The organism is Limnohabitans parvus II-B4 (assembly GCF_003063455.1).
In the GTDB taxonomy this organism is placed as follows: domain Bacteria; phylum Pseudomonadota; class Gammaproteobacteria; order Burkholderiales; family Burkholderiaceae_C; genus Limnohabitans_A; species Limnohabitans_A parvus.
Map to the genome: position 1 here is coordinate 1 of NZ_NESN01000001.1, position 461,373 is coordinate 461,373.

The 461,373-nt window shown below is 59.0% G+C and carries 397 protein-coding genes, 15 tRNA genes, 1 other RNA gene, 3 pseudogenes and 2 riboswitches (1 of these 418 only partly in view); of the genes and pseudogenes, 184 read left to right on the plus strand and 232 right to left on the minus strand.

Going from position 1 to position 461,373, the window contains the following annotated elements:
- The 4 genes from purL to B9Z37_RS00020 all read left to right on the plus strand — a co-directional run.
- A partial coding sequence (purL, locus tag B9Z37_RS00005; protein ID WP_108311053.1) for a phosphoribosylformylglycinamidine synthase occupies positions 1–3,516 on the plus strand: 3,516 nt, incomplete at its 5' end.
- Positions 3,517–3,543: 27 nt separating this feature from the next.
- Positions 3,544–6,963 carry a DEAD/DEAH box helicase gene (locus B9Z37_RS00010; RefSeq protein WP_108311819.1) on the plus strand — a complete coding sequence of 1,140 codons (3,420 nt, stop codon included), beginning with the start codon at positions 3,544–3,546 and terminating at the stop codon, positions 6,961–6,963.
- A 62-nt stretch (positions 6,964–7,025) separates the two neighbouring features.
- A complete protein-coding gene (locus B9Z37_RS00015; RefSeq protein ID WP_167394284.1) occupies positions 7,026–7,280 on the plus strand; it encodes a ribbon-helix-helix domain-containing protein in 255 nt (84 codons plus the stop codon).
- Positions 7,277–7,756, plus strand: coding sequence for a type II toxin-antitoxin system VapC family toxin (locus B9Z37_RS00020; protein ID WP_108311055.1), 480 nt, complete (start codon positions 7,277–7,279; stop codon positions 7,754–7,756). The genes B9Z37_RS00015 and B9Z37_RS00020 overlap by 4 nt, the downstream gene beginning before the upstream one ends.
- Here the strand turns inward: B9Z37_RS00020 and B9Z37_RS00025 are convergent, their stop codons facing one another.
- The 6 genes from B9Z37_RS00025 to B9Z37_RS00050 all read right to left on the minus strand — a co-directional run bounded on the left by B9Z37_RS00025 (position 7,757) and on the right by B9Z37_RS00050 (position 14,006).
- On the minus strand, positions 7,757–9,742 hold the full coding sequence (locus B9Z37_RS00025; RefSeq protein ID WP_108311056.1) for a peptidase U32 family protein: 1,986 nt from the start codon (positions 9,740–9,742) through the stop codon (positions 7,757–7,759). It lies immediately after the preceding gene.
- Between the two features lie 600 nt (positions 9,743–10,342).
- A complete protein-coding gene (locus B9Z37_RS00030) occupies positions 10,343–11,116 on the minus strand; it encodes a peptidylprolyl isomerase (RefSeq protein WP_108311057.1) in 774 nt (257 codons plus the stop codon).
- 83 nt (positions 11,117–11,199) lie between these two features.
- Positions 11,200–11,472, minus strand: coding sequence for a BolA family protein (locus tag B9Z37_RS00035; RefSeq protein ID WP_108311058.1), 273 nt, complete (start codon positions 11,470–11,472; stop codon positions 11,200–11,202).
- Positions 11,469–12,011, minus strand: coding sequence for a septation protein A (locus B9Z37_RS00040; protein WP_108311059.1), 543 nt, complete (start codon positions 12,009–12,011; stop codon positions 11,469–11,471). Before B9Z37_RS00040 ends, B9Z37_RS00035 begins: the two co-directional genes overlap by 4 nt.
- A gap of 43 nt (positions 12,012–12,054) precedes the next feature.
- Positions 12,055–12,462 (minus strand): peptide-methionine (R)-S-oxide reductase MsrB, encoded by a 408-nt coding sequence (gene msrB, locus B9Z37_RS00045; protein ID WP_108311060.1) that lies wholly within the window; start codon positions 12,460–12,462, stop codon positions 12,055–12,057.
- Complete coding sequence (locus B9Z37_RS00050; protein WP_108311061.1) at positions 12,459–14,006, minus strand: protein adenylyltransferase SelO; 1,548 nt, start codon at positions 14,004–14,006, stop codon at positions 12,459–12,461. Before B9Z37_RS00050 ends, msrB begins: the two co-directional genes overlap by 4 nt.
- Positions 14,007–14,127: 121 nt before the next feature.
- Between B9Z37_RS00050 and B9Z37_RS00055 the strand changes: the two genes are divergently transcribed.
- The 15 genes from B9Z37_RS00055 to B9Z37_RS00125 all read left to right on the plus strand — a co-directional run bounded on the left by B9Z37_RS00055 (position 14,128) and on the right by B9Z37_RS00125 (position 31,021).
- Positions 14,128–15,756: a 3-(methylthio)propionyl-CoA ligase gene (locus B9Z37_RS00055; RefSeq protein ID WP_108311062.1), complete on the plus strand. Its 1,629-nt coding sequence runs from the start codon at positions 14,128–14,130 to the stop codon at positions 15,754–15,756.
- 126 nt (positions 15,757–15,882) lie between these two features.
- The gene (locus B9Z37_RS00060) at positions 15,883–17,115 is read left to right on the plus strand and encodes a branched-chain amino acid ABC transporter substrate-binding protein (protein ID WP_108311063.1); all 1,233 of its coding nucleotides are present in this window, start codon (positions 15,883–15,885) and stop codon (positions 17,113–17,115) included.
- 226 nt (positions 17,116–17,341) lie between these two features.
- Positions 17,342–18,376 carry a branched-chain amino acid ABC transporter permease gene (locus B9Z37_RS00065; RefSeq protein ID WP_108311064.1) on the plus strand — a complete coding sequence of 345 codons (1,035 nt, stop codon included), beginning with the start codon at positions 17,342–17,344 and terminating at the stop codon, positions 18,374–18,376.
- Between the two features lie 3 nt (positions 18,377–18,379).
- A complete protein-coding gene (locus tag B9Z37_RS00070; protein ID WP_108311065.1) occupies positions 18,380–19,672 on the plus strand; it encodes a branched-chain amino acid ABC transporter permease in 1,293 nt (430 codons plus the stop codon).
- Positions 19,669–20,445 carry an ABC transporter ATP-binding protein gene (locus tag B9Z37_RS00075; protein ID WP_108311066.1) on the plus strand — a complete coding sequence of 259 codons (777 nt, stop codon included), beginning with the start codon at positions 19,669–19,671 and terminating at the stop codon, positions 20,443–20,445. Before B9Z37_RS00070 ends, B9Z37_RS00075 begins: the two co-directional genes overlap by 4 nt.
- Positions 20,445–21,140, plus strand: coding sequence for an ABC transporter ATP-binding protein (locus tag B9Z37_RS00080; RefSeq protein WP_108311067.1), 696 nt, complete (start codon positions 20,445–20,447; stop codon positions 21,138–21,140). The genes B9Z37_RS00075 and B9Z37_RS00080 overlap by 1 nt, the downstream gene beginning before the upstream one ends.
- Before the next feature lie 121 nt (positions 21,141–21,261).
- Complete coding sequence (locus B9Z37_RS00085) at positions 21,262–23,373, plus strand: 3-hydroxyacyl-CoA dehydrogenase NAD-binding domain-containing protein (RefSeq protein ID WP_108311068.1); 2,112 nt, start codon at positions 21,262–21,264, stop codon at positions 23,371–23,373.
- 59 nt (positions 23,374–23,432) lie between these two features.
- A complete protein-coding gene (locus B9Z37_RS00090) occupies positions 23,433–24,608 on the plus strand; it encodes an acetyl-CoA C-acyltransferase (RefSeq protein ID WP_108311069.1) in 1,176 nt (391 codons plus the stop codon).
- 94 nt (positions 24,609–24,702) lie between these two features.
- Positions 24,703–26,571: an acyl-CoA dehydrogenase gene (locus B9Z37_RS00095; protein WP_108311070.1), complete on the plus strand. Its 1,869-nt coding sequence runs from the start codon at positions 24,703–24,705 to the stop codon at positions 26,569–26,571.
- Positions 26,571–26,876 (plus strand): Dabb family protein, encoded by a 306-nt coding sequence (locus B9Z37_RS00100; protein ID WP_108311071.1) that lies wholly within the window; start codon positions 26,571–26,573, stop codon positions 26,874–26,876. Before B9Z37_RS00095 ends, B9Z37_RS00100 begins: the two co-directional genes overlap by 1 nt.
- 23 nt (positions 26,877–26,899) lie before the next feature.
- On the plus strand, positions 26,900–27,691 hold the full coding sequence (locus tag B9Z37_RS00105; protein ID WP_108311072.1) for an SDR family oxidoreductase: 792 nt from the start codon (positions 26,900–26,902) through the stop codon (positions 27,689–27,691).
- 17 nt (positions 27,692–27,708) lie between these two features.
- Positions 27,709–28,131 carry a PaaI family thioesterase gene (locus B9Z37_RS00110; protein ID WP_108311073.1) on the plus strand — a complete coding sequence of 141 codons (423 nt, stop codon included), beginning with the start codon at positions 27,709–27,711 and terminating at the stop codon, positions 28,129–28,131.
- A gap of 25 nt (positions 28,132–28,156) precedes the next feature.
- Positions 28,157–29,173 carry an NADP-dependent oxidoreductase gene (locus B9Z37_RS00115; protein ID WP_108311074.1) on the plus strand — a complete coding sequence of 339 codons (1,017 nt, stop codon included), beginning with the start codon at positions 28,157–28,159 and terminating at the stop codon, positions 29,171–29,173.
- A gap of 10 nt (positions 29,174–29,183) precedes the next feature.
- Complete coding sequence (locus B9Z37_RS00120; protein WP_108311075.1) at positions 29,184–30,119, plus strand: glutathione S-transferase family protein; 936 nt, start codon at positions 29,184–29,186, stop codon at positions 30,117–30,119.
- The gene (locus tag B9Z37_RS00125; protein WP_108311076.1) at positions 30,116–31,021 is read left to right on the plus strand and encodes an SDR family oxidoreductase; all 906 of its coding nucleotides are present in this window, start codon (positions 30,116–30,118) and stop codon (positions 31,019–31,021) included. Before B9Z37_RS00120 ends, B9Z37_RS00125 begins: the two co-directional genes overlap by 4 nt.
- Positions 31,022–31,084: 63 nt before the next feature.
- Here B9Z37_RS00125 and B9Z37_RS00130 read toward each other — a convergent pair whose 3' ends face one another.
- Entirely contained in the window at positions 31,085–31,477 is a 393-nt protein-coding gene (locus tag B9Z37_RS00130) for a hypothetical protein (RefSeq protein WP_240606579.1), read from the minus strand.
- Between the two features lie 216 nt (positions 31,478–31,693).
- Here B9Z37_RS00130 and B9Z37_RS00135 point away from each other — a divergent pair, with 216 nt between their 5' ends.
- From B9Z37_RS00135 to B9Z37_RS00155, 5 genes are read left to right on the plus strand one after another with little or no spacing between them, the layout of a single operon-like run.
- Positions 31,694–34,057 carry a Tex family protein gene (locus B9Z37_RS00135; protein ID WP_108311077.1) on the plus strand — a complete coding sequence of 788 codons (2,364 nt, stop codon included), beginning with the start codon at positions 31,694–31,696 and terminating at the stop codon, positions 34,055–34,057.
- A 5-nt stretch (positions 34,058–34,062) separates the two neighbouring features.
- Positions 34,063–35,148, plus strand: a complete 1,086-nt coding sequence (locus B9Z37_RS00140; RefSeq protein WP_108311078.1) for a patatin-like phospholipase domain-containing protein — start codon at positions 34,063–34,065, stop codon at positions 35,146–35,148.
- A 9-nt stretch (positions 35,149–35,157) separates the two neighbouring features.
- Positions 35,158–35,445 carry a DUF1330 domain-containing protein gene (locus B9Z37_RS00145; RefSeq protein WP_108311079.1) on the plus strand — a complete coding sequence of 96 codons (288 nt, stop codon included), beginning with the start codon at positions 35,158–35,160 and terminating at the stop codon, positions 35,443–35,445.
- A gap of 29 nt (positions 35,446–35,474) precedes the next feature.
- On the plus strand, positions 35,475–36,428 hold the full coding sequence (gene trhO / locus B9Z37_RS00150) for an oxygen-dependent tRNA uridine(34) hydroxylase TrhO (protein WP_108311080.1): 954 nt from the start codon (positions 35,475–35,477) through the stop codon (positions 36,426–36,428).
- Between the two features lie 13 nt (positions 36,429–36,441).
- Entirely contained in the window at positions 36,442–36,837 is a 396-nt protein-coding gene (locus tag B9Z37_RS00155) for a TfoX/Sxy family protein (protein ID WP_108311081.1), read from the plus strand.
- 50 nt (positions 36,838–36,887) lie between these two features.
- On the opposite strand, the gene B9Z37_RS00160 is transcribed toward B9Z37_RS00155, so the two are convergent.
- The gene (locus B9Z37_RS00160; protein ID WP_108311082.1) at positions 36,888–38,024 is read right to left on the minus strand and encodes an iron-containing alcohol dehydrogenase; all 1,137 of its coding nucleotides are present in this window, start codon (positions 38,022–38,024) and stop codon (positions 36,888–36,890) included.
- 166 nt (positions 38,025–38,190) lie between these two features.
- On the opposite strand from B9Z37_RS00160, the gene B9Z37_RS00165 reads away from it, so the two are divergent.
- Both B9Z37_RS00165 and B9Z37_RS00170 read left to right on the plus strand, forming a co-directional pair.
- Positions 38,191–39,177 carry an alpha/beta hydrolase gene (locus tag B9Z37_RS00165; RefSeq protein WP_108311083.1) on the plus strand — a complete coding sequence of 329 codons (987 nt, stop codon included), beginning with the start codon at positions 38,191–38,193 and terminating at the stop codon, positions 39,175–39,177.
- Positions 39,178–39,313: 136 nt separating this feature from the next.
- Positions 39,314–40,171 (plus strand): YbgC/FadM family acyl-CoA thioesterase, encoded by an 858-nt coding sequence (locus tag B9Z37_RS00170; RefSeq protein ID WP_108311084.1) that lies wholly within the window; start codon positions 39,314–39,316, stop codon positions 40,169–40,171.
- Positions 40,172–40,221: 50 nt separating this feature from the next.
- Here the strand turns inward: B9Z37_RS00170 and ygfZ are convergent, their stop codons facing one another.
- Positions 40,222–41,178, minus strand: coding sequence for a CAF17-like 4Fe-4S cluster assembly/insertion protein YgfZ (ygfZ, locus tag B9Z37_RS00175; protein ID WP_108311085.1), 957 nt, complete (start codon positions 41,176–41,178; stop codon positions 40,222–40,224).
- A 69-nt stretch (positions 41,179–41,247) separates the two neighbouring features.
- On the opposite strand from ygfZ, the gene mltG reads away from it, so the two are divergent.
- The 9 genes from mltG (at position 41,248) to B9Z37_RS00220 (ending at position 52,566) form a co-directional block, all read left to right on the plus strand.
- Positions 41,248–42,264, plus strand: coding sequence for an endolytic transglycosylase MltG (gene mltG / locus B9Z37_RS00180; protein ID WP_108311086.1), 1,017 nt, complete (start codon positions 41,248–41,250; stop codon positions 42,262–42,264).
- A 48-nt stretch (positions 42,265–42,312) separates the two neighbouring features.
- A complete protein-coding gene (gene tmk / locus B9Z37_RS14750) occupies positions 42,313–43,065 on the plus strand; it encodes a dTMP kinase (protein WP_108311087.1) in 753 nt (250 codons plus the stop codon).
- Positions 43,062–44,066 carry a DNA polymerase III subunit delta' gene (locus B9Z37_RS00190; RefSeq protein ID WP_108311821.1) on the plus strand — a complete coding sequence of 335 codons (1,005 nt, stop codon included), beginning with the start codon at positions 43,062–43,064 and terminating at the stop codon, positions 44,064–44,066. The genes tmk and B9Z37_RS00190 overlap by 4 nt, the downstream gene beginning before the upstream one ends.
- Positions 44,067–44,069: 3 nt before the next feature.
- Positions 44,070–44,876 (plus strand): TatD family hydrolase, encoded by an 807-nt coding sequence (locus B9Z37_RS00195; protein ID WP_108311088.1) that lies wholly within the window; start codon positions 44,070–44,072, stop codon positions 44,874–44,876.
- A 6-nt stretch (positions 44,877–44,882) separates the two neighbouring features.
- The gene (locus B9Z37_RS00200; RefSeq protein WP_338066577.1) at positions 44,883–45,746 is read left to right on the plus strand and encodes an ankyrin repeat domain-containing protein; all 864 of its coding nucleotides are present in this window, start codon (positions 44,883–44,885) and stop codon (positions 45,744–45,746) included.
- 179 nt (positions 45,747–45,925) lie between these two features.
- On the plus strand, positions 45,926–47,995 hold the full coding sequence (locus tag B9Z37_RS00205; RefSeq protein ID WP_146179672.1) for an integrase core domain-containing protein: 2,070 nt from the start codon (positions 45,926–45,928) through the stop codon (positions 47,993–47,995).
- Entirely contained in the window at positions 47,995–49,008 is a 1,014-nt protein-coding gene (locus tag B9Z37_RS00210) for an ATP-binding protein (RefSeq protein WP_100120316.1), read from the plus strand. Before B9Z37_RS00205 ends, B9Z37_RS00210 begins: the two co-directional genes overlap by 1 nt.
- Positions 49,009–49,012: 4 nt before the next feature.
- On the plus strand, positions 49,013–50,866 hold the full coding sequence (locus tag B9Z37_RS14240) for a hypothetical protein (RefSeq protein ID WP_146179673.1): 1,854 nt from the start codon (positions 49,013–49,015) through the stop codon (positions 50,864–50,866).
- Between the two features lie 647 nt (positions 50,867–51,513).
- Complete coding sequence (locus tag B9Z37_RS00220) at positions 51,514–52,566, plus strand: DMT family transporter (protein ID WP_108311823.1); 1,053 nt, start codon at positions 51,514–51,516, stop codon at positions 52,564–52,566.
- A gap of 92 nt (positions 52,567–52,658) precedes the next feature.
- Here B9Z37_RS00220 and B9Z37_RS14245 read toward each other — a convergent pair whose 3' ends face one another.
- The 3 genes from B9Z37_RS14245 to istA form a co-directional block, all read right to left on the minus strand.
- Positions 52,659–52,889: a hypothetical protein gene (locus tag B9Z37_RS14245; RefSeq protein ID WP_146179675.1), complete on the minus strand. Its 231-nt coding sequence runs from the start codon at positions 52,887–52,889 to the stop codon at positions 52,659–52,661.
- Between the two features lie 198 nt (positions 52,890–53,087).
- A complete protein-coding gene (gene istB / locus B9Z37_RS00225; RefSeq protein WP_108311091.1) occupies positions 53,088–53,840 on the minus strand; it encodes an IS21-like element helper ATPase IstB in 753 nt (250 codons plus the stop codon).
- On the minus strand, positions 53,837–55,375 hold the full coding sequence (gene istA / locus B9Z37_RS00230) for an IS21 family transposase (RefSeq protein WP_108311092.1): 1,539 nt from the start codon (positions 55,373–55,375) through the stop codon (positions 53,837–53,839). Before istA ends, istB begins: the two co-directional genes overlap by 4 nt.
- A gap of 573 nt (positions 55,376–55,948) precedes the next feature.
- Between istA and B9Z37_RS00240 the strand changes: the two genes are divergently transcribed.
- Positions 55,949–56,692, plus strand: a complete 744-nt coding sequence (locus B9Z37_RS00240; RefSeq protein ID WP_108311093.1) for a hypothetical protein — start codon at positions 55,949–55,951, stop codon at positions 56,690–56,692.
- Positions 56,693–57,395: 703 nt separating this feature from the next.
- Here B9Z37_RS00240 and B9Z37_RS00245 read toward each other — a convergent pair.
- From B9Z37_RS00245 to B9Z37_RS00270, 6 genes are read right to left on the minus strand one after another with little or no spacing between them, the layout of a single operon-like run.
- On the minus strand, positions 57,396–57,740 hold the full coding sequence (locus tag B9Z37_RS00245; RefSeq protein ID WP_090142667.1) for a copper-binding protein: 345 nt from the start codon (positions 57,738–57,740) through the stop codon (positions 57,396–57,398).
- A 7-nt stretch (positions 57,741–57,747) separates the two neighbouring features.
- On the minus strand, positions 57,748–58,230 hold the full coding sequence (locus B9Z37_RS00250; protein WP_089957688.1) for a DUF411 domain-containing protein: 483 nt from the start codon (positions 58,228–58,230) through the stop codon (positions 57,748–57,750).
- A gap of 26 nt (positions 58,231–58,256) precedes the next feature.
- Positions 58,257–58,751 carry a cupredoxin domain-containing protein gene (locus B9Z37_RS00255; protein WP_100117898.1) on the minus strand — a complete coding sequence of 165 codons (495 nt, stop codon included), beginning with the start codon at positions 58,749–58,751 and terminating at the stop codon, positions 58,257–58,259.
- Between the two features lie 22 nt (positions 58,752–58,773).
- Positions 58,774–60,186 carry a multicopper oxidase family protein gene (locus tag B9Z37_RS00260; RefSeq protein WP_089958022.1) on the minus strand — a complete coding sequence of 471 codons (1,413 nt, stop codon included), beginning with the start codon at positions 60,184–60,186 and terminating at the stop codon, positions 58,774–58,776.
- A 15-nt stretch (positions 60,187–60,201) separates the two neighbouring features.
- The gene (locus tag B9Z37_RS00265) at positions 60,202–61,635 is read right to left on the minus strand and encodes a TolC family protein (protein ID WP_090142668.1); all 1,434 of its coding nucleotides are present in this window, start codon (positions 61,633–61,635) and stop codon (positions 60,202–60,204) included.
- The gene (locus tag B9Z37_RS00270) at positions 61,632–61,898 is read right to left on the minus strand and encodes a hypothetical protein (RefSeq protein ID WP_240606580.1); all 267 of its coding nucleotides are present in this window, start codon (positions 61,896–61,898) and stop codon (positions 61,632–61,634) included. Before B9Z37_RS00270 ends, B9Z37_RS00265 begins: the two co-directional genes overlap by 4 nt.
- A gap of 210 nt (positions 61,899–62,108) precedes the next feature.
- On the opposite strand from B9Z37_RS00270, the gene B9Z37_RS00275 reads away from it, so the two are divergent.
- The 5 genes from B9Z37_RS00275 to B9Z37_RS14695 all read left to right on the plus strand — a co-directional run bounded on the left by B9Z37_RS00275 (position 62,109) and on the right by B9Z37_RS14695 (position 65,927).
- Positions 62,109–62,792 (plus strand): heavy metal response regulator transcription factor, encoded by a 684-nt coding sequence (locus tag B9Z37_RS00275; protein WP_090142681.1) that lies wholly within the window; start codon positions 62,109–62,111, stop codon positions 62,790–62,792.
- Positions 62,793–64,214 carry a heavy metal sensor histidine kinase gene (locus B9Z37_RS00280; protein ID WP_089957701.1) on the plus strand — a complete coding sequence of 474 codons (1,422 nt, stop codon included), beginning with the start codon at positions 62,793–62,795 and terminating at the stop codon, positions 64,212–64,214.
- A gap of 80 nt (positions 64,215–64,294) precedes the next feature.
- Positions 64,295–64,621: a LacI family transcriptional regulator gene (locus B9Z37_RS00285; protein WP_315169774.1), complete on the plus strand. Its 327-nt coding sequence runs from the start codon at positions 64,295–64,297 to the stop codon at positions 64,619–64,621.
- Positions 64,622–64,949: 328 nt separating this feature from the next.
- The gene (locus B9Z37_RS00290; protein ID WP_228768227.1) at positions 64,950–65,306 is read left to right on the plus strand and encodes a hypothetical protein; all 357 of its coding nucleotides are present in this window, start codon (positions 64,950–64,952) and stop codon (positions 65,304–65,306) included.
- A 498-nt stretch (positions 65,307–65,804) separates the two neighbouring features.
- Positions 65,805–65,927 carry a hypothetical protein gene (locus B9Z37_RS14695; RefSeq protein ID WP_276308838.1) on the plus strand — a complete coding sequence of 41 codons (123 nt, stop codon included), beginning with the start codon at positions 65,805–65,807 and terminating at the stop codon, positions 65,925–65,927.
- A 66-nt stretch (positions 65,928–65,993) separates the two neighbouring features.
- On the opposite strand, the gene B9Z37_RS00295 is transcribed toward B9Z37_RS14695, so the two are convergent.
- Genes B9Z37_RS00295 through B9Z37_RS00310 form a run of 4 tightly spaced genes read right to left on the minus strand, consistent with a single transcriptional unit; the run spans position 65,994 to position 70,703 of the window.
- The gene (locus B9Z37_RS00295; RefSeq protein WP_090142670.1) at positions 65,994–67,133 is read right to left on the minus strand and encodes an ABC transporter permease; all 1,140 of its coding nucleotides are present in this window, start codon (positions 67,131–67,133) and stop codon (positions 65,994–65,996) included.
- A 1-nt stretch (position 67,134) separates the two neighbouring features.
- Complete coding sequence (locus tag B9Z37_RS00300) at positions 67,135–68,307, minus strand: ABC transporter permease (protein ID WP_108311095.1); 1,173 nt, start codon at positions 68,305–68,307, stop codon at positions 67,135–67,137.
- Positions 68,308–68,314: 7 nt separating this feature from the next.
- Complete coding sequence (locus B9Z37_RS00305; RefSeq protein ID WP_090142672.1) at positions 68,315–69,283, minus strand: HlyD family secretion protein; 969 nt, start codon at positions 69,281–69,283, stop codon at positions 68,315–68,317.
- Position 69,284: 1 nt separating this feature from the next.
- The gene (locus B9Z37_RS00310) at positions 69,285–70,703 is read right to left on the minus strand and encodes a TolC family protein (protein WP_090142683.1); all 1,419 of its coding nucleotides are present in this window, start codon (positions 70,701–70,703) and stop codon (positions 69,285–69,287) included.
- 93 nt (positions 70,704–70,796) lie between these two features.
- Between B9Z37_RS00310 and B9Z37_RS00315 the strand changes: the two genes are divergently transcribed.
- Positions 70,797–71,432, plus strand: a complete 636-nt coding sequence (locus tag B9Z37_RS00315; RefSeq protein WP_090142673.1) for a TetR/AcrR family transcriptional regulator — start codon at positions 70,797–70,799, stop codon at positions 71,430–71,432.
- 425 nt (positions 71,433–71,857) lie between these two features.
- On the opposite strand, the gene B9Z37_RS00320 is transcribed toward B9Z37_RS00315, so the two are convergent.
- Positions 71,858–72,088, minus strand: coding sequence for a type 2 periplasmic-binding domain-containing protein (locus tag B9Z37_RS00320; RefSeq protein WP_090142674.1), 231 nt, complete (start codon positions 72,086–72,088; stop codon positions 71,858–71,860).
- A gap of 122 nt (positions 72,089–72,210) precedes the next feature.
- Here B9Z37_RS00320 and guaD point away from each other — a divergent pair, with 122 nt between their 5' ends.
- A complete protein-coding gene (gene guaD / locus B9Z37_RS00325; RefSeq protein WP_108311824.1) occupies positions 72,211–73,605 on the plus strand; it encodes a guanine deaminase in 1,395 nt (464 codons plus the stop codon).
- 121 nt (positions 73,606–73,726) lie between these two features.
- On the opposite strand, the gene B9Z37_RS00330 is transcribed toward guaD, so the two are convergent.
- Positions 73,727–74,209: a DUF4148 domain-containing protein gene (locus B9Z37_RS00330; protein ID WP_108311825.1), complete on the minus strand. Its 483-nt coding sequence runs from the start codon at positions 74,207–74,209 to the stop codon at positions 73,727–73,729.
- A 207-nt stretch (positions 74,210–74,416) separates the two neighbouring features.
- On the opposite strand from B9Z37_RS00330, the gene B9Z37_RS00335 reads away from it, so the two are divergent.
- Both B9Z37_RS00335 and B9Z37_RS14385 read left to right on the plus strand, forming a co-directional pair.
- Entirely contained in the window at positions 74,417–75,349 is a 933-nt protein-coding gene (locus B9Z37_RS00335) for a LysR family transcriptional regulator (RefSeq protein WP_108311096.1), read from the plus strand.
- A 98-nt stretch (positions 75,350–75,447) separates the two neighbouring features.
- Positions 75,448–75,600, plus strand: coding sequence for a hypothetical protein (locus B9Z37_RS14385; protein WP_158270140.1), 153 nt, complete (start codon positions 75,448–75,450; stop codon positions 75,598–75,600).
- A 323-nt stretch (positions 75,601–75,923) separates the two neighbouring features.
- Here the strand turns inward: B9Z37_RS14385 and B9Z37_RS00340 are convergent, their stop codons facing one another.
- On the minus strand, positions 75,924–76,832 hold the full coding sequence (locus B9Z37_RS00340; protein ID WP_104801849.1) for a hydrogen peroxide-inducible genes activator: 909 nt from the start codon (positions 76,830–76,832) through the stop codon (positions 75,924–75,926).
- A gap of 132 nt (positions 76,833–76,964) precedes the next feature.
- On the opposite strand from B9Z37_RS00340, the gene B9Z37_RS14390 reads away from it, so the two are divergent.
- Both B9Z37_RS14390 and B9Z37_RS00345 read left to right on the plus strand, forming a co-directional pair.
- Positions 76,965–77,105 (plus strand): hypothetical protein, encoded by a 141-nt coding sequence (locus B9Z37_RS14390; RefSeq protein WP_161499785.1) that lies wholly within the window; start codon positions 76,965–76,967, stop codon positions 77,103–77,105.
- 29 nt (positions 77,106–77,134) lie between these two features.
- Complete coding sequence (locus tag B9Z37_RS00345) at positions 77,135–77,563, plus strand: organic hydroperoxide resistance protein (protein ID WP_104801850.1); 429 nt, start codon at positions 77,135–77,137, stop codon at positions 77,561–77,563.
- A gap of 121 nt (positions 77,564–77,684) precedes the next feature.
- Here B9Z37_RS00345 and B9Z37_RS14250 read toward each other — a convergent pair whose 3' ends face one another.
- The 8 genes from B9Z37_RS14250 to B9Z37_RS00380 all read right to left on the minus strand — a co-directional run bounded on the left by B9Z37_RS14250 (position 77,685) and on the right by B9Z37_RS00380 (position 87,476).
- Positions 77,685–78,056: a hypothetical protein gene (locus B9Z37_RS14250; protein ID WP_146179676.1), complete on the minus strand. Its 372-nt coding sequence runs from the start codon at positions 78,054–78,056 to the stop codon at positions 77,685–77,687.
- A 16-nt stretch (positions 78,057–78,072) separates the two neighbouring features.
- Positions 78,073–78,447 (minus strand): hypothetical protein, encoded by a 375-nt coding sequence (locus tag B9Z37_RS00350; RefSeq protein ID WP_019425173.1) that lies wholly within the window; start codon positions 78,445–78,447, stop codon positions 78,073–78,075.
- Positions 78,448–78,496: 49 nt separating this feature from the next.
- Entirely contained in the window at positions 78,497–81,616 is a 3,120-nt protein-coding gene (locus B9Z37_RS00355) for an efflux RND transporter permease subunit (RefSeq protein ID WP_108311097.1), read from the minus strand.
- A gap of 12 nt (positions 81,617–81,628) precedes the next feature.
- The gene (locus B9Z37_RS00360; RefSeq protein ID WP_108311098.1) at positions 81,629–82,759 is read right to left on the minus strand and encodes an efflux RND transporter periplasmic adaptor subunit; all 1,131 of its coding nucleotides are present in this window, start codon (positions 82,757–82,759) and stop codon (positions 81,629–81,631) included.
- An 11-nt stretch (positions 82,760–82,770) separates the two neighbouring features.
- Entirely contained in the window at positions 82,771–83,307 is a 537-nt protein-coding gene (locus tag B9Z37_RS00365; protein WP_240606581.1) for a hypothetical protein, read from the minus strand.
- Positions 83,308–83,339: 32 nt separating this feature from the next.
- Positions 83,340–84,620: a TolC family protein gene (locus B9Z37_RS00370; RefSeq protein WP_108311100.1), complete on the minus strand. Its 1,281-nt coding sequence runs from the start codon at positions 84,618–84,620 to the stop codon at positions 83,340–83,342.
- Positions 84,621–84,772: 152 nt separating this feature from the next.
- Complete coding sequence (czcI, locus tag B9Z37_RS00375) at positions 84,773–85,126, minus strand: cation efflux protein, CzcI family (RefSeq protein WP_108311101.1); 354 nt, start codon at positions 85,124–85,126, stop codon at positions 84,773–84,775.
- Positions 85,127–85,229: 103 nt separating this feature from the next.
- A complete protein-coding gene (locus B9Z37_RS00380; RefSeq protein ID WP_108311102.1) occupies positions 85,230–87,476 on the minus strand; it encodes a heavy metal translocating P-type ATPase in 2,247 nt (748 codons plus the stop codon).
- 89 nt (positions 87,477–87,565) lie between these two features.
- Between B9Z37_RS00380 and cadR the strand changes: the two genes are divergently transcribed.
- Positions 87,566–88,015 carry a Cd(II)/Pb(II)-responsive transcriptional regulator gene (cadR, locus tag B9Z37_RS00385; protein ID WP_100119145.1) on the plus strand — a complete coding sequence of 150 codons (450 nt, stop codon included), beginning with the start codon at positions 87,566–87,568 and terminating at the stop codon, positions 88,013–88,015.
- A 106-nt stretch (positions 88,016–88,121) separates the two neighbouring features.
- Here cadR and B9Z37_RS00390 read toward each other — a convergent pair whose 3' ends face one another.
- Positions 88,122–88,439: a YnfA family protein gene (locus B9Z37_RS00390; RefSeq protein ID WP_053176984.1), complete on the minus strand. Its 318-nt coding sequence runs from the start codon at positions 88,437–88,439 to the stop codon at positions 88,122–88,124.
- 50 nt (positions 88,440–88,489) lie between these two features.
- The gene (locus B9Z37_RS00395) at positions 88,490–89,563 is read right to left on the minus strand and encodes a site-specific integrase (protein ID WP_228769245.1); all 1,074 of its coding nucleotides are present in this window, start codon (positions 89,561–89,563) and stop codon (positions 88,490–88,492) included.
- Between the two features lie 124 nt (positions 89,564–89,687).
- On the opposite strand from B9Z37_RS00395, the gene B9Z37_RS00400 reads away from it, so the two are divergent.
- The 5 genes from B9Z37_RS00400 (at position 89,688) to B9Z37_RS00420 (ending at position 93,835) form a co-directional block, all read left to right on the plus strand.
- Positions 89,688–90,587, plus strand: coding sequence for a DNA-binding protein (locus B9Z37_RS00400; RefSeq protein WP_090142688.1), 900 nt, complete (start codon positions 89,688–89,690; stop codon positions 90,585–90,587).
- Positions 90,588–90,875: 288 nt separating this feature from the next.
- Positions 90,876–91,157 (plus strand): HU family DNA-binding protein, encoded by a 282-nt coding sequence (locus B9Z37_RS00405; protein ID WP_108286887.1) that lies wholly within the window; start codon positions 90,876–90,878, stop codon positions 91,155–91,157.
- Between the two features lie 149 nt (positions 91,158–91,306).
- Positions 91,307–92,233, plus strand: a complete 927-nt coding sequence (gene ylqF / locus B9Z37_RS00410; RefSeq protein WP_108311103.1) for a ribosome biogenesis GTPase YlqF — start codon at positions 91,307–91,309, stop codon at positions 92,231–92,233.
- Complete coding sequence (locus B9Z37_RS00415) at positions 92,230–92,853, plus strand: 3'-5' exonuclease (protein ID WP_108311104.1); 624 nt, start codon at positions 92,230–92,232, stop codon at positions 92,851–92,853. Before ylqF ends, B9Z37_RS00415 begins: the two co-directional genes overlap by 4 nt.
- 82 nt (positions 92,854–92,935) lie before the next feature.
- A complete protein-coding gene (locus B9Z37_RS00420; protein ID WP_108311105.1) occupies positions 92,936–93,835 on the plus strand; it encodes a hypothetical protein in 900 nt (299 codons plus the stop codon).
- Positions 93,836–93,952: 117 nt separating this feature from the next.
- Here B9Z37_RS00420 and lpdA read toward each other — a convergent pair whose 3' ends face one another.
- Genes lpdA through aceE form a run of 3 tightly spaced genes read right to left on the minus strand, consistent with a single transcriptional unit; the run spans position 93,953 to position 100,147 of the window.
- Entirely contained in the window at positions 93,953–95,773 is a 1,821-nt protein-coding gene (gene lpdA / locus B9Z37_RS00425) for a dihydrolipoyl dehydrogenase (protein ID WP_108311106.1), read from the minus strand.
- Positions 95,774–95,782: 9 nt separating this feature from the next.
- A complete protein-coding gene (gene aceF, locus B9Z37_RS00430; RefSeq protein WP_108311107.1) occupies positions 95,783–97,435 on the minus strand; it encodes a dihydrolipoyllysine-residue acetyltransferase in 1,653 nt (550 codons plus the stop codon).
- Between the two features lie 15 nt (positions 97,436–97,450).
- Positions 97,451–100,147 (minus strand): pyruvate dehydrogenase (acetyl-transferring), homodimeric type, encoded by a 2,697-nt coding sequence (aceE, locus tag B9Z37_RS00435; RefSeq protein ID WP_108311108.1) that lies wholly within the window; start codon positions 100,145–100,147, stop codon positions 97,451–97,453.
- A 173-nt stretch (positions 100,148–100,320) separates the two neighbouring features.
- Between aceE and B9Z37_RS00440 the strand changes: the two genes are divergently transcribed.
- The 5 genes from B9Z37_RS00440 to B9Z37_RS00460 all read left to right on the plus strand — a co-directional run bounded on the left by B9Z37_RS00440 (position 100,321) and on the right by B9Z37_RS00460 (position 106,929).
- Complete coding sequence (locus B9Z37_RS00440; RefSeq protein ID WP_108311826.1) at positions 100,321–102,852, plus strand: PAS domain-containing sensor histidine kinase; 2,532 nt, start codon at positions 100,321–100,323, stop codon at positions 102,850–102,852.
- Positions 102,849–103,475, plus strand: a complete 627-nt coding sequence (locus B9Z37_RS00445; protein WP_108311109.1) for a response regulator transcription factor — start codon at positions 102,849–102,851, stop codon at positions 103,473–103,475. Before B9Z37_RS00440 ends, B9Z37_RS00445 begins: the two co-directional genes overlap by 4 nt.
- A 77-nt stretch (positions 103,476–103,552) precedes the next feature.
- Positions 103,553–104,404 carry a bifunctional methylenetetrahydrofolate dehydrogenase/methenyltetrahydrofolate cyclohydrolase FolD gene (folD, locus tag B9Z37_RS00450; RefSeq protein WP_108311110.1) on the plus strand — a complete coding sequence of 284 codons (852 nt, stop codon included), beginning with the start codon at positions 103,553–103,555 and terminating at the stop codon, positions 104,402–104,404.
- Between the two features lie 77 nt (positions 104,405–104,481).
- On the plus strand, positions 104,482–106,521 hold the full coding sequence (locus tag B9Z37_RS00455) for a M3 family metallopeptidase (protein WP_108311111.1): 2,040 nt from the start codon (positions 104,482–104,484) through the stop codon (positions 106,519–106,521).
- 24 nt (positions 106,522–106,545) lie between these two features.
- A complete protein-coding gene (locus B9Z37_RS00460) occupies positions 106,546–106,929 on the plus strand; it encodes a DUF2237 family protein (RefSeq protein WP_108311112.1) in 384 nt (127 codons plus the stop codon).
- 154 nt (positions 106,930–107,083) lie between these two features.
- Here the strand turns inward: B9Z37_RS00460 and B9Z37_RS00465 are convergent.
- The 3 genes from B9Z37_RS00465 to B9Z37_RS00475 all read right to left on the minus strand — a co-directional run bounded on the left by B9Z37_RS00465 (position 107,084) and on the right by B9Z37_RS00475 (position 110,437).
- A tRNA-Val gene (locus tag B9Z37_RS00465) sits at positions 107,084–107,160 on the minus strand.
- A 66-nt stretch (positions 107,161–107,226) separates the two neighbouring features.
- A complete protein-coding gene (locus B9Z37_RS00470; RefSeq protein ID WP_108311113.1) occupies positions 107,227–109,467 on the minus strand; it encodes a RelA/SpoT family protein in 2,241 nt (746 codons plus the stop codon).
- A gap of 40 nt (positions 109,468–109,507) precedes the next feature.
- Complete coding sequence (locus tag B9Z37_RS00475; protein ID WP_108311114.1) at positions 109,508–110,437, minus strand: alpha/beta fold hydrolase; 930 nt, start codon at positions 110,435–110,437, stop codon at positions 109,508–109,510.
- A 101-nt stretch (positions 110,438–110,538) separates the two neighbouring features.
- Here B9Z37_RS00475 and B9Z37_RS00480 point away from each other — a divergent pair, with 101 nt between their 5' ends.
- Genes B9Z37_RS00480 through B9Z37_RS00490 form a run of 3 tightly spaced genes read left to right on the plus strand, consistent with a single transcriptional unit; the run spans position 110,539 to position 113,424 of the window.
- A complete protein-coding gene (locus B9Z37_RS00480; RefSeq protein WP_108311827.1) occupies positions 110,539–111,309 on the plus strand; it encodes a 3-hydroxybutyrate dehydrogenase in 771 nt (256 codons plus the stop codon).
- A 4-nt stretch (positions 111,310–111,313) separates the two neighbouring features.
- Positions 111,314–112,045: an osmolarity response regulator transcription factor OmpR gene (gene ompR, locus B9Z37_RS00485; RefSeq protein WP_108311115.1), complete on the plus strand. Its 732-nt coding sequence runs from the start codon at positions 111,314–111,316 to the stop codon at positions 112,043–112,045.
- Positions 112,042–113,424, plus strand: coding sequence for an ATP-binding protein (locus B9Z37_RS00490; protein WP_108311116.1), 1,383 nt, complete (start codon positions 112,042–112,044; stop codon positions 113,422–113,424). Before ompR ends, B9Z37_RS00490 begins: the two co-directional genes overlap by 4 nt.
- On the opposite strand, the gene ispF is transcribed toward B9Z37_RS00490, so the two are convergent.
- Together ispF and ispD are read right to left on the minus strand one after the other, a co-directional pair.
- The gene (gene ispF / locus B9Z37_RS00495; protein WP_108311117.1) at positions 113,402–113,896 is read right to left on the minus strand and encodes a 2-C-methyl-D-erythritol 2,4-cyclodiphosphate synthase; all 495 of its coding nucleotides are present in this window, start codon (positions 113,894–113,896) and stop codon (positions 113,402–113,404) included. The genes B9Z37_RS00490 and ispF overlap by 23 nt on opposite strands.
- Positions 113,893–114,618: a 2-C-methyl-D-erythritol 4-phosphate cytidylyltransferase gene (gene ispD, locus B9Z37_RS00500; RefSeq protein ID WP_108311118.1), complete on the minus strand. Its 726-nt coding sequence runs from the start codon at positions 114,616–114,618 to the stop codon at positions 113,893–113,895. The genes ispF and ispD overlap by 4 nt, the downstream gene beginning before the upstream one ends.
- 173 nt (positions 114,619–114,791) lie before the next feature.
- On the opposite strand from ispD, the gene mfd reads away from it, so the two are divergent.
- Both mfd and serB read left to right on the plus strand, forming a co-directional pair.
- On the plus strand, positions 114,792–118,286 hold the full coding sequence (mfd, locus tag B9Z37_RS00505) for a transcription-repair coupling factor (RefSeq protein WP_108311119.1): 3,495 nt from the start codon (positions 114,792–114,794) through the stop codon (positions 118,284–118,286).
- A 32-nt stretch (positions 118,287–118,318) separates the two neighbouring features.
- A complete protein-coding gene (serB, locus tag B9Z37_RS00510) occupies positions 118,319–119,035 on the plus strand; it encodes a phosphoserine phosphatase SerB (RefSeq protein ID WP_108311120.1) in 717 nt (238 codons plus the stop codon).
- 20 nt (positions 119,036–119,055) lie between these two features.
- Here the strand turns inward: serB and B9Z37_RS00515 are convergent, their stop codons facing one another.
- The 3 genes from B9Z37_RS00515 to B9Z37_RS00525 all read right to left on the minus strand — a co-directional run bounded on the left by B9Z37_RS00515 (position 119,056) and on the right by B9Z37_RS00525 (position 121,417).
- Positions 119,056–119,265, minus strand: coding sequence for a DUF3820 family protein (locus tag B9Z37_RS00515; protein WP_108311121.1), 210 nt, complete (start codon positions 119,263–119,265; stop codon positions 119,056–119,058).
- Between the two features lie 10 nt (positions 119,266–119,275).
- Positions 119,276–120,115 carry an alpha/beta fold hydrolase gene (locus B9Z37_RS00520; protein WP_108311828.1) on the minus strand — a complete coding sequence of 280 codons (840 nt, stop codon included), beginning with the start codon at positions 120,113–120,115 and terminating at the stop codon, positions 119,276–119,278.
- A 105-nt stretch (positions 120,116–120,220) separates the two neighbouring features.
- On the minus strand, positions 120,221–121,417 hold the full coding sequence (locus B9Z37_RS00525) for an aminotransferase-like domain-containing protein (RefSeq protein WP_108311122.1): 1,197 nt from the start codon (positions 121,415–121,417) through the stop codon (positions 120,221–120,223).
- Positions 121,418–121,483: 66 nt separating this feature from the next.
- Here B9Z37_RS00525 and nth point away from each other — a divergent pair, with 66 nt between their 5' ends.
- From nth to B9Z37_RS00550, 5 genes are all read left to right on the plus strand, one after another.
- On the plus strand, positions 121,484–122,155 hold the full coding sequence (nth, locus tag B9Z37_RS00530; protein ID WP_108311123.1) for an endonuclease III: 672 nt from the start codon (positions 121,484–121,486) through the stop codon (positions 122,153–122,155).
- A 258-nt stretch (positions 122,156–122,413) separates the two neighbouring features.
- Positions 122,414–123,199 carry a DUF3348 family protein gene (locus tag B9Z37_RS00535; protein WP_108311124.1) on the plus strand — a complete coding sequence of 262 codons (786 nt, stop codon included), beginning with the start codon at positions 122,414–122,416 and terminating at the stop codon, positions 123,197–123,199.
- Positions 123,196–125,565 (plus strand): DUF802 domain-containing protein, encoded by a 2,370-nt coding sequence (locus B9Z37_RS00540; RefSeq protein WP_108311125.1) that lies wholly within the window; start codon positions 123,196–123,198, stop codon positions 125,563–125,565. The genes B9Z37_RS00535 and B9Z37_RS00540 overlap by 4 nt, the downstream gene beginning before the upstream one ends.
- A complete protein-coding gene (locus B9Z37_RS00545) occupies positions 125,565–126,221 on the plus strand; it encodes an OmpA family protein (RefSeq protein WP_108311126.1) in 657 nt (218 codons plus the stop codon). The genes B9Z37_RS00540 and B9Z37_RS00545 overlap by 1 nt, the downstream gene beginning before the upstream one ends.
- Positions 126,218–126,805, plus strand: coding sequence for a DUF2894 domain-containing protein (locus B9Z37_RS00550; RefSeq protein ID WP_108311127.1), 588 nt, complete (start codon positions 126,218–126,220; stop codon positions 126,803–126,805). The genes B9Z37_RS00545 and B9Z37_RS00550 overlap by 4 nt, the downstream gene beginning before the upstream one ends.
- Before the next feature lie 24 nt (positions 126,806–126,829).
- On the opposite strand, the gene B9Z37_RS00555 is transcribed toward B9Z37_RS00550, so the two are convergent.
- The 8 genes from B9Z37_RS00555 to B9Z37_RS00590 are packed head-to-tail and all read right to left on the minus strand — an operon-like array spanning position 126,830 to position 135,039.
- Complete coding sequence (locus B9Z37_RS00555; RefSeq protein WP_108311128.1) at positions 126,830–127,813, minus strand: TauD/TfdA family dioxygenase; 984 nt, start codon at positions 127,811–127,813, stop codon at positions 126,830–126,832.
- Between the two features lie 41 nt (positions 127,814–127,854).
- Entirely contained in the window at positions 127,855–128,097 is a 243-nt protein-coding gene (locus tag B9Z37_RS00560; RefSeq protein ID WP_108311129.1) for a glutaredoxin family protein, read from the minus strand.
- Positions 128,098–128,107: 10 nt separating this feature from the next.
- The gene (locus B9Z37_RS00565; RefSeq protein ID WP_108311130.1) at positions 128,108–129,589 is read right to left on the minus strand and encodes a cobyric acid synthase; all 1,482 of its coding nucleotides are present in this window, start codon (positions 129,587–129,589) and stop codon (positions 128,108–128,110) included.
- Positions 129,590–129,604: 15 nt separating this feature from the next.
- Positions 129,605–130,369: an ABC transporter ATP-binding protein gene (locus B9Z37_RS00570; RefSeq protein ID WP_108311131.1), complete on the minus strand. Its 765-nt coding sequence runs from the start codon at positions 130,367–130,369 to the stop codon at positions 129,605–129,607.
- Positions 130,366–131,385 carry a FecCD family ABC transporter permease gene (locus B9Z37_RS00575; protein ID WP_108311132.1) on the minus strand — a complete coding sequence of 340 codons (1,020 nt, stop codon included), beginning with the start codon at positions 131,383–131,385 and terminating at the stop codon, positions 130,366–130,368. Before B9Z37_RS00575 ends, B9Z37_RS00570 begins: the two co-directional genes overlap by 4 nt.
- Positions 131,382–132,254 carry an ABC transporter substrate-binding protein gene (locus tag B9Z37_RS00580; RefSeq protein WP_240606582.1) on the minus strand — a complete coding sequence of 291 codons (873 nt, stop codon included), beginning with the start codon at positions 132,252–132,254 and terminating at the stop codon, positions 131,382–131,384. Before B9Z37_RS00580 ends, B9Z37_RS00575 begins: the two co-directional genes overlap by 4 nt.
- Positions 132,247–133,053 carry a cobalamin-binding protein gene (locus tag B9Z37_RS00585; RefSeq protein ID WP_108311133.1) on the minus strand — a complete coding sequence of 269 codons (807 nt, stop codon included), beginning with the start codon at positions 133,051–133,053 and terminating at the stop codon, positions 132,247–132,249. Before B9Z37_RS00585 ends, B9Z37_RS00580 begins: the two co-directional genes overlap by 8 nt.
- Positions 133,054–133,056: 3 nt before the next feature.
- Positions 133,057–135,039 carry a TonB-dependent receptor gene (locus B9Z37_RS00590; protein WP_108311134.1) on the minus strand — a complete coding sequence of 661 codons (1,983 nt, stop codon included), beginning with the start codon at positions 135,037–135,039 and terminating at the stop codon, positions 133,057–133,059.
- A gap of 68 nt (positions 135,040–135,107) precedes the next feature.
- Positions 135,108–135,353, minus strand: a riboswitch (cobalamin riboswitch).
- Positions 135,354–135,424: 71 nt separating this feature from the next.
- Here B9Z37_RS00590 and B9Z37_RS00595 point away from each other — a divergent pair.
- From B9Z37_RS00595 to B9Z37_RS00605, 4 genes are all read left to right on the plus strand, one after another.
- Entirely contained in the window at positions 135,425–135,652 is a 228-nt protein-coding gene (locus B9Z37_RS00595) for a DUF904 domain-containing protein (RefSeq protein WP_108311135.1), read from the plus strand.
- Positions 135,649–135,975 carry a cell division protein ZapA gene (locus tag B9Z37_RS00600; RefSeq protein WP_108311136.1) on the plus strand — a complete coding sequence of 109 codons (327 nt, stop codon included), beginning with the start codon at positions 135,649–135,651 and terminating at the stop codon, positions 135,973–135,975. The genes B9Z37_RS00595 and B9Z37_RS00600 overlap by 4 nt, the downstream gene beginning before the upstream one ends.
- Positions 135,976–136,020: 45 nt before the next feature.
- A non-coding RNA gene (ssrS, locus tag B9Z37_RS14790) (6S RNA) lies at positions 136,021–136,200 on the plus strand.
- Positions 136,201–136,222: 22 nt separating this feature from the next.
- Entirely contained in the window at positions 136,223–137,038 is an 816-nt protein-coding gene (locus B9Z37_RS00605) for a sulfite exporter TauE/SafE family protein (protein WP_108311137.1), read from the plus strand.
- A 46-nt stretch (positions 137,039–137,084) separates the two neighbouring features.
- Here the strand turns inward: B9Z37_RS00605 and B9Z37_RS00610 are convergent, their stop codons facing one another.
- Positions 137,085–137,762 (minus strand): sulfite exporter TauE/SafE family protein, encoded by a 678-nt coding sequence (locus B9Z37_RS00610; RefSeq protein WP_108311138.1) that lies wholly within the window; start codon positions 137,760–137,762, stop codon positions 137,085–137,087.
- A gap of 69 nt (positions 137,763–137,831) precedes the next feature.
- Entirely contained in the window at positions 137,832–139,214 is a 1,383-nt protein-coding gene (gene hemN, locus B9Z37_RS00615) for an oxygen-independent coproporphyrinogen III oxidase (protein WP_108311139.1), read from the minus strand.
- Positions 139,215–139,422: 208 nt separating this feature from the next.
- Between hemN and fnr the strand changes: the two genes are divergently transcribed.
- Positions 139,423–140,145: a fumarate/nitrate reduction transcriptional regulator Fnr gene (gene fnr, locus B9Z37_RS00620; protein ID WP_108311140.1), complete on the plus strand. Its 723-nt coding sequence runs from the start codon at positions 139,423–139,425 to the stop codon at positions 140,143–140,145.
- Positions 140,146–140,200: 55 nt separating this feature from the next.
- Here fnr and B9Z37_RS00625 read toward each other — a convergent pair whose 3' ends face one another.
- The 9 genes from B9Z37_RS00625 to B9Z37_RS00665 all read right to left on the minus strand — a co-directional run bounded on the left by B9Z37_RS00625 (position 140,201) and on the right by B9Z37_RS00665 (position 148,150).
- Positions 140,201–140,494, minus strand: a complete 294-nt coding sequence (locus B9Z37_RS00625; RefSeq protein ID WP_108311141.1) for a hypothetical protein — start codon at positions 140,492–140,494, stop codon at positions 140,201–140,203.
- Positions 140,495–140,523: 29 nt separating this feature from the next.
- Positions 140,524–140,790 carry a nitrogen fixation protein FixH gene (locus B9Z37_RS00630; protein ID WP_108311142.1) on the minus strand — a complete coding sequence of 89 codons (267 nt, stop codon included), beginning with the start codon at positions 140,788–140,790 and terminating at the stop codon, positions 140,524–140,526.
- 23 nt (positions 140,791–140,813) lie between these two features.
- Positions 140,814–142,313, minus strand: a complete 1,500-nt coding sequence (ccoG, locus tag B9Z37_RS00635) for a cytochrome c oxidase accessory protein CcoG (RefSeq protein WP_108311143.1) — start codon at positions 142,311–142,313, stop codon at positions 140,814–140,816.
- A 39-nt stretch (positions 142,314–142,352) separates the two neighbouring features.
- On the minus strand, positions 142,353–143,267 hold the full coding sequence (gene ccoP, locus B9Z37_RS00640) for a cytochrome-c oxidase, cbb3-type subunit III (protein WP_108311144.1): 915 nt from the start codon (positions 143,265–143,267) through the stop codon (positions 142,353–142,355).
- 36 nt (positions 143,268–143,303) lie between these two features.
- Positions 143,304–143,444 carry a cbb3-type cytochrome oxidase subunit 3 gene (locus B9Z37_RS00645; RefSeq protein ID WP_108311145.1) on the minus strand — a complete coding sequence of 47 codons (141 nt, stop codon included), beginning with the start codon at positions 143,442–143,444 and terminating at the stop codon, positions 143,304–143,306.
- Positions 143,445–143,458: 14 nt separating this feature from the next.
- Positions 143,459–144,085 (minus strand): cytochrome-c oxidase, cbb3-type subunit II, encoded by a 627-nt coding sequence (ccoO, locus tag B9Z37_RS00650; protein WP_108311146.1) that lies wholly within the window; start codon positions 144,083–144,085, stop codon positions 143,459–143,461.
- Positions 144,086–144,098: 13 nt separating this feature from the next.
- A complete protein-coding gene (ccoN, locus tag B9Z37_RS00655; protein ID WP_108311147.1) occupies positions 144,099–145,535 on the minus strand; it encodes a cytochrome-c oxidase, cbb3-type subunit I in 1,437 nt (478 codons plus the stop codon).
- A gap of 70 nt (positions 145,536–145,605) precedes the next feature.
- Positions 145,606–145,743, minus strand: coding sequence for a cbb3-type cytochrome oxidase assembly protein CcoS (gene ccoS, locus B9Z37_RS00660; RefSeq protein WP_019428923.1), 138 nt, complete (start codon positions 145,741–145,743; stop codon positions 145,606–145,608).
- A 10-nt stretch (positions 145,744–145,753) separates the two neighbouring features.
- Entirely contained in the window at positions 145,754–148,150 is a 2,397-nt protein-coding gene (locus B9Z37_RS00665; RefSeq protein ID WP_205872522.1) for a heavy metal translocating P-type ATPase, read from the minus strand.
- 105 nt (positions 148,151–148,255) lie between these two features.
- Here B9Z37_RS00665 and B9Z37_RS00670 point away from each other — a divergent pair, with 105 nt between their 5' ends.
- Both B9Z37_RS00670 and B9Z37_RS00675 read left to right on the plus strand, forming a co-directional pair.
- Positions 148,256–148,699 (plus strand): universal stress protein, encoded by a 444-nt coding sequence (locus B9Z37_RS00670; RefSeq protein ID WP_108311148.1) that lies wholly within the window; start codon positions 148,256–148,258, stop codon positions 148,697–148,699.
- A gap of 74 nt (positions 148,700–148,773) precedes the next feature.
- Positions 148,774–150,096: an ABC transporter substrate-binding protein gene (locus B9Z37_RS00675; protein ID WP_108311149.1), complete on the plus strand. Its 1,323-nt coding sequence runs from the start codon at positions 148,774–148,776 to the stop codon at positions 150,094–150,096.
- A 52-nt stretch (positions 150,097–150,148) separates the two neighbouring features.
- On the opposite strand, the gene B9Z37_RS00680 is transcribed toward B9Z37_RS00675, so the two are convergent.
- The 12 genes from B9Z37_RS00680 to B9Z37_RS00735 all read right to left on the minus strand — a co-directional run bounded on the left by B9Z37_RS00680 (position 150,149) and on the right by B9Z37_RS00735 (position 163,484).
- Entirely contained in the window at positions 150,149–151,690 is a 1,542-nt protein-coding gene (locus B9Z37_RS00680; protein WP_108311150.1) for a malonate--CoA ligase, read from the minus strand.
- Between the two features lie 42 nt (positions 151,691–151,732).
- On the minus strand, positions 151,733–152,728 hold the full coding sequence (locus B9Z37_RS00685) for a Bug family tripartite tricarboxylate transporter substrate binding protein (RefSeq protein WP_108311151.1): 996 nt from the start codon (positions 152,726–152,728) through the stop codon (positions 151,733–151,735).
- 42 nt (positions 152,729–152,770) lie between these two features.
- Positions 152,771–154,252, minus strand: a complete 1,482-nt coding sequence (locus B9Z37_RS00690) for a malonyl-CoA decarboxylase (protein WP_108311152.1) — start codon at positions 154,250–154,252, stop codon at positions 152,771–152,773.
- Positions 154,249–154,953 carry a GntR family transcriptional regulator gene (locus B9Z37_RS00695; RefSeq protein ID WP_108311153.1) on the minus strand — a complete coding sequence of 235 codons (705 nt, stop codon included), beginning with the start codon at positions 154,951–154,953 and terminating at the stop codon, positions 154,249–154,251. Before B9Z37_RS00695 ends, B9Z37_RS00690 begins: the two co-directional genes overlap by 4 nt.
- A gap of 115 nt (positions 154,954–155,068) precedes the next feature.
- Positions 155,069–155,725, minus strand: coding sequence for an HAD-IA family hydrolase (locus B9Z37_RS00700; RefSeq protein ID WP_108311154.1), 657 nt, complete (start codon positions 155,723–155,725; stop codon positions 155,069–155,071).
- Positions 155,722–156,963 (minus strand): Tm-1-like ATP-binding domain-containing protein, encoded by a 1,242-nt coding sequence (locus B9Z37_RS00705; protein WP_108311155.1) that lies wholly within the window; start codon positions 156,961–156,963, stop codon positions 155,722–155,724. The genes B9Z37_RS00700 and B9Z37_RS00705 overlap by 4 nt, the downstream gene beginning before the upstream one ends.
- Complete coding sequence (locus B9Z37_RS00710) at positions 156,960–158,324, minus strand: aminotransferase class III-fold pyridoxal phosphate-dependent enzyme (protein ID WP_108311156.1); 1,365 nt, start codon at positions 158,322–158,324, stop codon at positions 156,960–156,962. Before B9Z37_RS00710 ends, B9Z37_RS00705 begins: the two co-directional genes overlap by 4 nt.
- 17 nt (positions 158,325–158,341) lie before the next feature.
- Complete coding sequence (locus B9Z37_RS00715) at positions 158,342–159,826, minus strand: aldehyde dehydrogenase (protein WP_108311157.1); 1,485 nt, start codon at positions 159,824–159,826, stop codon at positions 158,342–158,344.
- A 9-nt stretch (positions 159,827–159,835) separates the two neighbouring features.
- A complete protein-coding gene (locus tag B9Z37_RS00720) occupies positions 159,836–160,150 on the minus strand; it encodes a 2Fe-2S iron-sulfur cluster-binding protein (protein ID WP_108311158.1) in 315 nt (104 codons plus the stop codon).
- A gap of 18 nt (positions 160,151–160,168) precedes the next feature.
- The gene (locus tag B9Z37_RS00725) at positions 160,169–161,461 is read right to left on the minus strand and encodes a type I glutamate--ammonia ligase (protein ID WP_108311159.1); all 1,293 of its coding nucleotides are present in this window, start codon (positions 161,459–161,461) and stop codon (positions 160,169–160,171) included.
- Positions 161,462–161,484: 23 nt separating this feature from the next.
- Complete coding sequence (locus tag B9Z37_RS00730) at positions 161,485–162,750, minus strand: cytochrome P450 (protein ID WP_108311160.1); 1,266 nt, start codon at positions 162,748–162,750, stop codon at positions 161,485–161,487.
- Positions 162,747–163,484 carry a type 1 glutamine amidotransferase gene (locus tag B9Z37_RS00735; protein ID WP_108311161.1) on the minus strand — a complete coding sequence of 246 codons (738 nt, stop codon included), beginning with the start codon at positions 163,482–163,484 and terminating at the stop codon, positions 162,747–162,749. The genes B9Z37_RS00730 and B9Z37_RS00735 overlap by 4 nt, the downstream gene beginning before the upstream one ends.
- Positions 163,485–163,638: 154 nt before the next feature.
- Here B9Z37_RS00735 and B9Z37_RS00740 point away from each other — a divergent pair, with 154 nt between their 5' ends.
- From B9Z37_RS00740 to B9Z37_RS00765, 6 genes are all read left to right on the plus strand, one after another.
- Entirely contained in the window at positions 163,639–164,610 is a 972-nt protein-coding gene (locus B9Z37_RS00740; protein WP_108311162.1) for a helix-turn-helix domain-containing protein, read from the plus strand.
- Positions 164,607–165,482 carry a DMT family transporter gene (locus B9Z37_RS00745; protein WP_108311163.1) on the plus strand — a complete coding sequence of 292 codons (876 nt, stop codon included), beginning with the start codon at positions 164,607–164,609 and terminating at the stop codon, positions 165,480–165,482. Before B9Z37_RS00740 ends, B9Z37_RS00745 begins: the two co-directional genes overlap by 4 nt.
- Positions 165,479–166,549: a M14 family metallopeptidase gene (locus tag B9Z37_RS00750; protein ID WP_108311164.1), complete on the plus strand. Its 1,071-nt coding sequence runs from the start codon at positions 165,479–165,481 to the stop codon at positions 166,547–166,549. Before B9Z37_RS00745 ends, B9Z37_RS00750 begins: the two co-directional genes overlap by 4 nt.
- A 147-nt stretch (positions 166,550–166,696) precedes the next feature.
- Positions 166,697–167,674: a Bug family tripartite tricarboxylate transporter substrate binding protein gene (locus B9Z37_RS00755; protein ID WP_146179677.1), complete on the plus strand. Its 978-nt coding sequence runs from the start codon at positions 166,697–166,699 to the stop codon at positions 167,672–167,674.
- Positions 167,675–167,777: 103 nt separating this feature from the next.
- Positions 167,778–169,241 carry an amidase gene (locus B9Z37_RS00760; protein ID WP_108311166.1) on the plus strand — a complete coding sequence of 488 codons (1,464 nt, stop codon included), beginning with the start codon at positions 167,778–167,780 and terminating at the stop codon, positions 169,239–169,241.
- Between the two features lie 14 nt (positions 169,242–169,255).
- Positions 169,256–170,704 (plus strand): amidase, encoded by a 1,449-nt coding sequence (locus B9Z37_RS00765; RefSeq protein WP_108311167.1) that lies wholly within the window; start codon positions 169,256–169,258, stop codon positions 170,702–170,704.
- Between the two features lie 6 nt (positions 170,705–170,710).
- Here the strand turns inward: B9Z37_RS00765 and B9Z37_RS00770 are convergent, their stop codons facing one another.
- Positions 170,711–172,021: a D-amino acid dehydrogenase gene (locus tag B9Z37_RS00770; protein ID WP_108311168.1), complete on the minus strand. Its 1,311-nt coding sequence runs from the start codon at positions 172,019–172,021 to the stop codon at positions 170,711–170,713.
- A gap of 127 nt (positions 172,022–172,148) precedes the next feature.
- On the opposite strand from B9Z37_RS00770, the gene B9Z37_RS00775 reads away from it, so the two are divergent.
- A complete protein-coding gene (locus tag B9Z37_RS00775; protein WP_108311169.1) occupies positions 172,149–172,616 on the plus strand; it encodes a winged helix-turn-helix transcriptional regulator in 468 nt (155 codons plus the stop codon).
- A gap of 22 nt (positions 172,617–172,638) precedes the next feature.
- Here B9Z37_RS00775 and lgt read toward each other — a convergent pair whose 3' ends face one another.
- The 3 genes from lgt to B9Z37_RS00790 all read right to left on the minus strand — a co-directional run bounded on the left by lgt (position 172,639) and on the right by B9Z37_RS00790 (position 176,035).
- On the minus strand, positions 172,639–173,436 hold the full coding sequence (lgt, locus tag B9Z37_RS00780; RefSeq protein WP_108311170.1) for a prolipoprotein diacylglyceryl transferase: 798 nt from the start codon (positions 173,434–173,436) through the stop codon (positions 172,639–172,641).
- Positions 173,437–173,493: 57 nt separating this feature from the next.
- On the minus strand, positions 173,494–175,350 hold the full coding sequence (gene ilvD, locus B9Z37_RS00785) for a dihydroxy-acid dehydratase (protein WP_108311171.1): 1,857 nt from the start codon (positions 175,348–175,350) through the stop codon (positions 173,494–173,496).
- 277 nt (positions 175,351–175,627) lie between these two features.
- A complete protein-coding gene (locus B9Z37_RS00790) occupies positions 175,628–176,035 on the minus strand; it encodes a GlcG/HbpS family heme-binding protein (protein WP_108311831.1) in 408 nt (135 codons plus the stop codon).
- Between the two features lie 181 nt (positions 176,036–176,216).
- Between B9Z37_RS00790 and B9Z37_RS00795 the strand changes: the two genes are divergently transcribed.
- A complete protein-coding gene (locus B9Z37_RS00795; RefSeq protein WP_108311172.1) occupies positions 176,217–176,912 on the plus strand; it encodes a Bax inhibitor-1/YccA family protein in 696 nt (231 codons plus the stop codon).
- 72 nt (positions 176,913–176,984) lie between these two features.
- Here B9Z37_RS00795 and rlmD read toward each other — a convergent pair whose 3' ends face one another.
- The 5 genes and pseudogenes from rlmD to surE form a co-directional block, all read right to left on the minus strand.
- A complete protein-coding gene (gene rlmD / locus B9Z37_RS00800; RefSeq protein WP_108311173.1) occupies positions 176,985–178,421 on the minus strand; it encodes a 23S rRNA (uracil(1939)-C(5))-methyltransferase RlmD in 1,437 nt (478 codons plus the stop codon).
- Between the two features lie 65 nt (positions 178,422–178,486).
- Positions 178,487–179,283, minus strand: a pseudogene (locus B9Z37_RS00805) (3'-5' exonuclease).
- A 6-nt stretch (positions 179,284–179,289) separates the two neighbouring features.
- A complete protein-coding gene (locus tag B9Z37_RS00810; RefSeq protein WP_407067207.1) occupies positions 179,290–180,141 on the minus strand; it encodes a peptidoglycan DD-metalloendopeptidase family protein in 852 nt (283 codons plus the stop codon).
- Positions 180,142–180,155: 14 nt separating this feature from the next.
- Positions 180,156–180,947 carry a protein-L-isoaspartate(D-aspartate) O-methyltransferase gene (locus tag B9Z37_RS00815; RefSeq protein WP_108311174.1) on the minus strand — a complete coding sequence of 264 codons (792 nt, stop codon included), beginning with the start codon at positions 180,945–180,947 and terminating at the stop codon, positions 180,156–180,158.
- On the minus strand, positions 180,944–181,714 hold the full coding sequence (gene surE / locus B9Z37_RS00820; protein ID WP_108311175.1) for a 5'/3'-nucleotidase SurE: 771 nt from the start codon (positions 181,712–181,714) through the stop codon (positions 180,944–180,946). The genes B9Z37_RS00815 and surE overlap by 4 nt, the downstream gene beginning before the upstream one ends.
- Positions 181,715–181,858: 144 nt before the next feature.
- Between surE and B9Z37_RS00825 the strand changes: the two genes are divergently transcribed.
- The gene (locus tag B9Z37_RS00825) at positions 181,859–182,833 is read left to right on the plus strand and encodes an NADPH:quinone oxidoreductase family protein (protein WP_108311176.1); all 975 of its coding nucleotides are present in this window, start codon (positions 181,859–181,861) and stop codon (positions 182,831–182,833) included.
- 101 nt (positions 182,834–182,934) lie between these two features.
- On the opposite strand, the gene clpA is transcribed toward B9Z37_RS00825, so the two are convergent.
- Complete coding sequence (gene clpA / locus B9Z37_RS00830; protein ID WP_108311177.1) at positions 182,935–185,274, minus strand: ATP-dependent Clp protease ATP-binding subunit ClpA; 2,340 nt, start codon at positions 185,272–185,274, stop codon at positions 182,935–182,937.
- Positions 185,275–185,331: 57 nt separating this feature from the next.
- Positions 185,332–185,691: an ATP-dependent Clp protease adapter ClpS gene (gene clpS / locus B9Z37_RS00835; protein ID WP_108311178.1), complete on the minus strand. Its 360-nt coding sequence runs from the start codon at positions 185,689–185,691 to the stop codon at positions 185,332–185,334.
- Positions 185,692–185,849: 158 nt separating this feature from the next.
- Between clpS and B9Z37_RS00840 the strand changes: the two genes are divergently transcribed.
- Both B9Z37_RS00840 and B9Z37_RS00845 read left to right on the plus strand, forming a co-directional pair.
- Positions 185,850–186,107, plus strand: a complete 258-nt coding sequence (locus tag B9Z37_RS00840; RefSeq protein WP_108311179.1) for a cold-shock protein — start codon at positions 185,850–185,852, stop codon at positions 186,105–186,107.
- Positions 186,108–186,206: 99 nt separating this feature from the next.
- Entirely contained in the window at positions 186,207–186,689 is a 483-nt protein-coding gene (locus B9Z37_RS00845) for a DUF192 domain-containing protein (protein WP_108311180.1), read from the plus strand.
- Between the two features lie 9 nt (positions 186,690–186,698).
- Here the strand turns inward: B9Z37_RS00845 and B9Z37_RS00850 are convergent, their stop codons facing one another.
- From B9Z37_RS00850 to rraA, 10 genes are all read right to left on the minus strand, one after another.
- Positions 186,699–187,034: a DUF1840 domain-containing protein gene (locus tag B9Z37_RS00850; RefSeq protein ID WP_108311181.1), complete on the minus strand. Its 336-nt coding sequence runs from the start codon at positions 187,032–187,034 to the stop codon at positions 186,699–186,701.
- A 23-nt stretch (positions 187,035–187,057) separates the two neighbouring features.
- On the minus strand, positions 187,058–187,408 hold the full coding sequence (locus tag B9Z37_RS00855) for an integration host factor subunit alpha (RefSeq protein ID WP_108311182.1): 351 nt from the start codon (positions 187,406–187,408) through the stop codon (positions 187,058–187,060).
- A 7-nt stretch (positions 187,409–187,415) separates the two neighbouring features.
- Positions 187,416–189,845, minus strand: coding sequence for a phenylalanine--tRNA ligase subunit beta (gene pheT, locus B9Z37_RS00860; RefSeq protein ID WP_108311183.1), 2,430 nt, complete (start codon positions 189,843–189,845; stop codon positions 187,416–187,418).
- A gap of 34 nt (positions 189,846–189,879) precedes the next feature.
- Complete coding sequence (gene pheS, locus B9Z37_RS00865; protein ID WP_108311184.1) at positions 189,880–190,917, minus strand: phenylalanine--tRNA ligase subunit alpha; 1,038 nt, start codon at positions 190,915–190,917, stop codon at positions 189,880–189,882.
- A gap of 124 nt (positions 190,918–191,041) precedes the next feature.
- Positions 191,042–191,404, minus strand: coding sequence for a 50S ribosomal protein L20 (rplT, locus tag B9Z37_RS00870; RefSeq protein ID WP_026036460.1), 363 nt, complete (start codon positions 191,402–191,404; stop codon positions 191,042–191,044).
- A 25-nt stretch (positions 191,405–191,429) separates the two neighbouring features.
- Positions 191,430–191,633, minus strand: a complete 204-nt coding sequence (gene rpmI / locus B9Z37_RS00875) for a 50S ribosomal protein L35 (protein WP_019428895.1) — start codon at positions 191,631–191,633, stop codon at positions 191,430–191,432.
- A gap of 135 nt (positions 191,634–191,768) precedes the next feature.
- Entirely contained in the window at positions 191,769–192,365 is a 597-nt protein-coding gene (gene infC / locus B9Z37_RS00880) for a translation initiation factor IF-3 (RefSeq protein WP_108311185.1), read from the minus strand.
- 86 nt (positions 192,366–192,451) lie between these two features.
- Positions 192,452–194,371, minus strand: coding sequence for a threonine--tRNA ligase (gene thrS / locus B9Z37_RS00885; protein ID WP_108311186.1), 1,920 nt, complete (start codon positions 194,369–194,371; stop codon positions 192,452–192,454).
- Positions 194,372–194,479: 108 nt separating this feature from the next.
- Positions 194,480–195,811, minus strand: a complete 1,332-nt coding sequence (gene aceA / locus B9Z37_RS00890) for an isocitrate lyase (protein ID WP_019428891.1) — start codon at positions 195,809–195,811, stop codon at positions 194,480–194,482.
- Between the two features lie 250 nt (positions 195,812–196,061).
- Positions 196,062–196,577, minus strand: a complete 516-nt coding sequence (rraA, locus tag B9Z37_RS00895) for a ribonuclease E activity regulator RraA (protein ID WP_108311187.1) — start codon at positions 196,575–196,577, stop codon at positions 196,062–196,064.
- A 249-nt stretch (positions 196,578–196,826) separates the two neighbouring features.
- On the opposite strand from rraA, the gene B9Z37_RS00900 reads away from it, so the two are divergent.
- Positions 196,827–197,228 carry an SWIB/MDM2 domain-containing protein gene (locus B9Z37_RS00900; RefSeq protein ID WP_108311188.1) on the plus strand — a complete coding sequence of 134 codons (402 nt, stop codon included), beginning with the start codon at positions 196,827–196,829 and terminating at the stop codon, positions 197,226–197,228.
- A gap of 87 nt (positions 197,229–197,315) precedes the next feature.
- On the opposite strand, the gene B9Z37_RS00905 is transcribed toward B9Z37_RS00900, so the two are convergent.
- The 3 genes from B9Z37_RS00905 to clpB form a co-directional block, all read right to left on the minus strand.
- Positions 197,316–199,013 carry a thiamine pyrophosphate-binding protein gene (locus tag B9Z37_RS00905; RefSeq protein ID WP_108311833.1) on the minus strand — a complete coding sequence of 566 codons (1,698 nt, stop codon included), beginning with the start codon at positions 199,011–199,013 and terminating at the stop codon, positions 197,316–197,318.
- Positions 199,014–199,068: 55 nt separating this feature from the next.
- Positions 199,069–200,286: an MFS transporter gene (locus tag B9Z37_RS00910; RefSeq protein ID WP_240606585.1), complete on the minus strand. Its 1,218-nt coding sequence runs from the start codon at positions 200,284–200,286 to the stop codon at positions 199,069–199,071.
- Between the two features lie 134 nt (positions 200,287–200,420).
- Complete coding sequence (clpB, locus tag B9Z37_RS00915) at positions 200,421–203,027, minus strand: ATP-dependent chaperone ClpB (protein ID WP_108311189.1); 2,607 nt, start codon at positions 203,025–203,027, stop codon at positions 200,421–200,423.
- 60 nt (positions 203,028–203,087) lie between these two features.
- On the opposite strand from clpB, the gene B9Z37_RS00920 reads away from it, so the two are divergent.
- Entirely contained in the window at positions 203,088–203,666 is a 579-nt protein-coding gene (locus tag B9Z37_RS00920) for a hypothetical protein (protein ID WP_240606586.1), read from the plus strand.
- 10 nt (positions 203,667–203,676) lie between these two features.
- Here the strand turns inward: B9Z37_RS00920 and B9Z37_RS00925 are convergent, their stop codons facing one another.
- The 6 genes from B9Z37_RS00925 to B9Z37_RS00950 are packed head-to-tail and all read right to left on the minus strand — an operon-like array spanning position 203,677 to position 209,748.
- Complete coding sequence (locus tag B9Z37_RS00925) at positions 203,677–204,165, minus strand: molybdenum cofactor biosynthesis protein MoaE (protein ID WP_108311190.1); 489 nt, start codon at positions 204,163–204,165, stop codon at positions 203,677–203,679.
- A 5-nt stretch (positions 204,166–204,170) separates the two neighbouring features.
- Positions 204,171–204,422 (minus strand): molybdopterin converting factor subunit 1, encoded by a 252-nt coding sequence (gene moaD, locus B9Z37_RS00930; RefSeq protein ID WP_108311191.1) that lies wholly within the window; start codon positions 204,420–204,422, stop codon positions 204,171–204,173.
- Positions 204,419–205,678: a molybdopterin molybdotransferase MoeA gene (locus tag B9Z37_RS00935; protein ID WP_108311192.1), complete on the minus strand. Its 1,260-nt coding sequence runs from the start codon at positions 205,676–205,678 to the stop codon at positions 204,419–204,421. The genes moaD and B9Z37_RS00935 overlap by 4 nt, the downstream gene beginning before the upstream one ends.
- A gap of 5 nt (positions 205,679–205,683) precedes the next feature.
- Positions 205,684–207,129, minus strand: a complete 1,446-nt coding sequence (gene thrC / locus B9Z37_RS00940; RefSeq protein ID WP_108311193.1) for a threonine synthase — start codon at positions 207,127–207,129, stop codon at positions 205,684–205,686.
- Positions 207,129–208,451, minus strand: coding sequence for a homoserine dehydrogenase (locus tag B9Z37_RS00945; protein ID WP_108311194.1), 1,323 nt, complete (start codon positions 208,449–208,451; stop codon positions 207,129–207,131). The genes thrC and B9Z37_RS00945 overlap by 1 nt, the downstream gene beginning before the upstream one ends.
- A gap of 55 nt (positions 208,452–208,506) precedes the next feature.
- Complete coding sequence (locus tag B9Z37_RS00950; protein ID WP_108311195.1) at positions 208,507–209,748, minus strand: pyridoxal phosphate-dependent aminotransferase; 1,242 nt, start codon at positions 209,746–209,748, stop codon at positions 208,507–208,509.
- A gap of 132 nt (positions 209,749–209,880) precedes the next feature.
- Between B9Z37_RS00950 and B9Z37_RS00955 the strand changes: the two genes are divergently transcribed.
- From B9Z37_RS00955 to B9Z37_RS00965, 3 genes are all read left to right on the plus strand, one after another.
- On the plus strand, positions 209,881–210,258 hold the full coding sequence (locus B9Z37_RS00955; protein WP_108311196.1) for an Mth938-like domain-containing protein: 378 nt from the start codon (positions 209,881–209,883) through the stop codon (positions 210,256–210,258).
- A 159-nt stretch (positions 210,259–210,417) separates the two neighbouring features.
- Positions 210,418–210,903, plus strand: coding sequence for a peroxiredoxin (locus B9Z37_RS00960; RefSeq protein ID WP_108311836.1), 486 nt, complete (start codon positions 210,418–210,420; stop codon positions 210,901–210,903).
- Positions 210,904–211,060: 157 nt separating this feature from the next.
- Positions 211,061–212,725 (plus strand): PhoH family protein, encoded by a 1,665-nt coding sequence (locus B9Z37_RS00965; RefSeq protein WP_108311197.1) that lies wholly within the window; start codon positions 211,061–211,063, stop codon positions 212,723–212,725.
- Between the two features lie 17 nt (positions 212,726–212,742).
- Here B9Z37_RS00965 and dnaB read toward each other — a convergent pair whose 3' ends face one another.
- A complete protein-coding gene (gene dnaB, locus B9Z37_RS00970) occupies positions 212,743–214,161 on the minus strand; it encodes a replicative DNA helicase (protein ID WP_108311198.1) in 1,419 nt (472 codons plus the stop codon).
- Positions 214,162–214,481: 320 nt separating this feature from the next.
- Positions 214,482–214,991 carry an antirestriction protein ArdA gene (locus B9Z37_RS00975; RefSeq protein WP_108311199.1) on the minus strand — a complete coding sequence of 170 codons (510 nt, stop codon included), beginning with the start codon at positions 214,989–214,991 and terminating at the stop codon, positions 214,482–214,484.
- Positions 214,992–215,396: 405 nt separating this feature from the next.
- On the opposite strand from B9Z37_RS00975, the gene B9Z37_RS14255 reads away from it, so the two are divergent.
- Entirely contained in the window at positions 215,397–215,606 is a 210-nt protein-coding gene (locus B9Z37_RS14255; RefSeq protein ID WP_167394288.1) for a hypothetical protein, read from the plus strand.
- Positions 215,607–215,646: 40 nt separating this feature from the next.
- On the opposite strand, the gene B9Z37_RS14260 is transcribed toward B9Z37_RS14255, so the two are convergent.
- From B9Z37_RS14260 to uvrC, 21 genes are all read right to left on the minus strand, one after another.
- Positions 215,647–215,967 (minus strand): hypothetical protein, encoded by a 321-nt coding sequence (locus B9Z37_RS14260; RefSeq protein ID WP_146179679.1) that lies wholly within the window; start codon positions 215,965–215,967, stop codon positions 215,647–215,649.
- Positions 215,968–216,063: 96 nt separating this feature from the next.
- Complete coding sequence (locus tag B9Z37_RS00985; RefSeq protein ID WP_108311201.1) at positions 216,064–216,468, minus strand: hypothetical protein; 405 nt, start codon at positions 216,466–216,468, stop codon at positions 216,064–216,066.
- A 96-nt stretch (positions 216,469–216,564) separates the two neighbouring features.
- Positions 216,565–217,272, minus strand: coding sequence for a hypothetical protein (locus B9Z37_RS00990; protein WP_146179680.1), 708 nt, complete (start codon positions 217,270–217,272; stop codon positions 216,565–216,567).
- Positions 217,273–217,428: 156 nt separating this feature from the next.
- Positions 217,429–220,242, minus strand: coding sequence for a MobF family relaxase (gene mobF / locus B9Z37_RS00995; RefSeq protein WP_108311203.1), 2,814 nt, complete (start codon positions 220,240–220,242; stop codon positions 217,429–217,431).
- A 4-nt stretch (positions 220,243–220,246) separates the two neighbouring features.
- Positions 220,247–222,142, minus strand: a complete 1,896-nt coding sequence (locus tag B9Z37_RS01000) for a type IV secretion system DNA-binding domain-containing protein (protein ID WP_108311204.1) — start codon at positions 222,140–222,142, stop codon at positions 220,247–220,249.
- Positions 222,143–222,152: 10 nt separating this feature from the next.
- Positions 222,153–222,296: a hypothetical protein gene (locus B9Z37_RS14540; RefSeq protein ID WP_205872523.1), complete on the minus strand. Its 144-nt coding sequence runs from the start codon at positions 222,294–222,296 to the stop codon at positions 222,153–222,155.
- A gap of 115 nt (positions 222,297–222,411) precedes the next feature.
- Positions 222,412–222,708 carry a hypothetical protein gene (locus tag B9Z37_RS01010; protein WP_108311206.1) on the minus strand — a complete coding sequence of 99 codons (297 nt, stop codon included), beginning with the start codon at positions 222,706–222,708 and terminating at the stop codon, positions 222,412–222,414.
- Between the two features lie 94 nt (positions 222,709–222,802).
- A complete protein-coding gene (locus tag B9Z37_RS01015) occupies positions 222,803–223,069 on the minus strand; it encodes a hypothetical protein (RefSeq protein ID WP_146179681.1) in 267 nt (88 codons plus the stop codon).
- 302 nt (positions 223,070–223,371) lie between these two features.
- On the minus strand, positions 223,372–223,794 hold the full coding sequence (locus tag B9Z37_RS01020) for a hypothetical protein (RefSeq protein WP_108311208.1): 423 nt from the start codon (positions 223,792–223,794) through the stop codon (positions 223,372–223,374).
- A 59-nt stretch (positions 223,795–223,853) separates the two neighbouring features.
- Positions 223,854–224,204 (minus strand): H-NS family nucleoid-associated regulatory protein, encoded by a 351-nt coding sequence (locus B9Z37_RS01025; RefSeq protein ID WP_108311209.1) that lies wholly within the window; start codon positions 224,202–224,204, stop codon positions 223,854–223,856.
- Between the two features lie 82 nt (positions 224,205–224,286).
- Positions 224,287–225,054: a PmeII family type II restriction endonuclease gene (locus B9Z37_RS01030; protein ID WP_108311210.1), complete on the minus strand. Its 768-nt coding sequence runs from the start codon at positions 225,052–225,054 to the stop codon at positions 224,287–224,289.
- Positions 225,047–225,970, minus strand: a complete 924-nt coding sequence (locus B9Z37_RS01035; protein ID WP_240606587.1) for a DNA-methyltransferase — start codon at positions 225,968–225,970, stop codon at positions 225,047–225,049. The genes B9Z37_RS01030 and B9Z37_RS01035 overlap by 8 nt, the downstream gene beginning before the upstream one ends.
- Positions 225,971–226,035: 65 nt before the next feature.
- Complete coding sequence (locus B9Z37_RS01040; protein WP_167394289.1) at positions 226,036–227,502, minus strand: tyrosine-type recombinase/integrase; 1,467 nt, start codon at positions 227,500–227,502, stop codon at positions 226,036–226,038.
- Between the two features lie 253 nt (positions 227,503–227,755).
- A tRNA-His gene (locus B9Z37_RS01045) sits at positions 227,756–227,831 on the minus strand.
- Positions 227,832–227,857: 26 nt separating this feature from the next.
- On the minus strand, positions 227,858–229,789 hold the full coding sequence (locus tag B9Z37_RS01050; RefSeq protein ID WP_108311213.1) for a SurA N-terminal domain-containing protein: 1,932 nt from the start codon (positions 229,787–229,789) through the stop codon (positions 227,858–227,860).
- A 61-nt stretch (positions 229,790–229,850) separates the two neighbouring features.
- Positions 229,851–229,926 (minus strand) — tRNA-Val (locus tag B9Z37_RS01055).
- 17 nt (positions 229,927–229,943) lie between these two features.
- On the minus strand, positions 229,944–230,216 hold the full coding sequence (locus B9Z37_RS01060) for an HU family DNA-binding protein (protein WP_108286799.1): 273 nt from the start codon (positions 230,214–230,216) through the stop codon (positions 229,944–229,946).
- A gap of 170 nt (positions 230,217–230,386) precedes the next feature.
- On the minus strand, positions 230,387–231,472 hold the full coding sequence (locus B9Z37_RS01065; RefSeq protein WP_108311214.1) for a tartrate dehydrogenase: 1,086 nt from the start codon (positions 231,470–231,472) through the stop codon (positions 230,387–230,389).
- A gap of 82 nt (positions 231,473–231,554) precedes the next feature.
- Positions 231,555–232,463, minus strand: a complete 909-nt coding sequence (locus tag B9Z37_RS01070; RefSeq protein ID WP_108311215.1) for a DMT family transporter — start codon at positions 232,461–232,463, stop codon at positions 231,555–231,557.
- Entirely contained in the window at positions 232,460–233,029 is a 570-nt protein-coding gene (pgsA, locus tag B9Z37_RS01075; RefSeq protein ID WP_108311837.1) for a CDP-diacylglycerol--glycerol-3-phosphate 3-phosphatidyltransferase, read from the minus strand. Before pgsA ends, B9Z37_RS01070 begins: the two co-directional genes overlap by 4 nt.
- Before the next feature lie 54 nt (positions 233,030–233,083).
- Positions 233,084–235,012: an excinuclease ABC subunit UvrC gene (gene uvrC / locus B9Z37_RS01080; RefSeq protein WP_108311216.1), complete on the minus strand. Its 1,929-nt coding sequence runs from the start codon at positions 235,010–235,012 to the stop codon at positions 233,084–233,086.
- A gap of 54 nt (positions 235,013–235,066) precedes the next feature.
- On the opposite strand from uvrC, the gene earP reads away from it, so the two are divergent.
- The 5 genes from earP (at position 235,067) to B9Z37_RS01105 (ending at position 238,737) form a co-directional block, all read left to right on the plus strand.
- Positions 235,067–236,182, plus strand: coding sequence for an elongation factor P maturation arginine rhamnosyltransferase EarP (gene earP / locus B9Z37_RS01085; RefSeq protein WP_108311217.1), 1,116 nt, complete (start codon positions 235,067–235,069; stop codon positions 236,180–236,182).
- 9 nt (positions 236,183–236,191) lie between these two features.
- On the plus strand, positions 236,192–236,674 hold the full coding sequence (locus tag B9Z37_RS01090) for a YeeE/YedE family protein (RefSeq protein WP_108311218.1): 483 nt from the start codon (positions 236,192–236,194) through the stop codon (positions 236,672–236,674).
- A complete protein-coding gene (locus B9Z37_RS01095; RefSeq protein WP_108311219.1) occupies positions 236,671–237,105 on the plus strand; it encodes a DUF6691 family protein in 435 nt (144 codons plus the stop codon). Before B9Z37_RS01090 ends, B9Z37_RS01095 begins: the two co-directional genes overlap by 4 nt.
- Before the next feature lie 96 nt (positions 237,106–237,201).
- On the plus strand, positions 237,202–237,756 hold the full coding sequence (gene efp, locus B9Z37_RS01100; protein WP_108311220.1) for an elongation factor P: 555 nt from the start codon (positions 237,202–237,204) through the stop codon (positions 237,754–237,756).
- A 102-nt stretch (positions 237,757–237,858) separates the two neighbouring features.
- On the plus strand, positions 237,859–238,737 hold the full coding sequence (locus tag B9Z37_RS01105) for an LOG family protein (protein WP_108311838.1): 879 nt from the start codon (positions 237,859–237,861) through the stop codon (positions 238,735–238,737).
- Between the two features lie 30 nt (positions 238,738–238,767).
- Here the strand turns inward: B9Z37_RS01105 and B9Z37_RS01110 are convergent, their stop codons facing one another.
- From B9Z37_RS01110 to pncB, 5 genes are read right to left on the minus strand one after another with little or no spacing between them, the layout of a single operon-like run.
- Positions 238,768–239,940, minus strand: a complete 1,173-nt coding sequence (locus tag B9Z37_RS01110; protein ID WP_108311221.1) for an MFS transporter — start codon at positions 239,938–239,940, stop codon at positions 238,768–238,770.
- A gap of 28 nt (positions 239,941–239,968) precedes the next feature.
- A complete protein-coding gene (locus tag B9Z37_RS01115; protein ID WP_108311222.1) occupies positions 239,969–241,330 on the minus strand; it encodes a DNA recombination protein RmuC in 1,362 nt (453 codons plus the stop codon).
- Positions 241,327–242,313: a 2-hydroxyacid dehydrogenase gene (locus tag B9Z37_RS01120; RefSeq protein WP_108311223.1), complete on the minus strand. Its 987-nt coding sequence runs from the start codon at positions 242,311–242,313 to the stop codon at positions 241,327–241,329. Before B9Z37_RS01120 ends, B9Z37_RS01115 begins: the two co-directional genes overlap by 4 nt.
- Positions 242,314–242,344: 31 nt before the next feature.
- A complete protein-coding gene (nhaD, locus tag B9Z37_RS01125; RefSeq protein WP_108311224.1) occupies positions 242,345–243,628 on the minus strand; it encodes a sodium:proton antiporter NhaD in 1,284 nt (427 codons plus the stop codon).
- An 18-nt stretch (positions 243,629–243,646) separates the two neighbouring features.
- A complete protein-coding gene (gene pncB, locus B9Z37_RS01130) occupies positions 243,647–244,840 on the minus strand; it encodes a nicotinate phosphoribosyltransferase (protein ID WP_108311225.1) in 1,194 nt (397 codons plus the stop codon).
- A gap of 174 nt (positions 244,841–245,014) precedes the next feature.
- On the opposite strand from pncB, the gene B9Z37_RS01135 reads away from it, so the two are divergent.
- Positions 245,015–246,280 (plus strand): putative Na+/H+ antiporter, encoded by a 1,266-nt coding sequence (locus B9Z37_RS01135; RefSeq protein WP_108311226.1) that lies wholly within the window; start codon positions 245,015–245,017, stop codon positions 246,278–246,280.
- A 7-nt stretch (positions 246,281–246,287) separates the two neighbouring features.
- Here the strand turns inward: B9Z37_RS01135 and B9Z37_RS01140 are convergent, their stop codons facing one another.
- The 6 genes from B9Z37_RS01140 to B9Z37_RS01165 are packed head-to-tail and all read right to left on the minus strand — an operon-like array spanning position 246,288 to position 251,724.
- A complete protein-coding gene (locus B9Z37_RS01140; RefSeq protein ID WP_108311227.1) occupies positions 246,288–246,935 on the minus strand; it encodes an ABC transporter ATP-binding protein in 648 nt (215 codons plus the stop codon).
- Positions 246,922–247,704: an ABC transporter ATP-binding protein gene (locus B9Z37_RS01145; RefSeq protein WP_108311839.1), complete on the minus strand. Its 783-nt coding sequence runs from the start codon at positions 247,702–247,704 to the stop codon at positions 246,922–246,924. The genes B9Z37_RS01140 and B9Z37_RS01145 overlap by 14 nt, the downstream gene beginning before the upstream one ends.
- A gap of 5 nt (positions 247,705–247,709) precedes the next feature.
- Positions 247,710–249,581, minus strand: a complete 1,872-nt coding sequence (locus B9Z37_RS01150) for an ABC transporter permease (RefSeq protein WP_108311228.1) — start codon at positions 249,579–249,581, stop codon at positions 247,710–247,712.
- 30 nt (positions 249,582–249,611) lie between these two features.
- Positions 249,612–250,349, minus strand: coding sequence for a nitroreductase (locus B9Z37_RS01155; RefSeq protein ID WP_108311229.1), 738 nt, complete (start codon positions 250,347–250,349; stop codon positions 249,612–249,614).
- Positions 250,346–250,798, minus strand: coding sequence for an acyl-CoA thioesterase (locus B9Z37_RS01160; RefSeq protein ID WP_108311230.1), 453 nt, complete (start codon positions 250,796–250,798; stop codon positions 250,346–250,348). Before B9Z37_RS01160 ends, B9Z37_RS01155 begins: the two co-directional genes overlap by 4 nt.
- Positions 250,795–251,724, minus strand: a complete 930-nt coding sequence (locus B9Z37_RS01165) for a histone deacetylase family protein (RefSeq protein ID WP_108311231.1) — start codon at positions 251,722–251,724, stop codon at positions 250,795–250,797. Before B9Z37_RS01165 ends, B9Z37_RS01160 begins: the two co-directional genes overlap by 4 nt.
- A 195-nt stretch (positions 251,725–251,919) precedes the next feature.
- Here B9Z37_RS01165 and B9Z37_RS01170 point away from each other — a divergent pair, with 195 nt between their 5' ends.
- A complete protein-coding gene (locus tag B9Z37_RS01170; protein ID WP_108311232.1) occupies positions 251,920–252,453 on the plus strand; it encodes a phasin family protein in 534 nt (177 codons plus the stop codon).
- Between the two features lie 463 nt (positions 252,454–252,916).
- Here B9Z37_RS01170 and B9Z37_RS01175 read toward each other — a convergent pair whose 3' ends face one another.
- Positions 252,917–253,849, minus strand: a complete 933-nt coding sequence (locus B9Z37_RS01175; RefSeq protein ID WP_407067208.1) for a patatin-like phospholipase family protein — start codon at positions 253,847–253,849, stop codon at positions 252,917–252,919.
- A gap of 77 nt (positions 253,850–253,926) precedes the next feature.
- On the opposite strand from B9Z37_RS01175, the gene B9Z37_RS01180 reads away from it, so the two are divergent.
- The 8 genes from B9Z37_RS01180 to hemP all read left to right on the plus strand — a co-directional run bounded on the left by B9Z37_RS01180 (position 253,927) and on the right by hemP (position 261,409).
- On the plus strand, positions 253,927–254,970 hold the full coding sequence (locus B9Z37_RS01180) for an extracellular solute-binding protein (protein ID WP_108311233.1): 1,044 nt from the start codon (positions 253,927–253,929) through the stop codon (positions 254,968–254,970).
- A gap of 172 nt (positions 254,971–255,142) precedes the next feature.
- Complete coding sequence (locus B9Z37_RS01185) at positions 255,143–257,434, plus strand: TonB-dependent receptor (protein ID WP_108311841.1); 2,292 nt, start codon at positions 255,143–255,145, stop codon at positions 257,432–257,434.
- Between the two features lie 17 nt (positions 257,435–257,451).
- On the plus strand, positions 257,452–258,141 hold the full coding sequence (locus B9Z37_RS01190; RefSeq protein WP_108311234.1) for a Fe2+-dependent dioxygenase: 690 nt from the start codon (positions 257,452–257,454) through the stop codon (positions 258,139–258,141).
- Between the two features lie 32 nt (positions 258,142–258,173).
- On the plus strand, positions 258,174–259,268 hold the full coding sequence (locus B9Z37_RS01195; protein WP_205872524.1) for an alpha-hydroxy acid oxidase: 1,095 nt from the start codon (positions 258,174–258,176) through the stop codon (positions 259,266–259,268).
- A 30-nt stretch (positions 259,269–259,298) separates the two neighbouring features.
- Positions 259,299–260,024 (plus strand): energy transducer TonB, encoded by a 726-nt coding sequence (locus B9Z37_RS14700; RefSeq protein WP_276308842.1) that lies wholly within the window; start codon positions 259,299–259,301, stop codon positions 260,022–260,024.
- A gap of 62 nt (positions 260,025–260,086) precedes the next feature.
- Positions 260,087–260,785 (plus strand): MotA/TolQ/ExbB proton channel family protein, encoded by a 699-nt coding sequence (locus tag B9Z37_RS01205; RefSeq protein WP_108311236.1) that lies wholly within the window; start codon positions 260,087–260,089, stop codon positions 260,783–260,785.
- Entirely contained in the window at positions 260,775–261,188 is a 414-nt protein-coding gene (locus B9Z37_RS01210; protein ID WP_108311237.1) for an ExbD/TolR family protein, read from the plus strand. Before B9Z37_RS01205 ends, B9Z37_RS01210 begins: the two co-directional genes overlap by 11 nt.
- Complete coding sequence (hemP, locus tag B9Z37_RS01215) at positions 261,185–261,409, plus strand: hemin uptake protein HemP (protein ID WP_108311238.1); 225 nt, start codon at positions 261,185–261,187, stop codon at positions 261,407–261,409. Before B9Z37_RS01210 ends, hemP begins: the two co-directional genes overlap by 4 nt.
- Positions 261,410–261,481: 72 nt before the next feature.
- On the opposite strand, the gene ahpF is transcribed toward hemP, so the two are convergent.
- The 3 genes from ahpF to B9Z37_RS01230 form a co-directional block, all read right to left on the minus strand.
- Positions 261,482–263,032: an alkyl hydroperoxide reductase subunit F gene (gene ahpF, locus B9Z37_RS01220; RefSeq protein WP_108311843.1), complete on the minus strand. Its 1,551-nt coding sequence runs from the start codon at positions 263,030–263,032 to the stop codon at positions 261,482–261,484.
- A 161-nt stretch (positions 263,033–263,193) separates the two neighbouring features.
- Complete coding sequence (gene ahpC / locus B9Z37_RS01225; protein ID WP_108311844.1) at positions 263,194–263,757, minus strand: alkyl hydroperoxide reductase subunit C; 564 nt, start codon at positions 263,755–263,757, stop codon at positions 263,194–263,196.
- Positions 263,758–263,909: 152 nt separating this feature from the next.
- The gene (locus B9Z37_RS01230) at positions 263,910–264,320 is read right to left on the minus strand and encodes a DUF423 domain-containing protein (protein WP_108311239.1); all 411 of its coding nucleotides are present in this window, start codon (positions 264,318–264,320) and stop codon (positions 263,910–263,912) included.
- Between the two features lie 150 nt (positions 264,321–264,470).
- Here B9Z37_RS01230 and B9Z37_RS01235 point away from each other — a divergent pair, with 150 nt between their 5' ends.
- Positions 264,471–264,599, plus strand: coding sequence for a DUF3149 domain-containing protein (locus B9Z37_RS01235; RefSeq protein ID WP_205872525.1), 129 nt, complete (start codon positions 264,471–264,473; stop codon positions 264,597–264,599).
- A 10-nt stretch (positions 264,600–264,609) separates the two neighbouring features.
- Here the strand turns inward: B9Z37_RS01235 and cfa are convergent, their stop codons facing one another.
- Complete coding sequence (gene cfa / locus B9Z37_RS01240; RefSeq protein WP_108311240.1) at positions 264,610–265,785, minus strand: cyclopropane fatty acyl phospholipid synthase; 1,176 nt, start codon at positions 265,783–265,785, stop codon at positions 264,610–264,612.
- A gap of 216 nt (positions 265,786–266,001) precedes the next feature.
- Between cfa and B9Z37_RS01245 the strand changes: the two genes are divergently transcribed.
- From B9Z37_RS01245 to B9Z37_RS01255, 3 genes are all read left to right on the plus strand, one after another.
- On the plus strand, positions 266,002–266,760 hold the full coding sequence (locus tag B9Z37_RS01245; protein WP_108311241.1) for a 3-hydroxyacyl-CoA dehydrogenase: 759 nt from the start codon (positions 266,002–266,004) through the stop codon (positions 266,758–266,760).
- Positions 266,761–266,899: 139 nt separating this feature from the next.
- Positions 266,900–268,705: a gamma-glutamyltransferase family protein gene (locus tag B9Z37_RS01250; protein WP_108311242.1), complete on the plus strand. Its 1,806-nt coding sequence runs from the start codon at positions 266,900–266,902 to the stop codon at positions 268,703–268,705.
- A 109-nt stretch (positions 268,706–268,814) separates the two neighbouring features.
- On the plus strand, positions 268,815–269,792 hold the full coding sequence (locus B9Z37_RS01255) for a Bug family tripartite tricarboxylate transporter substrate binding protein (RefSeq protein ID WP_240606588.1): 978 nt from the start codon (positions 268,815–268,817) through the stop codon (positions 269,790–269,792).
- 86 nt (positions 269,793–269,878) lie between these two features.
- Here the strand turns inward: B9Z37_RS01255 and acs are convergent, their stop codons facing one another.
- On the minus strand, positions 269,879–271,840 hold the full coding sequence (gene acs, locus B9Z37_RS01260; RefSeq protein WP_108311243.1) for an acetate--CoA ligase: 1,962 nt from the start codon (positions 271,838–271,840) through the stop codon (positions 269,879–269,881).
- 177 nt (positions 271,841–272,017) lie between these two features.
- Here acs and B9Z37_RS01265 point away from each other — a divergent pair, with 177 nt between their 5' ends.
- Genes B9Z37_RS01265 through murI form a run of 3 tightly spaced genes read left to right on the plus strand, consistent with a single transcriptional unit; the run spans position 272,018 to position 275,117 of the window.
- Entirely contained in the window at positions 272,018–272,620 is a 603-nt protein-coding gene (locus B9Z37_RS01265) for a TIGR00645 family protein (protein WP_108311244.1), read from the plus strand.
- Positions 272,621–272,656: 36 nt separating this feature from the next.
- Positions 272,657–274,210 (plus strand): fumarate hydratase, encoded by a 1,554-nt coding sequence (locus tag B9Z37_RS01270; RefSeq protein WP_108311245.1) that lies wholly within the window; start codon positions 272,657–272,659, stop codon positions 274,208–274,210.
- A gap of 55 nt (positions 274,211–274,265) precedes the next feature.
- Positions 274,266–275,117: a glutamate racemase gene (gene murI, locus B9Z37_RS01275; RefSeq protein ID WP_108311246.1), complete on the plus strand. Its 852-nt coding sequence runs from the start codon at positions 274,266–274,268 to the stop codon at positions 275,115–275,117.
- Here the strand turns inward: murI and B9Z37_RS01280 are convergent, their stop codons facing one another.
- From B9Z37_RS01280 to B9Z37_RS14395, 5 genes are all read right to left on the minus strand, one after another.
- A complete protein-coding gene (locus B9Z37_RS01280; protein WP_108311247.1) occupies positions 275,118–276,419 on the minus strand; it encodes an MFS transporter in 1,302 nt (433 codons plus the stop codon).
- Positions 276,420–276,428: 9 nt separating this feature from the next.
- Positions 276,429–277,058 (minus strand): DUF6806 family protein, encoded by a 630-nt coding sequence (locus B9Z37_RS01285; RefSeq protein ID WP_108311248.1) that lies wholly within the window; start codon positions 277,056–277,058, stop codon positions 276,429–276,431.
- Positions 277,059–277,077: 19 nt separating this feature from the next.
- Positions 277,078–277,169 (minus strand) — tRNA-Leu (locus B9Z37_RS01290).
- Between the two features lie 39 nt (positions 277,170–277,208).
- Positions 277,209–277,601 (minus strand): MAPEG family protein, encoded by a 393-nt coding sequence (locus tag B9Z37_RS01295; protein ID WP_108311249.1) that lies wholly within the window; start codon positions 277,599–277,601, stop codon positions 277,209–277,211.
- Positions 277,602–277,733: 132 nt separating this feature from the next.
- On the minus strand, positions 277,734–277,904 hold the full coding sequence (locus B9Z37_RS14395; RefSeq protein ID WP_167394290.1) for a hypothetical protein: 171 nt from the start codon (positions 277,902–277,904) through the stop codon (positions 277,734–277,736).
- Between the two features lie 186 nt (positions 277,905–278,090).
- Between B9Z37_RS14395 and B9Z37_RS01300 the strand changes: the two genes are divergently transcribed.
- Positions 278,091–278,381, plus strand: coding sequence for a cupin domain-containing protein (locus B9Z37_RS01300; RefSeq protein WP_108311250.1), 291 nt, complete (start codon positions 278,091–278,093; stop codon positions 278,379–278,381).
- A 38-nt stretch (positions 278,382–278,419) separates the two neighbouring features.
- Here the strand turns inward: B9Z37_RS01300 and B9Z37_RS01305 are convergent.
- The 11 genes from B9Z37_RS01305 to B9Z37_RS01355 form a co-directional block, all read right to left on the minus strand.
- A tRNA-Cys gene (locus tag B9Z37_RS01305) sits at positions 278,420–278,493 on the minus strand.
- An 80-nt stretch (positions 278,494–278,573) separates the two neighbouring features.
- Positions 278,574–278,649 (minus strand) — tRNA-Gly (locus tag B9Z37_RS01310).
- A gap of 72 nt (positions 278,650–278,721) precedes the next feature.
- A tRNA-Cys gene (locus B9Z37_RS01315) sits at positions 278,722–278,795 on the minus strand.
- A 97-nt stretch (positions 278,796–278,892) separates the two neighbouring features.
- Positions 278,893–278,968, minus strand: a tRNA-Gly gene (locus tag B9Z37_RS01320).
- 97 nt (positions 278,969–279,065) lie between these two features.
- A complete protein-coding gene (gene lon / locus B9Z37_RS01325) occupies positions 279,066–281,483 on the minus strand; it encodes an endopeptidase La (RefSeq protein WP_108311251.1) in 2,418 nt (805 codons plus the stop codon).
- A 100-nt stretch (positions 281,484–281,583) separates the two neighbouring features.
- The gene (clpX, locus tag B9Z37_RS01330; protein WP_108311252.1) at positions 281,584–282,846 is read right to left on the minus strand and encodes an ATP-dependent Clp protease ATP-binding subunit ClpX; all 1,263 of its coding nucleotides are present in this window, start codon (positions 282,844–282,846) and stop codon (positions 281,584–281,586) included.
- 107 nt (positions 282,847–282,953) lie between these two features.
- A complete protein-coding gene (clpP, locus tag B9Z37_RS01335; protein WP_108286758.1) occupies positions 282,954–283,562 on the minus strand; it encodes an ATP-dependent Clp endopeptidase proteolytic subunit ClpP in 609 nt (202 codons plus the stop codon).
- 131 nt (positions 283,563–283,693) lie between these two features.
- Entirely contained in the window at positions 283,694–285,007 is a 1,314-nt protein-coding gene (tig, locus tag B9Z37_RS01340; RefSeq protein WP_108311253.1) for a trigger factor, read from the minus strand.
- A gap of 64 nt (positions 285,008–285,071) precedes the next feature.
- Positions 285,072–285,158, minus strand: a tRNA-Leu gene (locus B9Z37_RS01345).
- Between the two features lie 116 nt (positions 285,159–285,274).
- Positions 285,275–288,430: an efflux RND transporter permease subunit gene (locus B9Z37_RS01350; protein WP_108311254.1), complete on the minus strand. Its 3,156-nt coding sequence runs from the start codon at positions 288,428–288,430 to the stop codon at positions 285,275–285,277.
- Positions 288,431–288,434: 4 nt separating this feature from the next.
- Positions 288,435–289,613, minus strand: coding sequence for an efflux RND transporter periplasmic adaptor subunit (locus B9Z37_RS01355; RefSeq protein ID WP_108311255.1), 1,179 nt, complete (start codon positions 289,611–289,613; stop codon positions 288,435–288,437).
- An 85-nt stretch (positions 289,614–289,698) separates the two neighbouring features.
- Here B9Z37_RS01355 and B9Z37_RS01360 point away from each other — a divergent pair, with 85 nt between their 5' ends.
- Positions 289,699–290,772: a phytoene/squalene synthase family protein gene (locus B9Z37_RS01360; protein ID WP_108311256.1), complete on the plus strand. Its 1,074-nt coding sequence runs from the start codon at positions 289,699–289,701 to the stop codon at positions 290,770–290,772.
- Between the two features lie 31 nt (positions 290,773–290,803).
- Complete coding sequence (gene hpnD / locus B9Z37_RS01365) at positions 290,804–291,643, plus strand: presqualene diphosphate synthase HpnD (protein WP_108311257.1); 840 nt, start codon at positions 290,804–290,806, stop codon at positions 291,641–291,643.
- A gap of 73 nt (positions 291,644–291,716) precedes the next feature.
- Here hpnD and B9Z37_RS01370 read toward each other — a convergent pair whose 3' ends face one another.
- On the minus strand, positions 291,717–292,367 hold the full coding sequence (locus B9Z37_RS01370; RefSeq protein ID WP_108311258.1) for a glutathione S-transferase family protein: 651 nt from the start codon (positions 292,365–292,367) through the stop codon (positions 291,717–291,719).
- A 10-nt stretch (positions 292,368–292,377) separates the two neighbouring features.
- Positions 292,378–293,085: an HAD family hydrolase gene (locus B9Z37_RS01375; protein WP_108311259.1), complete on the minus strand. Its 708-nt coding sequence runs from the start codon at positions 293,083–293,085 to the stop codon at positions 292,378–292,380.
- Between the two features lie 20 nt (positions 293,086–293,105).
- Here B9Z37_RS01375 and hemH point away from each other — a divergent pair, with 20 nt between their 5' ends.
- Entirely contained in the window at positions 293,106–294,194 is a 1,089-nt protein-coding gene (gene hemH, locus B9Z37_RS01380) for a ferrochelatase (RefSeq protein WP_108311260.1), read from the plus strand.
- Positions 294,195–294,287: 93 nt separating this feature from the next.
- Here hemH and B9Z37_RS01385 read toward each other — a convergent pair whose 3' ends face one another.
- The 27 genes and pseudogenes from B9Z37_RS01385 to cysS form a co-directional block, all read right to left on the minus strand.
- Positions 294,288–294,917 carry an HAD family hydrolase gene (locus B9Z37_RS01385; protein WP_108311261.1) on the minus strand — a complete coding sequence of 210 codons (630 nt, stop codon included), beginning with the start codon at positions 294,915–294,917 and terminating at the stop codon, positions 294,288–294,290.
- Between the two features lie 119 nt (positions 294,918–295,036).
- The gene (locus tag B9Z37_RS01390; protein ID WP_108311262.1) at positions 295,037–296,092 is read right to left on the minus strand and encodes an ABC transporter ATP-binding protein; all 1,056 of its coding nucleotides are present in this window, start codon (positions 296,090–296,092) and stop codon (positions 295,037–295,039) included.
- A gap of 17 nt (positions 296,093–296,109) precedes the next feature.
- Positions 296,110–298,323 (minus strand): ABC transporter permease, encoded by a 2,214-nt coding sequence (locus B9Z37_RS01395; RefSeq protein WP_108311263.1) that lies wholly within the window; start codon positions 298,321–298,323, stop codon positions 296,110–296,112.
- 13 nt (positions 298,324–298,336) lie between these two features.
- Complete coding sequence (locus tag B9Z37_RS01400; protein WP_108311264.1) at positions 298,337–299,353, minus strand: ABC transporter substrate-binding protein; 1,017 nt, start codon at positions 299,351–299,353, stop codon at positions 298,337–298,339.
- A gap of 136 nt (positions 299,354–299,489) precedes the next feature.
- Complete coding sequence (locus tag B9Z37_RS01405; protein WP_167394291.1) at positions 299,490–300,317, minus strand: substrate-binding periplasmic protein; 828 nt, start codon at positions 300,315–300,317, stop codon at positions 299,490–299,492.
- Entirely contained in the window at positions 300,310–300,708 is a 399-nt protein-coding gene (locus B9Z37_RS01410; protein ID WP_108311266.1) for a hypothetical protein, read from the minus strand. The genes B9Z37_RS01405 and B9Z37_RS01410 overlap by 8 nt, the downstream gene beginning before the upstream one ends.
- On the minus strand, positions 300,705–301,037 hold the full coding sequence (locus B9Z37_RS14265; protein WP_146179682.1) for a hypothetical protein: 333 nt from the start codon (positions 301,035–301,037) through the stop codon (positions 300,705–300,707). The genes B9Z37_RS01410 and B9Z37_RS14265 overlap by 4 nt, the downstream gene beginning before the upstream one ends.
- Positions 301,038–301,156: 119 nt before the next feature.
- A pseudogene (locus B9Z37_RS01415) lies at positions 301,157–301,285 on the minus strand (IS3 family transposase); the annotation flags it as partial.
- A gap of 3 nt (positions 301,286–301,288) precedes the next feature.
- Positions 301,289–301,423 (minus strand): annotated as a pseudogene (locus tag B9Z37_RS14755) (IS3 family transposase); the annotation flags it as partial.
- Positions 301,424–301,453: 30 nt separating this feature from the next.
- Positions 301,454–307,642, minus strand: coding sequence for a two-partner secretion domain-containing protein (locus tag B9Z37_RS01420; protein WP_108311267.1), 6,189 nt, complete (start codon positions 307,640–307,642; stop codon positions 301,454–301,456).
- A gap of 335 nt (positions 307,643–307,977) precedes the next feature.
- A complete protein-coding gene (locus B9Z37_RS01425) occupies positions 307,978–309,672 on the minus strand; it encodes a ShlB/FhaC/HecB family hemolysin secretion/activation protein (protein WP_108311268.1) in 1,695 nt (564 codons plus the stop codon).
- Entirely contained in the window at positions 309,669–315,932 is a 6,264-nt protein-coding gene (locus tag B9Z37_RS01430) for a two-partner secretion domain-containing protein (protein WP_108311269.1), read from the minus strand. Before B9Z37_RS01430 ends, B9Z37_RS01425 begins: the two co-directional genes overlap by 4 nt.
- A gap of 146 nt (positions 315,933–316,078) precedes the next feature.
- The gene (locus tag B9Z37_RS01435) at positions 316,079–318,385 is read right to left on the minus strand and encodes a CHASE2 domain-containing protein (protein WP_108311270.1); all 2,307 of its coding nucleotides are present in this window, start codon (positions 318,383–318,385) and stop codon (positions 316,079–316,081) included.
- Positions 318,385–319,725: a FecR domain-containing protein gene (locus B9Z37_RS01440; RefSeq protein WP_108311271.1), complete on the minus strand. Its 1,341-nt coding sequence runs from the start codon at positions 319,723–319,725 to the stop codon at positions 318,385–318,387. Before B9Z37_RS01440 ends, B9Z37_RS01435 begins: the two co-directional genes overlap by 1 nt.
- Entirely contained in the window at positions 319,722–320,435 is a 714-nt protein-coding gene (locus B9Z37_RS01445) for a response regulator transcription factor (protein WP_108311272.1), read from the minus strand. Before B9Z37_RS01445 ends, B9Z37_RS01440 begins: the two co-directional genes overlap by 4 nt.
- A 32-nt stretch (positions 320,436–320,467) precedes the next feature.
- A complete protein-coding gene (locus B9Z37_RS01450; protein ID WP_108311273.1) occupies positions 320,468–322,252 on the minus strand; it encodes a peptidase domain-containing ABC transporter in 1,785 nt (594 codons plus the stop codon).
- Positions 322,245–324,956, minus strand: coding sequence for a beta strand repeat-containing protein (locus tag B9Z37_RS01455; protein ID WP_108311274.1), 2,712 nt, complete (start codon positions 324,954–324,956; stop codon positions 322,245–322,247). Before B9Z37_RS01455 ends, B9Z37_RS01450 begins: the two co-directional genes overlap by 8 nt.
- 35 nt (positions 324,957–324,991) lie before the next feature.
- Positions 324,992–326,695: a DUF4670 domain-containing protein gene (locus B9Z37_RS01460; protein WP_108311275.1), complete on the minus strand. Its 1,704-nt coding sequence runs from the start codon at positions 326,693–326,695 to the stop codon at positions 324,992–324,994.
- 33 nt (positions 326,696–326,728) lie between these two features.
- Positions 326,729–327,988, minus strand: a complete 1,260-nt coding sequence (locus B9Z37_RS01465) for an HlyD family type I secretion periplasmic adaptor subunit (protein WP_108311276.1) — start codon at positions 327,986–327,988, stop codon at positions 326,729–326,731.
- Entirely contained in the window at positions 327,985–328,737 is a 753-nt protein-coding gene (locus B9Z37_RS01470) for a hypothetical protein (RefSeq protein WP_108311277.1), read from the minus strand. Before B9Z37_RS01470 ends, B9Z37_RS01465 begins: the two co-directional genes overlap by 4 nt.
- Positions 328,738–328,770: 33 nt before the next feature.
- Positions 328,771–330,207, minus strand: a complete 1,437-nt coding sequence (locus B9Z37_RS01475; protein WP_108311278.1) for a TolC family protein — start codon at positions 330,205–330,207, stop codon at positions 328,771–328,773.
- 329 nt (positions 330,208–330,536) lie between these two features.
- A tRNA-Ser gene (locus tag B9Z37_RS01480) sits at positions 330,537–330,629 on the minus strand.
- Between the two features lie 18 nt (positions 330,630–330,647).
- On the minus strand, positions 330,648–331,910 hold the full coding sequence (locus tag B9Z37_RS01485; RefSeq protein ID WP_108311279.1) for an aspartate kinase: 1,263 nt from the start codon (positions 331,908–331,910) through the stop codon (positions 330,648–330,650).
- A 472-nt stretch (positions 331,911–332,382) separates the two neighbouring features.
- Positions 332,383–333,324, minus strand: a complete 942-nt coding sequence (gene tilS, locus B9Z37_RS01490; protein ID WP_108311280.1) for a tRNA lysidine(34) synthetase TilS — start codon at positions 333,322–333,324, stop codon at positions 332,383–332,385.
- Positions 333,325–333,353: 29 nt separating this feature from the next.
- Entirely contained in the window at positions 333,354–334,328 is a 975-nt protein-coding gene (locus tag B9Z37_RS01495; RefSeq protein ID WP_108311281.1) for an acetyl-CoA carboxylase carboxyltransferase subunit alpha, read from the minus strand.
- Between the two features lie 45 nt (positions 334,329–334,373).
- A complete protein-coding gene (locus B9Z37_RS01500; RefSeq protein ID WP_108311847.1) occupies positions 334,374–335,024 on the minus strand; it encodes a DNA-3-methyladenine glycosylase family protein in 651 nt (216 codons plus the stop codon).
- Positions 335,021–336,397, minus strand: coding sequence for a cysteine--tRNA ligase (cysS, locus tag B9Z37_RS01505; RefSeq protein WP_108311282.1), 1,377 nt, complete (start codon positions 336,395–336,397; stop codon positions 335,021–335,023). The genes B9Z37_RS01500 and cysS overlap by 4 nt, the downstream gene beginning before the upstream one ends.
- A 240-nt stretch (positions 336,398–336,637) precedes the next feature.
- Here cysS and B9Z37_RS01510 point away from each other — a divergent pair, with 240 nt between their 5' ends.
- The 4 genes from B9Z37_RS01510 to B9Z37_RS01525 are packed head-to-tail and all read left to right on the plus strand — an operon-like array spanning position 336,638 to position 339,173.
- The gene (locus tag B9Z37_RS01510) at positions 336,638–337,150 is read left to right on the plus strand and encodes a tetratricopeptide repeat protein (protein WP_108311283.1); all 513 of its coding nucleotides are present in this window, start codon (positions 336,638–336,640) and stop codon (positions 337,148–337,150) included.
- 28 nt (positions 337,151–337,178) lie between these two features.
- Positions 337,179–337,868, plus strand: a complete 690-nt coding sequence (locus tag B9Z37_RS01515; protein ID WP_108311284.1) for a peptidylprolyl isomerase — start codon at positions 337,179–337,181, stop codon at positions 337,866–337,868.
- 4 nt (positions 337,869–337,872) lie between these two features.
- A complete protein-coding gene (locus B9Z37_RS01520; protein WP_108311285.1) occupies positions 337,873–338,379 on the plus strand; it encodes a peptidylprolyl isomerase in 507 nt (168 codons plus the stop codon).
- A gap of 11 nt (positions 338,380–338,390) precedes the next feature.
- Positions 338,391–339,173 (plus strand): UDP-2,3-diacylglucosamine diphosphatase, encoded by a 783-nt coding sequence (locus tag B9Z37_RS01525; protein WP_108311286.1) that lies wholly within the window; start codon positions 338,391–338,393, stop codon positions 339,171–339,173.
- A 78-nt stretch (positions 339,174–339,251) separates the two neighbouring features.
- Here the strand turns inward: B9Z37_RS01525 and B9Z37_RS01530 are convergent, their stop codons facing one another.
- Complete coding sequence (locus B9Z37_RS01530; RefSeq protein WP_108311848.1) at positions 339,252–342,062, minus strand: DUF349 domain-containing protein; 2,811 nt, start codon at positions 342,060–342,062, stop codon at positions 339,252–339,254.
- Between the two features lie 391 nt (positions 342,063–342,453).
- Here B9Z37_RS01530 and B9Z37_RS01535 point away from each other — a divergent pair, with 391 nt between their 5' ends.
- The 3 genes from B9Z37_RS01535 (at position 342,454) to nrdR (ending at position 345,183) form a co-directional block, all read left to right on the plus strand.
- Positions 342,454–343,203: a transglycosylase SLT domain-containing protein gene (locus B9Z37_RS01535; protein WP_167394292.1), complete on the plus strand. Its 750-nt coding sequence runs from the start codon at positions 342,454–342,456 to the stop codon at positions 343,201–343,203.
- 275 nt (positions 343,204–343,478) lie between these two features.
- Positions 343,479–344,723: a serine hydroxymethyltransferase gene (glyA, locus tag B9Z37_RS01540; RefSeq protein ID WP_108311288.1), complete on the plus strand. Its 1,245-nt coding sequence runs from the start codon at positions 343,479–343,481 to the stop codon at positions 344,721–344,723.
- Positions 344,724–344,733: 10 nt separating this feature from the next.
- Positions 344,734–345,183: a transcriptional regulator NrdR gene (gene nrdR / locus B9Z37_RS01545; protein ID WP_108311289.1), complete on the plus strand. Its 450-nt coding sequence runs from the start codon at positions 344,734–344,736 to the stop codon at positions 345,181–345,183.
- A gap of 15 nt (positions 345,184–345,198) precedes the next feature.
- Here the strand turns inward: nrdR and B9Z37_RS01550 are convergent, their stop codons facing one another.
- Positions 345,199–345,774: a GspH/FimT family pseudopilin gene (locus tag B9Z37_RS01550; protein WP_108311290.1), complete on the minus strand. Its 576-nt coding sequence runs from the start codon at positions 345,772–345,774 to the stop codon at positions 345,199–345,201.
- Between the two features lie 115 nt (positions 345,775–345,889).
- On the opposite strand from B9Z37_RS01550, the gene B9Z37_RS01555 reads away from it, so the two are divergent.
- The 5 genes from B9Z37_RS01555 (at position 345,890) to ribD (ending at position 349,804) form a co-directional block, all read left to right on the plus strand.
- Positions 345,890–346,351 carry a type IV pilin protein gene (locus tag B9Z37_RS01555; protein WP_108311291.1) on the plus strand — a complete coding sequence of 154 codons (462 nt, stop codon included), beginning with the start codon at positions 345,890–345,892 and terminating at the stop codon, positions 346,349–346,351.
- Complete coding sequence (locus tag B9Z37_RS01560; protein WP_108311292.1) at positions 346,348–346,992, plus strand: PilW family protein; 645 nt, start codon at positions 346,348–346,350, stop codon at positions 346,990–346,992. The genes B9Z37_RS01555 and B9Z37_RS01560 overlap by 4 nt, the downstream gene beginning before the upstream one ends.
- Complete coding sequence (locus B9Z37_RS01565; RefSeq protein ID WP_108311293.1) at positions 346,989–348,206, plus strand: hypothetical protein; 1,218 nt, start codon at positions 346,989–346,991, stop codon at positions 348,204–348,206. Before B9Z37_RS01560 ends, B9Z37_RS01565 begins: the two co-directional genes overlap by 4 nt.
- Positions 348,203–348,604 carry a type IV pilus modification PilV family protein gene (locus B9Z37_RS01570; RefSeq protein WP_146179683.1) on the plus strand — a complete coding sequence of 134 codons (402 nt, stop codon included), beginning with the start codon at positions 348,203–348,205 and terminating at the stop codon, positions 348,602–348,604. The genes B9Z37_RS01565 and B9Z37_RS01570 overlap by 4 nt, the downstream gene beginning before the upstream one ends.
- Before the next feature lie 81 nt (positions 348,605–348,685).
- A complete protein-coding gene (gene ribD / locus B9Z37_RS01575) occupies positions 348,686–349,804 on the plus strand; it encodes a bifunctional diaminohydroxyphosphoribosylaminopyrimidine deaminase/5-amino-6-(5-phosphoribosylamino)uracil reductase RibD (RefSeq protein ID WP_108311295.1) in 1,119 nt (372 codons plus the stop codon).
- Positions 349,805–349,922: 118 nt separating this feature from the next.
- Here the strand turns inward: ribD and rpiA are convergent, their stop codons facing one another.
- Positions 349,923–350,594 carry a ribose-5-phosphate isomerase RpiA gene (rpiA, locus tag B9Z37_RS01580; protein ID WP_108311296.1) on the minus strand — a complete coding sequence of 224 codons (672 nt, stop codon included), beginning with the start codon at positions 350,592–350,594 and terminating at the stop codon, positions 349,923–349,925.
- Positions 350,595–350,687: 93 nt separating this feature from the next.
- Here rpiA and B9Z37_RS01585 point away from each other — a divergent pair, with 93 nt between their 5' ends.
- The gene (locus B9Z37_RS01585; RefSeq protein ID WP_108311297.1) at positions 350,688–351,731 is read left to right on the plus strand and encodes a quinone-dependent dihydroorotate dehydrogenase; all 1,044 of its coding nucleotides are present in this window, start codon (positions 350,688–350,690) and stop codon (positions 351,729–351,731) included.
- A gap of 42 nt (positions 351,732–351,773) precedes the next feature.
- On the opposite strand, the gene B9Z37_RS01590 is transcribed toward B9Z37_RS01585, so the two are convergent.
- The 3 genes from B9Z37_RS01590 to B9Z37_RS01600 are packed head-to-tail and all read right to left on the minus strand — an operon-like array spanning position 351,774 to position 354,206.
- Entirely contained in the window at positions 351,774–352,235 is a 462-nt protein-coding gene (locus B9Z37_RS01590; RefSeq protein ID WP_108311298.1) for a GNAT family N-acetyltransferase, read from the minus strand.
- A 5-nt stretch (positions 352,236–352,240) separates the two neighbouring features.
- Positions 352,241–353,047, minus strand: a complete 807-nt coding sequence (locus B9Z37_RS01595; RefSeq protein WP_108311299.1) for an acyl-CoA thioesterase — start codon at positions 353,045–353,047, stop codon at positions 352,241–352,243.
- Positions 353,048–353,096: 49 nt separating this feature from the next.
- Positions 353,097–354,206, minus strand: a complete 1,110-nt coding sequence (locus B9Z37_RS01600; RefSeq protein ID WP_108311849.1) for an NAD(P)/FAD-dependent oxidoreductase — start codon at positions 354,204–354,206, stop codon at positions 353,097–353,099.
- Between the two features lie 114 nt (positions 354,207–354,320).
- On the opposite strand from B9Z37_RS01600, the gene B9Z37_RS01605 reads away from it, so the two are divergent.
- Positions 354,321–355,082 carry an SDR family NAD(P)-dependent oxidoreductase gene (locus B9Z37_RS01605; RefSeq protein WP_108311300.1) on the plus strand — a complete coding sequence of 254 codons (762 nt, stop codon included), beginning with the start codon at positions 354,321–354,323 and terminating at the stop codon, positions 355,080–355,082.
- A 251-nt stretch (positions 355,083–355,333) separates the two neighbouring features.
- Here the strand turns inward: B9Z37_RS01605 and B9Z37_RS01610 are convergent, their stop codons facing one another.
- Both B9Z37_RS01610 and xseA read right to left on the minus strand, forming a co-directional pair.
- A complete protein-coding gene (locus tag B9Z37_RS01610) occupies positions 355,334–355,915 on the minus strand; it encodes a superoxide dismutase (RefSeq protein WP_108311301.1) in 582 nt (193 codons plus the stop codon).
- Between the two features lie 91 nt (positions 355,916–356,006).
- The gene (gene xseA / locus B9Z37_RS01615) at positions 356,007–357,362 is read right to left on the minus strand and encodes an exodeoxyribonuclease VII large subunit (RefSeq protein ID WP_108311302.1); all 1,356 of its coding nucleotides are present in this window, start codon (positions 357,360–357,362) and stop codon (positions 356,007–356,009) included.
- 355 nt (positions 357,363–357,717) lie between these two features.
- On the opposite strand from xseA, the gene B9Z37_RS01620 reads away from it, so the two are divergent.
- From B9Z37_RS01620 to adk, 6 genes are all read left to right on the plus strand, one after another.
- Positions 357,718–358,335, plus strand: a complete 618-nt coding sequence (locus B9Z37_RS01620; RefSeq protein WP_108311303.1) for a MotA/TolQ/ExbB proton channel family protein — start codon at positions 357,718–357,720, stop codon at positions 358,333–358,335.
- Positions 358,336–358,344: 9 nt separating this feature from the next.
- Positions 358,345–358,767, plus strand: coding sequence for an ExbD/TolR family protein (locus B9Z37_RS01625; protein ID WP_108311304.1), 423 nt, complete (start codon positions 358,345–358,347; stop codon positions 358,765–358,767).
- Between the two features lie 5 nt (positions 358,768–358,772).
- Positions 358,773–359,777, plus strand: coding sequence for a tetraacyldisaccharide 4'-kinase (lpxK, locus tag B9Z37_RS01630; protein ID WP_108311305.1), 1,005 nt, complete (start codon positions 358,773–358,775; stop codon positions 359,775–359,777).
- A 63-nt stretch (positions 359,778–359,840) separates the two neighbouring features.
- Positions 359,841–360,047: a Trm112 family protein gene (locus B9Z37_RS01635; RefSeq protein ID WP_108311306.1), complete on the plus strand. Its 207-nt coding sequence runs from the start codon at positions 359,841–359,843 to the stop codon at positions 360,045–360,047.
- Between the two features lie 9 nt (positions 360,048–360,056).
- Positions 360,057–360,833, plus strand: coding sequence for a 3-deoxy-manno-octulosonate cytidylyltransferase (gene kdsB / locus B9Z37_RS01640; protein WP_108311307.1), 777 nt, complete (start codon positions 360,057–360,059; stop codon positions 360,831–360,833).
- Positions 360,834–360,955: 122 nt separating this feature from the next.
- Complete coding sequence (adk, locus tag B9Z37_RS01645) at positions 360,956–361,612, plus strand: adenylate kinase (protein ID WP_108311308.1); 657 nt, start codon at positions 360,956–360,958, stop codon at positions 361,610–361,612.
- Between the two features lie 71 nt (positions 361,613–361,683).
- Here adk and B9Z37_RS01650 read toward each other — a convergent pair whose 3' ends face one another.
- Positions 361,684–362,640 carry an asparaginase gene (locus tag B9Z37_RS01650; protein ID WP_407067209.1) on the minus strand — a complete coding sequence of 319 codons (957 nt, stop codon included), beginning with the start codon at positions 362,638–362,640 and terminating at the stop codon, positions 361,684–361,686.
- Positions 362,641–362,722: 82 nt separating this feature from the next.
- Here B9Z37_RS01650 and lexA point away from each other — a divergent pair, with 82 nt between their 5' ends.
- The 13 genes from lexA (at position 362,723) to B9Z37_RS01715 (ending at position 374,408) form a co-directional block, all read left to right on the plus strand.
- Complete coding sequence (gene lexA / locus B9Z37_RS01655; RefSeq protein ID WP_108311310.1) at positions 362,723–363,394, plus strand: transcriptional repressor LexA; 672 nt, start codon at positions 362,723–362,725, stop codon at positions 363,392–363,394.
- A gap of 120 nt (positions 363,395–363,514) precedes the next feature.
- A complete protein-coding gene (locus B9Z37_RS01660; protein ID WP_108311850.1) occupies positions 363,515–363,856 on the plus strand; it encodes a hypothetical protein in 342 nt (113 codons plus the stop codon).
- Between the two features lie 57 nt (positions 363,857–363,913).
- Positions 363,914–364,921, plus strand: coding sequence for a D-2-hydroxyacid dehydrogenase family protein (locus tag B9Z37_RS01665; protein WP_108311311.1), 1,008 nt, complete (start codon positions 363,914–363,916; stop codon positions 364,919–364,921).
- A gap of 28 nt (positions 364,922–364,949) precedes the next feature.
- Positions 364,950–366,146 carry an MFS transporter gene (locus B9Z37_RS01670; protein WP_240606589.1) on the plus strand — a complete coding sequence of 399 codons (1,197 nt, stop codon included), beginning with the start codon at positions 364,950–364,952 and terminating at the stop codon, positions 366,144–366,146.
- A gap of 82 nt (positions 366,147–366,228) precedes the next feature.
- Entirely contained in the window at positions 366,229–367,749 is a 1,521-nt protein-coding gene (locus B9Z37_RS01675; RefSeq protein WP_108311313.1) for a 3-hydroxyacyl-CoA dehydrogenase, read from the plus strand.
- Between the two features lie 89 nt (positions 367,750–367,838).
- Complete coding sequence (locus tag B9Z37_RS01680) at positions 367,839–368,618, plus strand: oxepin-CoA hydrolase, alternative type (RefSeq protein ID WP_108311314.1); 780 nt, start codon at positions 367,839–367,841, stop codon at positions 368,616–368,618.
- A gap of 57 nt (positions 368,619–368,675) precedes the next feature.
- Positions 368,676–369,395 carry a Crp/Fnr family transcriptional regulator gene (locus B9Z37_RS01685; protein WP_108311315.1) on the plus strand — a complete coding sequence of 240 codons (720 nt, stop codon included), beginning with the start codon at positions 368,676–368,678 and terminating at the stop codon, positions 369,393–369,395.
- Positions 369,396–369,447: 52 nt separating this feature from the next.
- Entirely contained in the window at positions 369,448–370,533 is a 1,086-nt protein-coding gene (locus B9Z37_RS01690) for a phosphotransferase (RefSeq protein WP_108311316.1), read from the plus strand.
- 41 nt (positions 370,534–370,574) lie between these two features.
- The gene (locus B9Z37_RS01695; RefSeq protein WP_108311317.1) at positions 370,575–371,834 is read left to right on the plus strand and encodes an acyl-CoA dehydrogenase family protein; all 1,260 of its coding nucleotides are present in this window, start codon (positions 370,575–370,577) and stop codon (positions 371,832–371,834) included.
- Positions 371,835–371,929: 95 nt separating this feature from the next.
- Positions 371,930–372,622, plus strand: a complete 693-nt coding sequence (locus tag B9Z37_RS01700; protein ID WP_108311318.1) for a glutathione binding-like protein — start codon at positions 371,930–371,932, stop codon at positions 372,620–372,622.
- A gap of 66 nt (positions 372,623–372,688) precedes the next feature.
- Positions 372,689–372,765 (plus strand) — tRNA-Pro (locus B9Z37_RS01705).
- A gap of 105 nt (positions 372,766–372,870) precedes the next feature.
- A tRNA-Arg gene (locus B9Z37_RS01710) sits at positions 372,871–372,947 on the plus strand.
- A 276-nt stretch (positions 372,948–373,223) separates the two neighbouring features.
- Positions 373,224–374,408 (plus strand): ABC transporter substrate-binding protein, encoded by a 1,185-nt coding sequence (locus B9Z37_RS01715; protein ID WP_108311319.1) that lies wholly within the window; start codon positions 373,224–373,226, stop codon positions 374,406–374,408.
- Positions 374,409–374,508: 100 nt separating this feature from the next.
- Here the strand turns inward: B9Z37_RS01715 and B9Z37_RS01720 are convergent, their stop codons facing one another.
- Positions 374,509–375,444 (minus strand): LysR family transcriptional regulator, encoded by a 936-nt coding sequence (locus B9Z37_RS01720; protein WP_108311320.1) that lies wholly within the window; start codon positions 375,442–375,444, stop codon positions 374,509–374,511.
- 98 nt (positions 375,445–375,542) lie between these two features.
- Between B9Z37_RS01720 and B9Z37_RS01725 the strand changes: the two genes are divergently transcribed.
- The 11 genes from B9Z37_RS01725 (at position 375,543) to B9Z37_RS01775 (ending at position 385,254) form a co-directional block, all read left to right on the plus strand.
- Complete coding sequence (locus B9Z37_RS01725; protein WP_108311321.1) at positions 375,543–376,808, plus strand: aromatic ring-hydroxylating dioxygenase subunit alpha; 1,266 nt, start codon at positions 375,543–375,545, stop codon at positions 376,806–376,808.
- A gap of 2 nt (positions 376,809–376,810) precedes the next feature.
- Positions 376,811–377,284 carry an aromatic-ring-hydroxylating dioxygenase subunit beta gene (locus tag B9Z37_RS01730; RefSeq protein WP_407067210.1) on the plus strand — a complete coding sequence of 158 codons (474 nt, stop codon included), beginning with the start codon at positions 376,811–376,813 and terminating at the stop codon, positions 377,282–377,284.
- 2 nt (positions 377,285–377,286) lie between these two features.
- Positions 377,287–377,604 (plus strand): non-heme iron oxygenase ferredoxin subunit, encoded by a 318-nt coding sequence (locus B9Z37_RS01735; protein ID WP_108311323.1) that lies wholly within the window; start codon positions 377,287–377,289, stop codon positions 377,602–377,604.
- 95 nt (positions 377,605–377,699) lie between these two features.
- Entirely contained in the window at positions 377,700–378,563 is an 864-nt protein-coding gene (locus tag B9Z37_RS01740) for a branched-chain amino acid ABC transporter permease (RefSeq protein ID WP_108311324.1), read from the plus strand.
- Positions 378,564–378,576: 13 nt separating this feature from the next.
- A complete protein-coding gene (locus tag B9Z37_RS01745; protein WP_108311325.1) occupies positions 378,577–379,575 on the plus strand; it encodes a branched-chain amino acid ABC transporter permease in 999 nt (332 codons plus the stop codon).
- Positions 379,562–380,335 (plus strand): ABC transporter ATP-binding protein, encoded by a 774-nt coding sequence (locus B9Z37_RS01750; RefSeq protein WP_407067211.1) that lies wholly within the window; start codon positions 379,562–379,564, stop codon positions 380,333–380,335. Before B9Z37_RS01745 ends, B9Z37_RS01750 begins: the two co-directional genes overlap by 14 nt.
- Position 380,336: 1 nt before the next feature.
- Positions 380,337–381,050, plus strand: coding sequence for an ABC transporter ATP-binding protein (locus B9Z37_RS01755; RefSeq protein ID WP_108311327.1), 714 nt, complete (start codon positions 380,337–380,339; stop codon positions 381,048–381,050).
- 119 nt (positions 381,051–381,169) lie between these two features.
- On the plus strand, positions 381,170–381,991 hold the full coding sequence (locus tag B9Z37_RS01760; protein WP_108311328.1) for an SDR family oxidoreductase: 822 nt from the start codon (positions 381,170–381,172) through the stop codon (positions 381,989–381,991).
- Positions 381,988–383,301 carry a flavin-containing monooxygenase gene (locus tag B9Z37_RS01765; protein ID WP_108311329.1) on the plus strand — a complete coding sequence of 438 codons (1,314 nt, stop codon included), beginning with the start codon at positions 381,988–381,990 and terminating at the stop codon, positions 383,299–383,301. Before B9Z37_RS01760 ends, B9Z37_RS01765 begins: the two co-directional genes overlap by 4 nt.
- 25 nt (positions 383,302–383,326) lie before the next feature.
- Complete coding sequence (locus B9Z37_RS01770; protein WP_108311330.1) at positions 383,327–384,256, plus strand: bile acid:sodium symporter family protein; 930 nt, start codon at positions 383,327–383,329, stop codon at positions 384,254–384,256.
- Positions 384,253–385,254, plus strand: coding sequence for an SDR family oxidoreductase (locus B9Z37_RS01775; protein ID WP_108311331.1), 1,002 nt, complete (start codon positions 384,253–384,255; stop codon positions 385,252–385,254). Before B9Z37_RS01770 ends, B9Z37_RS01775 begins: the two co-directional genes overlap by 4 nt.
- Positions 385,255–385,258: 4 nt before the next feature.
- On the opposite strand, the gene B9Z37_RS01780 is transcribed toward B9Z37_RS01775, so the two are convergent.
- On the minus strand, positions 385,259–386,029 hold the full coding sequence (locus B9Z37_RS01780; protein ID WP_108311332.1) for an IclR family transcriptional regulator domain-containing protein: 771 nt from the start codon (positions 386,027–386,029) through the stop codon (positions 385,259–385,261).
- A gap of 147 nt (positions 386,030–386,176) precedes the next feature.
- Here B9Z37_RS01780 and pobA point away from each other — a divergent pair, with 147 nt between their 5' ends.
- Both pobA and B9Z37_RS01790 read left to right on the plus strand, forming a co-directional pair.
- A complete protein-coding gene (gene pobA / locus B9Z37_RS01785; RefSeq protein WP_108311333.1) occupies positions 386,177–387,373 on the plus strand; it encodes a 4-hydroxybenzoate 3-monooxygenase in 1,197 nt (398 codons plus the stop codon).
- Positions 387,374–387,451: 78 nt separating this feature from the next.
- Positions 387,452–388,324 carry a CoA transferase gene (locus B9Z37_RS01790; RefSeq protein WP_108311334.1) on the plus strand — a complete coding sequence of 291 codons (873 nt, stop codon included), beginning with the start codon at positions 387,452–387,454 and terminating at the stop codon, positions 388,322–388,324.
- 22 nt (positions 388,325–388,346) lie between these two features.
- Here B9Z37_RS01790 and B9Z37_RS01795 read toward each other — a convergent pair whose 3' ends face one another.
- Positions 388,347–389,594, minus strand: coding sequence for an MFS transporter (locus tag B9Z37_RS01795; protein WP_108311335.1), 1,248 nt, complete (start codon positions 389,592–389,594; stop codon positions 388,347–388,349).
- Positions 389,595–389,769: 175 nt separating this feature from the next.
- Here B9Z37_RS01795 and B9Z37_RS01800 point away from each other — a divergent pair, with 175 nt between their 5' ends.
- Both B9Z37_RS01800 and B9Z37_RS01805 read left to right on the plus strand, forming a co-directional pair.
- Positions 389,770–390,414 carry a LemA family protein gene (locus tag B9Z37_RS01800; RefSeq protein WP_167394293.1) on the plus strand — a complete coding sequence of 215 codons (645 nt, stop codon included), beginning with the start codon at positions 389,770–389,772 and terminating at the stop codon, positions 390,412–390,414.
- 34 nt (positions 390,415–390,448) lie between these two features.
- Positions 390,449–391,321, plus strand: coding sequence for a TPM domain-containing protein (locus B9Z37_RS01805; RefSeq protein WP_108311336.1), 873 nt, complete (start codon positions 390,449–390,451; stop codon positions 391,319–391,321).
- A gap of 9 nt (positions 391,322–391,330) precedes the next feature.
- Here B9Z37_RS01805 and B9Z37_RS01810 read toward each other — a convergent pair whose 3' ends face one another.
- From B9Z37_RS01810 to B9Z37_RS01825, 4 genes are all read right to left on the minus strand, one after another.
- Positions 391,331–391,765: a nuclear transport factor 2 family protein gene (locus tag B9Z37_RS01810; protein ID WP_167394294.1), complete on the minus strand. Its 435-nt coding sequence runs from the start codon at positions 391,763–391,765 to the stop codon at positions 391,331–391,333.
- Position 391,766: 1 nt separating this feature from the next.
- Positions 391,767–392,519: an alpha/beta fold hydrolase gene (locus tag B9Z37_RS01815; protein WP_108311338.1), complete on the minus strand. Its 753-nt coding sequence runs from the start codon at positions 392,517–392,519 to the stop codon at positions 391,767–391,769.
- Between the two features lie 10 nt (positions 392,520–392,529).
- Positions 392,530–393,699, minus strand: a complete 1,170-nt coding sequence (locus B9Z37_RS01820; protein WP_108311339.1) for an ABC transporter substrate-binding protein — start codon at positions 393,697–393,699, stop codon at positions 392,530–392,532.
- A gap of 77 nt (positions 393,700–393,776) precedes the next feature.
- Entirely contained in the window at positions 393,777–395,021 is a 1,245-nt protein-coding gene (locus B9Z37_RS01825) for a LysR substrate-binding domain-containing protein (protein WP_167394295.1), read from the minus strand.
- 194 nt (positions 395,022–395,215) lie between these two features.
- On the opposite strand from B9Z37_RS01825, the gene B9Z37_RS01830 reads away from it, so the two are divergent.
- Positions 395,216–395,785 (plus strand): DNA-3-methyladenine glycosylase I, encoded by a 570-nt coding sequence (locus tag B9Z37_RS01830; protein WP_108311341.1) that lies wholly within the window; start codon positions 395,216–395,218, stop codon positions 395,783–395,785.
- Between the two features lie 81 nt (positions 395,786–395,866).
- Positions 395,867–397,129 carry a D-alanyl-D-alanine carboxypeptidase family protein gene (locus tag B9Z37_RS01835; RefSeq protein WP_108311342.1) on the plus strand — a complete coding sequence of 421 codons (1,263 nt, stop codon included), beginning with the start codon at positions 395,867–395,869 and terminating at the stop codon, positions 397,127–397,129.
- Between the two features lie 57 nt (positions 397,130–397,186).
- Here the strand turns inward: B9Z37_RS01835 and B9Z37_RS01840 are convergent, their stop codons facing one another.
- Both B9Z37_RS01840 and hrpA read right to left on the minus strand, forming a co-directional pair.
- Positions 397,187–399,397, minus strand: coding sequence for an OsmC domain/YcaO domain-containing protein (locus tag B9Z37_RS01840; RefSeq protein ID WP_108311343.1), 2,211 nt, complete (start codon positions 399,395–399,397; stop codon positions 397,187–397,189).
- A gap of 84 nt (positions 399,398–399,481) precedes the next feature.
- Positions 399,482–403,708, minus strand: coding sequence for an ATP-dependent RNA helicase HrpA (gene hrpA / locus B9Z37_RS01845; protein WP_240606617.1), 4,227 nt, complete (start codon positions 403,706–403,708; stop codon positions 399,482–399,484).
- A gap of 154 nt (positions 403,709–403,862) precedes the next feature.
- Between hrpA and B9Z37_RS01850 the strand changes: the two genes are divergently transcribed.
- Genes B9Z37_RS01850 through argA form a run of 3 tightly spaced genes read left to right on the plus strand, consistent with a single transcriptional unit; the run spans position 403,863 to position 405,922 of the window.
- Entirely contained in the window at positions 403,863–404,129 is a 267-nt protein-coding gene (locus tag B9Z37_RS01850; RefSeq protein ID WP_108311345.1) for a ribbon-helix-helix protein, CopG family, read from the plus strand.
- Entirely contained in the window at positions 404,126–404,563 is a 438-nt protein-coding gene (locus B9Z37_RS01855) for a TA system VapC family ribonuclease toxin (protein ID WP_108311346.1), read from the plus strand. Before B9Z37_RS01850 ends, B9Z37_RS01855 begins: the two co-directional genes overlap by 4 nt.
- A 12-nt stretch (positions 404,564–404,575) precedes the next feature.
- Positions 404,576–405,922 carry an amino-acid N-acetyltransferase gene (gene argA, locus B9Z37_RS01860; RefSeq protein WP_108311347.1) on the plus strand — a complete coding sequence of 449 codons (1,347 nt, stop codon included), beginning with the start codon at positions 404,576–404,578 and terminating at the stop codon, positions 405,920–405,922.
- Positions 405,923–406,113: 191 nt separating this feature from the next.
- Here argA and B9Z37_RS01865 read toward each other — a convergent pair whose 3' ends face one another.
- Positions 406,114–406,611 carry a disulfide bond formation protein B gene (locus B9Z37_RS01865; RefSeq protein WP_108311852.1) on the minus strand — a complete coding sequence of 166 codons (498 nt, stop codon included), beginning with the start codon at positions 406,609–406,611 and terminating at the stop codon, positions 406,114–406,116.
- Between the two features lie 249 nt (positions 406,612–406,860).
- Complete coding sequence (locus B9Z37_RS01870; RefSeq protein ID WP_108311348.1) at positions 406,861–407,637, minus strand: ferredoxin--NADP reductase; 777 nt, start codon at positions 407,635–407,637, stop codon at positions 406,861–406,863.
- A gap of 214 nt (positions 407,638–407,851) precedes the next feature.
- Here B9Z37_RS01870 and B9Z37_RS01875 point away from each other — a divergent pair, with 214 nt between their 5' ends.
- Together B9Z37_RS01875 and mnmC are read left to right on the plus strand one after the other, a co-directional pair.
- Positions 407,852–408,127, plus strand: coding sequence for an oxidative damage protection protein (locus tag B9Z37_RS01875; protein WP_108286603.1), 276 nt, complete (start codon positions 407,852–407,854; stop codon positions 408,125–408,127).
- A 2-nt stretch (positions 408,128–408,129) separates the two neighbouring features.
- Positions 408,130–409,353 (plus strand): FAD-dependent 5-carboxymethylaminomethyl-2-thiouridine(34) oxidoreductase MnmC, encoded by a 1,224-nt coding sequence (gene mnmC / locus B9Z37_RS01880; RefSeq protein WP_240606591.1) that lies wholly within the window; start codon positions 408,130–408,132, stop codon positions 409,351–409,353.
- A gap of 295 nt (positions 409,354–409,648) precedes the next feature.
- Here the strand turns inward: mnmC and B9Z37_RS01885 are convergent, their stop codons facing one another.
- Positions 409,649–410,839 carry an ABC transporter substrate-binding protein gene (locus B9Z37_RS01885; RefSeq protein WP_108311349.1) on the minus strand — a complete coding sequence of 397 codons (1,191 nt, stop codon included), beginning with the start codon at positions 410,837–410,839 and terminating at the stop codon, positions 409,649–409,651.
- A 163-nt stretch (positions 410,840–411,002) separates the two neighbouring features.
- On the opposite strand from B9Z37_RS01885, the gene B9Z37_RS01890 reads away from it, so the two are divergent.
- From B9Z37_RS01890 to B9Z37_RS01935, 10 genes are all read left to right on the plus strand, one after another.
- Positions 411,003–411,794 carry a sulfite exporter TauE/SafE family protein gene (locus B9Z37_RS01890; protein WP_108311350.1) on the plus strand — a complete coding sequence of 264 codons (792 nt, stop codon included), beginning with the start codon at positions 411,003–411,005 and terminating at the stop codon, positions 411,792–411,794.
- Positions 411,795–411,815: 21 nt separating this feature from the next.
- Entirely contained in the window at positions 411,816–413,627 is a 1,812-nt protein-coding gene (locus B9Z37_RS01895) for a nitrite/sulfite reductase (protein WP_108311351.1), read from the plus strand.
- An 18-nt stretch (positions 413,628–413,645) separates the two neighbouring features.
- Complete coding sequence (locus tag B9Z37_RS01900) at positions 413,646–414,023, plus strand: DUF934 domain-containing protein (protein WP_108311352.1); 378 nt, start codon at positions 413,646–413,648, stop codon at positions 414,021–414,023.
- 197 nt (positions 414,024–414,220) lie between these two features.
- Positions 414,221–414,976, plus strand: coding sequence for a phosphoadenylyl-sulfate reductase (locus B9Z37_RS01905; protein ID WP_108311353.1), 756 nt, complete (start codon positions 414,221–414,223; stop codon positions 414,974–414,976).
- Between the two features lie 226 nt (positions 414,977–415,202).
- Positions 415,203–416,132 (plus strand): sulfate adenylyltransferase subunit CysD, encoded by a 930-nt coding sequence (gene cysD, locus B9Z37_RS01910; RefSeq protein WP_108311854.1) that lies wholly within the window; start codon positions 415,203–415,205, stop codon positions 416,130–416,132.
- A 20-nt stretch (positions 416,133–416,152) separates the two neighbouring features.
- Entirely contained in the window at positions 416,153–417,433 is a 1,281-nt protein-coding gene (locus B9Z37_RS01915) for a sulfate adenylyltransferase subunit 1 (protein ID WP_108311354.1), read from the plus strand.
- Positions 417,434–417,497: 64 nt separating this feature from the next.
- The gene (fdxA, locus tag B9Z37_RS01920; protein WP_108311355.1) at positions 417,498–417,827 is read left to right on the plus strand and encodes a ferredoxin FdxA; all 330 of its coding nucleotides are present in this window, start codon (positions 417,498–417,500) and stop codon (positions 417,825–417,827) included.
- Positions 417,828–417,897: 70 nt separating this feature from the next.
- Positions 417,898–418,935 (plus strand): NAD(P)/FAD-dependent oxidoreductase, encoded by a 1,038-nt coding sequence (locus B9Z37_RS01925; RefSeq protein WP_108311356.1) that lies wholly within the window; start codon positions 417,898–417,900, stop codon positions 418,933–418,935.
- Positions 418,936–418,962: 27 nt separating this feature from the next.
- Positions 418,963–419,065, plus strand: a riboswitch (TPP riboswitch).
- 76 nt (positions 419,066–419,141) lie between these two features.
- Positions 419,142–421,289 carry a TonB-dependent siderophore receptor gene (locus tag B9Z37_RS01930; protein ID WP_108311357.1) on the plus strand — a complete coding sequence of 716 codons (2,148 nt, stop codon included), beginning with the start codon at positions 419,142–419,144 and terminating at the stop codon, positions 421,287–421,289.
- A gap of 79 nt (positions 421,290–421,368) precedes the next feature.
- Positions 421,369–421,444 (plus strand) — tRNA-Asn (locus tag B9Z37_RS01935).
- Between the two features lie 112 nt (positions 421,445–421,556).
- Here the strand turns inward: B9Z37_RS01935 and B9Z37_RS01940 are convergent.
- The 8 genes from B9Z37_RS01940 to B9Z37_RS01975 form a co-directional block, all read right to left on the minus strand.
- Entirely contained in the window at positions 421,557–421,781 is a 225-nt protein-coding gene (locus tag B9Z37_RS01940) for a hypothetical protein (RefSeq protein WP_108311358.1), read from the minus strand.
- A complete protein-coding gene (locus B9Z37_RS01945; protein WP_108311359.1) occupies positions 421,778–422,407 on the minus strand; it encodes a response regulator transcription factor in 630 nt (209 codons plus the stop codon). Before B9Z37_RS01945 ends, B9Z37_RS01940 begins: the two co-directional genes overlap by 4 nt.
- Before the next feature lie 151 nt (positions 422,408–422,558).
- Positions 422,559–423,749, minus strand: coding sequence for an HlyD family efflux transporter periplasmic adaptor subunit (locus B9Z37_RS01950; RefSeq protein WP_108311360.1), 1,191 nt, complete (start codon positions 423,747–423,749; stop codon positions 422,559–422,561).
- On the minus strand, positions 423,746–425,932 hold the full coding sequence (locus tag B9Z37_RS01955) for a type I secretion system permease/ATPase (RefSeq protein WP_167394296.1): 2,187 nt from the start codon (positions 425,930–425,932) through the stop codon (positions 423,746–423,748). Before B9Z37_RS01955 ends, B9Z37_RS01950 begins: the two co-directional genes overlap by 4 nt.
- A 2-nt stretch (positions 425,933–425,934) precedes the next feature.
- On the minus strand, positions 425,935–427,356 hold the full coding sequence (locus tag B9Z37_RS01960; RefSeq protein ID WP_108311362.1) for a sensor histidine kinase: 1,422 nt from the start codon (positions 427,354–427,356) through the stop codon (positions 425,935–425,937).
- Entirely contained in the window at positions 427,353–429,566 is a 2,214-nt protein-coding gene (locus tag B9Z37_RS01965) for a tetratricopeptide repeat protein (protein WP_108311363.1), read from the minus strand. The genes B9Z37_RS01960 and B9Z37_RS01965 overlap by 4 nt, the downstream gene beginning before the upstream one ends.
- Positions 429,567–429,690: 124 nt before the next feature.
- Positions 429,691–451,260: a beta strand repeat-containing protein gene (locus B9Z37_RS01970; RefSeq protein ID WP_146179684.1), complete on the minus strand. Its 21,570-nt coding sequence runs from the start codon at positions 451,258–451,260 to the stop codon at positions 429,691–429,693.
- 83 nt (positions 451,261–451,343) lie between these two features.
- The gene (locus tag B9Z37_RS01975; protein ID WP_146179685.1) at positions 451,344–452,639 is read right to left on the minus strand and encodes a TolC family protein; all 1,296 of its coding nucleotides are present in this window, start codon (positions 452,637–452,639) and stop codon (positions 451,344–451,346) included.
- Positions 452,640–452,909: 270 nt separating this feature from the next.
- Between B9Z37_RS01975 and B9Z37_RS01980 the strand changes: the two genes are divergently transcribed.
- A complete protein-coding gene (locus B9Z37_RS01980) occupies positions 452,910–453,512 on the plus strand; it encodes a response regulator transcription factor (protein WP_108311855.1) in 603 nt (200 codons plus the stop codon).
- A gap of 13 nt (positions 453,513–453,525) precedes the next feature.
- On the opposite strand, the gene B9Z37_RS01985 is transcribed toward B9Z37_RS01980, so the two are convergent.
- The 11 genes from B9Z37_RS01985 to B9Z37_RS02035 form a co-directional block, all read right to left on the minus strand.
- Positions 453,526–454,992, minus strand: coding sequence for a sensor histidine kinase (locus tag B9Z37_RS01985; protein ID WP_167394297.1), 1,467 nt, complete (start codon positions 454,990–454,992; stop codon positions 453,526–453,528).
- Positions 454,993–455,052: 60 nt separating this feature from the next.
- Positions 455,053–455,129, minus strand: a tRNA-Pro gene (locus tag B9Z37_RS01990).
- 34 nt (positions 455,130–455,163) lie between these two features.
- Positions 455,164–455,628: a MerR family transcriptional regulator gene (locus B9Z37_RS01995; protein WP_108311367.1), complete on the minus strand. Its 465-nt coding sequence runs from the start codon at positions 455,626–455,628 to the stop codon at positions 455,164–455,166.
- A 156-nt stretch (positions 455,629–455,784) separates the two neighbouring features.
- Positions 455,785–455,859 (minus strand) — tRNA-Val (locus B9Z37_RS02000).
- A gap of 88 nt (positions 455,860–455,947) precedes the next feature.
- A complete protein-coding gene (dnaQ, locus tag B9Z37_RS02005; protein WP_108311368.1) occupies positions 455,948–456,658 on the minus strand; it encodes a DNA polymerase III subunit epsilon in 711 nt (236 codons plus the stop codon).
- A gap of 8 nt (positions 456,659–456,666) precedes the next feature.
- Positions 456,667–457,005: an ISC system 2Fe-2S type ferredoxin gene (gene fdx, locus B9Z37_RS02010; RefSeq protein WP_108311369.1), complete on the minus strand. Its 339-nt coding sequence runs from the start codon at positions 457,003–457,005 to the stop codon at positions 456,667–456,669.
- 31 nt (positions 457,006–457,036) lie between these two features.
- On the minus strand, positions 457,037–458,914 hold the full coding sequence (hscA, locus tag B9Z37_RS02015) for a Fe-S protein assembly chaperone HscA (protein WP_108311370.1): 1,878 nt from the start codon (positions 458,912–458,914) through the stop codon (positions 457,037–457,039).
- Between the two features lie 58 nt (positions 458,915–458,972).
- Positions 458,973–459,488, minus strand: a complete 516-nt coding sequence (gene hscB / locus B9Z37_RS02020; RefSeq protein WP_205872542.1) for a Fe-S protein assembly co-chaperone HscB — start codon at positions 459,486–459,488, stop codon at positions 458,973–458,975.
- A gap of 24 nt (positions 459,489–459,512) precedes the next feature.
- Complete coding sequence (iscA, locus tag B9Z37_RS02025) at positions 459,513–459,836, minus strand: iron-sulfur cluster assembly protein IscA (protein WP_108311371.1); 324 nt, start codon at positions 459,834–459,836, stop codon at positions 459,513–459,515.
- 1 nt (position 459,837) lies between these two features.
- Positions 459,838–460,224, minus strand: coding sequence for a Fe-S cluster assembly scaffold IscU (gene iscU, locus B9Z37_RS02030; protein WP_053175507.1), 387 nt, complete (start codon positions 460,222–460,224; stop codon positions 459,838–459,840).
- Between the two features lie 32 nt (positions 460,225–460,256).
- On the minus strand, positions 460,257–461,373 hold the 3' portion of the coding sequence (locus tag B9Z37_RS02035) for an IscS subfamily cysteine desulfurase (RefSeq protein ID WP_108311372.1). Its footprint extends 101 nt past the window's final position; only the last 1,117 of its 1,218 coding nucleotides appear in the window; its start codon lies off the right edge, out of view; the stop codon is at positions 460,257–460,259.

Genomic DNA, 461,373 nt, shown 5'->3' on the forward strand with positions numbered 1-461,373 from the left:
CCCATGGCGCATGTGGATGTGCTGGGCGGTGGACGCTCTGCGCTGGAGGCGGCCAACAAAGACTGGGGCCTGGCCCTGGCCGAAGACGAGATCGATTACTTGGTCAAAGCCTTCACGGGCCTTGCGCGCAACCCCACCGATGTGGAGTTGATGATGTTTGCGCAGGCCAACAGCGAGCACTGCCGCCACAAGATTTTCAACGCCGAGTTCACGATTGACGGTGTGGCCCAGCCCAAGAGCCTGTTCGGCATGATCCGCAACACCGAGCAGCTCAGTCCGCAGCACACGGTGGTGGCGTATTCAGACAACGCTTCGGTGATGGAAGGCCACCACATTGAGCGTTTCGTGGCCAGAACCTCAGGGCAGGGCGCGGCTTATCAGAGCGAACAAGCCTTGCACCATGTGCTGATGAAGGTCGAGACGCACAACCACCCGACCGCGATTTCGCCTTTCCCCGGTGCATCCACGGGCGCTGGTGGCGAAATCCGTGACGAAGGCGCGACCGGACGCGGCTCCAAGCCCAAGGCGGGTTTGAGCGGCTTCACGGTCTCCAAACTCTGGGGCGGCATGTCCGACCAAGTGGGCGGCAAGCCCGAGCACATCGCCAGCCCGCTGCAGATCATGACCGAAGGCCCTCTGGGTGGCGCGGCGTTCAACAACGAGTTTGGCCGGCCCAACTTGCTGGGCTATTTCCGCGAATACGAGCAGACCGTGGACGGCGTGGTGCGTGGTTACCACAAGCCCATCATGATCGCGGGCGGTCTGGGCCAAATCGATGCCGAGCAAACCAAAAAGATCGAATTCCCTGCAGGCAGCTTGTTGATCCAGCTGGGCGGCCCTGGCATGCGCATCGGCATGGGCGGCAGCGCGGCCAGTTCCATGGCCACGGGCACCAACGCCGCTAATTTGGACTTTGACTCGGTGCAGCGCGGCAACCCCGAGATCGAGCGCCGGGCGCAAGAGGTCATCAACCACTGCTGGGCACAAGGTGCGGCCAATCCGATTTTGGCCATCCACGACGTGGGCGCGGGCGGGTTGTCCAATGCGTTCCCTGAATTGACCAACGACGCTGGCCGAGGCGCACGCTTTGATTTGCGTGCCGTCAAGCTCGAAGAGTCCGGCCTGTCGCCGAAAGAAATCTGGTCCAACGAAAGCCAAGAACGTTACGTGATGGCGATTGCGCCAGAGTCTTTGGCGCAGTTCACCGCGTTTTGCGAACGCGAGCGTTGCCCGTTTGCGGTGATTGGCGTGGCGACCGATGAGCGCCAATTGGTGTTGGAAGACAAAGGCCAAGAGTCGCCCGTGGACATGCCGATGGACGTGCTGCTGGGCAAACCGCCCAAGATGCACCGTGATGTGAAGACCGTCACCCGCCAGTCGCCCGCCATGGACCTGACGGGCGTGAGTTTGCAAAAAGCCGTGATCGACGTGCTGAGCCACCCCACCGTGGCCTCCAAGCGTTTCCTCATCACCATTGGCGACCGCGCCGTGGGTGGCTTGACGCACCGCGACCAGATGGTCGGCCCCTGGCAAGTGCCCGTGGCCGATGTGGCCGTGACCCTGGCCGACTACCAAGGCTTTGCGGGTGAAGCCATGAGCATGGGTGAGCGCACCCCGCTGGCCTCGCTCAATGCCGCAGCGTCCGGCCGCATGGCCGTGGCCGAAGCCATCACCAATTTGCTGGCCGCGCCCATCGAGCTGCCCCGCGTCAAGATGTCGGCCAACTGGATGGCCGCTTGCGGTGAGCCCGGTGAAGACGCCGCGCTTTACGAGACCGTTAAGGCCGTGGGCATGGAGTTGTGCCCGGCTCTGGACATCTCGATTCCCGTGGGCAAGGACAGTTTGTCGATGCGCACGCAGTGGACCGTACCGAAGGGCGATTCAAGTTCTGACGGTCAGACCCACAAAGTCACCTCGCCCGTGAGTCTGATCATCACCGCCTTTGCCAGCTTGCCTGACGTGCGCGGCACGCTCACGCCGCAGCTGGACGCGCAAGAAGCCGACACCAGCTTGCTGTTGATCGACCTGGGCCAAGGCCAAAACCGCATGGGCGGCAGCGTGTTGGGGCAGGTGCTGAGCCAGTTTGGCGACAGCGTGCCCGATCTGGAAGACCCGCAAGCCTTGGTGAATTTGGTCAAAGCCATCAACACCTTGCGTGCGCAAGGTCAGATCCTGGCCTACCACGACCGCAGCGATGGCGGCTTGCTGGCCGCAGTGGCCGAAATGGCCTTTGCCGGCCATGTGGGTGTAGCGCTCAATGTGGACATGCTGGTCACCGAGGGTGACGGCATCACCGACAGCCGCGCCGACCATGGCGACGCCAAGAACTGGGCAGGCCAGGTGAGCGCCCGCCGCGACGAACTCACCCTCAAAGCCTTGTTCAACGAAGAGCTGGGGGTGGTGATCCAGGTGCGTACCGCAGACCGCAACGCCGTGCTGCAAACCCTGCGTGAGCACGGCTTGTCCAAACACACGCATGTGATCGGCAAAACCCGCCCTGTGCAATCGACCATCCAAAAGGGCGTGGGCGAACTCAGCATCTGGCGCGACACCAAAGAGGTGTTTGCCGCCAAGCTCGAAGACCTGCACCAGGTCTGGGACAGCGTGAGCTGGAAGATTTGCCAGCAGCGCGACAACCCCGCTTGCGCCGACGCCGAGCACGCCGCCGCTGGCCGCGCGGACGACCCCGGCATGCATATGGCCCTGAGCTTTGACCCGGCAGACAACGTGGCCGCGCCGTTCCTGAATTTGTCGCGCCCCAAAGTGGCCATCTTGCGCGAGCAGGGCGTCAACTCGCATGTGGAAATGGCCTACGCCTTCCACAAAGCCGGTTTTGAGTCGCACGACGTGCACATGACGGATTTGCAATCGGGCCGCGCCAACTTGGCCGACTTCAAAGGCCTGGTGGCCTGCGGCGGCTTCAGCTACGGCGACACGCTGGGCGCAGGCATCGGCTGGGCACGCAGCATCACCTTCAACCCGGCTTTGGCCGAGCAGCTCAAGGGCTTCTTTGGCCGCGCCGACACCTTCGGGCTGGGCGTGTGCAACGGCTGCCAGATGTTTGCCGAACTGGCCGACATCATTCCGGGCGCCGAGGCTTGGCCGCGCTTCACCACCAACCAAAGCGAGCGCTTTGAAGCCCGCCTGTCCATGGTCGAGGTGCTGGAATCTCCCAGTTTGTTCTTGCAAGGCATGGCGGGCAGCCGCTTGCCGATCGCGGTGGCGCACGGCGAGGGTTATGCCAACTTCAAGCACCGGGGCAACGCGGCGCAGGCCATTGGCGCGATGCGCTTCGTGGACAACCACGGCCAGGCCACCGAGCAGTACCCGTTCAACCCGAACGGCAGCGCAGGCGGCCTGACGGCCGTGACCACGGCTGACGGGCGCTTCACGGCCATGATGCCGCACCCCGAGCGCGTGTTCCGCAATGTGCAGATGAGCTGGACGAGTGGTGACATTTCATCCACCAGCCCCTGGTTGCGTGTGTGGCAAAACGCCCGCAAGTGGGTGGCTTGATGACGGTCTGCGCCTGTGCGTTTCACCATGTCTGATCAGTGGTTTCCTCCCTCTCAGCTGGCGTTTTATTTCGACTCGAATTCCTGGGCCAAAGGCACGGCGCTGTACCTCAAAAATGAGGTGCTGTCGGCGCATCTGACGCCTGACGGCGAAGACTGGCGCGTCGATGCGCAGGTGCAGGGCTCTTTGCAAGACCCGTATCGGGTGACGGCCTTCTTGCGCGTGTCCGAGGGGGGCAATCTGCAAGGCTGGCGCACCACCTGCACATGCCCTGTGGGCCGCATGTGCAAGCATGCAGCCGCCTTGGGCATTCTGGTTGCCATGCAGGGCGTGTCCATGCGCAACCCCTTGGCGAATGAGGGCGAGGGCGATGGCGCTGAAAACTCAGAACAACAGATTCAAGTGCGTCAGGAGCGGGCGCTGCAACAAGCCGAATACCAGGTGCGTGACTGGCTGAGCCGTTTGCAAGCCGCCGATGCACCTACCGGGTTTTCCGTGCCGGGCAAAGCCAATGAGCACTTCCTCTATTGCCTGTCGGCAGCAGCCGTAGGCCACAGGCCCGTGTTCCACCTGACGATCAAGCAAGCCGTTTTGAAGCAAAACGGCGAATGGGGCAAACCCAAAAAAGTCAGCAGCCAGCCTTACCCCAGCGACCCGGTTTGGCGCACCTGCGCGCCGGGTGAGCAAGGCATTTTTGACCTGATGAAGGCCTGCCCGGCGACCAACAGCTTCAGCTCTTACGGCTTCCAAGGTGCAGTCAAGCTGCAAGGCATGGTGGCCGAGTTGTTGCTCAAGATGTGCAGCAGCACGGACCGCCTGATGTGGGAGGACGGCAAAACCTTGCGGCCGCTGGTGTGGAGCGATCAGCCCGTGGCCTTCAGTGGCAGCTGGCAGGCCGTGCCAGCGCAAGGCAACAGCCCCGAAGGCTGGCGGCTGCAGATGCAGTCGTCACAGGCGGGCGTGTTGCATGGCCTGAACGAGCCCCCGTTGTTTGTGGACCCGCAACAGGGCACCTGCGGCCTGCTGGACACGCAAGGCATGAGCGCCGATCACCTGATGCTGCTGACGCAGGCCCCGGTCGTTCCCGAGCGTGTGGCGGTCAAGTTCCAGCAACAACTGATGGACGCCATGGGCGAGTTGCCCCTGCCGCCCGTGATTGAAAAAATGCCCGAAATCCGAGGCGTTGCGCCCGTGGGCCTGCTGCAGCTGTGTGCGGTGCCACCGCATTTGCGCAGCGAGCAAGGCTTGTTTCAGGCCGAGCTGAAATTCCAATACGGCGACTGCACAGGCTACTGGGCACACCATCAGCCCCGCGTGGTGGTGGGTCAGGGCACGCAAGCCCGCATGCTGGTGCGCGATCTGGCGGCCGAGCTGGAGATTTGGGAAACGCTGGACGACCTGGGTTTTCAACTGTGGGACAACAACATGTTGGGCATACCCGGCTCCGAGGGACAGGCACTCTGGCTGGACTGGCTCGAAACCGACTTTGCGCCCCTGCACGAGGCCGGACTGGATGTGCTGAGCCACGAAGGTCTGGACCATTGGCTGCGCCGGGCCGACGATGTGCATGTGCGCATGAGCGGACAAGACACTGAAGCGGGGGCCGAAGACACTTCGCCCTGGTTTGACCTGTCGCTGGGCATGAACATCGACGGTCAACGCGTCAACATCTTGCCCTGGGTGCCCGAGATCCTCAAGGCCATGGCCCGTGCGGGCGTGTCGGCCAGCGAGCTGGGCAACGCGCAATCGGACCGCGTGCCCGACCATCTGTATCTGCCTGATTTACAGGGGCCTGGCTATGTGAAGCTGCCCACCGCCCAAATCAAGCCATGGCTCTCCATGCTGATGGAGTTGCACGGTGAACGCGGGCACAACTGGGATGGCGATTCACTGCGGCTGTCGCGTCTGGACGCTCTGCGCACGGCCGCATCGCTGGGTGAGGGCGCCGTCTGGCAGGGCGCACAAAGCCTGCTGGCCTTGGTGCAACAAATGCGCGGTACTGCAGCACTGACCGACGTGCCCTTGCCCGATGGCCTGCAAGCCACGCTGCGCCCCTACCAACAGCAAGGCCTGAACTGGCTGCAGTTTTTGCGCCAGCACCGTTTGGCGGGCATTTTGGCCGACGACATGGGCTTGGGCAAAACCCTGCAGACACTGGCCCACATCCTGACCGAGAAGCAGGCCGGACGGCTCACGCAACCGGCGCTGATCGTGGCGCCGGTCAGCTTGCTGGGCAACTGGCAGCGCGAAGCGGCCCGCTTTTGCCCGAGCCTGACCACCCACATCCACCACGGCCTGTCGCGCCACGAAACAGCGCAAGAACTGTGTGAGTTTGACGTGGTCATCACTGCCTATTCACTCCTGTCACGCGACCGCGAGATGTGGCTCGAAGTGCCTTGGCACCTGCTGGTGCTCGACGAAGCACAGAACATCAAGAACGCGCAAACCAATGCGGCGCAAGTCGTGTCGGAAATTCCGGCTGTGCACCGGCTGTGTTTGTCGGGCACACCCATCGAAAACCACTTGGGCGAGTTGTGGAGCCAGTTTCACTTTTTGATGCCCGGCTTTCTGGGCAGCCAGCGGCGCTTTACCGAGCTGTTTCGCAACCCGATCGAGCGTCAGGGCAGCACCGAAAAAATGGAACAGTTGCGTGCACGCATCACGCCCTTCATGCTGCGCCGCACCAAAGACCTGGTGGCCAGCGAACTGCCGCCCAAGATCGAAACCCTGATGCCGGTGCCACTCGAAGGCCAGCAGGCCGACCTGTACGAAACCATCCGCCTGGGCATGGAAAAAACCGTGCGCGAAGCGCTCAGCACCCAGGGTTTGGGCAAGTCGCAAATCACCATCCTGGATGCGCTGCTGAAGTTGCGCCAGGTGTGTTGCGACCCACGCCTGCTCAAGCTCAGCGCCGCCAGCCAGGTCAAGGAGTCGGCCAAGCTCACCCAGCTGCTCGACATGCTGCCCGAGATGGTGGCCGAAGGCCGCAAGATCTTGTTGTTCTCGCAGTTCACCGAAATGCTGGGCTTGATCGAAAAAGCCTTGCCTGAGTTGGGCATCCCGTGGGTCAAGCTCACCGGCCAAAGCAAAAACCGCGACGCGATCATCGACAAGTTCACCAGCGGCGAGGTGCCACTGTTCCTGATCAGCCTGAAAGCCGGTGGCGTGGGCCTGAACCTGCCGCAAGCCGACACCGTGATCCACTACGACCCCTGGTGGAACCCGGCCGTGGAAAACCAGGCCACCGACCGCGCCCACCGCATCGGCCAGACCAAAAACGTCTGGGTCGTCAAACTGGTGGCCCAGGGCACCATCGAAGAACGCATGCTGGCCCTGCAAGAGCGCAAAGCCCAGCTGGCGCAAGACATGTACGAAGGTGCCGTCAAGCGAAAAGAGCCGCTGTTTGGCGAATCCGATTTGAACGAGTTGCTCAAGCCGCTGGGTTGAGGGCCGACTTTACTTGCATCACCCCTTGGGTAATAATGTTCGTATTACCCAAGGAGGTTCGCATGACCACCACTGTCAAACTGCCCGATCCGCTCGAAAAATCTCTGCGCCAACGCTGCGCGCAAGAGGGCCGCAGCATCAGCGAAGTCATGCGCGATGCGCTCACCGCTTACCTGGCCCAGCCCGCTGCGACCGCATCGGCATTTGATTTGGGTGAGGGCGTGTTTGGCCGTTACAGCGGCCCCGAAGACTTGGCCGAAACCCGCAAAAACCAGCTGGCCGACGCTTGGGCCGACAAACACGCGCAAAGGGCATGAGCGCCGAAACCCCTTCGGCCCAAGAGCCCAGCGCACGCTGGTTGTCTCAGCTGCCGCCGCAAGCTGCGCTGATCGACAGCGGCCCTTTGTTGGCCCTGTTCAACCGCAGCGACAAATGGCACGCGCCCACACTGGCCTGGCTGCAAGCCAACCCGCAAGTGCGCCTGCACAGCACCTGGCCGGTGCTGACCGAAGTCTGCGCCTTGCTGGCCCGGCGCATCCACAACGGCGCAGCGCTCGACTTTTTGCAGTGGGTGCAGCGCGGTGCGGTTCAGCTCGATGCGCCCGCCGACTGGAGCCTGACCGGCGTGCTGGCCATCTGCCAGCGCTTTGCCAGCTTGCCACTCGATCTGGCCGACGCCTCGGTGGCCGAAGCCGCCGAGCGCCTGCAAATCCGCTTCATTGTGTCGATTGACAAAGACTTTGATGTCTACCGCGATGCCAAGGGCCAGGTGCTGGTGAATCTACTTCGGTGATCAGTGCATGCCCTGCACGAGCGGCCGGGTCTTGTAAAACTGGACCGGGCTCTCGGGCACTGCGTTCAGCACCGATTTCTTGATCTTGCCCACCACATGCATTTCGCAGGGTTTGCAGTCAAAGCGCAGGGTGAGTTTTTCCTTGCCGTTGATCAGCTGCAGGGGTTCGGCTTTCACGGTGCCTTGCACGCCCGTCACGCCTTTGGCCTGTTTGGGGCACAGGCTCAAACTGAAGCGAACGCAGTGCTTGGTGATCATCAGGCTGACTTCGCCCAGCTCTTCCTGGCTTTCATAGGCCGCATCGATGACCTTGACGCCATGCTTGGCATAAAAGTCACGGGCTTTCTGGTTGAACACGTTGGCCAAATAAGTCAGGGTGTCTTCGGGGTAGGGCGCAGGCGGCTCCACCGGCACGGCACGCGGCAGGCGGTGCAGGCCTTGGGCGCGGGCGGCTTCGAGTGCCTGCACGGCGTCGCGACGCAAGGCGTTGAGTTGTGAGGGCGGCACAAACCAGGGGCGGGGCAGGGCCGTTTGAACGTCGAACGGCTCGAACAAAGTATCGCCCAGCTTGCCTAAAGCGGCCTTGAGTTTGTCCTCAGCCTGGGCCGGGTCTTTGGAGGCTTGCCAGTCGATGGCCGTTTGGGCTGTGCCGGTATGCCCGGCTTCGTCGGTCAGCGTCAGTTGCAGGCCTTCACCTTGGCCACCCGTGTTTTCAGCCAGCTGCATCCAGACGCCCATGCGGCGCTCGGCGGACTTTTTGTCCAGTGTGCGCACCCAGCTCATGTCGCGGTTGCGGTTGACCTGCACGCCTTTGCGCAGGTCCTTGAACCCGTCCATCGGGTCTTTGGGGAACAAGCGCCAAACCCCTTTGGCTTTTTGAGCCTCAGCGCGGTTGATCTGCAGGCCCACCAGTTCCTTTTGCAGGTCGTAGTAGCACATGCCGTCACCGTTGTGCAGCTCAGTGGCCGGGTCGTCGGTGGTGATCTCGACGTGTTCGGCCGACACCTTGCTCACCCAACCAATGGGCTGGCCGGGGTTTTTGGGGGTGTCAAACGCGCCGATGTCTTCCTTGCGGCCTTGCACGAAGTAGTCGGTGAACTCGCGGTTGAAGTTCTGGTTCGGGTCAGGCTCAAAGTTAAAGGTGGTGCGGCCGTGCGAGGCCGGGGCCAACTCGGGCCGCTCGGTCAGCACTTCGTCAAACAGCTTACGGTAATGGGCCGTGATGTTTTTCACATAGGCCATGTCCTTGTAGCGGCCTTCGATCTTGAAGCTGCGGATGCCCGCATCCACCAGGGCGCGCAGGTTCTCGCTCTGGTTGTTGTCTTTCATGCTCAGCACATGCTTGTCGTGCGCCACGATGCGGCCTTGTGCGTCTTTGACCTCATAGGGCAGGCGGCAGGCCTGCGAGCAATCGCCCCGGTTGGCGCTGCGCCCGGTGTGGGCGTGGCTGATGAAGCACTGGCCGCTGTAGGCCACGCACAAAGCACCGTGCACAAAAAATTCGATCACGGTGCGCTCGGTGTCCACCGCGTCGCGGATCGCGCTGATCTGCGGCAGCGTCAACTCGCGAGCCAGCACGATCTGGCTCAAGCCCGCGTCTTGCAAGAACTTGGCTTTTTCAGGTGTGCGGATGTCGGTCTGGGTGCTGGCGTGCAGCTGGATCGGCGGCATGTCGATTTCCAGCAGGCCCATGTCTTGCACGATCAGCGCGTCCACACCGGCGTCGTACAGCTGCCAGGCCAACTTGCGCGCCCCTTCCAGTTCGTCGTCGCGCAAGATGGTGTTGAGCGTGACAAAAATGCGGCTGTGAAAACGGTGCGCGTATTGCACCAGTTTGGCGATGTCCTGGATGCTGTTGTCGGCCGTGGACCGTGCACCAAATGAAGGGCCGCCAATGTAGACCGCATCAGCGCCATGGTTGATGGCTTCGATGCCGATGTCGAAGGTGCGGGCGGGGGCAAGGAGTTCGAGTTGGTGGGGCTGCATGGGCTGGGATTATCCCCAATCTGGCGTCACTCCTTGTCGTGCCCAGCTAAGTTGTTGTTATCCCGATCCAGCTTGTCGTCCTCCCGATCCAGCTTGTCGTCATGTCCGGCCAATTTGTGGTCATGCCCAGCAAATTTGTTGTCATGCCCGGCTTGACCGGGTATCCATGGCTGTCGAAGAGATGGACCCCCGATCAAGTCGGGGGTGACGAGACAGGGCGCATGGCCCCCCTATCAGGTCGGGGGTGACGAGACAGGGCGCATGGACCCCCGATCAGGTCGGGGGTGACAAGGCGGGGTGGCAAGGCCGGGAGCGTGGCCCTTTGCTGTCGTCCCTCGCCATCTTGTCGTCATGCCCAGCCAATTTGTTGTCATGCCCAGCCAATTTGTTGTCATGCCCAGCCAATTTGTTGTATGCCCGGCTTGACCGGGTATCCATGGCCGTCGAAGAGATGGACCCCCGATCAGGTCGGGGGTGACGAGACAGGGCGCATGGACCCCCGATCAGGTCGGGGGTGACGGAGCTGGTCGATCAAGTCGGCGGCGATGACCCAAAAAAAACGCGGCCGGAGCCGCGTTTTGCTGAGTCGAAAGGTTCAGATCACTGGATCTTGGCCTTGGCACGCAGGCTGTCTTGGAATGTGCTGAGCTTTTGTTGCTGCAGCTGCTGCGAAATCTGGGGTTTGACTTCATCCAGCTTGGGCAATTGGGCTTCGCGCACATCGTCCACGCGGATGATGTGGAAACCAAATTGGCTCTTGACGGGCGTGTCGGTCATCTGGCCCTTGTCCAGCTTGACCATGGCCCCCGAAAACTCGGGCACATAGCTGCCAGCGGCAGCCCAGTCCAGGTCGCCACCGTTGGCACCAGACCCTGGGTCCTTGGAGGCCTTCTTGGCCAAGTCTTCAAAGCTGCCGCCTTTTTTGATCTGGGCGATCAGCGCCAGGGCTTCGTCTTCTTTTTCCACCAGGATGTGGCGGGCGCGGTATTCCTTGCCACCATTGGCTGCCACGAACTTGTCGTATTCGGCCTTGATGTCGGCATCGGTCACGGGGTTTTTCTTCTGGAAATCGGCAAACAGCTGACGGATCAGGATGGTTTGACGGGCCAGTTCGAGCTGGGTCTTGTACTCATCAGAGGCGTCCAGGCCGCGCTTTTTGGCTTCTTGCATGAAGATTTCGCGGGCGATCAACTCTTCCTTGATCTGGGCCAGCACTTCGGGCGTCACAGGGCGGCCAGAGGCTTCGACTTGCTGCTTGAGCGCATTCACACGCGAAGATGGCACTGGCTTGCCGTTGACCACGGCCAGGTTTTGCGCCAGGGCGGGAACCGCCAGCAAGGCCACCAGGGCGGCGCTGAGCATTTGCTTTTTCATTTTGTTTTCCTCAATGACGTTGTGTCAGGGTTGAATCAAGGGTTCAAAAAAAGGGGCTGCCACCAGTGGGTGACGGCCCGGGTTCAGATCAGCTCGATGGCCAGGGCGTGCAAGCCCTGGTCAATGAAATCTTGCAGCGCATCATACACAAGGCGATGGCGCTGAACGCGGCTGAGCGGTGCAAACAAAGGTGAAGCAATGCACACACGCATGTGGCTGCCTTGGCCGCTCGCGCTGGCACCGGCATGGCCTGCGTGTTGCGCGCTTTCGTCGATGACTTTGAGGGCTGTGGGGTGCAGCCGCTCGGTCAGTCGGGTGTGGATCTGCTCACTCAGGGGGACAGACGGCTGGCTCATTCTTTGTCAGCGCCTTCTTTGGGCAGATAGCGGGCGATGTACAGGCCTTGTCCGAGGATGAAAACCACAGGGAAGGCATAGCCCCACAGCTTGAAATTGACCCAGTCTTCGGTGCTGAAGTACGCCGCCACATAGCCGTTGATCGATGCCATGAAGATGCAGTACAGCATCCATGACAGGTTGAGCCGGTTCCACACCGCGTGCGGCAACTGCAGTTGCGTGCCCAGCAGCATGTGCAAAAAGTTTTTCTTCAAAAACCAGTGCGCCACGGCCAAGGCAATCGCCAGGCCGGAATACAGCAAGGTGGGTTTCCATTTGATGAAGCGCTCGTCGTGCAGGCCCAGGGTGAGGGCGCCAAAGCCGAGCACCAACACCAGCGTGATCTTGTGCATGGTCTGCAGCTTGCCATCCATTTTGTAGATGATGGCGGTTTGCAGCACAGTGGCGCCCATCAGCACCGCGGTGGCGGTGTAAATGTCACCCATCTTGTAAGCGCCAAAAAACAGCAGGATGGGGAAAAAGTCGAGGATGAATTTCATGAATAGGTTTTGAATGCGGCGTCTGCGGTACCGCCAAGATCGGTCAGGAAGCTTCGAAGTCTAACGAAGCGGAGTTCATGCAATAACGCAGGCCTGTGGGCGCAGGGCCGTCTTCGAACACATGGCCCAGGTGCGCGCCGCATTGGGCGCACACGGTTTCCACCCGGCGCATGCCGTGGCTGGTGTCCACCCGTTCCTCAATCGCCCCATCGATCGAGGCTTGCGAGAAGCTGGGCCAGCCGCAGCCGGCGTCAAATTTGGTGTCGGATTTGAACAATTCGGCATCGCAGCAGATGCAGCGGTAAATGCCGCTGGCCCAGTGGCCTTCGTATTTGCCAGTAAAAGGGCGCTCAGTGGCGGCTTGTCGTGTCACGGCATACGCGACCGGCTCGGCCCCTTTGGCGGCCAGCAGCTCGCGCCACTCGGCGTTTGTTTTTTGAATTTGGGTCATGATGAACAGCTGATTTCCAGTTGGCCCGCCCAGTCGGGCGGCAGGTCGGCATAGGCCTCAAAGCCCGGATGCTCGTCGAAGGGAGACTGTAGCAAGTTGTACAGCGTGTCGATTTCTGAAAAGTCACCCGCCTTGGCTTGACGGATGGCCACTTCGGCCAAGTGATTGCGCAGTACAAACTTGGGGTTGGTGCGAAGCATCCGTGGCCCCATGCTGACCAAGTGGGTCTGTCCGGCACGAGCGGTGTAGCGTTCCAACCAAGCCAGCAGGCGAGGGCGGTCCAGCACCAGATCGGTCACGGGGCTCCAGTCGGCTTCGGTCACAGCATTGGCTTGCGATTGCCGCACCACCGCTTGACTCAGTTGCCGCCAAAACAGGGTGAAGTCCACTTTTTCGGCGGCCATGAGCTGCATCAGGTCTTCCACCAGTGTCCAGTCGGCTTCGCGCTCGGATTCAGGTGCCAGTGTCCCTGTCAGGCCCAGCTTGGCCCGCATGGCGTCGCCAAGGTACCGAGGGAACAAAGTCTTGTAGCCCTCCAATACTTGCAGCGTCATCTCCTGGTCATCGATCAAGGGGGCCAAGGCTTGGGCCAGGCAGTACAGGTTCCAGTACGCGACGTTGGGTTGCCGCCCGTAGGCATAACGCCCCTGGTGGTCAGAGTGGTTGCAGATGTGGCCCGGGTCAAAGCTGTCCATGAACTGGAAGGGGCCGTAGTCGATGGTCAGGCCCAGCAGACTCATGTTGTCGGTGTTCATCACGCCGTGGCAAAAGCCCACAGCCTGCCATTGCGCCAGCAGCTTGGCGGTTCGCTCCTGCACTTCGTCCAGCAGGGCCGCATACACATTGCCTTGCCACAGCGAGGTCCGTGCATGGCATTCGGGCAGGTGGTGGGTGATGGCGTGGTCGGCCAGTGTGCGCAGGCTGTCGGTGTCGCCCTGCGCCGAAAAATGTTCAAAGTGCCCAAAACGCAGAAAGCTGGGGGCGACACGGGCCACCACGGCAGCGCTTTCGATGGTTTCGCGCCGCACCGGCTCGGGTGAAGCCACGAGGCTCAACGCCCGGGTGGTGGGAATGCCCAGGCCGTGCATGGCCTCGCTGCACAAATACTCTCGGATGCTCGAGCGCAGCACAGCCCGGCCATCGCCACCACGCGAATACGGGGTGCGGCCCGCGCCCTTGAGCTGGATTTCTTGTGGGCCTTGTTTTGAAGCCGCCTCGCCCAGCCAGATGGCCCGGCCGTCGCCCAATTGTCCTGCCCATTGCCCGAACTGGTGGCCGCTGTAGACCGTGGCCAAGGGGTCCGACCCGGTCATGACCGCGTTGCCCGCAAAGGCTTGCAAGTGATTGTCATCAAACACCTCGGCAGGCCAGCCCAGCTCGGCGCGAAGGGCTTCGTTACAAGCGGCCCAGCGGGGGGCGGCCACAGGTGTGGGTTGCAGGCGCGTGAAAAACCGGGGGCCCAATTGCGTCAGGCGATGGGTCCATGCCAGCGCGGATGGCGCATCGTCGGCACGGCTGAGCGGGTTCAAGTGGGCTGAATGCATAGAAGTCGATTGTCACGCCCTTGACAAGTACCCGGGTAATTGCGGGTTTTAAGAGCAGAGATGGCCGCGCCCGGGTGCACAATGATTCGCTTGAGAACAACCGCAACGACAGGAGATACCCATGCTGGGACTGATGCAACAGCAATCGCTGCTGATTTCTTCAATGATCGAATTTGCCGAGAAGCACCACGGTGACGGCGAGGTCGTTTCGCGTCGGGTGGAAGGGGATATCCACCGCTACACCTGGGCCGATGTGGGTCGCCGCTCGCGCCAGGTGGCCAACGCGCTGGATGCGCAAAAGGTGCCCCAAGGTGCCCGCATCGCCACGCTGGCTTGGAACGGGTACCGCCACCTGGAGCTGTACTTTGGTGTGAGCGGCTCAGGCCGTGTGCTGCACACCATCAACCCGCGCCTGCACCCTGAGCAGATGGCCTGGATCGCCAACCATGCCGAAGACCAGGTCTTGTGTTTTGACATGACGTTTTTGCCTTTGGTTCAAGCCCTGCACGCCCATTGCAAGACCGTGACCCAGTATGTGGCACTGTGCGACGCCGACAAACTGCCTGCCGACACCGGCATCCCGAATCTGCTGAGCTATGAGGCCTGGATGGGCCAACAGCCAGACACCTACACCTGGCCTCAGCTGGACGAGAATTCGGCCTGCAGCCTTTGCTACACCAGTGGCACCACGGGCAACCCCAAGGGGGCTTTGTACAGCCACCGTTCTACCGTGCTGCACGCCTACGCCGCGGCCTTGCCCGACTCGATGTGCATCTCGGCGCGCGACTCGATCCTGCCCGTGGTGCCCATGTTCCACGTCAACGCCTGGGGCATTCCCTACAGCGCGGCCATGACGGGCGCCAAACTGGTGTTTCCTGGCCCCGCGCTGGATGGCAAATCGGTGTACGAGTTGATCGAGTCCGAGGGCGTGACCTTTGCGGCTGGCGTGCCCACCGTCTGGCAAATGCTGCTGGGCCACATGAAGCCTGCAGGCCTCAAGTTCAGCCACCTCAACCGCACCGTGATTGGTGGCTCGGCCTGCCCGCCCGCCATGATCGACGCCTTCCGCCAAGACTACAACGTGGACGTGTTGCACGCCTGGGGCATGACCGAACTGAGCCCTCTGGGCACGGTGTGCACCCTGAAAAACAAACACCTGAGCCTGCCCGCCGAGCAGCAAATGAAGCTGCGCCTGAAGCAAGGCCGTTGCATCTTTGGCATCGACATGAAAATCGTCGACGCCGAAGGCCGTGCCTTGCCGCACGACGGCAAGGCCGCAGGAGATCTGCTTGTCAAAGGTCCATGGGTCATCGCTTCTTATTACAAACAAGAAGGCGGTAGCCCCTTGGTGGGCGGCTGGTTTCCCACGGGTGATGTGGCCACCATCGATGCCGACGGCTTCATGCAAATCACTGACCGCAGCAAGGACGTGATCAAGTCTGGTGGCGAGTGGATCAGCTCGATCGATGTGGAGAACATCGCCATGGCGCACCCGGCTGTGGCCATGGCTGCCTGCATCGGTATGCGCCATCCCAAGTGGGACGAGCGTCCGATTGTGTGCGTGGTCAAGAAACCGGGCGCCGAAGTCAGCCGGGATGAGCTGATGGCTTTCTACGATGGCAAGACGGCCAAATGGCAAATTCCTGACGATGTGGTGTTTGTGGATGCCATCCCTTTGGGCGGCACCGGCAAGATGCTCAAGACCCGTTTGCGCGAGCAGTTGGCTGACTATGTTTTGCCGGGTCTTTGATCCAAAACAAATCCGCGTGACTTCAAAGTCGCGCGGGTGATAAGGCTTAGGGGCAAACCCCGAGCGCATTTGTGTTTTCACCGGTTACGCTGACATTGTTCTGATTCATAACGCAGGAGACTTTGAATGAAAACCACCACCCGCTTGATCGCTGCAGCTGCTTTGGCCGCTTGCTCCATGGGCGCTTTTGCTCAAAAAGGCGAGACCGTCAAGATTGCCTGGATCGATCCACTTTCGGGCCTGATGGCACCAGTGGGCAGCAACCAACTCAAGAGCTTTCAGTTCTTTGCCGAGAAATTCAGCAAAACCAATCCTGCTGGCGTCAAATTCGAAGTCATCGGCATCGACAACAAGCTGAGCCCCGCTGAAAGCTTGAACGCCCTGAAGGCCGCCATGGACCAAGGCGTGCGTTACATCACGCAAGGCAACGGCTCTTCGGTGGCGGGTGCCCTGATCGAGGCTGTTAACAAGCACAACGAGCGCAACCCCGGCAAGGAAATCATTTTCCTGAACCACTCGGCCGTGGACCCTGACTTCACCAACAGCAAGTGCAGCTACTGGCACTTCCGCTTCGATGCCGACACGTCGATGAAGATCGAGGCCATGACCACCTTCATGAAAGACGACACCGCCATCAAGAAGGTGTACCTGTTCAACCAGAACTACTCACACGGCCACCAGGTTGCCAAGTTTGCCAAGGAAAACCTGGCCCGCAAGCGCCCCGACGTGCAAATCGTGGGCGAAGACCTGCACCCATTGGCCCAGGTGCGCGACTTCTCACCTTACATTGCCAAGATCAAAGCCTCGGGCGCCGACACGGTGATCACCGGCAACTGGGGTTCTGACCTGGCCCTGTTGGTCAAAGCGGCCAACGAAGGTGGTTACAACGGCAAGTTCTACACCTACTACACCGGCGTGACCGGCACGCCCACGGCCTTGGGCCAAGGCGGTGCAGGGCGCGTTTACCAGATCGCTTACAACCACTACAACATGGGTGGTGACATTGGCAAGTGGATGGGTGAGTTCAAGACCAAGTTCAACGACGACTTTTACACGGGTTCTGTGATTTCGATCTACAGCGCATTGGGTGAAGCCATGGCCAAAGCCAAGTCAACCGACCCCGTCAAAGTGGCCGCAGCTCTGGAAGGCTTGACTTTCAAGAGCTACCACGGCGAAGTGCAAATCCGCAAAACTGATCACCAGCTGCAGCAACCGCTGTACATGACCGTGTGGCAAAAGGCAGACAAGAAGTACCCTTACAGCCCAGAGAACACCGGCATGACTTTGGCACCTGTCAAAGAGTTCCCTTCTTATGTGTCCAGCACGCCGACCAGCTGCCAGATGAAGCGTCCTGGCTAAGCTGCAACCAGTCCGGCAAACCAGGCCGTGTCTGGTTTGCCGACAGGTTTTGGCTATGCCAAGGATTGGTCGAATGAACCTAAGGGTTCAGTGGCCCGATGAACATCCAGGTTGTCGGGCCTTTCTTTTGGGCGTTGGTGCCTATGCAAGTCTCGGGTTGATCATTGCAACCCACTTTCGGTAACGAAGTTAGGCTCATTCAGAGCCTGGAAAAGTGGCGGTATTTATGGAGTTTTTTATCATCTCCATGCTCAACGGTCTCAGTTACGGACTGTTGCTCTTCATGCTCAGCTCAGGGCTGACGCTGATTTTCAGCATGATGGGCGTGCTCAACTTTGCGCACGCCAGTTTTTACATGATCGGCGCCTATTTCGGCTACACCTTGTCGGGGTGGATCGGTTTTTGGCCGGCACTGGTCTTGGCACCTCTTTTTGTGGGAGCCTGCGGTGCATTGTTTGAGCGCGTGACCTTGCGCAAGGTTCACCCGTTCGGCCATGTCCCCGAGTTGTTGGTCACCTTCGGGCTGTCTTATGTGGTGCTTGAACTGGTGCAACTGGTTTGGGGCCGAACCGCCGTCGAATTCGCGCCGCCCGAGATCCTGCGCAGTGCCGCATTCACCTTGATCAACCACTCGGCCAATGGCATGAGTCTGGTTTGGGGCGCTGCACCGGCCGAAGCTTGCGCTGCTGCCGATGCCGCCGTCCGGGTGGTGTGCTCGCCGTTTCCTGCTACCCGGGCCTTCATGATGCTGGTGGCGCTTTTGATGCTGGTGTCCTTGTGGCTCTTGCTCACCCATACACGCATTGGCCTGGTGATTCAGGCGGCCTTGACGCATCCTGAAATGGCCGAGTCTCTCGGCCACAACGTGCCACGCGTCTTCATGTTGGTTTTTGGTGCTGGTACTGGACTTGCAGGCTTGGCGGGCGTGATTGGTGGCAGCACGTTTGTAACCGAACCCGCCATGGCAGCCACCGTGGGCTCCGTCATCTTCGTGGTGGTGGTCGTGGGGGGCATGGGCTCTTTGTCTGGGGCATTCCTGGCGTCGGTGCTGATTGGCGTGATCCAGACCTTTGCCGTGGCGATTGATTACTCGTTCTTGACTTTGGCCAAGGACATGGGTTGGGTCTTGTCTGCTGCGACTCAGGACAACTCATTTGCGAAACTCACGCTGTCACAAGTGGCGCCCATCCTGCCGTATTTGTTCCTGGTGCTGATCCTTATCTTCCGGCCCAAGGGTCTTTTGGGTACTCGCGAGGGTTAAGACATGGCTGCTGTATACAAATTCAAACCTTACAACGTCGGCCGCTGGGTCATCTGGAGCTTGTTTGCGCTGGTCTTGCTGGCGGCGCCCATGGTGTTCACCAGCAACCTCTCGACCACCATGTTGGCTCAGATGGGCATTGCGATCATCGCTTGTCTGTCCTACAACATCTTGTTAGGGCAAGGCGGCATGCTCAGCTTTGGCCACGCGGTCTACACAGGGCTGGGTTCTTACTTGGCTATCCACGCTTTGAACGCGGTGAGTGCAGGTAAATGGCACATCCCGGTCAGTCTGTTGCCCATCGTTGGCGGCATCGCTGGCATGTGCTTTGCTGTTCTGCTCGGCTGGGTCACGACCCGCAAATCGGGCACGCCCTTTGCCATGATCACGCTGGGTGTGGCCGAGTTGGTGTTTGCCATGTCCTTGATGTTCTCGGAGTTCTTTGGCGGCGAGGCTGGGGTGTCTGGCAACCGGGTGGCTGGCGAGGCCTTTTTCGGCATCACTTTCGGTCCACAAATTCAGGTTTACTACCTGATCGCGGCTTACACCTTTGTGTGCGTGGCTCTCATGTATGCCTTCACCCAGACGCCATTGGGTCGCATACTGAACGCGGTGCGCGACAATCCTGAGCGTGTGGAGTTCATTGGCTACAACACACAGCGAGTGCGTTACATCGCCTTCATCATTGCGGGCTTTTTTGCCGGCATTGCGGGTGGTTTGGGGGCGCTCAACTTCGAGATCGTGACTGCCGAGGTCGTCGGGGCAGGGCGCTCCGGGGCCTATTTGTTGTTCACCTTTTTGGGTGGCGCCACCTTCTTCTTTGGCCCCATCATCGGAGCCATCTTGATGGTCATTGCTTTTGTCCTCTTGTCTGAGCTGACCAAGGCGTGGTTGCTTTATTTGGGCCTCATCTTCTTGTTCATGGTGATGTATGCACCGGGCGGTATCGCCAGTTTGATCATGATGAATTTGCGAGTGGCCAAGTTTGGCAAGTTGCGTCAGATCTGGACCAGTTACCTGAGCTTGGGCTTGACCGCCTTTGTCATGTTGGCGGGGGCGGGCGCGATGATCGAAATGGTTTATCACCTGCAGCTCAATTCGGCTTTGGGAGACACCGTCAAATTCATGGGGGCCACGCTCAACGCCAAAGGACTGGACAGCTGGTTTGGCTGTGCCTTTGTCATGTTCACGGGTCTCGGATTGTTTGAGTTGTGCCGTCGTCAATACATGATCGAGTGGGGCGATATCCAGACCGAGATCGAAAAAGAAATCAAGCGCCGGGAGACTGCAGTATGAGTACGACCTACGCACTGGAACTGAAAGATGTTCGCAAGAATTTCGGCAAGACCGAAATCATCCGGGGTGTGAATTTGGCTGTTGAGCCTGGTGAGCGTGTGGCCGTGATCGGCCCCAACGGCGCGGGCAAGTCCACCTTGTTCAACCTGATCAGCGGTCGCTTTGGGCCTTCTAGCGGTGATATTTTGTTGAATGGCCAACGCATTCAACACAAGACCCCCTACGAAATCAACCGCATGGGCTTGGCGCGCAGTTTTCAGATCACCAACATCTTCCCGAAGTTGAGTGTGTTTGAAAACTTGCGTTGCGCGGTGCTCTGGAGTCTGGGCTACAAGTACACCTTCTTCAAGTTCCTTTCGGGTCTGAAAGACGCGAATGAACGGGCTGACCAGTTGCTGGAGATGATTCGCCTGGACAAGAAGCGCGATGTGCTGGCGGTCAACCTGACCTATGCCGAACAACGTGCCCTTGAAATCGGTGTGACGATTGCGGGTGGGGCCGATGTGATCTTGCTCGATGAACCGACGGCGGGCATGAGCAAAAGTGAAACTTCGCGTTTCATTCACCTGATCAAAGAAGTCACCGTCGGCAAAACCTTGCTGACCGTGGAGCACGACATGGGCGTGGTGTTTGGGCTGGCCGACAAGATTGCGGTGGTGGTCTATGGGGAGGTGATCGCTTTTGACACGCCCGAGGCCGTGCGTGCCAATGCCAAAGTGCAGGAGGCCTATCTGGGCTCCTCCGTTGCAGACAGCCAGGCAGGAGGCCATTGATGTTGCAAGTAGACAACCTTCACGCCTATTACGGCAAAAGCCATGTGCTGCATGGCGTCAGCTTTGAAGTGGGCCAAGGCGAGATCGTGGCCTTGCTGGGGCGCAATGGCTCCGGCCGCTCCACCACCGCCAAGGCCATCATGGGCTTGGTCGATTGCCAGGGCCGCATTGACTGGAACGGTCAACCCATTCAGGGCAAAAAAGCCTACGAAATCGCCCATTTGGGTATTGGCTATGTGCCGGAAAATCGCGACATTTTCCCCAAGTTGACGGTGCATCAGAACCTGCAGCTGGGCCAAAAGCGCAGCGGCAAAAACGGGCGCTGGTCATTTGAGGACATGTACGCCATGTTCCCTCGTCTCAAAGAGCGTGAGCACACAGAGGCAGGCGTTTTGTCGGGCGGGGAGCAGCAAATGCTGACCCTTTGCCGCACGCTCATGGGCGACCCGGATCTGATCATCATCGATGAACCCACCGAGGGTTTGGCCCCGAAGATCGTCGAGTTGGTGGGGCAATACCTTGAAGAGCTCAAGAGCCGAGGCATTTCGGTCCTGCTCATCGAGCAAAAACTCACGATTGCCATGAAAATTTCGGACCGCGCCTTGGTCATGGGCCATGGCAGCATCGTCTTTGAAGGCACGCCCCAAGCGCTTCGCGAGAACACTTACATCCGCAAAGAGTGGCTGGAGGTTTGACATTCGTCCCGGTCGAGACAGTTTGGGCTGTTTTTTGCCCATCTAGCCACTACAATCCCTTAAAAAAGAACGGTCGTTCTTTTTTGCCCTCCAGCTTTATTTCACGCAAAGGAAGTGCAGCATGACAGCTGAATACAAAGTCCACGGCGATGTCGCGGTCATCACCTTGATGAACCCGCCCGTCAACGGTTTGGGTCTGTCGACCCGCATCGGTATCACCGATGGTCTGGAAAAAGCCAACAACGATTCGGCAGTCAAAGCCATTGTCATCACCGGCGGTGGCAAGGCTTTTTCGGGAGGCGCAGACATCCGTGAATTCGGTTCGCCCAAAGCGATCCAAGAACCCAATTTGTTGAGCGTCATCCGCACTTGCGAAAACTCGGCCAAGCCCGTTGTGGCCGCCATCCACTCCGTCGCCATGGGCGGTGGTCTGGAACTGGCTTTGGGCTGCCACTACCGCATTGCAGCACCTGGTGCCAGCATTGCATTGCCTGAAGTCAAGTTGGGCCTGATTCCCGGTGCAGGCGGGACGCAACGTCTGCCCCGAGTGATCGGTGTGGAGGCGGCGCTGAACATGATCGTCAGTGGCGAGGCCATCAAGAGTGAAATGCTCGCCATGTTGCCCGGTCAAAAATTGTTTGATGCGATGGCCAAATCAGCCGAAAGCTTGGCTGAGGAAGCGTTTGCGCTGGCCCGCAAAGTGGCCGCTGCCCACGCCGACGGCAGCCCGCTGCCCTTGGTGCGAAATCTGCCTTGCAAGCACCCTCAAGGCGATTCGTACTTCCAGTTCGCTCGCAACATGGTCAAAGGCATGGCCAAAAACCTGCCAGCCCCAGCCAAGTGTGTGGACGCGGTCGAAGCCGCCACCAAGAAGAAGTTTGAAGACGGCATGGTCTTCGAACGTGAAATTTTCATGAACTTGATGATGACGCCTGAGTGCCGTGCACTGCGCCACATCTTCATGGCCGACCGTGCTGCCAGCAAGATTCCGGACGTGCCAGAAGACACGCCTAAGCGTGAGATCAAGTCGATTGCTGTGATTGGTGCGGGCACCATGGGCGGCGGTATCTCCATGAACTTCTTGAATGCAGGCATCCCCGTCAAGATGCTGGAGATGAAGCAAGAAGCACTGGATCGCGGCGTGGCCACCATCCGCAAGAACTACGAAGCCCAAGTCAAAAAGGGCAAGCTCAAGCAAGAGAAGTACGACGAGCGCATGGCGTTGTTGTCCACCACCTTGAGCTACGACGACATCGGTCAGGCGGACTTGGTGATCGAGGCGGTGTTTGAGGAAATGGGCGTGAAAGAAGCCGTCTTCAAAGAACTGGACCGCGTGATGAAGCCCGGCGCGATTTTGGCTTCCAACACCTCCACACTCGATGTGAACAAGATCGCCAGCTTCACCAAGCGTCCACAAGACGTGGTGGGCATGCACTTTTTCAGCCCCGCCAACGTGATGAAGCTGCTGGAAGTCGTGCGCGGCGCACAGACCAGCAAAGATGTTTTGGCGACGGTGATGGCCATCGGCAAGAAGATCAAGAAGACCTCCGTGGTCTCGGGTGTGTGCGACGGCTTCATCGGCAACCGCATGATCGAGCAGTACAGCCGCCAAGCTGGTTTCCTGATCGAAGAAGGCTGCACACCCGCACAAGTGGACAAAGCCGTTGAGAAGTTTGGTTTTGCCATGGGCCCATTCCGCATGGGCGACTTGGCTGGTAACGACATCGGTTGGGCGATCCGCAAGCGTCGCTACACCGAAAAGCCCAACCTCAAGTACAGCAAAACCGCTGATTTGTTGTGCGAAATGGGCCGTTACGGTCAAAAAACTGGCGCAGGCTGGTACGACTACCAAACCGGCAAGCGCGACGCGATCCCCAGTGCTGTTGTGGTCGAAATGATCGAAAAGCACCGCGCAGCCATCGGCATCACACCCCGCAAAATTTCTGACGAAGAAATCGTGCAGCGTTTGGTGTTCTCCTTGGTCAACGAGGCCGCACACATCCTGGAAGAGGGCATTGCCAGCAAGGCCAGCGACATCGACATGGTGTACCTGACCGGCTATGGTTTCCCGCTCTGGCGCGGCGGCCCCATGATTTATGCGGACACCTTGGGCCTGTTCAACGTGGCAGAAACCATGAAGCGCTTCGCCAAGAACCCGCACGACGACGCTCAATTCTGGCAACCCGCGCCTTTGCTGGCACGCTTGGTGGCCGAAGGCAAGACATTCAACTGATTTTTTAATTTTCGGAGAACCGATTTTTGGGTCGGTTCTCCACATGAAAGGTTTTCATCATGACGAATGTAGTCATCGTATCTACCGCACGCACACCTCTGGCCAAGAGCTGGAAGGGCGCTTTCAACATGACGCACGGCGCGACCTTGGGTGGCCACGCGGTGCAACACGCAGTGGCCCGCGCAGGCATTGACGCCGCCGAAGTCGAAGACGTGATCATGGGTTGCGCCACACCCGAAGGGGCCACGGGTGCCAACATCGCACGTCAGGTGGCGCTCAAGGCCGGTTTGCCTATTTCGGTGTCCGGCATGACCGTCAACCGTTTTTGCTCTTCAGGCCTGCAAACCATCGCTTTGGCCGCGCAACGCATCATCGCGGGTGAAGGCCAAGTCTATGTGGCGGGTGGCGTCGAAAGCATCTCTTGCGTCCAGCAGGAAATGAACACCCACATGCTGCAAGACCTGGCCTTGGCCAAACAAAAACCAGAGATTTACTGGAACATGTTGCAAACCGCCGAACAAGTGGCCAAGCGCTACAAGATTGGCCGCGATGTGATGGACGCTTATGGTGCGGCCAGCCAGCAAAAAGCCTGCGCTGCGCAAGCGGCGGGTTTGTTCAACGACGAAATCGCCCCCATCACCGTGACGCAAGGTGTGATCGACAAAGTCATGGGCTTGACCACCAAGCAAGTGACCGTGAGCGTGGACGAAGGCCTGCGCGAAGGCACCACGGTCGAGGCCATCAGCGGCTTGCGCTCGGCTTTGCCCGGTGGCTTGGTCACAGCAGGCAACGCCAGCCAGTTCTCGGACGGCGCGGGCGCTTGCGTGTTGATGGACGAAAAACTGGCCGAACAACGGGGCATGAAACCCCTGGGCCGTTTCCTGGGCTTTGCCGTGGCCGGTTGCGAGCCTGACGAAATGGGCATTGGCCCTGTGTACGCCGTGCCCAAAGCATTGGCGCGTTTGGGCCTGACTGTGAACGACATCGACCTGTGGGAACTGAACGAAGCGTTTGCGGTGCAGGTGCTGTACTGCCGCGACAAGCTGGGCATCCCGGCCGACCGCTTGAACGTCAACGGTGGCGCGATCGCGGTGGGTCACCCCTACGGCGTGTCGGGCCAACGCCTGACAGGTCACGCCCTGATCGAAGGCAAACGCCGTGGCGCCAAGCGCGTGGCCGTGACCATGTGCATTGGCGGTGGCATGGGCGCTTGCGGCATTTTCGAAGTGCTGTGATGTCCGTGGCTGTTGACGCCTGATCAACACCAAGGCGGTCGGCTTCCAGCTGACCGCCTTTTTCTTTGTCTTTTTTGTACCGGGATGATGCGATATGAGCCTGCGCCCCACCGTTGATTTTTTGCTGCACGACTGGCTGAAGGTCGAAAGCCTTCAGTCTCGCGATCGATTTGCCGACCACTCACGCGAAACCTTTGACGCGGTGCTTGGCACCTGTGAGCGCATCGCCCGAGAAAAGTACGCACCCTTTAACCGTCTGGTGGACACGCAGGAACCGCACTTTGACGGCGAAAAAGTCATCTTGCCGCAAGCCACACACGACGCCTACAAAGCCTACGCCGAGTCGGGCATGCTCAGCGCCGCGCAAGACTATGAAGTGGGCGGCATGCAGCTGCCCTACACGGTGGAAGCGGCGGCGAATGCCTTTTTTGCCATGGCCTCGGTCAGCATCGGCTCGGGCATGCTCACCAGCGGCAACGCCAATTTGCTGATGGTGCACGGCACCGATCTGCAAAAGCAGGTGTTTGCGGCGAATGAATTCAATGGCCGCTTCTCGGGCACCATGTGCCTGTCTGAGCCGCAGGCGGGTTCATCGCTGAGCGATGTGACGACCCGTGCCACGCCCGATGGCGAGGGCTTTGAGGCCGACGCTTTGGGCGCACGTTACCGACTCAAGGGCAACAAGATGTGGATATCGTCGGGAGAGCACGAACTCTCCGAGAACATCATCCATCTGGTGCTGGCCAAGATCCCTGATGCGAATGGCCAGTTGGTGCCGGGCGTCAAAGGCATTTCACTGTTCATCGTGCCTAAGAAGCTGGTGGATACCCATGGACAGCTGACTGGCGAGCGCAACGATGTGGCGCTGGCGGGTCTCAACCACAAATGCGGCTGGCGCGGCACGACCAACACGCTGCTGAACTTTGGCGAGGGCAAGTACCCCGTGCGCGGCGAGGCCGGAGGAGGCTTGGACGGCGCCGGAAGCGGCGGGGGCCTGGATGGCACCGGAAGCGGCGCCATTGGCTACCTCGTCGGCAAGCCCGGCGAAGGCCTGCGTTGCATGTTCCACATGATGAACGAGGCCCGCATCGGCGTGGGCATGGCCGCCACCATGCTGGGCATGGCCGGTTATTACGCCAGCCTCGACTACGCCAAAAACCGCCCGCAAGGCAGGCCCACAGGGGCAGGGGGCAAGGACGCCAGCCAACCGCAGGTGCGCATCATTGAGCACGCCGACATCAAGCGCATGCTGCTGGCGCAAAAAGCCTACAGCGAAGGCGCACTGGCCCTGGCTTTGTACAGTGCCCGCCTGGTCGACGAGCAACACACGGGCACAGCCGAGGACGCCGATGTGGCGCGACTGCTGCTTGAAGTGCTGACGCCCATCGTCAAGAGCTTCCCCAGCGAATGGTGCTTGGAGGCCAACAGCCTGGCCATCCAGATCCACGGTGGCTACGGCTACACCCGCGATTTCCCGGTGGAGCAGTATTGGCGCGACAACCGCCTGAACATGATTCACGAGGGCACCCACGGCATCCAGGCCATGGACCTGTTGGGCCGCAAGGTGCTGATGGAAAACGGGCGCGGCCTGCAATTGCTGGCCGAGCGCATGCTGGCCACAGCGGCCAAAGCCGAAGCCAACTGGGGCCCTGAAGCCGCAGCCTTGCGCGATGCGCTCCAGCAAATCGGCCAAGCCACCCGACAAGCTTGGGCCGGTGCCGAGCCCGCGCAAGCGCTGGCCAACGCCGTGCCCTATTTGCAGGCCTTTGGCCACACCGTGATCGCCTGGATCTGGCTCGACGTGGCGGCCAGCTTGGGCAAGGACAATGCGCCTGCTGCCCAAGGTCGCCAAGCGGCCTGCCGTTATTTCTTCCGTTATGAATTGCCCAAGATCGGCGCTTGGCTCAACGTGGTCAGCAGCCGCGACCCGACTTGTGCCGATTTGCCCGAGGAGGCTTTTTGATGATCCGACACATCGTGATGTGGAACCTGCACGACCAGGCCGAAGGGGCCGACAAGGCCACCAACCTGCTCAAAGCCAAAGAATTGCTTTTGTCCTGCGCCCAAGTGGTGCCTGGCATTCGCACCTTTGAAGTCGCCACAGCGACGCCCGGCATGGATTGCACGAATGATTTGGTGCTCCACATGTTGTTGGATGACGCGCAGGTGCTAGCGGCCTATCAAAATCACCCGCAACATGTGGCCATCAAACCCTTCATGAAAGCGGTCGTCCAAGAGCGCCGCTGCATGGATTTCAACGTCGACTGAGACAAACACAACAGGAGCACAGCATGGCGCGCACGGTTCAACAACTTTTCGATCTGACGGGCCAAGTGGCCTTGGTGACCGGAGGCTCTCGTGGCCTGGGCCTGCAAATGGCGCATGCACTGGGCGAAGCCGGTGCCAAGATCATGCTCAGCTCACGCAAGGCTGCTGATCTGGAAGAAGCTGCCGCTGAGCTGCAAGCCGCAGGCATTGACGCCCGCTGGATCGCCGCCGATTGCGGCAAGGAAGAAGACATCCGCCGACTGGCTGCTGAAACCATGGAGCGCATGGGGCACATCGACATCCTGGTTAACAACGCAGGCGCCACCTGGGGTGCACCTGCCGAAGACCACCCGGTTGAAGCTTGGGACAAGGTGATGAACCTCAACGTACGCGGCTACTTCATCTTGTCGCAAGAGGTAGCCAAGCTGAGCATGATCCCGCGTGGCAAAGGCCGTATCCTGAATGTGGCCTCCATTGCGGGCTTGGCGGGCAACCCATCAGAGATGAAAACCATCGCCTACAACACCTCCAAGGGGGCAGTGATCAACTTCACCCGTGCACTGGCGGGCGAGTGGGGCGAGCATGGCATCACGGTCAACGCAATTTGCCCGGGCTTTTTCCCCAGCAAGATGACCTATGGCCTGCTGGAAAAGCTGGGTGCCGACAAGATGGCTGCGGGTGCGCCGCTGCGCCGCCTGGGCGACGACGAAGACCTCAAGGGCTTGGCTTTGCTGTATGCGTCTGACGCAGGCAAACACATCACTGGTCAATGGATGGCGGTCGACGGTGGCGTCAGCGCCATCATCGGCGGCTGATCAGAAGGTCTCAGCGCATGAGCATTCCTTTTGGAGCCAAGATCCCTTTCGTTGACCATTTGGGTTTCTCGCTGGAGAAATTTGAAGGCGGCGAATCCGAACTGCATTTCGCTCCGCGTCCGGAGCACATGAACTCATTCGATGTCACGCACGGCGGTGCCGTCATGACGTTTCTTGACGTGATCATGGCAACAGCGGCGCGCAGTGTGGACCCAGACATGGGCGTGGTCACCATCGAGATGAAAACCACCTTCATGCGCCCGGCCAAAGTGTCTGCCGGACAAAAACTCGTGGGCAAAGGCCACTTGCAACACCGAACACGCAGCATGGCGTTCACCGAAGGCCATGTGTACGACAGCGAAGGCCAGCTGTGCGCCCACGCGACCGGCACATTCAAGTACGTGAGCCGCCGCGATACCACTTCACCGTCCACTGATTAACTTTTTAAATTCACAGGAGATACACATGCCTATCAACCACCGCATCGTTTTGGACAACCGCCCGCAAGGCGAAGCCACGGTCAACAACTTCAAAATGGTTGAACTGCCATTGCCCGATTTGAAAGATGGCGAAGTGCTGGTTTGCCACCACTTCATGAGCCTAGACCCCTATATGCGTGGTCGCATGAACGAGAGCAAAAGCTATGCCGTGCCGCAGCCACTGGGCGAAGTCATGATTGGCGGCACCGTGGGCGAGGTGGTGGACAGCCGTCATCCCAAATTCAAGGCCGGTGACCAAGTCGTGGGCATGGGCGGCTGGCAGGAATACAGCGTGGTCGATGCCAACGTGATCGGCGCACTGCGCAAGGTCGACACCACCCATGTCCCGCTGTCGCATTACCTGGGCGCCGTGGGCATGCCCGGCGTGACCGCTTGGTACGGTCTGGTCAAGATCATCAACCCCAAAGCAGGCGAGACGGTGACCGTGAGCGCGGCCAGTGGCGCGGTGGGCAGTGCTTATGGCGCTTTGGCAAAGGCCCGTGGCTGCCGCGTGGTGGGCATTGCGGGTGGAAAAGACAAGTGCGACTACGTGGTCAATGAGCTGGGCTTTGACGCCTGTATCGACTACAAAGAGCACAAGGACTACCTGAGCTTGTCCAAAGCCCTGCGCGAAGCCTGCCCGAACGGTATCGACGGCCACTTTGAAAACGTGGGCGGCATGGTGCTCGACGCGGTGATGCTGCGCACCAACGCGTTTGCCCGCATTGCGGTCTGCGGCATGATCGCCGGCTACGACGGTGCGCCATTGCCCATGGCCAACCCTGCGCTGATTTTGGTCAACCGCATGAAGATCGAAGGCTTCATCGTCAGCGAGCACATGGAAATCTGGCCCGAGGCCCTGCAAGAACTCGGCACCCTGGTGGGCACCGGCAAACTGCGCCCCCGCGAATCTGTGGCACAGGGCCTGGCCGCCGCACCCGAGGCCTTCCTCGGCTTGCTCAAAGGCAAGAACTTCGGCAAGCAGCTGGTCAAGCTGATCTGAGGCCACGCGCATGTCCGATCTGATCCTTCACCACTACCCAACATCGCCGTTTGCCGAAAAGGTCCGGTTGATCCTGGGCCACAAGCAACTGGCCTGGACGAGCGTGTTCATTCCGATGATCATGCCCAAGCCCGACCTGACGGCGCTGACGGGCGGCTACCGCAAAACCCCGGTGCTGCAGATCGGTGCCGACATTTACTGCGACACGGCATTGATCTGTGATGTGCTGGAGCACTTGGTGCCCACGCCCACGATCTACCCCGAAGCCGTCAAAGGTGCGGCCCGCATCGTGGCGCAGTGGGCTGATGGGGCGCTGTTCACCGCAGCCATGGCCTACAACTTCCAGCCTGCGGGTGTGGCGCAGGTCTTTGCGGGTGCCCCTGAGTCCGCCGTCAAAGCCTTTGTGGCCGACCGAGCCGCCATGCGCTCCGGTGGCGCACGCATGGCGTCTGCCGATGCCGCAGCCACCTACAAAAGCTACCTGCGCCGCATCGCCAGCATGTTGCACGGGCAGGACTTCCTGTTCGGTGCACAGCCTTGCGTGGCCGACTTTGCGGCCTACCACCCGCTGTGGTTCACGCAAGAGCGCACACCCGCCTTGGCGGGCATTCTGGATGCGACACCCGAAGTCAAAACCTGGATGGCCCGCATGAAAGCCATCGGGCATGGCACGCCCGGCAAATGCAGTGCTGAAGAAGCCTTGCAGCTGGCTCGCAGCGCCACGCCTGCCCCTGTACAGGGCGAGGTATTCCAGGACGAACACGGCATCGCTTTGGGCAGCCAGGTGGTGATCGCGGCCGACAACTTCGGGCTGGAGCCCACCGAGGGTGAGCTGGTCGCCGCCACCCGCACCCGATACACCCTGCGCCGCACAGACGAACGCGCCGGCACTGTGCATGTTCATTTCCCCCGCGTGGGCTTCACACTCAAAAAGGCATCCGCATGATCGACAACTTCAAAGGAAAAACCGCCGTCCTGACCGGTGCAGGTTCCGGCTTTGGCCTGGAGTGCGCCCGCATCGGTGCCAAGCTGGGCATGAACCTGGTGTTGGTGGACGTACAGCAAGACGCGCTCGACAAAGCTGCAGCCGAAATGATCGCACAGGGCGTTCAGGTGTTGGCCCGCAAGGTGGATGTGTCGAACGCTCAGGCCATGGAGCAGTTGGCTGCCGACGTGAAAGCCCGTTTTGGCGCACCACACTTCGTGTTCAACAACGCGGGTGTTGGGGCAGGGGGTTTGGTTTGGGAAAACTCGGTCGCCGACTGGGAGTGGGTCTTGGGCGTCAACCTCTGGGGCGTGGTGCACGGCGTGCGCCTGTTCACCCCGATGATGCTCGAAGCCGCCAAGGCCGATCCGGCTTACCAAGGCCACATCGTCAACACCGCCAGCATGGCCGGATTGTTGACCCCACCCAACATGGGCATCTACAACGTGAGCAAACACGCCGTGGTGTCGCTGACCGAAACGCTTTATCAAGACTTGCAGTTGGTGAGTGATCAAGTCAGCGCCAGTGTGCTGTGCCCTTACTTTGTGGCCACCGGCATCAGCCACAGCGAGCGCAATCGTCCGGCCGCACTGGCTGCAGACAAACCGACCGCCAGCCAGCTGATTGGACAGGCGCAAACTGACAAAGCGGTGGGCAGTGGCAAGGTGTCGGCGGCCGATGTGGCACAGAAAGTGTTTGATGCCGTGGCCTCGGGACAGTTCTACATCTACAGCCATCCTCACGCCTTGGGCAATGTGCAAAGCCGCATGGAGGCGATTGTTCAGGGCATCAACCCGCCCGATCCCTTTGCCGCCAAGCCTGAGGTGGGCGAGGGCTTGCGCAAAGCCTTGCGCAACATCTGAATCAGACCAAGCCCTTGAGACTGAGCGCGTGGCGCGCTCGGGCCCGAACGCTGTCTCGGTGGCTTATTTGTGGAAGTGGCCTTCAAAACAGTGGCGAACTTCGTGCCCCAAAGCCACATGGGATGTTTCTTTGCCCGTCACAATCACGCATTCCTGCCTCTGGACATGCCACACCGCACACGCCACAGGTGGGGTGATGTAAGCCTGTTCGCGTCCCATGCCGATGGACTTGGCGCAATATTGGGCCACATCATCACGCACTTCCCAGCGCAAGTTGACCTCTTTCATGATCCGCTTGTCTGTGGGTTTGGGGGTGAACTTTTCGTATTCAGCACTTGGGATCACGCCGCCGCCCATGGTTTGGCAACCTGTCAGAAAAACCGTGAACAGGCAGAGCAAGCCCATCATCGCCAGACGCTTGGTGACACCAACCGGGTCTTTATTTGTCAAATTCATCATCACTCCCTCAATTGGCTGCTTTGTTAGTTTGAGGCAAGTTTACAGTTTTGATGGTTTGATGCCTGTAAATTTGTAAAATTACGGGATTATTTTTTGTTTTTAAGATTATTTAACACTAAAACTGTGAATTGTCAGTTTGAGGCTTGGGTGGGATTGAGGCCTCCTGCTTGTGGCAAACTCGCCCGCTTTCCCCCTAACGATGTGACCTGAGACATGCAGAAAATCCTGGCCCAACTGGCCGCTGAAATCCGTATCCGCCCTGACCAGGTCAAAACCGTCGTGGAATTGCTCGATGGGGGCGCTACCGTCCCCTTCATCGCCCGTTACCGCAAAGAAGTGACGGATGGGTTGGACGACATCCAGCTGCGTGAACTGGAAGCACGACTGGCTTATCTGCGTGAGCTGGAAGATCGCCGGGCAGCGGTCATCAAAAGCATTCAGGAGCAGGACAAACTCACGCCCGAGTTGCTGGCCGCCATCGACGCCGCGCCCACCAAGCAAGAGCTGGAAGACCTTTACCTGCCCTACAAACCCAAGCGCCGCACCAAAGGCATGATTGCCCGCGAAGCCGGACTGGAGCCTCTGGCCGACAAGCTGTTTGCCGACCCGCGCCTTGACCCGCACGCCGAAGCCGCCGCTTTTGTGCTGCCTGCAGGCGCGATTGAAGGTGCCGACTTCACCACCACCGCCGCTGTGCTGGACGGGGTGCGCGATTTGCTGAGCGAGCGCTGGGCCGAAGACGCCTCTTTGGTGCAAGCCTTGCGCGAATGGCTGTGGAACGAAGGCCTGTTCAAAAGCAAACTGGCCGACGGCAAGGACGAGAACAACGCCGATGTGTCCAAGTTCCGCGATTACTTTGACTACGACGAGCCGATTGGCCGCGTGCCCTCACACCGGGCTTTGGCCGTGTTTCGTGGTCGCGCGTTGGAAATGCTGGACGCCAAATTGGTTCTCCCGGTAGAACCAGAACCCGGCAAACCCAGCATTGCCGAAGGCAAGATCGCCATGCACTTGGGCTGGAGCCATGCGGCCCGCCCCTCGGACGACCTGATCCGCAAATGCGTGGCCTGGACCTGGCGCGTCAAGCTCAGCCTGTCCACCGAGCGCGACCTTTTCACCCGCTTGCGCGAAGAGGCCGAAAAAGTCGCCATCAAGGTGTTCAGTGACAACCTGCGAGACCTGCTGCTGGCCGCGCCCGCAGGCCCCCGCGTGGTCATGGGCCTGGACCCGGGCATCCGCACGGGCGTGAAGGTGGCCGTGGTGGACGCGACGGGCAAGCTGGTCGACACGTCAACCGTGTATCCGCACGAACCGCGCAAAGACTGGGAGGGTTCGCTCTTCACCTTGGCCAAGCTCTGTGAAAAGCACAACGTGAACTTGATCGCCATTGGCAACGGCACCGCCTCCCGCGAGACCGACAAGCTGGCGGGCGACCTGATCAAGCAGCTGGCACGCCTGCGTGACGGTGTTGAGATTCAGAAGGTCGTGGTCAGCGAGGCGGGCGCTTCGGTGTACTCGGCCAGCGAATTCGCCAGCCAGGAAATGCCCGATGTGGACGTGAGCCTGCGCGGCGCGGCCAGCATTGCTCGCCGCCTGCAAGACCCGCTGTCGGAGCTGGTCAAGATCGACCCCAAAGCGATTGGTGTGGGCCAGTACCAGCACGACGTGAACCAAAGCGAGCTGGCCAAGACGCTGGATGCGGTGGTGGAAGACTGCGTGAACTCGGTGGGCGTGGACCTCAATACCGCAAGCGTCCCCTTGCTCACCCGCGTGTCGGGTTTGTCGGCCAGCGTGGCCAAGTCGGTGGTGCGCTGGCGCGATGCCAACGGCGTGTTCAAAACCCGCCAAGATTTGCTGAAAGTGACCGGCTTGGGTGCCAAGACTTTCGAGCAAAGCGCGGGCTTTTTGCGCATCCGGGGCGGCGACAACCCGCTGGACATGACGGGCGTGCACCCCGAAACCTATCCTGTGGTCGAGCAGATCATCGTCAAAACCGCCAAGCCGATCCAAGAGATCATGGGCCGCTCGGACGTTTTGAAAACCCTCAAGCCCGAGCTGTTTGCCAGCGACAAATTTGGGGCCATCACCATCAAGGACATTCTGGGCGAGCTGGAAAAACCCGGCCGCGACCCGCGACCCGACTTCAAAGTGGCTCGCCTGGCCGACGGCGTGGAAGACATCAAAGACCTGAAAGAGGGCATGACGCTCGAAGGCACCGTGAGCAACGTGGCCCAATTTGGCGCGTTTGTGGACTTGGGCGTGCACCAGGACGGCCTGGTCCATGTGAGCCAGCTGGCCAACAAGTTCGTGACCGACGCCCGCGAAGTGGTCAAAACCGGCGACATCGTCAAAGTGAAGGTGCTCGAGGTCGACGTGGCCCGCAAGCGCATCAGCCTGACCATGAAGCTGGACGCTGCACCTGCCAGACGCGATGGCCCCCGCGACAACAAGTTTGAAGGGGCAGGGCGAGACAACCGCCAGCGTGGCGGCGGCGGTGCTTACACCTCGCCCCCCGCAGCAGGTTCGGGCTCGGCCATGGCCAGTGCCTTTGCCAAACTGCAAGGCCTCAAAAAGTAAACCCCATGCAAGCCCTCCACATCCACGCTGGCCCTAAGGCACTCGCCCACATCCGTGAGCACGGCCTGAGGCCCGAACACGTGGGGGTGATCCCTGCAGCGGCTGGCGGCCCTAAAGGATTGATCCTCGGTCCCCTGGACCGCTTCATCTTTGGCGAATGGCTGGCCCAAAGCTCGCAGCCGGTGGATCTGGTGGGCGCATCGATTGGCGCGTGGCGCATGTCCACGGCTTGCCTGAACGATCCGGTCGCTGCATTCGAGGAGCTTGAAAATGCTTACATTCAGCAGCATTACGAGGTCTTGCCCGGTCAAAAAAAGGTTACGGCGCAGCAAGTGAGCGATGCGTTTGGTGCCAACCTGACACGCTTTTATGGCGGGCGGATCGATCAGGTGTTGAACCACCCACGCTACCGGCTGCACATCGTCACATCGCATGGGCGGCACATCCTGCGTCGCGAACACCCGGTGGCCACGCCCTTGGGCTACGCAGGTGCTTTTTTGAGCAACGCCCTGCACCGACCTGCTTTGGGCGGCTGGTTGGAACGGGTGGTTTTTTCTGGCAAAGAGCACCCGCTGCCCTTTGACGCGAGCGACTTCCGCACCCTCCAAGCCCGCTTGAACGAGGGCAATTTCATGCCCGCATTGCAGGCCAGCTGCTCCATCCCGTTTGCACTCAAAGCCGTGCACGACATCCCTGGCGCACCCACAGGCGCGTATTGGGACGGCGGCATCACCGACTACCACCTGCACCTGAACTGGATCGCGCCCACCCAAGGCCCCGAACGCGCCATCGTGCTCTACCCGCACTTTCAGAAAAACGTGGTGCCTGGTTGGCTCGACAAAGCGCTCAAGTGGCGGCATGGCGCAACGTCGTTCTTGGACAACACCATCGTCCTCACACCCAACCCCGAGTGGGTCAAAACCCTACCCAATGGCAAATTGCCTGACCGCAATGACTTCATGACCTACGAGCATGACTTTGCAGGACGGGTGAAGGTTTGGCAGGCAGCGGTTCAAGCCAGTGCACAGTTGGCACAAGAGTTTTCTCAATGGTTGGCTGCGCCCAGCCTGTTGAAGGTCCAAGCCTTATAAGGAGCTGTCATGCCTCACGCCTACGTTGTCGGTCAAATGACCGTCAAAAACCCTGAAAAATGGGCGCAATACCGGGGGCAGGTGCTGGCCACCTTGACGCCATGGCATGGCGAACTGGTATTTCGTGGCCATCAGGTCAAAACACTGTCCGGCGAATGTCCGCATGCCGATATTGTGGTGATTCGCTTTCCCTCACTGGCCGACGCCGATGGCTGGCACAGCTCAGCGGCATATCAATCACTCGTTGCCTTGCGACAAGAAGCCGCTGATGTGGTGTTGTTGACTTATGAGGCATGACCCTGTTACCAAGAGGGGATAATCACGCCATGCAATCCGCCACCCCGTACCTCACCGCTGCCCTCTACAAATTCGTCGATCTGCCCGACTTCGCCGATCTGCAAGCGCCTTTGCAAGCCTGTTGCGAGGCCAACGAGGTCAAAGGCACTTTGCTTTTGGCGCACGAGGGCATCAACGGCACGATTGCCGGGCCAGAGGCGGGCATTCGCGCCGTGCTGGCGTTTTTGCATGCCGATCCGCGGCTGGCCACGCTCCAGCACAAAGAGTCGTGGAGCCCCAAACCGCCGTTCACCCGCATGAAGGTCAAGCTCAAAAAAGAGATCGTCACCCTGCGCGTGCCCGAGTTGGACCCGAACAAAACCGTAGGCCAATACGTCAAGCCCGCCGACTGGAACGCTTTGCTGGCCGACCCGGACGTGGTGGTCATCGACACGCGCAACGACTACGAGGTGGCGATTGGCACCTTCAAGGGCGCGGTCAACCCCAACATCAAGACCTTTGTGCAGCTGCCCGCCTGGCTGGACGCACAAGAAAATCTGCAAGGCGAGGCCGCCAAAAAAACCAAAGTGGCCATGTTCTGCACAGGCGGCATCCGCTGCGAAAAATCCACCGCGCTCATGAAAATGCGCGGCTTTGACGAGGTCTACCACCTCGAAGGCGGCATCCTCAAATACCTCGAAGAAATTCCGCCCGAGCAAAGCACCTGGGAAGGCGACTGCTTCGTGTTCGACGAGCGCGTGAGCGTGGGGCATGGGCTGGGCGTGGGCCACCACGAGCTGTGCCGCTCTTGCCGCTGGCCCCTGAGCGAGCAAGACAAACAATCCCCGCATTACGTGTTGGGCGTCAGCTGCGACCACTGCCACGACCAGCGCACCCCCGAGCAAAAAGAAAAACTGGCCGAACGCCAGCGTCAGGTGGAGCTGGCCGAGGCACGGGGCGAGATCCATGTGGGTGCCAAAATGCCCAGCCACGACGCGCCTTGAAACCGCCGCTGTCATGAGCGACTTCATCCCCTTTGTGCAGGAGTTGCTTGAAGACTGGGGCACCGTGTCGGCTCGCCGCATGTTCGGCGGCCATGGCCTGTACCACGAGGGCCTGATGTTCGCCATCGTCATGGACCAACAGCTTTACTTGAAGGTGGACGACCAAAACCGCCCCGACTTTGAAGCCCTGGGCCTCACGCCCTTCACTTATTCGATGAAGGGCAATGACGTGGCGCTGTCGTATTGGGCCGCGCCGGATGCGATTTTTGACGAACCCACCGAGGCGGTGCGCTGGGCGTGTTCAGCCTGGGATGCGGCAGCGCGGGGGCATTTGGCCAAAGCGCAGGCACGGGAGAGAGCAAAAGCCCGGCAGAAAACCCGCCCTGTTCGAAAATTTTCACTGAGCTGATATTTGCTCACAGGGGTGAGCTCCTGCAAAAAGCAAGACTTCGCCGAGCTTCAGAGGCTGGTCAGCAGCATGTCGCGGTATTCGTCCGCCGAGGCGATGCGCGGGTTGGTCTTGTGGCAGTGGTCGGCCAGCGCGCCGGTGATCACGGCGTCAAACAAACCTTCGGTCACGCCCATGGCCCCCAGCCCGGTGGGCAGACCCAAGCGGGCGTTCATGTCTTTGATGGCTTCGGGGATGTCCCTGCCGCTTTGCAGGCCCATGGCCTGGGCCATGCGGTTCAAGCGCTTGTCTTTTTGCACCGATTCGGCGGCGGCGTTGAATGTGACCACAGCGGGCAAAAACATGGCGTTCAAAGTGCCGTGGTGCAGGCGCGGGTTCACACCGCCCAGGCTGTGGCTTAAGGAGTGCACGCAACCCAGGCCTTTCTGGAAGGCCATGGCGCCTTGCATGCTGGCGCTCATCATGTTCAGGCGTGCTTCGCGGTCCTGGCCGTTGTGGGTGGCCCGCTCGATGTGCGCCCAGCCTCGGGCCAAGCCGTCGAGCGCGATGCCGTCGGCGGGCGGGTTGAAGGGCGCGGCCATGAAGGTTTCCATGCAGTGCGCAATCGCGTCCATGCCCGTGGCCGCCGTCAGCACGGGCGGCAGGCCCAGCGTGAGTTCGGGGTCGCAAATGGCGGCACGGGGCACGATGAACCAGCTGTGAAAACCCAGTTTGCGTCCATCGTCAACGATCAAAATCGCACCCCGGGCCACTTCGGAGCCCGTACCTGCCGTGGTGGGCACGGCGATCAGCGGGGCGACCCGGTCGGTGATCTTGAGCGAGCCGCCTTCGATGGTGGCGTAGGTCTTGAGCGGGCCTTCGTGCGTGGCGGCAATGGCCACGCCTTTGGCGCAGTCAATCGACGAGCCGCCGCCCAATGCGATCAGGCCGTCGCAGTTGTTTTGCTTGTAAACAGCGGCGGCGGCTCGCACCGCGGCCTCGGTCGGGTTAGACGGCGTTTGGTCGAACACACTGACCTGGAGGCCGGGCAGGGCGGCGAGGGCCTTGTCCAAAATGCCCACGGCCTTCACGCCCGCGTCGGTCACGATCAGGGGGCGGGTGATGCCCACGCGCTCGCATTCGGCCTTGAGCAGGCTGATGGCGCCAAAATCGATCTGGATCTGGGTGACGTAATTGATGAAAGACATGCCAAGTTCTCCGGTGTGTGTGCAGGTGACAGACCCTGTGCGCGGGGCGTTGTACGATTTGCGTTCATTTTGATTCAGGAACCGCCTTTGTCCATCCGGCCCAACGCCAAGCCCGTCACGTTGGCTACACCCGCAAGACCCAACGCCTGACAACCCACAAGCTTTCATGAGCAGCCACCACACCAACCCCCGATCCTTGTTGAACCCGGCCACCCGCACGCTGATTGACCGCGTTGAGCGGGCAGGGCGTGCGCCCATGCACGCCATGACGGCTGTTCAGGCCCGTGCGTTTTACGACATTGGCGGCCCCATCTTGGACCTGCAGCCCGCTCCCCATGTGGACCGGGTGCAGGACATCACCATCCCGGCCCGTGACGGTCACGCCATGCCTGCACGGCTTTATGCCCCGCACAGCGACACCGCTTTGCCCGTGCTGCTGTACCTGCACGGCGGCGGCTTCACGGTGGGGAGTCTCACCACGCACGATGTGCTGTGCCGCCAGCTCAGTCGCCAGGGCCACTGCGCCGTGGTGTCGCTGGACTACCGGCTCGCGCCCGAGCACCGGTTCCCCACGGCTGTTCATGACGCCTGGGACGCCCTGAACTGGTTGCACCAGCAGGGCCAGACCTTGGGCTTGGACAGCAAGCGATTGGCCATTGGCGGTGACAGCGCAGGCGGCACCTTGTCTGCCGTGTGCGCCTTGATGGCCCGCGATGCGGGCCTGAAACTCGCGTTCCAGCTGCTGTTCTACCCCGGCTGCGGCTCCAAGCAAGACACCACCTCGCACCACACTTTTGGCCAAGGCTTCATGCTCGACAAAGACACCATCGCCTGGTTTTTTGACGGCTACATCGATGCCGCTGACCGCGACGACTGGCGTTTTGCGCCCGGTAACGCCCCCGACCACAGCGGCCTGGCCCCCTGCTGGATGGGCTTGGCCGAATGCGACCCGCTGGTGGACGAGGGCGTGCGCTACGCCGACATGCTGCGCATGGCGGGCGTGCCCGTCGATTTGGAAATTTACCGGGGCGTGATCCATGGTTTTGTCACCATGGGCCGCGCCATTCCCGATGCCTTGATGGCCCATGCCGATGCAGGCCGGGCTTTGCGGGCGGCCTTTGACGCCATGGATACCCGGTCAAACCGGGTATGACGAATCCACTGTCTTGCCCGCGCATGCAGGGAGCCACCTCCCAGACGCTTGTCATACCCGCGCATGCGGGTATCCATACTTCAATATCCGTCGTACCCGCGCATGCGGGTATCCATCCCCCAACAGGAGCTGATTCATGAAACGCCAAGACTTCCGTTTTTCTCACCGCATGCGCGTGCGCTGGGTCGAGGTGGACATGCAAAAGATCGTCTTCAACGGTCACTACCTCATGTACTTCGACACCGCCGTCACCGACTATTGGCGCAATCTGGCCATGCCTTACGCCGAGACCATGCATCAGCTTGGCGGCGATATGTTTGTCAAAAAGGCCAGTGTCGAATACCACGCCAGCGCCGAAATGGATGATTTTTTGGATGTGTGCATGCGCTGCGAACGCGTGGGCAACTCGTCCATGACTTTTGTGGGGGCGATTTTCCGGGGCGATGAGTTGTTGATCACCAGCGAGCTGGTTTACGTGTACGCCGACCCGGTGGCCAAAAAGAGCCAGCCCATCCCCGCGCCCTTGCGCGACATGCTTGAAGGCTTTGAGCGCGGCGAAGACATGGTGCAGGTGCATCTGGGCTCGTGGCACGACTTTCAAAAGCTGGCCAGCCCACTGCGCACCGAGGTGTTTGTCCATGAGCAAAAAGTGCCCGCCGAGATGGAGTGGGACCACGATGACGAGACCGCCTTGCACGCCGTGGCTCTGAACCGCATGGGTATGCCGCTGGCCACAGGCCGCTTGCTGCAACACGCGCCCGGCGTGGCCCGCATTGGCCGCATGGCCGTCAAAAAACAAATGCGCGGCAGCGATTTGGGGCGGCGGGTACTGCACGCTTTGATGGACGCCGCTCAAAACAGGGGCGACACCCAAGTCATCTTGCACGCCCAGTGCAGCGCAGAAGGCTTTTACAAGCGCTCAGGCTTTGAGCCACATGGGGCAATTTTTGAAGAAGCGGGCATAGCGCACATCGAGATGGTGCGCCCACTTTGAAAAAGCGGCTCAGGCCGCTTTTTCAATTTACGCGCTCCTAAAACGGAAAATCAGATGTCTTCGAGCAAAGCGTAGGGCAGGGGCAGCAAGTCCAGCGCTGCGCCCTCTGAATTGCCCGCACGCCAACCAGTCTGCTGGCTCTCCAGCGTGCCGCTGACCAGCGCGTCAAAGCCCTGGCCATCTGGATGTGCCGCACTCAGCACCACGGTGGCGCAAGGCTGCTCGGGGTCGGCTGGGGTGAAGATGTCTTGCCCGGCCGTCAGCGCAAACGGACTGTGCACCAGCGCTGTGCGGCGCTTCAAGGTGCCACGGAACTGGCTGCGGGCCACCACTTCCTGGCCGGGGTAGCAGCCTTTTTTGAAGTTCACGCCGCCCACCGATTCGTAATTCATCATTTGCGGCACGAAGGCTTCAAACACGGGCTGGGTGACCAGCGTCACGCCGCTCATGACGTCGGACCATTGCCAGACACTGTCGGATACTTCGGGGCCTACAGGCAGGGCTTGAGCTTGCGAGGCCAGCCACAAGGCGCGGGGCACTTGGGCTTCTCCCAACACAACTGGATACAAGGCCACAACATGCGCGCCCGCCATTTCGACGGTCTGCCATGGTGCGGCATCGCCCACCAAAGCCTTGGCGCTGTCGCCCAGCAAACCGCGCAGCTGCCATTGGCCCGTGGCGTCGGTCATTTTGACTTTGGCCCGCAACACAAACATGGACAGCCGTTTGAGGGTTTGGGCCAGCAAATCCAGGCTCAAGACCAGCAAAACGGTGTCGGGTGCGGTTTTGACGACGATAAAGCTGGCCTGCATGCGCCCCTTGGCCGAGCAAAAAGCCGCTAGGCGCGATTGGCCCACGGGCAAGAGCAGCACGTCGTTGCTGAGCTGGTTGTGCAAAAAGTTCGCCGCGTCGTCGCCCTGGGCCTGAATCACCCCCAAATGGGGCAGGGTGCTGACGCCGTTCAAAAGGGCTTGGGTCTGAGGGCTGAATGGGGCAGGGGTGTTCATGTCGCGGCTCTGTCGTCTGGCAAGGCGTGAATTATCATCCCCCCACGTTTTCAACACCCGACAAAGGACATGGCCGTGCTCAAAGGCTTGATGAAGTTACTGACAAGCCTGCTGGTGATGGCTCTGGGCCTGGGGGCAGGGGCCTTTTGGTGGGTTCAAGAGCCCTTGGACACGCGCCAAGCCACGCTGGATTTGTCCATCGAGCCCGGCACATCGCCCAAAGCCATTGCCCAGGCCGTGGCCGACGCCGGGGCACAGACCTCACCCACACTCTTGTACGCCTGGTTTCGCCTGTCGGGCCAATCGCGCCAGATGCGTGCGGGCAGCTACGAAATTGCGCCCGGCACCACACCCCAACGCCTTTTGAATATGCTGGTGCGGGGCGAAGAAAGCCTGCGTACCGTGACGATTGTGGAAGGCTGGAACTGGCAACAAGTGCGCCAGGCGCTGGCCAAGGCCAACAACCTCAAGCCCGACAGCCGCGCTTTGGCCGATGACGCTTTGATGGCGCAGCTGGGTCGCCCGGGCGTGGTCCCAGAAGGGCGTTTTTACCCAGATACCTATTCGTATGCCAAAGGCGCAAGCGATCTGGCTGTTCTGCAACGGGCCATGAAGTCCATGGACAAACACCTGCAACAAGCCTGGGATGCCCGCCAAGCCGGTGTGTCGGTCAAGTCGCTTGAAGAAGCCCTGACCTTGGCGAGCATTGTCGAAAAAGAAACCGGCAAGGGTGCTGACCGGCCCCTGATTTCGGGCGTTTTCAACAACCGGCTGCGCATCGGCATGCGTTTACAGACCGACCCCACCGTGATTTATGGCCTGGGCGAAGCCTTTGATGGCAACCTGCGCCGCATCCACTTGCAGACCGACAACCCCTGGAACACCTACACCCGCGCAGGCTTGCCGCCCACACCCATTGCCATGCCCGGCAAGGCGGCTTTGTTGGCGGCGGTGCAACCGGCCAAGACCTCTGCGTTGTACTTTGTGGCCAAAGGCGATGGCAGCAGCCATTTCAGCGCCACGCTCGATGAGCACAACCGGGCCGTCAACCGTTACCAGCGCGGCATCAAAACCGTGCAGGATTGATGCAGGGCTTGAGCCTGCGACAATCGGGTTTTCCCAATTTCACACACCATGACACGCGGTTTGTTCATCAGTTTTGAAGGCATCGACGGAGCGGGCAAGTCCACCCACATCGATCGCGTGGCCCAGTTGTTCCGCCAGGCGGGCAGGACGGTCGTCCTCACGCGCGAGCCGGGTGGCACACCATTGTCTGAAAAGCTGCGCGAGCTGGTCCTGCACGAGCCCATGGATGCGCTGACCGAAGCCCTGTTGATGTTCGCGGCCCGCCGTGAACACCTTGTGCAGGTGATCGAGCCGGCCTTGGCCCGTGGCGATGTGGTGTTGTGCGACCGTTTTACCGATGCCACCTTTGCTTACCAGGGCGGTGGACGCGGTTTTGACTGGCAGGTGTTGGCCCAGTTAGAGCGCATGGTGCAACAACTCCCCATCACCGACCCCACAGCAGCTCATGCCCTACCAGCAGCTCATACCCCGCAAGCAGCTCATGCCCAACAAGCAGGTCATATCCCACAAGCATGTCATACCCGCGAAGGCGGGTATCCATCTTTGCGGCAGCCCGAGTTGACGGTTTGGTTCGACCTGGACCCGCAAATAGCGGCACAGCGCTTGGCCTCAGCCCGTGTGCCAGACAAGTTCGAGTCGCAGCCCGCTGCTTTTTTTGCCGCTGTGCGTGCAGGCTATGCCAAGCGCCAAGCCGAAATGCCCGACCGTTTTGCCCGCATCGACGCTGCCCAAAGCATGGACGCCGTGGGCATGGACGTGAGCCTTGTGGTGACCGAATGGCTGAAACGGGCTGCCGCATGACCGCCGTCTTGAACGCCCCCTGGATTGCCCGACAGGCTAGCGACTTGCTGGCCCAGCGGGGACATGCTTGGCTGCTGCAAGGCCCTTCAGGTCTGGGCCAATACGAATTGGCCCTGGCCTTGGCATCGGCCTGGTTGTGCGAGAAACCCACGCCGCAAGGGGCTTGTGGTGAATGCGCCAGCTGCCACGCCATTGCGGTGCACACCCACGCCGACTTGGCCGTGCTGATGCCCGAGACGGTGATGATTGAGCTGGGCTGGCCTTTGTCGGAAAAAGCCCAGGACGAGATCGACAAAAAAACCCGCAAACCCAGCAAAGAGATTCGGGTCGATGCGATGCGGGACGCGGTGGAGTTTTCTCAACGCACCGATGCTCGCGGGCGTGGCAAAGCGGTGTTGGTGTTTCCGGCCGAGCGCATGAACACGATCACGGCCAACGCCTTGCTCAAGACGCTGGAAGAGCCGCCTGGCGACGTGCGCTTTGTGCTGGCCACTGAGGCGGCGCACATGCTGCTGCCCACCATCCGCAGCCGCTGCTTGGCCCACACCATGAAGTGGCCCGAGGCCGATGAAGCCCTGACTTGGCTGAGCGGGCAGGGCGTGCAGGCCCCCGTGGCGCAGGCTTTGCTGCGCAGTGCAGGTGGCCGGCCGACCGATGTGCTGCGCCAGGCCGAGGCCGGTTTATCGCCCGACTGGTGGGCCGGTTTGCCCAAAGCCATGCGCCAAGGCGATGCCAGGCACTTGGCCGAACTCAGCCCCGCCCAAGCGATTGACGCTTTGCAAAAGCTTTGCCACGACCTGGTGCTGCGCCAATCGGGCGCTGCGCCGCGTTTTTTTGACGCCACGCAATTGCCCGCGAGCAACGCCTCGGTGTCGGTGCTGACCGATTGGTTCAAGCGCCTGATGCAGTCCGCCCGCACTGCGGAGCACCCTTTCAATGCCGGTCTGATGCTCGAAGCGCTGACTGCCGACGCCCAACAAACCCTTTTGTCAAAGGGTTAAAACATGTACACCGATTCCCACTGCCACCTGAATTTTCCGGAGTTGATGAGCCAGCTGGACAGCATCCAAGAGGCCATGCTGGCAGCCCAAGTGACCCGTGCCATGGTCATTTGCACCACCATGGAAAAGTTTGACGAGGTGCATAACCTGGCCATGGCCCACGACAACATGTGGGCCACGGTGGGCGTTCACCCTGATAACGAAGGCGTGCGCGAGCCTAGCTTGCAGGATTTGCTGGATGGGGCTGCACGAGCCAAAGTCGTGGCCATTGGCGAGACAGGCCTTGACTACTACCAGATGGACGAGCGCAAAGGCGGGCGAACCATCGCGGACATGGAATGGCAGCGCGAACGCTTTCGCACCCACATCCGGGCGGCGCGACAGACGGGCTTGCCTTTGGTCATTCACACACGCCAGGCTTCGGATGACACGATCGCGATCCTGAAAGAAGAGGGCGAAACCGGTGGGGCGGGGTGCGCAGGTGGTGTGTTCCACTGCTTCACCGAAAGCCAGGCCGTGGCCAGGGCGGCCTTGGACCTTGGTTTTTACATTTCCCTTTCGGGGATTTTGACGTTCAAGACAGCGGCTGACTTGCGTGAAGTGGCCAAATTTGTGCCCGATGACCGGCTTTTGATTGAGACCGACAGCCCGTATCTGGCGCCTGTGCCTTACCGCGGCAAGCTGAATAACCCTTCTTATGTGCCCTTGGTGGCCAAGCTTTTGGGCGAGTTGCGCGGCAGCAGTTCAGCGGCGATTGGCGAGTTGACCACGCGAAACTTCTTGAAATTGTTTGCCAAAACAGCCGATTGATTGTTCATGCAGTACATTCAATTTTTTAAGAAGTTCATTGTTTTTATTGGACTTTTGGTAATTATCCTGAGTTCTTCTGCGGGCTCTTACGAGGATTTTTTCAAAGCCGTCCAGTTTGACGATGTCAAAACTGTTCAGACTTTGCTGCAGCGTGGTTTTGACCCGAATACCGTCAACCCAGCTGGCATGACAGGGTTGATGATCGCCGTGCGCGAGCCCTCGCTCAAGGTCGCTCAGTTGTTGGTTGGCTGGCCCAAGGTGAAAACCGAGGTCCGAAATGACAAGGATGAAAGCGTCCTGATGTTGGCCGCACTCAAGGGCTATTTGCCTTTGGTCAAGCAACTGGTTGAACACGACGCCGATGTGAACAAACCTGGCTGGACGCCTTTGCATTACGCTGCATCCGCGGGCCAGGTGGCCGTGATCGAATTCTTGCTCGAGAACAGCGCTTACATCGACGCCGAATCGCCCAACGGCAGCACCCCCTTGATGATGGCTGCGATGTACGGCAGCCCCGAGGCGGTCAAGGTATTGATCCAGGCGGGTGCCGATCTCGACGTCAAAAACCAGCTGGGCATGACGGCACTCGATTTTGCAGTGCGTGGCAACCGCCAAAACGCCAAGGAATTGATTGAGACGGGCCTGCAGCGCCAGGCTGCGCGAGCTGCCAAGGCTCAGACAGATGAGCCTGCGCCAATCGGTGTGGCTGTGCCAGCTGCAGCACTGGAAGCCACAACACAAGCCGCTCCGGTCAGTACGTCGTCAACACCCAAAGTACCGGCAGCCGTACCCGTACCGGTAGTGCCTGTTTTGCCGCCAGCTGCTGCGGCATCCGTGCCCGCAAGCAAACCCGTCAAAACCGGTTGGTGATCTGTTGGTGTGAATTCAACGTTCACACAAGTAAATTTGATGCTACGAACAGCTGGATCTTCCCTCTGGAGGGTGTCTCTTTCCAAGTAAAGTTGATGCTACGAATTCCAAGTAAAGTTGACGTTAAGTGATTCTTCCTTTTTAATGAGTCTTGGATAGACCTTTAACTAGGAGGTTCTATGGCTTTATCGGGACGAATTGGATATCGCTCAACTCCGAATTCTGAGCTATCGAGCCAGAGCATTGACCTTGGCAATTGGCCTATGGTGGATGAGAACAGCTTGTCAGCTGCTCGCAAAACTAAATTTTTAGCCCGAAAAAAAGCCATTGAGCTGTATCTCAAGGGTGCTACCGATGCAGTTTTGCAGAAGAAAACGGGTGAAAAACGATCCAATATCTACCGAATCATCACAAACCGATGCCTTCAAAGGCACTCAGATGGGGATATTTTTGGTTGGCGAGGAGCACTTCCACATTTCCGTGTGACCGCTTACGAGCGTCAAACTGCACCTGTTGTTCACGAAAATGGGGCTGGAGCAACCGGCGCGTTGAAGTGGCTACTTGAACGTCCACAGTTCAAAGATTTGAAAGATCGTTTTCACAAACGAATCCTCAATAACGCCGATTCTCTTGCACACCCTAAAATCAATGTTCAAACGATCTTTCGATGGTTCATTGACGAGCTAAGAAAAGCTGGCTTGGAAGATCAGAAAGCCTGGCCATTCAATTCAGAGTCGCTCGGCTATGAGTCAGTTCGTCTGTACATTAAGAAGGTTTTGGCAGAGCATCCTTTTTTAGCCATGTCAAAAATGGGGGGGCCTGACGCAATTGCAAAAGCCAAAGCCTCCGATGGAACCCGACGACCTGATTTCAAGCTGTTTGATCGGGTCGAGTGTGATGCCCACAAATTGGACTGCCGAATGGTGGTCATGGTGCCGTCTCCTCACGGCGGTTATGAACCCAGAAAAATCCGCCGCATCTGGATCATCGTGATCATTGACGTCAGATCCCGTGCAGTTCTGGGGTATCACATCAGCTTGCGACGCGAATGCAGTGCGCTCGACGTTCTGATCACCATCAAAAATGCTTTATCCAAGTGGGCCCCAAGAACCTTGACGTTTTGTGAGGATGGGTACGCAGAAGGCGCGGCCTTGCCATCCGCACACTCTGAAGTCTATTTGTCAGCTTGCTGGAATGAGTTCAGCGTTGATGGCGCATTGGCCAACGTTTGCCCCAGAGTCGAGGAGCCATTGCTGCATATTGTTGGCGCCAAGGTCATCAAACCCCAAGACCCTACGTCTTACAGTTCAAGGCGCAGCAAAGATGATCGGCCATTCATTGAGTCGTTTTTCAGGGTTTTGGCCTCTGGCACCATGCACCGACTCTCTCCGAGCACAGGCAGCAGTCACGAAGATAAGAAAGGACGAGATCCAGAAAAAATTGCTGCGGAGGTCCAGTTCCAACTTGACTATGCTGAGGAGTTGCTGGATGTCACCATCGCGAACTACAACGCCACGCCACATACAGGTCTGGGCTATCGCAGTCCTCTAGCTCAAATGGACTTCTTGTCTTCCAAAACAAAAAATCGCATTCGTCACGCTGACCCAGAGCTCGTTAAAAGAATGGCGGGAAGCAGAAAGGTCTGCACATTGCTTGGCGGCGAATACACGGGCAAAAGACCGTATTTCAACTTTGAGAACGCCAAATACACCTCCGAGTGGCTGGTTCAACGTCCGGATCTTCTCGGTAAAAAACTATGGCTTCAACTGGATGACGAAACAGACGCACGCTGGGCCACAGTCTCCGATTCAAATGGTCTGATCTACGGAACCGTCCATGTTCAACCGCCGTGGCACCGATCACCCCACACCCTTTACATGCGGCAAGCCATTCGGGCACTTGCGACAAAGCGATTGTTATTTCTGACCGGCAATAGGGATCCCGTCCAGGCGTTAATTGAATACGCTGAGATACATGCCAATAAAAAGCTACCTGTTCATCCGGCCTATCTGCAGGCGCGACGAATCATGATGACAAGCACTCAAGCGCTGGATGAAATGAAAGAGCCGAACTTTTCGGTGCCAGACGTCATGGGTGAAATCAACCGTCAGGCCATGCCCGAAGAGCTGACCAAGGTCTCCGGAGCATCCAAGAAAACGAAGGGCACCTCACCGCCACCTGAGCCGAAACCCAAATCTGCAAGCCAGAGCGCTCCACTTCCCAAGATGCGCATGGCAAAGACCTGGTGATGGAAAACTCAGACTTTCAGCTCGTTCCAGAGCACATCCCCAAAGACCATCCCCTGGTCACGAGAGATTACTCGTTGTTCACCCCCGCCATTGAAAAAATGGTGAGCACCATCGGACGATGGCTGGACGATCAATTTGATGGTGCCACCATTTATGGGGCCTCTCGACTGGGTAAATCTAGCGCTGTGGATAACTGGCTCGAAGGCTTGCTTGCTGCCAGGTATGGAGGATTCATACCGATGGTGATCTGGAGTCATACCGAATCGGGCGGTGCCAGCGCATCCGGGCGGTTTTATGCAAATTTGCTGGAAGCAGCCAAGCATCGGTTGGCCAGATCAACCCGTAGCCCAACGGAACGCTTGGGAATGCTCGTGGACCGTTTTGAACAATTGTCAGCACAGGCGGGCGGACGTTTTGTTGTACTTGTGATTGACGAAGCACAAGGCATGACGATGCGCGAGTGGTTGTGGCTTGTCGAGCTGCACAGCATGCTGGAGAAAAAGAGGATTCGGTTGTGTGTGATTTCCATCGCTTCTGTTCAATTTCGGGATGACCCGATCAATCTCGCCATGGCTGGCGGTGCACATGTCGCTGCGAGGTTCTTGCTTACCGCTGCCAGGTTTCATGGCATTTGCGATGAGGCGCAATTGGGGTACGTGATGTCCGGGTATGACGAAGGCTCTGAATGGCCTGTTGGATCGGGCATTTCTTTTACTGCCAGCATCATCCCTGAGCTTTGGAGCAATGGATTTCGCCTTGCCAGTTATGCGGCACCACTTTGGGAAGAGTTCATCAACCAATTGCCGCATCGCTATGACGGGCCGCATGAAATTCCAATGAAAACCATCTCTGTGGTGTGCAGACGGATTCTCCTTTTGCTGGCGTCTGGACGAGCGGTGTCTGATGTGCTGTCAAAAAAATCCATCAGTGAAATCGTCGAGCATTCTGGCCATGGTGCCCTGATGGCGATTATTTCAGCGGGGGCACCAAGGGGACGAACACCAAAGGGGTAAGCGCATGACAACTCTGACATGGAAGCCAGGCACGCTGTTGCCCTACACGTCACTTTGGCTGACATTGAGAAAACTGGCCCACTTGAACAAACTCAGAATTTCTGACTTTCCACTGAGTGAAGATTTTTCACCCAGGGCGAAACGTGCGCAGAGTCAAAGCCGTTCGGTTCAAAATGTTGATCTTCGAGTTTTGGCTCGATTGATGGGTGAGCCAGTTCAATTGTTTTCATTTTGTGATCATCGATTCATTCCATACTGCTGGCAATTCTTGTTCACACCCCAAAACGGCTACTGCCCAAAGTGCTTGGAGTTGGGATATCACACCAGGCTCTTTTCACTGAAATTGCTTACTCAGTGCCCGATCCACGAGGAGCCTCTGCACGTCGAATGTTCGTGCATGAAGAACGATGGAGAGCGTGTTGATGCCATGTCTCTTGCCTATCCAAATACTTGCCAATGTTCAAGCCTGAAGTATTTCGATCCAGCGCGCTTGCACGGAAACGATCATCGTTTGATCGACACCGAAAAACTCAAGCCGCTTGCCGATTGGTTGACATCGTTGAGCGCCATTTATGTGGCCTCGTACATGAACAGAAAATTTGATGCTTTGCACGAGGAAGAATGGCTCATTCGACTCAAAGAATTGTGTGAAATCCAAGCTATCGCATATCCGAATGCATTGATCAAATATGAAACACCTAATTACCGTTACGCCTACAGAACTAAGAGTATTGAATTTCGAGAGCTACCAAATAAACCTCGGCTGGGAGTCGAGCAGGGTGGTCACACTGATTTTTGGAGAATGAGTTTTGTACCAACAGATGTCTACAAATCTGTAGCGCGGTATTTGCGTCGGCACGTGGTTCCGCGATCTGATTATTGGGTGTGGCAATTCAGAAAGTGCATAACGCCAGAGGCGATTGCGGCACTGCTGCGATCCAACCGGCAAGCCCGTCTTGCATTCATAGAGCTGATTTGGGCCAGAACCGTTGAGCCGACGGTGGACATAAGGCGCTGGGATGAGCGTAATAAATTCCCCCCAGAAGTAGGGTGGTACAGATGCAAATTTTCAGAGTTCTTGGGCGAGGCGTCCGTTGGATTTGAGCAGTACCTTCAGAGGGCGTCAAAAGCAGAGAATTCATTATGGGTCCGAAGTCACGTCTTTGGCCTTTACTGCCTGGCAGTTTGGAAAGAAGCAGAGCGATTTGTTGAATACAAGATCAAACAGGGACGATGCACTTGGTCAACCGATGAAATTCGTCAGTTAAACCTTTTCCAGATCACAGTGACCCGGCCTACTGCACGAAGTCTGGAATTCACAAGCTTTGTGGATGAACCCTTGGCGCTGACACGAAAAATCGGACGAAGCAAATCACAAAGAGTTTTGGATCATGACAACCTTGCCCAAGCGATGAAAGAAAAGTGTGGGTCAGGTCTTTGTTTGACTTGGTCCGAGCGTGATGGTTGGCACACAGCGCCAAGTGTTGAACTCTGTGATGGTTGGAAAATCCACCATGTGTCCATCGCTCCCAGACGACGAATCAAATCAATCCTGGTCTACTCAGGAGGGTACTTTTACCTACGGTTGGTTGACTACAAAATTCAAGTCTTTTCAGTCCGCACGTGCGACCTGTTCGGTTTTATGCGCCTGCAATTTGCTCAATTTTGCAAGATGAACAACCTCTCGCTCTCCAACGATGAGCATAATTTTGCTCACCCTTTGAAGGCTATTTCGAGTCCGGTATGTAGGAGTTTTGATCAATATAAATATTTATGTGAACGTGAAATTGATCGGCATGGATTTTGCGCATCAGATCGTCGTATCGAAGCCTTTCGGTTGAACGGGTTGGTCTCATAGCGAAATGATTTCGTTGAAATATGGCCAATTCAGACCCGGTCACCTATCACTGCCTTGAGGGTGAGGTAGAGGCCATAAGCGGACGATAAGAATATTGCATCAACCTGAGCTTCAGGCTGATTGCAGGCGTTTGTGCAACCTGGTCGGACCAACCTCCATCGACCCAAAGTGGTCATTACTTGCAGTTATTGTGCAATTTCCAATTTTCCTCGTGCCACATCGCTTTTGCAAAGTCGGGCACCCTACACAGCTCAACTTCTGCTGGACCAATGCTTACAGCCTGTTTTGCGGGTGTCTCAGGACGTAAGTCACTTACCCTCTCAGGCGCTGTGCTTTAGATCCGTTGGGAAATAGTGAACACAGCTGCGAAAAAAACCAGCACGATTGCTACTCGCGACATGGACATCTTGGGAATTTGATTGGGAGGTATTTCACAAACACCACCGGGACAAAGTTGCGCTTTCTCCTTGTTCCACAGGTTGTGACCCTGCTGTCCCTTGGTATGCGATAGGATGTCAGCTACATCGCCTGCCAAATTTGCTGAGGCATTTTTTACTTAAAGACTAAGAGTAAATGCATCACACTCTCGTTGGTACCGACCAACATTTTGTTTATTGCATGTGTCGAAAGGCTTGCAGATGAGCAGCCTGCACCGTTCAGCGCTTGCGGCCTTAGGAGCGGCCTTTTTGTTTGGAGCCAGTACGCCCTTCGCCAAACAACTTCTGGGAGATGGGCCAAACTCATCCATTCCCTTTATGTTAGCGGGCTTACTTTATTTGGGCAGCGGCTTGGGTTTGGCGATGATCCGGCTGATTCGTGATCGAGGCTGGAAGTCTTCGGGCATTGCGCGCCAAGAGTGGCCCTGGTTGTTCGGCGCGATTGCTTTTGGTGGGATTCTGGGGCCACTGCTTTTGATGGTGGGGCTTTCGCACACAAGCGCTTCCACGGCTTCACTTTTCTTGAATCTGGAATCCGTGCTGACAGCCGCTTTGGCTTGGCTGGTGTTCAAAGAAAGCACCGATCGCCGAATCGTTTTGGGTATGGCGCTGATTGTCTTGGGTGGAGCCGTATTGGCATGGCCCAGTGGGGAAACCATAGCTTCTGGCATCGGACCGCTTGCATTGGCCGGAGCTTGCCTTGCTTGGGCCATTGACAATAACTTAACGCGCAAAGTTTCAGCCTCAGATGCCTTGTTCATAGCGGGGAGCAAAGGCTTGGTCGCGGGATGCGTCAATACGGTGCTGGGGTTAGCGCTCGGTGCAAGTTGGCCCGCTTTGCCGATGCTCTCGTCGGCGTTGCTGATTGGATTCTTCGGATATGGCCTGAGCTTGGTGTTGTTTGTGCTGGCACTTCGCGAACTGGGTACTGCGAGAACCGGTGCTTATTTTTCAACAGCACCATTTGTAGGCGCTACCATCGCGATTGCTGTTTTTGGTGAAGCCACCAGCATGGCCTTTTGGATGGCAATGGGTTTGATGTCGGTTGGTGTTTGGTTGCATCTGACCGAACGTCATGCGCATGAACATACCCACGTAGAACTTTTTCATGGGCACGCTCACCGTCATGACGAACACCACCTTCATGTTCATGACTTTGAATGGGATGGTGTTGAGCCTCATTCACATGCTCACAAGCATGCAAAAATCAAACACGAGCATGCTCATTTCCCGGACGTTCACCATCCACATTCGCATTCATGACACCAAACCAAGCGTGTTGAGTGTTTGCGCCATGAACGTCACTGCCACTCCCACCGCCAATGACAACCAGTCATGGCGGGGGCCCCAGAACATCAAAGCAAAGTGATGTCTTTGATCAAACGGGAACGCAGTGCGCGCCGTTTGAGTTGATCAACTGAGTCATCTGTCCACCAATGTGAAGAGTTGCCCCAGATCCAATCGGTACCCGTAATCCCTAGTAACTGAACTTCTCCCTTCGTACCTGAAATTGTTCGATCAAAGGTCTTGCCTCCAACATTGAAGGTGATTTGATGAGTCCCCTCTTTTAATCGCAGGCGAATCATGGAGTTTGGAACAGTCTCCATCGCTGCGCCACCATCTGCGTATTCCAGAACCTATTGACCATCCGCTCCAATCCCTCGTGACCATCACTTCCAGTCAAAGCTGACCACTCAGTCCAGCAAGTTGACCAAAGAAAAAAGTATGGCGATTTGACCAGGATAGTAGTCAGACTGACATGGTCAATCTGACTACTCAGACTATCAGCTGGATTGCATTTTTTTTCGAGCCATTGTTTTTCGCATGGACTCCCCCTTCAGGGATAACCGATGCGATTGATGCACCACGCGATCCAATATCGCATCAGCCAGCGTGGGATCAGGAAAAAACCCATGCCATTGATCGGTTGGGTACTGCGTTGTGATGAGCAATGAGCCTGTGCGCATTCGACGATCAATCACATCAAGCAAGAACTGCGACGCATGTTGATTCATCTCACCCAAACCCAGATCGTCAAGTATCAACAAACTTGGTTTGCTCAATGACAGCTTCAGAGCGGGCAATGAGCCATCAAGCAATGACTCTGTGATTGATCCGTAAAGATCACTGGCGCGATAGAAAAGGACTGGCATTTTCAGCCTGCACGCCTGCTGGCCAAATGCACACGCAAGCCACGTCTTACCAACACCCGTAGCGCCTTGGATGATCAAATTTTGCTGACGCCTTATCCAATCACAGCTTGCCAAAGATGCCAACTGTGCCTTGTCTAGTCCACGGTTTACCTTGTATTCCACATCCTCAAATGAAGCCAATTCAGGCATCCCTGCGCCTCGGATCAAACGCTTCAACTTTCGGGCCTCACGCTCGGATGCCTCGTGATCAACAAGCATTGCAAAGCGATCATCAAAACTGACATCATGCAATTTGGGTTGCTGAAGCTGCATGTCGTAAGCATCGGCCATTGGAACGAGCTTGAGCTCTCGAAGGCGAGTGATGGTTTGTTGCGTGCTGCTCATGCTGATTCTCCAAAATAACTAGGACCACGCAATTCACCAATGACTTTGACTTTTGGTGCTTGAGTGATAGAAAAACGTTTGTCTGCATCCTCTTTGAGGATGGATGTGATGCTGCGAAGTGAGGTGATATTCAATGGCATCGCGTAGGCGCAGACCTCTTCAAATCGGGCCTCACCGTAGTCCCTTGCGAGGTCACGCATTCGTCGTGCAGCTTTGACGCCGTTTGTGATGTCGCTTCGGTTTTCAAGTTGATGCCGAATCATCAACTCCACATTGCCGCCGACATTCATCGCCCATGCCAACAATGCCCGAGGTTCGGCATCAAGCACTCGGCTGTGAATGACGGGCCGATGCTCTGGTATCGTGCTGGCATCTCCTTGTGTCTCAATTAAAGGGTGAAGGGCAACCCTTCGACCTCGGTGGAAGATTTCAATCACAGTGGATGTAAACCTGAGGTCCACGCTTTCTCGTGCTAGCGTGTGAGGCACTGAATAGAAGCGTCTTTGATGTTCGACGTGATAGTCATCTTGTACCCTGACGCTATATCGCCAATCACTCAATTCAAATGCCGTTCCAGGCAATGGCTTGAGGCTCGCTTTTTCTGTTTCCAGAAAGCGATCCAATCGACAGCCTGGTAGCCGTTTAAATGGATGGCGATTCATTTCTTCGGCCTTGATACGGAGTTCTGCATTCAACTCGGCAAGGCTGAAGAAAATGCGATCACGAAGTGAAAACAAAGCCCATCGTTGAGCGATTTGCACGCCCACTTCAGCCTTGGCTTTGTGTTTGGGCTTTCGTGCTCCCGTTGGTAGAGGTGCCGTGTCGTAATGGCTGAGGCAATCTCTGTAGGCTGGGTTGATCACCGTTCGATCCCGTTCACGCCGCCAAACGGCCGCTTTAAGGTTGTCGCTGACGACCCACTCTGGCACACCACCCAGAGCCTCGAAACAATTGGCGTGACATTTCAGCCAGTCTTTGGTGGTCTGACTTGCCGTGGCTTCGATGTACGTGTAGTTTGAGTACCCAAGCACAGCCACAAAGATTTGAGCAAAGGTCGATGGGCCACCGTTTTGATCTCGGATTTCAACGGTCCGGCCCGCAAAATCCACAAACAGCTTTTCACCTGGTCGGTGCGTGCGTCGCATCACCACATGCTGATTTTTTGTCCAAGCGCTATAGAGCATGGCAAATTGTGAGTAGCCCACCCCGTCAGGGGTGGTCTCGCGCCACTCTCGCCAAAGACGCTCTAGAGTTGCGTCGGGTCGCCGCATTTCGGTATGAATCCATTCACAATCTGGATGCGTCTTGAGTTGCGCAACAGACCGATCTTGGGTTCCAAGTGCTGCCCGCCAGGCATCATCATCTAACGGCGAAAGCTCTTGCCAACTCAAGCCAGAGGCATCCACTTGCTGTCGAAATTTTCGGATCGTGTCGTGGTGCGTCCCAGTTGTTCTTGAAATTGCTCGGTGAGCCAACGTCGGGTCATAAAAGTGCTGGCGTGCAATGTCACGCTGCAAATGAACGGGTAGCCTCATGGACTGCTCCTTTGGTCAAACGAGTGCAGGAGGCATGCACTCGGGGTGAGTTAACCCACTCCCGCCCACTTGACATGAGGGGATGCTCGACCGATACTCCAACCCACAAGGTACTACTTGATTCGGCTTCGGTCGGACGCTAGGCCCGAGGTGTCCGCCTCGGGCTTTTGCGTTTCTGGGTGGCTAGATTTAGCGTCGTTCTGGTTTTTCCCTCCTTGTTTTATTCAGCGCTAGACGTGATTCGTGCCTGCGCAAGCCAGTGGGCGACATCTCTGGTGAGTGCATAAAAACCTCGTCGATGTGGCAACGTGAACAGCGTTACGGCGACTTGACCACGGTATCTGGCTTGTCTTAGCCCCGCCACACTGGCGTGTCCCAGAGCGTTGGCCAACCGCAGGCCTCCCAGCAGTGGGCCATGGGTTTGCTCCATTTCTGTTTTCAATTTTTCTGCCAAGGTGCCTGGCTCGCATGAACTCGTGGTCATTTGTTCGGGTCTCTCTACGGTTGTCACGCAGTGTTTCCGAAAGTTAGCAATTGTGGAACCCGAACGGATAATCGGAGTTTCTGTACACCATGACCATGCCCACCTTTTTGCAACCGCCAAAGCCGGGTCGCACCAAGCGAAATCCGATTGATGTCTTGCGCACGAAGGTCTGGTTTTATGCCGTCAAAGCCAGGTCGGGTTTGCCAAGTGCCTACGCCATTGAGTTGGCAATAGAGCCGTCCATCGTCAAACACAAAGAGGCAGGGGTGGTACGCCCGCGTAAATGGGATGGCTATCAAACGGGTTTACGTGTCCCGCAAAGAATGGTCGGCAAGCCATATTCAGTTGATATTGCCGATCAAAACTATCCCGGTACTGCGTCCTACTTTGATTCGCCTATTTGGGCTGTGTTGCGTGGGGATCAGCTCAATCAGAGATGGATTGACGATCAGCTGAAAGCATTAGCCCCTGCTATCACGGATCTCCTGATGGTTTCAGCACCTCCAATGCTTCAGGCCATCCCGCAACCAGATCGTTTCCAGAAATTTGATGAAGAAACGGCCTATCGGTTGGCAGAAATCGGGACATTTGAAGCGTTGGTTGCGCTCATCTTGCTTGTCAAGAAATCAGAACTGATTTCCTCTCAAGAGTTACGAGAATTGGCCCTCAACGCTTACCACCATTGCCAGTCTTGGGTGAAGGTGTTGCCAGAGATTGCGCCTATCGCACTCGATCTATTTCATGAAATTGATCTCAAGTGCAAACACTGGATCTACCCATCCCCTGAATGGCGAATGGAAGTGGTCATCTTCTCCCGTGAGATCAATCGATGACCCCTTGGTCGCACATCAAATCAAACCGACATCTGAAACTTGGGCATCTGGTCAATGGTTTTTCTCTGGACCCACCTTGGTCAACCTGGTTTTCAACCAGCGAGGCCCCCATTACCGCCGTCTTTCTTCAAGGGTCGTTGCTCCCACCCAACCAACAGCAGTCTGACCACAGTCGGCTCGTTTCAAGAGCTTGACAGGCCCAGCCCGGTCAACACACGTATCCCAGATTGGCTTGCCGCGTTGTGTCTCAGCCATTGTTAAACGTGATTCTGCGTGTGTGGTTTCCAAAATTACTGTCAGTGGACAGTCAATGAGATCAATGGCTTTGACACTGACTCTTTCATGGGTTGAACGGTACCCCCCCGCATTTAATGTCAAATTCCTATTTCGCAACACAAATTTTGTCAGTCAGCTTCCGACCCATTGCAGCCGGTCACATCTTTTAAGACGTTGACTTGTTTGTAGCGGTTGCTGCCGGTCGTGTCCCGCAGTCATTTGTGGGCTTTCTGCCAGTAGCGGTCGGTCGATCTTTAACCATCAGGCTCGGCAGCCGGTCAGTTCGGTCATAGGCCAATGACCGCTACCACACATCCTATCCAGTGCTGACGGATAGGATCCATTGATGCATGGGCCAATTTGCACAACAGGCTATGACGCCCAATGAACAGGGAGCCCTGCACATTTTCGATGCAGCGACGTTTTCTTACTGAACTAGCTGGATGTCAGTGACGATCATCTTGCCACCTTCATTGATCACCATAAACTTAATTTTTTCGCCTGGCTTGATGCTGGTCAATAAACTCTTATCTTTAGCAGTAAATACCATTGTCATTCCCGGCATATCCATATGTTTGATTTCGCCGTGTTTGATCGTGACCTTGCCAGTTTCGAGATCAATTTTCTTGACCTCTCCGTCGGTTAAAGACGGCGTCATTTGAGACATGTTCATCTTGCTGTGATCCATGACAGCTTGGGAAAAACTGCTTAAGGGAAGAGCCGCACCAATGGTCAATAGTAAAGTTGCAATTTTGGTTTGAATATTTTTCATATTTTCCTCATGAGTAAGAGTTAAAAACTTTTGATGATCCGTCTTTTTGGATTAGCAAGACTTGATACGCGTCACGCCTTGCGCCGTAGACAGGACCGTCCATTCCAGGAGATCCGATAGGCATCCCCGGAACGGCAAGACCTAACGCTTGTGGTTTTTCTTTGAGTAAACGTTGAATGTCTTCGGCTGGCACATGCCCCTCAATCACATATCCACCGACCAGAGCTGTATGACATGAAGCGAACTTTTGAGGCATACCCAGTCGAGCCCGCGCTGCGTTATTACCTTGATCGTTTACTTTCAAAGAAAAATTATTCTTTTCTAAATGAATAATCCAGTCTTTGCAACAGCCACAGTTAGGGTCTTTCCAGACTTGTATAGCTATAGCGTTTGGGCTGGCTGCAATAGCAATTGAGGACGAGCACATTGAAGCTATTCCCAACAATAGCAACCGCCTCGTTGAATTTTTTGAACTGTTTTTGTCAGTCATTTCAGCAGCCCTTTCCTGTAATGAAATTACTTCTTGCCAACCTTGATCGCGCCCTTCATCCCAGCTTCGTAGTGGCCTGGCATCAAGCAGGCAAAATTTACGGTTCCAGTCTTCGTGAATTGCCAAACAATTTCGCCTTGCTGTCCTGGAGATAGTGTCACTTTGCCAGGTTCGTCATGTTCCATATCTGGGAATTTTTTCATCTGCTCCAGATGCTCGAGCAATTCCTTCTGGGTGCCCAGACTCAATTCGTGCTTGACCTTTCCTTGATTCTTGACAACAAAGCGGACCGTCTCTCCTTGCTTGACCTGAATAGATGAGGGTGTGTAACGCATGTTATCCGTCATATCGACATTGATGGTCTGCGTTACCTTGGAGGCAACACCTGGTTTGCCAATTGCGGTTTCCTCGTCAGCATGGCCATGCCCACCGGCGTGCTTTCCAGCCGCAAAAGCCGACGCTGACAGGGTCAGAGCAACCAAAACAAAGATTTGGCGAGAAGTGATGTACTTGGGTTTCATTCGTTAACTCCGGAAAAAAAATTCAGTGATTGCTATGTGATGAGGGCTTGCGCACCTTGACTTCGGTCGTTTTGGCGGGCATCTGGGCGCGAGGCATGGACTGCCCACCCTCCGCCTTGAAGCGCGCTGGTTCAGTCAACGGCCCGGTGTACTCATGGGCTACCGTGCCTTCGGGATGCTTGTACCAACCCGGGTCCTTGTAGTCCCCCGGCTTTTGATTACGGCGGACCTTCAGAACGCTGAACATGCCACCCATTTCGACCGATCCGAAGGGGCCTTGGCCAGTCATCATCGCAGCGGTGTTGTCAGGGATGGGCATTTCCATCTCAGTCATGTCGGCCATACCACGCTCACCCATGACCATGTAGTCTGGAATCAGGTTATTGATCTTCTTGGCGATGCCACGGTGATCCACACCAATCAATGTCGGAACGTTATGACCCATGGCGTTCATGGTGTGATGGCTTTTGTGACAGTGGAAGGCCCAGTCCCCTTCCTCATCTGCCAGAAACTCGATCTGTCGCATCTGACCGACGGCCACATCGGTCGTCACTTCATGCCAGCGGGTGCTCTTGGGTGTCGGGCCACCGTCCGTACCAGTGACGAGGAACTCATGGCCGTGCAAATGTATGGGGTGGTTCGTCATCGTCAGATTGCCAATGCGAATACGCACCTTGTCGTTCAGGCGAACATTGAGGCTGTCAATGCCTGGAAATATCCGGCTATTCCAGCTCCACAGGTTGAAGTCCAGCATTGTCATGATCTTGGGGGTGTAGCTGCCCGGATCGATGTCATAGGCGTTGAGTAGGAAGCAGAAGTCTCGCTGGACCTCATCAATCAGATCATTCTTGACCTTAGGATGGGTCACCCAAAAGCCCATCATGCCCATGGCCATCTGTGTCATCTCATCAGCATGCGGGTGGTACATGAAGGTGCCAGGCCGGCGCGCGACGAACTCGTAAACAAACGTCTTGCCGGAGGGAATAGCCGGCTGGTTCAGTCCGGCCACACCGTCCATGCCGTTGGGCAGGCGCTGCCCGTGCCAGTGAATGGAGGTATGCTCTGGCAGCTTGTTGGTCACGAAGATCCGTACGCGATCGCCCTCGACCACTTCAATCGTGGGCCCCGGGCTCTGGCCGTTGTAGCCCCAGAGATGGGCTTTAAAGCCAGGGGCCATTTCCCGCACTACTGGTTCGGCGACCAGGTGAAATTCCTTGACGCCTTGATTCATGCGCCATGGCAAAGTCCATCCATTCAGCGTCACCACCGGGTTGTAGGCGCGTCCGCTGTTGGGGACAAGCGGCGCCATGGTGTTAGGGCTGGTCTGTATTACAGGCTCAGGCAGAGCGGCCATCGCCACGCGGCTGACCGCGCTGGCGGCCACGGCACCACCAGCAATCCCGGCGTACTTAAAAAAGTCTCTTCTGGAAGTCATCGTTGTATCTTTCATTCAATGAGGCGCAGCGCCACCGGCTGGCGCACTGGGCATGGCTGCCAGCGGAGTGTTCATCGGTCGCCCGACCAGTGAGGCTTGTAGCGCGGCATCCGCTAGCCAAAACTGCTGCTCGGCTCCGATCGCAGCCATGACCGTAGAGACCTGATCACGTGAGTCCGCCAGCAACTCGAAGATGCCGATGATCATTCCGTTGTAGCGCAGTTGGTTCTCTTCTGAGATCACCTTACGAAGCGGTATCACCTCGTCCCGGTTGTGCCGTGCAATGTCATAAGCCGTGCGATAGGATGAGTAGCTTTCTCGCAAGCTTGAACCCGCCGAGCGGACGGTCGCCTCAAGCTGATTGGCTGCGGCCAAGGTGCGTGCGTTCATGGCATCGCGCTGCATGCCCCCCCAATCAAAGATGGGCAGGCGTACCGCGATTTCATACCCTCGCGCTACGCTGCGCTCACCCGCCACGCTGTTCGTGCTGGTGTTGCGCATGGCCCTCAGTTCAATGTCGGTGATGCTGGTGACCATGTTCAAACCCTGGGCTCTGGCGGAAGCATCCAGTGTGCTTTGGGCAAGACGGATGTCGAGGCGGTTACGCGTAGCAAACGTCGCAACGCCCTGCGGATCGAGCGCCTGTTTGGGTAGTTCAGGCAAGCGGTCCGGCAGTTTGAGCATCTGGGCCTGTTGGGCATCCAGACCGAGTACGCGTACGAACTCTTCGCGGGCAGCAGTTACTTGGTGAGTTGCTGTTGCCAATCGGGTCCCTGCGTCCGCATAGAAGGCCTGCTCACGAGCCCGTGTGAGGCGATTGAAGTTGCCTATGGCCTGCATCCTGCGAGCCAGTTCGGCACTCGCTGCAGCGCTTTCATACACCTGCTTGGCATACTGAAGCGTCTGTTGGGCAGCCACGGCGCGGACCCATGCCTGGCGCACGCGGGTGACCTGGTCGACCACATCACTCGACAGTCGCAGATGGGCCACTTCGATGCGACGGTTGGCGATTCCCTGGCGACTAGGGAGGGTCAGAATATCGAGCAGACCAAAGGAAAGCGCACGGTTTAACTCCAGCGCATCACCGGCCACCATGCGTTCCAGGGAGAAGACCGGGTTTGCAATTCTGCCCACCTGTGCCGCATCTGCGGACTCCGCCCAACCTTGAGCCAGCAGCGCCTGGAGCGATGGGCTGTTGACGAGCGCCAGCTGGACCGCCTCGCGCTGACCCAGAATGTTTTGAAGCAGCTTCTGGGCCGCCTGCGCACGCTGTTCGCGCTCATCGGCAGTCCGCGCGAGAGAAATCTGCCCTTCGGCAAAACTCTTGGCCTCCTCGTTCACCCGGGCAACGTTTTGTTCGAGGCTAACAGTGGCGCAACCGGCAAGCGTGGCCAAGGCGATCGCGGATAGCGCCAGTTTCCCTAGCGAGGTGCTTGGGATGCGCTTCATGGCTTGACTCCCCCATGATGACTAGATTGCGTATCAGGCACTTCAGAGGCATCCTTTAGGGCCTCACCTGTCGCGACCTCCTTGGCATAGCTGCGCCAGCCTCCAATACGACCTACCAAGTTGTTGGCTTTGACCCAGGACTGAATGGCCTGGTCGTTGTAGGGGCGGAAGTCACTAAGTGCAGACTTGTACTCAACTTCCACCACCGAAAGATTTTTCACGGGCTCTTTGTTGGCTTGGGCCGCGGCTACACCAGCTAACATGGCACAACTCAGGGCGAGACATGTCTGTGCGAATAATAGTGAACGTCTGACGAGCATGGTTTCCTCAATGTGATCGGTAACATAGACAGGGGGAATTATTAAAATACCAAGTCGTCAGCACGATGTCGAAAAGATTACATATTTGTCATCTCGCCATCGCAATAAATGGAAGTCGTCATACTCAGGTCTGCCAAAGAGGGTCAGTTGCCAATGAAAATTTTGATTGTGGAAGATGAGCCTAAGACCGGGGCATATCTGCGCCAGGGACTGATCGAGGCCGGTTTCGTTGTGGACTTGGCCAGAAATGGGCCCGACGGCCTTCACCTAGCTCTTGGCGGTAACTACGATCTCGCGATCCTGGATGTGATGATGCCGGGCATGAGCGGTTGGGAGGTCCTGCAGGCGATACGTCATGAAGGCCTACAAGTGCCAGCCATGTTTCTCACCGCCCGCGATCAGGTGGAAGATCGCGTGAAGGGGCTTGAATTAGGCGCCGACGATTACCTCGTCAAGCCGTTTTCCTTTGCCGAGCTCTTGGCCCGAGTTCGCACCATTGTGCGCCGCGGTCGTAGTGGCACCGAATCCACGACCTTGCAGGTGGCAGACCTCCAACTTGATCTGCTACGCCGCCGCGTCACCCGAGACGGCAAGCGCCTTAATCTTACCGCCAAGGAGTTTGGATTGCTGGAACTGCTGATGCGTAGGCAGGGAGAAGTCCTGCCCAGGTCGCTGATCGCCTCTCAGGTTTGGGACATGAACTTCGACAGCGACACTAACGTCATCGAGGTGGCCATGAGGCGTCTGCGCGTCAAGATCGATGATGATCACCAGTTCAAGCTGATCCAAACTGTACGCGGCATGGGCTACGTGCTCGAAGCGCCGGAGGGTCGCTAGATGTTTCGCAGGCTGTCACTGACATCCCGCCTCACCATCTTTTTTATAGCGCTGGCCAGTTCGGTCATCCTGGGCTTGGCGCTTCTTTTCATGGTAGAGGCTGATAGGCACTTCGTCGACCTCGATAGCGCCGCCTTGGATGATAAAAAGCACCTGATCGAGGGCATTCTGGCCAGTTCTCGATCCCATGAAGAAGCTCGCAGTCGCCTGAACGAAGCATTGAGCCATCACCACAGCCTTTACGCTCTGGTCAAAGGACCGCAGGGTGAAAAGTTGTACCAGACCAACGGATACAGCGGCCCGACTACGCAAGCATCATTCATCACGAATGACGACGGCCACGGGCTTCAGTCTTGGAGGAGTGGCGGTCGCGAGTTCCATGAGATGAGCTTTACTGCTGGCATGGTTCAGGGAATGGCCGGGCCGCTCCAAATATCACTCGCCGTCGATACGCAGCACCACCAAGAATTCATGAGGGAGCTCCGGCGCAGCATTGCGATCTATGCTGTGCTGGCCATTCTTCTAAGCGGATTCTTGGCTTGGTTCGCGGCTCATCAAGGCATGTCTCCGCTGCGCGCAATGAAACGTCGCGCCGCTGCAGTGACAGGCCAACAGTTGCAAGAGCGCATGCCCGAGGATGCCGTCCCGATTGAAATGGCAGATTTGGCAAGGGAACTCAATGAGATGTTGGGTCGCCTGCAGAACGACTTCAAACAGCTTGCTGATTTTGCGGCGGATTTGGCACATGAACTTCGCACACCCATCAGCAATCTCCTCACCCAAACACAGGTGACGCTGTCCACCCAACGCGACCTTAAGACATACCAAGATACGCTGGCGTCCAACGCAGAGGAATTGCAGCGTTTGGCTCGGGTGGTATCAGACATGCTATTCCTCGCCAAGACAGAGCGGGGGGTAGACCTGCCCCATAAGGAGTCCTTCTCGGCAGCACAAGGAGCTCGCGAACTCGTTGAATTTTATGAAGCCGTTGCGGACGAAAAACGCATCTTGATGAGCGTGGAAGGTGATGGGCGAATCTATGGCGATCGTTTGATGTTCAGACGTGCCTTGAGCAACCTCCTATCCAATGCGCTCAGGCATGCACCAGTCGGCGGTGTCGTGGGCGTCAGAATCGAAAGTTCGTCGCGTGGAATTGAAGTCACTGTCAAAAACACGGGCAAGGAGATTCCATTGGATGTCCAGCAGAGAGTCTTCGAGCGCTTCTATCGCGCAGACTCAGCACGCAGGCACCCAGCTTCTGACGGGGCAGGCTTGGGGCTGTCGATTACCAAAGCCATCGTCGAGGCCCATGGCGGGGCGATCTCGGTTACTTCAGACCAGGAGTGGACTCGATTCAGGCTTGTTTTTCCAGGGCTTCAAGCAAGGATGAGGCAAGCGACTGAACTACTTAGTCGGCCCTGAATAACGCCTTTTGCGTGAACAAGAGAGGGCCGGATCGCGCTGTACCGATTCATAACAACCGCCGCAGCGGGCGCAAACAAATGAGACTGCCCAATGAGCAATCAAGGCGACCGGGGAAACTGCTGCGGCCGTGGGACGTGGCGGCCACACCGCTGGAACTGGCGCTGGCCAGGGGCCACCGGTGGTTGGCAATGCTGGAGTACGGCAAGTTGAAAAACCTGACTGAAATTGTAGCGCTGGAGGGAGTCGACAACAGCTACGTCAGCCGGATGGTGAATTTGACTACGCTGGCACCGGACATCGTCGAGGCGATTTTGGAGGATACGCTGCCGGATCACCTGACGCTGTTTGATCTTGCGGTGGACCCGCCTGCGCTGTGGGAGGAGCAGCGGTTACGGATTTGGTGAGACGGGACTGTAAAAGATAGTGATGGCGACTGACTCCAAGACAGCGGGGTGTCTGTAAAGCCAGCACCAGACCGCCCGATCATGTTCGCATAAGCACGGATCGCATACGCGGCATGTCGAGTGACCGGTATTTCAATTACAACGGTCCTCGTAGCTCCTCCCGCTTAAATGACCGGTAGTAATCGCCGCAACTATGACGTCCACTTACCGCGAGTGACTACAACCAGCCTAAATCACAGATTGATACAACAACAGCATCGTCCGCTTTTGGCCGAAAGCCGCCTCACCACGCTGAGAAAAAGCGTCAGGCCAACCGGTATGAACTTGTATGAAATCACCCCATACAAGCACCGAGGCACATGGCCACCCCTCTGCTGCGACACCACGGCTGGAAGGCACCCGAGACGTGCTGGACGTACTGACCTGCGGCATCGTCAGAACAGCAGCACGAGAGACCAAGCCGGAGCCCCTCATCCAGGCTCCAGCGACCCCGGCCGAACCCAGCCGAGAACTCCTGACCGAGAAAATGCTCGCCGATCGCTGGGTGTGTTCCGTCGCGCGGCTTCAGCGCTGGCGCACCGTCGGCGAGGGGCCGCCGTACTTGAAGATCGTGGGGAAGGTCCTGTACCGACTCAAGGACATTGAGGCCTACGAGGAAGCCAGCCTGGTCCGGAAGGTGTTCTAGGAGGGCTTTGGAAGGCCCCGAACGGATTGGAAATTGTTCGAACGACTTGGAATCAGTTCGAAATAGTCTTGGCGGAGCAGCGATGATAGCCCCACCAACCTGCTCAGGTCCGGATGCATCGTTTTTTGATGGCGCCGGGGATTCGAACCCGCAAATTCGGGGGCATGTTCATCCTTCATGCAGGCTTCCCCTTCAGGCCAGGGTCAACGAGCCTTCGATGTTCCCGCGAGCGGCATTCGATTTGGGACAGATCTAGTGAGCGGTATTCACTTCCCCCTTTGGGGCTTCGATCATGCCGAATTCTCTGTCACTGAACAGTACGAACTCTAGGAACTCCGTCACGTCAACCTGCTTAGGTTCGGATACATCTTTTTTGACAGGGTTGGACATTCGAACTTAACTACCGTACAAAGGCTGTATCGTGGCTCCCACGGATTTTCCGAGCCTTGCAGTAAGTGCTGCAATTGAAGGGATCATCCGCTCAGAGTAAACGCCAGCATGGCTGTTTCAGGTTGGTTACGGTCATTTGAGCCGTTGCATCCAGAAGACGGCGAACTGGGAAAAGCGAAAATTCCTTTGCCATTCGCCAATGACCGCCTCGCATCTGAAGTCAACGTTTGACCCCACCTGAACGATGAGGCATCTTCAACGCCAGCCTCGCTCAATGCGCAGGCAGCCGCCACCTCCTCAAGCACGCGGCGACTTTCCCTCGAACTTCAATACCAAGCTTCCGGCCAGCAAGGTCAATACAAAAAGACAACCGAGGTACGGCATCACGCTTTGCAGGGGGGCACCCATCTGATTCAGACGCAACGCTGCCTGGACTCCCGCCGTTGTGGGAATCAACCAACGCAGGTATTGCAACGCGGTAGGCAATGCCTCTGACGGCCATGAAAATCCTGCAAGAAATACCAAAGGCAGCGTGGAGAAAAGAATCACTTGGAGGACCCGTTCGCGATCTCGGCACCACAGGCCCACCAATGAGCCCAGCGTGACGATGGCGGACAAGTACAGGACCAAGAAGACTAGGGATCCAGCAACGTTTCCTGCGCGCGGGTAGCCATAGAGCCAAAAAATCCATCCAAAATAAAACAGCCCAGACACCAATCCCGGCACGAGAAATGCCAGCCAGCGTCCAATCCAGACCATAGGACTTGCTTGAACTGCACGTTGCTCGACCCAGGTCGCCACCAACATCCCCACTCCCATCAGAAGGGTCTGATGCATGATCAGCAGGGCGACGGCAGGAACGATGAAGCTGCCGTAACCCTCTGTGGCGTTGAACAAGGCAATGGCTTGAAAATCCACCGGCGTACGAGTCTCACTTGCCTGACGAGGACTTTGACCCTTTGCCTCTCGCTGTCGGATTTCAATACCCGCCGATGCTGCACCTACGGCTTCCGCTAACCCGTACTGCACCGCCTTGCTGATGATGGGGTAGGCGCCGTTCGACACGATCGTCACCAAAGCTGGCATCCCCCTGGCGACGTTTGCCTTCAGGGTGTCTGGGAGAAGCAGGTAGCCTTCAATCTCGCCGCGACTCATGGCGGCCTGCGCGGCGCGCTCATCAGACGCTACGGCTTTGACCTCGATCCGTGGGTTGGCAAGTGCTAGGCGTTGGATCGTCCGTGACAGAGCCGAGTGATCCTGGTCGATGACCGCCACCGGCACTCGGGTCACGACCTCCGGACCGAAGAACCAAGGGTAGAAGAAAGCATAGAACAAGGGCGCTGCAAAAAGCAGCATCAATACGCCCTTGTCTCGCACAACATCGCGCAGCGTTGCGACGAACCCCGTCCTCAGGGTTCTTGAGTGGTGGAGGGTCATGTCAACGAGCTCCCCATGTCGATGGCTTGTTGCGAGCCTGGACCAAGCCCCACGCGGCCAGTGCGAGCAAACCCAGAGTGGCCAGCAGGAATGCCACAGGAGTCGCAGCACTCGCGCGGGCCGGCAAGCCCATCAGCAATTGCTCCGTCTGCAGCCGGATGTAGTGGGTGAACGGCATGGAAGTCGCCCATAGGCGAGCGCTGTCAGGCATTGCACTCAGTGGGAAGCTCATGCCACTGAATGCGAAGGCCGGGGCGGTTAGAAGTCCAGTCACGGACAACGCGGTCCGCAAAGACTTGGTCAGTGCGGCCACCGCAGCACCCGCGGCCAGAGACAGTGCCATGAGCAAAGCCAGGGCGAGGCAGATCCAGGCAAGATGCCCGGGGATGTCCCAGCCACGCCCGGCCGTGATGAACCAAAGCGCTCCGGTACCGATCCCCGTAAGCGTCATCCAGGGAATCGCCAGCTTGCCCAGCAGGGCGACCGCGACGGACCGCCCTCCCTCGTGTCCCAGCCACTGTCCTAGCGTCTTGTCCCTCAACTCTCGACCTACCGCCCAGGCACCAGCCGTCATTGCCAGAATGTGCAGGATGGCCGGGATCACGGCAGCAGTCAGGTACTTTTCGTAGTTACCGGACCCGTTGAACAGCGCAATCGATTGAGTCTGGATCGGATTAAAGCTGGTCTTGGCCTGTTGGGGGGATTCACCTCGCTTGGTTCGAGCCGACACTTCGATACCGGCAGCCAAGGTCCCCACCACCGTGCGCACATCCCGCTGCAGCAGGCTCGAGTGCGTGGCAAACTGGGCGTTATGGCGCAGGGTGACTTCGGACTTGACCCCGCGCTTGATGTCTCGCTCGAAGTCCCGGGGAATGTTGACCATCGCGTATACCCGCACGCTCCTGAGAGCGTTTTGGGCCGAGGATTCGCTGTCGAATTCGTCGACAACCTGAATGCCAGGCGAGGCGTCGAGCATGCGCACCAGTTGCCGCGACAGCCCGGAGTGGTCTTCATCTACCACGCCGACTGGCAGGTTCCTCGGGATGGCGCTGGAGAACATCCACACGACCAGCACCACGGCCAGCAAAGGCACCCACGTCACCATCGCCAGGTCCCAGGGGCTTTGGCCTAGGCGACGGGCTTCCCGCCTGGCGCTGTCGAAGAAGTGGTGCATGGTCAATTCAATCGACCAGAACGGACATGCCTGGGCGAACCCCCTCGATCACTTGGGACGGGCGGGCCCGGACCTCGAAGGTTTTGATGTCAAAGCCCTGATCGGAGCGCGTGGCACGCCAGGTGGCGAAATCGGGCATCACTGCTGCCCGGTACACCTTGAAGCGAACCTTGCGGCCTTTCAAGGCGGGCAAGGTGCCATCGAATTCCTTGCCGACGCCAAACTTATCGAGCTTGTCTTCGCGCACGTTGAGCACCACCCACTGATCTGCCATGTTGGCGACCGTGACCACAGGCACTCCTTGGGGCGAGATCTCGCCCACACGCCCCAGGACCTTGACCACTTCACCGGCCACCGGGCTCTTGAGCTCCGTCTCGGCCTTGGCCGCCTGAACTTCAGCCACGACGCCAGCCAATTGACGTGCCTGGGCGGCGGCAGCTTGCTTGTCTTCGGAACGTGCCCCGTCGCGCGCCATCTCATACTGGGCCTGCGCGGCCAAGGCCTGATCGCGGGCTGCCTTGAAATTAGCCTCAGCCTCGTCGCGCTTTTGTGCGGCGATCAAGCCGTCCCGGGCCAGTCCCTCAATCCGCTTGAACGATGCTTGTGATAGATCCGCCGCGGCCTGGGCGCGCTGCCAGTTCAGGCGGGCGATTTCCACCTCCTGGGGCCGGGCACCCTTTTGCGCCTTGGCCGCCGTGGCCTGGGCAGCCTCCTGGGCTGCCGTGGCCTGCGCCAATTTGGCGGTCACCTCGGGACTGTCCAGGCGAATGAGCGGTGAGCCCACCGTGATGACATCCCCCTCCTTGACGAGGATGTCTGCGATGCGGGCGCTGACCTTGGAAGCGACATCGACTTCCTGCACCTCCATCTGTCCCTGGAAGGCCTCCGCGCCAGGCTGCTGGGCCTTCCACAGGCCCAGGCCGAGAACTGCCACTGCGCCGATAGTGACCAGTGTGACGGGTAGTTTCTTATTCATCTCATTGCGCTTTCAGATCGGCACGGGCCATGTAGCTGGTGAATTGATCGGACAGACCGGCCACTTCCAGGAGATCGGCGAGGGCCTTAACATAGTCATAAGCCGACTGTGCCTGCTCGGTCTTGGTTTTAGCCAGGTTCACCTCTGCGTCGATCAGTTCTAATGTGGAGTTCGTCCCCGCCTTCTGGCCCTTGGTCTTGAGTTGGAGGACTGCATCGGCCAATTCCAGACTTGGGGCCAGGGACAGGAATTGACGCCTGGTCTGGTCAACGGCCATCCACCGTTTCTCGACCAGCAGCGCGATGTCATTTCGGGCCTGCTTGTCCTGGCTGTCCGCCATCTCGATGAGCCGATGCGATGCTTCGCTCATCAAGGAGCGGTCCACCCCCCCCCACAGACGCCAGCTGACTCCCACGCCCACGACCCAGTTGGCTTGGTCCGAGGAGCGGAGCTGGCGTTGCCCGAAGGCAAATATCGTGGGCTTCTTGTGGGACTCTTCCAGGGCATGAATCTGCTCGGCCTCATGCCGCTTGGCGGCCACCTTGCCCAATCCTGGGTGTCGTTCCAGAGCAGCGTCGATGAAGTAGCCAAGCGGCTCAATGGGTGAACTGATCACGAAAAGAGGACTCATGGCTTGAACCCGTTCACCGTTGCGGATGGTTCTGGCCAACGCGGTAGACGCCAACTCAGCGTCATCCCGAGCCTTTTGGGCGTTCCGCTTGGCTTCCTCCATCGCAGCGCGGGCCTGGAGTCGCTCGACCTGTGCGACAAGGCCCGCTTCAAGCATTCGCTGCGTCGCGGCGTCATGCTCCTGGACGGCTCGAAAGGCCGCCTCGCGCAACCCGGCCGCGCGCTCAGCCAACTGGGCTCCGAAATAACGCTGCGCGAATTCCGTAAACACCTCTTGCTGCGCCTGGCGTCCGTCCGCCCGGGCCTCTTCGGTCTTGGCTTCTAAGGCCTGCTTGATGGCGGTGGTGGCGCCGCCGGTGTAAAGGGGCAATACAGCCGAGACAGAAGAGGTGTTGCCGCTGCGCTGAGTGCTCAGGTCGACACTGTTCGGCAGTTGCGGCAGGCGTGACAGGCCTGCAGCCAAGGTAGGGGGTAGAGCAGCAATGGACGAACCGATGGTGTGCGTCAGCGGTGACAGATCGACCCCCTGCACCGCGCCTTGGAACCTGTAGGAGGCGGCGCCTACGGACACCACGGGGCCGCCCAGGTAGCGGGTAGCCTGCTCCTTCAACTGCGCGCTCTCGACCGACAAGCGAGTCATTGCCAGACGATCAGAATTGGCTTGGAGGCGCCGTGCGGCCTCTTCGAAGCTGAGCGCTTCAGCCCGTGTCAGCGCGGGAACGCAGGCCGCCGCAGTTATCAAGGCACACAGTGACAGTTTGGTGCGCAATCGATTTGGTTGATTCAACATGGCATTCTCTTTGTCGGTACCAATCGGTACCATAATCGAAATTCTAATCGGATTATTGGTACTGTCAAGTACCTAATGTGAGATACTTGCGCGATGAGTCGCCCCCAAATTCCCGACGACGAGCATCGCACCCGGTTGCTGGAGGGGATGGCGCGGGCGGTCACGGCTTGTGGGTATGCGGAGCTCACGACATCAGACATCGTGCGCGAAGCGAACGTGTCCAAAAGAACCTTTTACCAATTTTTCAAAGATAAGAGCGAATGTCTGATTGCGTTGTTCAATCACTCTGCGCAGAGGATTGAGGCCACATTACGTGCAAGCATCGACCCACAGGGTGACTGGAGTTCCCAGATCGATCGGACCATCCAGATCTATCTGGAAACGTTGGCCGCCAATCCTGTGCTGCTACGTACCTTGTTTGTGGAAATCCTAGCGCTCGGCGCCGCAGGCCTGAGTGCCAGACGCATCGCCATGGAAAAAATAGCTGCTGTGCTCCTGGAAGCCGCTGCCTATCAGCGCGAAAACCAGATCCCGCAATGGCTTTCCACCAGTCTGATTGGGGGGGTCAATGAGATGGTGTTGCAGCATATTGAGCAAGACCAGATTGCCTTGTTGCCCCAGCTAAGCGGAAATGCTGCCGCGTTCATGAAAAACACAATCCAAATATTCACCCATGAGGGTGCGCCAAGAGGGAGTAAGCCCCGAGGCACTGTACGAGCAAGGCGGTGACCTGATCCCAGCGACGCCCAAGCAGTTCGCAACTTTGGTCTACGCCGAGAGCCGCAAGTTTGGTGCGGAAATCGAGTACCCCCCTCGATTGATCCTTTCGATGCTCCGGGCTTCGCCGTGCATGTCCGGCCCAGCCTTGGCGCTCATTGCACATTCGAGCGCTGCCATACGCATGGTGAGGGATGGGTGAGCACGCAGACTCATGCTTGTGATCTGACCGCAGGGCCCAGACCGCTCACAGTGGTCGGTGGTCACAGCCTGTAACCGCCGTTTCGGCGCTCATGGATCTGGAGCGGGCATTCGGAAACATCACGACAGGTCTATTCGAGCTCGGTTGCAACTGCCAGCCACCTCACAGCGCCTGACAACTTCCTGTGAACTCGCTCCGTTTCGCACTGTGGGCCTCACGGGATGGAACCAGCACTTCAAGTGGCGCATGCCTGCAAGGCCGTTTCGGTCTGAAGCCGTGTCTGCTCGATTAAATATTCCAAAAATATCCGTGTCCGGTCGGGAATGAACTTGCGGCTTGGCAGCGCCGCATACAAGCTGACCCGCCCAGTGATCCAGGGCGAGAGCACCCGCTTCAAGGTGCCTTGCGTGAGGTAAGGCGCTGCGATCTCCATCGACAAGGACATGATGCCTGCCCCGTCGATCACGGCTCTGAGTGTTGAATCACAACGAAAACTGGGCCAAATTTGGGGAGAATCACACTGAAAACTGAGCCACGTTGACGGCTACGCTGCTGAATTTTTCAGCAAGGTGGTCAGGAGTGATCAACGTGAGCACATTGAGAAAATTGCGCCGCCTCGTGCTGAGGGATGGCGTATCGGTGCGGGAGGCCAGCCGGCGGCTGGGGATCTCGCGCAACACGGCCAGCAAGTGGTTATCTGAGCCCGAGATGCGGGAGCCGAAGTATCCGAAGCGGGTGAAGGTGGTGAGCGTCCTGGGGCCTTTTGAAGAGACCCTGGCCCGCTGGCTCAAGGCCGACCAGCACCGCAATAAGCGCGAGCGCCGCGGCATCAAGGCCATGTTCGAGGCCTTGCGCGCCATGGGCTACGGCGGCAGCCGTGGGCCGGTGTACCGCTTTGCCCAGCAGTGGCGCCTAGAGCAAGACCACAACGCCCGAGGGGCGGGGTTTGTGCCGTTGTCCTTTGAACTGGGTGAGGCGTTCCAGGCCTATGCGCACGAAGTGACCGCATTTTTCATGGACGAACTGATGCGCCACGGCGTGACCACCGCGCTGTGCTTCGCCACAGCTCACCCCGAGTCGGTCGATGTGTTCATGGCCGAGGCACAACAACGGCGCCTGCGCATGGTCACCGGCAAGGTGCTGCAAGACCGCCACAGCCCTGACGGCCTGCGCGACTCCGACACGGCCTTGAGCCTGCGCCAGACCGAAGACCTGATCCGCCGCTGGCACGGCGTGGACCGCCTGGGCTATGCCACCACGCCGCGCTTTGCGCCCACCAGCAGCCCTGAGCAGCTGCATGGCGCAGGCGAGATCGCGCAGCAGTTTCCCGATGTGTGGATCCAGTCGCACGTGGCGGAAAACCTCGACGAAATCCGCTGGGTGAAAGAACTGTTCCCCGAAGCGCGCAGTTATCTGGACGTGTACGACCGCGCAGGCCTGCTGCGGCAACGCTCGGTTTATGCGCACTGCATCTACCTCGATGAAGCCGACCGTTGCCGCATGGCCGAAGTGGGTGCCACCGCCGCCGTGAGTCCCACCAGCAACCTGTTTCTGGGCAGCGGCTTTTTTGACTACACCGCCTCGGACGCGGCTAGCTTGCGCTATGGCCTGGCCAGCGATGTGGGCGGCGGCACCAGCTTCAGCCCTTTCCGCACCATGCACGCGGCCTACACCGTCGCAAGGCAAAGTGTGGGGCATCCTGGCATCAGCCTCGCGCCCGAACACCTGTGGTGGCAACACACGGCAGGTGCCGCCGCCGCGCTGGACCTGGACGGCAAAGTGGGCAACCTGCTGCCCGGCTGCGAGGCCGACTTCGTGGTGCTCAACCCCAAGGCCACGCCCCTGCTGGCCCGGCGCACCGCACAAACCGAGACTCTGGCCGAATGGCTGTTCGCCATGATCGTGCTGGGCGATGAGCGCTTGATTGCGCACACGGTGGTTCAAGGACAACTCAGCCACAGCGACATGGCTCAAAACCATTGAGTGCACATGGCGCAAAAAAAGCGGCGTCATCGACGCCGCTGAAAATGGGCCGGATAGGGCCATGCTCAGGCCATGCCCGGAGCCATCACCCCGATGGACAGGCTGGCCGTGTGGTGACTCATCAGATGTTGCGGTTGTAACGCTGTGGGTACAACTGGTTCAACTTCAGGCCAGTTTCACCATCCGCCATGATGTTGCCGGTGCGGAGGGCTTCGACCAACTCGGCCTTCACTTGCTCGCGGGTCTTGCCCTGAGCAGCAGACTTGGCGGGGTACAGGCCAGGGTTCACTTCATTGGCTTTTTGATGGGTTTCACCGTTGACGACGAAGTCGCCGGTGCGCAGGGCTTCGGCCAGTTCAGCTTTCACCTGTTCGCGGGTCTTGCCCTGAGCGGCCGACTTGGCGGGGTACAGGCCTGGGTTCAATTCATTGGCTTTTTGATGGGTTTCACTGTTGACGACAAAGTCGCCCGTGCGAATGGCTTCGGCCAGTTCAGCTTTGACTTGCTCACGGGTTTTGGCTGCAGATGCGTCGGCAGCCATGGCGTTTCCAGCAGCCAAGGCAGCAACAGCGAGGGTGATGGCGGAGAAATAAGAGCGGTTCATGATCAGGTTTCCTTGAAAGTTTGAAAAACGGTCTGCCTGTCGGATTGACGGGGCTTTGACCTGATCGGTGAAGCGTTGGTTGAAAGCGCTGCATCGATGGGTTGAACTGTAAAATTTCCGAATCAATAGAAAAACAATCAAAAACACATTGAGTTATTTCTAAATTAGAAACAATCAAGGGCTTGAAATCCCGTTTTGGAGTGCTTCATGGACCGTTTGTTGTCGATGCGCGTGTTTGAGCGCGTGGTGAATGAGGGGGGATTTGCCGCCGCTGCCCGTGCGCTGGACATGTCAGCGCCGGTGGTCACGCGCCTGGTGGCCGATCTGGAAGACCACCTGGGCACGCGCTTGCTGCAGCGCTCGACCCGCCGCCTGTCGCTGACCGAAGCGGGCCAGCAGTACCTGGGCCGTGTGCGCAGCATCCTGCAGGACATTGACGAAGCCGATGCGGTGGTCAGTGCGCAGACCACCGAGCTGGCGGGCCTGCTGCGACTGCATGCGCCACCGGTGCTGGCGACTTATGTGGTTGCGCCTTTGCTGGCGGAGTTTCGCAGGCGTTATCCCAAAATCCTGATCGAGCTGGAGGTGGAAACCTTGCGGGAGCCACCGATTGAGGACTTCGACATCACCTTGCTGGGCACCGATGAGAGCTTTAACGGCGATGTGATTGCGCGCAAAGTGCTGGAGTCCGAAGCCATTTTGGTGGCCTCGCCCGAGTACCTGCGCCAACGCGGCGCGCCGCAGCAACCACAGGACCTGATGCAGCACGATTGCCTGCGCCTGAAAATGCCCCACATGCGGCCTCGCATGTGGCAAATGTGGTGCCCCGACAACCCAACGCAGCCCATCGAGATCGACATCCAGCCGGTGCTGCTGGTCAACCACACCGACAGCCTGTTGCGCGCGGCGCTCGATGGCGCGGGCATCACCTCGGTGGCAATGGACATGGTGGCACCGTATCTGACACGCGGTGAGCTGGTGCGCGTGCTGGCACCGTGGATCACGGGTCGGCTGAGCATGTACGCGGCCGTGCCCACACGCAAATTCATGCCGCAACGCACCCGCGTTTTTCTGGACTTTCTGATCGAGGAGACACGTTTGCAGACGGCCAAGGCTTTGCAGGCTTGCGCCACTTGCTGAAGCTGCGCCCTCTCGGTTGGACTCCAGCCGACAACTGACCGCACAAAGGCGCGATGTTGTCGCTCAAAAACTCGCCTGCAACTGACCGACAATAAGGCATGACCGAAGGCAAGGAACACCCCATCGTCGACCCCAACCAGTCCCAGCGCGAAGCCGTGCGCCGGGGCATTGCGCAATTTCAGCAGCGCCTGCAGGCCGCCGGCCACGACCCCCTCCTGCCGTACCGCGGACAAAAAGTCAGGAGGTTCTGAGACGAAATGGGGTTTGAGACGCTTTTCGGGGGTGGGTGGCCATGGGGTCAGTCAGGAGCCCATAGCAAAAAGCCCCGCGTGGTGCGGGGCTCTGAGCGCCTTACAACCCGGCTGAGCGAGTTGGGAGGACTTGTTTTGGCGGAGCAGAAATTCTAGCCCCACTAACCTGCTCAGGTCCGGATGCATCGTTTTTTGATGGGGACGGGGATTCGAACTACCCCTCCCGGATGGGGCAGCTTTCGACCCCAAGCAGTCGGTGAGCAGCGTTTGCTGCATGTCCGCCTTTCAATTCATCGATACGGCAGTTGTGTAACGGTAGGCTTCTAATTCTTTTTACGATGGACAGCAACCATCACCTTCGCAATCGCTTCGAACTCGGCCGAGTGGGCGGATGTGGCGCGAGTCACCAATGCAATTACCCGCTTGGGGGCAGGGTTTGCCAGAGGCATTGCTTTGAGCGATAGATTTTGAAGAAGGCCGCTCTTGATCGCCATCTCCGGCAGTAAGGCCACGCCCATGCCTGAGGCGACCATCTGAACCAGCGTCAGTAGACTGGTGGCTTCCATTCCGTCCACACTGGCAACCTCTGCCGTCCGGCAGGCCTGCAGAGCGTGGTCGCGCAGGCAATGCCCTTCCTCGAGCAGCAGCAACCGCTTCGTCCATGCGCTGCTGAGCTGGATCGCTTTGCCGGTGATGGCGGGGTCTTGCTCTCGTCCCACCAGCCAGAACTTGTCCTTGTAGAGCGGTTGCACGCGCAGGTCATCCGTGTCGTAGGGCAGTGCGATCAGTGCGAAGTCCAGCTGGCGGTCGCGCAGCCGCTCCAGCAGATGGGCGGTCAGGTCTTCGCGCAAGGCCAACTGCAGCTGCGGGAATTTCTCGCGAAGGGCGGGCATGACAGTCGGCAGCACAAATGGGGCAATGGTGGGGATCACACCCAGGCGCAGCTGCCCTTGCATGGGTCGTGACGCGTCCGATGCAAAGTCGCTCAGGTCTTCGGCAGCAGCCAGCACCTGCCGCGCACGGGCCACCACCTCTTTGCCTACCGCCGTCAGCGCCACGGTCTGTTTGTCCCTCTCCACCAGTTGCACACCCAGGGTGGATTCGAGTTCCTTGAGTCCCGTGCTCAGGGTGGACTGGCTCACAAAACTCGCTTCGGCTGCGCGGGTGAAGTTCAGGTGCTCGGCCAGGGCCAACAGGTAGCGCAGTTGTCTCAGAGAGGGCAGGGCGGCCATGGTCGGGTTCCTTGGGGCTTTGTTATCTGAATTTTAGATTGATTCAATTGGAATTATGCGTTGGACCGATTGATCGCCGAAATCCACAATTCATCCCATCGCAACACATCTTCACCACCAAGGAGCTTAAAAATGGCACGTCCCGAAATCAAAACCTGGCAGAACCTCGAAGCCGCATTCGCGGGCGAATCGATGATTCGCCCTGGCAGGCCAGGCTACAACGAACAAAACTGCTTTGCAGAAAAGCTTGCCAGCGCTGCTGGCGTGAATTGATTTTTTAACCCCTGAAATGGAGAAATGACATGACCACGAAACTCGACAAAGTCCTCTACACCGCCAAGGCACGTACGACCGGAGGCCGCGATGGCCGCGCCGTGTCCGACGACGGCTTGCTTGATGTGAAACTCGCTCCGCCAAAGGAACTGGGTGGCATGGGCGGCGCGACCAACCCCGAGCAGCTGTTTGCGGCGGGCTACTCGGCCTGCTTCATGGGCGCACTCAAGCATGTGGCCGGCATGAAGAAGGTAGCCGTGCCTGCTGATGCCAGCATTGAAGCCAGTGTGGACATCGGCCCGATCTCCCAGGGCTTCGGCATTGCCGTGCAGATGACCATCAACCTGCCGGGGCTGGACCGTGCGGTGGCGCAGGACTTGGTGGATACAGCGCACCAGGTGTGCCCGTATTCGAACGCGACGCGCGGCAACATCGTGGTCGATCTGACCTTAGGGTGATCTGCCGATCCTCAGGCGTGCACTGAGCAAGGAGTACCGTGCCTTGAGTAGCTGTTCGCCCCAGAACGGACTTCCAGGACGAGCATGCCGGCGACCGCTTCTGGCCGATAGCTGTCGATGGTTACAACGATTGGACTAGTTGGTCACGTTGCTGGATTGATTGGTCAACATCACTGGAATACGCACCATCCACAGAAATGTCCAACGGATGATGTCCGTCGCCCCAATAACGCACGACGTAAACCGTCAGAGCTTCAGGCACTGAGGCAAACAACTTTGCTTCATCATCTTTGGCAATGCTGGGTGCAGGATCTTTGGTGCAGTAAGCATTTCTTCCTCGATCCGTATGGCAATGCGGCTTCTCAGCGATTCGATCAACCGGTGAAGCGCAGCCTGCGATGCCAAGTACACAAGCTGAGACGACGATTGTTTTAGTAATCCAAGTTTTCATAATATTTTCCCAAAATTGATCCACCATTTGTGGCAAAAACAAGTAAGTTGTAAACGCCTCATTTCAGAACAAAACGTGCAGAAGTGGTTTTCCCAGCTGAACTGAATTGAGCAACAACCTTTGTCCCAGGAGCTACCTTGAAGCTACCTTTGGCTTCAAGCTTGTCGCCTGTTGGTTTCAACTCAACTTCTTGCTTGTCAGCGCCAGAAAGCAGTGTGACTTTTGCCGTCGTTTTACTCACGTCAACGGGTTTGCCATGGTCACGCACGAACAACTGCAGCACATCAGGTTTGGCGACCAGTTCGTAGTCAACATCCTTGACGGTGGTCAAAACACCCCCTTGCATGGGTTTGTGATCTGTATCGTGTGGCCCTGCCCATGCGAGTCCGCTGAGAAAAAGCGACGAAGTGATCAAAAGCGTGTGAAATTTCATGAGATGTCCTTTTGAGGTTTTGGTTGAGGTTGAAGAAACGAATGAATGGTCAGAATGCTTCAGCATCTTTGTCTTGTAAAAGCGCCTCGGCAGGTTTGCGGCCAAAGAGCCAAAACATGGCAGGCGTCAGAAAGGTGTCGAGCAGCGTCGAGCTGATCAAGCCCGAGAAAATCACCACGGCGACCGGGTGCAAAATTTCGGTGCCGGGGCGTTCGGCCTCGAAGAGCAATGGTGCCAATGCGAAGGCAGTCACCAAGGCCGTCATCAACACCGGGCTCAAACGTTCCATCGAGCCGCGCAAGATCATGGGCTTGGTGAAGGACTCTCCTTCAAAGCGCATGAGGTTGATGTAATGGCTGACTTTCAAAATACCGTTTCGTACCGAAATGCCAGCCAGCGTAATGAAGCCGACCAGGGCGGCCACCGACAAGGGCTGACCTGACAGCCAAAGACCCAACACGGCTCCCACGAGCGCCAAGGGAATGTTCACCATGATCAAGGCCGACAAAACGGCAGACTTGTAGCGGCTGTAAAGCACCACAAACATCAACACCACAGAGACCACCGAGAGCAAAGAGATCAAGCGTGAGGCTTCTTCTTGCGCCTGGAACTGACCTCCGAGGGTGATGAAGTAGCCCTCTGGCAATCGTGAATCCGCCGTCACTTTGCGTATGTCGGCCACAACTTCTGACAATGGGCGGCCCGAAGCGTTGGCAGAAATCACGATACGCCGCTTGCCGTTGTCCCGACTGATTTGGTTGGGACCGTCGGCGTCTTCAATCGTTGCGATTTTGGACAGCGGAATTCTGCCCGAGGGTGTTTCGATCAACACCTGGCCCAAGCCTTCCAGCGATCGTGCGGATTCTGGTAAACGCACAACCAGCGCAAAGCGGCGACCTCCCTCCATGATTTGCGTGACACGTTCACCTTCCACCAGGGTCTGCAGTGTGGCAAGCACTTGCGCGCCAGACAGGCCGTATTGCGCCGCTGCCGCATAGTCCAACCGTACCTTGATCTGGGGCGCAAGAACTTGTTTTTCGATTTGCAAGTCGGCTATGCCCTCGATGCCTGACAGCCGTGAGCGCAGCGCATCGGCTTGCCCGCGCAGCACGTCCAGGTCTTCGCCAAAAATCTTGATGGCGATTTGGGAGCGCACCCCAGACAGCATGTGGTCGATGCGGTGTGAGATGGGTTGCCCCACCTCAATCGAAGCAGGCAGGTTGACCAAGCGTGCACGGATGTCGGCACGGACCTCATCCATTGAGCGCGTCAACTCGCCTGAGGGTTTGATGCCCACGTCCAATTCGCTGACATGAACACCTTCGGCATGCTCATCGAGTTCAGCACGTCCGCTGCGTCTGCCCACATGCAGAACTTCGGGAACCTGTTTGACCAGCACTTCAGCCTGGCGTGCAAGGTCAGAGGACTCTGTCAATGTGACGCCTGGGTTCAGCCGTATACCCACCAGCAAGGTGCCTTCATTGAAAGGAGGCAAGAAGGTAGTCGGAAAAAACGGAACAGCCGCCGCTGCAAACACTACCGCCACACATGCACTGGTTATCGCCACGCGTGGCTTGTCCAGCACTTTTTGCAAACTGCCTTTGTAGCCTTGCTTGAGCCATGCCAGCACTTTGGTGTCGCCATGGTCCAGGTTTTTCATGCCCGGCAGCAGGTAGTAGCTCAGCACCGGGGTTATCGTCACCGACACCAGCAAAGAAGCCAACGTCGAGATGATGAAGGCGATGCCCAGTGGGACAAACAACTTGCCTTCCAGGCCAGGCAAAGCAAAAAGCGGAAGGAAGACCAGCACGATGATCACTGTCGCATAGAGGATCGCCGAGCGGACTTCCATGGACGCCTTGGCCACGAGCGCGAGCAGCGACAGGCGCTGGCTTGGGTCCTTGGCACGGTCTTCTTTCATGCGCCGCAAGATGTTTTCCACATCCACCACGGCATCGTCCACCAGTCCGCCAATGGCAATCGCCAGCCCCCCCAGCGTCATGGTGTTGATCGACAAGCCAAAATACTTGAACACCAGTGCCGTGATGAAGATGGACACTGGGATGGCGGTGAGCGCGATGATGGTGGGTCGAACTGTGCCCAAGAAGAAGAAAAGGATCGCGGCCACAAACAGCGACGCACCGATCAACTTGCCTTGCAGCGTCGAGATCGACGCCTCAATGAAGCTGGCCTGGCGGAAGGTCACACGGGGTGCCTCCATCCCCTCAGGAAGGGATGCCTTGAGATCCGTAATCGCTTCTTCAATCGACTGTGTCAAACGGGTCGTGTCAGCGGTGGGTTGCTTTTGAACGCCCAGAATCACGGCTGGCTTGCCCTCAAAGCCTGCATCCCCACGTTTGATGGCTGCGGCAAAAGTGACCTCAGCGATCTGGCGCAACAAGATGGGCTGACCGTTCTTGGCGGTGATGGCCAGATTGCGCAAGTCCTCCAGGCGTGAAGTGCGACCAAGATTTCGAATCAGGTACTCGCGCCCGTTAAGTTCCAGAAACCCCCCCGAGGTGTTGGCCGAAAACCCGCGCAACGCCGACTCCAACTGGTCCAAGGAGATGCCCAAGTCCGACATACGCGCTGTATTGGGCTGCACCTGAAACTGGCGCACTTCACCGCCAATGGGGATGATCTGTGCAACGCCCGGTATGGCTAGGAGTCGCGGCCGGAGCACCCAGTCGGCGTACTCACGTACGGCCATAGGGGAGATTTTCTGCGGATCGACAGGAATAGCGATCTGCATGATCTCACCCATGATGGAGCTGATCGGCCCCATGCGGGGTATCACCCCGGCAGCCAAACCATCTTCCATGGACGAGAGGCGTTCAGACACCAGTTGGCGTGCCCGAAAAATCTCCGTGTCCCAGTTGAAGGTGACATACAAAAAGGACAGGCCAGCAGAGGAGGTCGAACGAACCGATTCGACCCCAGGCAAGCCATTCATGGCCGTCTCCAGAGGAAAGGTAATCAGTTGCTCGACCTCTTCGGGGGCCATGCCACCCGCCTCGGTCATGATCGTCACGGTCGGTTTGTTGAGGTCGGGAAAGACATCGACTGGCGTTCGAGACAATGTGAATGCCCCGTAAGCCATCAACACGGCACCCGCTATCAACACCAGAAGCCGGTTGGTCAGGCTATTTTCGAGAAGCCACTTGAACATATCGTGACCCCTTTAACGGACTTGGTTGATGAGCGTGGCACCTTGGGTCGCCACACGATCGCCAGACTTCAAGCCCGAGATCACCGTGACACGCGCTCCATCCAGGGGCTCGAACGTAACTGTGCGGGGTTCAAACTGCTCAGCTGCAGACTTGACCCACACCACGTTCTGATTGGCAGCGTTTTTCATCACTGCCGACTGGGGGACCGCAATACCCTGTGTCTTTTGCTTGGACTGCACATAGACTTTGACGGGCTGTCCAACGGCCAGACCTAGTAGTTCCGGGCTTTGCACTTGGAAGTTCAGCGGCAGCGCTTGCTCGCGCAAACTGCGCGCTGCACCCATGAAAACCAGTGGCGTGCGCTGGTCGCCGACAGCCAATGTGGCACCGCCGATGTTGTTGGCCACTGAGCTATCAAAAGCCAAGGCTTCGATACGCAGCCGCTTCGGGTCGACAATTTCAAAAATCAATTCACGCGTGTCCACCACTTGGCCTGCCACGACATGCGCCGAGGCAATCACGCCAGAAACGGGCGCGACCAGTGCTTCTTTGCTGCTGAGGCCGCCACCAACGGCCGACATGCGGTCGGTCAGGCTGAGCACATCACTCTCTGCGGCTTCCACTTCCTTGCGCGGTACGGTATCTGATAACTCGCGCAAACGTGCCAAACGCTTTTCAGCAAGCGCTTTGGCAGCGCGAAATTCGGCCAATTGAGTCAACTGGCTGGCCCGCTCCAGGGGGGCGACCGCTGGGACCACGTAGGCCAATACCTGTCCCTTCTTCACGGTTTGCCCTGCGTTGGGCAGGCCATTAGGGCCGGGTTCTATGCGTCCGGCGTTGATGGGCTGGACTTTGCCCCCAGCGTTGGGGTCCATCAGTACCTGACCATTGAGTTCAAAGGCGCGTGGCACCTCAGCGGTTTCCACCACCATCGTGCGCACATTCAGTTGGCGTTGGGCTGGTTTGGGCAGAAACACGCTGCCATCGGCCATGCGCTGTGGACCATTGGCATTGGCCGTCGCAGGCGCAGCGCCGTGGTCATGGCCTTCGCCCGCGTACGTAGGCAGCGCAGCACCTGCAAGGGTCAAAGCAGTGGCCAGTGCCATCCAGTGGCGTTTTTTTGAAGTGTTGATTGTTTTCATGCTGAGGCTCCTTAGGCCGTACGAGCTTGTTGACGAAAGCGAACGATCGCGCCTAATGCCATCAGGGCCAATAACCCCCCGCCGATCCACAGGGCGATGCCTTTCCAAGAAGAGCCACTGACAGGTTCATCTTCGTCCTCGTGCAAATCGAGTTCGCCAGTCAGCAGGTCGTTCAGTTCACCGGCCTGAATGGTTGCGGTGATGGCAATGACGCCAGGTTTGAGGGTGTCCTTGAGGATGACTTCGTATTCACCTACGCCATGTTTTTCGGCTTTGTATTTGCCGCCTTGTATATCGATGTCAATTTGGGCGTCATTGACCGGACTGTTGTCTGTAAAACGGTCCAGGTAAATCGTCAGCTGCTTGCCATTGACAATGCCGACCATTTCCAGATCCTCTGAAACCGCGACGAAACGCGGCAGTGCTGTGCCCTGGGTTTTTGGCGCAGCTTCCGCGTGATCGTGACCCTCACCGGCAATGGCCATAGGACTGAGTAATGTGAATATCACCGCCATAAAGGTGGCGACTGTTGAATGAATGATCTTCATGGTGTTCCTTGAATTTTTGAGGGGTGTCAGCATCACTGAGGCAGCAGGCCCAAGGACTGCCGCAATGCCGAAATGGCGGAGGCCAGGTCAATTCGGCTTCGAGCGGCTTGTCTCGCGGCCTCTGCAGCCTCTGCTTCAATGCGCAAGCGTGTGGGCAGATCTGTCTCGCCCAGCCCGAACGACTTGTCAAAAAAGCTGCGGGACTCGTTGGCCAGCTGGGCTCGTCGCTGCGCAGCATCAAGTTGAGTGCGTGCGGCCTCCAGACGAGCAGCAGCGCCTTGTTTGTCGGCTTGAATGCGCGCCTGCTCGAGGACCAGTTGTGACTGCACTTCTATCGCTTCGGCTTGTGCAGTCGCAAGACGGGCGTCATGCCTAGGGCCTGCACCCAAGGGCACGCGAATGCCAATCAGCACAGTCTGGCCATAGCGTTCTCCAAATGCCCCACGGCCGCGCGTGGTGGCCACCGTGAGTTCCGGGTTGGATCGCCTCTGGGCGCTGATCAGCTGAGCCGTCCGCTCGGCCATCGTGATGCGGTCCTCCAGTTCAGCCAACAAGGGATGCCCCACTGCCGCAACCGTATGTGGGGTCGAATCTGGCGCAGGCTCCACCGCCGCGTTGACTGTCAAGTCTGCCTGAGCCGTCCTGCCTGTCAGCGCCATCACTTGTGCCAAGGCTGCGGCAGATGCAGCTTGAGCTTGGGCGGCATGCGCTTGGGCCGCAGCGACAGCGCCTTCGGCTTGATGCTGGTCGGACTTTGCCAGATCACCCGCGTTGGTCCGTTTGGCAACATCAGCGGCGAGGCGTTGTGCATTGGCCAGTTGTTCGCTCGCCAGTTCAGCATCGACGCGAGCTCGCAACCAGCCCCACCAAGCATCCCTGACGGAAGAAGCGAGCCGCAGTTGTGAGGCGAGCAGCTTGCGCTCAACCAACGAGATTTCAGCTTGCGCCAGATCGGCACTGGCTGTGCGTTGTCCGGGTAGCCAGATGGGAACGGCGATACCCACCTCAGCTTCCCGCGCACCGCTGTTGCCTGTCATCCGGTCTGATCGCTGACTTATCTCCAGCGAGGGCGGCTCGGGGGACAACATCGACGCGGCTTTGGCCTGGGCCTGGGCAGCATCGCGACGCGATTGAAGCGCGTACGCCTCGGGTTGCCTTTGCCACGCCGTTTCGAAAACATCTTTCAAGGACACCGAGCCACTCAACGCGGCGGCGGATGTGCCTTGTGCTTGGGCCGTCAGCACCAAGCCACTCAGGGTCATGACCGACAGCGCGATTCGAATCGGTGCCGATCTTTTTTTGTACAAACTCATAGCTCATCTCCAATGGTGAAAACATCCAAGGAGATCAGCGAGCAGCGACAACACGTCGCTAGGCGATGACGCACAACGCGCAAAGCGTCATGTGCATCCGCACACAGGGGATTCGAAAAGAGGGAAAGGTAAGGAAACCCGAGGCTCGCCGATCAGGCAAGCACGGGCCATTGAGGCCGTTCAGGACGTTCACTTGCCATATGAGAAGCAATGACCTGAAGGTGAAGTGGGTGATCGTCAGAGGCTGCTAATGTGGTCTTGCTCAGATCGCTGACCAGGGCAGCGGCACAACCCATATGACAAGTGGCACAGTCATGGTCCATGCCCGCCGATTGAGGGGCATTTTTGCTGGACTCTTGCTGGTCAATTGACGCATGGTCATGGGTGTGGTGACCAGGGTGCTTGGCAGTCACACTGGTTTCGTGCTCGCAATAGCTTGCCATTGCTGCCCAGCTGTATTGCAAGGGCAACAGAACCAGCAAGAAGATTGCCAAGAACTTTTTCATAAGTTAATAGTTTAGTCGATTCAGGCTTACTTGATCACGGGACGAGGCGTTGGCCTCAGTAATCCTGAGGCAATGGGAGAGGTTTACAGCTGCCTGGGAGCCATCACTTGACTGCCTTGAGAAGCCGAAGCCCATTGAAAACCACCAACAAGCTTGCGCCCATGTCGGCAAAGACCGCCATCCACATAGACGCGTCATCAAAGATGGCCATGAGCAGGAATACCGCCTTGATGCCCAGAGCCAGGGTGATGTTCTGCCACAAAATGACATGGGTACGTTTGGAGAGGCGAATCGTCTCGGGCAAGCGGCGCAGGTCGTCGTTCATGACGACGACGTCGGCCGCTTCCATGGCCGTGTGAGTGCCCGCAGCGCCCATCGCAAAGCCAATGTTCGCCTTTGCAAGTGCCGGGGCATCATTGATGCCGTCACCGGTCATGGCCGTCACACCGTATCTTCCTTGGAACTCTTCAATCGCCTTGAGCTTGTCCTCAGGCAGCAGGTTGCCTCGGATTTCTGAAATGCCTGCCAAGTGTCCGACGGTGCGCGCCGTTGCGGCGTTATCACCGGTCAACATGATGGGAACGACCCCCAGCGCCTTCATCTCGGAAATGGCCTCGATCGATGACGGTTTGATCGTGTCCGCTACAGCGAAGAGCGCGATCACCCGGTCCCGATTGGCCAAAATGGTCACAGTTCGTCCTGCCTCTTCATGAACTGCGAGGCGTGCTTCCAATGGCGCAGAACACTGGCCGCGCTCTTCGATCCAGCGGTGATTGGCCAGGATGTAGGGGTGGCCATCGATCACCCCCTGGACGCCACGACCTGCGACAGCTTCAAATGCTTCGACTTCTTGGGCTTGTACCGCTAGGCCTTGAGCAATCGCTTTCGAGACCGGGTGGTCTGAACGCGCAGCCAGGCTCTTTGCGAGCAGTTCTACCCCTTGCTCAGGCTCGTCGGGCGCGATGGGCTCGAACGCCACCAATTTGGGCTTCCCTTCGGTGATGGTGCCGGTTTTGTCCAAAGCGACGGCTTTGATCTTTCGGGCTTCCTCCAGGTAAACGCCTCCCTTGATCAAGATACCCCGCCGTGCCCCTGCGGCCAGACCACTCACCACCGTGACGGGTGTGGAGATGACCAAGGCGCAAGGGCATGCAATCACAAGCAGGACCAAAGCCTTGTAGACCGCTTCGAGCCACGTGATCCCGGCCACCCAGGGCATCACGACGGCAACCAGCACCGCAAGGGCAAAGACCGCAGGTGTGTAGACGGCGGCGAACTGGTCAACAAAACGCTGCGTCGGTGCGCGAGAGGCCTGCGCTTCCTCGACGGCTTTGATGATCCGGCTGAGCGTGCTGTCTGAGGCGGGCGATGTGACCCGGACTTCCAAAGCAGAGGCCTGGTTGATGGTTCCGGCAAACACCTCATCACCAGGTCCTTTGTCCACGGGCAGGCTCTCGCCTGTCAAAGGCGATTGATCCACCGCGCTCTGACCCGCCAGCACGGTGCCATCAAGCGGAACACGCTCACCCGGAGAGATACGTACCACCGAGTTCAATGCAACAGACTTGACGTCAATCCGAAGCCAGCCGCCGTCGGCCTGGCGTACCTCGGCTTGCTCTGGTGACAAGGCAAGAAGGCTTTTGATGGCACCTCGAGCGCGGTCGACCGCCCGCGCTTCGATGGCCTCTGCAATGGCATAGAGCGCCATCACCATGGCGGCCTCAGGCCACTGGCCGATCAAGAAGGCGCCTGTGACGGCTACTGCCATGAGGGCGTTGATGTTCAATCGTCCTTGCCGCAGCGCAGCCAGGCCTTTTCCGTAGACGCCGAAGCCTGAAAGGAAGATGGCACCCAAAGCGATGGCCATGCCCAGGGCTTTGATCCAGGTCGTCGCAGGGAAGGCGTACGCGATCGCCTCTGCTGCCAATGCCAAGCCGAGCGCCGCCAGAAGCTTTCCCCACATGTCCCAAAACGTCGCAGACGCATTAGTTGTACCGGAAGGTTTTTTGTCGGCTTCGTCGATGGGCTCAGGCTTAAACCCTGCCTTTCGAATCGCCTGTAGTGCGTTTGGCAATGCAGCTTGGCTCGCAGAAATGGTCAGTACGCGTGCCCCCAGATCGAATCGCAAGGCTTCAATTTCCGGGATGCCATCCACAGCGCGCCGGATCTCGGACTCCTCTGAGGCGCAGTCCATGTTGGAGATACGGAACCTTTTCTGTGACTGGTCTGTGTTCATATGCGCCACGTCCTGCTCAGATTGCACCAAGGGTACGCAGGAAGCGGCTGAACATCCGTTCTCAGTCGGGCGGACCTGTGGCTTTGCGCCTTCGCAAGATGTACTTGTACTCATGATTTCTTCCTCGTTACAGCGATTAGAAACCCTGTAGCCACTTTAGAGTCAAGCGCCTAAAATATGGTCAACCGCTGATGGAGGACACCATGAGGATTGGAGAGCTCGCCAAGGCCACCGATACACAGGTGGAGACGATTCGCTACTACGAGCGTGAGGCCTTGTTGCCACAGCCGGGGCGAACAGAAGGCAACTACCGCGTCTATGGACCGGAGCACGTTGAACGACTTTCGTTCATTCGGTACTGCCGAAGCTTGGACATGGCCCTGGATGAGATTCGAGCGCTGTTGCGCATGAAAGATTCCCCCCCACAGGACTGTTCTGACATCAACGCCTTGGTTGATGAGCACATCAAGCATGTGGCGGTTCGAATCAGAGAGCTGAAGGTCTTGCAAAGGCAACTTGTTGAGTTGCGAACCGGTTGTGCCGGAAACGGCGCTGTCAGTGAGTGCGGTGTACTTTCCGGAATTGCTCAGGCCTCTAAGGAAGTGGGGCCGGTGGGCAAGCGAGGCGCGCGCCATGTGCATGGGGCGCACTGATTTGCGTCAAAGGGGTACGAGTCCCTTTGAGCGCCCGTAAACACTGTTCCGAGATCCGCAAGCAAGGCGCTTTTTTCAAAGCATTCTCCAAATTGAGGATCTGTTCCTAGCGCGGTTGAAAGGCAATGATGCTCATACCCAGCAGGGCCACGGCAACACCCGCGACATCCCAATTCGATGGTCGGATGCCGTCGACGGCCCATAGCCAAAGAATAGCTGCAAAGATGTAGACACCCCCGTAAGCAGCGTAGACGCGTCCGGTGGCAGCTTCGTGCAGTGTCAGTAGCCACGCAAAGGCCGCCAGACTGACTCCGGCGGGTATCAGCAACCATGGAGATCCGTTTTGCTTGAGCCAGAGCCAGGGCAGGTAGCACCCCACGATTTCAGCGATTGCGGTTGCGAAATAGAGCGTGATGGTCTTCATTTGATCTCCTGTGCCTGATTTTCCATACAAGTTCATACCCCAGTTGAGCTTCAAGTGTTGGGGCGCGCATCTCTCATAAGGTCTGTCACCTCAGCCTCTTGTGTGATGCGGAAATAACCCAACACGGTGGAGACGCTGTGGTGCCCCGTCATGGCCATGGTCTGAGCGAGGGGAACGTTTTGCAAGCCTGCCTCTGTCACGAACCCTGAGCGCAGGGAGTGGGCGGCATAGTTGCCGTCAATGCCTGCCAACAAGCATCGCTTTTTAACGATATCTTTGACAGCGGCAGGGGAGAGCGCTTCACCGATGTGACCGCCTTTGCGCACTCTTCGGAAAATCGCCCCGCTGGTGATGTGGCTGACGGTGAGCCATGCCGAGAGGGCTTGCGCTGCGAGCCCGAAAATGGGTTTGTGGTTTTCAGCGCGTTCTGCTCCGGCCTGGTTCGTTTTGGAAAACGCCAAGTTGTAGAGATAGGCATCGGGGCCGGTGCGTTTTAAAAACTGTATGTCTGCGCTGGCCACCTCGGATCTCCTGCGCCCGCCACTGGACCAGGCGAACAAGATCAGTGCTCTATCGCGGATGCCGATGACTGAGTCATCGCACGTTTGCAAGATGGCTTGAAGAGGCTCTTTGGTGAGGGCGTCTTTTTTGCGGGGGAGGGCACCCCGTTTGGCGTAGGCCTTGCGGGTGCGGGAGAGAAGCTCGCGCACTTTGGGGTCGTGGCAAGGGTTTTTGAACTCGCCGATTTGGTGGGCTTTGGACAGGACCGCAATTCGGTGAATCAGGGTGTTGTGTGCGAGTGCGCCGAGTTTGCCTTTGAAGCCAGATTTCACCAGGGCTTGATCGATCTCGATGGGCAACTCGTGCGCCAAGCCTTTGTCGGTGGTTCGATCCGCGTGGTCGACGACAAACTGGAGCACACAGGCGGTGGGCACGGGCAGCTGTATTTGTCGGCCGTAGCGTGCACCAAACCATGCGGCCCAGTAGCGCAAGGCGCTGCGGTAGCTGATGAGGGTGTTTTTTGATTCACCTTCGCGCAGCAGATCTTCGACGGCGCGTTGGGTGACTTCGCTCAGAGCCTCTGGCTCCAGGGCGGGTGTATTTTTGAGCGTGGGCAGGCGCAAGTTCATGGGCGGCTTATTTCTTTGAAGAAATCTTACATAGCATGTAAGATTATTTATCTTTTTATCCTTTAAATCACGATAAATATCTCTTATCGTCGATAAATTTACAGCAAGGAGCAGGGCGATGCAAGTTAAAAGTCCAAGGGGTGTTCAGCAAACCGATGTCAACGGCGCAGCCGACGAATTGCTCAGTGAGCAACTCAAACCGACCATTGAACGTGTTCGCATGAAATTGGGCCGTGGATCGCCCAACACCGTGGGCCCGATGCTGGAGGTCTGGTTTTCTTCATTGGGAGAGCGTTTGAGAGGACCAACGGGTGAATCCGATAAAACAAGCGAATTGCCAGCTACTGTGCAAGTAGCCATGAAAACCCTCTGGAAAAGCGCTTTGCAGGAGGCTCACAGTACTTTTGAAGCATCAAAAGCAGATTTCGCGAACACAGCAAGTCAGCAAGAACAGCAAATGACGACGGTGCTTGCAGAAATTGAAGCTGAGCGTGGAGCGTTCACGCAGAAGGCATCAGAATTAAAGCAAGCCCTTGATGCGCTTGAACTGAAGCATGCCGAAACACAAGGTCAAGCGCATAAGCTTCAAATGCTTGTGAACAAGAAGGATGAGGAACTCACATCATCGCGTCTGGCGCTTCAACAGCAAGTTGCCGAAGGCAATGAGGAGCGTCGCCGTCACGATGCGCAACTGCGGTCTCACAGCGCTGAAATCCAAGCGCTTCAGGCACAGTTTGTGTCTTCAGAACGAAGACTGATGGCGGAGATTGATCGCGAGCGCCAACAAGTAAAAAAATTACAGGCAGAGGTGGAGATTGAAAAAAAGAAGCAGATACGACATCAAAGTGAGGCTCTGGAAGTGGCAGGAAATTTGACCAAGCAACTGCACGAGCTGAGGATGCAAAACACGCAGCTATCAGAGCGCGCATCAGGTTATCTTGCACGCATCAACGACATGCAACCCAAAAAACTCAAATCTGCAGCAAAGAACAAAGCCGTACGAAGCGTAATCGGATAGAAGTTAGCACATCAACGTTTTGGTCTTGCCAAATCACCAGTCCTTGATAGCGTCAACTTTACTTGGAATATGTGAGTAGCTATAACTTTACTTGGAAAGTAGCGTCAACTTTACTTGTGTGACCGTTCAATGGCTTGTTCAGCCATCGTTTCTGTTGTTGATAAATTCATACGATGTATATTATGTAAAGTGATGTGGGTAAAAGAAGTTGATTAAATTGAGAAATTTATGCGAACAAGCGCACGTTGCATGGCAAAATCTCGCCGTTCTATTCATTTGGAGAAAATCATGAACAAAGCAGAACTGATTGAGGCATTGGCCAAAGAAACAGACATGTCCAAAGCAGCTGCCGGCCGTGCCGTGAGCGCTTTGGTTGAAATCATCACCAAGACCGTTGCCAAGAAACAAGATGTGCAACTGATTGGCTTTGGTACCTTCAAAGCCGCCAAGCGTGCAGCACGCGTTGGCAAGAACCCACGCACTGGCGAGAAGCTGAAAATTGCAGCTGCCACCGTGCCCCGCTTCAGCGCTGGTGCCGCTTTCAAAGCCGCTGTGAACAAGAAGAAGTAATTTTTCAATTGCTTCCGCCGAAAGGCAGCCACGGTGATCCACCTGGCTGCCTTTTTTCATGGTGCACAGATCGAGTGGCAAAGGCCTTACGTCTGGACGCAGTGACCGACAATCCATCTCTTTGACTTTTTTGCTTGGCAGCGGCTTTTATGGCGATTCAATGGTTTCCCGGACACATGCACCTCACGCGCAAGGCGATTGGGGAACGCATCAAAGACATCGACGTCGTCATCGAAATGCTCGACGCCCGCTTGCCCGGCTCCAGCGCCAACCCCATGCTGGCCGAGCTGATTCAGGGCAAACCAGGCCTCAAGATCCTGAGCAAGCAAGACTTGGCCGATCCAGTGCAAACCGCTGCCTGGTTAAACCACTACAACGCCTTGCCCGAAGTTCGCGCCCTGGGCCTGGACACCAGCATGGTCTCGCCTGCCAAAGCCTTGATAGAAGCCTGCCAACAATTGGCCCCGAACCGGGGCGGCATGGTCAAACCCATGCGTGTGCTCATCTGCGGCATCCCCAACGTCGGCAAATCCACCCTGATCAACACCCTCAAAGGCAAACGCGCTGCCAAAACCGGCGACGAAGCGGGCGTGACCAAACTGGAGCAGCGCATCACACTGGCCGATGACTTTTATCTGTACGACACGCCGGGCGTGCTGTGGCCGCGCATCATCGTCGAGCAAAGCGGCTTCAACTTGGCCGCCAGTGGGGCCATTGGCGTGAATGCGTTTGATGAAGAAGTCGTGGCACTGGAGTTGCTGAACTACCTGATTCCAAACTACCCGCAAGCGCTGGAAACCCGCTACAAAATCAAAGACGTGGCCAGCCACACCGACGAAACCATGCTCGAAGCCATTGCCCGCCAACGCGGCGCGATACAAAGCGGCGGGCGTGTGAACACGAGCAAAGCGGCCGAGCTGGTGATCCACGATTTCCGATCTGCCGCTTTGGGCCGCGTGACGCTGGAAACACCCGAAGAATTTGCCCAATGGCTGGCCGAAGGCAAAAAGGCCGACGCTGAACGCGCCCAACGCAAAGAAGGCTCGAAAAAAGCCAAAAAACAGGCCCGCGAATGAGCACCAGCCAAACCATGCAAAACCAGACCACGCACCGAGCCACCCCCGACAAAGAGGCCATCGCCCTCCTCCCCACTTTCGAGCGACTTGGGCTGGACCGCATCACCTTGGTGAGCACTGGTGCGCAGGCTGGCCGGGCCTATGACCAACTTGTCGTCGCTCGGGCTTGGGGGTTTGACACCGAATCCAAACCCACCTTCAAGGTGGGCGAACAATCTGACGGACCACACATTCTGCAACTGGCTACGGCTGAGCGGGCCTGGGTGTTTCAGCTGCACGAACCCGAATGCCGCGCCGTGGCCGCCGACTTGCTGGCATTCAAAGGCATTGCCAAAGCCGGATTTGGCTTGGGTGACGACCGCAAACGCATCATCCACAAACTGGGTGTCGAGCCTCAAGGCATCCTGGAACTTAACACCGTTTTCCATCAGCGTGGTTACCGCAAAGACATGGGCGTCAAGGGTGCCGTTGCCGTGCTGTTCAACCAGCGCTTCATGAAGTCGAAAAAAGCGGCCACCAGCAACTGGGCCAATGCCCGCTTGAGCGAATCACAATTGGTTTATGCGGCCAACGATGCGTATGCCGCCATTCGGGTTTGGCAGGCGCTGGGTTTGGGTTGAAGCATTGCGAAATCAAGCCCTAAAATTGCCGCCAGTCCCTCCTGCTCCCTGTCTGAGCCCGTCCGTATACTGAATCTTTCCCATGTTTGACCTCACCGGCCACAACGCCGTCTCACCCACTGCCTCTGCCAGCTCGGTGCTGAAATTTGCAAATGCCTTGTGGCGGGTGCGCAGGCCCAAGCCCTTTGTACTGGTGATTGAAGGCGAAGTCGGCACCGAAGTAGCGGCCCCCAGCGACTACCTGCACGACAAACTGCTGTTGCCCGAATGGCGCGAAGCCTTTTACAAGCTGGTCGATGCCACGGGCTTGGTGGTGTGCCTGAATGTACACACCCAACACCCCACCTACCGCGATGTGCGCGGGCGCTCCAGCAAAGGGCGGCTGAGCCAAGGCGAGTATTACCACCACGACGGCTGCACGGGCCCCATCAAGCCGCGCTTTGTGGAAATTCGCTGCCCCATCCAGCCGCAAACACGCGGCGTAGCCACCGCTGTAGCGCCCCATCACGACGTGGTCAAAGCCATGGTGCATGTGTTACCCGCCGAGCTGGCCGCCACAGCCGCACTGGCCACTCAAGACATGAGCCCCGAAGCCTTGAGCCAGATGGACTACGCCGCGCTAGACCACCTACAAGGCCTCATCACGCGCACCGTGCGCAAGAAGCTCAACGCCGAAGGCGCACGCAGCTACTTCCGCCAAGTGGATGCCGCCGCCAATGCCTACTTTGAACCTTGGGCCTTGGGCGAAAGCCGCTTTATTGCCAACGCCAACAGCGGCATCACCATGCAACACCGCCGCGCCTACCAAGCCCCACATACCGGCGGCGTGGCCAATGGCCACTTGGTCAAGCGCTGGACCAATGAAGAGCTGCTGCTACCCGGCCAGGTGGCCAACCTTGCCTTGATTGCTGCGCTGTGCCGCGAAGAAGGTGATGAAGTGGATGGGGAGCGGGCTGAGGGGTGTTACCTTGGGGCGCATTGAGTGCGGTGAATACGCAGCCTAATCACCGCATCGAATGCGGTGATAAAAAAACCTTCGCAGAATAAAAAAGCCCAGACAGTTTCCTGTCTGGGCTTTTTGGGATGCAACGCGAAGCGTTTACTTCTTGCTAGGCGGCAAGTCCGTGCAGCTACCGTGCGCCACTTCTGCCGCCATCCCAATGCTTTCGCCCAGCGTGGGATGTGGATGGATGGTTTTGCCGATATCCACAGCGTCTGCGCCCATCTCGATGGCCAGAGCGATCTCGCCAATCATGTCGCCCGCGTGCGTGCCCACCATGCCGCCGCCCAAGATCTTGCCGTGGCCGTGGGCCTCTGGCGAATCGTCAAACAGCAGTTTGGTCACGCCTTCGTCGCGGCCGTTGGCAATGGCGCGGCCCGAGGCGGTCCAAGGGAACAAGCCCTTTTTCACCTTGATGCCTTGCGCTTTGGCTTGGTCTTCGGTCAGGCCCACCCAGGCCACTTCGGGGTCGGTGTAGGCCACGCTTGGGATGACGCGTGCGTTGAACGCAGCGGCTGCCAGCTCTTTGTTGCCTTGCAGTTCGCCCGCAATCACTTCGGCTGCCACGTGTGCTTCGTGCACCGCCTTATGCGCCAACATGGGCTGGCCAACGATGTCGCCAATGGCGAAGATGTGCGGCACGTTGGTGCGCATTTGAATGTCCACGTTAATAAAGCCACGGTCGGTCACGGACACGCCTGCTTTTTCAGCGGCGAGTTTTTTACCGTTGGGCGTGCGGCCTACGGCTTGCAACACAAGGTCGTACACCTGCGGCGCGGGGGCTGTGCCGCCCTCTTCTGCCGGTGCAAACGTGACTTCAATGCCTTCGGGCAAGGCACGTGCGGACACGGTCTTGGTCTTGAGCATGATGTTGTCAAAGCGCTTGGCGTTCATCTTTTGCCAGATCTTGACCAAGTCGCGGTCAGCGCCCTGCATGAGGCCGTCCATCATTTCCACCACGTCCAGGCGTGCGCCCAGCGTGCTGTAAACGGTGCCCATTTCTAGGCCGATGATGCCGCCGCCCAAAATCAACATGCGCTTGGGCACTTCTTTGAGTTCCAAAGCACCAGTGCTGTCGACCACGCGGGGGTCGTTGGGCATAAAAGGCAAACGTACGGCTTGCGAACCTGCAGCGATGATGGCCTTCTTGAAAGCGATCACTTTTTTGCTGCCGTTTTGTTCTTGTGCAGTGCCCGTGGTCTCGCTCACTTCGAGGTGGTTGGCGCCCACGAATTGGCCCAAGCCGCGCACGGTGGTGACCTTGCGCATCTTGGCCATGGCAGCCAAGCCGCCGGTGAGTTTGCCAATGACTTTTTCTTTGTGGCCGCGCAGCTTGTCGATGTTGACAGCGGGTGTACCGAAGTCCACACCGAGGTCGGCCATGTGAGCCACTTCGTCCATCACCGCTGCGACGTGCAGCAAGGCTTTGGATGGAATGCAACCCACGTTCAAACACACGCCGCCCAAGGTGGCGTAGCGCTCAACGATGACGACATTCAAGCCGAGGTCAGCCGCACGGAATGCAGCTGAGTAACCGCCAGGGCCACCGCCCAACACGAGCACATCGCACTCGATGTCAGCAGAGCCGCCGAAGGATGAGGCTGTGGGTGCGGGGGCTGCGGCCACAGGGGCAGCAGCAGGTGCGGCCGCTGGAGCAGGAGCTACTGGGGCTGTCGCAGCGCCCTCGCCTTCCAGGACCAACACCACCGAGCCTTGTTTGACCTTGTCGCCGAGCTTGACTTTGAGTTCCTTCACAACACCAGCGTGGGAGGATGGGATTTCCATCGAGGCCTTGTCGGACTCGACGGTGATGAGCGATTGCTCGGCCTTGACGGTGTCGCCGGGTTTGACCATCAACTCGATCACGGTGACTTCGTCGAAGTCACCAATGTCGGGGACTTGAATATCAATCAGTGCCATTTCAAATCCTTAGAGAAGAACGCGACGGAAGTCGCTGAGGATTTGACCCAGGAACGCGTTGAAGCGTGCCGCTGCGGCGCCGTCGATGACGCGGTGATCCCATGTCAAAGACAGGGGCAGCATCAGGCGAGGCACAAACTGCTTGCCGTCCCAAACGGGTTCCATGGTGCTCTTGCACACACCCAAAATGGCCACTTCGGGTGCATTGATGATGGGCGTGAAGTACTTACCACCAATGCCGCCGAGGCTGGAGATGGTGAAGGTGGCGCCCGTCATTTCTGCGGGGCCGAGTTTGCCGTCGCGCGCCTTCTTGGCCAGCTCGCCCATTTCCTGGCTAATTTGCAGCACGCCTTTTTTGTCGCAATCGCGGATGACCGGCACCATCAAACCATTGGGCGTGTCAGCGGCAAAGCCGATGTGCCAGTAGTTTTTGTAGACCAGTGCATCGCCATCGAGCGAGCTGTTGAACTCTGGGTATTTCTTGAGCGCGGCCACACAAGCCTTGATCAAGAACGCCAGCATCGTTACTTTCACGCCGCTCTTCTCGTTCTCTTTGTTGGTCGAGACGCGGAAGGCTTCGAGGTCGGTGATGTCGGCATCGTCGTGGTTGGTGACGGCCGGAATCATGATGGCGTTGCGGAGCAAATTCGCACCGCTGATCTTCTTGATGCGGCCCATCTCTTTGCGCTCGATGGGGCCGAACTTGGCGAAGTCGACCTTGGGCCAGGGGATCAGGCCCAACTCGGAGCCACCACCGCCCGAAGCCGCAGGAGCCTTGGCCGCTTGCGCTTTGGTCTGCGCAGCGCCAGACATGACGGCTTTGGTGAAGGTTTGGACGTCATCGGCCGTGATGCGACCCTTGAGGCCAGAGCCTTTGACTTCGTCGAGCGGCACACCCAGCTCGCGGGCGAACTTGCGCACCGAGGGCGACGCGTGGGGCAAGCCCACGGTGTTGCCGCCGGGGGCATGGGCGGGTGCGACCACGGCAGCGGCAGCCGCCGCCACAGGCGTTTGTGCAGCGGCCGGGGCCGAAGCCACGGCTACAGGGGCAGCTGCAACAGCAGCCGCTGCGGGTGCAGCAGTCACGGTGCCTTCCACCACGGCCAGCAGGTCACCGATGTTGACCGTGTCGCCCACTTTGACTTTGAGCTCTTTGAGCACGCCAGCCGCCGAAGACGGGATTTCCATCGAGGCTTTGTCGGACTCGACCGTGATCAGCGATTGCTCGACCTTGATGGTGTCGCCAGGCTTGACCATGACTTCAATGACGACCACGTCTTTGAAGTCGCCAATGTCGGGCACAAACACTTGCACGGGGCCGGATGCCGCAACCACTGGCGCAACAGCCACGGGCGCGGCTGCGGGTGCAGCCACTGCAGCAGTCGGCGCAGCAGCAGGTGCAGCCGCTGGTGCAGCAGCCGCACCAGCGGCCTCCACCACCAGCACGATCGAGCCTTGCTTGACCTTGTCGCCCAAAGCGACGCGCATTTCCTTGACGACGCCCGCCGTGCTCGACGGAATTTCCATCGAGGCTTTGTCGGACTCGACCGTGATCAGCGATTGCTCGGCTTTGACGGTGTCGCCCACTTTGACCATCAATTCAATGACGGTCACTTCATCGAAATCCCCGATGTCCGGGACTTGTACTTCTACCAATGCCATGTTTGTCTCCCGGATTTATGCGTACAGCGGGTTGATCTTGTCGGTTTTGATGCCGTACTTCTTGATGGCTTCGGCCACCTGCGCCACAGGCACTTTGCCCTCTTCGCTCAGCGCCTTGAGGGCGGCGATCACGATGTAGTGGCGGTTGATCTCGAAGTGCTCGCGCAGCTTGCTGCGGAAGTCGGAGCGGCCAAAACCGTCGGTGCCCAGCACTTTGTAGGTGCGGTCTTTCGGAATGAAAGGACGGATCTGCTCGGCATAGGCCTTCATGTAGTCGGTCGATGCCACCACAGGGCCGCTGTGCTTGGCCAGCTGTTGGCCGACGAACGGCACACGGGGTGTTTCCAGCGGGTGCAGCAAGTTGAAGCGCTCGGCGTCCTGACCGTCGCGAGTCAGCTCGTTGAAGCTTGGGCAGCTCCACACGTCGGCTTGGATGCCCCAGTCGGTGGCCAGCAGGGTTTGTGCGGCAATGGATTCGCGCAGGATGGTGCCCGAACCCAGCAGTTGCACGCGCTTGTCTCCAGCGGCACCCGGCTTGCACAAATACATGCCCTTGATGATCTGTTCTTCGGTGCCGGGCGTCAGGCCGGGCATGGCGTAGTTTTCGTTCAGCAGCGTCAGGTAATAGAAGACGTTGTCTTGCTTCTCAACCATGCGCTTCAAACCGTGGTGCAGGATGACGCCGACTTCGTGTGCAAAGGTCGGGTCATAAGACACGCAGTTGGGGATGGTGTTGGCCATGATGTGGCTGTGACCGTCTTCGTGCTGCAAGCCTTCGCCGTTGAGCGTTGTCCGGCCGGATGTACCGCCGAGCAAGAAGCCACGCGCTTGCATGTCGCCCGCCGCCCAAGCCAAGTCGCCAATGCGTTGGAAGCCGAACATCGAGTAGTACACGTAGAACGGCACCATGATGCGGTTGCTGGTGGAGTAGCTGGTGGCAGCTGCAATCCAGCTCGACATACCGCCAGCTTCGTTGATGCCTTCTTGCAGGATCTGACCGGCTTTGTCTTCCTTGTAGTACATGACCTGGTCTTTGTCGACCGGGGTGTACTGTTGGCCCGCAGGGTTGTAGATACCGATCTGGCGGAACAGGCCTTCCATGCCGAATGTGCGGGCTTCGTCCACCAAGATGGGTACCACGCGTGGGCCCAGGGCTTGGTCGCGCAGCAGTTGGGTCAAGAAGCGGACATACGCTTGGGTGGTGGAGATTTCACGGCCTTCGGCAGTGGGCTCCATCACCGATTTGAAGATGTCGAGCGACGGCACGGTGAAGCTTTCTTCGGCTTTCGTGCGGCGGTGCGGCAAGTAGCCGCCCAAGGCCTTGCGGCGCTCGTGCAGGTACTTCATTTCTGGCGTGTCGTCTGCAGGCTTGTAGAACGGCACATTGGCCAGTTCGCTGTCTGGCACCGGGATGTTGAAGCGGTCGCGCATATAGCGGATGTCTTCGTCGGTCAGTTTTTTGGTCTGGTGGACGTTGTTTTTGCCTTCACCGGCTTTGCCCATGCCAAAACCTTTGACGGTCTTGATCAGCAAAACGGTGGGTTGCTCTTTGGTGTTCACTGCTTCGTGGTAAGCGGCATACACCTTTTGCGGGTCATGACCGCCGCGCTTGAGGTTCCAGATTTCGTCGTCGCTCATGTGCGCGACCATCTCCAGCGTGCGAGGGTCGCGGCCAAAGAAATGCTTGCGCACGTAAGCGCCGTCGTTGGCTTTGAAGGCCTGGTAGTCGCCGTCCAGCGTGTCCATCATCAGCTTGCGCAAAGCGCCGTCTTTGTCGCGGGCCAAAAGCTTGTCCCACTCGCTGCCCCACAGGAGCTTGATGACGTTCCAGCCGGAGCCACGGAATTCGCCTTCGAGTTCTTGCACGATCTTGCCGTTGCCGCGCACCGGGCCGTCCAGGCGCTGCAGGTTGCAGTTGACGACAAAGATCAGGTTGTCCAGCTTCTCGCGTGCGGCCAGGCCGATCGCGCCCAGGGATTCAACTTCGTCCATCTCGCCGTCGCCGCAGAACACCCAGACCTTGCGGTTTTCGGTGTTGGCAATGCCACGGGCGTGCAAATACTTCAAGAAACGCGCTTGGTAGATCGCCATCAATGGGCCCAGGCCCATCGACACGGTGGGGAACTGCCAGAACTCTGGCATGAGTTTGGGGTGCGGGTAGCTCGACAGGCCTTTGCCATCGACTTCCTGGCGGAAGTTGAGCAACTGCTCTTCTGTCAGTCGGCCTTCCAGATAAGCGCGGGCATACACGCCGGGCGACACGTGGCCCTGGATGTAGAGGCAGTCGCCGCCGTGGTTTTCGTTTTCGGCGTGCCAGAAGTGGTTAAAGCCCGCACCAAACATGTGGGCCAGCGAGGCGAACGAGCCGATGTGACCGCCCAAATCGCCGCCGTCTTCAGGGTTGTGACGGTTGGCCTTGACCACCATCGCCATCGCGTTCCAACGCATGTAGGCGCGCAGGCGCTCTTCGATCTCGATGTTGCCGGGGCAATGCGCTTCTTGATCGGGTTCGATGGTGTTCACATAACCCGTGTTGGCCGAGAACGGCATGTCGATGCTGTTTTCGCGGGCGTGCTCGAGCAATTGCTCGATCAAGAAATGCGCGCGTTGGCCGCCTTCTTTTTCAATCACGGCGGACAGTGCGTCCATCCATTCACGGGTCTCTTGGCTGTCCATGTCCAGAGCCGGCTGTTGAGGTGTTGCCGCTGTCATGTTTGTCTCCTATTGGTGTTGTTGCGAAATGATGCCCGAATTTTCACATATATTTTGATGAATTTCAAATTGTGCTTACATGTTTTGTATTGTGAAAAATGACGGGTATTTTGGCACCTTGCAAACAGCCCTTCAGTGCAAATACGCAAGGGTTGTCACCTAAACTCAGCGGCATGGAATTGAACAGAGCAGCATCGGTGGTCAAAAAAGTCGGGCCTTGGGCGTGGTGGCGCACATGGTGGCAACGCCAGTCCCCGAATAGACAAGACCGATTTGCCAATCTGGCACCGGTGGCCGCTGTGGTGCTATTTTTGGCGGCTATTGCCAGTGCTTTTTGGTATCTGCGTGTCGAAGAGATTGAACGCGAGCAAGAAGCCATCAAGCGGGATGTGGAATATGCGCAGCAACGCCTGCGTCTGCGCTTGCTGGAGCGACAAGAGCAGGTCATGCGCTTGGCGCGTGATGTCTCCAACAAGGAAATACGCCCCGACCAATTCCTTTCGCGGGCTGAAGCGATGGTGCAGCAGTACCCGGAATTCATGTCGCTGACCTGGATTGACGACCGTCGGCGCATCATTGCCAACCAAAGTGTTTCCAGCATTTCGCCCAGCCAGCATCTGCGGGCTGGCACGGTGCTCAAAGTGAGCGAAACAGAAAGCCACTTCAGCCTGGCGCGTGATCTGATGCAGCCGATCTACGGCAAAGTCGACGCCGATGCCGACAAAGACGCTCAAATGGCGGTGCTCCAGCTGCACTCCCCGTTGAGCAACGACCAAGGGCGCTTCAGCGGTGTGATCCTGGCGGAATACACCATGGAGGGCTTGCTGCGTTACGGCATTCCTACCGAGGTGCTGGCCAAGTACGCGGTGGCTTTGCAAGACGGCAAAGGCCATTTGCTGGCGGGCCAAACCATTCCCGGGCGCATTGCGCTGTGGAGCTTGCTGCCCGGCAGTGACAAGCCCAACAACGATTACGAAGTGCCCGTGTCGCCTGTGGGCAACGACCTGATCTTGCGTGCACAGGCTTGGCGTACTTCGCAAGGCTTGGTGGGCGGTGGCTTGTTTTGGTTGGTTGGTGTCTTGAGTGTCATGACCGCCTGGATGCTGATCGGCAACTGGCGACACACCCGCAGGCGCATACAGGCGCAAAAAGCCTTGGTGGCCGAGACCAATTTCCGCCGCGCCATGGAAAACTCCATGCTCACCGGCATGCGTGCGCTGGACCTGCGCGGGCGCATCACTTATGTGAACCCTGCTTTTTGCCAGATGACCGGCTGGAGCGAGTCCGATCTGGTCGGCGCGGTGGCCCCCTTCCCTTACTGGCCTGACCAGGACCGGGAACTGCTGATGACCCGACTCGAAGAAGAAATCAGCGGTCAGCATTCGGCGGGAGGCTTTCAGGTGCGTGTGAAGCGCAAAAACGGCCAGTTGTTTGATGCCCGGATGTACGTGTCGCCCTTGATCGATGCGACTGGCAAGCAAACGGGCTGGATGACGTCGATGACCGACATCACCGAGCCCAACCGGATCCGGGAGCAGCTGGCGGGCTCGCATGAGCGCTTCACCATCGTGCTGGAAGCGCTGGACGCTTCGGTGTCGGTGGCCCCCTTGGGCAGCGAGGAGCTGCTGTTTGCCAACAAACTTTACCGGCTGTGGTTTGGACAAAACACACAAGGTCATTTGCGGTTGGTTCAGCAAGCGGGCGCCAGCCATGCGGCCGACCCCATGGATGAGGTGGACGACATGGTGGGCTTGCCCACCGAAAGCCTGACCGTGGCCACTTCGGAAAACGCCGAAATTTTTGTCTCTGAGCTGGGCAAATGGCTGGAAGTGCGTTCTCGCTACATCAACTGGGCCGATGGCCGCCTGGCGCAAATGGTGATTGCCAGCGACATCACGCCACGCCGTCAGGCCGAAGAATTGGCCGCACAGCAAGCGGAACGTGCCCAGACCGCCAGCCGCCTGATCACCATGGGCGAGATGGCCTCGAGTGTGGCGCATGAGTTGAACCAGCCGCTCACGGCCATCAGCAACTACTGCAGCGGCATGATTTCTCGCATCCAGGCCAAACAGGTCAAAGAAGAAGACCTCTTGTTTGCGCTGGACAAAACCGCACGGCAAGCCCAACGCGCCGGGCAGATCATTTTGCGCATCCGCAGTTTTGTGAAGCGCAGCGAGCCCAACCGGACCTTGTCGGATGTGTCAGCCATGGTCAGTGAATCGCTGGAGCTGGCCGAAATCGAAATGCGCAGACGCCATGTGCGCCTGAGCCACCATGTGGCCGCCCGCTTGCCCCAGCTCATGGTGGACCCGATCCTGATTGAGCAGGTGTTGATTAACCTGATGAAAAACGCAGCCGAGTCCATCGACAACGCCAACCGCTCACCAGGTCAGCGCCAGGTCGAATTGCGCATCGTGCCCAAGCAGATCGACAAGCAGTCGGTGGTGGAATTCTCAGTCACGGACACGGGCAAGGGCTTGCCTCCGGAAGACATTGAAAGGGTCTACGAAGCATTTTTCTCGACCAAGGTTGAGGGCATGGGCATTGGCCTGAATTTGTGCCGCAGCATCATTGAGTCGCACCAAGGCAGGATCGCTGCCGAGAACCTCTACAATGCCGGCGAGGTGACCGGTTGCCGGTTCTCCTTCTGGATTCCGGTCGAAACCACTTTGACCACACAACAACCCACCGGGGTAAATGAATGAGTTTGATTCCGAAAAAAGGCACTGTTTATGTCGTTGACGATGACGAAGCGGTGCGCGACTCCCCGCAGTGGTTGCTCGAAGGCAAAGACTACCGTGTGCGCTGCTTTGACAGCGCCGAATCTTTCATCAGCCGCTACGATCCCCGTGAAGTAGCCTGCCTGATTGCCGACATCCGCATGGGCGGCATGACCGGCCTTGAATTGCAGGACCGCCTGATCGAGCGCAAATCACCCCTGCCGATCGTGTTCATCACCGGTCACGGCGACGTGCCCATGGCGGTGAACACCATGAAAAAAGGCGCGATGGATTTCATCCAGAAACCGTTCAAAGAAGAAGAACTGCTCAGTTTGGTTGAGCGCATGCTGGACGAAGCCCGTGAAGCTTTTGCAGGCTATCAGCAAGCCGCCAGCCGCGACGCGCTGCTGTCCAAGCTGACGGGTCGCGAAGCTCAGGTACTGGAGCGCATCGTGGCCGGTCGCCTGAACAAGCAAATCGCCGACGATTTGGGCATCAGCATCAAGACGGTAGAGGCGCACCGCGCCAACATCATGGAAAAACTCAACGCCAACACGGTGGCCGACCTGCTCAAGATCGCTCTGGGGCAAAACGCGCCCAAGGCCTGATCCACGCCGCCACACCTGAAACGCCCGCATCCGTCGGGCGTTTTGCATTTTTTCTCTGACCTTTCGAGTTTTCAAACATGACCGCACAACTCATCGACGGCAATGCCCTGTCCAAACAACTGCGCACCGAAGTGGCCACCCGCGCCCAGGCCCTCAAGGCCAAAGGCGTCACCCCGGGTCTGGCCGTGGTGCTGGTGGGCGACAACCCGGCCAGCCAGGTTTATGTGCGCAACAAGGTCAAGGCCTGCGAAGACAGTGGTTTGCATTCGGTGCTCGAGAAATACGAAGCCACCATGACCGAGGCCGACTTGCTGGCCCGCGTGGAAGCACTGAACAACGACCCGAGCATCCACGGCATCCTGGTTCAACTGCCCCTGCCTGCCCACATCGACGCGCAAAAGGTGATCGAAGCCATCAGCCCGGCCAAGGACGTGGACGGCTTTCACATCGCCAGTGCCGGGGCCCTGATGACCGGCATGCCCGGCTTTTGGCCTTGCACGCCTTATGGCTGCATGAAGATGCTGGAAAGCATCGGCTACGACCTGCGCGGCAAACACGCCGTGGTCATTGGCCGCAGCAACATCGTGGGCAAGCCCATGGCACTGATGCTGCTGCAAAAAGACGCCACTGTGACGGTAGCGCACTCGCGCACCCAAAACCTCAAGGCCCTCACGCTGCAAGCCGACGTGATCGTGGCGGCCGTGGGCAAACGGAATGTGCTGACGGCCGACATGGTCAAGCCCGGCGCGGTGGTGCTGGATGTGGGCATGAACCGCAACGACGAAGGCAAGCTGTGTGGCGATGTGGACTTTGAAGGCGTGAAAGAAGTCGCCAGCCACATCACCCCCGTGCCCGGCGGCGTGGGCCCCATGACCATCACCATGCTGCTGGTCAACACCCTTGAAGCGGCCGAACGCGCCTCCAACTAATGTGTCATCCCTGGCTTGACCCGGGATCCATGTCTTCAATATCTGTCGCCCCTGATCTCCCTGTCTCTGGAAAACCCATGACCAACCCCTTGCTCGACACCTCCGGCTTGCCCCTGTTTGACCGCATTGCCCCCGCGCATGTGGCTCCGGCCATGGACGAACTGCTGGCCGCTGCCGACCAGGCCCTTGAAACAGTCACGGCAGACGACTTTCCGGCTGACTGGAAAGCCATCGCCCGCACCCTGGATGTGAGCACCGAGCGTCTGGGCATGGCCTGGGGCGCGGTGAGCCACCTCAACAGCGTGGCCGACACGCCCGAATTGCGTGCCGCCTACAACGCTGTCCTGCCCCGAGTGACCGAGTTCTGGACCCGCTTGGGCAGCGACGAACGCCTGTTCGCCAAATACAAGGCCATCGACCCCACCAGCCTGAATGCCGAGCAAACCCAAGCCCACAAAAACGCCCTGCGCGCCTTTGTGCTGGGCGGTGCCGAGCTGCAAGGCGCGGCCAAAGAACGTTACGCCGCCATCCAAGAGCGGCTGGCCGAAATCACGCAAAAGTTCAGCGAAAACACGCTCGATGCCACTGACAGCTTTGCCCTGTATGTGAGCGAAGACCAGCTCAAGGGTGTACCCGCCGATGTGGTGCAAGCCACCCACGATGCCGCCCAAAAAGAAGGCAAAGAGGGCCACCGACTGAGTCTCAAGATGCCGGTCTACCTGCCCGTGATGCAGTTTGCCGACAGCGGCGCATTGCGCGAGCAGCTCTACAAAGCCCATGTCACCCGCGCTTCTGACCAGGCCCCCGAAGAGGCCCGTCAATTCGACAACACCGCTTTGATGCAGGAGATTCTGGCTTTGCGTCAGGAAGAAGCGCAGCTGCTGGGTTTTGACAATTACGCCCAGGTGTCGGTCGTGCCCAAAATGGCCGAGTCGCCCGAAAAAGTCACCGCCTTTTTGCGCGACCTGGCACTCAAAGCCCGTCCTTTTGCCGAAAAAGACCTGGCCGACCTGCGCGAATTCGCGGCCAACGCCCTCGGCATCACCGGCCCGCTGAACGCCTGGGATGTGCCCTACTTGAGCGAAAAACTCAAGGAAGCGCGCTACAGCTTCAGCGAGCAAGAGGTCAAGCAGTATTTCACCGCGCCCAAGGTGCTGGCCGGGCTGTTCAAGATCATCGAGACCTTGTTTGAAGTCAGCATCCACCCCGACCAGGCCCCGGTCTGGCACCCCGCCGTGGCGTTTTACCGCATCGAGCGCGACGGCCAACTGGTGGGCCAGTTCTACCTCGACCCACCGGCTCGCGCTGGCAAACGCGGCGGCGCGTGGATGGACGACGTGCGCGGCCGCTGGCAGCGCCCTGACACCGGCGTGCTGCAAACACCGGTGGCGCACCTGGTGTGCAACTTTGCCGAAGGCGTGAACGGACAGCCCGCCTTGCTGACCCACGACGACGTGATCACCCTCTTCCACGAGTTTGGCCACGGCCTGCACCACATGCTCACCCAAGTGAACGAGCGAGATGTCTCGGGCATCAGCGGCGTCGAGTGGGACGCGGTCGAGCTGCCCAGCCAGTTCATGGAAAACTTCTGCTGGGAATGGTCGGTGCTGAGCCACATGACGGCCCATGTGGACACCGGCGAGCCCCTGCCGCGGGCCTTGTTCGACAAGATGCTGGCCGCCAAAAATTTCCAAAGCGGCCTGCAAACCCTGCGGCAGATCGAGTTTTCGCTGTTCGACATGCTGGTGCATGCCGAACACGACCCCGCGCAAGACTTCATGCCGCTGCTCAGCCAGGTGCGCAGCGAAGTGGCCGTCATGCAACCGCCCGCATTCAACCGCATGGCCCACACCTTCAGCCACATCTTTGCGGGCGGTTACGCGGCAGGTTATTACAGCTACAAATGGGCCGAGGTGCTGAGCGCAGATGCCTACGCCGCGTTTGAAGAAACCGCTGCGGCCGACGGCACGCCCAGCGTAGAGACAGGTCGCCTGTATCGCCGGGCCATTCTGGAAGCGGGCGGTAGCCGCCCTGCGCTCGAATCGTTCAAAGCCTTCCGGGGCCGCGAGCCCAGCCTGGATGCCTTGCTGCGGCACCAGGGCATGGTTGCCGCCTGAGCCGTCATTCAAACACCAAGCACCATGAGCGACAACGCACGCAACGTTCTGGGGGAGGCGCTGGTCCCCTGCTCCTACGACCCTTTGACCGGGTATTACCGGGATGGCTGCTGCAACACGGACGACCACGACCAAGGCAGCCATGTGGTGTGCGCCAAAGTCACGCAAGAATTTCTGGACTTTTCGCTGGCCCGGGGCAATGACCTCATCACGCCCCGCCTTGAGTACCGCTTTGCCGGCTTGAAAGCAGGCGACCGTTGGTGCCTGTGCGCCACCCGATGGAAAGAAGCCCTGGATGCTGGCGTTGCACCGCCTGTTGTTCTGGAATGCACGCACGAACGGGCACTGGCATTTGTGACATTGGCGCAGTTGCAGTCACACGCGATCAAAGCGGTAGACAAGCCTTAACGCCCAGCTGTTCAGGCCTGTATGGGCACTGGACAAGCTGCAGAGTTCAAGCCAGTGGCGGAAAAGTGTCGGAGAACGCGCATTTTTGGGCGCATGAACGAAAAAAAAGCACCGAGCGTTTCCGCTAAGTGCTTGATTTATCTACCAAAAAATTTGGTAGGCGCGACTAGATTCGAACTAGCGACCCCCACCATGTCAAGGTGGTGCTCTAACCAACTGAGCTACGCGCCTGTTGTAGCCTTGAATTATAGCGTCAAAAAAACGTCTTTTTCGGGGCCCGTTTCAATTTGACTTGTTTTAGCGCCTCCGTGCGGCCCTCACCCCTTTGACCCCCCGCACACTGCCCAATACCTTGTTCAAAGTCACGGCGTCGTTGATTTCCACGGTGAAGGTCATCCAGGCGGTGCCTTTGACAGACTGGGTTTGCACACCGATCACGTTCATCTTTTCCTTGGCAAAGACTTCGGAAATGTCACGCAGCAGGCCCTGACGGTCAAAAGCCTCCACTGCCACGTCCACCGGATAAACCGAGGCATCAGGGCCTTTGTTGTCGCCCCAGCGCACGTCTATCACGCGTTCGCCATGGCGCGAGGCCAGCTCCCTGAAATTGCTGCAATCCTGTCGGTGGATGCTCACGCCTTTGCCACGCGTGACAAAGCCGCCAATCGCATCAGGCGGCGCGGGTTTGCAGCAGCGCGAGAGTTGTGTGAGCAATGAGTCCACCCCCACCACCAGCACACCCGAGGGTGATTTGCGCGCAACAGCCCCCTTGAACTTCTTTTGAAAGTACTCGTCTGGCTCCAGTGCAGGCTCGGGCGGGTTGAGCAAGACCTCAATGTTGCGCAGCGAGTATTCGTCCTTCCCCACGACGTCAAACAAACCCTCGGCCGATTTGAAACCCAGCTGGCTGGCCAGGTCTTCGAGACGCATGGCGGTTCGTCCCAGTCGTTGCAGCAATTTTTCGACCGCCTCACGACCTCGGGAGATGGTTTCTTCGCTGACCAGCGCATTGAACCAAGCCCGCACTTTGGATCGGGCTCGCGGGCTGGCGAGGTAGCCCAATTCAAGGTTGAGCCAATCGCGCGAAGGGCCCCCTTCTTTGATGGCCGTGATTTCCACGGTTTGGCCATTGGCCAGTTGGGTGTTCAGCGGCACCATCGCGCCGTCGACCTTGGCACCCCGGCAGCGATGGCCCAGATTGGTGTGCACCGTGTAGGCAAAGTCGATGGGCGTGGCGCCTTGCGGCAGCTCGACCACCGCGGCGTCTGGCGTCAGCACATAGATGCGGTCGTCAAACAGGCCTTTGTCTTGTGCTTGCCCCTGCGCGGCACCCGACAGGTCGCGCTCCCAGGCCAGCAACTGCCGTAGCACGGCAATTTTGGTGTCGTAATCGCTGTTGGCCGAGACCCCTGCATAACCTTTGGCCCCGGCCTCCTTGTAGGCCCAGTGCGCTGCCACGCCGTGCTCGGCATGTTCATGCATGGATTGGGTGCGGATCTGCACTTCGATGGGGCCGCCATCGGCGTCGCGGACCACGGTGTGCAGCGATTGGTAGCCATTGGCTTTGGGCTTGGCGATGTAGTCATCAAACTCCTCAGAGATCGGCGTGAAATGCTCATGCACCCAGCTGAGCACCTGGTAACAATCGGCCACGCTGGGCACCACCACACGCAGTGCGCGGATGTCGAACACGCGGTCAAAGCTGAGCGACTTGCCGCGCATTTTGCGCACGATGCTGTAAATGTGTTTAGGGCGGCCTTCAACCACGGCCTGAATGCCTTGGTTGGCCAGCGCTTGCTGCAGGCGCTGGCGCAGATCGACCATGTATTTTTCGCGTTCGGTGCGCTTTTCGTCCAGCAGCTTTGCAATGTCTTTGTAGGTGGCGGGCTCCAGAAAACGGAAGGACAGGTCTTCCATTTCCCATTTGATTTGCCAGATGCCCAAGCGGTTGGCCAGGGGCGCAAACACCTGCAAGGACTCGCTGGCCAATGCCGGTGGCACCGGCAATTTGGTGGCCGCGTAATGGCGCAGGGTTTGCAGGCGCGAGGCCAAGCGCAGCATGACCACGCGCAAGTCGCGGCTGAATGCCAGCAGCATCTTGCGCACGTTCTCGGTTTGCAACCGGGGGCTGAGAGGCGTGTTGTCTGGGCCTTGGGTATTCGCCTCAGCAGTTCGGGACAAGCGCTGCACATGCACCAGTTGGTTGGTTTGCATGGCCAGTTGCGCCAAATGGGGGCCAAAGGCCTTGGCGATCACCTCTTCGGGCTTGTTCAGATGCGGACACGCATAGACCAGGTAACTGGCCGCCTGCATGGCGACCGAGCCACCGATATCGGCCAGGATCGCAGCCACCGCATCGGCGTGGGCCAGGATGTTTTCTCCGGTGTCCAGCGTTTCACAAGCGATCAAGGGCTCGGCAAAGGCGCGGGCTTTGGCCAGGGTTTCAGCCTGTTCGGACGCATCGGCTGTGGCCAGCATCACGGGCGGCAATGCAGGCGAATGAACATGCGGCGCGTGCAGACGGCCCGATGGCGACATCGGGCTGGCGGAATGGCTAGAGCTGGGGCTGACCATGGTCTCAAGCGCTAAGCAAGAATTGGCTCACCACCGCAATCTGGTCGTCACCCGTCAAGGTAGGCGCATGGCCAAAGCCAGGCCAGGTGTCCAGCTGGGCATGGGGGCCGCGCTGTGTCATGGCGGTGGCGGTTTCCGCTGTGAGCAAGTCAGAGTCTTGACCACGGATCAACAGCGTTTTGGCCTGAATCTGGTCATACAAAGTCCAAAGTGCCGCTTCGCCAGCGGCTGCTGCCTCGGGCGTCATGGCGCGCACAGGCACGCCAATGGCCGGGTCGTAATGCAAGGTCACGGCCCCAGCGGTGCCGGGGCGCAGCATGTGCGCCGACATCTCTCGCCACAGCGCGGCAGGCACAGGGCCAAAACCTTGTGACAAAGCCCACATGGCGGCAGCGGCCTCATCCAGGTCGCGGTACTGGCCGTATTGGCCCACATAGCTTTGCATGCGCTCCACCGAACTCCAGGTGATGGCCGGGCCCACGTCGTTCAGCACCAGGCGACGAATGGGCACAGGCAGTGGCAAACCCGCTTGTCCGGCCAGCACCATGCCCATCAAGCCGCCCATGCTGGTGCCCACCCAGTCAAGGGTTTGCAAGGGGTTTTCAGCGCCCAATTGCGTGTTCAATTGCGCCAGCAAGGCCAACATGTCCGCTGCGTATTGCGGAATTTGGTAACCGGCAGGCTGACTCAGCCACTCGCTGCGGCCCCGCCCCACCACATCGGGGCAAATGACTTGCAAGGGATGGGGGCCTTTTTCGATCAGCGCCTGTGCAAGGCGGTCAAAGTCGCGGCCCTGACGTGTCAAGCCGTGAACGCACACCACCACATGGCGCGCTTGCGCATCGCCCCAGCGCCAATAGGCCATGCGGTGCTGGCCCTCTGGGTGGGGGCAAGACACGAATTCGAGTGAAGGTTGACCAGTCTGGGTGTTCATGACATTCGGAAACAATCTGGGCACTTGTCAGCGCAAACTGAGCTTTTGCAGCGCCATAATGGACTTTTGAACATCCTAATTCATCTTTCGGAGTGGAAATCATGTTGCAAGGTAAAACAGCGTTGGTCACGGGTTCAACCAGCGGTATCGGTTTGGGCATTGCAAAGTCGTTGGCCAAACAAGGTGCCAACATCGTGTTGAATGGTTTTGGCGACGCGGAAGGCCCTAAAGCAGAGATTGCGGCATTGGGTGTGAAAGTGGCCTACCACGGCGCAGACATGAGCAAAGCCAGCGAGATCGAAGCCATGATGAAGTTCGCTGCCGACACCTTTGGCCGCGTGGATATTTTGGTCAACAACGCAGGCATCCAGCATGTGGCCAAAATCGAAGACTTCCCGGTCGAGCGTTGGGACGCGATCATTGCCATCAACCTGACCAGCGCCTTCCACGCCACCCGACTGGCACTGCCCGCCATGAAGGCCTCCAATTGGGGGCGCATCATCAACGTGGCATCGATCCACGGCTTGGTGGGTTCGGCAGAAAAATCAGCTTATGTGGCCGCCAAGCACGGCGTGGTCGGCCTGACCAAAGTCACCGCCCTTGAAAACGCCACCACGGGCGTCACCTGCAACGCCATTTGCCCAGGCTGGGTGCTGACCCCGCTGGTGCAAAAGCAGGTGGATGCCAAAGCCGCAGCCATGGGCTTGTCCAACGAGGAAGCCAAGAAGGTCTTGCTGCAGGAAAAAGAGCCATCCATGCAATTCACCACCCCCGAAGAACTGGGCGATCTGGCGGTTTTCTTTTGCTCCCCTGCAGGCAACAACGTGCGCGGTGTGGCCTGGAACATGGATGGTGGCTGGACAGCTCAGTAAGACCATGATCACATCCCCCCGCTTGGACAAAATCGTCATTGTTGACGACGATGCCCGGATCCGCGACCTGTTGCGCCGTTTTCTGTCGCAAGAAGGTTTCGATGTCTTGTTGGCCGAAGATGGCCGCGCTCTGGACCGCATCTTGCTCCGGGAAACCGTTGACCTGATGGTCTTGGATTTGATGCTTCCCGGTGAAGACGGCCTGAGCATTTGCAAGCGCCTTCGCCACTCGGGTGTCAAGACCCCCATCATCATGTTGACTGCCAAAGTCGAAGATGTGGACCGGATCACGGGCCTGGAAATCGGGGCTGACGATTACCTGGGTAAACCGTTCAATCCGCGTGAGTTGCTGGCGCGCATACATGCGGTTTTGCGCCGCAGGCCACAAGGTGAAGTGCCCGGGGCACCTTCTGCGGGTGACAACGCGGTGTTCGTGTTCGGTGCATTCTCTCTGGACCTGGGTAAGCGATCCTTGACCAAGGCGGGCGAAGACATCGCTTTGACCAGCGGTGAATTTGCCATGCTCAAAGCCTTGGCACGCCACCCCAAGCAGCCGCTGACTCGTGACAAGCTGGCCCAACTGGCACGTGGCCGTGACTTCGAGCCCTTTGACCGCAGCCTGGACGTGCAGATTTCCAGACTGAGAAAAATGATCGAAGTCGATCCTGCATCGCCCAAAGTCATTCAGACGGTTTGGGGCGTGGGCTATGTGTTCGTTCCTGACGGCCAGCCGTGATCGGTACTGACGTCGGCATTGAAGAAGGCTCGCTAGCCGAACGGACGCCACGCAGGCTCAAAGTGAGTCTGTTTTGGCGTACTTTCTTTTTGCTGGCCTTGTTGATTTTGTGCAGCAGCCTGGCCTGGCTGCAAATGTTCCGTACCCAGGAATACGAGCCCCGTATTTTGCGCAATGCGCATCAAATTGCCTCCGTGGTCAATTTGACCAAAACAGCACTCATGCATACCGACGCCATCGCTCGGCTGGCGCTGCTCAAAATGCTGGCAGACGAAGAGGCCGTCAGCATCCTGTCCCGTGAACCCGGCGACCGCGTTGTGCCTTTCGGCTCTTCAGGCATGGAAAAACGCCTGATCGACGAGATGGTCAAACGTTTGGGGCCGGGTACTGTGATCGCCTCACGCGTGAACGATGCCGAGGGCCTTTGGGTGGGTTTCCAGATCGAGCGCGACAGCTATTGGCTGCAAATGGACCCTGAACGTCTGCGCCCCTTGGGCGGTTCGGCTTGGGTGACCTGGCTGGGCATCACGCTCGCGTTGTCTTTGGCCGGCGCCGCCCTGATGGCCGGATTGATCAACCGGCCGCTCAAGCGCCTGTCATTTGCCGCCAGCCAGGTGCGTGACGGTCATTTCAACAACTCCACCCTGGACGAAGACGCCGCCACCAGCGAAATCCGGGAAGTCAACATCGGCTTCAACCGCATGGCCGAGCGCCTGGCCAAAATTGAACAAGAGCGGGCTTTGATGCTGGCCGGTATCTCACACGATTTGCGCACGCCTTTGGCCCGCTTGCGGCTTGAAACCGAACTGAGTGTGGCCGACCTCGAAACCCGTGATCTGATGGCTGCCGACATCGCCCAGCTGGACGCCATCATTGACAAGTTTCTTGACTACGCTAGGCCAGAACCCACCGAGTTGGGACCGGTTTTGTTGTCGGGCGTCATCAGTCGAAGCATTGGGCCTTGGCGCAACAACCCGCGTTTTGAAATCACGGTGGATGTGGACGAAGACCTGCATGTCAAAGCCGAAACCGTGGAGTTGGGTCGTGTGCTGTCGAACCTGCTGGAAAACGCTCGTCGCTACGGCCAAAGCCCCGGCGACGGTGTGACTCGGGTCGAAGTCGTCGCCCGCGTCCACGACGGCTGGGTGCTGCTGCGTGTGCGAGATCAAGGCCCGGGTGTTTCTGAAGAGGCCTTGAAAAACCTCACACAACCGTTTTTCCGGGGCGATGCAGCCCGAACGTCGGCCACAGGTTCCGGTCTGGGCCTGGCCATTGTGGAGCGCTCGGTTCAGCGCATGGGGGGCACCTTTTCCGTGTTCAACAACAGCGCGGGGGGCTTGATGGCTCTGATGAAGTTCAGGCAGGCTGAGCCGAATTGAACACCAGCAAGGCCACAGCTCGAGCTTCCATGCTCTGGCCCATGCCGACTGGGCCCAGCTTTTCAGCTGTTTTGGCTTTCACATTCACCTGATCCGCGTTCACACCCAGCGCCTTGGCCACGCCAGCGTTGATGGCCGCCATGTGAGGTGCCAATTTTGGCGCTTGGGCCACGATGGTGCTGTCCACGTTCACCAGCTCCCAGCCTTGCGCACGCACGCGGCGCATGGCTTCGGCCAGTAAGACGGAGGAGTCAGCCCCCTTGAACTGTGCATCCGTGTCGGGAAAATGCCGCCCAATGTCGCCCAAGCCCGCCGCCCCCAACACCGCATCGGTGATGGCGTGCAACAAGACATCGGCGTCGGAATGGCCCAAAAGGCCAGCGGTGTGGGGAATTTCGACCCCACCCAAAATCAGCTGCCGTCCGGGCACCAGAGCGTGCACATCCCAGCCTTCACCGATGCGGATATTCATGGTTTTGCCTTTAAAACAGCCTCGGCAAACGCAAAGTCTGCCGGGTAAGTGACTTTCAGATTCATGGCCGAGCCTGGCACCAAACGGGGCGACAAACCTTGCCGCTCCATGGCACTCGCCTCGTCGGTGATGCCCGCAAACCCGGAGGCTGCCACCTGCGCAAGCGCTTGGTGCAGCGGGCCCACGCGAAACATCTGCGGGGTCTGCGCCAACCATTTGCCTTCACGCGGCACGGTGGTCTCAACGCGGGGCACATCACCCTGAGTCTGTGTCTTGAGCGTGTCTGGCAGCGGCAAAGCCAGCAAACCGCCGACCGGGTCATCCTGGCACGTCTTGATGAGCAAGCTCACGGCCTCGGGCGTGACCAGACAACGAGCTGCGTCGTGCACCAACACCCAATCTTGAGGATCAACACCAGCGGCCAACATGGCACCCAAGCCGTTGAAAACGCTTTCTGCCCGGGTGGCCCCGCCGCAGTTGAGCCTGGCAAAGCGCTCAGGCCAAAGAGCGCCGTTCGGCCAAACAAAGTCATCATCGGGCGACAACACCAGCCAGCCCTGCGCGATTTGCTGCACCTGCGCCAAGGCCTGCACGGTGTGCATGACCATCGGCTGCCCGGCCACGGTCTGGTACTGCTTGGGCATGGGGGTGCCCGCACGGCTGCCAGTGCCCGCGCAAGGGATCAGGGCGTGAAAACGGGGATGGGCAGAAGTCAAAGACATGGCTTCAGATTGTAGGAGGTCGCTCTGCGCCTGAACGGCGCCCCATGGCCATGGCCAAAGTGGGGGCTCTTTGTCACCACTTCTACAATGCAGTGTCTGCAAACTTTTCCACCCCCCTCCATGTCGGCGGGGGGTGTTTTGCTTTTTCATCGCCATTGCCCAGCGCACACACCATGCAACTGCCCAGCCTGATATCCGGCAAACGTTTCACCCTGCCCCGCCCCGCTGGATCGGCCGATGCCGTGCTGCTGGCCCAACTGGCCGAACGCGAGAAAAAAGCGGGCAAGCTCACCGCCATCGTCACCAGTGACGCGGCCGACGCCCAGCGCCTGATGGACGAACTGGTGTTTTTTGCGCCCGATCTGCGCTGCGTGATGTTCCCCGACTGGGAAACACTGCCGTATGACACCTTCTCGCCGCACCAGGATTTGATCTCTGAGCGCTTGGCCACCCTGTGGCGCATCAAGCAGCGCAACCACACCGAGAGCGCCGATGTGGTGCTGGTGCCCGCCACCACGGCGCTCTATCGGCTGGCCCCGCCGTCCTTTTTGGCGGGTTACACCTTCGAATTCAAGGTCAAGCAAAAGCTCGACGAAGCCCAGCTCAAGGCCCAGCTCACGCTGGCGGGCTACTCGCATGTGAGCCAGGTGGTCAGCCCCGGCGAATACGCGGTGCGCGGCGGCTTGATCGACCTCTTCCCCATGGGCTCGCTGGTACCTTACCGCGTGGACCTGTTCGACGACGAAATCGACTCCATCCGGACCTTTGACCCCGACAGCCAGCGCAGCCTCTACCCCGTGCCCGAGGTGCGGCTCCTGCCCGGGCGCGAGTTCCCGATGGACGAGGCGGCCCGTGCGCGCTTTCGCAGCCGCTGGCGCGAACTGCTCGAAGGCGACCCGACCAAAAGCCGCATCTACAAAGACATGGGCAACGGCGTGGCCACGGCGGGCATCGAGTATTACTTGCCGCTGTTTTTTGAAGAGACCGCCACGGTCTTTGACTACCTGGGTGCAGGCCAGGCCGACGCGGCCACCGTGGTGCTGCACGGCGATCTAGAGCCCGCCTTTCAGCGCTTTTGGCAAGACACCCGCGACCGCTACCGCCTGGTGCAGGGCGACCCCGAGCGGCCCGTGCTGCCGCCCGATGCGCTGTTTTTGAGCGCCGAGCAGTTCTACACCCTGACCAACGGCCATGCGCAACTGGCTTTGCGCGCAGGCACGCAAGACGTGGCCGACAACACCCTGGCCCAGCCCCTGCCCGAGCTGACCGTGGTGCGCGGCGCCGAAGACCCGCTGTCGCGCTTGCAAGCGCACATCCACAGCAGTGCCAGCCGCGTGCTGATCCTGGCCGAGAGCGATGGCCGACGTGAGAGCCTGCTCGACTTCGTGCGCTCCAGTGGTCTCACGCCACCCGTCTTTGACAGCCTCGAAGAGTTTTTGGCCAGCGACGAAAAGGTCGGCATGGCCACTGCTGCACTGGTCAGCGGTTTCCACTGGTTCGAGCACAACATCGACCTGGTCACCGAAACCGAACTCTTTGCCGCAGGGGCGGTCACCCGCCGCCGCAAAAAGCAGGAACAGGTCAGCGATGTGGAAGCGCTGATCAAAGACCTGAGCGAGCTGAATGTGGGCGACCCGGTGGTGCACAGTGCCCACGGCATTGGCCGCTACCGGGGTCTGGTCAACATGGACATGGGCCAGAAAAACCCCGACGGCACGCCCGCCCTGCAAGAGTTTTTGCACCTGGAATACGCCGACAAAGCCACGCTCTATGTGCCTGTGAGCCAGCTGCAGCTGATTGGCCGCTACACGGGCGTGAGCGCTGACGAAGCGCCGCTGCACAAGCTGGGCTCAGGCCAATGGGAAAAGGCCAAACGCCGCGCCGCCGAGCAGGTGCGCGACGCCGCCGCCGAATTGCTCAACATCTACGCCCGTCGCGCCGCGCGCGAAGGCCACCCTTTCCGCTACAGCCCGCAAGACTACGAAACCTTTGCCAACGACTTTGGTTTTGAAGAAACCGCCGACCAAAAGGCCGCCATCCACTGCGTCATTCAAGACATGATCAGCCCCCGCCCCATGGATCGCCTGGTCTGCGGCGATGTGGGTTTTGGCAAGACCGAGGTCGCGCTGCGGGCCGCTTTTGTGGCCGTGACCGGCGGCAAGCAAGTCGCCCTGCTGGCACCCACCACGCTGCTGGCCGAGCAGCATTACCAAACGCTCAAAGACCGCTTTGCCAAATGGCCTGTCAAGGTGGCCGAAGTCTCGCGCTTTCGTTCGGGCAAAGAAGTCACCGCCGCCCTCAAAGGCATTGCCGACGGCACGGTGGACATCGTGGTCGGCACGCACAAGCTGTTGAGCGAATCCACCAAGTTCCACGACCTGGGCCTGCTCATCATCGACGAGGAACACCGCTTTGGCGTGCGCCACAAAGAGGCCATGAAAGGCCTGCGGGCCGAAGTCGATGTGCTTACGCTCACGGCCACGCCCATCCCCCGCACCATGGGCATGGCTTTGGAGGGTCTGCGCGATTTGAGCGTGATTGCCACCGCGCCGCAACGCCGCTTGGCCATCAAAACCTTTGTGCGCAACGAAGGCACGGGCGTGATCCGCGAGGCGGTGCTGCGCGAACTCAAGCGCGGCGGCCAATGCTACTTTTTGCACAACGAAGTCGAGACCATCGAGAACCGCAAGCAAAAGCTCGAAGAAATCCTGCCCGAAGCCCGCATCGCCGTGGCCCATGGTCAGATGCCCGAGCGCGAGCTGGAGCGGGTCATGCGCGACTTTGTGGCCCAGCGCTACAACATCTTGCTGTGCTCGACCATCATTGAGACCGGCATCGACGTGCCCACGGCCAACACCATCGTGATCTCTCGCGCCGACAAGTTCGGCCTGGCCCAGCTGCACCAGCTGCGCGGGCGTGTGGGCCGCTCGCACCACCAAGCCTATGCCTATTTGATGGTGCCCGAGATCGAAGGCCTGACCAAACAAGCCGCCCAGCGGCTCGACGCGATCCAGCAGATGGAAGAACTGGGCAGCGGCTTTTATTTGGCCATGCACGACCTGGAGATCCGTGGCGCGGGTGAAGTGTTGGGCGAAAACCAGAGCGGCAACATGCTCGAAGTGGGCTTTCAGCTCTACAACGAAATGCTGTCCGAAGCGGTGCGCAGCCTCAAAGCAGGCAAAGAGCCGGACTTGCTCAACCCGCTCACGGCCACCACCGACATCAACCTGCACGCCCCCGCCCTGCTGCCCAACGACTATTGCGGCGACGTGCACCTGCGCCTGTCGTTCTACAAAAAACTGGCCACCGCCAAAACCAGCGATCAGATCGACGCCCTGCTCGAAGAACTGGTGGACCGCTTTGGCAAACTGCCCCCGCAAGCGCAAACCCTGGTCGACGTGCACCGCCTGCGTGTGCTGACGCAGCCCTATGGCGTGATCAAGGTCGATGCCGCCCCGGGCGTCATCCAGATCACCTTCAAGCCCAACCCGCCCGTGGACCCCATGGCCATCATCGGTCTGATCCAAAAGAACAAACACATCAAGCTGGCGGGCAATGACAAAATCCGCATCGAGCGCGAACTGCCCGACCCCAAGGCAAGGGCGCAGATGGTGCGGGATGTGTTGCGTTCATTGGGCCAACCCAAGACTGAAACCACCGTGGCCTGATTCCCTTCAACGATCTTCGATAATCCCGACCCATGACCACCGTTACCGAATTCGCCCCCGGCCTCGCCATTCAGGGCTTCACCGCCCCGCTGTCTTTGTCCCAGTTCAAGCTGATCGCGTTTGACATGGACTCCACGCTCATCAGCATCGAGTGCATTGACGAGATCGCCGATGCCGTGGGCCGCAAGGCCGAGGTGGCGGCCATCACCGAGGCCGCCATGCGCGGCGAGATCACCGACTTCAAAGAAAGCCTGCGCCGCCGTCTGGCGCTGCTCAAGGGCGTGACGCTGGCCGACATGGAACGCGTTTACACCGAGCGCCTGAAGATCAACCCCGGCGCAGCCGAGCTGATCGCCGCTTGCCAGAAGGCGGGCATGAAGGTGCTGCTGGTCTCAGGTGGCTTCACCTTCTTTGCCGATCGCGTGAAAGCACGGCTGAACATCGACTTCGCCCGTTCTAACCAACTGGAGATCTTGGGTGGCGAACTCACGGGTGGCCTGGTCATGCAAAGCTGGGGCGATATTTGCGACGGCGCCGAGAAGCGTCGAACCTTGCTGGAAGTGGCTTCGCTGCTGGGCATCGAACCGCATGAATGCATTGCCATGGGTGATGGCGCCAACGACCTGCCGATGATGGGTGCCGCTGGCCTGTCCGTCGCGTATCACGCCAAACCCAAGGTGCGTGAGCAGGCGATGGTGGCGATCAGTGAAGGCGGGCTGGACCGGCTGTTGGAAGTCGTCAAGCCCTGAAAAAGCGCCCAAATGCCGAATCAGCGGCGCAAAGGCTTGAGCAAATCGCTCAAACCGTTGTGGTCGATTTCTTGCATGAGTTGAAGCAGTTGCCCGATTTCGCCCTTGGGGAAACCCTCACGCGCAAACCAATTGAGGTAGTTGCCGGGCAAGTCGGCAATCAGTGTGCCCTTGTGCTTGCCAAAGGGCATGGGCATGGTGACCAGCTTCGTCAGGTCTTCGGGCTTCATGGCCTCGCCCTCACACCCCGCCCCAGAGCCATTCACGCACGCGTGCATGAAACGCCTCGGGCCGCGAGATCATGACCCAATGCCCGCAAGGCAAGCCTTGCACCGCACTGCCGTGCGTGGTGGCGACTTTTTCCAGCCATTTGGCCGAATGGAACATGAAGGGTTTGCGCTCGCCATAAACAAACAAGAGCGGCATGGGCAGCTGGATTTGCGCCGCGCCTTTGAAGCCGCCCGCCGTGCCGAACCACTGCATGGCGTAGGGGTAGTTCATCTTGTGGGTGATGGTGGCCGGGTCTGTGGGGCAGCGCAGCCAACGCGCCATGGCGCGGGTCATGCGGGTGCCCAGACTGCCGCCGATTTTCCAGGCCAAGGCCAGCCAGACCTGATAGCCCATCACCGACAGTTTTTCCTTGGTACCCCAGCTGCGCAACAAGGCCCCCGAGTTGTGGTCGCCCACATCCACCGCCACCACGCGGGCCACCCGCTCGGCGTGGCGCATGGTGAATTGATAGCCAAAAATACAGCCCCAGTCGTGCAGCATCAGGGTCACGGGTTTGTCCGGGCTGATGCGGTCCACGATCTGGCGCAGGAGCTGGCACATGTCGTCCAGGCTGGTGGCCGAGGGGCCTGACTCAAAGCCCGGCAGCGTCAATCGCGCACAGATGGCGCGGTCCTGCAGGGCGGCCACGGTGCCGTCCCACAGCGCGCGGGTATCCGGCCAGCCGTGCAGCATGAGGATGACCTCGTCACCCTGCCCTTGCAGCCAGACTTCAGTGCCGTTGACATCGATGCACAGCTCGGTGATGGTTCTGACGGGTTCGATGTCGCTGGAGGACCGTTCTTGAGACATGTTGATGTCGTCCCGCACTCGATGCGGGATCCATGGTGATGAAGAAATGGACCCCGGATCAAGTCCGGGGTGACAGACTCAGGAGTTTCAGGGTGACGAAGAGAGTCAAAGCGCCTTGGCCAGGCGAGAGACGCCTTCGAGGATCTTGTCTTCGCCCACAGTGGCAAAGCTCAGGCGGAAGGTGGCGTGGTCGGGGTTGGCGCAGAAAAACGGCGTGCCCGGCACAAAGGCCACGCCGTTGTCGATGGCGCGTTTGGCGAACACGTTGCCGTCATTCACCTTGCCGCCCGCACCCGTGAGGCGCGCCCAGACGAACAGGCCGCCTTGGGGCTGCACAAATTCGACCGCATCACCCAGCTCACGGCGCAGCGCGTCGCCCATGGTTTGGGCGCGTTTGGCGTACACGGCGCGCACTTTGTCCAAGGTGGCAGGCATGCGGCCCGCCAACAGGTATTGCGCGGCCGTCGCTTGGGCAAAGGTGCTGGTGTGCGCGTCGCTGAACTGCTTGCACATGGTGGCGCGGGCCAGCAATTCGGCGGGGGCGATCATCCAGCCCACACGCAGGCCTGGCGACAGCACTTTAGAGAGCGACCCGCAGTGCACCAGCAACTCGCGGCTGCCGGGCACGGATGCACTCATGGCCAGCAAGCTGGGTGGGGGTGCCTCGCCAAAGTACAGATCGCCATAAGGGTCGTCTTCCAAAATCAGGGTCTGGTGCTTGACCGCCATCTCCAGCACCTTTTTACGGCGCTCGGCGCTCAGCAAGGCACCGCTCGGGTTGCCAAAGGTGGGGATCAGATACACAAACTTCGGCTTGTGCTCGGCGATCAGTTTTTCCAGCTCGTCGGTTTTGACGCCATGGCCGTCCACCGGGGCGCTGATCAGCTCGGCCCCGTAGAGGCGGAAGCACTGGATGGTGGCTAAAAAGGTCGGGCCTTCCACGATCACCTTGTCGCCAGGGCTGATCATGGTTTTGCCGATCAAGTCCAGCGCCTGCTGGCTGCCGGTGGTGACGATCAGCTGGTCTGCAGACACCTCTTTGGCACCCTTTTGGGCCATGAAGTGGGCCAGTTGCTCGCGCAGCGGGCCAAAGCCTTCGGTGGCGCCGTATTGCAGGGCGGCGCCGGGGTCTTGGCTCAAGGCGGCGTTGCTGGCTTCGCGGATACCGTCCACGTCAAACATGGCGCTGTCTGGAAAGCCCCCCGCGAAACTGATGATCCCGGGCTTGCCCAAAAGCTTGAAAAGCTCGCGGATGGCGGAGGTTTCGACGTTGTTCAGGCGGTCGGCAAATTGCAAAGGCATGGTGTATCTTCCCGGTTTGTCTTGGCCGTCATTTTGCCAACATCTGCACACCTACTTTTGACCCCCATGAAACCCGCACAGATCGAATCTTTTTTTGCCACCTTGCAAGCCGCCAACCCCATGCCCGTGACGGAGCTGGAGTACACCAGCGTCTTTGAGCTGTTGGCCGCCGTGCTGCTGTCGGCCCAGGCCACCGATGTGGGCGTCAACAAGGCCACGCGCAAACTCTTCCCGGTGGCAGGCACGCCGCAAAAGATTTTGGACCTGGGGCTGGAAGGTCTGGAGAGTTACATCAAGACGATTGGCCTGTACCACAGCAAGGCCAAGCACCTGATGGAAACCTGCCGCATTTTGGTCGAGCAGCACGGCGGTCAAGTCCCACGCACGCGCGAAGCCTTGGAAGCCCTGCCCGGTGTAGGCCGAAAAACCGCCAATGTGGTGTTGAATTCGGCCTTTGGCGAGGCCACCATGGCGGTGGACACACACATCTTCCGCCTGGGCAATCGCACGGGTTTGGCCCCCGGCAAAACGCCTTTGGAAGTGGAACAAAAGCTGCTCAAACGCATTCCCGCCAAGTATTTGGTGGACGCCCACCATTGGCTGATCCTGCATGGGCGCTATGTGTGCCAAGCGCGCAAACCGCTGTGCGGGCAGTGCGCTGTGGCGGCTTTTTGCGACTTCAAGCCCAAGACGCCTTGGATTGCAGGGTTCATGGATACCCGGTCAAGCCGGGTATGACATGAAAAGCACCCCGAGACCTTATTTCGTCACACCCGATCACCCGTTTTGTCCCCCCCGCTCCCTCTTGTTTCGTCACCCACCTCCCTTTTGTTTTGTCCCCCCCCGCTCCCTCTTGTTTTGTCACCCCCGGCTCGATCGGGGGTCCATGCCTTCGACGGGTAAAATCACAATTTTGTGAATCGCCAGTGCCAGCCTTGGCATCCGTCACGCCCTGAGCCCAGCAGCTCTGATTTTTGTAGCCAAACACACCCGTCCATGACGCGCCCCTCGCCGCGTACCCACCTCAACAGCTCCAGACTCACGCGTTTTCTGACTGAAAACGCCATGATCGATGCCGCCCCTGTCGCGGACGATGTGGGACAGAAGTTGGGCGATTGGTTGAACTTTCGCCAGGCCATTGCCTTGCACGGCGTGCTCAACCCTGAGCAGCCGTCTGCCGCGCCACAGCCTGCGCACCTGCGTCGAGCGGGGACGATGACAGCCGAAGCACTGACCCGGTATGCGGACAAAGTGCGGGCCCAACTTGAGCAATCCATCGCGCAAGGTGCGCCCCCTGGCTCAGGTCTGGCTCGCATCGACATGCCCCCTGCTGAAATTGACGAGCCTATTGAGCCCAAAACAGCTTTTGAGCCCTACCGCCGGTTTTATGCCGCCCACCAGCGACAAATGGAAACGTCCATTCAAACTTTGCGTTCGCAAGTGCGGGGGCAATTGAGTCAAAGTTCGCCTCACCTGCAGCAGCTGGCCGCACTGGATGCCGCCTTTGAAAATATCCTGAGCGAGCGCGAGGCGGTGTTGCTGGGCAAAGTCTCCAAGCTGCACGAAAAGCGCTTTGCACAAGCCCTCAAACAACACCTCAAGAAACAAGCCGAAGCCGCTGATGCAGGTGCCGAAGCCACGACCGCCCCTGCGATGGGTGTCTGGCTGTTACCAATGCGCCAAGCCATGCGCACCGCATTGCTGGCAGAGTTGGACACACGACTGCAACCTGTTCTGGGCCTTCTCGAAGCCTTCCACACCTACACACCACAAGAACAATGAAACGATATTCCTTTCACATCGCCTTCGGGCTGGGCGCATTGGCCGTGCTTTGGGTCGCGGCTGCTGTGGCCACCTCGCACCTGCTGGTCTTGATCATGGCGGCGGTCATTGGCGGGGTGTATGTTTTCGGCACGATCGAGCTGCACCAATACCGGCTCGCGACCGCCGCGCTGAACCAAGCCTTGGCCAATATCCCCCCCCAGTTGCAAAACCTCAATGATTGGCTAATCACCCTGCCATCGGGTTTGCAAAACCCAATCCGCCAACGCGTCGAGGGTGAGCGCGTGGGCCTAGCGGGTCCGGCATTGACACCCTATTTGGTGGGCTTGTTGGTCATGCTCGGCATGCTGGGCACGTTTTTGGGCATGGTGGTCACGCTCAATGGCGCAGTGTTTGCACTCGAAGGCTCGACCAACGTGGCGGGCATTCGGTCCGCGTTTTCCGAACCCATCAAAGGTCTGGGTCTGGCCTTTGGCACGTCGGTGGCTGGCGTGGCCACCTCGGCCATGCTGGGCTTGATGAGTAGCTTGGCCCGGCGTGAACGTGCCCTAGCGACTCAGCAGCTGGACACGCTCATGGTGAGCAGCCTGCGCGGCTTTTCCCTGGTGCACCAACGGCAAGAAACATTCAAGGCCTTGCAACAACAGTCGCAAGCGCTGCCGCAAGTGGTGCAGCAACTGCAGACCCTGATGGCGCAAATGGCCGAAACCAGCCAGCAAATGAATGAACGCTTGCTGGCCAACCAGCAAAGTTTCCACACGCAAGTGCACTCGGCCTACACAGGTCTGGCGCAATCGGTGGACCAATCGCTGCGCAGCAGTCTGAGCCAAAGCATGCAACTGGCCAGCGACGGCATTCGCCCCGTGGTGCAAGCCACCATGACGCAACTGAGCGAACAAGCCCAGACCATGAACGAGCGCCTGCTGCTCAACACGCAGCAGCAGCTGGGTGAACTCAAAACCCAGATGGCGAACACCGCCGCTGCCGTGGCGCAGACCAGCGCAGAAACGCTGAAACGCCACGAACAAGCCAGCACCCAAATGACCGAACGTGTCGGTCAGACCTTGGAATCGTTCAGCCAGAATTTCGAACTCAGCGCTAAATCGTTGGTCGACCAAGTCAGTGCCGTCCAGACGCAGCAACTGACCCAGCAAAGCAGCGCCGACCAGCAGCGTCTGCAGGTCTGGCAAGCGTCGCTGGAGCAGTCGGCCTCCACACTGCACAGCCGGTGGCAGACGGCGGGCACGCAAACCCTGGCCCAACAGCAAGCCATTTGCGATGCGCTGGGCGAGACTGCCCAGGCCATTCAGAGCCAAGCCCAAAGCCATGCCAGCCAGACGCTAGCCGACATCACTCGCTTGCACGATGAACGCGCAGCAGCCGACCAAGCGCGCCTGGAAGCATGGAAAGCCTCGCTCGAAGCCACCGCCGCCAGCCTCGGCCAGCAATGGCAAAGCACAGGCGCGCAGACGCTTGCACAGCAGCAGGCGGTTTGCGACACGCTGACCCGCACGGCGCAAGACATCACGACCCACACCCAAACCCAGGCCACGCAAACCTTGGCCGAAATCACACGCCTGATGACCAGCAGCGAAACGCTGATGCGCGAGCGCATCGCCACCGAGGCGCAGTGGACTGCTGGGCACCAGCAACGCGCCGAAGAACTGGCGGCCGTGCTGCGCCAGGAACTCTCGGCCCTGCGGGATGCCGAAGACGTGCGCGGTCAGACCGCCGTGGCTCGCCTGAGCGAGCTGCAAAGCGCGGTGACCGCACACCTGACTTCACTGGGCACCGCACTGGAAGATCCGATCACACGCCTGATCGAAACCGCCTCAGAAGCGCCCAAGGCCGCAGCCGAAGTCATTGGCCAGCTGCGGCAAGAAATCTCGGTCAGCGTGGCGCGCGACAACGCCTTGCTCGAAGAGCGCACCCGCATTCTGGGCACGCTCAGCACCTTGCTGGATGCGATCAACCACGCGTCGACCGAGCAACGCGGCGTGATCGACGCCATGGTCTCGGCCAGCCAAGCCACGCTGAGCCAGACCAGCGGTGAGTTCCATGAACACGTGGCGGCCGAGACGGGCAAGCTGGGCGACATTGCGGCGCAAGTCACGGCCAGCGCGGTGGATGTGGCGAGCTTGGGCGAGAGCTTTGGCTTTGCCGTTCGCTCGTTCAGCGAGACCAACGAAAAGCTCATGACCCACCTTCAGCGCATCGAGCAAGCGATCGAGAAATCCATGACGCGCAGTGACGAGCAACTGGCCTATTACGTGGCGCAGGCTCGTGAAATGATTGACCTGAGCATTGGCAGCCAAAAAGACGTGCTGGAAGCCCTGCAGCAGCGCCAAGCCGAAGGAGGCGCTTGATGCTGGAACTCGAAGCCGAGAGCGAATCCACCACGCCCACCTGGATCTCATTTGCCGACTTGATGACCGGCCTGCTGGGGGCCTTTGTTCTTTTGTTGGTGGGGGTGATGGCAGCGCAACTGGACATGGCCTCCAAGCTCGAAGACGAGGTGCAAAAGCGGCAGGTCGAAGAGCAAAAGCGCCTCTCGTTGGAACAAGCCTTGGCCATTCCACTGGCCAGTGGCCGCATCACCTTGAACAATGGCCGCATCGGCATCAGCGGCAAGCTGTTGTTTGAACTGAACTCTGACAAGCTCGAACCCGAAGGACGCCAACTGCTCAAGAGCCTGGTGGCTCCGCTGCGCAGCTACCTGGAGTCGCGTGATGAGATGCTGATGGTCAGTGGTTTCACCGATGACAAGGCGGTCAGCAACCGCAACCGCCAATTCGAAGACAACTGGGAGCTTTCTGCCCAGCGAGCCTTGACGGTGACGCGCACTTTGATCGAAGAAGGCATGCCGTCATCGGCGCTGTTTGCTGCGGCCTTCGGCCAAGAGCAACCCCTGGTGGCCAACACCAGCGACAAGGCCCGCGCCCAAAACCGCCGCGTGGAAATGGCCCCTGTGCCCAAAGCTGCCAATGCGGCCAGCACCCAACAGCCAACCGTCAAACCATGAACGAAACCACGCCAGCGCCGCTGCCCGACCTTGACGCCTTGCGTGCGTCGGGCGCGGCGCGGGTGGATGCGGTGGGCTGGCATTACATCGAAACACTGGCCAAGCGCACGCGTGAACAATCGGGCCTTACGCAACTGAAGCTCGTGGCCAAACTGCAAGAGGCTCTTGTGCGTTTGGAGACCCGCCTGAGCGAAGCGACTGTGCCGGTGGCGAAACAGGACGCTATCCCCTCCCCCTTGGCCACACTGCTGCACGACATGGGATCGAAAAGTACCCCGCAAGCCTCCAGCAAAACGTCAGGATGGGGGCATGAGAGCCCGCGCATTCAGCAGTTCAGAAAGCAATTGAGCCAGATCAGCGTGCAAAAGCAGGTCACCCAAGCCATTGCCCAAGCGCCGCAAAACGCAGGCCCCATTAACTCGCACATGTTGGTGCTGCGCTCACTGGGGCTGATGCGCGATATTTCACCGGACTATCTCAACCGGTTCATGGCGCATGTGGACACGCTGCTGTGTCTAGACGAAGCAGGCAAGGCCAAGTTAACGCCCAAGAAAGCCTCACCCGCCGCCAAAATCCGCCCGTAGGGGCAGCGCTGGTGCTCGGTGCGATCAGGCGAGCACAGCGGGTGCCGGGAAACCGTTGCGCCCCGGAAACTCGGGGGCCAGTGTCCGCGCGTTGGGCATCTTGACCCACAGGCGCAGCATCTTGCGGTTGAGTTCATGCACGCCGTGGTCTTCAAACTCGTTGCGCGAGTGCAGCACGGCGTAGTTGTTGGCGAACTGCAGGTCACCGGGCTCAAGCATCATGCTCAAGCGGAAATCATCGCGGTGCATGATGTCGTCGAACAAATCGAGTGCTTCGATTTCGACCTTGGACAGCGGCAGGTTTCGGATTTCGTGGCCCAGCTCGATGTACTGGCGCAGGTAGCGGCAGCTGAGCTTGCCTTGGTGGTGGCTGAAGATGGGCGACAGGCTGGGCAAGTCTTCGCACAGGTGCGAAAAATACCAAGTGCGGTAATACAGACCCAGGTACTCGGGGTGCTTTTGCAAAATCTCGTTGTAGATCGCCGCCACGCTCACCAGCGAGCTCAAACCACCCTGCTTAGCCTTGCGCAGGCATAAAAGGCCCACCACATCCGACGGGTCTGAGTGGTACGGCAGGTACAGGTTGGTTTCGTAAACGCGGGTGGTTTTTTTCGTCACATCGCCCACGTTCATGACCACGCCGAGCAGGTCCCCTTTGGGGTTTTGCCGAACGGGCACACCCATGTGCAGGCCAATGCCGTAGTAGATGATTTGAATGTCTTCTTCGCTGTAGCGCTCGACAGGCAAGCCCCGCAGCACCAAAAAGCCCCGGCCGTTTTCCAGTTCATCGCTGTGGACTTTCAGGGCCTGGGCCCAGTCGCCAATGGGAAAATCCTCTCGGCTGAAATTCGGAAACGTCAGCCCTTGGGCCTTGACGTGGGCCAAGGCAGCGTCCAGCGTGGCAACGGCTTGTGCAGACAAGAGATGCAGCCAGGATGTGTCCCCCTGCATGTCGGCGCCCTTCCAAGCGGCCGGCCCGGTGATGGCTTGTTTGAGTATCAGGCTCATGGCATTCCTTTTGGTGATTTCACAAGCCCTTGAGGCTCGATTCAGCGGCCCAGTTGGGTCAGTGCGGCTTGCAAGCCCGCCAAACCACCCACGCGCTGGTCGTTGATGAAGATCTGGGGCATTTGGCGAACCGATGGGCCACACTTTTCGTAAAAGGCCATGCGCTCGGCTTCACCGTCGATTTTGATTTCTTCAAAGGCCAATGACTTGGACTTGAGCACCATTTTGGCGGATTCGCATTGGGGGCATGCGGACTTGGAGTAGACGACGATTTTGAGTTCCATGGCATCGATTTTAGCGATCGGTTCGGTCTTCAATCAACCGCCGCAAGACGGAGGCATCGGTGTGCGTTTCAAGGAAATCGGCCAGGCCTTCGAAAACCGTTTCCAATGTGGGGGCTTGTGCGCCAAACAAGGCTTGCAGTACAGCCGGGCATTCAAATAGACCATGAAAATACGTGCCCAACACCTGGCCCCCGCTACTTTGCCAAGCCAAGCCCGGCATGACTTCGTGCAGCGATGAGCCCGCTGCCAGCATGGCGCTGTGGCCTTGCGTCTGGCCGTGGTGAATTTCGTAGCCCGCCGCCTCGATGCTGCTCAGTGCAGACCAAGGGCCTTGAACTTGATCAAAGCGTGCCACGGTCTTCGTCACTGTCTTGTCCAGCGAAAAATGGGTCACCAACGGCAGCAGGCCCAGCCCGGGGGCGTTGCCGTCAATGCCATGGGGGTCGATCAACGCTTCGCCCAGCATTTGCAGGCCACCGCAAATACCCAGCACGGCCCCACCGCGATGGGCGTGTTCGGTGATGGCCGAATCCAGCCCTTGCTGGCGCAGCCAGGCCAAGTCGCTGCTGGTGTGTTTGCTGCCGGGCAATACCACCCAGTCGCTGGTTTGCAACCCGGCCAAATCGGCCGGGTTGCGTGCCCAGAGTAGGCGCACACCGGGCACATTTTTGAGGGGCTGAAACTCGTCGAGATTGCTGATGCGTGGGTAAGCGATCACGGCCACGGTTTTTGTCACCGATCCGTTGGCGCTGCTGCGGTCATCGAACACGCCGTCTTCTTCGGGCAAGCCATGCTGCCACCACATCGGCAGCACAGCCACGGTGGGCACACCCGTCAAAGTCTGCAACATCTCGGGCGCAGGGGCCAGCAGGCTGGCGTCGCCCCGGAATTTGTTCAGTACAAAACCAGTGATCCGTTTTTGGTCTTCGGGTGGCAACAGAGCCCAAGTGCCATAGAGGTGGGCAAAGGCTCCGCCTTTGTCGATGTCGGTCACCAGCAGGCATTGGGCATGGGCATGGCGTGCCACCCGCAAGTTGACGATGTCGCTGTCCATGAGGTTGATCTCGGCAGGCGAACCTGCGCCCTCGATGACGACCACATCGTTTTCTGCGATCAGCTCGTCGAGCGCAGCTGCGATCTTGGGCCAGACTTTCTCACTGCGCCCACGCCATGGCGTGTCGCTCAGGACTTGGCTGACTTGGCCGAGCAACACCACCTGGCTGCGCGTGTCGGCTTCGGGTTTGAGCAGCAAGGGGTTCATGCGCACATCCGGCTCGGCTTTGGCCGCCAGCGCCTGAAAGTATTGCGCACTGCCGATCTCGCCCAAGCCGCTGGCACTGGCAACCACGCGGGCGTTGTTGCTCATGTTTTGTGCTTTGAAGGGCGCAACTTTCAAACCCTGGCGGGCGTAATGGCGGCACAGCGCCGTGGTCAGCCAGCTTTTGCCTGCCCCGCTGGACGTGCCCAGCACCATGATGCAACGTGCGGTCATCTCGGTCTTCCAGGTTCAAAGGCGTGGCAACACGGCCCATTGCTCGCCCAGTGCAGCAATGCGGATGCGGTGGTCAAACACAGCCTCGATGGCGGTGTGGGTTTCAGCGGCGTGGCCCGCGCCGTGGTGTACCACGCGGCCCTGGGCCATCACGATGATCTCGTCGGCGTGCAAGGCCATACCAATCTCATGCAGCACGCTGACCACGGTGGTGCCTTGGGCCAGCAGGCAGTGCACTTGCTCCAGCCAGTCCACCTGGTGCGGCGGGTCGAGGTTAGCCAGCGGCTCGTCCATCAGCATGATCGGGGCATTGCCCGCCATGGCTCGGGCCAGCAGCACGCGCTGGCGTTCACCGCCCGAGAGTTCGCCCAAGGTGCGTTCGCGCCAGTCCCAGGCCTGGGTGGCCTTGAGCGCGGCTTCGACCATTTGGGCGTCTTGGTCATTGGGGGCATCGAGCCAGCCCTGGTGCGGCAGTCGGCCCAACATGGCCACGTCCCACACCCGCAAATCGAGCGAGCTGGCCTCACCCTGGCCGAGCCAGGACAGTTGCAGAGCACGTTCACGGCGGGCGATGCTCTCAAGTGCGCGGCCTTGCCAGAGCACTTGGCCGCTGTGCGGCAACAGGCCCGCCAGCGCCTTGAGCAAGGTGGATTTGCCCGCGCCATTGGGGCCCACCACGCAGGTCCAGCGGCCTGCGGTGATTTGCAAGTCGATGCCCGTGAGCACCGGGCGACCTGCCAGTTGCACATGCAACTGCCGAGTTTGCAAGGCGTGTGTCATGAAAGCCCCCCTGCCCCGCCACGGTGGCGCGTGTCACGGTAAATGCGCCAGAGCAGATAACCACCGCCCAGCACCGCCGTGAGCACACCCACCGGCAATTCTTGCGGGGCAAACAGCACGCGGGCCAGCACATCGGCCAGCGACAACAAGGCCCCACCCATGAGCGCCGCCAGCAGCAAGCGCCAGGCGTGGGTGCTGCGCACCAGCGAACGCACCAGGTGCGGTGCGGCCAGGCCCACAAAGGCCACGAGCCCGATGTGCGCCACCGCCGCGCCGGTGCTCAGAGAGATCACGCCCACCAACACCAGCCGCGCCGAGCGCAGCGGCACGCCCAGGCTGTGCGCGGTGGATTCACCCAGCGTGAGCGCGTCCAGCACGCGGGCAAAGGCCCAGGCCAGCGCCACGCACACCGCCAACACGCAGCTCAACGTCGCGCAGGCGGTCCAGCTCACAAAAGCGGTCGAGCCGAGCATGAAACCCTGCATGGCTTGCAGCACTTGCGGCTGGAGCAAAGACACCATCGAGGTGACCGCCCCCAGCACCACGCCCACCACCACCCCAGCCAAAAGCAGGCGCAGGGTTTGCTGCACGCCACGCGCCAACAGCAAGGTCAGCAGCACCGCCAGCACCGCGCCCGCAAAGGCCGCACCCGTGAGGCCCACGCCCATCCACCAGCTCATGGCCCAGGCGCTGCCGCCAAATAAACTCAAATAGGTGCCCACGCCCAGCGATGCACCCGAGGCACTGCCCAGCAAATAGGGATCGGCCAGCGGGTTGCGAAACAGGCCCTGGGCCACCGCACCAGCCAGCCCCAATAAGGCCCCACCCAGCCAGGCCCCCAGGCTGCGCGGCAGGCGAATGTCCCAGACGATCTGGCGTGAGACCTCGTCAGCCGGACCCAACCACCAAGCCTGCCAGCCCTGGCTGCCTGCGGCGGTGCCCAAGAGCACAATGGCCACGCCCAACAGCAACAAGCCCCAGGCCCAGCGGGCCGCCCGGTGCTGCAACGGTTTCATCGCTGCCCCCCGGCGGCTCGGTTGAGGCACTCGGCCATCAGACGGGCCCCCTCGGCCATGCGCGGACCTGCACGCACCAGCATGTCGGACTCGGCCTGTTTGAACACGCAGATGCGCTGCGCCTGCATGGCTTTGAGGCTGGCCCAGCCCGGGCGCTGCGCCATGCTGATGCGGCTGCTGTCACCCGCCATGATCACGTCAGGCTGGGCACGCACCACAAATTCGGGGTTGACCTGCGGAAACGGCCCCATGGCCGCAGGCAGGATGTTGGCCACGCCCATGCGGGTGAGCGTTTCACCGATGAACGACGATTCGCTGGCCCCATAGGGGGCGGAGCTGACTTCAAAATAAACCCGCTGGGCTTTGGCTTGCGGGCTGAGCGACTGCACCGCCGCTTGCACACCGGCCTGAATCTCGCGCCAAACGCGCTCACTCTCGGGTGCAGGCACGCCCAAGGCGTCGCCCACGGTGCGAAGCACCCGCTGCGCGTCGGCATGGTTGCGCGGCTCCAGCCGCAGCACCGTCAGGCCCAGCGCCTGCAAGCGGTCTGCCCCCCGGGTGGAGCCCGCTGCCAGCACAAGATCGGGCTTGAGCGCAACGATGCTTTCGATGTTGGGATCAATGCCGCCGCCCACGCGGGGCACCCGGGCGATGGACGCGGGCCAGTTGGAATACCGGTCCACCCCCACCAGGCGCTGGCAAGCACCCAGGGCGCAAACCGTTTCGGTCAGCGACGGCAACAAGCTCACGATGCGCTGCGGCGGCTGGGCGATCTGGATTTTTTGCTGCTGATCGTCCAGCACGGTGGCGGCCTGGGCCGAGCCGCACAGCAGCCAGACGCACGCCACACGCATGAACCACTCAGCCATGCTGCGCCTCCCACTGACAAAAGATGCGGTGCAGCTGCGCCACGCCGTCGGTCAGCGCAGCGGGGCCGGGCTGCAAGATGTCGGCCGATTTGATCTCAAACACCTGCCCGTTGCGCACCGCAGGCACGTCTTGCCAGCCCGGACGTGCCGCCACTTTTTCGGGGCGGAATTTCTTGCCGCACCATGAGCCGATGATGATGTCGGGCGCGCGGCCCACGATGGTCTGCCCGTCGGCAATGATGCGGTCTTTGCCCATGGGCATTTGAGCCAACTCAGGAAAGCAATCGTCACCGCCCGCAATGCCGATCAGCTCAGACACCCAACGGATGCCGCTGATGTGCGGCTCATCCCACTCTTCAAAATACACCTTGGGGCAACGTTTGAAGGTGGACGCTGTTTTTTGAATGGCTTCTAACTGCGCACGCATTTGCTGCAAACGCTCTAACCCCTGCTCTGCCTGCCCCACCATCGCGGCCACTTGGTACAGCATCGAAAAAATCTCATCCACGCTGCGCTGGTTGAACACCGTGACCTGCACACCCGCACGGATGAGCAAGGCCGCGATGTCAGCCTGCAAGTCAGAAAAACCAAAGACGCAGTCAGGCTTGAGCGCCAAGATCTTGTCTATCTTGGCGCTCAAGAAGGCGCTGACTTTGGGCTTTTCATCACGGGCACGGCGCGGACGCACGGTGTAGCCAGAGATGCCCACAATGCGCTGCTCCTGCCCCAACAGGTAAAGCCACTCTGTTGTCTCTTCGGTGAGACAGACGATGCGTTGGGGGGTAAGAGCAAGCGGCATGGATTACAGACTGGCCTTGATATTCAAATAGAAACCACGCACATCAGCAGGGTAAATACCATTGCCACTTGCGTAGTCGTAGTAGTTTTTATTGGTCAGATTCCGAATCCAAGCAGACATCGAGATGGTTTTGTTCAATTGTGTTTTTGCGCCCAAATCGATCAAATTTCGCGAAGGAATCAACGGATTGGAGAAGCTTTGATCGCTCGCTTGGATCATGTTGCCGCGGTAATGCGACGAAGCCATCACCGAAAAGTCTTGGAAGCGCTGCTCTGCAGTGATGCGAACAACTTCTTTGGGTGTCATGGGCAACCGATTACCAGCATTGCTACCTGTTGCAATTTTGGCGTTGATGAAGTCAACCGAAGCTTTAACCGAAAGACGGGACGTCACCGACCATTCAGACGCAAGAGAGAAAATGGACCGGGTGGTGTCATACAAGTTGGCATTGCATGACGCCAGCGTTACGCCAACCGAGCCACAAATTTCTTGGTACCCAATCTCATCCTGGGCTTTGATGTTCCGGTAATGTGCCTCGACCTTTCCATGTGAATATTTCTGCTCAGCTTGCAAGAAGTATTCACGGGTGGTCATTGGATGCAGATTCGGATTTATTTCGAGCATGGCAAACGTGTTTCTGTCAAAAAAGTACAGCTCGTCCGCATTGGCAAATCTGAACCCGGTCAGGGCTCCCACCCTCACAGAAGTTGCCTCCGAAAGTTGCGCCTTCAAGCCAGCAGAGACGGAATTTTTTTGGTCACTTGAACCCGTTTGTGCCTGTGTTGTTGATTTTTGGAAATCGCTGTGCACGCGATGTGTGCGTGCGCCGCCATCCAGCGTGATGCCATACCCCATAGGTCGCATCGCTTGAACATAGGCAGACTCGCTTGAACGGTGAACCTGTTTGCCTAAATCCGTATTGGCATCAGCAGAGGAAAACTCCCCCCCGAACACAAGTTGCCCAAGACCCAACTTCATCCTGTATTCCGGGTTCACTGAAATACGTTTGTTGGTGATGGTGCTTGCAGAATAGTTGGCAAATTGCATGCCGTTCCAACTGGAGTAATACGTGCCGTAACTTTCATCTTTCGATGTTTGCTGCAAAACGTCGACCGTCAGCAAATCGTCAGTGCCGATAGCGCGATCGTATTTGATGCCCAGGGAATTGCCTGTCCGGTGTGTATGCGGCGCATAAGATGAGCTTGCCTTTTTCGGATCTGCTGAATATTCATCGGGGGTTAAAGACCCCGGCAAGTTCGCCGTCTCCTCAAGTCCTCGGGCAATCACGGACACCTTACCCAGAGCCGATGTGTGAGAAATTCGGAACTGTGCGCTTTCTTGGCGGGAGTCGCTGTGCTGGCGGTGACCGTCCGAGTGCGCGCTCATCAAGGAAAGCCCGCCATTGAAGTCGTCTGTCTTGAAGCCCAAGTATCCGTCGACCTTTCGATAGCCAAAGCTTCCCAAAGCGAGGCTCACCTCTTTGGTGGCATCCGCACGTGTAATGATGTTGATTACGCCACCTTGCGCACGCTCCCCATAAAGTGCACCACCACCTGCCTTGCGAATTTCAATCCGCTCTATGCTGCTCATCGGAACCTGTGCAAACCGAATGCCAGAGGAATCCAAGCTGTTGACACGCTGCCCGTCCACAAGGATGAGTACGTTTTGAGAGCCGGCCTCCCCCATGTAGCCCACGTCCACTGATGCATCAATGCCCAGCCGACCGTACAAGCGATTGACGGACAGCCCCGGAACAGAGTCCAAGAATTCAACGACGTTGGACGCACCTGATTGCTCAATTTGTTGGCGAGAGATGACATCAACCACCACAGACCCGGCAGAACGAGGCTGCGGCACGCGAGATGCTGAAATCACAATGGGGTCTGTCAGCGCATGAGGCTGCAATCCAGCTGAGTCAATTGACTGGGCATGGGATGAAACAGCCAGCGTAATAACACTAGCCATCAACAGGAATGAATTTTTCATTTAAAACTAACAAGTCAAACGCCCTCACCGCCTTCCCCGACAGTGCATGGGCTTTACAACCTGTCTTGCGACAGGTCACCTTGTTGGCCGGTATCCGGGCTGACAGAGCGACCTTCATCACCTTCCCGGTCACCTGTTTCAGGGTGGCCAGTGGTTTGAGATGAAAGCTGGGTTTTCGTTTGACTGAAAACCCGTCTGCTTACCGTTGCGGGGGCAGCGCAGGTTAGGCGGGCCGTGGTGGCCCTCCCTCCTGCTTCCCGTTGAACTGCGTGCCGTGAACCGGCTGCGCGAGCACCAACAATGCTTATTTTATGTTGTAACCTGTCAGCCAGCCAACAAACGGCCCCACCCTCTACAATGTGAAATCACTTTTTCTTTGTCTGCCATGGCCCATTCCGACACCATTGATCAAATTGCCGAGCGTGTGGATCATTTGTTGCTGCGCCACGAAGAGCTTCAACGGACCAACGCTTTGCTGGCACAACAAGTTCAAGCACTCACCTCCGAGCGCGATCAGCTCAAGTCACGTTTGGCTGCAGCAAGAGCCCGTGTTGACGCATTGATCGAGCGTTTGCCCACATCCGCCCCTGCATCTCCTGAGGCCTCCGCATGAGCAACAAACAATTGGACGTCCAGATCATGGGCCAAAGCTACATTCTGGGGTGCCCGGAGGGTGGCGAAGAGCGTTTGCTGGCAGCCGTGGGCAAGGTCGACTTGGCCATGTGCAAAATTCGCGATGCAGGCAAGATCAAGGCGCGAGACCGAATTGCCGTTTTGGCGGCATTGAACCTGGCTTTTGAGTCCCCTGAAGCGCCACCCAGCACCCCAGTGGCCCCCACTGCGGTGTCGGACATCAGCCAGGAATCCCAACAGCGCTTGACGCAATTGCTCAAACGCTTAGATCAGGTTCTGGAACAAGACGGTCAATTGATCTAAGCCAGACATGGTGCCGTTGCGGGTCTGAAGAAAGACCTACAATCGCGCTGTCTGCGGTGCATGCTGGGCTTTATATTTCCTTGAACCAATGCTCTTAGAGCCCGGGCTTGGTACATTGGCTGGTGAGCGTGATCATCTCGCGTCAGATGAACCCAACGCCAGTCTGCCCTCGCCCACCTGAACCCCGGTTCAGGATGCCGGTCCGGTGGCACTCGCAGACACCTTTCTTTATCTTTCCCACACTCCCATGATCATCGAACCCCTGTTGCTGGCCGAATTGGCTGTTCTGGGCCTTTGCACAGGCTTTTTGGCGGGCCTGCTGGGCATTGGCGGCGGCATGATCATGGTGCCGTTTTTGACCTACATGCTGGGTTCGCGCGGTGTGGGGCCGGATCTGGCGGTCAAAATGGCCATTGCCACATCCATGGCAACCATCATCTTCACCTCGATCTCCAGTGTGCGTGCGCACCAGAAGAAAAAAGCCGTGCGCTGGGACCTCGTCAAAGGCCTCGCCCCCGGCATCGTGTTGGGCAGCCTGATTGGCAGCTTGGGCATTTTTGCGTTTGCCAAGGGTACTTATTTGGCCCTTTTCTTCGCGTTGTTCGTCAGCTTTTCTGCCACGCAGATGTTTCTGGATAAGAAACCTGCGCCGAGCCGCCAAGTGCCTGAATTCAAGGGCTTGTTGGGTGCGGGCGGTTTGATTGGTTTGCTGTCCGGTTTGGTAGGCGCTGGCGGGGGCTTTATCAGCGTGCCGTTCATGACCTGGTGCAACGTGGCCATTCACAATGCCGTGGCCACCAGTGCGGCCTTGGGGTTCCCGATCGCATTGGCCAATGTGGCCGGTTACATCGTCAGTGGCCAGAGCATTCAGAATCTGCCCGATTACAGTTTCGGCTACCTTTGGTTGCCGGCCTTGGTGGTCATTGCCAGTTGCAGTGTGCTGATGGCACCTTTAGGTGCTGCCACCGCGCACAAGTTGCCGGTCAAGCAGCTCAAACGCGTTTTTGCCAGCGTCTTGTATTTGCTGGCTGCCTACATGCTTTACAAGGGCTTGGCCGACTGAACCAACGGGTGTCCGTCACCGATCCAGGCTTGCGCGTTCTTAAGTGTCAGGGTGTCACGCACCAAGGCGCCTGATCGTGAACCAGCCCCATCCACAAAGCCCAGCTCGATACAGCGGCCAATGCGAAGCCTGCGACACGCATCCCCCAAGCGCCATCACCCAAACTTTGCATGCGCAAAAACAACCAGGGCCCTGCCCACAGGCTAATGCTGCTGCCCAAGGCAAACAAGGCCATGGTGGCCGCGCCTTCAAGTGGCTGGCTCGTCAAGGCCGCGACCATCAAGGCCGAGTAGAGCAAGCCGCAAGGCATCAAGGCCCAAAGCCCCCCCACCATCCATGGGGCAGCACGGCCCCAACGGGCATTGAAGGCGCGCACGCGCCCCCAAAGTTGCCTTGCTGCGCCGTCGAGCCACAGCGGTTGGCGTGCTTGCAGCATGAGCAACAAACCCAAGACAATGGCAGCGACATGCAAAAGCGTCCACACCGGCCGAATGGCGGCTGACTGCACCGTGAGCCAGCCCAAGCCCTGAACACTGGCTGCCGCCAAGGCCCCCAACAAGGCATATCCCAGCACTCGTCCGACCTGGAATGCCAGCAACGCTTGCCCACGTTGCGCACCTGCGGCCTGACCCAAGCCTGCACAAGCAGCTCCGCACATGGCAACGCAATGGGGGCCACCCAAGACCCCCATCATCAAAGCCGTGATGGCCAAAGAACTTTGCATTGATTTTTTGCCCGAATGTTGTCTACCGCATTGTCCGCGAAGCCAGCCATGCAGTTGCTCAACACGGACTCAGATGATCTTTGAAAACCGTGTCCGGTTGCGGTCAGCCTGCAAATAACGGTCAAACACCATGGCCACACCGCGCACAAAAAACCAACCCAGCGCGGTGACCTGGATGCCTGTTTCATTCAATTGCACCAGACCTTGGTCCTGCAAGGCTTGCAACTGCTCCAGTTCTTTGGCGAACACGCTTTTGAAGTCGATCAACCAAGCGAGGTTGATGGACTCGTATTGCAAATGACCCTGGCACATCAGCGCCATGATGACTGAGCGGCGGATCAGGTCGTCACGGGTCAAAGCCAAACCCCGAACGACGGGCAAATGCCCTTGATCAAGCAGGTCGCAGTACTCTTCCATGGTCTTGGCGTTTTGGCTGTAGGTGGCACCAACCCGACCAATGGAGGACACGCCCAATGCAATCAAATCGCAATCGGCCTGCGTGCTGTAGCCTTGAAAATTGCGATGCAAACGCCCTTGCCGCTTGGCCACCGCCAAAGCGTCGTCCGGCAAGGCAAAGTGGTCCATGCCGACATAGACATAACCAGCATCCACAAACGCGTCCAGCGAACGAGCGAGCATGGCCACCTTGTCGCCACCCGATGGCAACTCTTGCGCATGAATGCGTCGCTGGGGCTTGAAGCGCTCCGGCAAATGCGCATAGGCATACAAAGCAATACGGTCGGGACGCAAGCTGTTGATTTGAGCCAAGGTGCGGTCAAACGATTCCGGGGTTTGCAGTGGCAAGCCATAAATCAAATCCACATTGACCGACTCGAACCCCAAACGACGCGAAGCCTCCACCAGCTTGAAGACCTGCTCGGCGGGCTGAATTCGGTGAATCGCTTTTTGGACCGAAGGGTCAAAGTCTTGCACACCAAAGCTCAGGCGATTGAAACCCAGTTCTGCCAATACAGCCAAGCGGTTTTCATCGACCGTGCGCGGGTCTACTTCGACCGAATATTCACCGCCAGGTACAAAGTCAAAATTTTTCCGAAGCATGGCCATGAGTTGACGCAATTCGTCGTCGCTCATGAAGGTCGGCGTCCCGCCACCCAGGTGCAATTGACTGACCGATTGCCCCAGCCCCAAGTGGCGGGTGTGCAGTTCGACTTCTTTGGTCAAATAGCGCAAATAGTCAGCAGCGCGCTCTTTGTGTTTGGTGATGATTTTGTTGCACGCACAGTAGTAGCAAAGCGATTCGCAAAACGGGATGTGAACATACAAGGACAAAGGCAGCTGTTTGCCAACCAAGCCTGACTTGCGATCCTTCAACGCCTGAACATAGTCGGCCTCGTCGAAAGCCTCGACAAAACGATCCGCAGTCGGATAAGAGGTGTAACGTGGCCCCGGCACATCGAAACGGGTCAGCAATTCAGGTGTGATGACGGACATGCGGCTGCCCCTTAATGAGAACGTGTTCATAACAAGTGACGGACTTTGCCTGCTCACAGCAACATCTGTATTGACTCACATCAAATCCGATACTTGTTTTTGGTGATTTTTGACATGGACAGGGTATACCCTCAATTTATGTCGTTTTTTAGGTTTAAGCTCAAGCCTTGATCCAAGGCAAATCCATTGCTCAACCATGAGATAGACCATGAATCCCCAAGCCATCAAAGTTGCCTGTTCCAACTGCAATCTGCGCGAGTTGTGCATGCCCATGGGTCTGACAGATCAGGATCTGAACCGTCTGGACGATCTGGTAGCCGTGCGCCGCAAGGTCAAACGCGGCGACACCTTGTTCACCAACGGTGAAAATTTCACCTCGCTTTATGCCATCCGCACAGGCTTTTTCAAAACCTGTCTGGCCACAGAAGACGGCCGCGATCAGGTCACGGGCTTCCAGATGGCGGGCGAAATCATTGGACTGGATGGCATCGTGAACGACCAGCACACCTGCGATGCTGTGGCACTGGAAGATGCCGAAGTCTGCGTGATGCCATTTGACCGGATTGAAGAAATTTCGCGCGAAGTGACCGCACTGCAGCACCACGTGCACAAGATCATGAGCCGTGAAATCGTGCGCGAACACGGCGTGATGCTGCTGTTGGGCAGCATGCGGGCCGAGGAGCGTCTGGCCGCATTTTTGTTGAACCTGGTGCAGCGCTTGCATGCCCGAGGCTTCTCGCAGTCCGAATTGGTTTTGCGTATGACCCGTGAAGAAATCGGCAGTTATCTGGGTCTCAAACTCGAAACGGTCAGCCGAACTTTCTCCAAATTCGTAGAAGAAGGCATGGTCGAAGTCAAACAACGGCATGTGCGCATTTTGGACACAGAGGGATTGCAACGTTTGGTCAACAATCCCGCTCATTGCCACTGAAAAACAAGAAGCACGAAACACAGGCTCAGAGGGACTTCAAGTCCCTCTTTGCATATCAGCAGCAGTTGTTATCGCGAGCACAATCCTGCGGACGTTCAGTTGGGGGGACCGGGCAACGGTTGACCTCAAAAGGTGACATCGCCAAGAGGGTTGTCAAGCCACTCGACACCATCGTCAGCGCCCAGAAGACAAAAAAGGCCAGTGTGTAAACACCCTGACGGGACAAGGCCAAGGGATGGCCAAACCACTGCAAATCTTGCGGATCCACCAGACCGAAAACGACCAACTCCATCAAGCCGGCCACCAAAAAGGCCGGCCAAGCGATCCACATCATTCGTTGTGCTTTCATGTTTTGTCTCCTGGTCGAGCTCTAAGCGCTCATTTTTTGGAATTCTGCGCAGGCAATTCGCCCGTTGCTGCATGGTTACGCGCCTGGACTGCGGGAGCCAAACTGATTCCCGCATCCTTTGGCGTCTGGGCAGTCACCTCTTGCGTCGAGAGCACGGGATCTTGTCCATTGGCGGCCAGATAAAAAGTCACAAACCCGGCAATCACAACCACCAAGGGGCCGGAAATGATCAACCACACATGCCCGTGCGTCCACCATGGACGTTGCTGTAGAGCTGAAGAAGAATGGGTAGGCATGTAAAAACCCCTGTGTGATGTGCTCAACGTGGCACGAGGAAAACAGACTTTTCAATCAATTCGGATTGCACTTGGCCACCCTCATTGAGAGCGCTGATCTTGAATTGAATCGGGTGTGACCCCGATGCCGCGGCATCATAGGGCAATTGAACGCGCACCGAAATCCAACGTGACTCAGTGGCGGCAACGCGTGCATCGCCTTCCAGCTGCAAAGTCATGTCACGCAATCCATCGACAGACAGATCAAAGTTCATGGGCGTCTCAGCCGCATTCATGATCTGCAGGCGATACACGTTTTCGATCTTGCCGCCTGCGACGATTCGGGCCAGCGAGGCGCGGTCGCGCACCACATCGACCTTGAAAGGCTTACGCAAACCCAAACTGGTCAACAGGGCCGCGACCACCACCACCAAAATAGTGATGTACAAAATCACCCGTGGACGGAACACATGACGCAGTGTCTGCTCTTTGGTCCATCCATTTTTCATGGCGTGCTCGGTCGAGTATTTGACCAAACCACGTGGATAGCCTACCTTGTCCATGACGGTATCGCACACGTCGGCACACGCGCCGCAGCCAATGCACTCGTATTGCAGGCCTTTGCGAATGTCGATGCCTGTTGGACACACCTGCACGCACAAACTGCAGTCCACGCAGGCCCCCAAACCCAATGCAGATGGATCGGCTTTTTTGGATCGTGGACCTCGGGGTTCGCCTCGTTCCGTGTCATAGGTGACGATCAGCGTGTCCTTGTCAAACATAGCGCTTTGGAAACGCGCATAGGGGCACATGTATTTACAAACCTGTTCACGCATGAACCCAGCGTTGCCATAGGTTGCAAAGGCATAAAAGAACACCCAGAAAACTTCCCAGGAACTCATGTTCCCGAGGAAAAATTCCATACCAAGGTCCTTGATGGGCGTGAAATAACCCACGAAGGTGAAGCCGGTCCACATGGCAATGGCCAGCCAAAAAATATGCTTATAAACTTTCTTGAAAAGTTTCTCGAGCGACAGTTTCTCACCGTCGAGGCGGATACGGGCACTTCGGTCGCCTTCGACCTTGCGCTCAACCCACAAGAAAATTTCGCTGTAGACCGTCTGTGGGCAGGCATAACCACACCATAAACGCCCTGCAACAGCTGTGAACAGGAACAATGAAAAGGCCGAGATCACCAAGATCGCGGTCAGATAGATGAAGTCTTGTGGGTACAAGACAAAACCAAAAATATAGAAGCGTCGTGCACCCAAATCGAACAGCACTGCTTGGCGCTGGCCCCACTCGATCCAGGGCAATCCATAAAAAACCAGTTGTGTCAGGACCACCATGAACCAGCGCCATTTGGCAAAAATGCCTTGTACGCTACGCGGGTAAATTTTCTGTGTCGCGGCATAGAGTGACACCATCTGAACGTCATCTTCAGAATTCTCTGTCGATGCGACCGGGACGATGGGCACAATTTTCCGGGAAGGGTTTTCTTTGGAGTCCAAAACACTGCTTTCAAATGCACAGAACACCCTCATGGGGTGTCCTGCGTCGATGACCTACTGCTCAGAGCCGCCTTATTGAGCTACGGCTGTCTTATTCGACAAGCCCCAGACATAAGAAGCCAATACGTGGATCTGGCCTTCTGTTAGTTTGGATGCCTGTGCGGGCATCTGGTTGACTTTGCCGTTATTGATCATGTTGACGATGGCGTTTTCACCCCAACCGTGCAACCAAACATCGTCGGTCAAGTTGGGGGCACCCATGGCGTGATTGCCTTTGCCGTCCATGCCGTGACATGCAGCACAAGCACCAAACTTGGACTTGCCCAACGATGCTCGCAATGAGTCATGCGGACTGCCAGACAGGCTGAGTACGTAATGGGCCACATTACGAACATCTTCGGGGGTTCCCACGGCTGCGGCCATCGGGGGCATATTGCCGTTGCGCCCTTGTGTCAGAGTCGCCTTGATGACGTCCGGAGAGCCACCGTACAACCAGTCGTTATCGGCCAAATTCGGGAAACCTTTGCTGCCACGGGCATCTGATCCATGGCACTGTGCGCAGTTGTTCATGAACAAGCGGTCACCAATGGCCATGGCCTGGGGGTCTTTGGATACTTCTTCAGGCGACATGCCCGAAAACTTGGCATACAAAGGCGCCACTTCGGCGTTGGCTTTGGCCACTTCGGCGTCGTATTGACCGGCCGATGTCCAGCCGAACTTACCCGCCAGATTGCCCACACCGGGGTACATGGCCAGATACACAAAGGCGAACACGATGGTGATGATGAACAAGCCCACCCACCAGCGTGGCAGAGGGTTGTTCATTTCACGCAGATCGCCGTCCCAGACGTGGCCGGTGGTGTTGTCGTTGGCCGTCATGGCCTTGGCTTTGCCGCTGAACCACAGAAGGATCAGGCAGGCGATGATGCTGACCAGCGTGATGCCAGCCACATACAAGTGCCAGAAATTGCTGATGAAGTCACTCATTTCGATTCCTTTAGTTTTTTATGCAGTGAGGACAATTCAGTCTTCCTGACGAAACGGCAGTTGCGCAGCTTCATCGAAATCGGCTTGGTTACGGCGTGACATGGTCCACCAGATGATGCCCAGGAAGATGACAAAGGTGACCACCGTCACGATGGAGCGCAGGATATTGATGTCCATGGCGTGTGCTCCGTTTATTTGCGGTGAATGCCCATACCTTGCAGGTACGCAATCACAGCATCCAGCTCGGTCTTGCCCTTGACGTCTTCGGTTGCCTTGGCAATTTCTTCGTCGCTGTAAGGCGCGCCCAATGTGCGCAAGCCTTTCATGTGAGCGGGCAAGCTGGCTCCGTCCACGGGGTTCTTTTCGAGCCAAGCATACGCAGGCATGTTGGACTCAGGCACGACATCACGTGGGTTGGTCAAGTGAATGCGGTGCCATTCGTCGCTGTAACGGCCGCCCACACGGGCCAGGTCAGGACCGGTGCGCTTGGAACCCCACTGGAAGGGGTGGTCGTACACGAACTCGCCGGCCACCGAGTAGGCACCGTAGCGCAAAGTCTCTGCGCGGAAGGGTCGGATCATCTGCGAGTGGCAGTTGTAGCAGCCTTCGCGCACATACACATCACGCCCCGCCACTTGCAGCGCGGTGTAAGGCTTGAGACCTTCGACCGGCTGGGTAGTGGATTTCTGGAAGAACAGGGGCACGATTTCGACCATGCCGCCGACCAGCAACACGATCAGGATCAGCACGATCATCAGGAAGTTGTTGGTCTCGATTTTTTCATGGGAGAGACCGCCCGATTTTTGGTTTTGAGCCATTTTCTATTTCTCCTCAGGCGTGGGCTGTCAGGTTGGGAATCTGGACTTCAACGGAACGACCCTGGGTCGCTGTCTTGATCACGTTCCACAACATCACACACATGCCGCCCAGGTACAACAAACCGCCAAGCAGTCGCAGCACATAGAACGGGAAGGTGGCTTTCACCGACTCGACAAAGGTGTAGGTCAGGGTGCCATCGGCGTTGACTGCGCGCCACATCAGGCCCTGCATGACCCCGGCAATCCACATCGCGGCGATGTAAATCACGATACCGATGGTGGCGGTCCAGAAGTGGATTTCAATCGCTTTCACGCTGTACATCTTTTTCTGACCGAACAGACGGGGAATCAGGTAGTACATGGAGCCCATGGTCACCAAGCCCACCCAGCCCAGAGCGCCGGAGTGCACGTGGCCCACGGTCCAGTCGGTGTAGTGGCTGAGCGCGTTCACGGTCTTGATGGACATCATCGGACCTTCGAAGGTCGACATGCCGTAGAAAGACAGGGACACGATCAGGAAACGCAGGATCGGGTCGTCGCGCAGTTTGTGCCATGCGCCCGACAAGGTCATGATGCCGTTGATCATGCCGCCCCAGCTGGGGGCCAACAAAATCAGGGAGAAGACCATGCCGATCGACTGGGTCCAGTCAGGCAAAGCGGTGTAGTGCAGGTGGTGAGGACCGGCCCACATGTAGGTGAAGATCAGGGCCCAAAAGTGCACGATCGACAAGCGGTACGAGTACACAGGGCGCTCGGCCTGCTTGGGGATGAAGTAATACATCATGCCCAGGAAGCCCGCCGTCAGGAAGAAGCCCACGGCGTTGTGGCCATACCACCACTGCACCATGGCGTCCTGGACACCGGCGTAAGCCGAGTAGGACTTCATCATGCCCACGGGCAGCGCGGCGCTGTTGACCAGGTGCAGCAGCGCCACGGCGATGATGAACGCGCCAAAGAACCAGTTGGCCACATAAATGTGACGAACCTTGCGGGTGCCGATGGTGCCAAAGAACACGATGGCAAATGAAACCCAGACCAAGGTGATCAGGATGTCAATCGGCCACTCCAGCTCGGCGTATTCCTTGCCGCTGGTGTAACCCAAAGGCAAGGTGATGGCCGCCAGCAAGATGACCAGTTGCCAGCCCCAAAAGGTGAAAGCGGCCAGTTTGTCGTTGAACAGACGGACGTTACAGGTGCGTTGCACCACGTAATAGGCCGATGCGAACAGGCCGCAACCGCCAAATGCAAAGATCACCGCATTGGTGTGCAGAGGACGCAAACGGCCATAACTGAGCCATGGGATGCCCAGATTCAGCTCGGGCCAGGTCAGCTGGGCCGCAATGATCACGCCCACAAGCATGCCCACCACACCCCAGACCACCGTCATGATGGCGAACTGCCGTACAACGGTGTCGTTGTAGGACGTCGCCTGCATATTGGCAAATTTCATTTTCACCTCTTCTTTTTAAAAACTACTGCCAGAGTTTGACCGGGTATACACCGAGGCCACTTGATCGAAATCAATCGTTGCGCAAAATGCGCTCGCCTTCGGCCTCAATGTCCTCAAATTGGCCTCGGTGAATGGCCCACCAGAGCCCCGCAAGGATGAAAAACACCAAAGCGACCGACAAAGGGATCAATAAATAAAGGATGTCCATCGTGCTTTCCTCATGGGGACGTCGGCGTTGCGGGGTGGATGAGGTCGACATTTTGCAGTGGGACGGGGGTCAAGCCTTGTGCCAAGCGCAGCGCATTGAGCACGACCAACAGCGAACTGAGTGCCATGCCCAAGCCGGCAGCCCATGCGGGCAAAAATCCCATCAGGGCCAAGGGCACACAAGCGGCGTTGTACACGGCCGCCCAAGCCAGGTTTTGTTTCACAATGCGCAGGGTTTGTCGGCTGCGTGTCACTGTACTGACCAAAACACCCAGCTGCCCACCCATCAAGACAAAATCAGCTTTGGACTGCGCCAAAGGGACGGCCTGCCCCAGCGCAAACGACACATCTGCGCCAGCCAAGACCGGTCCATCGTTGAGGCCATCACCGACCATGGCCACGCGGTGACCTTGGGCTTGCCATTGCTTGAGCGCCTGCAATTTGTCTTGTGGGTTGCACCCGCCGCGGGCATCTGGGATGCCCACCAATTGGGCGACCTGCGCCACAGCAGCGGGCCCATCGCCTGACAACACTTTCAGCGTCAGTCCCATCTTTTTCAGTTCCGCAACCACGCCGGGGGCTTCGGGACGCAGCTCTTCAGTCAATTCAAACGTCGCCAGCCAGCCCGCATCGTCGGCCAAACTGACTTGCAAATGGTGCCCATGAAAAGTGGGGGCCTTGCAAAACACGGCAGACCCCAAGCGCAAGCTCAGTTTGACACCACCGGGCATGTCCAGATCCCCTCGCATGCCCTGCCCTGCTTCTTCGCTCACATTTTGGGCAAGCAAGGCCTCCAAAGCTGGCAAATCACCGGCAAGCTGGGCTTGGCGGCGTGCTTCAGCCCACAAGGCACGGGACACCGGATGCCATGAGTGTCGCGCCAAAGTGGACGCCCAAGTCAGCGCCTGTTGAGGCAACACGCCAGAACGCGTATGAATCTGTGCCACCTCGAACGCGTCACGGGTCAATGTGCCTGTTTTGTCAAAAATCAGGGTGTCGATACCGGCCAGGTTTTGCAAGGCTTCCAGCCGCCTGACCAATACGCCGCTGCGAGCCAGCGCGCCTGCCGTAGCCAGCATGGCTGCGGGCGTTGCCAACGACAAGGCGCAAGGGCATGTCACGATCAACACAGCCACTGCCACCATCAAAGCGTGCGCAGGATCAGTTGGCCACCAGTAAATGGCCGAAGCGAAAGAAGCCAGCAGCACCGCGATCAAAAAGGGTTTGGCCCAGCGGTCCACCAGCAAGGCCATGGAAGGCTTGGACACCGAGGCGCTTTCCATCAGTGCCACGATTTGGGCATAGCGGGTGGCTGCACCAACCTGTTCAATTTGAACCTCCAGGGTTGCGCTCAGGTTGTGGCTGCCTGCAATGACCCGGTCCCCCACTTTGCGGGTCAGGGGAAGCGATTCACCGGAGAGCAAAGCTTCGTCCACTTGGGTTTGTCCTGACAGCACAAGACCATCGCCCGCAAAAGCCTCACCCGGCAGCACCTCGATCACATCCCCCACGCCCAGTCGCCTGATGGAGATGCGCTCCCATGTCCCATCCGGCAGGCGTTTGCGGATGCTGTCCGGCAAACGGTTGAGAACCGCTTCCAGCGCGCCGGCAGTGCGGTCGCGCAAGCGCAACTCCAGCCAACGCCCCATAAGCAGAAAAAAAACAAACATGGTCAGTGAATCGAAATACACCTCGGCACCGAATGGACCTGCAGGTTCAAAAGTGCCCAAGCTGCTGACCACGAAAGTCACCACCATGCCCAATGCAACCGGCAGGTCCATGCTCACTTGACGTTCCCGCAAGTCGCGCCAGGCACTGCCGAAAAAAGGCGCACAGGAGAAAAGCATCACCGGCAAAGACAGCACCCATGAAGCCCACCGGAGCAGATGCATGGATTCGGCCGAGATGTCACCGGGTGCAGACACATACGCCGGGGTGGCATACATCATCACTTGCATCATGCACATGGCGGCTACCGACAGGCGCCAGACCATGCGGCGAGCTTCCTGACGCCGATGCTCGTGTGCGTGCGCATCGTTCGCTGGCACGGCCTTATAGCCAAAGCGCTCAACCGATTGCATCCATTCTGAGGGGCGGGTTTGCTCTGGTGACCAAACGACCCGCCCTCTGTGGCTGGCTGAACTGATTTGGACCGATTCAACGCCGGGTACCGCACGCAAGGCGTCTTCGAGGGTGATGGCACAAGCGGCGCAATGCATGCCTTCAAACACCACACTCGAACTCCAGTGCCCTGCCCTGTCTTTTTCGGGCAAGCTGAAAGCAGCCCATTCCGCCGGATCGTCCAGCAACTTCAAGCGGTCAGCGCTTTCCATCGGCATAGCCGCTTGCCCAACCAGCGCGGAGGCATGCAAATCAGGCAAAGATGGCAAAACATTGACTTGTGTCATGTTCAGAAGATACGACAGAAGAGGCGAAGAAAGCTTGACGTGCATCAATTGATCCGGGGCTGCGCTCTTTTATGCTGGCTTTTTACAACCCTTCAGGAGCACTCCATGTACAAACGCATTCTCGTGGCCACCGATGGTTCTACCTTGTCCAAAAAAGCCGTTGCCAGCGCCATTGAGCTGGCTGCAACTTGCGGTGCTGAATTGGTCGCACTCAAGGTGGTGCCCCGTTACCCCCAAGCGTACTTTGAAGGCAGCATTCCTTTGTCTGCTGAAGAAATTTCACGCATTGAAACGCAATGGACAGAGTCTGCGCAGGTGCAACTGGCGGCTATTGAAAAAGCGGCCAAAGGCAAAGGCGTCGCCACCAAAGCGATCACGGTCAAATCGGATGTCGTTTCCGACGCCATCATTGCCGCCGCCAAAAAACAAAAAGCCGATCTGATCGTCATGGCCTCGCACGGACGCAAAGGCATCAAGCGTTTGCTGCTGGGCAGCGAGACCCAACAAGTCCTGACACACTCACACATTCCGGTACTCGTTTTGCGCTGAACGGGTATGGATCGATACCCTGATTTGGGTATACAAATAACTACAATGGTTCTCTATTCAAAAGAGGACTTGATGTGGTGATCCGATGGTTAGAACAAGCATTCAGTGCCAAGCGGTCTGTGGTGTGGGCGCTGTTGCAAACTGCTTTGCTGGCAAGTTGTTTGGGCCTCATCTTCAGCGCCAAGCTGTCTGCGCAGGAACTGGTCATCGAAAGTTGGCGCAAAGATGACCAGCTTTTCTGGGACCGCGTGATCATTCCTGCATTTCAGCGCAAGCATCCCGGCATCCGATTGAAGTTTGCGCCTGAGGAAGCCCTGCTCTACGACGGACGGCTGTACTCCCGTCTGTCGACACGAGCGGCTGGAGATGTCGTTTTTTGTCGCCCATTTGATGGTGGGTTACGCTTGAACGACAAGGGATTCTTACAAGCCCTGACCGAAAAACAACTCGAAAACTTCGACCCCAAAGCGCGGCGAGCCTGGACCACAGACGATGGAAAAACCACTTATTGTCTGCCCGTGGCCTATGTCATCCATGGCATCTTCTACAACAAGGAGATTTTCCGGCAGTTGCAGCTTGAGCCACCGAAAACCGAGGCCGAATTCATGGACAGGCTCCAAAAAGTGGCAGCCGCAGGCAAAACCACACCTTTGGCCTTGGGAACGGCCGACATGTGGGAAGCGACTCAGGTGATCTTCACGGGCATGGGGCCCAACTTCTGGGGCGGTGAAAAAGCACGACATGGGCTGATGAATGGCAGCCGGAAATTCACCGATCCCGAATTCATTAAAGCTTGGCGAATGATGAGCCAGTTCAAGCCCTACATGCATCCGAGGCAAACCGAAATGTCCAACAGCGACATCCAGCTGTTGTTTGCGACCGGGAACGCGGCCATTTATCCCACAGGTTCTTGGGATATCGACTTTTTGCGGAGCACCAGTTTTGCTTACAAAAAACAAATCGACATGGGCGTCTTCAAACCCCCTCTCGAAAACAAGAACGAGCGTTGTCATTTGTCAGTTCATCCTGATTTCGGTATCGGCATCAACAAAAACACACGCCATCCGGAAGCAACCCAACTGCTCATCGAATGGTTGGCATCCCAAGAGTTCGCACAACTGATGACAAACACCTTGAGCGGCTTCTTTTCATTGTCAAAACACACCGTAGCGATCAACGACCCCTTGAGCTTGGAGATGATGAACTGGCGCAAAGAGTGCGATGACACCATCCGCATCAATGCGGAAAAGCTCAACCGCGTATGGCCCTCAATGGAAGAGGAGCTCTGGTACGTGAATGTGAAAGTCGTCAACCAGGAAATGACACCAGAACAAGCCGCTCAATACATCCAGCGGATCCACGAAAAGAACGCTTACATTCAGTCAGTAGCCCCTTAAATGGCGAAAAAAAGACCGCCTCGGCGGTCTTTTAGGGTCTGCACTCAGCCGCTCAAGCAAACAAGGACTTGTATTGCTCTCGCAGCAGGTTCTTTTGGACCTTACCCATCGTGTTACGAGGCAACTCCGACACGACGAAGCACTTTTTGGGAATTTTGAAATTCGCCAGTTTGGACTTGAGTTCCGCCACGATGGCTTCGGGTTGCAGAGTGGCTCCCGGCTTGGCAATGACCACAGCCACGCCCACTTCACCAAAGTCCGGGTGCGTCACACCCACAACAGCGCTTTCGGACACGCCCTTCATCTCGTTGATGTAGCCTTCGATCTCGGCCGGGTACACGTTGTAGCCGCCACTGATGATCAGGTCTTTGCTGCGGCCCACAATGGTCACATAGCCTCGCTCGTCGACCTTGCCCACATCGCCGGTTCTGAAAAAGCCATCAGCAGTAAATTCTTCAGCGGTCTTCTCAGGCATGCGCCAGTAACCCTTGAACACATTCGGACCTCTGACCTGGATACCGCCAATCTCTCCCACCGGTAAATCCTGGCCATCGTCACCACGCACGCGCAAAGACACGCCAGGCAAAGGAAAACCAACGGTGCCGCCCCGCCGCTCAGACTGCTTGCCATAACGGGCGTCCGCACTGTACGGGTTCGAGGTCAGCATGGCGGTCTCGCTCATGCCGTAGCGCTCCAGGATGGTCTGCCCAGTTCGTGTTTGCCATTCGGCAAAGGTTTCGATCAATAAAGGGGCCGATCCCGCGATGAACAGCCGCATGTTTTTGACGGCATCGCGCGTGAGCGAGGGCTCCGCCAGCATGCGGACATACAAAGTGGGCACCCCCATGAACACAGTGGCTTTAGCCATGTTCGCAATGGCCCGTTTGGGATCGAACTTGGCCATCCAGATCATCTTGCTGCCGTTGATCAAGGCACCGTGAATGGCCACAAACAAGCCGTGCACATGGAAAATCGGCAGTGCGTGGATCAGTACATCGTTCTTTTTCCAACCCCAGTAATCCTTGAGCGTGAGCGCGTTGCTCAGCATGTTGCCGTGCGTGAGCATCGCGCCCTTGCTGCGCCCCGTGGTGCCGCTTGTGTAAAGGATGGCCGCCAGATCATCGGCCTTGCATGGCTCTGGCGTGTGCTGGTCGGTGTGGTGCGAGGCCCGGTCAAGCAAGCTGCCAGTGCGGTCGTCGTTCAAGGTGAAGACGTGGTGTGTTCCCGCTTTGAACGCAATTTTGCTGACCCAGCCAAAGTTGGCGCTGCTGCACACCACGACCGCAGGCTCTGCATTGCCAATGAAGTACTCGATCTCGGCGCTTTGGTAAGCGGTGTTGAGCGGCAAAAAGACATACCCGGCGCGCAAGGTGGCCAAGTACAAGATCATGGCTTCGACCGATTTTTCGACCTGCACCGCCACCCGGCTGCCATTGGGCAGATCCAGGGACTTCAGCAAGTTCGCCACCATGGCTGTTGACCGTTCCAGGTCAAGCCAGGTGTAGTGCAAGCCCTCATCGGTTTCTACAGCCACCGCATTCAGATCTGTGGGGAAAGCTGCACGCAGTGCGGCATAAAGGTTATGTGAGCTCATGTCGAAAATGGAGATAAATGAAAAGACAGGTCTAGATGAATGTCAGTCGAGTTTGGCACCCGAGGACTTGACGACCTGTGACCACTTTTTGAGTTCGCCCTTGATGAATGCATCAAACTGCGCACCTGTCAGGTTGGGGAACTCGGCGCCTTGCGAGGCCCACACGGCTTTGGCTTCCTCAGTTTGGCAAGCTTTGCGGATTTCCTCCATGGCGCGGGCTTGGGCGTCGGCAGGTGAGCCTTTGGGGGCCCACACACCGTACCAGGTCGACACCGTGTAATCGGGCAAACCCAGCTCTGCCGAGCATGGCACATCGGGGAAAGCCGGGCTGCGCTTGCTGCCCGAGACCATCAGCGCCTTGACGCGGCCGGACTTGATGTGGCTGGCTGATGACCCCAGGCCATCGAACATCATGTCCACGTTGCCAGCGATCAGGTCTTGTAAAGCCGGCCCTGCACCACGGTAAGGAATGTGCGTGATGAAGGTTTTGGTCTGCAGCTTGAACAGCTCGCCCGCCAGATGGTGCGACGTGCCGCCCCCGGCCGAGCCGTAGTTCAAACGCGCCGGGTTCTTCTTCACGAACTCCAAAAAGGTCTTGAAGTCGGCCGCATCGACTTTCTTGGGGTTGACCACCAGCACCTGCGGCACGTTGGCCACCAGGATCAAGGGCGTGAGATCGCGTTCCAGGTCGTAGTCGAGCTTGGCGTACATGAAGGGCGCAATCGTGTGGTGCACAGCGCCCATGAACAAGGTGTAACCGTCAGGGGCCGATTTGGCAGCGATACCTGCACCCAGTGTGCCGCCCGCGCCGCCACGGTTGTCGATGATGAGCTGTTTGCCCGTCAAGCGTGAAAACTGCGCCGACATGGGCCTTGCAAAAGCATCGGTGCCACCGCCAGCCGGGAATGGCACGATCATCGTGACAGGCTTCGCAGGCCATGAGGATTGCGCTTGCACATGCCAGACACTGGCAGCAGCTGCCGAAGCTGCCAATTTCAAAACGCCTCGGCGATCGAAGAAGGGTTGGGATGGGGTCATGGTTGTCTCCTTTTTTGTAATGAATGCAATGGACGGTTGGGTCTAAAAATACAAGTCTTTAACACGGTCTGAAACCGGAATTTTTCGCTGAACAAGCCCCTGACGATGGCGGTCGAGTTTGCGCAAATCGTACAGATAGTTGACCATCAAGCCAAACGACTGCTTGATGCCCTTGCTTGACAGATCGGCCGCCCAGTTGATCTGCTCCACACGGGCGCCGTTGCCCAGGTGAAAGCGCGCCACCGGGTCAGCCGGGCGCTCTTCGCTGAGCTCTTTGCCCAAGTAATGCGCGGCACACGCCAGCAGCCACTGCCGCAAGGCCGAACGCTCGGGCAAAGTCGGCACCTGGTCAAGCGCCGACAGCACATGCCCGGCTGTGGCAGGCTCAAAGCCCACGGCGCGCCCGAGTTGGGTGCGCATTTTCTCAGGCGTGTCTTCGAGCATGCGCTCAGCGTTCTTGTTCAACCAGGCCCGGAACCCCGGGATGGGCGACAAAGTAGCAAAGGTCTTGAGCTTGGGGAAATCGGCCCGCAAGGTCTCCACCACCCGCTTGATGAGCGAGTCGCCAAAGCTCACGCCCTTGAGGCCTTGCTGGGTGTTGCTGATGGAATAAAAAATCGCCGTGGACGCCCGGCTCAGGTCCACCGCCTCAGCCGATTCATCGAGCAGCGGGCTGATGCTGGCGGCGATCTCGTCCATGAACGCCACCTCCACAAAAATCAGCGGCTCATCGGGCAAGCGGGGATGAAAGAAGCCATAGCAACGTCGGTCCGAATCGAGCCGGTTCTTGACGTCTCCCCAGCTCTTGATGTCGTGCACCGCCTCGTACTTGATGAGTTTTTCGACCAGGCTCGCGGGCGAATCCCAACTGATGCGGCGCAGCTCCAGAAAGGCCACATCGAACCAGGTGGTGAACAGGTTCTCCAACTCGGCCTCCAGGGCCAGCAGTCGCTTGTTCGACTTGAGCGCAGGCATCAGCTCCTGGCGCAAGTCGACCAGAAAGCGCATGCCCTCCGGGAACACCGCAAAGCGTTGCAACAGCCGCGTGCGGGGCGACACCAGGGCCTTGCGCAAACGGATCTCGGCCACGCCTTCGTCGGGCGTGCCCACAGAAGCTTCGTACTGTTCACGCGCCGCTTTGACCTTGCTCGCATCGGGCGCGAACTGCTCGCTCATCAGCAGCCAGCAGTCCTGGCGCTGCTCGGGCGTGGCCAAGGCGTACCACTGGGCCACACCCCGGGCGCGCTTGCCGCCCTCGACCTCGCTCACGCTGGGGTCGACGATGGCCTGCAGCTCGGTCAGGGTGCGGCGCAGCACGCGGGGCGACAGCGCCTCTTCCTTCTGGCGCAAGGTGGCGTTGAGCCGCTCGCGCGACGAGCGCACGGTCGCTTCTTTGGCTGCGGCAGGCTTAGACGCGCGACCATCGGGCTTGCCGTCTGCAGTGGGTGCATGGCCCTCGCCCTCGCGCTTGCCCGTGGGCAGCCAACCGGCCACTTTGCGGCCAATCCATTCCGATGTGTTCATGTGGGAACCCCGCTTTTGTCGTGTTCTGTGCTGACCGCTGCAATGCGGCTTTTGCTCTGCCGGGCCAGCTGACGCAAGGCTTCGCGTTGTCGGGTCAAATGGGTGCGCATGGCCGCGTCCGCACCTTCGGCGTCTCGGGCCTTCAAGGCGGCAAAAATCGCCATGTGCTCGGCCAGTGACTGGGCCAAGCGCCCGGGCGCGTTGAGCTGCTGCAAGCGGGCCAGCTTGAGGATCTTGCGCAAATCGCTGATCACCTGGGCCAACCACTTGTTGCCCGCCATGGCGATGATGGCTTCATGGATCGCGTAATTGGCGGCATAGTAGTCGGGGATGCGGCCCTGGGCGGCGCTGCCCTCGAGCTGCTGGTGCAGGCCTTCGAGCGCGGCGATGTCGGCGTCGGTGGCCTGCAAGGCGGCCTCAAAGGCGCAACGCCCTTCGAGCAAAGCGATGACCGGGAAAATCTCGTCGAGGTCCTGCTCGGTGACTTCGTTGACAAAGCTGCCGCGCCGGGGTTCATGCCGAATCAGCCCTTCTGCCGCGAGCACCTTCAGCGCTTCGCGCAAAGGTGTCCGCGAAATGGCCAGCTGTTCGCACAAGCGGGTTTCGTCCACAAACGCGCCCGGTGACAGCTCACCCGCAAAGATCTGGTCGCGCAGTTGCTGCGCCACCTGGTCATGCAATGAATTGACGTGTCCGGCCATGAAAATTGCCTTTGTAATTTCCGATAATTATGCGTAATTACAAAGGCATCAGGTGCCCCTGTCAGCGAAACACCACACATTCAGGCTCGGGATTTACCCTGACTGCCCCGCCCTCTCACAGGCCGAGCAGTTTCAAGGCCCGCTGGTAGGAGTCGGCCGGGTGCGTCACATCGAACTGCACCGTCTGCCAGCCCAGCCGCATCGCCCCCAAGACATTGCGGCTCTGGTCGTCCACAAACACGCAGTCTGCGGGCGCGACGCCCAGCGCCTCGGTGCACATCTCGTAAGCCCGGCGGTCGGGCTTGAGGATGCCTGTGTAAGTGGCGTCGATGATCACGTCAAAGAGCTGCAGCAAAGGCAAACGCTCGCGAAAACTCGCGCCATAAAACAGGTCCAGCTCGTTGGACAGTACCGCCAGTTTGCAACCCGCCGCCTTGGCTTGGTGAACGGCGGTCACCGCTTCAGGCCGGATCACCGCTTCTACATCCGCCCCCCGAGCTCGCTGCACGAAGGTCTGCATGTCGTTCCATTCTTCACCCACCAGGTCACCCACGCTGCGGGTGCGGGCCATCCAGTACTCGCGTTCGGTGATGTGGTCGGCCTGCATGGCCTGCCAAAGCGCATCGGTCTCCGGATCAAAGGGGCCACGCCAGGTCAGCGTGCCGGGCGGCAAACCGAGCGCCGCCTCGCTCAGATCGTGCGTTTCAAACAGGGTGCGGCTGATGACCCCGCCAAAGTCCAGCACCAAGGCCTTGGCCGATGCGGCGCTCATGGCGCGACCTTTTTCACCAGCCCGCGGGCCAGCCAGTCGTCAAAGACCTTGAGCACCTGCTGCACAAAAGCCGCGTCGTTGATGTGCGCGTCGATGCGCGAAACCTCCGCTGCGCCCCAATCGCATTGGCCGCATTCATCCATCAAAGCCGCCAAGCCTTCAGCATCATGCAACGGCGCGCCGGGCCGGTCCCACTCTTCGATGCCTTGCAGTGGCAACACCAAGTGCACTGGGCCACGGGCCTGTCGCACTCGGCTGGCCAGCTCGCGGGCGAATTCGCGGCGCATGTCGGCGTCGATGCCCACCGAAGCGATCAGGCGGTTGTGGTCGTGTGAGGGCCGCCCGGCAAAGCGCTCGGGCATCTGGCCCCAGGCCGGGTAATCCACCAGATCGGTGGCGCCAGGGGCGACGATCATCGGCACGCCTTTGAGGCCCGCGCCCATGAGGCGGTCAGGGCCTGCGCTCACCACTGAGCCGCCCATCTGGTTGACCATCTCCTGCAGACTGAAATCCATCACGCAAGCGAACTGGCCTTGCGCGGCCAGCGATTCAAACGCCCTGCCCCCCATGCCCGTGGTGTGAAACACGGCCAAATCAAAACCACGCTTGTCCAGATCGGGCTGCAGCTGCACCATGTATTTCAGGCAGCTCGATCCCAAGGACGTCATGCCGACCACGGGCCTGTCAAAGCGCGGCACCCGCGCCACGTGGCAGGCCCCCACCACCGCGCCTGCGGCTTGGGCCAGCGCCGACTGGCACAGGCTGTTGAGGCCGTAGAGGCCACCTGCCCAGAGCACCATCATTAAATCCGGCGGCATGCGCTCGGGCGGCAAAAGGGGCGAAAAAGCCACCGTGGACAGCACCACTTTGGGCACGCCCAGCGGCAAGCTGCTGGCGACATCCAGCGCCAAGTCGGTGCCCATGGTACCGCCCAGCACCAGCAGACCGTCCATGCTGCCTTCGCGCTGCAGTTGGGCAGCCAAGGCCGATGCGCCTTGCGCCATCAAAGCCATGGCGCTGTTTTCATCGCCACTGTCCATGACCTGCTGCAACGTCACGCCCGCAGACGCAGCAACGTCGGTGTTGGCGATGTCCGGGACCACCCGGCCTTTGGTCAACACCCCTACGTCCATGACCAGCGCCTGGCCGCCTGCGGCGATCACCTGCTCGCGCATGAAGCCGATCTCGTCGCTCTTGGTGTCGACCGTGCCGACAATCAGGATGACCGGGCTCTTCATGCGCGGCCCTCCTGCACGGCGGCAAAGGCGGCTTCGAGCACGTCGCACATGAAGTCGACCTCCTCACGGGTGATGACCAGCGGGGGCGACAGGATCAGGTTGGGGCCGGAGATGCGCACCATCAGGCCTGCCTTGTAAGCCGCCTTGGCCACCCGCGCCGGGATGTCGCTGGTGCGGGGCATGGGAGTGCGCTTGGCCTTGTCGCTCACCATCTCGATGCCCAACATCAGGCCCACACCGCGCACATCGCCCACAAAGCTGCAGGTGTCCACCAACTTGCGCAAGCGCGTCTGCAGGTGCGCACCCACGCGTGCGGCGTTGCCAGGAATGTCCAGCGCCTCGATCTGGTCGAGCGTGGCCAGCGCCGCAGCGGCTGCGATCGGGTGCGCGCTGTAGGTGTAGCCGTGCGAGACCGAAGCCGTGCCCGTGGTGTCGGCATCAAACACGTCGGCGATGCGGCGGTTGATGGCCGTGGCCCCGAGCGGGATGTAACCTGAAGAAATGCCCTTGGCCAGGCACCACATGTCGGCGTTCACCCCCCACAGGCGCGTGCCAAACAGCTCGCCGCTGCGGCCAAAGCCGGTCACCACCTCGTCGGCGATCAAGAGCACGCCATACTTGTCGCAAATCTGGCGCACCAACGGCCAGTAGTTGGGCGGCGGCACGATCACACCGCCCGCGCCCTGCACCGGCTCGGCAATGAAAGCGGCCACTGTGTCCGGCCCCTGGAACACGATTTCGCGCTCCAGCAACTCGGCGCAGATTTCGCCCAAGCGGATCGGGTCATCGGTGTAGGGGTTGTGGTACGCCCAGGGCGTGTCAATGTGGAAGCACCCGGGCAGCAAGGGCTCGTAAGCGCGGCGGAAGTTGGTGTTGCCGTTCACGCTCATGCCGCCAAAGTGCACACCGTGGTAACCCTGGCGCAGGCTGATGAATTTGAAGCGGTCGGCTTGGCCCTTGAGCTTCCAGTACTGGCGAGCCACCTTCAATGCGCCCTCCACCGCATCCGAGCCGCCGTTGGAGAACATGACCGTGGCCACGTCTTCGGGCTGCATCATCTGCACCAGGCGTTTGGACAGCTCGATGGCCCGTACATGCGTGGTGCCGCGGAACACGTTGTAGAACGGCAGCTCGTCCATCTGCGCCACGATGGCGTCGCGCACTGGCTTGTTGCTGTGGCCCAGGTTGCAGGCCCACAAGCCCCCCACACCATCGAGCATCTTGTGGCCGTCCACGTCCCATATCCAGCAGCCCTCGCCTTTGGCAATGATGTCGGGGGTGGACTTCTTCATCGCCCCCGGGTGGGCCATGGGGTGCCAGAGGTATTGCGCGTTGTCGGCCTTGAGTTGCTCGTGGTTCATGTCGCTTACTTTCAAAATCAAAGCTGAATCCAGGCCGTTTTCAGGTCCAGGTATTTGTCCAAGGCGTGCATCGATTTGTCGTGCCCGTTGCCCGACTGGCGCACCCCGCCCAGCGGCACGGTGATATCGGGGCCGCCGTAGGTGTTGACGTGCACCACCCCGGCCTTGATGGCGCGCACCATACGGTGGGCGCGTGAGAGGCTGCCGGTCCACACCGCTGACGCCAAGCCATAGGTCGAATCGTTGGCCAAGCGCACCGCATCGGCCTCGACGTCAAAAGGCAAGACCGCCAGCACCGGGCCAAAGACTTCTTCGCGTGCCAAGGTCATGTCGGGCGTCACGCCATCGAACAATGCAGGGGCCATGTAGCTGCCGCCTGCCACGGGCTGCAAAGCCCCACCGCCCACACGCAGGCGGGCACCCTGCTGCTGCGCAGTCTGCACCGCCGCCAGATTTTTGGCCAATTGACGGGCGCTGCTGACCGCACCGATCTCGGTGCTCACATCCAGCGGGTCACCCACGCGCAAGCTGGCCGCGATCTTGTGCAGGCGATCCACAAATTCATCGTGCACCGAGCGCTGCACCAACAGGCGCGCGCCCGCCACACACACCTGACCGCTGTTGCGGTAAATGCCCATGGCCGAGACTTTGGCCGCCTGCGCCAAATCGGGCGCATCGTCAAACACGACATTGGGCGACTTGCCGCCCAGCTCCAGGTACACCCGCTTGAGGTTGGACTCGGCCGAAGCCTTGAGCAACATGCGCCCCACCGGGCCGGAGCCGGTGAAGGTCAGGATGTCCACATCCATGTGCCGCGCCAGTGCCTCGCCCGCCTCTGCGCCTGTACCGGTCACGACATTGAGCACGCCCGGCGGCAAGCCAGCATCCAGACACAGCTGCGCCAAGCGAAGCAAAGACAGAGAGGCGTCTTCGGACGGTTTGAGCACCACCGAGTTGCCTGCTGCCAGCGCCGGGGCGATCTTCCAGGCGCCGATCATCAACGGGAAGTTCCAGGGCACGATGGCTCCGACCACGCCGACCGCCTCCTTGTGGATCAAGCCCAGCGTGCCATCGGGTGTGGGTGCGATCTCGCCGTTGACCTTGTCCACGCACTCCGCGTAATAACGAAAAGTGCCCGCCGCGCTGCCCGGCTCGGCCTTCCAGGCCATGGCGATCTCGGTGCCGTTGTCGCGCACGCCCAGCACCGCCAACTCTGCGTGGTGCGCCTCGATGCGGTCGGCGATGCGGTGCAAAATTTTCTTGCGCTCGGCTGGCGCCATGCGCGACCACACGCCTTGCCCAAAGCTGCGGCGTGCTGCCTGCACAGCGCGGTCCACATCGGGCTGCCCGGCAGCTGCAATGGTGCAAAGCTGTTGCCCGTCGATGGGCGAGACCACGGGGAGCGTCTGGCCAGACGCTGCCGCAGCCCACTGCCCGTCGATCAGCATCCCCTGGTCGGGGATGGGCAAGTGGCGCAGCGCGTCGATCTGTTCTTGTTTCATGGGCCGCCTTCAGTCGGGCACATGCAACACGATGCCATCCAGCGCAGCAGAGGCGACCAGCTGGCAGCTCAGACGGCTGCCACTTTGGCGGGGTGCGATGACGATGTCGAGCATGGCGTTTTCAACTTCGTCCATGGGTGGGCAAGCGGCCAGCCAGGCTTCATCGACATAAACATGGCAAGTGGCGCACGACAGGCAGCCACCACATTCGCCCGCAACGCCGGGGATACCGTTCATCTGCGCGGCGTCCATCAGGTTGGTGCCGTCGTTCACGTCATCGCTCACGCGGTCGCCGTTGCTCATGATCCAGTGCACTTGGGGCATGGGGTTTGTTCTTTCAGTTCAAATGAATCGGATGTAGTGATCGCGCAGCGCGTCGCCTTCCAGGCCTGCGGTGCGCTCGATCTCGTGGCGCTTGATGCCCACATGGTTGGCCACCAGGCCTTCGCCCAGCGCTTGCGTGAGCGCCGTGTCGGCTTCGAGCGCATCCAAGGCTCCGCCCAAAGTGCTCGGCACGCTGTGGGTGGCATCCTTGTTTTCCAGACAGTCACCCGTCTCTGCGGGCTGCAGCTTGTAAGCGTTGGCCACGCCCAAGCGGGCGGCCTGCAGCACGGCGGCGGTGTGGGTGTAGGGGTTGGCGGCGGCGTCGCCCATGCGGTGCTCGATGCGCGCACCGGGGCCACTTTCAGCCGACAAACGCACCGTGACGCCCCGGTGGTCCACCGCCCAGTTTTGCCAGAAGCCCGAGAGGCTGGCCGGTTGCAGGCGCTGGTAGGAGTTGGCGCTGGGGGCCAGCAGGCCCGCCAGGGCCTGGTGGTGGTGCATCAGCCCGGCGGTGCAGCCGAGCGTCAATGCGTTGAACTGGCTCGCGTCGTGCCCACCCGAGATGGCGTTATGGCCCTGAGCATCGCGCAAGCTGAAGTTGATGTGCACCCCGCTGCCCCCCACCGTGAGGATGGGTTTGGGCATGAAGGTCAGCACGATGCCGTGCTGGAAAGCGACTTCGCGCGCCAAGAGGCGGAACAAAAAGATGTCGTCCACCGCCTTGACGGCGCGGTCGTATTTCAGCGTGAACTCGAACTGCGGCGCGTCGTATTCGGTGTTCATGCTGTCGATGCGAAAACCCGCGGACGTGGCCTTTTCCCACAGTGCATCAGTGAAGCCCCTCGGGTCGGCAAAGGGGCCCGTGGCATACACATGGGCCGCTGGCGTGTCGTAGGGTTTGAGCGAGCCGTCGGGCTCGATCTGAAAGGCAAAGGCTTCGAGCTCAATGCCCACCATGGGGTCGTAGCCCATGGCCTGCCAGTCGGCCACGGCGCGCTTCAAGGCGCTGCGCCCGCACATAGGTAAAGGCGTGCCATCGTTGGCTTTGAGGTCGCCAATGGCCACCTGGGTGAACGGCTGCCAGCCTGGGCGAATGTCGTCTGCGGTGTAGGCCGCCTCCATGTCGGGCAGGCCTTCCATGACCATGGCGCCGGGCGCGGGGATCAGTTCTTTCTCATACGTCACGCCAAAGGTGCCTCGGCAAAAACGGGCACCGCCGCCTTGCCCGGGTTGGAGCGTGACGTACTTGCCACGCGCAATGGCCAGGTGGTCACAAAACAGCACCCGCAGGCGTTCTTGAACATTGGACATGGTGATTCCTTTCAACCCTAGGTTCAGATGAGATGCATGCGCACCGGCAGGCGTTTGATGCCACAAACAAAATTCGAGCGCAAAAAGGCGTGTTCGCCCGTTTGCTCGATGCGGTCAACACGTTGGATCAGCTCTTGCAGCAAGACGCGCAGCTCCAGCCGCGCCAGCCACATGCCCAGACAGGCGTGCGCCCCACCCTGCCCAAACGACAGGTGGCGATTCACACCCCGGCTCAGGTTGACGGTGAAGGGCTGCTCAAAAGCCCGCTCGTCGCGGTTGCCCGAGATGAACCACAAGAGCACCTTGTCGCCCGCCTTGACCTGTTTGCCGTGGTACTCGAAGTCCTCGGTCGCGGTGCGGCGGAAATGCGTGGCGGGCGAAGCCCAGCGGATGAACTCGTCGGCCACGCCTTCCCAGGCGGCCTCGCCCTGCACCGCCTTGAGTTGCTGCATCAGACCCGGCTGGTTGGCCAGCGCGTGCAAGGCCGCCGCAATCGAATAGCGGGTGGTGTCGTTGCCTGCAGCCACCAGCAGGCAAAAGAAGTTGCGGAACTCGGTGTCGCTGATGACATTGCCTTGCGCATCGGGCTGGGTGATCAGGTGCAGCACGCCGCTGGTGTCACCCGCTGCGCGTTTGCGCTCCATCATCTGGGCCGCGTAGTCGAACAAGTCAGCCCCGGCAGGCGAGCGAAACGGCATGAAGCGGTAGGCCTCGGTGTCCATTTTGTCGACCACATGGCTGGTGAAGTCGCTGTCGGTGTTGGCCATGAGCGCGTCGCCCTTGTCCACCAGCCAGTCCAAGTCCTCTTCAGGCAAACCCGCGATGCGCCCAAGCATGCGCATGGGCAGCTGGCGGGCGATCTGGTGCGTGGCGTCAAACTCACCCAGCCCCAGCGCTTGGTCGAGGATGCCCACACAGAGCTCGCGGATCTGCTCTTCGTACAGCGCCATCATGGGCTTGGAAAAGGCCTTGGCCACCAGCATGCGGGTGCGGGTGTGCTCGGGCGGGTCGGTCTCCTGAAAAGTGCGCCGCGCCATGTACTCCTCGTGCGTTTGGTCCTCCATGCGGATGCCTTGGGCAGAACTCAAGCGCTGGTGATTGCGGTTGAGCTCCAGAATGTCGGCATGCCGCGTGACCGACCAAAAGCCCTTGCCTTCGGACCAATTGCACCAGGCCATCGGGTCTTCGTCGCGAAGGCGCTGGAAGGTGTTGTGCGGCGTGCCGTTCACATAGCTGTCGTGGTCCGCCAGGTCGGCGTGGCCATCGTCGGTGGGGTGCCAGACGGTCATGGGCGGGTGTTCCTTGCATGTTCAATGAATTGCGCCATCCACTGGCCAAACAGTGGCACATCGGCGGCCTGCTGCAGGCTGCCGTGGGCGCGGGCCAAGGTGTCGTTGTCGAGCTTGTCGGCCAGGTAGCCCAGCAGCGCCTGCATGAACACCTGCGGCATTTCGGGGTGGTACTGGGTGGTCCAGATGTGCTGACCGACCTGCATCGAGCCGATGGTGCAAAAATCGCTGCCACCCAGGCACTCGGCCCCCTCGGGCATGCGGGTGACCTGTTCGTTGTGGGCCGCCATCAAGGTGGTGGTGCTTTGCGCGGGCTGCATCCAGGGGCGTGCTTGCTGCCAGTGCGTTGGGGCGGTGCCCAAGCCCCAACCCGCCGCGTTGCGCGCCACCTGCCCGCCCAGCGCCCGGGCCACCGCCTGGTGGCCAAAGCACAGGCCGATCAGTGGCTGGCGGGCGGCATCGGTGGCGCGGATGAAATCCAGCAACGAACCGACCCAGGGCAGGTTGTTGTCGTTGACCGAGGCCGGGCTGCCGGTGATGACGTAGCCGTCAAAGTCTGCAGGGCTCGCAGGCAGCACCCCGTCCTTGACCGGCAAAACCTCGAACGACCAGTCCGGACGCAGAGGCTGCAGCAGCTGAACCACCTTTTGTCCGTCGTTCGGGAAATGCGCGGCAAACGCCGAGGTGTCGTCGTTGGTCAGCAAAACGGCGATATGCAGCTTCGGCAGGTTCATCGGGTGTCTTTCAATCTGATGCCCATGCTATGCACAAGGCGCGCCAAGCACTATCAAGTTTGGGCACCGCACACCACGGGTTTTCACGAAAAAGCCCGCTGTTCGGAAGCAGGCACACTCAGGGCATGCATTTGCGCTGCGTTTTCTGACTGTGATGGGTTCCTCCGCCCCCCATCACGCCCCTGATTCACCCTGGGTCCAGGTGCTCGACACCCAGGACATGGACCAGCACGCCCTGGCCCAACAGGGCTGGGCGCTGCATTACGAACAGCTCTCGCCCGGCCAATTCAAGGGGCGCATCCACCAGGTGCAGCTGCCCGAGGTGACCCTGCTGCGCGAGGACACCAGCATCGCCTTGCGTCAGCGCGGTCGGCTCGATGACAGCGTGTACGGCTTTGCCATGGCTTTGCAAGATTCCCCCGATCTGTTTTTCAACGGCCAACGGGTGCCAGCCCACGCCATCATGTGCGGCAAGGGCGACGAGGTGGACCTGACCACGCCGCCCCACTTCACCCTGATCGCGGTGGTGGTGGAGCGCAGCCTGCTCAACCCACTGTGGGAGCGCATGTACCAAAAACCCCTGGCGCACTGGCTTGAAAAGCAGCTGGTGCTGCAAACCACCGACATCAAAGCGCAGAACCTGCGCGACCTGCAGCTCACGGTGCTGGACCAGGCCAGCGCTCTGGCGCACCGCCAGCACGACCCGCAAGCCTTGCGCCAGCTGCGCGACGAGATCCTGATGGAATGGCTCGAAGCCCTGCCTGCCCAAGTCGACACGTCCGAGTTGCCCAACCTGGAGCGGCGCAAAAAACTGGTGGACCGGGCCTGCGAGCTGATGATGGGCCATGCCGACGAGCCCCTGTCCATCCTGGAGGTGTGCAGCCGTGTGGGCACAAGTCGGCGCAAGCTCAACTACTGTTTTCAGGATGTGCTGGGCACCACGCCCATCAAGTATCTGCGCTCGCTGCGGCTGAACAGCGTGCGCCGCGCCCTGCGCCAGGCAGCGCCGGGCGAAACCATCCAAGACATCGCCTCGCACTGGGGCTTTTGGCACCTGAGCCAGTTCGCACAGGACTACAAACACCTGTTTGGCGAACTGCCCTCGGACACCCTGCGCCAACGATGAGCACCGCCCAGGCCATCCGACTGACGGCCATCCTGACCATGGTGGCAGCCATGGCCTGCCTGTCCACGCAAGACACCTTCAGCAAAAAGCTGATGCTCAGCGTGGCCCCGGTCATCATCATCTGGACACGCTACGCCCTACAGACCGGACTGGTGGGCGTGAGCATCTGGCGCAAAGGCTCGCCGCAATTGCTGCGCACGCGCCAGTGGCGACTGCAACTGCTGCGCGGCGCTCTGGTGGTGGGCGGCAGCGTCTGCGGTTACGGCGCACTGCAGCGCATGCCCGTGGCCGAGTTCACCGCCATCTATTGCCTGGTGCCGCTCGCTGTGACCTTTGTGGCCCGGTTCGTCATGAAGGAACACGTCTCGACTGTCGGCTGGCTGTGCGTGGCAGGCGGCCTGTGTGGCGCTTTACTGGTGGTGCGCCCGGGTGGCCATGTGGACCCGACGGGCGCAGCGCTGGCCCTGATGGGCGTGGTCTGCTACACCTGCTTTCAGACCCTGACGGGCTACCTGGCACGCCAGGACTCGCCACTGACCATCCAGCTGTGCACCAGCGCGTTTGGCTTGGTGTGCCTGTCGCTGGTCCTGCCATTTTTCTGGCCAAAAGAGATGCCTTGGCCGAACTTGGCGCTGCTGCTGTTCGTGGCGCTGGCGGGGTCTTACGGGCAGTATTTCACTGTGCTGGCGTTCTCCAAAGCCCCAGCGTCCACCCTCTCGCCTTACCTGTACACCGCCATCGGCTTCTCCGCCCTGGGCGGCTGGCTGATGTTTGACCACCTGCCCGACGCCCTGGCCATCTGCGGCATCCTGATGATCGTGTTGTTTGGCTTGGCGGCGGGCTGGCTGAACCAGCGCAAGGCCCAAACATGAACACACCTCGCTTTTGCCCCAACTACCGCGAGGCCCGTGCGCTCTTTTTACAGGCTGCCGATGCCTGCGGGGCGAAGTTGCACAGTGTCAACTTGCCCTTGCTCGGCGCGCAAGGCGAAGCCCTGGGCATGGACGTGGCCGTGCACGGTCCGACCAATGCCTCCAAAGTTTTGATGACCACCAGCGCGGTGCACGGCATCGAGGGCTTTTGCGGCTCAGCCATCCAGACCGGGCTGTTGCAACAACTGACACTGCCCCCCGATGTGGCGGTGGTGCATGTGCATGCCGTCAACCCGCACGGTTTTTCGCACGCACGGCGGGTCAACGAAGACAACGTCGACCTCAACCGCAACTTCATCGACTTTGCTCAGCCCCTGCCGGTCAATGCCGACTATGCCGAGATCCACGCCCTGCTGCTGCCTGAGCACTGGCCGCCCACGCCCGATCAGACCGCCGCGCTGCAGGCGCACGCCCAGATATGGGGTGATCGGCGCATGCAGCGGGCCATCACCAGCGGGCAGTACCAATATCCAGACGGTGTGTGGTTTGGCGGGCTCGTCCCCACCTGGAGCCACCGCACCTTCCGGCAAGTGCTGCAAGACCATCTGGGGCAGGCCCGGCAGATCGCTTGGATCGACCTGCACACGGGTCTGGGCCCACACGGTCACGGCGAGCGCATTTTTGCCTGCACCGATACCGGGGCCACCTTGCAACGCGCCCGCCAGTGGTGGGGGCCAGACATCACCTCGGTGGACACGGGCACGTCCCAAAGCGTGCCCTTGTCCGGCCCGATCCAGATGGCCGTCTACGAGGAATGCCCGCAGGCCCAGTACACGGGCATTTGCCTGGAGTTTGGGACCCTCCCGCTGGCGCAGATGATTCTGGCCATGCGCGCTGACCATTGGCTGGCTTTGCACCCCGAAGCCCCACCCGCGCAGCAGGCGGCCATCCGGGCGACCATGCGCGAAGCGTTCAATCCGCCCTCCAGCGACTGGCAGCAACAGGTCTGGCGCCAAGGCCTGCAAGCGGCGCAGCAGGCGGTGCAGGGTTTGGCAAAGCAGCCCTGAAACCGGGCCGCCGGGCACTTTTGGGGAAAACCCCGCCCGGCGTTTGCCATTTTTCGATACAGGGAAACGGGCAAGTTGTTCAGACTGTGGATTCCCCGTGACCGCAGCGTGTGCGGCCGCCACCACAACACCCGAGGACGACAAACCATGATTTCACGCCGTACGATTTCGCGACTGCTCGCTGGCCTGCTGGGCAGCCTGATGGTGCTCAGCGCCACTGCACAGGGCTTCCCCAACAAGATGGTCACCGTGATGGTGCCCTACCCTGCGGGCGGCCCTTCGGATGCGGTGGCCCGCCTGATGCAGGTCGAATACGAAAAACAACTCGGCCAAAAAATGGTGGTCGAAAACCTGGGCGGCGTGAGCGGCGCTTTGGGCGTTCAAAAAGTGCTGGCAGCCCCTGCTGACGGCTACTACCAGCTGCTGAGCACCCCCATGGAGCTGGTGATGGCCCCCCTGGCCCTGTCGGCCGTCAAGTTCAAGCCCGAAGAAGTCCGCATGGCCAGCCTGATGGGCCGCACTTCGATCGGCCTGGCGGTGCGCAAGGACCTGCCGGTCAACAACATCCCGGAATTCTTGGCCTGGGCCAAAGGCAAGCAAGTCAGCTACGCCAGCGTGGGCCAGGGCTCGCTGTACCACATCATGGGTGAGCGCTTCAAAACCCTGACCGGACTGGACATGCTGCACGTGCCCTACAAAGCGGCTGTGCAGATCTACACCGACCTGGGCGGCAACAGCGTGGACATGGCCTTCGTCCCGGTCGCGGGTCCCATCATTGGCATGGTCAAGGACAACCGCTTCAAGATCATCGGCATCTCGTCCACAGCGCCCCACCCCCAACTGCCTGAGGCCGCACCCATCAGCGCCCAAAAAGGCATGTCCGACTTCGTGTTTGACATCTGGATCGGCCTGCAAGTGGCCAAGAACACGCCCGACGCCGTGGTGCAGAAACTCAACCAGGCCATGAACGAGGCCATCAAGTCCGAAGCCTTTGTCAAAGGCATGACCAGCACCGGCAGCCAAGTGCCAGCAGGCATGAGCCTGGCCGAAGTCGACCGCTTCTACACCCAGGAGGTGTCCCGCTACCGCGCCCTGTTCAAGGCCGCCAAAGTCGAGCCTCAATGACCTGAACCCTGCGGCGCTAAAGCGCTGCACCACTCGACGGCCCGGGCATGCACACACCAACTTGCATCCCCGGGTTTTTCATTGGCACACACTCAGGCCCGGCATGACCGATTACACCGACCGCACCGCCACCGAACTGCTCGCGCTCTTGCGTGCAGGCCAAGTCACCAGCAGCCAATTGCTGGCCCAGCACATCGCGCGAGTCGAGCAACTCGACGGCCGCATCAACGCCGTGGTGGTGCGCACCTTTGACGCCGCCCGCGAACGCGCCGCTGCCGCCGACGCAGCCCGTGCGCGAGGCGAAGACTGGGGGCTGCTGCACGGCCTGCCCATGACCGTCAAGGAATCCTTCGACCTGCCGGGCACCCCCACTTGCTGGGGCTTTCCGGAATACAAAAACAACATCGCCCAGCAGCCCGCCGTGGCCGTGCAGCGCCTGCTGGACGCAGGGGCCGTAGTCTTTGGCAAGACCAATGTGCCCGTCGCTTTAGGTGACTGGCAGTCGTTCAACCCGGTCTATGGCACCACCCACAACCCCTGGGACCTGACGCGCACACCCGGCGGCTCGTCGGGCGGAGCCAGCGCCGCGCTGGCCTCAGGCATGACCCCGCTGGAGCTGGGCAGCGACATCGGTGCCTCGATCCGAAACCCCGCGCATTACTGCGGCGTGTACGGCCATAAACCCACCTGGGGCGTGGTGCCCATGGAGGGCCACCAGCTGCCCGGTGTGCGCTGCATTGACAGCCTGGACATCGCCGTGGCCGGGCCACTGGCGCGAAGCGCCCAGGACCTGCAACTGGCCATGCAGGTGCTGACCACCCCCTTGCAACAGTTTGGTCCCATGGGTTGGACGCCCGCCCAATGGCGTCAAACCGACAAAGCCCCCTGGCAATGCCGCGTGGCCATCGTCTACGACGATCCCGAAGCGCGGGTGGACCAGAGCATCCAAGACCGGCTGCATGCGCTGGCCGACTTTTTGCGGTCGCAAGGCGTGACCGTGCTGGACGACCACCGCCCGGTGGACAGCGCGCAGTCGCACCGTGTGTACTCCTACCTGCTGCGCTCGGCCACGGGCGCCTGGCTGGACGACGCGACTTTTGCCCGCTTTCAGGCGTTGGGCCAGCAAGCCGACGCGGCGCTGGACACCATGCGCGAGCGCGTCTGGCGCGGCAGCACGATGACGCACCGCGACTGGGTTGAGTTTGACCAGCAACGCGCCGTGCTGCGGGCGCAGTGGCGCAGCTACTTTGACACGGTGGACCTGCTGATCACCCCAGTAGCCACCTCGCCCGCCTTTTTGCACAACCAACAAGGCGAGCGCTGGGAGCGCATGCTCCAGGTCAACGGCCAAGACCAACCCCACACCGACAGCCTGTTCTGGGCGGGCTACCCCGGTGTGGTGGGCTTGCCCGCCACCGCGATCCCGATCGGGCAAAGCCCGGACGGTCTGCCCGTCGGGGCGCAGATCATTGGCAACAGCTTTGCCGACCCGCTGTGCCTGAACATGGCCCGCTGGCTCGAAACCGAATGGTGCGGCTTTGTGCCGCCCCCACTGTCCTGGAAGTGAAAGAACACCCTCGAATGACCCAGATCACCGACTTCAACGCCAGCGAACTGTCCGGGCGCATCCACCAGCGCCAGGTTTCTTGCACCGAGGTGATGCAAGCCTATCTGGCCCGCATCGAGCAGCTCAACCCCACCTACAACGCCATCGTCAACCTCGCCCCGGCCGATACCCTGCTGGCCCAAGCCCGGGCCTGCGACGCCGAGCTGGCGCTCGGCCAGTCTCGCGGCTGGCTGCACGGCATCCCGCAGGCCATCAAGGACACCGGACACGCCGTGGGCTTTCCGACCACTTTTGGCAGCGCGGTGCTGCAAGCGGCGCTGCCCGCCAAGGACAGCATCATGACCGAGCGCATAAAGGCGGCGGGCGCGATTGTGATCGGCAAAACCAACATGCCCGAGCTGGGCCTGGGCTCGCACACCTTCAACACCTTGTTTGGCCCCACGCCCAACGCCTGGGACACGGCGGTGAGCGCAGGCGGCAGCAGCGGCGGCGCGGCCGTGGCGCTGGCCCAGCGCCTGCTGCCCGTGGCCGATGGTTCAGACTTCATGGGCAGCCTGCGCAACCCGGCGGGCTGGAACCACATTTTTGGCATGCGCCCCTCACAAGGCCGCGTGCCCTTTGGCCCTGGGGCCGATGTGTGGGTGGACCAGCTGGGCACCGAAGGCCCCATGGCCCGCAGCGTGCGCGACCTCGCCCGCCTGCTGGCCACACAGTCAGGCCATGACGCCCGCCAACCTTTGTCCATCAGCGGCAACCTTGATGCATCAGGATTGCAGTACACACCCGATGCGCTGCGTGGTATGCCTGGCCTGCGTATAGGCTGGCTGGGCGATTTGAATGGCCATCTGGCCATGGAGGACGGCATTCTGGACGTGTGCCAGGACGCACTGCAGCACATGGCGGGCCAAGGTGCCCATGTGGACGCCATCGGGTTGGGCTTTGACGCGCAAGCGCTGTGGGACTGCTGGTTGGTCTGGCGTCGTGCGCTGGTCGGCCCTAAGGTGGCGGCCTTGCTGCAAATTCCGGGCGCCAAAGACCAACTCAAACCCGAAGCCCTGTGGGAGCACGAGAACTCGCTCAAGCTGTCCTATATGGACTTCATGCAAGCCAGCCAGACGCGCAGCGCGTTCTACCAGCACCTGCTGGGTCTGTTTGGCCAATACGATGTGCTGGCCCTGCCCGTGGCTCAGACCTGGCCGTTTGCGCTGCAAGAGCGCTGGCCGCAAAACATCGGCGCGCGCCCCATGGACACCTACCACCGCTGGATGGAATGCACCATCTACGCCACGCTGGCGGGGCTACCCGCCATCAGCCTGCCCGCAGGCTTTCACCCGACACACGGCTGGCCCATGGGCGTGCAGCTGATCGGCAAACCACAAGGCGATCTGGCCTTGTTGCAGGTGGCTGCGGCCTACGAGGCGGTGCGGGGCGACTGGCTGCAAAAGCGGCCAGCACAAGCCTGAGGTGTCTCAGGCTGCCGCCAGCCGACCCGGGTGGCTTGTGGCCCCCCGTGCACCGTAGCGACTCATGTCGAGCCCTTCGGTGCGAATGGCCGGCTGGCGACCTGAGATCACATCGGCCAACAGCTGCGCACTGCCGCAGGCCATGGTCCAGCCCAGGGTGCCGTGCCCCGTGTTGAGGTAAAGGCCTGCCAGCGGTGTCGCGCCCACAAGTGGCGTTCCGTCAGGCGTCATGGGGCGCAAGCCCGTCCAGAACTGGGCCTGTGCCAAGTCCCCTCCCGGAAAGAGCTCGCGGGTGACTTTTTCAAGTGTGGCTCGGCGACGTGGATTCAGCTGCAAATCAAATCCGGCCAGCTCAGCCATCCCCCCCACGCGCAGCCGATCCCCCAAGCGGGTCAGTGCGATCTTGTAGGTCTCATCCAGCACAGTCGATTGCGGTGCCAAAGAGGCATCACTGAGGGGCATGGTGAGCGAATAGCCCTTGACCGGGTACACCGGAATGTCGAGCCCCAGTGGCTGAAGCAAGTCGCGCGAATAACTGCCTGCGGCCAGAACCACCGCGTCGGCCAGCACATGCTCCCCTGGTGCACCGGAGGGACTTGCCAGCTGCAAGCCCGTGACACGATCACCTTCACGCAGCAACGACTGCGCACTGCAAGACAAACGAAGCTTCAAGCCCAAGGCACTGGCGCGTTCTGCCAGCTGACGGGTGAACAAATGACAGTCGCCGGTCTCGTCGTTGGGCAGGCGCAAACCACCACTGATCGACACCTGTGCCTTGGCCAGCGCAGGTTCTGCCTGGTTAACTCCAGCAGCGTCAAGCAGCTCAAAAGGCACGCCACACTCCTGCAGCACAGCCACATCGCGCGCAGCGGCATCGAGCTGCGCCTGGGTGCGAAACAACTGCAAAGTTCCTTGGCTGCGTGCGTCATAGGCCAGCCCGGTTTCAGCGCGCCAAACACGCAGGCAGTCACGGCTGTACTCAGACAAGCGCATCATGCGTTCTTTGTTGACCGCATAACGGTCAGCCGAGCAGTTGGCCAGCATGGCCGCCATCCAACGCCACTGAAACAAGCTGCCGTCAGGGCGAAATGCCAGCGGTGCATGGGTCTGAAAGAGCCATTTCAGCGCCTTGAGCGGGATCCCGGGCGCGGCCCAAGGGGTTGAATAGCCTGGTGAAACCTGGCCCGCATTGGCAAAGCTGGTCTCCTGAGCCACATCGGACTGACGCTCAATCAAGGTGACATCCGCCCCCTGACGCAACAGCGCCCAAGCTGTGCTGACACCGATCACACCACCACCCAAAACCACAATTTTCATGTCAACCTCGTTGATGACTAGAGATCTGGTGATGTTATGGATTCATGACGGGAAACTTTCTGGAATTGATGTTTAAATACAGCAACTTCAACTGAATTCAAGGCTCAACTCAGGCCTTGACCGCACAATGTCCGATCCCGACCGCATTGACCTGAAAATTCTCGATCTGCTGCAACGCCATGGGCGCATGTCGGTCACCGAAGTGGGTGAACAAGTGGGCCTGTCCACCTCGCCGTGTTCGGAGCGCATCAAACGTCTGGAACGCCAGGGCTTGATCACTGGCTACCATGCCCGCGTCGATGCCGCAGCTTTGGGTAAGCCCTTGTTGGTCTTCATTGAAATCACCCTGTCCCAGAAATCACCCCAAGTGTTCGAGACAGTACGGCGCGAGGTCGGCCTGATGCCCGAAGTGCTCGAGTGCCATTTGGTCTCAGGCAGCTTTGATTACCTGGTCAAGGCCCGATTGCGCGCTATGAACGACTACCGGGAACTGCTGGGCGCCATTCTCAACAAAATTCCTGTGCCCGCACAGTCCAACAGCTATGTGGTGATGGAGGAAATCAAGGAAAGCACGGTACTGCCTCTGGACCGCTGACATTGAGCTAAACCGTTCAGCTTCACGCCGAACGGCGACCAAACCACAGCCAAAGCAGTGCACCGCCCGCGATCATCGGCACACACAGCCACTGCCCCATGCTCATGCCCAGGCTGAGCAGCCCCAAGTGCGCATCAGGCTCGCGGAAGTACTCGGCCACAAAGCGGAACACACCATAGCCGAACAGGAAAGCCGAGGCCACCTGCCCTTGCTGGCGTGGCTTGCGGGCATAAAGCCACAGCAGCACGAACAGCAAAAGGCCTTCCATCAGGAACTGGTAAATCTGCGAGGGGTGGCGCGGCACATCGCCAGCCCCACGGAACAGCATGGCCCAGGGCAGGCTCGGGTCGGCCACGCGACCCCAGAGTTCGCCGTTGATGAAGTTGCCAACACGCCCTGCCGCCAGGCCCGTGGGCACGCAAGGCGCCACAAAGTCCATGACCTGCAGAAATGGCCTTTGACGCGACCACGCAAACCAGACCATCGCCGCGATCACACCCAGCATGCCGCCGTGAAAGCTCATGCCGCCTTGCCAAACCGCAAAAATCTCCAATGGATTGGCCAGGTAGTAAGCCGGTTTGTAAAACAGGCAATAACCGATGCGCCCACCAAGGATGACACCCAACACACCCAGAAAAAGGATGTCTTCAATGTCCTGCTTTTGCCATTGCGGCAGATTTTTGAAGGGCAAATGGCCCAGACGCCGAGTGGCCAGAACAAAAAACAGGCCGAAAGCCGCCAGATAAGTCAGGCCATACCAGTGGATGGCCAGTGGCCCCAGTTGCAGGGCCACGGGGTCGATTTGAGGATGGATCAGCATGGCGTGAGATTGTGCCCGCAATGTGGGGCAATCACCGTGCGGTCCAGCCTTTTGCGCTTATTTGAGCATCGACAAATCGCGCACCGCGCCTTTGTCAGCCGAAGTGGCCAGCAAGGCATACGCTTTGAGCGCGGCCGAGATTTTGCGTGGACGCGGCAACACGGGCTTCCAGCCCAGCTTGTCTTGTTCCACACGGCGCTTGGCCAGCTCTTCGTCGCTCACCAGCACGTTGATTGAACGGTTGGGGATGTCGATGCGGATGCGATCGCCATTTTTGACCAGACCGATCGTGCCACCCGCCGCCGCTTCGGGCGAGCAGTGGCCGATGGACAGACCCGAAGTGCCGCCCGAGAAACGTCCATCGGTCAGCAAGGCGCAGGCTTTGCCCAGGCCCTTGGACTTGATGTAGCTCGTGGGGTAGAGCATTTCCTGCATGCCGGGGCCGCCTTTGGGGCCTTCGTAGCGCACGACCACGATGTCGCCCGCCTTGACCTTGTCACCCAGGATGTTTTCGACGGCTTCGTCTTGCGACTCGACCACGTGGGCCGGGCCTTCAAACACCAGCAGGCTGTCGTCCACGCCTGCGGTTTTAACCACACAACCGTCCAGCGCGATGTTACCGCGCAGCACAGCCAAACCACCTTCCTTGTTGAAGGCGTGATCGATGGAGCGGATGCAGCCTTCGGCACGATCGGTGTCCAAGCTGGGCCAACGGGTGTTCTGGCTGAAGGCCACTTGCGTGGGAATACCAGCGGGGCCGGCCATGTAGAACTTCTTCACCGCATCGGATGGGTTGCGTGCAATGTCCCACTCGTCCAAGACTTCTTTCATGGTCTTGCCCAGCACAGTGCCCACATCGGTGTGCAGTTTGCCTGCACGGTCCAATTCACCCAAGATGCCCATGATGCCGCCTGCTCGGTGCACATCTTCGATGTGGTACTTGTTGGTATTGGGCGCGACTTTGCACAGCTGTGGCACGATTTTGGACATGCGGTCGATGTCGGCCATGGTGAATTCAATTTCAGCTTCTTGGGCAATGGCCAAGATGTGCAGGATGGTGTTGGTCGAGCCGCCCATGGCGATGTCCAGCGCAATGGCGTTTTCAAACGCTTTGAAGCCCATGGAACGTGGCAAGACCGTCGCGTCGTCCTGCTCGTAATAGCGTTTGCACAAGTCAACGATCGTGCGGCCCGCTTGCTTGAACAATTGCTCGCGGTCCGCGTGCGTGGCCACCACCGTACCGTTGCCTGGCAAAGCCAAGCCCAAAGCTTCGGCCAAGCAGTTCATCGAGTTGGCGGTGAACATGCCCGAGCACGAACCGCAGGTGGGGCAAGCCGAGCGCTCGATTTCGGCCAGATCGGCATCGCTCACCTTGTCGTCGGCGGCCATCACCATGGCGTCGATCAGGTCGAGCTTCTTGAACTCCATGACTTTCGTCTCAGGGTTGGCCAGGCGCACCTTGCCCGCTTCCATTGGGCCGCCCGACACAAAAATGACCGGGATGTTCAGACGCATGGCGGCCATCAACATGCCGGGGGTGATCTTGTCGCAGTTGGAGATGCACACGATCGCATCGGCGCAGTGCGCATTGACCATGTACTCGACCGAGTCGGCAATGATGTCGCGGCTGGGCAGCGAATACAACATGCCGTCGTGGCCCATGGCGATGCCGTCGTCCACGGCAATCGTGTTGAACTCCTTGGCCACGCCGCCAGCGGCTTCGATCTCGCGGGCGACCAGCTGGCCCAGGTCTTTCAGGTGGACGTGGCCGGGCACGAACTGGGTGAAAGAGTTGGCAATGGCAATGATCGGCTTGCTGAAATCATCGTCCTTCATGCCCGTGGCGCGCCACAAAGAGCGGGCACCCGCCATGTTGCGGCCGGCGGTGGAGGTCTTGGAACGGTAAGCGGGCATGAGGGGGCTCCAGTCAGGGATTCAAGAAATAACTGACGGGATTATGGCCCAGCCCGATAGCCCTGATGGCGCTCGCGGGCAAGTTGCAGTCACCTTCCAGCCAAACCGAACTTTGTGCAAACTCGCTATAGTCAGCTTCCGTTTGCCACATAGACCGTGACGTATGGTTGTTCTGTTGTGATTGAACCCACAAAAATCAAAAAAGCCCGCTGATCAGCGGGCTTTTTTGCAGAAGACCGGTCTGTCAGCGTTCAACTGACCGACAAGTCTTCGGGCATCACAGGCCGATGGCCGCAATACCGGCTTTGGCGATTTGCGCGTCTTCATTGGATTTCACGCCGCTGACGCCCACCGCGCCCAGGCAAAAGCCATCTTTCATGATCGGCACGCCACCTTCGAGCATGCCCTTGATGGTCGGGGCCGACAAAAAGGAGGTGCGACCACCATTGATGACGTCTTCATAACCCTTGGTTTCGCGACGGCCCAAGGCTGCTGTATTGGCTTTGGCCGGGGCAATGTGCGAAGAAACAGGTGCTGCGCCATCCAGGCGGGCGAAATGCAACAAGTGACCACCTGCGTCCACAATGGCAATGCTCACGGCCCAGTTGTTTTTCATCGCTTCGGCTTCAGCGGCTGCCGCAATGGCTTTGACATCGGACAGTTCGAGGGTGGCTTGTGTTTTCATGGCTTTAGGGGGGCTGAGTTTGAAAAACGCAAGCATACACGGGCAAAAGCCTGTTCATTGCTCACCTCAACGCAAAACTGATTCACCCGGATAACCCCATCATCTGGCGGATATTGAGACCTGCTCGCCCGGACCCTACAATGACAAAGCCTGATCCAAAGGCATGTTTAGGAGATAAACCATGAGCGACCTTCGCACACTCAACACCACAGACTGGGGCCACGGCGCCGATCTGGCTTCTCGCAACCGCGTGCTGCGCAACACCTATTGGCTGCTGGCCCTGAGCTTGCTGCCGACCGTCCTGGGGGCCTGGCTGGGCGTGGCCACCGGCATCACCCGCTCGCTTTCAGGCGGTTTGGGGCTGGTCGTTTTCATGGCAGGGGCCTTCGGCTTCATGTTCGCCATCGAGAAAACCAAGAACTCGGCTGCGGGGGTTCCCGTGCTGCTGGGCTTCACCTTCTTCATGGGCCTGATGCTCTCGCGCATGATCGCCATGGTGCTGGGTTTCAAAAACGGCTCCGACCTGATCATGACCGCATTTGCAGGCACAGCCGGTGTGTTCTTTGTCATGGCCAGCTTGGCCAGCACCATCAAGCGTGACATTTCAGGCATGTCCAAATGGCTGTTTGTCGGCGCATTGGCCATCATGATCGGCGGCATCATCAACGTGTTTGTGGGCTCCACCGTCGGCATGATGGTGATTTCGGTCATGGCCATCGGCATCTTCAGCGCTTACATGTTGTATGACCTCAAGCAGATCATCGACGGCGGCGAGACCAACTACATCAGCGCCACCTTGGCCTTGTACCTGGACATCTTCAACGTGTTCCAAAGCCTGTTGGCCTTGCTGGGCATCATGGGTGGCGAACGCGACTGATCGGTCTCGTTTCCCTCAAAACAAAGGCTCCCTCGGGAGCCTTTGTTGTTGGTGCATGGCCTGATGTCTGACTCAAGCCAGTTCAAACACCGCCATGCTTTCCACGTGCGCCGTGTGCGCAAACATGTTGATCACCCCAGCACTCACGCAGCGGTAACCCGCACGGTGGACCAGAATGTCCGCATCGCGTGCCAAGGTCGCCGGGTTGCAGCTCACGTAAACGATGCGTTGCGGAGGCGTCCAGCCTTGGCGCAAATCGCGATTTTCGTTCAGCTCCGCAAGGGCTTTGCTCAAGGCAAAAGCACCTTCACGGGGTGGGTCCACCAGCCATTTGTCAGCCGTGCCATCGGCCACCAACATCTCAGGGGTCATGTCAAACAGGTTGCGGGCCACGAATTGGGTGGGCGCCAGAGCTTGCCCCGCTGCGCGGTCTGCCTGATTGCGGGCGTAGTTGTCACGCGACCGAGCGACCAGCGTCTCGGCACCTTCAATGCCCAGCACCTCACCCGCTTGCGTGGCGATGGGCAAGGTGAAGTTGCCCAAACCGCAGAACCAGTCGATCACACGCTCGTGCTTTTGTGCTTGCAACAAACGCAAAGCGCGGGACACCAAGACCCGGTTGATGAAGGGGTTGACCTGGGTGAAATCGGTCGGTCTGAAGGGCATGGTGATGCCAAAGTCGGGCAGACCGTAGCTCAGTTGCGGACCGCCCTCGTCCAGCAAATGCACCGTATCAGGCCCTTTGGGCTGCAGCCACCATTGCACATTTTGCTCAGCGGCAAACGTGCGCAACAAGGCTTTATCGCCATCGCTCAAGGGCTCCAAGTGGCGCAACACCAAAGCGGTGACTTCGTCGCCGCACGCCAGCTCGAGCTGAGGCAGGCTTTCTCGGGCAGCCATTTGGCTGATCAGCTCGCGCAGCGGCAACAGCATATGACTCACATGGGGCGGCAATACCGGGCACACCTTCATGTCGGCGATGTAGCGGCTCTTGCGTTCGTGAAACCCAATCAGCACTTCGCCCTTTTTGATCACATAGCGAACCGACAAGCGCGCGCGGTAGCGGTAACCCCAAGTGGGCCCCTCGATGGGGCGCAGCATGGTTTCGGCTTTGACCTTTCCCAAATGCCACAAATTGTCTTCGAGCACGCGTTGCTTGATGGCCACTTGGGCCGAAACCTCCAAGTGCTGCATTTTGCAGCCGCCGCAAGAGCCTGTGTGCAGCCCAAAATTTGGGCAGCCAGGGCGCACGCGTTGCGAAGATTCATGGTGAATCTCGGTCACGCTGCCGTGCTCGAAGCTGCTTTTTTTGCGTCCGACCTGGACAGAAACCACCTCAAAAGGCAAGGCGCCTTCGATGAAAACCACTTTGCCATCGGGCCTGCGGGCGATGCCTTGGGCTTCCATGTCCAGGGCGTCCACACGCAACCAGCCTTCCGGCAAATCCGTGCTGGCGTGGTTTTCAGTCTCGGTGAGGGCTGTTGAAAGGGAAATGTCTTGTTCGCTCATGCCCCGATTGTCTCAGGATGTAGCAGCTGACTTGGCGATGGGCGAGTCACTTTGCCCCATAAAACTCAGTTCCAGGCTTGCAAATATTCCTGCCAATGGGGTTCTTGCCCGGCCAAGGCGCCGACGCTGTCTTTGACGAAGCTGATTTCTTGCTCGTATTCAGCTTCTGTCAAGCCGCCGCGCATCTTCTGAAAGCGGCAATAAAGCAAATAGGTGTTCATCACATCGGTTTCGCAATAACGCCGAATGTCTTCGGTTTGACCTGCCAAAAACTGCGCATGCACCTGAGAGCCGTCCATGCCCAACTTGCCGGGAAAGCCGCAAAGTTTGGCCATCGCGTCCATGGGGGCGTTGTTTTTGGGGGTGTATTTGGCCAGCAAGTCCATCAGGTCAAGGTGACGCAGGTGATAGCGTGAGATGTAGTTGTTCCACTTGTACTCGCGGTCACTGGCGTTACCGCCCTCACCCATGTCCCAGTATTTGTCGGCCACCACACCATGCTGCAGGCCCCTGTAGTGCAACACCGGCAAATCGAACCCGCTGCCATTCCAGCTCACCAACTGGGGCTCGTGCTTTTCGATGGTGTTGAAAAAAGTCTGAACGATCCGGCCCTCACTTTGGCCATCGCGATCCACAAAAGAATGGACGCGCAACCCTTCGGCATTGCGAAAACGCAGCTGATCACCAAAATCCGCTGCAAATACAAAGGCATGAAGTCGCTTTTGCCCTGCTCTGCCCGCTCGGCCGTCCATTGCGCGTGCACTTGCTCATCGGTTAAATCAGGTGACACCGGGTGCAGCTTGCGCCACCCGGCGACATCAGGAAGGGTCTCGATGTCAAAGACCAGGACGGGCCAGGCCATGGATTTTTAACGTTGAGGCAACAACGTGACGGGGTTCAATGCTTTACCCGCTGTGTCCCGAATTTCGAATTTGAGCTTGTAGGCATCGGCGTCGGTATTGCCCATTTCGGCAATCTTTTGGCCTTTGGTCACCAATTGGTCTTCTTTGACACTGAATTTATCGTTGTGTCCGTAAGCCGTCAGGTAGCCATTGTGTTTGATCAGAATCAACTTGCCATAGCCTCTCAAAGATTCGCCGACATAGGCGACCTTGCCCGATTCAGCGGCCAAAACCGGATCGCCTTTTTTCCCGGCAATTTCAATGCCTTTGTTGTTCGCATCGAACTTGCTGATCAATTTGCCTTGGCTTGGCCAAATGAACTGCATGGCTTGAGCATTGGCATTGGCATTGGGCTTGCTGGCGCTTTCTTTGGTTGGCTCTTTATTGCCTGCATTGTCTTGGGTGGTGACCGACGATGATGGACCACTTGACGCGATGGGGCGAACCACCACGCCCGATGTTTCAACCGCACCACCGGGTGGCGACACCCGCAGCACTTGGCCCACTTCAATCAGATCGGGGTTGGTCAGGTTGTTCCAACGGGCCAGATCGCGCCATCCTTGCCCGTTGTCCAGGCCAATGCGGGTGAGCGTATCGCCCCGCTGCACCGTGTAATAACCGGGTTTGCCAGCGTTTTCACTGCCAGGCAACGGCTTGGGCGCTTCAGCAGCAGGCGTTGCCGTGGGTGTGGACGATCGACCCATGGTGGTTCGATCCTCCACAGGGGCTGGCGTGCGGGGCGAAGAAGTGCATCCTGCGAGCAATGCAAGGGACGAAGCCATCAACACCATGGGACGAAAATGAAAGGATGAAGTCATCGGGCTTTACTTGTTCAGGCAACGCCTGATTTTAGAGGGACAAAATGAACCGCTTCGAGCACTTGGCGCTCAAAACCTTGTGCCGTTTTCAAAATAACCACCAACGCTTGATGACCTGCAGGCGTGATGGTCGGGGCAATCAGACGGCCACCGACTGCCAGTTGGTCCAGCCAGGTGTCAGGGACAGCATCTCCGCCCGCTGCCGAGATGATGCCCGCGTAGGGAGCCCCCTTGGGGTAGCCCAACATGCCATCCCCAAAGATCAGGTGCACATTGTGCAACCTGAAAGGGCGCAAGTTGGTGCGGGCCTTTTCGTGCAAGCCTCGCAGGCGCTCGATGCTGTACACCTCGGTGGCCACATGGCTCAAGACGGCGGCCTGGTAGCCACAACCCGTACCAATCTCTAGGATTCGGCCCAATTTACCGGGTGCGTCCTGACACAGCAGTTCGACCATGCGTGCCACCACATTGGGTTTGGAGATGGTCTGCCCCAAGCCGATGGGCAAGCTGGTGTCTTCGTAGGCTTGGTTGACCAGAGCGCTTTCGACAAAACGGTGCCGCTCCACGACACCCATGGCATCGAGCACGCGGGTGTCTTTGACGCCCTGCTCTGCCAGTTTGCGCACCATGCGGGCGCGAACCGCGCCCGAGTCCAGCCCCAAACCCGAGACGCTGGAAGCCACACGGGGCGCAAGCGCTGTCGGGGTCTGGACGGAACGAACAGGCAAAGCCGAAGGCACTTTGCCAGAAGGCCCCGAAGCGCCGGTCTTGGCCAGCTTGACCGGAAAACCAGGACGTTGGCTCATGCTCGGCCCTGCGCTGCCAAGCGGCTAAAAGCATGGGTCCAGTGATCCAAATGCGCGTGATCGGTCAAGTCCACCTTGAGCGGCGTCACCACCACATGGCCCAAACCGGCCGCGTGAAAATCAGTGCCTTCGCTGTCGTCCATGGCAGGGCCGGCGTTGCCAATCCAGTACATCGTCTGCCCACGGGGGTCCACTTGGGTGATCACCGGCTCGGCCGCATGGCGGCGACCCAGGCGACACAGCTTGGCGGCTTTGATCTCTTCCAACGGCAGGTTGGGAATGTTCATATTCAACAGCCATGGCTTGGTGTCCATCAAATCACCCGCCTGCATTTGTTGCACGAGTTCCTTGACTTTGACCGCCGCTGCATCCAGATGCGCCCAGCCTTTGTCCATTTGAGAAACGGCCAGGGCCGGAATGCCGAACAGATAGCCTTCCATGGCCGCGCCCACGGTGCCCGAATAAAGGGTGTCGTCCCCCATGTTCGCGCCGTTGTTGATGCCAGAGATCACCAAATCAGGCCGGTAGCCCAACAAGCCCGTCAAGGCGATGTGAACGCAATCCGCAGGGGTGCCATTGACATAGCGAAAGCCGTTGTCCGCACGGTTCACATACAAAGGGGTGTGCAAGGTCAAAGCATTGGATTTGGCGCTGTTGTTGTGCTCGGGCGCCACCACTTCCACGTCCGCAATGCTTTTCAACGCCTCGTAAAGGGCCACGATCCCCTCTGCGCGAAAGCCATCGTCGTTGGAAATGAGAATTTTCATGCTGTGTCCCTGTCAATGGCTCGATTGTAGGCGGCAGCTACGCTCGTGGCGCACTGTCAAATTCGTCGCTAGGGGGACATGGTGAGGGCCCTCTGTCTGCCTAAGATGCACCCACACATCCAACATGACACAAGGAGAAGATGCATGCACGCTTGGCTTTGCGAGAACCCGGTCGGGGTTGAAGCGCTGACTTGGAAAGAACTGCCCACGCCAACGCCAGGTCCAGGGCAAGTCCTGATCGAAATTCAGGCGGCCAGTCTGAACTTTCCGGATTTGCTGATTGTTCAAAACAAATACCAAATGAAGCCTGATTTGCCATTTGTGCCGGGTTCAGAATACGCAGGCGCGGTGCAAGCCCTTGGCGAAGGCGTGACCCACCTGAAAGTGGGCCAAACCGTGGCTTGCCTGTCAGGCACCGGGGGCTTTGGTACCCACACCTTGGCACCTGGCAAGCTTTGCATGCCCTTGCCCGCTGGTTTCTCTGCCGTCGATGGCGCGGCCTTCATCATGACCTATGCCACCTCTCACCACGCATTGGTCGACCGGGCGGCCTTGAAAGCTGGTGAAACGGTGCTGGTGCTGGGCGCAGCAGGCGGCGTGGGCACGGCCGCTATCCAGATCGCCAAGGCCATGGGTGCCAAAGTGATTGCCGCGGCATCCACCGACGAAAAATGTGCGCTGTGCACCTCGCTGGGCGCGGATGCCACCATCAATTACAGCCGCGAGAACCTGCGCGAAGCCCTGAAAACGCTGACCGAAGGCCGTGGTCCCGATGTGATCTATGACCCCGTGGGCGGCGACTTGGCCGAGCCGGCCTTCCGCTCCATCGCGTGGCGTGGCCGCTACTTGGTGGTGGGTTTTGCAGGCGGCCCTATTCCTGCCCTGCCCTTGAACCTGCCTTTGCTCAAGGGCGCGTCTCTGGTCGGCGTGTTCTGGGGAGACTACGCCCGGCGCGAACCTCAGGCCAATGCGGCCATGATGGGCGAGCTGGCCCAGTGGTACGGGCAAGGCAAGATCAAACCCGTCATTGACCGCACGATGCCCATGAACGACTTGAAGGCGGCTTACACCTTGATGGGCTCACGCAGCGTCAAAGGCAAGCTGGTCATGGTCAATTGACGCACAGATCACCTTGATTTGTCCCATTTCCTCACAAAAAAAAGGAGGCCTGAAAAGGCCTCCTTTTTTGCTTTGTCTGCGGCGTACAAGCCGACAAAAGGTCAGCTGGCCGTCGCTTCTTCCGGCTCAGTGGGTTCAGAACGAGAAGCCCGGCTTTCCTTCTTCGGGTTGGGCGTGATGTCCAGCAGCACCTCATCCTTGTCATCGATGTCCACCGTCAGGCGGCCCCCCTCGGTCAAGCGACCGAACAGCAACTCGTCGGCCAGGGCTTTGCGGATGGTGTCCTGAATCAGGCGCTGCATCGGGCGTGCGCCCATGAGCGGATCGAAACCCTTCTTGCCCAGGAACTTGCGCAGTGCGTCGGTGAAGGTGACTTCGACCTTTTTCTCGCCCAGTTGCTGTTCCAGTTGCAGCAAAAATTTATCCACCACGCGTAGGATGATCTGCTCGTCCAGCGGCTTGAAACTGACCATGGCATCCAGGCGGTTGCGGAACTCAGGGGTGAACAGGCGTTTGATGTCACCCATTTCGTCGCCCGCTTGACGCGGGTTGGTGAAACCAATGGTGGCTTTGTTCATGGTCTCGGCTCCGGCGTTGGTGGTCATGATGATGATCACGTTGCGGAAGTCGGCCTTGCGTCCGTTGTTGTCCGTCAAGGTGCCGTGGTCCATGACCTGCAGCAGCACGTTGAAGATGTCCGGATGCGCTTTTTCAATCTCGTCGAGCAAGAGCACGCAATGCGGCTTCTTGGTCACGGCTTCGGTCAGCAGGCCGCCTTGGTCAAAGCCCACATAGCCCGGAGGCGCACCGATCAGGCGGCTCACCGCATGGCGCTCCATGTACTCGGACATGTCAAAGCGGATCAGGTCGATGCCCAGGATATAGGCCAGTTGCTTGGCCGCCTCGGTCTTGCCCACGCCCGTGGGGCCCGAGAAGAGGAAGGAGCCAATCGGCTTGTCGGTTTTGCCCAGGCCCGAGCGGGCCATCTTGACGGCCGAGGCCAGCACTTCCAGCGCCTTGTCCTGGCCAAACACCACCGACTTGAGGTCGCGCTCGATGGTTTGCAGCTTGCTGCGGTCGTCATTGGACACGTTGGCTGGCGGGATGCGTGCGATCTTGGCCACGATGTCTTCGATCTCGGCCTTGCCAATGGTTTTCTTGCGTTTGGACGCGACCTGGATGCGCTGAGCAGCGCCCGCCTCGTCGATCACGTCAATCGCTTTATCAGGCAATTGGCGGTCGTTGATGAACTTGGCCGACAACTCGGCAGCGGCCTGCAAAGCGGCGATGGTGTACTTGACGCTGTGGTGGTCTTCAAAACGGCTCTTGAGCCCTTTGAGGATGTCCACGGTCTCTGACACCGTGGGCTCGACCACGTCCACTTTCTGGAAACGGCGGCTCAAAGCCGCATCTTTTTCGAAGATGCCACGGTACTCGGTGAAGGTGGTCGCACCGATGCACTTGAGCTGGCCACTCGAAAGCGCAGGCTTGAGCAGGTTGGACGCGTCAAGCGTTCCACCTGAAGCAGCGCCCGCACCAATCAGGGTATGGATTTCGTCAATGAACAGGATGCCGTTGGGTTTGTCTTTCAAGGCTTTGAGAACCCCTTTGAGGCGTTGCTCAAAATCACCCCGGTATTTCGTACCAGCCAGCAGTGCGCCCATGTCCAGCGAATACACCGTCGCCTCAGCCAGAATCTCGGGTACTGTGCCCTGGGTGATGCGCCAAGCCAGGCCTTCGGCTATCGCGGTTTTACCCACGCCGGCCTCGCCCACCAGCAGCGGGTTGTTTTTGCGACGGCGGCACAAGATCTGAATCGTGCGCTCGACTTCGTACTCGCGGCCGATCAGCGGATCGATCTTGCCTTCTTTGGCTGCCTGGTTCAGGTTGTTGGTGTACTGCTCAAGGGGTGATGCTTTTTCGCTGCGCTCACCACCGCCACCGCCCTCCTCGCCTTCGCTGCTGGAAGGATTTTCAGCCGATTTGGCCGCTTCTGGCGGATCGCTCTTGCGGATGCCATGGGCGATGAAATTCACCACATCCAGGCGGGTGATGCCTTGCTGGTGCAGGTAATACACGGCATGCGAGTCTTTTTCGCCAAAGATGGCGACCAGCACGTTGGCACCGTTCACTTCCTTTTTGCCGCTGCCTGTGGATTGCACATGCATGATGGCGCGTTGAATGACGCGCTGGAAGCCCAAGGTGGGCTGTGTGTCCACCTCTTCGGTCCCTGCGACCTGCGGGGTGTTGTCCTTGATGAAATTGCTCAAGGCCGTGCGCAGGTCATCGATGTTGGCGGCGCAAGCGCGCAGGACCTCCGCGGCGCTCGGGTTATCCAGCAAGGCCAGCAGCAGGTGCTCGACCGTGATGAATTCGTGGCGCTGCTGACGGGCCTCGACAAAGGCCATGTGCAAGCTGACTTCCAATTCTTGGGCAATCATGTGATTTCCTTTTTGCCTTGCTGAGAGAGATAAAGACGATGTGGGGGGTAATGCCCACTATTCAATGGGTTCACTGACACATTGCAGCGGATGACCGGCCTGTTTGGCGGCGTCAAGCACTTGGTCCACCTTGGTGGCAGCGACATCACGGGAGTAAACGCCGCAAACACCTTTGCCGTCCAGGTGGATCTTGAGCATGATTTGGGTCGCCGCTTCACGGTCTTTGCTGAAAAACTCTTGAATCACCATCACCACGAACTCCATGGGGGTGTAGTCATCGTTCAGCATCGCCACCTGGTACATCTGTGGTGGTTCAATTTTTTGGGAGCGTCTCTCGAGCACCACCGAATCACCGCCATCGGGCGTTCGGGGTGTTACGGTCGGCAGCGTGGGATTAACAGGTTTTTTCGTTGCCATGAATTCATTCTATCGAGCCTTTCAAGCCCTTTGAGACCGAGGTCTGAAAAGACTTTCACGCCGGTCGCCCAAAATCAGCGCCCCCCCCGGGAAAACCTCACATTGACAAAATTGACAAGAGCGATTCACACTGAGGTCAACAATAACGGAGACATCGTATGCCCAGTGGTACGGTCAAATGGTTCAACGATGCCAAAGGCTTTGGTTTCATCCAGCCCGACGGTGGCGGCCCTGACGCTTTTGCCCACTTTTCAGCCATTCAGTCGGAAGGCTTTAAAAGCCTGAAAGAAGGTGCACGGGTCAGTTTTGAGCTGACCCAGGGCAGCAAAGGCCTCATGGCGGCCAACATTCAGGCAGAAAACGCCAGCGGCGAAACCCTTGTGGTCTCAGCCGCAGCTGGCACTACTGCGCCTTGAAGTTAAAAAAGGGCCGGTTCACGCCCCTCCAATGCGGCCCAAGTGCTGGCCAGCAGTTATCCTCTGCAGCTTGATCACTGTCCAAAATCGCTACAGACCATGACTTTTTCCGCATTTTTGGTTGCCTTGTGCACCCACAGCTTGCGCCGCACAGGCGTCCTGTGCTTGGCGGCTCTGGCATTCATCGCGTCAGCACAGCCGTCGCCTCAACTTCAATTGCCACGCACCAAGCTGAATGCGGGCATGCACGTTTTGGACGTCCAGCTGGCTCAAACCCCCGAGCAGCGACAAACCGGCCTGATGTGGCGCAAGGACATGCCGCAACACGAAGGCATGTTGTTTGTTTTTGAACAGCCCGCCACACAGTGTTTCTGGATGCGCAACACCTTGATTCCCCTGTCCGCAGCCTTCGTGGCCGACGATGGCACCATCGTGAACATTGCGGACATGAAACCCCAGAGCGATGACTCGCACTGCTCTGAAAAGCCCGTGCGTTACGTGCTGGAAATGAATGTGGGCTGGTTTGCCAAACGCCAGCTCAAAGCAGGCTACAAATTGGGTGGTCCTGCTTTCACACGTTGATCCAGCGCCTCAGACACCCCAAACCACATCGGATTCTTCGGTCAGGCAACGCTTGAGCAATTTGAGCATGGGGGCTGCACGCTGAGCCAAACCCACTGTATTCAAGGGTATAGCGTCATCACCCTCTCCTGAAATCAATGTCTGGGCCTTGTCGGCGCGTTGTTTTTTGTCTAACTCGTCTTGCGCCACCGCCGATTCCAGCGCGGCAATCGCTTGCGGCAACGCAGTGAATGGAACGATCCCTTTGGCAGGGTCATCGCCCAGGATGATTTTGAGCAACCTCCGGGCATCGGCCTCCAGCATGATGAGGTCGCTGGTCGCCTGGGATTTGAACTTGAACAACATGCTGCGCTCCAAAAATGAAGGATTCAGCGGCCCACCGTCTCCACGCCTTCGTCTTCTGCGGTATCGCCCTGAATCAAGGCCTTGAGTTTATGGCTGGCATGGAAGGTGGCGACACGACGTGCATCAATCGGAATCAATTCTCCCGTACGGGGATTGCGCCCGGGGCGTGCCGCCTTGGTGCGGATCTGGAAGTTGCCGAAGCCGGAAATCTTGACATCGTCACCCGAGATCAGGTTGTCCACCACCAAGTCAAAAAAGGCATCGACCATGTCTTTGGACTCGCGCTTGTTCAAGCCAATTTGCTCAAACAGCAAATCGGCCAGGTGCGCCTTGGTCAGCGCAGGCGTTTCCAGTGATTCAAAACTGATTTGCATGGCGACCTCAGGAGCGCAGTCGGGCAGCCACTAGCTGCGTCAACTGGGCCAGCACAGCAGTCATGGCGGCATCAATTTGTGCCTCGGTCAGCGTGGCCTCGTCGCTGTGCAAGCTCAGGCGCACGGCCAGACTTTTCTCGCCCACGGCCAAACCACCGGCCGATTCGGCCTTCGGGCGGTATATGTCAAACAACACGACGTCACGCAGCAGGCCTTGTGTCGGTGCCGTGTGGATCGCGTGCATCAGTTGGGCATGCGTGACCTGTTCGTTCACGATGACCGCGATGTCGCGCTCGACCGGTTGGTGTTTGGCCACGCTCTGAGCCACAGGCACCACGCGTGCAATGACCGCATCCAGCGACAACTCGAACACCACGGGCGCGCTGCTCAGCTCCCAAGCTTGACGCCAGCGGGGGTGCAACTCGCCCACATGGCCAATCACCAAGCCGTCCAGCAGCACCTGGGCCGATCGGCCGGGGTGCAGTGCAGGATGCTCTGCCGCCACAAACTCCGCCTTGCGCGGGGCCAGCAGTTGCTCCACATCGGCCTTCACGTCGTAAAAATCGACGTTGCGGGCCTTGCCCTGCCAGCTCAGGGGCTCCACAGGGCCCCATGCCATGCCGGCCACGCGCATGGGTTGGTCAAAACCCTCGACCGTGGTGTCGGTACTTTGCACCGTGGTATTTCGCAAAAACACGCGGCCCAACTCGAACACGCGCACGCGGTCGGCCTTGCGGTCGGCGTTGAACTTGACCACCTGCAGCAGCGAGCCGATCAAGCTCGAGCGCATCACGCTCATCTGGCTGGCGATCGGGTTGAGCAGGCGAATCGGGTTGGCGTTGCCCGCCAGATCGCGCTCCCAGCTTTCTTCTACAAAGCTGTAGTTGATGGTTTCCTGGTAACCCAGCGCGGCAATGGCGCGGCGCACGGCCGACGGGCTGCGCTCGGTTTCGCGGCGCACCTTGGCGGTGATGGGGGCCAGCGGCGGGTTGGTGGGCAGGTTGTTGTAGCCCACCATGCGAGCCACTTCCTCGATCAGGTCTTCTTCGATCTGCAGGTCAAAGCGGAAGCTGGGCGGCGTGACGGTGACGGTACCCTCGCCTTCAGTCACTTGCAGGCCCAGGCCGTGCAGCGCATCGGCGCATTGCTTTTGCGTCAGCGGCATGCCGATGACTTTGACGGCACGGGCCACGCGCAGTGTGACGGGCTTGATCGCCGGAATGTTCAGGGTCTGGTCGTCGATGGGGCCAACTTTGGTGTCAGGCGTGCCGCAAATGTCGAGCACCAGCTGGGTGATGCGCTCGATGTGCTCCACCGTCAGCTGCGGGTCCACACCGCGCTCAAAGCGGTGACCGGCATCGGTCGAGAAGTTGTAGCGGCGCGAGCGGCCCGCGATGGCCGTGGGCCACCAGAAGGCGGCTTCGATGTAGATGTTTTGGGTGTCGTCGGACACGGCGGTGGCGTCGCCACCCATGATGCCGGCCAATGACTCGACCTGGCTGTCATCAGCGATCACGCCGACTTTATCGTCCACGGTGACGGTGTTGCCGTTGAGCAGCTTGAGCGACTCCCCTGCCTTGCCCCAGCGCACCTGCAGGCCGCCGTGGATCTTGTCGAGGTCAAAAATGTGCGAGGGGCGGCCGAACTCGAACATCACGTAGTTGGAGATGTCTACCAGCGGGCTCACGCTGCGCTGGCCGCAACGGGCCAGGCGGTCCACCATCCACTGCGGGGTCTGGGCCTTCGTGTTCACGCCCTTGACCACGCGACCGCTGAAGCGGCCGCACAGGTCAGGGGCCTGCACCTTCACCGCCAGTTTGTCGCTGATCTGAGTCGCCACAGCCGGGAACGTCGGGGCCTTCAATGGGGCGCCAGTGAGGGCCGAGACTTCGCGAGCGATGCCGTACACGCTCAGGCAATGTGCCAAGTTGGGCGTGAGCTTGAGCGTCATCAGGGTGTCGTCCAGGTTCAAATACTGGCGGATGTCCTGGCCCAGAGGCGCGTCTGCGGGCAACTCCAGCAGACCGCCGTGGTCGTCGGCAATCTGAAGCTCTTTGGCCGAGCACAGCATGCCCTGGCTTTCGACACCGCGCAGCTTGCCGACCTTGATGACGAAGGGCTTGCCGTCTTCACCCGGAGGCAGCTCGGCCCCCACCATGGCGCAAGGCACGCGAATGCCCACGCGGGCGTTGGGCGCACCACACACGATGTTCAGCAGGCTGCCCTGCCCCACATCCACTTGGCACACGCGCAAGCGATCAGCATTGGGGTGCTGCACGGCTTCCTTGATTTCACCGACCACGATCTTCGTGAACGGCGGGGCCACGGGCTCGAGCTCTTCCACTTCGAGACCGGCCATGGTCAGTGTGTCGGCCAGCTGCTGGGTCGTCAGGGACGGGTTGCAGAACTCGCGCAACCAGGATTCAGGAAATTGCATGACTCGTGTCTCGTGTATCGGACTTGGGAGGGAATTACTGGAACTGGCTCAGGAAGCGCACATCGCCGTCAAAGAACAGGCGCAGGTCGTTCACGCCATAGCGCAGCATGGTGAAGCGGTCCATGCCCATGCCGAAGGCAAAACCGATGAAGCGTTCAGGGTCCAGGCCCATGTTGCGCACCACGTTGGGGTGCACCTGGCCGGAGCCACCCACTTCGAGCCAGCGACCGGCCAGCGGGCCGCTCTGGAACTGGATGTCGATCTCGGCGCTGGGTTCGGTGAAAGGGAAAAAGCTGGGGCGGAATCGCAGCACCAAATCGTCGCTTTCGAAGAAGGTGCGGCAGAAATCGGTGACCACAACCTTGAGGTCTTTGAAGCTCACGTTCTCACCGATCCACAGGCCTTCGCACTGGTGGAACATGGGTGAGTGGGTGGCATCGCTGTCCACGCGGTAAGTACGGCCCGGCGCGATGACTCGGATCTCGGGCATACCTTGGCCTGCATCGAGTTGGTTTTTATAGCGCTTGACGTGCTGCACCGCATGGCGGATCTGCATGGGGCTCGTGTGCGTGCGCAGCAGGTGACCGCCTTCGACGTAGAAGGTGTCGTGCATAGACCGGGCCGGGTGGTCTTCGGGCGTGTTGAGCGCGGTGAAGTTGAACCAGTCGGTTTCGATCTCTGGACCTTGGGCCACTTCAAAGCCCATGGAGCCAAAGATCTGCTCCACGCGCTCCAAGGTGAGCGACACAGGGTGCAGGCCGCCCAGGTTGGCGCTGCGGCCTGGCAAAGTCACATCGAGCGCTTCGGCTTTGAGTTGCGCTTGCAACTCGGCATCAGCCAGGGCCTGGCGGTGGTCATTCAGGGCCGCCTCGATCGCCTGCTTGGCGATGTTGATGGCTGCACCGCGGGTTTTTTTGTCTTCCACGCTCAGAGCGGCCATGCCCTTCATCAACTCGGTGATGCGACCGGCTTTGCCCAAAAACAGGGCTTTGGCGTTTTCGAGGTCAGCAGGTGTCAGTGCCTGCGCAAAACTCTGGCGTGCGGATTCGACCAGGGTGTCCAGCTCGTTCATGGTGTGGGAGATCGGTAAGTGATCTGTGAATGGGGGAATAAAAAAGGGATTGAAGCTTTTGCGAGCCTCAATCCCTTTGATCGAGTGCGTGACACAAACCCGAAGGCCTGTGTCACTCATGGACTCAAGCTGCGGCCAGTTTGGCTTTGACTTGGTTCACGATGCCAGCAAAAGCGGCCTTGTCGTGCACGGCGATGTCCGCCAGCATCTTACGGTCGATTTCGATGGCAGCCTTCTTCAGGCCGTTGGCGAACTGGCTGTAGGTCAGACCGCATTCACGCGCAGCGGCGTTGATACGGGCAATCCACAACTGACGGAACACACGCTTTTTGGTGCGGCGGTCACGGTAGGCGTATTGGCCAGCCTTCATCACCGCCTGTTTGGCGATGCGGAAGACATTGCCGCGGCGACCGCGGAAACCTTTTGCAAGGGCCAAAACTTTCTTGTGACGGGCGCGTGCCGTTACACCACGTTTAACGCGAGGCATATTTATTCTCCTTGTTCGTCAGTAATTACAGGCCAGCCATGGGCAGCATCTGAGCGATGTGACCCATATTGGTCTCATGCACAGCGACTGCACCGCGAAGGTGGCGCTTGTTTTTGGTGGTCTTCTTGGTCAGGATGTGACGTTTGAAGGCTTGACCGCGTTTAACGGTTCCACCGGGACGAACACGGAAGCGCTTTTTAGCACTGCTTTTGGTCTTCATCTTGGGCATATCAATGCTCCTTTAATTGTGCTCGTGAGGCGTCTGCAAAAAGTTTGCAGCCTTGTTGGCCCCGAGCCACTTTTAACAAAAGCCACTCGAAAGAGGCTTCTGATTTGACCCACCCGAAGGCAGATCAAACTCCTGTCAAACCGATTCAGCAGGCGAGGCAGCGTCAGCTGCTTTGCCACCGGCCGGCTTTTTACGTCCTGGCGCAATCATCATGATCATCTGGCGGCCTTCCAGTTTTGGAAACTGCTCAACGATGATGGAATCGGCCAATTCGTCGCGAATCCGGTTCAGCAAGGCCATGCCCAATTCTTGGTGCGTGATCTCGCGGCCACGGAAACGCAAAGTGATCTTGCATTTGTCGCCATCCGCCAAAAAGCGGCGGATGTTGCGCATCTTGATGTTGTAGTCACCATCGTCTGTACCGGGACGGAACTTGACTTCCTTGATGTCAATGACCGTTTGCTTGGCTTTGGCTTCTGCCGCACGCTTTTGCTCTTGGTATTTGAACTTGCCGTAGTCCATCAAACGGCAAACGGGTGGGGTGGCGGTGGCGGCAATTTCAACCAGATCCACATCCATCTCACCTGCCATGCGCAGGGCTTCGGCCAAGGACAAAATGCCCAACGGCTCGTTTTCAGGGCCGGAAACACGCACCTCAGGGGCCATGATTTCACGGTTCAAACGGTGTTTACGTTCTTCGCGGTGGCGACGATCACGAAATTCGGTAGCGATGACTCAATCCTTTACGGAACAAAACTGCGACATGCAGCTCATCCATCTTTGTGCCCACGGGCCAAAGCATGTGGCGAAAATCACCTTCAGGCTTTAGAAGCGATGTCGGCAGCAATGAGTTCAATGAACGCATCGATCGACATCACACCGAGGTCTTTGTTGCCTCGGGCGCGCACTGCGACGGTACCTGCTGCTTTTTCCTTGTCGCCAGCAACAAGGATGTAAGGCAGCTTTTGCAACGAATGCTCGCGTATTTTATACGTGATTTTCTCGTTACGCAGGTCCAAATCGACCCTAAGGCCTTGATTTGACACTGATTTTTGCAGTTTTGCAGCGATTTCGCGACAGTAATCGGACTGCGCATCGGTGATGTTCAGCACAGACACCTGGATGGGCGCCAGCCATGTAGGCAAGGCACCAGCGTGCTGTTCGACCAAAATACCGATGAATCGCTCCATGCTGCCCACAATGGCGCGGTGCAGGATCACGGGGCGCTGACGCGAACCGTCTTCGGCCACATATTCGGCGTCCAGCCGTTCCGACAAGTTGAAGTCCACCTGGATCGTGCCGCATTGCCACTCGCGGCCAATCGCATCTTTCAGGGTGTATTCGATCTTGGGGCCGTAAAAAGCGCCATCCCCTTCGGAAATCACGAATTCGCAACCCGAGTCGCGCAAGCTGTCCATCAAGGCCTTTTCGGCCTTGTCCCACAGCTCGTCCGAACCAATGCGGGCAGCCGGACGTGTCGACACTTTGTAAAGGATGTCGGTGAACCCGAAATCGGCGTAGACCTTCTTAAGCACCTTTGTGAAGGTGTCGCACTCGGGCAGGATCTGGTTTTCGGTACAAAAGATGTGACCGTCGTCCTGCGTGAAGCCGCGCACACGCATGATGCCGTGCAAGCCACCCGAAGGCTCATTGCGGTGGCACTGGCCAAACTCGCCGTAGCGCAGCGGCAGGTCGCGGTAGCTCTTGATGCCTTGCTTGAAGATCAAGATGTGTCCCGGGCAGTTCATCGGTTTCAGGGCGTAATCGCGCTTTTCCGACTCGGTGGTGAACATGTTGTCACGGTATTTGTCCCAATGCCCTGTTTTCTCCCACAGGGACTTGTCCAGAATCTGGGGGCCTTTGACTTCCTGATAGCCGCTGTCACGGTAAACCTGACGCATGTACTGCTCCACGGTCTGCCAAACGGTCCAGCCCTTGGGGTGCCAAAACACCAGGCCAGGGGCATGCTCGTCGATGTGGAACAAGTCCAATTCGCGGCCCAATTTTCGGTGGTCTCGCTTTTCGGCCTCTTCCAGACGGGTCAGGTACAGCTGCAAGTCTTCCTTGCTGGCCCATGCGGTGCCGTACACGCGTTGCAGCATCTCGTTCTTGCTGTCGCCGCGCCAATAAGCGCCGGCCACCTTCATGAGTTTGAAATGCTTGAGCTTGCCGGTGCTGGGCACGTGCGGGCCGCGGCACAGGTCTTCAAAATCACCCTCTCGGTACAGGCTGACTTCTTGGTCGGCCGGGATGCTGCCGATGATCTCGGCTTTGTAGTTTTCGCCCATCGATTTGAAATAAGCGACGGCCTCGTCGCGAGGCAACACTCGGCGCAGCACAGGCTCATCTTTCGCGGCCAGTTCTGTCATGCGCTTTTCAATCGCGACCAAATCTTCGGGTGTGAATGGACGGCTGTACGAAAAGTCGTAATAAAACCCGTTGTCGATCACTGGACCTATCGTGACCTGAGCTTCAGGAAACAAGTTCTTGACCGCATACGCCAACAAATGCGCTGTCGAGTGACGAATCAACTCCAGGCCTTCAGGATCTTTGGCTGTCACGATGGCCAAATCCGCATTGGAGGCCATGCTGAAGCTGGCATCGACCAACTGGCCATTGACTTTGCCACCCAGTGCAGCCTTGGCAAGGCCTACACCAATGGATGCAGCCACCTCGGCCACAGTCACCGGGCCGGGAAATTCACGCAAAGAACCGTCGGGAAGTTTGATCTGAACCATGGGTCTCAAAAAGTAAAAAAGCGCGGCATGGGCCGCGCTTGAAAGAATTGTCTGAACGCAGAGGGCAGATTTTACGCTGCCCTCGCATTCCATCCTTTGAACAGCAGATCAGTGGAACTGCTCTTCTTCGGTCGAGCCGGTCAAGGCTTTCACGGAAGACGAACCGCCCTGGATCACGGTGGTCACATCGTCGAAGTAGCCTGCGCCGACTTCTTGCTGGTGCGACACGAAGGTGTAACCCTTGTCGCGGGCTGCGAATTCAGGCTCTTGAACCATCTCTGTGTAGTGCTTCATGCCTTCGCCGCGAGCGTATGCGTGGGCGAACTGGAAGGTGTTGAACCAGTTGATGTGGATACCGGCCAGTGTGATGAACTGGTATTTGTAGCCCAGCGCCGACAGGTCGTCCTGGAAGGAAGCGATCTGGCTGTCGTTGAGGTTTTTCTTCCAGTTGAACGATGGCGAGCAGTTGTACGACAGCAGCTTGCCGGGGCAAGCAGCGTGCACAGCTTGCGCGAATTCGCGGGCAAAACCGATGTCTGGCACGCCAGTTTCGCACCACACCAAGTCAGCGTAAGGAGCGTATGCCACACCACGGCTGATGGCTTGCTCCAGACCGTTCTTGACGCGGTAGAAGCCTTCTTGTGTGCGCTCACCAGTCAGGAAAGGCTTGTCGTTGGCATCGTGGTCAGACGTGATCAGGTTGGCGGCTTCTGCGTCGGTGCGGGCCAACACAATGGTGGACACGCCCATCACGTCGGCGGCGAAACGTGCAGAGATCAATTTCTCGCAAGCTTCTTGTGTCGGCACCAACACTTTGCCGCCCATGTGGCCGCACTTCTTGACTGCAGCCAATTGGTCTTCGAAGTGCACGCCAGCTGCGCCGGAGGCAATCATGTTCTTCATCAGCTCGAACGCGTTGAGCACGCCACCGAAACCGGCTTCGGCATCGGCCACGATGGGCAGGAAGTAATCGATGAATTCCTTGCTGCCTGGCTCGATGCCACGACCCCACTGGATTTCATCAGCACGCTTGAAGGTGTTGTTGATGCGGCGCACCATGGTGGGCACCGAGTCATACGCGTACAGCGACTGGTCGGGGTACATGGTTTCGGATGTGTTGCCGTCAGCGGCGACTTGCCAGCCCGACAGGTACACGGCTTCCAAACCGGCTTTGGCTTGCTGCATAGCTTGGCCGGCGCTGATGGCACCGAAAGCATTGACGTAGCCTTTTTTAGCGCCGCCGTTGATTTTTTCCCACAGCTTTTCTGCGCCGCGCTTGGCCAAGGTGTGCTCGATGGGCATGCTGCCGCGCAGACGCACGACGTCAGCAGCGGAATAACCGCGCTTCACACCTTTCCAGCGCGGGTTGGTGGCCCAATCTTTTTCGAGGGCGGCGATTTGCTGTTCACGGCTCAGTTGTTGAGTGAGGTTGGCTGGCATGGTGGGACTCCTGAAGTCAAGTTGAAATCGGGCGATGTCGGCAGCGAATTCTGCTTTGTCGTTGGGATGATCTTAACTCTTCTACAAGACCTATTTTTATTCTTATGTCTTATACAAGACTTTTTTTTATTTGTTTAAAATCAATGACTTGCAAATACAATTTCGCAGTGTGATTTGCAGTTTTCCATATTGAGAAAATATGCGGCAGCGCAGCATGCAGATATTTCAAATTGTGAAATATCGAGACGCGTCATGAAAAATGAAGTGCTTCACTGCTCACCACCATCCCATCGGGGTCTGCATAAAGCCAATCACCCGTTTGAACCTTTGTCCCCTGGACCAAGACAGGCCCTCCAGTTTGGCCTTGATCCGAACGCAATGTCGGCATCGGATTCAATCCCAATGCGCGAATACCGATGGGTAAAACCGAAATTTCAGCGAAGTCACGAACACAGCCATCCACCACCACGCCAGCCCAACCATTGCGCGCGGCGGCTGTTGCCAGATTGCCGCCCAACAAAGCCCGCTGCAATGAACCAGCCCCATCGACCACCAAGACACGGCCGTGCCCAGCAGACTCAACGGCCAATTTGACGTGGCTGTTGTCTTCGTAGCATTTCACCGTCAAAACCTGGCCGTGAAAAGCGTGACGACCTCCGTAGTCTTTGAACAGTGGCGCAAGCACTCGGAATGCCCCCGAAGCGTCAGATTTGTGCGCATCGCAAAAATCACAAGTCGAAAAAACAGTGCTGGAGTTTGTCGTCATATCGGTTCATCCAAAAACAAGAACCCACGCAGTTGAGATGACTTGACTTACACAGCGCATACGCACTGAGACGGTGCGTATGCGGCAACAGGAGGGACAAAAGCGCCTCATGGGGAACAAATCCGCAACAACCCCTATATAAAAATGATTTTTTAGCTTGGAATGTGCCTGTTTCTCCAGTAGCATGGGCATAGCTGAAACAAACTGTTACTCAGCGACGAACCAACTTCCGATCAAAGGAATTTCACCATGGCAACTGCGAAAAAAACCCCGGCAAAAAAAGCTGCACCCGCTAAAAAAGCAGCTCCGGCAACGAAAGCCGCTCCAGCAAAAAAAGCTGCAGCACCCGCTAAAAAAGTAGCGGCAAAAGCCCCCGCCAAAAAAGCGGCACCTGCTAAGAAGCGCACGCCCAATCCGGCCTTCATGAAGGCTTTGACACCAAGCGCTGCTTTGGCTGCAGTTGTGGGCGCAACCCCACTGCCGCGCACTGAAGTGGTCAGCAAGATGTGGGTCTACATCAAGAAGCACAACCTGCAAGACAGCGTGAACCGTCGTGCGATCAACGCCGACGACAAACTCAAGGCTGTGTTCGGCAAGGCCCAAGTCACCATGTTTGAAATGGCTGGCCTGATCGGCAAGCACCTGAAGTAATTCAGACACTGACGCATGAAAAAACCCGCTTCGGCGGGTTTTTTCATGGCTACAGCAAAACTGGACCGAGGTGACCGATGCTGCAGATCAAGCCTTTTGCTTGGCCAGTGCTGCCTGGGTGATGGCGTGCAAGGTGCCACGGGTGGTGATCACTTCGGGATCGAGCATCACCTCGATCAAGGTGCCTTCGGGGCGCGCCATCGCAGCCAAAAGCACGTCTTCGAATTGATGTGTTTTGTGAATGCGCACCCCGACATAACCGTAGGCCTGGGCCAAGGCCGTAAAGTCAGGATTCTTCAGCTGTGAGCCGGTGACGTGCGTGGGGTACTCACGCTCTTGGTGCATGCGGATCGTGCCGTACATGCCATTGTTCAAAACCAGAATGATGCTTTTGCCGCCGTGCTGCACAGCGGTTGCCAACTCTTGTCCATTCATTAAAAAATCACCATCACCGGCAATGGTGAAAGCCATGCGTCCGGTCAACACATTGGCGGCGATGCCTGCAGGAACCCCATAACCCATCGCACCGACAGTCGGGGCCAATTGCGTCTTGTGACCTTTGATCAAACCATGGTGCTTGAAGAACCGGTGCATCCAGCTCGCAAAATTGCCAGCGCCATTGGTGAGCACCGCGTCGGCAGGCAAATGCTTTTGCAATACGGCCACGATCTCGGGCATGTCCACATCGCCGGGCAAGGTCTGTGGCTTCAAATTGTCCAGATAGCCTTGATGCGCCTGTCTCGTCCACTCGACCCAAGGCAACGTCGGCGGAGCCGTCAAAACCTCCAGGCTGCGTGCCGCTGCATTCATGGTGGAAAGGATCGCCAAGTCGGCTTGGTAAACACGGTTCAACTCTTCTGCGCTGCCATGAATATGAACCAGCTTTTGAACAGTCTTGGGGGCCTGCAGCAAGGCGTACCCCCCGGTGGTCATTTCACCAAGGCGAGGGCCGATGGCCAAAATCAGGTCTGACTCACGCACACATTGCGCCAAAGCCGGGCTGATGCCGATGCCCACGTCACCTGAATATTGGGGGTGGTGGTTGTCAAAGGTGTCCTGAAACCGGAACGCATTGGCGACAGGCAATTGCCAGTTTTCAGCAAAACGCTGCAAGGCCTGAGCGGCTTGCACCGTCCACCCTCCGCCACCACAAATGACCAAAGGTTTTTGCGCCGCCAACAGCAGGTTTCGCAAATCGCGCAGAGCACCCGGATCACTCCAAGCCTGAACGGGCTCCACGCGCCCCAAGGCCTCGGCCTTGACGGGTCGGGTCAGCATGTCCTCTGGCAGCACCAAGACCACAGGACCGGGACGACCATTCATGGCCGTGGCAAAAGCACGTGCAATGTACTCTGGCAAGCGCTCGGGATCGTCCACCCGCTCGACCCGTTTGGCCATGCCTTTGGTCGATGGCCCGAAAAAATGGGTGTAATCCATTTCCTGAAAGGCCTCGCGATCGCGGGTGTCACTGGCCACATCACCCACAAAGAGCACCATGGGTGTGGAGTCTTGAAACGCCGTGTGCACGCCAATGGAAGCGTTGGTGGCACCTGGGCCCCGCGTCACAAAACAGATGCCTGGACGGCCAGTGAGTTTGCCTTGGGCTTCGGCCATGAAAGCCGCTCCGCCTTCTTGCCTGCAGGTCACAAAGCGAATGGCGTCACGGTGCAAGTGAAAGCCATCCAGCACGGCCAGATAACTTTCTCCGGGGACACCAAACGCATGGGTAACGCCTTGGGCCAGGAGGCATTCAACGAGCAGATGGCCAGCTATTTTTGTGTTCATGGGCACATTGTGCACAAGCCGCTCGGACATGGCTGTCGCCCGCGTTAGAGCCAAATCATGTCTGTACAGAGGTCCGTCGCCCTACCCCGAGTGCGGCCCCCACGCTGAGTAAAAGGACCAAAGAAGCCCCCAACAAGGTCGCGCTGTACCAGCCTTTGTCCATCAGAACGCCAAAGACCAAAGGCGACAAGGCAAACCCCACATCCAGCCCGGAATAGACCAAGCCATAGACTCGGCCAGTGGCCCCTTTGGGGGTCGCCTTTTTGATCATCAGATCGCGGCTGGGACCACCGACACCAACAGCCAAACCCGTGGCCGCCAAAACCCACAAAGTCCCGATGTGACCAAACAGGCCACTGGCACACAAAGCCATCAGCACAGCGGCGCAGCTCATGCAAACGGCCACCACACGGTCACTCAGGGTCGGGAAACGAGCGGCCACAAAGCCACCCACCAACATACCGACAGCACCGAACAACATGTAAGCGGTCAAAGTCATGGAAGCCAGCTCCAGACTCACCCCATGCAGCTCTTTCAAGATGGGTACCGAAAAATTTTGCACCACAGCCAACGTGACTGTGGACAACAGAAAAAAGCCAAAGCACCACCAAACCACAGGCAAGCGCATGAAAGCCAAGTCACTTTGCGCAGAACCCGATCCCAACGACTTCTGTGTGGTGGTCAACAAATGCGCCCGGTTCCAAACCAGCACCAACAAGACCAAGCCATAAACACAGGCTGCGGCAAGAAATGCATGACGCCAACCCCAAAGGGCAGTGGTCAATGTGAAAAACACAGGGGCCAGCGCCCAACCCAAATTACCGGTCAATCCGTGCACACTGAACGCATAGCCCAAGCGTGGTGAGGACACACGCTGGTTCAAGATGGTGAAGTCGACCGGATGAAATGGCGCATTGCCCAAGCCAGCCAAAACAGCCACACCCATGAGCGCAGCGTAGCTTTCAGCCATGAACGCCAATGAACAGGCGGCCATGAAAAGCACTTGCGAAATGAACAACACGGGACGGGCACCCACACGGTCGACAACAAAACCAGCAAACGCTTGTCCTGTACCCGAAACCACAAAAAACAGGGTGCTGAGCAAACCCAGTTCAGAGAAACTCCAGCCGAAATCCCGCATGAAAACCGGGAACATCAAGGGGAGTAAAAGATGGGAAAAATGCGAGCTGGCGTGCGCCATACCCACCAATCCCATCACCTTGGCATCGTTGCGCCAAGGGGTGGCGACAACGCCCGAAGAAGCCAATTGCATAAGTGTCACATTCATTTCAGAGCAACGGCATGACCGTTCCGGAACTGAACGCATCCACCTCATTGCTCTGAATGAAGTTTAGCCTTGAAAGACCAAGGGGGCTGATTCAGCCCTCTTGTTTCAAAGAGTTCGACTCAAGCGTTGGCTTCAATCACCTTGAAATCGAACTGTCCTGGGTGTCGCACCGGGTCAACCGACACCTCGATCTGACACTTCGGCGGAAAGCGCCCTTCCAGCAACAAACGGGACAAGGGGTTCTCCAACCGTTGCTGAATGGCCCTTTTGAGCGGACGAGCACCAAACACCGGATCAAAACCCACTTTGGCCAATTCGGACAGGGCAGCAGGACTGACTTCCAGGTTCAAGTCCATGCGCATCAACCGGTCCTTGAGCACTTGCAACTGGATCGATGCGATGGATGCGATGTGGTCGGCATCGAGACCGTGGAACACCACCGTTTCGTCAATGCGGTTCAAGAACTCAGGCCGGAAATGGGTCTTCAGTTCATCCCACACCGCATCCTTGATGTCTTCAGCAGGCTGCCCCGCCATCGACTGAATCAGGTGAGAGCCCAGGTTCGAGGTCATCACGATCACGGTATTCTTGAAGTCAACCGTACGCCCTTGTCCATCGGTCAAACGGCCATCGTCCAACACCTGCAACAAGATATTGAAAACATCTGGGTGTGCCTTTTCAACCTCATCGAGCAAAAGCACGCTGTAGGGTTTGCGACGCACCGCTTCGGTCAGGTACCCACCCTCTTCGTAACCCACATAGCCCGGAGGTGCACCGATCAAGCGGGCCACGGAGTGCTTCTCCATGAACTCGCTCATGTCAACACGGATCAGGTGGTCCTCGCTGTCAAAGAGAAAGCCCGCCAAGGCTTTGCAAAGCTCGGTCTTGCCCACGCCTGTGGGGCCCAAGAACAAGAAAGAACCGGTTGGCCGGTTGGGATCGGACAGGCCCGAGCGCGAACGGCGGATGGCGTTGGCCACAGCGGAAATGGCCTCGTCTTGCCCTACCACGCGCTGGTGCAACTTGTCTTCCATCTGCAGCAGTTTTTCGCGCTCACCTTGCATCATTTTGGAGACAGGAATACCGGTTGCGCGGGACACAACTTCGGCAATTTCTTCGGCACCGACCTGGGTGCGCAACAAACGGTGAACGGGTTTTTCACCGGGTGCAGCCTCTTTGGCCTGCACGTCCTTGAGCGTTTTTTCAAGTGCGGGCAACTTGCCGTATTGCAGCTCGGCCACTTTGTTGAAATCGCCCTTGCGGGTCAGGTCCTCAATTTGCTGACGCAACTGGTCAATCTGCTCGCGCACCTGCTGGCCACCTTGCGCCTGGGCTTTTTCAGCCTGCCAAATCTCTTCAAGGTCGGCCGCCTCTTTTTTGAGCTTGACGATCTCTTCTTCGATCAAGGCAAAGCGTTTTTGTGAAGCCTCATCGTGCTCTTTGCGCACGGCTTCGCGCTCAATCTGCAACTGAATCAAACGGCGGTCCAGTTTGTCCATGACCTCGGGTTTGGAGTCGATTTCGATCTTGATCTTGGCGGCAGCCTCATCAATCAGGTCAATCGCCTTGTCCGGCAAGAACCGGTCGGTGATGTAGCGGTGGCTCAGTTCAGCCGCGGCCACGATGGCGGGGTCGGTGATGTCCACGCCATGGTGAATTTCGTACTTCTCTTGCAAACCCCGCAAGATGGCGATGGTGGCTTCAACCGTGGGCTCGTTGACCAAGATTTTCTGAAACCGTCGCTCCAAAGCGGCATCTTTTTCGATGTACTTGCGGTATTCGTCCAGCGTCGTGGCCCCCACGCAATGCAACTCGCCTCTGGCCAAGGCCGGCTTGAGCATATTGCCAGCATCCATGGCGCCTTCGGCCTTGCCCGCACCGACCATGGTGTGCAGCTCGTCAATGAACACAATGGTTTGGCCTTCGTCTTTCGCCAGCTCACTCAGCACGGTTTTGAGGCGCTCTTCAAACTCGCCCCGGAATTTAGCCCCCGCCAGCAAAGCGGCCATGTCAAGCGACAGCACGCGCTTGCCCTTGAGCGAATCGGGTACCTCGCCCGCCACGATGCGCTGGGCCAAGCCTTCGACAATCGCGGTCTTGCCCACGCCAGGCTCCCCAATCAAGACCGGGTTGTTTTTGGTGCGGCGCTGCAAAACCTGAATGGCGCGGCGAATTTCGTCGTCGCGGCCAATGACCGGGTCGAGCTTGCCAAGCCGCGCGCGCTCGGTCAGGTCAATGCAGTATTTTTTGAGTGCTTCGCGCTGACCCTCGGCGTCGGCATTGCCGACCGTTTGCCCTCCCCGCACGGCATCAATCGCCGTCTCTAAGCTTTTGCGGCTCAGGCCATGCTCTTTGGCCAAGCGACCGATATCGCCCTTGTTGTCGGCAATGGCCAGCAAGAACAATTCGCTGGCGATGAAGGCGTCACCCCGCTTGATGGACTCTTTTTCTGCACCTTGGAGCAACTTGGCCAGTTCAGGCCCCACCTGAACCTGGTCTTGCCCGGTGACTTGCGGCAAGCGCCCCACGGCGGCTTCCGCCGCCATGAGCAAGCCTTGCACCTGCACACCCGCACGTAAAAGCAGGGCTTTAGGGCCCTCATCCTGCTTGAGCATGGCCACCAAAACGTGAGCAGGCTCTATGTAGGCATGGTCACGGCCCAAGGCCAGCGACTGGGCATCAGACAGGGCTTCGTGAAATTTGCTTGTCAATTTATCAAGGCGCATGAATATTCTCCAATAAGCGCTATCTTGGGGGGCATTGCCCATTTTCAAGGCTTGGGGGGCATGGGCGTATTGCCTAAAATCAAGGGCATGAACATTCACCAGTTGTCCGTCAGCTACGACGAACGCCAAGATCGGCTCTTGCTCCGACTGAACACCCAAGCCGGTCAGGAGTTCCGGTTCTGGCTGACGCGTCGCATGGCCACTCGGCTGCTGCCGGCCATGGATCAATCCATTGTCCGGCTCGAGGCTTCACAACCAGGCATGGCCGCCGCGGATGCGCCAACGCAACACATGCTGACCGAACTCAAACGGAATGCATTCTTGCAAACCGCTGATTTTTCAACACCCTATTCGGCTGAGCCCCAGCAATTGCCTCTGGGAGACGAACCATTTTTGATCACCGATGCACACCTGACTCTGCAAGCCAATGGCAGCTTGCAGATCATCTTTCAAAAGAAAATGGCCGGAGCAACCCCCTCTTGCCAACTGACCTTACAAGTCACGTTGGTCCACGGCATGATCCATCTGATTCGCCAATGCATGGCCAATGCCGATTGGGGTCTTGTGGCCCAAAGCACAGAACACCGCTCTGAAGATGCACCTGAAACGCCCTTGAAGGCGCAGGTTTACAAACACTGAAGTGACGCCGTCAGGCGTTCTTGCCTTCAATGCCCCAGCGGGCCAACGCGGCATCATCGGACACGCGGGCATCGACCCATTGCGCACCTTGGGGTGTTTGCTCTTTTTTCCAAAACGGTGCCTGCGTCTTCAGGTAGTCCATCAAAAACTCACAGGCTTTGAAGCTTTCCCCCCGGTGCGCCGAGGTCACCGCGACAAACACAATCTGGTCAGCAGGCAAAAGACGCCCGACGCGGTGCACCACGCGAGCCGCATAAAAATCGAAGCGTTTGTGCGCCTCCTCGATCATGCTTTCGATCGATTTTTCCGTCATGCCGGGGTAATGCTCCAGCTCCATGGCCTGCACTTCATCTTGGGCAACCCCCGTTAAAGCCCGGGTATCGCGCACCGTGCCCACAAAGCTGCACACGGCCCCGACACGCAAATCTTGCGCCCGCAAGGCCGTCAGTTCTTGAGAGACATCGAAGTCTTCGGTTTGAATCGCCACGTTTGGGAGCATGGTCGTTATCCTCCCGTGACGGGTGGGAAAAATGCCACTTCGCAATCGCCCGTCAGCAGAGTGGCGTCGTTCGCCATCACCTGATTGACGGCGACACGCACGGGGCGTCCGATGGCCAGACACTCCGCATGAGCACCCCCACGCGAGATCAGTTGTTGCCTGAAGCTGGCCACGTTGTCGCAGTCCGTTTCCACCGATTCACTGGCCACGCCAATGGTTTCGCGCAAAGAAGCAAAGTAACGCACCTGAATCTTCATGACAACCACTCCGCAAATGGCCAGAAACTGACGAGATCGCCGTGGGCAATGGTTTGGCCAGCGGGGTTGTCCACCACACCATCGCCCCAAACGACCGACGTCAGGACGCCCGAGCTTTGGTTGGGGAAGAGATCCAAGCCGCCTTGAGCATTGCGCCGAACGCGCAAAAATTCACGCCGTTTATCCGCCTTGGGCACGTCAAAATGAGCGGGCACTGGCATGCACACAGGCGCCCTTTGCTCGGCGCCCTGCAACGCCAAAATCACAGGCTTGACCAAAAGCAAAAAAGTCATGAAGCTCGACACAGGGTTACCCGGCAAGCCCACAAAATGCGCCATGCCGGGTGCTGATTCGCGGCGCACATGGCCATAGGCAAAGGGTTTTCCGGGTTTCATGGCAATTTGCCAGAGCGCCAAAGCCCCCAAAGCTTGCACAGCTGGTTTGACATGGTCCTCTTCACCCACTGAAACACCACCACTGGTCACAATCAGATCGTGGTGATCGGCGGCGGTTTTGAGGGCCGCAATGGTGGCTTCACGGCGGTCAGGAACAATGCCCAGATCGCTCACCTCGCAACCCAAGCGGTGCAACAAAGCCCGCAAAAAAAACCGGTTGGAGTTGTAAATGGCCCCGGGGGGCATGTCTGCAGGCGCCACTTCCCCCGGCATGACCAGTTCATCGCCCGTTGAAAACAAGGCCACTTTGGGCCGAGACATGACCTCAAGATGTGCCAAACCCAAGCTGGCCGCCAAACCCAGTTCAGCAGGTCCGAGTTTTTGCCCCCGCTTCAACACGGCATCGCCCATGCGGACGTCTTCGCCGCTGCGGCGCACCCACTGCCCCGCAGCGGCAGGGGCCAAGAAACGAACCCGATTGGGGGCATCTGCAGACATTGGCTCGGTTTGCTCTTGCATCACGATGGCATCTGCACCGGGCGGCACTGGCGCGCCCGTGAAAATGCGAGCGGCTTCCCCGGGCAACAAGGGTTGCCCAAAATGACCTGCTGCAATGCGTTGTGTCACCGTCAATTCGATGCCGGCTTCCTGCACATCGGTGCTGCGGACGGCATACCCATCCATGGACGAGTTGTCAAAAGCAGGCACCTGCAAGGCCGAGACCAAGTCTTGCGCCAGAATGCGGCCGTCAGCATCCAGTGTGGCCACAGACTCGACCCCCATTAAAGGGCTGATTTGTGCTAACAGCGTCTTCAGCGCTTCATCAAGTGACATCAAAGGTGCGCGTGGGGCTGTGGTCATGAAATTCAGTCGCAGTGTTGCGTGATGAAGGCTTTGATTTGCTCGACATCTGCCTTCATCACTTGCACACGCTTGGGCAAGGACTCGATGCCTTCAAACTGGGCTGGCCGATCGGGTTGACGGCCCAAGGCCTCCACAATCGTTGAGGCGAACTTGATGGGCAAAGCTGTTTCCAGAACGATCATGGGCACCTGTGCATTCAGGTGCTCTTTGGCCACTTTCACACCGTCGGCAGTGTGGGTGTCGATCATCACGCCATAAGTGGCAAAGACTTGCTGAATGGTCTGAAGTCGATCGGCATGGGTACTTCGACCGCTGTCAAAACCATAAACGGCTGCAGCCTTGGCAAACCGGGCATCGCCCGACAAGTCGAAGAAGCCTTCGCGACTGAGGCCTTCGCCAAAAATGGCTTTGGTTTGGGCACCATCGCGCTCCAGCAAGTCAAACACAAAGCGTTCGAAGTTGCTGGCCTTGGAGATGTCCATGGAGGGGCTGGAAGTCTCGTGCGTGTCGGCCGTACCGCGTACACGGTAAATACCCGTGCGAAAGAACTCGTCGAGCACATCGTTTTCGTTGGTCGCCACCACCAGACGGTCAATCGGCAAACCCATCATGCGGGCCACATGACCGGCACAGACGTTGCCAAAATTACCGCTAGGAACCGTGAAGCTGACCTTCTGGTCGTTGTTTTGCGTGGCCTGGAAGTAGCCTGCAAAGTAGTAAACCACCTGGGCCAGCAAACGAGCCCAGTTGATCGAGTTCACCGTGCCGATCTTGTAACGGCGTTTGAAAGCCAGATCGTTGGACACGGCTTTGACGATGTCCTGGCAATCGTCGAACACGCCATCAATGGCGATGTTGTGGATGTTCTCGTCCAGCAGGCTGAACATCTGGGCTTGCTGGAAAGGGCTCATGCGGCCATGCGGGCTGGTCATGAAAACCCGCACGCCCTTTTTGCCCCGCATGGCGTATTCGGCCGCACTGCCCGTGTCGCCCGATGTTGCGCCCAAAATGTTGAGCTCTTCGCCGCGCCGCGCCAACTCGTATTCAAACAAGTTGCCCAGCAGCTGCATGGCCATGTCTTTGAAGGCCAAGGTCGGCCCATTGGACAAGGCTTCCAGATACAAATCCGGTTGGGCCTGGCCTGCTGCCTGCAAGGGCTTGAGTGGCACGATCTCTTTCGTCCCGAACACCTCTTGGGTGTAGGTCTTGCGACACAGAGCCTGCAGGTCGTCGCGCGGAATGTCGTCGATGTAGAGCGACAAGACTTCGAAAGCCAAAGCCGCATAGCCTTGGCTTTGCCAGACATCGCGCAAGTGCGTCAGCGCAGCAGCGTCCAGCTTGGGATAGCTTTCAGGCAAGTACAGGCCCCCGTCAGGGGCCAAGCCTTCAAGCAAGATTTCACAAAATTGTTTGCGGTCGGCATGACCACGTGTTGACAGGTAACGCATCAGTTCAACTCTTCCTTGCGAATGCGCACAATCGGCGCCATCACGGTAGGCAATGCCTGCATTTCGGCCAAGACAGCGTTCAAAGTGCCTTCACGCGTGTCGTGCGTCAAGATGATCACATCGGTCTGGTTCTCACCTGCTTGGCTGACCTGGTCGGCCTCGCGTTGCAAGACGGCATCGATGCTGATGTCGGCCTGGGCCAAGAGACCTGTCAACTTGGCCAACACACCGGCCTGGTCGGCCACGCGCAAACGGAGGTAATAACTGGTCACCACCTCGGACATCGGCAATACCGACAAACTGCTCATGGCATTTGGCTGGAAAGCCAAGTGAGGCACACGGTTCAGTGGATCGGCGGTGTGCAAGCGGGTGATGTCGACCAAGTCGGCAATCACGGCGCTGGCCGTCGGCTCGGAGCCTGCGCCTTTACCGTAATACAAGGTGGTGCCCACGGCATCGCCTTGCACCATCACGGCGTTCATGGCACCTTCAACATTGGCAATCAGGCGCTGTGTCGGCACAAGGCTAGGGTGCACACGCAACTCCACGCCTTGCGCCGTGCGCTTGGTGATACCGAGCAGCTTGATGCGGTAGCCCAGTTGCTCGGCGTATTTGATGTCGGCCGCGCCCAATTGGGTGATGCCTTCCACATAAGCCTTGTCAAACTGAACCGGTATGCCAAAGGCAATCGCGCTCATCAAGGTCACTTTGTGCGCGGCATCCACGCCTTCGATGTCAAAGGTCGGATCGGCTTCGGCATAACCCAGACGCTGGGCTTCCTTGAGCACCACCCCGAAATCCAGCCCCTTGTCGCGCATTTCGGACAAGATGAAGTTGGTCGTGCCGTTGATGATGCCCGCCACCCACTGGATGCTGTTGGCCGTCAGGCCTTCGCGCAACGCCTTGATGATCGGAATGCCACCGGCCACTGCCGCTTCAAAAGCCACCATCACGCCTTTGGCTTGCGCCGCAGCAAAAATCTCGGTGCCATGCACGGCCAGCAAAGCCTTGTTGGCGGTGACCACATGTTTGCCTGCGGCAATCGCCTCTAAGACCAGCGCTTTGGCGATCCCGTAACCACCAATCAATTCAATGACGATGTCGATCTCAGGGTTGGCGATGATCTCGCGGCCATCGGCCACCACTTGAACGCCCTCACCCACCAGCGCTTTGGCACGCGCCACATCGAGGTCGGCCACCATGGTGATTTCAATCCCTCGGCCAGCCCGGCGCAGAATTTCGCCCTGATTGCGCTTGAGCACATTGAATGTGCCAGAGCCAACAGTGCCCATGCCCAACAGGCCAACTTTGATCGGTTTCATTTTTTATCTTCTTTACTACAGAGCGCCCGAAAGGCTCGGGCATGGATATTGGAATTCAGCTTACCAAAGCCTCGGTACCAAAGCGTTTGCGGGCACCTTCGAGAAAACGTGCAACGCGAGCAATCGCCTCGCGCAAATCGTCCTCATGTGGCAAAAACACAATCCGGAAATGGTCTGTGCCGGGCCAATTGAAGCCGGTGCCCTGGACCAGCATGACTTTGGTTTCTTCGAGCAATTGCAAGAAGAAATCCTGGTCATCCTTGACCGGGTAAATCTGGGGGTCGAGCTTGGGGAACATGTACAGCGCAGCCTGCGGTTTCACGCAGCTCACACCCGGAATTGCCGTGATCAGCTCGTACGCCAGATCGCGCTGCTTGCGCAAACGGCCACCCTCGTGCACCAACTCATTGATGCTCTGGTGCCCACCCAGAGCGGTTTGAATGGCCCATTGCCCAGGCACGTTGGCGCACAAGCGCATGTTCGACAGCATGTTCAGGCCCTCGATGTAATCGCGGGCGTTCTTTTTGTCGCCAGAAATCACCATCCAACCAGCCCGGTATCCGCAGGAACGGTAGCTTTTGGACAGCGAGTTGAAGGTCAAGGTCAGCACATCCTGCGACAGGCTGGCCAAGGGCGTGTGCTTGACGCCGTCATACAAGACTTTGTCGTAGACCTCGTCGGCAAAAATCACCAGACCATGCTCACGCGCAATGGCCACAATGCCTTTGAGCAACTCGTCCGAGTACAGGGCACCCGTCGGGTTGTTGGGGTTGATCACCACAATGCCCTTGGTGCGGGGCGTGACTTTGGCACGGATGTCCGCCAAATCAGGCATCCAGCCATTGGCTTCTTCGCAGCGGTAATGCACGGGAGTGCCGCCAGACAAACTGGCCGCCGCCGTCCACAACGGGTAATCGGGGGATGGCAAAAGCACTTCGTCGCCGTTGTCCAACAGACCGTTGGTGGCCATCACAATCAATTCGCTGGCGCCGTTGCCCAAATAAATGTCATCGAGCGTCACGCCCAAGATGCCTTGCTTTTGGGTCTCATGCATGACGGCCTTGCGCGCTGCGAAGATGCCTTTGCTGTCGGAGTAACCTGCCGAATTGGGCAAGTTGCGAATCATGTCTTGCTGAATTTCTTCAGGCGCATCAAAGCCGAAAACTGCCAGGTTTCCGATGTTCAATTTGATGATCTTTTGCCCGTCCTCTTCCATTTGACGGGCGCGGTCCATGATGGGGCCGCGAATGTCATAACAAACGTTGGCGAGCTTGGCAGATTTTTGAATGGGCTTCAAAGTGCCTCCAAAGGCAGTTGCGAGAGGGGAAAACCTATAATTTGACCACATTTCAAGGCCATTTCGGCCCCACAACCCAGAGCTGCGCCTCTAATGTTGGACTGAACACGCCCAGCCAGCCCAGATCACCCCATGAAACTACAACCTGACAAATCGAACAACCTCACCATCAATGCCTACGGCCAAGGATGGATTGAGGTCAATGGCCAAAAATTCGACCACTCGCTGATCGTCAGCAGCCTGCCGGGCGCTGCGCCAAACGCATGGGAAGTTAGCCGTTTTGAAGAGCTCAAACCCGAAAATTTCGAGACATTGGCCTTGAGCGGAGCGGAGCTGGTGATATTTGGCAGTGGGCCCCGCTTGCGATTTCCTCAGCCTGGCTGGCTAAGACCCCTGATTGAGCGCGGCATTGGCCTTGAAACCATGGACACACCAGCCGCCTGCCGGACCTACAACATTCTGGCCAGCGAGGGACGCAAAGTGGTGGTCGCTTTGTTGCAAGAAGCTTAAAGCATGCATTTCACAATCGACCTGGTTTCCAAAGGTTTGGGCGATTGAGGGCTTTCATTCAGAGTAAAATCGAAGGTTGCCAAGCCCCATGGCCTTTAGCGAATTTGACGCCATCAGATGGCGGCAAGCGCTCAACCTGTCAAGCGAGATCAAAGTTTTATGGCGATCGTTCTTAACAAACCCCTCCCCGAATTTGAAGCGAACGCGACCAGCGGTCTGAAAGTTTCGAACATCTCCCACCTCGGCCAACCCGTGGTTTTGTTTTTCTACCCCAAAGACAACACCCCTGGCTGCACCACCGAAGCCATGCAGTTCCGCGACAAGTACAAGGATTTTGTCAAAGCAGGTGCCTTGGTTCTGGGTGTTTCACGCGACAACATGAAATCGCACGACGACTTCAAAGCCAAGCTGGAATTGCCCTTTGAGCTGATTGCCGACACCGAAGAAAAAATGTGCCACATGTTTGGTGTCGTCAAAAACAAAATCATGTACGGCAAAAAAGTCAAAGGCATTGAGCGCAGCACATTTTTGGTCGGCGCGGACGGCACACTCAAGCAAGAGTGGCGCGGTCTGAAAGTCCCAGGCCATGTGGAAGAAGTGCTCAAGGCCGTTAAAGACCTGAAGAAAGTCGCCGCAGTGGCTTGATTGAACCCGGCGGGTTTTGTCATTCGGCTCGTGCATAATGATTTCATGCCGCTGAAACTCAGCCCCCTTCTCTCCTCCATAAAAAGCCGCCTTGGCCTCCAGGCGGCTTTTTATTTTTCAGCGCCAGAATTTTTCACTTCTCAAGAGGCCTTCGCTCATGCCACTGCCACCCGCACCCACCCAACGCGCCAGCCGCTTGACCCACACAGCTTTCGAGGCGCAAACGGCTGAGGAAGAAAAACCACCCGTCATGGTGCAAGTCGAAACCAGGGCACCTGCAGCGCCCGTTCAGTCCACTGTGGCCATGGAACCCAAACGTGTCGCCCGCGGCCGCAAAGCCCCCACGGCAGCTGCGACACCACCGGCAGCACCTGCGCCTGCGGCCACGAAGCCCAGCTTTGCACCCGTGAGCCGCCCCAAACGCCGAAGCGGGCCGAGCAAACTCTTTGTGCTCGACACCAATGTGCTGATGCACGACCCCATGAGCCTGTTCCGCTTTGAAGAACACGATGTCTTCTTGCCGATGATCGTGCTCGAAGAGCTGGATGGTCATAAAAAAGGCATGACCGAAGTGGCACGCAATGCACGTCAAGCCAGCCGCTCATTGGACGCTTTGGCCAGTGCACAAGGTGCAGACTTGGGCAAAGGCTCCCCCTTGAGTGCCACGGGCCACACCGATGCGATGGGGCAATTGTTTTTCCAGACCCAGGCACTGGATCTCAGCTTGCCTTTGGCCCTGCCACAAGGCAAGGCAGACAACCAGATTCTGGGCGTTGTCAAAGCCCTGGGTCAGTTGCAAGCCCCGCGAGAAGTGGTGCTGGTGTCCAAGGACATCAACATGCGGGTCAAGGCACGGGCTTTGGGTTTACAGGCCGAGGACTACCAAAACGACAAGACGCTGGAAGATGGTGACCTGCTGTACCCCGGATCATTGGCATTGCCAGCTGACTTCTGGATCCGCAATGGCAAAACCGTGGAAAGCTGGCAGCAAGGCACGCACACTTTTTACCGGATCAGCGGACCCATTGTGCCCAGCCTGTTCATGAACCAGTTTGTGTATTTCGAGGCACCCGGTGAGCCGAGCCTGTACGCACGGGTTACAGAGATTCGCGGCAAAACAGCCGTCTTGCGCACACTGAAGGACTTCAACCATCAGAAAAATGCCATCTGGGGTGCGACCACACGCAACCGCGAACAAAACTTTGCGATGAATCTCTTGACCGATCCGGACGTCGACTTTGTGACGCTGGCGGGCACTGCGGGTACAGGTAAAACCTTGATGGCCCTGGCCGCTGGCCTAACCCAGGTGCTGGATGACCGTCGTTACACCGAAATCATCATGACCCGCGCCACGGTCAGCGTCGGCGAGGACATCGGCTTTTTGCCGGGCACCGAAGAAGAAAAGATGGGCCCCTGGATGGGCGCCCTTGACGACAACCTGGAGTTTCTGGCCAAAGGCGACGGCGGCAATGCCGGTGAATGGGGCCGGGCTGCGACCAACGAGTTGATCAAGAGCCGCATCAAGATCAAGAGCATGAACTTCATGCGCGGTCGCACCTTCATGAACAAGTACGTGATCATCGACGAAGCGCAAAACCTGACGCCCAAGCAAATGAAAACGCTGATCACGCGCGCAGGCCCGGGCACCAAGATCATCTGCATGGGCAACCTGGCCCAGATCGACACGCCCTACCTGACCGAAGGCTCGTCGGGCCTGACGTATGCGGTCGACCGCTTCAAGGGCTGGGCCCATGGGGGCCACATCACGCTGGCGCGAGGTGAGCGCTCGCGCCTGGCCGACTTTGCCAGCGAAGCGCTTTAAAAACCCGTCCTCGGGTCTCAGTAATCGTCGCTGAGGCCTGAGGCCAGGCTTTCAAACCGGGTCAGGTTCTTCAGGAAAGTGAGGCGGACCGTGCCTGTCGGGCCGTTACGCTGCTTGCCAATGATGATTTCTGCCACGCCAGGATCTTTGGAATCCTTGTTGTAGTAATCGTCACGGTAAATGAACATGATGATGTCAGCATCCTGCTCGATGGCACCGGACTCTCGCAAGTCGCTCATCATGGGGCGCTTGTCGGTGCGCTGCTCCACGCTTCGGTTGAGCTGCGACAAGGCAATCACCGGGCACTGCAATTCTTTGGCCAGCATTTTCAGGCCCCGCGAAATCTCGCCCAGCTCGGTTGCGCGGTTGTCGCCGCCTGAGCCGCCCGAGCCACTCATCAGCTGCAAATAGTCCACCACAATCAACCCCAACTTGCCGCATTGCCGCGCCAAGCGGCGGGCATTCGCCCGCAACTCGGAGGGCGTGAGACCAGGCGTTTCATCGATGTGCAAAGACACCGTGCGCAGTTTTTCAATCGCTTCGGTCAGTCGTGGCCACTCTTCGTCGCTGAGCTTGCCCGTGCGCAAATGGCCCTGGTCGATGCGACCAATAGAGCCCACCACACGAACAGCCAGCTGGGATGCCCCCATTTCCATGGAGAACACCGCCACCGGCAAACCCTCGTTCAAGGCCACGTGCTCTGCAATGTTGATCGCAAAAGCCGTTTTGCCCATGGACGGACGCGCAGCCAAAACAACCATGTCCCCCGGCTGCAGGCCTGACGTCATGCGGTCCAGGTCGTAAAAACCTGTTGGCACACCCGTGATGTCATTGGGGTTGTCGGCCATCTCCTGCACGCGGTCAAGCAGCTCGACCACCAGCGTGTCCATGGACTGAAAGCCCTGCTTCATGCGCGAGCCTTCTTCACCGATGTTGAAGATCTTTTGCTCGGCTTCGTCCAGGATGCGGTCAATCGCTTTGCCTTGGGGATTGAATGCGTTGGTAGCGATCTCGTCACTGGCAGAGACCAGTTTGCGCAAGATGGACCGCTCTCGCACGATTTCTGCGTAGCGGCGAATATTGCTCGCGCTAGGCACGTATTGCGCCAGCGAATTCAGGTAACCCAAACCGCCCATTTCTGCGGTTTTGCCCTGGTTTTGCAGTTGCTCACTGACGGTGATCACATCGGCGGGTTTGGAAGCATTGATCAACGCGCCAATCGCTGCATAAATCAACTTGTGCTCATGCCGGTAAAAATCCGAATCCACCAGCAAATCGCCGACCCGGTCCCAAGCGCCGTTATCGAGCAACAAGCCGCCCAACACACTCGACTCGGCCTCGATGGAATGGGGCGGAACGCGCAACTTGGCAATTTGGCTGTCAGAAGACAGGTCTGAGGGAAATTCGCTCAAATGGGGGGAGAAAACAGCAGACATTGAGAACCGAAAAATCAAAAGGCCATGTTAGCCCCCGCAGCCGATGACGTCACGGGACAACCCTGTGGATAAGCATGGGGTATCCGGTGATGAACGGGGGACAAGTTGGCTTCACAAACAAAGTGATGCATAAATGAAAAGGCCCTTCCGATGTCGAAAGGGCCTTTTGATTTTTGGGGTGGCTGATGGGGTCGGAATTCCACACAGCTAACCCTTTGTTTTTAAACACTTTTCACCCAAAATGGGTAAAAAACTGTATGACCCCAAAGTATGACCCCTGGGGCGCATGTTTATATTCTAGCCTGCTTCTGTTTCACCCATCACAAAGCACCCGCATTGACCGTGTAAATCGAGTCAGCAAACTCAAACTGTGTGAGTTCTCCGCCCTGCTCCAAGTCGCGGGCGTATTTTTCGTAATCGATGTAGCAACGCACACCCTCGGGGATGCTCTCCAAGTGGCATTCGTCGAAAATTTCTTCTGCTGCCTCACTCAAACGGCATTCATACAAAATCACATCTTCAATTTTTTCATTGGCCTGCTCCAAGCCGTTGCCCGCGAATGCCACAAGATAGAACAAGGCTACCTTGTCGCGTGCGTCCAGCGTTTCGACTTCATCAAACCACACATCAAGATTGGCCTGATTGATTGCGCAAGCCTCAAACAATTGAGCATCGCCCGCATCACCATCAATGAACTGGATTTCAAACTCTTCAACGGGTGAACCGTGGCAGTCTGTCAAGCTCTCGGCCTTGGTCGTGAACTCCTCGGCGCTCTCAAAATAAAAACCCACTGCGTCTGGGTTGTAGGGTTGTGCGTGAAGTGTTGCCATGGTTTTTTCTCCTTTGGTGGCAGTTGATAAAAATCGCTTGCTTTTGGAGAACCCTCGCTTCCCCCCTTGGGGGACGGGTGGGGGTATGGCTGTTTGAACGCACAAAAGCCGCCCCTGTCGGTGCGGCTTCGCTGTAATTTGCTTTCGGTTTCACCCCCTCACTGATTGACGGGGGTATACCGAAGAGCAAGCGAAGACGAGAAAGGGGCGGCAGCGTTCGCCGTGGGATGGTCATGCCAGGCACATGACACAAAGCGGTCAGCGACTGGCGTGGGGCTTGCTGTCCAGCACACGGCCATGAATTGCGGCATACGCAATCAGCAAACCGAATGACACACTTGTTTGGCGTGTGGGTTGCTGCGTATGTCGAGCACAAAGCAAAACGAGCCAAATGAGGCCCGTTTTTTGACTGCTGCTTGTAGTTTTTATGCTGCCATCTGTGCCGTGGCACTTGCGGCCATCAAAACGGCCACCGTAAAAGTGCTGATTGCTTCATTTGGTGGCCTCCTTGTGCTGGTTCAAAAGGCTACGAATCAAAGCGCTGATATTGATGTTCTGCGCCTGCAAACTTTGCAAGTAGGCATTCAATCCTTCGTCGGCTTTGAATGCCCATAACGGGCTTTTTCTTTTGTTCTTGTTGTTGTTCATCATTCATTTACCCCGATACAGAACAAACATTTAAATGTTTTTCAACAATTTTAGTGGCCGCACGCCAATCCTCATCATTTTCCAAATTACAGATGTCATAGCCACTGTCATGCGCTCCCTCGATAGCCAATTCATACCAATCACAATCATACCGATCGCAATTGAAATGATTGTGATTATTTTTCACATCATTGCAAGCACAACTCAATATATTTATCATTTCATATAAGTCCGCCATACTTGCGCACGCTTTGTAATCCGAATTTTCATTCAAATATGCGTTAACATTTTTTTCCCAATACTCATTAAAAAAACCACCTACAAACATACAATCTCCTTTATTTATGTTATAATCATATATTAGCAACTTTATAAAGTTTGTCAAATATTTTTAATGAATTTACAAGGTTTTTTGTAAATATTTTCATAAAACCGCTGTTGCTTTTTTTGATTGCTCAACATTGACGCTTTGCATCAAAACCAACTTTTGCAGTTCGCCTTCAATTTTTGCGGCATCCATCACGAATTGAGCCTTTTCTTTCAAACTTTGAAGGTATTTTTTGGTTTTGAAATGCTGCCACTTCGATTTCGGCCAAGCGCGTGAAGGTGTGCGAATTTCAACGCTGGAAAAAGTTTCAAACGCTTTATAAAAATCAAAGCGCCCAACTTTGTCCCACCGCCCCACAAATTCATTCAATGCCATTTCATTGTTGATGAAATAAGATAACTTAACCGCCTCCTCCTTGGTCATTGGAAATTCATTCAAAAAGTTTTTGTATTGCTCAATTTTTTCAAATGTCCACTCGGCCCCTTCTTTGTTGTTTAACATTTTATCTCCTTTATTTATGTTATAATTTAATATTAGCAAAGTTATAAAGTTTGTCAACTATTTTTAGTAAATTTATAAGTTTTTTTGTAAATATTTTCACAAAACCAAATCACCTCGATATTGGCTTTGTGGATTGAACGGCTTTTTCTTTGCTTTTTCAGTCAAGAATTTTTGAAATCCCAAAGGGTTCTTTGCTTCAGTGCTCTCCTGAAATTCGTTCAGCAATTCCAAAGCCGCCCAATTATTGGTTTTGATTTGTTCGCTTGCCTGTTCAAAATAGATTTCACTTTTGGGGTTGCCTGCATAGTGCCACTTTTGAGCCACTGCGAAGGCTTGAAGTGCCTTCCCTCCTTCTGTCAATTTTGAAGAGCTGCTGGGGCTGCTTGCGCTCGGCTGCGGTGGTGTTGTCATCGCTGCCCCCTTTTCCTTCTTATCCAAAAAAGATTTCTTCTCTTCTTCTTTTTTTTGCAGATGTAGAAGATTTTTTTTTAATGTATTAGATGTATTAGATGTTATCGTGTCATTTTTCGTGTCAGCACAAAAACACAACTCAAAAACTTGTTCCGTATCAGTGGCCTTCAAAAGCCCAAGTTGAATCAACTTTTGAACGGTTCTTTTTGCTTGTGTTCTGTCGATTTTTGTAATGTATCCCGCCAAAGCGCCGTAGCATATTTTTTTCGTTTTTCCGTCTGAAAAATTGCTATTTCGCTTCATGAATAGGTAGCCATGGACTACTCGGCCATCTGTATCTCGCAGCGCGTCGAGTTCCCTCAAATTGAGTGTAATAAAAAATTCTTTTGACATTTTGTTATCTCCTTTTAGTGTGTCAAACATCACTTTTTGCCGTGTAAAAAGCGTGACATTTGCGTGTCATAATTAAAGTTAGCAAAATTATAATAATTTGTCAAATATTCTTTATTGAATTTTCTTTTGTTATCTCTTAAGCCAATTAAAGGCGAATTACATTTCTATTTCTTGATTTGTTTTTGTTTTTTGCTGTGCCCAGGCGTGGGCCTGCTGATTTTGGGCATGTGCTTGGGCTTGGCTCTCGGCTTGGCTGGCGTGCGCTTCTGCCATGGCCTTTTGTCCAATTTCTAAGCCCATTTGCAGGGCTTTCGCGGCTCCGTTGGCATGGCCCTGTGCTGTGCCTGTGTGTTGGGTTTGTGGGCCAATTTTTGGCCCGATTGGCTGGCCCATTTGGCCAGTGTGTTGGGGGATTTCGGGCATCTGCACGCCTGCGGGCTGTTGCCCTTTGCTCACAGTTGAAGCCGTCAGGCTTGAACTGTTGCCCCTCGTCATGTTCTGCCCCAAAGTTGGGGCCACTTTTGGGGCAATTTCTGGGGCAATTTCTGGGGCAGTTTCTGGGTTTTTGAGGTCAAGGGTTGTTTGTTTGATATGGGCCACGGCCATACCCTGGGCCATGTCTTCTTTGTCGTATTGCGTGCAATACATTTTTGTGCTGTCCTTGTGGCGTGTTAAGGCCACATAGCTTTGGTGCAGGTCTGCGCCTGAGCTGTACAAATAAAACGAATTTTTGTAGGTGCTTCCCTGGCTGGCGTGGGTGGTAATCGCGTGGGCGTGTTTGAAGTGGTTGTAATCGTTGGTGTCAATGGTTTTTTGGCCTTCCTCGGTTTCAATTGTCAGCATCAAACCGCCGTTTTTGTGGGCTTGAACCTCCAACACTTTGCCCACTTCGTTGTTTTTAACGCCCAAAATATCATTGTTCTTTTTGAACAAAATGCGGTCGCCCTTGCACATTTCCAATGTGCTGCCGTCTGCGTTGTCAAATTCGGCCCCTGTGGGGCTGATTTCGCCTTTTAATTTGAGTTCATCGCGTATCGCATCGTTCAAAGCCTGAGCATCGGCGTTGGTGGCACATATGGCGACTTTGGAAGGGCTGCTCGATTGGGCATAGTCTCGGGCCAGGTTTTCGATGGCGTTCAGGCGGTTGGCGTGGCTCACAATCGCGCCTTTCCCTTCGTAAATTTTGAGCGCTTCGTCTGCTTTGCCTTGGTAAAAAAGCAGGCTGGCTTTTCTCTCGTCGCCGTCTTGTTGGCGGGTGATGGTGGTCAGGTCGGCGGTTTTGATTTGGCCGTGCTGTTGCAGCGCCCAAAATATGCCGCCTGCTGCCACGCTTTGAAGTTGGCGCTCGTCGCCTATCAACACCAATTTGGCCCCTGCCTTGTCGGCGTGCTGTTGCAGCCGTGCGAACTGGCGTGAATCCACCATGCCCGCTTCATCCAAAATGATGACGGTTTTGGAATTCAACACGGTTTTTTTCTTGTCCAGGTCAATCAATAGGCGGGCGGTGGTGTGTGATGCCATGCCCGTTTCTTTCTCCAACACGGCCACCGCTTTGGCCGTGGTGGTGGTGCCCAGCACTTGGAAACCTGCTTGTTTGTATGCGTCCACGACAGGGCGAAGGGCCGTTGTTTTGCCTGTGCCTGCGAGGCCACGGACAAGGGCAACACCGCCGCTTTGCGTGGTGATGTGCTCCACGGCTTGGCGTTGGTCAGCAAACAAGGTGAAACCTTGGGCCTTTTCAAAGTCGGCCACCACTTGGGCCACCGCTGCTGGGGCCAGTTGGTGGATGGTTTCATGTTGGCGGTTTGTGGCACTTTGGATGGCGTTTTTTTCCAAGTCTTCAAGCCGTTTTGATGTAAAAACAGGCACGGCCTCTACCCCGTTTTGGGTGGTCTTGTAGGCCACCTTTTTGATGCAATCGGGGTGCTCCAAAATTTGTTTTTGGAGTTGTTCACGGTTCAAGCTCGGGTCAAATTGTTGGAAAGTGGCGGCCAACTGCTCCACATGCTTTAACTCAAAGCAACTGTTTTGCTCGGTCAGTTTTTCAATCAAATCGGCCACGGTGGGCATGGGCGTTTTTGTGGTTTGCGTGGCTTTGACTTGGGCCATGTCAAAGCCTTGGGCTTGGCTTTCTGCCTGCCAGCGTGTGAACAGTTCCAAACGGTTCACCTCGCCTTTTTTGTCTCGTGTATCTCTGGCAATGATGTTGCGACTTTCGGCACTGGTTTGGCCTGTCTCACGGGCCACTTTTTTGATGTGCTCGGCCCGCTTTGAAAAGTGTTTTTCCAAGTCCTTGGGCACGCCTGCCACCTGAAAAATGCCTTCATTGTGTGGGTCTGGCTCGATGCCAAAGCCCAGCCTTTGCATGGCGTTGGCCAGGTGTGCCCTGTAAATCGTGCCCGCTGCCAATTTGTGTTCAAAAAGCCCTCTTTGGTCAATGGCCCCTGTGGTGCCGTCCTGCCTCACGCATGTGTTGGACACCACGCAATGGCTGTGCAGTGTTGGGTCATTGGCCCTGCTGTTGCAGTGCTCAAACACGCCATATATCAGGGCTTTGGGCGTTTCTTTGGTGGTGCCGTTGTGGCCTCTGCGTGCCTCGATTTTTGGGGTCATGTAAGCCATGGCCGCTTCAATCGCTTGGGCGTGGGCTTGGCTGATTTCATTTCTCAATTGGGGGTCTGCATTGGCCCACACAATGGACACGGATTTAGGCGCGGAAAAGGTCAAATCCATCCCCACGCGAAAATTTTCTTTTCCTGCGTTTTGGGCCAACTTCTCGCCGTTGGGCTTGTGGCCCGTCATGACGGCCTTCAAAGTGGCGTTGTCGATTGATATTTCTTGTATGCCTATCAAACGTGCCCCTTCACCCCAAACGCCTGGTGGCTCGCCCTTTTCTGCACTGGCGTAATACTCGCTTTTTGCCAAGGTGTTGTAGTAGTCCACCCCATTGATTCGTTTCATTTCAAGCATGGCTTCACTCCTCTTTTTCTTGTTCTTCTTCCATGGCCTTCAAGTTCTGTCGTGTGTGCACTGGCGCTGATATCACAGGCTTAGATTTAAGCAAGTCCACCATCTCTGCGATTTCAAAGGCATGGCCCAGCATGGGTAAAGCGTTTTGAATGGCGGGTGTGGGGATTTCGCCTTGCTCGTGTTCTGCTTGCTTGTTTTCTTGCTCGGGTGGCTCGGGCAATTGAATGGCTTGGATTTCCAATTTTTTACTTTGAAAAACTTCACGCCAGACGAATGGCTCACGCGCAGGCGTTGGGGACACAAAGGAAAAAGGCAGGTTCAATGCGTATTCACCCAGGCCCAACACAAGGGCGTTGATGTGGGTGAATTTTTTGGCATTGTTCAGTTTTTTGGGGCCAAGCTCGGTTTGCAGCTCGCTTGGGTGAACCACCAAGATTTCATCTCTCGACCAACTGCTTGAACTCTTGCCGCCGCCCTGGTCGGTGATGTTGCGCCGCTCAATTTCTCGCTTTCCAATGATTTGTTGGCAAATGGTGTCGGCGGTTTCGCTGCCTGCGGTTTGGCCGATGAACAAAGTGCCCACCATGGATAACATGGCCTTGGTTTCGTTTTGGCCGTAGGCTTCTTTCAACTGTGAAAAATCTTGAACAATGCCCACCACACGACAACCCTTTGAACGGGCAAAGGCCAGCAATTTGGGGATGGCCTCACACTTGCCCAGCTTGGGCAATTCGTCCACCACCACCCAAATTTTTCTTTGGCTGTCGTCTTTCAGTGCCTGAATCTGTCCGCCTGCGGCGTTCAATATGGAATTGATATATGCCTTGGACAGGTTCTCATGCTCCGTGTTGCCTGCCAAGATGATTTGGGGCCGTGTCTTGTCGGCCAGCCAACGGCGGATTGAAAAGCCCTTGGCGCTGGGGTTGTCGGCTTCTGCCTGTGCCAGCACACGCACAGAATTGAAGTTGGACAACATGGAAGACATCACGCCTTGCGTTTGCTTGCTCTGTGCGTCTGCGATGTTGGCAAAGGCGTGGGGGTAGTATTTTTGGACAATGGATTGAATCTGTTCAATGTTGTTGCTTGCCTCTGCATACAAGTCGCCCCATGTCCAAGCCTGCGGCTTTTCTTGTTGAAGTTTGACAATCAAGGCAATCAAAACGCTGCGCGATGCATTCACAAAGAACGCATCGCCTTTTTTGTTATCAGGTATCAATGAATCGGCCAGCGTGGTGGCGTCCAGCTCCGTGGTGCAGTCCTCGGCCACGCAATAGCGAACACTGCGGGCATCAAAGGGCGAGAACAACAAGGCTTTTTTGTAGGCCGATGTGAAGTCGCCTTTCCAATCCACAATCAACGCTTTTTCTCTTTTTGAAAAAATGCTTTTCAAAAAGTGATGACAAATCACGGTTTTGCCACTGCCCACGGCACCAGAAATCAAAGCGTGCTTGGTGGCTCGGTCATTGGACAAGGTGAACCCGTTCAGGGCGATGCTTTCGCCCGTGGCCTCGCATTCCTCGGCTGTGATTTGCTGGGCCTTCTTCAAGGCTTCTGATTCGTCCAGGTAGCGCCGTCCGCGAACATGGCGACAACGCTCCACGGGTTTGAATGCCAGCACAAAGCCCCAAACGCCAGCGGCCACGGCCAGCATGAGCGACAAAGCAAACACAAGGGCAACCCATGGGACTGACTTCACCGCCTCGGGAAAGTGCTGCAAAACGGCCATGAATCCGATTTGGTGGGCCATCCATTTCTTGAAACCAAACCAAACGCCTGCCCCTGTTGCGCCAGCCAACAAAACCATGGTGAACACTGCCCCCCAGAAGTTGCGCACACGCTGCGAAGGGTCAAAAGGGATGACATTGAAGCCCCAATCCACCACGGTTTTTCTTGTGCCCATGCCTGCCCCCTTATGCCTCGGCCAGGGCCATATCAAAGCGCCAATGGAGGTAAGCCAGAAACCCCATTTGGATTTGTGCCAAACCTTCGGGCGGTGTTCTCAACTCCTGGGCAAAGTCAATGATTTCAGCCAAGTCCCATTTGTTCACCCTCATGAACATTTCAAAGCGGCCAAAATCATGGTGGAACAGATAGCAAGTGAGCAAGTTGAAAACTTCATGTCGCTGGCTAAATTCTTGGATGCTGTCTTGAAGGCTGTTTTGAATGCTTTTACTCATGGGCTTCACCTGCTTGTTCTTCTTTGAGTTTTTTAATCAACCTGCCCAAAATTCCATACACCAAACTTTGATACGTCAAATTTTTGTTGATGTTGGTCGCCCACACAATGTAGCCAGTGAGTTCTGCCAGTGTTGGAATTTGGGTAGGAAAATCATTACAGTGGCTAAAATATTCCGATAACGTCAATTCCTTGGCGGTCAATTGTTTTTCAAACAATGGGTAGTTTTGTTTTTTCAAAGCCCTCTTGAACTGCTCCATGTCAAAAAATGAAATGCTTTCAGTGGTCATTTTTCATCTCCATTTATTTTAATTAGATATACGACAAAGCCAACAAGGCTAAGCATTGCCAAAGTGGTGGACACCATCATGAATGCAATAAAATTCATTTGGCACCCCCTTGACTTGCGGCGCTGGTTTTTTGAATCCATTCATAAATTGCTTTTTGATACTTCAAAAGCATTTCCAGAGCCGCGCCTTGTTTGCTGACTTGCTCGGTTAGCATCGTCCATTGTTGGGCGTTTTCATTTTTATCAAGACCAACAAGAATTTGTTGGCGCAGCACTTCCGAAATATTTGTGCTGTCTTTTTCGGCCAGCTCAGACAACTTTGAATGTTGAATATCGCTTATTCGCAGACTAATTGTTTTCATTTGAAAAACCCTTAAAAATTATTTGTTATATTTATTGTTTATCAAATGCGTTTACAAAAGTCAACAGATTACAAAAATATTTGTAATACACCGCAAACATGGTAGGAATAAAGCGTTTTCAGTGTTTACATATCGCCTTTGTAATGCAAGGCGCAAACATGGCAAACCCAGTAAACAAAAGGGAGTAAGCAAAAAAAAGACACCTAACGCAATCACGAAGTGATGCGTTAGGTGTCTGTATATTTTTCTTTGTTTTCGGTGTTTGCGGTGCTACTTCATTTTTTCACAGTGTCAAGCTCAGGTCATTTTTTGCTTAGAAATTCTTGTGGGTTTACAAAGAGAGCTTGAAGATCAAGAAGTTCTTGTGGAGTGGAGTTGCGTTTGGCTTCTATATCTTGGCAAATTTTCGGCCATTTATTTTTAAAAATTGCAACCAATTCAATTTCAGAATCTTTCGTTAAGTTATAGATAATTTCACTTCTTTTACGGAGGTCTTCGCATAGCGGGCGCATCTGAGCTTCAAAATACATTTTTACTATTTTAAAAAGTAATTTATCCAAAGTTGAATATGGCGCAAATTGTAAATTTTTTATAGTATCATAATATTCTTCAAAATCGTCAAAAGGAAGACGAACGGTAGGCGTTCTGTCCACGCCTTGCAAGCCACGCTCGAACAATTTTAGGAATAAGTCTTCAAAAATTTTTTTCTTTATTTCTTCGTTCATAATTTCTCCTTATCGATAATAAAAAAACAAGCGAGTGCATGCGTCAATTGCTTGCAGACTTATTTCTTGAATTGGTCGATTGTTCCGTTTTCAATGGCCTCGTTCACCCATGTTGGGCGTCTGCCTTTTTGGCCCGTGTAGGCCCATGTATTGCCGTCTTTTTCGTAAGTCGCACCTACTACAAATTCAAAATCAGTTTTTTTAGTGGGTGCCTTCTTGCTCTTTGGTTGTTCTTCGGATTCAAACAATTCGTGCGCAGTGATTGAATAACTCTGTATCCAATTTTTCATGACCTCAACGGCCTTGGTTTTCCCCTCTGTTTCCAATTTTTTAACTTCTTCGATTCTTTTGATGCCATCTTCAATTACTTTGAACTCTTGATAGCTTTTGGATTCGTTATTTTCTTGCATGATTTTCCTTTGAAAAATTAAAGTGTATCTGTTTTGGACTTGCGCCCCTGATTGGGATTTATTCGATTAATTTGCTAAAATCTTATTCAGCATTTATTCTTGGAAGCTTTCTGCCAGAATTGAATTCCACAAGCTCATTCCAATTTATTTCACCATCACTATTGCAAAATCGCGCAACAAAATCTTTTGTTAAAATATTCAACTTTGCATTATATGCATCTATTATTTTGTCATTTTGAATTTTAGCTTCATGCCCAAACGGCTCGATAAGGTCTTTGTATAAATTTTCGGATTCACCTGAAATAAAACTCCAAAATTCTTGGCCGCATAGTTTCTGATGAGTTCCTTTGTTTGGTGTTGAATCTGTCCCATAACAACACCCTTCAATAAAAATAAAATTTGAACTTCGGTGTCCGCCAGAAGTTTGAAGGGTTTTTTGTGCCGTTCTAAAATTTGTCAGCATTTGCCTAATTTGTCCAGAATTACCCCAATTGGGCCCGCTCTTTATTGAAACAATATATTTATTGTTATTACTTTCAAACTCCAAGTCAATTCCTTTGATACCAGATTTTCGGCCCGAATAAACTTTTTCGCACACAAATAAAGCAATCTCCTCCATGAAATTTCCGAATGTCGTCTCCTCGCCTGATGAAATTGCAGCAGACAGAACGGCACTAATAAAATCATTTGCGGACTTTGAATTTTTTGCTTTAAAAAGATAAGGATTTTTTCTTTTTATGACATCATTAAGAGTAATTGTCGAAACTTTTTGAAGTTTTTTCTCGTGAAATCGACTCCAGATTGATTTTTTTATGAAATCCTCAACGTCAACCAAATTTAATTTATTCATAAATGACTCCACTTTTTAATTTTCTTTTAGTCAACCCCAATTCATTAGCAGTTAACTGACAATATTCATTCAGCAATTCAATCCCTATGGCATTTCTATTCATATTTCTTGAAACCCTAATGCTTGTCCCTGAACCGCTAAATGGGTCTAAAACCACATCCCCAGATTGTGTAAACAATTTAATAAACCATTCAGGTAAACTATCTGGAAAGGCAGCAGCATGGCTTCTATTGCTACATTCAGTCGCAAGGTGTAAAACATTAGTGGGGTATGCTAATTCACGCCCTACCCAATTTTCAATTTTCTTACCAAATCCACTTCCAACTTTTGATTCATCACGAATTTTATCTGTTTGGCTTAGCATTTTTAAACGTGAATTTTTCCAATCGCCCATTGGTACCCTTACCTCTTCTTGATACATTGAGAATTTTTTTTCTTTTGTAAAATGAATACATCTCTCCCAAGCATCTCGAAATCGATTAGGCCATTTACCTGGATAGCAATTCTTTTTGTGCCATATGTATTCTTCTGTAAAAAGCCAACCTTGTTTTTTCATTGCGATAATTAACTCCATAACATATGTATGGCGCTCACCGTCAATTACTCTTTCTTTGATATTTAAAACAAATGAACCTGTTGGTTTTAATACCCTTAACAATTCCGCAGAAATAGGTAAAAACCACTCAACATATTTATCTGCATGCGTACCTCCATAAATATTTTTTCGCTGGTCTGCATAGGGTGGCGAAGTTATAATTAAGTCAATTGAATTGTCTTCAACATGCCTCAACTCTTTCAGGCAATCACCATTATATAATTTCACGGTTGATTTTTTTTTCATGGCTTCCTGGATACTTAAAAAATCATTTGGAGGTTCTCCATTTGATTTTTGTGATTGTAAATTGAAATTTGTCATAATTTAATCTTATAAGAATAGGCTTTGGGCGAGTGCGCTCATTTCAGATTCTTTGTGTGGGGTTGTCATTGGGTTTGTTTTTTCGGGGCCGTTTTTCTTTTATCTCTGTTGCGTTCTTCACGCTCGGCTTTTGCTTTTTCATACCTTGCCAATTTTTGCGCCCGCTCTATGGCTTCGGGGGAATTTTTCTTGGCCTCTTCGTGAGCAAAAAACGCCGCAAATGTCGGGTCTTGTAGTTTAAGCGCCTGGAAGTCAACTTGGCTGTGGCTGAGGTGCTCCATGGCGGTTTGAAGGTTTTTCAGGGCAATGCCGCGAACATAAGAATTGCCATGCACCCCCGCCATTTCGGGGCTGGTGTGCCCGACGCTTCTTTGAATTGCGGCCACTTTGGCTTCCGTGTTGTGCAAATCTGTAATGGCCGTGCTTCTGAAACTGTGAAACACTTTTTTGGGGTCATTGATGCCACATTGTTGAACCCACAGGCCCCACTGTCGCCCTGTCATTTTTTCGGGGTCTCTGGTTCTTTTATTTTTGGGCGTGCGTGGTGGGTCTTGTGGTCGGTGCGGTATCAAAAATATCTCGCCCTTGTCTTTCAGTGCCTGGGCGTAATCCCAAAGCCCTAGGGCCAGCAGTTGCGAATGAATGGGCACAGTGCGGCGGCTTTCTAGCGTTTTGCCGTCTTGGATACGGTAGCATTTCACGCCGTCCACCTCTTCAAAGGTGGACAACTCCAAGCGAGCCAGCTCGCCCAGCCTTGCCCCTGAAAACAGCGCCATCAAGGGCAGCCAGTAAAAATCTGGCTTGTCCATTTCCTTGGCGTAGCTTGCACCGAACAGGGCTTTGATATCGCCGTTGGTGAACTCTGCCCACGGTGTGCGTTGGAGGTTCATTTCCGCTTTGGTCGCCATTTTTTGGGTCATGGGGTTGTCGCGTGGGTATTTGCCCGCATCGTGTGCCCATTCAAAAAATTTAGACAGATAGCCTCTGCGTTTTTCCAGTGTGTTGCCAGAGCGTTTTTTGTCGGGATGCTTTTCGTTGGGGCGTTTGTATTCCGTATCTCGCCAGCCGTCCTTCATGCCGATACGCTCGCGGGTGATGTCGCTCAATGGGCTGTCGCCAAAGAAGCCCAAAAAGTCGGCAAAGACGGCTTTTTTTTCCAGCATGGTTTTGGCTGCGTGGCCGCGCCTGTCTTCTTCGCCGTAGTGCTGTTCTAGTGCGTCTTTCAGCGATATGGCTGCCGTGGCGGTGATGCTGTGGCTGGCGTATCGGTAGGGGTCTTGCTGCGCTTCTAGCTGCCTGAATGCGGCCTCACTGGTGCGCATTTTTTCCAAGTGTTGGCTTTGCAACTCGTTCAGTTGTGCCTGGCTCATTTGAACTTGGGTTTGGGCTTGTTCGCGTGCCTGATGAATTATCTTGTCAGCATAGGCCGCTTCCGCTGGGTTGCTGGGGTCAAAGTCCACCACTTCGCCTGTGGCGGTGGTGATTTTGAGGGGATTGAGTCCCAGCAAATCAGGAATTTTTTTACTGCCCATGGGGTGCGTTGCTTCAATTTCAAAATTGAACTTTAACGCCAAAACCCGCGCTAAGGCGGGTTGTTTGGTTTGCAAGCTGATTTGTTTGATGTGTCGCTTGCCTGTGGCATCACGCCACAGGACTCGGACAAAGAAAACACCGTTGCGACTTTTTGCAAGCCTGGGAACTTTTAAAGCCATGTATGACCCCTAGGTATGACCCCTTGGGTGATAAATGCTTAAAAATTCCTTTTAAATCAACGATTTAGAAGACTGGGGTGGCTGATGGGGCTCGAACCCACGACAACAGGAATCACAATCCTGGACTCTACCAACTGAGCTACAGCCACCGTAGATCGATATTATAGCCTGAAGCTCAGGGCTTTTTGGCTGCAGATTCACTCATCTTTTGAGGTTTTTCAGCCAGCATTTCAACTTTGAAATGAGACTTCAAACTGGCCAAATAAGCCTGCGATTCGGCCTGGCCCCACAGACGGGCAAATTGCTGACGACTTTGCTCGGCTTGTTGAGTGGACAGCTCCGGGCGAGGCACAATTTTGTTCACACGAACAATGGCGTAACCCTCGGAGCCCAAGTCAACGCCCGTCAAAACAGGCATGTGTGCAGGGTCCGCACGCAAAGCCGCCTCGACCAAAGCTTGAGGCTGCGCTTGGGCTTGCTCCCGTGACACCTTGAGGATTTGGCCCACATTGGCTTGCGCAGGCTCGCTCTTCCAGGCTGCCAATCGGGACTGGCCCTCGGCTTTGGCCAATTCAGCAGATTTGGCCTGAATCAAAAGCTGTCGCACATCGGCTTTGACTTCTTCAAACGGACGCACAGTGGCCGGGCGGTGATTGACAACCCGGGCAGACGCCAAGGTGTTGGGGGCGACCTCGATCGCCGCTGTGTTGCGGCGTTTAACCACCGCATCTTCAGAAAAAACCGCCTGCAACAATTTAGGGTTGTTCATCACACCCTGGGCACCCGCAGCAGGCACGCGTTTCAGGCCCTGGGCCTTTTGAACCGTCAATTTCAAGCGCTCGGCCACAGGCGCCAAGCTGTCTGACTGTTCATACACGCTGTTGCTGAAAGACTCGGCCAACTCAGCGAACTGACGCTGGGCCTGTTGCTTGCGCAGATCAGCCTCCAGTTGGGGGCGCATGGACTCGAACGAAGGCGCCTGAGGCAGTTTGACATCGGTCAGCTGAATGATGTGGAAGCCGAAATCCGACTCCACGATGTCGCTGATGTCGCCTTTTTGAAGTGCAAAAGCAGCGTCTTCGAAAGGCTTGACCATCGCGCCACGAGCAAAAAAGTCGAGATCACCGCCACGGCTGGCAGAACCCGTGTCGTCAGAATTCTTGCGGGCAACTTCTGCAAAAGTTTTAGGGGCCTTGCGCACGGAAGCCAACAGGCTTTCGGCCTTGGCACGGGCTTTTTGTTTGTCAGCAGCAGGCAAGTCCTTGGCCGCATTGACCAGGATATGGCTTGCGCGGCGCTGCTCTTGGCCACCCAGTCGCTGCAAATTCTGTTCGTAATAGGTCTTCAAGTCTTGCTCGGGCAGAACGATCTTGGCTTGCAAGGCGGCAACGTCAAGCACCAGGAATTCAACATCCACGTTTTCAACCGAGCGAAAGCGTTCAGATTTTTCTTGGTAATACCGCTCCAGGTCCGCATCGGTCACCTGAACCTTGGCGGCAAAGTCTGCAGGCATCCACCGCTGGACTTGAATTTCACGACGCTGTAAATATGCATCCAGCGCCATATCGGCTTGGCGCTGCGTCGCAAAGGTCGAGCCTTGCAAACCAGCCAACACTTGCTGATTGGACAAATCACGACGCACACGGGCTTCCAACATTTCAGGGGTCATTCCCTGGCTGGCCGCCAATTGGCGATAACGTTCCATGTCGAGTTTGCCGTCGGCCCCACGCAATCCGGCGATCGATGGATCTTGTTGCAGGTAACGCGCCAAGCGCTGGTCACTGGTCACGAGCAGTTGTTTTTCTGAAGCGATCGCAATCAAACGATCATTGACCAAGCGTTCCAGAGTGGCATAGCGGGCCTCTGCCGAATCGAGCAATTTGGGATCCAGATTGGGCACCGAGGCACGAATGCGGTCGACCTCATTTTGGTGAGCAGCATCCCATTCGGCTTGGCTGATTTTTTGCCCATCGACTTTGGCAACCACAGCGCCTTTGTCTTCGTATCGGCTGTAACCCTCAATGCCCACCAGGACAAAAGAAGGTATCACCAACAAGAACAACAACCCCATCCAGATTTTTGAGTTGTTGCGAATGGAATCAAACATGATCGAAGTCTCGGGTTATCAAGAAAAAAGGCGAACACAGGGTTCGCCTTTACTTTTGTGGTGGTGGGCGCTGACGGTCTCGAACCGCCGACCTACTCCGTGTAAAGGAGCCGCTCTACCAACTGAGCTAAGCGCCCCACCTGAAAAAGTGTTGTCAGTTCAAAGCGTCCTTCAGGGCTTTACCTGGGCGGAACTTTGGAACTTTGGCTGACTTGATTTTAATCGCTGCGCCAGTGCGTGGATTGCGACCAGTTCGGGCAGCACGTTTGCCGACAGCAAATGTACCGAAGCCGACCAAAGAAACTGTGCCGCCTTTTTTCAAAGTAGCCCGAACAGCGCCCATGGTGGCTTCCAATGCACGGCCTGCAGCTGCTTTGGACAAGTCAGCTTGTTTTGCAATGTGTTCGATCAGTTCTGTTTTGTTCACAAGAAACCTCTTGAAGTTACAACCCGGCATCACCGGCTGTGGATTGGACATGAAATCCACAGTCACGACTGTGAGCTGTGAATTCTAGCGTTGAAAATGCGCCATGCAGAGTGTTGACATCCGATTTTTTCAAAGCCCAGCCCCCCTGCCCCATTTGTCAAAACGCCCCATCACAACGCATTGGCAATGGCGCGCCCCACATCGGATGTTGTGGCCTTGCCACCCAGATCCGGCGTTCGCGGCGCATCTGCACCTGCGGCCAGCACCTTTTCTATGGCACCCAAAACCGCATCATGTGCGTCTTTGTGGCCCAAAAACTCCAGCATCATGGCGCCGCACCAGATCTGGCCGATGGGGTTGGCAATGCCCTTGCCTGCAATGTCGGGCGCTGAACCATGCACAGGCTCAAACAGCGATGGGAACTTGCGGTCCGGGTTCAAGTTGGCGCTGGGCGCAATGCCGATCGTGCCAGTGCATGCAGGCCCCAGATCGCTCAGGATGTCGCCAAACAAATTGCTGGCCACAACCACGTCAAAAAAGTCGGGACGCTGAACAAAGTGCGCGGTCAGAATGTCGATGTGGAATTTGTCCACGTTGATGCCCGGATAAGCCTTGGCCATCTCGGCCACGCGCTCATCCCAATAGGGCATGGTGATGGCAATGCCGTTGGATTTGGTGGCGCTGGTCAGGTGCTTTTTGGGCCGGGTTTGGGCCAATTCAAACGCAAACTTCAAGACACGGTCCACCCCAATGCGGGTCATGATGGATTCTTGCATCACGATTTCGCGCTCGGTCCCCGGAAACATGCGGCCACCCACGCTGGAGTATTCACCTTCGGTGTTTTCACGCACGATGTACATGTCGATCTCGCCGGGCTGGCGTGCGCTGCCGTCGCGGCGCACCACGGGCGCGATGATGCCAGGCATCAATCGGGCCGGGCGCAGGTTGATGTACTGATCAAACTCACGACGGAACAACAGCAGAGACCCCCAAAGCGAAACGTGGTCGGCAATCTTGTCCGGCCATCCCACCGCACCAAAGTAGAGTGCATCGTGGCCACCAATTTGGTCTTTCCAATCGTCGGGCAGCATCTGGCCATGCTTTTCGCAATAGTCCCAGCTTGAGAAGTCGAAATGGTCAAACTGCAAGTCGATGCCAAACTTCCGGGCTGCGGCGTCCATCACACGCAGCCCCTCAGGCATGACTTCCTTGCCAATGCCATCTCCTGGAATCACGGCGATGCGATGCTTGGTCATAGAAAAACTTTCAGGATCAAAAAATAAAAAAGGCTGTGCCTTGTCAAACCATCAGCTTAGCGACGAAGGCCCTGTGGGTCTTTCACTTACGTGACGGCCGAACCACCAAGCTCACGCCCAATGCCGTGAGTACGGTACCTGCCAATGTGGCTGCCGTGATGGTCTCACCGAACAACAACCAGGCAATGATGGCCGTCGTGGGAGGCACCATGTACATCAAGCTGGTCACCGACGCCGCTGCACCGCGCTGGATCAGCATGTAAAGCAGTGAACTTCCGCCCAGAGTCAGGCCCAACACCGACCAAGCCATGGCGCCCGCCAGTTCGGCGTTCCAGCGCATGGCCTCAGGCTCGGCCAGGGCCAAGGGCAAGGTGACCACAAAAGCGGCCATCAATTGCACCGTGTTGGCCGAGCGCACATCGCAAGGCTGGACAAAGCGCTTTTGGTAAAGCGTACCGATGGTGATACTCAGCAAAGCCCCAATGGCAAAGGCCATGTTGATGGGGGTCACATGGTCCATGGGTGAGCCCAAAGTGAGCTTGCGCCAGACCACCATGAGCAAGCCAGCAAAACCCAGCAGCAAGCCCAACCACTGGCGGCGCGACACGCTCGGTTGGTCCGAACCCCGCAAGCTGTAAGACAACCAAATCGCGGTGAGCACCGGCTGAAAGCCCACGATCAGGGAAGACAAACCCGAGCCCATGCCCGCCTTCACCGCAGCCCATACGCCACCAAGGTAGCCCGCATGCATCAAGATGCCAGTGACCGCCAAGTGCAACAACTGCATCCGGTTTTGAGGCCACTTGACGCGGGCCAGCCATATCCAGGGCAAAAAACACAAAATGGAGAGCAGGTAGCGCACCAGCAAAAAGCTAAAGGGGGGTGCATGCGGCATGCCGTAGCGTGCCACGATGAAACCGGTGCTCCAGATCAGCACGAACACGACGGGCATGGCCTTGATCCAGGCCGTTGAATCCTGGGTCTCGGTCATTTCACCCGTGCCCGGATTTCAGGCAGGGCCTTTTGCATGTAATAAACCATGGACCAGATGGTCAGCACGGCGGCAATCAAAATCAGCACAGCACCCCAATCGCGGGTGTCGATCACGCCAAACAACATGCCGTCGTACAGCAAAAAAGGAATGGCCACCATCTGCACCGTGGTCTTGAGCTTGCCCACCATGTGCACCGCCACACTCTTGCCCGCGCCGATCTGGGCCATCCACTCGCGCAGCGATGAAATGGCAATCTCGCGGCCGATGATGACCAAGGCAATCAGCACATGCACCCGGTTCATGTGCACCAAAATCAGCAAGGCCGCACACACCAGAAATTTGTCGGCCACCGGGTCTAAAAAGGCACCAAAAGCCGAGGTCTGGTTGAGTTTGCGGGCCAGATAACCATCCAGCCAATCGGTGATGGCAAAGAGCACGAACATGACCGTGGCGATCATGTTTTGGGTTTCCACCGTCAGGCTCTGCAGGTAATACACGCCAATGATCAAAGGGATCGCGACAATGCGCGTCCAGGTCATGATGGTGGGAATCGTGAAAAACATGGGCTTCATTGTGGCACGCCAAACGGGGTTTTCGTGGGCTGATGGGCCAAGAACTCAATGCAGGGCGTTGTAAATGCTCTCGGCCAACTCGCGTGAAATGCCCTCCACGCCCAGCAAGTCTTCCACGCTGGCGCTTTCCACGCCGCGCACACCCCCAAAACGCTGGAGCAATTTGGCCCGTTTGCGCGGGCCGATGCCGGGGATCTCTTCAATCTTGCTGCCGCCCATGCGCACCTTGGCCCGCTGCGCCCGCATGCCCGTGATGGCAAAGCGGTGCGCCTCGTCGCGGATCTGGGCCACCAGCATGAGGGCGGCCGAATCCTTGCCCAAGTAGACCTTTTCGCGACCATCGGCAAACACCAGCTCTTCCAGCCCCACTTTGCGGCCCTCGCCTTTTTCGACGCCCACAATGCGCGACAAATCCAGCCCCAAGTCGCTGAACACCTCACGCGCCATGCTCACCTGGCCTTTGCCGCCGTCGATCAGCACCAAGTCCGGCAGCCGGGCCGTGCCTTCGCCCGAACGCAAAGCTTCGGCCAGCTTGCCGTAGCGGCGCATCAGCACCTGGCGCATGGCGGCGTAATCGTCGCCCGGGGTGATGCCCTCGATGTTGTAGCGGCGGTAGTCGCTGCTTTGCATCTTGTGCTGGCGAAACACCACACAAGACGCCTGCGTGTTTTCGCCCGCCGTGTGCGAGATGTCAAAGCACTCGATGTGCAGCTGGTCCAAATCGTCTGGGGCCAAGTCCAGCGTCTCGGCAAGCGCCCGGGTGCGGGCCTGCTGCGAGCCTTCTTCGGCCAGCAAACGGGCCAGTTGCAGCTCGGCGTTTTTCTCGGCCATCTCTAGCCACACACGGCGGTGCTCGCGCGGATTCGTCACCGTGCTGATCTTCACGCCCGACTGCGCCGAAAGCGCCTCAATCAAAGCTTTGTCAACCGCCGCGCTCAAAATCAACAGCGGGGGCACGGGTACGCCAATGTAGTGCTGCGCCAAAAAGGCTTCGAGCACCTGCACCTCGACGGGGCGCTGGGTCTCTGCATCATCCAGCCCCAGCAAGTCCTGCGCATCTTGCACATGCACCGGAAAGTAAGGCCGGTCGCCCAGATGCCGTCCACCGCGCACCATGGCCAGGTTCACACAGGCGCGGCCACCTTGCACCTTGGCCACCAAAATGTCGGCATCGGTGTCCACAGCCGTGTCCACCGACTGCTGGTGCAAGACCCGCGACAGCGCTGTCAGCTGGTTGCGCACCTCGGCCGCCAGCTCAAATTCGAGCTTATCGGCGTGGGCCATCATCCGCGCTTCCATCTCGCGCATCAGCGCCTGGGTCTCGCCGCGCAAAAACTGCTCGGCATGCTGCACGTCGGCTTTGTAGTCCTCGGGGCTGATCAGGTTCACACACGGGCCAGAGCAACGCTTGATCTGAAACAGCAGGCAAGGCCGGGTGCGGTTGGCAAAGACCGTGTCCTCACAAGTGCGCAGCCTGAACACCTTCTGGATCAGCTGAATCGACTCCTTAACGGCCCAAGCGCTGGGGAACGGCCCGAAGTAGCGGTGCTTCTTCTCGACCGCGCCCCGGTAATAGGCCACACGCGGGTAATGCTGCGCCTCGGGCGTCTTCACCAGCGCGGGCAGTGCCACGCGGCCATTGCCCGTGAGCTTGAGGTAGGGGTAAGTCTTGTCGTCCCGAAACAGGATGTTGAAGCGCGGGTGCAGCGTCTTGATGAGGTTGTTTTCGAGCAGCAGCGCCTCGGCCTCGGAGCGCACCACCGTGGTCTCCATGCGCGTGATCTTGCTGACCATGTGGCCAATGCGGGTGCCGCCGTGGTCCTTCTGGAAATAACTCGACACCCGGCGCTTGAGGTTCAGCGCTTTGCCCACATAAAGCAGCTGGTCCTGCGCGTCAAAGTAGCGGTACACACCCGGCAAGGCGGGCAGCGCGGCAACTTGCGCGAGCAGGGCTTCATCATGGGTGTGCGACATGGCGGCTATTGTCTGTGAAAACTTGTCAGTGAAATCTCCAGCGACAATCGGCCAATGCAAACCGGCCAACTCTGGGACATCTTCTGCACCGTCATCGACAACCACGGCGACCTGGGCGTGTGCTGGCGCCTGACGCGCCAGCTGCGCGATGCCGGTCAGCGCGTGCGCCTGTGGGTGGACGACGCCTCGGCACTGGCCTGGATGGCCCCCAACGCCCACCAGGAACCCGGCATCGAAGTGCGGCCCTGGACCGATGCCAACCAAGCCAGCACCCTGAAAACGCTGCCCCCGGCCGATGTCTGGGTCGAAGCCTTTGGCTGCACCTTGCCCGAAAACTTTGTGGCGCACGGTGTCGCCACTCAGGCGCAACAACCTAGGTGGATCAACCTCGAATACCTGAGCGCCGAAGACTGGGTGCCCCGCATGCACCAGCTGCCTTCGCCCGTGATGAGCGGCCCGGCCAAGGGCTGGACCAAGACATTTTTCTACCCCGGCTTCACAGAGGACACGGGTGGCCTGCTGCGCGAAACCGACTTGCTTGAGCGCCAGCAAAACTTTGACCTTGTCAAACGCTCGGCCTGGCGCCAACAGCACGCCCCCCACCTGGCCCCGGATGGCCTGCTGATCAGCCTGTTCTGCTACGAACCCGCCGCCCTGCCCCAACTGCTGGCACAACTGGTGGACACCCCCCACCACCTGCTCGTCACCCCCGGCCGCCCACTGGCGGCAGTGCAGCAAGCACTGGCAGGCATGGCGGTGCACCCCAACTGGAACGCCCTGCCCTACACAAGCCAAGACGGCTTTGACGAGATGCTCTGGGCCTGCGACCTCAACTTTGTGCGCGGCGAAGACTCACTGGTGCGTGCCCTGTGGGCAGGCCGGCCCTTCATCTGGCACATTTACCCGCAGGACGACAACGCCCACCACGACAAGCTGGAAGCCTTTTTGGACTGGATGCAAGCACCTGAAAGCTTGCGCAAGGCGCAACGGGTCTGGAATGGAATGGAAAACCCAGAACTGCCTACATTGGCAGCCAACAACCTGGGAACCTGGGCAACCTGTGCTCAAGCAGCCCTCGATCGCTTGTTGGCGCAAAAGCCACTCATCACGCAACTCCTTGCGTTTGTGCAAAACAATGACATCCAGGTCACCCCTTCACAGCCCCGATAATCCCGCCCCATGACCCTCATCAACACCCTCTTTCCCCTCGGCTGGCAGCACTACCTGCTGGGCGGCCTGACGATTGGCGCTGGCGTGGCGCTGCTTTATTTGTTCAACGGCTGGGTTGGCGGCATGAGTTCCGTCTTTTCCAGCAGTTGGTCGTTTGTGTCCAAACGGGCGTTTTTTCAGCAAGACCGCTTTCTCAGTTCGCGCCACTGGCGTCTGGTCTACGCGCTGGGCGTGGTGCTGGGCGCGTTGGTCTGGCGCTTTGCGCTGGCGGGTGGTGAAGCGCAGCACACCAGCGTGCCTGCGTGGCAGCTGTTGATTGGCGGTTTTTTGGTGGGTTATGGCGCTCGTTTGGGCAACGGCTGCACTTCAGGCCACGGCATTTGCGGGCTGGGCGCGCTGCAATTGCCCTCGCTGGGCGCGGTGCTGACTTTCATGGCCACCGCATTTTTGACCGCCAACCTATTAGCCATCACCACGAAAGGCCTGGCATGAACACCGTGAATCCACACACCCTCACCCTGCCCAAAGCGCTGGTCACCCTGATCGCCGGGGCGCTGTTTGGCTTTGGCCTGTCGCTGGCCACCATGGTGCAGCCCGAAGTCGTCATCGGATTTTTGCAGTTCAAGGACTGGGGCCTGATGCTGGTCATGGGCGGTGCCGCAGGCCTGGCCATGCTGGCCTACAAAGGCTTTCCGCGCTGGTTGGGCCGTCCTTTGCTGGGTGGTCAGTTCTTGACCCAGCCCGCCAGTTGGAACCGCCAGACCCTGATCGGCTCGGCCATTTTTGGCGTGGGCTGGGGCTTGTCTGGCGTCTGCCCAGGCCCGGCCATTGCGGCGTTGGGCACAGGCAACACCGACATTTTTTGGGCCTTGGGCGGCATTGTGCTGGGGGGCCTGGCGCATGGCCTGACGGCACGGGATTGATCACTGCCCACCTTGCCTGCCAAAAAACCGACCTCCAGAGGTTAGAATAATGGGCTTGGCCTAGGGCCATCCCTCTTCATTCCAGATTCAAATCCTATGAAAACCGCTCAAGAAATCCGCGTCGGCAACGTCATCATGCACGGCAAAGACCCCATGGTCGTCCTGCGCACCGAATACCAGCGTGGCGGTCGTGGCTCGTCCACTGTCCGCATGAAGCTCAAAAGCCTGATCGCCAACTTCGGTACTGAAGTGGTTTTCCGTGCCGACGACAAGATGGACCAGGTCATTCTGGACAAAAAAGATTGCACCTACTCTTACTTCGCAGACCCCATGTATGTATGCATGGACACCGAGTTCAACCAGTACGAAGTCGAAGCCACCAACATGGGCGACGCTTTGAACTACCTCGAAGACGGCATGGAACTCGAAGTGGTGTTCTACAACGAGAAAGCCATCTCGGTGGAATTGCCCACCAGCGTGGTGCGCGAAATCACTTGGACCGAGCCCGCCGTCAAAGGCGACACCTCCGGCAAAGTGCTCAAGCCAGCCAAAATCGCAACCGGCTTGGAAGTGCCCGTGCCTTTGTTTGTGGCCCAAGGCGACAAGATCGAAATCGACACACGCACTGGCGAATACCGCAAGCGCGTCTGATCGAAGACGTTCCCCGACAAAAGCCCCGCAAGGGGCTTTTTTCATGGGCGCTTGCCTTAGCAAGCCGAATCAAACGCCACAGTGCAAAGGCACAATGGCAACATGCAATCGATTCAAGACCTGAAAGCGCCTTCTTTGCCTCACGCCTGGGCTGAAACACACACCGAATTTCACGATGCGGGCATGCTGGAGCAGCAAGCCAGCCGCCTGGCCTTTGCCGACCCCGAGTTTTTGCTGCGCCGCGAGACCCGGGGCATCCGATTTCAATTGGAAATGCTCAAACCCGATCTGGCGCAGACCGAGGCCAACATTGAGCACACGGTGGTGGTATTTGGCAGTGCCCGCTTCCCGGACATGGCCATGGCGCAGGCCCAGCTGCAGGTCGCTGAGCTCAGCGGCCAGCCACAAGACATCGCCCAAGCCGAAACCGGGGTACGCAACGCACAACATTACGAAAACGCCCGGGTTTTCTCGCGTCTGGTGGCGCAGTCTTGCTCTTGCTTGCCCGACGACGAAAAACTCTACATTTGCACAGGTGGCGGACCCGGCATCATGGAAGCGGCCAACCGGGGTGCGCAAGAAGCAGGTGCGCCCTCGGTGGCGCTCAACATCGCCCTGCCTCACGAGCAACACCCCAACCCTTACGTCACGCCCGAGCTGAGCTTCAAGTTCCACTACTTTGCGTTGCGCAAAATGCACTTCATGATGCGTGCCAAGGCCTTGGTGGCCTTTCCGGGTGGGTTTGGCACGCTGGACGAGCTGTTTGAAGTGATGACGCTGGTGCAAACGCGCAAAGCCCGCCCTGTGCCGATCTTGCTGTTTGGCAGCGATTACTGGAAACGCCTGATCAACATGGATGTGCTGGTGGAAGAAGGCACGATTTCCAAAGACGACCTGAAGCTGTTTCGCTATGTGGACACGCCCGAAGCGGCATGGCAGGTGATTTGTGACTTCTACCAGTTGAACATTTCCAAGTTGTAGGAGGCCGCCCCTGCGGCCGAATCTGCGCGATCAGTGGTTCTTGCCGGGGCGGAGCCGCCAAGCGGCACGCGAGCCCCAGCCCACGGCACCGCCCACCACCCAGAACACCGGAGACACACCGGCAATGGCGCCCGCCGCACCAAACAGCATGGGCATGAGCACGCTGGAAGCGTTGATGCTCATCAGGCGCAACCCCAGCGCTTCACCTTGGCGGTGCTGTGGCGTGATCTGGTGCAAAGTGCTCATGATCATGGGCTGCACCGTGCCCAGCACCAAACCCAGCAGCACCGAGCACAGCCCCATGCTCCAGGGCGTGGGCATGAAGGGGTAAAGACCAAACAGCAGCGCCGTGCACAGCATGGCCCCGGTGATGATCTGGTGTTCTTGCACATGGCGCGAAATCCAGGGCAAACAGACCCGGATGAAGGCCGCAGCGATGGCGAAAGCGCCCAAGATGGTGCCCACCACCGAGGCACTGAAGCCCCGCTCATGCCCCAGAACAGGCACCACAAAGGTGTGCACATCCCAGCAAGACGACAGCAGCCAGTTGACGCCCAGCAAGCGCCGCATCATGGGTTCGGCCAGCAAGTCCATGGCACGGCGTGGCGCGGCGTTGTCAATGGACTTGGGGCTGTGAAGCTCAGGCACCCTGCGCACCCAAAACCAGGTGCTCAAAGGCAACACCGCCATCAACAAAAAGGCCCAACGAAAGCCCGTGACGTGGGCAGACTCAGGCCCGGCGTAATCAATCAGCAAGCCCGCCAGCACCGGCCCCAAAAAGTTGGAAATGGCCGGGCCAATCGACAACCAGCTGAAGGCGGCCTTGAGTTCGGTCGGGTCTTGAGCCATGCGGCCGACGTGGCGTTGCAGTGAAATGACGGCCATGCCGGTGGCACCGCCAGTGGCCAAGGCGCTGATGCACATGACCGGAAAAATCGGCCACAAGACCGAGAGCCCGGCCCCTACAGACGACATGACCACGCTGATCAGCAAAGGCTTTTTGAGTCCCTTGCGATCGGCATAACGCCCTGCGGGCAAAGCCAGAAACACCTGGGTCAAGGCAAACAAAGCCAGCAAGGCCCCCACAGCCATGGCACTGAAGCCCTGTTTGAGGGCCAGCAAGGGGATCGCCATGCGCATGCCCGCCATGCACGCGTGCAAGAAAATCTGTCCTGCGATGAGCCGAGGCAAGGGGTTTTTCATGCCGGGTCAGGCTGCCCCGAGGGCGTTGTCAAGCGTCACCGCCGGGCAAGAGCGCTTGCGCCTCGGGTTCGGGCAAGGCATCGACCTGGCGCAAAGCCCGGTTCATGACGTTGCTGCGGGTCTGGGCCTGGTCCAGGGTGTTGAGCACGGTTTGCGTTTGGTTGCGCACCTTGTCCAGCACATCGCCAAACTTGCCAAACTCGGTCTTGACCGCACCCAGCACCTGCCAGACTTCGCTGGAGCGTTTTTCAAGGGCCAGAGTCCTGAAGCCCATTTGCAGCGCATTGAGCAAGGCCATCAAATTGGTCGGGCCTGCCAGCGTGACGCGGTGGTCGCGCTGCAAGGTTTCCATCAAGCCGGGACGGCGCAGCACCTCGGCATAGAGGCCTTCGGTGGGCAAAAACAGAATGGCAAAGTCGGTGGTGTAAGGTGGTTCGAGGTACTTTTCGGCAATGGATTTGGCTTCGAGTCGGATGCGGGTTTCCAGCGCCTTGGCGCACAGCTCGGCCTGCACCGGGTCGGCACGGCCCTGCGCTTCCAGCAGGCGCTCATAGTCTTCATTGGGGAACTTGGCGTCGATCGGCAGCCAAACAGGGTCGCCGTTGTCCGATCGGCCTGGCAGGCGGATCGCAAAGTCCACCCGGTTTTTGTCGCCGGGGCGGGTGGCCACCTGCACCGCGTATTGCTCTGGGGTGAGCACCTGTTCAAGCAGCGAAGCCAGTTGCGCTTCGCCAAACATGCCGCGGGTCTTGACGTTGGTCAGCAGGTGTTTGAGGTCGCCCACGCCTTGGGCCAGGTTGTGCATTTCGCCCAAGCCTTTGTGCACTTGCTCCAGCCGCTCGGCCACTTGCTTGAAGCTCTCGCCCAAGCGGGCTTGCAGCGTGGCTTGGAGTTTTTCGTCCACGGTCTGGCGCATTTCGTCCAGTTTGGCCGCGTTACTTTGCTGGAGCTGAGCCAGCTGCGTTTCCATGGTGCCGCGCATCTCGGTCAAGCGCCGGGCGTTCGACTCCGACAAGGCATTGACCTGTTGCGCCAGGCTGTCGGTCAGGCTTTTTTGCAGCAAAGCCAGTTGCTGGGCCAGCGCGTCGATCTGCTGGTTTTGCGTGCGGGTGGCTTCTGCGCTTTGTTGCAACAGCGATTGCTGGAACAGCGTGAGCGTCTGCATGGATTCTTGACGCCCTTGCACACCCGACTGGCTGATTTCGGTGCGCAGCTCGCGCTCCAGCCGCTCGGTCTGGGCTTGCACGGCCGCAAACTGTTGCAGCTGCCAGGCCATTTGATCTGCGGCAGTGTCTGCGTCTTCATCTGGCGCGGTTTTGGAGCGGAACAGCAAAACCAAAAGCACCAGCAGGTTCAGCCCCGCCAAGGCCAGCAAGATCCATTCGTTCATGCCGCAGCGCCCGGCAAGGTGTTCAGCGGTGTCAGGGCCTGGCCACGGGTCAGGTACGTCACCAGGTTGTCGGCTGCCAACTGAGCCATGGCCCGGCGGGTCTTGACCGTGGCACTGGCGATGTGGGGCGTCAACACCACGTTGGGCACCTTGAGCAAGTCGGGATGGACCTGCGGCTCGCCCTCGAACACATCGAGGCCTGCCGCCGCGATCTGGCCCACAGCCAAGGCCTTGGCCAAAGCCGCATCGTCCACGATGCCGCCGCGTGCAATGTTGACCAAGGTGGCGGTGGGCTTCATCAGCGCCAACTCGGCCGCACCGATGGTGTGGTGCGATTCGGCGCTGTAAGGCACCACCAGCATCACATGGTCAGCGGTTTGCAGCAGCTCTTGTTTGCCCACATAGCGGGCTTTGCATTCGGCCTCCAACTCGGGGCTCAAACGTGAGCGGTTGTGGTAAATCACGTTCATGCCAAAACCGTGCGCGGCGCGGCGGGCAATGCCCTGCCCGATGCGGCCCATGCCGATGATGCCGATGGTCGAGCCATGCACCTCGGCCCCGGCAAACATGTCGTAGCTCCACTTGGTCCACTTTCCGGCACGCAAAAAATGCTCGCTTTCGGTGATGCGGCGGGCCGTGGCCATGAGCAGTGCAAAGCCAAAGTCGGCGGTGGTCTCGGTCAGCACGTCGGGGGTGTTGGTGGCCTGCACACCTGCGGCGGTCATGGCCGGCACATCAAAATTGTTGAACCCCACAGCCATATTGGCCACGATCTTCAGCTGGGGGTTGGCTTGCAAGAGCGCCGCGTCGATCCGCTCGCTACCAGTGGTTAAAGCCCCTACTTTGCCTTGCATGCGGCGGGTCAATTCTGACGCCGACCAAACCTCATCGGCTTGGTTGCTTTCGACTTTGAAGTGAGAGGACAAGACATCCAGCACCTCAGGGAAAATCGCACGGGCGACCAAAATTTCAGCTTGATTCAAGATATTTCTCCAATTCGACAGCTCTGGGGGCTCAATGTGTCAGCTGGAATTGCACCATGTAAACCACAGCACCGGCCAGGTAGCCCAGCAAAGCCCAGCTGCTGATTTTTTTGGCATACCAAACAAAATCAATTTTTTCAAGGCCCATGGCCGCCACGCCTGCAGCAGAACCGATGATCAGTATGGAGCCGCCAGTACCGGCGCAATAGGCCAAAAATTCCCACAAGAAACTGTCGGTGGGGTATTGCTGCAAGCTGTACATGCCCATGGACGCGGCCACCAGGGGCACGTTGTCAACGACCGCGCTGACCAAGCCGATGATGACCACGATGACATCTTGACGCCCTACGGCACGGTCCAGCCATTGGGCCAAGGACGACAAGATGTGGGTGTGCTCAAGCGTGGCCACCGCCAGCAAGATGCCCACAAAGAACAACACCGCACTCATGTCAATACGGGTCAAGGCGCTGACCAAGGTGAGGTGCGTTTTGGCATCATCTTCCTTGTCTTTGTGCACCACATCGCCCACCAGCCACAAGAGCCCCAGCCCCAACAAAATGCCCATGAACGGTGGCAAATGGGTGACGCCTTTGAACACAGGCACGGCTACCAGAATGCCCAAACCTAGGATGAACATCAGGTTGCGCTCAAAGGCGGTAGTCCCGGACCCGTCGACACCGTCCATTTGGACCGGTGCTTGCACTGCACGTCCGCGCAACACCCACGCCATGACCGACAGGGGCACCAGCAAGCTGATGATGGACGGCAAAAACAAACCTTTCATGATCTCCAGCGCGGTAATTTGTCCCCCGATCCACAGCATGGTCGTGGTGACATCGCCAATGGGCGTCCACGCGCCACCGGCATTCGCGGCGATGACTATGGCACCTGCAAAAAAGAGACGGTCCTCACGCTGGGCGAGCAACTTTTTCATCAAGGACACCATGACGATGGCCGTGGTCAGGTTGTCCAGCACAGCGCTCAGAAAGAAAGTCACCAAGCCCACCAGCCACATCAAACGCGAGAGTGAACTCGTCTTGATGCGCGAGGTCAACACCTCGAAACCGTTGTGCGCGTCGATCACCTCAACGATGGCCATGGCCCCCATCAGGAAAAACACAATTTGCGCCGTGGACATCAAGGACTCGCCCAATTCATGCGACACCGCAGCAGCGTCGCTGGACCCCAGTGCGTAAATGGTCCAAAGGAGTCCGGCGGCCAACAAAGCCGTGGCGGTCTTATTCACCTTGAGCGGGTGCTCTAAGGCAATAGCGGCATAGGCCAAGACAAATACAAGAATCAAAAGGGTCAACATGAATGGCAGCTTTCCGTATCAGTGCACAGCGACCGAAGGGTCGATTTCAAAAACCTGGCGCAAATAGGCCAAATACTTCTCGTCGTCGCACATGCCCTTGCCAGGCGTGTCGGACAATTTGGCCACCGGTTGGCCGTTGCAACGCGTCATCTTGATGACGATCTGCAGCGGCTCATAGCCCAGGTCATTTGTCAGGTTGGTGCCCACCCCGAAAGCCAGTTGGCAACGGCCCCGGAACTGCTCGAACAACTCGATCGTGCGCGGAATGGTCAGGCTGTCGCTGAAGATCAGCGTCTTGGTTTTGGGGTTGACGCGGTTTTGCTCGTAGTGCGCAATCATGCGCTCGCCCCAGCTGAACGGGTCACCACTGTCGTGACGGGCCCCGTCAAACAGCTTGCAAAAGTACAAGTCGAAGTCACGCAAAAAGGCATTGAACCCGTACACATCGGACAGGGCAATGCCCAGATCGCCCCGGTATTCCTTGGCCCAGGACTCAAAAGCAAAAATCTGGCTGTCGCGCAAGCGTGGGCCCAGTGCCTGGCAGGCCTGCAAATACTCGTGCGCCATGGTGCCCAGCGGGGTCAATCCCAGCAAATAGGCGTAGTACACATTGCTGGTGCCTGCGAACTGCCCTGTTGGGCCAGTGCCCAGACGGGCTGACAAGACACGCAGCACCTCTTCGTGCCAAGCCCGAGAAAAGCGGCGGCGTGTGCCGTAGTCGGCAATTTTGAGGGCCTCAAGACCAGGGGCCTGCAACTGAGCGATTTTGGTGTCCAGGCGGCGACGGCCCTCCATCAGGTCCGGTACCTTCTGTGTGTTGCGGAAGTACACCTCGTTGACGATGGCCAGCACCGGGATCTCGAACAAGATGGTGTGCAGCCAGGGGCCCTGGATGGTGATGTCGATCTCGCCTGTGGCCAGCGCCGTGACCTGGATGTATTTTTCATTGAGTTTGAACAAGTCCAGAAAATCAACAAAGTCGCTTTTGATGAAGCGCAGCGATCGCAGGTATTGCAGCTCCCCTTCTTTGAAAGTCAGGCTGCACAAGGAGCGGATTTCTTCCCGGATTTCCTTGGCAAACGGGGCCAGCGGCACGCCCGGGTTGCGGCATTTGAATTTGTATTCGACCTGCGCCCCCGGAAATTGGTGCAGCACCACCTGCATCATGGTGAATTTGTAGAGGTCAGTGTCGAGCAGACTGGTGATGATCATGGCAGGGGTTATCTGCCCCACAAGACCGGGGCGACGCAAAAGCTGGAAGGCTGATATTAACCAAATATGACAGCGGGGCCGATCGATCCGCTAAGATTACAGCGGGTGTTGCACTGCATTCGGGGCAACAGGTTTTTTGCGAAGGTCGGGCCGCCTCGCAAACGGAGTCTTTCCATGCCCACGCCTGTCCCCATCGCCCTGCAATGGCTTGCCGCTGCGATTTTTGCCCTGGCCCTGATTCACTCGTTTTCCACCCGACATTTTGAACAGCTGGCCCGCAAGCACCCTCGCTATGCCGGCCTTTGGCATCTGCTGGGCGAGGTCGAGGTTGTTTTCGGCCTCTGGGCCAGCATCCTGATGGCCATGTCCTTCATGCTGATCGGCCAAAACCAAACCCTGACTTATCTGGAGTCACGCAATTTCACAGAACCGCTGTTCGTCTTCGCCGTGATGGTGATCGCAGGCACCCGCCCAGTGCTGACCCTTGCAAACCGGCTGGTCGTGCGCCTGGCCAGCTTGTGGCCAGGGCCGCAGAGCATGCCCACCTACATTTTGGTCATGGCCTTGTTGCCGCTACTGGGCTCGTTCATCACCGAGCCTGCCGCCATGACCCTGGGGGCGCTGCTGCTGCGGGACACGCTCTTTGCCCAGGCCGTGTCCGAACGGCTTAAATACGCGACATTGGGCGCGCTCTTCGTCAACGTGTCGATTGGCGGCACGCTGACGCCATTTGCCGCCCCCCCGGTGCTCATGGTCGCCCACGTATGGCAATGGGATTTTGCGTTCATGCTTCAGACCTTTGGCTGGAAAGCTGCCCTGGCTGTGCTCGTCAATGCCCTAGGGGCAAGCTGGCTGTTCCGCCGCGAGCTGACCGCACTGCCACAGGCGCCCGCCCCACAAGGAGCATCCGTCCCGGCAGGCATCATGGGCATGCATCTGCTGTTTTTGGGCGGCGTTGTCTTTTTTGCACACCATCCGGTGGTTTTCATCGGGTTGATGCTGTTGTTTCTGGGATTTGTCACAGCCTGGCGCGAGCACCAAAGTCCGCTGATCTTGCGCGAAGCGCTGCTGGTATCGTTCTTTCTGGCCGGGCTGGTGGTTCTGGGTGGCTTGCAACAGTGGTGGCTCGAACCTTTGCTGCTGGGCTTGCCAGCCGATGCTGTCTTTTACGGCGCTATGTTACTCACCGCTATCACTGACAATGCGGCCATCACCTACTTGGGTTCACTGGTGCCTGGCTTGAGTGCTGATTTCAAGGTGGCGCTGGTGGCCGGCGCGGTGACTGGCGGCGGCCTCACGCTGATCGCCAATGCGCCCAACCCAGCTGGTGCAGCCATCCTCAAGGGATATTTTCCGGACAGCAACATCGCGCCCTTGAAGCTTTTGCTGGCAGCCATCCCGCCCACCGTGGTGGCCGCACTGGCCTTTCGCTGGCTTTGAAGTCTGCTCAGGCCAGCCGACCACCGACCAGCGTCAACACCCGCTGCGCGTGACCGGCCAGAATCTGGTTCTGTTCGGCTACCAGCATGGCCACCCCTTCTTGGGTCAGTTGCAGCAACGCATCGCGCAGGGCCGCCACCAGCACCGGAGCAATGCCCTCGCAAGGCTCGTCCAACAGCAGTAATCGCGGGCCGGTCATCAGCGTGCGGGCCAGCGCCAGCATTTGCTGCTCGCCCCCACTCATCTGGCTGGCCGAGCGGTGCAACATGACCTGCAACTGCGGAAACAAAGCCATGACGCGGTCAAAGCGCTGCACGGGCGTGGCCTGACCGCTTGGGGCGGAACCAGAACTGGCAGCGATCCACAGGTTTTCTTTCACCGACAAGCCAGTGAACAAGCGCCGGTCTTCGGCCACAAAACCCAGGCCCGCCCGAGCTCGGCGATGGGCGGGCCAGTTCTGAATCGCTTGGCCTTGCCAATGGATTCGGCCTTGCGCACGGGGGCCGATGCCAATCAAGCTTTGTAGCAAGGTAGATTTGCCCGCGCCATTCAAACCCTGAATGACGACCAGCTCGCCCTCGCCCACCGTCAGGCTGACGTTGAACAATGCCTGAGCTTGGCCATACCAGGCGTTCAGACCTTCAACGGTGAGCATCGAGCAGGCCTTTCATGTCGAAGTCGAACCCCAGGTAACGCTCGCGCACCTGCGGGTCTTGCGCCACGGCTTCGGGCTTGCCATCGGCCACCAAGCGGCCTTGTATGAGCACAAGCACCCGGTCAGCTACGCCAAACACGGCGTCCATGTTGTGTTCGGTGTAGAGCACCGTCACGCCTTGCGTGGCAAGCTGCCGCACCAGCGCCATCATGTCGGCACGCTCGGCCAGGGCGAGACCGGCAGCGGGTTCATCCAGCAACAGCAAGGATGGCCCGGTGGCCGACAAACCCGCCAAGGCCATGGCCAGCTCCAGGCGCTTTTTCGCGCCATAGGGCAAGTCGGCCACGCTGGCATGGGCCTGAGCCTGCAAGCCCGCTTGCGCGACCAGTTGCAGCGCCCGCTCGGACTGGCGGCGGTCCAGCCGGTCCCACCAGGCCAGCAGCTGGTCGCTGCGCAGCACCAGCTGGATGTTTTGCAGCACCGTGAGCGCCTCAAAGGTTTGCGCCACCTGAAAGGTGCGGGCCACGCCCAGGCGCTGACGCTCGGCGGGCGGCTTGCCCAAAAGCGACTGGCCTTGCCAGAGCACATCACCCGACGTGGGCACCTGCTGACCCGCCAGGCAGGCAAAACAGGTCGATTTGCCTGCGCCATTGGGCCCGATCAGGGCCACGCACTGGCCTGCTGGCACGTCAAAATCCACACCGTCCAGCGCCCGCACCCCGCCAAAATGCTTGGCCAGACCGCGCACCTGCAATACGGTTGTGTTCATCGGGCTCATGCGGTTCGCCCCTTGATGGGCCCAAACCGGGTCAACAACATTTGCACCCCACCCAGCACGCCGCTCGGGGCCAGCACCATCACGGCCATGATCACCAAGCCCAAAACGCCGCGCCAATAATCCAGCCCCTGCCCCAGTTCGGCCCCGCCCCAGACCAAAAGTGCACTGCCCACTGCCGCACCCCATAACTGGTGCACCCCGCCCAACAAAATGACCAGCAAGGCATCGACCGACATGGCGACCGAGGCCACCGAGGGAAAGACCGCGCCTTTGAAAGCGGCCCACAAGCCCCCGGCCAGCCCGGCCAAAGTGGCGCTGCCCACAAACACCTGGTAGCGCAAAGCCTGCACCGGCAAACCGCTGGCGGCTGCCCGCAGCGGGGCATCGCGCAAGGCCTGCAAAGCCGCGCCCCGACTGGACCCGACCACACGGGCCATGCCCGCCAGCGCCAGCAACACGCCCGCGCACAGCGCGGCATCCCAAAATGGACGTTGCTCGGGATCGACCAGACGCAGACCAATCAGTCCGTTGTCGCCCCCCGTGAGGCCCACCCATTGGGTCGCGCCCGCCCAGACCATTTGCGCCAGCGCCAGCGACAGCATCGCCAAGTAGACCCCGCTGCTGCGCACCACCAAAGCGCCAAAAACCAAGGCCACGGTCAGCGCCAGCGCCATGCCGGCGGCCAAGGACGTCAACAGGCCCGAACCCCAGTGCAGGTGTGCCAGCGCCGCGCCATAAGCGCCCAGTGCAAAAAATGCGGCATGGCCAAAACTGACCAGACCGCCCAGCGCCATCATCCACTGCAGGCTGAGGCCAAACAACATCATCACCATCACGTCTTCTGCCAGGCTGCGCCCGTAGTCGCCCTGCCCCCAAGCCAACAGCGTCAAGCTCACAAAAACTGCCGCAAACATCGCACGCCCAACCCACGCCACAGGCCAGAGTGCAAACACGGGTACGCTTTCACGCTGTTCGGCATGGGCCGCAGAACCAGCCAAGCCCTGAGGCCGCCAAACCAACACCACCGCCATGGTCAAAAACACCAACACCAGCGTGGCCTGCGGGAAAAAACTCACACCCAAAGCATGGATCACACCAATCAGCACAGCCGCAGCAAAAGCCCCGCCGATGCTGCCCAGCCCGCCCGTGACCACGACCACAAAGGTCTCGACCACCACGTTCACGTCCATCTGCAAATTGGCCGGTTCACGCGGCAGCTGCAGCGCCCCGGCCAAACCGGCCAGGCCACAGCCCAGCATGACCACGCCCAGCATGAGGGGTGCGGGGTTCACGCCCAAGGCATCCAACATCTCGCGGTCTTGCGTGGCGGCTTTGACACGCTGGCCCCACAGCGTGCGCGTGAGCAACAGGTGCAGGCCCAGCCAGACGAGTGGGCCCAGCACCAGCGTGAAGAGTTGCCAGGTCGGGAAATACGACTCGCCCAGTTCAATCGCGCCCTTGAGGCCCGGAAAGCGCGGGGCAAAAACCTCTTCCGGCCCGAAATACCAGCGCATGGCGTCGTGCAACGCCAGCGTCAGGCCAAAAGTGGCGACCAGTTGGTAGAGCTGGGGGGCATGGCGCATGCGCTTTAAGAGCAGCACCTCGGTGATGGCCCCGAGCAAGGCCGCCAGGCACGCGCCCATAAGGATGGCCGTGCCATAGCCCCAAGCGGTGTCGGCCATCGCGGGCCACCAGTGGGTGACGGCATGTGCCGACCACAAAGCACCCAGCATGAAGAAGCTGCCGTGCGCGAAATTGACAATCCGGGTCACGCCAAAAATCAGCGTCAGCCCGGATGCCATCAGGAACAAGGTGGTGGCGTGGCTCAGGCCATTGAGCAGTTGAAGCGCCAAGCCGTCGAAACCCAAACTTGTTCCTTTCTTCTCAGAACTGCGAGCTCACTCCACCCAGTGGGTGAAATCCTGCGACGTCACGCGGGTGGTCTGGAAAGTGTTGACCAGCGCCGACTCGTCGGCATAACCCAGCGCCATGCCGCAAACGACCATCTCGTTCTCGCCCGCGCCCACATGGGGCAGGATGATTTTGGAGAAGCCGTTCCACGCCGCTTGCGGGCAGGTGTGCAGGCCACGCGAGCGTGCTGCCACCATGATGCTTTGCAAGAACATGCCGTAGTCCAGCAAGCTGCCACGACCCATGACCTTGTCAATCGTGAAGATCAGGCCCACGGGTGCATCAAAGAAGCGGAAGTTTTGCTGGTGCTGCGCGTGCATGCGCTCTTTGTCGCCTTTGCCGATGCCCAGCACGCCATAGAGACCAAAACCGCATTCGCGGCGGCGGTCGATGTAGGGGCTGACCCATTTTTCGGGGTAATAGTCGTAGGACTCTGCGTATTCAGACGCCAGCGCGGGGTTGGCGCTGATGGCGTCGTGCGCGGCGCAGGTCTTGGCCACCAGCTCGTCGCGCTTGGCGCCCTGCAGCACATAGACTTTCCAGGGCTGGGTGTTGGTGCCGCTGGGCGAGCGTGCCGCAACGCTCAGCACCTCTTGCAAAACACTGCGCTCCACCGCCTGGGGCAAATAAGCGCGGGCCGAAAAGCGGCTCAGGATGGCCGCGTCCACGCTGGCCGGGTCGTTCACGCGGGTGCTGACCTGGGATCCAATGTTCAGAATGCTCATGTCAAAGTCTCCAGAAATGTTTTGAGTGCGGCAGGCAGGGGCACGGGGCGACGGGTTTCGCGGTCCACGTACACGTGCACAAAATGGCCTCGGGCGGCGGTCAGGTCTTCACCTTGAGCGAAAAGACCCACCTCATAGCGCACGCTCGAGGTGCCCAGCTTGGCGACGCGGATGCCCGCGTCAATGGTTTGCGGGAAGGCCAGCGGCGCAAAGTAAAAACACTGGGTTTCCACCACCAGGCCGATGGTCGAACCCGCGTGGATGTCGAGCACGCCCTGCTCGATCAGCGTGGCGTTCACCGCCGTGTCGAACCAGCTGTAATAGACCACGTTGTTCACATGACCGTAAACGTCGTTGTCCATCCAGCGGGTGCCAATGGCGCGGAACGCCTTGTAGCTGCTGCGGGCGTCGGCTTGAGGCTTCACGGAAGGTGTGGCGGGCGAATTCATGACTGTTGATTGTGCCAGCGTTGCCAATAGCCCAATGCCACATCCCAAGTTTGCATTTGCACCTGCACCGTGGTCTCGATGTCGTGGCCATAACCCCCGCCCATGCACATCACCACGGGCAGTTTTCGCTGCCAGGCCCAGTCCATGACCACGCGGTCGCGGGCTTGCATGCCGTCGGCTGTGAGCTTGAGCCGCCCCAAGCGATCACCTTCGTGCGGGTCGGCCCCAGCCAGGTAAATCACCAGATGCGGGTCAAACCGGTCTTGCAGGGTTTGCAGCGCTTGGTGCAGCGCGGCCAAATACGGCTCGTCGGTGCAGCCGTCGGGCAGGCCCACGTCCAGGTCGCTGGCTTCCTTGCGGAACGGAAAGTTCTTTTCGCCATGCAGCGACAAGGTGAACACGCTCGGGTCGTTGGCAAAAATGTGCGCCGTGCCGTTGCCTTGGTGCACATCCAAGTCGATCACGGCCACGTTCATCTTTTGGCGGTGGTGCCGCCAGGCTTCGGCCTGCATCAGGCGGGCGGTGACGGCAATGTCGTTGAAAACACAAAACCCGCCGCCCTTGTGTGCATAGGCATGGTGCGTGCCACCTGCCAAGTTGCCCGCCACGCCTTGGGCCAGCGCATCGCGGGCCGCTGCCACCGAGGCCCCCACTGAACGGCGGGCCCGCTCGGCCATGGCCAGGCTCCATGGAAACCCGATTTCACGCTGCAAAGCGGCATCAAGCCCCCCTGTGGCAACGCCTTGTACATAAGCGGGGGTGTGCACCAGCGCCAGCTCGCCGTCGCTGGCGGCGGGGGCTTCGCGCATCTGCACGCCCGGTAGTTCTGCGCTCAGTCGGTCGCGCAAGCGGCTGTACTTGCGCATGGGAAAGCGGTGGCCTTCGGGCAAGGGCAAGACAAAGTGGTCGGCGTAGTAGGCGTGCATGGGTCAACTTGTGGAGCCCCCGATTCTAGAAAACCCTCTCTAAACTGCGCACCAAGCCACCCGATCCCCTTGCAATACCCCGTGAAAACCCTAAAATTCAAATCATGCTGCACTGCAACAATGTTGTACGGCCCCGGCCAGTTTCGGCGCAGTCTTTTTGAAACCCCTCTTAATTTTTTTGATCTGGAGATCCTCATGATGACCGCTGAACAAATCGTCGCCTCGCACAAAGCCAACGTTGAAACCCTGTTTGGCTTGACTGCCAAAGCCTTCGAAGGCGTGGAAAAGCTGGTTGAACTGAACCTGAGCGCTGCCAAAGCCGCTCTTGACGAGTCCGCCAACAGCACCCAAGCCGTGTTGAGCGTGAAAGACGCACAAGACCTGCTGGCCATGCAAGCCAGCCTGTTTCAGCCTTTGGCTGAAAAAACAGCGGCTTACAGCCGTCACCTGTATGACATCGCTTCCGGCACTGGTGGCGAGTTCACCAAAGCCTTCGAAGCCCAAGCTGCTGCTGCTCAAAAGCAGTTCGCCACTTTGGTGGACACCGCCGCATCCAACGCGCCTGCCGGTTCCGAGCAAGCCGTGGCCATGATGAAGGGTGCTGTGACTGCCGCCAACAGCGCTTTCGAGTCCGTGCAAAAAGCCGTCAAGCAAGCCACAGATCTGGCCGAATCCAACCTGGCTGCCGTGACACAAACGGCCACACCAAAAGCTGGCAAAAAGAAGTGATTTTGAATACAGTCGGGCGTTGATGCTTCCGACTGTTTCATTGACAAGTTGTCTCCTCGGATCTCTTTGAATTTCGTCTGGGAAACAGGGATCCCTTCAAGGGCTGATCGCAAGATCAGCCCTTTTTTTGTGCTGATTTCCTGAGCACATGACAGACATTGGCCCCACCCGACTTGATCGGGGGTACACGCCCGAACCCTGTCATGCCCGAACCCTGTCATGCCCGAACCCTGTCATGCCCGAACCCTGTCATGCCAAAACCCTGTCACCCCCGCCCCCTGTCACCCCCGACTTGATCGGGGGTCCATGTCTGCTTGCCTTCGATCGCCATGGATACCCGAATGCGCGGGTATGACAAATAGCCGACTCGATCGGGGGTTCACGCCCGAACCCTGTCATGCCCGCCCCCTGTCACCCCCGACCCGATCGGGGGTCTATGTCTGCCTGTGCGTGTTGCGCCCGTTCAGCGCCCGGCTTCAAACTCAGCCAGACGAGCTTTCAGGCTGGGCAGCATGGCACGCATGGCCACACGGCCTGCTTCTATAGAGCGCATGCGGGCACCGAAATCGGCACTTTTGACCCCCGACAGTGCCGGACGAACCACAAAGTCGGCGTCTTTCAAGGCCAAGGTGTTGATGCTCTTGCCCATGATGGCGAAGGTCTGCATCAGTATCTGGAAGGTGTCGCCCGACGGATTGCCTTCGGGGTCACTTGAAATATCGACCGCGATCACGAAATTGGCCCCCATGTCCCGGGCTTGACGCACCGGCACTGGTGCGACCAAACCGCCATCCACGTATTCACGATCGCCGATGCGCACGGGCTGAAAAACGGCGGGCACGGCACTTGATGCGCGCACAGCCGCCCCGGTGTTGCCACGGCGGAAGGTAATGGACTCTCCGCTGCCCAGATCGGTGGCCACAATCCCCAAGGGGATCTTCATTTGCTCCAAGCTGCGTCCGCCCACCTGCGTGTTCACGTACTTGGCCAGCGCCTCGCCGCGCAATGCGCCCCGGTTCAGTATCGGCAGCATCCAATCGGTGATGTCGGCCTCTTGCATGGTTTCGGCCAAACGGGCGAGTTCGGCCGTGCTTTTGCCACTGGCGTACAAAGCGGCCACCAGGCTGCCCGCCGATGTGCCCACCACATGGCTCGGTCGATAACCGGCCTCCTCCAGCACCTGGATCACACCCAGATGGGCGAACCCTCGTGCCGCGCCCCCGCCCAAAGCCAAGCCCAGCTTGATCTCGCGGCGCTCTGCGGCATGCGGCAGCTTGCCATTTTCCCCAGCAGGTCCTCTGGTCACACTGCCACATCCAGCCAGCACCAGCGTCAACAACATGGCCCCAAGCCCCATCCAGCCAGTGCGTTGCCCATTTCGCTTCACTGATTTCATCTTTTCCCTCAGATCTTATTGATAATGATTCGCATTTGGATTAAAATCCGTCCATCGACACCCAAAGCCTTCAGACCATGACACTTTCCAAATCCCTTTTGAGCATCGCTTGCCTGTTGGCCGCCACCTCGGGTGTGGCACAAGACAAAGTCCTGAACATCTATTCGGCCCGCCATTACCCGACCGATGAAGTCATGTACAGCGACTTCACCAAAGCCACCGGCATCAAGATCAACCGGGTCGATGCCGACGATGCAGGTATTCTCGCCCGTCTGAAGGCCGAGGGCGCAGCCTCTCCTGCCGATGTGATTTTGTTGGTCGACGCCGCACGTCTGTGGCGTGCCGAGGTCGATGGCCTGTTCCAACCCATCAAATCGGCCAAACTCGAAGAAGCCATTCCCGCCAACTTGCGCGCCAAACCTGCAGACAACGGTGGCACAACTTGGTTTGGCTTGTCCACCCGGGCGCGAGTGATCGTGTACGACAAGATCAAGTTCAAAAAAACCGACCTGGACAGCTACGAAAAACTGGCCGACCCCAAGCTCAAGGGCAGCTTGTGCATCCGCTCCGGATCGCACCCTTACAACCTGAGCCTGTTTGGGGCCATGACCGAGCACCTAGGACCTGCCAAAACAGAGATTTGGCTCAAGGGCTTGGTGGACAACATGGCCCGCAGCCCCAAAGGTGGTGACACCGACCAGATCAAAGGCGTGGCCTCTGGCGAGTGCGGCGTGGCAGTGACCAACACCTATTACTTGGCCCGCATGATGCGCTCGACCAACCCGGCTGACCGTGCCGTGACCGAAAAAATCGGCGTGGTCGTCCCCAACCAATCGAGCTGGGGCACACACATGAACATCGCCGGAGGGGCCGTCGCCCGCCACGCCAAGAACGCCGACCACGCCATCCAGTTTTTGGAATACCTGGCCAGCCCTGCGGCGCAAAACCACTTTGCCAACGGCAACAACGAATGGCCCGCAGCCAAAGGCGTGAGCTTCGACAACCCGGCACTCAAAGCCATGACGGGCGGCAGCTTCAAGAGTGAGCTGATCCCGATCAGCGCCGTGGGCATGAACCAGATCAAGGTGCAGCAGATGCTGGACCGCGTCGGCTTCAAGTAAAGCTAGGCATCGCCCAAGGCCCTGCCCGGTTTCAGACAGCTGAAACCAGGCAGGTGCCCATGAATCAGCCAGCCATTCACACCGAGCACCGCTCGGGTGGTGATAGCCAGCCATTGAACTCAGCGGCAAACCCGGTTTTGCCATTTCCCCTTACTCAATGACTCGCATCACCATGACTCAAAGAAACAACCACGTCCAAAACGCACAGACCCCGGGCAAACTGCTGCCGCTGGCGGCCATGATGCTGGCCGGCTCCCTGTCGACCACGCCTGATGCCCTGGCGCAAACCCAGCCCGATGAGAAAACACTCAAAACCGTGACGGTCAAGGACAAAGCCGAAGTCGACATGGCTGAAGGCAAAAACAGCGTTCGCGCCACCGAAACCCGGATCGGCAAAGGCCTGCAAGCACTGCGCGACATTCCGCAATCGGTGACCGTGGTGACCGAAAAGCTGATGGATGACCGCAACCTGGACACCTTCAAAGAGGCCCTGAAAAACACGGCGGGCATCAGCTTTTTGGCGGCCGAAGGCGGTGAAGAAGACATCCGTTTGCGCGGCTTTTCTTTGCAAGCCACGGGCGATGTGTTTGTGGACGGCGTGCGCGACCCCGCTTTTTATGAGCGCGACACCTTCAATCTGGACCGCCTGGAAGTGCTGCGCGGCTCGGCCTCCATGCTGTTTGGCCGTGGCTCCACGGGCGGCGCGGTCAACCAGGTGAGCAAAACACCCCGCTTGATGGACGAAAGCCAGGTGGACCTGACCCTCGGTTCACACAAGCATGTGCGGCTGGTGGGCGACTTCAACAAGCAGACGACTGAGAGCGCCGCACTGCGCCTGAACGTGATGAAAACCCAAGCCGACAACAACGGCTCTGGCAGCTCTTTGGACAAAGAAGGCATTGCGGGTACTTATCGCTGGGGCATTGGCGAACAAGACGAGTTCCAGGTCGGGCTGTACCACCTGAACAACAACAATGGCATGAACTACGGCCTGCCATGGATTCGCCCGAACACCTCTTCATCTGCACTCGAGTCAACCGTTTTGCCGCTGGACCCCACGGCCTATTACGGTGCCGCCAGCGACTACAACGCGGGCAGCGCCACGCATCTGAGCGCCAGCCACACGCACCGTTTTTCAGCCGACAGCGAACTGAAAACGCAAATCCGCAAGGGGCAATACGAGCGCGATCAACGGGCCGGCACGGTACGCTTTGCCAACGCCGCCAGCCAACCGGGGGGCCAAGCCGTCAGTTTGGCCACCTTTGGCCCCGACACGGTCATCAACCGGGGCAACAACCTGAAAATTCAGGACATGGACACGCTCCATGTGCAAAGTGACTTCAGCAAGAAGTTCCAGGCGCTGGGCTTGAAACACGAACTGCTGGCCGGTTTTGATCTGGCCACCGAAGACAAAACCGTCTACGCCGCCCGCACAGCCGGTGCGCAAGGCGGTGTGACCATCACCAAACCCCCGACCACCATCGGCACCCCGAACGATGGGGCCTGGGTCGACGAAAGCACCCGCGTGCTGCGCGTGAACAACCAGTACAGCAGCACCGGCTGGGGCGCGTACCTGCAAGACTTGGTGCAAGTGGCACCGCAGTGGAAAGTGCTGGGCGGCTTGCGCTATGACAGACTGAAAGGTGACTACGACCAGTTCGGCAATCCGACCAATGCCATCGACAACGGTGCCAAAACCAGTTACCAAATGAAGGTGGGCGAGTGGAGCAAACGCGCAGGCGTGCTGTTCCAGCCGAACGATTTGCAGTCCTTCCATTTGTCTTACGGCACCTCGTTCAACACCTCGGGCGACACCTATTCGCTGGGCGCTTCCAACGTGGACACGCCGCCCGAGCAATCTGAGAATTTCGAACTTGGTGCCAAGCTCGACTCGGCCGACAAACGCTTCACCACCCGACTGGCCGTATTCCGTGCCGTCAAGACAAACGAGCGCAACACCGACCCCTTGTTGCCCGTGGTCACGCTGACCGGCAGCCGTTATGCCTCCGGACTGGAAATCGATGTGGCCGGTCGCTTGACACCGAAATGGGAAGTGTTCGGCTCATTCACCTGGATGCCCGATGCCAAAGTCAGCAAGGCGGCCCCCTGCCCCGCCACAGGCTCATGCAGCCAAGCCACAGCGGGTGAACGGGTAGGCGATCGTCCGGCCCTGACCCCCGTGCACAGCGGCAGCGCGTGGACGACTTATCAGGTCACCAGCCAGTGGCGCGTGGGCGGTGGCCTGACCTTCCGGGGTCGCCAGACACCGACTCGCTCTGAATTTGAAGTGCCCTCGTTTGTGGTGGGTGACCTGATGGCCGAATACGCTTACAGCGATGCCCTGACCATCAAGGCCAACATGAGCAACGTCACCAACAAGCTGTATGCCGACCAGTTGTATCCCGGTCACTACATCCCCGGTGCCGGTCGCCTGACGCAGGTCACCGCGTCTTACAAGTTCTAAGGCCGCCAAGGTTTCCCATGATCCGCTTCTTACCCGAATTGCTAGAGCCCAACACCGTGCGTGAGGCCCGCGACCTGTTGCTGGCCTTGCCCGAATCCGACTGGGCCGACGGGCGAGGCAGTGCGGGCCCCCAAGCCCGCACGGTCAAAGACAACCTGCAACTGCCGCACGATCACCCGGTGGCGGCGCAAATTCGCCACGCGGTGCTCGGAGGGCTGGACGCATCAAACACCTTCTTTTCAGCCGCGTTGCCGCTGAAAATTTTCACACCGCGCATCAACCGCTACACCCCCGAATTCCCCCATTACGGCTGGCACATCGACAACGCTATTCGCCTGCGCGCCGATGGCCAAAGCGTGCGCACCGACCTGTCGTGCACCGTCTTTTTGAACGACCCAGGCGACTACGAAGGCGGCGAGCTGAGCGTGCAGGACCAAGAGGCCGTCCACCGCGTGAAGCTGCCCGCAGGCCATGCCGTGCTGTACCCCGGCAACACCTTGCACGAAGTCACACCCGTCACACGCGGCCAGCGGCTGGCCTGCTTTTTCTGGGTCGAGAGCATGGTGCGCAGCGACGAGCAGCGCCACATCCTGTTTGACCTGGACATGAACCTGCTCAAGCTGCGCGAACAACACGGCGAAACGCCCGAGACCACGGCATTGACCGGGGTCTATCACCAACTGCTGCGCCAATGGGCCAACACCTGATCTGCCCTTTGACCCCGCAACCCGCACACACCATGACCCAGCCCATCGTCAACCTGCAAGACCACGAACACGCCGCACAAGCGGCGCTGGGCGATGCTGCGTGGGCCTATTTCAGTGGTGGCGCAGCAGACGAAATCACGCTGCGCCACAACGTGGCCGCTTGGCAAAACCTGCGCTTGTCGCCCCGCGTGTTGCAAGACCTGCGCGGCGGCCACACCCGATGCAACCTGCTGGGGCGCGAATGGCCCATGCCGCTGCTGGTGGCCCCCATGGCGTACCAACGATGGGCGCATGCCGAGGGCGAGTCGGGCATGGCTTTGGCCGCAGCCGCGCAAGGCTGCGGCATGGTGCTGTCACACCAAACCAGCACGCCTTTGCACGATGTGGCGGCGATGGTGGCCTCCGATGCCGAACGCGGCCCGTTGTGGTTTCAGCTGTACTGGCTGGCCGACCGGGGAGCCCTGCGCGATCTGTTGGCACAGGTCGAAGCCGCTGGTTTTGAAGCCCTGGTGCTCACCGTGGATGCCCCGGTGCACGGCGTGCGTGACCGCGAACGCCGCCACGGCATGCCTTTGCCTGAGGGCGTGAAGGCGGTGCATTGGCCGGCCTCCGACCCCAAAAACAAACCCAGCACAGGCCTGTGCGGCGGCTTGGCCGATGCCGCCCCCACTTGGGCTGATGTGCAGTGGCTCATCGGGCAAACCCGCCTGCCCGTGCTGCTCAAAGGCATCACGCACCCACAGGACGCTGTGCAAGCGGTGAAACTGGGCGCAGCGGGCGTGATCGTCAGCAACCACGGTGGCCGCGTGTTGGACACCCTGCCTGCCACGGCCGAGTTGCTGCCGCGCATCGTCCAAGCCGTTCGCCAACACCACCCGCAAGCGCTGGTGGTGGTGGACGGCGGCATTCGGCGCGGCACCGACTTGTTCAAAGCGCTGGCCTTGGGGGCTGATGCGGCCCTGATCGGCCGCCCTGCCCTGTATGGCCTGGCCCATGCGGGCGCACGCGGCGCGGCGCATGTGCTGCGCCTGATGCGCGATGAGTTAGAAGCCACCATGGCCCTGACGGGTTGCGCCCACATACAAGACATTGGCATCGACCGCTTGTGGTCTCTGGAGTCCTTTTGATGTCTCTTGATTTCCTTTGAGCCCCCCTTTATGCAAGCAGCCCATTTTGAAGACCCGATGCGTCAGCCCTACCGCATCCACCCAAGCCGCACCTGGCGCGTGACCGGTGCGGTGGTGCTGGGCCACGTTGGTGTGGCCTGGTTGGTCAGCAGTGGTGTGTTGACCAGCGTGGTCCCAGCAACCGCGCCCGACAACGTGATCATGGCCAGCGTGGTCATGGATGCCCCCGCCGCCCCCAAACCGGAGCCGGCGAGACCCCCAATCCAACCCCCAACAAAACCAGAACCCAAGCCGCAACCTCAGGCCAAGCCCGTCAGCCCTCAGGTGCAACCCGCGCCTGTGCTGTCACCCACGGCCTCCAGCGATGCCGCGCCCATCGTGCCAAGCGCTGCACCTGCACCTGCTGCACCCGCCACGCCTGCCGCACCGCCGGCAGGCAACCAACGCCCTGCCGCTAACGCCACAGCGGCGGCCGTGGTGCTGCCGTCCACCAGCGCCGACTATCTGAACAACCCCGCCCCGCCCTACCCGCGCCAGAGCAAACGCTTGGGCGAAGAAGGCACCGTGGTCATTCGCGTGTTGATCACGGCTGAGGGCCGCGCCGAAAAAGCCGAAATCCGCACCTCCAGCGGCTATGCCCGCCTGGACGACACGGCCTTAACCACCGTCAAAGCTTGGCGCTTTGTGCCCGGCAAACGCAACGGAGCGCCCGAGGCCATGTGGTTCAACGTGCCCATCCGTTTTGTGCTGAACTGATCTGCACACCCGCGATCTGTCTGCTACCGATTTTTTCCATCCCATTCACAGGAGTTTTTGTCATGCCCGAATCATTTGGCCTCGCCCACATCTGGACCCAAGGTGACGCGGTCACCCGCCTGATCCTCATCGCCCTGATCGGCATGTCGGTCATCAGCTGGGTCGTCATCGTGCTCAAGGCGCTGGACGTCTGGAAACACAAACAAAGCGCCTTGGGCAGCGAGCAGTTTTGGCACACCACCAGCTTGGCCGAAGGCTTGGCCGTGCTCAGCCACCGCCAGGACAACATGTTCCACACGCTGGCCCAAGTGGGCCAAGAAGCCACAGAGCACCACTTGGCCGCGCAAAAACAACTGCACGACCGCCTGGACATCAGCGACTGGGTCACGCGCAGCCTGCGCAACTGCATCGACGACAACACCAGCCGCCTGCAAAACGGCTTGGCCATCTTGGCGTCCATTGGCTCGACCGCCCCGTTCGTGGGTTTGTTTGGCACCGTCTGGGGCATCTACCACGCGCTGGTGGCCATCGGTGCCACAGGCAACGCCAGCATCGACGCCGTAGCGGGACCGATTGGCGAAACCCTGATCATGACGGCGCTGGGCCTGGCCGTGGCCATTCCGGCGGTGCTGGGCTACAACACGCTTGTGCGTGGCAACAAATTCATCATCGCCCGCATGAACCGCTTTGCGCACGACCTGCACGCCTATTACGTGACCGGTGCCCGCGTGACCCACAGCGGAGGCCAACATGTCGTTTGAAGCCAGCGAAGAACAAGATGAGGTGATGAACGAGATCAACATGACGCCCCTGGTGGACGTCATGCTGGTCTTGCTCATCATCTTCATCATCACCATCCCGGTGGTGCAACACGCCGTGAAGGTGGAACTGCCCCGCACCAGCAGCAGCCGTGACCAGGCGCCGCCCGACAACCTGCAATTGGCCATTGACAGCCAGGGCCAGTTTTTTCTGGGCAAACAAGCTGTCGCGGCCGATGCCTTGGAAGACGCGTTGCGCGAGCACGCGGCCAAAGACCCACAGCCACAGCTCTACATTCGGGGTGACAAAAAAGTCGCTTATGAACATGTGGCCCAGGCGATGACCGCCGCGCAAAGGGCAGGCTTGGCCAAAATCGGCTTTGTCACCGAAGGCCAAAAGCCATGAACGTGAAGCCCGCTGTAGCTGCGTCCACAGAGCTGGCAGCGCCGGGCACGGCCCAGCCGTCGCCCTTGCCAGCCCGTCCCACACCCGTCAAGTCCAACGGGCCGCAAACCTTGGACAGCCGTGAACTGCTGGGCGACCAGGCGATGGTGCTGATTCAGCACTTGGGGGAAATCTACCGCCTGCAAACCACGCGTCAAGGCAAGTTGATCCTGACCAAATGAAGCCTTGAGCTGCCAAGCCCCATGAAAAAACCGGACGCGAGGTCCGGTTTTTTCATGCCAGCGCAGAGCCGATCAAGACCGGATCAGGTGGTCAAAGGCGCTGAGCGCGGCCTTGGCACCCTCGCCTGCGGCGATCACGATCTGCTTGTAAGGCACCGTGGTGCAGTCACCCGCCGCAAACACGCCCGGCACATTGGTGTGGCCTTTGGCGTCCACCACAATCTCGCCAAACTTGCTCAGCTCAACCGTGCCCTTCAAGAACTCGGTGTTGGGCACCAAGCCGATTTGCACGAACACACCCGCCAATTCGACATGGTGCTCGGTGCCAGTGGCACGGTCTTTGTAACGGATGCCGTTGACCTTGCTGCCGTCGCCGGTGATCTCGGTCGTCTGCGCGTTGGTGTGCACCGTCACGTTGGGCAAGCTGTGCAGCTTCTTCACCAACACCGCGTCGGCCTTGAGTTGCTCGGCGAACTCGATCACAGTGACGTGTTCGACGATGCCCGCCAGGTCAATGGCAGCTTCAATGCCAGAGTTGCCGCCACCGATGACTGCCGTGCGCTTGCCCTTGAACAGCGGGCCATCGCAATGCGGGCAGTAAGCCACGCCCTTGTTCTTGTACTCGGCTTCGCCGGGCACGTTCACGTTGCGCCAGCGGGCACCGGTCGACAAGATCACGGTCTTGGCCTTGAGCGTCGCGCCGTTTTGCATCTGGATGCGTACCAAACCGTCGGCCCCTGCGGGCGTCAGTTTGTCGGCCCGTTGCAGGTTCATGATGTCCACGCCGTAGTGGCGCACCTGGGCTTCGAGCGCGGCGGCAAACTTGGGGCCGTCAGTTTCGAGCACCGAGATGTAGTTCTCGATCGCCATGGTGTCGTTGGTCTGGCCGCCAAAACGCTCGGCGACCACGCCCACGCGGATGCCCTTGCGGGCCGCGTACACAGCAGCTGCCGCACCTGCGGGGCCACCGCCCACGATCAGCACTTCGTACGGGTCTTTGGCGTCCAACTTGGCCGCTTCGCGGGTGGCGGCGCCTGTGTCCAGCTTGGCCACGATTTCTTCCACGCTCATACGGCCCGAACCGAACACCTGGCCATTCAGGAACACCATGGGCACGGCCATGATCTGGCGCCCTTCCACTTCTTTCTGGAAGGCACCGCCTTCGATCACCACAGTCTTGACCTTGGGGTTCATGATCGCCATCAGCGACAAGGCCTGCACCACGTCCGGGCAGTTGTGGCACGACAGGGACATGTAAACCTCGAAGTTGAAGTCACCGTCCAGAGCTTTGATCGAATCAATCACCTCTTGCTCGACCTTGGGCGGGTGACCGCCTGTCCAGAGCAAAGCCAAGACCAACGAGGTGAATTCGTGGCCCAGCGGCAAACCGGCAAAGCGCACGCCTTGGCTTTCACCCTCGCGCACCACTTCAAATGAAGGCTTGCGTGCGTCGTTGCCCGAGGTGTCCAGCGTGACCTTGTCCGACAGGCTGACGATGGTCTCCAGCAGGCTCTTCATGTCGGTGCCGGTTTCGCTGTCATCGAGCGAGGCGATCAGGCGGATCGGCTGGCGCAACAGGGCCAAATATTGCTGAAGTTGGGCTTTGAGGGTGTCGTCGAGCATGGTTTTCTCCAGTTTCAAGGTGCAAACGTCCAGGGCCCTGCTTGTGGCGAGGCCTCGGAAAAAGGGGTTTTGGGGGAATCGTTGAGGACAGCGCACACCCGGCTTGTGGCCTTGTTGCGCTGTGCTCAACGCCCTGCCAGGCAGGGCGATGAAGTCAAGATTTAGATCTTGCCGACCAGGTCGATGGAAGGAGCCAAAGTCTTGGCGCCTTCTTTCCACTTGGCGGGGCACACTTGGCCGGGGTTGGCTGCGGTGTACTGAGCAGCGGTCAGCTTGCGCAGGGTTTCCGACACATCACGGGCGATTTCGTTGGAATGGATTTCCAAAGTCTTGATGGTCAACTCGGGGTTGATGATGAAGGTGCCGCGCAATGCCAGGCCTTCTTCTTCGATGTGCACGCCAAAAGCGCGTGTCAGGGCGTGTGTCGGGTCACCGACCAATGGGAACTTGGCTTTGCCCACTGCAGGCGAAGTCTCGTGCCACACTTTGTGCGAGAAATGGGTGTCGGTGGTGATGATGTACACCTCGGCACCGGCTTTTTGGAAAGCTGCGTAGTTGTCGGCTGCATCTTCGATTTCTGTAGGGCAGTTGAAGGTGAAAGCCGCTGGCATGAAGATGAACACGTTCCACTTGCCTTTGAGGCTTTGCTCGGTCACTTCGATGAATTTGCCGTTGTGGAAGGCTTGGGTTTTGAATGGCTGAACTTGCGTGTTGATCAGGGACATGGTCATTTCCTTGGGTTGGTTTAAAAAAACTATCGAATGAGAAAACTCATTGGTCTAAATCATAATCCGAATCAAGCCTGCCACTGATCAGTTGTTTCTATCGTGCCGATAGGCAAAACCGTGGGTGGCTTCGTCGACCCTGCCAAAGGGGGTTAACGGCGGACAAACCCGACAGCAGCGAACAGCCACGCCGCGATCCAGGCACCACCGCCCCAGGGCACCGCGGCCCTGAAGGCGTCAAACCCGAGCACGTTGCGGGCATACAGGTTGAAGCTGAACAAAATCAACCCTGTCAGCATGAGCCCGCCGGAGGCCAGCAACCAGCGCGATGCGCCAAGCCGTTCCACGGCCAAACCCACCAGCACCAGGCCCAGCGAATGGAATTGCTGCTGGGTCAATGCGGTTTGCACCATGGCCGGTATGCCCCCCGCAAAAACAGGCAAATGCGCAAAGGCGGCACTGAACACCACACTGGCGCAGGCGCTCACGGCACCCAAACTCAGGAAAATCTTGGCAGATACGGGCAATGCACCCCCTGGCTGTTGCTGTGGCAATGAAGGCATGTCTGGTTCGACCCGAAGATCTTTAAAAAGGAACAGACTGAATTGAAACACGCGTTTGTGTCAATCGCTTGATCTTCATCATGGAATTCAGGGCCTCTCGGGTGCAAAGTGAATTGTCAAAACCTACAAAGAACCCACAAAGGAATACCCATGAAAATGCTGATCGACTTGTTCTCTACCGACTACGGCCTCATGAGTTTGGCCGTGATCGTGTTCATGCTGTTGATGGCCGCATTCTTTTTGCGCATGTTCATCCACAAAATGAACGCCAACGAGTGATCACCAGACTTCACATCAACGGCCTGCGATAGCCACCTGCATGGCCGCTGGGTGACAACACCACTTGCCACAGCTGGTTGTCTCTGGCCCGGAATGTGCCCGCGCAGCACTGCAAGTAATAGCGCCACATGCGATAAAACCGCTCGCCATAGTGTTCTTTCAGCGCGGGCCAGGCGGCCTCGAAACGGGCATACCAAGCCATCAGGGTTTTGTCATAGTCTTCGCCAAAGTTGTGCCAGTCCTCCATCACGAAAGCGTCTTCGCTGTAATAAGCGATCTCGGATGCCGAAGGCAGAACCCCATTCGGGAAGATGTATTTTTCGATCCAGGGGTCGATGCCGGCCCCTGCCCTGTTTTTGCCAATGGTGTGGAGCAAAAACAAGCCATCGGCTTGCAAACTGCGCCGAGCCATCTCGAAGTAAGCACGGTAGTTCTTGTGGCCCACATGTTCGAACATGCCCACCGAAGCAATGCGGTCAAACCGCTGCTCGCTGTCGGGGTTGAACTGACGGTAATCGGCCAGCTCAAAACGCACCGGCAAATTCAGGGCTTTTTCTGCGCCCAACTTGGCTTGCTCCTTCGAAATGGTCAGCCCCACACAGTGCGCTCCGTAATGTTGCGCCGCAAAAAACATCAAACTTCCCCAGCCGCAACCGATGTCCAAAAGCGTCATGCCGGGCTTGAGTTGCAATTTTTGACAAATCAGGTCGAGTTTGGCTTCTTGCGCCTGCGCCAACGTCTGCGCCGCAGGCCAATAAGCACAGCTGTACGCCATGGAAGGGTCCAGCATGGCTTCGTACAAATCGTTGCCCAGGTCGTAGTGCATCTCGCCCACCTGCCACGCCCGGTGTTGCGACTGCAAGTTGGTGAGCCTGGCTTTGAGTGACGCCCACAGCCAACCCGCACGGCCGACCTGTTCGTCCAGCCGAGCCCGCAAAATGCGGGTGATGAATTCGTCAAGTTGAGCGCAATCCCACCAGCCGTCGACGTAACTTTCGCCCAAGCCCAGACTGCCTCGCGTCAGGATGCGGTCAAACGTGTCGGGATGGTGAACTTGCATGTCCCAAGGCCGTTGACCGCCGACCTGAATGTCGGCGAAGGCCAGCAAACTTGTCGCCCTGCGCCAGTTGTCATCGGCCTGATGCAAATTGGGGGCCAATGCGTTCCAAGTGTTGTCTGAAGCCATGTGTGTCTCCTGTGCTGAAGCACCCTGACCCAAGGTCCGGGAAAAATTTCATGCTAGAAAACCAGAGAGGCTTTGTACATCCAATGGACAGGGTAGTCGAGTACCCGAAATACCGTAAAACTGCTGCGCTTGGCTGCGCACACAGCTGGTCAACCGCCGTTGTCAGCCGTGCATAATTGACGTTGACGTAACGTCAATCAAATTCAGGAGCAACACATGGACATTCAAGGCAAGGTTTTCATCGTCACCGGCGGCGCATCAGGGCTGGGTGAAGGCACGGCTCGCATGCTGGCGGCCCATGGCGGCCAAGTCGTCATCGCCGACATGCAAGCCGAAAAAGGCGAGGCTGTGGCCAAAGAACTGGGCGGCGCTTTCGTCAAGTGCGATGTGAGCAACGAGGCCGACGGCCAGGCCGTGGTGGCCCAAGCCGTGTCGATGGGCAAGCTGATGGGTCTGGTCAATTGCGCAGGCATCGCCCCTGCCGAAAAAACCGTGGGAAAAAACGGCGCGCACAGCCTGGCCGTCTACACCAAGACCATCATGGTCAACCTGGTCGGCACCTTCAACATGATCCGCCTGGCGTCTGAAGCCATGTGCAAAAACGAACCCGAAGCCACGGGCGAGCGTGGCGTGCTGATCAGCACCGCCAGCGTGGCGGCTTACGACGGCCAGATCGGCCAAGCGGCTTATGCCGCATCCAAGGGCGGCGTGGTCGGCATGACCTTGCCCATTGCCCGAGACTTGGCGCGCAACGGCATCCGCAACATGACCATTGCCCCCGGCATCTTCGGCACCCCCATGCTGTTTGGCATGCCGCAAGAAGTGCAAGACGCGCTGGCCGCAGGCGTGCCCTTCCCCAGCCGCTTGGGCAACCCGCAGGACTACGCCAAATTGGCCAAGCACATCATCGAAAACGACATGCTCAACGGGGAAGTGATCCGCCTGGACGGTGCGATCCGCTTGGCACCGAAATGAACTAAAGCCTTCGGGTCTTTCAAAGCAACAGGCCCTGCGGGGCCTGTTTTTTCTGGGCGCTGCGAAAAATGGCTTGCAGCAGCAGGTTTCTTGGTCTTTGACGTGTTTACCGATAGCATGCCTCTTTCCCGGAGAACACATGCAAAAGACCCTGCCACTCAGCCTGATTTGTCTTTCACTTTTGAGCGCCTGCACCGTCCCGCTCCAGACCCCATGGCGCTACAGCGTGCCCGAGCAACCCGAAGCAGCCAGTGGCAGGACCGACAAATCCGGCTGGGCGTATTCGAGGCAGGCCGTGGCTGCCGCCAATCCACTGGCCACCGATGCGGGGCATCAGATTCTTCGCGCAGGCGGCTCGGCCCTGGATGCGGCTGTGGCCGTGCAGCTGGTGCTCGGTTTGGTGGAGCCGCAGTCAAGCGGCATCGGAGGCGGGGCATTTTTGTTGCACTTTGATGGCCAAAAGATCACTGCGCACGATGGCCGGGAAACCGCCCCGGCAGGAGCCAAGGGCGACATGTTTGTGGGCGACAACGGCAAGCCACTGCCGTTTGACGAAGCCGTGCTCAGCGGCCACGCGGTGGGTGTGCCCGGCGCGCTGCGCATGCTCGAAGCGGCACACCGACAGCACGGGGCCTTGCCTTGGGCCAAGTTGCTTGAGCCAGCCATCACGCTGGCCGAGCAAGGATTCAAAGTCAGTCCGCGTCTGCACACGTTGCTTCAAGCGGACCCCCATCTGAGAAAAGACCCACTGGCTTTGCGCTTTTTCTACAACGCACAAGGTCAGGCCTGGCCTGTGGGCCACGTGCTGCGCAACCCCGAATACGCGCATGTGCTGCGCCGCATGGCGGCCGAAGGCAGCCGCGCATTGCACGAAGGGGCTGTGGCCCAAGCCATCGTGCAGCGCACGCAGTCTGCGCCGCGCCCCGGCAGCTTGAGTCTGCAAGACTTGGCAAACTATCAGCCCCGTGTACGCGAAGCCTTGTGCTTTGACCACACGGCACAGTCTCGCGCTTACCGCATCTGCGGTTTTCCACCGCCTTCATCGGGCCAGATCGCCATGGGGCAAATCCTGGGCTTATTGGCCCACACAAGCGCGCAGGGTGCCGAGTTCGCGGGCGGCCTGCCCGCCCCCGATTGGTTGCACCGTTACACCGAGGCCTCGCGCTTGGCCTTTGCGGACCGGGCGCAATACTTGGCAGATCCAGACTTTGTCAGTGCACCCGCAGGCGACTGGCGCAGCCTGCTGGCCCTGGACTACCTGCGTGAGCGCAGCCAGTTGATCGGCGCTCAGTCCATGAAAATCGCCACACCCGGCCAGCCAGCAGGCGTCAAAACCTCTTGGGCACCCATGCCGCAACAGACCGAATACGGCACCAGCCACATCAGCGTGGTCGATGCACAAGGCCGGGCAGTGGCCATGACCACCACCATCGAAGCGGCATTTGGCTCACGCCGCATGGTCACGACCGACCCCTCTCGCGCAGGGGGTTTCCTGCTCAACAACGAACTGACCGACTTCAGCTTTGCGCCCGCTGATGCGCAAGGCCGCCCGATTGCGAACCGGGTGGAGCCTGGCAAACGCCCACGCTCGTCCATGTCGCCCACCCTGGTCTTTGACAAGGCCACAGGCCAACTGCTCATGAGCGGCGGCAGCCCCGGTGGCGCGCTCATCATCCACTACACCGCCAAGTTGCTGGTGGGCACTATGCACTGGGGCCTGAACGCCCAGCAAGCCATCAATCTGCCCAACTTTGGCTCACTCAATGGTCCTACCCTGCTCGAAGAAAAACGCTTTCCGATCAGCACCGTGGATGCCCTGAAAACCCGGGGACACGAGGTACGGGAGATGGAAATGACCAGCGGCCTGCAAGCCATTGAGCGCACACCCCAAGGCTGGTTCGGTGGCGCAGACCCCCGGCGAGAAGGCGTGGTGTTGGGCGACTGAAACGCATTGCGGTCACGCGCGGGACCGTTTGCGGGAATTCCCGGTGTGGCAACCGTGGTCTCTGAGTTCATACTGTGCTTTGAATTCTTCAGCTGACCAGGAGAGCCTTGTGCAATTCAACCCCACCACACGCCGCCAATTTGTACAGACTGGCATCGCCACGGCCGCCTCGTTCGCGCTGCCCACAATGGCCCAAACCTTCCCGGCACGCCCCTTGAAGTTGATTTGCCCTTGGCCCGCAGGAGGCTCCAGCGACATCGTGATGCGCGCCCTTGCTGAAGCCGCCACCAAGGTGCTAGGGCAGCAAGTCGTCATTGAAAACAAGCCCGGTGCCAGCGGCATGCTCGGCCCCAATGAGTTGGTTAAAGCGGCCCCGGATGGCTACACGCTCTCGCAAGTCACCATCGGCGTGGCACGCCTGCCCCATATGCAAAAAATGCAGTTTGATCCGCTCAAGGATTTCACTTACATCGCATGCTTGACAGGCTACACCTTCGGGATCGTGGTCAAGGCCGACTCGCCTTTCAAGAACATCAAAGACCTGGTCAGTTACGCCAAAGCCAACCCTGGCAAGTTCAACTACGGCTCCACCGGCAACGGTACCACACCCCACTTGGCGGTTGAAGAGTTCGCCAACAAGGCCGGTATTCAGCTCACCCATGTGCCTTTCAAAGGCAGCTCGGATGGTCTGCAAGCCCTGTTGGGAGGCCACATCGACGCGCACAGCGATGCCACAGGCTGGGGCCCCCACGTCGAGGCGGGCACCATGCGACTTTTGGCCACTTACGGCAGCAAACGCACCAAACGCTGGCCCACTGTCCCCACCCTCAACGAGTTGGGTTACGACACGGTCTCTGATTCACCCTTTGGCATTGCCGGCCCCAGAGGCATGGACCCCAAAATCGTTCGCCAACTGCAAGACGGATTCAAGAAAACATTGAACGATCCGGGCGTGAAGGCGGCCTTCGAAAAATACGACCAGCCCGTCATTTACATGGACAGCGAAACCTACACGCAGTTCATCCTGGCCAGTTATGTGAAGGAAAAGCGGCTGATTGAAAAATTGGGGCTCGGCATCAAAACCTGAGCGCACAGCCAAGGTCGTGTGCCCAGCCAGCGACCCCATAAAAAACGGCAGCCGAGGCTGCCGTTTTTTGTGACCCGATACAAAGATCAGTAAGCCTGACCCAGCTGCCCCAAGATGGCAGGGTTCTCTAAAGTCGAGATGTCTTGCGTGATCTCTTCGCCTTTGGCCAGCGAGCGCAACAGGCGGCGCATGATCTTGCCGGAACGGGTCTTGGGCAGGTTCTCGCCAAAACGGATGTCTTTGGGTTTGGCGATGGGGCCGATCTCTTTGGCGATGTGGTCGCGCAGCTGCTTGGCGATCGCCTTGCCTTCGTCGGTGTTGGGCAATGCGCGCTTGAGCACCACAAAGGCGCAAATCGCCTCACCCGTGGTGTCGTCAGGGCGGCCCACCACAGCGGCTTCGGCCACCAGCTCGGTGCAGCTGACCAAGGCCGATTCGATTTCCATCGTGCCCATGCGGTGACCCGACACGTTCAGCACGTCGTCGATGCGGCCGGTGATGGTGAAGTAGCCTGTTTTCTCGTCGCGGATCGCGCCGTCGCCTGCCAGGTAGTACTTGCCCTTGAAGTCTTCAGGGTAGTAGCTCTTCTTGAAGCGCTCAGGGTCGCCCCAGATGTTGCGGATCATGGAAGGCCATGGGCGCTTGACGACCAAAATGCCGCCTTGGCCATTGGGCATGTCTTCGCCGGTTTCGCTCACGATGGCGGCCTGGATGCCGGGGAACGGCAGTGTGCAGGAACCTGGGACCATGGGCGTCACGCCTGGCAGCGGTGTGATCATGTGGCCACCGGTTTCGGTTTGCCAGAAGGTGTCCACGATGGGGCAACGGCTGCCGCCCACGTGCTCGTAGTACCACTCCCAAGCGGCGGGGTTGATCGGCTCGCCGACCGAACCCAGCAAGCGCAGGCTCGACAGGTTGTAGCTCTTGGGGTGCACAGCATCATTGGCTTCAGCGGCCTTGATGAGCGAGCGAATGGCGGTGGGCGCGGTGTAGAAGATCGAGACCTTGTGGTCCTGGATCATCTTCCAGAAGCGGCCAGCGTCAGGGTAAGTAGGCACGCCTTCGAACACGATCTCGGTGCCGCCCAAGGCCAATGGGCCATAGGTGATGTAAGTGTGGCCTGTGACCCAACCGATGTCGGCAGTGCACCAGAACACGTCGTCTTGTTTCAAGTCGAAGGTCCACTTGGTGGTGAGCGCAGCATGCAGCAGGTAGCCACCGGTGCTGTGCTGAACGCCTTTAGGCTTGCCGGTGGAGCCGGATGTATACAAAAGGAACAAGGGGTGCTCAGCGCTGACCCACTCTGGCTCACAGGTGGCGGCTTGCTGGTCAGCCACGTCAGCCATCCACTGGTCACGGCCAGCAGTCATGGCGATGTCGGCGCCCGAGCGCTTGACGACCAAGACATTCTTGATGGAGCCGCAGCCGCCCAAGTTGATGGCCTCGTCCACGATGGATTTGAGGGGCAGCAACTTGCCGCCGCGCACTTGGTTGTCGGCAGTGATCACGGCCACAGCGCCCGTGTCTTCAATGCGGTCACGCAGCGACTGGGCCGAGAAGCCACCGAACACCACCGAGTGGGTAGCGCCGATGCGGGCGCAGGCTTGCATGGCGGCCACGCCTTCGATGGACATGGAGATGTAGATGACGACGCGGTCACCCTTTTTGATGCCCAGGCTTTTCAATGCGTTGGCGTACTGGCAGGTCTTGGCCAGCAGTTGGCTGTAAGTGACTTTGGTCACTTCACCGCCATCGGCTTCAAAAATGATGGCGGTCTTGTCGCCCAGGCCTTTTTCGACGTTGCGGTCCAGGCAGTTGTAGGAGGCGTTCAAGGTGCCGTCTTCAAACCACTTGAAGAAAGGCGCGTTGGACTCGTCGAGCACTTTGGTGAAAGGCGTCTTCCAGGTGATGAGCTCTTTGGCCAGACGACCCCAAAAACCCTGGTAGTCGGTTTCGGCTTCTTTGCACAGCGCCTGGTAGGCGGCCATGCCGGAAACATTCGCGTTTTTAACGAAGTCAGCGCTCGGTTGGTAAATGGTGGAACTCATCAGATTTGTCTCCTCAATGACATGCGTTACTTGAAACTGGTGCAAATGTCGGCTTTCGCTCTTACAAAGCACTGACTGACATCAGACTTGCACGCAACGGGGCTGGAATCGGTGTTCTACCGCCTAAAATCCGGGTTTGCCCGAGGTCACTGACTTCAAAGAAATTTCAGGAAATCCATGTCATCCAACAAGCCTGCCCCAAAGGGTTCTTTGAGCTCCTTGAACAGTTTCATCTTTGCCAGCCGCTGGCTGCAGCTGCCCTTGTACCTGGGCCTGATCGCCGCGCAAGCCGTGTACGTGTTCCACTTTTGGGTGGAGCTGGTGCATTTGCTCGAAGCCGCATTTGGAAGCCAAACTGCTCTGCAAGCGCTGATCAATGGCATTGGTTACAAGACCACTGCCCCCATCACCACACTGAACGAAACCGTGATCATGCTGGTGGTGCTGGGCTTGATCGACGTGGTCATGATCTCTAATCTGCTGATCATGGTCATCGTGGGTGGCTACGAAACCTTTGTCTCGCGCCTGAACCTCGAAGGCCACCCCGACCAGCCCGAATGGTTGGACCACGTGAATGCCTCAGTGCTCAAGGTCAAACTGGGCACGGCCATCATCGGCATCAGCTCGATCCACCTGCTCAAGACTTTCATCAACGCGGCCAACTACGACGAGAAGGTGCTGATGTGGCAAACCATCATCCACATCGCCTTTTTGCTCAGCGCGATCGCCATTGCCTATGCCGACCGCCTGATGTCACACCATGACAAAGCTGGCCACTGAACCCCTTTATTTTTTGACCCTTCACTGGAATTCCACATGACCACATTGATCAAACAAGACGACCTGATCGAATCCGTTGCTGCCGCATTGCAGTACATCAGCTACTACCACCCTGCCGACTTCATCTCGCACCTGGCCAGCGCCTACGAGCGCGAGCAAAGCCCCGCCGCTAAGGACGCCATTGCGCAGATCCTGACCAACAGCAAGATGAGCGCTTACGGCCACCGGCCGATTTGCCAAGACACGGGCATCGTGAACGTGTTCCTTGAGGTTGGCATGGATGTGAAGTTCGACGGCTTCACCGGCAGCCTGGAAGACGCGGTCAACGAAGGTGTGCGCCGGGGCTACAACCACCCCGACAACATGCTGCGTGCATCGGTCGTGTCGGACCCGCACTTCAACCGCAAAAACACCAAGGACAACACCCCTGCCGTGATCTTCACCAAGATCGTGCCCGGCCACCATGTGCATGTGACCGTTGCGGCCAAAGGCGGTGGCAGCGAGAACAAGTCCAAGTTGATCATGCTCAACCCCGGCGACAGCATCATCGACTGGGTGCTCAAAACCGTGCCCACCATGGGCGCAGGCTGGTGCCCGCCAGGCATGCTGGGCATCGGCATTGGCGGCACGGCCGAAAAAGCGGTGCTGCTGGCCAAAGAAAGCCTGATGGACGACCTGGACATGTACCAGCTGCTCGAAAAGTCCAGCAAGGGCGAAAAGCTCGACCAGGTTGAGGAGATGCGCCTGGAGCTGTACCACAAGGTCAACGCCTTGGGCATTGGCGCACAAGGCCTGGGCGGCCTGACCACGGTGCTGGACATCAAAGTCAAGATGTACCCCACCCACGCGGCCAGCAAGCCCGTGGCCATGATCCCTAACTGCGCGGCCACCCGCCACGCGCACTTTGTGCTCGACGGCTCTGGCCCCACTTATTTGGAAGCGCCTTCGCTCGACCTGTGGCCCAACGTGGGCTGGACAGCCGACACTGAGAAAAGCCAGCGTGTGGACCTGAACACCCTGACGCCCGAGCAAGTCGCCGCGTGGAAACCCGGCCAGACCTTGTTGCTCAACGGCAAGATGCTGACGGGCCGCGACGCTGCGCACAAACGCATCCAAGACATGCTGGCCAAAGGCGAGACGCTGCCGGTGGACTTCAAAAACCGCGTGATCTACTACGTGGGCCCTGTTGACCCGGTCGGCGACGAAGCCGTGGGCCCCGCAGGCCCCACCACCGCCACCCGCATGGACGGCTTCACCGAAATGATGCTGGCGAACACCGGCCTGATCGCCATGATCGGCAAGGCCGAGCGCGGCCCGGTCGCCATCGAAGCCATCAAGAAGCACAAGAGCGCTTACCTGATGGCCGTGGGCGGCGCGGCTTACCTCGTGTCCAAAGCCATCAAGCACGCTCAGGTCGTGGGCTTTGCCGACATGGGCATGGAAGCCATTTATGAATTCGACGTGGTCGACATGCCCGTGACGGTGGCAGTCGATGCGGGCGGCACCAGCGCCCACATCACCGGTCCGGCCGAATGGCAAAAGCGCATCGCCACTGGCGAGTTCAAAGGCATTGGCGTGACAGCTGGCTGAACGTGATGCGGCGGTGGTCTTGCTTCGGTAAGAACCCACCGCCCATGCCCCAACCATGACCGAATCCCCCATTGGTGTTTTTGACAGCGGCATTGGCGGCTTGAGTGTCTTGCAGTCTCTGCAAGAAGCTATGCCTGCCGAGCACTTTGTCTACTGGGCTGACAGCGGGCATGCGCCTTATGGCGAAAAAAGCGATCTTTTCGTGCGCCAGCGCAGCCTGGCCATCGCCCAACACCTGATCAAGAAACACCACATCAAGGCCCTGGTTGTGGCCTGCAACACGGCCACGGCAGCCGCCATCCATGAGCTCAGGGTGCAACACCCCCACCTGATCCTCATCGGTGTAGAACCCGCCCTGAAACCGGCACTGCAGTTGAGCAAAACAAGGCACATCGGCGTCATCGGGACGCGGGGCACACTTGGCAGCGACAAGTTCCACCGTTTGTTAGCAAACCTGCAAGACCAGGCCGACTTCACCGTCCAGCCCTGCAACGGGCTGGCGTTGGCCATCGAGCAAAGCACCCACCTGGCTTTGGGCGGCCAGGCAACACAGCGCATCACCGAGCTGCTGCAGGGCTACACCCGCGAAATGGGCGAGTTTGGACAAGCCCCCGGACAAATGGACACCTTGGTTTTGGGTTGCACCCACTATGTCTTTGCCGAGAATGTCTTGCGCCAATTGCTCGGCCCACAAATCCAACTGGTGTCGACCGGTGAACCCGTCGCCAGACAAACACGGCGATTGCTGGAAGCGGCTGCCTTGCTCAGAAGCGGCCCGGGGCCACGCAGCCTGGCTGGCCGCATCAGCCTCTTGACGAATGGTGACTTGACCAGCCTTCAGGCGGCAGCGCAACGCTGGCTGGGCCTGACGCACGACGCCTGCCAGCGGGCGGACACCCAAGTTTGATCAGTCCTGCCCCTGCGCCATGCGGTGCCCGCGCTCCACATTGACGGGCATGAGCAAAACCAGACCCAACACAAACAGCAACGAGGTCGAACCAATGGCAATGCGCTGATTGCCACCACTCAACCAAGTGATGAGTCCATAACTCAAAGGGCCCAAAATGCTGGCCAGACGGATCGCAAATGTCCACAAGCCAAAAAACTCGCCGGTGCGTGCAGGCGGCACCATCAGACCGGCCATGGCGCGACCAGAAGACTGGCTAGACCCCATGCAAACCCCAGCAATGGCAGCAGCCCACCAGAACACTTCTTTGGTACTGGACAAAGCGGCGATCACGCACGTCAGAATCCAGCCCAGCAAGGTCAAAGACAAAGCCCGCTTGTGGCCCATCCGGTCTTGCGCGTAGCCAAAAACGAAAGCGCCCACAAAAGCAGCGATGTTCAACACAAAAATCAGGACCATGGTTTCCTGCGGCTGAAACCCGATCACTTGTTCGGCATAAATGGCGGCCAATGAAATCGCCACCGCAACCCCGCCTTGGTAAGCCACCGCGCAGGCCATCAGCCGGATGAAATCTGGGTAGGCGCGAGCATTGCGGAATGTTTGCGCCAAACCTTGCAAGCTTTTCAGCATGCCCACGACAGGTGCATCCGGCTGAGGCTGTGCATGTTCACGCATCAAGGCAAAGGTCACGCAGGCGGCAAGACCATAAACCAAGGCGGTGATCAGCATCGTCACGGGTACGAATTGGCTGCCCGATTCACCACGCGCTTGAGCCGCCAACACATAGGCCAAGCACACGCCCAGTGTCAGCATGCCGCCCATGTAGCCCAGCGCCCACCCCCAGCCACTGATGCGGCCCATGGCTTGCGGTTTGGCCAGCTCGGGCAAAAATGAAGCGGTCAAGGACTCGCCATAAGAAAAGAACGTGTTGGAGATGACCAGGATCAGCAATCCCAAAGCCACCTGCCCTGGCCCCACCACAGCCAAAGCCGCCGTGCTGAGCACACAACCGGCCGTGACCCACATGAGCAAACGCCGTTTGCCTGCCACACGGTCCGCCCAAGCACCCAGCCCAGGCATGGTGAGCATGACGATCAAATAAGACAAGCTGAGACCTGAGGTCCACGCCAGTGTGGCCCATGGTGCACCGTCAGCGACCCCACCCACAAAATAAGCAGCAAAGACGGCCGTGATGACGACCGTGGTGTAGCCCGAGTTGGCAAAATCGTACATGGCCCAACCAAAAACCTCGCGCATGCGAACACCGGGGTTGAGCGCTTCGCGTGAGAACATGGCAGCCATCAAAATCTTTCAGTGAAGGTGGCGTGGGCGGCGACCACCGCCGCCGTGGCCACTGCTGTTGCCACCCGAACCACGGGGCGGCTTGCCCAGCTCCAGAGAGCTCACCAGATTGTCAAACCGCTGGCTGAACAGCTTGTCGATTTCGGCCACGACGCCAGACAGCTCGGAGCCATCAAAATGGCGCTCCATCATGTTCACCACATCATGGATGAGCAAATCCCGCTGGGCCTGCATGATCGCAGCGGGATCAGGCCCCACAAACAACATCACAAAATCGTCACGCGAGTCGGCACCGCTGGCTTCGTCTTCGTCGTCAAATTCGGTGTCGTAAAAAGTGACCTCGATCTGCGTGCCGGCCGCCGACAATTCGTTGAGGTTCATGCACAGGTCTTCCATGACCATGCGGAAATCATCGTCACCACGGACCGTCCAGCACAGTTGCAGCCGAAGAGTGTTGAGGTCAAAACGGATGCCGGGCTCTTCTTCGTAGAGACTGGGCGAGCCTTCGCTCAGTGTGCGGGCGCCAGCGTAATGCCAAAGCGGCTTGAGCGCTTCCTGGATCGCCTTGATGTCGGTGCCGGGTTTGATCGGCACATCACCATGCACATGAATTTCAAGCGGTGCGTTGTCGTTTTTCATGATGGTGCTTCAGTATCGATGGTGCCCCGAGCCGGAATCGAACCGGCACGCCCCTTTTCAGGAAGCAACGGATTTTAAGTCCGGTGTGTCTACCAGTTTCACCACCGGGGCCAAGACTGTATTGTGCCTTGATAAAACGGATTTTCCGCCTCAAGCCATCTGCAAGTTCTGCATGGCCAGGACATAAAAAGCGATGACACTGAAATAGCCCACAGCCCAAAAAACAGACCGAAACAAAGCCTTGTCAGCCAAATAGCAAGCGACATAAGCGATCCGTGCAGCTACGAACAGCACAGCCAGCATGTCCACCACCCACGGATCAACGCCCGTCAGCAGTGCCAGCACGACACCTACGGCAAAAAAGGGGAAGGCCTCAAAACAGTTGGCTTGCGCCGCATTGGCTCTGGCCCTGAAGCCCGTTTGTTGTGCCAACCAAGCCCTGGGGTCGTGGTTGTTGTAGCCTTTGGCACCGGACTTGGCAATGCCCGCACAAACCATCGGCATCAAACCGGCCACCAAAACAGATGCGTAAGAAATTACCATCACAGACTCTCTTTTCAATTTGACCGAGTCAGTTCGACAGACGCCACGTTTTGTGCGAACCAACAAAAAAGCCACTGAAAAATCAGTGGCTTGGGGCAGTCAAGGATCGGCTCACACCGGACCCAGACGCAATCAACCGCCTTTTTTCGAGCGCTTGCCTGGATTCTTCTTGCTGCGCGTGGCGACACCACGCTCCAGGCTCACGCGCTGGCCACGGCCATGGGTGCGCAAGGTCACGCCGGGCAATGCTGGCAGAGGTGCTGTGAATTTACGATCGGCTTCGGTAACGATTTTGTTGCCCATGGGTGGCTCCAGATAAAAAATGCAAAGCGTTATTAAGCCACAGAATGTGCTGTTTTTCGGGGCTGACAAGCAATCAGCACAATCACCCTCCCCCAATATCCTTGGGTGTCACCACCTGGCTGGACAAACCGACCCTGAATGCGCCACGATGTGCCCTATTCACCCCCTTGCGCCAGAGGGCACCCCATGAGCACACCCACATTTGAGAGCTTCACAGACCAATCTTTGGAAGAAGGCTTTGACGAAATCATCGTCCGAGAATGGGCGCCCCAACTGGAACTGGCCACCCACACCCACCCCTTTGACGTCAGCGCTTACGTGGCCCGAGGCGAGTATTGGCTGACGGTGGGCGATCAGGTCAAACGCTTCAAGGCTGGTGACTTCTTCAGGCTGGCAAGCGATGTGCCCCATGCTGAGCTCTACGGCGCGGAAGGTGCACGGTGTGGGTCGCGCGGGCCAATTGCTTCAGCCCGATAAAAAAGCCGCTACAGCTTGCGCTGTAGCGGCTTTGTTTTTGGAGGCGCGACCCAGAGTCGAACTGGGCTAGACGGATTTGCAATCCGTTGCATAACCGATTTGCTATCGCGCCAAATTTCGAGAAATTTTACAAAAAAGGGAAGCTTTGGGCTTCCCTTTTTGCTGAAAGACGTTGGTACTTCTTTCAATGTTTGGAGCGGGAAACGAGGCTCGAACTCGCGACCTCAACCTTGGCAAGGTTGCGCTCTACCAACTGAGCTATTCCCGCGTTTGCAAGACTCAAATTATACATCGCTTGTCTTGTATTTTTGAGACTTGAAAGCCTTAATTTTAATTTTTCTGGAGGCGCGGGCCGGAGTCGAACCGACCTACACGGATTTGCAATCCGGTGCATAACCGCTTTGCTACCGCGCCAGATTTCAAGAGAACAAACGCCTGAAAAAAACTGACAAAAAAGGGAAGCATTTGCTTCCCTTTTTGGCTGAAAGATGTTGGCACTTCTTTCAATGTTTGGAGCGGGAAACGAGGCTCGAACTCGCGACCTCAACCTTGGCAAGGTTGCGCTCTACCAACTGAGCTATTCCCGCGTATCAGTGAATTCAGCATTGTATGCTTTGTTCGCTGCAATGCAAGAATTATAGCGCCATTTCCCACCTCTTTTGGACAGAGGCAGGAAATTTTGCATCAATGTTTCACCGCTTCGGCTTTGGGGCTGGCAGCAACAGCCGTGACCGCTGCTACCTCTTCCTCGCTCAAGGGCACGGGCTTGGCTTCCAAGGCGACGTCCAGCACCTGGTCGATCCATTTAACGGGCACGATCTCCAAACCATTTTTCACATTTTCAGGAATGTCTTGCAGGTCTTTGACGTTGTCCTCAGGGATCAACACGGTTTTGATGCCACCCCGCAAAGCAGCCAACAACTTTTCTTTCAAGCCACCAATGGCCGTCACTTCACCGCGCAGCGTGATTTCGCCGGTCATGGCAACATCTGCACGCACCGGTATACCGGTCATGGCAGACACCATTGAAGTCGTCATCGCCGCACCTGCACTCGGCCCGTCTTTGGGTGTCGCACCGTCGGGCACGTGAATGTGCAGGTCTTTCTTTTCAAAGACCTCGTCCTTGATGCCCAACAAACGGGACCGGCTGCGCACCACGGTGCGAGCGGCCTCAACCGATTCCTTCATCACATCGCCCAGCGAACCAGTGCGGGTGATGACGCCTTTACCGGGCATCAGGGCTGCTTCGATGGTCAGCAAATCGCCGCCGACCTCGGTCCAGGCCAAACCGACCACCTGGCCAACTTGGCTCTTTTGCTCTGCACGGCCGTAGGTGTACTTGCGTACGCCCAAAAAGTCGTTCAGATTATCAGTGTTCACCACAACCTGAGGCGTCATTTGCTTGAGCAGCAAGGCCTTGACCACTTTGCGGCAGATCTTGCCCAGTTCGCGTTCGAGCGAACGCACACCGGCTTCACGTGTGTAATAACGGACCACATCGCGAACCGCCTCTTCGGTCACGTTCAACTCGGATTCCTTGACTCCGTTGTTGGTCATCTGCTTGGGCAGCAAATACTTCATGGCGATGCTGGTTTTTTCGTCTTCGGTGTAACCCGACAAGCGAATAACTTCCATTCGGTCCAACAGGGCCGAAGGGATGTTCATCGAGTTGGACGTGGCCACGAACATCACATCGCTCAAGTCAAAGTCGACCTCGACGTAATGGTCCCCAAAAGTGTGGTTTTGCTCGGGGTCGAGCACCTCCAGCAAAGCGCTCGAAGGATCACCCCGGAAATCCGTGCCCAGCTTGTCGATTTCATCCAGCAGGAACAATGGATTTTTGGTGCCCACCTTGTTCAGGTTTTGCAGCACCTTGCCGGGCAAGGCCCCAATGTAGGTGCGGCGGTGGCCACGAATCTCGGCCTCGTCACGCATACCGCCCAAGGCCATGCGCACGTACTTGCGCCCTGTGGCTTTGGCAATCGATTGCCCCAGCGAGGTCTTACCCACTCCGGGTGGTCCGACCAGGCACAAAATGGGTGCCTTGACCTTGTCCACGCGCTGCTGCACCGCGAGGTATTCCAGAATGCGGTCTTTGACTTTGTCCAGCCCGAAGTGGTCCTGGTTCAACACGTCTTCAGCATTGGCCAAGTCATGCTTGAGCTTGGTTTTTTTGCTCCAAGGCAAACCGGTCAGCACTTCGAGGTAGTTGCGCACCACCGAAGCCTCGGCCGACATGGGCGACATCAGTTTGAGCTTTTTGAGCTCGCCCTCGGCCTTTTTGAGGGCTTCAGCCGACATCTTGGCGGTCTTGATCTTCTTCTCGATCTCCTCGATGTCAGCGCCCTCTTCGCCTTCGCCCAGTTCCTTCTGGATGGCTTTGACTTGCTCGTTCAGATAGAAATCGCGCTGGTTCTTTTCCATCTGGCGCTTGACGCGGCCACGGATGCGCTTGTCCACATTCAGGATGTCGACCTCATGCTCCAACTGGGCAAACAGGTTTTCCAGGCGCGCCTTGATGCTGGCCAAATCCAGCACTTGCTGCTTGTTCTCCAATTTAAGGGGCAAGTGGGCCGCAATGGTGTCGGCCAAGCGACCGGCATCGTCAATGCTGGAAATCGAGGTCAGGATCTCGGGGGGGATCTTTTTGTTGAGTTTGACGTACTGGTCAAACTGCTGCATCACCGCACGGCGCAGGGCTTCAATTTCACTGCTGGGCTCGGACTGCTCGGCGGTGGGGTCCACCGGGGTCACCGTGGCCACAAAATGCGCTTCGCCATCCACAATCGACTTGACCAGCGCACGTTGCTGGCCTTCAACCAGCACCTTCACGGTACCGTCAGGCAGCTTGAGCATTTGCAAAATGGTCGAGACGCAACCCACATCGAACATGTCGTCGATCGCGGGCTCGTCTTTGGCCGCTGTCCTTTGAGCCACCAGCATGATTCGGCGCTCGGCGGCCATGGCCGACTCCAGGGCCTTGATGCTCTTGGGGCGACCCACAAACAAAGGAATCACCATGTGAGGGAACACCACCACATCGCGCAGCGGCAACATGGGCAGTTCGATCAGGGTGGGCGGCAAAGGTGTGTGTCCAGACATGGTGTGTCCCTCAGGTCAATTCAGCTGCACATGGATGCTGCACCACCGATTTCAACCCATTGATGCGAAGGGGTATTCATCGGGTTGCAGTGCATGTGGGTCAAGCCTGCTTGGCCGACTCGCGGTAAACCAGCAGCGGTGGCTTGTTGTCATCGATGACGGACTCGTCCACCACCACTTTTTCAACGTTCACCGCATTGGGCAATTCGAACATCGTATCGATCAAGGCCTGCTCCATGATAGAGCGCAGACCCCGGGCCCCTGTCTTGCGCACCAGCGCCTTGCGTGCGATGGCGCTCAGTGCATTGGGACGAACTTCAAGTTCAACGCCTTCCATGGCCAACAGTTTGGTGAACTGTTTCACAACGGCATTTTTAGGCTCGGTCAGGATTTGCACCAAGGCGTCTTCTGTCAACTCGGCCAAAGTGGCCACGACAGGCAAACGGCCGACCAGCTCGGGAATCAGGCCGAACTTGATCAGGTCTTCGGGCTCGACTTCGTTGAACACATCGGTGAGTGAGCGTTGCTTTTTGCTCTTGACCGTCGCGCCAAAACCGATGCCGCCAGATTCGGTGCGGTTTTCAATGACTTTTTCAAGCCCTGCGAAAGCGCCACCGCAAATGAACAAGATGTTGGTCGTGTCGATCTGCAAAAAGTCCTGATTGGGATGTTTGCGACCGCCCTGAGGGGGCACGCTGGCCATGGTGCCTTCGACCAGCTTGAGCAAGGCCTGTTGAACACCCTCACCCGACACGTCACGTGTGATCGAAGGGTTGTCTGACTTGCGGGTGATCTTGTCGATCTCATCGATGTAGACGATGCCGCGCTGGGCGCGCTCGACGTCGTAATTGCAGGTCTGCAGAAGCTTGGCCACGATGTTCTCGACGTCTTCACCCACATAACCCGCTTCGGTCAGGGTGGTGGCGTCGGCCATGACAAAGGGCACGTCCAGCATGCGGGCCATGGTTTGCGCGAGCAAGGTTTTGCCCGAACCAGTGGGGCCAATCAGCAAGATGTTGCTCTTGGCCAATTCGACATCGTCTTTCTTGGCGCCCTCTTTGTGCTTGAGGCGTTTGTAATGGTTGTACACCGCTACCGCCAGGCTGCGTTTGGCCTTTTCCTGGCCAATCACGTAGTTGTCGAGGTTGGTTTTGATGTCCAGCGGCGTAGGCAAGCCCTCTTTACCGCCTTCGGTCACGGTGGTGGCCAGTTCATCGCGCACGATGTCATTGCACAAGTCAATGCACTCGTCGCAAATGAACACCGACGGACCTGCGATCAGCTTTTTAACCTCATGCTGGCTTTTGCCGCAAAAGGAGCAGAACAGGTTTTTTTCAGTGCTTGAGCCTTTTTTATCGGCCATAAATGTCGCCTCGGAATCCGGAATTCGTCAATGATAACGAAAGAAAAACGGCGCTCACCTTTGGAGGTAAACGCCGTCAGCCAGGGTGCCGGAAAGCCCGGCCGCCATCAAGCGCGTTTGGAAATGACTTCGTCCACCAAACCGTAGTCTTTGGCTTCGGTTGCAGACAGGTAATAGTCGCGCTCGGTGTCGAGTTCGATCTTTTCCAGCGGCTGACCGGTGTTTTCGGACAGGATGCGGTTGAGGTGCGCACGTGTTTTGACGATTTCGCGCGCCGCGATCTCGATTTCGGTGGCTTGGCCGCGTGCACCGCCCAGAGGCTGATGAATCATGATCTTGGAGTTGGGCAGCGAAAAACGCTTGCCCTTGGCACCCGAAGACAGCAAAAACGCACCCATGCTGGCGGCCATGCCGTTGCACAAGGTGGACACATCGGGCTTGATGAAGTTCATGGTGTCATAGATCGCCATGCCGGCGCTCACCGAACCACCGGGCGAGTTGATGTAGAGGGAAATGTCCTTTTCAGGGTTTTCGCTCTCCAAAAACAGCAACTGGGCCACGATCAGGTTGGCCATGTGGTCGTTGACCTCACCCACCAAAAAGATCACGCGCTCCTTGAGCAAACGCGAGTAAATGTCATAGGCCCGTTCGCCACGGCCCGACTGCTCGACGACCATGGGGACCATGCCCAAATTTGTGATGTCCAGTGCGCTCATCTTTTCTCCAGAAAATTCATGGATGACTTTAACCGGGTTTTCAACCCCACCAAAGAGATGGGGCTTGTGAGCCAGACTGCAAGCCCGGCACAAGCCCCACGCTCATGGGATTTCAAGGATTCAAAGACCGATCAGGCCTGTTGCCCCATCAACTCTTCAAAAGTAATGGCTTTTTCGACCACTTTGGCCTGGGCCAGGACGAAATCGGACACATTGCTCTCAATGACCACGGCTTCGACTTCGGCCAGACGCTGGTTGTCGCTGTTGTACCAACGCACCACGTCGTCCGGACGCTCGTAGCTGGCGGCCAGCTCTTCGATGTGGGCCTTGATTTGCTCTGGTTTGGCGTGCAGGGTGTTGCCACGCACGACCTCGGCCACCACCAAGCCCAGGCGCACGCGCTGCTCGGCTTGAGGGCGGAAGATGTCGTCAGGGATCGGGGCCTTGTCGGCGTCCTTGATGCCACGTTGCTTCAAGTCGGCACGGGCACCTTCTTTCAGGCGCTCGATTTCGCTTTGCACGATGGCCTGGGGCAGGTCCAACTCGGCCTTGGCGACCAAAGCGTCCATGGCGGCTTGCTTGTTGCGGGCCAGCAGGCGGAATTTCACTTCGCGCTCGAGATTTTTGCGGATGTCGGCGCGCAGGCCTTCAACAGTCGCATCGGCAATGCCCAAAGACTTGGCCAGTGCTTCGTTGACTTCAGGCAGGTTCGCGGCTTCGATTTTCTTGACGGTGACCAAGAAGTCGGCAGTTTTGCCAGCGACATCTTGACCGTGGTAATCGGCGGGGAAAGCCAATGGGAAGGTCTTGCTTTCACCGGACTTCATGCCGCGCACAGCGTCTTCGAATTCCTTGAGCATCTGGCCGTCGCCCAAGATGAACTGGAAGTCTTCGGCTTTGCCGCCGGAGAACACTTCACCGTCGATCTTGCCTTCGAAGTCGATGGTGGCGCGGTCGCCGTCTTGTGCAGCGGCGTCTTGGGCGCGCTGGGCGAAGGTGCGGCGCTGCTTGCGCAGGATGTCCACGGTCTTGTCGATGGCAGCATCAGAGACTTCAGCGGTCAATTTTTCGACTTCGGTGTCGGCCAGGTTACCCAGCTTGACTTCGGGATACACCTCGAAGATGGCTTCGAAGTTCAACTCGCCTTCAGGCGCGCCTTCTTTTTCGGAAATGCGGGGCTGACCGGCCACGCGCACTTTGGCTTCGTTGGCGGCCACAGAGAAAGCTTCGCCCACTTTGTCGTTCAGGACTTCGTACTGAACCGAGTAGCCATAGCGCTGAGCGACCACGTTCATAGGTACTTTGCCTGGACGGAAACCGTCCATCTTGACGGTGCGAGCCATCTTCTTCAGGCGGGCATCCACTTCGGACTGGATGGCCGTCACGGGCACAGTCAGGGTGATCTTGCGTTCCAGCTTTTCAAGGGTTTCAACAGTCACTGTCATCGTCGTTCTCGGTTAAATGAATTTCTCTCATGCCGCCGGGTTACCCCTTTGGCCAAAAGTCGGTTGGTGCGCGGGGCGGGACTCGAACCCGCACAGTGTTGCCACCGTCAGGACCTAAACCTGGTGCGTCTACCAATTTCGCCACCCGCGCAGGTCCAAACAAAAAGGGCGTCAGGCCTGCCCTTCAGCCCCAAAGCTGCCTGACACACCTGACCGCCCGGTTGAAATCGGTCAACTTTCTATTTTAGCCGCTTCAATTGTCCAATTTCAGGCATGGGATTCATTTGGTCGCGGAATCCTGAACCAAGCCGCGTACATCGCAGGCAATGCCAGCAAGGTGAGCGCCGTGGCCACGATCAAGCCCCCCATGATGGCGACCGCCATCGGGCCCCAAAAGATGCTGCGTGACAAGGGAATCATGGCCAAAACAGCCGCCGCCGCCGTCAGCACGATCGGTCGCAGACGCCGCACGGCCGACTCAACAATCGCTTGCCAGGGTGCCACGCCAGAGGCCCGATCCTGCTCAATCTGGTCGATCAGGATCACCGAATTGCGCTGGATCATGCCCATGAGCGCAATCACGCCGAGCAGTGCCACAAAGCCAAACGGTCGGTTGAGCACCAGCAAAGCGCCGGCCACACCCGCCATGCCCAAGGGGCCCGTCAAGAACACCAGCATGGCACGGCTGAAGCTTTGCAACTGCAGCATCAGCAAGGTGAAGGTGATGAACAGCATGACCGGCACGCCCGCCGCAATCGAGGCGGAGCCTTTGGAGCTTTCCTCCACAGCACCCGCCACTTCAATGCGATAACCGCTCAAGCCTTGGCCTTGCCAAGTGGCTTCGGTCTTTTTGAGGGCGGGCAACAACTGCGCCGTGACGGTCGCACCCTGCAGACCTTCGGCGATGTCAGACTGCACCGTGATCGCGTATTGACGACCCTCGCGCCACATCACGCCTGGCTCCCAGGCAAAGACCGGGGTGGCGATTTGCAGCAGTGGAATCGACTTGCCGGATGCCGTGGGCACATAGGCATGGCCGAGATCGGACAAGGCGTCACGCTCGGCCAAAGGCTGGCGCAGCACGATGTCGATCAACTTGTCGCCATCGCGGTATTGGCCGACGGTCGAGCCGCTCAACAAGGTCCGCGAAGCTTGGGCAATGGACTGGCTGGTCACGCCCAATGCACGCGCTTTGGCCTGATCCACCTCCAAGCGCACCGACTTGACCGACTCGTTCCAGTTGTCGTTCACGCCCCGGGTATTGGCGTTTTGGCGCATCTCGGCCTTGATCTCATCGGCCTTCAGGCGCAAGACCTTGGGGTCCGGACCCACCACGCGAAACTGCACGGGGTAAGGCACAGGCGGGCCGTTAGGCAACAACTTGACGCGACCACGGATTTCGGGGAACTCCTGCGCCAGCAAAGCGGGCAGCTTGGCGCGCAGCACTTCACGGGTTTTCAGATCCTTGGGCAGCACGATCAACTGAGACACGTTGGTCTGAGGAAACACCTGGTCCAGTGGCAAATAAAAGCGCGGCACACCCGAGCCGACCCAGGTGGTGACCGACTTGACGCCGTCTTCTTGCGCCAAGCGTTGCTCCACCCGTTTGGCCATGTCTTCACTGGCCTTGAAAGGTGAACCTTCAGGGAGCCACAAATCAACCAAGATTTCCGGGCGACTGGAATCCGGGAAAAACTGCTGCTGCACCTTGCCCATGCCCACAATGCCCATGGCAAACAAGAACACGGTGATGCCGATCGTCTTCCAGCGGTGCGTCACGCACCACGTCACCCAAGTGCGGAAATGCCGATAAAACGGCGTGTCAAACATCTCGGCCGAATCCAGGTGCTCGGCCGACACAGCATGCGCTGGCGGCTTGAGCAGCCAGGCCCCCAAATAAGGCACAAAGTAAACCGAGGCCACCCAGCTGACCAGCAAAGCCACCACCGTGACCGCAAAAATCGCGAAGGTGTATTCGCCCGTCATGGACTTGGCCATGCCGATCGGCAAGAAACCCGCCGCCGTGATCAAGGTGCCGGTGAGCATGGGCATGGCCGTCAGCTCATACGCAAAAGTGGCGGCACGCACTTTGTCGTAGCCCTCTTCCATCTTGCGCACCATCATCTCCACGGCAATGATCGCGTCGTCCACCAACAGTCCCAAAGCAATGATGAGCGAGCCCAGCGAAATTTTGTGCAGGCCAATGCCAAAGTAATGCATGGCCAAAAAGGTCACAGCCAGCACCAACGGAATCGTGATGCCCACCACCAAACCGGGGCGGATGTCGAGCGTCCAGCGACGCCACAAAGGGTGGCTACCGGGTCGCTTGTGCAGGCCCAGTGCCAGAAAACTCACCGCCAGCACGATCACCACCGCCTCGATCAAGACTTTGATGAACTCGTTGACCGAGTTGGACACGGCGCTCGGTTGGTCTTGCACTTGTGTCAAGGTCATGCCTGCGGGCAAGCTGCTTTGCGCCAGAGCCACCGCTTGGCGTAAAGATTGGCCCAGGGCGATGATGTCGCCGCCCTTGGCCATCGACACGCCCAGCCCAATCACTTCCTGCCCCTCATGACGCACCTTGACAGAAGGCGGGTCCGAGTAGCCACGGGTCACCGTCGCGATGTCCGACAAGCGAATTTGCGTGCCCGAGGCGCCGCGGATCGGCATGGCCTGCAAATCGGCCAGGCTTTGGAACTGGCCGCCCACACGCACCTGCACCACATCGGCAGGCGACTGCACACTGCCGGCCGACTCCACAGCGTTTTGCTGGTTCAGCTGGGCCAGCACCGCCCCCATGTCCAGGCCCATTTGGGCCAGCTTCTTTTGAGAAACCTCGACAAAGACCTTTTCGTCTTGCGCACCAAACAACTCCACCTTGGCCACATCAGGCACACGCAGCAAGGCTTGACGCAGGCTGTCTGCTTCGGTCTTGACCTCGGCGGCCGTGAAGCCTTGGCCACTCAGGGCATAGATCACGCCATACACATCGCCAAATTCGTCGTTGAAGAACGGGCCGACCACACCTTGCGGCAAGCTACCACGCATGTCACCGATCTTTTTGCGCACCGTGTACCAAACCTGAGGCACATCACCGGGTTTGGAGTTGTCCTTGATCTGAAAAATGATTTGCGCTTCGCCCGGTTTGGAATAGCTGCGAATCTTGTCGGCGAAAGGCACCTCTTGCAGGGTGCGCTCCAACTTGTCGGTCACCTGCTCGGCCACCTGTTCAGCGGTCGCGCCCGGCCAATAGGCCCGCACCACCATGGCCCTGAACGTGAAAGGCGGGTCTTCGTCTTGGCCCAGCTGAAAGTAAGACGCCATGCCCAAAAGCATCAGCACCACCATCAGGTAGCGGGTCAGGGCCGGGTGCTCCAGCGCCCAGCGCGAGAGGTTGAATGAAGGTTTTTCGGTGCTGCTCATGCGATCACCGTTGGGCTGTGGATGCGGCAGATGCGGGTGCGGATGCGGGCACAGATGCAGGTGCGTCAGGGGCCACGCCGCTGACCGCAGCCCCGTAGAGCGTGACCTTCTGGCCTGGCGACAAGACGTGCACACCTGCACTCACCACTTTTTGCCCCGGCTTGAGGCCCGAAGTGATGACCACTTCGTTGCCATCCACGCGCCCAACCTGCACCGCCTGGGTGTTCACGGTCATGCTGGCTTCGTCCAACAGCCACACCACGGTGCCTTGTCCTTCCTGACGCAGCGCGCTGGTCGGCAACTTGATCACGGGGCTCTGGCTGCCCAGCAATCCGGCGGCCAGCACGTTGACTGTGGCCCCCAAAGGCAAGCGCTCTGACGCGTCGAGCGCCAATTTGACGGCATAGGTGCGCGTGACCGGGTCGGCACTGGCACCCAGCTCACGGACTTTGCCTTTCAGGGTTTGACCCGTGCTGACCAATGTGGCCTGCATCGGTTGGCCCACTTTCAGGGCCAAAACCATTTGCTCGGAAACGGCAAACACCGCGTCACGCGGACCATCGTGCGCCAAACGCAACACGGGCTGACCTGCCGAGACCACCTGCCCCACTTCGGCTTCGACCGCCGTGATCACACCGGCATGGCTGGCCGTCAAACGGGCATAACCCGCCTGGTTGCTTTGGGCTTGGGCCTGGGCTTTTGCCTGGTTCAAGGCGGCATCTGCTGCTTTGAGGGTGGCGTCGCGACGCTCCAGTTCTGCACCGCTAATGAAGTTTTGCACTTTCAGGGCTTCGAACCGTTTGAAGTCTGCCGCCGCCAGATCGCGCTGGCTTTGAGCAGCACTGACTTGCGCCAAAGCCGCTTGCGCTGCCAGCTGGTAGTCCTGCGCATCCATTTGGGCCAAGACCTGACCTGCCGCCACGCGCTGCCCTTGCTCCGCACTGCGCTGCACCAGCTTGCCTGCGACCCGAAAACCCAGCCGAGACTCCACACGTGAGCGCACTTCGGCCGAATATTCACCTTCGACATTGAGCGCACCACCCGAAATCGTGAAGACCTTGACCGCGCGCAAGGGCTCTTTGGGCGCCTCGGTCTTGGAACAGCCTACCAAAGTAGTCACAAAAGCAGCAACGGCGCACAAACGCAAAACTCGCCGGGTGGCGAGTGACAAAGTAGAGGGCATGGGATTTCCGGGAAATAATAATGACTGACTGGTTAGTAATCTATTCAAAGTCACCGTCCATGTCAAGCGACAATCGCCATTGACCATGTTCAAGCAAGCTCTATTCAAACGCCATAAACACGCCCGCCTGAGTCCGGAACACCGGCAACTCTTGCGCCATGTGTCGCGCTCGTTTGACCTGTCCATCCGGCTGTTGCCAGGCCCACTGCAGGCGCCTGTGGCCATCGGGTACCTGTTGGCACGCGCCACCGACACGGTCGCCGACACCACCGCCCTGCCCTTGGATGAACGCCAGCATTTGCTGAACCGGATGAACCAAGTCATCACGTCGCCAGGCACAGGTGCGCGGCAAACGCATGACCTGAGCCCGCTCACCCAGGCCTTTGCTGCGCAACAAACCGACCCACACGAACGCGCCCTGATGCAATCGCTGCCGCAATGCTTGCCACTGTTGCAAACGCTTGGCAAAGACGATCAGGCCAGCGTGCGCCAAGTGCTGGGACACATCACGCAAGGCCAGCAACTGGACATGGCCCGCTTTGGCCCCGGACTGCACGCACTGAACACCGAAGCTGAGCTCGACGAATACACCTGGCTGGTGGCCGGTTGCGTGGGCGAGTTCTGGACCGAGCTGTGTGCGCGCCATCTGCCCGGGTATGCGCGGCTGGAACAACAAGAAATGATGCGCATCGGGCGGCAATACGGCATGGGCCTACAGCGCCTGAACATCCTGCGTGATGCCGGGGCCGATTTGGCCGCCGGGCGTTGCTACTGGCCTGCAGAAACTTTGGCCACAGTCGGCCTGAGCCCCGACCTGCTGGCCCAAGCCGCACACACCGGGCATGCAGACACCTTGAACACCCTGACACCGCTCTACAACCAATGGCTCGACCGGACCCAAGCGCAACTGGCCGATGGCATGCGCTATGCCATGGCTTTGAAGCCGCTGCGCCTGCGGCTGGCCAGCGCATTGCCCGCCCTGATCGGCATACGCACTGTGACCCTGTTGCGACAAACCGGGCCTTTGGCTTTGACCCAGCGCGTCAAAATGCCACGCCATGAAATGCGCCAGCTGATGTGGCAAATCGCCATGGGTCTGGGTTCCCCCTCGACTCTGGGCCGGTTGTTCCAAAAATTGTCGGGTACAGACACGCCTTGAGCCCCGCATTTGGGTGCGAGAATCCCCACCCATGAACCCGCAAGACTACGTCCAGCAAAAAGCTGCCGCCTCGGGCAGCAGCTTTTATTACGCTTTCCTCTTCCTGCCCGCAGAGCGCCGTGCCGCCATCACCGCTTTTTATGCGTTTTGCCGCGAAGTAGACGACGTGGTCGACGAAATCAAAGACCCCAGCGTGGCCGCCGCCAAACTCGGCTGGTGGCAAAAAGAAGTGCAGCAAGCCTATGCCGGCCAACCCAGCCACCCGGTCATGCACGCGCTCATGCCGCACATCCAGCCGTTCGGCATCGAAAGCCGCCACCTGATGGCCGTGATCGACGGCTGCCAGATGGACCTGAACCAAACCCGCTACCTGGACTTTGCGGGCCTGACCCAATACTGCCATTTGGTGGCCGGTGTGGTGGGCGAAGTCGCCGCCCGCGTCTTTGGCCAAACCGACGAGGCCACCACCCAGTACGCCCACAAGCTGGGCCTGGCCTTTCAGATGACCAACATCATCCGCGACGTGGGCGAAGACGCCCTGCGCGGCCGCATCTACCTGCCGCTGGACGAACAACAACGCTTTGGCGTCAAGGCCAATGAGTTGATTCAGCGCACGTATTCAGACAACTTCACCGCGCTGATGAAGTTCCAGACCGAACGCGCGCACGCCCTGTACGACGAAGCCCTGGCCCTGCTGCCTGCGGCGGACCGCCGCGCCCAAAAACCCGGCCTCATGATGGCCAGCATCTACCGCACCTTGCTGCGCGAGATCGAAGCCTCAGGTTTTCAGGTGCTGCACCAGCGCATCGCGCTCACGCCGTTGCGCAAGCTGTGGCTGGCTTGGAAGATGCAGGCGTTGGGGCGGTTCTGAGGCCAGCTGTAGGAGCCAGCCCTGCTGGCGATAAAAGCGCATGCGATCACAAAAATCGCTTGCAGGCAAGCTCCTACTTCATCCCCCGCGCCTGCTTCTGTGCTGGCCGCTCTACACAAGCGTGCAGCCAGACCGACACCGCCGGGTACTGCGCCAGCAGCGCAGCCGCTGGGCGAATCCAGCTGGCGACACTCGCCACGCACACGTCGGCCACAGTGAATCGGTTGGCGGCCAAGTAAGCCTCGCCTTTGGCGTGCTGGGCTTGCAGGTGTTTTTCCAGCACGGCCAGCGGCACTTTCAGGCGGCTTTCGGCCTTGTCGGCCAGCTCGAGCTTGCGTTGGTCTTCGGGCATGGCCAGGCGGTGCATCAGCACCGTGAGCGCATCAGCTTCCAGTTCAGTCACCGTCCAAAAGCTCCAGCGCAGCGCTTCGGCTTCTTCGCGGGGCGTGGCGGGCGTGATCGTTTGGCCGTTGGCCTGGCCGTGCACACGGGCGATGTAGAGGGCGCAAGCCATGCTTTCCCAGACCGTCACGTCACCCTCGGGGCGCGCGTCCACCACGGCCGGGATGTGCCCGTTCGGGTTGATCGCCAAAAACTCGGGGGTGCGGGTGGCGCCGCCCTGGTAAGGCGTGGCGACCAGCTCAAAAGGAACGCCCAGTTCAAGAGCGGCCCACAGGGGCCGCACGGCGCGGGAAGCGCCAATGCCGTAAATTTTCAAAGTCATATCGTTCTCCTCAGCGTGTGTATTCAGGCCAGCAGGCACACAGCGCGTGCAAGTCTCGCACTTCCAAGTGTGGGCGCGTGTCGCCGTGGCTCCAGTCGTGGCCTTCGCGGTTGAGCCAGGCCACCTGCATGCCTGCGGCCAACGCTCCCACACAGTCGGCATGCGCGTCGTCGCCAATGTGCAGCACCTCGTGCGGGACCACGCCTGCGGCCTCGGCCCCCGCCACAAAAATGCGCCAATCCGGCTTGGCCACGCCCAATGATTTGGCGCTCACGCTGGCATGAAAGTGCTGGCCAATGCCCACGCGGTGCACATCGGCGTTGCCATTCGACAGCGCCACCACCGGGTAGCGCTGACTCCAAAAGGCCAGCGCGGGCAGCGCGTCGTCAAACAAATCCACCCGCTGACGCTCGGCAAAAAAGACTTCAAACGCGGACTCCGCCAAATGCCCTGGCTCACCCGCTTGCAGCAGCATGGCCCGGATCGCTTCGAGCCGCAAAAAAGACAAATCGTGCGCCCGATCGGCATGACGGGCGTTGATATCAGCGCGGATTTGCTTTTTAAGATCGGGCTGGTTGGACAGCGCCGCGGTGGCGGGCGCGTGCTGCCCCAGCCAATCGGTCAGCACCTGTTCGGCGCGGTGAATGGTGGGCCAGACGGGCCACAAGGTGTCGTCCAGATCAAGGGTAATGGCGCGGATGCGTGGAATGTCGAGCATGGTGAGGGAGAATACCCGACATGGCATTCAACAAAGAACCCTCCTTTCAGCATGGTCAGGCCGCCAAAACGGCTGTCTTGTACTGCAACCTGGGCACACCCAGCGCCCCCACAGCCCCAGCCCTACGCAAATACCTGGCCGAATTTTTGGGCGACAGCCGCGTGGTTGAAATTCCCAAACCCATCTGGTGGTTGATTCTGCACGGCATCATCTTGCGCGTGCGCCCCAAAAAATCGGCCGCCAAATACGCCAGCATTTGGACCGAAGGCGGCTCGCCGCTCAAAGTGTTCACCGAACAACAAGCCCAGTCGCTGGGCACTGCGCTGCAAGAACGCGGCCACAGCGTGACGGTGCGTTACGCCATGCGCTACGGCCAGCCGTCCATACCCGCGCAACTGAGCGCCCTCAAAGCCGAAGGTGTGCAGCGCGTGCTGATCGTGCCCGCCTACCCGCAGTACAGCGGCACCACCACCGCCAGCGTGTTCGATGCGGTCTACCGATGGGGCCTGAAAACCCGGCTGGTGCCCGAGATGCGTTTTGTGAACCGCTACCACGACGACCCCCGCTACATCGCCGCGCTGGCGCAGACGGTACGCGAGCACTGGGCCACCCACGGCCAGGCCGAGAAATTGGTCATGAGCTTTCACGGCGTGCCCGAGCGCACCCTGCAACTGGGCGACCCCTACCACTGCGAGTGCATGAAAACCGGTCGCCTGCTGGCCGAAGCGCTGGGCCTGAGCAAAGACCAATACAAACTCACCTTCCAGTCCCGCTTTGGCAAAGCCAAGTGGCTGGAGCCCTACACCGAACCCACGCTGATCGCCATGGCGCAGCAAGGCGTGAAGAAGGTGGACGTGATCTGCCCGGGCTTCACCAGCGACTGCTTGGAAACGCTGGAAGAAATCCAGCAAGAAGCGCAAGAAGCGTTTTTGCACGCGGGCGGCGAGGGCTTCAGCTACATCTCCTGCCTGAACAACCACGCCCAGTGGATCGAGGCTTTGGCCGACATCAGCCTGGGGCACATGCAGGGCTGGGATTTGTCAGCGCCGGATGCGAAGGCGCTTGCGGCAAGTCGCGAGCGGGCTTTGGCGCACGGGGCGAAGAACTGAGATCGCTTGCAGGCAAGCTCCTACAAAAATCCTCATCGATGTAGGGCCAGCCTGCTGGCGATGCGTCGAGGTCCGCGCAAATATGGGGCGCAATCAGGCGCTTAAATAGTCTTTAACCACCAAAGCCGCCCTCACCTGCTCCGGTGTCTCAAAACGGATGCCATGCCAGCCATGTTGCTCAGCGGCATAGATGTTGTGCTGCACATCGTCGGTGAACACCGGCTGGCCACGCAATGACCACCGCGCTTGGGCCGTGGCAAAAATATCGGGCAGCGGTTTGATCTGCTGCACATGCGCTGAAAAGATGCCGTCGTCAAACTGGTTGAAGAAGGGGTTCAACCGCACCAGATGGTCGGCATAGCCAGCGGGCATGTTGGACAAAAAGTACAGCCTGTGGCCTTGCGCTTTCAGCTCGTGAATCAATTCCACCGTGCCGGGGATGGGCAACAGGTGCGCGGGGATGCTGGCGATCAAGTGCCGCAGATCGGCCTCTGCCAGTCCGGTGCGGGCTGCGATGCGTTGGGCCAGCGGCTCGGGTTCGATCCGGCCCAGGTCAAACAGCGCCCAGTCGGCGTCGGGGTGAAAGGTCTGAAAAATCTCACCCGCCCACTGCTTTGCCACTGCTTCATTGGTCACTTGCTCCGGAAAAAGCGTTTGCAACACCACCAGCGGCTCCCAACGGAACACCACGCCACCCAGGTCAAACACCACGTCTTTGCTCATCAAATGACTTCCTTTATTAGCCCCATTCAAGGGGCCGTAGGTCGAAGCTTCAGCTCCGAAAAATGTTTGCGGTAGGCGATGTCGGGGCTATAGCCGCCGACCTACCCATGAACAAACGTTCAAACCGCCACCACCGACACACCACGCCCCGGTAAGCTCAGGGCCAGCACTTGGCCGATGCGCCAGTCGCGCTCGACTTCGGGCGAGACCACAAACACCGGGCCCAGCTCGGTGTCAAAGGTCAGCTCCACAAAGCTGCCCAGGTAAGACCATTGCTTGAGCTCTGCACACAAGCTGCCCGGCAGGCTTTCGCCGCCCGACAGTTCGCGCCCGACCAACCAGGCCTCGGGCCGCACCGCCGCACGCGCAGCACCCGGGGCCACCGCATGGCGTGGCAACAAGCGCAGTGGACCCACCTGCACCGAACCATCGGCGAGCGATTGGCCGTCAAACAGCACTGCCTCCCCCATGAACCCGGCCACAAAAGCCGATGCGGGCCGTTCGTACAGGTCTTGCGGCGTGCCCGCTTGGGCGATGCGCCCGGCTTCCATGACGATGATCTGGTCGCTCACGGCCAAGGCTTCGCTTTGGTCGTGCGTGACATAGGCCACCGTCAGGCCCAAGCGCTGCTGCAGGTGGCGGATTTCGTCGCGCATGGACCGGCGCAGGCGGGCGTCCAAGTTGGACAGCGGCTCGTCAAAGAGCAACACCGAGGGCTCCAGCACCAGAGCGCGGGCCAGGGCCACACGCTGCTGCTGACCGCCCGACAGTTCGCTGGGCAGGCGCTCTTCGTAACCCGCCAGCCCCACCAAGGCCAGGCTTTTTTGGGCACGCTCCAAGGCTTCGGCCTTGTGCACACCGCTCACGTCCAAGCCATAACGCACGTTGCCGATCACGTTCATGTGCGGGAACAGGGCGTAGCTCTGAAACACCATGCTCACATTGCGCTCGGACGGGCCCAGGTGCGTCACGTCCACGCCGTCGATCACGATCTGCCCGCCCGAGGGCGCTTCCAGCCCAGCAATCATGCGCAAGGTGGTGGTTTTGCCGCAGCCCGACGGCCCGAGGATGGTGGTCAGGCTGCCCTTGGGCACGACAAAGTCGATGCCCTGAACCACCAGCGGCGAGTCAGCGCCGCCATAACGTTTGGTGACTTGTTTGAATTGAATGCCCATGGTGTTGAATCCTTGTATCAAGCCGCCGAGGTGGATGCAGCACGCCGCCCCAGCTGCCGCTGGCCCACCAGCTTTTGAATGCCCCAGGTGATGGTCGACATGAGCACCATGAGCACCGTGCAATACGCCAGCGCCACGCCATAGTCGCCATTGCCCACGCGGCCAATGATGTAGGTGGTGGCCAGCTCGTACTGCGCCGTGACCAAAAAGATCACCGCCGACACCGTGGTCATGGAGCGCACAAAGCTGTAGACCAACGCCGCCACCAGGGCAGGTTTGAGCAGCGGCAGCACCACCCGGCGCAGCGTGGTGAGCGTGCTGGCCCGCAGCATTTGCGAGGCTTCGTCGAGAGACCGGTCCAGCTGCTTGAAGGCCGCCGTGCCCGCCCGCACGCCCACCGGCAAGTTGCGGAACACAAAACACAGCACGATGACCAGCCCGGTGCCTGTCAGCTCCACCGGCGGCACATTGAAGGCCAGGATGTAACTCACACCCAACACCGTGCCCGGAATGGCAAAGGTCAGCAATGCAGAAAACTCGAACGCCGCCTTGCCCCGGAACTCGGTGCGGGCCAGCAGCCAGGCCATGAGCAAGCCCACGCCCGCGCAAATGGGTGCGGCCATGGCCGAGAGGCTGAGCGTGGTGAACAGCGACTTCCAGGCCGTGCCCGCAAACACCCAGCCAAACTCGCCCTGCTGCACATCGAACGCGGTTTTGAAGTGCGCCAGCGTGAAGGTAAAGTCACGCCCCCAGGTCTGCACAAAGCCGCCCGCAAAGGCAAACACATACACCACCACGGTGAACAAGAGCCACGGGCCCGCCACGCTGCGGCACACGCGCAGCACCGTTGGCGGCAAAGCCATGGCCACGCCCGCATCGCCTTTGCCCGAGACGGTGGTAAAGCTGCTGCCCGAGAGCACCCGGCGCTGCACAAAAAACACCGCCAGCGCAAAGCCGGTCAACACCAGCGCCAGCGCAGCGGCCATGCCGGGGTCCAGCGCTGCGCCCACGATGGCGAAAAAGATTTCGGTGGACAGCACCGCATACTGCCCGCCCAGGATGATGGGGTTGCCAAAGTCGGCCATGCTCTCGATGAAGCCCACCAAAAACGCATTGGCCAGCCCAGGTTTGAGCAGGGGCAGCGTCACCGTCCAGAAGGTTTGCATGCGGCTGGCGCGCAGGGTTTGCGCGGCCTCTTCCATGCTGGGGCTCACGCCCTGCACCACGCCGCGCATGATCATGAAGGCAATCGGCGTGAAAGCGAACATCTGTGCCAGCCAGATGCCAAACACGCCATAAAACCAGCGCCCGGGCTCGATGCCAAAGGCCCATTCCAAGGCTTGGTTGAACAAGCCCGCACGGCCAAACAACAAGATGAGCCCCAAGCCCACCACAAAGGGGGGCGTGATGATGGGCAGCATGGCCAAAATATTGAGCGGTTTGGACAAGCGTGTGCCGCCCCGTTCGGCCCACAGCGCCAGCAAAGTGCCCATGATCGTGGTGCCGGTGGCGGTGATGAAGGCCAGCCACAAAGTGTTCCAGGCCACGCCGCAGCGCCCCGCCCCTTGCACACAGCCCAGGCCCCACACCCGCTCGGTGGCCACACGCTCAAACAAGTGCCCCCAGGCATAGGCCCCGGTGTCGTCTATCCAGGCGGCCACCAAAGAGCGCAGCACCGGATAGACCACGAACAGCACCAGCAAGGCGCTGCACAGCACCACGGCGGCGGCCACAAACACATCACCCCGAAACGCGCCCAAACGGGCCAGCGCCGCCCCCAGCAACACCACCAGGCTGAGCAAGACCACGGCAGCGCCCCAGCCCATGCCGTATTGGCCGGTGGGCAAAGCGCCCCACAAGGCCTCCAGAGATTCAAAAGACCAGCCTGTGGCACCGATGGCAAAGCCGCTGCCCAAAAGGCCCAGCAAACCCAGCAGACTGCCCAGCAACAACAAGCCGCCTTGCTGGCGGGCAGGCCAAGGTCGCAGCACGGCCAGGCCACACAGCAGCAAACCCGCCAGACCTGACCACAACCAAGGCCGACCGTGTTGCAGTGCCTGCACGGCAGCGCTGGCCGTTTCGGCACCGGCCCCTGCTCCAAGCCAGATGCCGGGCATGGCCTCGGCCAAACCCATTTGTTGCAAAAAATACCAAGGCAGCAGCGCAAAGCCAAGCAGGCCGAACACGACCCACCCTTGTAATGCGCGCTGCAAACGCAGCGCTGGATTCATCTCAGGCTTTCACTCAACGGGGCAGCGAATTGACTTCTTTTTCCCAACGCTGGATCAGGCGGCGGCGCTCGGCCGTCTGGCCATATTTGGCGTAGTCGTAGTTGATCATCTTGATCTTGCGGAAATCCGGCACACGCGGGTCCACCTTGGCCTCTTTGTGCGAAGGCAGCTGGAACTGCAAGGTGGCTGCCGCCAGCTCTTGCGCTGCCGGGGTCAAGGCCCACTCGTAAAACTTCTTGGCTGCTTCGAGGTTTCGGCTGCCGCGCATGATGGACATGGAGCCGATTTCGGCACCCGTGCCATCGGCTGGCGTGATGGTGTCCAGCGGAAAGCCTTGGGCTTTTTCGCCGGGGCCGTCGTGCACAAAGCTGATGGACACGGCCGTTTCGCCACGCGCCACCGCCTTGATAGGGCCGGTGCCCGAGCGGGTGTAGGTGCCGATGTTCTTGTGCAAACCCTTGAGGTATTCAAAGGCCTTGTCTTCGCCCATCAGTTGCACCAAGGTCGCGATCATGGTGTAAGCCGTGCCGCTGGAGGCCGGGTTGGCCGACTGGATCTCACCTTTGTATTCGGGCTTGAGCAAATCGCCCCAAGTTTTGGGCACGGGCAGCTTTTTCTTGGCCAGCAGCTCGGTGTTGTAGCCAAAGCCCAAGGGGCCGGAATAAATGCCCACGGTTTTGTAGCCCGACTGCGCGGCCTGCTTTTGCGCCCAGTCGTGCAGCTTGGGCAGCGTAGGTGATTTGTAGTCGAGGCTCAGGTTTTGCTCGGCCGCTTGCAGGTGCGGGTCGCCCGTGCCGCCAAACCAGATGTCGGTTTTGGGGTTGGCCTTTTCTGCGGCCAGCTGGGCAATCGCCTCGCCCGAGCCTTTGGCCGTCATGTTGACTTTGATGCCTTGGCTTTTCTCGAACGTGACGGCGATCATGCTGCACCAAGCGGCTTGGGCCGAGCAGATGACGTTGACTTCGCGGTTTTGGGCTTGGGCACCCACAGTCAGAAGGGCCAAAAGAGGCAGCAATTTGAAAGACTTCACTCGATTCTCCAGCAGCGCAAAAAACCAATTGTGCAGGGAAACCCTGTGGGGCTTTAGAGTAGAAACACTCAGACGATTTAAGTGACAAACCGATAGCAAAAAAAAGCAAAGACTGGCTCAACACCGGGCTAGGTGATCAAGTGCTGGACGCGTGAGAAACCCGAGGGCGGCTGACATCGTAGCCAAACCAACGCGTCGAAATCGCTTTGAAGCTTTTGTCCTTGACCAGCGTTTGGACGCCCAAGGACAAGCGTTGCTCGATGTCCTTGTTGCCTTTGGGCACCGCCAAACCCACGCGAATGGGCGCGGCGAAAGGCACCCCCACCTTGAGCGGCAAGCCCGCCTTGTCAATGAAATACTCGGCAATCAGGTTCTCTTCAAGCACCGCGTCAAGTTTTTTACCGGCCAATGCACGCAGGGCGTCTTCGATGCGCTCGAAAGCCTGCACCGACTTGCCCAAGGCCCCTTTGGCTTGGTCTTCGATGCCGGTATTGGCCAGCACGCCGAGCTTTTTGCCCAAGAAATCGTCCAGACTCATCAAATCGCGGTCATCGTCTTCGTGCAGCACGCTCACCAATTGAATCGTGGCATAGGACTTCACAAAATCAAAATAACGTCGGTTTTCAGGGGTTACCAACAACTGGTTGCCAATGAAGTCAATCTCGCCCTTTTGCATCTTCTGGCGCAAATTCACCAAAGTGTCGGCCACCGGCTCCATGTCATGACCCGAAGCACTCAACAGTGCCCGCACCACCTCCACATCAAAGCCGGTCAAACTGCCGTCGGCTTGAACAAAGCTGTAGGGTTGGTAGCGTGCAATGAAACCCACGCGCATGCGCGGCTTGTCTTGGGCCGTGGCCTTCAGCGCCATGCCCGAACAGGCGAGCGCCAAGGCCGTTTGTAGCCACTCTCGTCTTCCGACAGCCTTCACACGCAAGCGCTGAGGAGTGCGTAAATCAATCATGAAACGCCCCCTCAAAACAGTGGCGGATTTCGTGGCCCACATAGTTGTAGCCCGTGACCTCGGGGGTCACAACCGTGCACTCTCTGCGCTTGACGTTCCAAAAAGCACAGGCCATGGGTCGGGATGTCGGGCTGATCGGAACCCCCGTGATCCGCGAGCAGAACTCGTAACCGTCTTTGCGGGCCAGGTATTTGACTTTGGGCTCGTTGAGCATGCGTTGCTCAGGCTGCAAAGGCTCAAAACGCGTGCGGTCCACCGCAGGTGGACGGAACCTGCGCACATAACTGGCATCGGGATGCTCATTCACATCGAACGGTTGAGCCCAGACGCCCCAGCAAGCACCAACAGTGAAGCCCAACAATAAAACCGCCCGGACCCAACAACGCGTCATGTTGACTCACCTGCTGTGAGGCACAAAAGGAACAAGCGCCCCACCTGCGAATGCGTTGTGCGACCCGTTGTCACAATAGTGCAAGTTGCCGGCACATGCGTCCAGTAAACACAGCCCTCTTGCCAGACCGCAAATCCGTCATGCGCCTTGATCTGCTCGCAATGCTCAAGCGCATCTGGTCTGGTTAACCAATGCACCTCCGGCTGGACGACCTTGTGTCTATCCAATGCAGGTGGGAAAACCATCGAAAAATCGAGCAGCAAATCGCGTGTTTGAGTCCACCCAAAAGTGGAGGAAAGACTCAATATGAAGCACACCAAACGATTCATGCCAAGGCTCAATGGTTAAATTGAGCATTTTATGCCTCAAAAAAAACAACAGCGAATGCCTTGCGGTAAACCTAAAGCATCCACTCATTTAGACACTGAATCGCCCCGGGTTTCGCGGAGTATTGAGACCCTCTGTCTGAGTGGTGAATCAAGGCATCCGAGCGTTCAGGCTGCCTGTTGAACAAGGCTTGCTCCAGCGCATCGAGCACAAAGTCAGTACGCATGGAGCTGCTGACGCGCCAGCCCATATTGCTGCACACACCCGATCTTGGGGCAATGGACTCCATGGTGGCCCAAAGAGATGGGTACTCGCCTCAGTGTTCGAGCACGATGCGGACAGCGCGTTCGCGCACTTCGGGTGAAAAACGATTTGATTTCTTGCTCATGACTGCATCTTCTCAAAGTGTGGAGCCTCGTCAAAATCCGGGGCGATTCACCCGCTCAGATTTCGCAGTTTGAGTGGGTTCATTGTCCAGCGCGCCTTTGGGCACATAACAAATTTGAATGCCCGCGACAGGCGAGTCCTCGCACATGCAACTGTCAGTTGGCTCATCGGAACAAGGAACGCTCTCGCTCCGTCCCAGCGCGGGCTGGCTCGCCGAGGCGACAGGTGAAGGCTCATACACCACCGCAGTGGATTTGTGGCGCGAAGCCTGAGGCCAATACACAGGTTGAACTGGCTGCTTAGCGGGCTCCAAACTTGGACGGACGGGGTCCACTGGCTCGTTTTTCAAAATGCTGGCCATCAAGGTCTGGGGCGCCAACACATAGTTGCTGGCCAATCCACCGTTGGCCCCATCAGCCAGGCTGAAGGTCGCGAAAACGGCTTTGTCGTTGCCTACATCCGCGCTGGCAAAAGTCCCTTGTGCGGAAATGCCCAGCTGCTCACTGCCGACCAAACCGCTCAGGGCGCCCCAGTTCACAGTGGCTGCCCTGCTGCCGTCGTAGACCTTGTTCAGAGCCCAAGCGCTCAAGCTGAGGGTTTTGGGGGTGATGCTGCCGGTTCCTGTCACGCCGTTGCTGGAAATGTAGTAGTTGGCCCGGTCAGACCCTTGAAGATTCAATCCCGTGAGGCTAAAACTTTGGGGTCCAGCATTCACGCCGCCAAAGTAGCCACCACTCGAAGCCACACTGACCATGTCATTGGGAAGGACGCCCGTAGGCATCAGCGCCAAGCTCGCCACGGAGGTGGTGCCGTCGTAGACCTTGGCCACGGACGAAACATTCAAACTTACGGGCACAGGGTCAACCGTGAGCACGCCCGCCGAAACTACCGTGCCATTGAAGTTGACCGTTCCCGCAGTACTGAGGTTGTTGGTGAAAAAGGTGTAATTGCCCGTCTTCACAAATCCTGCACCCGAGATCTTGCCCGTGGTGTCCACCACAGTTTCAAAGCTGATCGTGGAGTTGGAGGAATCGGTCGCCGTCCACCGGCCTGCCCCTTGGTTATTCATTGCCAGATGGGCAATGTTCGCACCGTTGCAATTGGTCGACACCAGGCAATATTGGGCAGACACATGGCTGGCACTGGCTCCGGCATGGGTCGCTGACAGCATGCCATAGCTTGCGCTTGCACTGCCTACCGTCAAAAGCAGTTGGTCCGCCCGTGCAACGGTCAGCCCCCCTGGGACTGGATAAACCGTATAGTTGTCCGCTGCTGGCACAGTGCTGAATCCGTAAACACCGGAATACACACCGGCTCCAGGATTGGGCGCACCGATATAGCTCCGACTGAGCGGCCCCAAAACACCCAAAAGCGTTTCACCGTTTTTGAGCTGGTTGGAGCCGGCTGAAAAGCCCTGATCAAAGGCGGCATTCGGATCTTGCGTCACAAACATCGCCGTGTCGTTGACTTTCACAGACAGAGGCGCACGCGTGATGAGGCCCACATTGCCACTGGCGGAAGGTGGCAAGCTGTAATTGGCCATGTCCGTGCCCGCATTCGCCACGAAATTTGACGCTTGCAGCGTGGCCGTGACTACCCCCGAGCCATTGTTATTAGCCACCTCTGCGCTGGCATAGGCGGCCAGCGGTTGGTTCACGCTGGCACCCTCCGTCGAGCCTGACACCGTTGCCCAGCCAGACACGTTGTAATGAGCGCTCGACAAACCGCTTGCCGCAGTTGTCCCGTCATACTCTTTTTGTACCAGCCCCTGCAAAACCACCGTCAAGGGGGCTTTGTGGATCAGCAAGCTGGGCTGATACGTCACCACCGTGTTGAGCCCCGCAGTCATGGCATAGGCATACGGCGTCACTGAGGCGTTATGTCCACCCAAGCGCGTGCCTGTGATCGTTGGCAAAACATCGTCAGCAGCAACAGCGAATGTGTTGCTCCCCCCCGGACCTGCAACCACCTTGGTCAGTGTTGTTCCGGCATAGGCTGCCTGAACTGCCGCAAGAACGTCAGGGTCTGCCTGCCCGTATGTTTTGGACAAGGCAATCGCGCCGAGGTTCAAGTCAAAACTTGGCGCAGTGCTCTCTCTAAAAAGGACTTGGGTGTTTTCACCGCCCGCTATCGAGGCACCGTAAGCCTGATTGAATGCGGCATTCCTGGTATGACTGCCACCTTCGTAATACAGGCTGGTCAAACTTGCACTGATGCGACTGAGCAAACCCGTGGAAGCAGCAGCACCCGAGTAAACATAGGTCTTGCCCGTGCTGGCTTGGGTGACTGAATTGCCCACCACCGTCGAGACCTGTCCACCCGTAGCTGTGCCCGCTGCGATCTGACTGCCTGCGGCCAGCGTCACGTCGCCACTGCCATTGTTGATCACCTTGGGAGAGGTCAAATTACCGGTACCAGAAGTACTGACGATGACGCCCGCGTTGCTATTTTGTGTGATGGTGAGCACCGAACCATCGATCGAACTGCTGCTGGCAAGGTTGTTATTGCCGGCGTTAACCCGAACAACACCTGAACCGTTGCTCGTGATGCTGTTGGTCAGGACCCCATTGCCCCAATTGATATTCCCAGAGCCTGTAAACATGACGCCATTGACAGCGTTCAACACAATGTCACCACCACCATTGGTGATGGATGACCCCCTCAGGCCGATGGCTTGTTTGGTGGCGTCGTTGGACGTTCCCGTCAAATGGATGGCACCCGTGGTGTTGGTGAGAGTGACCTGATTGTCCAGACCCAACCCTTGCCCCCCGACAGAACTGCCTGCGATGGTGATGCCCGTTACGGCGACGATGCTGCCTGTGTAGCTGTAGAAACCATTACCGCCGTTGCTGCTCGTCCCGGACAAATTCAATTGCCCCGAAGCAGAAAATCCCCCACCTGCGCCGTAGTAACCCAAGACACTGCCAGAGGCTGCCGTGGCCGAAGCCACCAAGGTGATATTTTTGCCCGACACCAAAGCGGCTGACTTGACACCCGCATCAGGGTTCACTGTACTGGCGGTGCTGCCATAAATCGTGACATCGCCGTTGCTGGCAGTGATGTTGCGCCCCACGAAAACACCCGTGCCAGTGTTGGTGGTGCCAGACAGGCTGACATTGCCAGAACCATGGGCTGTGATGCCTGTGAGGCCATTCACAGCACCGACCGATAAACTGCCCTGGGTGGTCACGATGTCCAGGCTACCGTTGTTCGCCGTCGTTTGGGCAGCGACCGAAACAGCATTGGCCTCGGTCACGAAGACATTACCACCCGAGCTGAGCGACAACTGACTGACCTGGGTCTGAATACGGTTGGCGGCATCGCCAATGCCCCCACTGGTAGCACTCATGTACAAATTGGTCGCCGCCAGACTCCCCGACGACTGTGTGATCGCCCCCGAAGCCAGCAAGTTGATGGTGTTGGTGCCTGTCAGCGCCACGTTGCTGTTCAGGCTTAAGTCACCCGTGATATTGGCTGTTAGATGGCCTTGGCCACCGATGGCTTTGTCAATGACCGTGTTGACGTTCTTGCTGAAGGTCAAGTTGGCATTATTGGACAAGGTGACCCCTGTGGAATTGCCCAAGGTGCCCGAAGCACCACCGGAGCCCACTTGGAGCGTGCCAGCACTCACCGTGGTGGCACCGCTGTAGCTGTTGTCAGCCGCGAGCGTGGTGGTCCCCGTACCGGCCTGATTGACCGTTCCTGAACCGCCGATGACATTGCTGACCGTCATGGCATCGGAACGGTTGAACGTCAAATGGCCGTTGTTCGTCACCGCCCCCGTGCCCAATGTCCCGGTCGTCGTGGCATTACCGATTTGCAGTGTTCCAGTGTTGATGGTGGTCGTACCGGTGTACGAATTGGCTCCCGTCAAAACTTGCGTGCCCGACCCATTTTTGACAACGCTCAAAACCACACCATTTTGGCTGACCGTGCCAGCGTAAGTGCCGCTGCCGTTGTTGTTGCCAAGACTCAACGTTGCTGGGCTGCTTGAGCCCAAATTCCATGAGATGAAAGTACCTGCGCCAGTCAACGCATTGATGGCCAGTGTGGTGCCCCCATTGAGGCGGGTGGTTCCGTTGTTGACCAGGTTGTTGTTGGCCGACAGCGCCAAGGCTGAGTTGAGCTGCAGAACAGTCCCTGCATTCACAATGAAATCACCCGTGAAGGTGTTCAATGCGGATGAACTCATGATGGCACGACCACTCGTCAAGGTGATGTTGCCCGTTCCGCTTACCAATCCATCTATCGAAGTGCGATCACCCGTTCCATCAGAAAAATTGATGTTTTTATGGAGCACCAAGGGACCACCAAACGCGGTCCAACCTTGTCCACCTTCGCTGACGCCGCCCAATGTGACTGTTCCCGTGCCTTGGTTGGTGACCGTGACCGTTTGGGTGAGCTTGCCTGAGTCCTGGGAAACATTCTTGCCTTTTTCCAAGAGCAAAGACACGTTGCTGCTGCCTGTATTGGCATCTCCCAAAGTAATGGCCCCAACGCCGGCAGTGCGGTTGTAACGTCCATCACCGTTGCCCAGCAACAAGGTGCCTTGACTGATGGTGGTGCCGCCAGCAAAGGTGTTGGTGCCCCCACTCATGGCCGAGAGCTTGGTCTGACCTGCGCCCGTTTTCAGCAAGGCGCCTGATTCGATGATGCCGCTCAACTCACCGTTGGTGGCCGTGTTGATGGTGATGAGTCCGCCCGATCCAGCAGCCAGCCCACCTGCACCTGTGACCTTGCCGGTCGAGGCGTTGAGACGAATATTCAAGTCGCCGGAGTTGGTCTTGATGCTGTTGTTCAACAGCACATCTCGATGCGCCGTCAGCGTCAAGGATGCCCTGGCGCCTGAGGATTTCACAATGTCTGCGTTGACGCTGATATCGCCCGCGCTGGCACCGCCTGCGCCGGTGGCAATGGTCACACTGGTGCCCGCGTCCAAGTTGGCCGCAATGTCTGAAGCCAGGATGACCGAGTCAGCTCCGCTGGTGTAGTTGCTGCTGTAAGCGGTACCGCTGGGGAGACTGGACGCGATCGTGATGTTGTACGGGTCCAGCAACCACTCGGCCGCTTTGACACGCGCGCCTGTGGTCAACAACACATCGCCCGAGGTCTCTACAAAACCGCCACGGCTTTCCAGCTGCGCACCGCTCACGTCACCCACCGCCGCCAACACGTTCGTGTCCTTATCAAGGCCAATGTAAATGTCGCCACCTGCTTTGCCGTTGTCGCTGTTGGCCTTGATGCTTCCATCCACCTTGATCGTGCCGCCGTCTGCCAGCAAATGCACCGCACCGCCATGCTCAGCCGTCGTATCGATGCTGCCGCTCTGAATCACTTGCGCTGCCGCCCGGTTGAGCGCCAGCGCCTGCATGTACACCTGCCCGCCCTCTGACACAATGCTGCCGCTGTTTTTCACACTGGCGTTGATGTCGCTTGCAGTCAGCTCCAGCTTGATGCGGCCACTGCCGCTGAGAGGCACCTTGATGGTTTCGGCCGAGCCCAAGGCCACGCCGCCTTTGGGCGCGATGATCTTGCCCGCGTTGCTCACGCTGGCCCCCAGCAAGGCCACGTAGCCGCCGGGCGACACGCCAATCGTGCCCTGATTCAACACGCCAGCTGTGCTGCCGTTGCGCTGGTAAAGCATGTTGCCCGCCATGAAGTCGGCATCCGAAATGCACAAGGTCGATGCCGTGAAGCTGCCCGCATTGACGCTGCCGTCTTTGCCAAACAACACGCCATTGGGGTTGACCAAAATCACATGGCCATTGGCCTGCAGTTGGCCAAAGATTTGGCTCGGGCTTTGGCCCACCACGCGGTTGAGCAAAACTGCCTGCGCGTTGGGCTGCACCACATTCACTTTGGCGCTGGCACCAATGTCAAAGCTTTGCCAATTGATGGCCGCACGCTGGCTGGCCTGCGTGATGTTGAGTTGGTTCGCGCTCTGGGCCATGCTGGCCGCGCCCTGCACCACCTGGCCTGCCACAGGCAAAGCATTGGCAGCGGGCTGCGCCCAGGCCAGGCTCACCCAAGCCAGCGACAAAACCAAGGCCCCGATGAACACACCCACCGAAGCCTTGCCTGCTGCAACCATCGCGCCTGCAAAGCCTTCGCCAAAAGCCGACTCCCCGGAGGACTTACCCTGGCTGCTGGCGTGTTCACCCACGGCCACCAGGCAGCACAAATGCTCAGAAAAAACAGTTTTAAAGCAGTTCGCGTTCATTCGAAATCCATCATCAACAAGTGCCCGCCCAGCCCTGAGACAAGCCACCACGCGATCAGATGTGAAGCGAATTTGCCGTATCTGTGCGTTTTGTTGATTTTAGTTTCAAAATAACAAAAATAGAAACCTTATTGTGAATTTGATCGAAAAATAACCGCTTTTAATTGATGAATTTTCTTAATTCGTTAAATTCATTACAGCAGCAAGCACGCATTGAGTTAGCCCCCTGTAGGAGCCAGCCCTGCTGGCGATCCAGCCGATTGCAGCCCACATAACGAACAGACGAAAAAAAGCCCGGACATGCCGGGCTGATCGAGGTTGAGCGGCAAAAACTGTCAGAACACGTAAGACAGTGCAGCCGACAAACGCCATGGGTTGCGTTGCGACTCTGTCACCTGGCCGGCCTCGGCCAGCTTGTAGCCGCCAAAACCCTTGGCCAAAGTCGTGTTGTAGTACCAGCGGCCCAAGTTGCCCGTCCACTGCGCACCCACCGCTTGCAGGCTGTAAGTGGTGTTGAAGCCCCCATCCACATGGACCTTGTTGGGGCGGATCACCCCGGCGTCATAAAACACGCCGACCATCTGGCTGCCCGACAAGCGGCGGTTCAGCTCCAGCGCGCCGACCACACCCTGGTCGCCCACGCCATCTGCAGCGGTATAAGCCCGCACGCCGTTCACGCCACCCAGCGCCAGGCGGTTGTAGCCGTCCAGCGTGCGGGTGGCGGCCTGGGCATTGAAGCGGCCCACCCACTGCCAATTTCCGTCACGGCTCAGGTTGCGCTGCATGCGGCCGGACACGGTCAACTTGCCGTAACCGCCGGTCTCCACGTTGTAAGCCTCAGAGCCGCCCAAACGCGTGTATTCACCGGCTGTCACCGACACGGCCAAGCGCGAGGGCTCGCGGGCCACGCGCTCGTTGTCCATCGACCAAGTCAAGCGCAGCTGCGTTTCTTCGACGCGACCGGTCTCGGAATCGTCCAGCGCCAAATGCGAAATCGTCTGGCGGCCACCGATCTCGGTCACGGTTTTGAACAAAAGGCTTTTGTAGCTGCCCCACATGTGCGTCAGGCCAGCGCCTACCTCTTGCGAGACGCCCTTGCTGGCTGTGTCGCCCCCCAAAATGGTGTGGCTGTTCGATCGGCTGCCATAAATTTTCATACGGCCGGCATAGGCCTCGACCGGGCCTTCGTATTCGGCACGGCCATAGCGCACGCCCTCAGACAACTGGGTCGTCAGGCCCAGCAGCGCATTGGGGGTGAGCCCGCCCACGCTGACCATGCCCATGACTTGCGGGCGACCATAAGACTTCAGGCCATAGTTGTTGATTTGCACCACACCGTTGGCCAGCTTGCCCGGCTCTGCAGGCAAGGCCGACACGTTGACCACCAAATCCACCAAGTTGGCACCGGCCGAGCGAATCACGATCTCCAGGCTCACGGGCAAATCGAAGCTGGCGGCCTCCAGACGCTGGTCCAAACCATTCGGGTCGACCACGTTGCCCGGCGCAAAGTCTTTGGCAAAGCGGGTGGTCAACAAGGCTTCATAACGCTTGGCCAAATCTTCGTCGGGCACAAACACCCGAACCGACTTGATGCGCGGCACCACCATGGTCACCACCAGCACATCGCCGCCCTCGCCCGGCTCGGAATCGGTTTGGGCAAAGGCATACAAGCCACTTTCTTTGGCCTCGTCATTGGCCCAAATCTTGAACTGGGCCAAGGCCTCAACCGAGACCGGCTTGCCAATGTTGTCTTGCCAATAGAGCTTCAAGGCCGGGGCCAACGCATCGAAATTGCGCACCTCCACCCGCACGAGCTTGTCGATCGCCTTCAGATCAGACAAGTCGTCTGCCTCGGTCACGGCAGGTTTGTCGGCAGGCTTGGCCGGAACGGGGGCCGACTCGATGTTGCGCAGCAAAGTGCCGGGGTTCACCCCGGGTGACACTGCTGGTGCTTGCTGCGCCCACACGGGCACCACGCCCAACACGCACAGGCAAGCCAGGGTCACATCACGCCATACAAACTTCTTCATTTTTCTTCCTTGGTGGCAGCCACGCGCTTGGGCGCAAAGCAGATCTCAATGCTCGGGATCACGCTGGGCTGGCATTCGCAATTTTCTGGGAACACGTCGGAGCACACCTCGCGGCTCTCGGTCACGGGCGTGTCATCCAGCACACCGGTGGCGGCGCCACTGTTTCCGAAACCAGAAACTGTCCTGACGCGACTGTTAGCGCCAGTATTATTGTTCACAGGAAGAACAACAGGACCAATCGGGTTAACCGTGGAGGGCAATATTTTAAGCGTTGGCATATTGATAGCACCGACGGTCCAGCTGTTGCCCCCACTGGAGGTAAAGCCTGTGTACTGGTAGCTTCCAGCGCTATCGCCTGGAGCGCGAGTCGATTGACTGAACGATCCGATCACTGCGGCAGCACCCACTGTGAACAAGTTAGGACCCGTGCCGTTCTGCTTGATGCCACCAGACGGATTTGCGGCTGTGTAGCCCGCAATCAAAGCTGCATTGATCGCAGATTGGTCAGGATCAACGGAACCCTGCGGCTTGGTAATGGTGATGGCACTCAAATTCACATCGAATTGTGGTTTCGCTGTGCTACGGAACATCACTTGGGTTTTATCGCCACCTGAGATAGTGTTATTCGTTGCGCCAGTTTGGTAAGACGTGCCCAGCTGAGCGTTTTGTGCAGAAGCCAAAACCGGCGTCAAACGCAATGTTGAAAATCCATTATTCAAATCGGCGAGATTGCCAGTATCTGGTGCGCTCCCACTATAGATGTATGTATTGCCGTCACGGTTTTGTGTGATGGTGTTACCAGCTACCGTTTTAACCTGACCGCCACCACCATTGCCGGCAGCCAAGTCGCTACCAGCTGCCACGATGACATTACCCGCACCATTGTTAACAATCAGCGGGACGGTGATCTGGCCGCTGCCGACCGTGGTCAACTTCACGTCACCTGTGCCATTTTGGGTGATGGTGTTGGTCAAGGGTGCAACCAAATTCCAAGGTGAAACAGTAGGCTTCACGTCACTAACAAAAATGTCGCCTTTTGCAGCTTCCAGTGTGATGCGGCCGCCAACATTATTCTCTCCGTTAATGATCGACACTCCACGAATACCGATGCCTTGCGTGTTGGCACCGTTGGCAGTGCCCTTGATCACAATGTCACCAGAAGTGTTGATCAATTTTGCGTTGGCATCAAAGCCAACGCCTTGTCCGTAGGCCGAGGTACCTGTGATATTGATCCCTGTGCCAGCCTTAAATTCACCACCGAATGTGTACAAGCCGTTGCCGGTTCCCGTAGCGGTACCCGTTAAATTCAAGGAACCCGAAGCGTTGAACGAACCGCCCGCACCATAGAAGCCGAGGCCAGTACCGTTATTGGCTGTCGCATCCACAGTGATGTCTTTGCCTTTGACATTAAAAGGCATCTCAATGCCGTGAGATAAGTCTGAAGTGGCTTTCAGCTTGACATTACCCGTACCTGCGTCAATTCCGACAACACCGTTGACCGTCTCCACCCTCATCGTTCCGTTGGTCGTGGTGATGTTGATGTCGCCGCTGTTGCTCTTAGCCGCCACCCTGATCGCGTCGTCCTCACCCAAGAACTGTGCACCACCAGAAGTCAGACTCGCCTCCACGACCTTGGTTTTAATAGCCGCCCCTTCGGCGCCAATGGTCGATCCCGCTTTGACGGTCAAATTATTTGCGGTCAACTTGCCGTTGGCGTCGCTTGTGATGGCACCACCCGCATCCAGGGTCAGGTTCTTTGTGCCGGCTGCATCACCCACGGTCAACGCTTTGTTCACCGCAATGGTGCCCTTGGTTTGCAATGTGATGTCGCCAGTGACGGCCTTGGTGATTGTGGCTTGAGATACCGTGATGTCGCCGGTTTTGCTGGTGTCACCAATCACCACTTTGCCTGCCGTGATCTTGTCCAACTCGGCCTTGTTGATGCCGAGTTTTTGAAATGCAGCGGTGCTGTTTAGGTCGTCTGAGCCACCAATATCAATGGCGTTATTGCCGGTTGTCTTGATGTTGACGGTGCCTGAGCCTGTGCTGCCTGCTTGCACGGCACCTTGGAGATCCAAGCCATTGGTGTTGATGTTGATGGTCTTGGCATCAACATCAGTTTTCAGGGTTCCATTGGCAGTCATTTTGAACGCATGATGGGTGCCCACGGTGTTGCCTGCCGTTACGGTGATGTCCCCGTTTGTCGCCGTGACCGCCGCATTGATCTCGACGCCGATGTGCTTGACTGAGTCACCCTTAATTTCAACCGTCTCGCCGCTGACTGCCCTGGCGATATTGACGGCTTGATAATTACCCACACCCTTTGTTTCACCCTTGATGGTGAGCTTACCTGCTGCTATCACGGTGTTTTGAATTTGTGCGCCGACAGAAGCATTATTTGGATTTTTACCGTTGCTCACACCGTTAATGTTGATGGCACTGGCGTGCGCAGCAATTGGAGTGCTGCCACCTGTTGCGGGTGTTTCTCCAGCAGAAGTTACAGTGCCGCCGTTAATGTGAACACCATATCCATTATCAGAAGTGCCATTAATGGTGACATCTCCATTGGTCGCTTTGATATTGGCATTCACAAGCACGCCGTGCATACTTGTTGCTGCGCTGGTTGTTGTGCCAGTGATATCAACACCACCATTGGTTGCAGTCACAGCAGAGCTGACCATCACGCCTTGGTTATTGCTTGAGTTGCCCGTAATGCTGACACTTGCACCCTGAACAGCGCCACCAATATTGGCCCCTTGAAATTGGCCTACCGTTGTTGTGGCTTTAATCACAACAGCACCACCTGCAGTTACAGAGCCGCCTTCAATACCCACCCCGGTGACATTTGTACTGGTTCCCTCAAGGGTGATACTGTCGGACGCTTTCAACGTGCCGAATGAGCGGACACCTTTTGCATTTTGTTCAGCGCCTCCAGCGCCTGTTGATGAGCCAACAAGCTTGATGTTTTTGGCCTCAATCGTATTGCTGCTAATAAAAATCCCCTCTTTATTGGATGCTGAAGTCGTGCCATTGATATTCAAATTTTCAATTGCTGTAATTGCGCGACTATCAGCAAGGCTTATACCTCGTTCAGTTGTGGCCTTACCTAAGCCGTTGCCCAGAGTTGCACCTTCAGTGCCGCCCGAACCCGTTACAGCAGTTCCTTCTCCAATTGCCATTCCAGCACCGGAGTTGTCAATGATGATGTTCTTACCCGTCAACTTCGATGTGGATGTTTGCGGATTGGGTGATGTCGGCGCAGCTGCACCACGAGTGCCCTCATTAAAAGCAATACTGCCTTGATTGGCTTGAATCAACAGATTGTCGCCGGCTTGCAAACTGGTGGCGTTGCCTACGTATCCAAGAGCGGAGAAATGATATGGATTGCCCGTGACATTAATCGTGGTGGCACTAGCGCTCAAGGTCTCACCTTGGAGTGTGATGTTGCCAGCGGCTTTGGCTTGAAGACCATCAAGATAAACAGCGTTACTGGTGTCCGCGCTCGTTGTGCGAACATTACCGCGCACCGTGATGTTTTTGCCATCCAAAACAACGGCATGCGTGCCCCAATCGCTGGAACCAACAACAACTCCATTACCGCTACCTTGACCATTGACAGTGCCGGTGATCTTGATGTCGCCAGCAGCAATGAACTTGCCGTCTGCACCGGAATGCACCATTCTGATCCCGCTGGCCCTAATGCCCCCCGCGGTATCAGCCGTACCGGTCAAAGTCAAATTATTGGCAGTCCAAGTTCTTCCGCCATTACCGCCATGGCTATAACCCGAGCCATAAAAAATACCATTTTTGTTGTTTCCACGGGTTGATCCAACAACGGTCAGATCACCCTTGGTGCTAATGTTACTGCCGCGGTTATTGATGCCGTCTTCATTTGTTGAAGTACCTGTGATAGAGATGTTGGCCGCTTGTTCGCTTTTGATATTGATCGGTGAAAAAGAACTATCGGTCGGGCCAATTCGGACGCCGACGCCATTAATTGATTTGCCATTGATGTTGATGTCTACGGCATCATTGGCTGTACTGGTTGTGCCTGAGATGACCTGGGAATTATGGAAAAATAATACGCCTGCGTTATTGCTTGTTCCTGTGGTTTGTCCAATTAAATTCAATACACCTTGACCACTGGAATTTTTGCCGGCATTGATTGTTCCACGAATGAAAAGTGGAGAATTGACGCCGTCTGCCTGCTGGCCAATCGTGACTTTGCCTTTGGTATTGATTGTGGGGTTGTCTAATCCACCAATGCGAATACCGTTGCCACCAGCGGCATTGGAGTTTGATCCTTTGATGGTGGTGGTGCCACTACCATTTTGAGTGATGTCCAATGTGGCGTTCTTGAACACCATCACCCCTGCGCCAAAATTACCTTGCGCATTGCTGTTGCCTGTTATGTTGCTGTCGGTGTTGCCCGTGGCATTGAATTTGACTACGCCGTTGATATAAACGCCGTTGGTGCCAAATGAGTTATTCACCAAGTGCGTGCCTTTGACTTGGAAGTGGTCTGCGGTAATCCCCGATCCGGTGTTGAAGACCACGCCGCTGTTTGTATTGTTTTCCGAAGACCAAGCAGTACTTGGAATGACGCCCGTAACTACGTTAGAGGTGTTTCGCGAAGTACCGTCAAGTGTGACAGTGCCGTTGGTTACGATGGTGCTGTTAAGCGTGATGCCTTTGCTGCTCGGACTATCTGTGTTCGAGCCTTTGAAGTTTCCTTTGGCCAGCATGTCGATGTTGACCAATCCGGTTGGGGTCGTGCCGCTTGAGCTTGTGCCGGTAGAACCTGTGATCTTTTTGTTAACGAAAATGCCGTTATCAGCAATCAGTTTCAAAGTGGCGTTTTCGGTGCTGTTGTTCACCAAATTTAGCTCATCGGCAATGGTGATGTTGCCTGCACCAGTGCCTGTGTCATTACTTGAGTTGGTTGTTTTAATCGTGACACTCGTACCACCGTTGATGGCGGTTTGGATGGTGCCCACGTTGACAACGCTGCTGGTTCCCGCACCGCCGGTTGGCACAATGTCCGCAGGGTTTGTGCCCGTTACGTTGCTGCTTGTTGCGTTTGAAATGGTGATGTCAGAAGGGTCGAGCAACCATTCGTTGGCCAACACGGTCACGCCTTTGGTGCCCAGCCAATCGCCCGAGGTTTCCACAAAGCCGCCTCGGCTTTCCAGCGTGGCCCCGCTCACATTACCCACCGCCGCCAACACATTCGTGTCCTTGTCACGTCCAATGTAGATGTCGCCACCGGCTGTGCCGTTGTTGCTGTTGGCCGTGATGCTACCGTTCACTCGAATCTGCCCGCCGTCCGCCAGCACATTCACGTCCCCCCCCTTTTCGCCCGTCGTGTCGATGCTGCCGCTTTGCAGAATTTGCGCCGCCGCCCGATTCAGGGCCAAAGCTTGCATGTAGACCTGGCCGCCTTCGGTGACGATGCTGCCGCTGTTGCTCACGCTGGCGTTGATGGCGGCGGGAGTCAGTTCCAGTTTGATGCGGCCTGTGCCGCTGACGGGCACTTTGATGGTTTCGCCTGCGCCCATGACCACGCTGCCGCCTTGGGTGTGGATGCTGCCTTCGTTGCTGACGGCGGCACCCAGCAGGGCCACGTAGCCACCGGGCGCGGTGGTGATGTTGCCTTGGTTGACGATGCCGGCCGTGCTGCCGTTGCGCTCGTACACCATGTTGCCGGCCATGAAGTTGGCGTCAGAGATGTTGAGGGTGGATGCGGTGAAGCCGCCTGCGTTGACGCTGCCGTCTTTGCCAAACAGCACGCCGTTGGGGTTGACCAAGATCACATGGCCATTGGCTTGCATTTGGCCAAAGATTTGGCTGGGGGTGGCGCCCACCACGCGGTTGAGCAACACCGACTGTGCGTTGGGTTGATAAACCTGGACGCGTGCCTGGCTGCCAATGTCAAAGCTTTGCCAGTTGATGGCGGCGCGCTGGGTGGACTGCGTGATGTTGAGCTGGTTGGCCGTCTGGCTCATGCTGGCCGCGCCCTGCACCACGGTGCCGCTGGTGGGCAGTGCGTTGGTGGCTGGGGCTGCCCAGGCTAGGCTGACGAATGCAAAGCTGGCGGTCAGGGCGGCGATGTAGCCCAGCGTGGCCGATGCACCTGCGCCGCCTGCACCACCACCAGAGCCTGCGCCGTTGGCTTTGCCTTGGCTGCTGGCGTGTTCGCCAACAGCCACCAAGGTGCCCAGGCGTTTGGAAAATACGGTTTTGTAACTGCGTGCGTTCATCTGAAACCCCAAGTGTTCGAATAAAAGACCAAAGGAGATCTTTTCTTGGGGTGATTGTCAGAATTACCGCCGAACCCGGGTCTTAATAAACCATAAATACTAATTTAAATATATTTAATTGTCAACACAAAGTATTCACAATTTGATCAGTATGGCTTGGAAATAGGGAGTTGTAGACGAACTTGCGCTGAGGCGCCAGGTTCTGTGGGCAAGTCGAAGTGGATGTGGCCTTGGTGTTTACGCACCACGGTTTTGACAAACGACAGCCCCAGGCCAAAGCCTTGCGATGCCATGTCCCGGGAGCGACTGACGTCTTGGGGGTCACCCACGATGTTGCGAATGACCATGTGGACTTTCTGCCCGTTTTTCCCGGGCTCAAGGTGATGACCTGCTACAGCCGTCTCTGCGTCGTGACTTAAGGCGATATGGATGTCTGACTGCGCTTGTCCGTAACGCACGGCATTGACCAGCAAATTGACCAGCATGCGGGTGAGCAGACGTTGGTCGGCCATGACAAATTGGGGCTCGTCGTCAAAGGTTTGCACCAGGCGCATTTGGCGGCTTTGCGCAAGATCTTTGACTTGGTAGATGGCGTCGTCAATAACGCTGTCGACCAGGGTCTCCACCAGTTGGTATTCCTGCGCCTGGGCTTTGATGGAGAAGATGAAATCGTCCATCATGTTGAGCAGGGTGTCGGCGTGGCGGTAAATGTTGGCTGCGGTTTCTTGACTGGGTGCTGTGCCAGCGCTGCTTTGGCGGCTGAGCGAGATGATGGACGCAATGGGCGTGCGCATGTCGTGAGAAAGCAATTGCAGCGTTTGCTCTCGCTGGGCCTGAAACTGCCGTATCTGCGTGATGTCTGTCAGGGCAAAGATCCACAGCCCGCTGTCTTCGGTTTGCGGCAATTGGGCCACCCTGAAAATGTAATAACGGATGGAGCCATTCGTATCGATGCCACTGACGTAATGGTCCTTGCCCGTTAACTGCTCTAGGTTTTGGGTCTTGTGCATGCCCAGATAAAACATGAGCGGCAACAAAGGCTGGCCGATTTGCAGCAAACCGGCAGGAATATCCTCTTGCATGCGGGGGCTGACCAGCACAATGCGCTGCTCTGCGTCGGCCACCAACATGGCAGTGGGGATTTCGCGCACGATACGATTCAAAAACTCCACCCGCTCGCTGGCCACACCAATGGCACGGTCGAGCAAGCGGGAATATTGCAACACCGTGTCACTGGCAAAATGCCGCAATTTAAGACCCCCAGTGACCAGATTTTTTCTTTGGCGCTGAACTTTTTCAAGCTTGGCAGCCCGGTCTCCCATAAAGCTGACGATCATTTCAGTGCGCCGCCAAGCCCATGCAGGTTTGACCAGCGCAATGGCCAAAATGCACAGTCCGGGGTCAAACCAGACGTCGATGGCGAACAATAAAACAAAGCTCACCGCGAGGGCTGACAGCACTGTGATGGCTGTGTATACAAATTCGGCCAAGGGGCTGAGCACCATCAAGGCAATCAAAACCGAGAACAAAGCCCATGAACTGAGCGCCAGTTGCACCCACAAAGGCACCGGGCTGATCAGATTGCCCCGCAAGATGTCGTTGAGCAAGTTGGCGTGCAGCATGACGCCGGGCGTGCCCGAGCCTTGGCGGCCCGAATAAATGGTGGGAAAGTGGTCGCCCAAGCTGGGCGCGATGGAGCCGATCAGGACATATTTGTCTTTGAGGACAGCCATGGGAAAGCCGTCTGACAAGGCATCGGCCAACGAAACGATCGGAAATCCGATCTCCGGGTCCACCAGGTTAAAACGCCTGTAGCCACCATGCGACTGGTAGTTTTCAGCGGGTTGGCCCGACACGGCCAATGCCAAATGCGGCAATTGGCCCTCTTGCAAATAGGCGCCACGCGAGAAACCGTCACTTTCAAAGGTGACATTGATGTGCGCAAGACCTTTGGCTGCGTCCACCAAGGCGGCCTGGGGCTTGTGCACGACAAAGGGTGCCACTGCATTGATGCGAGGCTGCTCTACCGACAAATAAGTGTTGAGCCTGCGCATTTGCTTGGCCAGATCGGCGTCGGCAGGACTGGGGTCCGGAAACAAGATGTCAAAACCAATGGCTTTGGGCGAGTTGCCCGTGTCGGCCATTTTTTGAAGCAAATCGGCATAGACCTTGCGCTTGAGGGGCCACCCCCCCAGCTCATCCAGGCTGGCGTCGTCGATGCCGATGATGACGATGTCGTTGGAAGGCAATGGGGCACGCCAGCGATGAAACTGGTCATAAATGACGTGCCCGGGAGCAGTGCCCCACTGCATGACGGTGAACAGGCTTAGAGTCGACAGCGCCAAGACGGCCACCACCACCCACTCGAGGTAAAAGCGCTGCTCGTCTCGGGTGTGCAATTTCTGGCGCAACGAAGGCCAAAATTGAGCCACAGCCGCCTGGGTGGATTTCATCAGTCGGTGCCGGGAATGGCCACCAGCTCAAACTGCCCGTTGATGCCGGCTTTCATGGTGGCAGAGACTTCGTGTTGAATGCGCCATCGGTACACACCCGACGGCAACCCCCTAAAAACCAACAGGTTGTTGTCCGCAGACTGAACCGGGCCATTGAGCAATTCAAACACCTGGCCCTGCTGCTCAACTTTTTGAAACAACAAATGCGGATTGATGAGCCCGGTCATGTTGAAAGGGACATTGCAACGCCATTGCTCTAAGCGTTTGTAACCCCTGCAAACGGCGTAATCGGTGGATTGCCCCATGAGGCCCGTGGCTGAAACAGACGCCCATTGGTAAAACACGGGCTTGGTGCCCAAGTCGGGGGCCAGCACTTGGGGCTGGGTGGGGCGAGCTTCTGACACCAAAGCACTAAAGTTGGCATCGTCAGCCGTGACCAGCATGAAGCGCTCAGCTTGCGGCAAGGCTTCAAACTTGAGCAGCCAGTCTTTGCCTCCCGCTTGGGCTTCTACGCTGGTGTACCGTGGGGGGGGCAAGAGTTTTTCTACATCGAGCGACTGACCATTGCCCATGACCGCCACGCCGTGCCCGGTTTCAGCACGCTTTTCTGACTTTTCCTGGCCGCCGCGCGCGCCGACAGCGCCCACTTTGACTTCGACCTGGCTGGTGCGCTGCTTGGCATCAAAACCCACCCGGAACTCGGTGCCCCGCACACCCGCTACCGACGTGGGTGTCAGCACCTGAAACGGTGCGTCGTTGCTCAGTCGCTTGCGAGGTACATCAATTTCCATACGCCCGTCTAATAGCTCGACCTTGACCTCGGGAGAGGATTCAAATGCGTTACGGCGCAGGGTTTTCAGCTGGATGACCGCACCCGACATCAGGCGCAAAGTGGACTCATCTTCGAGCGTGAGCGCAAATTGACAGCCCGCCGGGATGCGCAAAACAGCGCCCTCGCTCAAAACAGTGCCTGTTTTGATCGGCGCAGAGCCACTGCCATCAATCTGAATCACCGTTTTGCAATTGAGCCGCGTGACGGTGGCAGTTGATGGGGTGTGCTTCAGCAAATTGCGTGGAATAAGTATCTTTTGCCCCACCGAAATCCGGTTGACGTTGGCAAATTTGTTGGCTTGGATCAACAGCTTCAAAGCATCAGGCCCCTGCAAATGGCGACCAACCAAGCCCAAAAGGGTGTCGCCGAGTTGCATCTGATAGATCAAATGGTCTGCATCAGGCATTGCCTGTGCGAACACCTTGGGCCCCACGCCCCAACACAAAGCAACGGCCAAGGCCACTCCACGCCATGCTGTCAATGGATGGGCCTGAATCGATTTGGTCATAAGGGGTCACCCTCAGATTGAGCCATTTTCATCAGCCGATAACCAAAACCGTGCACCACGACCAAGCGGACGTTGTCGGCGTTGGCGCCAATGTTCAGCTTGCGCCGTATCCAGGAAATGTGCACGTCGAGCGTGCGCGAGAGTGCGTCTTCTTCGCGCCCCCAAACCTCTTTCATGATCCGGTTGCGTGCAATCGGGCGGTCCGGGTTTTCAAACATCAAGCGGCTGAGTTCGTATTCTTTTTCGGTCAGCACCACGGGTTCGCCGTCTACCCGCACGATGCGCTCGATGTGGTCAAACACATAACCGGGCATGAGCTCACCACCTTGGCTAAGGGGTGCTGGCGGTGTCATGCGGCGCTGCAGAGCGGCCAAACGCGCCATAAATTCAAAGGTACGGACAGGCTTTGAACAGTAGTCGTCTGCACCGGCGTCCAGGACCTGAACAATTTGGTCCTCTGCGTTGTTACTGGTCAAAAACACAACGGGCGTTGTGAGCTTAAGCGCTTCGCGCAAATGCTTGAGCACCTCAAGCCCATTAGGGCCTGGAACATGCCAGTCAAGCACAAACAGGTCAAACGTGTCTTTGAGCAAGCCGCGCATCATGAGATGCCCGTCTGCAAAATGGGACACCGTATGCCCAGCCGCTGTCAGCAGTGCCTCAACTTCATGGGCCAGCGTGATTTCATCTTCAAGTAGAGCGATGTGCATAAACAGTATTCAAAAGCAATAACTGATTTTAATCAGGACACCAGCAGCTTGGCCGTGGGGCCGTCGGCCAGCAGCTGGCCGTGGTCCAAAACGACCAGCCGCTCGGTGATGGCCAGCGCTGCTGCGCTGTGGGTGACCATGATGAGGGTCACATCGGTCAGAGCGGCCAGGCGCTCGACAATTGTTTTTTCAGTCTCGGTGTCCAGCCCGGTGGTGGGCTCGTCCAGCAGCAGCAGGCGCGGGCGGGTGGCCAGTGTGCGGGCCAGGGCCACTTTTTGGCGCTGCCCACCCGACAGGTTGGCTCCATATTCCTCAATGGGCAAGTCCAGCCGCAGCGCACCCGAGACCAAATCAACGTCCAGTGCCGACATGTAGACGGCGTGGGCCAGTGCGTCCATGCGCTCTTGGGGCGTGGCGTCGTCGGGCAGGTTGAGCAAGATGTTGGATTCGAGCGTGCCCGCCATCAGCGGCGCTTCTTGCGGCTTGAAGGCCAGCCAGGTCACGCGGTCGTGCGCGGCGATGCTGTGCAGCTTGGCGTGGTCGACCCGCACCTCGCCTTGCATGGGCTGAATGGCCCCGGCCAAAATGCGCAGCAAAGTGGACTTGCCCGAGCCCGGGCGGCCCAGCAAGCCCACACGCTCACCGGGCTGAATGGTCAGGTTGAGTTCGCGCAACGCGGTTTGGCCGTTGGCGTAGCGGTGAACCAGCTGGTGCGTGGCAATGTGGCCGCGCACCGTGCCTGCGGGGCGGCGCAAAGTTTCGATGACGGCACTGCCGCTGGGGGCTGAGGTGGTTTGGGAGGCGCTGGCCGCACTGGCTGCGGGCAGTGCATCGCCCTGCCCCGCTTCGGCTTGCAAATAAGGGGCAAGCTGGGTCATGGACTGGCGCAGCTCGGTCCAGCGGCCCAGAGCCAGCAAGACCTGGCCCACCGTGGCCAGCGTGCGCCCACTGAGCATGGACACGGCAATGAGCGCCCCCACGGTGATGTGCTGCCCAAAGATCAAATAAGCACCCACCACCAACAAGCTGATGTAGCTGAGCAAAGACACCGTCATTTGCCAGTGCGTTTGTAGCACCACCGACAAACGCAGCTTGCGAGATGCGCGGGCGAGTTGCAACGACGTTGCGCCAAAGCGCTGCTGCATGCGGCTACCGGCATGGCTGGTGCGCAGAGTGTCCAGCGACGACAGGGTGTCCGTCAGCAGGGCCAGTTTGGTGGCCTGCTCGGTGTTGACATCGCGGGTTTGCGCGAGCGTGCGGTCTTTGAGCCACTGGCCCACCAGCACATACAAACCCACCCAAACCAGCACCACCATCAGCAGCGGCCAGGCGATAACACCAATGACCAGCAACACCAGCACCAAAAACGGCACATCGGCCATGGCCAGCAGGTATTGCGACGAGAAAAAGTCTCGCGCCGAAGCGAGGTCACGGTAGAGCGTGAGAAACCGCGCCGCCATGCCCGGCTGCGCCCCGCTGCGGGCCGAAGGCTGCAGCAAAGCGGCAAACAGGCGCTGATCGATCAACTGGTCCACCGCCATGGCCACGCGCTCGATGTCGCGCACACGCAAGGTGCGCAAACACAGCTCTATGGCCAGGTACAAAACGACGCCAATGGCCAAAGCCCAAAGCGTCTCGAACACACCGTTGTGCACCACCTTGTCGTAAACCAGCATGCCAAACAACGAAGGCACGAAAACGCCCAGGTTGATGAAGAAACTGGACAAAGTGAGCCAACCCAAGCGGCCACGCAACACAAAGCCCAGCCAGGACTTGAGGCTGGAGAGGTCGGGGGGGATGGGGGAATTTTTAAACATAGCTGATGACAGCCAACTGCTCCAAAGCGGTTGCTGCACCTCCGAAAACAGTCATCGTCTTGGCAGTTGTGTTGTTGAATATCTGCTGGCCCGTATCGGTCACAAAATCAATGGTGCCGCCGGTGCCCAGATTCACGCTCAGAGTGGGTGTACCCGTTGTGATGTCCACCAAAGATTTGATGGTATTCAAGTCGAGCTTGAGAATGTTGTCCTTTTGAGCTGAAAGATCCAGTGTTTCAATGCTGATGAATTTGGTGTTATCGATTCCGCGCAAATCAATGGTTGCACCTGCAGAAGCCAAAATTTTGAGAATGTCTGCGCCCGCACCTCCATCGAATGTGCCTGTAGTCAACCCAGAGGCATTAATTACCAAGATGTCGTCACCAACACCACCAGCGAGAATATTGTTGTTGCCATTGCCTGTGATGACGTTATTTAAATCGTTTCCTGCCCCTTTGTTTGCGACACCGATCAAGGTCAGGTTTTCCACGTTGGCACCCAGCGTGTAATCAATGCTGCTGGTGACGGTGTCGGTGCCTTCGTTGAGGAGTTCTGTGATCGTTACCCCCGTGTTGTTAATCGAGTAGCTGTCATCACCAACGCCACCGACCAAAATGTCCGCGTCCCCTCCACCATTAAGGCTGTCGTTGCCATTGCCGCCTTCGAGCTTGTTCACATCGGCATTCCCCGTCAGTTTGTCGTTATCAGAGCTGCCGATGATGTTTTCAATTTGGGACAGCACATCGCCTTGGGCATGCCCCCCAGTGTTGCTTGCGCCAGCGACCAGAGACACGGTCACCCCGACTTTTGAATCTGCATATGAAGCGGTGTCATTACCCTCGCCGCCGTCCAGTGCGTCAGCACCTGCACCACCTAAAAGTGTGTCATTTCCGCCCCCGCCAAACAGCTGGTTATTGCCACTATTTCCGGTGATGGTGTTGTTCAGCTTGTTGCCAGTGCCATTGATGGCATCAATGCCGGTGAGCGTGAGGTTTTCGACGTTGTCCGTCAGGATGTAGCTGACCGATGCTTCGACAGTGTCGATGCCAGCGCCAAGCGCTTCAGTAACGACATCAGCCGTGTTGTCGACCACGTAGGTGTCATTGCCCCCACCGCCCGCCATACTGTCAGCGCCCGCGCCACCGTCCAAAATGTCATTGCCTATGCCCCCGGTCAATGTGTCGTTGCCCGCTGCGCCATTCAAGCTGTTGCCGTTGTCGTTGCCAACAATGGTGTTGGCCAGATCATTACCAGTGCCCGATGTGGCTTCGCCTGTCAGGGTGAGGTTTTCGACATTGGCCCCCAGTGTGTAGTTCACAGAGCTTTGGACTGTGTCTGTACCTGCCGATGCGTTCTCGAACACGACATCGTTCGCGTTGTCGACCACATAAGTGTCGTTGCCAGCGCCACCTTTCAGTTCATCGTTACCCGCTCCGCCATCCAGCGTTTCGTTGCCAGAACCGCCCACCATGGTGTCCGCACTGCTGGTGCCCGTGATGTTGAATGAATACCCCGCATTGGACAAAAAGATTTTGGCATTGCTGTTGCCATCCAATGTCTCGCTTGGCAAGGTATTGGCATGGTAAAAATTCAAGGGTGCATTGCCGTAGTCCAACGGGGTCGTACCGTCGTAGAACTTCACAGCCACCGAGAAATCATTGGCAGATACCGCGCCCACCTTCCAGCTCACCGAAAGCTTGAGGTCGGTCAGGCTGCTCAGGTTGGCGATTGTGATCTTTCCATCCACAAACGTTTGTCCGTTGATGGTGAACCCTTCTGGCAAGCTGGCGCTCGTCGTCAGCACCATGCTTTTGGCATTCAATACACCGGGCAGCGTGAGCGTTGCGAAAGCGTTTCCATCGGGCTCAACGCTCAATGTGGTTTGGCCGTTGAGCTGAACTTCAATCCGTTTGTTCACGTCAATTTGCGTGAAGTCGACTTGGCTCAATGAACGCGCAGGACTGAATGTGGTGGTGCCAACGGCAGTCACAGTGACGCCACTGAAGGATGATTCCGAGTTGCCAGTGAAAGTGCGCGAGGTGCTGTTGACTTTGACATCGGTCGTATTGGTGTTTTCGACCACCTCCGGCTGCGGCGGCGTTCCCGGCGATGGCGACGCAAATTTGTTTTCGCTTTGTGGCGTGATTTTTTGAACGCCTGTGCCGGTGCTGGGCCCTGAACTCGTGTTGCGGGATTCGTCTGTGGCGTTGGTCAAGCTGGCTGTGCTCAGGGTTTGCAGCACTTTTTCGAGCTGTTTGCTGGTCTCGGTCAGCTGGCTCATGGTGTCTTGCAGTTCTTTGCCCAGACCAAATGCATCGCCCGTGATTTTTTCGGCCACGGCGGGGCTGGCGTCGCCAGACTTCAGGCGAAAGCTACCGCCTTCCACGGGCTTCAAAATACCGAGCTTTTTAACCTGGTCGGCAGCGGTGATGCTGTCGCCCCCCAAAAAGACAATCTTGCTTTCGGGTTGTGTGGCTGCTTGCAAAGCGCCTTGCTGAAGGATGATTTTTTCGCCGCTGGTGGTGGTCAACACCAGATCCAGGTCCACCGATTCAACCGATTGAATGACTTGTGCATTGACCGGAATTTTGAATTGAGGCGCGGCCCCATCCACCGACGTTGCGTTGATCAAGCGGGTTTCTGCCCCGGGGGTGGACTGGGCAGTGGCGGATGCAGCAGAAGAAGGCAACGTGGTGTTGGGCATGGGCAAGCGGGTTCAGTGGTTCAGCTGTGAAAAGATCAAACGGTTTTTTGCGCAGCCTGGGCTGTCAAGCTGCTCAGAAACGCCACGATTTGTTCGTTGCGAAATTGGGCTTCTTGCAACATGGCGTCCATGCGCGAAAGCATGGCTTGGCTGGACTCACGTTCGTTGTGCTGGTTTTGGCTGTTTTTCTGCAAAAGCGTGGTCACGTCGGCATGCACCTGACCTTGGCGCTGTTGCTCCAGCTGCAACTGCTCGCTCCAGCGGTCGGCGTGGCTGGTGTATTCGGCCAGCACGCGTTGGGTGCCAGACAGGTGGTCCACCATTTTTTGCAGCCCGGCTTCTTGCACCTGAACCCATTGGCCCCATTGGTTGTTGCGGTTTTGGCGTTCCAGGTTGGCTTGGCTGGCCAATGTTTCTTCTTTGTTGCGCAGCATGTTTTGCTGTTGTTCCAAATAGGTTTGCCAGAGGGTGTTTTGCGCCCGCATTTGTGCGCTGGACTGGTCGTGCTGGGCTTGCAACAGTTTTTCGAATGTTTTGTTTTGTTGCTGAAGGATGTCTTTTTGCAACTCTGCTTGCTGGCTCCAGAGGTTTTGCTGGGCTTGCGCGTGTTCTGCATGCTGCTGATTTTGAACACCCAGAGCGCGTGCCATGGTGTCGGTGTGCTGCTCCAGGTGTTTGGCCATTTGCACATGGGCATCGGCCATTTGGGCTTGGCGCTCGGTCAGTTGGTTTTGGCTGCTTTGCATATGGGCCACCAGCGACAGCAGGCGGTCTTGCTGGTCGGCGTGCTGGCCCATTTGCTGGATCAAACTGCTTGTGCCGTGGCTGTTGGTTTCCAGTCGGGCCATGAGTGTGCCCATGCCCATCATCATTTCGCGCACGCGGCGTTCAGAGTGGTCAAGTGCCAAGGCCAAGCCACGCAACAAAGGCGAGTGTTCGGCCAACTCACCCAAGGCCTGGGCCACGGGGTTCAAGTCGAGCACGCCGCCTTCGGTTTCCTGGGCGATGTCCAGCATGAGGGATGTGTCGGAGTGGACAAAAGACACCAGATCGCTTGAAGCACTGCGCACGCCCACCGACAGAACACCCATGATGAGCGAACCCAGTACGCCAAACAAAGATGCACTGAAGGCCACACCCATGGCTTGCATGGGGGCAGTCAAGCGGGCCACCAGCTCGCTGATGGCGGCCACGGGATCGATCATGCCGGCCCCGAGGTTGAACGAACCGATCAGTTTGCCAATCTCGGCCAGCGCGCCGAGCAAACCAATGAAGGTGCCCAGCAATCCCATGCCAACCATCATGCCGCCCATGAATTGCGACATCATCAGGCTGCGTGCCTGGCGGGCGCTGAAGCGTTCCATCTCAGACTCGATGGCCGCGTGCTGGACCGAAGTCAGTGCTTTGCCACGCAGACCCTGAATGAGTTCAATCAAGGACACAACATCGTGTTTTTTGCTCATTTCCAAGATGACCAGCTGCAGCTGTTCTTCGGTGGCACCGTTGTCAACCATGAGCCGGTATTGGCGAAACAGGCTGCCCTCCTTGTTGATGCGGCGCACATGCGCCAGCATCTGGTAACAGCCCACCGCGACCAGCAAGAAGATGATGTAGTTGATTTGAGGATGCGGGTTGCCCTCGACCGTGCTGATGATGGCGTCCCAGAAGACCAGTGCGCCCAAAAAGACCAGCGCAACAGGGACGCCGATGTACCAGTAATAGAGTTGGAGTCGTTTCATTTTTTGTCCTCGGTAACTTCAAAACACGGTGAATCAAGTAGGTTCTGTGAACGCCTGTTGCTTAAAGCGCAGTAGAGGCGACAGCAAATAAGTCATGACGCTGCGTTGGCCCAGCACCACATCGGCGCGTGCGGTCATACCGGGCAAGATGGCCAAAGAGGCCATGCGCTGAGAGGGGGTGTCGGTCTGAATCAGGACGCGGTAATAGCGCTGGCCCGATTCGTCTGGCAAGGTGTCGGCGCTGACTTCGACCAGTCGGCCATTGAGTGCGCCATAGACGGCGTAGTCGTAGGCGCCGATCATGACGCGGGTGGTCAAGCCGGGGCGCAATGAGGCGCGGTCGTTGGGGCGCACACGGGCTTCCACTGCCACGGGGCCTTGGTTGGGGGTGATCTCCAGCAGCACTTCACCGGGTTTGATGACGCCGCCCATGGTGTTGAAATTCAGGCGGTTGATGTAGCCGCTGGTGGGTGCGCGCACTTCGGTGCGGTCCAGGCGGTCGGTGTCACCGTCCACGGCCAAGCTGAGTTTGGACAACTCCGCGCTGACCTGCATGAGTTCGGTTCGGGCCTCTGCACGAAAGCGGGCCTGGGCTTCGTCAAGACGTGCAGCCAACTCCGACACGGCGGCCTGCAAGCGCGGTAAAGAGGCCTGGATGTCGTTCAGGGTGGTGGTCAGGCGTTGGGTTCGACTTTGCGAGTCGAGCAACTCCATTTGCGAGGCTGCCCCTTTTTTGGCCAGCACGTCCATCATGCTGGACTGCTTGCGGGCCAAGTCCAGCTCGACGTGTGTGCTGACAATGCGGCTGCGGGCTTCGCTCAGTTCAGCTTGCCGTTGGGTGTGCTGCTGGCCGATCACGGCACGCTCGGAACGCACACGTGCCAGGCGCTCTTTGAAGGCGTTGAGCGCTTCGCGCTGAATATCTTCTGGAATGTCGGCCGAAAACTTGGGCTCAGCTTGGCCTTGCGCCTCTGCCGTCAAGCGGGCTTGCTGCGCCAACAACGCATGTTGGCGTGAGCGGCCTTGCTGAACAGAGGTGTTGGCTTGCACGTCAGACAGACGCATCAAGACATCACCGGCCGACACCACCTGCCCTTCACGCACCAGAATTTGCTGCACGATGCCGCCTTCGAGGTGTTGCACGATCTGGGCTCGGCCTGCCGCAATGATGCGGCCTTCAGCACGGACGATCTGGTCCACAGGCGCCAACATGGCCCACAGCATGGCGCTGAACACCAAGACCGCCAGGGCCAGCATCAGCCGCTGATCAGTGGTCGTGTTTCGCCAGTTCATGGTGCCCACCGCAACAACACTTTGCTGTTGTCCGCACCGGCTTGCGTACTTTCATGGATCTTCAAATCGATCGCTGCACTGCTGGCACCGTTTTCGAGCAAGGCATTGCGAACGGCGTTGGCACGGTAAAAGGACAAACGGGCCGCTTCAGAAAAGCCCTTGGGTGAGATGACCGTGATTTGCCAACGCCCCACCTGGAGCGCACTGACTTTCTTCAACTTGCTCATCAGCTCGCTGACTTCTGCGGCTGACAAGGTCACCACATCCGGGCTGAACACCACCACCAGCGCTGACTGCGTCAGGCTTTGCACGCTGTTGGCCTGCTTCGGGTCTGTGGGTTTGTTGTCTTTGGCTTGAACAACGTCTGTGCGAACGTCTTGCACCTGCGTCAATTTGCGCTGCGTTTCATCGAGCTTTTTCTGGGTGATTTCAAGCTTGGCTTGGACATCGTTGATGGTTTGCTGCATCCGGCTGACGGTCTCGTCCTTGCTTTGTGCGTTGGCATCTTTTTGTTGTTCGCCTTTTTGTTTTTCTTGCGTGTGCGATGCCGAAGTGGCCGTTTGGTGCGACTGGGCTTCTTCGATGGCTTTTTTCTTGGTCATTTGTGCCAGCTGCAATGTGGCGCCCAGCACCACGATGCTCATGACGGCGATGACGAACAGCAGGTTGATCGCCAAATTGGTGACGGCGTCGACATAGCCAGGCCAAAAGATGTCAGAGGCTTCGCCGGAATCGGATGTTGCTGCCATAGGTGCTTTGATGGGGTAATGGGGTCGGTGTGATCAGGGCTGGATGGCGCTCAACTGGCCAATGCGCTGCAAAATTTGTGCATGGGCCTTGATGTTTTGCCCAATGGATTGCGCGAGTCGCTGGCGAGCCGAAAAATAACGCTCGCTGGCGTCCAGCGCGTCCAACAAGGAGCCCAGACGACCAATGCGCAACTGCTCTGCCACGGCCTCCACCACGCTGCTGGCCGAGGCTTGCTCTTGCTGGGCCGTTTGCATGCGCAGCACGGCCGACTGAAGCAAAGCGTGGTCACCCTCGATGGCTTGAGTCAGGCGCTGGCTTTCGTCGGTCACTTTCGCCTCACGAACGAGCATTTCGGATCGGGCTTGCTCTGCCTGAAAGTACTCCTTGCCCCCCAAGGATGTGGCCCAGTTGACGACCAACAAGGCACGCGTGTCGGTGTGCGGGCCGTTGGTACCTTGCACGTTTTTGCTGATGTCACGCTCCAGACTGAACCCCACCACGGGCAGGTATTTCGACATCTCGGCTTTGATGCGGGATTGCTGGAATTCGACATCGCTTTTCAGGGCGCGGATTTCCGGGTTTTGTTCCAAGGCCAAGGTTTGCAATTGCGCTGCGCTGGACGGGATGGCAGGAAACCGCGCCACATCGGGCAGGCGGATGGCTTGCGGTGTCAGACTGGTCAGGCGCGCCAGCTCAAGCGCGGCATTGCGGTAGCTGGCTTGTTGCTCGATGCGCACTTGCCGGGCATTGAGCACGCGTGTGCGTGCACGCTCCAGGTCTGCCGGGCTGGCGGCACCCACCGTGACCCGGGTTTCCAGGTAAGTCATGATGTTTTGCAACTGCGCCAGCTGGATGTTGGAAAAATCCAGCACCAGGCGAGCCGTGGCCACATCGACCGTAGAGCGAACCACCGACATGACCACGTTGTCATACGCCGATTGCAAACGGAAATGCGCCGACGCTTCGGCCTGGCGGCTGCCCGAGAACTCATTCAACAAGGTGGCGTTGAAAATCGGCTGCGTCAGGCGAACGGCATATTGTTTGTAGGTGTGTTTGCTCAAGGCCTCGTTGATCGTTTGCGACTGTTCCGGCCCGGTGGCATAGCGCAAAGACAAACTGGGCAACAAGTCAGCCCGGGCAATTTTTCGGCCCGACTGGGCGGTGGCGAGTTGCGCCCTGACTTGCTGCAACTGCGGGCTGATGTCGAGGGCCTGCTGAGTGAATTCGGGCAAATCGGTGGCGCTGTCTGGTGGAGGCAATGCCGCCGCATCTGTGTCGCCAATTTCAAATGCAGGCAAAGCCAGCACGTCGGTCTGGGTTAGATCAGAAAACCGCAAGGGTTTCTTGCCCGCATCGGTGCCTTGCGCCTGTACACCCTGCACAAAGAGTGCTGCGGCCGCCCAAACTGTCCATCGTGATGCATGGATAAGACGGTGCGCAATTTGCGGGTGGCTCAGGGTGATTTTCATTTCTGGCAATTTTTAAACTTATTGCCTCAATTTTCTTACCTAATACCTCTTTAATGTCTTAAAAGTTCTTATAAGTCGATTATGTTTTCTTAAGTAGTTTTAAAGAAATGAAACCATCACGAAGGCAAGTTGAATCCAAAAAATCAAAATCAAATTAACTGGCAACAAATCAACAAATACAAAATATCGATTGGTGCTGTTTGGATTTTGAAAGGACGTTTCCAGCAAGCCATTGCAACTGTCCACGCAGCGGGGATGCACAGAAAAAGAAGATGGATGAAACGGGCAAGAAAAAGCCCCGCAAGTCAAAAACTTGCGGGGCTTGGTCTTGGCGGAAACGGAGGGATTCGAACCCTCGATGAGGCTCTACACCCCATACTCCCTTAGCAGGGGAGCACCTTCGGCCACTCGGTCACGTTTCCAGTGGGTCAAATTATAACTTAGGCTTGATCCAGATCGAAGGCTTTGTGCAGTGCACGCACCGCCAATTCCATGTATTTTTCATCGATCACGACCGAGGTCTTGATTTCAGAGGTGGAAATCATCTGGATGTTGATGCCCTCTTCGCTCAAGCTGCGGAACATCTTGCTGGCCACGCCCACATGGCTGCGCATGCCGATACCGACGATGGACACTTTGCAGATCTTGGCGTCGCCCGCCACTTCGGCCGCGCCCAGTGCAGGCAAGACTTTTTCCTTGAGCAAATCAATGGTCTTGGCGTAATCGTTGCGGTGCACGGTGAAACTGAAGTCGGTCTTGCCGTCTTTGCTCAGGTTCTGGATGATCACATCGACTTCGATGTTGGCATCGGCCACAGCGCCCAAGATTTGGTAGGCGATACCGGGCTTGTCGGGCACGCCCAACACAGAGATTTTGGCTTCGTCGCGGTTGAATGCGATGCCGGAAACGACGGCTTGTTCCATTTGTTCGTCTTCCTCAAAAGTGATCAGGGTGCCGGATGCGGCTTCTTCGTTGATGTCGATGTCCCAGGGCGTGAAGCTCGACAGCACACGCATGGGCACTTTGTATTTGCCCGCGAATTCGACCGAGCGGATTTGCAAAACCTTGGAGCCCATCGATGCCATTTCAAGCATCTCTTCGAAACTCACGGTCTGCAGGCGACGTGCTTCGGGCACCACACGGGGGTCGGTGGTGTAAACGCCGTCCACGTCGGTGTAGATCAGGCATTCGTCGGCTTTGAGGGCTGCTGCCACGGCCACGGCCGAGGTGTCAGAGCCGCCACGGCCGAGCGTGGTGATGTTGCCGTTGTCGTCCACACCCTGAAAGCCCGTGATGATGACCACTTTGCCAGCATTCAAATCGCCCATAACGCGGGCGTCATCGATCGACTCGATGCGGGCCTTGGTGAAAGCGCTGTTGGTCTTGATGGCCACTTGCCAACCAGCATAACTGACCGAAGGCTGGCCTTCGGATTGCAGGGCAATGGCCAGCAAGGCCGACGATGCTTGCTCGCCTGTGGAGGCCAGCATGTCGAGTTCGCGGCTGTAGGCATCGCCGGGTTTGGCGGGGGCCAGCTCTTTGGCCAAGCCAAGCAAGCGGTTGGTCTCGCCGCTCATGGCGCTGGGGACCACCACGATCTGGTGGCCAGCGCGCGCCCATTTGGCCACGCGCTTGGCGACATTGCGAATGCGCTCGGTCGAGCCCATCGAGGTGCCGCCGTATTTGTGAACGATCAAAGCCATGTGTAGTTCTGAAAAGAAGGAGAAAGCAGGCGCTGGTTTCAAAAAAGCAAGTGAAGCCCGCACTGCCAACGTTAAAAGGGGGTTTGGCCCCGGCAAAGCCCTTCAATTGTACCAACCGGGCTGACGCCTTCATGACCCGACAAGCCAAGCTGGTCACACCTGCGCAGACGCGTACCCGTCACTGCAGAAGTCATGGACCCCCGATCGAGTCGGGGGTGACAAATTCAGGGGTCGGGGGTGACAAATTCGGGCGTCAGGGGGTGACAAATTCGGGCGTCAGGGGGTGACAAATTCGGGGGTCAAAGGCAACAAATACAGCCGTTAGGGGGTGACAAAACGACCTGTCATACCTGCGCATGCGGGTATCCATCCCAGCCAAAGGCACGGGTGTCCGATCGAGACGAAGCGACAAACCGCCCTTGTCATACCCGCGCATGCGGGTATCCATGACCGACGAAGGTATGGCCCACGATCAAGTCGAGTGTGACAAACAGGCCCCGTCCCGCCGGACAAAGCCCTGGCCCACCTTCAAGTGCAAGCGATGACCTCGGGTGGTGCAAGCGGCCACTTGGTCGAGCAGTTCATGGAGCTGGGCGGTGCTGGGCGTGGTGGCGTGGTGCAGCCGCAACCAATGCCGCAGCACCAAAGCCTGGCGAGCGCGACTGAGCGACTGCAAGGCGGCAATGCTCGGCGGCACGCCGATGCGCAACAGGTCTTCAGCGGCGACCTCATTCAGGACCTCTTGCGCTTGCGCGGCATGGGCAGCGCTGCGGGCAAAGGTCTCGCGAAAAGCGGGCAGCGCCTCAGCCAAGGCGGGCAGTACACGAGCGCGAATGCGGTTGCGGGTGAACTTTTCATCGGTGTTGGTCGGGTCTTCAACCCAGCTTTGGCCCTGACTTTGCAGCCACTCACGCAAGGCTGCACCCGGCACCGCCAGCCATGGGCGGTGCCAGTTCAGGCCCTGCCGCTGCCATTGGGAGGGCATGCTGGCCAAACCGGGCAGACCTGCACCACGCGACAAGGCGATGAGCAACGTCTCCACTTGGTCGTCGGCGTGCTGGGCCAGCGCCACGTCTTGCACCTCGGGCCATTCGGTGTGCACCGCTTCGGCCAGCGCCTGGTAACGGGCTTTGCGAGCAGCGTCTTCAGGGCTTTGGCCCGGCGCATGGCCCGCCTGCACGCGGCGCACGGCCAGTGGCACACCCAGTTGCAAACACAGCGCACGGCCATGCGCTTCAAAATCATCGGCGGCCGCTTGCAAGCCGTGGTGGATGTGCACCGCCCTCACCTGCCCTGGCCAACGGCGGGCGCAGGCCAGCAACAAAGCGGTCGAGTCGGCTCCGCCGCTCAAGGCCACTGCAAAAGGAAGGCCCGGGCTGAAATCAGCCAGGGCCTGTTCGAGGGATTGCGCCATGTGTGAAGCCCGAAGGCTCGGCCCAGCGTTTACTTGCCCGCTTTGGTGTCGGTGAAGCGGCCGTAGCTGTTCAGGCGCTCGTAGCGGCGCTCCAGCAACTCTTTGGGCTTGAGGTCGGCCACTTGGCGCCAGGCATCGCCCAAGGCGCGCTTGAGGAAGGACACCATTTGCTCCGGGTCCCGATGGGCACCGCCCACGGGTTCGTTGACGATCTTGTCGATCAGGTTCAGTGCCTTCAGGCGGTGCGCGGTGATGCCCAGGGCCTCGGCCGCCACTTCGGCTTTGTCACTGGTTTTCCACAAAATGGACGCACAGCCTTCGGGGCTGATGACCGAATACACCGAGTACTGGAGCATCAACACCTGGTCGGCCACCGAAATGGCCAGCGCGCCACCGGAGCCGCCCTCGCCAATGATGGTGGTGATGATCGGCACTTCCAGCTGGGCCATCTCGAAGATGTTGCGGCCAATGGCTTCGGACTGGCCGCGCTCTTCGGCGTCGATGCCGGGGTAAGCGCCAGGCGTATCCACAAAAGTGAACACGGGCAGCTTGAACTTTTCGGCGGTCTTCATGAGACGCAGCGCTTTGCGGTAGCCCTCGGGCTTGCTCATGCCGAAGTTGCGCAAGGTGCGCTCTTTGGTGTCACGCCCTTTTTGCTGGCCCAGCACCATGCAGGCCTGCCCATTGAAGCGGGCCAAGCCGCCCACGATGGACAAATCGTCGGCAAAGTGGCGGTCACCGTGCATCTCGACAAAGTCGGTAAAGATGCCGTTGATGTAGTCCAGCGTGTAAGGACGCTCAGGGTGACGCGAGATTTTGGTGACCTGCCAGGGGGTCAGGTCGCTGTAAATGTCTTTGGTCAGTTGCTGGCTTTTCTTGCTCAGCTGTTCGATTTCGAGGGTGATGTCCACCGCCGACTCGGATTGCACGTAGCGCAATTCTTCGATCTTGGCTTCGAGTTCGGCAACAGGTTGCTCAAAGTCGAGAAATGTTTTTTTGGCCAAGTTTTACTCCTCTGTTCATGTTCGGGTGGACGCCTCGTCCAGCCCTCAATACGCCACGGGCACGGGGTCCAGCGAGCGCCAAATATACCAAGTTGCCACGGTCGAATAAGGACTCCAGGCCTGGGCCACCTCGCGAGCGTCGCTGCGGCTGACCGGTTCGCCCGAAAAATAGTTGCGGCTGATGCCGTTGATCAGGCCCACATCGTCCAGCGGCAGCACATTGGGCCGCATGAGGTGAAAGATGAGAAACATCTCGGCCGTCCAGCGGCCGATGCCCCGAATGGCCACCAACTCGTCAATGATGGCTTCATCGTCCATCTCTTGCCAGGCCTTGACGTGCACCGTGCCCGAGCTGAAATGCATGGCCAAGTCCACCAAATATTCGACCTTGCGGGCCGACAAACCGGCCGCCCGCATGTCGTCCACCTTGAGCTTGAGCACGCCAGCAGGCGTGAGGCGCTTGGTCAAGACCGAAAAACGGTCCCAGACCGATTGGGCCGCTTTGACCGAAATTTGCTGGCCCACGATGGAACGCGCCAAGGTCACGAACGCATCGCCCCGGGTTTCCAGAATGGCATCGCCAAACTGGGGGATGAGCTTTTTCATGACCCGGTCTTTTTTGGCCAAGTGCGCGCAAGCCTCTGCCCAATAAGCGGGCGTGACGGGCGTCACAGCGGGAATCACGGCCACGGTCACTGCGCAGCCTCCCACGTTGTGCCGGTGGCGGCGTCTTTGAGCACAATGCCTTGGGCCAACAAGTCGTTGCGAATGCGATCGGCCTCGGCAAAGTTTTTGGCCTTTTTAGCCTCTGCGCGGGCTTGAATTTGCGCCTGAATGGCCGCTTCGTCGAGCCCGGCACCCGCTTGCAGGTACACCGTTGGGTCGGTTTGCAGCAAACCCAGCAAGCCGCCCAAACTTTTCAGCAAGCCCGAACGCTCGGCCGAGCCGCTGCGGTTGACTTCGCTGGCCAGCTCAAACAACACAGCCACCGCTTCGGGCGTGCCAAAGTCTTCGTCCATGGCCGCTTTGAAGCGGGCTGCCAAGGGGGCGGTCCAATCGATTTTTACATCTGCTGGCGGCACGGTTTGCAGCGCGGTGTACAGGCGTTTGAGCGCGCCTTTGGCGTCGTTCAGGTGCACATCGCTGTAATTGAGCGAGCTGCGGTAGTGGCTGCGCACGATGAAAAAGCGCACCGTTTCGGCGTCGAACTCTTTGAGCACATCGCGGATGGTGAAAAAGTTGCCCAGGCTCTTGGACATCTTCTCGTTGTCCACATTGATGAAGCCGTTGTGCATCCAAAAGCGCGCCAGAGGCTGGCCGTTAGCGCCTTCGCTTTGGGCGATTTCGTTTTCGTGGTGCGGAAACTGCAAGTCAGCCCCACCGCCGTGGATGTCGAAGGTCTGGCCCAGCAGCTCGCAGGCCATGGCCGAGCACTCGATGTGCCAGCCGGGGCGGCCTGCACCAAATGGGCTGGCCCATTTGACGTCTTCCGGTTCGGTGGACTTGGCGCTCTTCCAGAGCACAAAGTCCAGCGGGTCGTTCTTGTCGGCTTCCACCGCCACGCGCTCGCCAGCATTCAGCTCATCGAGCGACTTGCCCGACAACTTGCCGTAACCGGCAAACTTGCGCACGGAATAGTTCACATCGCCGTTGCCAGCGCGGTAAGCCAGGCCTTTTTGCTCCAACGTGCCGATCATGCTCAGCATTTGGGGCACATAGTCGGTTGCGCGGGGTTCGTGCTGGGGGCGCTCGATGCCCAAGGCATCGGCATCCTGGTGCAGCGCGTCGATCATGCGGTCGGTCAGGCTGCGGATGGTTTCGCCGTTTTCGAGCGCGCGCTTGATGATCTTGTCGTCGATGTCGGTGACGTTGCGGACATAAGTCACTTGGTAACCACTGGCCTTGAGCCAGCGCTGCACGACGTCAAAAGCAATCATGGAACGGGCATGGCCCAAATGACACAGGTCATACACCGTCATACCGCACACGTACATGCGCACATGCCCGGGCTCGGCAGGCGAAAAGTCGGAAACAGCACGGCTCAACGTGTTGAAAATGCGCAGACTCATGTCAAATCAAAGAAATTTCGGAACACAAAAAACCTACAAGGCAAAGCCCAGCTCGGGTTCTGGACAGGCAAGAGGAAAGCGGGAGATTCAGCTTAAAAGCGACTGCCGTACACGTGGGCAGCAGGTCTCGCAGGCAGCGTTGCGGCCACATGGCCTCCGCTACAATGACCGTCCAGTATATCCCCGTCAGGGGCCCCGCTCCCAGTTCTTGGCAGCCCAGATTTGATACTTTTGGCGCGCATGCACTCACTCTTCACACTCGTCCTGTCTTGTCTTTTGCTGGCTTTCAGTGTGGTCGCCAAAGCGGACACCTACAGCGATGTGAACCGCCTGGTCAACACCCAGCAATGGGCCAAAGCCCAGACCCAGGCCGAAGAACACCTGAAAACGAAACCCACCGACCCGCAGATGCGTTTGCTGCTCAGCCGCATTCAGGACGGACAAGGGCAGACCGCAGCCGCCATGGAAACCTTGCAGGCCTTGACCCGGTCATTCCCGGAATTACCCGAACCCCACAACAACCTGGCCGCCTTGCTGGCCCGCCAAAACCGGTACGCCGAAGCCCTGGACGCCTTGCAAGCGGCCGTGCGTGCCCGCCCGGATTACGCCACCGCACTGGAAAACCTGGGCGACGTTTACATCGCGCTGGCCATTGAGGCCTACCAAAACGCCAGCAAAGCCCTGCCATCGCAGCCCCGTGCGGCCAGCAAACGCCAGGCGGCTGAGCAGCTCTTGAAGTCTTCGGCGCCTTAAAGCGCCCAGCGCCTGTTGAAAGGACACCATGAACCGTTTTCGTTTTTTGACCTCTTTCGCTTTGTCGATCGTCCTGCCCTTGGCCATGGGCCTGCCCACAGCCAGCCAGGCCCAAACCAACGGTGTGAGCAAAGTGCGCATCAGCACCACCATGGGTGACATCGAAGCCGAGTTGTACGCTGACAAGGCCCCCAAAACTGTGGCCAATTTCTTGCAATACGTGAACGACAAACACTACGACGGCACCATCTTTCACCGCGTGATTGCGGGCTTCATGGTGCAAGGCGGGGGCTTCGATGCCCAATACAAAGAGAAGAAAACCCGTGCGCCCGTGCAGCACGAAGGCCGCCAATCTCTGGCCACAGGCCTGAAAAACACCACCGGCACCTTGGCCATGGCCCGAACCAACGACCCGCAATCGGCCACAGCGCAGTTCTTCATCAACGTGGTGGACAACGCGTTTTTGGACCCCACGCCCATTCCGGATGGTGATCCCGTTGCGAAATTTGAATACCAAGGCCGTGTTTACGAAAAAGTGGCACGCGCCCAACTGCTGAACGCACCCCAGCTGTTCGGCTACACCGTTTTTGGCAAAGTCACGTCCGGCATGGACGTGGTCCAAAAAATCCGCAACACGCCCACAGGCGCAGGCGGCCCCTTCCCGACCGATGTTCCACGGACGCCGGTCGTTATCCAATCCATCACTTTGTTGAAGTAACACCATGAGCAACCCACAAGTCGAACTGCACATCACCGGCTACGGCGTCATCACCCTCGAACTGGACGCTGAAAAAGCCCCCAAGTCGACCGAAAATTTCCTGGCCTATGTGAACAAGGGCCACTACAACAACACGATTTTCCACCGTGTGATTCCCGGCTTCATGGTCCAAGGCGGCGGCTTTGAGCCCGGCATGAGCCAAAAGCCCACCGATGCCACCATCGAGAACGAAGCCAACAACGGCCTGAAAAACGACGAGTACACCGTGGCCATGGCCCGCACCTCGGCACCCCACTCGGCCACGGCCCAGTTTTTCATCAACGTGGCCAACAACGGCTTTTTGAACCACACCGCGCCGTCCATGCAAGGCTGGGGCTATGCCGTGTTCGGCAAAGTGGTCAAGGGCACCGAAGTGGTGGACCAGATCAAGGGCGTTAAAACCGGTAACCGTGGCGGCCACGGTGACGTCCCCAAAGAGGACGTCGTGATCGAAAAAGCCGTCGCCATCTGACCGGCTTGGCCATGTCCGCTGACCCGCGCACCACCCGGCCAAGCATCGGCTTGCTGACGGCGCCTGCGGCATGGCACACCGTGGACCTGATCTCGGACCTGCATTTGCAGGTGTCCGAGACCGCGACTTTTGAAGCCTGGCGTGACTACATGGCCCACACCCCCGCCGATGCGGTGCTGATTTTGGGTGACCTGTTTGAAGTCTGGGTGGGCGACGATGCCGCCGCGCTCGACCCGTTCCTGCAAAACTGTGCCGAGGTGTTGCGCCAAACCGCGCAGCGCGCCCATGTCGCCTTCATGCCCGGCAACCGCGATTTTTTGGTAGGCCCGGATTACCTGGGCGGCTGTGGCGTGCCCCCCCTGACCGACCCCACTTTGCTCGAACTGGGCGCACAGCGCATCTTGCTCAGCCACGGCGACGCCCTGTGCTTGGACGACAAGCCCTACCAGGCATTCAGACTGCAAGCCCGTAACCCTGAATGGCAGCAAGCATTTTTGGCCAAACCTTTGGCCGAACGCCAGGAATTTGCCCGCAGCTTGCGCACCTTGAGTGAATCGCAAAAGCACGAAGGCATGACGTTTGCCGATGCCGACCCCGACATGAGCTTGTTCTGGCTGGCACAGGCCCAAGCGGATCGGCTGATTCACGGCCACACCCACCGGCCCGCAGACCATGCTTTGGGCCCGGCACAGCGGCATGTGCTGAGCGACTGGTCGCTGGACCACGCCCCTGTGCGGGCGCAGGTGTTCAGGCTGCAGCGCAATGGCGCCTCACAGCGAATCGATTGGCTTTAACGCGGCATTCTTTTCCAGACCCGCACAGATAAAAAAAACGGCCGCTCGAAAGCGGCCGTTTTGCATGCGACGGGCCAATCAGCCGCGCAGCAGGTTCTTCAAGACGTTTTGCAAGCGGCGCGCCGTGGCCTCTTCGTGTGGACCAGACAGCACCTGCGCCACGTCTTGACCCCAGGTTTCGCGGGGGCCGGGTTCGTTGCGCTGGGTCAGCAATTGCAATTGCAGCATGCGGCGCTCGCTCAAGCTGTCGGCGGGTGTGGGCACTTCGGCGGCCATCTCCAGGCGCAACAAAGCGGTCGCAGCCGTGGTTTTGGCCTCGGCGCTGACGGCTTGCACCCAGGCCTGACGCGTGGCCGCGTTGATGGCCCGGCCCAGCTCTTGTGCGCTGGGCAGTGCATCGGCTTGGCGTTCTTGCCAGGCACCCATCAAGCGGGTCAGCGTTTCGCCATGGGCTTGTGCGGCCAGTTTGCGCAGCGACATTTCGGCACGCTCCATGGCTTCACGTTGGGCACGGAAAGCGGCATCGCCCAAGCGCGGACCCCGGTCTTCGCGGAAATCACGGCCTTCGCCACGACCACCTCGGTCACCAAAACGGTCCCCACCGCGCTCGCCTGGGCGACCTGGCCCACGGTCTGCGCCAGGACGCGCACCCCGGTCGCCCGGTCGGCCATCGCGGCGACCGTCGCGGCCATCACGACCTGCGGAGGCTTCGCTTTTCTTTTGACCAGGACGGTCATCGCCTCGCACCGCCACGACAGGCTTGGCCGGTTTGGGCGGGGCCACGGGGGCAGCAGGGGCTTCAGCCTCAGCTGTATCGGTGCTTTCAGCTGCCGCTTCAGTTGCATCGATGGGTGCATCGACGGGTGCATCTGCTGCGGCAGCCGTTTCTGCCACGGGGGCTGCTTCTTCGGCAGGGGCTTCAGGAGCGGCTGCAACTGCAGACGCAGGGGCCACTTGCGCAGCCTGGGCTTCTTGGGCTTGACCACGCAAAGCGGCATCCAGTGCCGCCATGGCAGCGCGAATCTTGCCGGCATCACCTGCGGCGTTGGCTTCGTCCAGGGCTTTCGACGCATCGATCACGGCGCGGTCGCGGGCGGTCAAGGGGGCCGCAGAGGCGTGGCGCTCAGTGCCTTTGCGCTGGAAGGCTTCGTCCAGCGGTGCACGGAACACTTCCCACAGTTTTTGTTCGGTTTTGCGGTCCAGCGGCACCGACTGGGCTTCGACCTGCCAGCGTTGCTGCAGGGCTTTGACCGCGTCCACGCGCAGCGCGGGGGCGGCGCCCAATTCACGGGCTTCGTTGATCAAGGCCTGACGGCGCTCAACGCTGGCTTTTTGGGCCGCTTCCAGTCGGGCGGCAGCGGCTTTGAGCACGGCTTTCCACTGCGACTGCATTTCACCAAACGCTTTTTCACTCAGGTGACCGGCATTGCGCCAGCGGTCGGCAAACTGGTGCAAAGCACGCAGTTGGGCGCGCCAGTCATCGCTCTCGGCATGGGCAGTCGTCCAGGCTTTGACTTCTTCCAGCAAAGCCACGCGCTGCGCACGGTGCTCGGCAGAGTCTTTTTTCATCTGCTCAAGCCAGGCCAAAACGGCTTTATAGGCTTCGTTGCAAGCGGCATCAAAGCGCTTCCACAACGCGTGGTTAGGCAATCCACCTTGGTCGGTTTGCTTCCAGCTCTCGCGCAATTGGCGCAGCTTGTCTTGCATCTTGCGGCCACCCATGGTGGGGGCTTTTTCGGCATCGAGCAAGGATTCGGCCTGAGTCACCAGCTCTTGGCGAACCTGATCAGCCAACCAGCGCTGCCAGCCTTCGGCATCGCCCGTGGCGGTCAGGGCCTTGTGCACGCGCTCGTCGAGAGCCGTGTCCAGGTTTTTGCCGTGGGTCTTGAGCGCGGCGCGCAAAACGACCGCAGCATCGGCGGGCACCGGTGGTTCGGTGATTTGTTTTTCAAGCGCCTCGAGCGCTTCGGTCACGGCCTTGTTGGCCTGCTCGCGCAGCGCCTGACGCTGTGCGGCGTCCATCTTGGGTTTGGCTGGCTTGGGTTCTTTGGCGGCCTCCGAGGCCCCTGCACCAGAGGCCGGGCTGGGCACTTCGGCGACCACTTCGCCACGCAAACGGCGAATCTCATCGGCCCAGACTGGCACCGATGGCAAGGCAGCGGTCGCATCGGCCTGGGCTTGTTGCGACAGCGTCAACGCCGCCGAAAAACCATCCCAAACCGCCTGCAGCTGGTTGAGGGCCGCGTCCAGCTGGCTCGGAAACTTCATGTCCACACTCGGCCACACGGCGTTGGTGGTCAATTGCTGCGCCTGAGATTGCCACTGGGCCACATCGGTTTGCAGGCCTGCTAAAGCAGCTTGCGCTTCGGCGATGGGTTTGGTCGACAGCACTTCAATGCGCTGCGCCAGCAACACGGCAGCTTCACGCTGCACCATCACCTGGTGCTGCAAATCCTCGACGCCCTTGACCACCTCGGCCAACCGGACCTTCAGACTGGCCAAAGGCTCGCGCGACAAAGGCGCACCGGCTTTGGCAGCATCGCGCTGCCAAGCCATGGCATCGCCGATGTTCAGACGCGGGGCCTGCAACATTTGTTCGGCTTTTTGGGCCCAGTCGCTGGCCAGTGCTTCCTGGCCGTGCACGCGTTTGAGCTCGTCGAGCTTTTCTTTCAGGAGCTTGGCTGCGCCTTTGTCGCGTGTGGACATCTCCCGGTACACCTCGGCCAACACGTCGGCAGCAGGCTCGGACAGGAACCATTCACGCAAACGGGCGCTGCGCTCACCCGAGGTGACGGCTTGAAAAGCCCCCCCAGTCAACTGGTCAAGAGCGGCGAGGTCAAGAGGCTTAGAAGATGAAGTCACGGTAAAAACTTTTAAAACACAGTCCATGCCAAATACGGCATCAGCGTCGGGGCCGGGCATCCTTGCAAAGATTTTCAAGGTCGGCTGTCGACAACCCCGTATTTTCGCCGGGAATTGGGCAGACCCGGCCCTCATGTACGAATCGGGGGCAATCTCTTGTCATTTCTGTCACACGAAGCCCCTTTTATTTCCTTTTTGCATGTTTTTGTCATTTAATAGCCTTGACTTGATATTAAATATTCCTAGAATTCGTCCACATCCCATCCTAGGGATAACCCGATACCGCTGCCGACCCCGGCTTCAACTGCACCAGCCGATGGCTGTTTTGCAGAATGCGTCCCCCCCACCCTCAAGCGCCCAAGTGATGCAAATCACTGGCGTTTGCATGAGAGGAAGTGCTATGACAGCGCAATTGAACATGTCCCACCTGGCTCTGTGTCTGCAGACTTGGGCTGCGGACGTGCGCGAAGGTTTTGTAGAAATCACCCGGCACAGCCTGGCCTTGATTGGTTTAGTGGTCGTGATGGTGGGACTGACTTTTGTGTCTCGCCCCGACCTGCAGGCGTCTGCCAGCGGCGTGCTGCTGGGTTGGCTCGAGATCAGGCAAGTCGAAGTTTCAGACACCACCGAACCCGACAATGCGGCCAACCGCTCGACCGCCAAGAGCCTGAAAAACCTGACAGCCGACCAACTGTTGGTGACCCATTGGCTCAGCCGAAAGTACCGCGTGTCCAGCGAACCCTTGGGTGCCGTTGTGTCAGAAGCCTGGGCAATTGGTGAGCGCAGTCAACTGCCGCCCAGTTTGATCTTGGCGATCATGGCGGTCGAATCCCGCTTTAACCCGTTTGCATCGGGAAGCCAAGGCAATGTGGGTTTGATGCAAATTGAACGCAAAGCACACGTGGATGAGCTGAGTCGCTTTGGTGGGCAATTGTCGGCTTTCGACCCTTTGACCAATGTGCGGGTCGGCGTGCGGCATTTACAGGCGCTGATTCAACAGACCACCACCCTGGAAGAAGCCTTGCGCCTTTACGGCTTGTCTTCAGGGCAAAGCACCGAGAACTTGTATGTCGAGAGGGTATTGGCCGAGCAGAAATTGCTTGAAAAACTCACGGAGCGACAAAACACCGCAGCGGTGTCGGCCAAAAGCCGACTGAACCCACTGTAAAACCCCCGGTCAAGCGCTTGTAAGGCTGGGATACACTATTCACGTGCGCGACTGGCGATAGGAGCGCTGCCCTGAATTCAAAATCGGGGGCAGCCCACTCTGACGTGGACCGCGGTGGCCCTTCAATCAAGGACCCACCCCAAACCACTGGGAAGCGCACAGCCCGGAACAGGCTCTCAAGGCCCCGACCAGGGTTTTTCAGCCGTTCGCCTGGGCAGCCCTTGTCAACAACACCTCTGTTTGAGCCAAGGTTCCATCTCTTTTGAAGGACTGCCATGTACGACCGCAACATTCTGATTGAACAAGCCGACCCCGAAATTTTTGCCGCCATCCAGGCCGAGAACGCTCGCCAAGAGCACCACATCGAGCTGATCGCCAGCGAAAACTACGCTTCGCCCGCCGTCATGGCCGCGCAAGGCTCACAGCTGACCAACAAATACGCCGAAGGCTACCCGGGCAAGCGCTACTACGGTGGCTGCGAATTTGTGGACATCGCCGAACAGCTGGCCATTGACCGCATCAAGCAGATCTTTGGTGCCGACTGTGCCAACGTCCAGCCACACTGCGGCGCTTCGGCCAACGAAGCCGTGTTCCTCGCCTTCCTGAAACCCGGCGACACCATCATGGGCATGAGCCTGGCCGAAGGCGGGCACCTGACGCACGGCATGCCGCTGAACATGTCGGGCAAGTGGTTCAACGTCGTGTCTTACGGCCTCGATAAAAACGAAGCCATCGACTACGACGCCATGGAAGCCAAGGCACGCGAGCACAAGCCCAAGCTGATCGTGGCTGGTGCCTCGGCCTATTCCCTGCACATCGACTGGGCGCGCTTTGCCAAAGTCGCCAAAGAAGTCGGAGCGATCTTCATGGTCGACATGGCCCACTACGCGGGTTTGATTGCCGCAGGCGTCTACCCCAACCCTGTGCCTCACGCCGATGTGGTGACCTCAACCACCCACAAGAGCCTGCGCGGCCCTCGCGGCGGCATCATCTTGATGAAGGCCGAGCACGAGAAAGCCATCAACAGCGCCATCTTCCCTGGCCTGCAAGGCGGCCCACTGATGCATGTGATCGCGGCCAAGGCCGTGGCCTTCAAAGAAGCGCTGGCGCCTGAGTTCAAGGCCTACCAAGCCCAGGTGATCAAGAACGCCCAGATCGTGGCCGAAACCCTGACCCAGCGCGGCCTGCGCATCGTCAGCGGCGGCACCCAAAGCCACGTCATGCTGGTCGACCTGCGTGCCAAAGGCATCACCGGCAAGGAAGCCGAAGCCGCATTGGGCGCAGCCCACATGACGATCAACAAGAACGCGATTCCGAACGACCCTGAAAAGCCGTTCGTGACCAGCGGCGTGCGCATCGGCACCCCCGCCATGACCACCCGTGGTTTCAAAGACGAGGAAGCCCGCATCACCGCCAACCTGATCGCCGACGTGTTGGACAACCCGAAAGACGAAGCCAACATCGCCGCCGTACGCGCCAAAGTCAACGCCCTGACTGCACGCTTTCCGGTCTACAAGTAAGGACTGAGCGATGAAATGCCCGTTTTGCGGTCACCTCGAAACCCAAGTGGTGGAGACTCGGCTGGCCGAAGACGGGGATTTCATCCGTCGTCGTCGTCAATGTGGGGCCTGTGAAAAACGCTTCACGACTTACGAAAAGCCGGAAGTCAACTTTCCGGCCATCGTCAAGAAAGACGGCCGCCGCATCGAATACCAGCGAGACAAACTGCGCGCCAGCCTGAACCTGGCCCTGCGCAAGCGCCCGGTGAGCACCGAACAGGTGGACAGTGCCATCGAGCGCATTGAAGAAAAATTGTTGGCCTTGCCCAGCCGTGAGGTGGCGTCTCACCGCATTGGCGAGCTGGTCATGCGCGAGCTGAAAAAGCTCGACAAAGTGGCCTATGTGCGCTTTGCCAGCGTATACCGCAATTTTGAAGACATCGACGAATTCAAAATGCTGGTGGACGAAGTCCGCAACTGACGCTATGGCAAGTGCTTACGGGCAATCCTGTGGGGTGTATTTTTCTATCCGTGGCATGCCCAAGGCGTTGCTAACCACCTGCCAACCCACCGATGACGAAGCCCGGCAAAAGCGCCATGTTCCGGCCATAAAGGCCCCATTGGTACTCATGCTGCGCCCCTCGGCACCATAAGAAAAATAAGCCTTCACCGTGTTGGTGACACCCAATTGCAGGACTGTGGGCAAAGGGGCATGCACATCGATCACCACCTCTCCTTCATCGCGCAGGGCATTGTTGTTGGTATCCACAAACACCAGCCAACCTTGATGCCACTGGCCATGGGCATCGCACGACGCATCGGTCGCCCGTGCGCACAAGCTCACCCGTTGCTGGCGGCGCAAGGCCTCTGAACGGGCAAGAACCAAACTGTCCAAAAGCCCTTCCGCCTGAGCCTGCAACTGGTGCCGTGCACGCAAGTCCGTCATGGCGGGCGCCGCCATGGCGACCAGAATACCCAGCAAAGCCAGCACCACCAAAGCCTCCAACAAGGTGAATCCCCCTGCTCTGCCACGGCCATGCAGACCGGGTGGGCGTGTGAATAAAAGGCGCATGGTTTTTCTCGCGTGTGATGGGGGCCAACAGGTCCAAGACAAGTTGCTGTATCGTTTCGGACTGTACAAGATGAACACATAAGGCCACAATAAAAATACATCAAGGAGACAACGCATGCCCACGCCACACAGGGTGTCGAGCACCCTGCTCGGCCACTGCAGACATGGATGGACCCTGGCCGAGCTGCTGATCAGCTTGGCCTTGATGAGCGTGCTCGCTGCGCTGGCCCTGCCCGCGTATCAGCAGCAGCAACGCCAGGCAAGACGCACCGATGGGCAAGCAGCCTTGCTCCAGTTGCAAATGGAACAGGTCCGTTGGCGAGGCACCCACGAGCGCTATGCCGAATCCTTGAGTGCATTGGGCTGGGCCAGTGACCGATCCCCTCAGGGGCACTACCAAATCACCCTCTCAGACGCCACAACCGATGGCTACACCGCGCAGGCCATTGGCCTGCTTGGCCAAGCGGCAGACCGCGATTGCAACCCCTTGCGTTTGAGCTGGCAGGGCACGGGCGCCGCCACATTCGGTGCTGGTGAATACCCTGACAGCGATCCTGCACGCTGCTGGCGTCGATGAAAAACGTCCTGCGCCAGCATGAAACAGGCGAAACCCTGATGGGTTTGCTCGTGGGCATGGCGGTGGGTTTGGTTGTGCTGGCTGCTGGCAGCGCCATGCTGGCCAATCATTTGCGAGGCCACCGCACGGCCTTGCAAGACACCCACCTGCACACCGACCTGCGCTCGGCCATGGACTGGATGGCCAGGGAACTGCGCAAAGCCCAATACACAGCCAGCGCCTGGAAAACGCGATCCCCCACAGCTTGCGATGACCCGTTTTGCCAAGACTGGCAAGACTTCAGCATCGACGGCGACTGGATCGACTTCAGCTATGACCGCAACCACAATGGCCAGCGCGACGACGACGAATGCATGGGTTTTCGCTTGGTTGACAAGGCACTGTATGCACGCAGGGAATGCAGTTCTGCCGTCAACTCGACCGGCAGCTGGCAAGCCATCACCGACAGCGCCAATCTGAACATCACCGCTTTGAGCTGGCAACTGCGCTGTGAACTGCGCAATGGCTGGCTGCACCGCAGCGTTCAGATGGGCTTGACGGCGCAGTGGCCCGGTGATGCCTCTCGCCAGTTCAGCCTGTCGCAAACCGTGCATTTGCGCAATGACTTGCCCGCCAGTCAGCAAGCGCTGTTTTGTCCATGACAAGCCATCGCCCTGCTCAGGCTCAACGCGGGGCCATCACCTTGCTGGTGGCCATTGGCCTGGTGATTCTGGCCAGCCTGACCAGTTTTTACAGCGCGCGCAGCGTGCTGATGGACCAACTGGCCAGCCACAACCATGCGCACGCAAGCCAGGCACGACTGGCTGCCGATGCGGCTTTGGCCAGTGCACAGGCGGCAATCGCAAACAGCAGCCCCAATGCGAATGCGCTCTTGACCACGCGCACCGACTGCCCGGCGGGCGTGACCGGCCCGCAGTGGCAGTGCAGCGCAATGAGCGTCGCGCCTCACCCCGGCCTGCCCCAAGCGCAACTGAGCGCCACCGCCGTGCGCGATCTGGTCCAGTCGCCTCACGTATGGACGGTGCATGCCAGCGCCAGCATCGCGGGCCAAAACAGCCGAGCACAGGCACGTGAGAGCTTGTTTGTGCCTTTTGTGGCCCCGGCACCGGGCCTGGCGGCACCTGCCGCGCTGGTGCTGAACGGCTGCATCAGCGCGGCCACCGGTGCCAGCCTGCGCGTGTGCCCCCTCTCCAGCAAAGGCGAGGCCTGCACAGGCACCGCGAAAGGCCCTGCCGTGCAAACGCATTTCGTGGTGGACACCAACCGCAACGGCAGCATCTCCAGCGCCGAGAAAAATGCCTGCCTCGCCCTGAGCCCCACCAGCTTGCCCGGCGGGGGCAGCAAAACGGGCCCCAGCACAGCCATGCCGCGCAGCCCCTGCAACCGAGCAGCCTGGCGCAGCGTGCTGGGCGACATCACTGACGAACAGCTGCAAGCCTGGTCAAGCGCCCAAGAGCGCAACGGCCTGACAGCGCAAACCACACCCCCGCGCTCGATTTACTGGATCGACAGCCCCGGCGACTGGCTGCAAAGCGTGGGCACCACCGACACCCCGGCATTGCTGGTGTTTTCTGCCCAAGCCTGCGCCCAGCGCTGTCCGCGCATCGGTGCCAGTGTGCGCATTGTGGGCAGCGTCTTGCTCGACTCCGGGTGCAACGACGACAAAATGCGGGGCTGGCAAGCCGGGACCATCGAAGGCCAACTGGTGGTGGAATCGGGCTTGCCCGAGTGGCGCTCGGGCTCCATGATCGCGCGCCCTGAAGGCCGCAATGCCTACATCCTCAATTGGCCCGAAGGCATCGATGCAACACGGGTCCAGCGCGTCAATGGCAGCTGGAGCGAGGGCACACCGTGACACATCAGCCACGCGCCCAACAAGGCATGGCCTTGATCGAAGCCCTGATCGCCTCGGCGGTGCTGGGCATCGGGCTGGTGGGTGCCACGCAGTTGACACTCAAAACCCTGCACATGGCCAGCCAAAGCCGCCAACACACCGTGGCCCAACACCTGGCCCAAGAAGCCATGGACTGCTTGCACGCCCAGGCCTTGCCCTGCCCCGGTCAAGAGGCCATCCAGGTGCAAGGCGTGCGCTACACCCGGCAAACACGCAGCACACCCCGAGGCGATGGCCTGATCAACGACCTGCAAGTCAGCGTGGAATGGACAGCCAGCGGAGCAGGTGCCAACACCCGCCTTGAATGGCACAGCAGCGCCTCGGCCATCCCCCTGTGGGTTGGCGTATCCTCGCCTTAGTCTGCGCGACCGTTTGGCCGCGCCACCAGAACCACCCATTTGTTGTCCGCTGTGCCCTCTTCGACCGTTCACCCCTCCCCCATGCAACGCGCCTTGGACCTGGCTCGCCAGGCCCTGTGGCTGACTTCACCCAACCCCCGCGTGGGCTGCGTGATCACCTCAACCGACGGCACGGTGCTGGGCGAAGGCCACACCCAACGCGCAGGCGGCCCGCACGCCGAAATCATGGCGCTGCGCGACGCCGCTGCACGCGGACACAAGGTGCAGGGCGCCACCGCCTGGGTCACACTGGAACCCTGCGCTCACCAGGGCCGCACCGGCCCCTGCTGCGATGCGTTGGCCGCAGCGGGTATTGCCCGCGTGGTGTCGGCCATGACCGACCCCAACCCCAAAGTGGCAGGCCAGGGCATGGCGCGTTTGGCGGCAGCGGGCGTGCAGACCGAAACCCTCGACCCGCAAAGCGACATCGCCCTGCAAGCGCGTGAACTCAACATCGGCTTTCTCAGCCGCATGGAGCGTGGCCTGCCATGGGTGCGCATGAAAGTGGCCACCTCGCTCGACGGCCAAACCGCGCTGCAAAACGGCCAAAGCCAGTGGATCACCAGCGCCCCTGCCCGCGCCGATGGCCACGCTTGGCGGGCCAGGGCCTGCGCCATCCTGACGGGGATTGGCACCGTGCTCGAAGACGACCCGCTGCTCAATGTGCGCGGCATGGACGCCCCGCGCCAGCCGCACTTGGTGGTGGTGGACAGCCGCCTGGACATGCCCCTGAGCGCCAAGTTGCTGGGCACACAAGGCACGGGCGAACAAGCCCGGCAGATCTGGATTTACACCGCTGCCCCCGCCACCGCCACACCCGAAAACCTGGACAAACGCGCCGCACTGACCGCACGCGGCGTGACCGTGATCGACTGCCCCGGCCCCGGTGGCAAGGTCGATCTGGCGGCCATGCTGCGCGACCTGGCCCGGCGCGAGATCAACGAACTGCATGTCGAGGCCGGTCACAAGCTCAACGGCTCGTTCATCCGCGAAGGGCTGGTGGACGAATTTTTGGTCTATCTGGCCCCGCAACTGCTGGGCCCAGGCCAGGGCCTGGCCAATTTGCCCGCCCTCACCGAGCTGAGTGGTGCTGTGCTGCTGGCCTTTCATGCGGTGGACCGCATCGGACCGGACTTGCGCCTGCTGCTGCGCCGGGCTTGAGACCCTGAGGCATTCGCGAGCAGGGGCTCGCTCCCACATTAAACCGAGCCATGTCCATGGTGGGAGGCTGCCCCTGCGGCCGAATCACAATGCCGCGCTCAGCTCGGGGTACCGAGACTCAGAACGACAGCGTCTTCACACCTGTCGATGTGCCCAGCAAGCAGACTTGCGCTTTTTGCAAGGCAAACACGCCCACCGTCACCACACCAGGCCACTGGCTGACGGTGTTTTCAAACGCCACCGGATCGGTGATCTTCAAGCCCTTCACATCGACGATGTGCTGGCCGTTGTCGGTCACCAGAGGCTGACCGTCTTTTTGGCGCACCGCAGCCGTGCCGCCCATCGCCACAAACTGGCGCATCACGCGGGCCGTGGCCATGGGGATGACTTCCACGGGCAGAGGGAAAGCGCCCAAAGCGTCCACCAGCTTGCTCTCATCGGCGATGCAGACAAACTTTTGGCTCTGCGCCGCCACGATTTTTTCTCGGGTCAGGGCCGCACCACCGCCCTTGACCATGTGGCCCTGGTGGTCGATTTCGTCCGCACCGTCGATGTAGACCGACAAGCTTTCGACCTCGTTGCTGTCAAACACCGGAATGCCCAGGGCCTTCAGACGCACGGTAGAGGCTTCGGAGCTGGACACTGCGCCCTTGATCTGGTCTTTCATCGTGGCCAGCGCGTCGATGAATTTGTTGACCGTGGAGCCCGTACCCACGCCGACGATCTCGCCGTGAACAACGTATTTCAGGGCGGCTTGGCCCACCAGGGCTTTGAGTTCGTCTTGTGTCATGGGGTCGGGTCTGGGTAAAAAATGGAAGGTGCGCCAGGGTTTGAGACAATCAGTGCAATTGTTGTCAACGCCTTTGCTGGCTGGAATTATCCAATGTCCCTGATCCCTTACGCCCTCCTTCGCCCCTTTTTGTTCAAGATGGACCCCGAAGAGGCCCACGAACTGACGATCGAGGGCCTGGCCCGCACCCAAAACACCCCACTGGACCGCGTTTACCGCCAGCCCTTTGTGGCGCAGCCCATCACACTGGCGGGCTTGCAGTTTCCCAACCGGGTGGGCCTGGCTGCTGGCCTCGACAAAAACGCCCGCTGCATCGACGGCCTGGGCGCCATGGGTTTTGGATTTGTCGAAGTGGGCACCGTCACGCCCAAGGCGCAGCCCGGCAACGCGAAGCCGCGCATGTTCCGCCTGCCCGAGGCGCAAGCCTTGATCAACCGCCTGGGTTTTAACAACGACGGGCTCGACGCCTTCATCGCCAACGTCAAGCGCTCCAAGTTCCGCCAGCAAGGCCGGCTGCTCGGTCTGAACATCGGTAAAAACGCCGCCACCCCGATTGAAAACGCCACCGACGACTATTTGATCGCGCTGGCAGGGGTGTACCCGCATGCCGACTACGTGACGGTGAACATCTCCAGCCCCAACACCAAGAACCTGCGCGCCCTGCAAAGTGACGAGGCGCTGGACGGCCTGCTGGGCGCACTGGTAGCGCGGCGTGAAGAACTGGCTGCCGAACACGGCCGCCGCGTGCCCATGTTCCTGAAAATCGCCCCTGATCTAGACGAAACCCAAGTGGGCGTGATCGCTGCCACCTTGCAAAAGCACGGCATGGACGGCGTGATCGCCACCAACACCACACTGGCGCGTGACGCGGTGAGCGGTCTGCCGCATGCCGAAGAAACCGGCGGTCTGTCGGGTGCGCCCGTGCTCGAAGGCAGCAACCGTGTGATCCGCCAGCTGCGTGCTGCTTTAGGCAAGGACTTCCCCATCATCGGCGTGGGCGGTATCCTGAGCGGACACGATGCGATCGCAAAAATAGAAGCCGGGGCCGACGTGGTGCAGATTTACACCGGGCTGATCTACAAAGGCCCTGCGCTGGTCACCGAAGTGGCGAGTGCGCTGCAGCAGATGAAGCGTTGAATAAAAAAACGGCATGCCCCACCGGTTCATGCCATTCGCGCATCAAAGTTCCTTCGAATAAATGATGAAACCTGTATGGCTGGCCACTTTGTCATACAGGGCTCGGCCAGACACATTTCCGATCTGCGTTGTCCAATAAACCCGAGAACTGCCGTCAGCGCGTGCAGCCGTATAAACGGCCTCAATGAGATGCTGAGCAATTCGCTGGCCTCTGTGGCTGGGCGCGGTGAACAAATCCTGCAAATAGCAAACATCATGCAGCCGGGTTGTGCTGCGGTGAAAAAGGCAGTGCACCAAGGCCACCACAGTGTTGCCATCCACAGCCACAAAGGCATGAACCGGCTCTTCAGCGCTGAAAAACCGTGCCCAAGTAGCATCGGTGATGTTCTCTGCCAATGCTGTCTCGCCTTCCCGGCCATAAAAAGCGTTGTACCCATCCCAAAGGGGTCGCCATTGGGCATAGTCCTCGCGCTGAATGGGGCGGATGATGATGTCCTTGGGCATGTTTTTCAGTCCTTGAAATACACCAGCTGGTGCGTGCTCGCCAGCAGCTGACCTTCGGGACTCCACAGCTGGCCGGACTGGTCAAAGTAGCCGTGGCGGTAGTTCAGCGCCTTGGCCACGCCCAGCACATGGCGTGTGCCCACCTGCGCCAGCAAGGCGCTGTCGGCGTGGAAATAGGTGGTGAGGGACACCGTGCCAATGAGGGCGCGGCGGCGGCGGCGGATGTAGATGCGAGGGAAAAAGCTGTCGCTCAATGCCGCCAAAGAAGCAAAGTCCAGGGACCGCTCCGGCTCGTCGCGCATCCACAGGGTTGAGCGCGAATGGGCTTGCTCTTGCTCATCAAAGGCAGCGGGGAAAGCGCCTTCGACAAAACGCATGTCGTAACGTTGGGGCCAAGCGGGCATGCCTTTCACGGGCATGCGAGGCACGGCCTCGGGCGCGGGCACGTTGGCGGGCATCACGGCCTCCACGTTTGACCAAGTTTCGCGGCGCACAGCGAACACTGCGGTGGCGGTGGCCACCACGCCTTCGGCTTGGTGGGCTTCGATGATCCAGTGCTGAGTGGAGCGATTGGTGCGAACAGGCCGCGCCACAAATCGGATCTCGCCATCGGCCACCGGGGCGGCAAAGTTGACTGTGAGCGCCACCGGCTCGCCCAGGCGCTCGGGATGCAGCATGGCCGACTGCAGCAACTGCGCTGAAGTGGTGCCGCCAAAGGGCCCGATCATGTTGGCGTATGCCGGGTGGGTCGCGCCCATGAATTCGTGGGGCGCGCTGGCTTTCAGATCAATGGCTTCGTCAAGAGGGTGCATGCTCAAGATGATAGGTGCGCACCTGCGGCCTGCGCTGTCCCAAATGCGATCAGACCAACCGAGCGCAGACCTCGTCGGCAATCGCCAACGAACTGGTCAGACCCGGCGACTCGATGCCCAGAAGGTTCACCAGGCCCGGGACACCGTGCTCGGCGGGGCCTTGGATCATGAAGTCGGCTGCTGCCTCGTGCGGGGCGTTGATCTTGGGGCGCATGCCCGAGTAACCGGCTTGCAATGCGCCATCTTGCAATGCGGGCCAGTATTTGCGTACTTCGGCATAAAAGGCATCGCCGCGGCGCGGGTCCACTTGCAGGTCAGCGGGGTCATCGACCCATTGCACATCCGGACCGAACTTCGCTTGCCCACCCAAATCCAGCGTCAGGTGCACCCCCAAACCCGCTTTTTCGGGCACGGGGTAGATCAGGCGGGAAAACGGCGCCTTGCCCGCCAACGTGAAGTAGTTGCCCTTGGCGTAATGGGCTTGGGGCAAGAGGCTTTTGTCCAGCCCGTCCATGCGCTCGGCCAATGCCACGGCGCTCAGCCCAGCAGCGTTGACCAGCAACTTGCACGCCAGCTCGGTGCCATCTTGCGTTCGTACGCAGATCGGGTGGGTGGCGGTGCCGTGCTTGAGGCCTATGTGCTGCACGGGCGAGACCAGCGCCAGCAGGCCGCCTGCGTTTTCCATGTCGCCCTGCAGGGCAAGCATCAGGCCATGGCTGTCCACCACGCCCGTGCTGGGCGAGAGCAGCGCCGCGTCACAAGAGAGCGCAGGCTCCAGCGCGTGGGCCTGGGCCGCCGAGAGTTTTTGCAAATCGTGCACGCCGTTGGCGGCCGCTTTGGCCATGATGCCGTCCAGGGCCAGCACTTGCTCAGGAGTCGTGGCCACGATCAGCTTGCCCAACCGCTGATGCGCCACGCCGCGCTCGGCGCAATAGGCATACAGCAGCCCCTTGCCTTGCACGCACAGCCGGGCCTTGAGCGAACCCGCCGGGTAATAAATGCCCGCGTGGATGACCTCGCTGTTGCGCGAGCTGGTGCCCGTGCCGATGGCGTTCTCCGATTCGAGCAACAGCACCTCGCGGCCCGACAGCGCCAGCGCCCGCCCCACAGCCAGGCCGACCACGCCAGCCCCGATCACAACAGCATCAACTTGTTCCATGGGCAGCATTGTGGCGCAGGCTTGGCTCCTCGCCTGCTCGGGTGACACCCGCAAGACAGACACGGGCAGCGCACACAGGCAGACTGCCAACCATTCAAACAAGGAGACCGTTTCATGTCGCTGTTCAATCTCAAAGGCAAAGTCGCCGTCGTCACGGGCTCCAGCCGGGGCATAGGCCGCTCCATCGCACACCAGCTGGCCAAACAAGGTGCCAAGGTGGTGGTGTCCAGCCGCAAGCAAGACGCCTGCGAAGTGGTGGTCAAAGAGATCCAGGCCGCAGGCGGCGAGGCCATGGCGATTGCCGCCAGCATCTCCAGCAAAGAACAGCTGCAAAACCTGATCGACCAAACCCGAGGAGCCTGGGGCCCGATCGACATCCTGGTGTGCAACGCGGCCACCAACCCCTATTACGGCCCAACCACAGGCATGAGCGACGAGGTGTTCGACAAGGTCATGCGCAACAACGTGCTGTCCAACACCTGGCTGTGCACCATGGTCTACCCCGACATGAAAGCCAAGAAGGACGGTGCCATCGTCATCGTGTCGTCGATCGGCGGCCTGCACGGCTCGGCCATCATCGGGGCGTACAACATTTCCAAGGCGGCCGATATGCAGTTGGCACGCAACCTGGCCGTGGAATGGGGTCCAGACAACATCCGAGTGAACTGCATCGCACCGGGCCTGATCAAGACCGACTTTGCCAAGGCCCTGCACGAGGACCCGGTGCTGAGTGCCAAGTACAACGGCGAGACACCCCTGCGCCGCATGGGTGAGCCGGATGACATTGGTGGGGTGGCGGTGTTTTTGGCCAGTCCAGCCGGGCAGTACGTGACAGGGCAGACCATCGTGGCCGATGGGGGGATGATGATTCGCTGACTTTGCTTGGTGCTCGGTGCTCGGTGCTTCGGGTAGCGCTGAGCATGGGCTGGGGCCGCGCACCTCATGAGGGAGTACCCAAAATCGGTGCCCGGCCCCAGCCCATGCTCAGCTCAGTGGTCGATTGAAGTTCAACCCAGCAGCAGGTTGTTGGCTCAGGTATAACCTCTGCCCCTGGGGTCACATTCACCTTCGGCCCAAAAAGCAAAAAGCCCGCACAAGCGGGCTTTTTGCATGGAGGAAAACCTCGATCAGGCGAAGTTCTTCTCTGCGAAAGACCAGTTCACCAGCTTGTCGAGGAAAGTCTCGACGAACTTGGGACGCATGTTGCGGTAGTCGATGTAGTAAGCGTGTTCCCACACGTCCACGGTCAACAAAGCGGTGTCGCCAGTCGTCAAGGGGGTGCCTGCTGCGCCCATGTTAACGATGTCCACCGAGCCGTCGGCTTTCTTGACCAGCCATGTCCAGCCGGAGCCGAAGTTGCCCACGGCGCTCTTGACGAAGGCTTCTTTGAAAGCGGCGTAGCTGCCGAACTTGGCGTTGATGGCAGTTGCCAAAGCGCCTGTGGGTTCACCGCCGCCTTGGGGCTTCATGCAGTTCCAGAAGAAGGTGTGGTTCCAGATCTGGGCAGAGTTGTTGTAAACGCCGCCGCTGGACTTCTTGATGATTTCTTCGAGAGACATGCTCTCGAATTCGGTGCCTTTTTGCAGGTTGTTCAGGTTCACCACATACGCGTTGTGGTGCTTGCCGTGGTGGAACTCCAGGGTTTCCTGGCTGTAGTGAGGGGCCAGTGCGTCGATCGCATAAGGCAGAGCGGGCAAGGTGTGTTCCATGAGGGTGTCCTTTTGTTGTTGCGGTTGAGGGTAGACCCATGCATTTTAGGGGCTGAACGATCGCCCTTTGGCGCAGCAGGTCACTCCAAAGTCAGACCAAAACCTTCAACGCCACTTCGCCGTCAGACAAAGTCGCCCGAACACTTTGGCCCGGCTCGAACTGGGCGGCATGGGTCAATGCCTGGCCACGCTCATCGCTGAGCCAGGCATAGCCACGCTCGAGCACTTGGTGCGGGTCCACCGACGACAAACGCAAGGCCGCCCGCTCTAGGCGTTGGGCACGCTGCTGTACCTGCTGTCCTTGGTTGAAGCCCAAACGGTCATTCAATCGCTCCAGCCTGTGGCCACTGTCCGTCAGCTCACTTTGCACACCGGCTTGCAGGCGGTGCGCCAATCGGTCCAGCCACTGGCTGTGTTGGCCCACCAAGGCTTGCGGGCGGCTTAAACGCGCGGCGATGGTGGCCAAGCGCTGGGCTTGGCGGTCTTGCTGGCGCGCCAGCCCCACCCCCAGCCTGGCCGCCACGCTGTCCAGACCTTGGGCTTGCCGGTCCTGCTGACGCAACAGCCCCCGGGTCAATCGGTGTTCCAGCACCGACAAGGCCTCAAGGCCTGCACCCCGGTCGGTCGCGGCCATCTCGGCGGCTGCCGTGGGCGTTGGGGCGCGCACATCGGCCACAAAGTCGGCGATGGTGAAATCGGTCTCGTGACCCACGCCGCAAATGAGCGGCACCGGGCTCTGGGCAATCACCCGAGCCAGGTTCTCATCATTGAATGACCACAGGTCTTCCATTGAGCCGCCACCTCGCACCAAAAGGATCACATCGACAGGCGGGCTGAGCGGGTTGTCCTCGGCCGTGAAGGCGTAAAGGCTTTGCAAGGCTTGCGCCAAGGTGGCTGCGGCGCCCGTCCCTTGAACCAAGGCGGGCGCCATCAACACGGGAATGTGCGGCACACGCCGCTGCAAGGCGGTGACCACGTCATGCCAGGCGGCGGCACCCAGCGAGGTCACCACGCCAATGGCACGGGGCTGGGCGGGCAAAGCGCGTTTGTGCGCCGGGTCGAACAAGCCTTCAGCCTCGAGCTTGGCCTTGAGACGCAAAAACTGCTCAAACAGTGCCCCCTGCCCGGCCCGCTCCATCGACTCAACGATCAGCTGCAGATCGCCACGGGCCTCGTACACCCCCAAGCGACCACGCACTTCGACCAGTTCACCGTCACGCGGGACAAAGTCCACCAGGCTGGCCGCACGGCGGAACATGGCGCAGCGGATCTGCCCCGTGTCGTCCTTGATCGAAAAATAACAGTGCCCACTGGCGGCCCGCGAGAAACCCGAAATCTCGCCGCGCACCGTGACGGGATTGAACTGGGCGTCCAGGCTGTCAGCCACGGCGCGGCACAGCGCCGAAACTGTCCACGCACGTGGCTTCAAATCGTCAATTGGAGGCATGGAATTGAGGTTTCATCAGCGTTTCAAGGGGCTTTCAAGCGCCAAACCCAAGCGGGGTGGGAAGAAGTACTCCACAAGCACGGCCCCATGCAGGATAGCGCAAAGGCGAAATAAGCAAAAGAAAAAAGCAATCGCAAGTCATTGATTTTATTTGATTTTTTAAAAATGACCGGTCAAATTTCAAATAATTTATATATACCTGAGTATGCTGAACAAAGCAAAAAAACAAGTTCTTCACAAAGTTATCCACAGAAACAGCGGTCTCCTACCAGCACAAGGGCCCATCTCTCGCAAAGCCAAGGCATTCGCCGATAATCAGCCGGGTTCGAGACCGAAAAACTGGAAGGTATTTTCTTTGTTGTCCATCATACAAGCCGCAGGTTGGCCCATTTGGCCGCTGATCCTTTGCTCCATTTTGGCCCTGGCCTTGGTCCTGGAGCGTGGGGTGCAACTCCAAAACGACAAAGTCATGCCAGCTCAGCTCCTGGCGCAAACCATCGAGGCCATGCAACGCGGCATGCCTGCGCAAGAAATCATTCAAAAACTGGACAAAGCTGGCGTCATGGGTCCGGTCCTGGCCAGTGGGCTGCGCTGCTTGCAGGAAAACCCCAAGGCCTCTGACACAGACTTGCAGGCGAGCATGCAGATGGCCGGGCGCCTGGCGGCTCAGCAACTGGAGCGCTACCTACCCGCTTTGGCCACCATCGCCTCAGCCGCCCCTCTGCTCGGTTTGCTGGGCACGGTGGTCGGCATGATCGACATTTTTGGGGCACACACAGCGTCGAGCAACCAGCCCGCCTTGCTGGCACACGGCATATCGGTGGCGCTTTACAACACCGCCTTTGGTTTGATCGTGGCCATCCCCTCCCTGATGTTCTGGCGTTACTTCCGAGCCTTGGTGGACCGCCATGTGCTGGCCATGGAAGTGGCCGCCGAGACCTTCGCCCGGCATCTGGCCCGTTTGCGCACTTAAAGGCTGCTTGTGAACTTCAAACCCAGATCCTCGTCCCCGGAGCCGGAGATCAACCTGATCCCGTTCATTGACGTGTTGTTGGTCGTGCTGATCTTTTTGATGCTGACCACCACGTGGTCGCGCCTGACCGAGATCCAACTGAACCTGCCCGTCGCCGATGCCACCCCACCCAGCCAGCGTCCACGCCAGATCGTGCTGACGATCACCTCACAAGGGCAATATGCGGTCAACAAATCGCCGGTCGGTGGCAGCTCGGTAGGGGCCTTGGTGGCGGTCCTGACCCCACTGGCCGACAAGGACGCAATGCTGGTCATCAGCGCCGACGCATCGGCCACGCACCAGAACGTCATCAACGCGATGGAAGCGGCACGCCGCAGCGGCTTGTCCAAAATCACTTTTGCGGCCCAATCGGCCCCATCCCCGGGCTCCTGATCGGCATGGGCTTGTCCACCTTTTTGCACCAGCGCTTGCCGCACGTGTGGACCCAACGCGGCCCCTTGGCTTGGGCCTTGCTGCCGATCGCGGCTGTTTACGGCACGCTGGTGGCCCTGCGACGTTGGGGCTACGCGGCAGGCCTTTTCAAAACCCGGCGCGTGCCCGCTTTGGTGATCGTGGTGGGCAATGTGGTGGCCGGTGGCGCAGGCAAAACGCCGGTCACCATCGCCTTGGCCAGACACTTGCTCGCCCAAGGCTGGCGGGTGGGCGTGATCTCGCGAGGCCACGGAAGGCAAACCCAGGATGCGCGCGCAGTGGTACACAACAGCCGCCCGCTGGATGTGGGAGACGAGCCCTTGTTGATTCACCAAGCCACTGGCGTGCCTGTTTGGGTGGCCCGCGCCAGAGCCGATGCGGCGCATGGCTTGCTGCAGGCGCACCCGGAGGTTCAAATCCTGATTTGTGACGATGGCTTGCAACATTGGGCGCTCGCCCGTGACCTCGAAATTTGCGTGATGGACGAACGCGGCTTGGGCAACGGTTGGTTGTTGCCCGCTGGACCTTTGCGCGAAACCTGGCCCCGAGCTGTCGATTGGGTGCTGCACACGGGCCCTGAGCTTTCAGACAACGCAGAGATGGGCGGCTACCGGGCCCAGCGGCAACTGGCCGATCACGCGGTCGGCGCAGATGGCCGACGCGTTGCGCTGAGCACACTGAAAGGCCAAGCGGTCGATGCAGTGGCCGGACTGGCCAGGCCCGAAGCCTTTTTCGGGATGCTGCGCCAATCGGGCCTGACTTTGGCTCGCACCATTGCCCTGCCCGATCACCATGATTTCGAGGATTGGTCTTCCGCGAACACTGGCCGCATTTTGCTGTGCACCGAAAAAGACGCGGCCAAACTGTGGCCGCACGAGCCCGGTGCCTTGGCCGTTCCCTTGGTGATCACGCCCGAAGCGGATTTCTGGGCTTCGCTGGACGCCCGCATCGCACAACTTCTGCCGCGCTGAATTTTGGGGCCTTGCCCCCCCTGCAGCCGGTCCGCGCGCCTAGGGGCCGTTATCATTGAAGGCATGGATACCAAATTGCTTGAATTGCTCGTTTGCCCGGTCACCAAAGGCCCACTCGACTTCGACCGTGAGCGGCAAGAGCTGCTCTCGCGCAGCGCCCGCTTGGCCTATCCGGTGCGCAAGGGCATTCCGATCCTGCTGGAAAACGAAGCCCGCACCCTGAGCGACGAAGAAATCGACAAGCTCGCGGCCCTGCGCCCACCGCTCTAAGACCTCGACATGACCGAATCTGCCAAGCCACAAGGCTTCACCGTGGTCATTCCAGCGCGTCTGGCATCGAGCCGTTTGCCCAACAAACCGCTGGCCGACATCGCCGGGCTGCCCATGGTCGTGCGTGTAGCGCAACGCGCCCTTCAATCGCAGGCCGCACAGGTGGTGGTGGCCGCTGACGATGTAAGCATCGTGGCCGCCTGCGCAGCACACGGCGTGCGGGCCCTGCTGACCCGAAAAGACCACGTGAGCGGCAGCGACCGCCTGGCCGAAGCCTGCCAACTGCTGGGCCTGCCCGCCGATGCGGTGGTGGTCAATGTGCAGGGTGACGAACCCCTGATCTCGCCCACGCTCATCAACGACGTGGCGCGTGTGCTGACCGAGCGGCCCGAAGCCAGCATGAGCACCGCCGCCCATGCCATCGCTTCACTCGACGAATTCACCAACCCCAACGTGGTCAAAGTGGTGATGGACGCCCGCCAGATGGCACTGTATTTCAGCCGCGCACCTATTCCCTGGTGGCGCGATGGTCAATCGGAGGGCCGGTTCAAAGCCCTGCCCGATCCCGCGCCGCTGCGCCACATCGGCATTTATGGCTACCGCGCCGGCTTTCTGGCCCTGTTCCCTACCCTGGCACCCGCGCCGGTGGAGTCCATGGAATCGCTGGAACAACTGCGCGCACTGTGGCACGGCCACCGCATCGCAGTGCATGTGACCCATCAGGCCCCTGGCCCAGGCGTAGACACCCCCGAAGACCTGGCCCGCGTACGGGCGCTGCTGGGCTGAAGCAAAACGATTTTTCTGTGAAGAATGCCGTAAGCCTGCTTAGAGGCAGGCGTGCTATTCTCAAAAAGACAAACGTCAGGTTCGCCTGACCTCAAATTCCAAACGATAAGAGGACTTTTCCAATGAGACTGATTCTGTTGGGCGCACCCGGCGCCGGCAAAGGTACACAAGCGACCTTCATCTGCCAGAAATACAACATCCCTCAAATCTCCACCGGTGACATGCTGCGTGCGGCCGTCAAAGCAGGCACACCGCTGGGCTTGCAAGCCAAAGCCGTGATGGAATCGGGTGGCCTGGTCAGCGACGACCTGATCATCAACTTGGTCAAAGAGCGCATTGCTCAGGCTGACTGTGCCAACGGTTTCCTGTTTGACGGTTTCCCCCGCACCATCCCCCAGGCCGACGCCATGAAAGCCGCAGGCGTCAAGCTCGACTACGTGCTCGAAATCGACGTGCCCTTTGACGCGATCATCGAACGCATGAGCGGCCGCCGCTCGCACCCCGCTTCGGGCCGCACCTACCACGTCAAGTTCAACCCACCCAAAGTGGACGGCGTGGACGACGTGACTGGAGAGCCCTTGGTGCAACGTGCCGATGACCAGGAAGAAACCGTCAAAAAACGCCTGCAGGTTTACAGCGACCAAACCCGCCCCTTGGTGGACTATTACTCCGGCTGGGCCAAAGCCGATGCCGCGGCTGCACCCAAGTACCGTGCCATTCAAGGTACCGGCAGCGTGGAAGACATCACCGCACGTGCGTTTGCAGCACTGGCTGACTGATCTTTCAGAATCTCCCAAAGAACAAAGCCCCGCAATGCGGGGCTTTGTTGCAACTGGACCTTGGTGAGGCGTTAACCCATCAAATCCAGCATCAAACTCACCCGCGCTTTATGAGCATTGAGCCCTGCCGGTGCGGTGGGCAGCGCGGCAGCTTGACCCACGAGCTGCCCTTCAGCGCAACGGGTGGTCAAGCGCACAGCCACACCTTGCGCCTGGGCCTGGGCCAAAGCCGTCAACAGGTTTTGATGGACGGTGCCGTTGCCTGTACCAGCCACCACCAGACCTTTCACACCCCCAGCCACCAGAGCCTGCACCTGACGTGCATCGCTGCCTGCGTGGCTGAGCAACACCGCCACCCAAGGCCAATCGGCGGTGGACAGCCCCAGCGCTTGGCTGGCTTGTGGATGGGGCTCGGTCATGTTGTCGGGATTTGACCAACGCACCCTGCCTTGCTCCACCCAGCCTCTGAGGCCTGCGTCGCCCGAGCTGAAAGCATCCAGCCGATACGGGTGAACTTTTTGCACATCGCGGGCGCTGTGAATGCGGCCAGCGCAGACGGCGAGCACGCCACTTGCCATCGGATCGCAGACCACGGCCATGGCATCGAGCAGGTTTTGTGGGCCATCGGGTGTCAGGGCCGTGGCCGGGCGCATGGCGCAAGTCATCACCACCGGCTTGGTGGTGTGCAGCACTTGTTGCAAAAACCAGGCGGTTTCTTCGAGTGTGTCGGTGCCATGGGTGATGACGATGCCACCCACATCAGGCTGCGTCAGCCAATGGGTGCAGCGTTGAGCCAAAGCTTGCCAAGTGGCGTGGTCCATGTCCTTGCTGTCGAGCTGGGCCACCTGTTCGCCCACCAAGGCTACACCTTGCAGTGCGTCATTCAGGCCGGGAACAGCGTCCAGCAGGTGCTGCACACCCAGCTGCCCGGCGGTGTAACCGGTGTGGTCACTGGCGCTGGCCGCCGTGCCAGCAATGGTGCCGCCTGTGCCCAAAACCACAACTTTCTGAATTTTTTTTGCTTCCACCACTTGCACTGCCTTAAAAACTGGTTAAAAATACAGCCACTGGATGAAAAAACAGTTCACCCATCCTTTTCAAGGACACCCCATGACCGACAGCCCCAAACTCACCGCCCGACAGCAAGAAATTCTGGAACTGATCCAGAACACCATTGCCAACACCGGCGCACCTCCCACGCGTGCAGAAATCGCCAGCGTGTTGGGCTTCAAGTCGGCCAACGCCGCCGAAGAACACCTCAAGGCTCTGGCCCGCAAAGGTGCCATCGAACTGGTCAGCGGCACCTCGCGCGGCATCCGTCTCAAGGGCAGCAACCGCAGTAGCCTGCGCGCCCCATCCGATTTGTTCAGCCTCACCCTGCCCGGTCTGGGCCAGCTGAGTTTGCCACTGGTGGGTCGGGTCGCTGCCGGGTCGCCCATTTTGGCTCAAGAGCATGTGGATCGAACCTACCAAGTTGAAAGCACACTGTTCAGTGAGCAACCCGACTACCTGCTGCGGGTGCGCGGCATGTCCATGCGCGACGCGGGCATCATGGACGGCGACTTGCTGGCCGTGAAATCGACCAAGGAAGTCCGCAACGGCCAAATCGTGGTCGCCCGACTGGGTGATGAAGTCACGGTCAAGCGTCTGCGCAAAACCGCCAGCGGCATCGAGCTGCTGCCCGAAAACCCCGATTACCAAACCATTGTGGTCAACCCCGAAGAGCCTTTTGACATCGAAGGTCTGGCAGTGGGTCTGATCCGCAACACGCTGCTCATGTAACGCACCTGCTTGTTGCACCAGGTGGCGGGCGCTGGCGGACTGGTTCTGTCAGCCCTGATGCAACAGGCTTTTTCAGCAATCCTGCCTGTGTCCAACCTCCATGCTTTTGAAAGGTTTCACATGGGAATCGCTCTGCTCGCTCTTTCGGGTCTTTTTCAAGGCTTCTCCAATTTCAACCGGGCTGCGCCTTTGGTGGCCAAACCCCAACGTTCAAACGCCTATTTGCGGCCGGTCTGGGCCACACGCAGGCCCGCTTGCACGCCATCGGGCTTGAAAAGCACACCATCAACCCCCTGCGTCCGTACAGCAGCCACCACGCCTGCACTGCGCGTCTTACGGGTCACCGAAAGCGATCAACGGGTCAAGGGTGCCGGTCGCATGGTGATTTCAGGTCGCATGGCCGATGTCTGCGCCGAACTGGACCGTCTGGCGGCCATTGAGGCCGCACAAGCCTGCGCTTGATCAGAAAAGCGTCCCAAGCGGCCTGATCAGGCCGCCCCGTCAAGGCACAATGGAGGGATGAACATTGTGATCCTTGACGACTACCAAGATGCGGTGCGAAAGCTCGACTGCGCTGCCAAACTCGAGAATTTTCCAGCCAAGGTCTACACGAACACCGTCAAAGGCATTGGCCAGCTGTCGGTGCGCTTGAAAGACGCCGACATCATTGTGCTGATCCGCGAGCGCACCCAGTTGACGCGTGCCGTGATCGAAAAACTGCCCCGCTTGAAACTGATTGTCCAGACTGGACGGTTGGGCGGTCACATCGATCTGGCTGCCTGCACTGAACGCGGTGTGGCTGTCGCCGAAGGTGTGGGCTCTCCCGTCGCGCCAGCCGAACTGACGTGGGCGTTGATCATGGCTGCGGCACGGCGCTTGCCGCAGTACATTGGCAACCTCAAACACGGCGCTTGGCAACAGTCCGGACTGAAAGCCGCCTCTATGCCGGCCAACTTTGGCTTGGGCACGGTGCTCAAGGGCAAAACCCTGGGCATCTGGGGTTACGGAAAAATTGGCCAATTGGTCGCTGGCTACGGCAAGGCATTTGGCATGGATGTCATGGTTTGGGGCAGTGATGAGTCACGCACCAAAGCCAGCCAGGACGGCTACCGCGCCGCGGGCAGTCGTGCCGCATTTTTTGAAGAAGCCGATGTGCTCTCCCTGCACCTGCGCTTCAACGATGCGACGCAAGGCATCGTGACAGGCGAAGATTTGGGACGCATGAAGCCGTCCGCTTTGTTTGTGAACACCTCACGCGCCGAATTGATCGAGTCCAATGCTTTGATTGGCGCCTTGAACCGTGGCCACCCCGGTTTGGCCGCCATTGATGTTTTCGAATCCGAGCCGATTTTGCAGGGCTCGGCCTTGCTGCGCTTGGAAAACTGCATTTGCACGCCGCACATTGGTTATGTCGAAAAAGACAGTTACGAACATTATTTCGGCGCAGCTTTTGACAATGTGGTGAACTTCATCAAGGGCACGCCCACCAACATCGTCAACCCTGGCGCATTGCAAGTGCGACGCTGAAAACACGGCCCTCAAGCTGAATCACCCCTTGACCCAGACCACCGCTCACACGTCCCAAACTGGTTTACCGGGCGTTTTGTGGCCCATGATGTTTGGCAACATCGTGATCGGCACCGGCGTCATGGTCGCCGCCGGGGTGCTCAACGACATTGTTTCATCGCTCTCTGTTTCGGTGGCCACCGCCGGGCACCTGATATCGGTGGGCGCGCTGGTGGTTTGCCTGGGAGCACCGCTGTTTGCGGCCTTGGTGGCCGGTTGGGACCGGCGCAAACTGCTGGTGGGCAGCTTGTTGTGGTACGGCCTGTGGCACGCGCTGGCCGCGTTTGCACCGGGGTTTGCCAGCCTCAACCTGCTGCGCTCACTGGCCCTGGTATCGGCGGCCATCTTCACCCCGCAGGCCGCCTCGTGCATCGGACTGCTGGTGCCCGCGCAGCAACGCGGGCGGGCCATCACCTTTGTATTTCTGGGCTGGTCGGTAGCGTCTGTGCTGGGCATGCCTTTGGGGGCCTGGATCGGTGGCACGCTGGGCTGGCGTTGGTCTATGGGCTTGATTTCGGCACTTTCTCTGGTGGGTGCACTGTGGCTTTGGCGGCGCATGCCCGATGGCGTGGTCCCCCCGGCCTTGTCAGCCGCCGCCTGGCGTCAGACCCTGTCGTCGCGCACCTTGCTGGTGACGCTGGGCGTGACCGTGCTCTCGGCAGGCGGTCAGTTTGTGTTGTTCAGCTACATGGCACCCTATATACACACCCGTTTTGACACCAGCCCGGCACAGTTCAGTGCGCTGCTGGTCTGCTATGGCGGGATGGGCTTTGTCGGCAACGCCTTGCTTTCGCGTTACATCGACCGGGTGGGCGCTTCGCGTGCCGTGCTGATCGCCCTGACATGCATCAGCTGCGGCATGCTGGTGGCGCCTTGGGCGGACAGTTGGCTCATCATGGGTGCAGTTCTACTGCCCTGGGGCTTGGGGGTGTTTGCGTCCAATTCGGCCCAGCAAGCCCGTCTGGTGGGGCAAGCACCTTGGCTGGCATCGGCCTCGATCGCACTCAACACCTCGGCCATGTACGCCGGGCAAGCCTTGGGTGCCACCCTGGGCGCGACCGTCATCGTTCATCAGGGTTTGATCGCCCTGCCCCATTTCGGCTTGCTGGGCATGTTGCTGGCCATGGCCCTGAGCCTGCTGGCGACCCGTTACGCCCGCTTGCACCCATTACCTGCCCCAAGCTGAGCCTCTGAAACCGGGGCGATAATGCCCTGTTACGCACCGGTTACACCGGGGCCCGCATTCCTTGACTCTGCACTTTTCCGACATGACACTTGCATTTTCCAAAGTCGCCATCATCGGCGCCGGCGCCATGGGCCGGGGCATTGCCCAAATCGCCGCACAAGCGGGCAGCCAGGTCTGGCTGTACGACACCCAGCCCGAGGCCATCGCCAAAGCCCGCGAAGCGGTGTTTCAGCAATGGGGCAAACTGCAGGAAAAAGGCCGCCTGACCGCCGAAGCCGTCGCGGATTACAAAACCCGCTTGCTGGGTGCCAGCAGTCTGCAAGACTTGGCCGGTTGCGAACTGGTGGTTGAAGCCATTGTCGAAAAACTAGACATCAAGAAAAGCCTGTTCAGCGATCTGGAAAAAGTGCTGGCCCCCACGGCCGTGCTGGTCACCAACACCTCGTCTCTGTCGGTGACCGCGATTGCCGCCGCCTTGCAGCGCCCCGGCCAGTTTGCTGGTTACCACTTCTTCAACCCCGTGCCCCTGATGAAAGTGGTCGAGGTGATTGCTGGCCTCAAGACCGACGCCGCCGTGTGCCAGCGTCTGTCCGACTTTGCCCGCCAGATGGGCCACACGCCGGTGCAGGCGCAAGACACGCCGGGCTTCATCGTCAACCACGCCGGGCGCGGCTACAGCACCGAGGCGCTGCGCATCGTGAGCGAGGGCATTGCCGATTTCGCCACCATCGACCGCATTTTGCGCGACCAGGTTGGCTTCAAACTCGGCCCCTTCGAGCTGTTTGACCTGACCGCACTGGACGTCTCGCACCACGTGATCGAAGCGATTTACCACCAGTATTACGAAGAACCGCGCTACCGTCCCAACGTGATCACCGCCCAGCGTCTGGCTGGAGGGGTGGTGGGCAAAAAAGTGGGCGAAGGCTTCTACAAATACGTGGATGGCGTGGCGCAAGTGCCCGCCGAACCCGCCGTGCCCGTGGTGGACAACATCCCGCCCGTGTGGGTCTCGCCCCGCGCTGCCCGCCGCATGGAACTGCTGCAACTGCTCAAGGACCTGGGTGCCAAAGTCGAAACCGGCGCATCGCCCTCGCCTGAGGCGCTGACCATCGTCGCCCCGCTGGGCTTTGACATCACCACCGTGGCCGTGGTCGAGCGCCTGGACCCGGCCCGCACCGTGGGCATCGACATGCTGGTCAACGACGCGGCCACCAAACGCCGCGTGCTGGCCACCAACCCCGCCACACGCGCCGACATGCGCGACGCGGCCCACGCCCTTTTTGCGCGCGACGGCAAAGCCGTCTCGGTCATCCGTGACAGTGGCGGCTTTGTGACCCAGCGCGTGGTGGCCAGCATCGTGAACATCGCGTCCGACATCTGCCAGCAGCGCATCTGCACCCCCCAAGACCTCGAAACAGCCGTCACGCTGGGCCTGGCCTATCCACTGGGGCCCTTGGCCATGGGCAACCGCTTTGGCCCGGACAGCATCCTCGAAGTGTTGTTCAACATGCAAACCGTTTATGGCGACATGCGTTACCGCCCTAGCCCCTGGCTGCGCCGCCGCGGTGCGATTGGTCTGTCGCTCATGCACACGGAAGACTGATGACTTTGCGGGACAGATCTTCAGCACTGTCCCGATCTGAATGACTTGAGGGACAGATCTTTAGCTCTGTCCCCAACTGAATAATCAAAATGACTGCTCAACTGCTCAGCACCAGCGAAGGTCAGACCCTCATCCTGACCCTCAGCAACCCGGAGTTTCGCAACGCGCTCGGGCCGGAAATGTACGCCGCCGGGGTCGAAGCCCTGAGCGTGGCCGAATCGAGCCCCGATGTGCGCAGCGTGGTCATCACCGGGGCCAACGGCATCTTCAGCGCAGGCGGCAATTTACAGCGCCTGCAAAACAACCGCCAGCTGCCGCCCGAGCACCAAGCGCAAAGCATCGAAGGCCTGCACAACTGGATTGAAGCCATCCGCACCTTCCCCAAGCCCGTCATCGCGGCCGTGGAAGGGCCTGCAGCGGGTGCCGGTTTTTCACTGGCGCTGGCCTGCGACATGATTGTGGCCGCGCGCAACAGCGTGTTCGTCATGGCCTACAGTGGCATTGCACTGTCGCCCGATGGCGGGGGCAGCTGGAGCCTGTCTCGTGCGGTACCGCGCCAACTGGCCACCGAGTTGCTGATGTGCGGCGAGCGCATCGGCGCCGAGCGACTGCAGCAGCTGGGGGTGGTCAACCGATTGACCGATGCAGGACAAGCCCTCGACGAGGCGCTGAAGCTGGGCGAACAGATCAATGCAAGAGCACCCAATGCATTGACCAGCATCAAGGAATTGTTGTCGGATGCCGACGGCAGCACTTTGAATGCCCAGTTGGCACGTGAACGCGACCAGTTTGTGAAGAATCTGCACCACGGCAATGCCGGCATGGGCATTGCCGCGTTTTTGAACAAGCAAAAACCCCAATACGAATAAGCCGTCTGGTCCCCCAGGCGACAAAAATCCGATCACCAGTCACTCAAAGGACAGAGCATGGACGAACCCATTCTGACAATGGAGGAAAGAGAAGCGATCAACAGTGGTCGCTGGTTCTCAAGCCTTTCACCTTCACTACGACACGACATACTTCGATGCGCTTACGTCAAACGTCACAAAGACGGCGACATGCTCGCTGCACGGGGAGATCCGCCCGAGCAGTGGATCGCCTGTGCCAAGGGTGCCGTGCGTGTCAGTTCGACCTCGGTGTCGGGCAAGCAAATCACGTTGACCTATGTGGAGCCGGGCATTTGGTTTGGCGATGTGTCGATCTTCGACGGAGACCGGCGCACGCACGACTGCTATGCACACGGGGACACCACCACCTTGAATGTGGCCAAAGCCGACTTCAAGAAAATCCTGTCGCAGCACGTCGAGTTTTACGAAGCCATGCTGCGACTGCAGTCGCGGCGCATTCGCCAACTGTACGGCTTGGTGGAAGACCTCAACACCCTGCCCTTGCGTGCGCGTTTGGCCAAACAACTCAACCACTTGTTGCGCAGTTATGGGGTGCCGAGTTTGTCGGACGCCAAAGCCGTTCGCATCAGTTTGCAATTGGCGCAAGAGGAATTGGCGCAATTGTTGGGGGCCTCACGTCAACGCGTGAACCAGGAACTCAAACAAATGGAACGCGAGCTCATCATCCGGATCGAACCGGGTGGTTTGGTGGTCATGGATCGCGATGCCCTGCTGGCGATCGTGAACGCGGACCACTGACACGCTCTTTTTTTAACCCATCACCGCTGACCGCAGCGGACACAGGTGCCCCATGAGTGCTTTTGATCATTTCGTGGGGACCCGGCCCGTCACGGGCTCTCACGCCTTCGACGTCTTGGCTTTGGAAAACTGGCTCAGCGCCAGACTCCCCGGCTTTGCTGGCCCCTTGAGCGTGGAAATGTTCAAGGGGGGGCAATCCAACCCGACATACAAGCTGATCACCCCCACGCGCCAATACGTGATGCGGGCCAAGCCAGGTCCGGTGGCCAAACTGCTGCCGTCTGCACACGCCATTGAACGGGAGTTCGCCGTCATGAAAGGCCTGCATGGCACCGATGTGCCGGTGGCCGAGATGCACGTGCTGTGTGACGACGAATCGGTCATTGGCCGGGCTTTTTATGTCATGGAGTTCGTGCAGGGTCGCGTGCTCTGGGACCAGTCCTTGCCCGGCATGACGCCTGCCGAGCGCGGTGCCATCTACGATGAGATGAACCGTGTGATGGCAGCATTGCACAAGGTCGATGTCGCCAAACAAGGGCTGAGCAGCTACGGCAAACCCGGCAACTACATCGAGCGCCAAATCGGCCGCTGGAGCAAGCAGTACGCGGCTTCCATCACCCTACCCATCCCCGAGATGGACCAACTGATCGAATGGCTGCCGAAAAACATTCCAGCCAGCGCCCAAGACGATTCGCTGGTGGGCATCGTGCACGGTGACTACCGCCTGGACAACCTGATGTTTCACCCGACCGAAGCCCGCGTGCTGGCCGTGCTTGACTGGGAACTGTCCACACTGGGCCACCCTTTGGCCGACTTCAGCTACCACTGCATGGCCTGGCACATCAGCCCGGGCACGTTCAGAGGCATTGGGGGGCTGGATCTGGCTGCCTTGGGAATCCCCTCTGAAGCCGAATACATTCGCCGCTATTGCGACCGCACGGGTTTCACCACCCCAGAGGCCTTGGCCAAAGACTGGAACTTTTACCTCGCTTACAACATGTTCCGCATCGCGGCCATCTTGCAAGGCATTGCCAAACGCGTCGAAGACGGCACCGCATCGAGCGACCAGGCCAAAGCATCGGGTGCGGGTGCCAGGCCCATGGCCGAGCTGGCGTGGCGTTTTGCCTGCCAAGCCTGAACCTTTTCATCAAACCGAATCCCAACCCTAGGAGATAGACCATGGATTTTGAATACACCCCCAAGGTCAAAGAGATGCAAGCCCGCTTGCTGGCCTTCATGGACGAGCACATCTACCCGAACGAGCAGCGATTTTTCGACGAAATCGCAGAAAACCGCGCCAAGGGCAACGCCTGGATTCCGACCAAGATCGTCGAAGAACTCAAGCCCCTGGCCCGCAAAGCCGGCCTGTGGAACCTGTTCCTGCCCAAGTCGCCACGCGCACCCCAAGGCCTGTCAAACCTCGAATACGCACCGCTGTGCGAAATCATGGGTCGCGTGCCGTTTGCAGCAGAAGTCTTCAACTGCTCGGCACCTGATACGGGCAACATGGAAACGCTGGAGCGCTACGCCAGCGAAGAGCTCAAAGACGAATGGCTGGAACCCCTGCTGCGCGGTGAAATCCGCTCGGCCTTCCTGATGACCGAGCCCGATGTGGCCTCGTCGGATGCCACAAACATCGAGTGTGAAATCCGTCGCGAAGGCGATGAGTACGTGATCAATGGCCGCAAATGGTGGTCGTCTGGTGCCGGTGACCCACGCTGCGCCATCTACATCGTCATGGGCAAAACCAACCCCGATGCCGGTCGTCACGAACAGCAATCCATGGTGCTGGTACCCGCCAACACGCCCGGCATCACCGTGGTCCGCGCCCTGACGGTGTTCGGCTACGACGACGCACCGCACGGCCACATGGAAGTGCTGCTCAAAAACGTGCGTGTGCCGGTTGACAACATGCTGCTGGGCGAAGGCCGTGGCTTTGAAATCGCGCAAGGCCGCCTTGGCCCCGGACGCATCCACCACTGCATGCGCACCATCGGCAGCGCCGAACGCGCACTGGAGCTGATGTGCAAACGCCTGAACACCCGCGTGGCCTTTGGCCGTGAAGTGGCACGCCAGACGGTCTGGCAAGAACGCATTGCCGAGTCGCGCTGCATGATCGAGCAAGCGCGCTTGCTCACGCTCAAGGCCGCTTACATGATGGACACCGTGGGCAACAAGATCGCCAAGGCCGAGATCGCCATGATCAAGATCGTGGCCCCTAACATGGCCTGCCAGATCATCGACTGGGCCATCCAGGCCCACGGAGGCGGCGGTCTGTCGCAAGACTTCCCGCTGGCCTATGCCTATGTCCACCAGCGCACCCTGCGCTTTGCTGATGGCCCGGACGAGGTGCACCGCAACTCGCTGGCCAAGCTGGAGCTGGCCAAACACCTGGCGATGCCAGGTGAGGTGGACATGCCCATCACCCGCGGCAGCTGATCACACCAACCCCATCCAAAACGGCCTGCTCCACCCCGGTGTGGCAGGCCGTTTTTTTGCGATGATGCGAAGCTCTTGTCTTGAAGGATTAGCCCATGATCGATCTCTACACTTGGCCCACCCCCAATGGTCACAAAATCCACATCATGCTGGAGGAATGCAAACTGCCCTACCGGGTGCATGCCGTCAATATCGGCACCGGTGACCAGTTTCAGTCCGAATTCCTGAAGATCAGCCCCAACAACAAAATCCCCGCCTTGGTCGATTCGGACGGGCCGGATGGCAACCCGATCTCGATCTTCGAGTCGGGTGCCATGCTGATTTACCTGGCGGCCAAAGAAGGCAAGTTCATGCCTAAGAGCGATCGCGCCAAATACGAGGTGCTGCAGTGGCTGATGTTCCAGATGAGCGGTGTGGGCCCCATGCTGGGCCAGGCGCACCACTTTCGCATCTATGCGCCTGAAAAGATCGAGTACGGCATCAACCGTTACACCAACGAGGCCAAGCGCCTGTATGGCGTGATGGACAAGCAACTGCAAAGCCAGCCTTGGATCGCAGGTAAAACCTATTCGATCGCCGACATGGCGATCTTTCCCTGGCTGCGCAGCTGGCAAAACCAAGGCATCGACTGGGCCGACTACCCTCACCTCAAGACTTGGTTTGACCGCATCAGCGAGCGCAAAGCAGTGCAAAAAGCGGTGCAGGTGCTGGCCGATGCGCGCAAGCCTCTGCTGGACGACAAAGCACGACAAGCCCTCTTTGGTGCCAGCCAATACAAGAAACGCTGAACGGCCCCAGACTTTTTTGCAATCAACCCCAAGAACAGCCAATTTGAGGGTTAGAATATGACTTGTCGGAGCGTAGCGCAGCCTGGTAGCGCATCTGCTTTGGGAGCAGAGGGTCGCGAGTTCGAATCCCGCCGCTCCGACCATTTCCCCGGAATTTCATCTCCAGGGTCATTTCCAAAAAACAGCGTCTTTGACGCCCACAAAAAAGGCCCTGATGGGCCTTTTGTGTTTCTTGCGAATCTCTATTTCTGCCCGTAGCTCAGTTGGATAGAGCAACAGCCTTCTAAGCTGTGGGTCACAGGTTCGATCCCTGTCGGGCAGACCAATGGGCCTTGCCTGACCCACTCAAAATCAATTGGCGCAATAACGTCCTCTTCAGTGCCGAAAAACAAATATCGCCCAAAACCTGTAACTCGACACCATGGTGGGTCGTGGTCAGCAAAAAATTGCTGATGTATTTTCACTGGATTTGGAGTATTTTTAAAATTCTGAGTCTATGTAAAAAACCCCATGATTTCCCCTATGAAAATGGCCGTCTGACTGTCCCATAATGAAGCGAGTGCTTTCACTGGCACCCGTATCACCCTCAATGGAGACAAATATGACCTCACGACGTTCCGTATTGACACAAGGCGCTGCTTTGCTTGGCGCATCTTCCACAGGACTCTTGGTGCCACAAAGCGCCCAGGCCCAAAGCGGCAAGATCCGCGTCGGCTTCATGCTGCCCTACACCGGCACATTTGCCCAGCTGGGCGTGGCCATTGAAAACGGTGTGCGCATGGCCATCAACGAACAAGGCGGCAAACTCGGCGGCCGCGAGATCGAATGGTTCAAGGTGGACGACGAGTCCGAGCCATCCAAGGCCATCGAAAACGCTAACAAACTGGTGCAACGCGACAAGGTCGATGTGCTGATCGGCACCGTGCACTCGGGCGTGCAGATGGGCATCCACAAAGTGGCCCGCGACAGCGGTGTGATCAGCCTGATCCCCAACGCCGGTGTGCACATCGCCACCCGCGCCCAGTGCGCGCCCAACGTGTTCCGCACCAGTTTTTCCAACAGCCAGCCCACCATGGCGCTGGGCGAAGCCATGGTCAAGCGCGGCCACAAAAAAGCCGTCTGGATCACCTGGAAATACGCCGCAGGCGACGAGGCCTATGAAGGCTTCAAGGAAAGCTACACCAAGGCCGGTGGCACGATTGTCAAAGAGCTGGGGCTGCCCTTCCCCAACGTCGAGTTCCAGGCGCTGTTGACCGAAATCGCAGCGCTCAAACCCGACGCCGTGGCCTGCTTCTTTGCAGGCGGCGGCGCAGCTAAATTCCTCAAAGACTACGCAGCTGCTGGCCTCAAAGGCAAGATTCCGCTGTACGGCTCTGGCTTCCTGACAGAAGGCGTGCTTGAAGCTGCAGGCCCTGCCGCCGATGGCGTGCTCACCGCTTTGCACTACGGCGACGGCATCGAGACCAAGCGCAACAAGGAGTTCCGTCTGAACTACGCCAAGACCTTCAAGATGCAGCCCGACGTGTATGCCGTGCAAGGCTACGACACCGGCTTGCTGTTGGTGCAAGGTGCCAACGCGGTGCAAGGCGATGTGAGCAAAAAGGCCGCCATGATCAAGGCCATGGAAGTGGCCGTGATCGACAGCCCACGCGGCAAATGGACCATGAGCAAAGCCCACAACCCGGTGCAAGACATCTACTTGCGTGAAGTCTCCAACAAAGAAAACAAGGTGATCGGTATCGCCGCCAAGGCCCTGGCCGACTCCGGCGCTGGCTGCCGCATGTGATGCCGCAAGCGCCCTGGGTTACACCAGGGCTGCTGCTGTCTTCAAAAATCGAGACGCGCTAACCCATTTGACAGCGATCCGCACCAAGGCGGAACACCCGTCAAATGGGTTTTTCTTCGTCTGGCACCTGGCCATCCCCGAAAAGACCCCACGTCAATTGCCGCAGCCACTGGTGACCGGGGTCACGGTGCAAGCGGCTGTGCCAAAACTGGTGGATCGCACTTTCTGCCAGCGGTATCGGCAGATCGCGTTTGACAAGCCCAAACGGCGTCAGGGTCCGGTCGGCAAAGCGCTCTGGCACGGTGGCGATCAGGTCCGAGTGGCTGAGCACATCGCCCAGCGCCACGTAGTGCGGCACCGTCAGGCGAATCTGCCTGCGCAATTTCTGATTTTCTAAGGCTACATCGACCCGGCCATGTCCGGTTCCGGCGGCAACGATGCGCACATGCTCGGCCTGCGTAAAGCTGTCCAGGGTCAGCTTTTTGTCTGCAGCCAAAGGGTGAGACTGGCGCATGAGGCAAATGTATTTTTGTCTGAACAAGGCTTGCTGAAAAAAACCGGCCTGCAACTGCGGCAACAAGCCCATGGCCAGATCAATGCGGCCCGTGGCCATATCGTCCTTGAGCGAGGCCTGTGTCACGCTCACCACCTGCACAGTCACCCCGGGTGCCGCCTTTGACAAAGCATCCACCAGCACAGGTAAAAAATACATTTCCCCGACATCGGTCATGGCCAGCGTGAAGCTGCGTGTGCTGCTCAAAGGGTCAAAGGCAGCCCTGACATTCAGGGCCTGTTGCAAACTCTCCAAAGCCAACGCCACCGGCTCGGCCAGCTGCAAGGCATAGGGCGTGGGCGTCATGCCGCCCTGGGTGCGCAAAAAAAGCTCGTCGCCCAAATGCACCCGCAATCGCCCCAAAGCACTGCTGACCGCAGGCTGGCTCATGCCCAAAAGCGGGGCAATGGTCGATACCCGCCGGTGAAGCAACAGGTGATGGAAGACAACCAACAAGTTCAGATCCAGCTTGGTGATGTCCATGATTATTTGATTTTCAAAATTTAATTATATTGAAAATACGATTTACTTAATATTAAATTCTGCGCATGATGCACGTCAAGTTTTGACAAGGAGACCTCATGCAGGAACACCCGATTCACTGGGAGACGGCAGGCACCAGCCGGATTCCGTTTGCCGTGTACACCAACGAAGACAGCCACAAAAAAGAGCTGCAGCGCTTTTTCTATCAGAACCACTGGAGCTATGTCGGGCTGGAAGCCGAGATCCCCAATCCGGGCGACTTCAAGCGCACCGTCATCGGTGAGCGCTCTGTCATCCTGACCCGCAGTCAAGACGGTCAAATCCATGTCGTTGAAAACGTCTGCGCGCACCGGGGCATGGCGTTTTGCCGTGAACGGCATGGCAACAAAAAAGAGCTGGTTTGCCCTTACCACCAGTGGAGCTACGCGCTCGATGGCAAGCTGCAAGGCGTGCCCTTCAGGCGCGGTGTGCGCCAGGACGGCAAGGTCAACGGTGGCATGCCTGCCGACTTTGACCCCAAAGACAATGGCCTCAAGCAACTCAAAGTGGCGACACGCAGCGGCGTGGTGTTTGCTTCGTTTGACCACGACGTGGAGTCGCTCGAAGACTACATGGGCCCCACCATCCTCAAATACTTTGACCGCCTGTTCAACGGTCGCCAGCTCAAGGTACTGGGTTACAACCGCCAGCGCATTCCAGGCAACTGGAAGCTGATGCAGGAAAACATCAAAGACCCTTACCACCCCGGACTGCTGCACACCTGGTTTGTGACCTTTGGCCTCTGGCGGGCGGACAACAAGTCTGAATTGCGCATGGACGAACACCACCGCCATGCGGCCATGATCTCCACACGCGGCACAGCAGGCCAAGCAACCGGCGACAAAGCCCAGGTCACCCAAGTCAGCAGCTTCAAAGCCAGCATGGAACTGAATGACCCGAGCTTTCTGGACATCGTGCCCGAGCCCTGGTGGCAACTGGGAGACCAGATGCCCACAGCGGTCATGATGACGCTGTTTCCCAGCGTCATCTTCCAGCAACAGGTCAACAGCGTGTCCACCCGCCACATCCAGCCCGATGGCCATGGCGCATTCGACTTTGTCTGGACGCACTTCGGCTTTGAGGACGACAACCCCGAGATGACCGAGCGCCGCTTGCGTCAAGCCAACCTGTTTGGCCCAGCGGGCTTCGTGTCGGCAGACGACGGCGAAGTGATCGAGTTCTCTCAACAAGCCTTCGAGACCAAGCCAGAACACCGCATGTTGGTAGAGCTGGGCGGGCGCGATGTGGGCGAAACCGACCACATGGTGACCGAAACCCTGATCCGGGGCATGTACGAATACTGGCGAAAAGTGATGGAGGATTGATGATGGTTGATATGCAAACTTGGTTTGGCATCCAGCAACTTTATGCCGATTACGCCAGCGCCGTGGACAGCGGCCAATGGGACCTGTGGCCTGAATTTTTCACTGAGCAATGCGTCTACAAACTGCAGCCACGTGAAAACTTTGAACGCGGCTTTCCTTTGGCGACCTTGTTCTTGACCAGCAAGGGCATGCTCAAGGACCGTGTGTATGGCATCAGCGAAACCATTTACCACGACCCCTATTACCAGCGGCATGTGGTGGGCGCACCCATCGTGCGACGCGTTGCAGACGGTCGCATCCATGCCGAGGCCAACTACGCGGTGTTCCGCACCAAGCTCGACAAAGAAAGCACCGTGTTCAATGTGGGCCGCTACATCGACACCATCGTGCAGACCCCCGAGGGCTTCAAATTCGCTGAGCGCCTGTGCGTGTACGACAGCGAGATGATCCCCAACTCCATCATTTACCCCATCTGATCATGAACCACTGGATTGACGTGGCCGCCGAGGCCGATCTGTTTGAAGGCGCAGGCATCGCTGTGGCCCCCGAAGGGCAAGACATTGCCGTGTTCAAAATCGAAGATGGCGGCGTGTTCGCCATCAACAACCTGTGCAGCCATGGCAACGCCAAACTCTGCGATGGTTTTGTCGAAGGGCATCAGGTGGAGTGCCCCTTCCATCAGGCGCTGTTTGACCTGCGAGACGGCAGCGTCAGCTGCGGCCCGGCCACTGAACCGGTCAAGTCTTGGCCCGTCAAAATTGAGCACGGCAGAGTACTTCTGGACTTGGGTTCCTGAAGCCCGGGCAACCGTTAAACTAAGCAGCGGCGGACATGTTCCGCCGTTTTTACAAGTACTTTTGCTTGGCTCTTCCCTTTCTTGGCACGGACCCGATGGACTTTGTTAATTTCTTGATCCAGCTGCTCAACAGCGTCCAGTACGGGCTGCTGCTGTTCATGCTGGCCGCTGGCCTGACGCTGATCTTCGGCATCATGGGCGTGGTCAACTTGGCGCACGGCAGCTTCTACATGTTGGGTGCCTATTTGGCATGGTCACTGGCGGGCATGCTCGGCAGCTTCACCTTGGCCATCCTCGTGGGCACGGCGCTGTCGGTGGCCTTTGGTCTGCTGCTCGAAAAACTGTTGTTCAAGCATTTTTACCACCGTGACCACCTCGACCAAGTGCTGCTCACCTTCGGCCTGATCTACGTTTTTGAAGAGCTGCGCTCGATGCTCTGGGGCGACGATGTGCATGGCGTCCAGATCCCCGAGGCTTTGTCGGCTTCGATCGCGTTGACCGACACACTGTCTTACCCGGTCTACCGCCTGTTCATGTCGGGTGTGTGCCTGGTGTTGGCACTGGGCCTGTATTTGCTGATCTCTAAAACCCGCCTGGGCATGAAGATTCGCGCAGGTGCTTTCAACCATGAGATGACCGAAGCCTTGGGTGTGAACATCAGCCTGATCCACGCGGTGGTGTTTGCCCTGGGCGTGGGCCTGGCGTCCATTGCAGGCATGATTGCTGCGCCCATCTCCAGCGTCTACCCCAACATGGGCGGGCAGGTGCTGATCATGTGCTTTGTGGTGGTGGTCATTGGCGGTATCGGCTCGGTACGCGGGGCCCTCATTGCCGCGCTGCTGGTGGGGCTGGTCGACACCTTTGGCAAAGTTCTGCTGCCGCAGGTGGCCGGCATGTTGGTGTATGTGCTCATGGCCGCTGTGCTGTTGTACAAGCCCGAAGGCCTTTTCAAACAATGATGGAAAGAACCCGATGAGTGCCCCCCAAACCCACCTTGAAAATCTCCCGCGCAGCGTGCAATTTGTGCTGCTGCTGGGTCTGTGTGCCCTGCTGGCCTTTCCTTTTGTCGGCAGCAACTTTTACATCGACATGGTCAATCGCATGATGATCCTGGCGATCTTTGCCATGAGCCTCGATTTGCTGCAAGGCGTCACCGGCCTCGTCTCGCTGGGCCATGCGGCCTACTTTGGCATCGCTGGTTATGCGCTGGCCTTCCTCACCCCACAAGACACGCCCGTGAGCCTGTACACCAGCTTGCCGCTGGCCGTCGGCGCCTCGGCACTGGCCGCGCTCATCATCGGTTTTTTGGTGGTGCGCACGCACGGCATCTACTTCATCATGGTCACCATGGCCTTTGCGCAAATGGTGTTCTTTGCCTTCTTTGACAACAAGGCCTTGGGCGGTTCGGACGGCATCTTTTTGAACTTCAAGCCCGATGCCGTGCTGCTTGACCTGGAAAACAAGCAGGTGTTTTATTTCTTCACCCTGGCTTGCTTGGTGGGCGTCTATGCCTTCTTGCGCCGTTTGCTGTGGAGCCCCTTTGGCCGAGCGCTGGCGGGCATCCGCGTGAACGAACACCGCATGCGCGCTTTGGGCTTTGGCACCTTCAGCCACAAACTGGCTGCCTTCACATTGGCTGGCGCACTGGCCGGTCTGGCCGGTTACCTGTGGGCCGCACAAAGCGGCTTTGTGAACCCTGAACTCATGGGCTTTCACATGAGCGCCCACGCCATCATGATGGTGATTTTGGGCGGCATGGGCAACTTTGCAGGGGCCATCGTGGGCGCGTTCAGCTTTGAGTATTTGCTGCACATCTTCAAGGACTTGCCTGATATGGGCGAGTTCAAGACCGGCAAACACTGGCAAATGTGGATGGGCCTGTTCATCGTGGCCCTGATCGTGTTTGCCCCCAAAGGCATTTTGGGCCTGATCCATCGTGCCTTTCCTGGCAAGGAGAATGGCCATGAGTGAAGCACAAGCTCTGCTGTCAGCACGCCAACTGACCAAGCGCTTCGGAGGCTTGGCTGCGGTCAACGAAGTCAACGTGGATTTGTGGCATGGACGCATCCATGCCGTGATCGGCCCCAACGGTGCCGGCAAATCCACGCTGACCAACCTGCTGTCGGGCGACCTGCCGCCGACCTCTGGCCAAATCACCTTGAATGGACGCGATATCACCGGTTGGACACCCGAGAAAATTTCTCGCAACCGCCTAGGCCGCAGCTACCAAAAAACCAACATCTTCCGCACTTTCAGTGTGTGGGACAACGTGCGCCTGGCCGCGCAGTCGCGGGTGCAGCCCTCGCCTTTCAACCCACTGGGCTGGCTGGGCCGGGCCGACAACATGGCCGAAGTCAACGCCCGGGCCGAACGCGCTATGGAGCTAGCCGGTCTGCAAGACCGCCGCAAAACCATAGCCGGCGCGGCCAGCCATGGCGAGCAACGGCAACTGGAGATCGCCATGACACTGGCCACCGAGCCGGTGGTGCTGCTGCTCGATGAACCGCTGGCGGGCATGGGCGTGGCGGAAGCCGAAAGCATGGTCCAGCTCTTGCTGCGCCTGAAAAAAGACCACGCCATGATGCTGGTGGAGCACGACATTGACGCGATCTTCACACTGGCTGACCATTTGACGGTGATGGTCAACGGGCAGGTCATTGCCAGCGACACACCCCAGATCGTGCGCGCCGACAGTGCCGTGCAAGCCGCCTACCTGGGTGAGGAACATTGAAATGAGCGAACTGTTGATCAACGCCCAAGGCTTGAACACCTACTACGGCGCCAGCCACATCCTGCGCGGCATCGACTTTGCCGTGGCCCATGGCGAAACCATTGGCCTCATGGGCCGCAACGGCATGGGCAAAAGCACCTTGCTCAAGTCCATCATGGGCATCGTGCCGCCCCAAAGCGGCACCGTGCAGATCAAAGGTCAGACCATGAACGGCCGCCCCACCTTTGAGGTGGCACAGCTGGGCATCGCCTACGTGCCCGAAGGTCGTGGCATTTTTGGCAACCTGAGCGTGGTTGAAAACCTCAAGATGGCGGCACGCGCAGGCACACGCGGCCAACGTGACTGGACTTACGAACGCGTGCTGGAAACCTTCCCGCGCCTGACGGAGCGCTTGAACCACGGCGGTCAGCAGCTGTCAGGTGGCGAGCAGCAGATGCTCACCATCGGCCGGGCGCTGATGACCAACCCCGATGTGCTGATTCTGGACGAAGCCACCGAGGGTCTGGCGCCACTGATTGCGCGCGAAATCTGGCGCATCTGCAGCCTGATCAAAGACAGCGGTATCAGCGCGATCATCGTGGACAAAAACTGGAAACATGTCACCCAAATCACCGATCGCAATGTGATTCTGGTCAAAGGGCAAGTGGTTTTCGAAGGCACATCGCAAACGCTGCATTCAGACCCCAGTGTGATGGAGCAGCACCTGGGGGTCTGACAGCGCAGCGAAACGACTCTGCAGCAGCTCTGATACACGCACCAGCAAGGGTCTTCACCACCCCACAAACGGTCTGCTCGGTGCCAGAATGGACCCTTGTTTTCAGATTCAGAGGGTGCATGTTTCGCAATGCAGTGATCACAGGGGCTTGCGGTGGTCTGGGCCAGGCCTTGGCCCGGCACTTGATGGCATCGGGGGCCCACGTGGCCCTGGTGGGTTTGAACCGGCCTGCCCTGCAAGCACTGGCCGATTTGGCCCCGGAACGAAGCCGTATCTACACGCCTGACGTATCCCATGCTGCTGCCATGCAAACCATGGCGAGCGACTGGCTTGCCGTTCATGGCGTGCCCGATCTGGTCATTGCCAATGCGGGTGTGGCTGGCGGATTTGAAACTTCAGACCCCGCGGACCTGGCCGTCATGCGCCGCATGCTCGAGATCAACCTGCTGGGGGTAGCCACCACTTTCCAGCCTTTTTTGAAACCGATGCTGGACAGCCAAAGACCGGGGGCACTGGTCGGCGTGGCCAGTGTGGCCGGCTGGCGCGGTATGCCGGGCAACGGTGCTTATTGCGCCAGCAAAGCCGGACTGATCGCCTATTTGCAAAGCCTGCGCGCGGAGCTGCGTCCCAGCCACCTCAGCGTTCACACCATCAGCCCCGGTTATTTGCGCACAGCCCTCACCGCCGGCAACACCTTTGCCATGCCGGGGCTGCTGGAGGCCGACGAAGCCGCTCACAGCTTGTTGCTCGGCGTGGCACAAAAACGCGAACACATCGTGCTGCCTCGACGCATCGGCTGGCTCGCGCGCGCCTTGTCTTTGCTGCCCGACCGCTGGCACGACAGCATCTTGCTGGGCCAACCCCGAAAACCCCGCGCCCACCAAGCCGGGGCCACGCCGATCCCCGGACTCACCGACAACTCCCCTCCTGCATCTTCATGAGCACCACAACACAACGACAAATTGCCTTGATTGGCGCTGGCCCCTCCGGTTTGGCAGGCGCACGTGCACTGAGCCAACACGGCATCGCTTTTCAAGGCTTTGAAGCCTACACCGATGTAGGAGGCCTGTGGAACATTGGCAACCCCCGCTCCACGGTGTACGAGTCGGCCCACCTGATCTCCAGCAAGCGCACCACCGAGTTCAAGGAATTTCCTATGCCAGAGGGCACGGCAGACTACCCCAGCCACCGGGAGCTGCTGGACTACTTCAAAGCCTATGCTGAACACTTTGACCTCAAACGCCACTACCGTTTTGGCGTGCGAGTCATCCGGGTCGAGCCCGTGAGCGACGCACCCGACACACTCTGGCGCGTGACCCTTGATGCGGGTCAGGGTCAGGCTGAAACCTACGAATACAAGGGCGTGGTCATTGCCAACGGCATCTTGGCGGAGCCCAACATGCCGCAGTGGCCTGGGCAGTTCTACGGGCAACTCATGCACACCTCAGCCTACAAAAAAGCCGAGCAATTCAAAGGCCAGCGTGTGCTGATCGTGGGCGCGGGCAACTCGGGCTGCGACATCGCCGTCGATGCCGTGCACCACGCCAAAAGCGTGGACATTTCAGTTCGCAGGGGCTATTACTTTGTCCCGAAATACGTGTTCGGCGTCCCCGCCGACACCGTGGGCGGAAAAACCAAATTGCCACGATGGCTCAAGCAAAAAGTCGACACCACACTGCTCAAGTGGTTCACGGGCGATCCCGTGCGCTTTGGTTTCCCAAAACCCGATTACAAAATGTACGAGTCACACCCCATCGTGAACTCGCTCATCTTGCACCACATCGGCCACGGCGACGTGAAGGTACAACCCGACGTAGCACGGCTCGATGGCCACACCGTGCACTTCAAGGATGGCAGCCAGGCCGACTATGACCTGGTCATGGCGGCCACCGGCTACAAACTGCATTACCCCTTCATTGATGACGCCTTGCTCAACTGGCAAGGCATGGCTCCACAGCTGTACCTGAATATTTTTGCACCGCGTTTTGAGCGACTGGCCGTGCTGGGCATGGTTGAGGCTGCAGGTCTGGGCTGGGAAGGGCGGGCCGAGCAGGCCGAAGTCATGGCGCGTTACTTCAAAGGCCTGGACCAATCTAAGGCCCAAGCACTGGTATTTTCAAAGGCACGCCAAGGCCCCTCCCCCGATATGTCAGGCGGCTACCGTTATCTGAAAGTCGAGCGCATGGCCTGCTACGTCAACAAAGACGTGTACCGCGACACCATGCGCCAGACCGCCGCCGAACTGGCCTGAGCTTCATTCCATCACGAAAGCCCCCATGCTGCCTATTGACGAAATCCGACTGAATTTCAACCCCGCCTCGCTGGCCGTGCTCAATGCCGTGCTGGGCTTTTTGATGTTCGGCATCGCGCTGGACACGCGGCTGGACGACTTTCGCCGCCTGCTGCGCATGCCCATGGCCTTTGCGGTCGGCATCGCGGCCCAGTTCTTGTTGCTGCCTGCCATCACCTTTGGCCTCACGCTGGTGCTTCAACCAGCGCCCAGCATTGCCTTGGGCATGATTTTGGTGGCCTGCTGCCCGCCGGGCAACGTGAGCAACATCCTGACCCACCGGGCCAACGGCAACGTCGCACTCAGCGTGTCGATGACCGCCGTGTCGAATGCCATTTCGGTGTTCGCCATGCCGCTCAACTTCGCGTTCTGGGGCAGCATCCACCCCACGGCTTCGGGCCTGCTGACCAGCATCGCGCTCGATCCACTGCAAATGTTCGGCCACATCCTGCTCATCATCGGCCTCCCCTTCGCACTGGGTCTTATCTGCGTGCAGCGCTTTCCGGCCTTCACCGCGCGCTTCAAAAAGCCGCTGCGCATCATCAGCTTTTTGGCCTTGATCGGTTTCATCGTCGGCGCGATTGCGGGCAACTGGCGGTATTTCATGGACTACGTCGGACTGGTGCTGCTGGCGGTGGTGTTGCACGATGCCCTGGCTTTTGGCACCGGTTACGCCGTGGCTCGGGCGGCCCGCCTGTCCGACTACGACTGCCGCGCGCTGTCCATCGAAGTGGGCATCCGCAATGCAGGCCTGGGGCTGGTGCTGATCTTCAGCTTCTTCAATGGGCTGGGCGGCATGGCCGTGGTGGCCGGGGTCTGGGGCTTTTGGGACATCATCGCGGGCCTGATTCTGGCCGGTTTTTGGGCCCGCAAGCCTTTGCGCAGCGGCGGCCCAGCGGCTGAAAACGCCCCATGAGTGCGCCATCCCCCCAAGCGAGCAGGGTGCTGGTCACCGGTGCCGCAGGTTTTCTGGGGCAAGGACTGATCGGGGCCTTGGCCCAAGGCCGACTTTGCGAAGCCGTGATCGCCGTGGATGTGCGCGAACTGCCTGCGGCACAGCAGCTGCCCGGCATCACCTGGGTGAGGCAAGACGTGCGCGACCCAGCTCTGGCCAACACCATCGCAGCGCACCACATCGACACCGTGGTCCATCTGGCTTCCATCGTCACCCCCGGCAAAGACTCGAACCGCGCGTTTGAATATTCGGTCGATGTCGGTGGCACGCACAATGTGTTGCAGGCATGCGTGCAACACGGCGTGCGCCACATCGTGGTGTCATCCAGCGGCGCGGCCTATGGTTACCACGCCGACAACGCGCCTTGGCTCACCGAAGACATGCCTTTGCGCGGCAACGACAGTTTTGCTTATTCGCAACACAAGCGCTTGGTAGAGGAAATGCTGGCCCAATACCGCCAAAGCCATCCGCAACTGGCGCAAACCGTGCTGCGCATCGGCACCATCCTGGGTGACCGGGTGGACAACCAGATCACCGCATTGTTTGAAAAGCCCCGCCTGTTGGCCATCCAGGGTTCCGACAGCCCCTTTGTATTCATCTGGGACGAAGATGTCACCGGGGCCATCTTGCACGCATTGAGCGGCCAGGCTCAAAGCGGCTGCTTCAACCTGGCCGGTGACGGCGCGCTCACGATTTTCGACATTGCCCAAAAGCTGAACAAACCGCCTCTCGTGTTACCCGCCTGGCTGCTCAAATCGGCCTTGTGGCTCGGCAGCCGATTGGGGGTGAGTCGCTATGGCCCCGAGCAACTCGACTTTTTGCGCTACCGCCCGGTTCTGCTGAACACCGCACTCAAAACACGATTTGGCTACACCCCGGCCAAAACCAGCGCCGCAGCCTTTGCCGCCTTGATCGATGCTCGGCAACGACACGGCACCCCCGTGCGACGCCCAAACTGAAGCACTACAACAAAGGCCGCAACTCCCTCGCAGCCTCCAGCAGCAAAGGCAACCATTTGCGCTCCACCGCCGCATCGCTCAACTGATCGGCCGTGCCCACCACATTGAGCGCCGCCAAGGTTTGGCCCTGCATGTTGCGCAGCGGCACGGCCAACGCATGAATGCCCAATTCGTGCGCATCACAGGCCAGGCAGTGATCGTCTTGCCTCACCTTGTCGATCAAAACCTTGAATCGGGCTAAACCCACTTCGGTTTGCGGTGTGATGCGCGCCAGCTCACGGCCCTTGAGCCAAGCGTTGAACTCGGCCTTGGGCCAGCTGGCCAGCAGCATGCGCCCGGTGGACGTGGCGTGCACAGGCAAGCGTGCGCCCAGGTGGAGGCCATAGGCCAGGTGCCGGACAGGCTCGGACAGCCCAGCACTGCGCGCCACGATCACGCCCTCATCGCCATCGAGCACCACCGCGCTGAAAGCCGCTTGTGTTTGCTGTGCCAAGCGGTTGAGCGTGGGCTGCAGCGTGCGCGGCAAGCGCGAGGTGGCCATGTAGCTGCCCGCAAAGCGCAGCACCCGGGCCGACAACCAATAGTGGCTGCCATCGGTTTCCAGATAACCCAGCTCGGCAAGGGTGAGCAAATGCCGCCGGGCCGCAGCGCGGGTGATGCCCGTGCGCTGGGCGGCCAGCGTAGCGTTCAGGCGTTGGCGTTCGGTGTCAAAGGCTTCGAGCACGGCCAGGCCTTTGGCCAAGCCTTCGATGTAGTCCGCTTTGGCGATGGGCATTCGTTGCTTTCTTGATGAGCATCAATTGCGCGATCATCGCACAGATTACTCGATATTCGCACAAACATCCACAACCCTTGCGGCCAAGATCGCGCTTATTGCCTAAGCTTGCGCTCATTCTTTTGAGACCCTTGACGGAGACACCACATGACCAAAGCCACCCGCACCCAAGTTGCCATCATTGGCGCAGGCCCCTCGGGACTGCTGCTGGGGCAGCTGCTCCACAAAGCAGGCATTGACGCCATCATCGTTGAGCGCCAAACGGGCGATTACGTCCTGAGCCGCATCCGCGCTGGCGTACTGGAGCAAGTCACCATGGACCTGCTCGATGAAGCAGGGGTAGGCCAGCGCATGCACAAAGAAGGCCTCGTACATGGCGGCTTCGATCTGCTGTTCAAGGGCGAGCGCCACCGCATCAACATGAACCAGCTCACGGGCGGCAAAAATGTCATGGTCTACGGCCAGACCGAAGTCACCCGCGACCTGATGGACGCCCGCCAGGCGGCAGGCTTGCCCACCATTTACGAAGCGGGCAACGTGCAGGTGCACGAATTCGATTCGGCCAAGCCTCGCGTCACCTACGAAAAAGACGGACAGACCCACACCATTGAATGCGACTTCATCGCGGGCTGCGACGGCTTTCACGGCGTGTGCCGCGCCAGCGCCCCCAAAGACAAGATCCGCGAATACGAAAAGGTCTACCCCTTTGGCTGGCTGGGCGTGCTGTCCGACACGCCGCCCGTGCACGAAGAACTCATTTACGCCAACAGCACGCGCGGTTTTGCCCTGTGCTCGCAGCGCAGCGCCACCCGCAGCCGCTACTACCTGCAAGTGCCGCTGACCGACAAAGTCGACGACTGGAGCGACGATGCCTTCTGGGAAGAGCTGCGCAAGCGCTTGGACCCCGAAGCGCGCCAACATTTGGTGACTGGCCCCAGCATCGAAAAAAGCATCGCCCCGCTGCGCAGCTTTGTGACCGAGCCCATGCGCTTTGGCCGCATGTTCCTCGCGGGCGACGCCGCCCACATTGTGCCGCCCACAGGGGCCAAGGGGCTGAACCTCGCGGCCACCGATGTGAAATACCTGTCCACCGCCATCATTGAGTATTACCAGGACAACTCCGAAGCGGGCATCGACAGCTATTCCGAGCGCTGCCTGCGCCGCATCTGGCGCGCTGAGCGCTTTTCCTGGTGGTTCACCAGCCTGATGCACCACTTCCCTGAAAACGGCGACATCGGCCAGAAGTTCCAGGATGCCGAACTGGACTACCTGATCCACAGCGAGTCGGGCTCCAAAACCATCGCCGAGAACTACGTGGGCCTGCCGCTGGACTTTGGAGATTGATCTGCATTGGCACGCACATGACACGGCCGCTCATGCGGCCGTCTTCATAATGGCGCACCTGCTTTCAGAACATCCATCATGTCCACACCCGCCAAACCCCTTCGCGGCGTTCGCGTCGTCAGCCTTGCCCTCAACCTGCCCGGCCCTGCAGCCCTCATGCGCTTGGCGCAAATGGGCGCCAGCTGCACCAAGGTCAATCCGCCCGCGGGAGACCCCATGCAGCACTACACGCCCAGTGGCTACGACTTGCTGCACAAAGGCGTCAAGCACAAAACACTGGACCTCAAGACACAAGCAGGCCAAGCCGCATTGCACAAACTGCTGCCCGCCACCGACGTGCTGCTGACCTCTTTCCGCCCCTCGGCACTGACCAAACTCGGCCTGAGCTGGAAGACCCTGCACAAGCAATACCCCTCGCTCAGCCTGATCGAAGTGGTGGGTGCCCCCGGTCCACTGGCCGAGATTCCCGGGCACGATTTGACTTACCAGGCCGAAGCCGGTTTGGTCAACGGCATGGACTTGCCCCCCAGTTTGTTTGCCGACATGGGCGGCGCACTCATGGCCAGCGAAGCCACACTCAAAGCGCTGATCTCACTCAAGACCACCGGCAATGGCTCGCGCCACGAAGTGGCCTTGTCAGACGCCGCCACCTGGCTCGCCCTGCCCCGCCAGCTGCGCATGACCACCCCCGACGGTGCAGTGGGCGGTGCGCACGCGGGCTACCGCATGTATGCCTGTAAGAACGGTCGCGTGGCCGTGGCCGCACTGGAGCCACACTTCGCCCTGAGCCTGTGCGAAGCCGCTGGCGTCCAACTGGCGCACCCAGTGAAAGACTTGTTCAAGCCTGCCACGCGCAAAGCCATCGAGGCTTTCCTGGCCGGCCAGACACGCGCTCAGCTCGACAAACTGGCCGAGGCCAAAGACATCCCGCTGATGACGCTGCCGCGCTGAAAGCTGTTAATCAGCCAGTCCGTCAATCTGGCAAGGGCTCGGGCAGGCGCTTGAGCGTCCTGACCTTGGACGCGCTGATGATGATGGCCTGCAGCCCAAAGCCAAGCACCACGCACCACAGGCTGACCGACACCGGAAAGCTCACGCCCAGCACACCGCCCAGCGCCGCTCCTAAAGGGCGTGCGCCCGTGCTGACCACGATGTTGATTGATGTGACCCGTCCGATCATGGCGCGAGGCGTCACCATCTGGCGCAACGTGGTCGAGGTGATGGTCCAAATGATCGGGCCTGCGCCAAAAAAGAAGTACGACAAGGCCGCCAACCAACCCTGCGGCCAAAACAAGGTCATGGCCATGGTGACTGCCGCCAGCACCGAAAAATATGGCCCCAGCAAAATGGCTTGACCGAAAGGCAGCGCACGCACCACACGCGGCGCGAGCAGCGCCCCCACGATCATGCCCACGCCATAGCAAGCCAGCGTCACGCCCACACCACCCGCATCCAGCCCCAAGTCGTGAATCGCATAGGGCACATAAGCCGCTTGCAGCATGAACCATGAAATGTTCCAGGCGATGGAGCAAAACACAATGGGACGCAGCAAGTCGCTCTGCCAGACCCACTTGGCGCCATCCTGCAGCTCCAGCAGAGGATGCCGTTCGGGCATGGGCGCCCGAGCAGGCTCACTGATGCCGCGCAAACACAAGACGGCCGACACCGACAACATGCCCGACAGCACAAAGGCTGCCGATGCGCCTGTCCAGGCGATCAGGGCTCCGGCCAACGCTGGGCCTGCCGCAAACGCGGCGCTGCGCGCCAGCTCCAGACGGCCATTGGCCTGCGCCAAACCCTCCACCTGCACGAGCGCCGGCACCAAAGAAGGTGCCGCCACACTGAAAGCCACCGTGCCCACCGCCGCCACAAAGCCAATAATGGCCAAAGCCGCAATCGACACATGCCCAGTGACCAGCAAGGCCAGCAACAGCAGCAAAGCCACCGCCCGCAGCGACTCGGCCAAAGCCATCAAGCGGGTGCGAGACGTGCGATCGGCCAACAAGCCCAAAGGCATGGCCAACAACAAAAATGGCAAGGACTGAATCGAGGCCAGCAAACCGATCTCACCCGGCCCGGCCTGCAGCAGCAGCACCGCCACGATGGGCACCGCAGCCAGGCTCAATTGTTCGGCCGACTGCGCCAACAAGTTGGACCAGGCCAATCGGCGAAAAGAAGCTGAAAGAAAATGGGGCAGCAAAGACCTTTCGATGTCAGACATCCTAAAGCAGACAAGCCCTGCTGAGTGACGCGCTCGACACAGGGCAGGGGCAGAAACCAAGGCCATAAGCACCATGCCTTGCCAACAACAAAGGCCCCTGAGCGTTGGTCAGCGCACAGTGGCGCTGACCATCCAGGCATACCCTTGCAAAACACCCGCAACAGCAAGGCATCCCATGGCATCTTCTCTCTACCGATGGCTCACCCTGTTTCTGATGACCCTAGCCCTCAGCCTGACGGGCTGCGGCTACAACCAGTTTCAAAGCGGCAACGAGCAAGTCAAGGCCAGCTGGTCTGAGGTGCTCAGCCAATACCAACGCCGGGCGGACCTGATCCCCAATTTGGTCAACGTGGTCAAAGGCCAGGCCGACTTTGAGCAGAGCACCTTACAAGCCGTGGTCGCGGCACGGGCCAAAGCCACCGCCATCCAGACCTCGCCCGAACTGGTGAACGACCCACAAGCCTTTCAAAAATTCCAGCAGGCCCAAAAAGACCTGTCCGGCAGCCTTTCTCGCTTGCTTGTGGTGTCTGAAAACTACCCTGCCCTGCGCGCCAATCAGGGCTTCATTGACCTCCAAGCCCAACTTGAAGGCACCGAAAACCGCATTGCCGTGGCCCGCAACCGTTACATCAAAGCCGTGCAGGACTACAACGTCACCGTGCATTCCTTCCCCTCCAACCTGACCGCCATGGCCCTGGGCTACAAAGAAAAACCCAACTTCTCGGTCGAGAACGAACAAGCCATGGCCCAACCGCCCGTGGTCAATTTTGGCAAGCCTGCCAACCCACCCCCAGGTTCCAACCCAGGGACAGGCAAGTGAGCCTTTGCAACGGCGTGCCTTCTGGTAATTTGCAATGCGCATGAACCAAGCTGCCCGCTGGCTGCTCGTGCTCAGCGCACTGCTGAGCTGGGCCACTGGCAGCGCTCAGGTGCCGCCAAAGACTCAGCAACCAACTCAGCAGCAACTTGCGGTGCCTGCCTTGTCAGGCCACGTCATTGACCAAACTCACACCCTCACCACAGAGCAACAGCAGCAGATCGAAGAGACATTGTCCGCATTTGAACTGCGCAAAGGCAGCCAACTGGCCGTGTTGTTGGTGCCCTCCACCCAACCCGAGACCATTGAGCAATATGCCCTGCGCGTGGCAGAACAATGGCAGTTGGGCCGCAAAAAGGTGGACGATGGCGCGATTTTGGTGGTGGCCAAAGATGACCGCACTGTCCGCATCGAAGTGGGTTACGGGCTGGAAGGCGCACTGAACGACGCCACCAGCAAACGGATCATCGAAGAAGGCATCACCCCGATGTTTCGCCAGCAAAATTTTGCGGGCGGCATCCTGGCCGGACTGCAACGCATGATGGGCGTGATCGACGGTGAACCATTGCCCGCCCCGACAGCCAAGTCACCTCAAGACCCTTGGAACAACATCACCTGGATCATTGTTGCGGGCGCCGTGCTCGGTTTTGTGTTGCGGGCGGTGCTGGGGCGCTTTCCGGGCTCGGTCATGACGGCGGCCATTGTGGGGGCCGTTACCTGGTTCCTGCTCGGGGTGTTTTCACTTGCCTTGATCGCTGGCGGCATCACCTTGCTGACTACCTGGGTCGGCATTGCCGCCCTGCTGCGCGCCCGCTTTGGTGGCCGAGGAGGCCCTGGCAGTGGGCCTGGTGGTGGTTTCAAAGGCGGTGGTGGCGGGTTTGGCGGTGGTGGCGGATCAGGGCGATGGTGACGCGGCCCGTCAGTCGACCTGCAACTCGAACCAGGCTTTGCGGTTTTGAATACGCCAGCCATCGGGGGTGAGAATCAGGTGGTCTCGAAACTCACCCACATGGTGCTTGCTGTCAGCCAGTCGTCCTTGTGTCCCATGTTCACGCCGCTGGTCACTCACGTACAGAAGCACCTTGCAAGACGATTCAGCCCAACCCGCAGGGTCCACCACCACACGGTGGTTGCACAGCAAATGCTGAGTCAGACGGTGGGGACTTTTCTGCGCATAAGAAGCCAAAATGGCAGCGCGCCCGGTCAACGGCTCGCCTCCCGGACGTTGCAGCACAGCATCTTCGGTGAAGCAAGCTGCGAAGACCTCGTATTGCTGACCATCAACCGCCTCTGCCGCCGCGATGACCAAATGGCGACACCGATTCTCGGCTTGCAACAACGCCAAAGTGTCCACGTCAATGCACCTCGACCTCAGGAGACCCAGATGCACAACGCGTGAGCCAGCGCAACAGCGAGGCAGCCACATCGGCAGGCCGCTCCATGGGAGACATGTGTCCGGCGTGTTCAATCAAGTCCAGCTGCACCAAGGCGGGGGGCATGATGGCCTGCATGGCTTCGTGCTGGGCAGGTGGTGACCATGCGTCTTGGGTGCCACACATCAACAGCGTAGGCACACCCAGGCCGCGCAAAACGTCCGAGCCATCGGGCCGAGACAGCAAAGCGCGAATCTGCCGTTCAAAAATGTCTGGGCTTTTGCGTTCAAACATGGCCAGAATGCGCTCGATCAATTCGGTATCGCCCAAGCGGTCGGGGTGCACCATGCCGCGCACCCATTGCTGAGCCATGGCGCGAACACCTTGTTCTTTGGCAATCTGCAACAAGGCAAAGCGCTTGGACACCTCGTCGTCTCCGGCTTGGCCTTCAGCTTTGGGTAAAAAACCCGTGTCCATCAAAGCCACACCGCGCACGCGCTCAGGTGCCAACCTGAGCACTTCCAGCACCACGCGCGCCCCCATGGAATGCCCTGCCAACAAAAACTGCTCAGGGGCGCAGGCGAGCAAATGACGGGCCATTTGCGGCAACGCATCGGCATCGGAATGGCCTACCACCAAGCAGTGGCGATCGGCGGTCAGCCAGGGCAACAACGGGTCCCACACGGCGTGGTCGCACATCAAGCCCGGCACCAGCAGCAATGGCAAAGCACTCATGGGTTTGCGGTCAGCGGGTTTTGCCAATGTCCTTCACGTCGGTCACGGTTTCGATTTCCTGATTCCACAATTGACCACCCACACGCTCCACCCGGCGCACATACATGTTGTGCACCACGTCTCGGGTCTGGTTGTCGATGTAGATCGGGCCGCGTGGGCTCTCAAAAGCTTGCCCCTTCATGGCGTTGAGCAAGGCTTCACCGCCAGCGCCTTTGGTGGTTTTGGCCGCTTCGTAAATCACACGCATGCCGTCATAAGCCCCCACCGCCATGAAGTTCGGGCGCAGACCGTTGTTGGCCTTGCCAAAAGCCTCGACAAACTTCTTGTTCAAAGCCGATTTGTGCGAAGCTGAGTAATGGTGCGCCGTGACCACGCCCACCGCCACATCGCCCATGTTGTTCAAAATGTCATCGTCGGTCACGCTGCCTTCGGCAATCAGGCGAATGCCCGCCTTGTCCAGACCCCGCTCGGCAAATTGCTTCATCAAAGCCGAACCCACGCCCGCAGGCACAAAGGTGAACAGGGCATCGGGCTTGGCATCTCGCACTTTCTGCAGAAAAGGCGCGAAATCAGGGCTGCGCAAAGGCACACGCAAAGTTTCAATCACCACGCCACCGTTGTTGATGAAGCGCTGATTGAAGTACTTTTCAGAGTCAATGCCAGGCGCGTAGTCGGTCACCAGGCTGACCACCTTCTTGATGTTGTTTTTGGTGGCCCAATCAGCCAGCGTGGTCACCACCTGGGGCACCGTGAAGCTGGTGCGCACAATGTACGGTGAGGCCTCGGTGATGATGGACGTGGCCGCGGCCATGACCACCAGCGGCGTTTTGGACTGTGTGGCCACAGGGGCCGTGGCCATGGCCAAAGGTGTCAAACCAAAACCCGCCAGCACCTGCACCTTGTCGTTGATGACCAGTTCCTGTGCAATGCGTTTGGTCACATCGGGTGCGCCAGTATCGTCCTTGACGATCAACACCACCTTGCGGCCAGCCACCGTGTCGCCATGCTGCGCCATATACAGGCGCACGGCCAACTCCATTTGCTTGCCTGTCGAGGCGAACGGCCCTGACATGGGCAAGACCAGCCCGATCTTGAAACTGTTGTCCTGCGCCTGCACCAAACCTGTCATCGCGCTCAGCGCCAAGCCAGCGATCGAACCCAACACCCAGCGTTTTTTCATGTTTGTCTCCTGTGGAATAACTTGTCGCCCATGATTGGGCACACTCACACAGGCGTCCAATGCTATTCAGGAACAGGCTATGCGTTTGGCTTATTTAAAGGGTTTTCACCAGCCATCTCGGACGCCACCTGGCGACTGGCCGCCAGCACAGCCTGCATGCCTGGTGTCAGCAAAATGCCCGAGCGGCGGATCAAGCCAATGGTGCGGACCGCCTCGGGCACAGCCAAAGGCAAAACCACCAGCAAATCCGCCCGTATTTCGCTTTCAATCTGACGCGGCGACATCATCGCCAAACGGTCACTTTGCATCAACATCGACTGCATCATGAGCGCACTGTTCACCCGCAGCTGGGCTATAGGCAAGGGCAAACCAGCACGGGCCAACGTGCGTTCAAAGACGGTTTGCGCTGGCGTATTGGGCATGGGCATGATCCATTGGGCATCGGCCAGGTGGTGCCACGCCAGCTTTTTGTGCAAGGCCAAGGGGTGCCCCGCCCTCACAACCACGGCCAGACCATCCACAAACAAGGTTTCCTGCATCAGCCCCTGAACGGAAAAGTCCGGGCGCAAAGCGCCCACGATCAAATCGATCTCGGCATCGCGCAGTTTGGCAATCAACGCGTCGTAGGTGCCATCCACCACCGTCACCTGCAAACCCGGTAAGGCCTGCATGACACGGTTGACCGCCACCGGCAACAAAGGGCCCACAGAAAAAGGCAAGGTGCCAATGGCCAGCCGCCCCGCCACCCGGCCAAACAGCGCGGCCAACACCTCGTCGGCCTGCGCCAGCTCGGACGCAAACAGCTTGCAACCATGAATCACCTGAGTGCCCAACTCCGTCACGCGCAAGCCATGCTGGCGACTGCGCGTGAACAGTTTTTTGCCACTGAAATGCTCCAACTGCACCAAACTTTGGTGCACCGCCGACTGGCTCACACCCAGCTGACGGGCCGTCACGGTCTCGGAGCCCGTGGCCGCCAGCGACATGAGCACCCGCAAATGCCGCAGGCCCACGCCCGATGCGAATCGGCAAGCCATCCAACCTTCCCCCTCAGCCAAGCCCACTTTTGAAGATGGTGCAATCGCCAGACATTGAAAAGCGCGAACGCAACGCTGCAACAACTCGGCACATGACGGCGTGACCCGCATGCCTTGGGCTGAACGGTCAAAAACCACCTGCTGCAAAACGTCTTCGAGCGACTGAACGGCCCGTGTGACCGACGACTGCGACACATGCAGCGCCTGCGCCGCCCCAATGCTGCTCCCGGTCAAAGACACTGCGCAAGCTGCGCGCAGGTATTTCAGGTGATCGACCAGTGGCATAGCTTTCCTTGAACTTGGGCTTGACCCTAAATCAGAGTCCATCAACGCGCATTATCCAAAAAGCCTTGAGACACCGCCCCTCCATGACGGTCAAACCACCGAGACCCTGTTCAAACGCGCATCTGTCCATCAGCTATTGCATCTGCCAAGCAGGCAGGTGTACTGGCTACACTCGCTAACTGATAAGGATTTTTATGCAACGCTGCCCCTGGTGCGAAGGCTTTGACCTTTACCGCGAATACCACGACACCGAATGGGGCGTGCCCCTGCGCGACGACCAGGCCCTGTTCGAGCTGATCAACCTCGAAGGTGCACAAGCCGGGCTGTCGTGGTCCACCGTGCTCAAAAAACGCGAAACCTACCGCGCCGCCTTTGACCAATTCGACCCTGAAAAAATCGCCCGCTACGACGAGCACAAAGTGGCCGAACTGCTTGCCAACCCGGGCATCGTGCGCAACCGCCTGAAGGTGGCCGCCACCATCGGCAACGCCAAGGCTTTTCTGGCACTGCAAGCCAGCGGTCAGCGCTTTGGCAACCTCGTCTGGCAATTTGTGGACGGACAGCCCCTGCAACACCAACGCCGCAGCATGAGTGAAGTGCCCGCCCAAACTGCCGAATCCGACGCCATGAGCAAGGCCCTGAAAAAAGCAGGTTTCAAATTCGTCGGCTCCACCATCTGCTACGCCTTCATGCAGGCGTCCGGCATGGTCAACGACCACCTGCTCAGCTGTCATCGGCATGCGCCGCTGGCTCACAACTGCTGAACGCCGTCACTGAAGCGACATAAAAACAGGCGCATTAACAGGCTGATCTCGGCGACAATCGATACATTGACCGTCAACGCCATGAACACCAAAACTTCCCCTCTTCTTCCCATCCTCTTCGCCATCGCCGCTGGCATTTTGATGCCCAACTCGGCCAGCTTTGCAGCAAGCCCCAAAGCCGCCAAGCCTGCGGCCCATAAAAAGGCGACGTCCAACAAAAAGGCCACAGCCGCAGTAAGCGCACTGCCCCCGCTGGCCGCTGAGACCGCCTTGGCGGCCGACGCGCCTGCGCTGCCTGCCAAAGCTTGGCTGCTGATGGACTACGACTCCGGCCAAGTGCTCGCCTCGGCCAACGCCGACGAAGCCCTGCCCCCCGCGTCGCTCACCAAAATGATGACCAGCTACATCGTCGAGCAAGCACTGCGCTCGGGCAAGCTCAAACCGACCGACCTGGTCACCGTGAGTGAGAATGCTTGGTGCCGAGGCACCAGCGCCGAGTCCTGCATGTACCTGCCGCTCAACAGCCAGGCCACGGTCATCGACATCCTGCGCGGCATCATCATCCAGTCGGGCAACGACGCCTCCAAGGCGATTGCCGAGCACATGGCCGGCTCCGAAGCGGGCTTTGCCAAGCTGATGAACGCCGAAGCTCAGCGCTTGGGGCTCACGCACACGAACTTTGTGAACCCCACGGGCCTGCCCGACCCGGCGCACAAATCGTCTGCGCGAGATCTGGCCATCCTGGCGCGCGCCATCATCAAAGACGGAGCGGAGTACTACCCCCTCTACGCTGAACGCGAGTTCAAGTACAACGGCATCAAGCAAGGCAACCGCAACGCCCTGCTCTACACCGACCCCAGCGTGGACGGCCTGAAAACCGGCCACACCGCAGAAGCCGGCTATTGCCTGGTCACCTCGTCCAAGCGCAACGACATGCGCCTGATCACTGTCATCCTGAACACCCACAGCCCCCAGGCGCGTGCTGACCAATCGCGCACCCTGCTGGGCTGGGGCTTTGGCAGCTTCGAAAAAGCCACCCCGATTCAGCCAAACGCCGTGGTCGGCACCCCGAAAGTCAACTTTGGCAAGGCCGACACCGTGGCCGCAGGTCTGGGTGCCCCCTGGATGCTGACCGTGCCGCGGGGCCAGCAAGTGCAAACCACCATAGAACTCAAGCCGGGCCTGGAAGCCCCTGTGGCCAAGGGCGCGGTGATCGGCAAAGTGATCGCCACAGCCAACGGCAAACCCGTGGGAGAAGCCCCACTGGTAGCGCAAGCCGAGGTGGAACGCTCGGGCCTGCTGCTGCGCGGCTGGCAACATGTGATGAAGTTGATTGGCAAATAAACGCCGACAAGCCAGCACAAAGGCACCTGCGGGTGCCTTTTTCACGAGTGGGCTGTTTTAAACCAAGGCCCGCTTCGCGGCCACACGCGCCCGCGCCGCGTGCAGTTTTTTGTAGCTGTCAAGCAAGCGCTGGTGCCGGTCCAACGTTTCCAGCTGCAAGCTGGTGGGCGTGAGGCCATGAAAGCGCACGCTGCCGCCCACCGAGCCAATGGCCGCATCCATGCGCTCATCGCCAAACATGCGCCGAAAGTTCACCACGTAGTCTTCTAGGGCCAAGTCCTCGCCCAGTGTGACTTCGAGCACCACGTTCAGGGCTTGGTAAAACAAGCGGCGCTCTACGGTGTTGTCGTTGTACTGCAAGAAAGCACCCACCAGTTCGTGGGCCTCTTCGAGCTGCTGCAAAGCCAGGTGGACCAAGAGCTTGAGCTCCATCACCGTCAATTGGCCCCACACCGTGTTGTCGTCAAACTCGATGCCGATCAGCGTGGCGATGTCAAGGTAATCGTCCAGCTCGTTGTTCTCCAACCGGTCGAGCAAGGCCTCTAGCGCCTCGTCGTCCAAGCGGTGCAGATTCAGCACATCGGCGCGGAACAAGAGCGCTTTGTTGGTGTTGTCCCAAATCAGGTCGTCGACCGGGTACACCTCAGAATAGCCGGGCACCAAGATGCGGCAGGCGGTGGCGCCCAGTTGGTCGTGCACCGTGACATAGGCCTCTTTGCCCATGGCCTGCAAGATGCCGAACAGCGTGGCGGCCTCTTGGGCGGTGGCGTCTTCGCCTTGTCCGGCAAAGTCCCATTCCACAAATTCGTGGTCTGCCTGGGCGCTGAAAAACCGCCACGACACGATGCCGCTGGAGTCAATGAAGTGCTCCACAAAATTGTTGGGCTCGGTCACGGCGTTGCTGATGAAAGTGGGCGCGGGCAGGTCGTTCAGGCCCTCAAAACTGCGGCCCTGCAGCAGCTCGGTCAGGCTGCGCTCCAGCGCCACCTCCAGGCGGGGGTGTGCGCCAAATGACGCGAATACTCCGCCCGTGCGCGGGTTCATCAGGGTCACGCACATCACCGGGTACACCCCGCCCAGCGACGCGTCTTTGACCAAGACCGGAAAGCCCTGCGCTTCCAAAGCCTCGATGCCCGCCACGATGCCCGGGTACTTGGCCAACACGGCCTGTGGCACATCTGGCAAGGCCATTTCGCCTTCCAAAATTTCGCGCTTGACGGCGCGCTCAAAAATCTCGGACAGGCACTGCACCTGCGCTTCAACCAGCGTGTTGCCCGCGCTCATGCCGTTGCTCACAAAAAGGTTTTCCACCAGGTTCGACGGGAAGTACACCACCTCACCGTCGGACTGGCGCACATAGGGCAGCGCACAAATGCCGCGCTCGGTGTTGCCCGAGTTGGTGTCAAACAGGTGCGAGGCACGCAGCTCGCCGTCGGGGTTGTAAATGCTTAAGGAATGCGCGTCCAACAAGCCTTTGGGCAGCGCGTCGCGCTTTCCCGGCTGGAACCAGCGCTCGCGGGGGTCGTGCACGAAGTCGGCTTGCGCCAGGTCTTCGCCAAAAAACACGCCCGCGTAAAAGTGGTTGTTGTTCAGGCGCTCGATGTATTCACCCAAGGCTGATGCCAAGGCGCTCTCTTTGCTGGAGCCCTTGCCGTTGGTGAAACACATGGGCGAATGCGCGTCGCGGATGTGCAGCGACCACACGTTGGGCACCAGGTTGCGCCACGACGCGATCTCGATCTTGATGCCCAAATTGGCCAACACCGCCGTCATGTTGGCGATGGTCTGCTCCAGCGGCAAGTCCTTGCCCGCAATAAAGGTCTGCGCTTGCGCGTCGGGGCTCAGCGTGAGCAAGGCCTGAGCATCGGCATCCAGATTATCCACCGCTTCAACGATGAAAGTGGGGCCCGCTTGAATCGCCTTTTTGACCGTGCAACGATCGATGGACCGCAAGATGCCTTGGCGATCTTTGTCGGACATGTCGGCCGGCAACTCCACCTGGATCTTGATGGTCTGCAGGTAGCGGTTGTCGGGGTCCACGATGTTGTTTTGCGACAGGCGGATGTGCTCGGTGGAGATGCCGCGCGTCTCGCAATACAGCTTCACAAAATAAGCCGCACACAAAGCCGAAGAGGCCAAAAAATAATCAAACGGCCCGGGCGCCGAGCCATCGCCCTTGTAACGAATGGGCTGATCGGCCAGCACAGTGAAGTCGTCAAACTTGGCCTCCAGGCGCAGTTTGTCGAGAAAATTGACTTTGATTTCCATGGGAATTCCCAAATGATGTGGTTGCCCGTCGGTGAATAAGCGGGTAGGTAACCATCTGGCCCCACCCGCGTGCTGATCATGCCCTCAATGGTTCAACTGCCCCCAAGCCTTCTCCAGCCTTTTGATACTGACCGGCTGCGGGGTGCGCAGTTCTTGCGCAAAGAAGCTCACGCGCAGCTCTTCCAGTAACCAGCGGAACTCCAGCATGCGGGCGTCTTGGGCGCCTTTGCGTTCTGCCACCAGGCGCCAATAGCGTTGTTCTTGCGGTTTCAGCTCGGCCAGGCGCTGGGCGTCGCGGGCGGGGTCGGCGCGGTATTTGTCCAGGCGCAGGGTCACTGCCTTGAGGTAGCGGGCGCAGTGCTGCAGCTGCGGCCACGGGGTGGCGGCCATGAAGTTTTTGGGCATCAGTCGTTGCAGTTGCTGAGTGCAGTCGGCCGTCGCGTCGGGGGCGTTTTTGGTGTCTTTGATTTTGCGGGTGGCCGCGCCAAACTCCAACAAGATGGTGCCCGCCAGCCGGGCCACTTCGTTGGCAATCAAGGTCAATCGCCCACGGCCTTCTTCAATGCGGCGTTTGAAGGTGATTTCGTCGTTGGGCAGCGGGTCGAGCAAAAAGGCACGGTCCAGCGCCACGTCGATGATCTGGGTTTTCAGCTCATCCGCCGTGCCGAGCGGCATGTAGGCCACGGCCATTTTTTGCAGGTCGGGGATGTTTTTCTCAAGGTACTTGAGCGCGTCTTTGATCTGCAGCGCAAACAGGCGGCGCAGGCCCGCGCGGTTTTTGCTGGCGGCCACGTCGGGTTCGTCAAACACTTCGATGGTCACAGCGTCTTGCACGTCCACCAGCGCGGGGAAGCCGATCAGGGTCTGGCCGCCTTTGCTGATTTCCATCAGCTCTGGGAGTTCGCCGAAGGTCCAGGTGGTGTAGCGCTGGGGGGCTGTGGGGGTCTGTTTGGCGGGGGTTGTGCCTGTGCGGGCATGGATACCCGCGTTCGCGGGTATGACATAAGAAGCGGGTATGACATAAGAAGCGGGTATGACATTGGCGGCGGGTATGACAGATTCTTTTGTCACACCCGACTCACCCTTTGTCACACCCGACTTGATCGGGTGTCCATGGGGGTCATGGATGCCCGCGTTCGCGGGTATGACATCTTCTTTTGTCACACCCGACTTGATCGGGTGTCCATCTGCTTGCGACGAAGACGCCATCTTCAGCTGCGCCAGCGCCTGGAACGCACCACGCGCTTTGGCACCCAGCTCGCCCTTGAGCGCCCCCAGGTTTCGGCCCATGCCCAACTGGCGGCCGTGTTCGTCGACCACCAGCAGGTTCATGAACAAATGCGGGCTGAGCATTTCGTGTTTGAAGTCAGTCCGCTTGATGTCGAGGCTGGTTTCGTCGCGGGCTTTTTTGAGCAGCACATCGGTGAGCGAGCCGCTGCCAAACAGCTCAGGTGCCGACAGCTCGGCGGCCAAGCGGGTGGCCGATTCGGGCAACGGCACGAAGCGGCTGCGCGGGCGCTGCGGCAGGCTTTTGAGCAGGGCCTGAATTTTGTCTTTGAGCAAGCCGGGCACCAGCCATTCGCAGCGGTCTTCGCTCACTTGGTTCAGTACAAACAGCGGCACCGTGACCGTGACGCCGTCGCGGGCGTCGCCCGGCTCGTGCAGATAAGTGGCCTGGCAATCGGTGCCGCCCAAGCGGATGTGTTTGGGGAAGGCCTGCGTGGTGATGCCTGCCGCTTCGTGGCGCATCAGCTCTTCGCGGGTCAGCAGCAAGAGGCGCGGCTGCTTGATGCTCTCATGGCGGTACCAGTCTTCCAGCAGGCGGCCGCTGCACACCTCGGGCGGGATCTGCTGGTCATAAAAAGCGTAGATCAGCTCGTCGTCGACCAGCACGTCTTGGCGGCGCGACTTGTGCTCCAGCTCTTCGACCTTAGCGATCATCTTGTGGTTGGCGGCCAGGAAAGGCAGCTTGGTCTCCCACTGGTCGCCCACTAGGGCTTCGCGGATGAAAATCTCGCGTGCGCCGTGCAGGTCCACCCGGCTGTAGGCCGTGCGCCGCCCGCTGTAGACCACCAGGCCGTAGAGCGTGGCGCGTTCCAGCGCCACCACTTCGGCCGATTTCTTTTCCCAATGCGGGTCGAGCACTTGCTTGCGCAGCAGGTGCGCGCCGACCTGCTCCAGCCACTGAGGCTCAATCGCCGCAATGCCCCGGCCAAACAGGCGCGTGGTTTCCACCAGTTCGGCCACTACGATCCAACGGCCCGGCTTTTTGCTCAGGTGCGCACCGGGGTGTTTGTGGAACTTGATGCCGCGTGCGCCCAGATATTCTCCCGTAGCCTGTCCCGCGCCTGACGCGGGATCTTCGAGCTTGTAACCCACGTTGCCCAGCAGGCCCGCCAGCATGGACAAGTGCAGCTGCTCGTAGCTCGCAGGCTGCGTGTTGATGCGCCACTTGTGCTCGGACACCACGGTGAGCAGCTGGGTGTGCGTGTCGCGCCACTCGCGCACCCGCCGGATGTTGATGAAGTTCTGGCGCAGCAGCTGTTCGTATTGGCGGTTGCTGAGTTTGTGGGTGGAAGCGGGGGCATGGATACCCGCGTTCGCGGGTATGACAGAGGGGGCGGGCATGCCCGCGCCTTTTGTCACACCCGGCTTGACCGGGTGTCCATGGGGCACATGTGGGGCATGGATACCCGCGTTCGCGGGCATGACAGAGGGGGCGGGCATGCCAGCGCCTTTTGTCACACCCGGCTGTCCCCTATCTGTCACACCCGGCTGCCCCCTGTCTGTCACACCCGGCTTGACCGGGTGTCCATGGGCCGTTGGGCCGCCCCTTGCGTCGTGAATCCATTTCCACAGTTTCAGATAACCCGTGAACTCGCTCTTGTCGTCGTCGAACTTGGCATGCGCTTGGTCGGCTTGGGCTTGCGCGTCCATGGGGCGGTCGCGCACGTCTTGCACGCTCATGGCGCTGGCGATCACCAGCACTTCGTCGAGCGCTTCGCGGCCACGGGCTTCCAAGATCATGCGGCCCACACGCGGGTCCAGCGGCAGGCGGGCCAGCTCTTTGCCGATGGGGGTGAGTTCGTTGTCTTCATCCACCGCGCCCAGCTCGGCCAGCAGTTGATAGCCGTCGGTGATGGCGCGTTTGGACGGCGCTTCGATGAACGGGAAGTCTTCGACCACACCCAGGTGCAGGCTCTTCATGCGCAAGATCACGCCCGCCAAAGACGAGCGCAAAATTTCCGGATCGGTGAAGCGCGGGCGGCCTGCAAAGTCTTTGTCGTCGTACAGGCGGATGCAGATGCCGTTGGCCACCCGGCCGCAGCGGCCCGCACGCTGGTTGGCGGCGGCCTGGCTGATGGGCTCGACCATCAGCTGCTCGACCTTGCTGCGCAGGCTGTAGCGCTTGACCCGCGCCGTGCCCGCGTCGATCACATAGCGGATGCCGGGCACCGTGAGCGACGTTTCGGCCACGTTGGTCGCCAGCACAATGCGGCGGCCATTCGACGCCTCAAAAATCTGGTCTTGCTCGGCCTGCGACAGGCGGGCAAACAGCGGCAGCACTTCGGCGCTGCGGGTGAGCGGCTGGTGCGCCAAGTGCTTGCGCAGGTGGTCGGCGGCTTCGCGGATCTCGCGTTCGCCGGGCAAAAAGATCAGGATGTCGCCCCCTGCCCCGCCCTGCCAGAGTTCGTCCACGCCGTCAGCAATCGCGTCATTCAGGCCGTAGTCGCGTGATTCTTCAAACGGGCGGTAGCGCTGCTCCACAGGGAAGGTGCGGCCGGAGACCATGATGACCGGGGCCGGGCCGTTGCGGGAGGCAAAGTGTTTGGCAAAACGGTCGGCGTCGATGGTGGCCGACGTGACCACGATTTTGAGGTCCGGCCTGCGCGGCAGGATCTGGCGCAGGTAGCCCAGCAAGAAGTCGATGTTCAGGCTGCGCTCGTGCGCCTCGTCGATGATGATGGTGTCATAAGCTTGCAGCAGCGGGTCGGTCTGGGTTTCAGCCAACAAGATGCCGTCGGTCATGAGCTTGACCGAGGCATTTTTGCTCAATCGGTCCTGGAACCGCACCTTGAAACCCACCACCTCGCCCAGCGGGGTCTTCAATTCCTCCGCAATGCGCTTGGCCACCGAGCTGGCCGCAATGCGCCGGGGCTGGGTGTGGCCGATCATCCGCGCACGTTCACCCGGTTTGGCGTTGAGCTTGCCGCGCCCCAGCGCCAGCGCGATTTTGGGCAGCTGCGTGGTTTTGCCCGAGCCGGTTTCACCACAGACGATGATGACCTGGTGCTGGTCCATGGCGGCCATGATTTCGTCACGGCGGGCTGAGACGGGCAGGCCTTCGGGGAAGTCGATTTGGAGGGGGGTGGGGTTTGCAAACTCGGTCACGGGCTGGATTATCCCACGACACGTGTTCACGTGCTACACTGGTTTACGTGAACTTTCAACTTGGAGGTTTTGGATGACCAACCTGACCATTTCCCTCGACGAAAACCTCGTCAAACAAGCCCGCATCAAGGCCATTCAAGAAGGCACATCCTTGAGCGCGAAGGTGCGCGAGATGCTGGCTGCCTATGTGCGGCAAGATATGCCTGCCGCCCCGATCGTGATTCCCAAACTGCCCGTTTCCAAAGCCCGTGGTGGTCTAAAGCCGGGCATCGACCCCAGCAGCAACCGATCCCTGTACGACGCGATGGACGCGGGTATGGACCTGAAGAACCTGTCATGACGCCTGACGTCAATGTGTTGGTGGCCGCTTTCCGGCTTGACCACCCTCACCACTTGCCTGCACGAGCTTGGCTAGATGAAGCCATGCTCCAAGCTGCCAATGGACGCAACAGCCTGATCCTGCTGGGCACCGTGGTGACTGGCTTTTTACGCATCAGCACCAACCCCAAAATCTTTCGGGAAACCGATCCTTTACAGGATGTGATCGACTTCATCGACAGCCTGCTCAGCTGCCCAGGCGTGCAATTTCAGCCGCAGGGTGCCACCTGGCCCAATTTGCGGCAAGTGTGTCTGGCACAACAAGCCACAGGAAACTTGATCACCGATGCTTGGATCGCCGCAACGGTGATGCAATCCGGTGAGACACTCTGCACATTCGACCGCGATTTTTCGCGTCTGCTTCCCGCAGACCAACTTCTTTTGCTCAAGCCCTGACACCTCAAGCCCATGCCCACAGTCTTCAATTTCACTTTCGTGCCCTGGTTCCGGTCGGTGGCGCCTTACATCCACATGCACCGGGGCAAGACCTTTGTGGTGGGCATCGCGGGCGAGGCGATTGCGGCGGGCAAGCTGCAACACCTGGCGCAAGACTTGGCGCTGATCCAGAGCATGGGCGTCAAGATCGTGCTGGTGCACGGTTTTCGCCCGCAGGTCAACGAGCAACTGGCCGCCAAAGGCCACGCCCCCAAGTACTCGCACGGCATGCGCATCACCGACAGCGTGGCGCTGGACTGCGCCCAAGAGGCGGCGGGGCAACTGCGCTACGAGATTGAAGCGGCCTTCAGCCAGGGTTTGCCCAACACGCCCATGGCAGGCTCGACAGTGCGGGTGATTTCGGGCAACTTCATCACCGCACGGCCTGTGGGCATTGTGGACGGTGTGGATTTCCAGCACTCGGGCTTGGTGCGCAAGGTAGACGTGGACGGCATCATGCGCACGCTGGACATGGGCGCGATGGTGCTGCTGTCGCCGTTTGGTTTTTCGCCGACTGGCGAAGCCTTTAATTTGGCCATGGAAGAAGTGGCCACCAGCGTGGCTGCCGAGCTGCAGGCCGACAAGCTGATTTTTGTGACCGAGATTCCGGGCATCCGCATGCAACCGGGCGAGCCCGCCAGCGAGGACAACCCCATCGACACCGAGCTGCCGTTGGCTGCAGCCAAGCAGTTGCTGGCCTCACTGCCCACGCCCACCGAGCCGACCGACATCGGCTTTTACCTGCAGCACTGTGTTAAGGCTTGCGAAGAAGGCGTGGAGCGCTCGCACATCCTGCCCTTCACGGTGGACGGCGCGTTGCTGCTGGAAATTTATGTGCACGACGGCATTGGCACCATGGTCGTCGATGAAAAGCTCGAAGAACTGCGTGAAGCCACGGCCGACGACGTGGGCGGCATCTTGCAACTGATCGAGCCGTTTGAGAAGGACGGCACCTTGGTCAAGCGCGACCGCACCGAGATCGAGCGCGATGTGGACCACTACACCATCATCGACCACGACGGCGTGATCTTTGCCTGCGCAGCACTCTATCCCTACCCTGAAGCCAAGACGGCCGAGATGGCGGCACTCACCGTGTCGCCCCAGTCGCAAGGCCAAGGCGACGGGGAAAAGGTGCTCAAGCGCATCGAGCAACGCGCCCGCGCCATGGGCCTCAAAAGCATCTTCGTGCTCACCACGCGCACCATGCACTGGTTCATCAAGCGCGGCTTTGTGCAGGTCGACCCCGACTGGCTGCCCGAAGCGCGCAAACGCAAGTACAACTGGGACCGCAAGAGCCAGGTGCTGGTCAAGAAGCTCTGACCGCCACGCCTTCGAATGTCATGGATACCCGCATGCGCGGGCATGACGCACCAATGTCACCCCCGACTCGATCGGGGGTCCATGCTGCTTGTCTCGTCACCCCGACTCGATCGGGGGGCCACGCCTTCGACTGTTATGGCTACCCGCATGCGCGGGTATGACACAGCAGGCGCTTGCCCCCGCAGCGGTCATCAGCGGTTCTTGACAGCCTTGACTGCGACGCACAGGCCCAATAGGCCAAACACCACAAAGCACACAAATGACCAATTGGCGATGGAGCCGCCCAAAAAGGTCCAGTCGACCTTGGTGCAGTCGCCGCTGCCTTTGAAGATCATGGGAATGGCGCGGTTGATGGGGAAGTTTTCGACCATGCCGTAAAAATCACGGCCACAGGTCACCACTTCGGGGGGGTACCACTGCAGCCAACTTTGGCGCGCAGCGGTAAAACCACCAAAGCCCGCCACCAGCGCCAGCAACAAGCCCGACACGGCCAAGCCCCAACCGCGCAAACGCCAGCCCACAGCCGCCACCAGCACCACACCGATCAGCGCATAGCGCTGCACGATGCACATGGGGCAAGGGTTCAGGCCCACCACATGCTGCAAATACAGTCCAAAGGCCAGCATGCCGATGCCCGACAGAGCGATCAGGGCCAGCAGGCGTGAGGGAGTGATGGGCGTCAGGTTCATGGCGTGGGTCAAGGATTTGTCATGCTGGCCAGGTTCACGTTTGTCATGCCCGACTGGATCGGGCATCCAGGCTGTTCAGTCATGGATACCCGCATGCGCGGGTATGACATGAATTTTCGGATATCCATCTGCGGGGGTGTGACAAAAAGGCTTGGACACCAGCATTTACGGTTGTGAGAACACAAAAATCCTATTTTGCCTTCATGCTCCGGCCAGATCGGTGAGGCTTTTCACAAAGCCCCTGCCCAATCAGGACTCGGCAAAGGCGCGTTCGATGACGAAGGCACCCGGGGTGCTGGTGTTGCCTTCTGACAAACCGTGCTCTTCGCAGATGCGCTTGAGGTCCTTGAGCATGCCAGGGCTGCCGCAGATCATGACGCGGTCTGTTTCGGGGTCGAGCTTGGACAGGCCCAGATCGGCAAACAGTTTGCCGTTTTCGATCAGATCGGTCAGACGACCCTGGTTTTTGTAGGGCTCGCGGGTCACGGTGGGGTAATAGAGCAGTTGCTGGCTCACCATCTCGCCCAGAAACTCGTTGGCGGGCAACTCTTTCGTGATGTAGTCGTGGTACGCCAATTCGTTGACCTGACGCACGCCGTGGACCAGGATCACTTTTTCGAAGCGCTCATAGGTTTCGGGGTCGCGGATGATGCTCATGAACGGCGCCAGACCCGTGCCGGTGGACATGAGGTACAGGTTTTTGCCGGGGAGCAGGTAGTCGCACAGCAAGGTGCCTGTGGGTTTGCGGCCCACCACGATGGTGTCACCCACCTGGATGTGTTGGAGCTTGGAGGTCAGCGGGCCGTCGGGCACCTTGATGCTCAGGAATTCGAGGTGTTCTTCGTAGTTGGCACTGGCGATGGAGTAGGCGCGCAGCAGTGGTTTGCCGTTGTCGCCGCGCAGGCCGATCATGGTGAAATGACCATTGGAAAAGCGCAGAGCCTGGTCACGTGTGGTGGTGAAGCTGAACAGACGGTCGGTCCAGTGGTGAACGCTCAAAACGCGTTCTTCAAGAAAAGCACTCATTTGATTTGTCTGGGTTATGGCAGGGACAAGAGCCCCAAAGCCACTGGGGGGATGCTGAAAGCTTGCTACAGTTGCAGCCTGATAGACCACAAGAAAGTCGATCCTGTCGCGAAACAGGGCGTATTTTCGTGTGAACCGCTCAATACTGGAAATACTGAAATTTTATATCCGTATAACCAGAGCTTCTTAAGATAGATCAAGGCTGAAAGACACCATGGCACGCACCGTTCAATGCATCAAACTCGGCACCGAAGCAGAAGGCTTGGACTTCGCGCCTTATCCCGGCGAGTTGGGCAAGCGCATTTGGGAAAACGTGAGCAAGCAAGCTTGGGCTGACTGGCTCAAGCACCAGACCATGTTGGTCAATGAAAACCGCCTGAACTTGGCCGATCTGCGCGCCCGCCAATACCTGGCTCGTCAAATGGAAAACCATTTCTTTGGCGCAGGCGCTGACGCTGCCCAAGGCTACGTGCCACCAGCCGCCAACTGAAGTTGGCTGAAACCGTCGTCAACATCGACACATTGAGCCCCCCGCCTCTGGCACGCCAAGCGCTGGTCATCGGCGCAGGCTTGTCGGGCTCTGCTGTGGCGCACAGCTTGGCGCTGCGCGGCTGGGCCGTCACGGTCTTGGACCGCGCTGCAGGCGTTGGCGCAGGCGCTTCTGGCCTGCCAGCTGGTTTGGCCGCGCCCCATGTCTCGCCCGACGACAACGTGCTCTCGCGCCTGACGCGTGCGGGCGTGCGGGCCACCCTGCAACGCGCCCAAGCACTGCTGCAAAGCGGCACCGACTGGGCTTTGACAGGCGTTTTGGAGCACAACCTGGCCGGCAAGCGCAGGCTGCCCAAAGCCGGACTCGCGCAAGCACCCGGTGCCGACACGGCCTTCGACACGTCAACCCCAGGCAGCACACTGGCCAGCCCCGCACAGATTGCCGCAGCAGGCCTGCCACCCGAAACCCCCGCTCTGTGGCACAGCATGGCGGGCTGGATCAGGCCCCGACAGTTGGTGGCTGCGCAACTGCAAACACCAGGCGTGCAAGTCCTTTGGGGGCAAGCGGTTCAACACATTGAGCGCCAAAATGGTTTGTGGACCGTGTTCGATGGGCAAGGCCTGGCGCTGGGGCAAGCGCCTTTGCTGGTGGTGGCCAGCGCCTTTGACAGCTTGACTTTGCTGCGCCCCCTGCCCGGCTTTGCCGTGCCACTGAACCCCTTGCGCGGGCAGGTGAGCTTTGGGCACATGAACGAACTGAACGAGGCCCAGCGCCAGCTGCTGCCGCCCTTTCCGGTCAATGGGCATGGCAGCTTCATCCACGGCGTAGCCACACCGGAAGGCCAAGCAGGCTGGTACATCGGCTCGACCTTTGAGCGCAACTGCGAGCAAGCGCCTGTCAGGCCCGAAGACCACGAGGCCAACCAGCTGCGCTTGTCCACCTTGCTGCCGGACTTGGGCGCGGCGATGCAAAACCGGTTTGAACCTGCGCACGTGCAAGGTTGGGCAGGCTTGCGTTGCACCCTGCCCGACCGACTGCCGGCTGTAGGTCCCATCGACAGCGAAAGCTTGCCGGGCCTTTGGCTGAGTGCAGGCATGGGCGCACGCGGCATCAGTCTGGCGGTGCTGTGTGGTGAACTGACTGCCGCGTGGTTGTGCCGTGAGCCCCTGCCTTTGGCGCCCGCTTTGGCCAAGCACCTGGCGGCCGAGCGCTACAAGAAGCACTGAACAACTTGCACCTTGTTGAGGTGAGATGGCAGCCCGCTCTCGATGGGCGCTCAAATCCCTATGTCACCCCGCACTCGATGCGAGGCCAATATCCCATGTCACCCCGCACTCGATGCGGGGTCCATGCCTGCACATAGATGGATCCCGGGTCAAGCCCGGGATGACGAACTGGGTAAAGGTGACGAACTGGGTAAAGGTGACGAACTGGGTAAAGGTGACGAATTGGGTAAAGGTGACGAACTGACTGGGGATGACGAACCGGCCTGCGATGACGAGTTGGCCCGAGATGAGGGCTTTACTTCATCGCATCTGCCGGGCGGCGCGATTTCACATAGGCATCGGTGGGCTGATACGCCTTGCCATCGGCATAGCGCCACTGCACCATGGTGCCCTTGCCGCCGCGCTGATCGAGCTTGCCCACATAAGCCCCCATGGTGGACTGCTGGTCAATGGCGCGGTATTCGGCCGGGCCAAAAGGCGTGCTGAACTTCAGGCCACGCATGGCAGCGACCAGCTTTTCGTTGTCCACACTGCCGGCTTTTTTGATACCTGCAAAGATCGACTGCATGGTGGCGTAGCCCACGACCGAGCCCACCTTGGGGTTCTCGTTGAACTTCTTGTAGTAGTTGGCGGCAAAGCTGGCGTGCTCTTTGTTGTCGAGCTGGTCCCAGGGGTAGCCGGTCACGATCCAGCCCTTGGGTGTTTCGTCTTTCAGCACTTCCAAATATTCAGGCTCACCCGACAGCAGCGACACCACAGGCGTCTTGGGGAAGACGTTGCGCTGGTTGCCTTCGCGCACCAGCTTGGCCAGGTCCGCACCAAAGGTCACGTTGAAGATGGCGTCGGGCTTGCTGGCCATAGTGGCAGTGAGGGTGCTGCCCGCGTCGATCTTGCCTTGGGCGGGCCACTGCTCGCTCACGAACTCCACATCGGGGCGCTTGGCCTTGAGCAACTCTTTGAAGCTGGCCACAGCGCTTTGGCCGTATTCGTAGTTGGGCGCAATCGTGGCCCAGCGCTTGGCAGGCAGCTTGGCCGCTTCTTCGACCAGCATGGCCGCTTGCATGTAAGTGCTGGGGCGCAGGCGGAAGGTGTAGCGGTTGCCTTTGTCCCAGACGATGGCGTCGGTCAGCGGCTCGCTCGCCACAAACAGGCGCTTGTTTTTGGCGGCGTGGTCGGCCAAGGCCAGACCCACGTTGGACAAAAAGCCCCCGGCCAGCACGTCCACCTTCTCTTTGGATGTCAGCTCGATGGCGTGGCGCAGGGCCTCTTCGGGCTTACCCGCGTCGTCTCGGGCGATGACTTCGACCTTGCGGCCAAGCAGACCTCCTTGGGCGTTGATCTCTTCGACCGCCAGCTGCCAGCCTTGTTTGTAGGGCTGGGTGAATTGGGGAATGGCGGAATAGCTGTTGATCTCACCGATTTTGATCGGGGTTTGGGCAAAAACGGGGGATACGGCCAGCAGGCCAGCGGCAATAAGGCGGTTCATAAAAATAGTCCTAGGGTTAAGGGCGAGAGCCGTGACTGTACCAGCCGATTTTCGATCTGTCGCAAACGGGACATGCGCCAGCACACTCCTTATAAGCATTAAGAATATATGCACAACTAAAAAATCGTTTGTTTTGGCATAAGACCACCTTACAGTCGCCCCCATGGTTGATTTGGCTTATGTCTTTGCAGGTTTCTTCGTGGGCACCATCGTGGGCCTGACGGGGGTGGGTGGCGGCTCGTTGATGACGCCGCTCCTGATCTTTTTCTTTGGTGTGAAGCCTTACATGGCGGTGGGCACCGACCTGCTGTTTGCGGCCTTCACCAAGCTGGGCGGCACCATCAGCTTTGCACGCCAGCGCATAGTGCCTTGGCGCGTGGTGGGTTTGCTCAGCGCGGGCAGCATCCCGGCGTGTCTGGTGACTTTGGGCTTTTTGCACTGGGTGGGCCCAGCCTCCTCCCAAGTGCAGTCGCTGATGACGACCACGCTGGGCGTGGCGCTGCTGCTCACCGCTGCAGCCATGCTCTTCAAAGCCGTGCGGGGCAAACAACTCCCCCGCCACCTGGACGCCGCCGACGAAGCCCGCGCCAGCACCCCTCGCCACTGGAGCCTGCCGGTGCTGTTTGGTGCGCTGATCGGTACTTTGGTCACGCTCACCTCGGTCGGCGCGGGGGCCATTGGCGTGACCGTGCTGCTTTTGCTTTACCCGCTTTTGCCCCTGCCGCGCATCGTGGCGGCGGACATCGCTTATGCCGTGCCCCTAACCTTGGTGGCGGGCTTGGGTCATGCATCGCTCGGTTCGGTGGACTGGCCGCTGCTGGCCAAGCTGTTGGCCGGGTCGATTCCCGGCATCTGGCTGGGCTCACGCCTGACACACCACACACCCGACCGCGTGATCCGCTCGCTGCTGTCCGTGCTGCTCGCATGGGCGGGCACCAAGCTGGTCCTGATCTGATTTTTTTCCATTGCTGCTGATATGTACCAATACACCGAATTCGACAAAGCCTTTGTGCGCGCCCGCGCCGCAGAGTTCCGCGACCAGCTGGGCCGTTGGCAGACGGGTCAACTGACCGAAGACCAATTTCGCCCCCTGCGCCTGCAAAACGGCTGGTATGTGCAGCGCTACGCGCCCATGCTGCGCGTGGCCGTGCCCTATGGCGAGATCAACGCGGCTCAGATAAAGGTGCTGGCCCAAATCGCCCGCGAATACGACACGCCCGACGCCGCCTTGCTGGCCGAAGCCCAAGCCACCCAAGACAAAATCGCCGGCCTGGCCCCCAAACTGACCACCAACTACGGCCACTTCACCACCCGCCAGAACGTGCAGTTCAACTGGATTCCGCTCGACCAATCGGCCGACGTGATGGAACTGCTGGCCACCGTGAACATGCACGGCATCCAGACCAGCGGCAACTGCATCCGCAACACCACCACCGACGAACTGGCCGGTGTGGCCGTTGACGAAGTGGTGGACCCCCGGCCGTATGCCGAGCTGATTCGCCAGTGGAGCACGCTGCACCCCGAGTTTGCCCACCTGCCGCGCAAGTTCAAGATCGCCATCACCGGCGCCACTGAAGACCGCGCCGCCATTGGCTGGCACGACGTGGGCCTGCAAGTGATCCATAACGCCGCAGGCGAAGTCGGCTTCAAGGTGCTGGTCGGTGGCGGTATGGGCCGCACCCCGGTCAACGGTGTGGTGATCCGCGAGTTCCTGCCTTGGCAAGACATCATGAACTACCTCGAAGCCGTGGTGCGCGTCTACAACCGCTGGGGCCGCCGCGACAACAAGTACAAAGCCCGCATCAAAATTTTGGTCAAGGCCGAAGGCCAGCGCTACTTTGACGAAGTCGAGACCGAGTTCCGCGAAATTTTGGAGCGCGACGGCGCGCCGCACACCCTGCCGCAAGCCGAGCTTGACCGCGTGAAAGCCGGTTTTGTGGACCCAGCCCTGAACCTGCCCGAAAACACCGATGCGTGGTTGGCCGAGGCCGAAGCGGCGGTGAGTATCGAAGCGGCCAAAACCCCCGCCTTTGCCCGCTGGCTGGCGCGCAACGTGCGAGCGCACCGCAACCCGCAGCTGCGCGCCGTGTCGCTGTCCTTCAAGCGCCCGGGCTACGCCCCGGGTGACGCCACCGCCGAGCAGCTCGATGCCGCCGCTGCCTTGGTCGAAAAATATTCCGCAGGTGAGGCCCGCGTCTCGCACACGCAAAATCTGTTGCTGCCTTGGGTGCGCCTGGACCAGCTGCATGCCCTGTGGCGCGAAGCCCAGGCTCTGGGTGTAGCCCAGCCCAACATTGGCCTCTTGACCGACATGATCGCCTGCCCCGGCGGCGACTACTGCGCTCTGGCCAATGCCCGCTCCATCCCCACGGCCAGCGCCATCACCGAGCGGTACCAAGACCTGGACGAGCTGGAAGATCTGGGCCACATCGACTTCCACATCAGCGGCTGCATCAACTCTTGCGGTCACCACCACTCGGGCCACATCGGCATCTTGGGTGTCGACAAAGACGGCAAGGAGTGGTACCAGGTCACGCTGGGCGGCTCGGACGGCAAAGACCTGTCCGGCGCGGCCACACCCGGCAAGGTGGTCGGTCCTTCCTTCTCTTCGTTTGAAGTGCCGGATGTGATCGAAGCGATTTTGGACACCTACAAGCAGCTGCGCTTGAACGCGGGTAACGGCAAACAAGAAGCCTTCATCGAGACCCTGCGCCGCGTGGGCCAAGACCCGTTCAAGGCCGCCGCCAATGCCGCGCGCCATCCAGCCGCTGACGCTGAAACCGTCTGAACGCAGGGAGAAACACACATGAAAATCATCACCGAACAAGAACACCAAGCTGTTGAATCGCCTGCCGTCCTCACGCTGGCCAACGACGTGGACCCGCGCACGCTCGACCTGAACGGCGTCACCCGCATCGATCTGCAGTTCCCGGCCTTCACCGATGGCCGCGCTTACAGCCAAGCCTTTTTGCTGCGCCGCCGCTTGCGCTTTGCGGGTGAGTTGCGCGCCACGGGCGATGTGCTGATTGACCAGCTGGTGCAAATGCAGCGCACGGGCTTTGACGTGGCCGTGCTCAAAGACGGCGTGGACGCCAGCGCCGCCCAGCGCCAGCTGGACCGCTATGCCGGGTTCTACCAGGGCTCGGCCGTGGAGACGCAACCTCATTTTGCAAAGGCCGACTGAACAGCGCCCAAGGAGAGCCTTCCCTCGAACAGTCATCCCAGACTTGATCCTCCTGAATGTCATCCCGGACTTGATCCTCCTGAATGTCATCCCGGACTTGATCCTCCTGAATGTCATCCCGGACTTGATCCGGGATCCATGGTTCCTCGGGTCAAGCCCAAGGATGACAAATTGAATTAGCGCAGACAGACATCACCATGACCTCGAGCTTTATTTCCTCCCGCAGCGCCCCGCTTAAAGCCACTGAGCAAAACGCCAAGGCCAGTCCCGACTTTGCCGCCAAGCTGACCGAAACCCAAGCACTGCTGCGCCGCGCTGCGGCCGAATTTTCCCCCGTGACGCAGGCCTCCAGCCTGGGCGCCGAAGACGTGGTGATCACGCACCTCATCAACCGCCTGCAGCTCGATATCCCGGTGTTTGTGCTGGAGACCGGTGCGCTGCACACCGAGACCCTGGCCTTGCTGGAGCGGACCCAGGCCCATTCGCGTGCGCCGATCAACGTGTTCCGCCCGGTGCAGGAATCGGTGATCCAGTTCGTGCGCGACCAAGGTCAGGATGCGATTTACAAGTCGATGGAACTGCGCAAAGCCTGCTGCGGTGTGCGCAAGATGGCGCCACTGGCCCGCGCCTTGAAAGGCCAAAAAGCCTGGATCACCGGTCTGCGCCAAGAGCAATCTGCGGCACGCGCCGAGGTGCCTTTGCTGGACGAGAGCGAAGTGGCCACCAAAGGTCTGTACAAGTTCAACCCTCTGGCCCGCTGGACCTGGGGCGACGTGTGGCACTACATCGCCACAAACCAGGTGGACTACAACCCTCTGCACGACCAGTTCTTCCCGAGCATCGGGTGCGCGCCTTGCACACGCGCCATCAGCCTGGGCGAAGAGTTCCGCGCAGGTCGCTGGTGGTGGGAGGACGAGGCGGCCAAGGAGTGCGGGTTGCACGTCAAGAAGTGACGCCCCAGTTAAATGTCCCCGTTGAATGCCACGCCTCTTAAATGTCATCCCCGCGAAGGCGGGGATCCATGCCTCCGATTTCTGGATCCCCGCCTTCGCGGGGATGACTAATGAAAAGTGCGGGGATGACTAATGAAAAGTGCGGGGATGACTAATGAAAAGTGCGCGGATGAAAAATGAAAAGCGCGCGGATGACAAATTTAAAACGAACAAACCACAAACGACCATGAACGCCATGACACAAACCGAGTTGCACACCCTGAGCAACAGCCACCTGGACGCGCTGGAAGAAGAAACCATCTTCATCCTGCGCGAAGTCGCCGCCGCCTTTGAGCGCCCCACCCTGCTGTTTTCGGGCGGCAAAGACTCGCTGGTCATGCTCAAGTGCGCCGAAAAAGCATTTGGCGCGGGGCGCATCCCTTACCCGCTGCTGATGATCGACACCGGCCACAACTTCACCGAAGTGACCGACTTCCGCGATTCGCGTGCCAAGGAGCTGGGTGCCGAGCTGATCGTGCGCAGCGTTGAAGACTCCATGAAAAAAGGCACCGTGCGCCTGGCCCACCCGGGTGAGAGCCGCAACGTGCACCAGTCGGTCACGCTGCTCGAAGCCATCGAAGAGTTCCGCTTTGATGCCCTGATCGGCGGTGCGCGGCGTGACGAAGAAAAAGCCCGTGCCAAGGAGCGCATCTTTTCGCACCGCGACAGCTTTGGCCAATGGCAACCCAAGGCCCAGCGCCCTGAGCTGTGGACGCTGTTCAACCACAAGCTGCAGCCGGGCGAACACTTCCGCGTGTTCCCGATCAGCAACTGGACCGAGCTGGACGTGTGGCAGTACATCGCCCGCGAAAAGATCGCGCTGCCCTCGATCTACTACACCCACAAGCGCGAGGTGGTGGACCGCCGGGGCCTGTTGGTGCCAGTGACCGAGCTGACGCCCCCCAAAGACGGCGAAGAAGTGGTGGTGCGCGACGTGCGTTTCCGTACCGTGGGCGACATCACCTGCACCTGCCCGGTGGAAAGCACTGCGGCCACGCCCGAGCAGATCGTGATCGAGACGCTGGCCGCCGATGTGAGCGAGCGCGGCGCGACCCGCATGGACGACAAGACGTCCGAGGCTTCGATGGAGAAGCGCAAAAAAGACGGCTATTTCTGATCAAGCGGGAGCACACATTCATGAGCAACGACAAACATTTCTCCGCCCTCAAATTCATCACCTGCGGCTCGGTCGATGACGGCAAAAGCACACTGATTGGCCGCCTGCTGGTGGACACCAAGGCCGTGCTGCAAGACCACTTGGCGGGCGTGCAGCGCTCGGGTGAGACCGATCTGGCCCTGCTGACCGATGGCCTGTCTGCCGAGCGCGAGCAAGGCATCACCATCGATGTGGCCTACCGCTACTTCAACACCGAAGCGCGCAAGTTCATCATCGGCGACGCGCCCGGCCACGAGCAGTACACCCGCAACATGGTGACGGCCGCATCGAGCGCCGACGCGGCTGTGGTGCTGGTCGATGCCATCAAACTCGACTGGGCCAACCCCGATCTGCAACTGCTGCCACAAACCCGCCGCCATTCGTTGCTGGTCAACCTGCTGCGTGTGCCGTCTGTGGTGTTCGCCATCAACAAGCTCGATGCCGTGGCCAATGCCGCCGTGGCCTACAAGAACATCGCTGGTGCCCTGGAAAAATTCGCCAAAGAAGCCGGGATCACCGTCACCGCCATGGTGCCCGTGTCGGCGCTCAAGGGCTGGAACGTGGTCACCACCGAGAACAACGACCAAGCCGACTGGTGCGGCTACAACGGCCCCAGCCTGCTCAGCATCCTCGAAGACCTGCCCGTCACGCCCGCCGAAACGGATGTGGCTTTCAGCTTCCCGGTGCAGTGGGTTGAAAAATTCCACGACTCCGGCGTCACCACCCAAGGCCGCCGCGTGTTCTGGGGCCGCGTGGCCACGGGCAGCATCGAGCCGGGCCAGACCGTCAAAGTATTCCCCAGCGGCCAGACCGCTGTGGTGTCCCAAGTGCTGTCGGCCACCCGCCAGCCGCAAAACAAGGCCGCAGGCCACAGCGCAGGCATCGTGCTGGACCGCGAGGTGGACGTGTCGCGTGGCGACTGGCTGTTGGCCGCCGAGGGTGCGCCCGAAGGCCAGCGCCAGCTGAGCACCACCATCGCCTGGATGGACGACGAACCGCTGGTGGCTGGCCGTCTCTATTGGGCGCTGCACGGCCACCGTTGGGTCAAAGTCAAGGTGCAGCGCGTGGTGCACCGCTTGGACGTGAACACCCTGGCAGAAGAAGAAGCCACCGAACTGGCCCCCAACGCCATCGGGCACGTCACCCTGGCCCTGCAAGAGCCTTTGGTCACCCTGCCCTTTGCCCAATCGCGCATCTTGGGCGCGCTGGTGCTGGTGGACACGGCCAGCCACAAGACCTCAGGCGCCGTGCTGGTGAACTGATCTCCTTTAAAATCACGGGTTTGGCGCTGCACGTGCAGCGCCCAGCCTATTTTCCGAGTCCATCATGACCCACGTTGTTTCCGAATCCTGTATCCAGTGCAAATACACCGACTGTGTGGACGTTTGCCCAGTGGACTGCTTCCGCGAAGGCCCCAACTTCCTGACCATCGACCCCGATGAGTGCATCGACTGCGCCGTGTGCATCCCCGAGTGCCCGGTCAACGCCATCTACGCCGAAGAAGACCTGCCCGCCGACCAGCAGCACATGACTAAGCTCAACGCCGAGCTGGCCTTGCTGCCCACCTGGAAGAGCATCACCAAGCGCAAAGCGCCCATGGCCGACGCCGATCAGTGGAAAGACAAAACCGGCAAACTGGCCGAACTGATCCGCTGAACCCAGCGTCCATGCCTGCTTGCAAGCACCCACGGGCCGGAATTTCCGGCCTTTTTTCTGGACACCCTGCATGAACCACCCCATTGAAACCGAGGCACTGGTCATTGGCGCAGGCCCCGTGGGCCTGTTCCAAGTGTTCCAACTGGGGCTTCAAGGCATTCACTGCCACGTTGTCGATGCCCTGCCTCATGTGGGTGGCCAGTGCGCCGAGCTGTACCCGGCCAAACCGATTTACGACATCCCCGGCATCCCCTTTTGCACCGGCAGCGAATTGGTCGAGCGCTTGCAACAACAAGTCGCGCCCTTCAAGCCCACCCTGCACTTGGGTCAGCAAGTCAGCACCATCGAACGCCAAGCCGACCAGCGTTTGGCCGTGTGCACCGACAAGGGCCAGACCTTTTTAGTCCGCACCCTGTTCATCGCCGCTGGCGTAGGTGCTTTTGTGCCGCGCCGCATGGCGCTGGACGGTCTGAACGCCTTTGAAGGCAGCCAAGTCTTTGCCGAACACGCCAGCCCCGAGCGCTGGGCGGGCCAACATTTGGTGGTGGCAGGTGATGCCGACACCGCCTTGCAAACCTGCCTGGATGCCAGCCAAGGCCCTCAGGCTGCCGCCAGCGTGACCCTGCTGCACAGGCGTGACCAATTCGCGGCAACGCCTGAGTTGATCTCGCAAATGCGTCAAGCCTGCTCGGCTGGCCGCATGCGCTTTGTGGCGGGCCAACCTACCGGCGTTCGCATTGAGCATGGCCGCCTGCAAGCACTGGAGCTGCTGAACCCACAAGGTGAGACCGAGTGGCTGCACCTGGATGTGCTGCAAACTTGCCTGGGTCTGTCGCCCAAGCTCGGGCCGGTTGCCCAATGGGGCCTGGCCATGGACCGCAAGCAGTTGGTGGTCAACACCGAGAACTTCGCCACCGCCGAGCCCGGCATCTTTGCTGTGGGCGACATCAACACCTACCCGGGCAAGAAAAAGCTGATTCTGTGCGGTTTTCACGAGGCTACGCTGGCTGCCTTCGGTGCCGTCGCTTTGCTTCGCCCCGAACAAAAGACCCTGCTGCAATACACGACAACGTCCACCTTGCTGCACCAGCGTCTGGGTATCGCCTAAAATCCACCTCGCGCCGCATGTTTGCGGCGCATTCGCTAGGGGTGTTGATGACCGTGAGGTCTTCGACTGAGAAAGTCCCTTTGAACCTGATTGAGGTAATCCTCGCGCAGGGAAGCTCGTTCCAAGAACGGTGTCCAAAAGCCCATGGTTTTTGGCACAGCACGTTCCCAGCCAGCCGACCTGCCATTACGTTAAAGGAAAACGTCATGGCATTTTTTTCGCCATTTCCACGCCGGTCCACTGACCGCTTCGCATTTCGCGTCCACCATATCGCCAGCGCAGTGGCCTTGTTGGCCGTGGGCAGTGCCCATGCGCAAAACTTGGCCGAAATCACCATCACCGACATGGCCCCCTCTCAGGTCAGCGGTTTTGGCGATGTGCCCTTGAGCAAAGCGCCATTCAGCGCAGTCAGTATCGATCAAAAAACCTTGCAAGACATTGGCGCACAACGGGTCTCAGATGCACTGCGTCTGGACGCCAGCGTGGCCGACAGTTACAACTCACCCGCCTACTGGGACATGCTCAGCGTGCGTGGCTACACCTTGGACAACCGCTACAACTACCGCCGCGAAGGTTTGCCGATTTCAGCCGAGACCATGATCTCGATGGACAACAAGGAACGCATTGAACTGTTCAAGGGCACCAGCGGGATTCAGGCGGGCACGAGCGCACCAGGTGGCTTGGTCAACTATGTGGTCAAGCGCCCCCCATCGGCCAAGGACGAAACGATTCGCTCGGTCAGCGCAAGCTACGGCCCGGGCCAAAGCAGCAGCACCGGCCTGGACTTGGGGGGCCGCTTTGGCCAGGACCAAACCTTGGGCTATCGCCTCAATGTGGCCTACGAAGACTTGGACCCTTACATCAAGAACACCGAAGGCCACCGCAAACTCTTGGCCTTGGCCATGGACTGGCGCATCACGCCCGACAGCCGGCTCGAATGGGAAATCGAACGCAGTGAACGCCAGCAGTTTGGCGTGAACGGTTACAGCTTGTGGGACGGTGCCACAGGGCTTCCGCCTGTTGTTGACTCAAAAACCAACTTGACTCGGCAGTCGTGGTCAGTGCCTGGCATTTTTGCAGCAACAACAGGCTCGATTCGCTTCAAACAAAACCTCGACGGCGGGTGGCTCTGGAGCACTCAATACGGTGCACAACAACTGCGAACCGACGACCGCCTTACCTTTGCTTTCGGTTGCGGGGGCAGCTGTAACCGTTTTTATGCCGACGGCAGCTTCGACGTCTACGACTATCGCAGCGACAACGAACGACGCCTGACAGAGGCCCTGCAAACCAGCTTGGCTGGACAGTTGCAACTTGCAGGTCTCACGCACAACCTGACTTTCAGCGCCATGCGAAGCCGCCAACTCGACCGACTTCAAGCAACACAGCTCTACAGCTACGCGGGCACCAGCACAGCCTACGGCAGTGCTGTACCGGTTCAAGTGCTTGATCAAACCTACGCAAATACCAATCGCAGCGAGTACAGCACCGAACTTTCCGTGACGGATCGAATCAAACTTTCGACTCAAACATCGGTATGGCTCGGCCTGCGTCATACCCAAAGCGATCGCAGCACCGTTTCCCTGGATCCCCTCAACCCGAACCCCAAAAGCCAAAACACCGGATTCACTACACCCTGGCTTGCGCTTTCACATGAGTACATCAACGGGCCAACCGTTTATGCCTCATACGGCGAGGGCGTTGAACTGTTCGCGGCACCAAATAACGCCAGCTATGTCAACGCGGGTCAATTTTTGGGCGTGCAGAGGAGCAAACAGATCGAACTGGGGGCAAAAGGCAAAGTCGGCAACACCTTCAGCTGGAATGCAGCGCTGTTCCACATCGAGCGCCCTGCTGCATATGACTACGCTGGTGAACGCGTCGTCGATGGAACTCAAACGCACAAGGGCCTGGACGCAGGTCTTCAATGGAGCCATCAGCAGTGGATGCTTGCAGGTCAGGCGCAATGGATTGACGCACGCATCTCGGGTGCATTGCTCAACACGGACTTGAATGGGTCAAAACCACTGAACGTCCCTTCGCTAACCCTGCGAGCCCTGGTCCAATACCGATTCACCGACATCCCCGGCCTGCGCACGAGCCTGCGTCTGAGCCACGAAGGATCGCGGCGCGTGACCGAAGACGGCAGCATCAACCTGCCCAGCTGGACCACGCTGGACTTTGCGGCGCATTACGACACCCGCATCGACGGCACCCGCACGCAATGGACTTTGGCCGTTGACAACCTGGCCAACCACCACTACTGGCGCGAATCGCCCAAGCAGTTTGGGCACTACTATCTGTACCCGGGCGCACCCAGGACCTTTCGCGTTGGCGTGAAAGCCAGCTTTTGAACGAAGCCTGCAAGATTTTTAAAAAATCTTGCGCCCCCTCTCAAAACAGCCCAAAAATCACTCTATAATTCAAAGCTATTCCTCGATAGCTCAGTCGGTAGAGCGCCGGACTGTTAATCCGTAGGTCCCTGGTTCGAGCCCAGGTCGAGGAGCCAAAAAGTAAAGCCCCTGCAAGCGATTGCAGGGGCTTTTTCTTTGGTGTTTTCTCTTCGCACTCAAACAACGAATGCAGGCAAGCTGTTCATGTGCCCTTCACATTGAGCAAACTCAAATCGCAGAATCAAGTCTTTTTTGCAATTTGGCGATCAGCTGTCGACCTAAATGGGCCTTGATGGCCGCCGAATAAAACAAGCTGTCTCCGCCGTTTTCAAGCTGCAGCAACTGCGCGTGAGAGATCGCGTTTTCTATGGCAAACCGGGAGGTGTCCAGTCCTGCGCCTTGCCTCAGTTGCTGAAGCAACAACGCCTCATCCTGAGTCCAGGGTTCGGTCATGGCTCGAGCGCCTCCATGTCAAGGCCTTTGCAAAGGGCCATCAAATCGGCCAAGTGATGGACCTGCATTTTCTGCAAGATATTGGCTCGGTGTTTTTTGGCCGTATCGGGCAAGATGTCCAATTTCTCTGAGATGCCCTTGTTGGTATGTCCTTCCAGCATCAAGACAAAGACCTCGCGTTCGCGGGCACTCAAAGCCTGCCATTTGCGACGGATCTCATTTTTTTGAATGAAGTCCTGTCGATTCACACTGTCTACGGCCAAACCTCTGTCGATGGCGTCAATCAGGGTCTGGATTTGAAATGGTTTCCAGAGAAACTCGATGGGCCGCCCTTTCATGGCGCGGATGATTTCTTCTGATTCACTCTCGCCACTGATGAAGATGATGGGTGTGTTGCGGCCCAGTGCTTTCATTTTTTCCTGAAGATCCACTCCCGACATGCCGGGCATGCGAACGTCCAGCACCAAAACGGCAGGAAAAATTTCGATGGACTGCTGCAAGAAAGCTTGCGCGCTGTCATAACCCTCAATGCTGTAACCCATCTGCCGCAGCAAATCGGTCAAATAAAAGCGGATATCGGGGTTGTCGTCGACAACGTAGACATGGCCGCAAGTGTAGGGGTTCATTTGAAATTACAGAATTATCAATATTGTGAATATTAGTTTTTCAGATTTGCGATGCATATCCCTTTTTGGGGATATTCAAACTCACATTTTCATCGAAATGGGTAACAACCCCGTGACATCAGAACACAAGAGGCCTGTCCAACAACATCCCTCATCGCTCCCTGAGCGCCTGTGTCACATTCTGCAAAGGCCGGAACAGGTACTCCAGCACCGACTTCTGGCCCGTCTTGATCTCCACCGTCGCCGTCATGCCCGGCAGCGGCTGCATGCGCAGCCCGTTGCGCTGCCAGTTGGTTTCGGTGATGCGCACCAGCAAGCGGTAGTAGCCCTCTTCCAGCTCCATCGCCACACCCGGGCGGCGCTGCTTTTCATCGCGCATCGTGTCGGGGCTGATGTGCTCCAGCACGCCTTCAAGCCCACCAAAGCGGTTGTAGTCGTAGGCCGTGAGCTTGACGGTGACCTTCTGATTGTTTTTGAGGAACGCCACCTCTGCAGGCTTCACATAAGCCTCCACCAGCATCTGGTCCTGCGTGGGCACGATCTCCAAAATCGGCATGCCCGCCTGCACCACACCGCCGATGGTGGTCACCTGTACATTCTTCACAATGCCATCCATCGGGGCCTTGATCACGGTCCGGATGAACGCATCTTCTCGGGCCGAAGCGTTCTCGCGAGTTTGCGACAACTCCGAGTCCACACGCACCAACTCGTTGGCCGCATCGGTGGCGTAGCGATTCTTGCGCTCACTCATTTGCCCCATCAAATCAGCTTGCTGACGCTTCAGGCGCAACAACTCCACCTCCGAAACCACCCCCTGTTTGGTGAGCGGCTCGGTCATGGCGATTTCTCGATTAAGCGCCTCCAGTGAACGCTTCAAACTTGACTGCGCTTCGTCCAGCGACTGCTTGCGGGCAGCAAATGCCTGACGCTCACGCGAAGCCAACGCAGATGGAATGTGCTTGCCAAAATCCAGCCCCCGGCCATACGCCTCGGCACGCAAACGCACCGCCAGTGCTTCAAGTGCCAGCTTTTTTTCTTTGGCCTCGCGAAACACTGGGCCCGATCGGCCATCGTCCAAGCGAATCAACACATCGTCCTTTTTGACCACCGCCCCCTCGCGCACCAAAATCTGGCTTACCACGCCAGAGTCCAGGCTCTGCACCACCTGCTCACGGCTGGCCGGAATCACCTTGCCCTGCCCTTTGGTCACCTCGTCCAACTCAAACCAAGAGGCCCAGGACAAACCCACCACCAAAGTCACCACGGTGGACCACAACAGCCACTGGCTGGCGCGGCGTTCCTCTTCATCGACCGTCAGGATGCCAAATTCTTTGCGGCTCATGCTGCACCTCCTTGTGTCGCGGTGTCTTTGGGTGGCACTGTGATGCCCTTGCTCAATTTTTCAATCATCTCGGCCTTCGGCCCATCCAACAGGCATTGGCCAGCATCGATCACAGCAATGCGGTCCACCCACTCCAGCAACTGCGTGCGGTGGGTCGACAAGACCAGCGTGCGCCCCTGCAACCACTGCCCCAGGGCCGCGATGACGCGGGCCTCTGTGTTCTGGTCCATGTTGGCGGTGGGCTCGTCCATGAACACAATGGCCGGATCGCGCAACATCAAACGGGCCAAAGTCACCAGCTGGCGCTGCCCGCCCGACAAACCACCCCCCGCTTCGGTCAAAGGCATGTCCAGGCCCTTGGGGTGTGCCGCCACCATGTTGTACATGTCCAGCGTCTGCAACACCTGAACGATCTTGGCATCCGAAATCCAGCTGTCCGACAGAATCAAGTTCTCACGCAAAGTACCCATGAACAACTGTGGGTCCTGCGACACATAGCCAATGCGCGCACGCAGCTCGGCCGGGTCCAACTGGCGCATGTCAATGCCGTCCACCCGCACACTGCCGCCCAGCGGGTCGTACAAACCTGCCATCAATCGAATCAAGGTGCTCTTGCCACTGCCTACACGTCCCAGCAAGGCCAAATGCGAGCCAGCTTCAAGCCCCAAATTCAAACGGCGGATCACCGGCATGCGCGACTCACCCGGATAGGCAAACTCCAAGTCCAAAGCCTCGATGCGGCCTTGCACCTGCTCGGGCACCACATAACGTTTGCCCACTTCGCGGTCGCGCGGGCGCTTGATCAAGCCATCCAGTGTTTCCAGCGAAGTACGCGCCTGCTGAAAACGTGCAGCCAAACCCATCACACTGCCCAACGGCGAAATCGCACGGCCCATCAAAATCACGCAGGCAATCAAGCCGCCCAGCGTCAACTGGTTGGCGTGGATCAGGTACACGCCCCACACCACCATGGCCACCGTGGCCACCTGAGACAGCGTGCTGATGAAACCGGTCACCGCATTCGAGAGAGAGCGGATCTTGCGGTACGAATCGGCCCCGGCCAGGTTCGACTGCTCCCAGCGGCGCTGCAAATAGCCTTCAGCGTTGTGCGCCTTGAGCAACTCCAAGTTCAGGACAGCCTCGACCAACACGCTTTGCTTGTCGCCCGACTCCTTCATGTTCTCGCGCATGGCCACCATCAAAGGCTTTTGCACCCACCATGCCAGCAGCAGCACCACAGGCACTGCCAAAGCCGGAATCCAGGCCAGCGGCCCGCCCACGATGGCGATCAACAAAATAAACACCAGAACAAAAGGCAAATCGGCCAGCACCACCAAAGACGCTGACGAGAAGAAATCGCGCAGCGCTTCAAAGTCCTTCATCGAGCTCGAAAAGATGCCAATCGACTGCGGCCTGTGCTCCAAGCGGATCGACATGATCTCGCGCAGCAACGTGGCATTGATCGCCAAGTCTGCCCGCTTGCCGCCCAAATCCACCAAGCGCGCCTTGAGCCAACGCATCACATACTCCAGCACGGCCGCCACCAGCGTGCCAATGGCCAGCGTCCAGAGCGAGGCATACGCCTGCGTGGGCACCACCCGGTCGTACACGTTCATCGTGAAAAACACACTGGCCAGCGCCAATATGTTGGCCACCACCGTGGCCAGCATCGACTCCACATAGAAATGCCGAAAGCGCCACAGCGTGCCCCAAAACCAGTCAAACGCCGCGCCCTGCATGGGTGTCAATGTTTGGTCGGCGCGTTGCGGCGGCAGCTTGACCACCAGCACCTCGCCTGTGGCCAGCGCATCCAACTCGGCCACCGGCATCACCAACTCTTGCTGCCCCGTCTCGGGCGACAAAATTTGGGCTTGGCCTTGCTCGATGGTGCGCAGCACACAAGCCCGTCCGTCTTGCAGCGGCACGATGACCGGCAACACATAACCCGGCACAGCGCTCGGCTTGCTGCGCGACCAAGCCGCCATCAAGCCATGCTGGCGGGCCAAGTCGGGCATCGACGCCGCAGGCACATGGCCGTTGTCGTCTACCGCAAAGCCCACCCGCAAAGCGGACACGTGCACGGGCAATCCCAACAAATGGGATGCCAAAGCCAGGCAATGCAGCAAAGGATCTGCCCCCTGCGGGGCCGACGCTGCCAGCGTTTGTTGAGGTATGGCACTCATTGTCATTTTTTCCCCTTTGAAACCATCCAAACAGGCAAGTCGAGCACGACCTGCGCCCCACCGCCATGCGCACGATTGCGCCACAGCAATGTCCCGCCGTGTTGCACCGCGATGCGGCGAGAAATGGCCAAGCCAATCCCCATGCCGTCTTTTTTCGTGCTCGAAAACGCCACATCGTTGCTGCCGAGCAACTGCGCAGAAAACCCAGGGCCGTCATCCTCCACCACCACCTGCAGTCGCTCATCCACGGCCAGCACATGAATGCGGATATGCACAGACTTGCCCGGCACTTGTGCCTGCACCGCGTTGCGCAAAACATTCAGCAGCACCTGGGACAACTGCACAGAATCCCCCATCACCATGGGCGTCAGCACGTCGGTGCGCACCTGAATGTCGGCCGCATCTTGGCGCTCTTGGGCGGGCAACAGTTGCAGAACATCCTGCACCACGATCAACAAATTCACAGGTTTAAAGTCAGGTTCTGCAGGTCGAATGAAATTGCGAATGCCCTTGAGCACGTTCGAGATACGCTCAATATGCGCCAGGATTTGTTCAACTTGGCTCTGCCTCGAATCATCCACTGCACGCATTTCATGCCGCAACAAACCCAGCTCCACAGTGACCACTGTCAAAGGTTGGGCCATCTCGTGGGCCATCGCCCCCGCCAGCTCACCCATGCTGCGCTGACGGTCCAAGTTGGCAATTTGCTGACCCAGCAACTGACTCGTTTGCTGTGAACGCATCGCCACTTCATTGGCCACAAATCGCCGCGTGGACCGCTCCAGGTACAAACCCAAAATGGCCACACTGCCAAACACCGACATCACAAACAAACTGGAAGTCGTGAGCACACTGTCCCAATTGGGCTCCAAGGGTTCTGTCGAGCTCATCCCCAGCAACACACGGGCTGCGCGGACAAAGGTGGCCACGGCACCAAAAACATAGACCTGCGCCAACCACTTGGCACTGCTGCTGTCTTCCTTCTTGTGTACCTGCCAAGCCAGCCAAGCCGTCCAGGCAAACAATGTGCCCATCGCCAGCAATACCCAGCTCAGGCGCAACACTGGGCTGTCCAAGCCCACACGGAAAAACTCCTGCACGGCCAAGATCATGACGCCTGCCAGCAACGCCGTGCGCCACGCTGAGCGCTGGCCCAGCTCCATGCGCAAACCCACCACATGCATCAAATTGCCACCGTAAAAAAACGCGTTCATCACGCCAAAAGCCATCCATCCGGGCATATCGGGTGTGCGAAACGACAGCAACAAAGACGCCAAGCCCAATCCAAAACTGCCACCACACCAAACGCCCGCCGCCACGGTGCGGCTCTTGCCCATGACCACCCAAGCCGCCATTGGCATGATCACGTACAAAAATCCCGCCGCCAAATAGGCCGTTGCAGGGTCAAAAGAAGGAGCGTTCATGGTTGGCAATGGTCTGTCCACATGGCACGCAAAGCGCTCTCCATGTCGCGGGTATATCGGTCAATGTCCCAAGCCGGTGCCGCCTGCAAACGCGCACGCAACCCAGCCTTGAGCTGCAGCAGCGCTTGACGGTCCGCCGCCATGCGTGCGGCAATGTCCACATAAGCCTCGTCGCTACCCGCCACCCACTCGGGCAGACCTGCGGCACGCATGAAGCTCGCGCCCATGCGCGAGACAAAGTTTTGGCCCTCTTTCACCACCACCGGCACCCCCATCCACAGGGCTTGCAGTGTGGTCGTGCCACCGTTGTAGGGCACCGGGTCCAGCGCGATGTCCACATCGGCGTACTCGGCCATCATGTCGGCCAACCCTACTGGCCCACGAAACTCGATGCGGCTTGCCTCAACCCCCAGCTTCTCAAAGCGCTCTCGGAAAATGCGGATCGCCGACTCGTCGCGAAAGCTCGGCGCCTTAAGCAGCAAGCGCGAGCCCGGCGCCCGCGCCAACACTTTGGCCCACAAAGCGATGGTGTGTGGCGTGAGCTTGGGCACGTTGTTGAACGAACCAAATGTCAGCGGCCGCTGGGACTGCGCTTCGCCATAGACCGGGTACGGGTAATCGGCCTCTGGCGCGTAGCAAAACACCGTGTTCGGCAAGCGGTAAACCCGCTCACTGCACAAGGCATCGTGCGCGGGCGGCACCACCACCGGATCGGCCAGCAGCCAGTCGATGTTGGGGACACCGGTTGAGCCGGGATAACCCAAGAAAGACACCTGCACCGGCGCAACGCGTAGCGACAACATCACCAACCGGTTGTGTGAGGTGTGCCCAGCCAAATCCATCATCACATCGATGCCATCGTCGCGCATGCGCCGCGCCAGCTGCACGGGCGTCCAGGTGGTGGCCTGCACCCAGTGGTCCACGCGCCGTTGTGCTTGCTGCGTCTGGTCGTCGTGGGCCACGCCCACGTTGTAAAGCGTCACCTCAAACTGCGCCTTGTCCAGCCGCGCCAGCACCGGCTGCATGAAAAGGTTCACCGGGTGCTGGTGGTGAAAATCCGCACTCAGCAAACCCAGTTTGATGCGCTTGCCCGGCTCGCGGGCATTGGCAAACTCTGCGGCTGGCCGTGCGCCTTGGCCCCAGCCTGCAAACAAGCTGCGGTGCAAGTCGGCCACCTGCTTGGCATTCAGGCTGTCGCTGTAGAGCGCACTCATGGCGGCGCTGGAGCGCATGGCAGACTCAGGGCCTTCTTCTTCGGCCAACTCGCGGTAAAGCGCAAGCGCCTGGTCAGCATCGCCCAAGCGACCTGCCACCGAAGCGCGCATCGACTTGGCTCCGGGCTGCGGTGCGATGGCTTCAGCCTGCGCCAGCGTTTGCAGCGCCTCGTCCATTTGCCAGCTCTCCACATAAGAGTGGGCCAGATTCCACAGCGCCAAAGCACTACCCGGGTGGAGCGCCACATTGCGTTTGAGCACCGCCTGTGCTTCTCCCCACAGGTTGTGGTGGAACGACTGCATGGCCAAGCGCGTGAGCACCTCTTCGCTGTCGGCGGCCGACGCCCGCTCGAACGCACGGTGTGCGGCTTCGGTCAGTCCCAGACGCATCAACACATCGCCCAGGTCAATCTGCAAAGCCGCCGTCACGTTCACATCGGGCTCGGGTTTTTCCACCCGCATCAGGCCCAGCGCCTGGCGCAGCGACTCGAGTGCACGCGCCGCGTCACCCCGCTCCAAGCGACTCTTGGCCATCAAGGCATGCACTTGGCTAACCGGCACCGCCTCGCCATCGGGGGCCTGCCTGGCCAAAGGCAAGGCGCGGTGGTAGCACCCAGCTGCCTCGTCCCATTGGCCCGCAGCCTCCAGCGCTCCGGCCAAAGTCAACCAGCCCTCCCAGTGCAGCGGAGCCACCTGCGTGGCCATGCGATAAAAATGCATCACCTCGGCCTGGCGGCCCAGCTGGCGCGACATGTGCCCCGCCTCCAGCCAACCCCTGAAATGCGTAGGGTGCTTGCGCAGCAGCGCCGCAAAGCGCTCACGCGCCGTGCGCACTTCGCCCTGCCGCACCGCGCACTGCGCCCACAACAATGCCATCTCAGCCGAATCCGGTGATTGCTGCACAGCCTGCGCCAGTGCAGCTTCGGCGGCTGCAAGGTCACCGCTTTGCAACGCCTTTTTGCCCACCTCGAACGAGCTGATTTTTGAATCTGACATGGTGTTTCATTTTCATAACTTTGGTGCGCATTATGAATAAGTCGCAAACCCATCCATAAGCAACAAGGCTGGTGCACACCGTTTGGTGTGCACCAGCCTGACAGCCCCGAGCGACTATGGCGCGTCAGGTCGCCGAGACGTTCAGTGCCGTGTCGATCAACAACTGCGCCGCCAGGCTGTTGTGGTTGTAACCCGTGTAGGTGTTGCCATTGATGGTGATCACGTTGGCAGGCAATGTGGCCGTCCAGTTGGCCAAATCGGTCAGCACCACCGTGTCACCGGCATCGCCCGTCACCATCAGCTGGTTGCGTCGGACGGTGGCACCGAGGTTGCCGGTGCTGCTGTTGCCAGCGTTCCACACGTCAGCGCTGGTGAAGTTCTCGAGCAAATCGCTGGCTGTCAGCTTGAGGGTGTTGTCACCCGAACCGGTCAAGTCGACTTTTTCCATGTTTTGCATGGCGACACCCTTGACGTTGGCCAGGTCGAGCGTGAGGCCCGTGCCGTCGAACTTCAAGGTGTCAATGCCATTGCCGCCGTTAATGCGGGCAATGTTCTGACTTGAGCCGACTGCACCCAGCTGGGCCAGGTTGTCGGCATTGACCTGCATGACATCGTGGCCCGCACCGCCGTACAACACGTCTGCGCCACCACCACCGACAAGCGTGTCGTTGCCCAAGCCGCCGACCAACTGGTTGGCCCCAGTGGTGCCAGTCAAGGTGTCGGCGCCTGTCGTTCCAATGTGGTCTCCGTTGCTCAGCTGGAAAACAGAAGCGGTCGCCTCGGAGAAGCCGCCATAAATCACATACGACTTACCGCCATCAGCCCGGACGGGGGAGAGTACCGGATCAGCGGTGCCCACGCCAACGATGATGTCGGCAAAACCATCGCCGTTCACATCACCTGCGGCGTGAACCTGAGCTTGAGCAAAGCTCAAAGGCTGGTTGGTGATAGGGACAAACTTGGTGAGATCCTGCACGCCAAAATCAATGACCGTGCTGCCTGCGGTTTGTCCAAAGACAATGTAAGCGCGGTTACCGGTGGTGTTGACCACCAAGTCGTCCAAGCCATCGCCGTTCATATCGCCTGCATGGGTCATGGTGCCCATGCCGCGGTCAGATGCCATCATGCGGATGACAAAGCCATCGCTGCTGGTGCCAGCTGCCACTGCAGTGCCGCTGACAGCAGCGCCACCAGTCTTGCCAAAAACCACCAGGGCGCGGTCGTACTGGCTCACACCGACATCAGCCAAGCCGTCGCCGTTGATGTCACCCAGAATTTGCACGCTCGGATAGTTGTAACCCGCGGGCAATGCACCGCCTGTGCTGGTCGTCGTTTGCGCCGCATCGGTGATCATGAACCCATTGGTGTTACTCGCCGCGGTGACGCTGGTCACACTCATGCTGGATCCGCCTGATCTACCAAACATGACATAAGCGCGGGCACTGTTGGTGGCGTTGATCGAACCCAAAACCATGTCATCCAGACCATCGCCGTTGACATCGCCACCTCCGCCAATTGTGGTGCCAACACGTGCACTGCCCAGACTGATGTCGCCATTGATGAAATAGCCATTGGTCATGCTGGTCGGATTGCTGCTCATCTCGGGCAAGGTCAAACCGCTGGTCGCCGTGGTGGTGGTGCCATACATCACAAAGGCCCGCCCATAGTTGGGCGCACCCCCAGTGTTGCCGCCCGCCAGGCTCTCACCAATGATGAAGTCTTCCAAACCGTCACCGTTGACATCACCTGCACTGCTGGTACCCATGCCCGTGGTGTCGCCTGTGGTGCCTTTGGTGAAAGTGCCTGTTTCGTCACGCAAAGAACCCAAATCGCTCCAGCCTTGGGCGGCATGGATCCTGAAGCCTGCCGTTGTGGCGAAGGGGCTGGCAGCGACCGTCGCCAACGCATCGGCAATGCGGCCTGCAGCAGCAGACGACTGCCCATAAAAGACATACACCGCGTTGTTGGCACCACCCCCGCCATTGCGGCTGGGCATGGTGACCATCAAGTCGTTGAGTCCGTCGCCGTTGAAGTCTGTACTGGCCAAACCATGCACATAGGTGAACGATGCAAACGGGTTGTTGGCAATGACATAGCCTTGTGTGCTGGTGCCCGCCACAATGCCCTGCAAGTTCAGGGTGCTCATGTCGGTTTGGCCAAACAGCACAAAAATGCGCTTGTTGATCATGTCACCCACGGCGTAGTCGTCCAAACCGTCGCGGTTCAAGTCGCCCATGTTGACAACCGACCCACCAAAGCCCTGAAACTGGTTGTTGTCGTCGTAAATTGAAACGCCTGGTCCGGCACCGTTGATGGCAAAACCATAGCTTGGCGATGCCGCGTTGGCGGGCAGATCAAGCGGCAAGTCAAACGCAAAGTTCACCACTTGGGTGCCCGCTGCGGAAGACGAACCATCGGTTTTTTCAATCATCGCCTGTACCGTGACGAGGCCATACCCGTCTGCACGGATGGTGGCCTCTGGGACTGTGACGTCCACAAACTTCTGCGTGATGTCTGCAGCTGACAAGACAAGGCGGATCGGCGTGCTCGTTGTGCCCCAGATCAACGCCAAGGTATCTCCCGCAACAGGCGGAATCGGGCCAGTAGTTGGCAGCTGCACCCTGACCACCGTGCCGTTACCGATGACTTCGGAGTTGAACAAAGCATTGTCAACGCCCTGAGTCACCGTGTTGTTTGCTTGGTATACCTGCCCGTTGAGTGCCTCTGTGATGCCCGACAAAGCACTGGTATTGCCTGCACCAGTGGCTGACCAAAGCACCGAGTTGATCGTGGGCGCAGTGGCCATGATGAAGTTCACCGGCGCACTTTGCGCATCACCCGCGTTGAGCAATGTGGCGCCGTTGAACAGCGAGACACTGAAATTGGCCGTGCCTGTTGCCCCAAGGGCCACTTGCGTGGTCAATTGGGCAGTGCTGACCGGGATGTTGGCAAACCCAGCCGTGATGTCTGACCCAGTGAGGGTGTAGTCAATCACTTGACCGTCCCAGGTCAGCTTCAGAATATTGCCAGCAGATGCCCCAATGTCAGACAAACTCACCCGGGCCAGTGTTCCACCGTTGCTGTTGGCCTCGTTCCTGTTCAAACCATTGGCCAGTTCATTGGCAAAAACATCCACTGCCGGTGTCATCTGGACGGAGATGCCGTTTTTCACAATCACTTGGCTGCGCGTAGCGGCATTCACAAAAACGTTGTAAACGCCGGTGCTGGAATCTGTGCCCGAGTGATTGAGGGTGCCAGTCTGCCTGACGAAAGTCCCACTCAAGCGCAAAAAGTCTGCCGACGTGCCATCGACCACCACCTGCCTGTAATCGGTAGAGTTGTCAAAGCCAAGGACAGAACCTGTCAACGCCCAACCATTCGAGGTGTTGAAACGGTTGTGGTGCGAAATGCCATTGACATCAACACCCGATTCAATTCGCAAGGTTCCGCCTGTGCCGGCCAGGTCAAAACGTTCGACGCTTTCAACCACGCTTTGGGTGCTCTTGAGGCTCATCACCAGCGTTTCGCCAAACCGGATCGAATCCAGACCGTTGCCGCCATCGATGTGGGCAATGTTTTGTGCATTGTTCCCCACACGAAGAGCCAAGGCCTGCACATTGCTGGCATTGACAACGATCGTGTCGTTGCCAGCGCCGCCGTACAGCACATCCGCGCCACCGCCACCGACAAGCGTGTCGTTGCCCAAACCGCCCACCATCTGGTTGGCGCCGCTGGTGCCGGTCAAGGTGTCGTTGCCTGCGGTGCCGATGCGGTCGCCATTGCTGCCCTGGAACACGCTGGACTGAAGTTCACGGACGCCACCAAACACCACATACACCTTGCCCAAGTCGGCCAAGGTGGTGTCGCCCAAATAGTTGCCGATGATCACGTCGTCAAAGCCGTCGCCGTTGATGTCGCCACCCCCTGCGGCCGCACTGCCCATGCGTTCATTCACAAACGGGTTGACGATGCGGAAGCCCTCACTGCCGTCCAGGCTGGTGACCTGCACCGTGCCGGTGCCGGTTTTGCCAAACACAATGTAAGCCGCACCTGCAGACGCGTTGGTCACCCCGTTGTTGACGAATGGCGCATTGGCGTGGGTGACGATGACGTCGGTCAAGCCGTCCCCGTTGAAGTCACCCGCGCTGCTCACCGCATACGCACCGTAGTTGGTGGTGTCCAAGCCCAAGCCAATGGCAAAGCCACCCACACCGGCCTCGATGGACGAGACGTTGATCGGGCTGTTGCCGGTTTTGCCAAACGCCACCCAGGCTGCGCCTTTGAGCGTGGTGTTGCCCGCGCCCACCAAGCTCTGGTTGCCTTGCAGCAACACGTCTGCCAAGCCATCACCGTTCACGTCGCCCACGCCCGCGATGTCGATGCCGGCGTTGACTTCGCCAATGATTTGGAAGCCCCGGGTGTTGCTGCCCGCGGTCAAGGTCGAGATGTCGAGCGAGGTGTTGGTCGAGTTGCCGTACACCACATAAGCGCCGCCAGGGCCTACGCCAGTAGAACCCTGGAACCATGCGCCCAATACCAAATCGCTGTAGCCGTCGCCGTTGACGTCACCGCTGGCCATGGTGGTCAAACCTGGGTTGTTGCTGGGTTGGTCGGCCGTGACCATGAAGCCCACGCTGTTGCTCGCGCCAATGGCGGGCAGGCTGCTCACCTCCACCGCAGCGCCCGAGGCCTTGCCATAAATCAGGTAGGCCCGGCCGTCGCGTGCACCGTAGTTGGGGTTACCCACCAGCATGTCGTCCAAACCGTCGCCGTTCACGTCGCCTGCATTGCTCACACTCCAACCTGCCGCTGTGGTGCCAGTGGTGTTGACCTTGAAGCCCAAAGCACTGGCGGTGTTGGTCAGATTGGTGGCCGCTGTCAAGGCCGTGAGGTTGACCGCTGTGGTGTTGGTTTTGCCAAACACCACATAAGTTTCGCTCGTGGTGCCACTGCTGGCGTATTCCATCGGGTACCAACCGGCACTGATGGCGTAGTTGGCCCGGCTGGCCACCACCAAGTCGGCCAGGCCGTCCCCGTTGATGTCGCCACCACCCGTCACGGTAGCGCCGCTCATGCCATCGCCCGGCACGCCGGTGATGACAAAGCCACGCGTGTTGCCCACTACGGTCAGCTGCGACAGCTGCAAGGAGTTGATCGCTTGGCTGCCACCAAACACCACATAGCTGCGACCCGCATAGCCTGCAGCTCCGGGAGCCCCCACGATGAAGTCGTCATAACCGTCGCCGTTGACATCGCCCGCGTTCGATACCGCATAACCTGCGTTGTGGTAATTGCTCTCACCCACCAAGGTGAAGCCCCGCGCGGCGTCGGTGGTGCCCTCATTGGCCTGCATGTCAAAGGCGTAACGCACGCCGGTGACGGTGTTGGCGGCACCGATTGCGGTGCCCGACACACCATCGGCCTTGAACTGCTGAACCGACACGTTGAAGGTGCCAAAGCCCTGAGCCTCCACCACCGCATAAGGAACGGTGATGGTGGTTGGCGTGTTGATTGCCACCGCAGCAGTGAACTTGTAGGTGTACTCCTGGTTACCCCAGGTGAACTTGAGCCAGTCGCCAGCAGCAGCCGCGGTCTTGAGCACCACGTTGACCTGCACACCGTCGAGCGCAGCGCTGCGGTAAATGACGTTGGTGTTGACCACCTCGCTCAAGCCCGTCATGACGCTGGTGGAGCCGTTCACGTTGGAGATGATCGGGGCGTTCAGGGGTGGCGTGGTGGGTACAGTCACAAAGTCGACCGCCGCACTGCCCACACCCACAGTGGTGAGTGGCACACCCACGGCGTTGAACACTTGGGCGGTGATGCCCACCGTTTCTTTGGTGCCCGCTGCCGTAGCCGCCAGCAGGGCCGAGGCAGGCACCGCCACACGTGCCACGCCAGCAGCCACGTCTGCGGCCGTAAGGGTGTAGAGCACAGCGGTCTGGTTTTCCCAGTTCACACGCACCTCGTCGCCCACGGCCGCGCCCAGGCCAGCCAGCGACACCAGCACTGGCGTGCCCGCCACGCTGCTGGTGCTGTTGGCGTTGCCCGTGTCTTGCGCCTCGGCCAGCGACAAGAAGCCAAAGCTCGAAAGCAAATCGGCCTCGGGCATCGTGATGGCCGCTGCGGGCAAGAGCACCGGCACCACTTGTACACCCTGCTTGACCAGCACTTGGCTGCGCGTGGTGGCGCTGCTGTACACGTCGTAAGCACCGGCCGTGGTGACGCTGCCCGCATAAGTCAAGCTGCCGGTTTCTTTGACAAAGCCTGCGCCCAAGCGCACGGTGTCGGCCGCGGTGCCGTCCACCACCACCTGGTAGTAGTTACTCGAGCCGTCAAAGCCTGTGACAGTACCTGTGACTGTCCAGCCGTTGGTGGTGTTGAAGCGGTTGTAGTCGCCCACCGTGGCGTTCAGATCCAGTCCGTTTTCGATCTGCAAGGTGCCTCCGGTGGCATTCAAATCGAATCGCTCGAGGTTCTCCAAACGGGTGCGGGCGCTTTGCAAGCTCAGCACCAGGGGCTCGGCAAAGCGCAGCGTGTCCATGCCGCCGCCGCCGTCCACGCGGGCGATGTTTTGCGTGTCCACACCGATGCGCACGGCCAAAGACCGCACGTTGTCGGCGTTGAGCACAATTACGTCGCTGCCCGCACCACCCGCCAACATGTCAGCACCGCCTGAACCCACCAAGGTATCGTTGCCTTGACCGCCCACGATTTGGTTGTTGCCGCTGGTGCCGGTCAGAGTTTCATCGGCACCGGTTCCGATCTGGTCACCCCGACTGCCTTGGAAGACCATGGGGTTCAAGATGCTCGGGCCGCCGTAGATGATGTAGTCCACGCCGCCGGCCGTGGTGCCAGAGGCCTGGCCCACCCCGTTGTTGCTGGTGCTGATGGCGTTGGGCGACGACACGATCAAGTCCGCAAAACCGTCGCCGTTCACGTCGCCACCGCCTGAGACGGCGGTCAACGCCTTGTCATTGTTCAGGACACCGTCGATACGGAAGCCCTCGGAGACTTTCAAATCGGTCAAAAACACTGTGTTGGAGCTGGTTTTGCCGTAAATCAAGTAACCACCGCCGGTGTTGGCGCCATTGAGTTGCATGGCTGTCTGGCCGAATACAAAATCGTCCAATCCGTCGCCGTTGAAGTCACCTACCACCCTGGCTTGGGTGAACAGATCGGGAGTACCCGTGGTCAAGCCCTGCACCATAAAGCCGTTGCTGCTGGTACCCGTGCTCAGTTCTGTGACGTTGTAGTTGGCAGACGTGCTCTTGCCAAAGTTGACATACACATTCGAGCCCCAGGTCGACATCACCATATCGGCTTTGCCGTCGCCGTTGATGTCGCCAGTGCCAATCATTTGCCCTTGGAAGCCCCCAAGACCTGAAATTGTGTAACTCTGACCTGCCGCTGTGGACAAGCCCGAAGCGCTTCCGAAGTACACATAGGCGTAGGTGGTGGTACCGTCTTGGGAGTTCGTGCCGCGCAAGACCAAGTCGGTGTAACCGTCACCGTTCACATCAGCGCCGGTGGCGTAGTCTTGGTAGCCAATGCCGGTACCGCCGCCGTTGTAAAGGCGGAAGTTGTTGCCCACGGCGTTCTGAATGGTCAAGCTGGTGGCGTCTGCTGCGCCATATTGCGCCTGGAATTCTCGCCACTGCGAATACATGGAGACAACAAAAGCACTGCCCCAGTCCTGCACACCGTCGCCGTTGAGGTCGCCCAGGTTGTTGAGGCCAATGGATGAATTGACCTTCAAGCCATTGGTGTTGGCCGTGGTGGTGAGGCTGCTGACCTGCACCGTGGCCGTGCTGTTGGAGCGGCCATAAACGATGTAACTGCCAGAATCCACGCCAGCAATGCTGATGTCGTCCAGACCATCGCCGTTGAAATCACCATGGTCGATGTTCAGGCTTTGACCGGAGCTTGTGGTCAAACCCGCGATCATGAAGCCTTGGGTGGAGTTGCCCAAAGCAATGGCGGACAAGTCCACGTTTTGCGGTGCAGAACTGCCAAACACCACAAAGGCTGCGCCGTTGGCACTGTAGGTGGTTTGGCCTGCACCAATCACCATGTCGTCGTAGCCGTCGCCGTTCACGTCGCCCACCATCACGGTTCCCGGAGGATAAGCACCGCTCTTAGCGCCGATGTTGTCGCTGGGGCGGCCGTTGATGCGGTAGCCAAAGTTGTCGCCTGCCACACCGCCAGTATTGGCCAGCGGCAAGTCAAAGAAGTAGGTGGCGTTCAAGGTGGTCGAGCTGGCCTCCAAACTGGTACCCGTGACCAAGAGCTTGGCGCTGACGGTGACGCTGCCAAAGCTTTGCGCACTGATCACGCTGTAAGGCACCGTCACATCCACATAGTGGTTTGTATTGACGTCAGTGGCACTCAACGTGACCTGCGTGGTGGTGTCGGGGCCCCAGTTCAGTTGGATCACGTCACCGGCCACGGCTGGTACAGCCCCAATACCGTAGGGTAAATACACACGCACCACGGTGCCTGCGGTGTTGGTGGGGGTGCTGGCTTCGCTATACCAAAGGCGGTTGTCCACCGTGGTGGTCGCAGTGCTGAATGTGGTGCTGTTGCGGTCGTAATAGGCCTCTTGCACACCCTGCATGCGGCTGGTGTTGCCTACGCCGGTGGCCGTCCACAACACGTTGTTGATGGTGGGCGCGGTAGGCACGATGGAAATTTCGGCGCTGCTCACGTCGCTGCGGGTCAAGGTACCCGGGCCGTTGGGCACGGTGGTGGTCACGTCGACGTTGTAAGAGCCGGCAGTGGTGAACACGTTGGCAGGAATGCCATCGACTCCACCCAACGTCCATGTGCCTGTGGTTTTACTGTAGCTCAGCTCGGTGTTGGCGTTGACGCCTGTACCGCCCGTGCCGGTGGTGACCGCGTTGGGCCCCACGGTCAGGGTGTAGGTGGCCAAGGTCGAACCCGCATTGTTTTTGAGCACCACGGTCAACACATCGCCCCCCTCCAGCGCAATGGTGGCGTTCGAGTTGTTGATCTTGTTGGCAGTGCCCGTGATGATGGGCACCAAGGTGGTGATGTTTTGCTGGTTGTTCACCGTCGGCACATCGGGCGGTGCGATGTTGACGACCACGCCGTTGTTGGTGTCGGTGCCGGTGTTGGCGGCGGCATCGGTCACGCTGGCCGTGATGGCGTAGGTGTTGCCGTGGTTGAGCAGCTTGGCGTCGGCGTCGCTCAGGGTGTAAGACCAAGTACCACCTGTTTGCACGGTGGTGGTGTAGGTCCTGCTGTTGAGCGTGAGGGTGACGGTGCTGCCCACATCGGCGTCGGTGGTGCCGCTGACCACAGGTGGCGTGGCCACCGTGGTGCTGAGCGTGTAGTCGTTGCCGTTGATGCCGCGCTCGCCAATGCTGAAGGTGCCGTTGCCAGTAGCGGCCACGGCATCGCCGGCCACGCTGGTGATGGTGATGGTGCTGGCGGTGTCGATGGTCACAGGTACCGTGGCGGGGCCGGTCACGCTGCCCGAGGGGCTGGTGGCGGTGATGCTCAGGTTCTGCAAGCCCTGCGCCAAGGCGGTGGTGGGCGTGATGACCCAAGTCCCATCCGACAAGACCACGGTGGTGCCCAAAACGGTGGTGCCGTTGGCTGCGAAGAGGCGGATGGTGTCACCCGGCTTGCCAGTGCCACTCAAGGTGGGCGTGGTGTCGTTGGTGCGGGCATCGCCGCTGGTGCCGCTGTCGCTGCTGGCGTCGAGTCGGCCCGCCAACAAGGAGGTCACGACGCTGATTTCACCGCTGCTGGTGTCGCTGCGGGTGTTGCCCGCCAAGTCGGTCACGGTGGCAGTGACGCTGTAGGTCTGGCCCGCTGTGAAGGTGCCCAAAGCGCCACTGACCGGTGTGGCCGACGAGGTGTCGAGCGTCCAGGCGCCGTTGGTCACGGTCACGTTGTAGGTGGCGCCGTTGACGGTCACTTGCAGGGTGTCTCCGCTGGCCATGGTGGCCGTGCCTGTGATGATCGGACGGCTGTCGCCAGTGACCAAAGGGGTGACGACGGGCGCCGCAGGCGGCGTGGTGTCGATGGTGACGGGCACCAGGGTCACTGGGCTGGTGTTACCAGCCGGGTCGGTGGCGGTGACGCGCACGTCGGCCGTGCCGTTGGCCAGGGTTTGTGTGGGCGTGACGCTCCAGACGCCCCCTGTGACCGTAGCGGTCAAGACTTCGCCTGTGCCCGGCATGACCACGGTGATGACATCGCCGTCGGTGCCCGTGCCGCTGATGGTGGGCGTGGTGTCGTTGGTGATGTTGTCTGTATTGATGCCGCTGTCGCTGGACGCAGCCACATCGGCAGGGGGGGCTGTCGGCGGCGTGGTGTCCACCAGCACCGATTCGGTGTCGGTGCCGGTCACGCCATAGCGGTTGATCACGCTGGCTGTGGCGGTTTGTGTGCCATCGGCCAAGGCTGCAACGACGGTGCCAGGCACTGTGACGACAAAACTGTTGGTTTGGCCTGTGATGCCACCACCGGCCACCACAGTGGCGGTGTAGCTGTTGCCACCAATGCTGACGGTGACTGTGGAGCCCACGGGTGCATCTGTGCTGCCGCTGATGGGCAAGGCCAGCGTCTCTTCAGCCAAATTGATCGTGCCGCCGCTGATGGTGTTCAGCGTGATGAGCGGCGCGACATCGTTGATGTGCAGCTCGGTGGCGCTGACGTCAGTTTTGGTGACTGGCGAGCCCCCTCCCGTGGTGACGCTGACAGCCACTTCGTAGTTGCCGTTGACGATGGCATTGGTCACCGCCAGAGACCACAGCTTGGTGCCTGTGTTGTAAGTCAAGCCTGTGGGGCTGCTGGTGCCACCAATGGTGAGGCTGTAGGTCACGTTGTTGACTGCCACCGTGAGCACGTCGCCGGTGGCGAGGCTGATGTAGTTGTTGCCGCCCGCGTCTTTCTGGGCCTTGCCCGTCAAGGTCGGCATGTGGCTGGCGGTGTACAGCTCAACCACAGTGGGCGTGTCTGGCGTGGCGATGTCGACCACCATGCCGTTGTCGCTGTCGCGCCCAGTGTTGCCAGCCGCATCGGTCACGCTGGCGGTGATGGCGTAGGTGCTGCCATGGTTCAGGGCCACGGCATCGGCGTTCGACAGCGTGTAGGTCCAAGCTCCGCTCTGGGCGGTGGTGGTGTAGGTTTGGCCGTTGAGGGTCAATGTCACCACGGCGTTGTCTGCAGCGTCGGTGGTGCCGCTGATGACGGGCAATATGGTCACGGTTGCCGAGGGCAAGCCGCGTTCGCTGACACCGAAAGTGCCGTTTTGCGAGCCTGTGACGGCGTCACCGGACACGCTGGTCACACTGATGGCCGGCGCAGTGGCATCCAGCACCAAAGCACGGGTCACTTGCGCGGCGGCCGTGCCCACCAAGTTGGTGGCATCGGCGGTCAGGGTGTAGCTGCGATCATTCACGGACAGCAGATCGGCGGCAGGGATGTTGAGGCTGTAGGTGCCGTTGGCCTGCACGATGGCCGTGTAGGTCGCCATCACGGCTGCACCGTTCATCATCTTCACGGTGACAGTCTGGCCAGGCTCCACAAAGGTCACGCTGCCGCCCACGGCCACAGCGCCGGATTTTTCGGCTGCATTGACGGTGTCGTCACCCGCCACGGTACCAATGGTCACGGTGGGGGTGTTGGCCGCCAAGTTGAAACCATCGGTATCGGCGGGGCTGGTGTTGCCTGCCGCATCGGTCAAGGTGGTGCTGGTGGTCCAAGCGCCATCCAGGTAGCTGGTTGAAGGATGCAGCGTGCTGTAGGGGACCGTCTCGCTGATGCTGCCGGCGGTGATGTGTCCCGCGTTCAAGGTGGTCGTCAGGGTGATGGTGGCACCGCCTGGGCCTGCCACAACTGTGGTGACCACGTCGCCCACAGCGGCCCCTGCGGGCAGCGTGATGCTCAGCGCAACGCCATCGGCGGCTTCAGCAGCACTGACGCCGCCTGCGGCCTCTGCGATGGCGACTGTGGGTGCGGCTGTCGCCGTGGCATCGATGGTGATGGCCAGGCTGGGGCTGGCGGCACTGGCGTTGCCAGCGGTATCGACCAAGGCGTATGTGATGGTGTGTGCGCCGGCTGGCAAAGGGTCCAGGGGCGTGACTTCTCCGTTGGCGTAAGTGGCGGGAACGGCCAGACCATCGACGTACAGCACCACGTTGCCGCCAGCGGGCGGCGCAGAAACAGCAAAGCTGGGCGTGGTGTCGCTGGTCAGGTTGTCGGTGTTGACGCCGCTGTCGGTGGCCGCGGTCATGTCGGGCGCGGCGGGTGTGGCCGGAGCTGCCGTGTCGACGGTGACCGACAGTGCGGCACTGGCGCTGCTGGTGTTGCCTGCGGCGTCCACCAGCTGGTAGCTGATGGCGCGCACGCCGTCGGCCAAGGGGCTGTTGGGCGTGATGGTGCCCGTGTTGGGGTCGTAGGTGGCCGCAACCGCCACACCGTCGACCAACAACACCACACTGCCGCCTGCAGGCGGGGCCGTGACGGCGAAATCAGGTCGGTTGTTGCCGGTGACGTCGTCGCTGGTGTTGCCACCGCTGTCGGTGGCCGATGTCAGGTCGGGGGCTGGGGGTGCAGCCGGGGCAGCGGTGTCGATGACGATGGCCAATGGACCGCTGGTTTCACTGACAAAGCTGCCCACTTGCACGGCGTAGGTGATGGTGTGCGGGCCGTCAGGCAAGGCGCTGTTGGGTGTGAGCACGCCGTTGGCATAAGTGGCCGCAACGGCCACACCATCCACATACAAGATGTGTGTGCCGCCTGCAGGGGGCGCCGTGACGGCGAAGCTGGGCGTGTTGTTGCTGGTGAGGTTGTCGGTATCGCTCGCGCCAGTGTCGGTTGCAGCGGTCAAGTCAGGGTCTGCGGGTGTGGCAGGCAGGCTGGTGTCGATGGACAGTTCGCCCGTGCTGACGTCGCTGGTGCTGTTGCCTGCAGCGTCGGTGGTGGTGGCCGTGACGTTGTAGGTCTGGCCGTTGGCAAACGGGGCCAAAGTGCCGCTGGTGGGCACAGCCGTTTGGGTGTCCACGCGCCACTGGCCCTGTGCGTCGGGCACCACGGTGTAGGTGGCACCGTTGACGGTGACGGTGAGGGTCTCACCAGGCTGCACGCTGGCCGTGCCCCGGAGGACAGGCGTGGTGTCTGAGGTGAGAGAGGTGTTCACCGTTGGCGCAGCGGGCGCTGAGGTGTCAATGGTCAAGTCCACAGTCGAAGCGGGGCTGGTGTTGCCCGCCGCGTCGGTCGCGGTGACCGACACACTGGCCACGCCACTGGGCAGGGCCTGGGTGGGTGTGACGCTCCAGCTGCCGTCGCTGGCCACGACGGTGGTGAGCACTTCGCCGGTGGGCAAGGTCACCGTGATGGTGTCGCCCGCACTGCCCGTGCCACGGAGGGTCGGGGTGGTGTCGTTGGTCAGGTTGTCGGTGTTGCTGGCGCCATTGTCGCTTTCTGCGGCCACGTCGGCCACAGGCGCTGTGGGCGCGGTGGTGTCAATGGTCACCGGCACCAGGGTGGGGGGGCTCACGTTGCCCGCCGGGTCGGTGGCGGTCACGCTGACTTGGGCGGTGCCGTTGGCCAGGGCTTGCAAGGGTGTGACGTACCAGCTGCCGTCTGCAGCCACCACGGCGGTCAAGACTTCGCCTGTGCCGGGCATGGTGACGGTGATGGTGTCACCAGGCGTGGCTCCACCACCACCGATGGTGGGTGTGTCATCGCGGGTGATGTTGTCGATGTCACTGCGGCCGCTGTCGCTGGTGGCCAGAATGTCGGCTGCAGGGGCTGCGGGGGCCTGGGTGTCGATGACAAGCGCCACGTTGGCCGGGGCGCTGGTGTTGCCCGCCAGGTCGGTGGCGGTGACGCTCACGTTGGCGCTGCCCTCGGGCAGGGCTTGCGTGGGTGTGACGCTCCAGGTGCCGTCGCCCGCCACCACGGTGTTGAGCACTTCGCCGGTGGGCAGGGTCACGGTGATGACATGGCCTGCCGTGCCGGTGCCGCTGAGGGTGGGCGTGGTGTCGCGCGTCAGGTTGTCGGTGCTGCTGGTGCCGGTGTCGCTGCTGGTGGCCACGTCGGCCACAGGCGCAGCGGGGGCGGTGGTGTCGATGACGAGCGCCACAGTGGTCGCGGCGCTGGTGTTGCCCATGGGGTCGGTGGCTGTGACCAGCACGTTGGCCGCGCCGTCGGGCAAGGCTTGGGTGGGTGTGACGCTCCAGTTGCCATTGGCGGGCACCACCACTTCGAGCACTTCGCCCGTGGGCAAGGTGACGGTGATGGTGTCGCCGGGTGTGGCGCCTGTGCCGCTGATGACAGGCGTGTTGTCGCTGGTGTTGTTGTCGGTGCTGCTGCTGCCGGTGTCGCTGGCGGCGTCCACGTCAGCCGCTGGCGCTGCTGGGACCACCGTGTCCAGCGAGAAACCGCCGGGCGTGGCTGTGCCGGGCACACCGTTGTGATCGAGGGTGGTGCTGGTGGTCCAAGCGCCGTTGTTGGCGTTGGTCAGCTCGCTGCTCGGAATCAGTTGACTGATGCTGCCCGCCACGATGTCGGTGGCGCTCAGCGTGGTGGTGAGCGTGAGTGTGCCGCCACCGGGCTTGGTGACGATGGTGGTGACCACATCGCCAGCCACAGCGCCTGAAGGCAGAGATGACACCACCGGTGTGCCACCCACGCTGGCGGCTTCTGCGGCGTTCACGCCATTCGATGCTTCGGGCAAGCTGACGGCGATGCGACCGACGTCGATGCTGAGCTCGCCGGTGCTGACGTCGGTGCCCACGTTGCCTGCGGCGTCGGTGATGACGGCGGTGACGTTGTAGGTGTTGGCCGTGGCCAAGGACAATGCGCCGCTGGTGGGCGTGGCGGTGGCCAGGTTGAGTGTCCAGACGCCTTGGGCGTTAGGCGTGACGGCATAAGTGGCACCGCCCACAGTCACGGTGAGGGTTTCGCCGGGGGCCAAGTTGGCACCGCCGGTGAGCACGGGCGTGAGTGTGTTGCCCAAAGTAGGTACGACCGTGGGCACGTTGGCCATGGTGTCGATGGTGACAGGCAAGTCGGCCGGGGCGCTGGTGTTGCCCGCCGGGTCAGTGGCTGTGACTTTCAAGGCATTGAGGCCTTCTGGCAATGCGGCTGTAGGTGTGGCGCTCCAGGTGCCATCGGCTTGCACGGTGGCCGTGGCAATGACGTTGCCCGCAGCGTCTTTGACGGTGATGGTGTCGCCGGGCTCCCCTGCCCCACTCAGGGTGGGGGTGGTGTCGCTGGTGGTGCTGTCACCCGCCAAGCCCGTGTCGCTGGCGCTGTTCAAAATGCCCGAGGGCGCAGCAGGCGCAGTGGTGTCGAGGGTGAAGCCGCCCGCACTGGTTGGGCCTGTGTTGCCAGCGGTGTCGGTGATGGTGGTCGATGTGGTCCAAGCACCATCGGCCGTGAGCGCCGAGGTGGGGATGAGCTGACTGATGCTGCCGGCCGTGATGTGGGCGGCAGTGAGCGTGGTGCTGAGGACCAGCACTGAGCCATCGGGTGCAGTGACCACGCTTTTGACCACGTCGCCGACTTGCGAGCCAGCGGGCAGTGTGATGTTGAGGGCTGTGCCGCCTGCGCTGAGCGCTTCGGCAGCGTTGACCAGGGTGCCTTCAGGAATGGCCACGGTGGCGGCACCGGGTGCCGTGGTGTCGACCATGAAGCTTTGGGTGCCGTTGCCGGTCAGACCATAGGCGTTGACCACGCTGGCGCTGACGGTTTGGGTGCCATCGGCGATGGCGGTCACAGCCGAGCCGGGCACGGTCACGCTGAAAACGCCACCGGCTTGCACAGCGGCGGTGTAAGTTTGGCCGTCCAGAGTGAGGGTGACCGTGGCGCCTACGGGCGCATCGGTGGTGCCGGTGATGGGCAGAGGCTGCGCGCTTTCAGCGTCGTTCAGCGTGCCGCCGCTGATGGGGTTGAGGGTGATGGCGGGAGGCACATCGTTGATGTGCAGCTCGGTGTTGGAGATGTCGGTCTTGGTGATGCCACCGGCGGTGACGCTGACGGCGACTTCGTAGTGGCCGTTGGGGATGCTGGCGGGCAGCAAGCTCCAGGTGCCGTTGGTGTAAGTCAGACCTGCAGGGCTGCTGGTGCCGCCCACCGTCAGGGTGTAGGTGGCGCTGTTCACCGTCACGGTGAGCACGTCACCGTTGGCCAAGTTGATGTAGGTGTTGCCCCCGGCGTCTTTCATGGCGCGGCCGGTGATGGTGGGCGCGTGCAGCGCGGTGTATTGCTCGACCACGGTCGGGATGTCAGGGGCCGCAGTGTTGACGACCAGGCCGTTGTCGGTGTCGGTGCCGGTGTTGCCCGCCAGGTCGCTGACTGTCGCGGTGATGGCGTAGGTGCTGCCGTGGTTCAGGCCGAGCGCATCAGCGTTGCTGAGCGTGTAGCTCCAAACGCCTCCGTTTTGCACGGTGGTGGTGTAGGTTTGGCTGTCCAGCGTGAGGGTGACGGTTTGGCCCACCTCAGCATTGGTGGTGCCGCTGATGACCGGGCGTGTGGTGACAGCACTGGAAGTCAACGCACCGCGCTCGGCGGCGTTGAACTCGCCGGTGAGGTGGGTGGGGTCGATGGCATCGCCTGCAATACTGGTGATGGTGATGACCGGCGCGGTGGTGTCAACGGTCAGCGCACGGCTGGCCTGCGTGGCAGGCGTGCCTGCAGCATTCGACACGTCGGCCTTGAGGGCGTAAGAACCGTTTGCAGGCAAGTCGGCAGCAGGAATGTTGAGGCTGTAACTGCCATTGGCTTGCACCACGGCGGTGTAGGTGCCCAGCACGGTGGCACCATTCACAAGTTGAACGGTCACGGTTTGGCCTGGCTCGGCCGTGGTGGTGCCTGCAACGGGCAAGGCGCCGCTGGCCTCTGCGGCGTTGACCGTGTTGTCGCCAGCAACGGTGGCGATGCTGATGGTGGGCGGCGTGGCCGAGAGCGTGAACCCATCGGCCATGGCGGGGCTGACGTTGCCTGCGGGGTCGGTGAGCGTGGAGCGGGTGGTCCAGTCGCCATCCAAGTAGGCGGTGTTGGCACCTAATGGTTGCAGTGTCAGGAGCGGCACAGTTTGCGTGACGGTGAAGGGCCCGCTGCCGATGGCGGTGCCGCCATTGGCCGTGGACACATCAGCCGCCAGCACGATGTATGTGAGGGTGCTGGTGCTGCCGTTGGGCGCTGTGACCACGGTGGTGACCACATCGCCCACGCGGGCGTCTGCCGGCAGTGTCACTGAGAGTTGCACGCCGTTGGCGGCTTCTGCGGCGCTGACACCACCCGCTGCTTCAGGAATGGCGACGCCCGGTGCTGCGAGAGCGGCGGTGTCGATGACGAGCGCCACCGTGGTCGGTGCGCTGGTGTTGCCTGCGGGGTCGGTGGCGGTGACCAGCACGTTGGCTGCGCCGTCTGGCAAGGGTTGGGTGGGCGTGACGCTCCAAGTGCCGTTGGGGTCCACCACGGCGGTGAGCACTTCGCCCGTGGGCAAGGTCACGGTGATGGTGTCGCCCGGTGTGGCCCCCGCACCACGGATGGTGGGGGTGTCGTCTGCGGTGTTGTTGTCGCTGTTGCTGCTGCCGGTGTCGCTGAGGGCGGCCACATCGGCCGTTGGTGCTGCCGGTGCCAGGGTGTCGAGCGTGAAACCGCCGGGCGTGGCTGTGCCAGCCACGTTGTTGTGGCTGAGGGTGGTGCTGGTGGTCCAAGCGCCATTGTTGGCGTTGGACAGCTCGCTGCTCGGAATCAGCTGGCTGATGCGGCCCGCCAGGATGTCGGCACCGCTGAGCGTGGTGGTCAAAGTGAGCGTGCCGCCACCGGGCTTGGTGACGGTGGTGGTGACCACGTCACCGGCCACAGCGCCCACAGGCAACAGAGAGACGACGGGCGTGCCGCCTGCGCTGGCGGCTTCGGCTGCGTTCACACCCAAGGGCGCTTCAGGCAAGCTGACCGCGATGCGACCGGTGTCGATGACGAGTTCGTTCGTGCTGATGTCGGTGCCCACGTTGCCTGCGGCGTCCGCGATGACGGCGGTCACGCTGTGGGTACCGTTGGCCAAGGTCAGTGTGCCGGTGACCGGCGTGGCGGTGGCCAGGTTCAAAGTCCAAGTGCCTTGGGCATCGGGCACCACCGCGTAAGTGGCACCACCCACGGTCACGGTGAGGTTCTCACCAGGGGCCAGGTTGGCTCCGCCGGTGATCACCGGCGTGAGGGTGTTGCCCAGTGTGGGCACCACCGTGGGCACGTTGGCGGTGTTGTCGATGGTGACCGGCACGTCGGCCGGGGCACTGGTGTTGCCTGCCAGGTCGGTGGCGGTAACCTTGAAGGTGTTGAGGCCCTCGGGTTGCGCCGTGGCGGGCGTGATGCTCCAAGTGCCGTCGTTGGCGACCGTCGCCGTTCCCAAAACTGTGACGCCATCGGGTGCATACAGCTTGATGACGTGACCGGGCGTACCGCTGCCGGTGATGGTAGGCGTGGTGTCCGTGGTGATGTTGTCGGTGTTGCTGGCACCGCTGTCGCTGCTGGCGGCCAGGTCGGCTGCAGGTGCAGCAGGCGCTGTGGAGTCGATGGTCACGGGCACGGTGGCCGGTGCGCTGACGTTACCGGCCGCGTCAGTCGCGGTGACGGTCACATTCGTGGTGCCCTCTGGCAACGCTTGGGTGGGCGTGACGCTCCAGCTGCCATTGCCAGCCACCACCGCAGTCAGCACCTCGCCTGTGGGCAAAGTGACGGTGATGGTGTCACCAGCCGTGCCTGTGCCGCTGATCTCGGGTGTGGTGTCGCGGGTGATGTTGTCGGTGCTGCTGGCACCAGTGTCACTGGCGGCAGCCACATCGGCCACGGGGGCTGCAGGCGCGGTGGCGTCGATGACCAGCGCGACGGTGGTGGCTGCGCTGGTGTTGCCAGCCGGGTCAGTGGCAGTGACGCTCACGTTGCCAGGACCATCTGCCAAGGCTTGGGTGGGTGTGACGCTCCAGGTGCCGTTGGCGGCCACCACGGTGGTGAGCACTTCGCCTGTACCGGGCATGGTCACGGTGATGGTGTCACCGGGCGTGGCGCTGCCACCGCTGATGGTGGGCGTGGTGTCGGTTGTCAGGTTGTCGGTGTTGCTGGTGCCGGTGTCGCTGAGGGCGGCCACATCGGCCGCAGGGGCAGCGGGGGCCACGGTGTCGAGCGTGAAACTGCCGGGCGCAGCTGGGCCTGCAGTGCCGCCATTGGGGGTGATGGTGGTGCTGGTGTTCCAGACACCGTTGACTGTCAGAGCAGCCGTCAAGATGATTTGTTCGATGCTGCCTGCATCGATGTCTGCCTGGCTCAAGACCGTGGTCAATGTGAGCGTGGTGCCATCGGGCTTGGTGACCACGCTGGTGACCGTGTCACCGTCTTGCGCGTTTTGGGGCAAACGAATGACCAAGGGCGTGCCGGTGTTGCTGCCGACTTCAGTGGCGTTCACGCCTCTGGGGGCTTCGGGCAGTGTGACGCTGGGTGCACTGGTGTTGATGGTCAGCTCGCCGGCCGAGGTGTCGATGCTGGTGTTGCCAGCGACATCGGTGGTGGTGGCAGTGACGCTGTAGTTGTTACCGTTGGCAAAAGTGCCCAGCGTGCCGCTGGTGGGTACGGCCGATGCCAGATCCAGAGACCAGAGACCTTGCGCGTTGGGTGTCACGGCGTAGGTGGCACCGTGAACGGTGACCGTGAAAGTTTCACCTGCCGCCACCGCTGCTGTGCCGGTGATTGTGGGCGTGAGTGTGTTGCTGGTGAGCGCCGCAACCGTGGGCACGACGGGCGGTGTGGTGTCGATGGTGATGGGCACAGAAGTGGCCGGGCTGCTACCGACGGTGTTGGTCGCGATCACGCTGGCGCTGGCCGTTCCATCTGCCAGTGGCCGGGTGGGTGTGACGCTCCAGGTGCCATCGGCAGCGACGGTGGTGGTCAGCACCTCACCGGTACCCGGCATGGTCACAGTGATGGTGTCGCCAGCCGTGCCCGTGCCACTGATGGTGGGCGTGGTATCGCGGGTGATGTTGTCGGTATGACTGATGCCGGTGTCACTCGCTGCCGCCATGTCTGCAAATATGGCGGCAGGCGCCCTGTTGACAACGCTAGCACTGAGAGCATCAGCACCCAATATTTGAAGGGTGTAGTAACTGGTGGCCTGCTGTGTGGTCGAGGTCAATGTGAAAGCGCCCGAAACATCAACATCCGTCTGCTGCGTGGTGCCATCGGGCAGCGTGATGGTCAGCCTGGATCCGGGCAAGGCGGTGCCACTGACCACCAGTTGACCTTGCGCATTGAGTCTTTGTTCGGTGACCACGATTTCACCCAGCAATTGCCGATTGAGCACCGTGTTGTTGTCAAGATCGCCCGCCCCCGAATTGAATGTGGTGCCTGCGGCCTTCAGGCTGTCCAAGGCTTTGACACGGCCTTGGTCAACCAAGGTGGCACCGGTGGCGCTCAAAGCATTGCCGCTCAGGTTGGCCGCCAACAAGTCCAGCGAGACGGCCATGCTGCCGGCGTTCAAGCTGTCCAGACCCGAAAGTTTGGTGAGAGCCAGGCCGTATTTTTCTGCATCGCTCAGCCCATTTCGGGCGTCGAAGGCGGCGCTGTTGGTGGTGATGACATCGCCCGTGAGCGCAACGCCGGCCAAACCAAAGGCTGTGGCCACGTTGGCGTTGGCTTGCAAGGCCGCAGTGGCGGCGACAGCCACATCACCAACCACGCCCGCTTGGCGTACGGCCAACTCGGTCAGAGGAGTGATGTTGATGACGAGGTGCGCATCCAAGCCCGTCACTGTGAACTGAAGCTGGCCTTCTTGCGCTACACCCAGTGCGCGCAAGGTGGTGTCGAGACTTTTGTTTGAGGCAGTGACTTCGTCAAGGTAGTTGCTGCCCGCGGCATTGCTGTCCATGACTTTGAGCAGCACGGTGCCACGGTAGTCGCCTTTGAGGGGCACGGTAATGGTGTAGCGGCCGTCGACACCGATGACGCTGCTGCCCAGCAACTGGCCAGTGGTGTCGTAGGCGTAGAGCGTGACACCGCTGTGTACGGGACCGGCAGCAATGCTGCCAGTGATGACGAGGTCACCGATTTCTGTCGCCGGGACTTGGTTGACTGTGCCATTTGCACCACCAGCCTGGCTATTTTTCTGAGCATCCCCATCTGTCAGACCGTCGGCATGGCTCTGCCCGTCGGCGTGGCTGGACCAGCGTTTGAGCAGGTCCTGAATTTCCTGGCGTGCGCCCTCATCGCCGCTGTAGCGGTGGACGCTGACGTCTTGACCTTCGCGCACTTGGGCATTCGCCCAGATTTGCTGCAGCTGGTCGTGAGAAATGGGCGTGTTGACCACGTCGTCGTCAAGCTTCCAGACCAGGTCTTCGTTGGGAGAAAGTTTTTGCTGTGGCTCACGACCTGTGACGACCCATGGGTTGCCCGGCACGCCCGTGTCGAGCAGGTATTGCGGGGCCTGAGCCGCATCAATACCGGCGGCATAAAAGCCAGACAGGGTCAGGACTTTTTGGCCTTGAACTTCCACCACCAAATCACTGCCACGACGCCACAGCACCATCTTTTCAGGTTGAGCGCCGACCTCGTCTTTGACTCGGTAAATGGTGCGTGACTTGGCCACCACAGCACCTTGCGGTATGGCTGTTTCGGTGATGCTGGAGCCTTGGATCTGGATGAGTTTGTAATTGGCCATTTTGAGTCGTCTGATGCTGTGCGGGTGGCACTGGGCCACCCCGAAATTCGATGCAGGGAAAAGGTCTGACCTGCTGGGTCAGATTACTGGGCGCTGTAGCTGCGTGCCAATTGGCCCAAGGCGGCTGTGATGCGGTATTCAGCCGCTTTGACGTCGTGCTGCGCCAGGGCTTCGGCTTGCTGGTAGCTGGCGTATTCGCTCTGGATGTTGAGCAGGTCCAGCAAGCTGCGGCGTGCGAGACGGAATTGCTCTTTGTAGCCGGACACGAGTTGGGAGCCACTGGTGCGCTGCTGGGCTGCCAAGCTCAAGCGGGCTTGTGCTGAGGCCAGATCGGCATAGGCCAGTCGCACGCGCTCTTTGACCACGAGTTCGGTTTCAGCCAAGGTGTCTTGTGCTGCGGTGGCTTGCGCAACGGCCGAGCGCACACCCGCATCGACTTGACCACCTTGGTAAAGAGGCAAGCTGAAGGTGGCTGTGGCAACGGTTTTGGCACCGGCAATGGCACCCAGGTGCTGACGGCCCAGGCTCAGGTCAAGCGTGGGGTTGTGCAACGCCTTGGCAGATTGAACACGGGCTTGAGCTTCTTCGAATTGGGCTTGGGCTTGGGCCAGTGCGGGGCTGGTCATGGCAGACAGGGCTTGCTGTGAGTCAGCAGGGACGGCTTTGGGCAACTGGGGGTAGCGGCCAAAGGCAGCGCTCTGACGGGCATCGGGGGTGAAACGGGCCAATTTTTCTTGCGCTTGCTTGAGTTCGGCTTGGCGCTGAGTCAGGTTGGTTTGGGCAGCGTCCGAGCGCACTTGGGCTTGAGCCAGGTCCAGCGAGCGGCCGGCATCGACTGCCACGATTTTTTGAATGTCACCCAAAATGGCGTTGTGCTCGGCCACATTTTGCTGCGCCAGCTGCACCATTTGCTGGCCGCGCACGACCGCCAGCCAAGCCTCGGCGGCTTGCAATGCGATGTCGTCACGGGTCACTTGCAATTTGGCGTCAGCCACTTTGGCCGCGCTTTCGGTGCGCTGAATGTCGGCGCGAACGCGCCCATTGAGGGGAACGCTCCAGGTCAGCCAAGGTGTGGCCATGGCTTTTTGATCCGCGTCGCTGTCCTTGATTTTGTTGGCCGATGCGTTGAGAGACAGGGTAGGCATCAATGCGCCGTTGGCGCGATCGATGTCGGCTTTGGCCCCCATGACGCCGGCGTTCACAGCTTTGATGCCTGGGTAGTCAAGCAAGGCTTGGCGAATCACGCCTTCCAGGGATTGCGACTGCGCTTGGGCTGTGGCAAACAGCATCGGGACCGCGACAGCAGTCATAGCGGCGCAGCGATGGATACCGTGGGCGGCAATTTGACGGGTCAAGAGCGAAGAGATGGTGTGCAACATGGTGGTTCCTTGGGTTGTTTTCACCGTGAGCCAGCCCCTATAGGGAGGGCAAACGATGGTTGTTTGAAGACTTTTTCTAGATGTGTCAAAAGTATCAAAAACCACGTTTTCCGACTATTCACCATTGGGCTAATATTTTGATATTTTTATCGGTTAATTGATGCTTTCAACAAAAAAACCAAATCAAATCAGCTCTTGAGCTAATAGCCAGGATTGACGTACGCTCTTAGGATGACTTTTTTGATCCGCGCTAAGCAGCCAGCACCCGCCATGAAACACGTTTATGTGATCGACGACAACGAAGTTGTGGCTTCTGCCTTGGGCGACACATTGAAGCGGCTGGGTTTTTCGACCGAGGTTTACAACGATCCACTGGTGTTCTTGCAGGAATCCATGCCGGTATCACCCGCTGTGATCCTGATGGACATGCGCATGCCGTCCATGTCGGGCGTGGAATTGCAAAAACGGCTGCAGGACATTGGCCGCAAAACGCCGATCGTTTTCATCAGTGGCGAATGGGAATCCAGCGAAATCGTCTTGAGCATGAAGCAAGGCGCGGTCGATTTCCTGTTCAAGCCCTTCAATTTGGAAGACTTGTTGACTGCAATAGCGCATGCGTTGGAAAAAGACCAACAAAATTCGCAGGCACTGTCGCTACAGTTGACGCTGCGCGAACGTTACAACAGCCTGACCCCTCGCGAAAAAGAAGTCTGCGCTTTGCTGGTGGAAGGTTTGTTGAGCAAACAAATTGCCGTCAACCTGGGCATCAGCAATGCGACGATCAAGGTGCACAAGTCACGCATTCTGGAGAAGATGCAGGCCAGCTCTTTGCAGCAGCTGGCACTGGGCATTCAGCAGCTGGGTTTGAACTGAGGTGGGCAGGTGATCAGGCTGCCGGGTTGGCCTGTTTGCTGAGCGGAATCCACAACTGAACCAAGGCACCACCGCTGGGCTGGTTGGCCAAGACCAATTCACCACGCCAAGTGCTCAAGATGTAGTGACACAAAATGAGACCGACGCCCATGCCGGTCTCCTTGGTGGACTGGAAATGCAACCAGTCACTGGACAACAAATGTTTTGGGAATCCAGGTCCGTTGTCAGTCACCGTCAACACGACATGGTCTTGGTCGCGCCGAATTTCCTGCGTGAAGGCCATGCCGATGTGAGGTTTTTGACCGGGCGTGGCGTTGCTTGACAAGGCGTCCATGGCGTTGGCCACCAGGTTGAAGACGATGCGCTCAAACATCACTTTATTCGCAATCACTGGCAATGGGCCACTGGCTGGGGGAGTTCCCAGCAAGACGTGACGCCGACTGGCTTCGTTTTGCAAAATCGGAAGTATGTCTTGCAGGCAGGAATCGAGGGCAACGGTCTCGAAATCGGGCTTTTGGGCCATCATCAAATTGCGCAAACTGTGGTTCATTTGCCCGATTTTTTGCACCAAGCTCACGCTGTACTCAATGGAGGTCTGAAGCGATGGGTCTGCGGTTTTGGTGCGCCATTGCGCCTCTTGCAAAGTCAAATTCAATGCGGCAAGCGGTTGGCTGAGTTCATGCACGATGGCCGAGTTGAACATGGCCAAAGAGCTGACGGTGGAAAAGCGCGAGTTGATCATCAGCATGTGGTCGCGCTCGCGAACGAGCTGAGTCAGCTCTTCATTCATGGACTCCGATTTATCCTTGGCTTGCTGGATCGAAAAATTGATCCAGTGCAGTCGTTCGTTGGCATGGGTGATCAAAAAAACTGAAATGAACATCAGACACACGCCCAAGACAAAACGAAGCATTATTTGAAGAAAGGGCTCTTCGTACAAATTGATGTTGCTCGGCGTGTCACTGAAAATCAAGATCAGGCGCATCACGCTGACGATCACCCCCAGCAAGGCACTGGCGATCAAGGCCAAAATGTAAAAAGATTTGCGTTGTTGATAGAGGCTGTGTGCTTCGATGCATGTCCAGATACAGGCGGCGACCAGCCATGCGACGACCAGCAAAACGCGTTGCTGAAAATTGCCGTGCAAACGCAAATATTCAAAGAATGCAGCAGAAAAGCCCCACAAAATAGCGATAAAAAACAAGGCTTTACGGGAATCTTTGCCCAGCCAATGGCGCATTAAAAACGCAGGCCCCAGCGTGAACGCCACCAAAATGAAATTGGCTGGCGTTAACAGGCCTCGATGCACGTGGGGTGCCAACAAAAACAAAAAATAAGACAACCCACCTGCTAGCGGTATGCCTGACAGCCAGTAGCCTTCGGCACCAGAATTATTGCGGTAATAGGGGATGGTGCTGATAGTCAACATGCCAAACATCGTGCCAAACAGTGCGAAATAGATTTCGTTGTAGTAAGTCATGCCACGGACCCCGAAAAAAAACCTCCAACAGATACCTGTTGGAGGTTTTATAAAAATAAATGGTCGGCGTGGCGGGATTCGAACTCGCGACCCCTTGCACCCCATGCAAGTGCGCTACCAGGCTGCGCTACACGCCGACAAGCTTTGAATTATAACCGCATAAATTCACCCTCAAAGGGTGAGCAAGGACCGAATTTCAATCAGCTCATTTTTCAGCGAAAGGCCTTTTGCGCCATCGTCGGCCCACTCGACATCGGCCAGGGCCAACCGCTCAGAAGGCTCACCAGACCATTCGTCTGTGTTCGATTCATCTGTGTTTGACGAGGTCTCGTCCAAATCAGCGCCTTCAGCTGCACCGCGTCGCAGTTGACGCTCGGTCTGCACCAACTCTTGCAAACGGTTGCGTGCACCACTGATGGTGAAGCCTTGGTCATAAAGCAAGTCACGAATGCGCCGAATCATCAACACCTCATGGTGCTGGTAATAACGGCGATTGCCCCGGCGCTTGACTGGCCGAAGCTGGGTAAATTCCTGCTCCCAATAGCGCAAAACATGCGGCTTGACACCACACAATTCGCCCACTTCACCGATGGTGAAATAGCGTTTGGCAGGGATGGATGGAAGCGGACTGTCCATGAACGACAACAAGTTACGTGGAAAACCTTGTAGCTTACTGCAACTTGCGAGAAAACGTCCAGACGAATTCGTTCACGAAAAGAATCATCGACATGCGAATGAAAAAACAAAAAAGCACTTGAGATCTCTCTCAAGTGCTTTTTGATTGGGTGTTTTTGGTGGGCAGTACAAGTTTCGAACTTGTGACCCCTGCAGTGTGAATGCAGTGCTCTACCCCTGAGCTAACCGCCCTACGCTTCTCAGCGAAGACTTGAATTATGGCACAAAAATACCGCTGAATTGGACCGAACGCGCAAAAAATGGATCCTTGTCAGCGCCCTCAAGCGGCTTGTATCTGACGCCAAACAGTTTTGCCACCACTCGACTTGTCCAGCTGCGTCAGCACATCGTCATGCGCCGCCAACTCTTGCGCATTGGCGGGCAATACAGACAGCACGTAGGTGCTCAAATCCACTTGCACCACCACAGCCTGGGTGTCGGTGGACGCATCACCCGCGTCAATCAACAAGGCCTCTTGGCCACGCGTCATGTTGATGTAGACGTCGGCCAGCAACTCGGCGTCCAGCAAGGCACCGTGCAGCGTGCGGCCTGAATTGTCCACTTCCAGTCGGTCGCACAAGGCATCCAGGCTGTTGCGCTTGCCCGGGAACATTTCCTTGGCCATGGCCAGGGTGTCGATCACGTTGCTGACGTAGGCCTTGAGCGGCTTTTTGCCCACACGCTCCAGCTCTTTGTTCAAAAAGCCAATGTCAAACGCCGCGTTGTGGATGATGAGTTCGGCATCACCGAGGTAGTCCAGAATTTCTTCAGACAACTCGGCAAACTTGGGTTTGTCACGCAAAAATTCGTTGCTGATGCCGTGCACCTTGAGCGCGTCTTCGTGGCTGTCACGCTCAGGGTTGAAATAAAAATGCAGGTTGTTGCCCGTGAGCTTGCGGGCATACAGCTCCACACAACCGAGCTCGATGATGCGGTCGCCGCCTTCGGCCGAGAGGCCCGTGGTTTCGGTGTCCAGAACGATTTGACGCATGTCTGGCCTCAGTGGTTTTCTTTGGCGTGGTTGATGGTGTAGCGCGGGATCTCGATCACCAAATCTTGTTTGGCCACAAAGGCCTGGCAGCTCAGGCGCGAGTTGGGCTCCAGGCCCCAGGCGCGGTCGAGCAGGTCTTCTTCGGTTTCTTCCATCTCACCCAGGCTTTTGAAGCCTTCGCGCACCACCACATGGCAGGTGGTGCAGGCCGCGCTCATGTCGCAGGCGTGTTCGATGTTGATTTTGTTGTCGAGCAGCGCTTCGCAGATGCTGGTGCCCGCAGGCGCGGTGATTTCTGCGCCGTTGGGGCAGTACTCGGGGTGGGGCAGGATTTTGATGACGGGCATAGGTGTCTTTGAATTCGGTGCAGGTCGGACTTTACAAGGACTGGATGTTTTGGCCAGACAAGGCCTTCTGGATGCTGTGGTTCATGCGCTCGGCCGCAAAGGCTTCGGTGCCTTTGGCCAGCGCCTGGGTGCAGTCTTCCAGCGCCTTGGCGTCTTGCTCGGTCTGGATGGCTGCTTGCAAAGTGGCCATCTGGGCGTCAATGGCGGCGCGCTCGTCGGCTTGCAGCAGATCGCCGTCCGCCGCCAAGGCGCTTCGCGTGGCCAGCAGCATGCGGTCGGCATCGACCCGCGCTTCGACCAGCGCACGGGCTTTCATGTCGGCTTGCGCGGTTGTGAAGCTTTCTTGCAGCATGGTGGCGATCTGCTCGTCGCTCAGGCCATACGAGGGCTTGACGTCGATGCGCGCTTCGACACCGCTGATTTGCTCTTTGGCACCCACACTCAACAAGCCATCGGCGTCCACCGTGAAGGTGACGCGGATGCGGGCAGCGCCCGCGGCCATGGGCGGGATGCCGCGCAGTTCAAAGCGGGCCAGGCTGCGGCAGTCTTGCACCAGATCGCGCTCGCCCTGCACCACATGCAGTGCCAAGGCGGTCTGGCCATCTTGGTAGGTGGTGAAGTCTTGCGCCATGGCGGTGGGGATGGTCTGGTTGCGCGGGATGATGCGCTCGACCAGGCCGCCCATGGTCTCGATGCCCAGCGACAAGGGGATCACGTCGAGCAGCAGCAATTCGCCAGCGGCGTTGTTGCCCGCCAGCTGGTTGGCCTGAATGGCCGCACCTAAAGCGACGACTTCGTCGGGGTTGAGGTTGTTGAGCGGGGCTTGGCCAAAAAACTCGGCCACGGCGTGCTGGATTTGCGGCATGCGGGTGGAGCCGCCCACCATGACCACGCCTTGCACGTCATCTTTGGCCAGCTGGGCATCGCGCAGGGCTTTGCGGACGGCGGTGATGCAACGGGCTGTCAGGGCTTGGGTGGCTTGCTCGAAATCAGCACGGCTGACGGGCACCGACAAGTCGCCGGTGGACAGCGCAACATTCAGGCTGGCCGTATCGGTGGTCGTCAAAGCCTCTTTGGCCGCACGGGCTGCCGCCTTGAGCAGGGTTTTGTCTTCTGCCGTGACCACCTGCAATGCGGGCTGACGCGCCATGGCAGCATCGGCCAGAGCTTGGTCGTAATCGTCACCGCCCAAGGCCGAGTCGCCGCCAGTGGACAGCACTTCGAACACGCCTTGCGTGAGGCGCAGGATGGAGATGTCAAAGGTGCCGCCGCCCAGGTCGAACACGGCGTAAACGCCTTCGCTGGCGTTGTCCAGGCCATAAGCAATGGCAGCGGCGGTGGGCTCGTTGATCAGGCGCAGCACATTCAGGCCAGCCAGCTGGGCCGCGTCTTTGGTGGCTTGGCGCTGAGCGTCGTCAAAGTAAGCGGGCACGGTGATGACCGCGCCATACAAGTCGTCATTGAAGGTGTCTTCGGCGCGGTAACGCAAAGTGGCCAAAATCTCGGCGCTCACCTCCACCGGCGACTTGGGGCCTTGCACGGTCTGGATGCTGAGCATGCCACCCTTGGCTGTGCCTTCGCTGGCGATGAACTCGTAAGGCAGCTTGCTGCGGTCGGCAATGTCTTGCAGGCCACGGCCCATGAAACGCTTGACCGAGGCGATGGTGTTGACCGGGTCGGTGGCGGCAGACTGCACGGCGTCAAAACCGATCTGACGGCCCTGGCCGGGCATGAAGCGCACCACAGACGGCAGGATCACCCGGCCGTCGTCGTCCGGCAGGCACTCGGCCACGCCATTGCGCACAGAAGCCACCAGCGAATGGGTGGTGCCCAAGTCAATGCCTACGGCAATGCGGCGCTGGTGGGGGTCGGGCGACTGGCCCGGTTCAGAAATCTGCAGTAACGCCATGGTCAATCAAGGGTGGTGTTCAAGTCGCCCACCTGCATGAGGCGTTGCGACCCGAGGGTCAAGTCAATCGGTCGAGTTTAGCGTTCACTTCTTGCGTGAAGCGCTCAATGAACATGAGCGCCCTCACCTGCCCCACGGCCTGCGCCGGGTCTTTGGCCTCGTCCAACAGGCGGGCCAACTCTTGCTGCACTCGGCGCTGCTCGGCAGCCACCTCATCGGCCAGGGCTTCTAGCCCTTGCGTGCTGTCAGTGTCTTCGAGGTTTTCGCGCCACTCCATCTGCTGCATGAGGAATGCAGCGGGCATGGCCGTGTTGTTCTCGGCCTGCACAGGCGCGCCTTGCAACTCGCACAAATAGGCGGCGCGTTTGAGCGGGTCTTTCAGGCGCTGATACGCCTCGTTGATGCGCACCGACCACTGCATGGCCACGCGCTGTGCGGCTGCGCCTTCGGCGGCAAAACGGTCGGGGTGGGCTTCGCGCTGCAGGGCTTTCCAGCGGGCGTCAAGCTGTGCGCGGTCTTGCGCAAACTGCACCGGTACATCAAACAGCTCGAAGTCGTTGGCTTGGAGAGAAATCACGCGCAAAAACCCACACTCGACTCAAACGCGGAACGACTCGCCGCAACCGCAGCGGTCACGTTCGTTGGGGTTGTTGAAGCGGAAACCCTCGTTCAGGCCTTCGCGCACGAAGTCCAGCTCGGTGCCGTCGATGTAGGCCAGGCTTTTGGGGTCCACCAGCACCTTGACGCCGTGGCCTTCAAAGACCACGTCTTCGGGCGCGATTTCGTCCACGTATTCGAGCTTGTAGGCCAAGCCCGAGCAGCCCGTGGTCTTGACGCCCAGACGCACACCCACGCCAGAGCCACGCTTGGCGAGGTACCGGGTCACATGCCGGGCGGCGGCGGCAGACAGTGTGATGGCCATGTCAGTTCAGGTGTTTCTTTTTGTAGTCGTCCACGGCGGCCTTGATGGCGTCTTCGGCCAAGATGGAGCAGTGGATTTTGACGGGCGGCAGCGCCAGCTCTTCGGCGATCTGGCTGTTCTTCAGAGCCGCTGCTTCATCGAGCGTCTTACCCTTGACCCACTCGGTGACGAGCGAGCTGGAAGCGATGGCCGAGCCGCAGCCGTAGGTCTTGAAGCGTGCGTCTTCGATCACGCCGGTGGTCGGGTTGACCTTGATCTGCAACTTCATCACGTCGCCGCAAGCGGGCGCGCCGACCATGCCGGTGCCCACGTCTTCGTCGCCCTTGTCAAAGGAGCCGACGTTGCGGGGGTTTTCGTAGTGGTCAACCACTTTTTCAGAATAAGCCATGGTGTTTTCTCCGTATTCAGGTCAAGGTGAACTCAGTGGGCGGCCCACTGGATCGTGCTGAGATCGATACCGTCTTGGTGCATTTCCCAAAGTGGGCTGAGCTCGCGCAGCTTGGCCACGTTCTCGCGGATGGTTTTGATCGCGTAGTCGATGTCTTCTTCAGTGGTCCAGCGGCCAATCGTCATGCGCAAGCTGCTGTGGGCCAACTCGTCGCTGCGGCCCAGGGCACGCAGCACATAGCTGGGCTCCAGGCTGGCCGAGGTGCAGGCCGAGCCGGACGAGACCGCCAAGCCCTTGATGCCCATGATCAACGACTCGCCTTCGACGAAGTTGAAGCTCATGTTGATGTTGTGGGGCACGCGCTGGGTGGCGTGTCCGTTCAAAAACACCTGCTCCATGTCACTCAGGCCATTGATCAGGCGGTCGTGCAGGGCACGCGCCTTGGCGTTGTCCTGGGCCATCTCCAGTTTGGCGATGCGGAACGCTTCGCCCATGCCCACGCACTGGTGGGTAGGCAAGGTGCCCGAGCGCATACCGCGCTCATGTCCGCCGCCGTGCATTTGCGCTTCCAAGCGAATGCGGGGTTTGCGGCGCACATACAAAGCGCCAATGCCTTTGGGTCCATAGGTTTTGTGCGAGGCCAAGCTCATCAGGTCGATGGGCAACTGGGTCATGTCGATCTCAACCTTGCCAGTGGCTTGGGCCGCATCGACGTGGAAGATGATGCCTTTTTCGCGGCACAGGTTGCCAATGGCGGTCACGTCCTGGATCACGCCGATTTCGTTGTTCACGAACATCACGCTGATCAAGATGGTGTCGGGGCGAATCGCGGCCTTGAGCGCGTCCATGTTGAGCAAACCATCGTCTTGCACATCGAGGTAAGTCACTTCAAAGCCCTGGCGCTCCAGCTCACGCATGGTGTCCAGCACGGCCTTGTGCTCTGTTTTGACGGTGATCAGGTGCTTGCCGCGCGACTTGTAAAAGTGCGCTGCGCCCTTGATGGCCAGGTTGTTGGATTCGGTCGCGCCGCTGGTCCAGACGATTTCGCGGGAGTCGGCTCCGATCAGGTCGGCCACCTGCTCGCGGGCTTTTTCGACAGCGGCTTCGGCTTCCCAGCCCCAGGCGTGGGTGCGCGACGCAGGGTTGCCA

Excerpts from the sequence above, each read along its gene's own strand:
- B9Z37_RS00160 (WP_108311082.1), bottom strand. The coding sequence starts at position 38,024 with ATGTCTTTCATCAATTACGTCACCCAGATCCAGATCGATTTTGGCGCC.
- B9Z37_RS00790 (WP_108311831.1), bottom strand. The coding sequence starts at position 176,035 with ATGAAAACACAAGCCACCCTCGAACTGTCCGATGTCAAAGCCATTGCG.
- B9Z37_RS01565 (WP_108311293.1), top strand. The coding sequence starts at position 346,989 with ATGACAAGCCATCGCCCTGCTCAGGCTCAACGCGGGGCCATCACCTTG.
- cadR (WP_100119145.1), top strand. The coding sequence starts at position 87,566 with ATGAGGATTGGAGAGCTCGCCAAGGCCACCGATACACAGGTGGAGACG.
- B9Z37_RS00460 (WP_108311112.1), top strand. The coding sequence starts at position 106,546 with ATGAGCGACAACGCACGCAACGTTCTGGGGGAGGCGCTGGTCCCCTGC.
- efp (WP_108311220.1), top strand. The coding sequence starts at position 237,202 with ATGAAAACCGCTCAAGAAATCCGCGTCGGCAACGTCATCATGCACGGC.
- B9Z37_RS00760 (WP_108311166.1), top strand. The coding sequence starts at position 167,778 with ATGACCGATTACACCGACCGCACCGCCACCGAACTGCTCGCGCTCTTG.
- B9Z37_RS01760 (WP_108311328.1), top strand. The coding sequence starts at position 381,170 with ATGTTTCGCAATGCAGTGATCACAGGGGCTTGCGGTGGTCTGGGCCAG.
- B9Z37_RS01750 (WP_407067211.1), top strand. The coding sequence starts at position 379,562 with ATGGCCATGAGTGAAGCACAAGCTCTGCTGTCAGCACGCCAACTGACC.
- B9Z37_RS00600 (WP_108311136.1), top strand. The coding sequence starts at position 135,649 with ATGAGCAACAAACAATTGGACGTCCAGATCATGGGCCAAAGCTACATT.
- B9Z37_RS00170 (WP_108311084.1), top strand. The coding sequence starts at position 39,314 with ATGAAACGCCAAGACTTCCGTTTTTCTCACCGCATGCGCGTGCGCTGG.
- B9Z37_RS01440 (WP_108311271.1), bottom strand. The coding sequence starts at position 319,725 with ATGACCAAATCGATTCAGGCCCATCCATTGACAGCATGGCGTGGAGTG.
- B9Z37_RS01360 (WP_108311256.1), top strand. The coding sequence starts at position 289,699 with ATGTTCAAGCAAGCTCTATTCAAACGCCATAAACACGCCCGCCTGAGT.
- B9Z37_RS01805 (WP_108311336.1), top strand. The coding sequence starts at position 390,449 with ATGCGCATGAACCAAGCTGCCCGCTGGCTGCTCGTGCTCAGCGCACTG.
- B9Z37_RS00680 (WP_108311150.1), bottom strand. The coding sequence starts at position 151,690 with ATGAGCTCACATAACCTTTATGCCGCACTGCGTGCAGCTTTCCCCACA.
- B9Z37_RS01040 (WP_167394289.1), bottom strand. The coding sequence starts at position 227,502 with ATGGGCAGTAAAAAAATTCCTGATTTGCTGGGACTCAATCCCCTCAAA.
- B9Z37_RS01105 (WP_108311838.1), top strand. The coding sequence starts at position 237,859 with ATGCAATCGATTCAAGACCTGAAAGCGCCTTCTTTGCCTCACGCCTGG.
- hemH (WP_108311260.1), top strand. The coding sequence starts at position 293,106 with ATGGCATTCAACAAAGAACCCTCCTTTCAGCATGGTCAGGCCGCCAAA.
- B9Z37_RS01820 (WP_108311339.1), bottom strand. The coding sequence starts at position 393,699 with ATGAAAAAACGCTGGGTGTTGGGTTCGATCGCTGGCTTGGCGCTGAGC.
- ribD (WP_108311295.1), top strand. The coding sequence starts at position 348,686 with ATGCAACGCGCCTTGGACCTGGCTCGCCAGGCCCTGTGGCTGACTTCA.
- uvrC (WP_108311216.1), bottom strand. The coding sequence starts at position 235,012 with ATGTCGCACACCCATGATGAAGCCCTGCTCGCGCAAGTTGCCGCGCTG.
- istB (WP_108311091.1), bottom strand. The coding sequence starts at position 53,840 with ATGAGCAGCACGCAACAAACCATCACTCGCCTTCGAGAGCTCAAGCTC.
- B9Z37_RS01960 (WP_108311362.1), bottom strand. The coding sequence starts at position 427,356 with ATGAACGCTCCTTCTTTTGACCCTGCAACGGCCTATTTGGCGGCGGGA.
- B9Z37_RS00280 (WP_089957701.1), top strand. The coding sequence starts at position 62,793 with ATGTTTCGCAGGCTGTCACTGACATCCCGCCTCACCATCTTTTTTATA.
- B9Z37_RS00310 (WP_090142683.1), bottom strand. The coding sequence starts at position 70,703 with ATGTTGAATCAACCAAATCGATTGCGCACCAAACTGTCACTGTGTGCC.
- B9Z37_RS00240 (WP_108311093.1), top strand. The coding sequence starts at position 55,949 with ATGACCATGCCCACCTTTTTGCAACCGCCAAAGCCGGGTCGCACCAAG.
- ccoN (WP_108311147.1), bottom strand. The coding sequence starts at position 145,535 with ATGAAATTTGCCAATATGCAGGCGACGTCCTACAACGACACCGTTGTA.
- fnr (WP_108311140.1), top strand. The coding sequence starts at position 139,423 with ATGAATCCCCAAGCCATCAAAGTTGCCTGTTCCAACTGCAATCTGCGC.
- B9Z37_RS01795 (WP_108311335.1), bottom strand. The coding sequence starts at position 389,594 with ATGTCTGACATCGAAAGGTCTTTGCTGCCCCATTTTCTTTCAGCTTCT.
- B9Z37_RS00060 (WP_108311063.1), top strand. The coding sequence starts at position 15,883 with ATGAAAACCACCACCCGCTTGATCGCTGCAGCTGCTTTGGCCGCTTGC.
- ccoS (WP_019428923.1), bottom strand. The coding sequence starts at position 145,743 with ATGGACATCCTTTATTTATTGATCCCTTTGTCGGTCGCTTTGGTGTTT.
- B9Z37_RS00935 (WP_108311192.1), bottom strand. The coding sequence starts at position 205,678 with ATGACCACAGCCCCACGCGCACCTTTGATGTCACTTGATGAAGCGCTG.
- clpS (WP_108311178.1), bottom strand. The coding sequence starts at position 185,691 with ATGGCAACGAAAAAACCTGTTAATCCCACGCTGCCGACCGTAACACCC.
- rlmD (WP_108311173.1), bottom strand. The coding sequence starts at position 178,421 with ATGAGCGAACAAGACATTTCCCTTTCAACAGCCCTCACCGAGACTGAA.
- B9Z37_RS01375 (WP_108311259.1), bottom strand. The coding sequence starts at position 293,085 with ATGCTCGACATTCCACGCATCCGCGCCATTACCCTTGATCTGGACGAC.
- B9Z37_RS01175 (WP_407067208.1), bottom strand. The coding sequence starts at position 253,849 with ATGAAATCAGTGAAGCGAAATGGGCAACGCACTGGCTGGATGGGGCTT.
- B9Z37_RS01875 (WP_108286603.1), top strand. The coding sequence starts at position 407,852 with ATGGCACGCACCGTTCAATGCATCAAACTCGGCACCGAAGCAGAAGGC.
- B9Z37_RS00070 (WP_108311065.1), top strand. The coding sequence starts at position 18,380 with ATGGCTGCTGTATACAAATTCAAACCTTACAACGTCGGCCGCTGGGTC.
- B9Z37_RS00275 (WP_090142681.1), top strand. The coding sequence starts at position 62,109 with ATGAAAATTTTGATTGTGGAAGATGAGCCTAAGACCGGGGCATATCTG.
- B9Z37_RS00295 (WP_090142670.1), bottom strand. The coding sequence starts at position 67,133 with ATGACCCTCCACCACTCAAGAACCCTGAGGACGGGGTTCGTCGCAACG.
- rraA (WP_108311187.1), bottom strand. The coding sequence starts at position 196,577 with ATGACGACAAACTCCAGCACTGTTTTTTCGACTTGTGATTTTTGCGAT.
- acs (WP_108311243.1), bottom strand. The coding sequence starts at position 271,840 with ATGAGTTCCACCATTTACCAACCGAGCGCTGACTTCGTTAAAAACGCG.
- B9Z37_RS00125 (WP_108311076.1), top strand. The coding sequence starts at position 30,116 with ATGATCGACAACTTCAAAGGAAAAACCGCCGTCCTGACCGGTGCAGGT.
- kdsB (WP_108311307.1), top strand. The coding sequence starts at position 360,057 with ATGACCGAATCTGCCAAGCCACAAGGCTTCACCGTGGTCATTCCAGCG.
- B9Z37_RS01685 (WP_108311315.1), top strand. The coding sequence starts at position 368,676 with ATGGACGAACCCATTCTGACAATGGAGGAAAGAGAAGCGATCAACAGT.
- B9Z37_RS00540 (WP_108311125.1), top strand. The coding sequence starts at position 123,196 with ATGAAACGATATTCCTTTCACATCGCCTTCGGGCTGGGCGCATTGGCC.
- B9Z37_RS00755 (WP_146179677.1), top strand. The coding sequence starts at position 166,697 with ATGATTTCACGCCGTACGATTTCGCGACTGCTCGCTGGCCTGCTGGGC.
- B9Z37_RS01865 (WP_108311852.1), bottom strand. The coding sequence starts at position 406,611 with ATGAACCTGACGCCCATCACTCCCTCACGCCTGCTGGCCCTGATCGCT.
- B9Z37_RS01395 (WP_108311263.1), bottom strand. The coding sequence starts at position 298,323 with ATGAATCCAGCGCTGCGTTTGCAGCGCGCATTACAAGGGTGGGTCGTG.
- B9Z37_RS00300 (WP_108311095.1), bottom strand. The coding sequence starts at position 68,307 with ATGCACCACTTCTTCGACAGCGCCAGGCGGGAAGCCCGTCGCCTAGGC.
- B9Z37_RS00595 (WP_108311135.1), top strand. The coding sequence starts at position 135,425 with ATGGCCCATTCCGACACCATTGATCAAATTGCCGAGCGTGTGGATCAT.
- B9Z37_RS00285 (WP_315169774.1), top strand. The coding sequence starts at position 64,295 with ATGAGACTGCCCAATGAGCAATCAAGGCGACCGGGGAAACTGCTGCGG.
- adk (WP_108311308.1), top strand. The coding sequence starts at position 360,956 with ATGAGACTGATTCTGTTGGGCGCACCCGGCGCCGGCAAAGGTACACAA.
- B9Z37_RS01300 (WP_108311250.1), top strand. The coding sequence starts at position 278,091 with ATGAGCACACCCACATTTGAGAGCTTCACAGACCAATCTTTGGAAGAA.
- B9Z37_RS01800 (WP_167394293.1), top strand. The coding sequence starts at position 389,770 with ATGGCATCTTCTCTCTACCGATGGCTCACCCTGTTTCTGATGACCCTA.
- B9Z37_RS14390 (WP_161499785.1), top strand. The coding sequence starts at position 76,965 with ATGGCACGTCCCGAAATCAAAACCTGGCAGAACCTCGAAGCCGCATTC.
- B9Z37_RS01405 (WP_167394291.1), bottom strand. The coding sequence starts at position 300,317 with ATGATTGATTTACGCACTCCTCAGCGCTTGCGTGTGAAGGCTGTCGGA.
- B9Z37_RS00975 (WP_108311199.1), bottom strand. The coding sequence starts at position 214,991 with ATGGCAACACTTCACGCACAACCCTACAACCCAGACGCAGTGGGTTTT.
- B9Z37_RS01295 (WP_108311249.1), bottom strand. The coding sequence starts at position 277,601 with ATGGTAATTTCTTACGCATCTGTTTTGGTGGCCGGTTTGATGCCGATG.
- B9Z37_RS00910 (WP_240606585.1), bottom strand. The coding sequence starts at position 200,286 with ATGCAATTGGCTTCTTCGGGCGTTGTCGCCACCCCTTGGCGCAACGAT.
- earP (WP_108311217.1), top strand. The coding sequence starts at position 235,067 with ATGCAAACCGGCCAACTCTGGGACATCTTCTGCACCGTCATCGACAAC.
- B9Z37_RS01470 (WP_108311277.1), bottom strand. The coding sequence starts at position 328,737 with ATGGCAGCAACATCCGATTCCGGCGAAGCCTCTGACATCTTTTGGCCT.
- B9Z37_RS00405 (WP_108286887.1), top strand. The coding sequence starts at position 90,876 with ATGAACAAAGCAGAACTGATTGAGGCATTGGCCAAAGAAACAGACATG.
- B9Z37_RS00205 (WP_146179672.1), top strand. The coding sequence starts at position 45,926 with ATGGCTTTATCGGGACGAATTGGATATCGCTCAACTCCGAATTCTGAG.
- B9Z37_RS01135 (WP_108311226.1), top strand. The coding sequence starts at position 245,015 with ATGCCCACGCCTGTCCCCATCGCCCTGCAATGGCTTGCCGCTGCGATT.
- B9Z37_RS00765 (WP_108311167.1), top strand. The coding sequence starts at position 169,256 with ATGACCCAGATCACCGACTTCAACGCCAGCGAACTGTCCGGGCGCATC.
- B9Z37_RS01000 (WP_108311204.1), bottom strand. The coding sequence starts at position 222,142 with ATGGGCACAAGAAAAACCGTGGTGGATTGGGGCTTCAATGTCATCCCT.
- argA (WP_108311347.1), top strand. The coding sequence starts at position 404,576 with ATGCCCACAGTCTTCAATTTCACTTTCGTGCCCTGGTTCCGGTCGGTG.
- fdx (WP_108311369.1), bottom strand. The coding sequence starts at position 457,005 with ATGCCCGTCATCAAAATCCTGCCCCACCCCGAGTACTGCCCCAACGGC.
- B9Z37_RS00525 (WP_108311122.1), bottom strand. The coding sequence starts at position 121,417 with ATGCCTTTGCAATTTGCCGACCGCCTGAACAACGTCGAAACCTCCGCC.
- B9Z37_RS01165 (WP_108311231.1), bottom strand. The coding sequence starts at position 251,724 with ATGCACGCCTACTACGCCGACCACTTTGTCTTGCCCTTGCCCGAAGGC.
- B9Z37_RS01870 (WP_108311348.1), bottom strand. The coding sequence starts at position 407,637 with ATGAGTGCTTTTCTTGAAGAACGCGTTTTGAGCGTTCACCACTGGACC.
- B9Z37_RS01780 (WP_108311332.1), bottom strand. The coding sequence starts at position 386,029 with ATGCCCATCGCCAAAGCGGACTACATCGAAGGCTTGGCCAAAGGCCTG.
- tmk (WP_108311087.1), top strand. The coding sequence starts at position 42,313 with ATGACACGCGGTTTGTTCATCAGTTTTGAAGGCATCGACGGAGCGGGC.
- B9Z37_RS00010 (WP_108311819.1), top strand. The coding sequence starts at position 3,544 with ATGTCTGATCAGTGGTTTCCTCCCTCTCAGCTGGCGTTTTATTTCGAC.
- msrB (WP_108311060.1), bottom strand. The coding sequence starts at position 12,462 with ATGACCCAAATTCAAAAAACAAACGCCGAGTGGCGCGAGCTGCTGGCC.
- czcI (WP_108311101.1), bottom strand. The coding sequence starts at position 85,126 with ATGAAAAAGTTCTTGGCAATCTTCTTGCTGGTTCTGTTGCCCTTGCAA.
- B9Z37_RS01975 (WP_146179685.1), bottom strand. The coding sequence starts at position 452,639 with ATGTTGCACACCATCTCTTCGCTCTTGACCCGTCAAATTGCCGCCCAC.
- B9Z37_RS01525 (WP_108311286.1), top strand. The coding sequence starts at position 338,391 with ATGTCCGCTGACCCGCGCACCACCCGGCCAAGCATCGGCTTGCTGACG.
- B9Z37_RS00945 (WP_108311194.1), bottom strand. The coding sequence starts at position 208,451 with ATGAAACCGATCAAAGTTGGCCTGTTGGGCATGGGCACTGTTGGCTCT.
- B9Z37_RS01560 (WP_108311292.1), top strand. The coding sequence starts at position 346,348 with ATGAAAAACGTCCTGCGCCAGCATGAAACAGGCGAAACCCTGATGGGT.
- B9Z37_RS14540 (WP_205872523.1), bottom strand. The coding sequence starts at position 222,296 with ATGAGGGTGAACAAATGGGACTTGGCTGAAATCATTGACTTTGCCCAG.
- B9Z37_RS01160 (WP_108311230.1), bottom strand. The coding sequence starts at position 250,798 with ATGAATTCGCCCGCCACACCTTCCGTGAAGCCTCAAGCCGACGCCCGC.
- B9Z37_RS01590 (WP_108311298.1), bottom strand. The coding sequence starts at position 352,235 with ATGCCCAAGGACATCATCATCCGCCCCATTCAGCGCGAGGACTATGCC.
- B9Z37_RS01885 (WP_108311349.1), bottom strand. The coding sequence starts at position 410,839 with ATGAACCGCCTTATTGCCGCTGGCCTGCTGGCCGTATCCCCCGTTTTT.
- ilvD (WP_108311171.1), bottom strand. The coding sequence starts at position 175,350 with ATGCCCGCTTACCGTTCCAAGACCTCCACCGCCGGCCGCAACATGGCG.
- B9Z37_RS01025 (WP_108311209.1), bottom strand. The coding sequence starts at position 224,204 with ATGCAAGAAAATAACGAATCCAAAAGCTATCAAGAGTTCAAAGTAATT.
- B9Z37_RS00035 (WP_108311058.1), bottom strand. The coding sequence starts at position 11,472 with ATGAGCCAGCCGTCTGTCCCCCTGAGTGAGCAGATCCACACCCGACTG.
- B9Z37_RS01450 (WP_108311273.1), bottom strand. The coding sequence starts at position 322,252 with ATGTTTAAAAATTCCCCCATCCCCCCCGACCTCTCCAGCCTCAAGTCC.
- xseA (WP_108311302.1), bottom strand. The coding sequence starts at position 357,362 with ATGCCTCCAATTGACGATTTGAAGCCACGTGCGTGGACAGTTTCGGCG.
- B9Z37_RS01355 (WP_108311255.1), bottom strand. The coding sequence starts at position 289,613 with ATGCCCTCTACTTTGTCACTCGCCACCCGGCGAGTTTTGCGTTTGTGC.
- B9Z37_RS01595 (WP_108311299.1), bottom strand. The coding sequence starts at position 353,047 with ATGCACCCTCTTGACGAAGCCATTGATCTGAAAGCCAGCGCGCCCCAC.
- B9Z37_RS01530 (WP_108311848.1), bottom strand. The coding sequence starts at position 342,062 with ATGGACTGTGTTTTAAAAGTTTTTACCGTGACTTCATCTTCTAAGCCT.
- B9Z37_RS01730 (WP_407067210.1), top strand. The coding sequence starts at position 376,811 with ATGGTTGATATGCAAACTTGGTTTGGCATCCAGCAACTTTATGCCGAT.
- pgsA (WP_108311837.1), bottom strand. The coding sequence starts at position 233,029 with ATGTTTTTCACGATTCCCACCATCATGACCTGGACGCGCATTGTCGCG.
- B9Z37_RS01895 (WP_108311351.1), top strand. The coding sequence starts at position 411,816 with ATGTACCAATACACCGAATTCGACAAAGCCTTTGTGCGCGCCCGCGCC.
- B9Z37_RS01230 (WP_108311239.1), bottom strand. The coding sequence starts at position 264,320 with ATGCCTTCATTGCCACAGCAACAGCCAGGGGGTGCATTGCCCGTATCT.
- B9Z37_RS01485 (WP_108311279.1), bottom strand. The coding sequence starts at position 331,910 with ATGGCTTTGATCGTTCACAAATACGGCGGCACCTCGATGGGCTCGACC.
- B9Z37_RS00535 (WP_108311124.1), top strand. The coding sequence starts at position 122,414 with ATGACGCGCCCCTCGCCGCGTACCCACCTCAACAGCTCCAGACTCACG.
- iscU (WP_053175507.1), bottom strand. The coding sequence starts at position 460,224 with ATGGCTTATTCTGAAAAAGTGGTTGACCACTACGAAAACCCCCGCAAC.
- B9Z37_RS00250 (WP_089957688.1), bottom strand. The coding sequence starts at position 58,230 with ATGACTGACAAAAACAGTTCAAAAAATTCAACGAGGCGGTTGCTATTG.
- B9Z37_RS01915 (WP_108311354.1), top strand. The coding sequence starts at position 416,153 with ATGAGCAACGACAAACATTTCTCCGCCCTCAAATTCATCACCTGCGGC.
- B9Z37_RS00690 (WP_108311152.1), bottom strand. The coding sequence starts at position 154,252 with ATGAACACATCGGAATGGATTGGCCGCAAAGTGGCCGGTTGGCTGCCC.
- B9Z37_RS01515 (WP_108311284.1), top strand. The coding sequence starts at position 337,179 with ATGAACCGTTTTCGTTTTTTGACCTCTTTCGCTTTGTCGATCGTCCTG.
- lgt (WP_108311170.1), bottom strand. The coding sequence starts at position 173,436 with ATGCTGATCCATCCTCAAATCGACCCCGTGGCCCTGCAACTGGGGCCA.
- B9Z37_RS00400 (WP_090142688.1), top strand. The coding sequence starts at position 89,688 with ATGCAAGTTAAAAGTCCAAGGGGTGTTCAGCAAACCGATGTCAACGGC.
- B9Z37_RS00050 (WP_108311061.1), bottom strand. The coding sequence starts at position 14,006 with ATGCATTCAGCCCACTTGAACCCGCTCAGCCGTGCCGACGATGCGCCA.
- B9Z37_RS01510 (WP_108311283.1), top strand. The coding sequence starts at position 336,638 with ATGCACTCACTCTTCACACTCGTCCTGTCTTGTCTTTTGCTGGCTTTC.
- B9Z37_RS01775 (WP_108311331.1), top strand. The coding sequence starts at position 384,253 with ATGAGTGCGCCATCCCCCCAAGCGAGCAGGGTGCTGGTCACCGGTGCC.
- B9Z37_RS00555 (WP_108311128.1), bottom strand. The coding sequence starts at position 127,813 with ATGAGCCTGATACTCAAACAAGCCATCACCGGGCCGGCCGCTTGGAAG.
- B9Z37_RS01850 (WP_108311345.1), top strand. The coding sequence starts at position 403,863 with ATGACCAACCTGACCATTTCCCTCGACGAAAACCTCGTCAAACAAGCC.
- B9Z37_RS14260 (WP_146179679.1), bottom strand. The coding sequence starts at position 215,967 with ATGTTTGTAGGTGGTTTTTTTAATGAGTATTGGGAAAAAAATGTTAAC.
- B9Z37_RS00080 (WP_108311067.1), top strand. The coding sequence starts at position 20,445 with ATGTTGCAAGTAGACAACCTTCACGCCTATTACGGCAAAAGCCATGTG.
- B9Z37_RS00645 (WP_108311145.1), bottom strand. The coding sequence starts at position 143,444 with ATGGACATCAATATCCTGCGCTCCATCGTGACGGTGGTCACCTTTGTC.
- B9Z37_RS00925 (WP_108311190.1), bottom strand. The coding sequence starts at position 204,165 with ATGCTCCCAAACGTGGCGATTCAAACCGAAGACTTCGATGTCTCTCAA.
- nrdR (WP_108311289.1), top strand. The coding sequence starts at position 344,734 with ATGAAATGCCCGTTTTGCGGTCACCTCGAAACCCAAGTGGTGGAGACT.
- B9Z37_RS00585 (WP_108311133.1), bottom strand. The coding sequence starts at position 133,053 with ATGCCGCTTGCTCTTACCCCCCAACGCATCGTCTGTCTCACCGAAGAG.
- trhO (WP_108311080.1), top strand. The coding sequence starts at position 35,475 with ATGCAATCCGCCACCCCGTACCTCACCGCTGCCCTCTACAAATTCGTC.
- B9Z37_RS00550 (WP_108311127.1), top strand. The coding sequence starts at position 126,218 with ATGAACGAAACCACGCCAGCGCCGCTGCCCGACCTTGACGCCTTGCGT.
- ygfZ (WP_108311085.1), bottom strand. The coding sequence starts at position 41,178 with ATGAACACCCCTGCCCCATTCAGCCCTCAGACCCAAGCCCTTTTGAAC.
- aceF (WP_108311107.1), bottom strand. The coding sequence starts at position 97,435 with ATGGCATTGGTAGAAGTACAAGTCCCGGACATCGGGGATTTCGATGAA.
- nhaD (WP_108311224.1), bottom strand. The coding sequence starts at position 243,628 with ATGTTGACCCTTTTGATTCTTGTATTTGTCTTGGCCTATGCCGCTATT.
- tilS (WP_108311280.1), bottom strand. The coding sequence starts at position 333,324 with ATGGCGCAATCCCTCGAACAGGCCCTGGCTGATTTCAGCCCGGGCCTT.
- B9Z37_RS01535 (WP_167394292.1), top strand. The coding sequence starts at position 342,454 with ATGTCCCACCTGGCTCTGTGTCTGCAGACTTGGGCTGCGGACGTGCGC.
- aceA (WP_019428891.1), bottom strand. The coding sequence starts at position 195,811 with ATGCCAGCCAACCTCACTCAACAACTGAGCCGTGAACAGCAAATCGCC.
- pncB (WP_108311225.1), bottom strand. The coding sequence starts at position 244,840 with ATGATCATCACCAGTCTGCTCGACACTGACCTCTACAAATTCACCATG.
- B9Z37_RS01475 (WP_108311278.1), bottom strand. The coding sequence starts at position 330,207 with ATGAAAATCACCCTGAGCCACCCGCAAATTGCGCACCGTCTTATCCAT.
- B9Z37_RS00725 (WP_108311159.1), bottom strand. The coding sequence starts at position 161,461 with ATGTCCAATGTTCAAGAACGCCTGCGGGTGCTGTTTTGTGACCACCTG.
- B9Z37_RS01745 (WP_108311325.1), top strand. The coding sequence starts at position 378,577 with ATGAGTGCCCCCCAAACCCACCTTGAAAATCTCCCGCGCAGCGTGCAA.
- B9Z37_RS00025 (WP_108311056.1), bottom strand. The coding sequence starts at position 9,742 with ATGCAGCCCCACCAACTCGAACTCCTTGCCCCCGCCCGCACCTTCGAC.
- B9Z37_RS01665 (WP_108311311.1), top strand. The coding sequence starts at position 363,914 with ATGAACATTGTGATCCTTGACGACTACCAAGATGCGGTGCGAAAGCTC.
- B9Z37_RS01190 (WP_108311234.1), top strand. The coding sequence starts at position 257,452 with ATGATCCGCTTCTTACCCGAATTGCTAGAGCCCAACACCGTGCGTGAG.
- lon (WP_108311251.1), bottom strand. The coding sequence starts at position 281,483 with ATGTCTGGACACACACCTTTGCCGCCCACCCTGATCGAACTGCCCATG.
- B9Z37_RS01390 (WP_108311262.1), bottom strand. The coding sequence starts at position 296,092 with ATGGGCATTCAATTCAAACAAGTCACCAAACGTTATGGCGGCGCTGAC.
- ahpF (WP_108311843.1), bottom strand. The coding sequence starts at position 263,032 with ATGCTCGACGACACCCTCAAAGCCCAACTTCAGCAATATTTGGCCCTG.
- B9Z37_RS00330 (WP_108311825.1), bottom strand. The coding sequence starts at position 74,209 with ATGAACCGCTCTTATTTCTCCGCCATCACCCTCGCTGTTGCTGCCTTG.
- B9Z37_RS00575 (WP_108311132.1), bottom strand. The coding sequence starts at position 131,385 with ATGAAACCGTTGCAGCACCGGGCGGCCCGCTGGGCCTGGGGCTTGTTG.
- B9Z37_RS01455 (WP_108311274.1), bottom strand. The coding sequence starts at position 324,956 with ATGCCCAACACCACGTTGCCTTCTTCTGCTGCATCCGCCACTGCCCAG.
- B9Z37_RS01660 (WP_108311850.1), top strand. The coding sequence starts at position 363,515 with ATGGGAATCGCTCTGCTCGCTCTTTCGGGTCTTTTTCAAGGCTTCTCC.
- B9Z37_RS00260 (WP_089958022.1), bottom strand. The coding sequence starts at position 60,186 with ATGACTTCCAGAAGAGACTTTTTTAAGTACGCCGGGATTGCTGGTGGT.
- B9Z37_RS00040 (WP_108311059.1), bottom strand. The coding sequence starts at position 12,011 with ATGAAATTCATCCTCGACTTTTTCCCCATCCTGCTGTTTTTTGGCGCT.
- B9Z37_RS01030 (WP_108311210.1), bottom strand. The coding sequence starts at position 225,054 with ATGAATAAATTAAATTTGGTTGACGTTGAGGATTTCATAAAAAAATCA.
- B9Z37_RS14240 (WP_146179673.1), top strand. The coding sequence starts at position 49,013 with ATGACAACTCTGACATGGAAGCCAGGCACGCTGTTGCCCTACACGTCA.
- B9Z37_RS01900 (WP_108311352.1), top strand. The coding sequence starts at position 413,646 with ATGAAAATCATCACCGAACAAGAACACCAAGCTGTTGAATCGCCTGCC.
- B9Z37_RS00335 (WP_108311096.1), top strand. The coding sequence starts at position 74,417 with ATGGACCGTTTGTTGTCGATGCGCGTGTTTGAGCGCGTGGTGAATGAG.
- B9Z37_RS01110 (WP_108311221.1), bottom strand. The coding sequence starts at position 239,940 with ATGAAAAACCCCTTGCCTCGGCTCATCGCAGGACAGATTTTCTTGCAC.
- B9Z37_RS01725 (WP_108311321.1), top strand. The coding sequence starts at position 375,543 with ATGCAGGAACACCCGATTCACTGGGAGACGGCAGGCACCAGCCGGATT.
- B9Z37_RS00740 (WP_108311162.1), top strand. The coding sequence starts at position 163,639 with ATGGGTTCCTCCGCCCCCCATCACGCCCCTGATTCACCCTGGGTCCAG.
- B9Z37_RS01010 (WP_108311206.1), bottom strand. The coding sequence starts at position 222,708 with ATGACCACTGAAAGCATTTCATTTTTTGACATGGAGCAGTTCAAGAGG.
- thrS (WP_108311186.1), bottom strand. The coding sequence starts at position 194,371 with ATGGTTCAGATCAAACTTCCCGACGGTTCTTTGCGTGAATTTCCCGGC.
- B9Z37_RS00140 (WP_108311078.1), top strand. The coding sequence starts at position 34,063 with ATGCAAGCCCTCCACATCCACGCTGGCCCTAAGGCACTCGCCCACATC.
- B9Z37_RS01715 (WP_108311319.1), top strand. The coding sequence starts at position 373,224 with ATGACCTCACGACGTTCCGTATTGACACAAGGCGCTGCTTTGCTTGGC.
- B9Z37_RS01065 (WP_108311214.1), bottom strand. The coding sequence starts at position 231,472 with ATGACCAAGCATCGCATCGCCGTGATTCCAGGAGATGGCATTGGCAAG.
- ccoO (WP_108311146.1), bottom strand. The coding sequence starts at position 144,085 with ATGGCTCAAAACCAAAAATCGGGCGGTCTCTCCCATGAAAAAATCGAG.
- B9Z37_RS00590 (WP_108311134.1), bottom strand. The coding sequence starts at position 135,039 with ATGAAAAATTCATTCCTGTTGATGGCTAGTGTTATTACGCTGGCTGTT.
- B9Z37_RS00365 (WP_240606581.1), bottom strand. The coding sequence starts at position 83,307 with ATGAAGATCATTCATTCAACAGTCGCCACCTTTATGGCGGTGATATTC.
- mobF (WP_108311203.1), bottom strand. The coding sequence starts at position 220,242 with ATGCTTGAAATGAAACGAATCAATGGGGTGGACTACTACAACACCTTG.
- B9Z37_RS01830 (WP_108311341.1), top strand. The coding sequence starts at position 395,216 with ATGCAACGCTGCCCCTGGTGCGAAGGCTTTGACCTTTACCGCGAATAC.
- B9Z37_RS01185 (WP_108311841.1), top strand. The coding sequence starts at position 255,143 with ATGACTCAAAGAAACAACCACGTCCAAAACGCACAGACCCCGGGCAAA.
- B9Z37_RS00700 (WP_108311154.1), bottom strand. The coding sequence starts at position 155,725 with ATGAGCGCCGCATCGGCCAAGGCCTTGGTGCTGGACTTTGGCGGGGTC.
- B9Z37_RS00480 (WP_108311827.1), top strand. The coding sequence starts at position 110,539 with ATGTTGCAAGGTAAAACAGCGTTGGTCACGGGTTCAACCAGCGGTATC.
- B9Z37_RS00610 (WP_108311138.1), bottom strand. The coding sequence starts at position 137,762 with ATGCAAAGTTCTTTGGCCATCACGGCTTTGATGATGGGGGTCTTGGGT.
- B9Z37_RS01095 (WP_108311219.1), top strand. The coding sequence starts at position 236,671 with ATGAACACCGTGAATCCACACACCCTCACCCTGCCCAAAGCGCTGGTC.
- B9Z37_RS14265 (WP_146179682.1), bottom strand. The coding sequence starts at position 301,037 with ATGAATCGTTTGGTGTGCTTCATATTGAGTCTTTCCTCCACTTTTGGG.
- B9Z37_RS01140 (WP_108311227.1), bottom strand. The coding sequence starts at position 246,935 with ATGCTCACCGTTGAAGGTCTGAACGCCTGGTATGGCCAAGCTCAGGCA.
- B9Z37_RS01205 (WP_108311236.1), top strand. The coding sequence starts at position 260,087 with ATGCCCGAATCATTTGGCCTCGCCCACATCTGGACCCAAGGTGACGCG.
- B9Z37_RS00515 (WP_108311121.1), bottom strand. The coding sequence starts at position 119,265 with ATGAAGCCCGAAGACCTGACGAAGCTGGTCACCATGCCCATGCCCTTT.
- dnaQ (WP_108311368.1), bottom strand. The coding sequence starts at position 456,658 with ATGCGTCAAATCGTTCTGGACACCGAAACCACGGGCCTCTCGGCCGAA.
- mfd (WP_108311119.1), top strand. The coding sequence starts at position 114,792 with ATGCAACTGCCCAGCCTGATATCCGGCAAACGTTTCACCCTGCCCCGC.
- hpnD (WP_108311257.1), top strand. The coding sequence starts at position 290,804 with ATGAACCCGCAAGACTACGTCCAGCAAAAAGCTGCCGCCTCGGGCAGC.
- B9Z37_RS00470 (WP_108311113.1), bottom strand. The coding sequence starts at position 109,467 with ATGTCGCCATCGGGCCGTCTGCACGCGCCGCATGTTCATTCGCCTGCA.
- B9Z37_RS00095 (WP_108311070.1), top strand. The coding sequence starts at position 24,703 with ATGAGCCTGCGCCCCACCGTTGATTTTTTGCTGCACGACTGGCTGAAG.
- lpdA (WP_108311106.1), bottom strand. The coding sequence starts at position 95,773 with ATGGCACTGATTGATATTCAAGTCCCCGACATTGGTGACTTCGACGAA.
- B9Z37_RS00750 (WP_108311164.1), top strand. The coding sequence starts at position 165,479 with ATGAACACACCTCGCTTTTGCCCCAACTACCGCGAGGCCCGTGCGCTC.
- B9Z37_RS01235 (WP_205872525.1), top strand. The coding sequence starts at position 264,471 with ATGAAAATGCTGATCGACTTGTTCTCTACCGACTACGGCCTCATGAGT.
- ccoG (WP_108311143.1), bottom strand. The coding sequence starts at position 142,313 with ATGAGGGTGTTCTGTGCATTTGAAAGCAGTGTTTTGGACTCCAAAGAA.
- B9Z37_RS01070 (WP_108311215.1), bottom strand. The coding sequence starts at position 232,463 with ATGACCGAGACCCAGGATTCAACGGCCTGGATCAAGGCCATGCCCGTC.
- B9Z37_RS01420 (WP_108311267.1), bottom strand. The coding sequence starts at position 307,642 with ATGAACGCGAACTGCTTTAAAACTGTTTTTTCTGAGCATTTGTGCTGC.
- thrC (WP_108311193.1), bottom strand. The coding sequence starts at position 207,129 with ATGCGTTACCTGTCAACACGTGGTCATGCCGACCGCAAACAATTTTGT.
- hemP (WP_108311238.1), top strand. The coding sequence starts at position 261,185 with ATGAACGTGAAGCCCGCTGTAGCTGCGTCCACAGAGCTGGCAGCGCCG.
- B9Z37_RS01465 (WP_108311276.1), bottom strand. The coding sequence starts at position 327,988 with ATGAACTGGCGAAACACGACCACTGATCAGCGGCTGATGCTGGCCCTG.
- B9Z37_RS01050 (WP_108311213.1), bottom strand. The coding sequence starts at position 229,789 with ATGTTTGATTCCATTCGCAACAACTCAAAAATCTGGATGGGGTTGTTG.
- B9Z37_RS01985 (WP_167394297.1), bottom strand. The coding sequence starts at position 454,992 with ATGACTTACTACAACGAAATCTATTTCGCACTGTTTGGCACGATGTTT.
- ispD (WP_108311118.1), bottom strand. The coding sequence starts at position 114,618 with ATGTCTTTGACTTCTGCCCATCCCCGTTTTCACGCCCTGATCCCTTGC.
- B9Z37_RS01555 (WP_108311291.1), top strand. The coding sequence starts at position 345,890 with ATGCCCACGCCACACAGGGTGTCGAGCACCCTGCTCGGCCACTGCAGA.
- B9Z37_RS00625 (WP_108311141.1), bottom strand. The coding sequence starts at position 140,494 with ATGAAAGCACAACGAATGATGTGGATCGCTTGGCCGGCCTTTTTGGTG.
- B9Z37_RS00030 (WP_108311057.1), bottom strand. The coding sequence starts at position 11,116 with ATGAAAAAGCAAATGCTCAGCGCCGCCCTGGTGGCCTTGCTGGCGGTT.
- B9Z37_RS14245 (WP_146179675.1), bottom strand. The coding sequence starts at position 52,889 with ATGATTCGCCTGCGATTAAAAGAGGGGACTCATCAAATCACCTTCAAT.
- B9Z37_RS01755 (WP_108311327.1), top strand. The coding sequence starts at position 380,337 with ATGAGCGAACTGTTGATCAACGCCCAAGGCTTGAACACCTACTACGGC.
- B9Z37_RS00340 (WP_104801849.1), bottom strand. The coding sequence starts at position 76,832 with ATGGCCGCCCTGCCCTCTCTGAGACAACTGCGCTACCTGTTGGCCCTG.
- B9Z37_RS01270 (WP_108311245.1), top strand. The coding sequence starts at position 272,657 with ATGACCACATTGATCAAACAAGACGACCTGATCGAATCCGTTGCTGCC.
- B9Z37_RS01445 (WP_108311272.1), bottom strand. The coding sequence starts at position 320,435 with ATGCACATCGCTCTACTTGAAGATGAAATCACGCTGGCCCATGAAGTT.
- rpiA (WP_108311296.1), bottom strand. The coding sequence starts at position 350,594 with ATGACACAAGACGAACTCAAAGCCCTGGTGGGCCAAGCCGCCCTGAAA.
- B9Z37_RS00840 (WP_108311179.1), top strand. The coding sequence starts at position 185,850 with ATGCCCAGTGGTACGGTCAAATGGTTCAACGATGCCAAAGGCTTTGGT.
- B9Z37_RS01020 (WP_108311208.1), bottom strand. The coding sequence starts at position 223,794 with ATGAACGAAGAAATAAAGAAAAAAATTTTTGAAGACTTATTCCTAAAA.
- B9Z37_RS00210 (WP_100120316.1), top strand. The coding sequence starts at position 47,995 with ATGGAAAACTCAGACTTTCAGCTCGTTCCAGAGCACATCCCCAAAGAC.
- B9Z37_RS00545 (WP_108311126.1), top strand. The coding sequence starts at position 125,565 with ATGCTGGAACTCGAAGCCGAGAGCGAATCCACCACGCCCACCTGGATC.
- B9Z37_RS01825 (WP_167394295.1), bottom strand. The coding sequence starts at position 395,021 with ATGCCACTGGTCGATCACCTGAAATACCTGCGCGCAGCTTGCGCAGTG.
- B9Z37_RS01385 (WP_108311261.1), bottom strand. The coding sequence starts at position 294,917 with ATGAGCAAAGACGTGGTGTTTGACCTGGGTGGCGTGGTGTTCCGTTGG.
- clpB (WP_108311189.1), bottom strand. The coding sequence starts at position 203,027 with ATGCGCCTTGATAAATTGACAAGCAAATTTCACGAAGCCCTGTCTGAT.
- B9Z37_RS00580 (WP_240606582.1), bottom strand. The coding sequence starts at position 132,254 with ATGGCTGAGTGGTTCATGCGTGTGGCGTGCGTCTGGCTGCTGTGCGGC.
- B9Z37_RS00350 (WP_019425173.1), bottom strand. The coding sequence starts at position 78,447 with ATGAAATTTCACACGCTTTTGATCACTTCGTCGCTTTTTCTCAGCGGA.
- B9Z37_RS01980 (WP_108311855.1), top strand. The coding sequence starts at position 452,910 with ATGAAACACGTTTATGTGATCGACGACAACGAAGTTGTGGCTTCTGCC.
- B9Z37_RS00815 (WP_108311174.1), bottom strand. The coding sequence starts at position 180,947 with ATGAGCCAACGTCCTGGTTTTCCGGTCAAGCTGGCCAAGACCGGCGCT.
- B9Z37_RS00565 (WP_108311130.1), bottom strand. The coding sequence starts at position 129,589 with ATGACCGCACGTTGCATCATGGTGCTGGGCACGTCCAGCGGGGCAGGC.
- B9Z37_RS00380 (WP_108311102.1), bottom strand. The coding sequence starts at position 87,476 with ATGAGTACAAGTACATCTTGCGAAGGCGCAAAGCCACAGGTCCGCCCG.
- B9Z37_RS00315 (WP_090142673.1), top strand. The coding sequence starts at position 70,797 with ATGAGTCGCCCCCAAATTCCCGACGACGAGCATCGCACCCGGTTGCTG.
- B9Z37_RS01950 (WP_108311360.1), bottom strand. The coding sequence starts at position 423,749 with ATGAGCCGCAAAGAATTTGGCATCCTGACGGTCGATGAAGAGGAACGC.
- B9Z37_RS00715 (WP_108311157.1), bottom strand. The coding sequence starts at position 159,826 with ATGAAACAAGAACAGATCGACGCGCTGCGCCACTTGCCCATCCCCGAC.
- B9Z37_RS01370 (WP_108311258.1), bottom strand. The coding sequence starts at position 292,367 with ATGACTTTGAAAATTTACGGCATTGGCGCTTCCCGCGCCGTGCGGCCC.
- B9Z37_RS00200 (WP_338066577.1), top strand. The coding sequence starts at position 44,883 with ATGCAGTACATTCAATTTTTTAAGAAGTTCATTGTTTTTATTGGACTT.
- B9Z37_RS01155 (WP_108311229.1), bottom strand. The coding sequence starts at position 250,349 with ATGAGCATTCTGAACATTGGATCCCAGGTCAGCACCCGCGTGAACGAC.
- glyA (WP_108311288.1), top strand. The coding sequence starts at position 343,479 with ATGTACGACCGCAACATTCTGATTGAACAAGCCGACCCCGAAATTTTT.
- B9Z37_RS00850 (WP_108311181.1), bottom strand. The coding sequence starts at position 187,034 with ATGTTGTTCAAGTTCAAATCCCAGGCGACCAGCGACCTCATCATGCTG.
- B9Z37_RS00090 (WP_108311069.1), top strand. The coding sequence starts at position 23,433 with ATGACGAATGTAGTCATCGTATCTACCGCACGCACACCTCTGGCCAAG.
- tig (WP_108311253.1), bottom strand. The coding sequence starts at position 285,007 with ATGACAGTGACTGTTGAAACCCTTGAAAAGCTGGAACGCAAGATCACC.
- B9Z37_RS00795 (WP_108311172.1), top strand. The coding sequence starts at position 176,217 with ATGAGCGACCTTCGCACACTCAACACCACAGACTGGGGCCACGGCGCC.
- B9Z37_RS00990 (WP_146179680.1), bottom strand. The coding sequence starts at position 217,272 with ATGTCAAAAGAATTTTTTATTACACTCAATTTGAGGGAACTCGACGCG.
- B9Z37_RS14700 (WP_276308842.1), top strand. The coding sequence starts at position 259,299 with ATGCAAGCAGCCCATTTTGAAGACCCGATGCGTCAGCCCTACCGCATC.
- aceE (WP_108311108.1), bottom strand. The coding sequence starts at position 100,147 with ATGACAGCGGCAACACCTCAACAGCCGGCTCTGGACATGGACAGCCAA.
- fdxA (WP_108311355.1), top strand. The coding sequence starts at position 417,498 with ATGACCCACGTTGTTTCCGAATCCTGTATCCAGTGCAAATACACCGAC.
- B9Z37_RS01720 (WP_108311320.1), bottom strand. The coding sequence starts at position 375,444 with ATGGACATCACCAAGCTGGATCTGAACTTGTTGGTTGTCTTCCATCAC.
- B9Z37_RS01995 (WP_108311367.1), bottom strand. The coding sequence starts at position 455,628 with ATGGACAGTCCGCTTCCATCCATCCCTGCCAAACGCTATTTCACCATC.
- B9Z37_RS01965 (WP_108311363.1), bottom strand. The coding sequence starts at position 429,566 with ATGTCAGATTCAAAAATCAGCTCGTTCGAGGTGGGCAAAAAGGCGTTG.
- B9Z37_RS01700 (WP_108311318.1), top strand. The coding sequence starts at position 371,930 with ATGATCGATCTCTACACTTGGCCCACCCCCAATGGTCACAAAATCCAC.
- B9Z37_RS01905 (WP_108311353.1), top strand. The coding sequence starts at position 414,221 with ATGACCTCGAGCTTTATTTCCTCCCGCAGCGCCCCGCTTAAAGCCACT.
- moaD (WP_108311191.1), bottom strand. The coding sequence starts at position 204,422 with ATGAAGATTCAGGTGCGTTACTTTGCTTCTTTGCGCGAAACCATTGGC.
- B9Z37_RS00955 (WP_108311196.1), top strand. The coding sequence starts at position 209,881 with ATGAAACTACAACCTGACAAATCGAACAACCTCACCATCAATGCCTAC.
- cfa (WP_108311240.1), bottom strand. The coding sequence starts at position 265,785 with ATGGCTTCAGACAACACTTGGAACGCATTGGCCCCCAATTTGCATCAG.
- B9Z37_RS00520 (WP_108311828.1), bottom strand. The coding sequence starts at position 120,115 with ATGTCTCAAGAACGGTCCTCCAGCGACATCGAACCCGTCAGAACCATC.
- B9Z37_RS00605 (WP_108311137.1), top strand. The coding sequence starts at position 136,223 with ATGATCATCGAACCCCTGTTGCTGGCCGAATTGGCTGTTCTGGGCCTT.
- B9Z37_RS00290 (WP_228768227.1), top strand. The coding sequence starts at position 64,950 with ATGAAATCACCCCATACAAGCACCGAGGCACATGGCCACCCCTCTGCT.
- rpmI (WP_019428895.1), bottom strand. The coding sequence starts at position 191,633 with ATGCCCAAGATGAAGACCAAAAGCAGTGCTAAAAAGCGCTTCCGTGTT.
- clpA (WP_108311177.1), bottom strand. The coding sequence starts at position 185,274 with ATGATTGCCCAAGAATTGGAAGTCAGCTTGCACATGGCCTTTGTCGAG.
- B9Z37_RS00775 (WP_108311169.1), top strand. The coding sequence starts at position 172,149 with ATGTCCGATCCCGACCGCATTGACCTGAAAATTCTCGATCTGCTGCAA.
- B9Z37_RS00085 (WP_108311068.1), top strand. The coding sequence starts at position 21,262 with ATGACAGCTGAATACAAAGTCCACGGCGATGTCGCGGTCATCACCTTG.
- clpP (WP_108286758.1), bottom strand. The coding sequence starts at position 283,562 with ATGAGCGCACTGGACATCACAAATTTGGGCATGGTCCCCATGGTCGTC.
- B9Z37_RS01425 (WP_108311268.1), bottom strand. The coding sequence starts at position 309,672 with ATGAAGAAGTTTGTATGGCGTGATGTGACCCTGGCTTGCCTGTGCGTG.
- B9Z37_RS01170 (WP_108311232.1), top strand. The coding sequence starts at position 251,920 with ATGATGACCGCTGAACAAATCGTCGCCTCGCACAAAGCCAACGTTGAA.
- ylqF (WP_108311103.1), top strand. The coding sequence starts at position 91,307 with ATGGCGATTCAATGGTTTCCCGGACACATGCACCTCACGCGCAAGGCG.
- B9Z37_RS01435 (WP_108311270.1), bottom strand. The coding sequence starts at position 318,385 with ATGAAATCCACCCAGGCGGCTGTGGCTCAATTTTGGCCTTCGTTGCGC.
- B9Z37_RS00255 (WP_100117898.1), bottom strand. The coding sequence starts at position 58,751 with ATGAAACCCAAGTACATCACTTCTCGCCAAATCTTTGTTTTGGTTGCT.
- B9Z37_RS00110 (WP_108311073.1), top strand. The coding sequence starts at position 27,709 with ATGAGCATTCCTTTTGGAGCCAAGATCCCTTTCGTTGACCATTTGGGT.
- B9Z37_RS00705 (WP_108311155.1), bottom strand. The coding sequence starts at position 156,963 with ATGAAGAGCCCGGTCATCCTGATTGTCGGCACGGTCGACACCAAGAGC.
- B9Z37_RS00440 (WP_108311826.1), top strand. The coding sequence starts at position 100,321 with ATGGAATTGAACAGAGCAGCATCGGTGGTCAAAAAAGTCGGGCCTTGG.
- B9Z37_RS01930 (WP_108311357.1), top strand. The coding sequence starts at position 419,142 with ATGGCATTTTTTTCGCCATTTCCACGCCGGTCCACTGACCGCTTCGCA.
- B9Z37_RS01610 (WP_108311301.1), bottom strand. The coding sequence starts at position 355,915 with ATGGAACACACCTTGCCCGCTCTGCCTTATGCGATCGACGCACTGGCC.
- surE (WP_108311175.1), bottom strand. The coding sequence starts at position 181,714 with ATGAAAATTCTCATTTCCAACGACGATGGCTTTCGCGCAGAGGGGATC.
- B9Z37_RS01890 (WP_108311350.1), top strand. The coding sequence starts at position 411,003 with ATGGTTGATTTGGCTTATGTCTTTGCAGGTTTCTTCGTGGGCACCATC.
- B9Z37_RS00455 (WP_108311111.1), top strand. The coding sequence starts at position 104,482 with ATGACCAACCCCTTGCTCGACACCTCCGGCTTGCCCCTGTTTGACCGC.
- B9Z37_RS00105 (WP_108311072.1), top strand. The coding sequence starts at position 26,900 with ATGGCGCGCACGGTTCAACAACTTTTCGATCTGACGGGCCAAGTGGCC.
- serB (WP_108311120.1), top strand. The coding sequence starts at position 118,319 with ATGACCACCGTTACCGAATTCGCCCCCGGCCTCGCCATTCAGGGCTTC.
- B9Z37_RS01015 (WP_146179681.1), bottom strand. The coding sequence starts at position 223,069 with ATGAAAACAATTAGTCTGCGAATAAGCGATATTCAACATTCAAAGTTG.
- B9Z37_RS01675 (WP_108311313.1), top strand. The coding sequence starts at position 366,229 with ATGACACTTGCATTTTCCAAAGTCGCCATCATCGGCGCCGGCGCCATG.
- B9Z37_RS01550 (WP_108311290.1), bottom strand. The coding sequence starts at position 345,774 with ATGCGCCTTTTATTCACACGCCCACCCGGTCTGCATGGCCGTGGCAGA.
- B9Z37_RS00135 (WP_108311077.1), top strand. The coding sequence starts at position 31,694 with ATGCAGAAAATCCTGGCCCAACTGGCCGCTGAAATCCGTATCCGCCCT.
- B9Z37_RS00665 (WP_205872522.1), bottom strand. The coding sequence starts at position 148,150 with ATGACACAAGTCAATGTTTTGCCATCTTTGCCTGATTTGCATGCCTCC.
- B9Z37_RS00960 (WP_108311836.1), top strand. The coding sequence starts at position 210,418 with ATGGCGATCGTTCTTAACAAACCCCTCCCCGAATTTGAAGCGAACGCG.
- B9Z37_RS14385 (WP_158270140.1), top strand. The coding sequence starts at position 75,448 with ATGACCGAAGGCAAGGAACACCCCATCGTCGACCCCAACCAGTCCCAG.
- B9Z37_RS00710 (WP_108311156.1), bottom strand. The coding sequence starts at position 158,324 with ATGAACCACGAGCAACTCAAGGCCGACAACGCGCAATACCTCTGGCAC.
- B9Z37_RS01815 (WP_108311338.1), bottom strand. The coding sequence starts at position 392,519 with ATGAGTGCTTTGCCATTGCTGCTGGTGCCGGGCTTGATGTGCGACCAC.
- pheT (WP_108311183.1), bottom strand. The coding sequence starts at position 189,845 with ATGCAATTTCCTGAATCCTGGTTGCGCGAGTTCTGCAACCCGTCCCTG.
- B9Z37_RS00100 (WP_108311071.1), top strand. The coding sequence starts at position 26,571 with ATGATCCGACACATCGTGATGTGGAACCTGCACGACCAGGCCGAAGGG.
- B9Z37_RS01600 (WP_108311849.1), bottom strand. The coding sequence starts at position 354,206 with ATGGAACAAGTTGATGCTGTTGTGATCGGGGCTGGCGTGGTCGGCCTG.
- B9Z37_RS01690 (WP_108311316.1), top strand. The coding sequence starts at position 369,448 with ATGAGTGCTTTTGATCATTTCGTGGGGACCCGGCCCGTCACGGGCTCT.
- B9Z37_RS01940 (WP_108311358.1), bottom strand. The coding sequence starts at position 421,781 with ATGACCGAACCCTGGACTCAGGATGAGGCGTTGTTGCTTCAGCAACTG.
- hscA (WP_108311370.1), bottom strand. The coding sequence starts at position 458,914 with ATGGCGTTACTGCAGATTTCTGAACCGGGCCAGTCGCCCGACCCCCAC.
- B9Z37_RS00570 (WP_108311131.1), bottom strand. The coding sequence starts at position 130,369 with ATGACACACGCCTTGCAAACTCGGCAGTTGCATGTGCAACTGGCAGGT.
- B9Z37_RS01765 (WP_108311329.1), top strand. The coding sequence starts at position 381,988 with ATGAGCACCACAACACAACGACAAATTGCCTTGATTGGCGCTGGCCCC.
- B9Z37_RS00670 (WP_108311148.1), top strand. The coding sequence starts at position 148,256 with ATGTACAAACGCATTCTCGTGGCCACCGATGGTTCTACCTTGTCCAAA.
- B9Z37_RS01115 (WP_108311222.1), bottom strand. The coding sequence starts at position 241,330 with ATGAACGAATGGATCTTGCTGGCCTTGGCGGGGCTGAACCTGCTGGTG.
- pheS (WP_108311184.1), bottom strand. The coding sequence starts at position 190,917 with ATGAACGAGCTGGACACCCTGGTCGAATCCGCACGCCAGAGTTTTGCG.
- B9Z37_RS00270 (WP_240606580.1), bottom strand. The coding sequence starts at position 61,898 with ATGTTAGCTGGTGTAGCCGCGGCCCAAGCCAACAAAGAGCCCGTGAAA.
- B9Z37_RS00745 (WP_108311163.1), top strand. The coding sequence starts at position 164,607 with ATGAGCACCGCCCAGGCCATCCGACTGACGGCCATCCTGACCATGGTG.
- B9Z37_RS01680 (WP_108311314.1), top strand. The coding sequence starts at position 367,839 with ATGACTGCTCAACTGCTCAGCACCAGCGAAGGTCAGACCCTCATCCTG.
- B9Z37_RS00145 (WP_108311079.1), top strand. The coding sequence starts at position 35,158 with ATGCCTCACGCCTACGTTGTCGGTCAAATGACCGTCAAAAACCCTGAA.
- B9Z37_RS01840 (WP_108311343.1), bottom strand. The coding sequence starts at position 399,397 with ATGGAAATCAAAGTCAATTTTCTCGACAAACTGCGCCTGGAGGCCAAG.
- B9Z37_RS01945 (WP_108311359.1), bottom strand. The coding sequence starts at position 422,407 with ATGAACCCCTACACTTGCGGCCATGTCTACGTTGTCGACGACAACCCC.
- B9Z37_RS01250 (WP_108311242.1), top strand. The coding sequence starts at position 266,900 with ATGCAAAAGACCCTGCCACTCAGCCTGATTTGTCTTTCACTTTTGAGC.
- cysS (WP_108311282.1), bottom strand. The coding sequence starts at position 336,397 with ATGAGTCTGCGCATTTTCAACACGTTGAGCCGTGCTGTTTCCGACTTT.
- B9Z37_RS00165 (WP_108311083.1), top strand. The coding sequence starts at position 38,191 with ATGAGCAGCCACCACACCAACCCCCGATCCTTGTTGAACCCGGCCACC.
- B9Z37_RS01695 (WP_108311317.1), top strand. The coding sequence starts at position 370,575 with ATGGATTTTGAATACACCCCCAAGGTCAAAGAGATGCAAGCCCGCTTG.
- pobA (WP_108311333.1), top strand. The coding sequence starts at position 386,177 with ATGACCAAAGCCACCCGCACCCAAGTTGCCATCATTGGCGCAGGCCCC.
- hrpA (WP_240606617.1), bottom strand. The coding sequence starts at position 403,708 with ATGGCCGCCATGGACCAGCACCAGGTCATCATCGTCTGTGGTGAAACC.
- B9Z37_RS01460 (WP_108311275.1), bottom strand. The coding sequence starts at position 326,695 with ATGAAACGACTCCAACTCTATTACTGGTACATCGGCGTCCCTGTTGCG.
- murI (WP_108311246.1), top strand. The coding sequence starts at position 274,266 with ATGACCGAATCCCCCATTGGTGTTTTTGACAGCGGCATTGGCGGCTTG.
- B9Z37_RS00195 (WP_108311088.1), top strand. The coding sequence starts at position 44,070 with ATGTACACCGATTCCCACTGCCACCTGAATTTTCCGGAGTTGATGAGC.
- B9Z37_RS01210 (WP_108311237.1), top strand. The coding sequence starts at position 260,775 with ATGTCGTTTGAAGCCAGCGAAGAACAAGATGAGGTGATGAACGAGATC.
- B9Z37_RS00560 (WP_108311129.1), bottom strand. The coding sequence starts at position 128,097 with ATGGAACTCAAAATCGTCGTCTACTCCAAGTCCGCATGCCCCCAATGC.
- B9Z37_RS00370 (WP_108311100.1), bottom strand. The coding sequence starts at position 84,620 with ATGAGTTTGTACAAAAAAAGATCGGCACCGATTCGAATCGCGCTGTCG.
- B9Z37_RS01520 (WP_108311285.1), top strand. The coding sequence starts at position 337,873 with ATGAGCAACCCACAAGTCGAACTGCACATCACCGGCTACGGCGTCATC.
- B9Z37_RS01740 (WP_108311324.1), top strand. The coding sequence starts at position 377,700 with ATGGACTTTGTTAATTTCTTGATCCAGCTGCTCAACAGCGTCCAGTAC.
- istA (WP_108311092.1), bottom strand. The coding sequence starts at position 55,375 with ATGAGGCTACCCGTTCATTTGCAGCGTGACATTGCACGCCAGCACTTT.
- B9Z37_RS01090 (WP_108311218.1), top strand. The coding sequence starts at position 236,192 with ATGACCCTCATCAACACCCTCTTTCCCCTCGGCTGGCAGCACTACCTG.
- folD (WP_108311110.1), top strand. The coding sequence starts at position 103,553 with ATGACCGCACAACTCATCGACGGCAATGCCCTGTCCAAACAACTGCGC.
- B9Z37_RS00245 (WP_090142667.1), bottom strand. The coding sequence starts at position 57,740 with ATGAAAAATATTCAAACCAAAATTGCAACTTTACTATTGACCATTGGT.
- B9Z37_RS00445 (WP_108311109.1), top strand. The coding sequence starts at position 102,849 with ATGAGTTTGATTCCGAAAAAAGGCACTGTTTATGTCGTTGACGATGAC.
- B9Z37_RS01735 (WP_108311323.1), top strand. The coding sequence starts at position 377,287 with ATGAACCACTGGATTGACGTGGCCGCCGAGGCCGATCTGTTTGAAGGC.
- nth (WP_108311123.1), top strand. The coding sequence starts at position 121,484 with ATGAAACCCGCACAGATCGAATCTTTTTTTGCCACCTTGCAAGCCGCC.
- B9Z37_RS00075 (WP_108311066.1), top strand. The coding sequence starts at position 19,669 with ATGAGTACGACCTACGCACTGGAACTGAAAGATGTTCGCAAGAATTTC.
- B9Z37_RS00155 (WP_108311081.1), top strand. The coding sequence starts at position 36,442 with ATGAGCGACTTCATCCCCTTTGTGCAGGAGTTGCTTGAAGACTGGGGC.
- B9Z37_RS00900 (WP_108311188.1), top strand. The coding sequence starts at position 196,827 with ATGGCAACTGCGAAAAAAACCCCGGCAAAAAAAGCTGCACCCGCTAAA.
- ccoP (WP_108311144.1), bottom strand. The coding sequence starts at position 143,267 with ATGAGTGACTTCATCAGCAATTTCTGGCACTTGTATGTGGCTGGCATC.
- lexA (WP_108311310.1), top strand. The coding sequence starts at position 362,723 with ATGACCGACAGCCCCAAACTCACCGCCCGACAGCAAGAAATTCTGGAA.
- B9Z37_RS01265 (WP_108311244.1), top strand. The coding sequence starts at position 272,018 with ATGTCATCCAACAAGCCTGCCCCAAAGGGTTCTTTGAGCTCCTTGAAC.
- B9Z37_RS00845 (WP_108311180.1), top strand. The coding sequence starts at position 186,207 with ATGACTTTTTCCGCATTTTTGGTTGCCTTGTGCACCCACAGCTTGCGC.
- B9Z37_RS00015 (WP_167394284.1), top strand. The coding sequence starts at position 7,026 with ATGACCACCACTGTCAAACTGCCCGATCCGCTCGAAAAATCTCTGCGC.
- B9Z37_RS00695 (WP_108311153.1), bottom strand. The coding sequence starts at position 154,953 with ATGGCCGGACACGTCAATTCATTGCATGACCAGGTGGCGCAGCAACTG.
- B9Z37_RS01245 (WP_108311241.1), top strand. The coding sequence starts at position 266,002 with ATGGACATTCAAGGCAAGGTTTTCATCGTCACCGGCGGCGCATCAGGG.
- B9Z37_RS00305 (WP_090142672.1), bottom strand. The coding sequence starts at position 69,283 with ATGAATAAGAAACTACCCGTCACACTGGTCACTATCGGCGCAGTGGCA.
- ispF (WP_108311117.1), bottom strand. The coding sequence starts at position 113,896 with ATGAATATCCGCATCGGTGAAGGCTGGGATGTGCACGCTCTGGTGCCC.
- hemN (WP_108311139.1), bottom strand. The coding sequence starts at position 139,214 with ATGTCCGTCATCACACCTGAATTGCTGACCCGTTTCGATGTGCCGGGG.
- B9Z37_RS01280 (WP_108311247.1), bottom strand. The coding sequence starts at position 276,419 with ATGGCTGCCATGTTCTCACGCGAAGCGCTCAACCCCGGTGTTCGCATG.
- rplT (WP_026036460.1), bottom strand. The coding sequence starts at position 191,404 with ATGCCTCGCGTTAAACGTGGTGTAACGGCACGCGCCCGTCACAAGAAA.
- ahpC (WP_108311844.1), bottom strand. The coding sequence starts at position 263,757 with ATGTCCCTGATCAACACGCAAGTTCAGCCATTCAAAACCCAAGCCTTC.
- B9Z37_RS00920 (WP_240606586.1), top strand. The coding sequence starts at position 203,088 with ATGGGCGTATTGCCTAAAATCAAGGGCATGAACATTCACCAGTTGTCC.
- B9Z37_RS00855 (WP_108311182.1), bottom strand. The coding sequence starts at position 187,408 with ATGCAAATCAGTTTTGAATCACTGGAAACGCCTGCGCTGACCAAGGCG.
- B9Z37_RS01180 (WP_108311233.1), top strand. The coding sequence starts at position 253,927 with ATGACACTTTCCAAATCCCTTTTGAGCATCGCTTGCCTGTTGGCCGCC.
- B9Z37_RS00825 (WP_108311176.1), top strand. The coding sequence starts at position 181,859 with ATGCACGCTTGGCTTTGCGAGAACCCGGTCGGGGTTGAAGCGCTGACT.
- B9Z37_RS14395 (WP_167394290.1), bottom strand. The coding sequence starts at position 277,904 with ATGGGCAACAAAATCGTTACCGAAGCCGATCGTAAATTCACAGCACCT.
- B9Z37_RS00020 (WP_108311055.1), top strand. The coding sequence starts at position 7,277 with ATGAGCGCCGAAACCCCTTCGGCCCAAGAGCCCAGCGCACGCTGGTTG.
- B9Z37_RS00630 (WP_108311142.1), bottom strand. The coding sequence starts at position 140,790 with ATGCCTACCCATTCTTCTTCAGCTCTACAGCAACGTCCATGGTGGACG.
- B9Z37_RS00420 (WP_108311105.1), top strand. The coding sequence starts at position 92,936 with ATGTTTGACCTCACCGGCCACAACGCCGTCTCACCCACTGCCTCTGCC.
- B9Z37_RS01585 (WP_108311297.1), top strand. The coding sequence starts at position 350,688 with ATGTCCCTGATCCCTTACGCCCTCCTTCGCCCCTTTTTGTTCAAGATG.
- B9Z37_RS14695 (WP_276308838.1), top strand. The coding sequence starts at position 65,805 with ATGGCTGTTTCAGGTTGGTTACGGTCATTTGAGCCGTTGCATCCAGAA.
- B9Z37_RS00415 (WP_108311104.1), top strand. The coding sequence starts at position 92,230 with ATGAGCACCAGCCAAACCATGCAAAACCAGACCACGCACCGAGCCACC.
- B9Z37_RS00475 (WP_108311114.1), bottom strand. The coding sequence starts at position 110,437 with ATGAACACCCAGACTGGTCAACCTTCACTCGAATTCGTGTCTTGCCCC.
- B9Z37_RS01835 (WP_108311342.1), top strand. The coding sequence starts at position 395,867 with ATGAACACCAAAACTTCCCCTCTTCTTCCCATCCTCTTCGCCATCGCC.
- B9Z37_RS01790 (WP_108311334.1), top strand. The coding sequence starts at position 387,452 with ATGTCCACACCCGCCAAACCCCTTCGCGGCGTTCGCGTCGTCAGCCTT.
- B9Z37_RS01925 (WP_108311356.1), top strand. The coding sequence starts at position 417,898 with ATGAACCACCCCATTGAAACCGAGGCACTGGTCATTGGCGCAGGCCCC.
- dnaB (WP_108311198.1), bottom strand. The coding sequence starts at position 214,161 with ATGTCTGCTGTTTTCTCCCCCCATTTGAGCGAATTTCCCTCAGACCTG.
- mltG (WP_108311086.1), top strand. The coding sequence starts at position 41,248 with ATGGCCGTGCTCAAAGGCTTGATGAAGTTACTGACAAGCCTGCTGGTG.
- B9Z37_RS01145 (WP_108311839.1), bottom strand. The coding sequence starts at position 247,704 with ATGAACACAACCGTATTGCAGGTGCGCGGTCTGGCCAAGCATTTTGGC.
- B9Z37_RS00115 (WP_108311074.1), top strand. The coding sequence starts at position 28,157 with ATGCCTATCAACCACCGCATCGTTTTGGACAACCGCCCGCAAGGCGAA.
- B9Z37_RS01285 (WP_108311248.1), bottom strand. The coding sequence starts at position 277,058 with ATGAAAAACGACAACGCACCGCTTGAAATTCATGTGCATGGTGATGTG.
- cysD (WP_108311854.1), top strand. The coding sequence starts at position 415,203 with ATGAACGCCATGACACAAACCGAGTTGCACACCCTGAGCAACAGCCAC.
- B9Z37_RS00770 (WP_108311168.1), bottom strand. The coding sequence starts at position 172,021 with ATGAAAATTGTGGTTTTGGGTGGTGGTGTGATCGGTGTCAGCACAGCT.
- ompR (WP_108311115.1), top strand. The coding sequence starts at position 111,314 with ATGATCACATCCCCCCGCTTGGACAAAATCGTCATTGTTGACGACGAT.
- B9Z37_RS01970 (WP_146179684.1), bottom strand. The coding sequence starts at position 451,260 with ATGGCCAATTACAAACTCATCCAGATCCAAGGCTCCAGCATCACCGAA.
- B9Z37_RS00130 (WP_240606579.1), bottom strand. The coding sequence starts at position 31,477 with ATGAATTTGACAAATAAAGACCCGGTTGGTGTCACCAAGCGTCTGGCG.
- B9Z37_RS00355 (WP_108311097.1), bottom strand. The coding sequence starts at position 81,616 with ATGTTCAAGTGGCTTCTCGAAAATAGCCTGACCAACCGGCTTCTGGTG.
- B9Z37_RS01035 (WP_240606587.1), bottom strand. The coding sequence starts at position 225,970 with ATGACAAATTTCAATTTACAATCACAAAAATCAAATGGAGAACCTCCA.
- B9Z37_RS01605 (WP_108311300.1), top strand. The coding sequence starts at position 354,321 with ATGTCGCTGTTCAATCTCAAAGGCAAAGTCGCCGTCGTCACGGGCTCC.
- B9Z37_RS00985 (WP_108311201.1), bottom strand. The coding sequence starts at position 216,468 with ATGTTAAACAACAAAGAAGGGGCCGAGTGGACATTTGAAAAAATTGAG.
- lpxK (WP_108311305.1), top strand. The coding sequence starts at position 358,773 with ATGGGCTTGTCCACCTTTTTGCACCAGCGCTTGCCGCACGTGTGGACC.
- B9Z37_RS01350 (WP_108311254.1), bottom strand. The coding sequence starts at position 288,430 with ATGAGCAGCACCGAAAAACCTTCATTCAACCTCTCGCGCTGGGCGCTG.
- B9Z37_RS00965 (WP_108311197.1), top strand. The coding sequence starts at position 211,061 with ATGCCACTGCCACCCGCACCCACCCAACGCGCCAGCCGCTTGACCCAC.
- B9Z37_RS00360 (WP_108311098.1), bottom strand. The coding sequence starts at position 82,759 with ATGAAAACAATCAACACTTCAAAAAAACGCCACTGGATGGCACTGGCC.
- B9Z37_RS00065 (WP_108311064.1), top strand. The coding sequence starts at position 17,342 with ATGGAGTTTTTTATCATCTCCATGCTCAACGGTCTCAGTTACGGACTG.
- B9Z37_RS00905 (WP_108311833.1), bottom strand. The coding sequence starts at position 199,013 with ATGAACACAAAAATAGCTGGCCATCTGCTCGTTGAATGCCTCCTGGCC.
- B9Z37_RS01195 (WP_205872524.1), top strand. The coding sequence starts at position 258,174 with ATGACCCAGCCCATCGTCAACCTGCAAGACCACGAACACGCCGCACAA.
- B9Z37_RS01855 (WP_108311346.1), top strand. The coding sequence starts at position 404,126 with ATGACGCCTGACGTCAATGTGTTGGTGGCCGCTTTCCGGCTTGACCAC.
- B9Z37_RS00345 (WP_104801850.1), top strand. The coding sequence starts at position 77,135 with ATGACCACGAAACTCGACAAAGTCCTCTACACCGCCAAGGCACGTACG.
- B9Z37_RS01430 (WP_108311269.1), bottom strand. The coding sequence starts at position 315,932 with ATGAACGCACGCAGTTACAAAACCGTATTTTCCAAACGCCTGGGCACC.
- B9Z37_RS00730 (WP_108311160.1), bottom strand. The coding sequence starts at position 162,750 with ATGACCGTCTGGCACCCCACCGACGATGGCCACGCCGACCTGGCGGAC.
- clpX (WP_108311252.1), bottom strand. The coding sequence starts at position 282,846 with ATGGCCGATAAAAAAGGCTCAAGCACTGAAAAAAACCTGTTCTGCTCC.
- B9Z37_RS01410 (WP_108311266.1), bottom strand. The coding sequence starts at position 300,708 with ATGACGCGTTGTTGGGTCCGGGCGGTTTTATTGTTGGGCTTCACTGTT.
- B9Z37_RS00190 (WP_108311821.1), top strand. The coding sequence starts at position 43,062 with ATGACCGCCGTCTTGAACGCCCCCTGGATTGCCCGACAGGCTAGCGAC.
- B9Z37_RS00720 (WP_108311158.1), bottom strand. The coding sequence starts at position 160,150 with ATGCCCCAAGTGCACTGGATCATGAGCAACGGCGACCGCGTGAGCGAT.
- B9Z37_RS01770 (WP_108311330.1), top strand. The coding sequence starts at position 383,327 with ATGCTGCCTATTGACGAAATCCGACTGAATTTCAACCCCGCCTCGCTG.
- B9Z37_RS00390 (WP_053176984.1), bottom strand. The coding sequence starts at position 88,439 with ATGAAGACCATCACGCTCTATTTCGCAACCGCAATCGCTGAAATCGTG.
- B9Z37_RS00265 (WP_090142668.1), bottom strand. The coding sequence starts at position 61,635 with ATGAAGCGCATCCCAAGCACCTCGCTAGGGAAACTGGCGCTATCCGCG.
- B9Z37_RS00735 (WP_108311161.1), bottom strand. The coding sequence starts at position 163,484 with ATGAACCTGCCGAAGCTGCATATCGCCGTTTTGCTGACCAACGACGAC.
- B9Z37_RS01955 (WP_167394296.1), bottom strand. The coding sequence starts at position 425,932 with ATGAGTGCCATACCTCAACAAACGCTGGCAGCGTCGGCCCCGCAGGGG.
- B9Z37_RS00055 (WP_108311062.1), top strand. The coding sequence starts at position 14,128 with ATGCTGGGACTGATGCAACAGCAATCGCTGCTGATTTCTTCAATGATC.
- B9Z37_RS00810 (WP_407067207.1), bottom strand. The coding sequence starts at position 180,141 with ATGACTTCATCCTTTCATTTTCGTCCCATGGTGTTGATGGCTTCGTCC.
- B9Z37_RS00685 (WP_108311151.1), bottom strand. The coding sequence starts at position 152,728 with ATGACCCCATCCCAACCCTTCTTCGATCGCCGAGGCGTTTTGAAATTG.
- iscA (WP_108311371.1), bottom strand. The coding sequence starts at position 459,836 with ATGGCCATCACACTGTCTGCCGCCGCCGCCCGGCATGTGACCCGGTAC.
- B9Z37_RS00120 (WP_108311075.1), top strand. The coding sequence starts at position 29,184 with ATGTCCGATCTGATCCTTCACCACTACCCAACATCGCCGTTTGCCGAA.
- B9Z37_RS01635 (WP_108311306.1), top strand. The coding sequence starts at position 359,841 with ATGGATACCAAATTGCTTGAATTGCTCGTTTGCCCGGTCACCAAAGGC.